Below are 419,500 nucleotides of genomic sequence, written 5' to 3'. Positions count from 1 at the left end.
AAGACCATCGAAACGCGACGCTTGCTCCACCGCAAATCCGCCGCATAATCACAACAACCAGATGCGCCAGACCCTCTCTTAGCTCAGGCCGCCATCTGTCCCAAAATCCCTGACGACGGACACGATGGACAAGTCCGGAAGTTGGCCGGTGCTCAGGCGAATGTTCCAGCGATACGCACCCGCGCCTGTTTGCATGCAGCGTGCGATGACAATGGAAACGGTGAACTCGTCGTTGATGATGAGAGTATCTGCATTGTGGCTTTGAGCGACGTCTCCGCCAACGGCTTCGACCCCGGCGATGATGTCCCGGACGATGTCGGAATGCAGGCCGCGCAATCGTCTGTTGATCTCAATGTATCGGTAATCTCTGTCAGGCTTGAAGCCGACGAGGCTGTAAGCACGCAACAGACTACCAAATCTGTTCTGATAGGCCCCGCTTGATGGAAGCTTTGGCGCTTCATTGATGACAAAGCCCGAGAGATACCCGTTTTCCTCCAAAACCTCGTTCAGCCGATCCAGCATTTCATCGTCGGACAACACATGGGAACGGGCTGCAATAATTGCTCCTGCAGCGTTGAACAGGTTGGCGTCAACAATTGCTTCAAAGGCACCAACAGCGCGGACCCAATTTTCCGGATCATTCCGGACATGGCGTTTCTTGAGTTTGAAGGAATTGCGGTTCCAGAGATTATTCCCGATGTATTTTTCGTTGGTCAGAATTTGGCGAACAACCGCCGGTGACCAATCCTGATCCAGATCAGTTCGGATGCCGCGTCGGTTCAGGTCTGACGCAATCTCAGCTTCAGACCAACAATCATTCACAAACCTCAAGAAGATCTGGTTTACTATAGCGACTTCATCAGCCGGACCCGGAACAAGCGTAATCCGGTCGGTTTGAATACTCTTGTGCTCACCTCGCGACAGAATGCCCTTGGTACGACCGGCTTCATCGATCAACATGCGCCGCAGCCCGAACCCAGGTGCGCCGCCTTGCCGGTAGCCCAACTCAATCAGTCGGCGCTGGCCTGCAAAGACCTTTTGCGACAGCTCGCGACTGTATTCGCCAGCCATCGCGCGCTTGACGCCTTTCACAATGGTGGAAACGGGGCTTCCGTCGTTTTCGAATTGCTCGGCGCAATACTCGACTGAAATGCCAGCGCGCTTGCAGATATACTCATAATAGGCGCTTTCATCCGCGTCCTGGAAGCGCCCCCAACGGCTGACATCGTAAACGAGAACAGTTCCGAATTCGGTCTGACCAGTTTCGATGTCGTCGATCAATTGCGATAGGCCTGCGCGGCCTTGAATTCTCAATCCGCTTTTGCCTGCATCAGAATAGGTTCGGATAATTTGGTAGCCGCGTTCATCGGCATAGCGTTGGATAGCGTCGGCCTGGTTTTCGGTCGAGTATCGCTGGTGCTCGGTCGACATACGAACGTATTGGGCTGCGTTCCGGCGTTTGTCTCCGTCTGATTTGTTATTTGGCCAACTCAATGACGTGGCCCTCCATATTCAAATTCGTAATTTTGCGCAGCTGTTCTGCGATTCCTTTCACGAACTTATCGGAAGGGAGACGGAAACATGTTTCATAAAAAGGGCAACATCTTCCATGGAGGCAGCCAAGATCTGGTTTCGGCTGTAGAATATCGAGAGGCAGTTAGGTCTGCGCTGACCTATGAACTGGGAGGCGCGGGCCGGGCGGCGAAAGCAACGATAAAGTGGACAGGAGTAAGCGAAAGGACCGCAAAGAACTGGATAGCCGGTTCATACGGCCCAAGTGGTGAGCATTTGATTGGTTTGATGAAGCACTCGGACGCTGTGTTGGATGCGATTCTGGGGTTGGCTGGGCGCAATGAAGCTTTGGCGATGGAGCGCGTGCGGATTGTCAGGCGTGAATTGGTAGAGGTTCTGAAAATGCTTGATGAAGTATGTGTATCACAAAGTGAAAATTAACCCGGAACCTGGATATTTAATGGTTTTCTTGCAGTGGAAAAAAGCTTTGTCGAAAAAGGAAAAACTGTAGTCGGCGAACTTTCTAATAGTTTTTATAAATCAAACAGATAAGATATCGAAAAAGGAAAGATCTCGTGTCATTTCACATAATAGCTAAGACTATTTTCCGCACCCCTTACATATTTGGCTACTTGGTTTGGGGGACATATGGGGGAGCGTAACCGTCTTCGTGTTGCCAAATAGCACCGTGTTTTCCGGTTTGCAGATGCGGAAATTAACCACTTTGTGTCGGTCCACGATCCAACCCCATTCCCGCGCGCGTTGATGGGCTTCATAAATCCCGGGCTAAGTTCTTCACTGGCGTAACGAGGTTCCGGTTTCTGAGGGTTTTTGCCCTCCCGCCCGCATCGCGATGCTGAGTGGCGGCCCATGACAGCGGCCATTCTCTGCACGCGCAGAATCTGTACGCTTTCAATGTCGGCAACGCGGACAAACTCGACATTCACCTTATTTTTCCAATGGCGGCTTTTTGCATCATCGCGTTTACAGCGGAAGTCTTGGGCGACCGGTCGGCTCTCATTGACTATGGACACTTACTTACTTGATGGGGAGAACCTCCCAGCATTCGTCAGAGCGAATTAACAGCATTCGTGCGACCTCCAGGTGCTTTCTCATAGCGCTGGCCGCCATATCGGCACGCCGTCTCATGATAGCGCTTAATATTCTGCGATGGTGCTCGTTGAGCGCTTTGGTTTTCCCGGCATCCAATATCTGCAACCGCGTCAGCATCCATTCTTCTGTCCGCCTTATGTCACCTATTTTTTCAACCATCTCGATCAGCAGGCTGTTATGTGTGCACTTGACGATGGACTGGTGAAACTCGATGTCTAACTCTGCAAACTTTCTCAGGTCGTTCCCGCAATTGTCCATGCCTTCGCACAGAAACGAGATACCTTCAAAATCCTCATATCGCCCGTGAAGGACTGCTAACATGCATATATATGGCTCAAGCGCGTAACGGGCTTCCATAAGTTCCAGCGGCGAAGCGATATTTGTTTTTGAGGGATCATCGCCATCAATCGTCGCGATGACATAGCTCCCGCTGTTTGGGCGGATTTCAACAAGCCCTCGTTCTTCAAGATAGATCAGCGCTTTTCGAATGGTACCACGAGAAACACCAAAGGTTTTCGACATCTCTCTTTCCGGGGGAAGGCGGTCGTTCAGAGCAAGCTCGCCATTCGTGAAAGACCGCTTGAGCTGCGAGACAATGTAGCGCCATTTTCTATCTGCCAGCCTCATCGTTCCGGCCTCCGGTCAGAGTTTTTTGCCCCAATTGCGCGCCGTGTAAAGGCAGGCACATCCCAGAACGACAATCATCACGATGGCCAGAATATGTGCCCCTTCAAAACCCCAGAAATCAGACATGGTGGCACTCCTTGTGCTCAGTAAAGGCCCGTTTCGGCCATGCGTTCGACACCAAAGCGACTGATCCGGAATTTCATCAGGATCTTGTTCTCCCCAAAGTGACGGCCGTCATCGAGGTCATCTTCCATTTCCTCGATGAGCGCGCCGGAATAGAGGTCGGTCAACGTCGCGCGGATTTCACCCTTCCAATAGTCGCTGCTGCGATGATACTTTTCAAAAACCTGCTGCATGATCTCATAATCCCAAAGACCGCGATTTTCGGCATCGGCCAGCAGGCGAAGCACAAACCCTTTCATATGCAGATGACTGTAATCTGAGTCCGGGTGGTGGGTTTCCAATATCGGTTCGTCCTGCCCGGTGGGGGTGCGGACAACTTCGACAACATCGGCGGATTCTGTGACCATAAGAAACCCGCCTAACACTGTCAGAGTGAGGCCCAGCAGGAAGTTCCAGTCGGGAAACTGGAAAGCGAATAGTGCAAGGAAGATCACCGCAAACACACCATAAAGCGCGCCGATGGCCTGACCGCGACCAACCCCGATCAGGGGGAAGGACTTGTACCAGGCCACATAGCAGAACCCGAAAGATAGCCCGGCCAATAACAGCCAAAGCACGGCCCAGAAATTGAATGTGGCCCGGGCAACCTCGTAAACCGGGGTTTCAAAGAAGAATGCCATGGCAGGCAACAGAAGGAATATCCAGTAAATCACCTCGGCTGCGAACCGGATGGTGATGCCGACATCGGGGTCGGTGATGTCCAACGCACGGCCCGCCACCGCGCCTTCGACCCCCCAGCCAAACGCGGCCATCGCACCCCCAAGATAACCCAGCCAGACAAGATCACTGGCCGAGGCGCTTTCCCCGGCAATGCCGGGTGCAAATATTGATACACCGCCGATAACAATGACCAGAATGCCCATGGCAGCGCGAAGGGTGATGTTTTCATTGTACCAAAGCCGCGCCAAGGTTGCGCCTACGATCGGGTATAAAAGCGCCGCAACGGCAGCAAAGATCGGGCCGACAAAACCGATGGCTAGATATGACCCGAACAAGGCGCAGGGGCCGCCAAAAATGGCCCCCAAAAAGAACCAGACAGAGACTTTTCTGAATTGGCGGAAGGTTCTGAAGAACTCTCCGAGTTTTTCAAGCGAAGCGAGCCATAACAACAGGAACAGCAATACGCCTAAGGCGTTCATCGCTGTTATGACCGCGGCTGCTACCAGAAATTCATCGGTGGTTTCAAAGCTCATCGACGAGAATGGGGGAGCGCTCCAAACGGCGGTGCCGGGCAGGTACCATGCCCCCCAGAACACCGCGCACCACAGGGCCCAGATATAGCCCCAGCGCACGCTGAGCGTTTTGTGCCGGGCGCGGGCTTGTTCAATTTGGCTCACAGCAATCTCCTGCTGGTTGGAGTGTCGGGTCGCGCGCCCGGCTTTTCAGGCAGGCGCACGGGTTTTCTTGCTAAGGCCTCTCGCCCCGTCAGGAATGGGTATTAGATTTCTGCGGATCGTAGATCGGCGTTTCGGCAATCACGGCTGTTGTGGACACGCCATCGCCTTCCACCTGAACAGATGTATTTGCTGCGGAATTGGCGAGCGTGATGTGGCCCAATGCCAGCGATTTACCCATCCGGTGCGAATAAACGGGCGAGTTGACAACGCCAACCTCCTGACCGCCAATCAGCAGTTTTTCACCACCTTCCAGCGCCTCGCCATGGTCGATATCCAGTGTCACGACAGCGATCTTTTCCTTCCCCTTCGAGGCCATGGCGGCCTCTTTGCCGCGATAATCACTGACCTTGGAAACGGCCCATCCCAGCCCGACATCCCAAGGGGTGTTTTCTTCGGTCATGTCATAGGGATAAAACAGAAGGCCCGCTTCGACGCGGATCTTGTCGAGGCAGGTGAAAGAACAAGGCATGATGCCAACCTCGGCACCCTTTTCGACAATCTGGTCCCAGATATCGGCGATATGTTCGGCGCGCGAGAAAATCTCGTATCCGCGTTCGCCGGAATACCCGGTACGCGAGATGATCGCCGGATGACCAAACAGCTCGGTTTTGACCTGGTGGAAGTAGCCGAGGTTTTCCAGATCGGCGGGTGTATGCGCCGTCAGGAAGCTGGTGGATTTCGGCCCCTGCAACGAGATGTCGTGCAGATCATCATCAAACTCGATGGTGACGTCCTTGCCTTCAGCGGATTCTTGCAGCCGCTTCATGCACTGGCCTGATCCGTGCACGACCAGATATTCGTCGGCCCCCAGATTGAAGATGATCGCGTCATCGCAGATCGTTCCGTCTTCAGTCAGGTTGGGCCCATAGGCTGAACGGCCCGGGCCGATCCTGGTCATGTCGCGGGTGATGACATGGTCGACCACCGCCAGCGCATCGGGGCCACGCACGAATATCTTTCTCAGGCCCGAGACGTCAAATAGACCCGCGGCGGTGCGCACCGCATCGTGTTCATCTTCCGGGTTGCTGGCATATTCCCATGCCACATCCATCCCGTTCCATTCGCCCAGGTCCGATCCCAGTGCGCGGTGACGGCTTTCCAGCACTGAATGGCGTGTAACTTCATCAGCCATGTGTAGTCCTCCTTGGTTTCATCTTCAGTTGAAATGACGCTCAAGCGCGTCGGTCAGCTCAAAGAGATCGACCGTCGTGCCATAGGTTGCGACGTTGAAAATCGGGGCATCGGGGTCCGTGTTGACCGCGATGATCGTATCGACATGTTTCATGCCAAACAGGTGCTGTACCGCACCGGAAATCCCCAGCGCCACGTAAAGCTGGCAATTCGAGGCTACCTTGCCTGACTGCCCCACCTGGTGTGGTTTGGGCAACCAGCCGCTGTCGACGATGGGGCGCGAACATCCGAATGTGGCCCCCACCTTGTCGGCCAACGCTTCGAACCTTGGCAGGTTGTCCTGATCCTGAATGCCGCGGCCCACGGACAGGATGAAATCGGCCTTGGTGATGTCGATATCCGACGGTGGTGCCTCTTGATATTCCACATGGGTTGAGGCGCCTTCGATGGTGGTCACATCCAGATCAATGGGTGTGACGCTGGCCGATCCTGCGGCCTCGGGCGGGATAAACGTGGCGCCTCGCAGGGTCAGAACCACGACGCCTTTGCCGGAAAAGCCCATCTCCATCTCGACCTTGTTGCCATAGGCCGAGCGGGTTGCGATCAACTCATCCCCGTCATGCCCCAGAATGAACACATCGCTGGCAAAGCCCGACCCAAGTCGCGCGCCAACCGCCGCCCCGTAAGCCATGCCGCTGGCGGTGTGGCCGATCAGAACCACCGAAGGTTTACTTTGGCCTCCGGCACTTACGATCGCCTCTTCATAGACCAACGGATCGAAGTGATCGGTCGGGGTGGTCACGGTCAGGATCTCATCGACCCCTTCAAGGTTCACCCCGTTGGAGAGCGCGTCAGGATCAGTTCCGATCACCAGCACCTGCACCGGCCCGCCGACCTGCTCTTTGATTGTGGTGGCGGCCCCGACAAGCTCGGCCGAGATATCCTTCAGGACACCGTCAAGCTGTTCAGCAACAACAAGAATTCCCGGCATGGCTTATTCCCCTTTCTTCTCGCGAATGAGTGTTGCGATCTGTTCGGCAACTTCCTCGGCGGTACCTTCCAGCATCTGCGCCTTTTCCTGCACGGGCGTGTACATCTTGCGCACGCGATACCCGCCACCGCCGTCGATCAGGGCAGACCCGTCCACCACTTCAAGCGGTTTCTTCTTGGCCTGTTTGATCATCCGCATGGTGGCGTAACGCGGCGTGTTGGTGCCGGTCTGGATCGCTAGTACAGCGGGCGCCGGCATGGTCAGCACATGGCGCGTGCCCCCTTCCAATTCACGAACGACCGTCATGTCACCCGCGCCGTCCCATTCGACCGAGGCAATGACCGACCCGTGCGGCATCCCGAGGATGCGGGCCAGTGCTGTGCCGGTGGAGCCATGCGCGTGATCGGAACTTTGCGTGCCCGACAGGATCAGATCGGGTTGTTCGGCGACCGCGATTCCGGCAATGGCCCGGGCAATGGTGACCGGATCCGCGTTTGCCAGCCGGTCATCCCAGACCCGCACGGCGCGGTCTGCACCCTTGGCAAGAACCTTTCGCAGTGACTTTTCAGATTCCTCGGGCCCGATGCTTACAGCGATGACCTCGCCGCCACCGATGGCCTCGACCAGCAGCAGGGCCTGTTCCAACGCAGCATCATCCCACTCGTTCAGATCATGCTCCAGATAGTCACCAACAATGTCGCAACCATCGGCAGTGAATTCGTATTCATCGCCCAGCTTGGCGGCATGTTTCACCGTAACCAGAACACGCAGCCCTTCTTTGGCCGGGGCGGTGTAGCCGCCCAGATCAGCCGGCGCGACAGGTGCCGGATTGTCCCAATCCATCACGGTCAGGTCAGGCAGCGCGTCGGCCACCGGGGTCACCGGGGCTGGTGCTTCGGGTTCCGGTTCAGGCACGGGGGCCTTGGCCAACGGTGCTTCGGGTTCTGATGTCGCTGGCCCTTCGGGCGGTTCAGGTGTCGGAGGCGGGGCAAGTTCTGGGGCTACGGGCGCAGCCGGGATAGCCGCCAGTTTGGCGGCCAACACCTCGTCCAGCCGGGTGGCTACAACCTCGGCAATCCGGGTGGCGATGGCATCGGTCAGCCTGTCGGCAATCGGTGGCAGGTCTTTCAGGGTCAGGCTTTCCAGCTCGACCGCTTCGGCCACCAGTTCTGCGATATCCTGCACCACGAATTCACTTTCATGGCCGGAGGTCTTTCTTGCGTCTTCAAACATGGTCAGATCCTTTGGACAGCACGTCACAAACACGTCGATCCCGCCAAGTGACGATGCCTCGTGCATCCGGTTCTCGGAGGGTTTTTCAATTCCGGGCGGATCGGGGATCCAGATACGCCCGCCACCAGCCCCGCAGCAGAAGGAATTGTCACGGTTGCGCGGCATCTCGATGATGGTACAGCCGATCGCCTCCAGCACCTCGCGCGGGGCGTCGTAGCCCCCATTTAGGCGGCCCAGATGGCAGGGGTCGTGGAAGGTCACGCGTCTGTTCAAAGGTTTGGTGACCTTGAGCTTCCCCGAGCGAAGCAGGTCGGCCAGGACCGAGGAGTAATGTTCAATCGGCGGCGTCTGACCGAATTCAGGGTATTCGTTCCTGATGGTGTTGTAGCTGTGCGGATCGGTGGTGATGATCCGGCTGAACTCTTTCACACCGGTCAGGGCTTCCAGGTTTTCCTCGACCAGGGTTTCATAGAGCCCCTCTTCGCCCACCCGCCGCACATCGTTGCCGGAATTGCGTTCGCCTTCGTGCAACAGGGCAAAATCATTTCCAGCCGCCTTCATCAGAGAGGCAAAGGCGCGGCTGACTTTCTGGTTGCGCGGATCGAACGAGGCATAATCGCCGACGAACCACAGGTCCTCGGCCGGGGTCTCGCGGATATCCTTGACTTCAAACTCCAGTTCGCGCGCCCAGGCCGAGCGTTTGCGGCTGCTTTCGCCAAAGCTGTTGCCAGTCGACGCAATCGTGTCGAGCGTGCCCTGCAGGAGCGGATCCATTTCCCCACGATCCACCAGCTGGCGGCGCATCTGAACGATCATGGCGGGATGTTCGATGCCAACCGGACAGATTTCCTGGCAGGCCCCGCAAGAGCGGCAGGACCACAGGGTTTCGGCGTCGATCACATCGCCGATCAGATCGATGCCTTCGCTGGGGCATCCTTGCGCCGCATCGTTGTGCAAACGCAGATCAAGGATCAGATCGCGCGGAGAAAGCGGAAAACCTGCGTTGCGCGCAGGACAGGCCTCGTGACAGCGCCCACATTTGGTACAGGCGTCGAAATTCAGCATGTCCTTCCACGAGAAGTCGGAAATGCAGGCGACACCGGCGGTTTCTTTATCCTCGTCTTCGCGCGGGAGGCGGGCCAGTGGTTTTTCGGTCCGCGTCGATAGTGACCCGAGCACAGCGATGATATGCTTGGCCTTGTATTGTGGAATTGAGGCGACGAAGGCCAATGCCAACAGGCCGTGCATCCACCAATTCGCCTCCCGGATCGAAGCGGCGGTGGCCTCGGACATGCCGAGAGCGGCAAACAGGTTGGCCAGCATCAGCCCAACCGGTGACCAGATGGCCCAATCCGGCCGCTCCATAAACAGTCGCACCGCTTCCTGCAGGAATCCCGTAAGGACGATGATCATCAGAACCGTCATGAAGCCCCAATCTTCACGACGCCATGTCTTTGCCGGCTCACGCAGTTCTGTCTCGCCGCGATAGCGGCGGATGTAATCGAGTTTGGCAAGATTGAACGTGGCACGCCGCCACATCATCATTGCGATCCCGATCAGCAGCACCAGCCCCCCCAGATCCACGATCAGGCTGAATAGAAGATAGAAATCGCCCTTCCAGAAACGTACACCGAACAGTGGATAGACGATGTCATAATCCAGCGTGATGATCGCTGTGCCAATAAAGGCAATCGTGAAGCCGAAGAAAATGGCCATATGGGCGTACCCGGCGTATTTATCCCTTCTTTTCAGGGTTCTGTGGGTCAGAAGATCACCGATCATGCGGCGTATGCCATTGGCAAGTCCGCCCAAAGAGGCGTGCGGTGCACCACGCCGGTACTTGGCGATATGACGCCAAAAACCCCACAGGAAAATCGCAATCGCGCTGAAACCTATGACATAGAACACCAGGACGGCGTTGTGGGTCAGGGACCAGAAAAGTTCGCGGGTTTCCAACGGAGTCTTCCTATTGATTATGGTGAGGGTGTCGGTGCGCCGTCACCAGCGCACCAGGCTTGTTCAAGGGGGGCGGTTCAGCCCTGCACTTCGCGATCGGTGATCTTGGGGAAGGTTTCCTGGCCCCAAATCTGACGTTCACGGATCCATGGCTGCGCTTTCTGAGGGTTCTCAGCCTCGAACTCGCGGGCGATCCGGTGACCCGAGAAGATCGCATCGGCCAGCAGGCCCGGGGCGTAGCAATCCCCGGCGGCATAGACGCCCTGAATCTCGTTCTCTTCCCACTCGGATTTGCGTTCCTTGAGCTCGCGGAACAGCTTGTCCTGCGGCACCCGTTCGGTGATCGCGATCAGAGTGTCGAACTCCATCTTGATCACATCGGTTCCAACCCGGCGCGGCATCTTGCCAAGCGTTGGCCCGCTGTCGCGTTTGTAGCCGTCACGGAAGAGATAGTAGATGTCGGCGACGCCTTCTTCGACTTTTTCACACCAGTGCAGGGTTTTCTCGTGAATGCCTTTCTCGTACATCATCCGATGAAGGTTCGGCGCTTCCAGAGTAAAGTGGCTGTAAGGCGCAACCGATCCCAACGAGGTAATCAGTTGCACATCCTTGCCCGCGTCGGCCATCATTTCAGCCATCGACACGCCGGTATAGTACCCATCGGCATCCAGGATCAGCACGTGCTGGCCAACTTCCTTACCTTCATAGATCTGGTCCGGCGTGCAGATGTAGGGAAGTGACGCATCCAACCCCTCAATCGGATCATGGGTCACCGAGCTGGTGCCGTTGGTCGACCATTTCGATCCGGTGGCGATCACCACCTTGTCTGCTCCGTATTCCAGCACATCATCGGCAGTCATTTCGCCAATACCGGTATGCACCTCGACATTCTTCAACTTGTCGAGTTGAATCTGACGGTAGGTCGTCAGCCGCGCCCATTCGCTGAGGCCGGGGTATTTCATGATGTTGTTGACGCAACCGCCAACTTCGGCACCGGCTTCACGCAGGTGAACGTCATAGCCGCGTTCACCCAGAACGCGTGCGGTTTCCATGCCAGCCGGGCCCGCGCCGACGACCAGAACCGAGTCGTCCGTGTCGACTTTGTTGAATTTCTCAGGATGCCAGCCACGACGGTATTCTTCGTTGGACGTGGCGTTCTGGGTGCAGATCATCGGTGGGCCGCCGATTTCCCAGCGCGAGATGCAGACGTTGCAGCCAATGCACTCGCGGACATCTTCAATCCGGCCTTCATCGATCTTTTTCGGCAGGAACGGGTCGGCAATTGACGGGCGCGCAGCGCCAATGATGTCCAGCTGACCGGACTGCAGACGCGCGGCCATGTCGTCGGCACTGGTTTCGCGACCGACCCCAAGCACTGGAATGTCGCACAGCTTCTTAACTTCTTCAGTCCATGGCAATTGGTGGCCAGCCTTGTAGAATCTCGACGGGCCGGCGTCTTCTCCCCATTCGGCGATGTCACCGATGTTGACGTCCCAGAGGTCCAGAATGCCTTCCTTGGCAACCAGTTCGACGAATTTGAGCCCGTCATCGCCGGTCTCGACACCGCCAGGGCCATAGAGCGTATCAATGGCAAAGCGCGTCGCGATGGCACAGTTGTCGCCCACGGCCTCTTTCACTGCGGCCAGAGATTCAATCCAGAACCGCGCACGGTTTTCGAACGATCCACCATAGCCGTCCGTCCGCTTGTTGTGGAAGGGCGACAAGAACTGAAGCGGCAGATAGGAATGGCCACCATACACATAGACGATATCAAAACCGGCCTGCTCGGCGCGCTTGGCCGCCTCGGCATACATGTTGATCAGGTCCTTGATGTCATCTTCGTCGCATTCGTGTTGATATGTCAGGTATTCAAACTCGGATGCGCCGCTGGTCGGTCCACGCGGGATGGCACGGCTTTCGAGGTTTGGTGCATGTTGGCCACCGGCCCACATTTCAATTCCCCCCAATGCGCCGTGCTTGTGCAACTCGTCATTCAAATGACGCAGGTTGATCACATCGCCTTCGTCCCAGATTCGCGCCGATACACGGTGTGTGTCATCGGATTCAGGCCCGATCGAGCAATACTCAGTGCAGCAGGCACCCCAGCCGCCTTCGGCTTTCATGGCGCGGTTGGCCGCCTGGGTTCCGGGCTTTTCACTGCCAGCACCAATGCAATGCGGCACCTGGTAAAAACGGTTTTTCAGGGTTTTCGGGCCAATCTTGATCGGCTCGAACAGACAATCGTGTTTAGGGTTGCGTGGCATCTGGCTACTCCTTTGGTCAGACCGGAATATTCCGGCGTTGAATGAGATGGTTGGGTTTCCCCGGAACCTGTTCTCTGTTCGCGCGCAGTCATTCAGTTGTTTTGTCTGGCCCCACCTCCCACGAGCAGGGCCGCCGCAAGAAACTTGCGGGTGTCGTCAAAAATCGAAGGTTTCTCCCCGCGCCAGCGGGCGAAGAGCCGGCATTTCACCGGGTCGTCATGTGCAAGGGCATCAAGGGCACCGGCGGTTTCAGCGGCAAACGCCCTGTACCGGGTTTGAAGGTTGTCCTCGTAAGTGTCCCAGTGCAGCGCCTCCATCCGTAGATGGAACAGCGAACTGCGTGCCCGGCGCGTAACCTGCATGGAGGCTATGAAATCCGGCGCTGCCCCCCAGATTCTGAGCGCCTTGGCAAAGCGGCGGCGTGCACGGGTTTTACGCCCAGCGTGCCGGTCAAGCAGGGCAAGATTGGCGAGCGTAGTGGCACGTCGCGGGTCAAGGGCCGTAAACCTGAAGGTTGCAATCCACCACGCACGTCGCCAGACCTGAGCCGCCAGGGCGATATCACCGCTTTCAAACGCAAGATTGCCTTTTTCCTGCAACCGCTCCCAATGTAAATCGGCCCGCGCCCATCCGGCGGCGCGCGCGGCCTGCATTTCGGCATCGGTTGGGTTAGATCCCCAAGTATGCGGCTCTGACGTGCTCATTGTTGTGGAGCTCCTTTGCGGGGCCTTGGAGGGCTAGGTTTCCGGTTTCCAGGACGTAGGCGTAGTCGGCGAGTTCGAGGGCGAGCTCGGCGTTTTGTTCGACCAGGACGACGGTCATGCCCTGGGCGCTGATCTCTTCGATGATGACGGCGATCTCCTCGACGATGACGGGCGCAAGGCCCATGGAGGGTTCATCCATCAGCAGAATCTTGGGGTCGCTCATCAGGGCGCGGCCGATGGCCAGCATCTGTTGTTCGCCACCCGACATGGTCTTGGCCCATTGGGTGCGGCGTTCCTTCAAACGTTTAAATTTGCCAAAGACCATCTCCAGATCGGCCTCAACCGCGTCCTTGTCACGGCGCAAAAAGGCACCGGTGCGCAGGTTTTCCTCGACCGTCAGATCGGGAAAGATACGGCGGCCTTCGGGGACATGTGCCATGCCTTTGCCAACGATCTTGTCGGCGGGCAGATGGTCGATGCGCTCGCCATTGAACAGGATTTCGCCCTTCGACAGTTTGGACAGGCCCGACATGGCGCGCAGGGTCGTGGTTTTGCCCGCCCCGTTGCCGCCAATGATGGTCACCACCGCGCCGTCCTCGACATTGATCGAGATATCGCGGATCGCACTGATCCGGCCGTAATCAACCGCGGCGCCTTTCATCTCAAGCAACATGGCGCGCGCCTCCCAGATAGGCCTCGATGACCGCCGGATGGTTGCGGATTTCCTGCGGGCCGCCTTCGGCCAGGAACTTGCCAAAGCTCATGCAGGTGATGGAGTCACACAGCCCCATGATCGCATGCATGTCATGCTCGACCAGCAGCAGGGTGATGCCGCTGCTGCGCAGCTTTTTCATCAGTTCCATCATCTGTTTGGTTTCTTCGGGGTTCATGCCGGTGAAGGGTTCGTCCAGCAGCATGATGTCGGGCCGACAGGCCAGCGCCACCGCCATGCCAAGCGCCCGCTGATGACCATGGGGCAGATCACTGGCCAGATTGTGCTGAAACTCCATAAGGCCGAAGAATTCCAGCGCTTCATGTGCCTTGGCCTTGGCGCCGCGCTGATCATGGGCATCCTGCCCGGTCAGCGCGTTCCAGATCGATGGTGGAAATTCCATATGCGTACCCACCATGACGTTTTCCAGCACCGTCATTTCGGCAAAGAGCGTGGAATGCTGAAAGGTGCGCACGACACCGCGATGGGCCACTTCGTGCATCTGCAGGCCTGCGATGCTTTCCTCGCGCAGGATGATGTCACCCTCGGTCGGTTTGTAGTAACCCGAGATCATGTTGAACGTGGTGGTCTTGCCCGCCCCGTTGGGGCCAATCAGCCCATGGATCGTGCCCTTTTCAACATTAAAGCTCAGCCCGTCGACGGCAACCAGTCCACCAAAGCGCATCGTCAGGTCCTTGATCTGAAGCAACGGAGCGGTCATGAGCGGGCCTCCTGCGATACACGCTTGCGTTTCACGGCGGTCTGCGCGCGCTTGACCAGGCTTTCCAACCCGTCCGGCAGGAACAGGATCGACAGGATCATGATCGCGCCATAGATCAGCGGGCGCATTTGCTCGAACCCCATTTCACGCAGGACAATTTCATTGAGAATGGTCAGCACAATGCAGCCGAGGATCGGCCCATAGAAAGTCGCGGTGCCACCGACGATGGCCCAGGTCAGGACAAAGACCATGACCTCGACGTCAAAGCTGTTGGGATTGATTGTGCCGATGTAATGCGCCAGCAACCCGCCCGAGAGCCCGGCAAAGCTTGAGGCTAGGACAAAGGCCAACGTCCGGTAGCGGCGCACATCAATGCCCGACGCCTGTGCCAGTTCATCCTGCCAGTGCACCGCATGGAACGTCATGCCCACCAGGGATTTTTCGATCCGCCACAGGATCCACAGACTGGCTGCCACCACGACCAAAGCGAAGTAGTAGTAGCTCACCGGTTCGAAGAAATCGAAGTCATAAATCCCGATCGAGAAATCGGGCATCGGGTCGATCCCCTTGATCCCCTTGGCCCCGCCGAACGGGTCGCGAAAGCGTTTCCACAGCAGGCGAATGATCTCGGCCGAGGCAAAGCTGCCAATGAGGAAGTAAAAGCCCTTCATCCGAAACAGCGGGAAGCTGAGAAGGAAGGCCACAAACCCGGCCATCAGCGCACCCAGGATCATCGAGACCGGCACGTAGAATCCCAGCCGCTTTGTCAGCAAGGCCGAGGCATAGGCCCCCACCCCCATGATCACCACATGGCCCAGCGACCATTCCCCGGTCAGGGTCATCAGCCGGTAGGAAACCACAAGCAGGATATTGATGGTCAAAAAGACCAGGATTTCCTGCTGCGAGAAACTTAAACCATGCGGCAGCGCAATCAGCGCAGCAATAAGAAGAAGGAATGTCAGCAAATTACGCACGATCAGCAGTCCCAAATAGGCCGGTTGGCTTGATGATCAGAACCAGCAGCATCAACGACAGGCCAGTGATGTCGGCCACAACACCGTCCCAGAAGGTGGTCACGAAGGTGTGCACAAAAGCATAGGCCGCTGAGGCCACCACCGCCCCTTCAAGCGAGCCCACACCACCAACGATCACCACGATAAAAGCAGCAATGATCACCGAATGACCCATATGTGGATTGACCGAGATCAGCGGTGCGGTCAGCGCCCCGGCAATCCCAGCCAGGGCCGCCCCGATGAACATGGCAATCTTGGCGGTCTGATTGATGGAAATTCCCTGCAACGAGGCAGCTTCGGGGTCCTGTGCACTTGCGCGCAGCGCCCAGCCGAAGCGGGTTTTGGTCAGAAACAGCCACAGTGCACTCAGAAAACCGAAGGCGGCCAGAATGACGTAAAGGCGTTGCATCGGTAGGTGAATCTTATCGGAGAAATGGATGACCTCCTGCGTGACAGGGGGCACAAAAGCCATACGAACCCCGAAAACCATTGACGCCAGTGCCTGGAGGATCATCAGGAACCCGATCGAGGCCACAAGGCCACCCAAAGGGTTGGTCTTGAGCGGTCGAAACATCGTGCGCTCCATAAGCAGGCCGATGCAACCGACGAAAACCAGACCGATGGCCGCCACCAAAATGAAGGGAAGTTTGAAGCCGGAATAGAGGGCGACGACCACATAGGCCCCGACCATGAACAACTCGCCATGCGCGAAGTTCACGATCCCCATCACGCCAAAGATCAGCACAAGCCCGACCGCAACAAGCGAGATATAGCTGGCCGAATAGAGGGCGTTGAGCCCGGTTTGTAAGAGCAATTCAAGCATGGTGACTTTCAGAAACTTGGAAAATGCGGTGCGGCAGATATCTGACCGCACCGCCAGTTGGGGAGATCAATTCAGCCGCGCTGATCCCACATCTGATCATAGGCCTTCATATGTTTGACCAGTAGATCGCCGTGTTTGTCGTACCAGGCAGGGATGTTGCGGAACTCTTTGATCCTGGCCTTGCCGCTCTCGATGGCGACCACCGGCCAGTCGCCGACCAGCGCATTGTCGATGCCAAACAGCTCGTTGCCCCACCAGTCTGCATCGCCAAAGGCGTGTTTGCCCCTGCCATCTTTCATCGCTCCCAGCACGGCATCCGGTTCGGCCGATCCGGCCTTTTCCGCAGCGGCCTTCCAGAGGTCCATGATCGAGGCATATTCCCAGCTCACCGCGCCCCATTGTCCGGGGAAACGTTTGTTGAACTCGAAGAAGAAACCGTTGGGATCTTCGAAATTGATGTTTTCGGCATTGAGCGCCATGTCATCGAAATCCGGGAACTGGAAGACAAAGCCTTCCATGAACTCTTCCGATGTTTTCTCGATCATCTGGTCGTAGAAATCCGCCGTGCAGCTGATGATCTGACCTTTGTAGCCTTGCTGGAACAGCTGCTCCGCAATCGGATGCACATAATCGGAATAGCAGGTGTCCAGGCAGACGATATCGGGATTACCCGAGATCAGTTTCGTCACCACAGGTGCAAAATCCGTTGTCGCCGGGTCGAACAGCAGCGGATCATCCAGCATCTCGATCCCCGCCGCCTCGAATGCCGCCAGATAGGTCGCCACCGAGGGCAGGCCCAATGCATCATCCTGTGCACACATCACAGCAGTTTTCAGGTCAGGCTTGTTCTCGGCCAGCCATTCCACGCCGGTCACATTGTAGATCGGATGCACCTCGGCCGGCGCAATCAATGTGGTGGTGTCCGGACTCAGGTCGGATGGCAGGAGAGTCGAGAACAGCATACCGGTCTTGTCAGCCACCGGCTGTACCCCGGGCCAGGTATCACCACCCAGCATCATGATAAAGCTGACGCCATCTTCGCGGATCAGTTTGGTGGCCCCGGTGCGGGCCTTTGCAGGGTCATATTCATTGTCATAGCCCACGAACTCGACCATGTAATCGCCATCGGCCAGCTTGATGCCACCTGCAGCATTCACCCGTTCGGCCCAGATTTCACAGCCATCCAGCCCCGGCTTACCCCAAGCCGCGACCGGACCGGTCAGCGGAGCAAGGAAACCAATCTTGATCACCTTGTCTGCGGCATGGGCCAGGCGTGGAAGGCTGGTGGCCGTGGCTGCGGCTGCGGTGGATTTCAGAAACGTACGGCGAGTGAGCCCCGGTCTCATTAGGTTTCTCAACATTCTATTCTCCCATGTTGTGCGCCCACTGTTTGGGCAGAAAGGTCTTGGAGGCTGATGCCGGCTTCGTATTTGGCCGCTTACACACCCAGACAGAAATCTACCAAAAGTGCACCAATATTGACCTTATTCCTACTAAAAGGTTACCAATAAAGACCAATATGGCAATGATTCTCTAAAATTGTCCCATAATTTACTTAATTGGTATTTTTTGGTATCTAAATTCGCCGCGATGTGCTTGAAAATGCGCAACATCCCAAATGAAGGATTTTTGCAAATAAGACTGAATTTCGACCAGAGGCTCTTGCATTTTCAGATCATCGGCCGATCTGATGGGTGAGAAATGGTCGAGTTCCAGCCAAAGCGAATCGTATTTCGGCAGCATAGAAGGGTTGCTATTCTGGAACTCTTTGAGGCTAGTCAGCAGCAGCACACAGGGTGACAAAAAATATGGATGCAAGACATGACTTTCATTGTCCGCCTTGGAATCTGGACACAAAAATCAGAAAACCTATTGCTCCCAAAGCAAGGGCCTTCGCAGACACCCTTTTTGCCAACATAGTTGACGGAGATTTCCGGTATGGCACCCGTCTGCCGGCGGAACGCATTTTATGCGAAACGTTCAATCTGTCACGCAACACTGTGCGCCAGGCCCTGGCCTTGCTGGGCGAATATGATGTGATTGAACGCATACCCGGAAGTGGATCGGTTGTAAGCTATCGGCCGCTTGTCGCAGAATTTAACAACGAGCCTGCGGATGATACCTTGAATGGCGCTGTTGTTAACCTCACAGAAATTGGTGAAATCACCAGCCCGCTCGAGTTGGGTGTGGTGCGCTCGATCATTGAGCCAGAAGTGGCAAGGCTTGCCGTCCTATCTATGACATCTCGCGACATTCAGAGGATGAATGATATTCAATCTGAGATCGAACAGGTCACCGTGGACGGGGCGCGGTTTTGTGCGCTTGACGATGCGTTACGCATGCAGATCGCCGAAGGGACACATAATCCGTTGCTGATCGTGGTCTATAAAATGATCAACCACGTGAACCAAAATGCCGATTGGGCTGCCCAGCGGAGCAAATCACTCACACCTGGGCGCATAAAGGAATACAAGCTGCAGAACAGATCCCTGTGTGAAGCCATCAGCAATCGCGAGATGGAAGCGGCTGTCGAGAATCTCAAGCTATCCTTGGCAGAATTTCATCAGGACTTGATGCGCGGCCCCTGACCCATTGCGGATTCGGCCTTGGCCTCCTGCTGTTCAAGCAACTGATCCCACATTTGCCCATACTCGCGCATGTATTTGACCAGCAACGCGCCGTGTTCGTCCCACCAATCGAGAACAGGGCTGATTTCTACGATCCGGGCCTTGCCCTCTCTGATCTCAACCACTGGCCATGAACCGACCAACGCGTGGTCGATTCCAAACAGTTCTTTCCCCCACCAGCGCGCTTCGCCAAATACGTTATGGGCAAACCCGCCCATTTTGATCGCGGATAGAACTGCAAGTGGTTCAACGGTTTGAATGCGTTCCACAGCGTTCCGCCACATTTCAAGGATTGAACAATAAATCCAGGATACCGCGCTCCATTCGCCGGGGAAGCGTTGGTTGAACTCCTCGAAAAACTCGTGCGGGCGCCGGAAGTTAACTCTCGGATCTTCAAGCGCTGGATCATCGAAATCCGGGAATTGAAACACAAAGCCTTCCATAAATTCGGCGCTGGTTTTCTCTATTAATTCTGGGTAGTTATCACAGGTACAAGATAGGATTTGCCCGGAAAACCCTTGTCGATACGCGGCTTCGGTTAAAGCGTGGACGAATGGCTCATAAGATGTCGTCCAGCACAAAATGTCCGGGTCTGACTGCATCATCTTTTTGACAATGGCATTCATATCTTCGACGGGACAATCATAGGTGATGGTGCAGGTGACTTCTATGTCGGCCGCTTCAAATGCCGCCAGATAGGTAGAAAGAGATGGCAACCCCATCGCATCTTCCTGCGCGCAGACCGCGACGGTTTTCAGGTCCGGGCGCGTCTTTTCCAGCCAGTTCACACCCGTCACAACGTATATCGGGTGCACTTCACAAGGCGCGATCAGATAGGGCGTGTCCGGTGACAGATCGCTGGGCAACAACGTTGTCGCCAGCATCTTGCTGCGGGTCAGGAACGGGCTGATCGCCGGTACTGTGTCACCACCAAGCATCAAGATGATGCTGACATTCTTTTCAAGCACCAGATAACGCGCTCCGACAACCGCCCGAACCGGATCGTTTTCACTGTCAAATGTGACGATTTCGACAAGACGTCGGTGGTTTCCGATGCGAATGCCCCCTTCGGCATTCAGACGGTCGGCCCAAATTCGACAGCCTTCAACCCCCGGAAGCCCCCAGGCAGATGAATCGCCCGTTAACGGAGTGAGTATCCCGATGCGCACTTTTTCTTTGGCAAGCATATCAATTTTGGGCAAGCGCGCTGCCAAGGCAAGGTCTGCACCAAATCTGTATTTGCTCATAAAACAGCCAAATCCTGGAAACTACCTCGCGAGACTTCCAGTCGAATTGCTGAAAGTCAATGATGACCGGAGGCCCACCTACGACGTAAACCGGGTCGTACCTCAAGAATTTGCGATGTTACAGGGGCATGAGATGCCGACCTTCGGATATCGTCCACGTGTGTGCGAGAATGGCGTTTTACTCGAACGCAGCTCGCAACAAGAACTGTTGGATCAGAAAATCAATCAGGTCAGGCAGCGAACTAAAAAATGCCCGAGGATCACCATCGTTGCTGCGCCAAGAGGGGAGAGAAATCCCTCGTAGCCTTTCGATCGAGCTAGCAAAGCTTCGCTGCAGTGCGGAAGTTGCTTGTCTGCTGAACCTGAACGGACATTTGCAGTTCGCATCGCACTTTCGATTGGCAGCAAGGCGCAAAGCATGCTCATTCTACCGAGGCAGCTTTGACCTGAGCTTCGTGCAGGTCCATCAGAAAGTGGCTACGCCGCCACCCAACGACGTAGCTGGTCACATCTGGCGCATCATCTTATTGCTCTGGAACAAATGAAACAGGAATCGTCTGGATGCGTCGGTGGCTTATGAATGTGCGCCCTAGCTCCGCGACGGGAAGATGCCCTCCAGCGCGATAATGTAGTTGATGCACAGCGTCGGCTGCATGTTCTCGTGGGATTGCCCACCGCCCGTGTCGGCGATCGTGGTTGGATTCAGCGCAACGGTCGGCGTGGTCGTTGCCGAATAGATCGAAGAGCGGGCCAACAGGTCGCCCGTCGGGCGATCATTATCTGCCGGTGCATTCAGGACATTGAGCTCGTGGCCATGCGGCGGCATCTGGGCTGTGCTGAGGGTCACCTCCTCGACACCAACCTTATCGCCGATCTCGCGTGACGACAGGCCCGGCCCGTGGCCTGCATGCATCGGCACCCGGCTGCGCAGGTCCGGCAGGGCAAAGGTGGTGCGTCCATCCCCGCCATAAGTTGTGCCGAGAATGCTGAACAGCGAGGAATTGGACGAGATTGGCAATAGTTGTCCATCACAAAATGCCCATCCACGCGGCGCGAAATTTCCACCAAACAGCATGATCTGCGCGATAAACGGTTCCATCTGAGGTCTCCAGTAAGCTGTGTAAATCATGACATCGGCCTGACCTGAGAGAGCCCTGCCGATAACCCCAGAGTTAGCCCCCGGCGCGGTCACATTCTGTGTCTCAGCGCACAGAGCGGGTTTATTTTTGGCGCTACCCCTTTCTCAGATCAGCAATAGCCGGGCGAGCAAGCCGTGCGCGAACGCAGCGAAGGGGAACACGACATGAACAGATATCTGCAGGCATTTGCGGGGCTGGCCTTGGGCCTTGCCACGTCCATTGCACCGAACCCTGCTCAGGCTCTTGGTCCAGGTTCGTTTGACAGCGTTTTCATGCCAGCCGGTCTGAGCTGCAACATCAATGTCTATCATGATTTCGGAACACAGGAGACGCAGGTGAACTTGTCAGTCGGGGGGCCACAAAGCCTGTCCTCCGGCGGAAACTATTGGCTTGGCGGGGTGATCACGCCATGGCCCCCCGGGGACATTCAGATCGGTTCCCTTCAAACGGAGTGTGGCCTGACCAACGTCACCAATTTCGTCTCGGACGGTGCCAATGGCACCTATGCCACCGATGATTTCGTGGGCATCCGGTTCCGGGGTACGGCCAATTCAGACGGGCTGACATATGATTATGTCATTGGTGCTTCCGGCGTCTCTGCCACGTCCCTCGTCAATTCCCGGGTGCAGGTCGCCAACATTGCGCCCACCGCCAATGCAGGCCCGGACCAGACCGTGGCCGCCGCCGCAGCCGTCACGTTGGATGGCACCGCATCGGATGCCAATGACGCGGGCCAGACACTTACCTATGCCTGGTCTCAAACCGGCGGGCCGGGCGTCACCCTGTCGAACACTACAGTGGCCAGCCCGACATTTACGGCCCCGACGTTGTCGGCGGGTGCCCCTGATGCGACGCTGGTCTTCAGTCTGGTGGTCAATGACGGGGTCAATGATTCCGTGGCTGACACTGTGACAATTACCGTCACCTCTCCGCCCAACACGCCCGCGACAGCCAATGCAGGCCCGGACCAGACCGTGGCCGCCGCCGCAGCTGTCACGTTGGATGGTACCGGATCGGACGCCAATGATCCGGGTCAGACCCTCACCTATGCCTGGACCCAGACCAGCGGGTCCACCGTGACCCTCACGGGCGACACCACTGCCACCCCCGGCTTCACCGCACCCAGCCTTCTGCCGGGTGCGCCTGCTGCAACTTTGATCTTCAGCCTGATCGTGAATGATGGTGTAGCCGATTCAACCGCCGATACCGTTTCGGTCACCGTGACGCCGCCGGCCAATATCGCGCCCACGGCCGATGCAGGTCCGGATCAAAGCGTTGCCTCGGCCGCTGCGGTGACCCTGACGGGGGCCGGATCGGATGCCAATAATGCAGGCCAGACGCTGGCCTATGCCTGGACCCAGACCAGCGGACCGGCCGTGGCCCTCACCGGCGGCACCACCGCCAGCCCGAGCTTCACAGCGCCGGCGCTGCTCCCCGGCGCGCCTGATGCCGTTCTGGTTTTCAGCCTGGTGGTCAATGACGGGGTCGAGGATTCCGTGGCTGACACCGTGTTGATCACGGTCACCTCTGTTCCCAACACCCCGGCCACGGCGAATGCAGGCCCGGATCAGAGCGTGACGTCCGCCACCGCCGTTTCGCTGGATGGCAGCGGATCAGACGCCAACGACGCGGGCCAGACGCTGAGCTATGCCTGGACCCAGACCAGCGGACCGGCCGTGGCCCTCACCGGCGGCACCACCGCCAGCCCGAGCTTCACAGCGCCGACGTTGCTTCCCGGCGCGCCTGATACCGTTCTGGTCTTCAGTCTGGTGGTCAATGACGGTGTGGCCAATTCGGCGGCTGACAGCGTCATGGTCACTGTCACGGCCCTGCCAAACACGCCTCCCGTCGGCAATGCCGGACCGCCTCAGACTGTTGTGTCAGGCAGTGTCGTCACCCTGGATGGCAGCGGATCGGATGCCAATGATCCCGGCCAGACGCTGACTTATGTCTGGGGCCAGACCGGCGGGCCTGCCGTCACGCTTTCGGATGCCACCGTCGTGGCTCCGAGCTTCACCGCGCCGATCCTGGCCATTGCGGCTCCGGACGTGGTGCTGACCTTCAGCCTGATCGTGAATGACGGCATTATGGACGCGCCTGCGGCGACGGTGCAGATCACGGTGACGGCACCTGCCAATACCGTGCCCACCGCAGATGCGGGGCCGGACCAAACTGTTGCGGCAAACGCTGCGGTCACGCTGGACGGATCAGGCTCGAACGCCAATGATCCGAGCCAGACACTGACCTATGCCTGGAGCCAGACCTCCGGCGTCGCTGTCACTCTGACCGGCGGCACCAATGCCAGCCCCAGCTTTACCGCGCCTGCGCTGCCGCTGAACGGAGCCGATGAGGTGCTCACCTTTCGTCTGATCGTCAATGACGGGTCGGCGGACTCGCCTGCCGATACGGTCGTTATCACGGTGGCCGCACCGGTGGATGTCACCTCGCCAACGGTCACTCTGACAGGTACTCCGACCAGCTTTGCACCCGGAACGCCTTTCCCGGTTACGGTCACCTTCTCGGAGCCTGTCACCGGGTTTGCTGCAGGCGATATCTCCATAACAAACGGGATGATCAGCGGGCTGACCGGGGCAGGGGCCAACTACATTGCTGAAATCACCTCCAGCGCCTCGGTTCCGATTGGCATCAGCATCCCGGCAGGCGTCGCCGCAGATGCGGCGGCCAATCCAAACCTCGCCTCCGCCGTGATCACCATTGCGCCCAACTCCACCGAAATCGCACAGGCGGCCATTGTCGAGGCGCTGACCGCCCGGGCGCGCGCCCTGATCGGTGTGCAGCCCAATCTGCGCAACTTCTTCGGAGGTTCCGGGATCTCGGGCCTGTCAGCAAATATTACCGAGGGCCGGGGCCGGTTCCGCCTTGGATTTGATGGCGACAGGGACAGCCGGTTCTGGATGCTGTTGCAGGGCCAGTGGTCTGACAGCGGCACGACCGAGCTGGACTATTACAACCTTGCCTTCGGGTCTCACCTTTATCGCAGCGACACGACCATCCTTGGCGCGATGCTGCAACTCGACAGCGCGGATGCAACGCTCGATACCGGGAAGTTTGAGGGGCAAGGCTGGCTTGTCGGGCCGTATCTGGTGGCAAGATTGCCGGATCAACCGTTGATCTTCTCGGCCTCGCTTCTGCACGGCCAGACAGACAACACCCTGACCTTAACCGGGCAAACGCCTGATGATTTCTCATCGACGCGGACGCTTTTCACCGCCGGTGTTGAGGGGCGGTACGCGGTTGACAACAGGTTGACGCTGATCCCCTCTCTCGATCTGGCGCACGTGACGGACCGTCAGGAGTCATATCGGGACAGCCTGGCAAACATCGTGCCGAAACAGACGATCCGGCTCACCGAAGTCAGCCTTGGCCTTGGGTTTGAGCACAGCTTGCAACTCGAAAGTGCAGATATTCTCCTGACCGGTGGCATCAGCGGTATCTATGCGGAGCTTGATGCGCCGGGCGCCTCGTCTGACAGCCTTCGTGGGCGGATTGATCTGGGGGCCGAGATCATGATTGGCACCCGGACGACACTGAGTATCGCGACCAGTTACGACGGAATCGGCGAGGATGATTACGAGTCTTACGGCGCCGCTATCTTGTTTGAGTTGAACTTCTGACCCGTGCGGCCGGCCGGTGCGCGCCTTTGCGCGGATGGTCGGTTCAAATTCCCAGGATGCGGGACAGTTCCCCCGTGTTGCGTAGCGAGTGTTCTCCGCCGGGCCATCCTTTGCCCGGCGGATTTTTTTGCCAACCCGACTCCTTTCCGGGTGTTATGTGTCCTGACGCACAGTGCGGCCTCTGCTTTGGGTTGTAGAACGGTGTTGCGAGATCAGAGTTTTCCACGATCCCGCCTTTCCTCTGCCGAAAGGCATTTCACCAGACCCAACAGATGGAGAAGAAAATGTCCGATAACATCACATTAGAAAGACCGGCGGCTGCCACACAGCTGACGCCCGGTCAGAACGCATTCATCACCGCAATCAACGACAAGGTGGCGGCACTGCTTGGCACCCAACTGCCCGGCACTTTCGAAACGGTCAGCTATCCGCCCGGCTTTCATCCGACGGTGCAATACGGCAATTCCGCCTACTATAACTCGACCATGCTGGACGCGTTCAATGGCACGCTGGAGATTGGCACCAATGGTATGCTGACGCTGGGCAACCAGCAGTTCAGCACACTCTACAGCCGTATCCTGAAAGCTGCGGAATACCAGTTCTCGGCTGCCGATCAGAAGATTGTCAACGATCCCGCTTACGACAATCAGAAGATTGCTATCACCAACTCGGCCGCTTCGGACGGGTTCGCTGTGGCCTATGCCGTCTCACCCGTCACCTATACAGGGGTGCTGGCGGCCTTGCTGAAGAATTTCAGTGACAAGCCTGCGGATTATTCCACTGCCAATATCGCCAAAGCGGCGAAAAATCTGGTCAATGCGGGTTTTCCGGGGTTGGCTGCTGCGTTTTCCAACAACATCAATATGTTGGCACCTCTGAACCGGGTTCTTGGTGAGCAGGAAGCGGCCAGCCTCGAACTTGCTGCCGCGCAGGACCATTCCACCAATCCCTCGGCCGCGAATGGCGGGCTGCAGACCACGGCAACAGACTACTATGTTGGCTGGACGCCGATGCCGTCCAATACCGTGATCCAGGGCGGGCTCGACAGTGCCAGCAAGGTGTCGATCGCGATTTCGGCCTCGAACTTCTCGTCGACCGATGCCAGTCTCTCGATCAACGGCCAGACCGGATTCTCGATCCCGATCATGGATGTGATCGATATCGGGATTACGGCAAGCTCCAGCTATGAGTGGTCGAAACATACCTCGTCCTCCTCCTCGCTGGAGATGACGATTGAGTACCCCGGTGTGACCATCGTCCAGATTGACCCGCTGCCGCTGAGTGCCGACAATGCCACCGGCTGGTACGATCAATCGCTGCTGCAAAGCATCGTAAGCGGGTCGGGCGACGCTAATGTCTCTGGCTTCAAGATTTCGCCCACCAGCCAATATGCCCCGTCCAAGATGTTTGGCAAAGGCAAGCCGTTCTCGCGGATGCGGACGATGGTGATCAGCCAGGCACCGACCATCACCATGGTGTTCTCTGCTGATATGGCCAATTCGGTCACGTCATCCTTCAAGGAAAGCGCTTCGGTGGATGTGAAACTCTTCGGCATCTTCAAGGTGGGCTCGTTCAGCGAAAGCTATGGCATCACCAAGGTCGACACCGACAAGACCTCGGGCAAGGTGACCGTTGTCTTCGCACCACCCAAGATCACGGGCAGCGTCCCGGCCGTCAAGCAGGTCGCCAACGTTCTGGGCGGCGTGGCGGATTATCCTCCGCCCAAAAACTGAGACTTTTCAGCTTTTGGTTGTATAGAATGTTAAAAATGGTCCGGGGCGGCACGATAAGCCGTCCCGGACACAATCATAAAAAAGGCCCTGGGGAAGATGGCTTTGACGACAAGTGAAAAAGCCGCACAAGCGATCAGCCGCCAGATCTCGCGCTTTCTGGGCGCCGGGATCGAGCCCGGCTTCATGGTTATCCGCTATCCACCGGGTTACAATTTCAACGTCCAGTATCACATGCCGGTCTATTACAATCCGCACACATTCGCGCTGATCGACCAGCTTTGCACCATGACCGGCCCCTGCACCGCCAGTATGACGGGGGCCAGTTTCAGCGCCAAATTCGCCGCCATCCTGAACTCGGTGGGCTATAAGACCTCCACCGCTGACGCCGCCGCCAAAGCCACAGCGATCAAGGCGTTCAACACCCAGGAGAAGGCCGTTGTGCAGCAGTTTGAAGCGGCCTTTGGCCGCGTTTCAAAACGTATGATCAACGGCTCGTGCGCGATCCCCAAGACCAAGGCCGGATACATCGTGGCCTATGTTGGCAAGACCTATCCCGGCACACCGCCCGATTTCCCGTTCAACCTTGCCAGTTTTGGCGCTGACTACATCCAATGGATGTCAATGGGCGAGCAGCTCAAGAAATACAGCATGCAGGAGCAGGATGCGCTGCACCAGGTGGCCGCCTCAACGGTAAGCACGGTCACCCCGGATGCGCAGAACGGGGGGCTGCAAACCGGCGACAGCAGCTGGACGGTTGCCTATACCGGGCTGCCGGACAACAACACGATCCTGTCAAGCCTGCGCGATACGAGCCGCCAGCTTACCGTTGCCGTCGAGATGCAGAGCGACAGTGCCAACTCGGTCAGCCTGCGGGTTGATAACCGCGATATCGGCTCGCTGCCCAATGCCGACCTGAAGCTCACGCTTGCGCCCTCGGGCAATGCCAAGGGCACCGTGATCACCGATTTGTGGAGTGCTGCGCAAAAGGTCGAGATGGAGATCGTCTATTCCGGCATCACCGTTTTGCGCGCCGACCCGGTAGAGATATCGCCGGATCTGAAGACCGGGTGGTACAGCCGCCAGGTCCTCACCGATATTGTCACCAAGACCGGCAAGGATGTCACCGGGCTGCAACTGCAGGGCTCGACTTTTTCTGTGAGCGACCTTTTTGGCAAGGGCAAGAGCTTTGCCCGCGTCCGTACTTTCGTGATCAGTCAGGAGCCGACCGTCACGCTCAGGTTTCACGGCGCGGGCATTGACGCGCTTTCGACGCGGTTCAGTGCCAATCAGATGGCGGAACTGGAACTGGGTGAGCTTCTGACCTTTGGCAGCAGCAGCGCCGATTACAAGGTTTTGGACGTTCAGCCCGGCACCGGAGTGGTGACCGTCACCCTTGGCCCGCCCGTCCCGGTTGGAACCGTACCCAATGTGGACCAGACCGCCCATGTGGTTGGCGGCGTGGTCAGTTTTCCACCGTAACCCGTTTTCCCCGTTTTCTTTTTCCCACAATGACTTTGATAGGAGAGATCATGCAAACGACCCCTCAGAAAATTGCCATAATTGGTGGCGGTGTTGGTGCCGTCACCGCCGCATATGCCATTACGCAGCTGCCCGATTGGCAGGAGAAATACGAGATCACCTTCTATCAGCTTGGCTGGCGGCTGGGCGGAAAAGGGGCCAGCGGGCGCAATGCCGAAGAAGGCCAACGGATCGAGGAACACGGGCTGCATATCTGGGCCGGTTTCTACGAGAACGGCTTCCGCCTGATGCGCGATTGCTACGAGACGATGAACAAGACCGGCCTGCGCAGCCCCGAGGCACCGCTTGGCACGCTGGAGAAGGCGTTTCACGGGCTGAACCACTTTCTGATCGCCGATGAAGTGCCGCAGCCGGATGGAAGTAACGCGCTGCACCCCTGGCGGTTTGACTTTCCCGCCAATGACGAGAAACCGGGCACGGGCGGCCTGCTGCCGACGCCCTATTCCTATTTCAAGATGTTGTTGGAAACGATCGAAAAGATCCTGGGGGGGCTGCTGGGGGATCACCGGCATGAATTACCAAAGCAATTCCATGGCGAATTCCAGCGCAGGGGCCTGTCTGTTACGGCCCCGTCGCCGCTGCACCATCTGCACGCCTATGCCAAATCACTCGACGATAACGCCTTTGACCACACCACCACGCAATCCCTCAACCTCGCCGCGCTGGCACAGCACGCGCAGGGCTGGCATGGCGAAACGCTGGCGGCAGGTACGTTGGGCGAAAGCGATAATGCGCGGCGCATCGGCTATCTGGTCAGCCTGTCGCTGGCCTTTTTCAAAGGCGCAATCGAAAGCGGCCTCTTCCGCGCGGGGTTCGATGCGATCGACGACTGGGAGATCAGCGACTGGCTTTTGCATTACGGTGCCAGCCATGAGGCGGTCTATTCTGCCGTGTTCCGGGGCTGTTACGATTATGTTTTCGGCTATCCGGGCGGCATCACGGATGATCGCAGGGTCGGGGCGGGCACGGCCATTCGCGGGCTGTTGCGTCTTGCCTTCACCTACAAGGGCGCCCTTTTCTACAAGATGCAGGCGGGCATGGGAGACACGATTTTCGGGCCTTACTATCAGGTGTTGAAATCACGCGGCGTGCGGTTCAGATACTTCAACGCGGCCACCAATCTGGTGCTGTCCCAGGATCGCAACTCCGTTGCCGCCATCGACATGGTGGAGCAGGCCGAAATGCTCTCGGGAGAGTATGACCCGTTGGTCGATGTGAAGGGTTTGCCGTGCTGGCCGTCCGAACCGCTTTGGGACCAGCTCAAAGACGGTGCCAGGCTCAAAGCCTCTGGCATCAATTTCGAAAGCGAGAAAGACGTGCCCGCGGGCCGGGCCTACCGCCTTGAAAAGGGGCGTGATTTTGATCTTGTGATCCTTGGGGCCTCACTTGGCTCATTGCATTACATGACGACCGAACTGGCTCAGGCCTCCAACCGCTGGCAGGGGATGCTCGACCATGTCCCAACCGTGGCGACCCAAGCGGCGCAGTTCTGGTCAACCAAAACACCCGAGCAACTTGGCTGGAACACACTGGTTTCCGAGCATAACTCCGGTGATCAGGACGATCTGCAGACGGTGATCACCAGCTTCGTGGAACCGCTCGACACCTGGGCCGATATGTCTGACCTTTTGCCGCGCGAGGATTGGCCCAAAGACGGCCCGACCTCGATCGCCTATTTCTGCAGCCCGGCCCATGATGCCGGCGTTGATCCCGGCCCGTTCAGTGACCGGGTGCGCGATTGGGCGGATACCGAGCTGACCCGAATGTGGCCAAAGGCAAAGAAGGCGGGCAGGTTTGATACGTCGATCCTTTACGCCTCCAATGCCACCACAGCGAAGGAGAAATTCGCCGGGCAGTATTTCCGGCAGAATTTCTATGGCTCGGAACGCTATGTGCTTTCGGTGCCCAATTCGGTGCAATACCGGCTGCCGCCCGATGCCTCGGGCTTTGACAATCTCTACCTTGCCGGGGATTGGACCCGTTGTGGCATAAATGCAGGCTGCGTCGAGGCCGCGACGATTTCCGGGCTGATGGCAGCGCGCGGGCTCACGGGGGCCGAGTTTGAGATTGTCGGCGAAGGCGATCTGGCCCCGGATGCGGGACCGACAGATGCCACCAAACTGGCGAGCCCCTATGCCCAGACCGCGCCTTGGCCGCTGACGCCGATGTACGGCACTGGCCAGATTGATGGCTGGTTCAGTTTTCACGCGGTCGATGCCGGGGCGCTGCAGGCGGTGCTGCCCAAAGGCATGTCGCTGCACCCTCAGTCGCTGACGCCCGAGGGCACGCACCCGGTGGCAATACTGGCCAATCAGCAGGTTGGCGTCCGGGCGTCGATCTTGCCGAAAATGCTGGGATACCGGAACTACTTTGAAGCGATCATTGCGATCAATTTCGTACAGGTGGAAGGGCATGATGGCGTGTTCAGCTACCTGCCCAATCTTTACCTGACCAACAATTGGGCGCGGCTCGCGGGGGTGTGGTGGTATGGCTATAACAAGCGTATGGGATCGTTGAAGATGGGCAACAGCCGCTACTCGGTTGCGGACCCCGAGAGCAAACCGATCTGGGCGGGCCATTATCAGCAGAAAGACTTTGCCCGCCCCTTGATGGACTCCCCCGACTGCGGACTGGTGCAATCCATTTCCGAACAGATCGTGGTATCCGAAGGCAAATTCAGCCGCTGGCAATTCTCGTCTTTTGATTTCAACCTGACCTCGGCCTATGTGGCGGGCGTTTCCGCCGAAATCACGGTCAGTGACGCCAATCTGGCCAATATTCCTGCAGGAGAAATGACAGCTGGGCCCTTGAATATGGGCGGTGCAAATGCCGACCCTTTGAATAAACTGCCAGGCGCTTTTCGGATCTGGACAAGCTGGACACTCTCGAATCCATTGGACAGTCGTCGGATCGCACGGCTAGAAGCGAAGAGGACGAAGTTGCCGCTAGGTAAAGGTTAACCGATCGGGGAACGCCTATGTCACAATATGGGACAGGGTCCGAAGGTGAGCGAAAGCAGGTCACTGCGGTTTTTTTGGATTTGGTTGGATTTAGTGAAGTTGCAAATAGTTTAGACGCGGAAGACCTTCAGAGCTGGCTTGAGGACTATTACAGAATATCGCGCCAGATCATTGAGGCGAATGACGGTGAGGTGACGGAATATCTCGGTGATGGTGTCGTCGCCGTGTTTGGCCTGTCGCGCGCCGATGAACTGGCGGCGCTGCGGGCGGTCAATGCGGCCCTTTGTGCTGTTTCCGATATTGCCAGAACGACTACGGGGCGACCCGCGTTCACCCTCCGCGCGGGTGTGGCCACCGGCGAAGTGGCAGTGCGGGCCAACACCACGCGTGAGGCCTGGCCCCGCATCACCGGTCTCGTGACAACCCTGGCCCAACGGGTGCAGGAAAAGGCCACGCCCGGTACGGTGATGATATCCGAGACGACGCAACGTCTTCTGCGTGGACATTTTGCCGTCACGCCCGTGCCGGACCAGTTGTTGAAAGGGTTCACCGAGCCGCAAACCCTGTTCCGTCCTCACAACACACCTCATGAAACGCTCACCCCATCGCCTGTCAATCTTGTCGGACGCGAACGGGAATGTGCAATTGTTGACGCGGCGGAGAGGCCGGTTCTGATCGTGGGCGAGGCGGGGATCGGAAAGACCGCGCTGGCAATGCATCTGGCCTCGAAGACCGCGGCGTGCACTGTGTTGCACGCCGAAGGACTGAACAGCGGGTCCAGCTATCAACCCTTCAAGGACTGGATATCCTGGCGGCTGGACGTGCTGACGCCGAGTATTGATGATATCCGCACTGGCTTCGCCGATTTGTCGGAAGCCGATCATCTGAGCCTTGCGTTGATCATGGGGCTTCCGGAGGGCCAGATTCTGCTGACGGAGTTGTCAAGCCTGGCACTGAAGGCCCGGATCGAGGCCAGCCTATGGCGTGCGATCCGGAGCGCGCAGTCTGATGGGCTGATCGTTTTTGAAGATCTGCATTGGTTTGATATCGCCAGTTTCGGGGTGATCCGTTACATTCTGCAGAGTTCCAACAGCGCTGCCTACAAGGTGATCCTCACCAGTCGGGAAGATCCGAAGCTGAACCTAAATCTGGACGAGCGCGCAATCCGGACGCTCGCGCTTGACCCGCTATCGCTGGGTGATGCGCAGCACATGCTTGCCGCGCTGAGTGGCGGGCAAATCGAACCTGAAGACACCGCGAAACTGGTAGATCGCGCCGGTGGTGTGCCGTTGTTTTTGGAACAGCTCTACAAACGGGCGGGATCCCGTGGAGCCCACGATGATACGATCCCGGAGACGCTGATGGACCTGCTGGCTGCCCGGATCGACGATGCCGGCGCCGCCAAAGCGGTGCTGCAAAGGGCGTCGATCATCGGCCGGGTCTTCAGTCTGGAAATGCTGAACGCACTGGAACCGGACGGGCAGGATCCGACATCTGCGCTTGAGCAGGGGGTGGCCGCAGGGGTGCTGGTTCGTCGGTCTGCCACGGACTGGGCCTTTGCCCACGCACTGCTGGCTCAGGCCGCGTATCATTCGGTTCTCCGCAAAACACGCGAAGCCCTGCATGCGCAGATTGTCGACGTTCTGCTCACGCGGTTTCCCGGGCAGTTTGCCCGCGATCCCGCACTTATCGCCGGTCACCAGCGCAAAGCCCGCCAAACAGCCCCCGCCATTCGCAGCTATCTTGCGGCCAGCCAATCTGCACTCCTGCAAGGCGCTTTTGCCGATGCCGAGGCCCATGCCCGTACGGCGCTGACCCTGTGTCCGGACATCAGTAATGGGACGGATCGAAGCGGCCTGGAAATCGCTTGCCATACAGCGCTTGGCTCGATCCTGATGCAGCTTGAGGGCTTCACCGCCGCACCGGTGCGCGAGGCATTCGACGCGGTCCATGACATCGCACGCTCCAGACCGGCGCTCGGGCAGGAAAGCGCGCCTGCACTCTTTGGCAGCTTCTCCTACGCGATTGTGGTCGGCGACAAGACAAAAGCCGATGGGTTCAGCGATTTGCTGCACGATCTGGCCGAGAGCGGACTGCCCGATGCGGATTTGGATCAGGTGCAACTTGCAGCCCTCGCCACGCGCAATTGCGCCGCGTTCTACCAGGGTGATTTCCAGAGCCAGTTCCGCCAGATCAGAAAAATTCGGGCGCTTTACCGGATCGAAGACCATGCCGTCATGATCGCCCGCTACGGCATGGATATATTTGCCGCCGCGCAGATGTTCGAAGCGCCGGCACGTGCGATGTCCGGTGAGGTGGATAAGGTTCCCGAACTTGTGGAAGAGACCGACGCCCATCAGAGCGCCCTGAACATCCCGGTGATGCTGCCCTATGCCATGATCTGGGGGGCGGTGCCGCTGTTTTATGCCGGTCATCAGCGCGCCGCGCTGGAGCGGTTGCAGGCCGGCCTGGCGCTGGCTGAAGAGCAAGGCGCGGTCTTTTGGCAAACGACCGGACAAACCTGGGCTTTCATTATGGATCACGCCAAGAGCCGCACCGAAGAGGGCCTGGCGCAGTTCAAAGCCAATGTCGCGCAACAAGGCTCCATCGGCGCCAATGTCGGCGCTCCCTATTTCGCCGCCTGCTATGCCGAAAGGCTGGCGCAGGCTGGCCGGATCGCTGAGGCCTACAACGTCTCATCTCAGGCGGTGAAGGACGCGCGCGAAAGCGGCCTGCACTGCTGGTATCCCGAAATCCTGCGCATCCATGCGAACATTTCCCGCAATCACAATCATCCGGGCGAGGCAGACACTGCGATGAAGCTCTCCATTGACACCAGCAAACGTCAGGGTGCGGCCTTGTGGACGCTGCGGGCGATGCTTGATCTGGCCAACGCCGAAACCGCCTCCGAGGTGGATCTCGTCAATGCGATGTCCGGCTTCCCCAAAGGGGTGGATGTTCCGGAACTGCGGCGTGCGCAAGAATTGCTCGCAATATGACCATTTCCCGATTGCTTGGGCTTGATCTGCCGCTTCTGGCCGGTGTCAGTGAAGCAGATCTCGCGGATGTTGACCTGACTTTTCAAGAAAAATCCTTTGGTTCCTGGGAGTTGCTCTTCAATCAACAAGACAAATCCCGGGACGTGTTTTTTTTGCTCTCGGGCGCGCTTCTGGCGGTCTACTGGACGCCTGACGGCCGCGAAATCATCTTCTCGCGGTTTGCAACCGGCTCCTATCTGGGAGAGCTTTCGGCGCTGGATAATGGGCGCCGGTCCCTTGCGGTGGTCGCCCGCCGTCCGGCCACGGTTCTGATCTTGCCGCAGGCAAGTTTCATGGATCTGTTTGAAAAAGTGGCCCTGGTCAGGCAACGGGTCGTGGCAGATTTGGTGCGCCGCGTGCGGGACCTGACCGCCCGAAACATGGAACTGACAGCCTTCTCTGTCGAGCAGCGGGTCGCCTCCTATCTCATTGCCCTGGGAATGGAACGTGGTCGGTTGGAAGAAGGGGGGGTGCTGGACGATGCTCCGACCCATGCGGAGATTGCGGCCAGCATCGGCGCCAATCGCGAGATGGTCAGTCGCACCATGACCAAATTGGGACGCAAAGGGTATTTGAACTCCTCGCGCCAGCGGATCGAACTTCTGAACCCCGAGGCCCTGTCGCACCTTATTGAGACAGGGGAGTGACCGTGGCCACCACCGGGATGGCCTCGTGATTTTCGCGCCTCGTGCAGCGCGCGCCAATTGATCCGGGTTTATTGGTGAAGTTGAGCTCTGAAGCGGTCACGATAATGGACTTAGTACCAAGCGATCCATCGCCGTACCACCGGTACGGGATAGTCCGGTGGACTTTCGATCCATGTGCACTGGAGGCCCGGTGTGAAACCGACGGTAGCCCATGTCTCCTCTTGCGGCCGTTTGTTCGCCATCCTCTGATCCTGCGTTGCCTAAATATATCGGCGGGCCCATCCAAAATGGGGAGGCTCAGCAAGATTGCTTGTTCCCATGGTCGTGTTTCGTCTACCGTTCATTATGGTCGTCCGGGTGTGTGAGAAGACACTGATAAGACCTGGGCCAAGCGGGCAGGTCAAAAATGAGGCGCGAGTAAACTATGCTGGTTTTTTTAGCTGATCTTGCTCACACGACGAGAACCGTCGTTTCTGACAGCGTCCCCTATGGAATTGGAAATCTGGCCACATACGCATCTGCTTACAGCGATGTCGAGAACCTGGAAATCAGGCTGTTTCGGGATCCTTTCAAGCTGCGGGACGCATTGATCAACGACCAACCTGACGTGTTGGGATTATCGAACTTCACATGGAATTTCCGCCTTAGCCTCGAGTACGCCCGTTTTGCGAAAGAACATTGCCCGGCTGTCGTAACACTCATGGGCGGTCCGAATTTCCCACTTGATGCGCCCAGCCAAGAGCGTGTCCTCCGTAACGAAATGGCGTCTATTGATGTCAATGTGGTCGGGAACACTTATGAAGGAGAAGCCGCATTTCTCAACCTGGTCAATCGCTTGGGTGAGCAATCGCAGAAAAATGCCTGGTACGATGCCCAGATCGACGGCTGTATATTCATCCATCCCGAGACCAAACTGCTGATCAGAGGTGGACCTGTTCCCCGGATCCGGAACCTGGATGAGATACCATCGCCCTATTTGTCCGGCCTGATGGACGAGTTTCTGGCGCTTGGTCTTTTTCCCAAGATCCAACTGGTGCGGGGATGCCCATTCGGATGCACATTCTGCAATTCTTCGCCCAAGACTAACAACAAGGCGTTCCGGTACAGCCTTGAGAGGCTTACAGCAGATCTGCACTACATTGCGGAACGAACGGATCCATCTGCATCGCTGAACATCACCGACGACAATTTCGCGATGTACAAAGATGACGAAGACGTCGCACGAGTCATCGCTGATCTGATCGAAACCTATGACTGGCCACCTCAGGTTCGCGCCTCCACGGGCAAGAACAACGCCACGCAGGTGTTGAAGGTCGCCGACATCTTGAAAGGGCGGATCACGGTAACCGGGGCAGTTCAATCCCTTGATCCCAAGGTGCTGGAGAACATCGACCGCAAGAACATCCGCCTCGAAGACTACGCGGATATTCAGAATGAGCTCACCAGAAAAGGTCACTACTCCACGGCGGACCTTATTGTCGGTTTGCCGGGGGAAACTTTCGAGTCGCTCACCAACAATATCTGCACCTTGCTTGACGCCCAGGTGCAATACGTGGCGGCGCATCAACTGGTGTTGGCCGACGGCTCCATTTTGGCGACGCCAGCCGAGCGATCACGATTTGATCTGGAAACGAAATTCCGGATCCAGGCCAACAGCCTGGGCGAGTATGGCACGGGCCGTGTTACGGTCGAAACGCAAGAAGTTGTCGTCAGCACAGACACGCTGACTTTTGCCGAGCAAAAACAGTTCTGGATTTTTCACAATCTGGTCCTGACCTACTGGTCCGAGAAAGTGTTCGAGGAGGCTTTTGAACTGTCGCGCGCATACGGGATTTCAACCGTGCAGATTTTCAAGCACATGTACGACGCATTGCCGACGGCGCCCGATGACCTTCAGAAAGTCTATTCTGACTTGATTGAAAATCTTGATCTGGAGTTGTTCGACTCCCACGAAGCCTGCATCAAGGCCGTATCTGCAGATTACGACTATTTCGTCGAATCAGAACAGAGCGGAAATCCTGTCTACAACAGCATGGTCAAGGCGCGGTTTTTCAACTTCGAGTCGACGCTCACTTTCTTGATTTCAACGATTTCGCGTTTGCTGCCCCACACGGCACCGAACGCCATGGAAGAGATCACTTCGGTCCATCGATATCTTCAGGCCGTCGCAATTGTGCCACCGTTTGGGGTCACGCTTGATGCCGCGCCCGCTGTCGAATTGGCGCATGACGTCATGGCCTGGCGCGAAGATGGGTTCCGCGCACCATTGAGTGCCTATCGATTTGACCAGCCACGCAAGTGTGTGACCAGCGTTGACCCAAAACTGCGGACTCTCCTTCTGAAACGGGCTGCGATTTTTGGTGAAACGCCCGAGGGCATCGGGCGGCTATCGCGGTCATGGTTCGCGAACATGCTCCGCCGCGAGATCAAGTATGAAAGTTACGTAGAACCCTAGCGCGTTTGCTGCAAAAATCTCTCTCGCCTTTGATGGCGTTTCACCGGATGAAGCCTTGCGAAGGCCATGTTGAAAATGAGATGTTACGAAAACGATGGCAAAGCTTCTGAATAGGTTGCCATCAAAAAGCGCAGCCCACGACCACAGCCACAACAGCGTTTCCAGATTGGATAAAACACAGTGACTTCTCCCGACCAGCATACGATTTGTATGAATTGCGGAAACTCAACTCTATCCCTTTTTCTTGACCTCGGCATGCAGCCCAGCGGGAATACCTTTGTCACCCAGGACGAAATTGCAGACGAGAAATTCTACCCATTGCGAATGGGCGTATGCCATTCGTGCTGGCAGGTTCAGCTGCAGGATCATCTGGATAGCAAGCTTCTGTTTGATGACCACCCCTATCTGACCGGTACGAACAAACCCATCGTTGATCATTTCGGCCAGTTGGCCAGGCAGATCACCGAAAAATATGGCCTTGGTCCTAGCGATCTGGTTCTCGACATCGGTTGTAACGATGGCACTTTGCTCTCGCAGTTTAGCGATCAGGGCGTATCGACGATGGGTGTTGAGCCATCGACCAGGATCGCCCGCATTGCGAATGCAAGCGGGCATGTGGTGGCCAATACGTTCTGGAACGGCTCCATTGGCAGATACATGAGCCGAATGGGGCTTCGGCCCAAAGTGATCACGGCAATGTCGGTGTTTTATCACGTGTCCGACCTGAATGATTTTGTCGCCGGCGTCGAGCATGTGATGGAGGAGAACACTGTCTTCGTCATTCAGGCTGTAAGCCTGATGTCGCTTTTGGAAAAAAATCAGTTCGACCACTTCTATCACGAACACACCTGCATCCATTCGCTGTCGACCATCCGAGCAATCATAGGGCGTCAGAAGCTTGTGGTGATCGATGTCGAGGAAGTCGACGTTCATGGGGGGTCGTTCATCGCCTATATTGCCCGGCGTGACTCGGGTTTTGAGATCAGTCCGCGCGTAGCAGCCTTCGCGGAAAAAGAGCGTGCTTCGGGCTTGCATCAAATGGATACCTACGCCGAATTCGCCGGCCGCGTTGAGCGTATCGCCGGGACGCTCAAGCAGAAACTGATTGAGCTCAAGCAAGAGGGCAAGTCGGTCTATGGGCTAGGTGCCCCACTCAAAAGCACCACCTTCATGAATTATGCCAAGATCGACGGCAGTTTGATCGAGTGTCTGACCGAAGTGAATGAACTCAAAATCGGCAAATTGTCACCGGGTCTGCATATACCTGTCGTGGATGAACGCACGCTTGAGAACGAGCCTGACTATTATCTGGTTTTCGCATGGAATTACCTGGATTACCTGCTCGAGAAAAAGCGGGATTATCTGAAGGCCGGCGGCGCATTCATCGTTCCTTTCCCAGAGATGCAAATCATCACAGGCGACGATCTTGGATAGGCTTGGTTTCATCGTCACGGGCGCAACCGGGTTTATAGGCAAGGCGGTCACATGCCGTTTGCGGGCCGATCTGGGGGATGCGGCCGAGATTGTCGAACTCGATTCAAAATGCGACCTTGAGGATGCGCAAACCACTTTCCAGACGTTTGGTGACCTGAGCGCGCGAATGCGTTGTGACCACATCCTGCATCTTGCTGCGCGGGCGCCATCGGGCGTTTGGCTGTCTCAGAACCCGGCCGATGCGCTTTACAGCAATACCCTGATCAACGCCAATATGTTCGAAGCGAGCCGTCGGTACTTCCCCGATGCCAAGATCACCACGACACTATCCTACAGCATATATCCCCCCAGTGCCGTTGCTTGCGATGAAAGCCAGGTGGCGCTCGGCCATCCAGATGACAACCTCGCAGCCTACGCCAGTTCCAAGGCGGCGGTTCTTACGGCACAAACCGCGTACGCGCAGCAATATGGCCTGCGATCAGCAAGCGTTGTCCTGCCCACGGTCTACGGGTTCAATCGCCGCGACGGGGAGTTGGGGCAGGCCATTCCGTCCCTGTGCAAGAAATTCCTGGATGGCGTCAAAAACAACACGCGCAGAATAGAGCTGTGGGGGGATGGATATCAGGAGCGCGACTATCTCTACATCGATGACGCCGCTGGCGGGATTGTTGCCTCGGCACTGCATCAGACCAGCCCGTTGATCAATCTTGGAAGCGGACATCCCGTTTCTATCCGGGGCGTGGCAAATCGGATTGCTGCAATCACCGGCTTCAAGGGCGACATCGCATATGATGCGAAACGTTACTCCGGCCCTGATCGACGATGGTTGAATGTGGAGAAAGCGCGCGCCGAACTGAACTGGACCTCCGCGACCTCGCTCGATGACGGTTTGCAAATGACCATCTCCAAAATGAAAGAGGGCATGGAAAATGCTTCGGCCGAACATGTGTCTGAATGAGGCAAAGAAGCGGCTGGCGGGCCTCCTGCTGTCGGGCTGCTGGCATGGAGCCCGGATAGAATGAACAGCTTAGTTGACGCATCTCCCCGCGCGTTCGAGGTTCTCAATTTTTGTGCCACTCACCGTGCTCCCTTGATGCCGTTGTCAGATGATACAATCTGCCTTGAGATAGGTGATCCCGGGACGCTGGATCGCACAAAATATCCACAGATCATCAACTGCTTCGATGAAGCTCCCGAAACACACCCTTATCGCCGGGAGCTGGCTCTGGTTGCAGCCCTGATTGCCGCAAGTCGTTTCCTTCAACGCACGAAGGTTGACCCTGAGACGCTGGTCAACTTCATGACCTATCGTTTGTTTGTCATGCCCTTCAAAACGGAGCATCATGCTGCGCCAGCGCAGCTGAACTTTCTCACCCCTGACGAAGTTGGCGCATATCAAGAACATGTCTCACCTGCACAGGCCTCGACTCCGTTTCTGCTGCCGTTTTTCTTCCATCGGGAAAGGATTGAGGTCAGCTATGGGGAACGGCACAATCCGGCTTACTTTCCAAGGTTCATGCAATGCGCGGTCGATGAGGGCGTGCTGGACGAATTCGAAGCAGAGCAGTGCAGACAGAACGTCTTGCACCTGACTGCGATGGGCGCAGGGCGAATGCCAGCCAGAGTGTTTTGCGACATATCGGACAAGGCAGAACAGGTTGTGTTTCGTTTCCTTCGTGATTTCACACCGGCGCGTGCGGATGAAGAAAGCTTCCAGGTTGCACTTTATCTGTATGAACGACTTGCCGTATATCTCTTGGAAAAGCATATCCGCGACCAATACGCCATTCTGCCACGACATATCTTTGGGTATTGGACATTGGTGGACGAGAACCGGCAGCATATTGCGGGATCTTACGAATTGGGATGACACGTTGATTGACTTGAACCTTTCAAGCAGTCACCTCTCTGGTGTGCTTGAGTTCCACAGACTTGAAAGGATGTTGGGATAGATGCCGCCACTCGACCGCCGTGCTGATAACAGGTCCACGCTCCACTTTTGCATCACGCATAAAGAACTGGATATTCCCCTGCAGGATCATTTGATTTTGCTTGAGATCGGGGACAGGGGAAGTGTCCCGTCGGCTGGTGGCAACAAGGTCATCAATTGCTATGACGAATTGCCGGGCGCCCGAGTCCATCGCAAGAAACTGGGCGCGATGCTTGGTGTCTTCGCGGCGCGACATTATCTGTGCAGAGCATTTGAAGAACTGGATTTCTCAGTGAGCCTTTCGACGTATCGCACTTGCATGATGCATGAAAGAAACGAAGAAAACTTCATGACCGGCATACAAATGAACCTGGTCACGCCCGAACAGGCATCCCGCTTGACTGGGAAAATGATACAACCAGACACCTCATCAAAGTGGCTTCTTCCGCAACCGATAACCGTCCCGTCTGTCGGCGCACAATACGCGAAAGCACATCATCTGGAAGATCTTGAGGTCTATCTTTCGATCGCCATCGAAGAAAATGTACTGGCCGATCACGAGCTCACGCCATTTCTTGAAAGCAAGACACTTCTGCCCGGCTGCTTCGGTGTTAGCTTGATGCCAGCGCAGGTGTTTTGCGATGTTGGCGAAAAGCTTGAACGTGTCGCCAATCGCTTTCTTGAGGGTTTTTCGGTATCAAACCGCGACAGCTATCAAATTCGCGCTGTAGATTTTTGCAGTGAACGTCTTGGCAGCTTTCTGATCGCAAAACATCTGACGCGCGTCTATGGAACTCTGCCGAAAGAATTCTTCGGATATTGGACGCGCGTGTCTGCCGATCTGGTTTGCACGTCAGGCCACATGTCGGATTGAGACGCAAGCGCGTGTACGGTTTGACGGGCCTTGTCTCAACAGTGGAACGCACGGTTCCCAAGATAGGAAAGCTTCGATGAAAATTGTCGTTATCGGAGCATCCAACTCAATCATTGGCGAACGTGGCTACATTGATGCGCTTCGAGAAACCAATGAGGTCACGAACCTCTCCGCCGGGGATATTCCGGTATTCTTTGTATTGTCGAAAATACTGACGCGCCAGCATGATATCGCTCAGGCCGACTATGTCATACTGGATCATACAATCAGTGACCGGATAGCGTATTTTCCCAAACTTCGCGAGCATTACACCCGCCAGATCGAGGACATTTACCGTGTTTTGATGTCCATCAATCCAAATGTCATCTGCGTGGTTTTCCCGTTGAACCTGCCAACAACTAACAATGAAAAATATCTGGAAGAACTAGAGGATATCTGTCTTCGACATAACGTCCATTTTGTTAATCTCCAGCCTATCGTGGCAGAGCCTGCCTTCTTTGAAGAGATTGCTCATGTTCATTGCGAAGTCTCTTATCTGATGGGCCTTTCCCTGTCTCGGTTCATTGCAGGTCTAAAGCCCCACCAAAGAATAGCAGCAGAGGCGCTAAGGCATCCCTACATCATTTGTGAGGCACGCTCGGTGTTTCCCGGCAAAGAGGTTTTCCGGTTCAAAAGCAGTCTCGCAGAAGCGGATTACGTCGTCATCGATGACAGGATGGCGTTGGAGTTCGAACGCGAACATCAAGCCCTGTACATCGAATATGTCGTGATCAGGGATGATCCAAAATGGCTGGCGATGAATGTGAACGGTGCTGCACATTACTATGGGGGCCTAGATATCACAGGGGATGTCATGTCTGGCGATGCTTCCAGAAGCTTTGTTTTTTCTCCGGTTGATGATGAAAGAGAACTGCAATTGACCTATGAGAGAGGTCAGGCCATCTCCTCCCGTTACTCTCCCATGAATCTGGTGCGTTTGATTTTTCAAAGGGGTGATCGCACCGTTAGTTCACCGCAGGTTTCATCTTTTGAGAAAATGGATTTTGATCTCGATACGCTTCTCAAACCTCTGGATAAGCTCAGCCAAAGCGGGTGGTTCGAAAAAGTTCAGGACATTTCAGAGCAATCTAGCGAAATCATTCAGCGATTTGGCCAGAAGGGAATGGTTGATCACAAAAGGTGTTTTGCGGAAGCCGTCGAAAACGGAAACAAGATACGAGGAAAACGCATGGACCTGTTTCGGAAGAACGAACACCACCTGAAGTATAGAGACTGATGTTCAGCCGCTCCGTCTAACCGGAGCCGTCCCGCGGCTTTTTGGCAAGACACGTTGCTCAGGATCAGGGCGACGTCGGACTACACCTTGATCTCAAAACGCTTTAGGATCCGCGATAGGTTTTGAATTGCTTGTAGGCCAGCATATGGGCTGTGCCAGAGGCCAAGCTTTGCAAAAACTGATCAAGACAATGCGACACATAATGGCGCTGTGCCTCGATCCGGGCCTCTGCTTCCTCCGCGTTGCTTGCCGTTAGCTGCTCAAGAACGTTGTGCCGTTTAAGAGACAATACGCTGAGACGGTCGATAATTTGCCCGACGGTTTCGGAATTGACATCAAAGCCGTCAAGCTCAGCTTGGGGTCGCAACGTAAAAAGCCCAACCACTGTTGCGTCGATTTCCTCCATAAAAGAGGAACGCATAAGGTTTGACGCATCCAGGCTGCGCTTGTGTTCCATCAGGACAGTATCTGGTTGATTTGCCCGCGACAGGTCATCAGCTTTCCAGGAGAAGGAATTGCACGAGTGCAATCCGTTCAACAGAAAATCCAGGGGGCCGTTTGCATCCCTGTAGTAGCTGTCCAGAGGAGACTCGGCCCATTGCAGATTCAGGATCTGAAAGCGCTTCGTGACAGCGTCTGAATTCAGCAGCTGAAGCGCGCGCTCTTGAGTGTCCATCGTCACATTCCAATTTGAAGCACATAGTGCTTACTATGCAGCAGGCTTCGCGCTTTTACATTGACGCTGAATCATCGTCTAGTACGATGCATCGATGATTTTCCTGTAGCAGTGCATTGGTCAGTGGCAAAGAGTCTTACTTCCATCCGCGTCAACGGCAGCGGTCCATATTGCAGGAAACATCGCCATGGCGGGTAGTTCACCTCAAGAACGCGGCCGAAACCCAAGAGTTCTGTTCGTCTCTGATTTGGCGGAATCAAAGGGGCACATATACCGTGTTCTCCACAACGTGGCTGCATTGGAAAGTGCAGGATTGAAGGTGTCTTGGGCAGGGTACTCCGAAGGAACTTATGACAGGATCAACCAGGCAGATATTGTCATTCTGTTTCGAGGGATGTGGGACGATTTCACAAGCGGTCTTTACGCCTGCTGCCGCAGACAAGGCATTCCGATAGGGTTTGACATAGATGACTTGATCTTTGATTCAGAAGTGTTGACCGAAAAAAATTTCGATTTCCTGAGACTAACAGCTCCGGCAGTTCGCGAAGACTGGTTGGTAAACCGAATTGGGAATTATCGGCGTGCCATCCTTGAATCCGATTTCTGTACAGTTTCTACTTTGCCATTAGCCACGGCGGTGGAGAAGCTGCAGATACCTGCCTACGTCTTGCAAAATGGTTTCGACGCCAAGATGTTGAGGTCAGCCAATGAAGCACTTATTGAGTTTGCCGATAAACCGTCATCGCATGATGGTTGGTTTCGTCTGGGCTATGCCAGCGGCACCCCGACGCATCAAAAAGACTTTGCAACCATAGCGCCGACCTTGTGCGAGTTGATGGATGACAGACCTGACCTCTTGCTTTCGATTGTCGGTCACTTGAACATGGGCGAATTTCCGGAACTTGACCGGCACAAAGACCGCATCGAAACGCGCCCCCTGGTTCCGCATTCTGAGTTGCTCCGGGAATATGCGCGCTTTGATGTGAATCTTGCTCCGCTCGAAATCGGAAACCCATTCTGCGAAGCAAAGAGTGCACTAAAATACGTTGAAGCAGCACTGGTCGAGGTGCCAACTGTGGCAGCAGCAACATTGCCATATCGCGAGGTTATCACGAATGGTGAAACGGGCTGGACCGCTCAAAACCCGAAGGAATGGCGCGCTCGGATTGGCGAGCTGATCGACAATGCTGTCGCGCGCAAACAGTTGGGGAAAAACGCCCGACAAAATGTTCAAGAAACACTGGGCCCCGAAGCCAAGTATATGGAATTGCAGCGCATGTTTTCATCAGTTGCGCGTCTATAGATACAATCGCGTCAGGGCCTAACTCACGAGAAATAGACGCGCGCGCCCAGATGGCTGACCGAGCGCCTGGTGATACAACCCGAACGATCACACTCTCTCTGCGCCTTAGCTGATCGGCGTGACATTCCGCCTGAAGGTTCCAGCCGACCATGAACGAACCAAACGTGACAAACCAGCGGGGGTTTCACCAAAGGTGCCCACACGGCTCAGGACAGTTTCTCTCAACGCCTCGGGCACCTCTGTCTGAAAGGGCTTGGCCGTTTCGCTGCGGTAATGTGCCAGCGGATATAGATATCCATCGGTGCGCCATCTTTTTACATCATATTTGCTGGAGAATTCGGTGCTTTGGAAAAGAGTTTTCTTGAAGGGAACAGCAATGCAGGTCGCCCGGAAATACGCAATTAACGCGTCAATTTCATCGGCCGTTTCGGTGCGATCTGCGGGTAAGGTATCACGCAAGCCAAGCTCGAGCAGTTCAAGCGTGTCTGGCAGCAAATTCAACCGTGCCTTCACCATGGTCTGATAGAGAATATTGCCCCCGACCTTCCCGGAAATCAGATCGTCGTAGGCGTCTCGTGCCCAATCCATGCAATCGTCCGACGTATCGAAAAGTTCGGTTTGACTCTGGTCGAGATAGCTTTGGATGTTCGTGCGAAAAGCCGCCGAAGCATTTGTGATGTTTCGATGAATCCCATCGACAAGCTGGCGTGTGCCGATGTTGTAGGCAGCGGCCAGTTTGAAGGCTTCTTCAAACATTCGTTCGGCCCAGAAAATCTGTATCACCAGATGATATTCGCGAAACGAGATGTAGTCTTCGAAACTCAACGTCGGCGTGGCATAGGTGACTTCTTCGGTTTCGGCGACTATCCGGCCTGTTCCGAAATCACCAATGCAATTTGCAACCAATCGGAACCGGGTTTCAAAACCGTGCTTCTTCCTTTCGGCTGGCGTCGCCAGAATCGAGCCGGGGAGAAGAAGCAATTGACTTGCGGACAAAGCCAAAACTCCCAAATCCAGAAGCTTTTTTGCACCCACTTCAAGACTTTCCAGCGTCTCCCCGGGCAGACCGATAATCAGATCGGCGTAGCTGTCATAGCCACGTTTATGGGTCCGTTTCTGAATTTCTTCATACACATCAACACGAATGTTAGAGCGCTCGATCGTTGCCAGCACGCCTTCATCCATGGACTGCACAGAAGCTGTCATCGACAGGCGTCCGTGTACTTTCTCCTGAACGCGTAAAATGCGTTCGGGGTTGTTTTTCCCGGTTGTCGTGCGAAGCATCTTGGGCCAGTCGTAGCGCGCAATGAGCGCACCCAGATAGTCTGCAACGGCCTCATCCTCGCGATACATACCAAAATTATCATCTGCAATGGCAAGCGCCGTCGTGTGGTCAATCCGATCAGCAATGTAATCAAGCTCTTCGGTTATGCGCTCGAAGGAATGCCGATAAGCCTTGTTGTTGGATTTGACGGCAGAGTTGCAAAAAGTGCAGCCAAAGGGGCATCCGCGCACAAGCTGAATCTTGGGAAACAAACCCGTCTGAAAGAATTTATCCATAAAGCCCGACAAGTAAGGCGATGGAATATCATCCAGGTTGCGCAACCTGGCGACCGGCGCGCCGCGATGAACGGTGTCAGTCTCGTTGCCACGGGTAAGACAGCCGGGAATGGAATCATGGAGCGCGTCACGCCCATTGTCTACAAAGCGCTGCAAACACTCAGTTAATGCAACTTCGCCTTCATAAGTGTTGCCCAAAACATAGACGTCGATTGATGGCATGTCGTCGCGAAAACGGGCCAGTTGCGAGGTCTGATCCAATGGGAAATTAGGGCCGCCCATCACTGTAACGATATCCGGATGCAATGACTTCGCGAAGCGTGCGAATTCCAGGCTCAACCGGTAGTTCCACATATAGTTTGAGACACCCAACACATCAGGCGCATCATCCAAAAGGCGATTTCGCAACTCGTCCGGATCACGGAAAATCTCGATATCCAGGCCGGTCGCCACCTGCAGTTTAGCGGTGAGATAGGTTGCCAGGGTTCCGGCCCCCAACGGAAACGCATCCACTGATTGGGTTGTTTTTGAGTACGCCAGATCCGAGATCCAGATTTTCATGTTCTCGCCATTTTAATATGGGTGCCCCTATTGGTCTGAACCTGATGCGCTTTGTCACTGCAACCAACCAGTTGCACGGCTATTCCTTTGAATGCCAGAGGGGGTCTGCCGTCAACACCAAACCGCAATGGGCCTTCGGTTGTAACCCCACGCCTCACGGGCGCTTCTTATTGCCGACTACTAATTGTCAATCATCGAACCCGTTCGCCGTCGACTCGAGGATGATGATCCGGGTCTTCAAACAAGGCACAGTGTTTGGCAAGTCATCCACACCCTGCGAGAGCTACAGGAACACACCAGACTCAGGAGCGCTGTCGCAGAGGATAAATGCGTAAACAGCCATCCTGGCCTTCGCTCACCTCGGCTTTGATGCCGTACATCAGGCTCAAGGTATCCGGGGTAAGAACTTGTGTGGCTGTACCCGATGTCACCGCGCGGCCCCATTGGAGTGCGAGAAACCGATCGGCAAATTGTGCGGCGAGGTTCAGATCGTGCATCGCCACGCCGATGATCGTGTCGGTGGACGCCGCATGATCACATAACCGTTCCAGCGCCAGCAATTGATGCCGTAGGTCCAGTGCCGCGGTGGGTTCGTCCAGCAACAGGACTTTCGGGGCCCGGAACAGGGCCTGGGCCAGAAACACCAGTTGACGTTGCCCGCCGCTGATCTCGTCAAGCCCCCGGGCGCGCAGGCCGGTCAGGCCGAACACCTCCAGTGCGGCCATCGCCTGCTCCACAAAGTCTGACGGCACCCGCATTTTCAACGTGCCCACCCGGCCCAGCAATACCACCTCCAACACTGTCAGCGACGAGATCGCACCCAGATCCTGCGGCATGTAGCCAATCTGGTGGCGCCGCTCGGCCGGGGCCAGCGATGCACCTGACAGGGCAACCTCACCGTCTGAGGCCTGCAGCCCCGCCATCGCCTTCAGCAACGTGGTTTTCCCGGCACCGTTGCACCCGATCAGCGCTGTCACCTGACCGGCGGGCCAAATGTCGGTGATACCGCTCAGGATTTGGGTGGGGCCGTAGGACACCGAGAAATCGTGGATGGACAGGCTCACCAATGCCTCCGTTGATGTCTGAGGATCAGGAAAAACAGGAACGGTACGCCGATCAGGGCCGTGACGATGCCAATCGGTACTACCCCGCCGGGTGACACCAGCTTGGACAAGATCGACGCTCCGGTCATGGTGATCGCGCCGGTCAGGGCCGACATGGGCAAAAGGATGCGTTGATCCTCACCCACCAGCATCCGGGCGATATGGGGGGCCACCAGCCCGACAAATCCGATCGTACCGACAAAGGCCACGCCCCCGGCTGTCAGCAGGGCGACCAGACCAAACAGCTTGATCCGCAGCCATTGTACATCCACACCAATCGCCGCCGCGCGGGCATCGCCCAATCGCAAGGCCGTCAATTGCCACAGGTTGGGCAAAACCGCGAGGCTGGCGAACAAGAAGATCACCGCCACAATCGGCACATTTGTCCAACTGGCTTTCAGCAGCGAGCCGAACAGCCAGAACACGATGGATTGCAGGATTTCGGGCGAGGCCATGTACTGCACAAGGCTTTGCGCCGATTGGAACATGAATAGGGTGGCGATCCCGGCCAACACCATGATTTCCGGGCTCATCCCGCGGACACGGGCAAAGGCGAAAACGATCACCGCCGCGACGGCACACATCACGAACGCTGCCAGAGGGACAGTCAGCCAGGGCACAAAGGGCAGGGTGATGCCGCTGAGAATGGCAAGCCCCGCGCCAAACCCGGCAGCCGCCGAAAAGCCCAGCGTATAGGGGCTGGCCAGCGGATTTCCGAGGATGGTCTGCATATGCACCCCGGCTGTGCCCAGAGACATGCCCACCAGAATGGCCATCAAGGTCATCGGCAGGCGGATGTCCTGCACGATAATGCGGGTGGTCGCGCTGGCACTTCCAGGCGCAAACAACCCGCGCAGCACATCGCCGACGCTCAACATCGCAGGGCCGGTCAGAATGTCGATGATCACCAAAGCGCCCAAGGCCGCCGCCGTGGCCCCCAACCACGCCAAGCGACGCGCCATCAGACGGCCATAGGCCTGCACGGCCGGGGCGTCCGGCGATGTCCCGGAGCCGGCCTCGGCCCGCTCCGGGTTTGGCAGCATCATGGTAGCTGCGTCATGTAAGTGCCTTTGAACGTGATCGGCATGTAGGTTTCAAAGAACCGATCCAGCGAGGCTTGCGGGTCAAGATCGGCGAATGTGTCGGGATACATCGCCTTGGCGAGGAACTGCAGGAAGGCATAATCATAAAGCGTGCGGTTGCCGCCGTGATAGATGCCAAACACATCGCCATTCTTGACCGCCTCCAGATCGGCCCAGCCGGGACGCTCCATGTATGCGGCCATACGCTCATGGGTCAGCGCGCTATCGACGCCCGGCCCCATGATCACCGCCTGATCGCGCCCGGCCCAGCCCGACCCGGCCAGCATGATCACTTCAGGGTTCTGCGCCAGCACATATTCCGGACTCAGCTGGCCCCAGCTGCTGATCTGTCCATCAGCAATGTTGGTCGCACCCAGCTGTGTGATGACGGTGCCCCATTGGGTGCCCGAGTAGGAATTGTCGATCTCATCCTTACCCTTGCGGCCCAGTTCGACATAGACCTTGGGGGCTGCGCCCTCGGGGATCGACGCCAGACTTTCCATGATTTTGCCAACCTCGCCGGCATATTCATCCGCCAGGGTTTGGGCGCGGGCCTCTGCCCCCATGATTTGCCCCAGCAGCAGGGTGGACTCGACATGTTTCTCAACCGTCTGTGCATTGTAATCCAGCACCACAACCGGGATGCCCGCAGCCTCGATCCGGTCGGCCATCTCACCCAACGCATTGTACTGCCAGGCCGCCATCAGGGCGACATCGGGTTCGGCGGCAATCACCGCTTCAAGGGAAAATGTGCCGGATTCCACCTCGCCCACATCGGCCAGCTCGTTCAGGCGCGGGATCGCAGCGGCATAGGTCTGCCATTGCAGATTGCGCCAGCCCTCCCAGGTATCTTTCGAAATGGCGACGACTCGGTCATAGGCGTCAGGGCCGCCCACGGCCATGAAGTCTTCGTAGTAGAAGCCCAGCAGGATGCGTTCGGGGTTTTCCGGAATCTCGACGCTGCGGTCCAGCGTGTCGGTCACGGTGATGGTGTTGGCCCAGACGGGCAGGGCAAAAGAGGCCGCGAGGGCGGCAGCGGCAACGCCGCGTGTGAAAGATGAAAGCATGGATTTTCCTTTGAAACACATGAGGATGTCACCGCCATCGAGGGCGGTTCTAAGGTCAGGTCAGATCGGTGTGATCAAAGGGTCGGGGGCGCGCGACTTTGAAATGACGCGGTCAGGCGCAGAGGAGGGTCCAGATCCGCCGCCATCGAGGCACGGGTTTGAAATCCATACTCGAGCGCACTCCATGAGACATCGCCGCGTGCGGTACCAGTGACGGCAACACCGAAAGACTGACACCAATCGCATCCACCCGTGATAACTTGTTCAACAGGCTCACCGGTTTCAGGATCAATCAGGATCTGCGTGGTGCCATAGGACGAACAGATCTCGATCTGCATCGCATTGACCGGGGTGCCCACGATCATGCCTGTCATGGCAAACTGGGTCAGCAGCCATGTCAGCGCTGGGAACAACATCCCGAATTTGATGAATCGTGACCGTTTCACGGGTTCGCGCATCCCTCCGTTTGTGATTGCAGTGCTGGCAGCTTTTCTCGAGACGGTCAACCGAAGCTGGTCCGGTGCGACGATTGGGCGGTGGGGCTTTCATCCCTCGTGGATTGCGATAAGGTTTCCCCTCTGTTTGCTGTCGAAATGCCCCCGATGCCCGATCCTTCGCCCTTGTCCTTGACCGACCGCGCCCTTGGCGCGTTTTGGGGACTCGCCTTGGGTGATGCGTTGGGCATGCCGTCACAAACCCTGACATGCGCTGAAATCAGGGCGCATTACGGCCAGATCACCGATTTCATCGCGCCGTTCGAGGATCACCCGTTTTCTCACGGCTTGAAGGCCGCGCAGGTGACGGATGACACGGAACAGGCGCTGTTGCTGGCAATGCGGCTGATTGCTGAACCGGGTGGGTTTGATGCGGTGGGATGGGCCAAGGACCTGTTGGCGTGGGAAGCCGATATCCGGTGCCGCGGTCTGCGCGATCTGTTGGGTCCGTCTACTAAGGCGGCTCTGGATGCCATTCTGGCGGGTGTCGATCCCGACGAGGCGTCCAAGGGCGGTACAACCAACGGGGCGGCGATGCGGGTTGCCCCGATCGGGATCGCCACAGCGGCGGATGATATCAAGGCGCTGGTCGACCAGGTCGAACTGTCCAGCCGCGTGACCCACAACACCGGCGAGGCGATTGCCGGTGCCAGCGCCGTCGCCGCCATGATCAGTGCGTTGCTGGACGGCGCGACGATTGAAGCTGCCTTTGGCATCGCTCTACAAGCTGCTAGCGAAGGCCAGAAACGTGGGCATGCGGCGGGCGTCTCCGATATGGCCGCACGGATCGAGGCAGCGGTGACCTTCGCAAAGACTGCACCGGGTGTCGAAGGCTTTGCGGATGCCGTGGGCACCTCCGTGGCCTCTCATCATGCCGTACCGGCGGCCTTTGGCCTGCTGTTCATGAGCGCTGGGGATGCGTGGGCCACCGCCGTGATGGCCGCCAATATCGGTGATGACACCGACACGATCGGGGCCATTGCGGCCGCCATGGCCGGGGCCGCCTCGGGGATGGCCGCGCTTCCGCAAGGTAAACTGGCGGCCTTGCGCGCGGCAAACGACCTTGAGATTGCTGGGATCGTTGACGGCCTGTTGAACCTGCGACGCAAGGGGATATCCGAATGAGCGATCCTTCTCGTATCCTTCAACTCCACGGCGTGATTGTCGACATAATCTACAATGTTGATGCTCTGCCTGAGCGCGGGGGAGAAGCCATTGTCACGGGATTTCAAACCACCCCGGGCGGCGGGTTCAACGCAATGGTGGCCGCGTCGCGCATGGGCGCCGAGGTTCATTATGGCGGGGCAATAGGCACCGGGCCGTTTGGGCAGATGGTCACTGCGGCACTTGTCGATGAAGGTATCCGCGCGCTGCAAAAACCCGATCCGGCGCGGGATCAGGGCTGCTGCACAGTTCTGATCGAACCCGATGGCGAACGCAGTTTCGTGGCCCATGAAGGGGCCGAGGGGCATGTCTCGCTGAATGACCTGACCGCGTTGCCACAGGATGATTACCCGTGGAAAATCCTGTCGGGCTATGCGCTGCATTACCCCGGCTCATGCCCGGCTTTCAGCAATTGGCTGCGCGGTGACACGCCGATCACCGGGCTGGTGTTTGACCCCTCGCCGGTGGCGGCGGCCTTGCCTCAAGACGCCCTGAGCGCCGCACTATCAAAAGCAACATGGGTCAGCGCGAACCTGACCGAGGCAGAGATACTCACAGGCACAAAAGACCCCGTGGAGGCCGGATTGATCCTTTCCAAGAACCGCGCTGACGGCGGGGCCATCGTGCGCATCGGGGCCGAGGGCTGCGTGTTGGCGCTAGGCGAGAAGGCGGTTCATCTACCCGCCCATCCGGTCGAGGCCATTGACACCAACGGCGCGGGTGACACACATATTGGGGCATTTGTTGCGGCGCTGGCGTTGGGCAAACCGCCCGTTGATGCCGCTCGCATCGCCAATATTGCCGCGGCCCTGTCGACTACCCGACCGGGCCCCGCCACCGCTCCCACCCGCGTTGAAATCGCGCGTATCGAAGACATTACATAGGGTGGCACCCACCCCAGCCTGACAGAGGAGACTTCTCATGACCCATCTCAAACCTACGCTTTTCGCATCCGTGCTGGCCCTTGTGGCCAGCGGCGCTGTGGCCGATGAAATCCGTGTTCTGAACTGGCAGGGCTATGGCACCGATCTGGATTGGGCCGTAGCCGAATTCACCGAGGCCACGGGCCACACCGTGGTGCATGAGTATTTCAATTCCGAGCAGGAAATGCTGACCAAGCTACGCACCAATCCCGGCGCCTATGACGTGGTGCTGATCAACGCCGCCTTCACCCCGCAGGCGCAGGAAGAAGGGCTGATCGGGCCGATTGATGTCTCATTGGTGGAAAATATCGGCGATGTCGCGCCTGACTTTCTGTCCAACGCCGCGCTGAATGCCGGGGGAGAGTTGCACGGTGTGCCATGGACCTGGGGCCTGACCTCGTTCGCGATCAACACCTCCTCGGTGTCCGAGGCACCGACCTCAATCAAGGTGATGTGGGACGAGGCCTATAAGGGCCGCGTGTCGATCCGCGATGATGCGTTGGAAAGCGTGCAACTGGCCGCTCTGGCCACCGGGCAGGACATTAATGATATCCAAGACCTCGACGCCGTGAAGACTGCGCTGGCCGATCTGATGCCGCAGATCCGCACCTTCTGGGGCTCGGAAAACGACTGGAATCAATTCATGGCCGCGGGTGAGCTGGACATGGCCACCTTCTGGTCCGGCTCGGCGGCGCGCTCGCAAGCCTCGGGCCTGCCGGTGCAGTTCGTCGTGCCCGAGGAAGGCGCGATTGGCTGGTTGGACGGCTTGTCGATTCCGGCCACATCGGAAAAGAAAGAGGCGGCTCATGCGTTCATCGACTGGATGATCGACCCGGATTTCTACGTGCGCTGGGATGCTGAAGGCGCGCCTGCCTCGGCCAACTCAGCTGCGGCTGCAGCCCTTTCTGAGGATGCGTTCAACCGCAAGGTTCTGGGCGATCCGGCTGTGGCGGCGCTGGTTCAGTTCCAGGAACCGGTGTCGGACGAGACCCGCGAGAAATACCTTGCGTTGTGGCAAGAGCTGAAAGCGGCGCAATAACGCCGTGACAGCAGGGGCAGGGGAATGAGCATGTTCACCCGAGACGGCGCGCGCGCCACTGCCCTGTTGTCGCCTGCCTATCTATGGCTGACAGCAGCGATCTTCCTGCCGCTGTCGGCGATGCTTTATTTCAGCCTGCTCTCGGACGTGCCCTTCGGCGAGGCCGAGTGGGAGTATACGTTTGAAAACTATCAGGCGTTTTTCCAGACCGGCACCTATGCGGCCCTTCTGTGGAAATCGCTGAAACTGGGGCTGACCGTCACGGCGATCTGCGTTCTGATTGGCTTTCCCTGCGCCTATGTGCTGGCCAAGGTGATCAAGGGGCGATCGCGCGAGGCATTGTTTTTGTTGATCATTCTCCCGTTCTGGTCCAACTCTCTGGTGCGGATCTTTTCATGGGCCATCGTTTTGCGCGGCAATGGTGTGCTTGATCTGGCGCTGAACGCTATCCTGCCGTTTGATGTCCGTTTGGGGCTGATGTTCACGCCCTCTGCTGTGGTGATCGGGCTGGTGCATTCCTATCTGCCTTACGTGATCCTTACGACCTATCTGGCGCTGCAAGCGATTGACGACAATCTGATTGATGCCGCGCGTTCGATGGGGGCCAAGAAACGCACGATCCTGTGGCGGCTGATCCTGCCCCTGTCGCTGCCCGGATTGCTGGCGGGTGCGGTGCTGGTCTTTGTCCCAGTTGTCGGCTCGTTCATGGAGCCGCGTATCCTGGGCGGCCGGTTCGGCACCTATTACGGCACGGTGATCGAGGATCAGTTTGTGGCGGTGTTCAACTGGCCCCTTGGCGCGGCCTTGTCCTTTATCCTGCTGGCTGTGGTGCTGGTGATCCTTGCGGTGTTCAGCCCCATCCTGCGAAAGGCCCAGACATGAGCGCCCGGTTCCTGACCCTTCTTGGGCGCGGCTGGTTGATCGCGATCCTGATCTTTCTCTACGCGCCGATTGTGATCATGGCACTGATGTCATTCAACGCCTCACCTTACTACCAATTGCCGTTCGAGTTCTCGACGCAATGGTATGGCGATCTGGCCCAGAATGCCGAGATCAAGGCGGCGGCCACCCGTTCGGTTCTGATTGCCATTGCCACAACGTTGATTGCCACCGTGCTGGGCACCGCGGCAGCGATTGCGCTGTTCCGCTATGAATTCCGGGGCAAGGCGATTTTTCAGGTGTTGTTGTTCCCACCCATCGCCATCCCCTGGCTGATCACCGGCACGGCGATGCTGATCTTCTTCTACGGGATTGGTATTGGCCGGGGCACGCCCTCGGTTCTGATCGGACATGTGGCGCTGGCGCTGCCGTATGTGATCGTCGTGGTCATGGCCCGGCTGGCGACGTTTGATAAGACACTGGAAGAAGCCGCGCGCTCGCTGGGGGCATCCAGCTGGACGGTGACATGGCGCGTCACCCTGCCATGGATATTGCCGGGCGTAGTTGCGGGCGCGCTCTTTGCCTTCGCGGTCAGCTTTGACCAGTTCGTCGTGTCCTACTTCCTGTCCGAACCGGGGGATACCACCTTGCCGGTTCTGATCTATACCTCGATCCGCAAAGGGTTCACGCCGGAAATCAATGCGGTCTCAACCCTGATCATTGTGGTGTCCATGGCCATCATGCTGATCGCCGCGCGGTTTTCAAATTTCGGAGGGCGCCGCTGATGTCTCAGGTGTCCGTGGAACATATCACCAAGACTTTTGGCAAGCTCAAGGCGCTGGATGACGTGTCGATGGAGTTTCCCGATGGCGGCATGTTTGCGCTGTTGGGCCCATCGGGCAGCGGCAAAACCACGCTGCTGCGCGCGATTGCGGGATTCATCCGGCTCGATGCCGGGCATATTCGTCTTGGCGATGTTTCGGTCGAAAATGTCCCCGTGGAAAAGCGCGATATCGGGATGATGTTTCAGAATTACGCGCTATTTCCCAATCTCAGCGTGGCGGACAATATCGGCTTTGGCCTGCGGGTGCGCAAAGTAGGCGCCTCGGAAGAAGCGCGCCGCGTAAAAGACGCGCTGGAGCTGGTGCAGCTGGGCGATCTTGGCGCGCGCAAACCACACGAGCTGTCAGGCGGACAACGCCAGAGGGTGGCTTTGGCCCGCGCCTTTGTGACCAATCCGCGGGTGCTGTTGCTGGATGAACCGCTCTCGGCGCTGGACAAGGCCTTGCGGATCGATATGCAGATCGAACTCAAACGTATCCAGCGCGAGATTGGTATCACCACGATTTTTGTCACCCACGATCAGGATGAGGCGCTGACCCTTGCCGACAAGATCGGCATCCTGAAAGAGGGGCGGATGGTGCAATCCGGCCCGCCACGAGACGTTTACAACAACCCCGCCAGTGTCTTCGCCGCCGAGTTTCTGGGTGAGGCCAATATTTTTGAAGGGCAGGCCGCACAGGGCAAACTGACCCTGTCTGACGGCACCGTCATCACGATCCCACCCGGCACCGAGCAAGCAACTGCCTTTGCTGTGCGTCCCGAAAACATGGGCATCTCGGTGCAGTCGCCTTCGCAAGACGGGGCCAATCACGTGCCCGGCCATCTGGTGCAGCGCGTCTTTGCCGGGGCCATGGCCACCTGCATTGTCGAGGTCTCGGGCCGTCGGATGAAAGTCATCGCGCGCGACCGTGACTTGCCGGATCTGCCCGAGGCAGGCCCGGTCTGGCTGAGTTGGGATCCGCAGAGCGTTATTCCGATTGAAAAACCGTGACACAGGGGTGCTAGAGGGGCTGAATTATCCGTCGGTGCGTGGTTTTTGGGTCAACATTGACAATTTTTGTTGGTAATTGTTGAGAGTTGCGCAGATCGCCCCAAATAGGGCAGGATCATCAAACTATTAGAAGCAGGAGTTTCCGTGTCTCTATTCCTCATTGTGGCGCTGCCGTTTTTTGGTGCGCTTCTTCCCGGTTTGATGAATTCCGCAGGGCGCGCCGCCTGTGCCGGCGTAACCTTCACCATCACATTGGCGGCCTTTATCGGCCTGTTGACCAACCTGCCTGCCGTGATGGCGGGCGAGGTGTTGATGGCGCGGGTCGAGTGGATCCCCTCGCTGGGGTTGAATTTCACACTGATGCTGGATGGGCTGGGCTTTTTCTTTGCCATGCTGATCCTGGGCATTGGCTTGCTGATCATTGCTTATGGCCGTCATTACCTGTCACGTAAGGATAATATGGGTGAGTTTTTCACCTACTTGCTGCTATTCCAGGGCGCGATGGTGGGCATCGTTCTGAGTGATAACATCCTGCTTTTGCTGGTGTTCTGGGAACTCACGTCGCTGTCCTCTTTCCTGCTGATCGGCTATTGGAAACACCTACCCGAAGGTCGGCAAGGTGCGCGAATGGCGCTGACCGTGACCGGCATGGGCGGATTGGCCATGATTGGCGGCATGCTGATCCTTGGTCAGATCGCGGGCAGTTATGACCTGAGCGTGATCCTGCAGAACCGTGAACTGATTCAGGACAGCCCGCTGTACCTGCCTGCGCTGATCCTGATCTTGCTGGGCTGTTTCACCAAATCAGCGCAGTTCCCGTTCCATTTCTGGTTGCCTCACGCCATGGCCGCGCCGACGCCTGTGTCGGCCTATCTGCACTCGGCAACGATGGTGAAGGCCGGGATATTCCTGATGGCGCGGATGTGGCCTGTCTTATCAGGCACCCCGGAATGGTTCGTGATCGTCACCACCGCAGGCTTGGTCACCATGGTGCTGGGCGCGGTGATCGCGCTGTTCAAACATGACCTGAAGGCGCTTTTGGCGTTTTCGACGGTTAGCCATCTTGGCCTGATCACCATGCTGCTGGGCACCGGAACCGCCTTTGGTGCCATGGCTGCGGTGTTCCACATTCTAAATCATGCGACTTTCAAGGCCGCCTTGTTTATGTCTGCCGGGATCATTGATCACGAAGCCCATACCCGCGATATCCGCCGTCTTGGGGGCTTGCGCACGCTGATGCCGGTGACCTTTGTGATTGCCACACTGGCCGCTTTATCGATGGCGGGTATCCCGCTGCTCAACGGGTTCCTGTCCAAGGAAATGATGCTGGAAGAGGCCAATCATACCGTGTTGTTCAACACCTGGTGGCTTGTCCCGGCACTGGCGGTTCTGGGCTCACTGTTCTCGGCCGCCTATTGCTTCCGCTTTATCAGCCATGTGTTCCTTGGGCCGGTGCGCGAAGACTACCCGGCCACGCCGCATGATCCGGGCAAGGGCCTGTGGTTGCCGCCTGCCATTCTGGTGGTGCTGGTCGTCGTTATCGGAGTGGCGCCGTTCCTGGCCACCCCGCTGGTGAAAACCGTCACCACCGCCGTTATCGGCGATGCGGCAGAGCTGCCCAAGGCCTATATCAAAATCTGGCATGGGTTGGTGCCTGCGCTTTACATGTCGATTGCTGCCGTGGTCGGTGGCTTGCTGATGTTGCTTGTCTACAAGCCTGCCCTGCGCCTGTGGGACGCGGCCCCGCGGCCCGAGGCCAAGGTGATTTTCGAGGCGATTGTCGAGGCGTGTGCCACCGCTGCGCGCGGGTTTATCCATGGCCTGCACAATGGTGCATTTTCGCGCTATGCCGCCATTGCCTCGGTCGCCATAGTCGCATCGGGATACTATGCTTGGAGCACCGGCACAGTGGGGGCAACCACGCGTGAAATGCAACCGATCGTTCCGGTGGCATTGGCGGGCTGGGTGATGTTGGTCGCGGCGACGCTGGGTCTGCCTTTCCTGCATCGCAATCGCCTGTTGTCGTTGATCCTGATCGGGATTGTCGGGCTGATGGTGTCAATCGGGTTCGTGTTCTTCAGCGCGCCCGATCTGGCGATGACGCAGATCACGGTGGAAGTGGTCACCATCATCCTGCTTCTGCTGGCGCTGAACTTCCTGCCCAACCGGACCCCGATTGAAAGCACGGTACTGTTGCGCGTGCGGGATGTCGGTATCGCCGTTGCCGGGGGGCTTGCCACCATGGGGCTGTCTTACCACTACCTGCTGCGTGATGCTGTTGCGACGCCGATCTCCGAATTCCACCTGGCAAATTCCTATAAAGGCGGCGGTGGCACCAATGTGGTCAACGTGATCCTGGTCGATTTCCGGGGCTTTGACACCTATGGCGAAATCATCGTGTTGGGCATTGCGGCCCTGCTGATCTATGCGCTGACCGAAACGCTGCTCGATGGGCCCGTGCGGGCGCGCCTGCTGAACCGCAAACCGGATCAGCCGCGCGCAGGCAATATGCATCCGATGATGATGGTTGTGCTGACGCGGGTGATCATGCCGGTTGTGCTGCTGGTCGGGTTCTTCATTTTCCTGCGTGGTCACAACGAACCGGGCGGCGGGTTCATCGCGGGTTTGGTCGTGTCCATCGCGGTGGTGATGCAATATATGGCCAGTGGCTTTAACTGGGCCTCGGCGCGGCTGCGCTATCCCTATCACGGGGTGATTGGCACCGGCGTTCTGGTGGCCGGGTTCACGGGCATCGGATCGTGGTTTGTAACCAAGCCCTTCCTGACCAGCGATTTCACCTATGTGCGCATCCCGCCCTTCGAGAAATTCGAGCTGGCCACCGCCGCGCTGTTTGATGTGGGTGTCTTCCTTTGTGTCGTCGGTGCCGTGATGCTGTCGCTGGAAAGCTTCTCGCGGCTGGCGCGACGCCACGAGCCACCTGAGACAGATCATGCGATGGATATCGATCCGTCGCGGGATGATCCATCAACCGACAGTCCTCAGATGAAGGAGGGCGTGTGACATGGAACTTCTGGTTGCTTCTGCTATCGGCATCCTGACGGCCGCAGGTCTCTATCTGGTCCTGCGCCTGCGCACCTTCCCGGTGATCCTGGGTATCTCGCTTCTGACCTATGCGGTGAACGTTTTTCTGTTCGCCTCAGGGCGGTTGGTCATGGGGGCACCCCCTATTCTGACGGATGCCACGACCTATACCGATCCGCTGCCACAGGCATTGGTGCTGACGGCCATCGTGATTTCCTTCGGTATGACGGCGGTGATCGTGATGATCGCCCTGGGGGCTTATCTTGGATCGAACGATGATCATGTGGACGATCTGATCGACGAAACATCCAGGGCGGAGGACGGGTCATGAGCCACCTGATCATTCTGCCTGTCGTCCTGCCTGCGATCCTCGCGCCCTTCATCGTTCTGGCGGCGCGGTATCATATTGGCATCCAGCGGGTCTTTTCGGTCGTCGGCGTCGCGGCGCTGATCGCCATTTCGGCAATTCTGGCCTGGCAGACCTCGGATGGATCGGTGATCCTCTATCAGCTTGGCGATTGGGCGGCCCCCTTCGGTATCGTGCTGGTGGGCGACCGCCTGTCGACCCTGATGGTGCTTTTGACGTCAGTGTTGGCACTGTTCGTGCTGCTCTATTCCATAGGATCAGGCTGGGACGATCGTGGGCGGCATTTCCACGCGCTGTTCCAGTTTCAGTTGATGGGCATCATGGGCGCGTTTCTGACGGGCGACCTGTTCAACCTCTTCGTGTTCTTCGAGGTTCTGCTGATCGCCTCTTACGGCCTGATGATTCATGCCGGGGGCGACACGCGGTTGAGGGCAGGGGTGCAATATGTGCTGTTCAACCTGATCGGCTCGACCCTGTTCCTGTTTGCCCTAGGCTCGATCTATGCAGAAACCGGGACCTTGAACATGGCCGATCTGGCCGCGCGCGCAGAGTTGATCGGGGCCGAGGAAACCGTTGGTATCCGTGTCGCCGCCGTGCTGTTGCTTTTGGTCTTTGCCATCAAGGCCGCGCTTGTGCCGCTGCATTTCTGGCTGCCCTCAAGCTATGCCGAGGCCCCGGCCCCTGTCGCCGCCCTGTTTGCGATCATGACCAAGGTGGGCGCCTATGCGATCATCCGGGTCTATACCATGACCTTCCCACCTGACCTTGAGGTCACTGCCGGGTTGCATGGGATGTGGCTGATGCCTGCCGCGCTGATCTCGCTGGCGATCGGGATGATAGGCGTGCTGGGCGCGAAGAAACTGGACCGGTTGGTGACCTTCTCGGTGATCGGGTCGATGGGCATGGTGATGGTGGCGATTTCGCTGTTCACGCCCGAAGGCATTGCGGCGGCCGTGTATTACATCGTTCATTCCACGTTGGCAGCTGCGGCACTGTTCCTGATCGTCGATCTGGTCCGGACGGGTCGCGCGCATGTTGACCTGACCGTGGCCCGTCCCGTGGTGGGCGGGGCGCTGACCGCCGGGCTGTTCTTTGCAGCTGCGATTGCCATGGCCGGCCTGCCGCCGCTGTCAGGCTTCGTGGGCAAGCTGATGGTGCTTGAAGCCAGCTATGCCAACGCGCAGATGCCGTTGATCTGGGCGATTGTTCTGGGGTCCAGCCTGATTGCCATTGTCGGCTTTGGCCGCGCGGGCAGCGTGGTGTTCTGGAAAGCCCATGACAGCGGTACCCCCGAAGATGCCGAGGCGGATGCCGACATCGCCCGCCCCGCCGCGTTGTCCTATGTGGCGGTGGGTGGCTTGCTGGGCCTTCTCATCGCGCACACGGTTTTTGCCGGGCAGGTGCATGCCTACACCACGGTGATGTCCAAGCAACTCTTCTCACCCGAGCCGTACATTTCTAAGGTTCTTGAGACACCCGGCAAGATGAGCAAACCGGCGGAGGGCTATTGACATGAGACGAACGTATCGCTGGCTTTTGCCTCATCCCTTGCTCACCCTGCTGTTGGCGGTGGTGTGGGTTTTGCTACAAAACGAGGTCTCGGCCGGGATGGTTGTCTTCGGCATCATCCTGGGCGTGATCATCCCTTGGGGGACATCCGTGTGGTGGCCCGACACGCCGCGTGGGTTCCGCATCGGGCGCATGATCACCTACACGCTGATGGTGATCTGGGATATCATGGTGGCCAATGTTCAGGTGGCCTGGATCGTGCTGACCAAGCCCAATTCCAAACTGCGCCCTGCCTGGATTGTGATCCCGCTGGATCTGGTGCAGCCCGAGGCGATCACCGTGCTTGCGGGTACCATCACCCTGACCCCGGGTACCGTGTCGGCAGACTTGTCTGACAATGGGCACAGCCTTTTGGTACATGTGCTGCACACTGATGACCCCGATGCCGTGCGCGACGAGATCAAAACCCGGTACGAGGCCCGCCTGAAGGAGATTTTCGTATGAGCCTTGCCACAGACATCATGTACACATCCGTCTATATCGCCTTTGTCGCGCTGGCACTGGCGCAGGGCATGTCGATGATCCGGCTGGTGATCGGCCCCACGACCGGGGACCGCATCCTGGCATTGGACACGATGGTGGTGAACGCCATCGGCCTGATCGTGTTGCTGGGTATATCGCAGGGCACGCGGATTTACTTCGAGGTCTCGCTGATCATCGCGATGCTGGGATTTGTCTCAACCGTGGCGTATGCACGGTTCGTGCTGCGGGGGGATATCATCGAATGATGCAAATCATCGCTGCATATGCCATCGCGGCCTGCCTGCTGCTGGGGGCCTTTTTTGCCATGGTCGGTGCCATCGGCATGCTCAAGTTCAACGATTCCATGACCCGGTTGCATGCCCCGACCAAGGTGGGGACGATGGGTATCGGCTCTCTGATGCTGGCCGCGATCCTTTATTTCTGGACCTTCGGCGAAGGATCAATCCACGAGCTTCTGATCATGGCCTTCCTGTTTGTGACAGCGCCCATTTCGGCCAATTTCATCGCGAAGGTAAACATCCACAAACGCGCCTGTGACACGCCGCCTGCACCGGCCAAGGATGACACCTGGTCAACTTTGAACGTGCCCGAAGAAGACCTTGAAGTCGTGCCGATGAAAGAGGAGTGAGGCGGCTCATGTTGTGCGTGTCAATCGATACGACGCGCCAGCCATACCGTTTGACCACCGCACTCCGGATCTTCGATCGCATGCTCAACCACATCAAAGCCATGGTTGTCGAGCAGTGTTTCATATTCCGCAGTATCAAGGCTTGAGTGGTACAAAGGTTCGCCCTCAAACGTACCAATCGCCTCGCCGTGGCTTGGCCCGCTGGTGAACATCAGTGCGGCCTCTTTGGCGCAATGCTCGCGAAGCACGCGAAACATCTTGCGCTGGTCATCAGGGGTTAAGTGGAAAAAGCTGTTCCAGGCGATCACGCCGCCAAATTGCTCGTCGAGCGCCAACTGCCGCATATCCCCAACGGTCCAGTTGCCCGATGTTAAAGAGTCTCTTGCAATCGCAATCAGCTCTGGGGAGCTATCAACGCCGCTTACGTGAAATCCATTGTCCAGCAGGTGGCGGCCAATGGGGCTTCCAAAGCCGCATCCAAGATCCAGAACCGAGGCACCCGGTGTCAACAGGTCGGTGAATTTCTGAAGCCATTTTCGTTCCGGCAGAGCATGCCCGCGCTGTTTCACCCATGCGTCGGCATGCCGTCGATACAGCCCTATGATCTGCTCAGCTTCGGTGCTCATGCCCCCTCGGCGCTACTGATCTGATAGGTTGATTTTGCCAGCCAATCGGGGCTGATCTCGATCCCCCAGCCGGGGGCATCGGTGACACGGGCATGGCCGTCCTCGATCTGATAGGGATCATGCGTGTAAAGCCCGTATTGCCATGGGTAGTAATCTGACTCTTCGATGGAAAACTCCAGATACTTGCCTTTGCCGGAAATGGCGCGCAGCAGGTGCATGGTGAACAGCGTGATCAGCGAGTGGTTGGCACAATGGGGTGTGATCGGCAGGCCCGCTGCCTGCGCCATCCGGCAGACCCGCAGGGTCCGGCTGATCCCGCCGAGATAGAGGATATCGGGCTGCACGATATCGACGGCGCGCATGTCGATCATCCGCTTCCATGTCGGCAGATCGCAATCCTGTTCGCCGCCGGTCACGTCAATCTCCAGCGCCTCGGTCACCTGTTTGGTCTGCTCCATCTCCCAATAGGGGCAGGGTTCTTCGTAATGTGAAAACCCGTGGTCCTGCAGCATATGCCCGACCTCAATCGCGCGGCCGGACGAATAGCAGCTATTGGCATCAATCAGCAGGGCCACGTCATCACCCATCTCGCGGCGCATGGTTGGAATGATCTCCTCTGTTCGTCCCGGCCATTCATCGACATTGCGGCCCACCTCGGCCCCCGCGCGCACCTTGAAGGCGTCAAAACCATGGGCGTCGCGCAGGCGTTTCATTCGCGTGGCCTCGTCCGTCGGGGTGATGTCGCGTTTCATTGAACTGGCATAGGCCCGGATCGTGCCCGCGCTGCCGCCCAGAAGTTCGGCCACCGGCTTGCCCGCCTGTTTACCGCGCATGTCCCAGATCGCCGTGTCCAACCCACCCATGGCGCGGCGCAGGTAAGAACCCGGAAATTTATGTTCCCGCTCGGCCACGAGATCCAGAAGGTCATCCAGATTGCTGGTGTCCTGGCCCAGTACCCAGGGGGCCACCTGCCGGTGCAGCACCTGACAGGTGATGTCGGAATGATAGGTCGAGACCTGCCCCCAGCCCTGGCTGCCATCCTCCATGGTCACGCGGACAAAGCCGACGAATTCGTTTGTGAAACTCTCAATAGACTTCAGTTTCATCTGGCGTCCTCCCGGATGATATCGGCTGCTTTTTCGCCCACCATGATGGCGGGCGCGTTGGTATTGCCCGACGGGATCGTCGGAAAGATCGAGGCATCGGCGACGCGCAAGCCTTGGACACCATGCACGCGCAGGCGTTGGTCGACAACTGACTGCGCGGGGTCGTCACCCATCCGGGCGGTGCCGCATTGGTGGAACACGGTCCAGCTGTCGCCGCGAATGTGGTCCAGGATATCGGCGTCGCTTTCGATATCCGGACCGGGTTCCAATTCGGCCTTGGTGATCCGTTGCAGGGCAGGGGCCATGGCCATGCGCCGCATCAGGCGGAAGCCGCGGATCATCATGGCGCAATCTTCATCCGTAGACAGGTAGTTGCCCTGCATCTCAGGCGCGTCGCTTGGGTCGGGTGAGCGGATTGCTACATATCCTGCACTGGTGGGTTTGCACGGGTTAAATCCCAGCCGGAAGGCTGGAAAGGGATCGGGGTTCATCAACGGGCGCACACCGGCCGGGGCACGGCTGTAGCTGAGCGGTGAGAAGTAAAGCTGCAGATCGGGCGGGCCATCGCCCTCTTGCAATCGCACGAACCCGCCGCCCTGATTGAGGCTCATCGCCAGCGGACCTTTGCGCGTCAGAATGTACTGTAGCCCGGCCAGCCCCTTGCCCCACCACGGGCGCAGCACCTGATTGAGGCTGGGCTGGGTGGCGGAAAACAGGAAGTCGACGCCCAGATGGTCCATCAGGTTCTGGCCCACATGCGGGGTGTCCTGCACCACTTCGATCCCCAACTTTTGCAAGAGCGCACCGGGGCCGATGCCAGACAGCTGCAAAAGTTGTGGCGTGTTGATCGCCCCGCCGCACAGGATCACTTCGTGCGCAGCTTTGGCCACATGGGTAGCGCCGTTTCGGGTGTATTCCACACCGCTGGCACGCTGACCGTCAAACACCACACGCTGCATCATCGCGCCGGTTTCGATCTGCAGGTTTGCCCGCCCTGCGGCTGGTTTCAGATAGGCCTGCGCAGTCGAGGCGCGTTGGCCGCCCCGCGTGGTAATCTGATAATAGGCCGCGCCTTCCATCTTATCGGCGTTGTAGTCAGTGTTGTGGGGAATCCCGGCCTCGCCCGCGCCCTCGATATAGGCTTGGGTCAGGGGATGCATGGCACCGGTCATATCGGTGATGCTCAGCGGCCCGCCGGTCCCGCGATCAGGATGGGCCGGACCCTGCCAATCCTCCATCCGGCGGAACACAGGCGCCACGTCATCCCAGCGCCAGCCCGGCCCCCATTCGTCGAAATCCGTCTTGTGCCCGCGCACATAGACCATCGCATTAATCGCCGAGGACCCGCCCAGCCCCTTGCCGCGGGGCCAGTACATCGGGCGGTCATTCAAATGCGGTTCAGGCTCGGTGGTGTATTTCCAGTTGAAGCGTGCATCGTAGAAAGTCTTGCCATACCCGATCGGGATATTGACCCACGGGTGGCGTGCGCGCCCGCCTGCCTCAAGCAACAGAACGCGCACGCTCGCATCCTCGCTCAACCGCGCCGCCAAGGCCGCGCCCGCCGAGCCTGCGCCGACGATTACATAGTCAAACGCCATCGGGTCTTACTTGCCGGTCTTGTCGCGGCCAAAGATCACCGCGAGCGCCATCATCAACGTCGTCACCCCGATCATCAGGGTCGAGATCGACGCAATCGTCGGATCAATCTGATCCCGCAGCGCGTTGAACATGTTGCGCGTTAATGTCGGGTTGTCCCCACCGGATACAAACATCGCGATCACCACCTCATCGAATGAGGTTAGAAACGCCAAAAGCGCGCTGGTGACAACGGCAAATCGTATCTGCGGCAAGGTAATCGTCAGAAAGGCCTTCCATCGCGGTGCCCCAAGGGACCGCGCGGCGTTTTCCTGGTTCATGTCATAGCTTTTCAATGCCGATCCCGTCACGATCACCACCAGCGGAATGGCCAGCAATGTATGCGCCAGAACCAGCCCGGTCATCGTGTAGAGAATTTGCAGTTTCACATAGGCATAAAACGCGCCAATCGCGATCAGCACCACGGGCACCATCATCGGCGTAATCAGCAGAACGAACGCCACCCGGATGAACGGCACTTTCGAGGCATGCAGTCCATAGGCGGCCAGAACGCCGACCGGTGTTGCCACCAGCATGGTCAGAAACGCCGCCTTGAGGGACGTGGCCGTGGCGTTCATCCATTCGTCCGAGCCAAAGTAATTCCTGTACCATCTCAGTGACCAGGTTTCGGGTGGGAATTCCAGATACTGGCTGTCCGAGAAAGACATCGGGATCACGATAAAGGTCGGGATCACCAGCAGGATCATGGTAATCACGGATGTCACATAAAGCCACATCCGCCCGCCATGGCTGACCTGTGTTTCCGAAGCCGGAGAGCGAAGCCATCCCATCATATCAATGCCCTCCGCCGCCGGTCATCTGTTCAAGCCGGATAAAGCGCGAGGCGATCCACAACACCGCCATCGTCAGCACCAACAACACCACACCCAATGCGCTGGCTGCGCCCCAGTTCACGAACAGCTCGATGTTCGAGACGATCTTCATCGACACCAGGATCACCTTGCCGCCACCCAGCACCGCGGGGGTGACGAAAAAGCCAAGGCACAGGATGAACACCATCAGCGATCCGGCCAGCAGGCCCGGGGTCGAGAGCGGCAGGAAGACTGTCCAGAATGCCTTTGTTGGGCTGGCCCCAAGGTTCGAGGCCGCTTTCATGTAGTCGCGATCAATCGCGCGCATCGCGCCATAAGCCGGCAGGATCAGGAAGGGCAGCATGATATGCACCATACCGATCAGCGTCCCGTTCATGTTGTGCACCATCTTTATTGGTTCGTCCCAAAGGCCCAACCCGATGGCCCAGTCATTCACCAACCCGCGCTTTTGCAACAGCACGAGCCACGCATAGGTGCGCACCAGAAGCGATGTCCAGAACGGCAGCAGCACGGTGATCAGGCACAGGTTGGCCCACTTGGTGGGTAGTTGTGACATGAAATAGGCCAGCGGATACCCGATCAGAATGCACAGGCCGGTGGTCAGCAGGCTGACCTCAAACGTGGTCTGGAAAATCCGCGCATAGGATTTGCGCTTGATCATCCGCTCGTAGTTTTCCATCGAGAAGCTGCCATCGGCCCCAATGAAGCTGACGTAAAACAGCCAGCCTGTCGGGATCACCAGGATCACCAGAACAATCAACAGCGCCGGGGAGGACAGGCCAAACAGCTTCCAGCGTTCCATCCGCTCGTCATTGCGCAATCCGCTTGCGTTGATGTCGGTCACCGCCATCAGGCATCTCCCCCGGCGATGATCACCGTATCTGCCGGATCAAGGGTCAGTTTGACGGTATCGCTTACGCTGGGCAGGGTCTGGAACGTGCCTGCGCGCATCGCGCCACGCACGGCCAGTTCGGTGCCGTCGGCCAATCGGGCATAGAGCAGAAAACTCTCACCCTGATAGACCAGTTCGGTGACTGTGGCATCAAAGACGTTTGCATTGTCTCCCTCCCCGTCCAGCAGGCTGACCCGTTCAGGCCGCAGCATCAGGGACAGTTCCGCAGCATCGGGGATCGGCCGCGAGGTTTTCAGGGCCACACCGGCCGCGATCAAAGCATCACCATCGCGGGCGACATTCAAAAACGTGCTGTCGCCGATGAAATCCGCGACGAATTTGTCTTCTGGCTGCTCATAAAGCTGCTGTGGCGTGGCCAGTTGCATGATCCGTCCATGGTTCACCACCGCAATCCGGTCGGACATGGTCAGCGCTTCGCGCTGGTCATGGGTGACGTAAACCGTGGTCATGCCCAACTGTTCGTGCAGGTGGCGCAGCTCGATCTGCATCCGGTCGCGCAGTTTTTTATCCAGCGCCGACAGGGGTTCGTCCATCAGCAGAATGCGGGGTTCAAACACAATCGAGCGCGCCAGCGCAACGCGCTGTTTCTGCCCGCCGGACAGTTGGTCAATCCCTCGATCGCCAAACCCGCCAAGCTGCACGGTCTCGAGGGCTTTTTCCACCCGGGCGTCCATTTCGGATTTCGCCACTTTGCGCAGGCGCAGCGGATAGGCCACATTGCCCGCCACGGTCATGTGCGGGAACAAGGCGTAGTTCTGAAACACCATGCCCACATCGCGCAGATGGGGCGGCTTGCGGATCATTTCGGCGTCGCCAAATTTCAGGCTGCCCTGATCGGGACGGGTGAAGCCTGCAAGCACCATCAACAAGGTCGTCTTGCCCGACCCGGACGGGCCAAGCAGCGTGAGGAACTCGCCACTTTTGACATCCAGCGAGACGTCGTCCAGTGCGAAAACCTTGCCATAGGTCTTGGTGACATTGCGCACTGTTATCGGCAGCGCATCCTGCGGTGTGTTGGTCAATGATCTGTCCCTGTCCTATGGGGCTGCGGGCGCGTAATTTCGCCCGCAGCCAGTGTATCCTGATCTGCCGATCACTCAGTCAGCATTTCCTGATACATCTCTGCAGCGATGGTCTCCCACTCCGCATACCACTCAAGCGAGACAGGAAGCTGCATCGCTGCGTTCTCGGGCGATGAAGGCAGGGCCGCCGCCATATCCGCACTGATCTCGCCGGTCTCATAGGCCGCCTTGTTTGTCGGACCATAGGTGATCCACTTGGGCAGATCGTCCTGATATTCTGCCTTGGAAATCTCGTTCAGGAATTCCATCGCCACATCCTTGTTGGGTGCACCCTTGGGGATGGCAAAGCAGTCATAGTCCAACAGGGCCTGGTTATAGCTGTAGGCGACCTTGGCCCCGTCTTTCTTGGCGTTGTCAAAACGCCCATTCCAGCCGGTGGTCATGTCGACCTCGCCATCTTTCATCAGCTGCGCGTGCTGCGCGCCCGAAGTCCAGAACACCGAGATATGTGGTTTCAACTCGCGGATCTTGTCAATCGCGCGCTCAATGCCCTCTTCGCTGCCCAACACGTCATAGACATCCCCGGGGGCCACGCCATCGGCCATCAACGCGCCTTCCAGCGCGCCCGCCACTTTGCCGCGATAGGCGCGGGTGCCGGGGAATTTCTCGACATCAAAGAAATCGGCCCAGCTTTGTGGCCCGTCTTCGCCATAAGTGTCGGTGTTCCAGGCATAGACGGTCGAGAACACGTCGCCGCCCACGCAATAGTCGGAGTAAAGGCCGGGATAGAAGGTCGAGACGTCAATGACGTCATAATCCAGCGGTTCCAGAAGCCCTTCGGCTGCTGCGCGTGCGGCCGAACCCGAACCCGAGGCGACGATATCCAGTGTCACCTGACCCGACGAGACCTGAAGGCGCACATCTGACATGCCACCATAGGTTTCCTGATTGACCTTGATGCCGGTATTCGCCTCGGCCGGTTCGAACAGCGCCTTGGACTGCGCGTCCTGGTACGAGCCGCCCCAAGACGCGATGGTGATTTCCTTGTCCATCGCCCAGGCCGTGGTGGCCATCAGTGCACCGGCCAATGTGAGTGTTATTGTCTTTTTCATGATAATCTCCTCTGTTGTTGTCTGTCGCCTTTGTAGCGATCCGGGGGTCGTGGCGATGCAACCGCCCGGTTGTCAGTTATCCAGTCGCCATGCTGCGCTGGTATTGCATCCGGTCGCGCCAGCGGTACCACGCGACGACCGGGGGCAGGAACCATGGTGTGCCGGTGTAAAGCGGGCGGGTGGGGAAGGGCAGATCGTCAAACGCAGTCTGGCCCTCTTTCAGGCCCAGCACTTTCTGACCAGCGCGCATGCCCAGATAGCTGGCCATCGACACGCCTGAACCGCAATAGCCCAGCGCGTAATGCACTCCGTCATGGGTGCCGGTATGGGCCAGCTCGTCAAATGTGTAGGCCACGGTGCCCATCCAGGAGTGGGAAATCTGATAGCCGCGCAAATCCGGGAACACCCGGCACATATCCTCGAACAGGCGGGGGCCGCTGATCGTCGGGTCGGTTTCATTGGCCGAGACCCGTCCACCGAACAGGATACGCGTGCGATCTGGCGAGGCACGGAAGTAATAGACCACCTTTCGGCTATCACTGGCGATGCGGTCCTTTGGGGACAGGCGGTCGATCAACTCCTTCGGCAAAGTTTCGGTTGCGATAATATAGCTGCCAATGGGGATGACTCGCCGGCGCAGCCAGGGGGTGGCCGCGGTGGTATAGCCATTGGTGGCCACGATCACCTGACCGGCCCGCACTTTGCCTTTTTCAGTCTCGATTTCGAATCCCACAGGGCGGCGGGTGATGCCGGTCACGGCACAGTTTCCCCGCACCTCTGCCCCCGCTTCCATGGCGCTGTTCAGTAACCCCAGATGATAGCGTGCCGGATCAACTGCCGCATGGCGCGGGAAGACAACCCCGCCATGATAGTTGTCACTGCCCAGTTCAGACATCTGCTCGGCGCGGGGCACCGCGTAGGCTTCGATCCCTTCGGTGCTGCTGATCTTGTCCGCGTCGTGGGCCAACTCGTCGTAAAACCCCGGGGTATGCGCGCCGTGAAAGCGACCTACCCGGCGGAAGTCGCAGTCAATCTTTTCCTCGGAGATGCGTTGTTCGATCCACTCCAGCGCGGTCTCACCTTCCTGACGGATCGCCGCGCCGCGTTCAGTCCCATACTTGGCCTTCAGCTTGTCCAGAGAAGGTTTGATCGAGGTGCTGATCTGTCCGCCATTGCGGGTGCTGCACCCAAAACCGGGGATGCCGGCCTCCAGTACCAGGGTGGATTTGCCGCCGCGCGCGGTTTCAATCGCCGCGTTCAGCCCGGTATAGCCCGAGCCCACAATCACGACATCCGCCTGATCCGGCAGGTCATTTGGCAAATCTGGCTGCGGCCCCATGCCATCCAGCCAATAGGACTGGTCAGACCAGCCTTTCTGCCAGACTGCACTGCCGTTCGTTTGCGTGCTCTGCCGCGCCATGGATCCCCCCGTTGGTGCAAGGGTTGCAAACCCCCCGTCCAACGACGGTAGTCAGGGGGTTTGAATTTATCAATTTAATATGCTGAATACTTGTATTCGATTTTTTTATATAAGTGAGTCGAGCGATGCGCCTCAAGCTGCGCCACCTTGAAGTCTTCAATGCGTTGATCGAAGCGGGGTCCGTGTCGCGCGCGGCTCAAAGGCTGAACTTGTCCCAACCTGCGGTCAGCATTGCCTTGTCCAATCTTGAAGAGGATCTGGGCTATCGTCTGTTTCATCGCGACCGCGGATTCTTTGCCCCAACGAATGAGGCGACGTTATTGCATGACGAAGTGCGGCGCGGGTTGGATTCACTGGCGCGGATCGAACAACGGTCGGACGACATCCGCTCGGGGGCCACGGGGGGCATTATCATTGCCACCAATGGCGCGATGTCGATCAATTTCCTGCCCCAGATGGTGGCCCAGTTTCAACGCGATTACCCCGGCACCTTCATTGACATGCGCGTGCGCTCCTCCCGTCAGATCGCATCCTGGGTCACCAGTCGACAGGTCGATATCGGTCTGATCGACGCGCCGGTGCCAGTGGCGGGGCTGTCGGCGCAACTGTTCCGGATGAAATGCGTCTGCATCATGCGGCAGGATGATCCGTTGGCGGCGCATGATTTGATCTCTCCCGATCTTCTGCAAACCCGCCCGGTGATCGGGGTGACGGGCGATCACCCGGTTGATCGTCAACTGGATCAGGTCATGGCCCAGGCCGAAGCTCCCCTGCGCCGCAACGCGTCGAGCTATTTCTATGCCATTGCCCGCAACCTTGTGTCGGCGGGCGATGGCGTGTCCATCATCGACCCGGTAAACGGCAAAGCGGCGCTGTCGGATGGGGTGATCTGGCGACCATTTGCCCCGGCGATCTATCACGAGCTGGTCATGATCACCTCGCGGGATCACCCCCTTGGCATCGCCGCAGCGCGCATCCACGCGCAAATCCTTGAAGGGTTGGCCGCCGCCTCGGAACCCGTTTAACTGTCAGCGGCGAACAACGCGGCAAGCGCCGGCCCGTCCAATGCCCTGCAGACATGCCCTGCAGGTTTGAACGTGGGCGTATCCTCGCCCGCAACCATCGCATTCACCACGGCCTCTTCCACGCTTTCAACGGTTGCCAAGTAAAGCGGGTCTAGCCCGTCATTGTTCAATTCGGTTCGTGTCAGAAGGGCAGGCGGGTCGACCTGCAGCGGGCCATCATCGACCGTCGAGAACGCCAGAAAGATATCGCCGGAATTGTTCCCGCCCGGTGATCCGCCCCGCCCAACGCCAAGAGCCGCACGGCGCGCGACATGGCGCAGCGACAAGGGCGAGAGCGGCGCATCCGTGGCCAGCACCACGATGATCGATCCGGTTTCGTGATCCAATAGCCGGTGATCGGTCATTGTCTGGCCCACGGGTTTGCCGAGTACGTTCAACCACGGGCGGATGCCGTGATTGGCCTGCACCAAAGCGCCGATCGTGTAGCCTTGCCCGCCAATCTCAACCTGCCGCGAGGACGTGCCCGTACCTCCCTTGAACTCGTAACAGATCATGCCCGCCCCACCGCCGGTGCCGCCTTCGGCCACCGGCCCCGGTGTGGCCGAGCGCAGGGCGCTCATGGCATCCTCAACCGTAACGGCCATGGCGTTGATATCGTTCAGCACCCCGTCATAGGTTTCCGCCACCACCGGCATGGCCCAGGCATGTTCGTCGCGGAAATAGTCGTCATAAGTGTCGATCATCCATCGGGTGGCGGCATGATGGACCATCCCCACGCTATGGGTGTTGGTGATACAGATCGGCCCCAGAAACTGCCCCGCATCATGAATCCAATGCGTGCCGGTCATCTCGCCATTGCCGTTCAGCGTGAATTGCCCGGCCCGCACTGGACGGGGCGTAGATGCCTTGCCGCGCGGCAGAATGGCAGTGATCCCGGTGCACAGCCCTTTTGAGAGATCGCGCAGCGTGCATAGACCCACCTCGACCCCGGCCACGTCCGTGATTGCATTCAGCGCGCCGGGTTGTCCGGGAAAAGGCAGGCCCAGATCGCGGGCGCGGGATTTGCCGGATGGCGTGGGCATCATGGAGTGTCCTTTGCGGCGGGGTCCGGGGGATGCATCCTTGTTGCACCACGCCGGACGGCCCTGTAAACCTTGTTTTGAACATCGGAAAACGACGAAAATGGCCTTATTTTGCAGCGTTTTCCGGCAATTGCACTTAGACTCGGGTGCTCAAGTGCATATATTGATGAAGAAAAGTTGTTTTGTGGAAAGGGACGCATTGCATGGCCAATTTGGATCAACAGGTTCGCGAGTCGCAGGCTCAGGTGGAAGAAGCACAGTCAAAAATCGCGGAATTGACCAGCCGGATTGAAACCGCACGCGCCAAGATCAAAAGCGGCGATGACGCGATGATGGACATCGAGAACGCCACGCTTGAGGATGTCCATGCCCATACCGAGGTGATGAACGCCAACATTGCCGAACTGATTATGGGGCTGGACGACGTCACTGCCGCGTTCTCGAAAGACTTTGACGAGATGCGCAACAAGACCGGCTGGGAAGGCTTTGTGGGTATCTTCTCCAAGCACAAGGCCGATAGCATGCGTCAGGAACGCATCCGCACCGCCAATATCGACGACAAGTTGCAGGACCTGATTTCGAAATCCGACGTGATCACCCAGTTGCTTGAAGGGCAGTTGGCTGTTCTCGAAGAACAGAAGGTCAAAGTGCAGGACAATCTGACTGAAACCCTGGATGAACGTGAGTTTACCGTGGGCGAGCTGGAAAGCCTGCGCACGGATATTCAGGGCATGGACCCGGATATCATCGCGCTGGAAAACAAGATCGCCAATGAAACCGATGCCGCCGCGCGCACCAAGCTGGAAACCGAACTGGCGGATATGAACGCCAAGTATAATCAGATGGTGCAGGACGAACAGGTCAAGCTGGCCAAGTCGCAAACGCTGGAACGCTACATCGAAAAGGGCAAGACCTGGGTGGACAGCCTACAGAACCAGGCCGCGACGCAGATGGTGCTGATCAACAAGCTGCAAACCGACACCAAGCAGCGCGTTGTGCTCTACGATGCCCTGACCAAATCGCTGAAAACCGCGCAGCAACAGGACGTTGCCCACCAGATCAACGAGATTGGCGTGCAGACCGACCAAGAAGCGCAATCTGCGATGGCCGGGATCGGTGCCGCCACCAACCAACGCATGGCCGAGATGATGGAAGCCCACGAGGATCACATGGTCTTTGCGCGCGAGGTGCTGGAAGCCAAAGCCAAGGCCGACGAGCGCTTTGCCCGCCGCTTTGGCGAGATTATCGAGAAACATGACGCCAACGCCTATGGGGGCTAAATTATGAAGAACCTTGGCGTTATCTTCATTGCGCTCTGCGTGATCTCACTGGTGATGTCTTTTGTCATGGATGTGCCCAGATGGGTGAACCTGTTGGGCATCGTTTTCGGAGCCGCTGGACTTTTCTTTTTGGGCGCAGGGCGCAAGAAAGGTGACGGCGACGGTGGCTGAGCGCTCCGAGTCCCTGATCCCGATCCTGGCCGCCTGCGCCAGCGGTGTTATCGGTATTTCTGCCTTTCTTGCCGGGTTTGGATGGCTTGGATGGGTTGGCGCGTCTGGGTTCGTTCTGCTGGTTGTCTGGATGATTTTCACACAACCCGATCAGAAGGGCAAAGGCGACGGCGTTTCAATGATGATGGTAGGCGATGGTCGCGGCGGCGATACCGCTGGTGGCGATGCTGGTGTAAGTGGCGGAGACGGCGGAGGCGGCGGATGAGCGCGCAGTCTGTACCGATCCCCAGTTGGGGCGGGTGGTGTGCCCGTGTGTTGATCTATGCCGGTGTATCTGCGCTAGCCTATTGGTGGTCGCCTTTGTTGTGCGCGGTTGTGGCCGCTTTCATGGTCATTGATCTGATCCACCATGCTGCCGATATTGCCCGCCGTCGCACCGGGTATCGTCCGATCCCGCGCCACCCGGCGGTGAGTGGTGTCAAATCCACCAAGCTTCGGGTTACGGGCCGGGCGCTGATCCTGATTTTTGTTACCGTCTGGCTGATCTGTGCTGCTGTTGGCCGCGCCGCTCTGGATGTCAGTTGGGGCGAGGCGTTGATACAGGCCGCGGCGCTGGCTGCGTTTGCCGGGATCGCCTCGGCCCTGATGTTGCCGGTCGCGGCGATTGGCCTGCTTTGGGTGCTGAGTGTGACGCTGGGCCTGCTGCTGTCCTTGGGGGACCTTGCGGCGATGATATTTGCCCCGCGCACGACCCGCCAATCCTGGCACCGCGCGATTGATGCCACGGATCACCGGCTGGCCGATCTGGTTCTGGGCCAACCGGCGCAGGTGCCTTTGCGCGCCGATATGGCCGAACGGGCCGCGATTGACGCAAAAGGTGCCAAATGACCGATCACACGCCCAGCAAGGATCACGCGGCCCTCAAGGATGTCTTCGCATCTCGCCGCTATTTCGCGAAGTTCGAAAAGATCACCAGCTATCTCAATCGCGTGGCCGCCGTGATGCAGGCCGAGGGTGACCTCAGCAAGGACGAGGTGGAAATCCTGACCACCTATGTCCAAGGCATCGCCTTTACCTTCCGCGCGCTGTCGATGAAATATCTGCTGGTCGGGCGCGACACCGGGCATTTCTTTGGGTCAATGTCGATGGACACCCATGAAAGCGGCTTTCCGGTGTTCAACGAATTGCTGGTCATGGCCAATGATGCCCAACAGGCCCGTCAGCATTTGGAGAACCTGTCCTCGGCTGCCGAGCTGAAACAACAGATGGTCGAACAGATCATCAGTCAGCGGCAAATCCCAACCAAGCTTCAGTTCGCCATGTCTCAGCGGCTGTATTACGAAGAGCTGATCAAGGGGCACCTGTTCTGGGCGCGCAATGATCCGCAGATCATCTGGCTCAGCGGGCTAGATGACCGTCGCCGTTATCTGGTGCATTGGGCGGTCTATGACAGTCAGGTCAACCTGCCCACAGTCTACCTGATGGAGCTTGAGGATACCGGGCGCACCTCGCTGCCCAAGGACGGCCGCCGCTGGCCCGAAGTGCAGGCCCATATGATGGGGCAATCCCTTGGCGGGCTGAAACTGCTGACCATCGCCAAGGGGTTTGACGAGGCGTTTGACGATCTTCACCCCAAGCGCCTGCGCCGCCTTCATCTGGGGCCAATGTATTCGCACAGCTTTACCCGCCAATCCGGCCCCCTGCGCGATGTTCTGGCCGAGGCGCGTGCGCCAGAGGGGCAGGATTGGGCCTTGGCCTGGACCGATGAGGTGCTGGAAAGCGAACGGGTGATCGAAGAACCCTCGGGCTGGTTCGGCAGCGTGGAGCGCGAGGTGTTTGCCCTTGATCCCTTCTCAGGGAAGGGGGCTGACACCGGCGCCACCCGCATGGAGCGCGCCATCATCCTGCCCGAACGCCCCTATCAGGTGCTGGCCGAAAAGAACCCGCCGGGTTTTGCCTCGGTGACGAAATTCGTGGTCAGCCCGGGGGGCAAAGTGCTGCGATATTGAATGGTCCGTGCCGGACCATGCCTGCGGCACGAGTATATTGGGACGATGAAAGATCGGGGTTTGTTACATGCAATCAGACGATAAAGCTAAGACACTATGCAGCAACGACATAGTAATCGAGGGCGGCATCAGCAGATTGCTTCAGCTTTTGGAGCATGTGACTTCACACTCTGGCATGTTTTTTGCCGACGAAAGTTACGATAGTTTTGCCACACTCGTCTGGGGGATGGATATGGCTGCAAACGGCAAGCTTCTTGAAGGGATTAACGATTGGTATACCAAAAAAACAAGGAAAAGGTCACCATTTCCTGTTTGCGATAGGCTCGAGTACGATTCACGGAAAGCCAATCCTAATGTAAAGGATATTGAGCTTATGGAACGCTATTTTGCTGAAATAAAAGATTTTCACGAGGGAAAGTAATGAGTCTGACATCCGACACGATGGAACTGCGTGAGAGCGACATTGCAAAGCATTACGAGGGCGCCGTGGCGATACTCGAAGGTTTTGACCATACGCCGCGGATCGGCAAAACCTCGGAAACCGCGTCAACGGAACGCTCCTCAGGTATTGGCACCCGTCGCCGGTTCCGCAATACCACGCCAGGCCTGGTGACCCGCTCGACTGCGCGCCCCGAAGGGGTGCATCTGATTGAGCGGATCGGGGCGGCAGACGGGGATGACCCGCTGGTCTCGCCCTTACAAGCCACAGTGATGCACGCCCTACGCCGGGCGCTGGCGATTGCGTTGGCGGTGGGTGAAAACTACGCCGAGGCCACCGGTTTGGGCGATCTGCGCCGTGCCAATCTGGCCGGGTCTCTACCAGCAGATCGCAAGACCGAATTCACCGAATTGCTGGGGGCCGAAGCGTTGGCCACCCTGCATGTCTTCGGCAATGCCACGGCTTTCTTGCTGGGCCCGCATGGCAGCGAGGTCAGTGTCGAGGTGGGCGAGGTCGAAGAGATTCTGACCGACAACGCCCAACTGGCCCTGCATGGCGCACTTTGGGAAATGGATCAGGACATTGCCAAACACGCCCCCGATGACGCCCGCCTTGTGGCGACAGTGGCCGCCTTTGCCGAACAGCTGATGGAAAAGGTCGCCCTGCGCGCCCAAAACGCGGGCCGCCTGGGCGCCTTCACAGGCGCCACATGGCAGGTCGAGGCGGATGATTTCACCGTGCAGGGTTTCACCCCCTCGGCCAAGGCGAAATCCACCACGCTGACGATGACCTTCAAGAAACCCAACGAGGTCGTCGGCAACCATATCGCCAAATACCAAGCATTGAAGCTGTCCAAGATGCTGATGGCGTACGACTTTGACCGCCGCCTCAACCCTTTCGCCGAACTGGGTGGCTTCATCTTTACCTTCATGGGTGATGGCAAGCCGGGCACCGGGAAAACCACGCTGATCCAGATGATGGCGGGGCTGATCAACGACTATTGCAACAACGCGGGTTATCCGTTCCGCTATTCCAACCTGAGCACGGAAAGCATCGACAGCTATCAGGGCAAATCGGGCCAGAACGCCAAGGATTTCATCAACACGGTGATTGACCCCACGGTGATCGGCTTTGGCACGGTTGACGATATTGACCAGTTGGCCGGGAAACGCGGTGACCGGCAGTCTTCGGCGGGTCAACTCGAGATCACCGCCGTTCTGATGGAAAGCTTTTCGGGCGCCAACACCGTGGTGCGCGGCAATTGCACCTTTGGCATGTTCAGTAACTACCCCGAAAATGTCGATGACGCCCTGCGCCAACGCGCCGGGGCGCGGTTTCTGGTCGATGGCCCGCAAACGCGCGAGGATTACATCGACATCCTGCACCTGCTGATGGGCAAGAACCACGACATCCCGCTGGGCGATCACGAGGTGTTCGCGGCGCAGGAAATTAAAAAGGCCGTTGCCGCCAGTTTCGAATCCCATGGCAAGCCCCATGAAGATGGGCTGCTGACCGTCTGGGACCGTGTCGCGGGCGAGCTTGGGGAGTTGGACACCATCGCCAAGATGGGCACCTATCTGAAGGGTATCCAACAGGCCGATGACCGCTTCACCGGGCGCGCCATCAAGAACATCACTGACGCGGTGAAAGTGCGCGCGATGGATTTTGAGCTGCCCGATGAATGGATGGAGAACCCCGATCTGTTCCTGTTCAAAACCTATGACGAGAAACTGGCCATGATCTCGGACCTGCGCCAGCCGATCACCATCGAGATGGTGATTCAAGAGATCAACCGCTACGCCGATTCCGAATTCCGCTATGCCGACAAGTCCGACGAGGTGGCGATTGAAAACGCCGTCCGCGAAATGGGCCGTATGGAAGAGGCGAAGCGGCGGTATCTGGAGGGGAAGGGGTGATTTGCTGAGTGTCTGATCATCGCGATATCAAACAGTCTTTTTGGCGAAAAGATAATCCCATTGCGTATGGCGTTACGCTTACAGCGATCATTCTATTCGGATATCTAATCCTTGGCTTGCGAGAGCGGTGCATCGGATCTGTGTGCGAAACAAATCTTTGGATCTTCTGGGAAAGCGATCCCAATGAGATTGGAGATACGTTAGCGGGTCTGTTTTCCGCATTAGCATTCGTATGGATCATTGTGACTGTGTTTTTGCAGAATCACGAACTCAAAGAACAAAGAAAAGAGTTTCGAGCTCAGCGTGAAGCCACTCAAGACATGGCCCGAGCTTTAGCCGCACAAGCCGTAATATTTGAAGATGAACAGAGCCAGCGTGCTCAAGTTAGAGCATCAGAACTACTAGAACAAAAACTAGTCAGATTTAGAGTAGTCGCAGGTTACTTGTTCGACTTTGCGAGAAAGTTTCCATTTCAGGAGCTAGCTGAAACAGCAATAAGCACAGACTCGGATGGGCCAGAGCATGAGTTGTCCATAGATGTACAGAACATATTGCACGAGATTTCGTTAATTGATCCTGCATTGATTGACATTGAGTTTGAGCAGAACCAACATCTGCTTAGACGTTTATTTGAAAACATCATCGAGCTGGAATCCATAGTAACTGATGTCAAAGAACTTCAATACGAGTTAAGTCCTGGGCAAGTTCAAAGCTTGTTCAATATGGATTTCGACCGCATTTCAGATTGTATATTGGACGCTACATCCGCGCATTTTGAGAGATGTCTCAGTTTAGGATTGAAAGTGTAGCCCAATGAAACGCCTCATTAAATCCGGCCTCATGTTTGGCAATCTGGTCCATGTGGACAGCCCCGCTCTGGTCGAGCGGTATAACCGGGCGCTCAAACATCTCACCGGCAAGACCACCCAGCTCACCGATTTCTATATCGACATCTCAGGCTATTCGCCGGAGGTGGGGCATGAGTTGGGCGACCATCTCTACCTCAACCATCAGGGCGTGAACCGGCAGTTCATTCTGCTGTCCACCCATCAGAAAACCGCCCCTCTGCTCAATGCCAAATTCTCAACCTCGCGAGGCATTCTGCGCCAGTTCATCGAGGATAATGAAAGCGCGTTGTTTGCCCTGACCACCCGCGATGCGGTGGCAGGAGAGCTGGTGAATTCGGTCTATGACCTGTCCAGCCCTGCGCGCCTGTTTGATATCCGCAAGATCACGGTTGAGGCCGACACCACCAATGGCGCGATCCGCCAGTCCGAGGCGCTGGACGAGAAGGTCGCCACCTTCCTGAACGAGGATGACGCGTGGTTCGACGATGTGCTGATCGCCGAGATGATCGAGCTGGCCGGGCAAACCGGTGACGTGCTGCGCAATCCCGTGAACCTCAAACACATGGAATTTGAGCAGCGCAATTACTGGACCGAGCATTTTGGCGGTATCTACCTGTTCCAATCTTTGGAACTGCCCGGCGTCATCACCTGTGCGCCCAAGGAGATGGTCGGCGACATGCCGATCGAGTATGTGTTTGACCTGAGCAATCGCAACCGCCTTGCCAATTTCCTGGAACTCAACGGGCTGGTGGAACCCATCGTCAAGGCGCGGGGCATCGACGCAGCCGCCGTGCTGCGCCAGAAGATGGATTTCATTCTGGTCGATGCTTTGGCGGATGAGGGCATTACCCTGCGCCGCAGATCCCGCACGGATATGCGCCGCCTGGCCCGCCAATATGCCGACAAGCTGCCATCCGAATTCCACGCGCTGAACGAGCTGGTGAACTGGGCGCAGAACAAGGGCCGCTGGCCGCGCATCACGTCCGAGGATCCCGCCTATTTCTATACCCTGCGCGCCGCCGATCATCCGGATGCCGATCTGGTCAACATGATGCTGTCCGAACTATCGCCCAAGGACATCCGTCAGTTGTTCATCTGTCACAAGCAACGCTTTTATCAGCTTTACGAGACGTGGAGTGACGAAAAGAAGGACTATGTGGTAGACCATCTGACGAATGAATATCAGGTGGACAAGCTGGGCGCGCGCGAGGCGTTGTTTGGGCATGAGGCCGCGATGGAAGAACCCGCCCCGGCGGCGCGAAGTGAGGCCCTGATTGACCGCGTCGGCCCCTGGGGTCCGGTAAGGAGGAAGTGAAACGATGTTTGCCATGGCCCGCCTGATGGTGATCGGATTTGTCGTTTTGACGGTGATCTATGTCTGCCTTTCGCTCTATTCCCGCTCGGTGCGCAAACGCAAACTGCGCGAGTGGTGGGAGGAAGAAGGCAAGCCCGGCGATCTTGAGGCCTATATCGACAAGGGGCTTGAGGAATATGACGGCTCACTGCGGCGCAAGCTGATCCTCGGGGTCTACGTGATCCCGTTCTCGGCGATGTGCATCATCATCTATTTCACCAATTTCCACTGATCGGGGGCGGGCATGGTTTACCTCAAATGGGCGTTCTGGATCACCTTCTGGATACTGATTGCGGCGGTGTTTCACTACACGCTGCCGCAGCGCGATATCGTGCGCATTTCCGATACCTATGAAAAGCGGATCGATTTCGGCGAGAACTCGATCTTCTGGGCCAGTCCGGATACCGGCAACGACACCACGACGGTGAACCGCGATGTGTTTTTCATCCAGACGGTGCGGGCCAAGAATGGCCGTGTGATGGTCTATCGCAACGAGGATACCGGCTGGGGCTGGCCGCCCTATTTCAAGTTCGACACCGCCAATCTGCAGGCCGAGGCGGGCGATCTCAAAGCCACCGCCGAGGCGCCGAAATGGGCGATCATCCGACACTATGGCTGGCGCAATGAATTCTTCTCGATCTACCCCAATGCGGTCGAGGTTTGGCCGGTGGATGGCCCGGACGCGCCCAAGGGCCTGCCCTGGCTGAACATCGTGATCATCGTGGGCTTTCTGACCGTGGTTCTGGGCATCTGGCGCATGCTGCGGCGGTTCCGTCAGCGCCGGATCGACCCGGTGGTGGATGACATTCAGGACAGCTGGGATGCGGCAGGCGATGCGGTGTCCGAAAAGCGGGGTCGGATCACGCGTTGGCTGGATACGTGGCGGGCCAAGGACAAGCGCCGGGGTTGAGGCTTGGGTCAGATTTGAAACGAATGCCCCTCGATATCCTTTGACAGATAGCGACGGATGAACGGATCGAGTTTCAGGCTGTCCGAAGCATAGACCCCGGATGTCTCAAACAAGTCCCGCACCGATTTGTAACTGTCGTATTTCTTCCACACGACCCGTGAGGCATAGGGCGTTCGGCGGGGGAATGATGCCAGAAAGCACATGGTGCCGCAAAGGTATCTCTTTTTCTGCCGTTGCGGCGGGGTCAGAATATACATGCTCATCGCGTTTTCATTTCGCCGCTCGCGGTCGACCACAAAGATGTTGCCATCCTGATAGGATACTTTCCCGTCACAGCGGGTCCACCTGCGATGTCCTGTGGACCCTGTTTTGAGCGCCTCGATCAGGCGGCTATAAATCGCGCCGCCCCGCTCGTCCAGAAACACGGTATTCACCATGATGCTGTTGGCCGACAGGGGCGAATGAAAGAACACCTGATAGGCCCCAAGATACGGGCGCAGCTTGGACAGATCACCGGGAAATGCGGTGGCTAGAGGGTCTGATCGTTGCGCCGCACCAATGCCGGCCCCGCGCCGGAAAGCCAGTCGGAGTTCGGCGTGCGCACCCAACAGCGCTGCTTCGTCCAGACCAAAATACTGTGCGATCCGACGCAGATTATGGGCCGAGGGGCGTGAGCTGCCGGAAAGATACTTGCTGAACTGTTGATGATTGATTCCGATCTCGCGGCAAACCATTGCCACGGAAGGCTTTTCTGCACAGAGAAATCTCAGGTTATCTGCAAGGGTCGTGGGCATTTGCGTGTCATCCTACTTAAGGCAGGAGCATAAACTCACTAAATATAGCATAGAGTTGCGCAATTGTTTGCACGCTATTTTCGCTGATCTTCTCGGGTAAAACGCAATCGTTTTGCCTCAGGGAGATATGGCGATGAACAAACAAGACTACATTCACCAGATGGAATTGAAACTGATGGGTCGTCAGATTGACCGCCGTCAGTTCATGCGCGGCGTGCTGGCCACCGGCCTGACCGTGTCAGCTGCCACCACCCTCGCGGACCGCGCCCATGCGGCCACACCGCAACGGGGCGGAACACTGCGTGCCGGGCTGGGCCACGGGGCCACCACCGATGTTTTGGACCCCGGTCTGTTCGCCGCAGGTTTCATGATCCCCGTGGGTATCGCGATGAACGGCTATCTGACCACGATGGACCCCAACAGCGCAGTTCAACCGTCGATGGCTGAAAGCTGGGAAGCCTCGGCAGATGCCAAGGTCTGGAGCTTCAAGATGCGCTCGGGGCTTGAGTTTCATAACGGTAAATCCGTCACCACAGAGGATGTCATCGTCTCGATGAACCACCACCGGGGCGAGGATAACACCTCGGCTGCCGCCCCCCTTATGGCCAGCGTCACCGACATCGTGGCTGATGGCGATACGATTGTCTTTACACTGGATGCGGGCAATGCGGATTTCCCGGCGGTGCTGACGGATTATCATATTCCGGTTCAGCCTGCCGTTGACGGCAAGATGGATTGGGAATCCGGTGTGGGCTGTGGCCCTTACCGGCTGGAAGAGTTGCAGCCGGGTGTTTCGGCGCGGCTCAAGCGGTTTGAAAACCACTGGAACGACGACGAAGGCTTTGTCGATGAGTGGGAGGTTCTTGCCCTTCTGGACACCAACGCCCGCATGACCGCTGTGATGACCGGAGATGTGGACCTTGCCGACAAGGTGGACGTGAAGACCGCCGGTCGCCTTGCCGGGGCGCCGGGCCTGAACGTGCACAATATCGCGGGCAATCAGCATTACACCTTTGCGATGAACACCCAGATGTCGCCCTATGACGACAACAACGTGCGCCAGGCGCTGAAATACGCGATCAACCGCGAAGAACTGGTTGAGAAGATCCTGTTTGGTTATGGCGCGGTGGGTAATGACCACCCGATCGGCTCGGGACAGCGGTTCTTCAACACCGAACTTGAGCAGAAAACCTTCGATCCCGACAAGGCGAAATTTCACCTCAAGGAATCGGGCCTCAGCTCGATTGACGTAGAGCTTTCTGCCTCGGACGCGGCCTTTGCCGGCGCGATTGATGCGGGGCTTCTGATCCAGAACTCGGCGGCTGAAGCCGGGATCAACGTGAAGGTAGTCCGCGAGCCGAATGATGGTTACTGGTCAGATGTCTGGATGAAAAAACAATGGGTTGCCAGCTATTGGGGTGGCCGCCCGGTCGAAGACCTGATGTTCACCCTGGCTTTCAAAAGCGGTGTATCCTGGAATGAAAGCTTCTGGTCGAACGAGCGTTTTGACAGCCTGCTGGCCGAAGCCCGTGCGGAGTTGGACGAGGCCAAGCGCCGCGAGATGTATTGGGAAATGCAGGATCTTGTCGCCAATGATGGCGGCGTGGCGATCCCGATGTTTGCCTCTTATGTCTTTGCCACGCGCGATGGCGTCGGCACACCCGAGGTGATCGGCACCAACCTGGATGTGGATGGGGCCAGCTTCATGAACCGGTGGTGGAAGACATCCTGATCTCCCTGTCTGTTCCCTTCTTTGAGTGGGGAATTGGCAAGCAATCGTGCCGGGGAGTGAAGCCCCGGCACGATCTGTCTATACTCATCTCACGACACGCCTGAGGGAGAGGAATATGCGGCTTTTCATGGCCACCCTGTCCACCGAAACCAACACCTTTGCCACCATGCCCACAGGGATGGCGGGGTTTGAGGCCTATTATCTGCGCCATGGCACCGCCACGCATGACCCGCCCAACCTGATGACCGAGGCGCTGCATGTCTGGCGCGCGCGGGGTGAGGCGCTGGGCTGGGACGTGGTGGAGAGTCTGGCCGCGATTGCCGAACCGGCTGGGCCGACCGTCGCCGCCTGTTACGAGGCGTTGCGCGGTGAAATCCTGTCGGATCTGAAGGCTGCGAGCGGGGCTGATATCGTGTTGCTGCAATTGCACGGCGCGATGGTGGCCGAAGGAGTCGATGACGTTGAGGGTGATATCACCGCCCGCATTCGCGTGATGTACCCCAATGCGGTGATTGGGCTGTCCCTGGATCACCATTGCCATCTGACGGATGCGATGATGCAGGCCTGTGATCTGATCGTCTGTTTCAAGGAATACCCCCATGATGACGCGAGTGAACGTGCGAACGACTTGTTTGATGTGGCCCATCAAACCGCGACCAGTGCGATCCAACCGGTGATGCGCCGTCATCACTGCGGGATGATCAACATGTACCTGACCAAGACCGGCGCAATGCGCGGGTTTGTGGATCGCATGACAGCGCTCGAAGACGAGCCAGGTATTCTGTCCGTCTCGTTGATCCACGGCTTTCCGTGGGGAGACGTTGCCGATGTCGGGGCTCAGGTTCTTGTCGTGACGGATGGCGACCCCGACCTTGCGACACAGCACGCTCAACGGCTTGGCCATGCGTTTTATGATCTGCGTGATTCTGTGTCGTGCAAAGCGGTGCCTTTGAACGATGCTTTGACGCAGGCCATACGCGCGCCGGACGGCCCCGTGGTGCTGGCTGACATGGGCGACAATTCCGGGGGCGGGGCACCAGGCGATTCCACCTTCATGCTGCGTGCGCTTCTTGATCAGAACCTGTCGAATGTCGCGACCGGCATCTATTGGGATCCCATGGTGGTGCGAATTTGCGAAGATGCGGGCGAAGGTGCCAAGTTGGCTCTGCGGGTGGGGGGCAAGACCTGTATCCATTCAGGAGCCCCTGTTGATCTGACCGCGCGGGTGCAGCGCATCCGGTCGGGCCTTGGTCAGCACCTTGGAAAAGGGCTGGAACCTCTGGGCACAATGGTCTGGCTGCGGGTTGGGCAGGACGTGGATATTCTTGTCAACGATCTGCGCACGCAGGTTTATCATCCCGAGGCGTTTGAGCAGATGGGCATTGATCTGGCCAGCAAGTCGATCGTGACCGTGAAATCTCTGTTCCACTTCTACGCGCCTTTTCAAAAGATCGCGTCACAGATCATTCAGGTCGCAACACCGGGGGGAACCTCGCCTGATTTCGCAAGCATTCCCTTCACCAAACGGATTGCTGATTTCTGGCCCCGTGACGAGATCGCCAGCCGGCCAATGCTGCACAGCGCCTAACGCACGACGTAGACCGAGCATTTGGAATGGCGCACGACCCGCGCGGCGTTTGGCCCCAACAGGTAGTCGGCAAAATCGGGCTTATGCGCCCCGATCACGATCAGATCGGCCTTGTCGGTGTCTGCCACTTTGAGAATTTCCTCATAGGCGTTGCCTGTGCCTACAAGGTGGCGCAGCTTGCTATTGGCCTCAGCCCCCAGCGCCTCGGTCGCCATATCATTCAGCAGACGTTTTGCTTCTTCCAGGGCATGATCATGGTGGCTTTTCTCGAAGAAATTGCTGACCACGCTCATCCCGAAATCGGGCACCACGGTGATCACGTCCAACTGGGCGTAATCCATGGCCGCCAGACGTGCCGCTTGTTGCAGCACGCCAAGATCGCGGTTTGAATTGCTGATATCCACAGCACACAGAACGGTTTTAATACTCATGCCGGAACTCCTTCTTTGCTCATGCGCCCGCGTTGTAGCAGGGCAATCAGGCCCAGCAGGATCAGCGCCGGAATAAACACCAGCTCTTTGGGCATCTGCGTCTGTGGCGCCTTCACTTCGGAAATCCGAACCGCCTCGTCAGAGTAGAAATCAAAGCTGCCCATCTGATCCGCGATCGGCGCGCCAAACAGAGGCTCTTCCATTTTCATCAGCCCGTCTTCTTCCAGCGTTATAAAGCCCATGGCCTCAAGCCGGGCCGTACCATCCTCGCCTTCGCCCACGGGCACGACAAGTGACATGTCCTTCATGTTCCCGGTGTCGAAATCCGGCCCCGACACCACAAAGCGCAATTCCTGTCCGGGTTCGGCGGAGTCCACCGCGCTGACAACCTGCGTTGGTTCAATCTGCATGAAAGGAGGCTGTATCCGGTCCATGAAGAAATCGGGCCGGAACAGCGCAAAGGCCACAGCGATCAACGCGATGCTTTCATAGATGCGGCTGCGGGTCAGGAAGTAGCCCATGGTGCCAGCGGTGAAGACCAATATCGCTATGGTCGCCGCTATGAACACGATTATCCCTTGCGTCCACGTGACGTCTATCAACAACAGATCGGTGTTGAAGATGAACACGAAGGGCAGCGCCACGGTCCGCAAGCTATAGAAGAACGCGGTGAACCCGGTTTTGATCGCATCCCCGCCCGACACGGCGGCGGCGGCAAAACTGGCCAGCCCCACAGGGGGCGTCACATCCGCCATGATCCCGAAGTAGAAAACAAAGAGGTGCACAGCGATCAGCGGCACGATCAGCCCGCTTTGCGCGCCCAGTTCGACGACCACACCGGCCATGAGCGAGCTGACAACGATATAGTTCGCCGTGGTCGGCAGGCCCATCCCGAGGATCAGGGACAAAAGCCCGACCATGACCAGCATCAGGATCAGGTTCCCGCCCGACAGGAACTCGACCAGATCGGCCATCACCTGACCAACCCCGGTCAGGGTCACGGTGCCCACGATCACACCAGCAGTGGCGGTCGCCAGGCCGATCCCGATCATGTTGCGGGCCCCGTCAATCAACCCGTTCCAAAGATCGACCACGCCGTTGCGGAAGGCATTGTAGGTGTCGCTGTCGCCGCGGAACATTGCCTTCAGCGGGCGCTGCGTCAGCAGGATCACGAACAGCAGCATCGTTGCCCAGAAGGCCGACAGGCCGGGCGACTTCTGTTCGATCATCAGGAAATAAACCAACACAATGATCGGCAGCAGGTAATACAGACCCGCCTTATAGATCTCACCCACCACGGGCAGTTCCACCTCGGCGGCGTTGGGATCATCCGGCTCAAGGTCCGGAACGCCCGACGCCAGATAAAGCAGCGCAGCATAGACCACGAAAATCAGCGCTGACAGGATCAGACCGGACGAGGGCAGTACATTGGTGATCCAGCGCACCGGGTATTGCACGCCGTAACACAGCGCTGCGAACCCGGCGAAGAAGATTGCCATTCCGCCAATGGTCTTGCCCATGCTGACAACCCGGTTGCCCAGTGTCGGCATGTTGTTCTTCACCGCTTCCAGATGCACGATATAGACCAGCGCGATGTAGGAAATCGCGGCGGGCAGGAAGGCATGGGTGATCACCTCGACGTAAGAGATGCCCACATATTCCACCATCAGGAAGGCCGCCGCGCCCATCACTGGCGGCATGATCTGACCGTTCACGGAACTGGCCACTTCGACCGCGCCCGCTTTCTCCGAGGTAAAGCCGACCCGCTTCATCAGCGGGATGGTGAATGTGCCGGTGGTGACAACGTTTGCGATGGACGAACCCGAGATCAGGCCGGTTGCGGCCGAGCCAACCACGGCGGCTTTCGCCGGGCCACCACGCAGGTGTCCCAGCGCGCCAAACGCCATCTTGATGAAGTAATTGCCAGCGCCTGCCTTATCCAGCAGCGCGCCGAACAGGACAAACAGGAAGACGAACTTGGTCGAAACCCCAAGGGCGATGCCAAAGACGCCTTCGGAGGTGATCCACATATGGCTCATCGCTTTTTTCAGTGAGGCCCCTTTCCAACGGATCACTTCGGGCACCACATCCGAGGAGCCAAAGAAAACATAGAGCAGAAAGATCGTGGCGATGATCGCCATGGCCGGTCCCAACGCTCGGCGTGCAGCCTCGAACAGCAGGACAAGACCGGCAAGCGCCACCCACTTATCGGTGTCATCCGCCAGACCGCCCGCATTGACGATCTTGTCGTAAAACCAATAGCCATAAAGCGCGATGAATGCGGCCACGAGGCCCATCACCCAATCCTGAATCGGAATGTAATTGCGGGGACTGGATTTCAGCGCCGGATAGGCCATGAAGGCCAGGAAGATCGCGAAGGCCAGGTGGATCTGGCGCGAGTTGTTGATCAGGTCGCCGGGCAGCACGTAAGGCGCAATGGGCGAGGCCAACAGCACTTGAAACACCGACCAGACAACAGCGACAATCGCCAGTAACGTCCCAACCGATCCGGCCGGGTTACGCGCGCCCGCATCGGACGAGGCGACAAGTTCCTGAAGTTCTTCTTCACTAAGAGGGCGGCCGCCCTTTTGGTCTTCGGCCATCGTCACTGTCTCCCTGAGTGCCGCATCATTGGGCGGCGTCTTGGGCGTTTTCGCCCGTTTGTTGGAACAAACAGCGGGGGCGGCGTACCGCCCCCGCAAAAGTCAGGTGGATTATTCGATCCAGCCTTTTTCTTTGTAATACTTAGCCGCACCGGGGTGCAGAGGGGCCGACAGACCGGCGGTGGCCATTTCCTCGGCTTTCAGGTTGGCAAAGGCCGGGTGCAGCTTTTTAAAGTCATCGAAGTTGTCAAAGACAGCTGCGACAACCGCGTAAACCGCATCTTCCGATACCGCGTCCGAGGTCACAAAGGTTGCGCCCACACCGAAGGTGGTCGTCTCATTGTCCGACCCTCGGTACATCCCGCCTGGGATGGTGGCGGTGCGGTAGAACGAGTTGTTCTCGATCAGACCATCAATCGCCTCGCCAGTCACGTTCACCAGAACCGAGTCACACGCTGTGCTGGCTTCCTGGATCGAACCCGAGGGGTGACCCACGGTGTAAATCATCGCGTCGATCTGGTTGTCGCAAAGCGCGGCGGACTGTTCGGCCGCTTTCAGCTCGGACGCCAGGGCGAAATCACCCACGGTCCAACCCATCGCTTCCAGAACCACGTCCATCGTGCCGCGCTGACCGGAACCGGGGTTGCCGATGTTCACGCGCTTGCCCTTGAGGTCTTCAAAGCTGCTGATCCCGGCATCGGCGCGGGCCACAACGGTGAACGGCTCGGGGTGAACCGAAAATACTGCCCGCAGGCCTTCAAACGGCCCGGCCTCTTCAAACTTCGAGCTACCGTTATAAGCATGGTACTGCCAGTCCGACTGGGCCACACCAAACTCCAGCTCGCCTTCGCGAATGGTGTTGATGTTGTAGACCGAGCCACCAGTGGATTCGACCGAGCAGCGGATCCCGTGATCCTTGCGGCCTTTGTTCACCAGACGGCAGATCGCACCGCCTGTGGGATAGTACACGCCGGTGACGCCGCCGGTGCCGATTGTGATGAACTCTTCGGCATAGGCCGCCGGGGCCATCATCGCGGCAACTGCTGCACCTGCGAGGGTAAATTTGAACTTGGAAAACATCGGTCTCTCCCTTTGGTTTGATGTTTTTGGTGGTAGAATCAGCGGCTGCGAGAGCGATCGCAAACGCGAATCTCGTGTTGTAGCTTTGTTATTTTTTTCGAGCCTCGGGGGCGGTCTGCCTGCGGCTTTTATTGGCTTTGGCCTTAGAAATCACGGCAAGCCCTTGGTAGCGCTTTGAGATCAAACACTGTTCCCCTTTGGCGTGTTGAGTGGGAAGCGTTCCATTTGTTTGATTTCTTGTCAACGTCAGAGTCATCTGGTTCAAGGAGATGATCAACCGGGAGGCCCTTATGAGCCACGTTTTTCCACGCCATTGTCATGCCGACCTGCCCACAGCCAAGGGCGGTGACGGCTGCTTTCTGATCGATGAGACCGGCAAGCGGTATTTTGATGGTTCTGGCGGTGCTGCGGTGTCATGTCTGGGGCACTCCAACGTCCGCGTCAGCGATGCGATCAAGGCGCAGGTGGACAGCCTTGCCTTCGCCCACACAGGGTTCTTCACCTCTGATCCGGCCGAGCAACTGGCCGATCTGCTGGTGGCCAACGCGCCGGGCGATATTGACCGGGTTTATTTCGTCTCAGGCGGCTCTGAGGCGACAGAGGCGGCCATCAAACTGGCGCGCCAATACTTCGTCGAAAAGGGTGAACCTCAGCGTCGTCACCTGATTGCCCGTAAGCAAAGCTATCACGGCAATACGCTGGGTGCCCTGGCGGCGGGCGGCAATGAATGGCGGCGCCAGCAGTTCAGCCCGCTGTTGATTGACGTCAGCCATATCCAGCCCTGTTTTGAATATGCCGAGCGCGCAGAGGGCGAGAGCCTCGAAGAGTACGGCCAGCGCGCCGCACAGGCGCTTGAAGATGAAATCCTGCGCCTCGGCCCCGACACTGTGATGGCGTTTATGGCCGAACCGGTGGTCGGCGCGACCATGGGGGCGGTTCCCGGCGCGCCGGGTTACTTCACCCGCATTCGCGAGATTTGCGATCAGTACGGCGTGCTGCTGATCCTGGACGAGGTGATGTGTGGCATGGGCCGGACCGGGCATCTGTTTGCCTGCGACGCCGACGAGGTTGTTCCGGATATCCTGTGCATTGCCAAGGGTTTGGGCGCTGGATACCAGCCGATTGGCGCGATGCTGTGCAGCGCGGAAATCTACAAGGCCGTGCAGGATGGCACAGGGTTCTTCCAGCACGGTCACACCTATATTGGCCATCCCGTCGCCACCGCTGCGGGCCTCGCGGTGGTGCAGGAACTGCTTGAGAATGATCTGCCCGGACGCGTGCGCCGGATGGAGCCGTTTATGCGCGATGCGCTGACACAGCGCTTTGGCCAGCACCCGCATGTCGGCGACATCCGGGGGCGTGGCTTTTTCTGGGGGATCGAGTTGGTGTCGGATCGCGATAGCAAAACGCCGTTTGATCCCAAACATGGCATCGCAGGCAAGCTGAAGAAAGCTGCCTTTGCCGAAGGGTTGATCTGTTACCCGATGCCCGGCACCCGCGACGGGCGCAATGGCGATCATGTGCTTCTGGCCCCGCCCTTCATTGCCACCGAACAGGAACTCACCGATGCGTTCGATGCCCTGGAGCGGGCCATAAACACGGTGCTGGCGGGCGTCGTCTGAGCGATTTTGATTAGGGCCGCCCTAAGCCTGACGTCCTCCTGATTTCGCTTCGCCAAACTCCGCTCTTGCTAAGGCGCTTTTTTCAAAGAATAATTCGCAAATGCCTTTGCGTTTCACCCTTCGCCAACTGGAATACTTCGTCGCTGTGGGCGAGGCGGGCTCGATCGCGCTGGCTGCCGAAAAGGTGAACGTCTCATCGCCTTCGATCTCGGCTGCCATGTCCCAGTTGGAACAGGAATTCGGCCTGCAGCTTTTCGTGCGCAAACATGCACATGGGCTGTCGCTAACGCAGGCGGGCCGACAATTCATGGAACAGGCGCGGATCGTTCTGGCCGAATCTGCCGCGTTGCACCGGTTGGCCGGGGACATTCAGGGCAATGTGCAGGGACCGTTGGCCGTGGGCTGCCTGCTGACCTTCGCACAACTTGTGGTGCCCTCACTTAGGCGCGAGTTCGAGGCGAAATACCCCGCCGTTCAGATCCGCCAGACCGAATGCAATCAGGCCGAACTGTTCGATCTGCTACGCCGTGCCGGGATTGATGTGGCTCTCACTTATGATATTGATATTCCTTCTGATTTAACATTCACACCACTGGCCGAGCTGCCGCCCTATGCGATGGTGGCCGAGGATCATCCGCTGGCTGATCTGCCTGCTGTGTCGGTCGATCAGCTCAAGGATCACGCGATGATCCTGTTGGATTTGCCGATCAGCACCAACTACTTCCTGTCAGTGTTTGAGCGGGCCAACGTTCAGCCAAAAATCGCCGAACGCACCCGCGATATGGCGGTGATGCGCAGCCTTGTGGCCAATGGCTATGGCTATGCGATTGCCAATGTGAGGCCGATGTCCGACAGCGCGCCGGACGGGCGCAAATTACGGTTTATTCCACTGACTGGGGATTTGCGGGCGATGCATCTGGGGCTGGTCACCTCACCGGGGGCCGAGGGCGTGCTGAGCGTGCGGGCCTTCATGGAGCATTGCGCCGAGCTGATCACCAATGATCGTATTCCGGGGATGAACATGGCTCTAGCACGATTGCCCTAGAAGCAACGATCAGGAAGGGGGCGCAAGGTGCGCCACCCACGCTATGACATTCTGTTTGAACCGGTGAAGATCGGCCCGCTGATCGCCAAGAAACGCTTTTGTCAGGTGCCCCAGTGCAATGCTCGGCGGATATCGTGGCCAATCTGCAGCCGTCACCATGCGTGGGATCAAGGCCGAAGGTGGCTGGGGCGTGGTGTTCACCGAACAATGCGAGATGCATCATATCTCCGAAACCACGCCCTTCATCGAACTGCGCCGCTGGTTTGTTAATGCCGCCAAACGATCCAAGGTGGCAGCGTTCGATCTGATCTGCTTTGTGGCGATCCCCTGGAGAATTGGGCACGTTTTGCCGAAGAGGTGATTGCCGATATCCGAGATGCTGTCGGTATCTCCATGGCAAATACACTGCGCGTGTCACTTGATGAATCCTTCGACGATCTAGGATTTTCAAATGCCGAGCCGCGTGAGTTTATCGAGATGAACAGCGATCTGCCCGATCTCTGGGACCTGGCCCATGGCACGTGGGAGACTGCTCCGGCCCCAGCCGCTTCAAGGACGAAGTGGCGCAGGAAACCCTTGTAAAAAGCATCCGCGCGCTGTCTGATAGGCCTGTTGTCGGGGTCGGGCACTTCACCTCTCCGGATGTCATGGTCGGGATGGCGAAATCCGGAACGTTCGATTTCTTCTGCTGTGCGCGGCCCTCCATTGCCAGCCCGTTCTTGCCTAAAAAAACCGAAAACAGGAGAATCGAAGACATTCGCGAGTGTATCGGCTGCAACATTTGCATCAACGGCGACATGACCATGTCGATACGTCGTTGCACGCAAAACCCCACTCTCATGGAGGAATGCGCAAAGGCTGGCATCCCGAAATCATGAACCAGAAGGGCGATGACCAGTCAGTTCTGGTGGTTTGTTCGGACCCGCAGTCTGGCGGTCATGCGGCTAGTGCAAATAGACAGCCAAGGCCTCGAAGCAGGCATATGTACTTCCGCTCCAGTCCCATGCACGCCTCATCCCCCCTTGAATTCTCCGCTCCGACATATTCTATCAGACCTGACTATGCCCGCCGGAAAGGGCCGCCGAAATGCCAAGCGTCAAACTGGAAATCAATGGAATGCATTGCGCAGGATGCGCAGGCCGCGCCGAACGGGCTTTGGCTGCGGTTCCGGGTGTGCGCGCGGTGGCCGTGAACTATGCCGCGGGCACGGGCCTTGTGGATGCGGGCGACGAAGTTGATGCAACAGCCCTTGCTGCCGCCGCGACCGAGGCCGGATATCCCGCCCATGCCCTGGCCAAGGGCGAAGCAGCGACCTCGCCAGCCGCCCGGGCCCATGCCGAAGCCGCATCTGCCCTGCGCGCGACTTTGATTGCCGGCATCCTGACCCTCCCGGTCTTCGTCACCGAAATGGGCGGGCATATGTTCCCGGCCTTTCACCATTGGTTGCATCGCAGCTTCGGCGTGCAAAACATCTGGCTGATGCAATTCGTGCTGACCACTCTTGTCCTGACGTGGCCGGGGCGGGTGTTCTTCCGCATCGGCGTGCCGGCCTTGCTGAAAGGCCGCCCCGAGATGAACAGTCTTGTCGCTCTCGGCTCGTTCGCCGCCTGGGCGTTTTCCACAGTTGTACTGTTTGCGCCATCGCTTTTACCTGCCACCGCGCGCGCGGTTTATTTCGAAGCCGCTGCCGTCATCGTCACGCTGATCCTTTTGGGGCGTTGGCTTGAGGCGCGCGCCAAGGGTCGTGCAGGGGCCGCGATTGAGGCGCTTGTCGCGCTTCAACCCAAAACCGCCCGCGTCGAACGCGATGGCGAGATCACCGAGTTGGATATTGACCGCGTGCTGCCCGGCGACATCCTGCATCTCCGCCCGGGCGAGCGGATCGCAGTGGATGGTGAGGTACTCTCGGGTCACAGCCACGTTGATGAAAGCATGATTTCGGGCGAACCGGCACCGGTGGCCAAGGCAACCGGCGATACGGTGATCGGCGGCACGATCAACGGGCAGGGCGCTCTCAGCTACCGCGCCACCCATGTCGGGGCCGACACGGTTCTCGCCCGGATCATCGGGATGGTCGATCAGGCGCAAGGCGCGAAACTGCCGGTTCAGGCACTGGCCGACAGGGTCGTGGCACGGTTCGTTCCCGCCGTTCTGGGGGTCGCAGCGCTGGCGGTCGTGGTCTGGCTGATCTTTGGCCCCACGCTCAGCTTTGCCTTGGTGGCAGGGGTATCGGTTCTGATCATCGCCTGCCCCTGCGCCATGGGCCTTGCCACGCCCACCTCGATCATGGTTGGCACCGGCCGCGCGGCGGAACTGGGTGTGTTCTTCCGCAAGGGTGAGGCGCTGCAACGCCTGTCCGAGGTCGCCGTGGTCGCCTTTGACAAAACCGGCACCTTGACTGAGGGACGCCCCACCGTCGCCGCCCTGACCCTTGCAGATGACAGCGCGCGTGATCAGGTTTTGGCTTCCCTTGCAGCGGTCGAGGGACAATCCGAACACCCCACCGCCCGCGCGATCGAGGCTTTGGGCGAAGGGTTAAGCGTGCCCGAGGTCACTGCGTTTCGCGGGCTGCCTGGGCAGGGCGCTGAGGGGCAGGTGAAGGGTCAGCATGTCCTGATCGGAACCGAGGTGTTGATGCAGAAACATGGGGTCGATATGTCGACACTTGTCCCCGACACCACACCCGGCACACAGGTTTACGCGGCCATCGATGGCCGACTGGCCGCGCATGTCGTGCTGTCGGATCAGGTGAAACCCAGTTCGGCGGCCGTGATCGCCGCCCTGCACGATGAAGGGCTGCAAACCGCAATGATCTCGGGGGATGTCGCGGCCAGTGCGCAGCATATTGCGGATCAATTGGGGATCGATCACGTCGTGGCGGGTGTGATGCCCGATGGCAAGGTCGACGCGCTTCGGGCCTTGCGCGCTGCCCATGGCCCCGTAGCTTTTGTCGGCGATGGCATCAATGACGCCCCTGCACTGGCCGAGGCGGATGTGGGCATCGCCGTGGGCACCGGCACGGATGTGTCGATTGAAACGGCGGATGTGGTGTTGATCTCGGGTGATCTGTCGGGCGTGGTGAATGCTCGCCATGTGGCGCGCCGCTCCATGCGCAATATCCGCCAGAACCTGTTCTGGGCCTTTGCTTATAACGTGGCGCTGATTCCGGTGGCGGCCGGTGTGCTTTATCCACTCAGCGGCACAATGCTGTCCCCGATGCTGGCGGCAGGTGCGATGGCATTGAGCTCGGTTTTCGTGGTCTCCAACGCATTGCGATTGCGCGGGGTGACGGCCGTTCTGCAGTAAGACGCGCGATCAGAAGTCCGCTACAACTCCCGCCCGGCCTTATACTCGCCCCAGCGCATCATGACATTCGCCCCCAGCCATGTTAGTGGCGCTGGCGGCAGGCGTTTGGGGGCCTCATGATCCATCACCTGATCCAGCAGATCCGAGGACACACCCGAGGCCAGCTCGGCCATCATCATCCCGTGCAGCGTCCCCTTGGCAAGGCCCAGCCCGTTTTGACAGCAGGCCGCATAAAGCCCGTCATCCACTTCCCCCAGTGCCGGAACACCATTCCAGCTGAGGCACAGCCGCCCGGCCCAGCGATACTCCATCTCGACGTCTTTCAGCATCGGGAAGCGCGCAGCAAAAGAGGCATCATGCGTCCGCCCCATCGCCCGCACCCTTGCATCGCCAATCTTCAACCCGGGATCGCAGGTCGCCCGGTTGCGTACGACAATCCGGTTCCCGCCGGTGCCGGAAATCCGCCGTACCGTGCTGCCCAAGGGATCCGAGGGGGTCAGCCCCCAGCGCGCCTCACCCCCAAGGCGGCGGCATTCTTCGTCACTCAACGCGCGCGTCATCGAGGCGTAAAGAAAGACATGCAGCAGCTGCCCCTTGAAATGGCCAAAGCTATTGGCATGTCCGTTGACGGCAAGGATCACCTTGGGCGCTTTCAGTGCGCCCTTTGGTGTCGTCGCCACCCAATCGCCCTGTCGGGTCAGATCGGTCACGGGGCTATTCTCAAAAATCTGCACCCGGTTCGAGCGCAGTCCACGCGCCACATCGCGCACAAACATCGCCGGCTGGATCATCGCGGTGCCCGGCGTGTACAGCCCGCTTTGGTAATAGTCGCTGCCGGTCAGGGCCTTCATCTGGCCCGCGTCCAGAAACTCATGCGCCTCGCCCATTTTGCCAAGATGCGCGGCATAATCCAGATTGTGTTGATGCCCTTTGTCGCTCGCCGCCGCGTTGGTTTTCCCTGACAAAGTAAAGGCTTCGTCGCTCAACCCGAAGTCTTGTGCCATCTCATGGGCAAACCGGATGGCGTGGCGATTGGCGCGGGTCTGGGCCATGTCGGCCTCAAGCGCGCCACCATAATCGTCCGAGGACAGGTCATGCGGCAGATCAATCATGAAGCCCGAATTGCGCCCCGCGGGCCCCTCGGCCACACGCTTGGCCTCCAGCAAGACAATCCGTGCCTCGGGATGCAATTGCGACAGTCGCCGCACTGCGGCCAGCCCGGCAAAGCCGCCGCCGATCACCAGCCAGTCGGCCGTGACCCGGCTTTCCAACGGCACATGGTCCTCGGCCGTGGGCAGAATGGCGTTCCATCCCGCCGGTCCGGGGTCGCAGGGCATCTGGCTGACGGTCATGGCAGGCTCAGCTGGGCCGTGCGGCCCCCGTCAATGGTGTGAATTTGCCCGGTCACAAAGGCGGCTTCATTCGAGGCCAGCCAACAGATCAGCCGCGCTACATCCTTGGGGCTGCCGGTGCGGCGGAGCGGGTGAATACGCCCGATCTGGTCCCGAAAAGCGGCCGGATCGGGCATGCTCTCGATGAAATTCTCATTCAGCGGGGTATTAATCCAACCGGGCGCCACAGCATTGCAGCGCACGCCGTCAGGTCCGTGATCAATTGCCACCGCGCGGGTTAACCCATGCAGGCCGGCTTTGGACGCGCAATAGGCTGGATGGCGCGGGTTTGATCCCAAGCCCTCGATCGAGCCGACATTCACAATCGCCCCACCACCCTCGCGCAGCATCGGCATCGCGTAACGGATCAGCAGAAACGGCGCGGTCAGGTTCACCTGCATCTGCAGATGCCAGTCGTCCAGCGGGGCTTCCTCGACCGTGCCTTCGCGCATGACACCGGCATTGTTGATCAGAATGTCCAACTGCCCGGCCTTGGTTTGTATCTTGCTGATCACCGCCTCTGGTGCATCGGGGTTGGCGAAATCTGCGACAATCGCCTCGTGATCCGCCGCGCCGCGCTGCGCGGTAAAGACCCGCGCGCCATCCTCGGCCAGCATCCGCGCTGTGGCCTGTCCCATCCCCGAAGAGGCACCGGTGACCAGCGCCACCTGTCCAGCAAACCGGCTCATCCCACGGGTTTCCCGCCATTGACCTCGACCAGCGCGCCACACATGTAGCGCGCCGCATCCGAGGCGAGGAACAGGGCCACGTCGGCAATTTCCTCTGGCTCCGCGATATGGCCGATGGGCACCGAGCTGTTCAACTCGTCCACGGCCTTGTCCGGGTCAAGCCCCCGGATGGCAAAGCCGGTGCGCAGCATCGGTGTGTTCACCTCGTTCGGGCAGACGGCGTTCACGCGGATGCCTTGGGGGGCATGATCCCGGCCCAGGCATTGGGTGAGCGAGGCGACCGCTGCCTTGGACATGATATAGAGCGGGTGGTTCGCACCGGGTTGCGTGCCCCAGCAGGACGAGGTGTTCACAATCGCCCCGCCCCCGGCCTCGGCCATGATCGGGATCGCCGCGCGGCAGATGCGAAACGGGGCCTCGACATTCACACCCATGGTCAGGGTGTAGTCGGCATCGCTGGCCTGGGTGATATCCCCCCGGGTGATTACGCCGGCATTGTTAAAGAGCAGGTCCAGCCCACCCAAAGCCTCGGCGGCACGCCCCGGCAAGGTGTCGCAAAATGCCCCGTCCAGCAGATCGCCGTCCAGATGTGCCTCGGCCTCGACGGCGCTGGTATTACGGTCGCTCACTGCCACGCTGGCCCCTTCGGCCCGCAGCATGGCGACCAGGGTCTGACCGATCCCGCCAGCAGCACCGGTGACCAAAGCCTTTTTCTCTTTAAATCTCATGTCGCTACCTCATATCGAATGGGCAAGCGGTGCGCGCCTGTATTGCCGCTGTCAGGCAGCCATTCCGGCGCATTACCATACGCCACCGTCTTGAAAGTTTTGCGCAACGCTGCAAGGGCGCTGGCGATGTCGGTACGGGCCACGAAATGCCCGATGCAATGATGCGCCCCGCCGCCAAAGCCGAAATGGCGACGACGTTTGGCGGTGATGTCGAAACCCGGATCTTCACACACTTCCGGATCACGGGCCGAGGCATGGACCAGCAGATGCACAACCGTGCCCTTGGCAATGGTGACACCGTCCATCTCGACGTCTTCCAACGCCTCGCGAGTCGCCCAAGTGGTGGTCGGGCGCGCGCGAATGAACTCTTCAATCGCTGGCGGGATCAGGGTTTCATCGCTGCGCAGGGCCTTCCATTGCGCCGGGTGGTCGATGAACAGCGACAGCCCCAGCCCCAACAAGGCGCGGGTTGTATCGACCCCGCCAAAAATCGACATAACGATGGTGTTGAGCAGCTCGTCATGGGTGCAATTCCCGTTGTGATCAAACTCGGCAACCATACGAGCGACATAACTGGTCTCGTCCTCGCCACCGCGTACCCGCATGACCAACTCGTCCGCCAAGATATAAAGCCTGTCGCAGGCCGCATTGAAACGCGCCTCGTGTTTTTTCGCTTCTACGCCCATTGCCAGGCCGAGATTGGCGGCGTCATGCGCCACTTCAGGCCATCGCTCCCGCTCCATCCCCAGAAGGGTGGTGATGGCCTGCCCGGAAAACGGCTCGCAAAACTCGGACTGGAATTCGCAGGCCGTTTTCTCGCGCAAATCGTCACAGAGATCTTTAGCAATCTGGTCAAAAGCGGGGACAAGGCTAAGGACATAGTCCTCGCTCAACGCCGGCACGGCCAGCGCGCGCAGCTTTTGATGGGATGCCCCCTCCCGGCCAATCACCGAATTGCACCAGAATTTGGCGAAGCTGCCTTTGATCCCAACGGTCTCGGGCCAGTTATGGCTGCCTTGCCGGAACCGGCGGTCGCGCAGGATCTGGCCCACCTGCCGATAGCGCAGAACAGCCAGTCCAAAGGGCGTTTCGGCGCACCAACTCTGATCGCGCGCCGCAATGACCTCGGGGCCTCGGGTCGAGAAGGTTGGATCACTGAGATCAAGATAGGGGCGAAGGTCAGACATGGGCGCAAATCCTCAGGGCATCATGAATCGCGGCGGCCATGTTGCGCGATGCAACGGCATCTCCGATGCGGACCAGATCAAACCCTTCTTGCGGTTTGTCCGCTGGCAGAACGGGCCCGCCATCGACCCAGGCCGTCCTGTCGATTTGCCCGCCGTTGCGGCTTTGCGCGACCAACGCGCAGTAAAGTTCGTCATTTGCAACGGTCCCGGCCTCGCTGAGTACATGATCGAAATTCTCCCGCGTCTCCTTGCCGGTCAGGACGTTGCGCAGCCGCGCGGTGATCCGGTTCCCCTCACGCTCCAGCCCGGCGCAATCGGTATCGGCACGATAGCTGATGCCCTGAGCATAAAGATCACGCAGTGCAACGGCGCCAGTGGTTGGTCCCAGCTCGTGATGCGGGGCGCGATCCGGTGTGGCCAGCGTGACCTGTGCACCCCCTTGCAATAATACGTCCGCCAGCACCGTCCCTTGCTGATCACCGGTTTCGTCCAGCAACAGCACATCGCCTGCAGGGCGCGCGCCACCGGAAAGCACATCCCAGGACGGACTCAGCAGATGAGCACCGTCAAAATCAGGCTCATTGGGCAACCCACCCGTGGCGACAACCACCAGATCGGGGGCATCCGCCAACACATCCCCCGCCTCGGCATAACTGTTCAGGCGCAGCTTCACGTCCAGATGGGTCAGTTCGGCCTCCAGCCAGTCTGTCACACCGATGATGTTGCGCCGGGTGCGACCGGCTGCTGCCAGACGAACCTGGCCCCCCAATCGATCCGCGGCCTCATGCAGCACCACATGATGGCCACGAGAGGCCAGCACCCGCGCGGCTTCCATGCCGCCGGGGCCGCCACCGATGACAACAGCGCGGCGGCGGGCAGAGGATTTGGCAATCACATGCGGCAGATGCTCCTCGCGTCCGGTGGCCGCGTTCTGACCGCAAACAGCGGGCTTGCCCTGATTGACCCGGTCCACGCAATAGCCCAGCCCGATGCAAGGGTGGATACGCGCCTCGTCACCACGCCGTAGCTTGGCCACAAGATGTGGATCGGCCAGATGCGCGCGGGTCATACCCACAAGATCAGCAGCCCCGCTGTCCACCGCATGACGGGCCGTTGCCGTATCCGCGATGCCCTGGGCATGCATGACGGGCAGGGTGACGGACTCTTTCAACCGCTTGACCCCGGCCAGGTGCGGCGCGGCCGGTGTGCCCATCGGGGCCACCCAGCGGGCCAAGCCAAGATCGTCATAAGGTGCGCAAGAAAAAACGTTGAGGTAATCGACCTGCCCCGTCGCTTCAAAGGCCCGGGCGATCTGGATGCAGGCCTCGGCGTCTAATCCGCCCTCCAGTTCTTCATCCGCAGCGATACGCAGGCCGAGGATCATGTCGGGGCCAATTTCCCGGCGCACGATGTCGATCACTTCAAGCGAGAGGCGCAGCCGGTTCTCGGGCGAACCTCCCCACGCATCTTCGCGCAGATTAGTGATTGGCGAGAGAAACTGACCCAACAGGTGCGAATGCACCAGCAATTCAATCCCATCGAACCCGGCCTTGGCCACCCGACCGGCTGCAGCGGCGAAATCACTGATCACGCGGGCGATGTCCGCCTCTTCCATGACCTTCGGGATGGCGCGATGCGCCCGTTCCCGCAGCGCAGAAGGCCCCATGACCGGCAGCCAGTGAGCATCATCCCAGACGGTCCTGCGACCCAGATGGGTCAGTTGGATGATCGCGCCGGTATCGTGTGCGTGAACGCCCTCGGCATAGCGTTTGAGCCAGGGGACAATCGTGTCATCTCCTGCATAGGCCTGCCCAAAAACCGAGGGGCTGTCTGGCGAAACATTGGTTGACCCCCCCATGATGGTCAGGCCAATACCGCCCCTGGCCTTTTCCTCGTGATAAAGCCGATAGCGGTCCTTGGGATGTCCACTCTTGACAAAAGAAGGCGCATGGGCGGTGCTGACGATCCGGTTGCGCAAGGTCAAATGACCCAGCTGAAACTCTTGCAACAAGGGATCGCGCACCACTGGCTTATCCTCCGAACGACATGATCGGGGCGCCAAACTGCGCTGGGTCGATACTCAGTCCCAAACCGGGCCCCTCGGGCAGGGCGATATGCCCGCCTTCGATCTTTATGCCATTCAACTCGTCGTAGTGTCCCTCGATATAGGGTTGCGCCAGCCACACGCCCTCTAACAGACGGGGGCGTATGGTTGCGCCGATATGGGTGCAGGCAGCGGCGATGATATCTCCGCCCCAACTGTCATCGCAGGTATGGGGAAGGGAGCGCGCCTCACAGATATCGCGGAAGACGGCCATAGGCTGCAGCCCGCCGATCCGGGTGATCTTCATGCCGAACCCATCGACCAGATTGCCCCCGACCGCGCCGATCACAGTGGCCAGATCAACGCTGCTTTCATCCATGTAGATGCCGTGGCTGACCTGCGCGCGGATCTTGCGCAGATCGTCAACCGTGTCACAGGGCTGTTCCATGATGAAGGGAATGTCAGGGCATTCCCGGCTGACCCGTAACGCGTCACGCGTGGTCCATCCCCGGTTGCCATCCACGGCCAGCCGGACGTGCCCTTGCGTGACCTCCCAGACCTTGCGGATCACCTCGATATCAATCTCGACCGGGCGTCCGCCCACCTTGATTTGCAGGCGGGGATAGCCTTCCTCCATCTTTTCCATGGCCAGCCGGGCGATCTCATCCGGTGCGCCAACGCCGCTTGCGTAATAGGACGGCACCTGTTCCATCGCCGCTCCGCCCAGCAGCTCAGCCACGCGCAGCCCAGTGGTTTTGCCGATCAGATCGTAACAGGCGATATCCACTGCCGCCTTTGCATAGCGATGCCCGTTCAGCAGACCGTCCATGGCGCGATGCAGGCTGAGTGGCGCAATCTCGGCCCCGATCAATCCTTCGCCCATCGCCTCAAGGGCTGCGCTGGCACCCCCGGCATGACTTTCGGCATAAGTGGGCCCGACCGGGCAGGTCTCGCCCCAGCCTTCCAGCCCGGTATCAGACACCATACGCACCAGTGTGGTTTTAAGGGACCACACTTCGGCATTGGCCATGGTATAAGGGCCGTTTTTAACCGGCAGGTCGTGCTGATAGATATGTAGTTCGGCGATACGCATGACTTAGGAAGCTCCAAAGGGATACAGGAGACTGGCGATGGCCAGGGCAGAAAAAACAGCCATGATCGACCAGAACAGCACCGGCTCTTGCGACTTTTGAATGCGCGTCAGAAGATGCGTTTCGCCCACGCGCAGCCCTTGGATAACCCAAACGCCAAGGAAGATCGCCCAAGGCCACAGATGCGCGCTGAAGACGCTGATTAGGACCAGGCCCAACCCGATCCAACCCCATTTTGGCGGGCTGATGGACGGGGTCGTCTCATGTTCCGCTTTCAGGATGACAAAGGCCGCGCCGCTGGGATCGCGGGCCAGCACCGCATCACCTTCGGGCAAGGACATCTCGGTGATGATCTCTCCGCCCGCTGCAGTGATGCTCTCAAGGCCCGTGGCCTGCGCAAACAGAACGGCCCAGTATTCCTCCTTGCCGCGCACTGCCGGGTCGGGGATTTCGTGACAATGAAACAGGACCGTGCCGCGTAGATGCACCTGCGCGATTCCGGCCTCGACCGTCCCGAAGGACCAGCCGAACAGCGCCTCGTAAAACGGTTGGATGGCCTCGATGTCGGAGACAAACAGCCCGTGCCCCGCTCGCAGGCCCGGCGTGGTGCCCGCAACGCTGCCCGCCTCACCCTGAAGCACGGTGAACCCTGCGCCCAGCGGGTCACGGATCAGGGCGTACCGTCCGCCGCCGGGGTAGTCTGCGGGGCCAAGCTCGACCTTGCCGCCCAGCAATTTGGCCTGTTCAACCACCGCCTCGGCATCATCCACCGCGATATAGCTCATCCAGAAGGAGGGCATTCCCATCTGCATGAATTTCTCGGGCATCTGATAGAGGCTGGCCACGGGTGCGCCGCCCGCGCTGGCCAGATACGTGCCGCTCTCATCCGCGCCAGACCAGCGCCAGCCGAACACGCCCGCATAAAACCGCATGGCGCGCGGCGGATCATAGGCCGACAGGTCACACCATATGAAATCGCCATGCGCCATGCGTATCTCTAATGCTCCTGGTTCAGGGCGTCCGCCGCCGGAATTTCGCGTTCGCGCCGGGTAATGTAATCGAGCAGTGCTTCGTTCACGCCCGCGTCCAGCTTGGGTTCCTCGTAAGCGTTCAGCAAGTTCCGGGTGTAGGTCAAGGTGCGTTCGTTCACCTCGATGGCCCCTTCGGCCTGCCATTGCTCGATGGAGTTGTTGTCAAACAGCTCGGGCATGAAGAAGGCCCGCTGGAAGTTTTCCAACGTGTGCGGATGGCCAAGATAGTGCCCGCCGGGGCCGATATCGCCCACGGCTGCAATCGCCTCGTCAAAGTCATCCCAGCGGATGCCCTGGGCCATGCGATAGGCCATGGCGCATTGTTCGGCATCGACGACGAACTTAGCCATGGAACAATGCATGCCGGCCTCGTTCCAGCCAGCGCTGTGCCACATGTAGTTGGTGCCTGCCATCTGCAGGGCCATTAGTGTAGTGGCTGACTCGTATCCCGCCTGTGCGTCAAAGGTCTTGGCCCCGCCCAACGTGTTCGAGCTGCGCCACGGCACGCCATAGAACCGCGCCATCTGGCCGATCATCATGTTCATGAGTGAAATCTCAGGCGTCCCCGCCATCGGCGCGCCGGATTTCATCGACACGGTGGACAGGTAATGCCCGTAGATTGCGGGGCACCCTTTGCGCACCACCTGCGTATAGGCCAGCGCGCTCAGCGCTTCGGCGTTCAACTGCGCGACCGTGGGCGCCACTGAGGCGGGCGTATTGGCTCCGCCCAGCACGAAGGGGCTGCACAACACCGGCTGGTTGCGCCGGTTGAAGGCGCGCATCGCGCCCAGCATGGTTTCGTCCCAGACCAGCGGCGAGTTGCCGTTGCAGTTGCCTGTCACCACCGGGTGGGTTTCCAGAAACTCCTCGCCAAACAGGATCGCGCACATGTCCAGCACATCCTCGGCATTCTTGGGCGAGGTGGTCATGCCCATGAACATCTTGTCGGAGTGTTTCATCGAGGAATAAGTAATGCGCAGATGCCGTTGGCTGATCGGGTGATCATATGGTTCGACAATGTGGTGTGCCGAGGAATGCATCGCAGGCAGCATATGCGCCAGCTTGTGGAAGTTGCTGAGGTCTTCCATCGTCGGGTTACGGCGCACGTCGTCCAGATCACGCAGGAACGGCGCGCCGGTCATGGGTACGAATACGGCATGGTCGCGGCCAAAGGGCAGGTTATTGGCCGGGTTGCGCGCGTGATAGGTAAACGTCTCGGGGATCGTCTTGATCAGCTCGCGCACAAGGCCGCGATCCAGATGCACCCGGTCGCCATCGCGCACATCGGCGCCCGCGCGTTTCCAATCCTCAATGGCGATGTCATCGCGGAACACCACGCCAACATTTTCCAGAATGTCCATCGAGGCGGCGTCAATCCGTTCGATCTGGTCTGCGTCCATCGGTTCGGTCAGCGGGATGCCGCGTTTCAGGGCGGGCAGCATTGTGAAATCATGGGCCTGCCGCGCCGATTTGCGCGCCCCGCGGCCCCGCCGTGTTGTGCCAACTGCATCTATACTCATGTCTGTCTTCCCAAGATGCGCGAGAGGAGGCCGCGTTTTGGCATGCTCTCTTTGATCAATCCTTCAAATCCCAGGGGCACGGTCTGAACAGTCATGCCGGTGGGGTCGTCGCCATTCTCCGTCACCTGCGCGATGACAGATGCGGTGGCACTTTGTTGCGCCAGATCCCGCAGCATTTCACCGGCAATCAGGTCCAGCTTGCGGGCCTGTTTGAAGGCGGCGAACTGGCTGGTCCTGACCAGGCGCTGATCCTTGAAATGCCCATCGGGGCTGGTGACCAGCACCTTGACCCGCGCAGGGTCGTCGGCATCCATCTGTACCTTGCACGCCATTTCCGAGACCATATCCATCAACAGAAGCTGCCCCGCATCCCCGGTCATCTGCGCCTGTCGAGACAGCACCGTCTGGGCCGCGCGCTGCACCTCTTCGGGGGTGCAGGGGGCCTGAAAATAGCTGTCCCAATCTGCGCTCACCCCACATCATCCCCGTCTTTGGGGTCACTCAGATCGACCCAGATGGTTTTGATATTGGTGAACTGGTCATGAGCGTGGATGGAATTGTCACGTCCGCCAAAGCCCGACTGCTTGTAGCCCCCGAACGGCGTGGAGATATCTCCTTCGCCATAGCAATTGACCGTCACGGTGCCTGCCTTGATCTCGCGCGCTGTACGGATGGCGGTGCGGACATTGGCGGTAAAGACCGAGGCGGCGAGGCCATAGCTGGTGTCATTGGCCAGTTGGATAGCCTCTTCGGTCGAGGCGACTTCGATCACGCTCAGCACCGGACCAAAGATTTCCTCGGTTGCACGTTTGTCGGTTTTCTTGACCTCATAGACGGTCGGCTCGACAAAATTGCCCTTGGCCTTGCCGCCTGTCAGCGCCTTGCCTTTCAGATAGGACGCGACCTTCTTGCAATGCTCGGCGTCCACCAGAGCGCCCAGATGATTGGCCGGGTCCAGCGGATCGCCGGTTTTATAGTCGCGGATACGGGCCAGGATGCGATCCAGCAGCGGTTCCTTGACCGCCTTGTGCACGATCAACCGGCTGGAGGCTGAACAATTCTCGCCCATGTTCCAGAAGGCGGCGTTGACCACATGCTCGGCCACGTTGTCCAGATTCTCGGCATCCTCCAGAACAACAGCAGGGTTCTTGCCGCCGCATTCCAGCGTGACCTCTTTCATGTTGCTGTCGGCGGCATAACGCAGGAAGCGTTTGCCGGTCTCGGTCGAGCCGGTGAAGCTGACCATGTCGATATCCATATGCAGACCCAGCGGTTCGCCCACGGATGGGCCATCGCCAGGCAGCACCTGCAACACACCGCGCGGAATACCGGCCATATGCGCCACCTCGGCCAGCCGCAGGGCGGTCAGGCTGGTCTGCTCGGCCGGTTTGACGATCACCGAGTTGCCCGCCGCGAGGGCCGGGCCGATCTTCCATGCCATCATCAACAGCGGGAAGTTCCACGGCAGCACAGCGGTCACCACGCCCAAAGGTTCGCGCACGATCATCGAAATCGCGTCGTCCCCGGCGGGTGCAGTCTGATCGTAAATCTTGTCGATCAACTCGCCATGCCATTTGATCGTGTGGATCGTCTCGGGGATGTCGATCAGCTCGCAATCGCGTACCGGTTTGCCGCTCTCAAGGCTTTCCATCACCGCAAATTCATGGCGCCGGCGGGTAATCAACTTGCACAGGCGGATCATCACATCCTTGCGCTCAGAGGGATGCGCGCGTGACCACTCGCCACGTTCAAACGCTTCGCGGGCCTTCTTGACAGCAAAGTCCACATCGTCTGGGCCCGCGGTACTGATCTTGGCCAACACATCACCAGTGGCCGGATTGACCGTCTCCATCGTCGGCCCCGCGCCTTTGCGGAACTTGCCATCCACGAACGGGGTCTTGGGCAGGTCCAGATCGGCGGCGATGGCCGCGTATTCTTCGCGTGTCAGCAACTCGGTCATTTGCTCGTCTCCTCAATGGCGGCAATCGCCGTGTCCAGCGTGCGGATCACCTCTTCCAAGGCGCGTTTGTCGTCTTTATTCAGTGGGTGCAGGGGCTTGAGAGGCGGCCCCGCTTGGATACCACGCATCGTCACGCCGTGTTTGATGCACTGGATGAATTTTCCACCCTGTTCCAGAATCCGCATCAGCGGCATCATCGCACTCATGATCGCACGGCCCTTGGTGTAATCGCCCCCAACCACGCAAGCCTTGTAAAGTGCCACATGCGCTTCGGGGGCAAAGTTTGACCCCGCGCAGACCCAGCCGCGCGCGCCCCAAGCGAAGAATTCCAGCGCCTGATCGTCCATCCCGCACAGCAGGCCCAGATGCGGATAATCCCGCGCGATCATGTGCAGGCGGTTGATATCGCCACTGCTTTCCTTGATGCCGCAGAAATTGGGTGAGCGGCCAAGGCGATCCAGCGTTTCCTCGTCCATGTTCACGCCCATCCGGCCCGGATAGTTGTAGAGCATCACAGGCATGTCCACGGCGCGATCAATCGCCAGCGCGTGCAGTGCAATCTCGCGGCCCGTGGGCACGGAATAGGGCGGTGTGGCCACAAGGATCGCATCCGCGCCCACCTCTTTACCCATTTTGGCATAGGCAATGCTGTCTTCCGTGCGCAGTGCGCCGGTGCCCACACAGAGCGGCACGCGGCCCCTGATGATTTTCTTGGTGCGCTTGGCCAGATGCGCGCGGGTGTCAAAATCCTGCGCATAGTATTCACCGGTCGTGCCTGCGGCGATGATGCCATGCACACCACCTGCGATCAGGTGTTCAATTACCTCTTCCAGCGCGCTTTCATTGACGCTGAAATCATCATGGTAAGGCGTGATGACAGGCGTCCATATGCCTTCAAACTGCATGTTTGCGGTCCTTCATCTGGTGAACGTCGATGGGCAGCGGATCGGGCTGTACGAACCGCTCCAATCGGTCACTCGTTAGGTTCCAGTGATCAATGGTCAGGTCCACCGCTCGGGTGGGATCCTGCATCTCGATTGCCTCGATCATGGCGTCATGTTGCTCCACTGCCTTGGTGACGCGCAGCGCGTCCTCCTCCGAGGCGGGGCGGTAAAACGTCTGGCTCAGCCGCGTGTGGTCGATCAGCATCCGCTTCAGGCTGACCAGCAAATATGGATTGTGCGACATCCGCCCGATCTGTTCGTGAAAACGGTGGTTCAGCAGCGCGGCTTGCCCCGCATCGCCTGCCTCATTGGCGCGGCGAAAGGCGGTTTGCGTGTCTTTCAGGGCTGGCAGTTCATCACTGCACCGGTTTTCGGCGGCCAGCCGCGCGATATTGGCATAGATCAGCGGCGCGGTCTGAAAGAACATCCGCATGGTGCTCAAATCCATCGAGGCCACCCGCGTGGCACGGTTCTGTTCCTGCGTCAGGTATCCTTCGCCGGCAAGCCGCTGAAAAATCTCGCGCATGGGCGTGCGGGACAGGCCGTATTCCTCACAAAGCGCGGCCTCGTCCAGTTCACTGCCGGGTGCGATGCCTTGCGTAAGAATGCGCATGCGCACATCGTCCAGGCATTGGGATTTGCGGTCTTTGGGCATGATCGGTCCGGTGCGACTCAGTTGTTATACAATATGTATACAAGTTGTATTCATTGATCTAGCATTTTGACGATGACACGTTATGCGGATCAATGCAGTGATTTACCGCAATGCGGACAGATATCCCGATCATGCGCGCGCGCCTCCTTTTGGACGGCTTTCAACACTTCGTCCGCGACTTTGTGACTGAGGCCAAGCTGACGCCGCAGCTGTTCCAACTCGGCTTCTTCGTCGGCGTCGATTACGCCGTCTTCAAGGGCGGTCCTGAATTTCTGGGCCAGTTCTTCACGCGTTCGTCGCAACCGATCTGCCAACCCACTGGCAAGGATGCCGGCAGGAAGGGCGGCCATACCGATGCCGACAATCGCCACCAGCGATCCAAAAATACGACCCATAGGCGTGATCGGTGTTACGTCGCCATAGCCTACGGTTGTTAAAGTCGCCACGGCCCACCACATCGCATGTGGAATCGAGCCGAAACTCTCGGGCTGCATCTGATGTTCCGCCAGATACGCCCCGCTGGCGGCCAGGATCAGCAACATCATCAGGATGAAAATCGCCGCGAAAAACGAATTGGCCTCTTCCCTGAGGACATCGAGCAACATCGACATAGCCGAAGAATACCGCGTGAGTTTGAGGATACGTAGCAACCGCAACACCCGCAGGAACCGCAGATCGACCGAGAAAAGCATACTCAGGTAGAAGGGCAGGATGGCCGCCAGATCGATCAGGGCGATTGGCGTGGTCATATAGCGCAGTCGCGGAAAACGATATTGCGCAAACTCCTCGTCTTCGACACAAACCCAGACGCGCGCCAGATACTCGAGACTGAACACGGCGACCGAGATAAACTCGATGACAACAAACAGACCATGATACTGCGCTTCGATACTGGAAACCGTTTCCAGAACGACGGCGACAACGTTGATTGTGATCAGCGACACAAGACAGATATCAATGGCGCGGTTGATCGGATCGGTCCGGGGTTCGGCCTCCAGCCGTTTGTAGACCATCTTGCGCAGGCGACTCATGGAATGTCCCTCGTTCTGTCTGAGGGGGATCAAACCACATCCGGCCACGCAGAACCATCACGGTGATGTTTCGCCTTCTCCAACGCGCTCCCGTCTCGTCGTACGGCAGCATGGCAAGGGGTCGCGTCAATTGCGCGGCTGCGCGAGCTTCCAGTTCAGGTTGGCCCTCACCGTGGGCCATTCAGGAGCTGTGATCGAATAGACTGCCGTGTCCCGCACTGTGCCGTTATCCATGATCATATGCGCGCGCAGCACCCCGTCCAGTTTTGCCCCCAGACGCTCAATCGCCCGGCGGGACTGGTGATTGATGACATGCGTGCGAAACTCGACCGCGATGCACTCCAGCGCCTCGAACGCATGGGTCAGCAGCATTAGCTTGCATTCGGTGTTGATCGGTCCGCGCTGGGCGGATTTTCCCAACCAGGTCGAGCCGATCTCAACCCGCCGGTGGGCTGCCTCGATATTCATGTAGGTGGTCATCCCCACTGCCACGCCCTGATCGTTCAGAATGGCGAAGGGCAGCATATTCGCGGTTGCCTGTCGGCGCTCAATCTCGGCCAGGACGCCCTCGGGAGTGGGAATCATCATATACCACAACCCCTGCACGCCCTCTGCCGCCTCGGCCAAGGCTTTCGCGTGGGTCTGGCTGAGGGGTTCCAGCACCGCATGGGTGCCGTGGAGAGTGATGGGTTCTGGCCACATCGGACATATCGCGCACCCCGCCGTACGGGCAGGGTGCGCAGATCAGTTAGCCAAAGACAGCGGTCAACGCCTTGTCGGTGCCATCGATGATCTGATCAATGTCATCCTTGGTGGCGATCAACGCGGGCGAATAGCAGAGCGTATTGTTAAAGCCGGGGATCGAGCGGTTGGTCACGCCAATCACCACGCCCTGCGCCATGCAGTTGCCCACAACGGCCTGCGCCAGCTTTTCGTCCACCGGCTCTTTGGTGCCACGATCCGCGACCAGCTCGGCGCCCAGGAACAGGCCCTTGCCGCGCACATCACCGATGACGGCATGCCTGTCTTTCAGCGCGTTCAGCTGATCCAGCATGTAATCGCCCATGGCGACGGTGTTGCCCAGCAGGTCTTCTTCCTCGATGATCGCCATATTTTCCAGCGCCGCCGCCGGACCGGCCGTGCAGCCGCCAAAGGTTGAAATATCGCGGAAATAGTTCAGCGGATCGGTGGTGTCGTCCTTGAACATGTCAAACACACGCTCGTTGGTCACACAGCAGGCAATCGCGGCATAGCCCGACGCAACACCCTTGGCCATGGTCACGAAATCAGGTTCGATCCCGTAATGCTGATAGCCAAACCAGGTGCCGGTGCGGCCCACGCCGCAAACCACTTCGTCGATATGCAGCAGGATGTCGTACTTCTTGCAAATCTCCTGCACGCGGGGCCAATACCCTTCGGGCGGGGTGATCACGCCACCACCTGCGGTAACCGGCTCAAGACACAGCGCGCCAATGGTGTCAGGCCCTTCGGCCAGAATGACTTCCTCGATCGCATTGGCCGCGGCCACGCCGTATTCTTCCCCGCTCAGGTCCCATTGCGCACGGTATTCCATGCAATGGGGCACGCGCACGAAACCGGGGGCAAAGGGGCCGTATTGCGCGTTGCGCTCATCCTGGCCACCGCAGGACATCGTTGCCAGGGTCGATCCGTGATAATCGCGGTCGCGGTAGAGGATCTTGTGCTTCTTGCCACCATACAGCTTGTGCGAAATCTGACGGACCAGTTTGAACGCCTTCTCATTCGCCTCGGAACCTGAATTGGTATAGTAAACCCGGCTCATCCCCGGCATTTTCGAGATCAGTTTTTCCGAGAACATCGCGCCCGGGATCGACCCGGTGGAGCCTGCGAAATAGTTCAGCTTGATCAGCTGGTCGCGCACCGCGTTGGCGATCCGTTCACGACCATAGCCGACATTGACCGTCCACACACCGCCCGAAACCGCATCCAGATGCTCTTTGCCGTGCTGGTCCCAGACGCGCATGCCGCGCCCTTCAACGATGATCTTGGGGTCGGCTGCCGGCTTTTCGCCGTTCCACGCCGCGTGCTGGCTCAGGTGGTGCCACACATGGGCGCGATCCGCCTCGACCACATGAGAAATGTCGTTGTCCATTACCTTGCCGTCCATGAGCGTGCTCCATCCAAAAGGGCCCGACGCGCGGGCGTGCCAGAATCATTTGATCATATCATAGAGAAGCGGCGCCACTGGATAGGGCCAGGTGGCACCCGTGAATAAGACCAGAAAAGCGGACTTGGCAAAAAGTGAGACAAAATATCTCAACCTTGTTTGTGAGTGTTTGTTCTTGAGTCCTGTTACGGCTCTCATCCCGCGGCTTGCACAAATGACCGCATCATCCTGCATAAGCTGGTTAAGAACCGCTCCTTAAGGCTGGCAACCCGATTCCAGTGGACTCGAATCCGCCATCCACAGCGATGACCTGACCGGTGACATAGCTGGCCGCGTCCGAGCAGAGGAAGGTGATCACAGACGCAATCTCATCCTCCGAGCCATAGCGGTTCAAAGGGATCGCATCATGGTAGGCATCAATGATATCGGGCGTGTGCACCGCCATGGCCAGCTTGGTTTTGACCGGCCCCGGACAGATGCAATTGGCACGTACACCGTGGTCGCCCAATTCGGCAGCCTGTTGCTGGGTTAGATGGATCACGCCGGCCTTGGAGGTGCCATAGGCGACGCGCAATGTGCTGGCGCGCAGACCTGAAATAGAGGCGATGTTGACGATCGCTCCTTTCGTGGCCAACAAGCTGTCGCGGAGGGTCTGTGACATCAGGAAAACACCGTCCAGATTGGTCTCCATCACCGCGCGCCAGCGGGCAAAATCCGTGTCTTCCATCGGCCCGAAATCGGCCACGCCGGCATTGTTGATCAACGCATCGATCTGCGGATAGGCGACGGCCAGAGGCGCCACCTGATCGGGCTGCGAAACATCGCATAGCACAGGGTCAACATTCTCAAGCGGGGCGGCGGCGGCCTCCAGCGCCGGTTCGTCGCGATCAATCATCGTCACGCGCCAGCCAAGGCCGAGAAATTGTTTGGTGGTGGCAAGCCCGATCCCCCGGGCGGCCCCCGTCACGATGGCGTGTTTCATGGACATTCCTTTGTAGGGCTTGAGCGTTGACAGATTATCAGCCACGGTGCGGGAATGAAAACAGCCTATCTGCATGACGAGATGACAAGCTGGCGGCACGGCTTTCACCAGATCCCCGAACTGGAATTTGACCTGCCCAAGACCGAGGCACGGGTCGCCGAATTGCTGGAAAGCTTCGGCCTTGAGGTGCATCGCGGCATTGGCCAGAGCGGCGTCGTCGGCGTGTTGCAACGTGGCAATGGCCCACGCAGCATCGGCATCCGCGCCGATATGGACGCCCTGCCGATTGATGAGGTCAACGGGTTTGCCCACCGTTCGACTCATCCCGGCAAAATGCATGCCTGTGGGCATGACGGGCATATGACGATGGCCCTGGGGGCGGCCAAGCATCTGGCCGGGCAGGGTGATTTCAATGGCCGTGCTGTGTTCATCTTTCAGCCCAACGAAGAATTTGGCGATGGCGCTGCGGCGATGATCCGCGATGGGATGTTTGATCGATTTGGCATTGAACGAGTCTACGGGATGCACAATATCCCGGGCATGGAACTGACCGATTTTGCCACCCGCGCGGGCCCAATCACCGCAGCAGAAAGCCTGTTCGAGATCGAGATCACCGCGCGCGGAGGCCATGCCGCCTTGCCCCATATGGGGGTGGATGCGATCACCGTGGGCGCGCAGATGGTGAGTGCGCTTCAGACCATCGTATCGCGCAAGCTGGATCCGGCGCAGAACGGGGTGGTGTCGATTACCGAGTTCATCACCGATGGGCGGCGCAACGTGCTGCCCGGCCACGCGGTTCTGAAGGGCGATGCAAGGGCGTTGACGCCTGACACCAATGCGGCAACCGAGGCCGCGATGCGCCAGATCGTTGCCGGGATTGCCGCAGCGCATGATGTCGAGACAACGGTGCAATACGACACGATCTTTCCGCCCACGGTCAACGATGCTAAGGCCACCCGCGCCGCCGAGGCCGCCGCCCGTGCGCTTGGTAACAACGTGGATGGCGATTGCCCGCCCAAGCTGTTTTCCGAGGATTTTGCCCATATGGCCGCCGCGGTGCCGGGGTGTTTCATGCTGATGGGCAATGGAACGAAAGGCAGCCACGCGCGGCCTCTGCATTCGGCGGATTACGATTTCAACGATGCTGCGCTGGTGGCGGGCTCATCTTATTGGGTGGCACTGGTCGAGCGGGAGCTGGGTTCAGATACGGCTTGATCGCGGTGAAGGACAGGCTGTCTCACCGGCTGGCGGCTCTGAGCCCTGCGCGGTCACCCCCCCGCGCGGAATCAAGGCGAAGCCGCCGCGCGATCGCCAGACCGCCCGCAAGGGCTGGCGATTTGGCCGGGCTTGGCGCAGTGCTGTGATCTTACACGGGCTTGGCTGCCATAAAGCGCATCACACAGAGGTCAGATCGCCATCCCGCGGTCTGGCCATCGCGCGGCTCTGCAAGTGACTGCTGTGTCCCGCAAAGCTGCCATCTGATCCGATATGAGGCGATTTTCTAGCAGGTTTCCGGTTGCAACGCCGGGTCTGGCAAGGGCATGGTCGCCATGACCTTCAGCGGATCGGCTTTAGCTTGAGATATCAAAGAAAGTCGAAGCGCGCGCATCATATGAACGTTCGATTGCGTTTCGAGACAGGCCGTTGGCCAGGCCTTCCTTAAACGCTTTAACAGGAGTCCCTTTCATGCCCTTCACCCTTGCCACTTGGAATATCAACTCGGTCCGCCTGCGCGAGCCGATCGTCTGTAAGCTTCTGGCAGAGGAAGGGCCCGATGTGCTGTGCCTGCAGGAATGCAAAAGCCCGGTTGAGAAAATCCCGACCGAGGCGTTTGCCGCGCTTGGTTACACCCACATGGTGGCGCGCGGGCAGAAGGGATATAACGGGGTCGCGATCCTGTCGCGCCTGCCCATGGTCGAAGCCGGATCGCAGGATTTTGCAGAGCTTGGCCATGCCCGCCACATTGCCGGTCGTCTGGAAAACGGCGTTACGATCCACAACTTCTATGTGCCCGCCGGGGGCGATGTGCCTGATCGCGAGGTCAATGAGAAATTCGGCCAGAAACTGGATTACCTGACCGGGATGCGTGACTGGTTTCATGCGGAAAAACCTCAAAAGTCCATTCTGGTTGGAGACTTGAACATTGCCCCGCGCGAGGACGATGTGTGGTCGCATAAACAGTTGCTGAAAGTGGTCAGCCACACGCCCATCGAGGTGGACCAACTGGCCGAAACCCAAGGCGCGGGTGGCTGGGTCGACATCACGCGGCAGGATATTCCCGAGGGACAGCTTTACAGTTGGTGGTCGTATCGCGCCCGCGATTGGGACGCCGCCGACAAGGGGCGCCGCCTCGATCACGTCTGGGCCACGCCGGATATCTCGAACGCGGGCCATTCCAGCCGGGTCCTGCGCCGCGCGCGCGGCTGGGAAAAGCCCAGTGATCATGCGCCTGTTTTTGCGACATTCGATCTGGATTAAGCGATTCCCGGACTTGGATAGCTCGACCCCAACTGTGGCATCCAAACGGGCGAGTGAGCAGTTTTTGCTGGGCGAACGGGTCCAAGGAGAGATTGCGCCCCTTGCAACACTGTCATGCGTGCGCCATGTAGACCGGGATATGGCAATCTAACGATGCGGAGGGCGCAATGCTTGAACTTGGTGGCCAAACGCCTGCTCAAACTGATCTGATCAAGGACGTATCCGAGGTCGAATTCATGGTCGACGTGATCGAGGCGTCACAAACAGTACCGGTGATCGTGGATTTCTGGGCCCCGTGGTGTGGCCCTTGCAAGACGCTGGGCCCGGCGCTGGAGGCGGCGGTGACCAAAGCAGGCGGAGCCGTGCGCATGGCCAAGGTCAATGTTGATGAAAACCAGGGCATCGCCGGTCAGCTGCGCGTGCAATCCATCCCAACGGTTTACGCCTTCTGGAAAGGCCAGCCCATCGATGGCTTCCAAGGTGCGGTACCGCCTTCGGAAATCGACGCCTTCGTGGCCCGCACAATCGAGGCAGCAGGGGGCGAAGCCGGCGATGATGGCCTGGGCGAGGCCGTGGACGCCGCCGAGCAGATGCTGGAAGAAGGGGCCGCCGCAGATGCGGCACAAACCTTTGCCGCCATACTTGAAGAAGACACCGCCAACGCCGCGGCCTATGGCGGCATGGTGCGCGCCTATATCGCCATGGAAGAATTGGATCAGGCCGAGGCGATCCTGAACGGCGCTCCGGCCGAAATCAGCAGCGCGCCGGAACTTGAAGCCGCCCATGCCCAGCTTGAACTGGCCCGTCAGGCGCAGGACGCAGGCCCGGTAGGAGATTTGAAAGCGGCGGTCGAGGCCAACCCGGACGACCATCAGGCTCGCTTTGATCTGGCGCTGGCGCAACATGCCGCCGGTCAGGCCGAGGATGCAGTCGCGACACTGCTGGAACTGTTCCGCCGGGATCGCGAGTGGAACGATGGTGCGGCCAAGCAGCAGCTGTTTACGATCTTCGACGCGCTCAAACCCGAGGATCCGGTTGTTCTGAACGGACGGCGCAAATTAAGTTCGATGATATTTGCCTGATCCCATGATCAGTCTAGTTCCACTGACATGATTAAACCTGCCGACCTTCCGGACGTTATCCCCGTGTTTCCCCTGCCGGGGGCGCTGTTGCTGCCGCGGTCGCGCCTACCGCTGCATTTGTTTGAACCACGCTATCTGGCGATGCTGGATGATACGCTGAAAACGCCCGAGCGTCTGATCGGGATGATCCAGCCCAACACGGTGCCCGGCCGCGGCGGCACCGGGTTGCATGCCATCGGGTGTGTCGGTCGCGTGACGCAGTTTTCCGAAACTGAAGATGGGCGCTACATGATCACCCTGTCCGGCCTGTCGCGCTATCGCGTGATCGAAGAGGTCGATGGCTTTACCCCCTATCGGCGCGCGCGCGTGTCTTGGGCCGGGTTTGAACAAGACCTTGCGCCAACTGACGTGGACACTTGTTTTGACCGCGAAGGGTTTCTGGATTTGCTGAGCCGCTATTTTCATTCGCGTGAATTGCAGACCGATTGGGATACTCTGAAAGACGCCGATGACGAGCTTCTGATCAACTCGCTGTCGATGTTGTTGGGGTTCGAGCCGGAAGACAAACAGGCGCTTCTGGAAGCGCCTTCACTGACCACTCGCCGCGAGACTTTGGTGACGTTGATCGAATTTGCCCTGCGGGGCGGCGAAGGTACGGAAGAGATCATGCAATGAGAGATACACCCGCCCAGCCTGCAATCGATCGTCATATGCTTGAGGCACTGATCTGTCCTGTGACGCAGAGCCGGTTGGAGTATGATGCCGAGGCTCAGGAATTGATCAGCCGGGCTGCAAAACTGGCCTTTCCGATTCGTAACGGCATTCCGGTCATGTTGACCGATGAGGCGCGCAGCCTCGATTAGCGCCAGCCAACCGGGCTGACTGGCGCTGTTTTTGGTCAGGCGGCGACGGGATCGGTGCCGCGTGTCCACGCAAAGGGCTTGGCGAAATCGTCAAGCGGTGTTTCCGCAAGATGGTTGATGTAGTTCGACATCGTCTTCTGAGCGAGGATCAGGATCACGTCCAACACGGCGCGGTGGCTGTAACCTGCGTCAAAGAACTCCTGCAACTGTGTTTCGGCGACATTGCCGCGGTTGCGGACCACCCGCAGGGTGAAAGCCCGCAACGCCTCAAGCCTGGCTGAGGGCAGCGGGGTTTCATCGCGCAATGCGTTGCTGATCTCGTCCGAAACCTTCATCATCTTGGCGATGCCGGTATGGGCGGGCACGCAGTAATGACACTCATGTTCGACATTGATCGTTTGCCAGACAACGGTCAGTTCATCCGCGTCAAACGCGGTTTCTTGCGCCAGTTTGTGCAGCACCTGATAGCCATCCAGAGCCTGCGGACTTTCGGCCATCACCTTGTGCAGGCCTGGCAGACGACCAAAGGCGGCCTGGGATTTTTCCAGCAGCGGTTTTGAGGCCTCCGGTGCGGTGTCGAAATCATGTGAGGGGAAGGTGGCCATGTCAGCTCTCCTAGTGTTTATGCAATACGGATGAATTAGATATTGTTGAGTGATCGTTCAAGTATTATATTTGAGTGACTATTCAACAATAAGTGATCCCATGCCCCGCAAACCGCTTTATGACCGAGATGACCTGATCGTCCGCGCCCGGGACTTGTTCTGGGCAAGGGGCTGGGCCGGGACATCGATGAAAGATCTTGAGGCTGCGCTCAAGCTGAACCCGGGCAGCTTTTATGCCGCGTTCGGCTCGAAAGAGGCACTGTATGAACTGGCGCTTGATCGCTACGCCGAAGAAGGGGCCGCGGGCCTGCGCAAACTGGCCGAGGACCTTGGGCCGCTAGAGGCGCTCCAGGCCCATCCCCTGCGGGTGCTGGAGCGTAAGGGTGCGGCGACGGCTTGCATGCTGTCCAAGACATTTCTTGAGCTACAGGCGCAGGCCCACCCATTAGCGGCGCGCGCCGGGGCGCATCTGGATGACATGGAAGCGGTGTTTGCCAGCCTCTTTGAAGAAGCGCAGACGCGGGGTCAGATCAGTGCCGATCACGATCCGAAACGGTTGGCGCGGCGCTATCAATCCGATCTTCTGGGGCTGCGGGTGTCGTCCGAGCGCCCAAGCGTGGATGCCTGGGCGCTTGCGACGGAAATTGCCAATGGTGTCGAGGCGTTGCGCAAAACCTAGGCGCTTGGATTAGTCCTGCGGACCCAACGCCGTCAGCCCGTGCAGGATGTCGATGGCATAGGCCATCTGGTAATCCTCTTCGCGCAGCTTGGCGGTGGCTTCGACCTTGGCGCGATCTTCTTCGATCTGGCGAATCTCGTCTTCGGTCAGGCTGTCATTGTTCAGGCTGCCGCGTAGATCGGCCTCGGAGCGTTCGCGACGGGCTTGTTCCTCTTCGCTCTCCTCCTCACCGGGTCTGGTACGGGGTTGTTCAACGATGATGTCGGGCGACACACCAAGCGATTGGATGGACCGGCCAGAAGGGGTGTAGTAACGGGCCGTGGTCAGGCGCATGGCCCCGTCTCCGCGCAGCGGCATGACCGTCTGAACCGAGCCCTTTCCAAAGCTTTTCGTCCCCACCACGATGGCGCGGCGGTGATCCTGCAAGGCGCCTGCGACGATTTCCGAGGCACTGGCCGAACCACCATTGATCAGAACAACGATCGGTTTGCCATTGGCCAGATCGCCGGGTTCGGCGTTGAAACGATCCCCGTCTTCGGGATTGCGCCCGCGTGTGCTGACAATCTCGCCCTTGTCCAGGAACGCGTCCGATACTTTGATCGCTTGGGTCAGCAGGCCGCCTGGGTTGTTGCGCAGATCCAGCACGATGCCGTTCACCTCGTCCATACCGCCCAGTTCTTCAACCTGTTCTTCAAGGCCGGCTTTGAGGTTCTTGTAGGTCTGGTCGTTGAAGGTGGTGACCCTCAGGACAACGGTTTCCTGTTCGGTGCGGGCGCGCACGGCGGTCAGTTGGATCGTGTCGCGGATGATAGAAACATCAAACGGTTCTCCGATGTCCTCACGCACAACGGTTATCACGATCTCGCTGCCAACCGGCCCGCGCATCAACTCAACCGCCTCGTCCAGGGTCAGGCCCAGCACGCTTTCATTGTCGACATGTGTGATGAAATCGCCGGCCTCAATCCCGGCCTCATCGGCGGGAGTGCCGTCGATGGGTGAGACCACTTTCACAAAGCCGTCTTCTTGCGTCACCTCAATGCCCAGGCCGCCAAATTCGCCACGTGTCTGCACGCGCATATCGGCGGCATCATCGGGGCTCAGATAGCTGGAATGCGGATCAAGCGAGGTCAGCATGCCGTTGATCGCCGCCTCGATCAGTTCGCCTTCGTCCACGTCCTCGACATACTGGGCGCGGATGCGTTCGAAGATGTCACCGAACAGGTCCAGCTGCTCATAGACGTTGGTGCTTTTGGCGGCTTCCTGGGCCAACAGCGGGGCGGCCACCTGCGTGGACACGACCACGCCAGTCAGGATGCCAGCCGCAGCGGCCATCGCAAATTTTTTCATGCTCATTCGTCCTTGTCTGTCTTGAACCACAGCTCGGGGTCCACGGGCGTATTGCTCTCTCTGACCTCTATATAGAGGGTTTCGCTTTGTTGGGCAGTGATATCATCCTCTGTCTGGGATAAAATCGCCCCTGCGTCCAGTTGCGGCCCTCCCATGATGCCCACAGGGCTACCACCGGGCAGAACCTCGCCGATCTCACCATAGACTTGCTCAAGTCCGGCGAAAACCATCAATAGCCCGGCTTCGGGTTCGAGAATAATCACATTGCCGTAATCCAGCAGGGGGCCGCGATAGCGGATCGTGGCGGCCGCCGGTGTGCTGACCATCGCATGGGGCCGGGTGACCATGACCACACCGGGCCGGGTGATGCCAGCCGCATCAGGCTCGCCTGCGCGGCGCAAGATTCGGCCTCGTACCGGCAAAGGCAGGCTGCCCTTGCGATGGGCGATGCCCGGCAGGCTGCCTTCGACCTCGTCCACTGCGATCTGGCTGAGGCCGCTGGCAAACCCTTCCAATGTCTCGGTCGACGCAATCAATACCCCGGTTTTGACCGGGTCTTCGGTAAAGCGCTTGGGCAGGTCGGTGCGGTCGGAAATCGCCTGGCTGAGAGCCGCGCGGGCCAATTGTGCCCCGGTCAGCCCGTCCTGCAGCTTGTCCACCGCACTTTGTTGCAGGGCGCGCAGGATGCTGACCTCTTCCAACTGATCCCGCAATGCCTCGGCCCTTTGGGTCAGCGCAGGGGTCACCTCGGCCATGATCATGCCCGAGCGCGCGGTACCCACCGGTCCGGAGGGGTGCAGCAGCAATACCGGCGAGGGCGAGGCGCTCATGTTCTGCAAAACGCCCAGTAGCTGCGAGATTTCGGCGTCCCGCGATTGCAGTTCGCGGGCCAGCGTCTCTTCGCGGATTGCGGCGCGGCGCAACCCTTCGCGCAAGGCTTGCAGCCCTTCTTCGTAGGCATGCACAGTTTCGGTCAGCGCCTTGACGCGGTCGCGCGCGCCATCTGCCTTGTCCAGCAACTGCGCGGCGTTTTTCAATCTCTCGGCTGCGGCGCGCGCGGCGCTGGCGGGATCAGTTTCGGCCTGGGCTGCCCCTGCAAGCATCAAAGTTAAGGCAAGAACCAACCGTTTCATTGGATCAGGCTCTTTCCTGTCATTTCACCGGGTTGTGGCAACTGCATCAGCTCCAGCAAAGTTGGTGCCAGATCACACAGCCGCCCCGAGGACAATTTGGCCCCCCCTGGCCCACCCACAAGGATCACCGGCACCGGGTTCGTTGTATGAGCGGTGTGTGGCCCGCCGGTTTCGGGGTCAATCATGGTTTCGCAATTGCCATGATCGGCGGTGATGATCATCGCGCCACCTGCTTCGGCCAAAGCGTCTACCACCCGTGCCAGCCCCTGATCGACTGCCTCGCAGGCCGTCATGGCGGCAGCCAGATCACCGGTATGCCCGACCATGTCAGGATTGGCGTAATTCACGACGATCAGGTCATAGCCTTCATCAATCGCGCTGATGAAATGCGTGGTGACCTCATCGGCAGACATCTCGGGCTGCATGTCGTAGGTCGCGACCTGCGGCGAGGGTGCCATGTAGCGATCTTCGCCCGGTTCCGGGTCTTCCTTGCCACCATTCAGGAAGAATGTGACATGAGGGTATTTTTCGGTTTCGGCCAGATGGAATTGCGTCTTGTCGTGTTTCGAGACCCATTCGGCCAGCGTGTTCCCGATGTCCCGCGATGGAAACACGGTATCGACCCAGACGTTGTGATCGCGCGAGTATTCGACCATTCCCAGCATCGCGGCCCAGCTGGGGCGAGGTCCGGCTGGGAAATCGTTGAACCCCGGCTGGGCGACGGCGCGCATGATCTCTCGCGCCCGATCAGCGCGGAAATTGAGGCAGAAGAAGCCGTCGCCATCCTGGGCGCCCTGATAATCGCCGATGATAGTGGCCGAGATGAATTCGTCCGTTTCCGAGCGGGCATAGGCGTTTTTCACCGCAATCTCGGGCGTGTCACTGCGCGGGCCCTTGGCAAAGATCATCGCTTCATACGCCTCGCGCACACGCGCCCAGCGATTATCGCGGTCCATTGCGAAATAGCGTCCGGACAGCGTGGCGATCTGCACACCTTCGGGCAAAGCTTCGGCCAGTTGACCCAGATAGGTCAGCGCGCTTTTCGGCGCCACGTCGCGCCCGTCGGTCAGAGCATGCAGCACCACCGGGATCTCCGCTTCGGACAGAACCTTTGCAGCAGCGACGATATGGTTGATATGCCCGTGCACTCCCCCGTCCGAGATGATGCCCATCAGATGCGCCGTCCCGCCCGAGGCCTTCATGTCTCGGATAAATGCCTGAATCGCCTCTGCCGTGCCAAAACTGCCATCCTCAATGGCCAGATCAATCTGACCCAGATCCATCGCCACCACCCGGCCCGCACCGATATTGGTATGACCGACCTCGGAATTGCCCATTTGTCCGCTGGGCAGGCCGACGTCAGGGCCATGGGTGACCAGGGTGTTGTTGGGGCAGGTCTGCATCAGCTTGTCAAAAACCGGTGTGTCGGCCAACAAGGGGGCATTGGCCTCGGTCACATCCGAAAGACCCCATCCATCCAGAATGCACAGAACAACGGGTTTGGGTACTTGCATGGGTTTCCTGCCTCTTCAGGCAGGGTTCTACCGGTTTCGCCGGGCAGGGTGAAGCCGAGGTTTGCGGTAACAGAGGCAGTTTGTTGCAGTTTTTCGCGTAGAGTCCACGTCAAACCCGATGATAGGGGCTGCCCGCCAGAATCGAGGCCGCGCGATAGAGCTGCTCTGACAACATCACCCGGGCCAGCATATGCGGCCAGACCATCGCCCCGAAGGACAGTTTCATATCCGCTTTGGCCAGCAGTTCAGGTGCAATCCCATCGGCACCGCCAATCACGAAGGCCAGGTCGCCGCACCCTGCGTCGCGTATAGTGGACAGATGGCTGGCAAATTTCGGGGAGGAGAAGACCTTGCCATGTTCGTCCAGGGCAATCAGGGTTGCACCATCGGGGATCACCTTGCTCAGCAGGGTGGCCTCGGCTGGTTTGCCGCCGCCTTTCTTGTCCTCCACCTCGTGCACACCGCCAAGCGTCAGGCCAAGCCCACGCCCGCTGCGTTCAAACCGTGTCAGATAATCCTCGATCAACGCGCGTTCCGGACCCGCCCTGAGGCGGCCGACCGCGCAGATATGAACGCGCATTCAGCTGGGTGTGGCGGCGGCCTCGGCCGCGGGCAGCCACATTTTCTCAAGCTGATAGAACTCGCGCACCTCGGGACGAAACACATGGACGACGATATCGCCCGTGTCGATCAGAACCCAATCACCGGTATCCTTGCCTTCGATCTTGGCCTGCACGCCCAAGTCCTGTTTCAGACGAGTGGCCAGTTTCTCAGAGATCGCACTAACCTGACGGGACGAGCGCCCCGAGCAGATCACCATGAAATCGCCAATCGCGGTTTTCCCGCGCAGGTCGATCTGCACGACCTCTTCGGCCTTGTCTTCGTCAAGTGATGATAGGATGCGCGCAAGCTGCGTTTCGCTGTCTGCGTTCATTTTGGGGGTCGATCCTTGCGCCCCTTGGTCAGCGGCATTTGCCGCGTCAGCCGTTAAAGACAGGACTGTGTCCTCCTCTCAATCGCACCGATCTGCCCCGGTGCTGGGATGATTGTCAAAGTAACAAGACACCAAGCATATTTCAATGCAGTCGCATGGGAAAAGCCGCTCAGTCAGGTTTTCTTATGTCACCATGGTACAGACAACAAGTCAGGCCTGTGATCCCGCAACGAGGCATTGCCACGGATGAAGGTTGGCGGGTTTCGGCCCTGAACTGGCGGATTTGGCGCTTGCCTGACACTTGATTGGTGCGGGGGCCTGACGGATAGTCAGCCCCAATCCCTTGGGCGCGCTACCCTTGATGGCAAGGCGACTCCGTTTTTCGTGCATTCGTTGAGCGCGACAACGGCCTGTCGGAAAGAGAGTGGATCAAGGCAAACCATTCAAGAGAGGAGGTGTCACTTGACTGAGCCGGCGTTTTTTCAATTCTCAACCGCCACCGTCATCATCTTGCTTCTGGGCTTTTACGGCGCGACATTCTTCATGTCGACTTTCGTGAACCGCAAGCAGGAAAATGTCGATGGTTACATGGTCTCAAGTGGTAAGGTGGGCTTTGGCATCTCCGCCGCCAGTATGACCGCCACCTGGATTTGGGCCGCATCCTTTTACGGCGCGGCGATCTCGGGGTATAATTATGGCCTGTCCGGGCCGATTCACTACGGGCTCTGGGGCGCATTGATGATCCTGTTCATCTATCCGTTTGGTCTGCGCTTCAGGGCGTTGGCGCCGAAGGCACACACCCTTGCCGAGATTATGCAGGCCCGGCACGGTTCGGGAAGCCAGCTGATCCTCGCAGGGTCCAACCTGCTGGGCAGTGTCATCAGTCTGATGGTGAACTTCACTGCCGCGGGCGCATTGGTGTCGGTGCTGTCACCGCTGTCATTTCAGGCGGGTGTGCTGATTGCCGGGCTGGGCGTGTTGTCCTACACGCTGTGGTCCGGCTTCCGCGCCTCGATCCTGACGGATTTCGCGCAGGTGGTGGCGATGATGTCCATCGCGGTGGTTATCATTCCGTGGGTCTATTTCAGCGCGGGTGGTGCCGAGGCGCTGTCCGAAGGGCTAAGCCGGGTGACCGAACAACAGGCCGATTTCTTCTCGACCACAGCGATTCTGGAGCAGGGTGCACCCTTCTTCGTGGCGGTGCTGGCCTATGCCATCGGCAACCAGACCATCGCACAGCGTCTTTTTGCGGTGCGCCAGGACCTGATCAAACCGACCTTCATCACGGCAACGCTGGGCTATGGCTCGATCGTGATCGGCTTGGGGATGCTGGGGATGATGGCGCTTTTGCTGGGCATCGCACCTCATGAGGGCGACGTGAACAATATCATCCCGCAAATGGCCTCGGCCTATCTGCCGCCGGTGATGATTGCTCTGTTTTTCATCCTGGTGATTGGATCGCTGTCGTCGACCGCGGATTCGGACCTTTCGGCGCTGTCGGCGATCATGATGACCGACATCTACGGGCGCAATCTGGCCAAGGGAAACCCCGATCCCAAGAAAATGCTGATGCTGGGGCGCGCAACGATGATCGTGGCCACCGCGGCGGGGCTGATTTTTGCCAGCTTCTCGCTTGATATCCTTGTGATGCTGGTCTTTGTCGGTGCGCTGTGGGGGGCCATCGTGTTCCCGGTGATTGCCAGCTGCTACTGGAATCGGGTGACCAATGCCGCGTTTGTCTGGGCCGTCATTGGCGGGCTGTTGTTGTTCTGTGTGGTCCGGTTCGAGCTTTTGGCCATGACCGGCGCAGTTGCACTTGGCTTCGAGCTGATCGCGGCCGTTGGCGGCGGCGTGGTGCTTGGGCTCATGGCGTTCGGCTTTTTCGGGCGGGTCATGGGGCTGGTGATCGGGCTGATCGGAACGGTGGTGGCGATTTACTACTTCTCGGGCTTTCTGCGTGACTATACGGTGCTTACCGCCTCGCTGACGGCCTATGGGGCCAGCACGATTATCTGTGTTGCTCTCAGTCTCATGACCCGCGAAGAGTTCGACTTTGACCTGATCGCCCAACGTGTGACAAATTTCGATGAAACCGAAGCCAGCCCGAAAGCGGGCGTCTGAAAGGAGAGCATCCCATGCTTGCAACCTATATTCTGATCTGGCCCGTGATTTCGGCCATCGTGCTGGCCGTTATCGTTCTTGCCTTTGTCAAGGATCTCAAGGCCGCCCGTAAAGACGGCGACCGGATGGTCTGACAGCGAAGAAAACATATCTCAGCAGCGCAAGGGGCATTGGCGTGGCGTCGGTGCCCCTTTGCCATGATCGAGGTCAGTCAGGTACGCTCGGCAGTTCCGGCTCGTCGCCCAGCATACGTACCTCGCGCTGTGGGAAGGGGATTGAAATGTCGTGATCCTGGAATGCGTCCCAAAGCGCCAGATAGACATTGCCGCGAATATTGGTCAGCCCGCCGGTCGGATCGGAAATCCAGAACCGAAGGATATAATCGACCGAACTGTCGCCGAACCCCACGATATGACAGACCGGGGATTTGAAGCTCAGCACCCTTTCCACGCCCTTTGCCGCGCCTATCGCGATCTTGCGCACCAGATGCGGGTCACAGCCGTAAGACGTGCCAAAGTAGATATCGAGCCGCACGAAATCGTTGGAATGCGACCAGTTCACCACCTGCCCGGTGATCAGGTCTTCATTGGGGATCAGGTATTCACGCCCATCCCGTGTGACCACGCTGACATAGCGGGCCCCAAGCGAATTGATCCAGCCGAATGTGTCCCCAAGGCTGATGACGTCCCCGGGCTTGATCGATTTATCCAGCAGAATGATCACGCCCGATACGAGGTTTGACACCACCTTTTGCAGACCAAAACCAAGGCCCAGACCGATGGCACCGGACAGGAAAGCAAGCCCGGTCAGGTCAACCCCGATCGCACGCAGCCCCAGAAAGAAGGCCGCGCCGTAAAGGATGACTTGCAGGAACTTGACGGCCAGCACCTGCATCGAGGGCGAGATTTCAGTGTTGCTTTTGATCCGCGCCGCGGTTGTCTTTGACAGGAAACGGGCAACAAAAACCAGCGCCCCGATAACCACGATCGCCTGCAGCACGATCCACAAGGAAATGCGCGAGTCCCCCAGCTCAACAGCCGCGCTGTGCAACAGCCTCTGGGCATCCTCGGTAAGGCCCAGGATATCGAGGGTGACCCATGTCCACGCGGCATAGCGTACCACCGCACGAACAAAACCGTTTACAATCAAACGGGTAACAAGGGCGATGACCAGCCATGCCAGCCCCAGCTGAGCCCCTATCCCGATCAGGTAAGACCGGCTGGGCCAGGTGAATTCCAGCATCCCCCAATAGAGCGGCCAGATCAGGCAGACGAAGAAGATTAGTGTAAGGCGTCGGTGAATGACAACGCCAAAGCGCATTTTCCATTTCGGCCAGCCTTCGCGGGCGCGCAACCAATCGCGCAGCTTTGGGCCCAGAAACCGGCTTAGACAGTAGGCAAGGATGAGAATGCCGATGACGATCACGACCTGATACGCATTCCAGGGCCGTAATAAACCTGTCAGGAACAACTGCGCCTGATCCCAGAGGTTCAGCGCAATTTCCTGCGCCACCTCAAATTCGTCGGTCGCTTGTTGGACCTCTTCGACGACTTGCTGGGCGCCGTCTACGGCTTGATCAATCTCTTCCATTGCGCATGAGATTGGCACGAGTGCGTAGAGGCAACAAGCCTGCACTGGACAGCCGGGCCGCTTTGCGGTCATTTCATCTGGAAAAAGGAGAGCCCGGATGACAACTGCCCTGATCACCCATGATGATTTTCTCAATCACGTCACCCCACAGGGGCATCCTGAATGTGTCGCCCGGCTTGAACATGTGTTGGCGGCCCTTGAAGGCAAGGACCTGCTGCGTGAAGAGGCGCCTTTGTGCGAAGAGGCCGATATCCTGCGCGCCCATCCTCAGGCCCATATAGATCATGTGCGCGATATGGCACCGGCGGAAGGATACGTATCCCTGGATGCGGACACATGGATGTCTCCGGGCAGCTACACGGCGGCCTTGCGGGCGGTTGGTGGGGCGCTCCGTGCGGTGGACATGGTGATTGGCGGGCAGGCGCAAAACGCCTTTGTCGCGTCGCGACCACCCGGGCATCACGCGGAAACGGCGGATACCATGGGCTTTTGCCTTTTTGGCAATGTCGCCCTTGCGACGAAACATGCGCTGGATCATCACGGGCTGGCTCGCGTGGCAATCATGGATTTTGATGTCCATCACGGCAACGGCACACAGGATCTGTTGTGGGATGAGAAACGTGCGCTGTTCTGCTCCAGCCATCAAAGCCCGCTCTGGCCCGGCACCGGTGCCGCCCACGAGCGTGGCGCGCATGACAACATTCTGAACGTGCCCTTGGACGGGGGCACCAATGGCGCCACCTTCCGCGCCAAGATGGAGGCGCATGTGCTGCCCGCGATCACGGCGTTCGGGCCCGAGTTGATCCTGATCTCGGCCGGGTTTGATGCGCATCGCGCCGATCCATTGGCCGGATTGAACCTGGAAGTCGAGGATTTCGCCTGGATCACCGAAAAACTTTGCGATCTGGCCGCTGATCACTGCGGGGGCCGCGTGGTTTCTTGTCTTGAAGGCGGGTATGACTTGCCCGCGTTGGCAGCCAGCGCGGCGGCCCATGTCGATGTGTTGATCAGCCGTGGCGCCGCCTAGGCGGACTCGGAATATCTTTCCCGGCAGGCGCTTTCTTCAAGCAGCCAGTTGGTGACAATGTCACTTTCCGAATGGCCCGCGCTGCCTTCGCGCTGCAACAGATAGTAACCCGAATTCGTGCGCACATGTTCGCCGCCCAAAGGGCGGACCAGCACACCTGATTGCAGATGCCGATCCACCAGATGCCCCCATCCAAGGGCAATGCCCAAACCGTCCATCGCTGCCTGAATGGCCAGCGGGTAGGTGTTGACGAAGGTAGAGTGGCGCACGCGCTCGGGGTCGGTACCTTTGCGGTTCAACCAGGTTTTCCAGTTCAACCATTCACTGTGATTGTTGGTCACTTCGATCAACGCGTGATCAGGCAATTCATCAACGCCGTGGATTTGCACATGGTTTTGCAGATATCCCGGCGCACAGACAGGAAAGACCGTCTCGCCGAACAGCTTGGTGGCGTGAAAGCCCGGCCATTTGCCATCACCCCGCAGGATCGAGATGTCAAAATCATCTGTCAGGCATTCGCTGTCCAGATCGGACGAGACCAGGGAAATGGTGACATTGACGTTGGCCTGGTGAAACTTGGACAGTCGGGGCATCAGCCAGAGCGAGGCGACGGAATTGGTGGCTGACATGCGCACCGTGCTGCGGGCGCGGTCGCTCATCATCTCGCCAGACAGGCGTGCGATGCTTTGCAATGGTCCGCCAATCCCGTTCAACAGCTTACGTCCCTGATCGGTTAACTGTACGGACCTGTGCCCGCGTACAAAAAGCGCGCAATCATAATGCAGTTCGAGCAGGCGGATTTTGCGGCTGACGGCAGTTTCGCTCACATTCATTTCCTTGGCTGCAGCGGCAAAACTTTCGAGTTCCGCAGCCGCCTCGAAGGCGAGCAGATAATCCAGTCTTGGAAGTACCGAACGATCTTTGAGCATCCTGCGTTACCTGTGCTAATGTAGCTTGGCAATAAAACTAGAAGTGTGGTCCCACTTTGCCAAACTTTTTTTGGGGCAAAGCGCAACCAATTTAGAATCTGAGCCTGTGGGTTTCTTTGTCATACTCCCCCCACCAACATGGCCCCGGCGCAAGATCGGGCGCCAAACCAACGGGAGAAATCATGAAAACGAAATTCTTATTTGCAGCCTCAGCAGTCGCAATGTCGATGGCCACGGCTGGCTTTGCCGAAGATAGCTCGGATCCCATCGTGATCCCCATTCACAACTGGTCCAGCCAGATCGTGATGAGCAACGTTGTCGGCCAGATCTTCGAAGAGATGGGCAACAACGTCGAATATGTGACAACCGACAGTCAGGCCGTGTATGAATCGGTGCGCCTCGGTGACGTGACCCTTGAACTGGAAGTCTGGGAAGGGGCGTTTGGCGCATCTTTCCGTGCCGCCCTGGAAAAAGGCGGTCTGCATGACGCGGGCGATCATGACGCGGTGACCCGCGAAGACTGGTGGTATCCGATGTGGACCAAGGATGCCTGCCCTGGCCTGCCCAGCTGGGAAGCTCTGAACGATTGTGCGGAACTGTTCGCTACGGCGGAAACCGGTGATAAGGGCATGTTCCTTGACGGCCCTGTCGACTGGCTGAAGCACGGTAAAGAGCGCGCTGAGGCACTGGATCTGAACTATGTTGTGGTAAATGCCGGATCGGCTGCCGCCCTTTGGGCGCATATCGGCGCTGCCGAAGCAGACAAGAAACCGGTCCTGGTGTTCAACTGGACGCCGAACTTTGCCGAAGCAGTCTGGCCGGGCGAGTTTGTCGAGTTCCCCGCATGGGAGGATGGCTGTGACACGGATCCGGCCGTCGGCCCCAACCCCGATGCGCTTTATGATTGCGGTAACCCTGCCAATGGGTATCTCAAGAAAGCGGCCTGGGACGGCATGGAAGAGAAATGGCCCGATGCCTATGCTGTGCTGAAGCAGATCTCGTTCACCAACCCGCAGATTGCGGCGATGGCCAAGCTGGTCGATATCGACGAGATGGAGCCTGAAGAAGCCGCCGAAGTCTGGCTGGAAGAGAATGAAGACGTCTGGAGACCCTGGATCGACTCTATCGGAAGCTAAACTCAAATCTTGTGAAAAAGGCCCTGTCCCGCCACTTTGCCGGGGCAGGGCGCCTGACGAATACACCCGTTTTCCCGCTCCAAGCCCTTGGAAAGGTGCCGCCTAAATGAACACCGACACACCGGTCATTTCCTGCAAGAACGTCTGGAAACTTTTTGGCCCGCACCCCGATAAATACCTGAGCCAGATGTCACCGGGCCGGTCTTACGAAGAAATCAGCGCCGATGGCTATATTGCCGGGGTCAAGGATGTTTCGGTTGATGTGGCCCGTGGCGAGATGCTGGTGATTATGGGTCTGTCCGGGTCGGGCAAATCCACATTGGTTCGGTGTTTCTCGCGCCTGCACGAGATCACGGGCGGCACGATTGAAATTGACGGGCAGGATATCATGGCGCTGCCCGAGAAAGAGCTGATCGAACTGCGCCGCTCGAAAATGGGCATGGTGTTTCAGTCTTTCGGCCTGTTGCCGCACCGCACGGTGCTGGACAATGTAGCCTTCCCGCTGGAAATGCGCGGACAGGATCGCCACACGCGGCGCGACCGCGCTCTGGAAGTGATCAAACTGGTCGGACTTGAGGGGCGCGAAGAATATTTCCCGCGCGAACTGTCTGGCGGGCAGCAGCAGCGTGTGGGCATCGCCCGCAGCCTCGCCATTGAACCCGATATCTGGTTTTTGGATGAACCTTTCTCGGCGCTCGACCCGCTCATTCGTCGTGAAATGCAGGACGAATTCCTGCGCCTTCAGGAGATGCTGGGCAAAACCATCGTCTTTATCACCCATGACTTCGACGAGGCCCTGCGCCTTGCCGACCGGATCGCGATTATGAAAAACGGCGCGATTGAGCAATGCGATACGCCCGATCAGATCGTGCTGAACCCGCAAACGCCTTATGTGCAGAAATTCACCGAAGAGATCGAGAAGTCCGTGGTTGTGCACGCAAGCGCGCTAATGGGACCGGTCAATGGCGCAACCATCGAGGGCGCGCCTGTGCCGGGCAACAAAACCATTCAGCAACTGGCCCGTACATTGGTCAATGATAACCGCGAGGCGCTGCCTGTGGCCGACAAATCGGGTGCGGTGATCGGCGTGATGCAACGCCAGAAGGCGCTTGATCTGCTTTTGGGGTCTGACTGAGATGGCGGACGTCGCCACACCGCTTGCCACGTCCCCCAAGGGCAGCGAGCGTGATGTTGTCTTGCAGGTTCTGCTGGTCGCCGCCCTTGTGCTCACCGCTGCCAAGCCGATTTTACCTGATTTCCTTGTGCGCCTGCCCGAGTCGTGGATTCCGCCCTTCGCCATTTGGCTGGATGCATTTTTCGAGTTCATCAAGGGCGACATGGAAACCGGCCGCTGGGGGCTGATTTATCTCACCCGGTGGTTCACCGAAGGCCCGTTGTCGTTTGGCTTGGGACTGACGGCCAACGTTCTGGAGGGCAAACACCGCTGGCCATATCTGGCGGATCCGCTTCCGTGGTCCTCGATCGCTGCCTCAGCCGCCGTTGTGGGATATTACCTTGGGGGCTGGCGCATGGCGCTGTTGGGCGGTGGCACATTTGTGTGGACAGCCCTCATGGGGCAGTGGAGCATTACGATGCAAACCCTTTCGGTACTGGCCGTGGCCGCGCCATTGGGTTTTGCCATTGGCCTGGTCGTAGGGATCGTGGCATGGAAGTACCGCTCGTTCGACAACGCTATTAAACCGATGCTCGCGGTGATGCAGACGCTGCCGTTTTACACCTATCTTTTGCCTGCTGTGATCTTTTTCAAAGTAGGCCCGACGGCGGGGGCCATTGCCACGACGATCTATGCCACGCCGCCGATGATCCTGATGACAACGATTGGCCTGCGCAAAGTGTCGCCCGAAGTGGTTGAGGCCGGGAAAATGTCGGGTGCGTCGCGCTGGCAGATGCTGACCAAAGTGTTCCTGCCCTCGGCGCGGACCGAAATTCTGGTGGGCGTCAATCAGGTGATCATGCTGTGTCTTGCCATGGTCGTTCTGACCGCCTTTATTGGCATGCCCGGACTGGGCGGCAAATTGCTGGCCATGATGAACAGTTTCAAGCTGGGCCGCAGCCTTGAGATCGGGATTACCATCGTGCTGGTCGCGATCATGCTGGACCAGATGTCAAAAGCCTGGGTTGCCAAACAACCCGAGCATTTCGAGCGCGGAACGCCGTGGTACATTCGTCACAAGTACTGGGTATTGTTGGCCGCCGCGTTTGTAGGGTTCTACATTCTGGCACAGTTCGTCGACATCCTGAACGAGGTGGGCCGCCGCCAATCCCTGTCCATGGGGCGCGAAATTGACGGTGCGATCAAAGGGTTCCTTGCGCTTGATTTCATTCAGGCGATCACCGGCGCGATCCGCTATGTGCTGAATGTCTGGGTGCTGATCCCGTTCCGGAACGCCTTGCTGTGGATTCCCACATCGGCCTTCATCCTCTTCATCGTGGCCTTTGCCTATTTCGTGGGGGGCAAGCGCCCCGCGATTTATGCAGCGATCTTTTTCTCGCTCGTGGCCTTGTCGGGATGGTGGGACCGGTCGGTCATCACGCTTTACTCGGTGCTGGCGGCGGTGTTCCTGTCGATGCTGATCGGCATTCCACTGGCGATTTTCGCGTCCCGCTCTGAAAAATGGTCAAGACGCATATTGCTGGCTTGCGACAGCGCACAAACCTTCCCCAGCTTTATCTATCTGTTGCCCGCGATCATGTTGTTTGGTGTTTCGGATGTCACCGTCGTGTTCTCGATCGTGATTTTCACCACCGTGCCCCTGACCCGCTACACCATCGAAGGTTTGCGCAATGTCCCGCCCGAGATGACAGAGGCCGCGGATATGTCTGGCGCGACCCGCTGGCAGAAACTGACCTCGGTACAATTGCCGCTGGCCCTGCCAACCATGGCCGTGGGCTTCAACCAGGCCATCATGTTTGCCTTCTTCATGGTGATCATCGCGGCCTTTATCGGCACGCAGGATCTGGGCCAGGAGTTGCAGCGCACCTTGGCCGGGACTGATCTGGGCAAGAACTTTGTGCTGGGGATTTGTGTCTCGCTGATGGCGCTGACCTTCGACCTGGCGATTCTCAGCTGGGCCAACCGGCGCAAGAAAGCTCTGGGATTGTGATGATGAGTAATGTCGAGCGTAAACCGCGCAAACGCGACGCCATATCTCTGGAAAGGGGGCGGCTATGAATGTGACACCCGTATTTGAAACGCCTTATGAGCGCGCCGGGATTATCACCCCTGGCCTGCCAATTATGCCCCATGGGACCGAGCGGCACCCGGTGCCCGGGGGGGGATCACGCGCGATTCCGGTGTTCAAGGGCGATGAGATTTCCGTGCTCGATTTCGAGGGGCTGCAACCGGGCGAGTTGGTGTTTTTTGGTCCTGATGGCAAATCCGATGCAGGTATGCTGGGGGCGGCCAGCGCTGGGCGCCCCGACGGAGTGATTTCGGTTCTGGCGAACGGTTCGCCCTCGGGTAAACGTGTGGCCAAAGCGCTGGATGCGGCCGGGTTCGATCTGGGTAAGGCCGAGGCGGTCCGTATCTTCTCCGAAGGCTCGCGCCCCGGTGATATGGCCAGTTTTGTAATTAGTTGTGATGGGTTGCTGATCCTTGCGGCCCCGGGCGGGCCGATGGAGCCGGGCGCGCAGAACCCACCCTCGGAGTTGATCCTGTATGTGCGCCGCGCCGATCCGGGCCTCGGAAAAGGCGGCCAGCAAGCGCCGGACCCGCTGGCTGATCCGATCGTGGATTCCAACATCCAACCCGGTCAGGCCTATAGCTATGAGGTGAAAAAGGGCGAGTATATTCAGGTGCTGGATGTGCAGGGCCGCGAATGTTCGGATTTTCAAGCATTTTCCCTGCGCGCGCTGGACGCTGGTCTGGAGCGTGATATCGACCCCACCACCACCCGCGCCCTGATGGGAACGCTCTATCCCAAGCCAGGCATTTTCGGGAAGTACTGGAGCGTCGATCAGGAGGCTCTGCTTGAGATCGTGCAGGATACCTGCGGGCGACATGACACGTTCGGTCTGGCCTGTACCGCGCGCTACTATGAAGAGCTCGGCTATCCGGGCCATCTGAACTGCTCGGACAATATGAACGCCGACTTGGCGCAATATGGTATTCGCCCGCGCGGTGGCTGGCCAGCGATCAACTTTTTCTTCAACACCATGCTGGATGAAACCAACGCCATCGGTATGGATGACCCGTGGTCACGCCCGGGCGATTACGTGTTGATGCGTGCGCTGACCGATCTGATCTGTGTTTCAACGGCCTGCCCGTGCGATGTCGATCCTGCCAATGGCTGGAATCCCACGGATATTCAGGTACGCACCTATTCTGCTACGGAAAACTTCAGCCGTTCCATCGGCTACAGAAAATCAGCGGAGGCCCAAGTGGAACCTACCAAGCAAACCGGATTTCATGATTGCTTCGCGCGGTTCACCCGCGATTTCGTTGAATATGCGGGCTATTGGCTGCCCAATCAGATGAACAATCTGGGGCCCCTTGCCGAGTATTGGGCCTGTCGTGAAAAAGCCGTGATCATGGACCTTTCCCCATTGCGCAAATACGAGGTCACGGGGCCGGATGCAGAAGACCTGATGCAGATGTGCGTCACACGCAATGTCAAGAAACTGGCCGTGGGGCAACTGACCTACACGGCGATGTGCTATGAGCATGGCGGAATGATCGACGATGGCACTCTGTTCCGTCTGGACGAGACCAATTTCCGCTGGATCGGGGGCAATGATACTTCGGGGCTGTGGCTGCGAGAGCAGGCACAAAAACACGACATGAATGTCTGGGTGCGCAGCTCTACCGACCAGTTGCATAACGTGGCGATTCAAGGGCCTTTGAGCCGTGATATCCTGAAAGAGGTTCTGTGGACCGCCCCGGATTCCCCGACCGTCGAGGAACTGGGCATGTTCCGCTTCACCGTTGCACGACTGGGTGATTACACCGGCACCGCGGTGGTGCTGGGCCGTGCGGGCTATTCCGGTGAGTTGGGGTACGAGGTGTTCTGCCATCCCAAGGATGCTGTCGAGGTTTTCGATGCCATCTGGAAAGCGGGCGAGCCGATGGGCCTGACGCCTTTTGGGTTTGCCGCGCTGGACATGGTGCGGATCGAGGCCGGGTTGATCTTTGCGGGGTCCGAATTCGACGATCAGACCGATCCGTTCGAGGCAGGCATCGGGTTCACGGTCCCACTGAAGTCCAAGAACGACGATTTTATCGGGCGCGCCGCACTGGAAGAACGCAAGCTGCACCCCCATCGCAAGCTGATTGGGCTGGAACTGGAGGGCGGGACTGTTGCCTCGCCGGGAGATTGCGTGCGCATCGGCAAGGCGCAGGTGGGCGAAGTAACAAGCGCCATGAAATCACCCGTGCTGGGCAAGAACATCGCTCTGGCCCGCGTGTCCGTCACCCATGCCGAGCCGGGCACCGAAATCGAAATCGGGCAACTGGACGGCCAACAAAAACGCCTGAAAGCCCGCGTTGTACCCTATCCGCATTTTGATCCCACCAAAGCCCGCGTCAAAGGGGATTATACCCAACCACTGACTCCGGAAAGCTAGACCCCAGTCAGCCGTGCAAAGGAGTGTAGCGATGGCTATCGCTCAAATGAACTGGGGCCGGATGAAGTTTGCCCCTGATGATCCTCGCTTGTCTGAATTCATGTCCTCCCTGGCCGAGATTTATGCTTTGGCTGAGGCGCATCCCGGCTTTATCTGGCGCATTCCGGACGAGGCATCGGCCAAGGGTTTGGAGCAGTTGGGATATGACACTCGCACATCCGCCACGGTGTCCGTTTGGAACAGTGTAGATGACTTGCGCGCCTACACTTTTGACACCCTCCATGGCGCTTTTCTCAAGCGCACGCATGAATGGTTTGAAAGAGTGGAGGGCCCTCAACTGGTGATCTGGACTGTCGAGCATGATGCGCGCCCGGATTTTGAAGAGGCTTTTAGACGGCTTGCGCATTTGCGTGAGCACGGGGCGAGCGACCACGCTTATGGTTGGCCACAGGATGCGTGATCGCACCGGCGTGCGTTGCGCCTGAGGGCAAACCATGTCACGCATCACCAAACTAAGTTGAATGGACTTATCCCTATGCGCGCTGGCCTGACTTTGCTTTGCCTTGCTTATGTGCTGAGCCAGTTTTTCCGGGCCTTTCTGGCCGTGCTCAGCCGTGTTCTAGAGGCCGATATCGGAACCGGGCCGGATGTGTTGGCCAGTGCGTCGGGCTATTGGTTTCTGGCCTTCGCAGCCATGCAGATCCCGGTGGGCTGGGCGCTCGACAAGATTGGTCCGCGGCGCACGGCTTCGGTGTTGTTGTTTATCGGTGGTGGAGGCGGGGCGGCCCTGTTTGCTGTGGCCACGGGGGCGGGGCATGTCAAATTGGCGATGCTTTTGATCGGCATCGGCTGTTCGCCGGTTCTGATGGCGTCTTACTACATTTTCGCGCGGCAATTCCCGGTAGCGCAGTTCGCCACTCTGGCCGCGTTGATGCTGGGTGTGGGCTCGGTCGGGAACCTTGTGGCCTCCTACCCGATGGCCTTTGCGGCCGAGACATTTGGCTGGCGCGCCTCGCTTGGGGCATTGGCGGTGATCTCGGTCCTTGTGGCACTGGGCATCGCGGGTTTCGTACGCGACCCCGAGCCGGTTGAAGGCGACACGAAGGGCTCGGTTCTGGACCTGCTGAAAATGCCGGTGCTGTGGGTGATGTTTCCGCTGATGTTCATCAACTACGTGCCCGCCGCTGGCATTCGCGGGCTTTGGATCGGGCCGTATCTCAGCGACATCTTTGGCATGGATACCGGCCAGGTAGGGCAGGCGACGCTGGCGATGGGAATCGCCATGATTGCGGGCACGCTGTGCTACGGCCCGTTGGACCGTATCTTCAAGACGCAGAAATGGGTGGTGTTCACCGGCAACCTGCTCTGTGCGGCGGCGACGCTGACGCTGATGATGCTGGCCACGCAAACTGTGCTTTTGTCGATCGCGCTATGTGCCGCCGTTGGGTTCTTCGGAGCCTCTTTCCCGGTGATCATCGCCCACGCCCGCAGTTTCGTTCCGCCACATCTGGCCGGACGGGGCGTGACGCTGTTGAACCTCTTTGGCATCGGTGGTGTGGGGATCATGCAGTTCGTGTCCGGCAAGCTGCATGGCGCGGTGCAGGCTGAAAGCGGAGATGCCGCCGCCTATACCGCACTTTTTGCTCTTTTCGGCCTGTCCTTGTTGCTGGGAACGCTTATTTATCTGTTCAGCCGTGATGCTGCGCGTGCAGAATAACCTTTCCTATACGCCTTGCACGGTTTAAGAGGCCGCAGCCAACCCTAAGGAGTAAGACAGATGGGCTATCGAGTCGCCGTCGTGGGCGCCACCGGCAATGTGGGCCGCGAAATGCTGAATATCCTGGCCGAGCGCCAGTTCCCTGCGGATGAGGTGGTGGCCTTGGCCAGCCGTCGAAGCCTGGGCACTGAGGTGAGCCTCGGGGATAAGACGCTGAAGACGCTCGATCTGGACACATTTGACTTCACAGGCTGGGATATTGCGCTGTTTGCCATCGGTTCGGACGCGACCAAAACCTATGCGCCCAAGGCGGCCAAGGCGGGATGCGTGGTGATCGATAACTCATCGCTTTATCGCTATGATCCCGACGTGCCTTTGGTGGTTCCGGAAGTGAACCCCGAGGCGGTCGAGCAATATGCAAACAAGAACATCATTGCCAATCCGAACTGTTCCACGGCACAGATGGTTGTGGCGCTGAAGCCCCTGCATGATCGCGCCAAGATCAAGCGCGTCGTTGTCAGCACCTATCAATCGGTGTCGGGCGCCGGCAAAGAGGGCGCGGACGAGCTGTGGGATCAGACCAAGTCGATCTACAACCCCACCGACGACGTGCCCCCCAGCAAGTTCACCAAGCAGATTGCGTTCAACGTGATCCCGCATATCGACGTGTTCATGGAAGACGGTACCACCAAGGAAGAATGGAAAATGGTGGCCGAGACGAAAAAGATCGTCGATCCGGCGATCAAGGTCACGGCGACCTGCGTGCGCGTGCCGGTGTTTGTCGGCCATTCCGAGGCGGTGAATATCGAGTTTGAAGAGTTCCTCGACGAAGACGAGGCCCGCGATATTCTGCGCGAGGCGCCGGGTATCATGGTGATCGACAAGCGCGAAAACGGCGGTTACGTGACGCCCGTGGAATGCGTCGGCGATTACGCGACCTTCATCAGCCGCATCCGTCAGGACAGCACGATTGAAAACGGTCTGAACCTGTGGTGCGTCAGCGACAACCTGCGCAAGGGCGCTGCCCTCAATGCCGTGCAGATCGCCGAAACGCTGGGTGCGCGGGCCTTGAAAAAAGGCTGATCCCGGAAAAATCTGGAAAAGTTTAAGGGCGCGTCCAAGGATGCGCCCTTTTGCTGCGTCTTAAGGATAATGGACGCCACAGATGCGTCTGATACCCTGATGGTGCCAAAAGGAGTTTGCCCCATGCGTTACTTGCCTGTTCTATTTGCCGTTCTACCTTGCGCCCTCTGGGCCGAGGATATCCCGCTGCAAAGCGAGATCAGCAACGTTGTTCTGTATCCCCAAGGGGCCACCATCACCCGCGAGGTCAGTTTTTCCGCACCGGCAGGTCAGCACGAGTTGATCATCACCGACCTACCCCAAACCACGCCTTTGCAACGCGTGCGGGTTGAAGTGAACGGGGCCACGATGGGCAGCGTCACGGCACGCAATGACTACCTACCGCCCGCTGATCCTAACCGGATGTCCCAGGAACAAGACCTCCATCAGGAAATTGAGCGGCTCGAAAAAGAGCTTCTGCGCCACGACGCGGATATCGATCTGCTGCGCACCGAGGTGAAAGCCGCACAGGCGCGTGTCACGTTTCTGGAACAGCTGGGGCAGGGCGATGGTGTTGCCTCGCTGGGCGTGGATGCCCTGCGTGATCTGACCAGCATGGTAGGGGATGAGACCCTGAATGCGTTGAAAGCAGCCCATCAGGCCCAGCAACGTGTCGAAACCGCCAAGTTCAGCAAAGAGGAAACGCAAGAGGCGCTGGATCGTGCGCGCCAGATGCTCAAGGCCATGCAGGCCGGGCAGGGCGAAGACCGCGCGGTTCTGTCAGTGGCCATAAGTGCCGAGGATGCAACCGAAGGGACCGCCGTGATCACCTACACGATTGATCAAGCGGGTTGGACCCCGGTCTATGACCTGCGTCTTACGCGCGATACCGGCGCGCTGAGTATCGAGCGCGGGGCTTTCATCAGTCAGTATTCCGGCGAGAACTGGCAGGACGTGACCCTGACCCTTTCAACCGTACGGCCAAGTGAACAAACCGACCCCGGGCAGGTCTGGCCCTGGCTGCGGCGTATCTTTGATCCCGATGACATTCGGCCCATGGCTACGATGACGGAAGAGGCCGAATATGATCTCGCCGGTGGCGCATTGGCCGAACCGGTGATGGAAGCGGCGCGGGTCAGGACGGCTTCGGCAAGTTTTGACGGGATATCAGTCACTTATAGCTATGATCAACCCGTGTCGATGGCCACCGGGGCCGACCGCGTGCGCATCGCCTTGGGCACGATTGAAACGCAGGCCGATCTGGTCGCGCAGGCCGTGCCGCTCAGTGATCAGACTGCTTTCCTGATGGCCAGTATTACCAATGATTCCAATGAACTGATCCTGCCCAGCTACGAGGCGATGTTTTATCTGGATGACCGTTTCGTCGGTCAGCGTGGGGTCGAAATGATTCCGGCAGGAGGTGAGGTGGACCTGTCCTTCGGCCCGATTGACGGGCTGCGTCTGAGCCGTGTTGTGGTTGATCGCCGTGAGGGAGATCGCGGGCTGATCACCAAATCCAACGAGATGTCGGAAGAGGCGCGGATCACGGTTGAGAACCTGACCGGTGAAAGCTGGCCCATCCGCCTGCTGGATCATGTGCCCTATTCGGAACAGGACGATCTGCGCATCACTTGGGAGGCCGATCTGGCCCCGAGCGAGCAGGATGTTGATGACAAACGCGGCGTTCTGGCGTGGGAATTTGACCTGCCCGCAGGGGATGAGAAAACCATCACCCTCAGCCATCAGATCGAATGGCCGGAAGGGCAGATGCTGCAGTAAGCCCTAGATCGGCACAAATCCACCGGAGGCGGGGTTGAACTGTTCAACGCCGCCTTCGCCAATATCATGCCAAAGCCCATGCAGGCTGATCGTGCCGCTTTCCACGGCTTCGGCGACGAATGGGAAACTCATCAGGTTTTCCAGAGAGACAATAACCGCCTGTTTTTCAAGCGCATCGCGGCGCTCGGTCTTGTCCTCGATATGCTGAACCCGCTCATAACCGGGGCGTAGGATGTCCATCCAACGACCGACAAAGCTGGTCTTTTCCTCAAGCTCGGGGGCCTTGCCGGTGCACATATCCAGACAGCCCTGAACGCCGCCGCAGCTGGAATGACCCATCACGATGATATGCGCCACTTTTAGCCCAAACACGGCATATTCCACCGCTGCCGAGGTGCCATGTTGATTGCCGTCGGGCTTATAGGCTGGCACCAGATTGGCGATATTGCGGTGAATAAAGAACTCGCCCTGATCCGCGCCGAAGATCGACGTGACATGCACCCGGCTGTCGCAGCACGAGACAATCATCGCGCGCGGATGCTGTCCGGTCTCGGCCAATCGGCGATACCAGGCCTGATTCTCAGAGTAAGCGGTGGCGCGCCAACCATGGTAGCGATGCACCAGATAAGTCGGCAAAGGGCGGGCGTGTTCCATAAAGTCTTCCGCTGAATCGTGCTGGTGCTGGTTGATAAAGGGAATTCGATGAGAATTCGAGAGAGAAATTCGATTGTCGGAAACCATTTGGGAAGGCTGATCTGACCATAATGGCCCAAGCCGTGGGGGCCGTGTATTGGGATAGGACCGTGGAACAGATAACTTTACTGAAACAACATGAGACAGTTCGCTTGAACGCTGACCGTCTGGAAGAGCTTTATCTGCAGCTGGGCGAGGCCGGGGCCGAGGATGTGGTATGTCGCGCGCTTGAAGAACTGGCCGCGCGCCTGTCTCATACCGAGCGGTGCTATCGCGAGGGGCGATTCCCGGACATGCGGAAATCGGCGCGCAGCCTGATCGCGATTGCTGAACAGGTGGGGATGCAATTGCTAGCAAATGTCGCCCGTGATGTCACGCTGTGCATTGATGATGGGGATCAGATCGCGGTGGCTGCTACTTTGGCGCGTTTGCTAAGGATCGGCGAACGCTCGCTGAGCGAAGTGTGGGACACGCAGGATCTCTCGATCTGAAATCGTCAATGATGCCTGCCATGCGCGGGTAGAACCCTGCAAAAAAGAGTGATTCAGCTTCTCCAAGAAACCGATTAGGCTGGCCCGGTCAAAGACCAGAATAAAGGCCTGCCTCAGATGTCCCTGATATTCGCCCCCGCCGATGCGGCGACCATACCCCTTCACGTGATTGACCAAAACGCCCTGTCCGACTGGCTTGGCGAGCAGCCGGAAATAGTGGCGGACTGGGTCACGGCGTCTGGTTTCGCCGCCGGTTTGGGCAGCCACCTTTTGGTGCCCGATGGCCGGGGTGGGATCGCCATGGCGCTGGCCGGGTACGGTGATGCGGCCCGGCGCGTGCGCGGGCGCTTTCATCTGGCCCGCGTCGCCGCCGTTTTACCCGAAGGAGACTACCAGTTGCACGGCCTGCCCGCCGGGCGCGCCGAGGAAGAGGCGCTGGGCTGGTTGCTGTCAGGCTACGCATTTGACCGCTACAAGGAACAAAAACCCGGCAAGGCCAAGTTGGTCGCACCAGACGGTGTCGATGACACCCGGCTGGAAGTGATCGCGGCGGGCGAGGCGTTGACCCGTGATCTGATCAACACCCCTGCCGCCGATATGGGGCCGTCCGATCTTGAGGCGGCCTGTGTCGATCTGGCCAAGACCCATGGTGCCCGGATCGACGTGATCCGGGGCGAGGCGCTGTTGGAACAGAATTTCCCGCTGGTACACACCGTCGGGCGCGTCGCCGCCGATGCGCCGCGCCTGATTGATATGCGCTGGGGTGACAGTGGTCCGACCCTGACGTTGGTGGGCAAGGGTGTTACCTTTGACACGGGCGGTCTGAACCTGAAACCGGGCGCTTCGATGGGCCTGATGAAAAAGGACATGGGCGGCGCAGCCACCGTGCTGGGGCTGGCGCATATGATCATGGGGTTGGGCATTGCCGTACAATTGCGGGTGCTGATCCCGGCGGTTGAAAACTCGATCAGCGGCGGCGCGTTTCGGCCTGGCGATATCCTAACCTCGCGCAAGGGTCTGACGGTTGAGGTGAACAATACCGATGCCGAGGGGCGTTTGGTTCTGGCCGATGCGCTGGCTTACGGCGCCGAGGAAGCGCCTGATCTGATGATCTCGATGGCCACGCTGACCGGCGCGGCACGCGTGGCCGTCGGCCCTGATCTGGCCCCGTATTACACCGATGATGAGACGCTGGCGCAAAGCTTGTTCGCCTCTGGCAACGCCGTGGCAGATCCGCTGTGGCGGTTGCCGTTTCATGACCCCTATGAGGAAATGATCGAGCCGGGCATTGCCGATCTTGATAACGCACCCAAAGGCGGGTTTGCCGGGTCGATCACCGCCGCCTTGTTCCTGCGCCGCTTTGCGGGTGGGACGCGCTATGCGCATTTTGACATCTACGGCTGGACCCCAACCGCCGCCCCGGCCCGCCCGAAAGGGGGCGTCGGCATGGGCGCGCGCGCCATTCTGGCTGCTTTGCCCGAGGTGCTGTCGTGAGTGACCGGCGCCGCTTGCGCAGCAACGGACATGTTGCCCATAGCTCGCTTGAGGGGCAGGTGCAGGCCGACCGTTTCACGGAGGGCGAGGAATGCCGCGTCGTTGAGGTAGTGGCCGACCTTTGTGCCGAACCCGCTGGTGCGCGCGACCGTCAACTGCTGCGCGGTGAGGTGTTTACGGCCCTCGATGTCTGTGATGGCCATGTGTTCGGATATGCGGCCAAGGACGGCTATGTCGGCTGGCTGAAAGTGACGGCCTTGGTCAACCATCCTGCCGAGCCGCCAACCCACCGGGTATCCGCCCCGCGCAGCTATTCCAAATCAACACCTGGCCTCAAAGAGATGGGCAGGGTTACACCTTTGCCTTTGGGCGCACAGCTCATCGTTCTGGAGGATGTGGATGGCTGGGCCAAAATCGGGTGGAGCCGGGGCACCATTCCCAGCGATGTCTTTGTTCCGGCCGGTCATCTGGTCTCTCTGGATATCAGAGAAGGTGATCCAGTGGCCGTAGCTGAAAAGCTTCTGGGCACACCCTATCTTTGGGGTGGAAATTCGGCCTTTGGAATCGACTGCTCTGGCCTCATCCAGACCGGTTGCTTGGCTTGCGGGATCGCTTGCCCGGGTGACAGCGATCAACAACAGGCGGAATTGGGAAGCGATCTTTCCCAAGATGTACCACTACAACGCGGCGATCTGCTGTTCTGGAAAGGTCATGTGGCTTGGCTGGTCGATCCGGATACAATACTGCATGCCAACGCCTTTCATATGGCGGTCGCATACGAGCCGTTGCAGGATGCCATCAGCCGAATCGAGGCGCAGGGGGATGGCCCTGTGACCGCGCGCAAACGTCTGGGAGGACAACCATGAGTGACAGCTTTTTTCACCCCGTCTCGGGATTTGACCTGCCGCGATTTGCGGGCGTGCCCACCTTTATGCGGCTGCCTTATGTGCCGCCCGGCCACGAGAAATTCGACGATGTCCAGGTCGGCCTGATCGGCGTGCCCTGGGACAGTGGCACCACCAACCGTCCCGGCCCCCGCCACGGGCCGCGACAACTCCGTGATGCCTCGACCATGATCCGCGCGCAGCACGCGGTGTCGGGCATGCGTCCGTTCGAGACGGTGAACTGCGCCGATCTGGGCGATGTGGGTCCGAACCCGGCCGATATCATCGACTCGATGGAGCGGATCACCAGCTTTTACAATGACGTGATGGCGGCCGGAATCCTGCCCCTGACGGCGGGCGGCGATCATTTGTCCTCGCTGCCGGTGTTGCGGGCAGTGGCCAAGGGTGGCCCCGTGGGAATGGTGCATTTTGACAGCCATACCGATCTGTTTGATTCGTACTTTGGTGGAACGATGTACACCCATGGCACGCCGTTCCGACGGGCTGTGGAAGAGGGGCTTCTGGACCCTAAGAAGGTGGTTCAGATCGGCATTCGCGGCACCATGTATGACGAGGAAGACCGCGATTTTGCCAAGGCCAACGGCATCCGCCTGATCCTGGTCGAAGAGTTCCATGCGCGCGGGGTTGAAGACGTGATGGTCGAGGCGCGTGAGATCGTCGGAAGCGGGCCGACCTATGTGAGCTATGACATTGATTTCGTTGACCCGACCTTTGCCCCGGGCACAGGCACACCCGAAGTGGGCGGCCCGAATTCCTATCAGGCGTTGCAGGTCTGTCGTGAATTGGCAGGGCTGAATATTGTTGGCGCGGATATGGTCGAGGTCTCACCACCATTCGATGCTTCGGGCGGCACGGCCTTTCTGGGGGTGTCGATCATGTTCGAGATGCTCTGCGTGATTGCCGCGCAGAGAGGTTAAGCCTTCACCGCCGTGTAAACGATTAGCCCGGCGGGAACGCGCAAGCCCTGATCGGTTTGGTACTGTGCCAGCCGCTGCGTGCAATCGGCGCGAATGGCTGCCAAATCCTCTTCGGTCCCGTTTCTCTCGCGCATCAGGCGGGTGGCGGGTCCGACTGTGGTGGCAAACTCGGCGGCTGCCTCGAGGGATTGCGGTGGGATCAGATCCACATTGACCGGTGTACCTTTGGCCTCGGCCCATCCCGCATCACGTAGAATACCGGTGACCCGGTCGATATCCTTGAAGGCCATCGGTCCGGGCGCGTGCGGGTCCATCGGCTCGGGTTTGCCCAAACGCGCCATCGCAGCTTTCATCGGCTCCATGAACCAAGGGTTCTCCGGTGCACCCTGCCAGCAGATCATCGCCAGCCGCCCACCCGGTTTGGCGGCGCGAAGCAGATTGGCAAAGGCCGCGACGGGATCGCTGAAAAACATCACGCCGAAGCGCGAGAAGACAAGATCCGCAGTGGCGGGCGTAAACCCGTGCGATTGGGCATCGCCCAGAACAAAGCGGAGGTTTGCCGCGCTCGCGGCTTTACTGCGCTGGCGTGCCAGATCCAGCAGGGGGTCTGAGATGTCCAAGCCCGTCACATGTCCATCCTGCCCGACCACGTCCGACAGGCGCAGGCTGCTGGCACCGGTACCACAGCCAATATCCAGTATTGTCTCGCCGGGCTTTGGCGCGGCACGGGCGACAACCGTTTCAAGAACGCCGGACATCAGTGTATCAAGCTTTTCCTGATGGGTGGCCCATGTCTGCCCTGAGGGCGAGCTCCAGTACTCGGCCTGATCGGTGTTCGAGATGGTCATTCAAAGCTCCTGCTGGGGTCAATCAATGGCGTGCAATATGTCGCCAACATGGATTTTCCCGCCTGCGACGATCTTGCAATTCAACCCCGAACGGTTCCAGAGCGGCATGTAGACATCGCGTTTCAACATCAGGTTCAGGTACTTGCAGGGTTGATTGATGCGCACACCCTCCAACACCACATTGCCCACCATAAAGCGCAGGCCAACCAAATGTTGCAGCGGTACGCCGGAAACGGTCAGGTTGCGGCGGTGATCGTTCACATCAATCGCCTCGCCACAATCCTGTGCAACACGTTCCAGCATCTCAGCCTCGATGAGGGTGATCTGACGGTCTTCGCCGGGGATGCCCGAATAGGTGCCGGTCTCCAAAAAGTACCGATCCCCTTCAATGCCCTTGCCGACCACCAGATTGGCACTGTCCAACGCCTGCATTGGCTGTGATTTGGCCGGGGTGATGTGGATATGCTCCAGAGCGCCTTGCCATCCGGTCGCTGTCATCTAGTCAACCGCGCGGATCATTTTGCGTTCCAGCACGCGCAGAACGGTTTTTAGGTCATTGCCGCGTTTCAGGATCTGACCATCCATGGCGATCACGGCATATTGCCCTTGCCGAGCACGCAGCTTTGGGCGTTTTTCGATCCGATACAACGGGTGTTCAGCAGTGCGGCGAAAGATCGAAAAGATTGCCACATCACGCAGACAGGAAATGCCGTAGTCGCGCCATTCACCTGCCGCGACCATACGGCCGTAAAGCGATAGGATCACGCTGAGTTCGGTGCGATGAAAGGCCACTTGCGGGGTGCCCTGCGACGGCGGGACGGAGGTGGCAGAATGATAATTCATACAATCAGAGTTGCGCCATTACCCAGGCAAATCAAGTTTTTTTGCGAACCCGCGCTTATCCGCACCACAGCCGCGTGATCAGCCCGGCTTCGTCCAGATCGGCGTTCATGCGGCGCGGACGGTGGTCCATCGTCATGATGGAACCGGGGGGCAGCAATCTGACATCCTCCTTGGCGGCCGACAAATCCACGCTGTCGGCGGGTTGCCCGATCTGATCCATCAAAAGATTGCCGCCGCAACTGGCGAGTTCCTCCGGCGTAGGCAGTGGAGCTGGGGCAGGAGGCTCAGCTGTCGGCGCACATGCGCTCACTCCAAATACCAAAAAACAAAGTGCAAGACATCGCATCGGTAGTCCTTTCTTGACAGACAGTTCCAACAATCGGGCTTCTGCGCCGCTATGCAAGATATTTCACTGCAGATATTGAATTGCGCCCCAGTTTCGACCAATGTCGGGCCAACAATATTGGGAGGACAGACAGATGCGCACTACAGCCGCCGTGGCCCTGGAAGCGGGCAAGCCGATGGAAGTCATGGAAGTGAACCTGGAAGGCCCCAAAGCGGGTGAGGTTCTGGTGGAGATCAAGGCGACAGGCCTGTGTCACACGGATGATTTCACCCTGTCCGGGGCCGATCCCGAAGGCGCGTTTCCGGCCATTCTGGGCCATGAGGGCGCGGGCGTTGTGGTTGAGGTCGGCCCGGGGGTCACCTCGCTGAAACCCGGCGATCACGTGATCCCGCTTTACACGCCGGAATGCCGGGAATGCGATTACTGCCTCAATCCCAAGACCAATCTTTGTCAGTCGATCCGCGAGACGCAAGGCAAGGGTGTGATGCCCGATGGCACCTCGCGGTTTTCGATGCTCGATGGTACGCCAATCCTGCATTACATGGGCTGTTCGACATTTTCTAACCACACGGTTCTGCCCGAGATCGCTCTGGCCAAGGTGCGCAAGGACGCCCCGTTTGACAAGATTTGCTACATCGGCTGTGGCGTGACCACGGGCATCGGGGCCGTTATCAACACCGCCAAGGTCGAGATCGGCAGCCGCGCGGTTGTCTTTGGTCTGGGTGGCATTGGTCTGAACGTGCTGCAGGGCCTGCGCATGGCAGGGGCAGATCAGATCGTGGGGGTGGACTTGAACCCTGACAAGGTTCCGATGGCCACCAAGTTTGGCATGACCGATTTCGTGAACCCCAGTGAGGTCGATGGCGATCTGGTTGCGCATTTGGTCGAGCTGACCGGCGGGGGCGCGGATTATTCCTTTGATGCAACGGGCAATGTGCAGGTGATGCGCGCGGCCTTGGAATGCGCCCATAAGGGCTGGGGCGAAAGCATTATCATCGGGGTGGCCCCGGCAGGCGCCGAGATTTCGACCCGTCCGTTCCAACTGGTCACGGGCCGGGTCTGGAAAGGGACCGCCTTTGGCGGTGCGCGCGGTCGCACTGACGTGCCCAAGATCGTCGATTGGTACATGGACGGCAAAATCGACATCGACCCGATGATCACCCACACGCTGAAACTGGAAGACATCAACAAGGGCTTTGAGTTGATGCATTCCGGCGAGTCGATCCGCTCGGTCGTGGTGTATTGAGCGACCCGCGGCAGACCCCGCTACTGGCGGTCCTGATTGATGCCGATAACACCTCGCCCAAATGGGCGGGGGCGCTGTTTGACGAGATTACTACGATTGGCGAAGCCAGTGTGCGGCGTTGCTATGGCGATTTCTCGTCGCAACAGATGAGCGGTTGGAGCAAGGTTCAGGCCGAATATGGCCTTGTGCCGCATCACCAGCCCGCCAACACCGTGGGCAAGAATGCCAGCGACATTGCCCTTGTAATCGACGCGATGGACCTGATGCATTCCGGTCGCTTTGACGGTTTCGTTCTTGTCAGTTCGGACAGCGATTTCACCCGGCTAGCCAGCCGCCTGCGCGAGCAGGGGTTGGATGTGTTTGGAATTGGCGCAGCCAAAACCCCGAAGGCCTTTGTGAATGCCTGCAAGCGGTTCCTCTATCTTGAAAATCTCGATATCTCGGAGGGGCAGGTGGGCAAGAGTGCGGGCAAGCCGAAGGCGGCCAAGCTTGAAACGGCCCATGGTCTTGTGCTCAAGGCGATGGACAGTATTGATCAGGGCAGCGATTGGTACGCACTTTCGGTTCTGGGCAAGCAACTGGTTGCTGCCAATCTGGATTTCGACACGCGAACCTATGGCAAACGCAAGCTTTCTGATCTGGTGAGTGCCATCAAAGTTTTCCAGACCCGGCGCGAAGGCAATCAGCTGATGGTTCGCCGGATCGACTGAGCAGCACGACTGCATCCGCAGGCCATTGTGATACATCTTTGCGCGCTTAATCCCCGCGCATCGATTCTGCGAACAATGTTCCCGTTTCATCTAAATTCGACGGAAATCCTTTTCATGTTACCTGTGTTTCACATGATCTGAGGAACAGACCTTTCGCTTCTGGCTTGCCGTGTTACTTTGCTGGCTGAGTTCACCAAACCGCCGAGGAGGCCCAGATGGCAATTCGCAGCACTGAAGGACGTGGCAAGCTTTATGACAGCGTTTTGGATACGATTGGCGATACGCCAGTCATTCGGGTCAATAACCTGGGGCCAGATAACGTGGAAATCTACGTTAAAGCAGAGGCGTTCAACCCCGCGGCCTCGGTCAAGGACCGGCTGGCGGTCAACATTATCGAGGCCGCCGAGCGGGATGGCCGCCTGAAACCCGGCCAGACGGTGGTCGAGGCGACCAGCGGCAACACGGGTATCGGTCTGGCGATGGTCTGTGCGCAGAAGGGTTATCCGCTGGTGGTGACCATGGCGGACAGTTTCTCAGTCGAACGGCGTCGCTTGATGCGGATGCTGGGCGCCAAGGTCGTGCTGACACCCAAGGCGCAAAAGGGCTTTGGCATGTATCAAAAGGCGGTCGAGCTGGCCGAGGCCAATGGCTGGTTCCTGGCGCATCAGTTTGAAACTGCGGACAATGCTGACATTCACGAGGCGACGACCGCGCGGGAAATTCTGGCAGATTTTGAAGGCAAAAGATTGGATTACCTGGTCACGGGTTATGGCACCGGTGGCACGGTCACCGGCGTTGGTCGCGTCTTGCGCAAGGAGCGGCCTGATACCAAGATCGTTCTGTCAGAACCCGCCAACGCGCAGCTTGTTGGATCAGGCAACGCGCAGGATCGCGATGATCAGGGTCAACCGGCCTCCAGCCATCCCAGCTTTGAGCCGCACCCCATTCAAGGCTGGACTCCCGATTTCATTCCGCTTGTTCTGCAAGAGGCGATTGATCAAAATCTTTATGACGACCTGATCCCGGTGGCCGGCCCAGACGGTATCGCCGCCGCGCGTGATTTGGCGGCGAAAGAAGGCATCTTCACAGGCGTTTCGGGTGGCTCGACCCTTGCCGTGTCACTGAAGATTGCGGAGACGGCCGCGCCGGGCAGCGTGATCTTGTGCATGTTGCCGGACACCGGCGAGCGGTATCTGACGACGCCCCTGTTTGAGGGTATCCCCGAAGAGATGAGCGATGAAGAGCGCGAGATTTCCGCTTCGACGCCCGGATATCAGCTGGACTAAGCACGGTGTTTTGATTTCGCAGGGTCGCACAGGAATCTGTGCGACCCCGCGCATTGAATGACCGGTATACAAGATTAAACTCAATGCGAGATTTTTACAGAAGGCCGAAACACTATGAGCGATGATACCTACACACCCCCAGAGGTTTGGAAGTGGGAGCAGGAAAATGGCGGGGCCTTTGCCTCGACCAACCGGCCTATTGCCGGTGCGACCCATGACAAAGACCTTCCCACGGGTAAGCATCCGTTCCAGTTGCACTCGATGGGCACACCCAACGGCCAGAAGGTGACAATCATGTTCGAAGAGCTGCTGGCTGCCGGTCACGCTGCCGAATATGACGCGTGGTATATCGGGATTGGCGACGGTGATCAGTTCGGCAGCGGGTTTGTCGAGGCAAATCCGAATTCGAAAATTCCGGCCCTGATAGATTACTCCGGCGACGCCCCCGTGCGCGTTTTTGAAAGCGGTTCGATCCTGATGCATCTGGCCGAGAAATTCGGTGCTTTCCTGCCCGCCTCTGGGCCTGAGCGCACCGAAACGCTGAACTGGCTGTTCTGGCAGATGGGCAGCGCGCCTTATCTGGGCGGCGGGTTTGGTCATTTCTATGCCTATGCGCCTGAAAAATGGCAGTATCCGATTGACCGGTTCGCGATGGAAACCAAGCGCCAGATGGACGTATTGGACCGGCAATTGGCCGAGCGTACCTTCATTGCGGGCGATGACTATTCGATTGCCGATATGGCGATCTGGCCCTGGTACGGAGCGCTGGCGCTGGGACGGTCATACCCCAATGCCGAAACCTTCCTGAGCGTGCATGAATACGAACATGTCACCCGCTGGGCCAAGGCGATCGACGCGCGCCCGGCGGTAGACCGCGGTCGTCGCGTGAACCGCACCAGCGACACTCCAGGCGAGTTCCTGCGCGAACGCCATGATGCCAGTGATTTTGAGGGTATCAATACTTAAGACAGATAGATGCTGCGCAGTATCACAGACCGTTTGCAGGCGCGTTATGCAGCGCGCCTGCTGGAGCAGGCAAAGCACGAGGTGATCGACCCAAAGCCTCGGCTTACCCTGCGGTTAGCAATAGGGTGGTTGCTTGCGGTATTCGTTCTGGTGTCGCCGTACTTAGTGATGGCGGCGGGGCTGGGATTGATCTGGTCCACCTTTCCAGAAGTCTTTCCGGGCGTCTTTGGGCTGATCCTGATCCTTGCAGGATATGTATTGTTGCCGCCTCGCAATCGAAACACGTGGCGCACCTATAGCCGTGCGGACCTACCACATTACTTTGCATTACTTGATCAGATTGCAGAACGTTTGGGTACAACCGCACCTGATGGCGTGCATTTTGTCGAAGACTTCAACGCGTATATCGCACAATTTGGTAATCGGTTCCTTGGGCCGAAAGAATGGGTGTTGGGTATGGGCTTACCCTTATGGGAGGCCTCGACCCCGCAAGAGCGCGTGGCATGTCTGGCGCATGAATTGGGCCACAAAGTCAGTGATGATCCGATGCGGCAAGGCGTGTTCTGGCGTGCCGAACAGGTTTTGACCAACTGGGGCGAGATGCTTGACCCCGATGATCAGCCCTACGAAGTGGCCGCGCTTGCACAGATGGTCTTGGGTGGACTCATCCGTGGATATCATCATCTGTTGTCCAGCTTGTCCTTCTTTGAATCGCAGAGGGCCGAGTATCGGGCTGACGCGCTGGCGTCCCGTGTTGCGGGTTGTGGAGCAAGTCGTTTATTGCTGGAAACACTGACACGTGGAGACCTGGCTGACAGGGCCATCCTTGATCTCTATCCTTATCGCAGCGATCAGGGGGGCCGTATCTTCGCTCACATGGGGGCAGCTGTTTCCCAGGCGGATTGGGACACCGTTTCGCGCTTCTTGTCGGAAGCGGCTGCCGAAAAGCGCCGGGTAGATTCCAGCCACCCTCCCACCGCGATGCGGCTCGAGTTCGTCGGGGCATTGCCCCCGGAATTGGAGGCTGATGTTTTGGATGCGTCGCGTATCGACTTCACGGCGATTGACAGTGAACTTTCTGCGATCAAGAACGCCCTCGGCAAAGCAATGATGCAGGAACTCCGCGATGAAGAGCTAAACCGCTGACTCCGGGTCAGAAGGCTGTGCGACACGATATCTATATCGAAGCTTACTGGCCAGGTGAGCGCTTAGGCCCGTCCCGCCGCGGAGGAAAGTGCCAATGCGTCGATCCCAAGGGTTCTCAGCGCGGCTTCCCACTTGTTCGCGTTCGCGGTTTCAAACACCAGCGAGAGTTCGGCATCGCAGGTCAGCCAGCCGTTTTGTGCAATTTCGGCTTCCAACTGCCCGGGACCCCAACCGGCATATCCCAAGGCGATGATCGCCCGAGAGGGACCGCGGCCCTGGGCGAGGTCTTCGAGGATATCCAGTGTCGCTGTCATGGCGAAACTGTCGTTCACATCCATTGTTGAGATCGATGAATGATAGCCATATTCGTGCAGCACAAAGCCGCGCCCACTTTCCACCGGACCGCCAAAATGCACGGGGCGGGCGGTCATATCCGTCTCGCTGGTAATGGATAGCTGTTCCAGCAAATCCTTGAGGCCAAGATCTTCGGTGGGCTTGTTAACCACGATCCCCATCGCCCCCTCGGGGGAATGAGCGCAGATGAACACCACGGAATGGGCAAAACGCGGATCACCCATGCCGGGCATGGCAATCAGCAGCTTTCCATTCAGATCAATCGGGTCGTTCACGTGGTGCCATTCCTTTGAGCCTTAAATGATAATGGGGGTGGTTGAAGGGCGGTGCAAGGCATCTGATCCTTGGGTGGTCGCGGATTCTCGCCCAAATGTGACTTGGCATTTCAGCCAAAACCCCCCATTTCCGAAGGATGCGCCAGAAAATAGCATCTCTTTGCCTCATTGCCCTGATGGGTTTTACCGCTCCTGCCACGGCAGAGCCCATTAACGATGCGTTGGACGTGCAGGTCTTGCCCGGCTGGCGCACGGCGGATGGCACCCATATGGCCGCTATCGAAGTGACACTGGCCGAGGGGTGGAAAACCTATTGGCGTGCACCCGGCGATGCAGGTATTCCGCCGCAGTTTGACTGGCGCGGGTCGCGCAATCTTTCGGGCGTGGAAATCAGCTGGCCCACGCCCAAAGCGATGACGCAAGGCGGGATGCGCACGATTGGCTATTCCAACCGCGTCACCCTGCCGATTCGCATTGCGCCTCAGCGGGCGGGCAAACCGGTCGAGTTGTCGGGTACGGTCGAGATTGGCGTGTGCAAAGATGTCTGTATTCCCGTCACGCTGGACCTGTCCCAGCTTCTGGTGCCCAGTGCCAGCAAACCGGACCCGCGCATTGCCGCGGCCATGGCGGACAGGCCGTATTCTGCCAAAGAGGCGGGCGTTGGCCGGGTGAGTTGTCAGATCACCCCCAAAGGCGACGGGCTGCATGTGCGGGCCAAGGTCGAGCTGCCCAATACCGGTGGGCGCGAGGTGGCTGTGATTGAGACGGACAATCCGCAGGTGTGGGTGGCGCAGGCCAAGACCTCACGCAGCGGTGGCACTCTGATTGCCGAAACCGAGATGTACCATGCCGAAGGCCATGCTTTTGCGTTGAACCGTTCAGGGTTGCGCATAACCGTGTTGGGCAAATCCCACGCTGTGGATATTCAGGGCTGTCCCTCGGGTTGACGGTCCCGCAGCAGATGGACAAACGCCATCACCAGATAAAGCACCAGTGCGATCGCCGCCGAACCGATGGCAAACAGTCCAAACGCCTGTAGCCCCGCTGGCAGGCTGGTCAACATCCCGCCAAGCCCACCTGGTAAATTGCCATAGATAATTGAGTGGCCCACTGTCGCTGCCAGCCAGCCGATATTGGCCGCCAGCCCCACGCTCAGCGCCACGCGCACCGGGGTTTCGCGGAACCTGAGCCCGCGTCTGAGGGCGGCTACCTGCCGGTTGATATCGGCCTGGATTGCCAGAAGTGCCGGGATGATCAGAAGCACAAGGATCATGCCAAAGCCCAGCCCGTAAACCAGCGTAATCACCGTGGGTTTCAGGAACAGTGCCTGTTGCGAGCGTTCAAACAAGAGCGGGGCAAGACCAAGGACCGTGGTCAGCGTGGTCAGCATCACGGGTCGCAGCCGATCTGCCGCCCCGTCTATGATCGATGGAACCAGACCGCGCTCTTCGGCATATTCGTCGATCGTGGTGATCAAAACGATTGAATCATTGATGATAATGCCGGTCATTCCCATCAGGCCGATCACCGTAAACATGCTGAGCGGTACATCCCACGCCGCATGGCCATAGATCGTGCCCACCAGCCCGAAGGGAATGATCGCCATCACCACGAAAGGGCGCGTCCAGGAGGAAAACACCCAAGCCAGAACAAGGAATATCCCGGTCAGCGTCAGGATCAGGCCCAATCGGGCATCATTGAGAAACTCGTCCTCTTGCTCGGACAAGCCGTCCAGCCTCCATTCTACTTGTTTCTCGCTGGCGATGGTGGGCAGAATTTCCTGTTCCAGCGCCTCCATCACCTCGGCAGCGCGGGCGGGGTCGTCTTCCGAGACGTCCCCGGTCACAGCGATCAGACGGATGCCGTTTTCGCGTCGCACGGTGGAAAATCCGGTGCGCCGCTCGACGCTAACCATGTCGGCCAGTGGCAGATAGGCGCCTTCAGGGGTGCGCAGCAAGGTGCGTTCGAGGAAATCGGCGGTCAACTCGCCCTTGGGCAGTTCGACGCGGATTTCTGCACTGCGTGGACCCAGCGGATAGGTCGCCGCCTCGATCCCGTTCAGCCGGTGGCGCAGCACCCGGCCCAGCCCGTCAATACTGAACCCCAGCGCCTGCCCCTGCGGGGTCAGTTCAAGGATCAGCTCTTCCTTGTCATAGGCCAGATTGTCTTCAACCGCCGATATCTCGGGGAAACGCAACAGGGCTTCTTTCAGCGATTCAGACGCGGCTTTCAGGTCGTCGGCTGTCGCGCCGTAAAACTGTACGTCCAGCGCGGCACCTCCGGGGCCAGAGCGCCATCCGCGAAAGCTGACCGTTTCGGCCAGCGGATGCTGGCGCACGCGGTCCTGCAACTCTCCAACAAACGCAAAGCTGGAATAAGGGCGCAGATCGGCGTCGATCAGCTCAATCGCGATCCCGCCCAGCTGATCCGGCTCTTTGGTGTCGGCTCCGGGCAGGCCCCATCCGGCATTGCCGCCGACCTGCGCCATCACGTAATCCAGTGGGTTGCGGCCATGACGCTCTTCATATTCACGCCCCAGTTCTTCGGTTGCGCGCTGCATTTCGCGCATCATTTCCATTGCGTCTGCACGGCTTGCCCCGGGGGCCATGATGAAATTGCCGGTCACGCTGCCGCGCTCGGGCGCATTGAAGAACCGCCATTGCACATCGCCTTTGATAAACAGGGCCGATTGCATCGCCAGGGCCAGAATAGCCAGCGCAAATACCGGATAGCGCGCCCAGATGACACCCGCCATCAACGGCCGGAACAGGGTGTCACGAACCCAGACAAAGCCCTGATTGATCAGGTGCGATACCGAGTCGACCCCGTGATGTGACATCGCCAGAAGGGACAGGTTACGGCGCTTGGCGGGCATGATCCAAAACCCAAGGATAAACGCCACAGCGCCCGCGCAGCCGGCCATTGCAAAATTGTTAAACGAAATCAGCGCCGGCAGGCCTTCAGCGTCAACCGGCACCATCCCGGCGCGACCCAGACCCATCATGGTGACAAAGAAGATGGCCATCGCGAACAGTGCGGCCACGGCCATCAGGGCAAGGGCTGCCAATCCGACCCGTGTACGACTGAACCCGGTCGGGTGACGCTCTTTCAGGGCGTGGGCCATGTGGTTGGGCAAAATCAGAAAGCATTCCACAAGGCTGGCAACAAGCACCATGATCACCGTGTAGGGCATGTCGACAATCAGACTGCCAAACCGCCCGCCAATGGCCGTCAGGCCAAAGAAGGCGATCAGCGTGGTCAGGGTGGCCGAAAACACCGGCATCGACATGCGCATCGCGGCGCGTTCGGCGGCAATTGTGGGCGGCTCGCCCAGTTTGCGCACCCGCGCATCGGCATGCTCGCCCACCACGATGGCGTCATCCACGACGATCCCAAGCGTGATGATCAGCGCAAAAAGCGAGATCATGTTCAGCGTCAGCCCGGCAAAATACATAAACGCGATAGCGCTGAACATGGCCACGGGAATGCCTGCAGCCACCCAGAAGGCGGTGCGTGCATTGAGGAACAGGAACAGCAGGGCCACCACCATGCCCAGCCCCATCAGCCCGTTGTCCAGCAGGATGTTCAGCCGCCCAGAAATCGCCTCTGCCCGGGTGCGGATCAGGCGCAGTTCGACGCCTTCGGGTAGGGTTTCGGCCATTTCGGCGGCCACATCTTCAACCTGTTGTTGAATGCGGATGGCGTCGCCCTGCGCCGATCTGTCGACGCGGATTGAAATCGCCGGGTCCTGACCAACAAAAAAGCTGCGTTCGCGGGTGATGCCTTCAACACGGATACTGGCCACATCCCCAATGGTCAGCTTGGACCCATCTGGGTTCGAGCGCAGCACGATTTTTGAAAGCTGTTCGGGGTCGCGTTTCTCAATCCCGGTGCGCACGCGCGTGTCGGCCCCGGTGATATCGCCCGCAGGGTCGGCATCGACTTCTTCGGCAATCACTTCGGCAATTTCCGCCATCGTAATGTCGTTCGAGATCAGGTTAGTCGAGGGGACTTCGACAATGGTCTCGGGGGCTGCGACCCCTTGTATCGTGGTCCGCGTGACCCCGGCGGCAAAAAGCCGTGTGATCAATTCATCCGCAAAGAGGCCCAACTGATCAGTCCCAACTGGCCCGGTGATCACTAGGTCGGTCACCCGGTCGCGCCATGCCCCGCGTCTGACCTCGGGTTCTTCGGCCTCCTCGGGCAGGGTGGTGACCAGATCGATGGCCGATTGCACCTCATCCGAGGCGCGGCCCATATCCCAGCCCGGTTCAAACTCCAGCGAGATGCTGGCCCGCCCTTCAGTGCTGGTCGACTCGGAATGCTCGACCCCTTCGACCGACAACAGGGCAGGTTCCAGCACCTGTACAATCGCGGCATCGACGTCTTCGGCACCGGCCCCTTCCCAGATCACATTGACCGAGACGGAATCGGTGATCACATCCGGAAAGAACTGTGCCCGCATCCGTGGCGCGGTGGCGATGCCCAGCACGATCAGCACCACCAACAACAGGTTGGCGGCGGTGCGGTGGCGGGTGAAATAGGAGATCAACCCGCCCGCCGGTTCCGGGATGGAGCGCGCCACGCCTAGCCTCCCATGCGGGTTTCAAGCCGCTGGACCATCTGTGCCGGCACTCTAGATTCAGAGAGTGTGGAGATCATTTCGATCTTGGCGTCTTCGGCCATGTCCGTGCGGGTTTCGACATACGCGATCAGGCGGGCACGCCGATCGTCACTGAGTTCCAGCATCAGGCTGGCTTCTTCCTGCGCCTCAAGGGGTCGGTTCAACACCCGGACCTTGATCCCTTCGCCCAGAAGCGGCGAGCGTTCGGCGACCACATCTTGTCCTGGCAGCCCGTCGCCGCGCACCAGAATGTCATCCCCCTGCCGTCGCAACAGGATCACCGGCACGGTGCTCAGGCGGTTGTCATCGTCCACCACCAGGACCTGCCCGTCCGCGCCAAGGGCCGAAGCGGGCAGGCGTATCACCTGATCCATTGGCGGCTCTTTGATCGAGACGGTGACAAAATCGCCGGGCTTCAACCCATTGGCCTTGTCCAGACGGGCAAACAATACGCGCCCGGTTTGACCCTCGCCCACGGCGGCGCTGTCGCGGGTGATCACGCCTGTGGCGTTCAGTTCCATTCCAAAGGCCGCCATGGTGATTTCAACAGGGGCCTCGATCAGCGCACCATCTTCGTCCAGCAGGCGCGCGTATTGTGCTGTTGAAACGCGAAACGCCACTTCCAACGCATCTGCGTCAATCAACGTCGCCAATTGCTCATTGGCCGTCACCACGCCGCCTGCCACGCTCGATACATCGGCCAGCGTGCCGGAAAACCCCGCAATGATCACGGTGTCATCCAACCGCCGTTGTGCCTCGGCCTTGGCAATCTCCGCGCGGCTAAGCTGGGTCGCCGCCTGATCAACGCGCGCTTCGGCCTGCGCCAAGGCTTGCCTGTCGGCCAGCACGGCCTGACGCGCTTGCGCCGCAGCCAGTTCGGCGACCTCAACCGTTGCCGCACTGCCTACGCCACGCTCCTGCAGGTCCAACTGACGTTGGAAGGCACGGGTGCGCAGGTCGGCCTGTTCGCGCCCGGCGGCCAGTTCGTCCTGGGCTAGGGCAAGCGCCCGGTCAGCCTCGCGGGTTTCCGCCTCGGCATCCAGAAGGTCGCTGTTGGCACGATCCAGTGCTGCCTGCGCATCTGCCGGATCAATCCGCGCCAAAAGCTGTCCGGCGCGAACATCGCCACCATCTTCAAACTCTGTCGCCAACTGGATCAGGGTGCCGCTGGTTTTCGCCCTGATTTCGAGAGTGCGGCGGCTTTCGACCTCGCCAAAGGCGGTCAGAACCGGCGTGATGGTTTGTTCTTCGGCGGCGATGGTGTTGACCGCAAACACACGTTCGCGCCGTTCAGGCACATTGGGTTCGCTGCTGATCCGCTCCTGCACTGCCGAGAACACCGTGTCGGCGGCATAGGCTAAAACGCCCAGCGTCAGGCTAAGTAAAAATAGGCCGATCAGGCTGTGGCGCAGAAACTGCATGGCTATAGACCTTTGAACGGGCCGCGAAAACTTGCGGGTACCTTATACTTAGCGCAATTCTTTGTCTCCCAAAGGGTTTTACGCCCCTGCCCGCTATTTCCGTCGCTGATGTTCGTCCAGCCGGGGCATGATTTCAACGAAATTGCAGGGCCGGTGGCGATAATCCAACTGGAGTTTCAGGATTTCATCCCATGCATCCTTGCAGGCCCCCGGGCTGCCGGGAAGGGCAAACAGATAGGTGCCACCCGCCACGCCGCCCGTCGCGCGGGACTGCACCGCCGAAGTGCCGATTTTCTGCATGCTGACGATGGTGAAAACGGTGCTGAATGCCTCGATTTCCTTTTCATAGACATCGCGATGCGCCTCGACCGAGACATCGCGCCCGGTCAGGCCTGTGCCACCCGTCGAGATGATCACGTCGACCGTGTCATCTGCAATCCATTCGCGCAGCTGGCCGGCGATCTGATCGCGCTCATCCCGGATAATCTGGCGATGGGCCAGAATATGCCCGGCCTCTTCCAGCCGCCCGACCAGAACATTGCCGGATTTGTCCTCATCAAGCTGGCGGGTGTCGCTGACCGTCAGAACGGCGATGCGGACGGGGATGAAGTCTTTACTGTCGTCAATGCGGGACAAGGGGCCGCTCCTTCTTCAAAAATCGAGCCAGTTGACCGTGGGGCCAAGATTGAGAATGCGGGTCGTTCCAATCTGTCCGTCGCGCCCCCAGCTGTCGTGAATATGGCCGCAAATCGCCAGCTGTGGTTGGATACGCGTAATGGCATCGTGAATGGCGGTTGAACCGACGGACAGGCCCCCCGATGTGGTATCCGCCACACCTTTGGGCGGGCTGTGGGTAATCAGGATGTCGGCGCTGCTGCAGGGTGCGAGCATATCGGCGGCTATTGTCTCGCTCAGGTCGCAGGACCATTCGCCGAACGGAGTGGGAGGGACGCCGTAGCCGAGCCCGAACAGGCTGAGGCCACTAACCTCGTGTGCCTCGCCATGCAGGATGGTCATATTGGAAAGGGCCGCATCGCGCAGCTCATCCGCACTTTCAGCATTCCCCGGGACCACGACCATCGGAGCGCTGATATCGCTTAGCAGGGCCAAGGCATCCCCCAGTCCTGTGCGCATATTGCAGAAATCCCCGGCCCCGATGACCAGATCGGCCTCATGGCTGGCCTGAACCAACGCGATGGCCCGACCGTGGGAGGCATGTAGATCTGAAAAGGCCAGAATTTTCATGGTGCCCCCCCAAGAAGCCGCGCTTTCAGCTCCAACAGATCGGCCCAGGCCTCGCGCTTGGCCGCCGGGTTGCGCAACAGGTAGGCGGGGTGGAACATTGGCAAGGCGGGTTTGCCATAGGCCTCGGCCCAGTTGCCACGCAGCCGGGTGATGCCGCGTTTGCCCAGTCCAGCGTGACAGCTGGAATTGCCCATCAGAACAATGACATCCGGGTCTATCAACTGCACATGGCGCTGCACGAAGGGCAGCAACATTGCGATTTCTTCGGGCTTCGGGTCTCGGTTCTGGGGCGGCCGCCAGGGCAGAACATTGGTGATGTAAACAGCGTTTTCGCCCCTTTCTGCGTGACGATCAAGATCAATCGCGGCCAGCATCTTGTCCAGCAATTGCCCTGCACGGCCCACGAAGGGTTTGCCTTGCGCATCTTCATCCCGCCCGGGGGCCTCGCCGATGATCATCACGCGCGCCTGCGGGTTGCCGTCCGAAAACACCAGATTGCGGGCCCCGCGTTTCAGCTCGCAATGCTCAAACGCGGCCATGGCCGTTTGAAGGCTGGCCAGATCGCCGGCGTTTTCAGCCGCTTGTCGCGCTTCGGCCACGGCATCGACTTTCGGGGCTTCGGCCACCGGTGCAGGCGTTGGTTTTGCGGGTTTCTTGGGCGCGTCTTCCAGATCATAGCGATTGATCGGGGCCTCACAGATCGCATCCGTCGCCCCAAGCTCGATCTGCCAATCGAGAAGGGCGCGGGCCGTGGCGTGATCAATCTGCGAATCCATGATGAGCAATCTAGCTGCCCGGATGGAAGAGTAAAAGCAACGCTGATCTATCCCAACCTGCACGCAAACTGCGCATCTTACACAGGTATTGTGCACATCAACGCGGTTAAGTGGCGAAATGATTGGTGAAGAGTTCAAAGTATGGCAATCGAGTTCGTAGTATTCTTGGCAGTAAATGCGATTTGCATACTATGTCTGCCTTGGCGGCTCGTGTCGCGCTATGTCGCGCTCTTTTCGATCCTGATCTTCTATGGACACATAGCAACCCCACCTGTTCATTGGTCAGATCGAGGTGTCTTTTACGAAATCTTCTTATTGGCCTTCTGGCTTTTTGTTTCGCTTACGTATCTTGCCTTCATTGTTCGATACATGCTTGAGCAACAGGCGCGCCGAAAAGACGCGCGCGGGTCGCTTGGTCGACTCGTGGAAGGCTGCGATTTTCTTCTTGCAGTCGCCGCGACCGGCCTTGTGACGGTATACATCTTTATTTGCGTCGGTTGGTTCGTAGAAGGGTCCGATCGACCGATGCAGGTGCATCTCTTGATTGGAGGAGTATGTATTTGTGCGGCTGTCGTGGCGCTCGGTTCAAAGTCTGTTGGCGTTCGGCTGTCGGCGGTAGTCTTTTCGATAATGACACCTCTACTGCTGGTATGGAGCTATTTCTGGTATCCCGAAGTCGTGTTGAAAGCCGCTAAGGTCGTTTCCCAAGATGCGCGATATTGCATCTATCTTGAAAGCCGAAAGCGTGGCGCGACCAGACGATCAGATCTTAGCTTCTTGACGTTGGACAAAAACCGGGGTCGGCCGCATGTTTCCCTGATTTTCAGGTATGGAGACGAAACGCAGTATCGCTATTGGTCTTATTATCAGAGCAGTTTTCGATCTTTGTATTGGCCCAGCAAGTTGGCGTGTGATCCATACGGTTTATCTGAGAGTTTGCGATAACTCATCTCGATCAACTTGCCCCCAATCGCGACCCCACATATAAGCACCCAAACCGGATCGGAGGCGGCATGAGCTATTCACATTCCCACCTTCTGGGGATCGAACCCCTGGCCCAGACCGATATTTCCGCAATTCTTGATCTGGCCGATCAATATGTCGATCTGAACCGGGGTGCCGTGAAGCATTCCGATGCGTTGGCCGGCCTCACCCAGATTAACATGTTTTTTGAAAACTCCACCCGCACGCAGGCCAGTTTTGAACTGGCCGGCAAACGGCTGGGCGCGGATGTGATGAACATGGCGATGCAGGCCAGTTCGATCAAAAAGGGCGAGACGCTGATTGATACTGCGCTGACCCTGAACGCGATGCACCCCGATCTTCTGGTGGTGCGTCATCCGCAATCCGGCGCGGTCGATCTGTTGGCGCAAAAGGTCAACTGCGCCGTGCTGAACGCCGGGGATGGGCGGCACGAACACCCCACACAGGCCTTGCTGGACGCGCTGACCATCCGGCGCGCCAAAGGGCGGTTGCACCGCCTGTCCATCGCGATTTGCGGGGATATTGCGCATTCCCGCGTTGCGCGCTCGAACATCATCCTGCTGGGCAAGATGGAAAACCGCATCCGTCTGATCGGCCCGCCAACCCTGATGCCCTCGCAGATTGACGAGTTTGGTGTCGAGGTGTTTGAGGATATGAATGAGGGTCTGAAAGACGTCGACGTGGTGATGATGCTGCGCCTTCAGAAAGAGCGGATGGATGGCGGCTTCATCCCGTCTGAGCGCGAGTATTATCACCGCTATGGGCTGGACGCGGACAAGCTGCGCCATGCCAAACCTGATGCCATCGTCATGCATCCTGGCCCTATGAATCGCGGTGTCGAGATTGACGGCGAGATCGCCGATGACATCAATCGCAGTGTCATTCAGGAACAGGTGGAAATGGGCGTGGCCGTGCGTATGGCGGCGATGGATCTTCTGGCCCGTAACCAACGCATCGCCCGCGAAGCCGCTGGAGTAATGGTGTGAGCGAGCGGTTCGAAATCAACGCCACCGAGCGCGGAATCGTGCGGGTTTTCACCGTCGATCTACCAGAAGAAGAGATCGAGCAGTTCGATCCCGCGTCCGCGTTGGGCGTCACCTCACTTGACCCGCAATATGCCGAACTGTTTCCGGTCAGCGATCTCAAGGGAGTCGGCCTGTCCGGCTATATGACTGAAGGGTTGGGGATCGCCGAGGACGAGTTGGACAAGGCGCGGCTTGATGCACTCAAGGGCCATGTTCTGATCGTCCTGTCGGCGGCATTCGCAGGCGAGGCCGTCACTCTGACACCCAAAGCGCCCCTGCGTTGGATCGGCACCTATACGGAAGAGCGCGCACCGGTGCAGTTTGAACCTTTGCCGGATGCCGCCGCGCAGGGCCAGATTACGCCTCAGGGCAAGAAAGCGCCCTCCGACGCCGCCATGTCGGGGCGGGTGGCGACCTTGGCGCTGCTGGTGATCTTTGTGCTGACAGGGATCATGATCTGGATTGCGGCGTCATGAATGAACTGTCTTCCCGGATGACGCCCAGCACGCCCTTGAAGGAGGGCGAAGAGGTGATCACCAGCTTTCAGGCGGATCGTAAAACCTACATTCGTGATCACGCCTGGATGGCCGCTCTGGCGATGGCCGGGGGCATGGTGGTGCTTTGGCTGATTGGCAATCCGCATCTGTGGACCGGGACGGTTGGTGGCCTTGCCGCGATCCTGATCCGGGGCGGCTATGTGGCCTCTGACGAACTGGCAGTGCGGTGGGACCTGACCAACCGCCGCCTTCTGGGCCCGCAAACCCGCGCGGTGGACTTGGGCGACATTGCCTCCGTGCGCGGCCTTGGAACTGCTGTGCAGGTGGTCACCAGGGGTGGGGACAAGCATTTACTGAAGTACCTGGCAGACAAGGATTTTGTGAAGGCCCGGATTTTGGCGGCCAAGCCCGAGGGGATGCCTGATGATTAAGGCGACAGGTTTCGGTCAACTTGCCTGCGACAAGAGGTGACACAATGAAGACCCTATTCACCAATGCCCGGTTGATTGACCCGGAGGCGCAAACCGATGATCTGGGATGGCTGTTGATTGATGACAGCGTGATCCGCGAGACGGGCACGGCTGATCCGCCTAATTCCGAGCGCATGATTGATTGCGCGGGAAAATGCCTTGCCCCTGGCATTGTCGATATTGGCGTGAAGGTGTGCGAACCGGGCGAACGGCACAAGGAAAGCTATCGCTCGGCCGGATTGGCTGCTGCGGCGGGTGGGATCACCACGATAGTCACGCGGCCCGACACCCTTCCGGCCACAGACACACCCGAGATATTGGAATTCGCCCGGCGCCGCGCGAATGAGGCCGCGCCGGTTAATGTTTTGCCGATGGCAGCGTTGACCAAGGGCCGGGAAGGCCGCGAGATGACCGAGATCGGCTTCCTGATGGATGCAGGTGCGGTAGCATTCACCGATTGCGATCACGTGGTGGCCAATACCAAGGTGTTTTCCCGTGCGCTGACCTATGCGCGCAGCTGTGGCGCGCTGGTCATGGCCCACCCGCAGGACCCAGGGTTGAGTGCGGGCGCGGCCGCGACCAGCGGCAAATTTGCGAGCTTGCGTGGTCTGCCTGCCGTGACGCCCATGGCCGAGCGGATGGGTCTGGATCGCGATATCGCCCTGCTGGAAATGACCGGCGCACGTTATCATGCGGATCAGATCACGACCGCACGGGCCCTGCCTGCGCTGGAACGGGCCAAGGCCAATGGGTTGGACATTACGGCCGGCACCAGCATCCATCACCTGACTTTGAACGAATTGGATGTCGCCGACTATCGTACCTTCTTCAAAGTCAAACCGCCTCTGCGCGCCGAGGAGGATCGGCAGGCGGTTATCGCGGCGGTGCGTGATGGGCTGATTGACGTGATCAGTTCAATGCACACGCCGCAGGATGAGGAAAGCAAACGCCTGCCCTTTGAAGAGGCCGCCAGCGGGGCGGTCGGGCTTGAGACGTTGCTGCCGGCGGCCATGCGGCTCTATCATTCGGGCGACCTCAGCCTGCCACAACTGTTCCGGGCGATGGCATTGACCCCGGCCAAAAGGTTGGGGCTGAAATCCGGGCGGCTTGGCCCGGACGCCCCTGCCGATCTGGTGCTGTTTGATCCTGACAAACCCTTTGTGCTGGATCGGTTCGCCCTGTGTTCCAAATCCAAGAATACACCGTTTGACGGGGCGCGCATGCAGGGTAAGGTGCTGGCAACTTACGTGGCCGGACAGGCCGTTTACGAGGCAGAGTGATGCCAGAAATCGAAACCTCGCTGATGCTGTTGGTCGTTTGGGCCGTGCTGGGCTATCTGGCCGGGTCCATCCCGTTTGGCATGGTGCTGGCTAAGACCATGGGCCTGGGCAACCTGCGCGAGATCGGATCGGGCAATATCGGTGCCACCAACGTGCTGCGCACCGGCAACAAGAAAGCGGCGGCATTGACCGTGCTGCTGGACGGGGCCAAGGGCGGCGCGATGGTTCTGCTGGCGCGGGCGATCACCGGCGAAGATGCCGCGCAACTGGCCGGATTGATGGCGTTTCTGGGTCACTGTTATCCGGTCTGGCTGGGCTTTAAGGGCGGCAAGGGCGTGGCCACGTTCATCGGCCTGATGCTGGCACTGGCTTGGCCGGTGGGGGTCGCGTGTTGTGCCACTTGGCTGACCGGGGCGGTGGCGACACGGATATCTTCCTTTGCGGCGATTCTCACCGCGTCTTTCAGCACGATCTGGATGGTGGTTCTGGGCTATCCCACCCTGTTCTTTCTCGGTATCGCCCTGACCTTGCTTGTCTTCTGGCGTCATCGCGAGAATATCAAGCGGCTCAGGGCCGGGACCGAGCCCAAGATCGGACAAAAGTGATATCCCGCTTTCTGGCCGCTTTTGATGTGCTGCCCCCGGGCGCGTTCGAGGCGGGATATCAAGGGCGCAGATACCTTGTCACGCGCAGTGATTTTGCCAGTGGCGCCAGCCAGAAACTGGTGGCGCACGAGCTGGGCGGGAGCGATTACATCAGCCTCAACCTGTATCGGCTGACATCCGGTGCACGGCTCAAACCCTGTGAGATGCCCGAAGCCAAGGTGATCGATTTCGTTCTGCATCTGGAGCCAGATACTCCAACAAAGTAGCGACTTTTTCGATCCCTGACGTCAGGGCAGCGGGTGCGCATTAAAACTGCCGGTTGCAATCGGGGCCTGATCTGTGCTGTGCTGTACTCAAGGGCCGCACCGGGCCGGGACACCCGATGCTAAGTGCCCGTATAGGAGATATAGTATCATCGCTTCTGGACGATCTGACCGGTTTGCCGCAGGCTTCGGCTGTGCCCCCTTTGATGGAACGACCCTTCTTGGGCCGGGGATATCAGAGGGGCCGACTTCAGAGCGCATGACGATTATTTCCCATTCCCAACATATAGCGGACAGGCCCGAGCACGCCCCAACGCCGCACCACACCTTTACCAATAAGGGAGCGCAGACGGCCCATGGCCGCGCTGACACCTGAATATGTTTGCTAACAGACAGGAGAGATAACATGTCTACCAAACGAAACCTGGCCGCAGCGATGCTGCTGAGCGCGATAAGCGCCACGGCCTTGTCGGCCCAGACGCTGGTCTATTGCTCGGAAGGCTCGCCCGAGGGCTTTGACCCGGCGCTTTACACTGCCGGTACTACATTTGACGCTTCGTCTCACCCGATCTACAACCGCCTGACCGAGTTCGAGACTGGCACCACCAACGTGATCCCCGGCCTTGCCGAAAGCTGGGAAGCCAGCGCGGATGGCACCGAGTACACCTTCAAGCTGCGTCAGGGTGTGAAGTTCCACTCCAACGACATGTTCACCCCCAGCCGTGACTTCAACGCGGATGACGTGATCTTCAGCTTTGAGCGTCAGCGCCTTGACACGCACCCCTATAACGAAGTGTCCGGTGGCACGTGGGAGTACTTTGAAGGCATGTCGATGCCTGATTTGATCAAGAGCATCGAGAAGATCGACGATTACACGGTCAAGTTCACCCTGACCCGCCCCGAAGCGCCGTTTGTTGCCAACATGGCAATGGATTTCGCTTCGATCCAGTCGGCCGAATATGGTGCCGCGATGATGGATGCAGGTACGCCCGAAATGATGAACCAGGCGCCCATCGGCACTGGTCCGTTCAGCTTTGTGGCCTATCAGAAAGACGCCGTGATCCGCTATGCCCGGAACGACGACTACTGGACCGATCCGGCCGGTGTGGAAAACCTGATCTTCGCGATCACACCCGACGCCTCGGTGCGTTATCAGAAGCTGAGCGCGGGTGAATGCCATATCATGCCTTACCCGAACCCGGCCGATGTGGCCGCGATGCAGGCGGATGAAGGCATCAACGTGCTGGAGCAGGAAGGCCTGAACGTGGGCTACCTGGGCTACAACACGCAGATGGCCCCCTTCGACAATCCGAAGGTGCGCAAGGCGCTGAACATGGCGATCGACAAGCAGGCGATCATCGACGTGGTCTTCCAGGGTTCCGGCCAGATCGCCAAAAACCCGATCCCGCCGACGATGTGGTCCTACAACGACGCCATCGAGGATGATCCTTACGATCCGGAAGCGGCCATGGCGATGCTGGAAGCCGAAGGTGTCAGCGGTCTCAACATGAAGATCTGGGCGATGCCGGTACAGCGTCCCTATAACCCCAACGCGCGGCGCATGGCCGAGCTGATGCAGGAAGACTTCGCCAAGATCGGCGTAACTGTCGAGATCGTATCCTATGAATGGGGAGAATACCTGTCCCGCTCCAAGGCGATTGATCGCGACGGTGCGGTCCTGCTGGGTTGGACCGGCGACAACGGCGACCCTGACAACTTCCTGGCTGTCCTGCTGGGCTGTGACGGTGTTGAAGCCTCGAACCGTGCACAATGGTGCCATGAACCCTTTGATGAACTGATCAAGGCCGCCAAGGTCGAGACAGATCAGGCCAAACGCACCGAGCTTTATGAGCAGGCGCAGGTCGTCTTCAAAGAGCAGGCGCCATGGGCCACCATCGCCCACTCCGTGGTCTATATGCCTACCCGCCCCGAAGTTGAGGGCTATAAGGTGCATCCGCTGGGTGGCCACATCTTCTATGGTGTGACATTGACTGAATAAGCGATGTGACCGGGGCTGCCTATTGGGGCGGCCCCGGTTCTTTTTGGGGACAGAAATGTCAGACAGATTTAGCGACCTGCGCGGCGTCGCCAAGGCCCTTGGGGTCGATGCCGTTGCGCTGGTGCCAGGACCGAATTTTACCCGCAGCATCGGGCAGGCCTTTATGAGCCACGAACGCCCGTTTGTGCTGATCGTGCCCGCAAAGGGCGCACCCGCCGCGATTGTACCCAATCTTGAGCTTGGCTCTTGGGCGCAGGTGGGTTTTGACGGTGCCGTCTATGACTGGCGCGATCAGGATGGATACCAACCCGCATTTGAGGCATTGGCCGCCGAGATGCCCCTGCGCAGAATCGCGGTTGAAGGACAGGTGATGCGGGTCTTTGTGCATCACGCGCTAAAGACCGCATTGCCTGACGTGCAGATTGTGGATGGCGAAGCGGCCATTTCCGGCCTGCGGATGATCAAGACGGATGTCGATGTGGCGGCACTGGAGGCAGCGATCGCCGTTTCCGAACGCGCACTGGACACGGTTCTGAAACGCGTCCGCGTCGGCCAGACCGAGAAAGAGATCGAAGCCCTGTTGATCCAGATGCTTTTTGCGGAAGGTGCGGATGATCTGTCGTTTGCTCCCATCGTGGCGGCGGGCGACAACTCTGCCCGGCCCCATGCCCATGCCCGTGACGTACCGGTGCAGCCGGGTGATGCTCTTCTGTTTGATTTTGGGGCAAAGAAACACGGCTTTTGCGCCGATATCACCCGTACCGTCTTTGTCGGACACGCCACGGATGAAGGCGCCGAAGTTTATGACACCGTGCTGCGCGCCAATCAGGCCGGCCACGCGGTGACACGCGCAGGCGTAAGCGCCCATGAGATAGATGATACCGTCACTGCCGTGTTGGAAGCGAGCCCTTATGCCGATCGCATTCGCACCAAGACCGGCCATGGTCTGGGTCGCGAGGTGCATGAAGCGCCCTACATTATGCGCGGTAACCATCAGGTGCTGCCTGCCGGTACGGTTTACACCAACGAACCGGGGCTGTATGCGCTGGGCAAGTTTGGCGTACGCATCGAAGATGATGTGCTGGTGACCGAAACCGGCGCACGTAACCTGACGACATTTCCAAAAGATCTGATGATAGTGGGAGCAGCCTGATGCTGAGATATTTGCTGGCGCGATTGGTGACGTTTTTGCCAACGTTTATTGGCGTGACGCTGATCTCTTTCGCCTTCATCCGGGTGTTGCCGGGCGATCCGATTATCGTGATGGCGGGCGAACGCGGCATGAGCCAGGAACGCTATGACGCCTTGCAGGCCGAGTTGGGTTTTGATCGCCCGATCCTGACGCAATACTGGGATTACCTTGCCGGTGTATTGCAAGGCGATCTGGGCAACAGCTTTGTCACCAAACGACCCGTCTGGGACGAGTTCTTTGCTTTGTTTCCAGCCACTTTGGAGCTGTCGATCTGTGCAATGATCCTAGCGATTGCTTTGGGTCTGCCTGCAGGCGTTATTGCGGCGGTGAACCGGGGCAAGTTTTTTGACCGCACGCTGATGTCCGCGGCGCTTGTGGGTTATTCGATGCCGATCTTCTGGTGGGCCTTGTTGCTGATCATCGTGTTCAGCGGCAATCTGGGCTGGACGCCGGTGTCGGGGCGGATCGAACTTCTCTATTTTTTCGATGATGTCACCGGCTTCATGCTGATCGACAGCCTGCTCAGTGGGCAGGAGGGTGCGTTTAAATCTGCCGTCCGCCACCTGATCCTGCCAACCATTGTGCTGGGTACCATCCCGCTTGCGGTGATCGCGCGGCAGACCCGTTCGGCCATGCTTGAGGTTTTGAGCGAAGATTACATCCGTACGGCCCGCGCCAAGGGCCTCAGTCCCGGGCGGATCAACGGGCTGCATGCGTTGCGCAACGCGCTGATCCCGGTCATCACGGTGATCGGGCTGTCGGTGGGCACATTGCTGGCCGGGGCCATCCTGACCGAGACGATCTTCAGCTGGCCGGGTATCGGCAAATGGATGGTCGATAGCATTTCACGGCGCGACTATCCGGTGGTGCAGGGCGGGTTGATGATGATCGCCCTGATCGTGATGCTGGTCAATCTGACGGTCGATGTTCTCTACGGCCTCATCAACCCCAAAGTCAGGAAGCAATGATGAGCGACGCAACCCAAAACACAACCGAGGCCCGCCCGGGCCGTCTGCGCGAATTCTGGTACTACTTCAGCGAAAACCGCGGCGCTGTGATCGGCCTTTACGTCTTTTTCGCCTTCGTGATCATGGCTGCCGGGGCCGATCTTCTGGCCCCCTACAGCCCGACCGAACAGTTCCGCGAATACACGCTTGTCCCCCCGTTCTGGCAGGAAGGCGGCAGCACCGACTTTCTGCTGGGCACCGATCCTTTAGGCCGGGATATGCTGTCGCGCCTGCTGCATGGCGCGCGGTTCTCATTCCTAGTTGGACTTGTGGTGGTCACGGTTGCCTCGATTGGCGGGATCACCGTGGGTCTGCTGGCCGGGTTCGCCCCGAAGTGGGTCGACACGATCATCATGCGGATTATGGACATCATCCTGTCCTTCCCCTCGCTGCTTCTGGCACTGGTCCTGGTGGCCATTCTGGGGCCGTCCCTAACCAACGCGATGCTGGCCATCGCCATCGTTTTGCAGCCTCATTATGTGCGCCTGACGCGGGCCGCCGTGCTGTCGGAACGCTCCAAAGACTATGTGACCTCGGCGCGCGTGGCTGGGGCCAGCCTGCCGCACCGGATGGTCAAGACCGTGCTGCCCAATTGCATGGCCCCGATCATAGTACAAGCGGCGTTGTCCTTTTCTACCGCGATCCTTGATGTGGCGGCGCTGGGCTTCCTTGGCATGGGGGCGCAACCGCCCACACCGGAATGGGGCACAATGCTGGCCGAGGCGCGCGAATTTATCCTGCGCGCGTGGTGGGTGGTGACACTGCCCGGCCTTGCGATCCTGATCACGGTGCTGGCGATCAACCTGATGGGTGATGGCCTGCGCGACGCGCTTGATCCGAAACTGAAGAGAAGCTGACGACATGGCATTATTGGAAATCAGAAATCTCTCGGTCGACTTTTCCACCTCAGGCGGGCAATTCCGCGCGGTGGACGGTGTCGACCTCAGTGTCGATGCAGGTGACATCACGGCCATCGTCGGCGAAAGCGGGTCGGGTAAATCGGTCTCGATGCTGGCAATGATGGGCCTGCTGCCCTGGACCGCCACGATCACGGCCGATGTGCTGGAGTTTGACGGTCGCGATCTGCGCACGCTGAACAAAAAGGCGCGACGCAAACTGGTTGGCCGCGACATCGCGATGATCTTTCAGGAGCCGATGTCGTCACTGAACCCCTGTTTCACGGTCGGTTTCCAGATCAAGGAAATGATCCGTCAACATATGGGGCTGTCGGGGGCGCAGCGCCACAGGCGGGCAGTTGAGCTGCTGGATCAGGTCGGCATCCCCGACCCCGAAAGCCGTCTCAACGTTTTCCCGCACCAATTGTCGGGCGGCATGAACCAGCGGGTGATGATCGCCATGTCCATCGCCTGTAATCCCCGCCTTTTGATCGCGGATGAACCCACGACAGCTCTGGACGTGACCATTCAGGCGCAGATCCTTGACCTGCTGACGGGCCTTCAGAAAGACCGCGATATGGCGCTGATCCTGATCACCCACGATATGGGCGTGGTCGCCGAAACGGCCGAGCGGGTCAGCGTGCAATATGCCGGTCAGAAGGTCGAGGAACAGCCGGTGGTCGGCTTGTTCCAGACCCCGCACCATCCCTATACGGCGGCCCTGCTGGATGCGCTGCCCGAGCGGGCGACGGACAAGCATCTGCCCACCATTCCCGGCGTTGTGCCCGGACAGTTTGACCGCCCCCAGGGGTGTCTGTTCTCACCCCGGTGCCGGTTTGCCGATGACAAGTGCCGCAAGACGCCGCCCAAACCACAATCACGGGAATTGGGCTTTGCCCGCTGCCATTATCCCCTTGCTGCCGAGGTAGACGCATGAGCGATCCAATCGTTACAGCCACCGGCCTGTCGCGCCACTACGATGTCAGGGGCGGCTTTCTGGCCAAACCGAAAGTGGTCAAGGCCCTGTCCGAGGCAAGCTTCACCCTGACCCCTGGCAAAACCCTTGCCATTGTGGGTGAATCTGGCTGCGGGAAATCCACCCTCGCGCGGCTGATCACCCTGATCGAGGAACCCACCGCCGGGACGCTCAGCATTGGCGGAACCGAGGCCGTGCCGGATACATGGGACGAACTGCGTTCCTCCGTTCAGATCATCTTTCAGGATCCATATGGCAGTCTGAACCCGCGCCACCGCATCGGCACCATTCTGGAAGAGCCGCTGCGCATCAACCAGCCGGATCTGGGGCGTGAGGCGATCGAGGCCAAGGCCCGCGAAATGCTGGAACTGGTCGGTCTGCGCCCCGAACATTACGACCGCTACCCGCATATGTTTTCGGGTGGACAGCGTCAGCGGATCGCCGTGGCCCGCGCCCTGATGCTGGAACCCGAGGTGCTGGTTCTGGACGAGCCGGTGTCGGCGCTCGATCTGTCGATCCAGTCGCAGATTTTGAACCTTCTGGTCGATCTGCAGGAACGGTTGGGGCTGGCCTATCTGTTCATCTCGCACGACCTGTCTGTGGTCAAACATATGGCCGACGATATCATCGTGATGTATTTGGGCCGCCCGGTCGAGGCCGGCCCGATTGAAGAGGTCACCGCCAACCCCCTGCATCCCTATACCCGCGCGCTGCTCTCCGCCACGCCCGTGGCCGATCCCACTGCCGAGAAGCACCGCATCAAGCTGGAAGGCGAATTGCCCTCCCCGCTGAACGTCCCCGACGGCTGCGCCTTCGCGCCGCGCTGCTGGAAAGTGCAAGACCGCTGCCGCGCCCAACGTCCCGAACTGGCCGGCGTGTCACAGGAAGTGGCGTGTTTTTACCCGGAAGGGGTGAGCGTTAATCAGACGAGTTGATTGATTGGGGTTTCGGGCAATCAGTTTACTGTCCACTTGTGGAAAACCTCATGCTGGCAGGCGCGTGACATAAAACGGCGCTCAATTGTCTAAAGGTTTGAGCCTGCCTCAGGCCGTTTAACAACACCGCAGGCGCCCGGCCCATCGTTCGTTGACTGAAAGTCGATTGCTCTGCAATCGACGCAGGGGGGCCACCCCACGGTCTGCCGATGGGTCGGGCTAAACCACCACTTCCATCGTCTCCTGCTCTCCAACCCCGAACACCCGCTTATAGCGTTCCACTTCCTCAACCGGGCCCATGGCTTTGTTGGGGTTGTCGGACAGTTTGACGGTGGGTTTGCCGTCCGCCGCGACGGCTTTGCAGACGAGGGAGAAGGGCAGCAGGGCGTCGTCCTTGGTCAGGCCGCGGAAATCGTTTGTCAGCAGGGTGCCCCAGCCGAACGAGACTTTCACCCGGCCGGAGAACTGTTGGTGCAGCGCGATAATCTTGTCCGCGTCCAGCCCGTCCGAGAAGATCACCAGCTTTTCGCTGGGGTCTTCGCCACGGGCTTTCCACCAGTCGATTGCGATTTCCGCGCCGGTTGCCGGGTCGCCCGAGTCGATGCGGATGCCGGTCCACCCGGCCAGCCAGTCAGGCGCGTTGTCCAGAAATCCCTTCGTGCCGTAAGTGTCCGGCAGGATGACGCGCAGGTTGCCGTCATGCTCTTCGTGCCAGTCGCTTAAGACCTCATAGGGTGCACGGGCCAGTTCGGCGTCATCCTTGGCCAGGGCGGCATAAACCATCGGCAGTTCATGGGCGTTGGTGCCGATCGCCTCAAGATCGCGGTTCTTGGCAATCAGGCAGTTCGAGGTGCCTACGAAGGTCTCGCCCAGACCTTCGCCCATGGCCTGCACGCACCAGTCCTGCCACAGGAAGGAATGCCGCCGCCGCGTGCCGAAATCGGCGATGCGCAACCCGTCGATGCCGCGTAGGCGTTCTACCTTTTCCCAGACGCGGGTCATGGCGCGGGCATAAAGCACCTGCAGTTCGAATTTCTTCATACCGTGCAGCACCGCGCGCGACCGCAGTTCCATCAGCACGGCAAGCGCCGGGATTTCCCACAGCATCACCTCGGGCCAAGACCCTTCAAACGTCAGTTCATACTGCCCATCGCATTTTTCCAATTCGTAAGGCGGCAGGCGCAGCGCCTCGAACCAGTCCATGAATTCGGGCGTGAACATCTGGCGTTTGCCGTAAAACGTGTTGCCGCGCATCCATGTGCTTTCCCCCCGGGTCAGTGACAGCGAGCGGATATGATCCAGCTGTTCGCGCAACTCACCCTCGTCCACCAACTCGGCCAGACGGATGTGTTTTGAGCGGTTGATCAGCGAAAACCGCACCTGCGTGTCCGGCTTGTTTCGGAAAATAGACTGACACATCAGGAGTTTATAGAAATCCGTGTCGATCAGGGACCGCACAATCGGGTCGATCTTCCATTTGTGATTATGAACGCGGGTGGCGATGTCCAAGATGCAGCTCCGATGCTGTTGCGCAGGGCAGGTTAGGGGAGGGCGAGGCCCAAGTGCAAGGCCTAGAGCAGGGTAACGCCCGCGCCTCGCATGCCTTGTTTGGCAGCGTTCAGCGAGCCATCAAAATCAATCGCGCGGCACAGGCCAAGGTCAACGGTGACGTCATAGCCCAGTTTGGCCGCATCGACAGCCGAGTAATTGACGCAGAAATCGGTGGCAAGGCCGACCATGGTCAGCGTCGTGATCCCGCGTTCGCGCAGATAGCCGTGCAGGCCGGTCGGGGTTTCGTGATCGTTCTCGAAAAACGCCGAATAGCTGTCGATCGCGGGGTTGTATCCCTTGCGCACGATCATATCGGCGCGGGAGGTGTTAAGGCCTGCGTGAAATGCCGATCCATCGCTGCCCTGAATGCAGTGATCCGGCCACAAAACCTGCGGGCCATAGGGCATCTCGATCATCTCCATCGCGGCCTTGCCGGGATGGGAGGACGCGAAGGATGAATGCCCTGCCGGATGCCAATCCTGCGTCAGGATCACAGCAGCAAACGCGTCCATCCGGGTGTTGATGCCCGGTACGATTTCATCTCCGCCCGCCACGGCCAGCGCGCCGCCCGGGCAGAAATCATTTTGCACATCAATGACGATCAGCGCCTGGGTCATCGGCTCTTACTCCTTGTGGCTTTCCACAGGAGTAGGCAGCCCCCACGCCCGCGTCAATGCCAACCGCCCTCTCTTGATCTGTGTCGGCAAGAGGCCTAGCGTCGCCGGGACAGTTGGATCAGGCAAAGGGGAGACACATGGCGGATTACACAGTTTACGGCTATCGCGAAAGCGGATCAGCTGCCATCGAAGTGGCCCTTGTCGCGGCTAACATCCCCTTCACCTTTCACGATCTGGACGCAGAAAACGGTGCGCTGGAAACGGTCGAATTCAGGACGATCAACCCCCGTGGTCAGGTGCCCGCTGTCATGCATCCCGATGGGTCGATCATCACCGAGGTGCCTGCGATCCTGAACCACTTTGCCGATGCGTTCCCCGAAAGCGGCCTCGCCCCGGCACCGGGCAGTTCCGCCCGTGCACAGCATGATCGCTGGCTCGCCTTCCTGCACGCCAATGTTTACGAGGCCGTACTGCGCTATTTCTACACCGACCGCTACACCGATGATTCCGCCAGCGTGCCCGCCGTGCAATCCGCCGCGAAATCCTATATCTCTCGCCATCTGGCCCTGTTTGGCGATGCTATTGCCAAGGGCCCGTTCTTGTTTGGCGATCAGCCCTATAATGTCGATTATCTTGCCTGGACGCTCACAACCTGGCTTGATCCAGAACTGGTGCAATCATCCAGCCCGGCCGTGGCGCGCCTGGCGCAGGCCCTCGCCACGCACCCCGGTCTGGAAGAGGTGGTCGCGCTCAACACGGAATAGCAAGGGCTTGCACCGTCCTCGTCAAACGCCTAAATCCGCCGACATGTTTACCATCGCTGCCCTCTATCATTTCACCCGCTTCGACGATCTAGAGGCCATCCAAAAGCCGCTGGCACAGCTGTGCTGTAATCAGGGCATCTCGGGCTCTCTTCTGCTGGCGCATGAGGGGATCAACGGCACGATTGCCGGGCCACGTGCGGGCATCGACGCCGTCTTGGCCCATATCCGCGCCTTGCCGGGCTGTGCAGATCTGGAATGGAAAGAAAGCGAAAGCGCCGAACAACCCTTTCGCCGTATGAAAGTGCGCCTGAAAAAAGAGATCGTGACAATGGGTCAACCCAATGTCGATCCGCGCGCTTCCGTGGGCCATTATGTTGACCCTGCCGATTGGAATGCGTTGATCCAAAGCCCGGATGTGGCCGTGATCGACACCCGCAACGATTACGAAGTCGCCATCGGTACGTTTGAAGGCGCGGTTGATCCTGAAACTGCCGGCTTCCGGGACTTCCCGGCGTGGTGGGAAGAGAACAAACATCGCTTTCACAACAAACGCATCGCGATGTTCTGTACCGGCGGCATCCGCTGCGAGAAATCCACCAATTATCTGCTGGGGCAGGGGGTGGAGGATGTCTATCACCTGAAAGGCGGCATTCTGAAATATCTCGAAGAGGTGCCTGAAGCGAACAGCACCTGGCAGGGCGATTGCTTTGTCTTCGATGGCCGCGTCTCGGTCAGTCACGGGCTTAAGGAAGGCCCGCACGCGCTGTGCTATGCCTGCCGCCGCCCGATCCTGCCCGCCGATATGGACCGCCCCGAGTACGAACATGGTGTGTCCTGCCACCAGTGCATTGACGAGACGTCAGAGGACGACAAGGGCCGCTTTCGCGAGCGTCAGAAACAGATTGCCTTGTCCGAGCAACGTGGCGAACGCCATATGGGCTTTCTCTGAGCCTTGGCCTTGCCCGCAAGTCAGGCTATCACCAATCCAACCGACCCGGAGTGCCTGATGAGCGACGCCCCAAACCCCAGCGATATTGCCCGCGACGTGCTGCGCATTGAAAGCGATGCACTTGGCCAGATGCGCGCCGAGCTGCCCAAGGATTTCGATGACGCGGTCGAGCGGCTTTTGGATGTGCAGGGCCGCGTTGTGGTCTCGGGCATGGGCAAATCGGGCCATGTGGCGGCCAAGATCGCGGCCACCATGGCCAGTACCGGCACCCCGGCGCAATATGTCCACCCGGGCGAGGCCAGCCATGGGGATCTGGGCATGATCACGCAGGCCGACGCGCTGATCCTGATCTCGAACTCGGGTGAGACCAAAGAGCTGGCTGATATCATCGCCCATGCCAAACGTTTTGCCATCCCGCTGGTGGCGATGACCAAAAAGCCCGAGGGCACCTTGGGTCGGCAGGCCGATTACGTGCTGGACCTGCCGGATGCACCCGAGGCTTGCGGTATTGGCATGGCGCCCACCACCTCGACCACCTGCGCGGTTGCGATGGGCGATGCGCTGGCCGTGGCGCTGATGAAACTGCGCGGGTTCGAGCGCGAGAACTTCCTCGCCTTCCATCCGGGCGGCAGTCTGGGCGCGCAGTTGTTGACGGTCTCAGCCGTGATGCACAAAGGCGATGACCTGCCCGTCGTGCACCAGGCCACCCCGATGAGCGAGACCTTGTTGGAAATGACTGCCAAGGGCTTTGGCGTGGCCGCCGTGATCGAGAATGGCAAACTGACTGGCGTGATCACGGACGGCGATTTGCGTCGTAATCTGGATGACCTGATGGCCCGCAAAGCCGGTGAAGTCGCCACGCGCGACCCAAGCACGATTTCCCCTCAGGCTCTGTTGTCCGAGGCCTTGGGCGTGATGAACACACGCAAGATCAGCGCCTTGTTTGCCGTGGATGGTGATGGAACCCTTCAGGGCCTCGTGCATATCCACGACATCCTGCGCACCGGTCTGGCCTGATCTTCATCTTCACTTTGCCAACAATACTCCCGCCGGAGGCATCCAGCCGCGCCACGAGCTGCGAGGTTTTGTGTTACGCGTCAGCATTCCAATTGCTCCGAGGAGGACGTCAGGACGACGAGATATCAAGTGTGCGTAGCACTCATTTCGATCACGCCCGTTCATCCTTGGGCGATCCCATCACCACGTAGGATGTGATCGAATTCACCTGCGGCAGCGTGCCGATCACATCCGTGTGGAAGGATTTGTAAGCGGCCAACCCTTCCACTTCGATCCGCACCAGATATTCGACGGTGCCGGTGATGTTGTGGCACTCGACCACCTCAGGGGCGATGGTCATGGCGCGCTCAAATGCCTCCTGGCTGGCCTTGGTGTGCGAGTTCAGCCCAACCGCCGCATAGGCGACAAATCCAACGCCCATCGCGGACTTGTCCAGCACCGCGCGATAGCCCTTGATCACCCCGCGCCGTTCCAAATCCTGCACCCGGCGCAGACAGGCCGAAGGTGACAGGCCCACGCGATCTGCCAAGTCAAGATTGCTGATCCGACCGTCACGTCCAAGCTCACGCAATATATTGTCGTTTATTTGGTCCATATTGCCGATACATTGTTAAGATAATTCATCTATATCAATAATTCGCAATTCAAATGCGTACAACCCCGCATAGGGTTGCGCCATGACTTGGGATATTTTTACAGCGCTTGTCGCCTTCGCCTTCATCACGGTGATCACACCGGGACCGAACAACCTGATGCTGATGGCCTCGGGGGCCAATTTCGGGTTCCGCCGCACCATTCCACACATGTTCGGAATCGCTTTGGGCATGCCGTTCATGGTGATCCTCGTGGGGATCGGCATCATGCAAGTCTTTGATGCTTGGCCGGCGACCTATACGGTTCTCAAAGTGCTCAGCGTCACCTACCTGCTTTATCTGGCTTGGAAAATCGCCAATGCCGCTCCGCCCAAGACAGCACAGGAACAGGGTAAACCACTGTCGTTTTTACAGGCCGTGGCGTTCCAGTGGGTCAACCCGAAGGCCTGGACCATGGTGCTTTCGGCGGTCACGCTTTATGCCACCGGTCGCGATGTGTTCTCGGTTCTTCTGGTGGCGGTTGCCTATCTGGGGGTCTCCAGCATCAGCACCACCAGTTGGACGGTGCTGGGCCAACAAATGCGCCGCTTTCTGAACAGCCCGACGCGGCTACGGATATTCAACGGCGTCATGGCGCTGCTTCTGGTGGCCACCCTGATCCCCGTGTTATGGCCCGTGGGATCCTAACGGAACCATAGTTCATGACTCTGACTTTGCTGCACACCGCTGAGGTGCATCGCACCACATTTGACACCCTGCGGGATCGGATCGCGCCGGATCAGGCCCTGACCCATCTGGTGCGGTCCGACTGGCTGGCGCGGGCGCAAACGGGGATTGATGATGCTTTGAAGGCCGAGATCACCGACACGATCAAAGCCGCCAACGGCCCGGTAATCTGCACCTGCACCACGCTGGGTCCGGTGGCGACCGCGTTCGGGGCCACCCGGATTGACCAGCCGATGATGGCCAGGGCGGCGCGCATCGGCGGGCCGATTGTGATGGCCTATTGCGTTGACAGCACCTATGGGCCCAGCCTTGATTTATTGGAGGGCGAGCTGAAAGCAGCAGGGCGCAAAGAAGTGGTGCATCCACTGCCCATGCGCGCCCTTTGGCCGCTGTTCCAGGCTGACATGCACGAGGCGTTCCACATCGCCATTGCCGGTGAAATCCGGCAGGTGGTGGCACAGATGGGCAGCGTCGGTTGCGTGGTGCTGGCACAGGCGTCGATGGTCGGGGCCGCGGCCCTTTTGGCCGATCTGGACGTTCCGGTGCTGGCCTCGCCGGAATTGGCCCTTCGTGCTGCGCTCGGCTGAGTTAAGATTGCAAACCCGCGCACAACGCGCCATATATCCAAGCGGTATGAAACGGAGCGGAGCATGACCCATTATCTCGACTTCGAGAAACCTTTGGCCGAAATCGAAGGCAAGGCCGAAGAATTGCGGGCGATGGCGCGCACCAATGAAGAGATGGATGTCGAGGACGAGGCCGGCGCGCTGGATCGCAAGGCCGCAGATCTTCTTAAGGACCTCTACAAAGGGCTGACCCCCTGGCGCAAATGCCAGGTCGCGCGCCACCCCGAACGCCCGCATTGCAAAGACTACATTGAACAGTTGTTCACCGACTACACGCCGCTGGCAGGCGACCGGAACTTCGCCGATGACCTGTCTGTCATGGGTGGGTTGGCGCGTTTGAATGACCGCCCCGTGGTGGTGATCGGCCATGAAAAAGGCAACGATACCCAAAGCCGGATTGAGCGCAATTTCGGCATGGCCCGTCCCGAAGGCTATCGCAAGGCGATCCGCCTGATGGATCTGGCCGACCGGTTCAACCTGCCGGTGGTCACGTTGGTGGACACGCCCGGTGCCTATCCGGGCAAGGGCGCTGAAGAACGAGGCCAGTCCGAGGCGATTGCGCGCTCAACCGAGAAATGTCTGTCGATTGGCGTTCCCCTGGTCAGCGTGATCATCGGCGAAGGTGGGTCCGGCGGGGCCGTGGCCTTTGCCTCGGCCAACCGTGTCGCGATGCTGGAACACTCGGTCTATTCGGTGATCAGCCCCGAGGGTTGCGCGTCGATCCTTTGGAAGGATGCTGAGAAGATGCGCGAGGCCGCCGAGGCGCTGCGCCTGACTGCGCCGGACCTGATCCAGTTGGGCGTGGCGGATCACATCATCAACGAGCCCATGGGTGGGGCGCATCGCGATCCCGATATGGCCATCGCGGCCGTCGGCGAAGCGATCAGCGCGATGCTGGAAGATCTGGACGGCAAAAGCCGCAAGAAGCTGATCAAGGATCGTCGCGAGAAGTTTCTGAAAATGGGTGATCAGGGGCTGGCTGCCTGACAACTTAGACAAAGCTGGCTTTGTGGACGAAGCGGGCATCCCCGCGCGGACTCAAGGCCGCAGGCCGCAGCGTGATCGCCAGACCGCCCGCAAGGGCTGGAGATTTTGTAAGGCTTGGTACGATGCGGTGATCTTTTGCGGATTTGGCTGCCATAAAGTGCATCGCGGAACGGTTTGATCGCCATCCCGCGGTCTGGCCATCGCGCGGCTTAGGTCAATGACCGCAAGGACTCAAAGCGAACCTTCCTTACCGCACCAGCATCTTCAACCCCTGGGTGACGTCCGAGCGCACCGCTAGCCGCAATCCCGGCTCGTCCCCCGCTTTCAACGCGCCGATAATCAGGCGGTGATAGTGCGGCGGATCTTTGCGTTCTAACCTACCATATAGGGCGCGCATGGTAGGCCCAAGCTGTAGCCAGACCGTTTCTGCCATGGCCAGCATCGCCGGGGCCTGGGCGCGCAGGTAAAGCGCGCGGTGAAACTCCAGATTGCGCCCGATATAGCCCACGGCATCATGGCGGGCGATGTCCTCGGTGATCCGGGCATTGATGCTTTGCAACCGGTCAATCAAGGCGATATGCGCGCGGGGCAGGGCGCGGCTGGCCAGTTCCACCTCGATCAGGGATCGCAAGGCGGCCAGTTCCTCGATCCGTTCACTGGTCAACTCGGGGGTACTGACCCGCCCGGTGCTGGACAGGGTCAGGGCACCTTCCGCCGAGAGGCGTCGCACAGCCTCGCGCGCGGGCGTCATCGAGACGCCAAACTCAGCTGCCACGCCACGCAGGGTCAGGGCCTGACCGGGGGCAATCTCGCCATGCATGATCCGACCGCGCAAGCCCCGATAGACGGTATCATGGGCAGACGGTGACGGATCTGGGCGCATGGATAAAAGCATGGGCTCTTTGTGATCACAAAACGGCGCCACGTCAATCGTTGAAGCGATAGCGGTGCAGTGCGGCCCCATTCTGACGCAGCCATTGGCGCGGCGCGTGGTAGTTTGGATAGAGCCGTTCCACCACGGCCCAGAAGGCGGGCGAGTGGTTCATTTCCACCAGATGCGCCACTTCATGTGCGGCGACATAGTCCAACACCTCGGGCGGGGCCATGATCAGCCGCCAGGAATACATAAGCCCCTTTTGAGACGAGCAAGACCCCCAGCGGGACCGCGTATCGCGCAAGGTCAGGCGCGCATACGAGCGGCCAACCTGCGCGGCATAGTGATCCGACGCCGCCGCCAGCCGATCCCGCGCCCGCGTTTTCAACCAGGCTTGCACACGGGCCGGCAAGGTCTCGGCCCGGCCGGACACGATCAGTTGATCACCCTCGATGCGCAAACCCCGCCCGCTGCCGGCAACGATTCGCAAAACCTGCCCGTCCACTTCGATCTGCGCACCGATGCTTATCTGCACCTTATCCGGTTGACGGGTCAGTTGCGTGCGCAACCAGCCTTCTTTCTCGCTGGCGAAATTCAGGGCCTCACGTTCCTCCACGCCGCGCGGAATGGTCAGGGTCACCTTGCCGTCAACACCCGATACACGCAGCGAAATCCGCCGTGCCCGCGACGATTGGCGCAGGGTTATCTGCAAAGGGGGGTTGCCTGGAAGGACGTGTTGGCCCATATCGCCTCTGATCTGTGGTTCGTGTGCGGCCCTGAAAGCCTTTGACACCTCTGTGGCGTTATGGCAGGTGGCGCAGACCCACGGCAAGACATGAGATTTGAAAGGGAGTTCCCATGCCCAAGGAAGAATGGGGCGTAAAGCGCCTTTGCCCAACCACAGGCAAGCGGTTCTACGACCTCAACAAAGACCCGATCGTCAGCCCCTACACGGGTGAGGTCGTGGAGTTGAACACCGGCAAGAGCCGCACCATCACGGCGGATGCGGAAGATGCCGAGACCAAGAAGATGAAAGCCACGGATGTCGAGACTGACGGCGATGATGTGCTGGATGATGATGACGTCGATGTCGATCTGGGCGATGACGTTCTGGAAGATGACGACGACGACAATGTCTCGCTGGACGAGATTGCCGATGTCGCCGCGGATGACGATGACAACTGATACTGTCTAAGGCGGGATTTTCCACTTGATCCCGCCCGCCGCTTTGCCTAATGAGCGGCATCGGGCCTGATGGCCCATCGGTTTGGGGCCTTAGCTCAGCTGGGAGAGCGCTTGCATGGCATGCAAGAGGTCAGGGGTTCGATCCCCCTAGGCTCCACCATTTTTCCTGATCTTACGTGACACATAGTTTGCCCCTATGGCTAGCGCTTTGACCCTTATGGCCACATAGATTGCCTTTTTCAGGCAGAAGCCCTGACCCTTTCGGGTGAAACAGACCTTCGAACAGCATGCGGCGAAAGCTTGGACAGGGGCCCATATTGCAATCTTTCTGAACCACGGCGAAGGTCGGCGAAGTAGAAGTTAGAGTAGCTTGGGAGTTGTTTTGGCGATGAAAAATTTTGAGCAACTTCAAGAATTACTTGCTGACTGGTATGAAGTCCCTCAATCCGAACTAGGCGTTCCCGAAAGCACCGTTCCCGAGTGGCCGAACCCGATTTTGAGAGACTTTTACCGTCGCTTTGGTGCGCTAACACTGCGAAAATCTAATTTTGTACATCCGGATTCAAACAATTTGCCGCTTTCATGCCAAGATCACATTGTTCCGATTGATGAATTGAAGTCCAAAGATGGCTTCACAGTCTTCTGTCATGAAAATCAGGGTGTCTTTGTCGTTGCCGCCTGTGATGACCCTGCGGACACAATGACTTACGCCATGGGTGACGCCGTTCTTGAAGGTCGTGTTGAGGAGTGGACGGACGTCGGCGTGCCCTTGCAGGAATCCCTTGTCACCTGCGTTCTCCGCGAGACTATCATGAGCGTGGGCGACAGATATCGCCGCATTACACCGGACAGCTTGAAAAAGAATCGACGAGTAGCCGAAGTCGGTGAAACGGTAAGAAGCCGTTACATCTGGTCTGACGATCTCTGCACATTCCACTTGTCCGAAGATGTCTGGTTCATGGACTGGGACGGCATGGAATTTGCCGCTCGTCGTGGTTCATGGCGGCAAAAACCGTCCACATGGCAAGAACAGGTCTTCGAGAACGGCGGTGGTTGGTCTTCCGGCCCATCTAAGCCAACGATGATGCAGAAGGTCGAGCGCTTTCTAACTGGATTGCGTAAATGAAGCAGCCGTTGGTTGGTTTATAGCGAAAGGCGGCTGTGTCCCGCAAACCGGACCTCGATAACGACACTTTGAACGGCTGGTTTCGATGAAACCGCGCTCAGGGGTCAATCTATCTGTCAAAAAAGGTCAATCAGGTGCGTCATTCAGATTTTGGGTGACTACAAATCAATGGGTTAGCAGGTGCCCGAGGGTCAAACTATGTGGTACTCCACAGTGGCTAAAGTTTGCCCCTATGGCAGCGTTTTTCCTTGTTGACAGATAGGCTATCTTTTTCTGGCAAAGCTGCTTACCTGTCCAGATATCGTGGTCCACCGTGTAGATCGCGGAGACGGCGTTAGTCCCTAACAAAAAAGCCGATCGACCAGGGAGCCAGCCAGATCCTGCAGGACCAGTTCAGATGGGGAGGCTTATGCTGGTCCGACTACCGGGGGCCGCGTCGCCGCAGGAGGTAGATATCCATGATCCATCCGTTCCGGGTACGCGCCTCTGCCCGCGTTTTGAGGATCTCGTCTGATATCTGGTCCAACGCGCCGGACAAGCGGATTTCCTGTGGCATGCCAGCATAGGCAGACCACCAGATGTCAAACTCTCCGTCGGCCAGGGTTTGGAAGGCGCACCCACCGTCCAGCATGATGACGAGTGTGCTACAGCCCTCTGGCCAGCCCTTGTCGCGCAGCTGGCGGCCTGTGCTGATGGTCACTGGGCCACCGATCGTGTTGAGCGGGATGACGTGCCCTGCGGTCAGCGCTTGAATAGAGGTAACGCCTGGGATGACCTCGACCCGCAGTTCCATCTGCCCTTTCAGGCGCTCGGCAATGCGCAGCGTACTGTCATAGAGCGACGGATCTCCCCAGACGAGGAATCCAATCCGTCCTCCATTGGGCAACCCCGCCAATATCTCACGATGCCAGACTGCGGCGATGGCATCATGCCAGTCTTTGACCCGGTCATGGTAATCCGGGGTATCGGGATCGCGCACTGGCAGGTCAAACTCGGCAATCTGCGGTCCCTCCGGGCGCAGGACGTTTGCGCAAATCTGCCGACGTGCCTCGGCCAGGTCTTCTTTGTCTGCACCTTTGCGGGGGATCAGAATCAGATCGCACGCATTGAGTGCATCAACCGCCTGCAACGTCAGGTGCTGGGGGTTGCCAGTGCCGATACCAACCAGAGAAAGGAGATACATAGCAGGGTTCCGGAAACAAAAACGCGGCCCCCAAACCAGAGGCCGCGCTTGGATTTAAACAGGATCAGGCCGCCTGATGCAGCCGCGCATTGAACAATGCGCCGCCCGTCATCCCGCGGGCTGCCTTGGCTCCGGCCAGGACAGCGAGGTCCGCAATCGGCTCGATGATGATCACCAGCATATAGGCCGCCCCGAAGGTCAGAACCGATGTCATGGTCTCGGCACCCAAGCCTTGGCCGTAGAAGGCCCAGAACCCTACCCAGGCCACAACGCCGCCCTGATAGGCGGTCGAGAGCGCCAGAGCCTGGCTGTATTTCAGGTCCACGTATGCGGTGTTGGGCGCAATGATGCGATTGGCGATTTCACGCACCAGCCACAGCGGCACAAGAAGCGTAGTGACGTTGATGAAATATTGCGGCAGGTCGAACGGCGCGAACAGCAGACCTTGCGCCAACAGGCCCAGGGCCAGGCCAAACGCCGCCGGTGCGGCGCCCAGCAGCAGGAACAGGGTTGAGCCGAGGATGAAGTGGACTTCGCTAACGCCGACGGGATAGTGCGGCAGCACCTCGAAAAAGATGAAGGTCAGAGCGGTGGCAATCGCCGCGCGGCCTGCAAAGGCCAGCGCGCCGTTTTCGCGCACCATGTCAAAAGCGGCCTTGGCGGCAACACCACCTGCGGCGGCGGCTGTGGCATAAGAAAGCACGATTTTCGCGCCGTCTACGATTCCGGGTTCAATATGCATTTCACTGTCTCCTTGCCGTCTTCCCCGACGGCTTTGGTTATGAAGATGGCCCAATTTGGACCGGTTTGGTGGGGCACATGCCCCTGACGGCAGGTCTCCTGACTTTGCGGGTCGCTGCTTGCCGCGCCTTCCCGGGCTTGGACGCCCAGTGGCTTTGCGGGTCGCTCACCGCTTACAGTTGCGGGGGCAGTCACGGATTTGGCGCCTGATGGCTAAACCGCACCGTGTTCCCTTTTACCCCGGACGCTTTGCGCCGTTTTGGGGACCGTCAATAATTGCGTGTCACGTGAAGGCTTGGTCTGTCAATCCTTCTCAGTTGCCAAGGGGCCATAAAGTATCAGGGCCGGCGCGGTTGAGGCCGTATCAACCGTCACCTCCGACAGGCTGTGCACCGAATGCCGGGTCAGGCGTTGGGCCGGAGTTGAGACCGATTCTGCCAACAAGGCGGGGGTCTCGCCCGGCAGGCCTGCTGCGATCAGCTTGCTGGCCAGGGCGGCAAAGGTGCGCCGTCCCATGTAAACGACCGTCGTGGCAAGCGGATCGGCCAGGGCGGCCATGTTCAGATCTTCAGGCAGCATCCCAGCGACATCGTGGCCCGTGATGAACTGAACGCGCCGCGCCGTCAGGCGGCGGGTCAGGGGGATCGAGGCTGCCGCCGCTGCTGCCGAGGCCGCCGTAACGCCGGGGACGATTTCGAACGGGATATCGGCTTGCGACAGGGCGTCCACCTCTTCCTCAAGACGTCCAAAAATGCCCGCATCGCCGGATTTCAGGCGCACAACCCGCGCGCCCGTTTCGGCATGTTCCACCAACAGCCGGCTGACATGATCCTGCTTGGGCGAGGCGCGCCCCGCGCGTTTGCCCACCCCGATCAGGTCGGCCTCGGGGGGCACATGCGACAAGATCGGCCCCGAGGACAGATCGTCAAATAACACCACATCGGCAGATTGAAGGCGATCAACGGCTTTGACCGTCAACAGCTCGGGATCGCCCGGCCCGGACGATACGAATGACACAAACCCGCTCACGACGCGCCTGCGATCAGATGAAAGAAGGTGCCCGTGGCATGGCCGCGCCGTGATCCGGTTTCCGGCACTTCGGCCCCGTTGGCATCCACCACCGTGGCCAGCGGCGCATCGGGTTGCGCCAGGATGGTGGTATAGTGAAACTCGTGCCCGCGCAGCCCGGCCCCCATCGCCATCCCCGGCATCGGCGCTTTCAGCGTCACGCGCCGGTATCCCAGATGCATCTTGCGCTTCTCAAAGCTGGTCTCAAGCCCCAACAGGCCCGCCATCCGGTGCCGTGTCCCGGATTTGTCGATCAACCCGTCGCCCATGGCCATATAGCCCCCGCATTCGCCATGCACGGGGCGCGTTTCGGCAAAGTTCTGCAATCCACTGCGGAATGCCTCGGCGGCGGACAGAACACCCGCGTGCAGTTCAGGATAGCCGCCGGGCAGCCAGCAGATATCGGCGCTGTCATCCGGGGCCTCATCGGCTAGCGGCGAAAATGGCAGGATCTCGGCCCCTGCCGCGCGCCAGCTGTCCAGCAGGTGAGGATAGACAAAGGAAAACGCCGCATCCCGTGCCAGCGCAATGCGTTGCCCGGGGGGTGGCGGCATTTGCGAGGCCCCGCTCGGCGGTGTCGTTGCGCCAGCGGCGGCCAGCACGGCGTCCAGATCGAGATGTTCGGTGATGAAATCGCCCGCCGCATCCAGAAGCCGCATAAGCTCGGGCTGTTCCTCGGCCTGCACCAGCCCCAAATGCCGTTCGGGCAGTTCCACGGAACCCTGCCGGGGCAGGGCACCCAGAACCGGGACACCGACGGCCTCCATCCCGAGGCTCAGCAGCATTTTGTGACGCGGGCTGGCCACTTTGTTCAACACCACACCGGCCAGTTTCACGTCGGGCCGCATCGTCTTGAACCCCAGCGCTGTGGCTGCGGCCGATTGCGCCTGTCCCGAAACATCCAGCATCAGGATCACGGGCCAGCCGGTCATCGCCGAGATGTCGGCGCTGGCCCCAGACCCCGTCTCGCCCGGCTGCGCGACCCCGTCGAACAACCCCATGGACCCTTCCGCCAGGGCAAGATCGGCCCCCTCTGCCGCACCGACAAGCGCGCCCAGCATGCCCGGCCCCATCGCCCAGCTGTCCAGGTTGAAAGATGCGCGTCCAGCGGCGGCGCGGTGAAAGCCGGGGTCGATATAATCAGGTCCGCTTTTGAACGGCTGGACGGACATGCCACGCTTGGCCAGCGCGTTCAGCAGCCCCAGCATCAAGGTCGTCTTGCCGGTGCCTGAAGCAGGGGCAGATATCATCAATCCGTTTGGCAGGCTCATGTGGTTTCCTCCGGAAAACGGGGTTGGGTGCCGACAGGGCGGAAGCGCCGGTCATAATCCCCGGCGTAAAGGCAGCTTTCGTCAAATTCCTGCGCGCCCAGGGCAGAGCCCACAAGGATCAGGGCGGTGCGCCCGCGCTCGCCCCCTGTGGCTTCGATCACGGTGCCCAAGGTGGCGTGGATGATCTTCTGATCCGGCCATGTGGCGCGCCAGATCACGGCCACCGGGCAGTCCGCCCCGTATTTGGGCGTTAGCCGGGCCACCACATCGTCCAGCACATGCGCAGACAGGTGGATTGCCAATGTCGCCCCCGTGGCGGCGAAGTTTTCCAGCGTTTCATCTTCCGGCATGGACGAGGCGCGTCCCGAGGTTCGCGTCAGAACCAACGATTGCGCCACGCCCGGCAGGGTCAGCTCGGCCCCCAACGCCGCCGCCGAGGCGGCAAAGGCGGGTACGCCCGGGGTGACGTCATAGGGAATGTCCAGCGCACGAAGGCGGCGCAGTTGTTCGCCCATGGCCGACCAGACCGACAGATCACCGGAATGCAGCCGTGCGATGTCATGCCCCGCGTTATGGGCGGTTTCGATCTCGGCGATGATCTCATCCAGTGACAGCGGTGCAGTGTTCACGATTTTCGCGCCTTCAGGGCAATGCTGTAACAGGGCGTCAGGAACCAGCGATCCGGCATAAAGACAGACCGGGCAGGTGGCGATCAAATCGCGCCCCCGAAGGGTAATAAGATCGGCCGCCCCCGGGCCTGCGCCGATAAAGTGAACGGTCATGGGGTATGTCCTTCTGCAATGGCCGCCGTGGCAAGCCCGTTGGGGCAGCTGACACGCGGCACAATCACCTCTGCGCCGGGGCCGGCGGCCACCAATGCGGCGGCCTCGGCCAATGATCCGGTGGCAAACCGGTTTTGGATACGCTCGGATTGTGTGGGGGTGGTGACATGCGCGATCTGCGCCTCATCAACGGCGATCAGGGGCAGGTTCAACTGATCTGCCAAGTCGGCCAGCGGGCCGGTGGCTTTGGCCGCGACACTGGCCAGCGCGTCTGCGGTCTGGCCAGTCTGTTCCAGCGCGGCCAGCAGGTCACTCACCTTCGCGGTGCTGCGATATCCGAAGCCCGCCACGATCATCGGGTGACACTCCACTGCAGTTGCGAGCGCGCCGCCTGCCATCCCGACATGCGCCCCAGGGGGCTGGCCTGTGCCAGATCCACCTTGATCAATTCACCGCCCTTTTCCCCGTGCCAACGGGTCAACAAAGCCTGACTTTCCAGTGTCACGGCATTGGCCACAACCCGTGTGCCGTGGGGCAGGATCGTCCAAAGGGTGTCCAGCAGCGCCTCGTCTGCACCTCCGCCCAGAAATACCGCGTCAGGGGGGGACAGCCCGTCCAACGCCGCCGGGGCCGACCCATTCAGAACCTCGATACGGCTGCCCAGGCCAAAGCGGCGGGCGTTTTCGGTGATGTTTGCACACCGATCTGCGCGCGGTTCAATCGCCACGCTCGTCGCGCCGCGCGCGGCCAACGCCCATTCCACCGAGACCGAGCCTGAGCCTGCCCCGATATCCCACAAATGCTGACCCGCCTGCGGGGCCAAAGCGGCCAGTGTCAGCGCGCGCATCGCCCCCTTGGTAATCTGGCCATCATGGGCAAAGATATCTTCGCTGCGTCCGGGTGTTTGCGACAGGCCCGCACCGCCTGCCAGTGTGACAGCGGCCATCACAGGCGCCGCAACATCGCTCAGATCGAAATCAGCAGCGGTGGTGCGACGCAGCTTTTCGCGCGACCCGCCCAAGGCTTCCATCACGGTGACTTCGCTGGCCCCGAACCCTTGCTGGGCCAGCCATTCGGCCAGCAACGCAGGCGCCTCTCCGTCCCGCAGTGTGCACAGCAGCCGCTGATCCTTGGCCAATAGCGGCACCAACTGCTCAAACGGCGCGGCATGCAGCGCCAGCGAGGTGACCTCTTCCAACCGCCACCCCATCCGGGATGCCGCCAGTGACCAGCAGGACGGGGCCGGAAAACAGCGCCACTCGCCCGGTTGCAGATGCGCCGCCAAGGTGCCGCCAACGCCATGCTGAAACGGATCGCCCGAGGCCAGAACCACCACCTTCTTGCCCCGCGCGGCCAGAACTGGCTTGATCGAAAAGGGCACATCCCACGGGCGCCCCTTGCCCCCGATCTCGGCCAGGGCCAGATGCCGCGCGCCACCAAAGACGATCTCGGCCTCATCCATCGCGAAACGGCTTGCATCCGAAAGCCCGGACAGGCCATCCTCGCCGATACCAATCAGGGTCAACCACGCAGACGCGAAAGGATCAGACATGCCGCGCATCCTTGTTCTGGGTGGCACAAGCGAAGCCTCGGCCCTGGCCCGCGCACTGGCCAAACGCGGTGATGACGTGGTGTTTTCTTATGCCGGGCGCACAGCCGCGCCGGTGGATCAACCCCTGCCCACCCGCGTCGGTGGCTTTGGCGGGGCCTCGGGGCTGGCCGCTTTCTTGCAGGAGGGCGGGTTTACCCATGTGATCGACGCCACCCATCCCTTTGCCTCGGGTATGAGCCACAATGCCGTGGCTGCCTGTGCCGAGGCAGACGTACCGCTGGCCGCGTTCGAACGCCCGCCCTGGCAGGCCGAGCCCGGGGATGACTGGCACCACGTGCCGGATTTGGCCGGCGCGATTGCGGCTTTGCCCGATGCGCCGTCCCGTGTGTTTCTGGCCATTGGCAAACAGACCCTGGATGGGTTTGCCGCGCGCGCCCAACATCACTACCTTCTGCGCCTCGTGGATCCGCCCGACGGGCCGCTGCCTTTGCCTAATGCCAAGGCGGTGATCGCCCGTGGTCCGTTTGACGTGGACGGGGATCGCGCCCTGCTTCTGGCCCATAAGACTGATCTGATCGTCGCCAAGAATTCCGGTGGCACCGGGGCCGCGGCCAAGCTGCAGGCCGCCCGCGATCTGGGCCTGCCTGTGATCCTGATCGAGCGGCCCCATGTGCCGCCCCGCACGGTTCTGGCGCGGCTTGAGGATGTGCTGGACTGGCTCGATCATACCGCCCGCCTTGGCGTGTAGATATGGGTGCCCACGCGTTTTGTGTCGGGATTTCCCACAATCACCACGGTGCGCATATCGGCCATCTCGGGCGTGGCCTCGCCCAATGTGACGGTGGTCAGGCGCTCATCGGGTTTGGTGACATTCCGTGCAAAGGAAATCAGGCGTTCAGGCCCGCATTCCTGCCGCAGAATATTCAGGGCTTCGGTAAACTGATGGGGCCGCGAGGTCGAGCGTGGATTGTAAAACGCCATGGCAAAGCCGGCTTGCGAGGCCAGCCTTAGACGATGTTCGATCAGGGACCATGGCTTGAGATTGTCACTCAGGTTGATGGCGCAGAAATCATGCCCCAGCGGCGCACCCAGCCGCGCGGCGGCGGCCAGCATCGCGGTGATGCCCGGCAGAATACGGATATCAAGGCTCAGCCAATCGGCAGGCCCGGCCTCTAACGCCTCAAACAGGGCCGAGGCCATGGCGAAAACCCCCGGATCACCGGATGACACCACCACAACGCGGCGGCCTTCGGCGGCCATCTCCAGCGCATGGGTCGCACGGTCCAGCTCCACCCGGTTGTCGCTTTCATGCAGGGTCAGACCGGGACGGGGCGTGATACGGCGCACATAAGGAATATAGCCCACCACGTCACTGGCCTCGGCCAGTGCTGCGCGCACCTCGTCGGTGATCATCCCGTCATCGCCGGGACCAAGGCCCGCCACCTGTACCCAGCCGGTCATGGGCGGCGCCCTTGTCCATGCACCAGAACGATCGAGAAATAGGGCACCTTCTCGGGCGCATCGGTCAGCTTTTGTACGCTTTGTCCCGCCATCGTGCCGCGCTCGACCAGCCAGGCATCGTCGATCCGGCCCGCGCAGCTGAGCGCACGTTTCAACTTGTCGAGGTTGCGCCCGATTTTCATCACCACCAGCGCGTCTGTATTTGCGGCCCGCGCGGCAAGCTCGTCCTCGGGCAGGGTGGCCATGGCCACGGTCATTACATCATCGCCCCAGGTGATCGGCTGGCCGGTTGCCGTCCAACACCCCGACATGCCGGTGATGCCGGGTACTACCTCAACCTCGGCACGGCCCTGCAGGCGCGTATGTAAATGCATGAAAGAGCCAAAGAAAAACGGATCGCCCTCACAAAGCACGATGACCTCTTCACGTTCTGCCAGTTTGGTCAGGCGATCTGCCCAGTCATCGTAAAAAGCAGCCAGCAGGTGGTTGTATTCCGGGTCGCTGAACGGGATTTCCGTGGTGACGGGATACTCCATCGCGTGTTCAATCGCATCCGGCGACAGGATGCCTTCGACCGTCGTGCGCGCGCGACCCGGGCGGCCTTTCTTGCGGAAATACGCCACGTGATGGGCCCGCATGATCAGGCGATGCGCCTTCACGCTCATCAAATCCGGGTCGCCGGGGCCAAGCCCGACACAGATCACCTTGCCCATTCTCATTCTTTCCAGCTTGCCAGCGCGTTGACCGCGGCGACGGTGATGGCCGACCCGCCAAGACGGCCTTTGACGATCATCGAAGGCACTGGCAGGTCCTGCATCAGCGCCTCTTTGGATTCCATGGCCCCCACAAACCCCACCGGACAGCCGATAATGGCTGCGGGGCGGGGGCAGGCGGGGTCTTCTAACATATTAAGCAGATGAAACAGCGCCGTTGGCGCATTGCCAATGGCCACAACCGCCCCGTCCAGATGCGGACGCCACAGCTCGAGCGCGGCGGCAGAGCGGGTGTTGGACATCTCCTTGGCCATCTCGGGCACGCGCGGATCGCGCAGTGAGCAGATCACCTCGTTCCCGGCGGGCAGGCGCGGGCGGGTGATGCCCTCGGACACCATATAAGCGTCACACAATATAGGCGCGCCCTTGGCCAAAGCGCTGCGGGCAGTTTCGGCCATGCCCGGCGAAAAGCGCACATGGGCTTCCAACCCCACCATGCCCGCGGCATGAATCATGCGCACCACGACGCTTTCTTCATCCTTGGAAAAGCGGGTCAGATCGGCCTCGGCCCGGATGGTTGCAAAGCTTTCGGCATAGATCGCCGCGCCATTGGTTTCGTAGGTATGAGGCATTCAAAGCTCTCCGCTTACAAGGTCATCGGGGCCAAGGCCCCGGCGTGCGGGCGTATCCGACGCCCGGCCATTTCGGATCAGGTCAAACCGCCCCTCGGCGGTGGCCGTCAGGGTGACAGGACTGGCCGCCGGATGGGCGCAGCCCTTGGCACAGCCCGAGATATGCAGCCGCTGGCGCACATGCGGGGCCAGCGCGCGGGCGATATCCCGGGTGCTGGATAGCCCCTGATGACATCCCGGCGCGCCGGTACAGACGCTGATCTTAAGGCGCGCATCCGTAGGGTCGATGATCAGATCGGGCAGATCGGGCAGGCGGTCTTGCCCCTCGACCAGCAGCATGCGCCAGGGTGTCACGCGGATCGCGCCCAGCTTACCCAGCCTGGCCAACGTTCCCGCCTGCATCTGCCCGAATTCAAGCGCGATCAGCGCGCCCGTCTCGGTCAGGCCCGGCTTGGGCGTTCGATCGGATTGTGTCAGCGTTCTGGGCTGATCCCCCGCTTCGGGCGTACCCACGCGGTCAATGTGATCGGCCATCCGGCCACGCCTGTCGGTGATCCCGCCTGTGCGGACAAACCAATGGGCCAGTGACAGGGCCACTGTGGCCGCCGTCTCGCTCGTGACAGCCACGCCATGCTCGGCCCCGTCGGCACGACAGATCAAACCGTCGGTACCGCGTTCGATGCGGATATCGGACGAGACATCGTTCAGCAGGGGGGCGGGTCCGCAATCCACCGCAAAGCCGAACTTGCCGGGCAGATCGGGAGCATCCTCGTTCGCCAGCGCCTCGGTCAGTGCCTGCGCGATCTGATGCGTGTCGTCCCCTTCGCGCCAGAACGGTTGGATCACCAGATTGCGACGGCTCTCTGCCGCGATATCATGGTCAATCAGCCCGAGATTCCGCAGGCCGTCGATCAAGGCAGGATGGCCTGCCTCCTCCACACCGCGCAGCTGCAGATTGGCACGGGCCGAGAGGTCAATCACACCGCTGCCAAACCGCATCGACAGATCCGCAACGCCGCGCGCCTGCTCCTGCGTCAGCCGCCCCATCGGGGCGCGCACCCGCACAACCAGCCCGTCGCCCGACATCATCGGACGCAGCGCCCCGGGGCACCAGCCATAGACGCGTGGCGCGCTCATGACAGGGCCTCAAGGCTGGCGGCGATGGAATTGCGCCGCGTGCTCCACAGGCCCGCTTGCTGCAGCGCCTCGAACCGGGCGCGCATGGCCTCAAGCGCCTGCGGATTGGCCTCTTCCATAAAGGCGGTCAGGTCGTCACGGCCCAAAGTGGCCTCGAAATAAAGGTCAAACAGATGCGCAGGCACCGCCTCGGCCAGATGGGCAAAGGCGGCCATGTGATCCAGCGTGGCGGCGATCTCGGCGGCCCCGCGAAAACCATGCTGCATCATACCAGTGGCCCAATCGGGATTGGCGGCGCGCGCACGGGTGACGCGGGCGATTTCCTCGCTCAGTGTGCGGGCGCGGGGCATGTCGGGGTGGGTGGCGTCCAAATGATAGAGCGCTGGGGCAGCTTGGCCGAGACGCGCCATGGCGGCGGCAAACCCGGCCTCATGCGCGGCGTAATCCGACGCCATCAGCAGATCGGTTTCCGGCAGGTCCTGCAGGTGCACAAAACTGTCAGCGGTGGACAGCCTGTCCTCCAGCGCGGCGCGGGCCGGGCGGATGTCGCCCTGCGCATCAATCGCGTGAGAGGATGCGGCTAGCCAGGCCTCACCCGCCGCCGCGCGCGCCTCGTCCGAGTAATCGTCAAGCATGGCGCCCATACCCAGACCATACTGCCCCGGGCGCGGACCAAACACGCGGGGTGTCACGGCTTTATAGGGGTTATCCTCGGTCGTCTCGTCCCGCTCGGCCAGCCGTGCTGCGGCGGTTTCAAACAGCTGCGCCAGCCCGGGGAACACATCGCGGAACAGGCCTGACACCCGCAGGGTCACGTCGATCCGGGGCCGGTTCAGCATGGCCAGCGGCAGGATATCAAACCCGCTCACCCGTTCCGATCCCTCATCCCAGCGCGGCTCAAGCCCGGCCAGATGCAGGGCCATGGCAAATTCCTCGCCCGCCGTGCGCATGGTGGCCGAGCCCCAGAGATCGACCACCAGCCCCTTGGGCCAGTCGCCATTGTCCTGCAGGTGCTTGCGCAGCAATTCCTCGGCCAGCTTTACCCCCTGCGCATGGGCCGCACGGGACGGCACCGCGCGCGGATCGGTGGTGAAAAGGTTGCGTCCCGTGGGCAGCACGTCAGAGCGCCCACGATAGGGAGACCCGGACGGGCCGGGATCGACGAACCGCCCGCCCAGGGCCGCGCGCAACCCGCCCAGTTCCTGATCGCCATACTCGCCGCTGCCGAAGGTGTGCAGCCCCTCGCCATACTGGCTTTCCTTGATATCACAGACAAAGCGGTCGATGCGGGTGATGGCCTCGGCGGCTGAGGCCTCTTTCGGCAGGCCGAGATCGGCCTCGACCCCGCGCCCCTGCGCCTCCTCCCGGATTTGACCGATCAGCCGGTCGCGCCGCGCCGGGTCCAGCCCGTCCGCGGTGGAGTATTCATCCAGCAACGCCTCCAACCGGCCCAAGCCTTCGGGCAGTTTGGTCTGAGCCAGGGGTGGGGGCAGGTGACCCAGAGTAACTGCGCCAATGCGGCGTTTGGCCTGTGCGGCCTCGCCGGGATCGTTAACGATGAAGGGATAGATCACCGGCATCGGCCCGATCAGCACTTCGGGCCAACACGCTTCGGACAGGGCGACGGATTTGCCCGGCAACCATTCCAGCGTGCCATGGGCACCCACGTGGATCAACGCATCAGCCTGCTGCGCCATCCAAAGGTAGAAGGCCACATAACCATGGCGCGGGGTGCGGGAGAGATCGTGATAATCATCATCCCGCGCGGCAATATCGCCGCGTTCGGGCTGCAAGGCGATCAGGGCCTTGCCCGTTTTCAGCGCCGGGAAGTGGAACGCGCCCTCATAGGCCATGGAATCGGCCTCGGGATCACCCCAGATTTTGGTCAGCTCGTCCTGCAATCTTTGGGGCAGGGTGGACAGGGCCGCACGGTAATCCTCAATCGGCCAGCTGAGCGTCTCGCTGGCCAGCCGTTGTTCAATCCTGCCGGGATCGGGGATGTCATAGCCATCCGCCGCAAGGGCCTGTGTCAGGTCAGTGACCGAGGCCAGCGCATCCATGCCTACCGCATGGGCCAACTGATAACCCTTGCCGGGATAGGTTGATAGCATCACGGCGATGCGTTTGTCGGAGTTTTCAAGGGCAGACAGACGGTGCCACGCCGTCACGCGATCTGCCACCGCCTCGATCCGGCCCTCCTCCGCACGGTGCGAAAAGCGGCTGTATTGTAGGTCTTTGTCTTGTTTGCTGGGCTGTTTGAAGCTGGTGATGCCTGCGAAAATGCGACCATCCACCTCGGGCAGGACCACATGCATGGCCAGATCGGCAGGCGACAGCCCGCGTTCGGCCTCTTTCCAGTCCCGCTTGCGCGCAGTGGAGAGTGATACCTGAAACACCGGGCATCCGGCGGCATTGAGGGGCGAGGGCGCGCCATCTGCGCCTTGAGCGGAAAAGGCGGTGGCGTTGACGATGGCCGCAGGGGCCAGCTGTGCCACCCATTCCTTCACCCAAGGGGCGGATGGTCCTTTCAGGCTGGCGGCAAACAGCCCCACAGCGTCAAAGCCGCGCGCTTCAAGCGCCTCGATCAACCGGTCTATCGGATCGGTATCCGCCGCCGTCAGATAGGTGCGGTAGAATGTAACCAATGCCAAAGGTCTGTCGGTTTTCTGAGGGGCAGGGACCACCCCTTTGTCCGGCAGGTAAAACCCCGTGTCCGGTACGTGTTTTGACCCCGGCACCGGCCCGGCATAAAGCCCCACGGCCAGCGCAAGTTGCGCCAAGGCGGCCTGCGCGGCCACGGCGCCGCCCGCCTCGCACAGATGTTGCAACCGGCGCAGGGTCGAGATGGGCAAGGTCGACAGCTCGTCTAGGCGCGGATCATCGCGCCCATCTGCAGGCACAACCGCCAATGCAATTCCCTGCCGCCGTGCCATATCCTGCAGCACGGCCAGTCCATAGGGCCAATAGCTTTCCCCACCGATCAGCCGGACAAGAACCGCCTTGGCACCGGACAGGGTCTGTTCGGCATAGGTGTCCACTGACAGCGGATGTTTCAGCGCCACCAGATTGGCCAGTCTCAGACTGGGCAAGGTCCCGTTGGCGCGATGCCATCCTGCCGCGAAAGCCCCAAGGTCACTGTCCGAGAACGACAACACCACCAGATCGGCCGGGGTTTGGCCGAGGTCCATCGGCGTGTCGCTCTGGTCAAGACCATGGCTTTCGCGAAAGACGACATGCATCGCGTGTCAGCCTTCCAGAACGGCGCGGATCGCGGCGGGATCAATATGATCATGCTCGGCAATCACAACCAGTTGGGTGCGGCGCGGGTCATCGCCCCAGGGGCGGTCAAACTGGCTGCGTAGGCGTTCGCTGACGGCCTGAACCAGCAGGCGCATGGGTTTGCCTGTCACCGCGACATAGCCCTTGACGCGCAGGATGTTCTGTTCGCGCGCTAGGCGCACAATCGCGGCTTCCAGAGCGGCCACATCCGAAACCTCGCCCATCTCGATCACGACACTGTCGAAATCGTCATGTTCGTGATCGTCATGTCCGTCGTGATGGCTGGGCCGCGCGTCCAGATCATCCTCGGCCGCGGCCCCAAGCCCCAGCACCACGCGCGGATCAATCACCCCGTCGGTCATCGGCAGGATCGGCAGGGTGCGCGGGGTTTCCGCCTCGATCACCTTGCGGGCGGCATCTAGGCCATCCTCCCCGGCCAGATCGGCCTTAGAGAGCAGAACGATATCGGCACAGGCTACCTGATCCTCGAACACTTCGGACAGGGGTGTTTCGTGATCAAGGCTGTCGTCGGCCTCACGCTGGGCCTGCACGGCGTCGAGATCGGGGGCGAACTGCCCATTCGCCACCGCCTCGGCATCGGCCAGGGCAATCACGCCATCCACAGTGATGCGCGAGCGGATCGCGGGCCAGTCAAACGCCTTGAGCAACGGTTTGGGCAGGGCCAGACCCGAGGTCTCGATCAGGATATGATCGGGGGTTTCCGGCAGCGCCATCAATTGTTCGATGGTTGGGATGAAATCATCGGCCACCGTGCAGCAGATGCAGCCATTGGCCAGCTCGACGATGTTTTCCGCTGGGCAGTTTTCATCGGCACAGGTTTTCAGGATGTCGCCATCCACACCGGCCGTGCCAAATTCATTCACCAGAACCGCCAGACGTTTGCCTTGGGGGTTTTGCATCAGGTGGCGGATCAACGTGGTTTTCCCGGCCCCAAGAAAGCCGGTCACAACGGTCACAGGGATTTTAGCAAGATCAGTCAACGAGTGGCTCCTTCGGGGGAATACGGGCAATGGATTGTTTGCGGAAGACTTCGGGGCGTTCGCGCCAGGGGACGATGCCGTCTTTGGTGGTGGAATAGGCGGTGATCCCCTCAAGGATCTGGGGCACATGCAGATCCGGGTCCATGTCACCATAGATATAGGTCCAGCGGGCCGGGCCGCCCTCGATCACCATGGAACACCCGCGTGAGCAGGCCGAGAGGCACTCAACCTCGCGGATGGAGACACCCTCGGGCAGACCGGCCTTGGTCACGGCCGCGTGCAGGCGCGCACCCGGGCGGGTGCCCTTGGCATCCGGGTCCATTCCGGCCCGGCAGGTGGTGCAGATGGTGACGGTGACCTCGGCCATGGTGCTTCTTTCTCTGCTTTGGCGAGAAGGGGAAAGGCCAGCAAGGGATGCACGTGCGCCGGGCGATCCAATAGCCGGTCGCGAAACACCCCGCTCGCCCGTTACGTCCGACGCTGGCAGGTCTCCCGGCTTGCGGATATCAGGCCAAAGGCCCGGCGGTTTTCCCACCTTCCCAGCCTGTTCTGGCCAGTGGTTGGGTCACCTTCCCGATCACGGTCGCGGGGGCGGCTGCGTTTCGGCCCTGACCCATAACAGGTCGCACAGGCGTATCGCATTCCCTCTTCGTCTGTCCTAGAACAGAAACCAGCGCGTATTTGTCCTGCGGCATTCCGCCCTCCCTTGTCAAGCAAAGGAAACGTCATGTCCAAGATCGACCCCGAAGAAGAGGCACGGCATCGGGCGAAAATGGCCAAGAAGAAGGCTGCACGCGACAAGATGATGGCCCGTACGACGGATGAGAAGGGGTTGATCATCGTCCACACCGGCCCGGGCAAGGGCAAAAGCAGCGCCGGTTTCGGCATGATTCTCAGGTGCATCGCCCATGACATGCCCTGTGCTGTCGTGCAATTCATCAAGGGAAGTTGGCAGACCGGAGAGCGCATGATTCTCGAAGATCACTTTGCGCATCTGTGTCAGTTTCATGCCATGGGCGAAGGGTTCACTTGGGAAACCCAGAACAAGTCCCGCGACATTGCCGCAGCCGAGGCGGGGTGGGAAAAGGCCAAGTCTCTGATTCTGGACGACACCGTGCGTATGGTGCTGCTGGATGAGATCAACATCGCATTGCGTTATGACTACCTGGATATCGATGAGATCGTGCGCTTTCTGCGCGATAAGAAACCCGAGATGACTCATGTGGTGCTGACCGGGCGCAACGCCAAGCCCGAGCTTATCGAAATTGCCGATCTGGTGAGCGAGATAAAGTCGCTCAAGCATCCGTTTCGCGATGGGATCAAGGCACAACAAGGCGTTGAGTTCTAGCACTGCCTGGTCATGTAACGCGACACTTTCCGATCCTGGAACCCGGTGGAAAGCGCGAGCAAAGTCATTCAGTGTTTGCCGGGCTTCAGATGCCGGGGTTTAGGTGATCCCTTCAGCACTCCCTGAAAACCGGCGTGAAGGCATAGAGAGAGGGCACGGCAAATGCGTCGATCACATTGGCCACCATTGCAATCGCCCACAACAGCGCCACGCATCCCACGAGGGGCCAGTTCGGGGCGCGGATGACCGGCACCGCAGTGGTGATCGCGTTCCCGGTAAAAGGCGCAACGATTCGTCCAGCAGCATCGCAAACCCGACTTATACAGACGTGCCGGCCCGCCCGCATGGATGCGCCCTTCATGTCCGGAAGGACAAAGCAGTGTCCGTATCCACTGACACCCTCATTGGACGAGAGCATGCTGGCATGATGCGATCTCTGACGCTGTTTTGACGCATCAGATTGTGGTTGAAGCGAGGCTTAAATCCCGCTAGCTGGAACCTACCTCGGGGTGCGTCGTCATCGGCGCTGAGATGCTTCTTTTGCGAACCCGTTGAACCTGAACCGGCTAGAACCGGCGGAGGGAAGGGTAGAGTTTCTCATCGTCCTTACCCTCTCGCCGCAATGGAGGATGATATGAAACGTCTACTGATTGCTGCGGGAATTCTGAGTGCCACATCTGCGACTGCTGCCGATGTGCCAGAACTGACCGTTTACACTTATGATAGTTTTGTCGCGGACTGGGGTCCCGGCCCGCAAGTGGAAGAGGCCTTTGAGGCGATCTGCGAGTGTGATCTGAAGCTTGTCGGCATCGAGGATGGCGCGGCCCTGTTGTCGCGCATCCGCCTTGAGGGTGAGAATTCGGATGCCGATGTTGTGTTGGGTCTGGACACCAACCTGATAGAGGCGGCCAAGGACACAGGGCTGTTCGCACCGCATTCCGTCAGCGCCGAGTATACCATGCCGGTCGACTGGAATGACGACACATTCGTTCCTTTCGACTGGGGCTATTTCGCGTTTATTCACAACGCCGATGCCGCTGTCCCTTCGAACTTTCGCGATCTGGCGGCAAGTGACACCAAAATCCTAATCCAGGACCCACGCTCGTCAACGCCGGGGCTTGGATTGCTGTTGTGGGTCAAGGCGGCCTATGGCGACGAAGCGCCGGCCATCTGGGCCGAGTTGTCCGACAATATCGTGACCGTGACCAAAGGCTGGTCCGAGGCTTATGGCCTTTTCCTTGAGGGCGAGGCTGACATGGTCCTCAGCTACACAACATCACCCGCCTATCACCTGATCGCCGAGGAAGATGCCAGCAAAGCTGCCGCCGCCTTTGACGAAGGTCATTACATGCAGGTCGAGGTGGCCGCGAAACTGGCAGGCTCGGATGTGCCCGACCTTGCCGACGCGTTTTTGGCCTTCATGGTCACCGAACCTTTCCAACAGATCATCCCGACCACCAACTGGATGTATCCTGCTGTGACCCCGGCGGCAGGTTTGCCTGACGGCTTCGACACGCTGCACACCCCTGAGACATCCCTTCTGTTGACGCCGAGTGAAGCAGCTGCGGCACGGGACGAAGCGCTGGCCGAATGGCTCGACGCGCTCAGCCAGTAAACCCAATTCCCGGGATCGGCGCGGCGGCTTTGGTGGCCGCGCTGATCGTCGGGACATTGGCCGCTGTGGCCCTGCGCGCCGAAACGGGGCGGGGGTTTGTTGCCGCCGACTGGGCTGCGCTGCGCTTTACCCTGACCCAGGCCATCCTCTCGGCGGTGATCAGCACGGGCCTTGCCATCCCCGTGGCCCGCGCGCTGGCCCGGCGCCGGTTTCGCGGCAGACGGGCGCTGATCGCGTTGCTTGGCGCGCCGTTCATTCTTCCGGTGATCGTGGCGATCCTTGGCCTGTTGCAGGTTTTTGGTCGGTCCGGTTGGATTTCGGACGCCCTCGGGGTTTTTGGCCTGCCCCCGATCAGTATTTATGGCCTGCATGGCGTCGTGATCGCGCATGTGTTTTTCAACCTGCCACTGGCCACACGGCTGGTGCTGCAAGGTTGGCAAGAAATTCCAGCCGAGCGGTTTCGCCTGGCCGAACAGTTGGGCTGCCGCGGGTCTGCCCTGTTCCGCCTGATTGAAGCGCCGATGTTGCTGCGCATTCTGCCCGGCATTCTGGCCGTGATCTTTGCCATTTGCCTGACCAGCTTTGCGGTGGCGCTGACCTTGGGCGGTGGCCCTCGTGCCACCACTATTGAGCTGGCGATCTATCAGGCTTTCACCTTTGATTTTGACCTCGGGCGCGCAGCCCTTCTATCGGCTGTCCAATTGGTTCTAACCGCTGCCGCGGCTGCCGCAGCGTTAAAGCTTTCGCGCGGTGAAGGTTTTGGCGCAGGGCTGGACCGGTCCATACGCCGCTGGAACACAGGCTCGTCGCTGATCGACACGGTCTGGATTGTGTTGGCGACCGGTTTTCTTCTGTTGCCGCTGATCTCGGTGATCACCTCCGGTCTTGCCGGAATCATGGACGTACCAGTGGAGGTGCTGCGCGCCGCCCTTGTGTCGATTGCGGTATCATCCGCCAGTACGCTTGTCATGCTGGTATTGGCCTTGCCGATGGCGGTCTCCGTTGCGGCAGGGCGACACGGATGGGTCGAGCTTTGTGGCATCCTGGGTCTGGCGGCGTCGCCATTGGTCATCGGGACCGGCCTGTTTATCATGATCAGACCGCTGGGTGATCCAACGGCGCTGGCGCTGCCGGTCACTGCGGTGGTGAATGTGGTTTTTGCGCTGCCTTTTGCGCTGCGGATTCTGATCCCGGTGGCACGCGATGTGGTGGCGCAGCATGGTCGCCTTGCTCTGGCCGTCGGAATGTCGCCGCGCGTCTTTTTCATTCGCGTCATGCTGCCCCGGATGCGACCGCAGATTGGTTTTGCCGCCGGGCTGACCGCAGCCCTCTCCATGGGGGATTTGGGGGTGATCACCTTGTTTGCAGATGCCGATATCGCCACATTGCCCTTGCAAATCTTCCGGTTGATGGGGGCTTATCAAATGCAGGCTGCTTCTGGCGGGGCCCTGTTGTTACTGATGTTGTCGATGGGGGCATTCTGGATACTGGATCGCGGGGGGCGCTGGCATGCTGAAACTTGAACACTGCATCATCAAGAACAACGAGTTCACGCTGCGCGCCGAGTTTGGCATCGACGCTGGCACTAAGACAGCCGTGATCGGGCCATCCGGCGCCGGGAAATCGACCCTGCTTGAGGCGATTGCCGGGTTTCGCGATTTTGCGGAGGGCAGGGTGTTTTGGAAGGATCAGGACCTGACGGAGCTCGCCCCGGGCAAACGCCCGGTGTCGATGTTATTTCAGGACGGCAACCTGTTTCCCCATCTGACCGCTGCCGAAAACATCGCCCTTGGTCTGCAACCCAACAAGCGGCTGTCTGACGCGGAAAGAGCGCAGGTTCAGTCGGCTTTGGGCCGCGTTGGGCTGTCCGAGATGGCTGCGCGCAAACCATCGGAGCTATCCGGCGGCCAGCAAAGTCGGGTCGCCTTGGCCCGCGTTCTGGTGCAAAAGCGCGACTTGCTGCTGTTGGATGAACCCTTTGCGGCGCTTGGTCCCGCGCTGAAGGCTGAAATGCTTGATCTTGTTGCCGATCTGGTGGCTGAAACCGGAACCACCCTGTTGATGGTCAGCCACGATCCGGAGGACGCCCGCCGCATCGCCGAGCAGGTTGTTTTGGTTGCCGATCAGGTGGCAGCGCAGCCTGTCCCGACATCAAGCCTGTTCGAAAATCCACCAGTCGCCTTGCGCGATTATCTTGTGCAGTCGCACCCCTGAGAACCAAGCGCGGGTGTCAGACCGGTATGGCCGCCTCAAGTCGCGTATCTTGGAATTGCGCCAGACATGCTTCGATTTCAGCACGGGTCTGAAACAAACAGGCGGCTGTTGACAGGGCATCGGCCAGTGCGGCGGTGTTTGCCGATATGGTGACCTCACGCCACTGTGACGCGCAGGGCAGACCGCTGCGCGGATCAAGTATATGACCCATCTGTGCGTCCTCATCAAACGTGGTGCCAAGCGGCGCAGAAGTGGCCAGAGCCCGCGATGCAAGCGGCACAGTGCCGCCAGAGGTCAGCTTGACTGGCCACGGCAGTCCGTCCGGCTGCGCACCCATTGCGCGGAACTCACCGGTGTTGATCAGTATATCGTTCAGCCCCTCGGCGCGCAGCATATCGGCCACGCGGTCGGCGATATAGCCCTGGGCGATCCCGTTCAGGCTTAGCGCCATGCCGGGGCGTAGGGTGATGGCAGTGGCCCCCACCGTGACGCGGTCCCATCCCGTTAGCGCGCGGGCTGTTTCGATGGCCGTCTGATCCGGCAGCGTGCCTGCCGTTGCGGCATTGCCGTAACAGGCCCAGAGCGGCTGGATCGTGGGATCAAAGACGCCGTCGCTTGCGCCGTGTACCGCGCCAGCCAGAGAGAGGCACTCTAACAACTCAAAAGGCGGCGCCGTCAAGGCACCGGCTCGGTTTAGCCGGGACACGGCGCTGTCCGGGCGATAGAGGCTGAAGATATCCTCCAACCGTGAAATCTCGGTTGCGACCCGGGCGCTGATTGCGGGCGCATCGGGATGCGCCAGACGCAGGGTCGCGCGGGCACCAAGCGCCACACCTTCCCACGTGTAAACCGGTTGCGCCGCGGCAAGGCCAGGGCTGGCAAAGGCGGCGGCGCTGATGGCCAGAAAGCGGCGGCGGGTGGTCTTCATCTTACTCTCCGTTCTTGCGCGACAAGGCGCGCAGGCGATCTTCATACTCGGCATCCGAGGTGTCATTGACCAGAACAACAGGGGCCAGAACGGCATCGTCAGGGATGTCGGCCAGTTTCATCACCTCACCGCCGTTCTCCTGCGCAAAAGCGGCGGCATCCTCAGGCTTGGAAAACGGCACCAACTCGGGCGCGCCCATCCCGCCGACAACCGCGCCCCCGACCACATAGACAGCATCCTCGGCGGCGATCCAGTTGGTCTCACCAGGGGTTTCCCATGTGGCGCCGGGGGCGCCCATATCGCTGACCCAGACGGTCAGGATCTCGTGGCTTTGCTCGGGCATCCGTGTGTAGGCAACGGCGTCACGCACCTGGCTGAAAAACAGCGGCGCGCCGGGCAGACCCGCCAGATGCGCCTGCGCCTTGGGGCCGTCATGTTCCAGAAGGTTCATCTGACAGTAATGGCCAAGCGCATCTTCGGACATCGGCACCGGATCGGTGTTCTGAGCGATCTCTTCCTTGCAGGCTGCCAGCATCAGCAGCGTTGCAATCAATAGCAGGTATCTCATGGGTCAACCTTTCTGAAAACGAAGGCGGCCAATCCCAGGGCGGCCAGTGGCCAGATCAGGACTGAGCATAACGATTGCCATTGCGGGATGGCGGTGGCGGCACCTCCTACTCCCGCCGCCGCCGATGCGGCTTGCGCGGCGGTCAGGTTGAACAGGCGGAAGGCGTCGGCCGGGTTGGCCAATAGGGCGATAGGGAAGATATCCGTGGTGAAAAACCCACCGTCATCGGCCACCACGGCGGCCAGCAAGCCAAGATCATATAGCACGACCAACCCCAGCCACAGCCCGATTGCAAGGCCCGCCGCGCCCGACACGCGCCGCGCCTTGGCCGAAAGCGCATATCCGATGCCAAGGAAGGTCGCGCCTAACAGGATTGAGGTCCAGGCCAATCGCCATAATGCACCAAGGCCCGACACGGCCTCTGGGTCACTCACTATGGCCATGACGGCCGCCGCGCCATACCCGGCGAAGATGGCGAGGATCAGGATGGCGGTATGTGCGATCAGCTTCCCGGCCAGTACTTCCCAACGGGCCACCGGATAGGTCAGCAGCAAGGGCAAAGTGCCGCGTTCAACTTCACCGGCCACCGCGTCGAAGGACATCAACAGAGCCACCAAGGGCACCAGATAGACCGACAGCGAGGTCAGCGAAGTGACGACAACAGACAAACGATCCGCCCCCAGATCGCCACTAGGGGCCGAGCCTGCGGCGGACAGGACCAGCGAAAAGACAACCATCAACAGCACTGCGATCAGCACCCAAAGGTTGCGCCGCGCGATCCGTATTTCCGTGCTGGCCGTGGCAAGGATACGGGTGATCATTGGCCGTCCCTCCGGCTGAAATGGCTGTAAATGTCTTCCAGACTGGGCGGGATCACCTCAAGATCGGCGACCTTGCCTTCCAGCCTGGAAATCCGGGCGAGGGTGGCCAGCTTGTCTTCCTGCGCGCAATTCAAGTGCAGCCCACCATTCAGGCGGATCGCATCGGGGAAAGCGGCCATGATATCGGTGTCATAGCCATTTATCGCGATGATCTGCATCGACACGGGCAATGCCGCCTCGCGGCGCAGATCAGGTAGCGAGCCTTCGGCCACCATCCTGCCACCCGACAGGATCAGCAACCGGTCCGTGCGCGCCTCGACCTCGGTCAAAGCGTGGCTGGACAGCAGGATCGCCGCGCCCTCGGCGGCCAGCCCGTCCAGCAATTCATAGAAATCCCGGCGTGACACCGGATCAAGCCCGCTGGTGGGTTCGTCCAGCACCAATAGGCTGGGATGCCCGATTAGCGCCTGCGCCAGCCCGATCCGTTGGCGCATGCCCTTGGAATAGGTGCCAATGCGGCGCTTGGCGGCCCCGGCCAATCCGACACGGTCCAGCATCTCCATTGCTTGGCCCGTGTCCTCGCCGCGTAGGCGCATATAATAGGTGATCTGTTCCAACCCGGTCAGGGCACCGTGGAACACCGCATTCTCGGGCAGGTAAGCCACCTTTGCGCGGGCCTCGGGATGTCCCGGGGCGACACCACAGACAGACACGTCGCCGGCGTTGGGCGTGATCAGCCCAAGGATCACTTTCATCAGGGTCGATTTGCCAGCGCCATTATGGCCCAACAATGCCACCCGCTCGCCCGGCTCCACGCCAAGCGAAACATCGGACAGGGCATCGAGCCCGTCGAATGTCTTAGTGAGATGAGAGATCGTTAATGTCGAAGTCATCAATATCGCTTTCAGTCCGCCGTGCGACGGCCTTGGCCTCCATGGCAGTGTATTCAGGTGGAACGCGCATCACCGGAGGTGACATCAAAGGCGCGCTGTCAACCACGCCGCCGGGCAGGGTGGTCGGGAAACTCGATTGCCCCCAGCGGATCAACTGAACGGCGGGGCTGCCGGTCAGGAGGCTGGCGGCGGGTTGTGACCACAGGATGTGATCCATCAGATCGTTGGGCCGAAAGACACTGTCGGCGATGCCATCCCCGCCAAGGTCAAACCCCGGATGATCCGACCAATAATTGCCACGGCCCTCAAAGCTCCATTCGATATCGCGGGTACCAACATATTTCACCTGCGTCCGGTTGCGGATAAAAGCGTTGCCGGTCAGCACGTTCCGTTCCGACCCGGCGGTGAAGTGGACGCCGATATTGCAGCCTTCAAAACGGTTGTCGTAGATCAGGTTCTTGTGCGCGTTGTAGATAAAGGTACAGCGATCCGCCCCGCCTCGCACCAGATTTCCGGACACATCTGCGTTATTGGCATAATTCAGCATCACGCCATGGCTGATGTCGGACAGGCTGAGATTGTCTTTCACCACCACCCGGTTCGAGAACATGATGGCATAACCCAGATGGTTCCCGATCGAGACATTGCCAGACACTTCGGAGTCATTGGTGTACATGTAATGCACGGCAAAGCGCAGATCGCGGAACAGGTTGTTGCGATAAGTGCCTTTACGCGAGGTGTTCGAGAAGATGCCATCGCGGCCCCAGCGCACCGAGTTGCCTTCAACCACGGTCCCGGGTGAATTCCAGATATAGATGCCGTTGCCGCGGTCGTTCATCCGCCGCTGCTGCGTGCCTTCAATCTCGTTGTTACGCACGATCGCATCATGGCCGCCATGGACATCGACGCCATGCAGGTTGCCCAGCACGCGGTTGTCCTCGACCAAGGCGCGGTCGGCTTTCTTCAGAATTTTGATCCCGGCATCAAGTTCCTGGCTGTCCAGCCCCGATCCGGTGACAGTCAGCCCCGACACGGCGACATCAGAAGCGTCAATCGTGATGACTGTGCCCTGACCTGCGCCATCGACAATGGCGTCATGGGTGCCGGTTATGGTCAGCGGGCGGTCGATGGTAACCGCGCCGATATGGCGTCCCGGCTGAAGGAACAGCACATCGCCGGGATTGGCCCCGGCGATGGCGTTTGCAAGGTTCCCTGACCCGGGCTGCACACGGATTTCGGCGGCCCAGAGGGGCAGCGCAATCACCAGAGACAGCAAAAGGGTCAGGGAACGGATCATGGCTTAGGTGGCTTTCGGTTCAACGAACATCCGGCCGCGCATCTCCATGTGGAGTGCGTGGCAGAACCATTGGCAGTAGTACCAGTAAACACCCGGCTGGCCCGCCACGAAGGTGGCCGATGCGGTCGCCTGCGGCCCGACTTCCATGACAACACCATGGTTGCCCATGGTAAAGCCGTGGGTCAGATCGTCGATGTCATCAAGGTTGGTGACATAAACCGTTACCTCGTCGCCCTGCTGCACTGAAAAGCTTTCCAGTGAGAAGTTGGGCGCCTGGCTGGACATGTAGACCCGCACCTTGTTGCCATCGCGGATCACGCTTTCCTGGTAGTCATCCAGATCAACCCCATCCGCTTCGGCCTGTGCTCGGGCGTCCGCCCACATTGGATCGTTGCGATCCCATGCTGAACGTGGGCTCACTTTGGACGGGTCCACGATGATCGAGTCATGCGGTTCGGCAAAGGTCGGGCCGTCATGCACCAGTGTCATGTCGTCGCCGTCAATGACAAACAACTGCTCGTTCTCGGGCTTCAGGGGACCGACATTCAGATACCGGTCTTTCGAGAACTTGTTCATCGAGACGTAGTACTTGTCGTTGGCCTCCAGCGTTTCGCCCATCACGGTCGAGTTGTGGCCAGGCTGGTAATGCACGTCCTTCTTGACGATGATCGGATCGACATCTTCTCCGTTATAGAGCTTGATGGCGTCTTCCAGGTTCCACTTCACGACCTGGCTGTCGAGGAACAGGGTGGTATAACCATTGCCCTTGCCGTCAAAGCAGGTGTGAAGCGGCCCAAGGCCCAGTTCAGGCTCGGCCACCACGGCGCTGCGCGGATCGGCGTCGTCGTTGAAGACAGCGTCCAGTTTGCGCACGTCGATCACCGATACGGTGGGCGACAGTTTGCCCCCGATGCACAGGTGGATCTTGTCCGGTGCCATGTTACAGCCATGCGGGTTGTTGGGGATCGGGACGTAGCGGGTATATTTCTTGTTCTGCCCTTTACGTCCGTCGATCACCTTGACGCCGTTCAACTCGATGAAGTCGCCATCGGCGATGCCTTTTTCGATCTCGGCGATGTTGTAGACCACAACATGGTCCATATCCGACTCGGTCATGTCGGCCAGATTCATGCCCATTTCCGAGTTGTATGAGGTCGAGAAGGCATATTTGCCGTCGTAATCCGCATCGGTGTTGTCCAGGTTACCCGTGACCATCACCTGCCATGCGATGGTCATGTCATCGGCGTTGAGCGCAGTGTAGAAGTTCACATACTTCTCAGGCTCATCCAGAACCGAGCCATCATTGACCATCGGCACTTCGTCTTCGCCGTTACAGAAGACATAGTTGGTGCGCGGCCATTTTTGCGGGCGCAACCCGTGGATGCCCTTGGCGTTCGGGATCTCGATGATCTTGTCGCACTTCATGACGTCGCAGCGAATCCGCGCCACGCGGGTGTTCGCCTTGTCGTTCATGAACAGGTAGCGGCCATCATAGGTGCCTTCGGTGAAGGACATATGCGGGTGGTGCAAATCCCCGTTCAGCGGGAACTCCAGATTGTTCGCGGCAAGATATTCCTTGGTCTTGTCGGTCAATCCTTCGGTCAGGATTTTCTTGGATTCATTGGTGATGCCCCAGCCGGTGGCCGAGCAGATGTTGAACACCGGAATGCGCATCAGCTCGCGCATGGAGGGCACGCCCAGGATACGTACCTCGCCGCATTGGCCCGAGGACCAGAAGCCGTAGTATTCGTCCAGTTGGCCGGGGGCCACTTCGGCTCCGGTGGCGGCGCGGGCGCTGGTTGTGGTGGCCGCAACGGCCCCGCCGGCCACGCCGCCGGTCAGCAGCGCACGTCCGGTGAGGGTTCCGGCAAGGGCGGCCCCTCCGGCGGTGGCCCCAAGAAGGCCGCGCCGTGTGATTGGCATTTTCTTTGAGTTAGACATGTTATGTCCTTTCAGTTGGTGACTGTTGATTTGACTTGGTTGGGATGCCCCATCTTGGCGCGTGACAGGTCGGGTGCTGCGCCGACCTTTTCGCGCCTTTTCAGTTTCTTGATGACAACGGGGCAGGTTGAGGTTGACTGATAAAGCACCTGGCAATGCAGGCAGTTCACACACTCGTTCGGATTGATTTCGCCGGTTGGATGGATCGCCTGAACCGGGCATTGATTGGCGCAGGTCTGACAGGGCGCGCCGCATTCGCGATAGCGCTTGAGCCAGTCAAACATCCGCATCCGCGCCGGGATCGCAAGCGCGGCCCCCAGCGGACACAGATAGCGGCAGAAGAACCGCTCGACGAAAAGACCCGCTATCAGCAGGGCGGCGGCATAGGCCACAAACGGCCATGCGCGCACAAAGTTCAGGATGATCGCGGTTTTGAACGGTTCAACCTCGGCCAACCGTTCGGCTTGCTCGATGCTGGTCAGCGAAACACCGAACAGCCCGAGGAAGATCATGTATTTCAGTGGCCACAGGCGCTCGTGCAGCCCCCATGGCAGGGTCCATTGCGGAATATGCAGCGCCCGCCCGATGCGGTTGAGCAGTTCCTGCAGCGCCCCGAACGGGCACAGCCAGCCGCAATAGGCCCCGCGACCCCAGAACAGCAGGGCAGCGGCAACCGAGAACCACAGGATGAAGGTCAGCGGATCCAGCAGGAAGGCCTGCCAGCTGAACCCCGACACCAGCGAGCCGAACAGCGCCATCAGGTTGACCACCGACAATTGCGCATTGGCATACCAGCCGAGGTAAACCAGCGTGACGATCAAAAAGCCCATGCGGAACCAGAAGAACGTGCGTTCATTGCGGGTGGCGTAGGTCTGGAAGAAGAACACTCCCGTCAGAACGGTCAGCATCACAGCCAGCACGGCAATCTCGACCTGCTTGCTGTCCCAGATACGTTTCCACAGGGCCTGATGCGCGTCGGTCTCGGGCTGGGATGTAACACTTTCCACACTGTCCGGGACCTCGGCGGCGGGCGGTGTGATCGCGCGCAGGTATTTGCCGGGCAACTGGTAGGCCAGATCGAAGGTGGTAAAGACCTTCTCGATCGCACCCACCTCGCGTTGCACCAGCAATTGAATGCGGAATGGCTTGGTGGGATCAAACTCGCTTCCCGCAGGAATCTTGAACAGATCGGCCTCGTTAAAGGCGGGCGCGCCTTCGGCCTGAACGGTGTTGATCCGTTTGTGCATCCGATCCCGGAAGCGCACCGAAACATCATCCTGGATCAACACGATCCGGTCAAAAATCCCGCCGCGCACATAGCCCGACCCTTTGAAGGAATAAAGTCCGCGCCCGACAATGGCGATGGCATGATCGCCCTCTTCCAGCCAATCGGCCAGGTTCCCCGCCACCGCGTCGCCAAGGATGGAGCGTGCAATGGCAGGATGCGAGACCAGCGTGGCCTGCATTTCGATGAAGGTGGTTTCAGGCGCTTCCGCGAGCGCCCGTTTGCCCGCGCGGGGGTCTTCCATCGCGGCAAAGGCGGCGTTGACCTGCCCCACATCCAGCGAAAGGCGGCGCAGTGTGCCATCCCCTTCGAGGGTCATCCAGTCCGGTGCGGCCTCGGCCTCTAAGTTCAACTCGAACTGCGGTCCTGTGACCTCTTCAACGGCGAGGCCTCCCAGCCCAAGCTGACGCGCCACTTTCAGGCCCGAGCGCACAACGGAATCGTCGATCACCATCACCGTAACCGTCGCCCCGGAAATGATGTCCAGCTCATGCGCGGTCCCGCCGGATTCGGCCTCGGCCACAAGGTCCAGGCCCCGGTAATTGGTCACCAGCGCCTGCATTTTGCTTTCGGGGATGCCGATCAAAACGATCGGTTCATAGTGTTTGACCAGCTTGACACCGATAACCTGCGCATCATCGTCGACGGCGACCATGGTGTGGATAGGTTTGCCGGAATAGCCGGTGGTCGACACGTAGTCAGAGGTGAAAAACGCCCAGCCGATCCGCTCGCCGCCTTGAAGCACCTGCACCGCAGGGATATCCGGATGGGCCGCGCCAAAGGCGTCGGCGCCCTCGACCAGCTCTGCAACATCAACATCCTTGAGATATGTGTTCAGAACGGTCTCGGCCAAGACCGGTAGCCCATAGCAAAGCGCGGTCACGGCAAGCGTCATGATTTTTAGGAAAGCGAGAAAGCTTCTCATGCGGTGGCGTCCTTCAACAAAGGTCGCCCGTCGCGTCTTGTTTTATGGCGGATCATGCCCTGATCAAAAGGGATCAGGCCTTGGGCAGTCATTACAAAGATGTCCGGCACCGGGGGCGCGCGGGGCATGCGGCGGGTATTTCGTTTCTCAACAATAGGTGTGAAGACAGACAACTGCGGTGCCTTGGACACCAGCAGCGCGACAGACAGGTCCGCATCGCCAAACGCACTGGGTGGTGGTCCGGCAATGTTGCAGCATGTCAGGCAGTGATAGCAGTTCTGCGACGGCTCAACCGGAACGCCGTCAGCGTTCACCAGAACGGTTTTGGCCACGCCATCCGCGCAGATTTCCATGGATAACAGCGCGCCGTCACCATTGGCCTGGGCCATCCCGGACGGCCCATAGAAAGTAACACCCAAGATCAGCAGCACGCTGAAAAAGAGGGAACACGCGTTCTTCATGCTGACCGTTCTACCGAGAGGTCGAATCGTGATCCTTGACTTTAGGCAAGCGGTTCACGCTTTGGGGCGTTTTGAACCCGGTTTCCGATCTGCATCCGCACTCCCTGAACTCGGCAGTTTCACAAGCCGGGCGAGTGGGTTAAGTTGATGTGCAGAGGGGATCACGATGCGTGCTGCCGAACTGACCGGGCAAACTGACAAGCTGATCAACGATGAGGTCTGGGTAGATGTCATCGAGGCGGTCGATCGCACCTACGCCGAACTGGTCGCTTATCAGGAAAAGTTGGAGCACCAGAACGCCGAACTGGACGATCTGCGCCGGTTCATGAGTTCGGTGTTGCGCTCGGTCTCGGATGTACTGATCGTGGTCGACCGCAAGCGGCAAATCGAACAGGTTGGTGGGTCGTTCGAGCGTTTGATGCAAGGTGTCAGCGATGCCGCGCCCGGTGCTGTGGTTGATGCGCTTGCCACCGATGCCTCACGTCCCATCCTGCAGGGGGTTATCCAACAGGTGATGCAAACGCGCGAGTTTGTGACCCTCGAGATTGATGTTGTGACCGCCGATGGCGCGGCGCCTCTCGAACTGAGTGTGGCACCGCGTCTGAATGAGCGGGGCAAAAGCGTTGGCGCGGTGATCGTGGGTCGTCCGGTGGGCGAATTGCGCCGCGCCTATTCCGAGTTGGAAACCAGTCACCAGGCTCTGAAAGAGGCGCAGGCCCATCTGGTGCGCAACGAGAAACTGGCCTCGCTGGGCCGCCTGGTGGCGGGTGTGGCGCACGAATTGAACAACCCGATCAGCTTTGTCTATGCCAACACCCATGCGCTGGAGAAATACGCCACGCGGTTTGAAACCTATTTCGAGGCCGTGCAATCGGGCGCCTCGCGTGCTGAGCTGATCGCGTTGCGCGAGGAACTTGGCCTGGACCGTGCGTTGCGCAATATGCGCGAAGCCATCAGTGGGGCCAAGGACGGGGCCGAGCGGGTGCGCGATATCGTCGAAGACCTGCGCCGCCTGTCCTCGGAAGGGCCGGGTGAGGCGGTGGATTTTGATCTTGTCACCACCACACGGACCGCCGCCGACTGGGTTGTGCGCGGCACCAAAACCCCGGTCAAAGTGGTGTTCGAGGGCACGGAACGGCCCATGGCGCGTGGCAATCCCGGCCATATCCAGCAGATCGTCATGAATCTTGTGCAGAATGCCATTGATGCGGTGGCCGAGACGGACGATCCGCAGGTGACCGTGATCCATGAGGTGCACGGTGATCGTGCCGTTCTGAAAGTCCACGACAATGGCCCCGGTATCCCTGACGAGTTGGCCGCCTCGATCTTTGATCCGTTTTTCACCACTAAACCTGTGGGCAAGGGCACCGGGCTGGGCCTGTCGATTTCAAGCAAGATCGCGCAGGAACATGGGGGCGATCTGCATCTTTGCGAGACCGATAAACCCGGCACCTGTTTTTGCCTTGATTTGCCGCTGGGAGGGCAGGCATGAACGTGCTTTGGCTGCAATCGGCGGGCTGTGGCGGCTGTACGATGTCCCTGCTCTGTGCCGAGGGACCAAACGTGTTCGATCTGCTGGATGGAGCAGGCATCACCATGCTTTGGCACCCGGCTTTATCAGAAGCGACAGGGGGCGAGGTGTTGCCGATCCTCAACGCGGTCGAGACAGGCGATATCGAATTGGATGTTCTGGCGGTTGAGGGCTCGATCCTCACGGGGCCGAAGGGGACCGGCAAATTTCACATGCTGTCAGGCACGGGGCGGTCCATGCTGGACTGGGTGCGCATACTGGCCCCCAAGGCTCATCATGTTATGGCTGTGGGCACTTGTGCCACCTATGGCGGGATCACCTCGGCAGGGGGCAATCCGGCCTCGGCGGTGGGCGTGCAATATGATGGGTATCATCCCGGCGGCGCTTTGCCCGCCGATTTCGCATCCGCCAGCGGTTTGCCTGTGATCAATGTCGCTGGCTGTCCTACCCATCCCGACTGGGTCACTGAAACGCTGTTATTGCTGGCCGCCGGTGATCTGCCTGCCACGGCGCTGGACGATCTGGGCCGCCCTCGGTTTTATGCCGATCATCTGGTGCATCATGCCTGTCCCAAAAACGAATACTACGAATATAAGGCCAGCGCCGAAGAGCTGTCACAACTGGGTTGCATGATGGAGCATCTGGGCTGTGTCGGCACACAGGCTGTGGGCGATTGCAACATTCGCGCCTGGAATGGCGAAGGATCGTGTACGCGCGCGGGATACCCCTGCATCAACTGCACTGCGCCTGAATTCGAGGAACCCCGCCATCCGTTCACCGAAACGCCGAAATTCGCAGGAATTCCCGTCGGCCTGCCCACGGATATGCCCAAGGCGTGGTTCATGGCTCTGGCTTCGCTCTCCAAGGCCGCCACACCCAAACGGATCGGCCAAAATGCGGTGTCCGACCGGATCACTGTGCCCCCGCAAAGCAAAGTACGCAAATCATGAGCGATAAGAACCTGTTGGTCGGGCCGTTCAACCGGGTCGAGGGTGATCTGGAAATCAGGCTTGAGGTGGCCGATGGACAGGTTGCGGCGGCCTATGTCAACTCACCGTTGTTTCGCGGGTTTGAACCGATGTTGCTCGGCAAGGCCCCGCAGGATGCGTTGACCATCACGCCCCGGATTTGCGGGATTTGTTCGATCAGCCAATCGGCGGCGGCGGCACAGGCATTGGCGGCGGCCGCGGGGGCTGGCCCCACACCACAAGGCGCACTGGTCGCTGCCCTGCTGCACGGGATCGAGAATATGTGCGACCACCTCACCCACTTCAATCTGTTCTTCATGCCCGACTTTGCCCGACCCGCTTATGCGGCGCGAGAATGGCATGAGCATGCCATCACCCGGTTCACCGCGATGCAAGGCTCGGCCATCCGGCAAGCCACCGAGGCGCGTGCACAGCTGTTGCATATCGTCGGCCTGTTGGGCGGCAAGTGGCCCCACACGCTGGCAATCCAGCCCGGCGGTGTGACCCGTGCCCCCACTGCACGAGATCGCATTCGGATCAAAACAACTCTGGCCGCGTTTCGCCGGTATCTGGAAGAGGTGCTTTTTGGCGCGGCCATCGAGGATTTCATCGCGCTGAACAGTGCCGATGCCGCGCGAGATTGGTCCGCAGGGGATGCGGGCTTTTTCATGCAGATCGCCACCGACCTTGGGTTAGAGACCTCTGGCCCAGGGCCAGGGCGGTATCTGTCCTTCGGGGCCTATCCCACCGAGAAGGGACGCAGCTTTGGTCCCGGCCTCTGGGAGGCAGGCACCTTGCGGACCGTCAACACCGATGACATCCGCGAAGACCTCAGCCATGCTTGGATGCTGGGCGAGGCCGCCCATCCCAGCCAAGGTCAGACAGACCCGGATGAAGATATGTCCGATCCTGGATATAGCTGGTGCAAAGCGCCGCGTCTGGCGGGGCAGACGATTGAAACCGGGGCGTTCGCGCGGCAGGTGGTGGATGGCCACGCCTTGGCGCTTGATCTGGCTGCGCAGGGATCCAGCGTATTTGCCCGCGTTGTTGGGCGGTTATTGGAAATCGCACGAACCCAGCTTTTGTTGGAGCAATGGGCCGACGCAATCACCCCCGAAGCGCGGTTTCTGGATCAGGTCACCCTGCCACAAGAAGGCGCGGGTGAAGGGTTGGTTGAGGCGGCGCGCGGGTCACTGGGGCACTGGTTGCGCATCGAAGGGGGCAAGATCGCAAGTTACCAGATCATCGCGCCCACAACGTGGAACTTCAGCCCCCGCGATGCGGATGGCGTACCCGGCCCGCTGGAGGCAGCCCTGGTGGGGGCAAAAGTGGCCGAGGGCGAAGATACCCCCCTTTCGGTCCAGCATATCGTGCGCAGCTTTGACCCCTGCATGGTCTGCACGGTGCATTGAGCACGGGCCGCCGCATCCGGGTCAGGGGCCAGGTGCAGGGCGTCGGGTTTCGCCCTTTTGTCTGGCAATTGGCGCATGGCATGGGCCTGCGCGGCGACGTGCTGAACGATGCCGAAGGCGTGCTGATCCATGTGGCAGGTGACGGGCTGGATGGGTTTGAGGCCGCGATACAAACCCAAGCCCCCGCGCTCGCCCGCGTGGATGCGGTGGAAAGCGCCCCTTACCATTTTGATGAGGTGCCCAGGGGTTTTGAGATCGCCGCCTCTGGTGCGCAGGGGGCTGAAACCCGCGTCACACCCGATGCCGCCACCTGCGCCGACTGCGTTGCAGATATTCGCGGGGAGGATCCGCGGCGCGCCGGGTATGCCTTTACCAACTGCACCCATTGCGGGCCGCGCCTGACGATCTTGCGGTCCTTGCCTTATGATCGTGCGCAGACCTCGATGGCCGCGTTTGAGATGTGTGCCGATTGCGCCCATGAGTATCGCGATCCGGGCGACCGGCGGTTCCACGCACAGCCCGTGGCCTGCGCTAAGTGCGGTCCACAGCTTTGGCTTGAAGTGGGCGGAGAGGTGGAAGAGGGCGATCCCATTGCCCTGACCGCCGCGCGGTTGAAGGCCGGTCAGATCATCGCGATCAAGGGGTTGGGCGGGTTTCATCTGGCCTGTGACGCGACTAATCCCTCCGTCATTGCCCTGCTGAGAGAGCGCAAGCAACGTCCCGGCAAACCCTTTGCCCTGATGGGTGCGATTGATCACATCCGACGCTTTGGTGCACCGTCGCCAGAGGAGGCGGCGCTGTTGCAAGACCCGGCCGCCCCGATTGTTCTGATTGCCAAAGGCGCGCAGGATATGCCCGGCGACGTGGCCCCGGGACAGGCGCGCCTCGGTTGGATGCTGCCCTACACACCGCTGCATCACTTGCTGATGGACATGGTAAACCGGCCCTTGGTGATGACGTCTGGAAACCTGTCGGGCGAACCGCAGGTAATTGGCAATGCCGAGGCACGTGAAAAACTGACCGGGTTTGCCGACGCCTTTCTGATGCATGACCGCGAGATTTTGCGGCGGCTGGATGACAGCGTTGAACGCCTGACGCCCCAAGGCCTCATGGTGTTGCGCCGCGCGCGAGGGCGGGTGCCGGGCACGCTGCCCTTGCCCGAGGGGTTTGAAGATGCGCCGCAAGTCGTGGCCTATGGCGCACATCTGAAATCGGCAATTTGCCTGATCAAGAACGGACAGGCGCTGCTGTCCCATCATCTGGGAGATCTGGACGAGGCGCTGACATGGGACGAATTTCAAAAGGCCGATACGGATTATGCCGATCTGTTTGATCATGCGCCCGAGGTTTTTGCCTGCGATCTGCATCCCGATTACCGCTCTTCCCAACACGCGGTTGTGCGGGCAGGGCAGAACCCTTTGGTCGAGGTGCAACATCACCACGCCCATCTGGCCGCCTGTCTGGCCGAGAATGGCTGGGCGCGGGATGCCGGGCCAGTGGCCGGGATCATCCTGGATGGGCTGGGTCTGGGCACAGACGGCACCGTCTGGGGTGGGGAGCTGTTGCTTGGGGATTACCAAGGCTTTGAACGATTAGGCCATTTGACACCTGCGCCGCTGGTCGGGGGCGATGCGGCGGGGCGCGAACCGTGGCGGAACCTTCTGGTCCGGCTGGATCAGGCGGGGATGCCTGACGTGGTGGACAAAATGTTGCCTGAACACCCGGTGGCCTTGTTGCGGCAGGCTGCACAAGCAGTAGTGAATGCGCCGCTGTCCAGTTCGGCCGGTCGATTGTTCGATGCGTTTGCTGCTGCATTAGGGCTGTGCCGCGATGTGCAAAGCTATGAGGGCGAAGCGGCGATGCAGCTTGAGGCATTGGCGGTTCAATCTCCGGAAGGCTTGTGTGATCCCTATCCGTTTGGCAAGGGGCTGGACCCTGCGCCGATGTTTCTGGCTTGGGCGCAGGATGCGGAGAATGATGTGCCTCATGCGGTGATGGCAGCTCGGTTCCATGCAGGATTGGCGCAGGCGTTCTGTGCCCCGGCGCGTGCCTTGGTTGAAGCTGGGCGCGCAAAGGCAGTGGCCCTGTCGGGGGGGTGTTTTCAAAACGCTACACTGCTGGGCCTGTGCTGTGATCGTTTGCGTGATCTGCCGGTTCTGATCCATACCAAAACACCGGCAAACGATGGCGGGTTGGCGCTGGGTCAGGCGTTGATTGCCGCTGTCGCCATCCGGGCTGACCGGTAAGAAACTGGCCAACGTCTGGTTTATCCGGTTACCACCCTCCCGATATGCATGAAGACGAAGTCGGCTGGAAAAGACGCCTACCAACTGAATTTAAATGAAAATCTGACGTATCCTGAATGCATAGGTTTTTCTTTGATCGCTCTCGCATGCGGCTGCATTCCTAAGATGGAGGATGGTCCCGGTGCGCCCGGCGGCCACGAAAGGGATCAGCGGAGGACACCCATTGTCAGAGATCGAAACCTTTTATGACGTGATGCGCAGTCAGGGGATCACCCGGCGCAGTTTCATGAAATATTGCGCGCTGACCGCGTCGGCGCTTGGGCTGGGCCCGGCGATGGTGCCGACGATTGCCAATGCGATGGAAACCAAGCCGCGCACACCGGTGATCTGGCTGAACGGACTGGAATGCACCTGTTGTTCGGAGAGCTTTATCCGGGGTGCGCATCCCTTGGCCAAGGACGTTGTGCTGAGCATGATCAGCCTCGATTACCAGCACGTTCTGATGGCTGCCGCTGGCCATGCCGCCGAGGCCGCTTTGGACGAGGCGATGGAGAAATATAAAGGCCAGTACATTCTTGCCGTGGAAGGCAACCCGCCGCTGAACGAAGACGGCATGTTCTGCATATCTGCTGGTAAGCCCTTCGTGGAAAAACTGCGCCATGTGGCCAAGGACGCCAAGGCGATCATCAGCTGGGGCGCCTGTGCCTCCTACGGGTGTGTGCAGGCGGCCAAGCCGAACCCCACACAGGCCACACCGGTGCATAAGGTGATCACCGACAAGCCGATCATCAAAATCCCCGGCTGCCCGCCGATCGCCGAAGTGATGACTGGCGTGATCACCTATATGATAACCTTCGATCGCCTGCCTGAGCTGGATCGTCAGGGCCGCCCGGCAATGTTCTATGGCCAGCGTATTCACGACAAATGCTATCGCCGCCCGCATTTCGATGCCGGGCAGTTCATCGAAGAATGGGACGACGACAACGCGCGCAAGGGCTATTGCCTTTACAAGATGGGCTGCAAGGGGCCGACCACCTATAACGCCTGTTCCACCATCGGTTGGAACGAAGGCACATCTTTCCCGATCCAATCGGGCCACGGCTGTATCGGCTGTTCCGAGGATGGGTTCTGGGATCAGGGCACGTTCTATGACCGGGTGACTGACCTGACGCAGTTCGGGGTTGAGGCGAATGCCGATAAGGTTGGCCTTGTGGCTGCTGGTGTGGTGGGTGGCGGCGTTGCCGTTCATGCTGCGGTCTCGGCGCTTAAACAGGCTCAGAAAAAGACGCAAACCACCGAAACATCCAGCAATGAGGAGGTCTAAGCCATGACCATCACCCCAAACGGTTTTGACCTTGATACCTCGGGCCAGCGTATTGTTGTCGACCCGGTCACCCGGATCGAGGGCCACATGCGCTGTGAAGTGAACGTGGATGACGAAGGGTTCATCCGCAATGCTGTTTCGACAGGCACCATGTGGCGCGGGCTTGAAGTGATCCTCAAGGGTCGCGATCCGCGCGATGCCTGGGCTTTTACCGAGCGGATTTGCGGCGTGTGCACCGGCACCCACGCGCTGACCTCGGTGCGCGCGGTCGAGGATGCATTGGGCATCACCATTCCCGAAAACGCCAACTCGATCCGCAACATGATGCAGCTGAACCTGCAAATCCATGACCATATCGTGCATTTCTATCACCTGCATGCGCTGGATTGGGTGAACCCGATCAACGCGCTGCGTGCCGATCCCAAGGCCACGTCGGAACTACAGCAGGCTGTCTCTCCCAGTCATCCGCTATCGTCTCCCGGCTATTTCCGGGACGTTCAGAACAGGCTCAAGCAGTTCGTGGAAAGCGGGCAGCTGGGCCTGTTCAAGAACGGCTATTGGGACAATCCGGCCTACCTGTTGCCGCCCGAGGCCGATCTGATGGCCACGACCCACTATCTTGAGGCGCTTGATCTGCAAAAGGAGATCGTGAAAATCCACACGATCTTTGGCGGCAAGAATCCGCATCCCAACTGGCTGGTGGGCGGTGTGCCTTGCCCGATCAACGTGCATTCCACGGGGGCTGTGGGCGCGATCAACATGGAGCGGCTGAACCATGTCAGTTCGATCATCGATAAGTGCATCGCGTTCAACAAGAACGTCTATCTGCCCGATGTTGTGGCCATTGGCGGGTTCTACAAGAACTGGCTCTATGGCGGCGGCCTCAGCTCGCAATCGGTGCTGGCCTACGGCGATATCCCCGAGAATGCCAATGATTACTCGGCAGAAAACATGCACATGCCCCGTGGCGCAATCACCAATGGCGATCTGACGAAAGTGCATGAGGTCGATGTGCGTGACCCTGAGCAGATCCAGGAATTTGTCGATCACAGCTGGTATGAATATGGCGAGCCGGGCAAGGGCCTGCATCCCTGGGATGGCGAGACCGAACCGAACTTCGAACTGGGCAGTGCCACCAAGGGCAGCCGCACCAACATTGAAGAGATCGACGAAGCGGCCAAATACAGCTGGATCAAGGCGCCCCGCTGGCGCGGCAACGCCATGGAGGTGGGCCCGCTGGCGCGCTATATCGTTGGCTACGCCAGCGGTCACGAAGAGATCACCGATCAGGTCACGGGCCTTCTGCGCACAATGAACCTGCCGGTGGAGGCGCTATTCTCAACACTGGGGCGCACCGCCGCCCGGGCGCTGGAAAGCGAATATTGTGGCCGATTGCAAAAACAATTCTTCGACAAACTGGTCACCAATATCAAGAACGGCGATGAAAGCACCGCCAATGTCGCCAAATGGGACCCCAGCACCTGGCCGAAAGAGGCCAAGGGCGTGGGCATGTCCGAAGCGCCGCGCGGAGCCTTGGGCCATTGGGTGCGCATCAAGGATGGGCGGATCGAGAATTATCAATGCGTGGTGCCCACCACCTGGAACGGGTCGCCCCGCGACAGCCAGGGCAACATCGGCGCCTTTGAGGCTGCGTTGATGAACACCAAGATGGAACGCCCCGAAGAACCGGTCGAAATCCTGCGCACACTGCACAGCTTCGATCCGTGTCTCGCCTGTTCCACCCATGTCATGTCGCCCGATGGCGACGAGTTGACCACCGTCAAAGTCCGCTGAAGGAGCGATATCATGAAAAGATTTGTACCCACATTTGCTCTGATTGCCCTCGCGGGCCCTGCGCTGGCCCATACCGGGCATGGCACCACATCCGGATTCCTGCACGGGCTTGAGCATCCGGTGTTCGGGCTGGACCACCTGTTGGCGATGCTTGCGGTTGGGCTGTGGTCGGGGTTTGTGCTGCAATCACGCGTTTGGCGCGGGGCTGTCACGTTCCTGTCCATGATGGGGTTGGGGGCCGCGCTGTCCTGGGCCGGGATCGGCTTTCCCATGGTGGAGGGCGTGATCACGCTGTCCATCCTGGCCTTCGGTGTGCTGACGGTGTTTTCCCGACGCGGCCAGCCTGCATGGTTAACCAGTGTCTCGCTGGCTGTGATTGGCTTTTTCGCAATGGCGCATGGCCATGCCCATGCGACCGAAGCGGTCAGCGATGCGGCCGGCTATCTTGCAGGTTTCCTGCTGTCCACCGCAGCCCTGCACATGATCGGCATTGCCATAGCGCAGGTCCTTGCAAAGCCCGTTCTGCAAAAAGCCCTGGGGACCGGTCTGGTCCTCTCCGGGGGCGCGTTGCTGGCCGGGATCGGGTGACGTCATGACCGACACCTCAACCCCGCCCCTCGGTGCCCCCGACGCCGATGCCGAGGATTTGGCGCATGTCACGCGCCAGACCTCGGTTTACGTCTACGAGGTGCCTGTGCGCCTGTGGCACTGGATCAACGCGCTGGCCATTCTGACGCTGTGTATCACCGGCTATTTCATCGGCTCACCGCCCCCTACGATGATCATCGCCGAGGCGACCCATCAGTTTGTCTTTGGCTATATCCGCTTTGCCCATTTCGCGGCAGGCTGGATCCTGGCCATTGGCTTTCTGGGCCGGATGTACTGGGCAATCTTTGGCAATCACCATGCACGGCAACTCTTCATCCTGCCGATTTTCCGGCGCGACTGGTGGCGCGAAATCTGGTTCGAAATCCGCTGGTACCTGTTTCTGGAGAAGCAGCCCAAGAAATATGTCGGCCATAACCCGTTGGCGCAGCTGGCCATGTTCTGTTTCATCACGCTGGGCGTCGGGTTCATGATCATCACCGGCTTTGCGCTCTATGGCGAAGGATTGGGTCATGGTAGCTGGGCGGATGTGATGTTTGGCTGGGTGTTCACCCTTGTGGGCGGCAACAGCCACGTGGTGCATACCTATCATCACCTTGGCATGTGGTGGATCATCATCTTCATGATCATCCATATCTACGTTGCAATCCGCGAAGATATCATGAGCCGTCAATCCATCGTCTCGACGATGATTTCCGGGCACCGTACCTTCAAGGATGACAACCCCGACTAGGCCGCGAGGCATATCAAGAACGCTGAAAGGCGGGTGATTGAGTCGCCCGCCTTTTTCTATTGCGGTTATTATATATCCATTTTTGATATATAGTGGATATATAGCTTCCATATATGATTTTACGGAATCCATCTGCATACTGATTAATATATGAAAAACAGATACTTACGAAGATCGTGTCTCCATGAAGAAAGTTAAGAAACTGCGAAAGTAAAAACCTTATTGTCATCTTGAGGAGCGACCGGAAAGCCAATTTCCGCTCGATATGGACCATTCTGGGAGGAGATGATGGGGCGAAACGCTCTCATTCTTGGCATCGGTAATGTGCTGTGGGCCGACGAAGGCTTTGGCGTGCGCTGCGTGGAAACCATGGCGCAGTCCTGGACCTTTGACGAACATGTCACACTTCTCGATGGCGGTACGCAGGGGCTCTATCTTTTGCCGTTCTTGGAAGAAGCCGACATCCTTCTGGTGTTTGATGCGATTGATTATGGCCTGCCCCTCGGCACGATGAAAGTGATCGAGGGCGATGCCGTACCCACCTTCATGGGTGCCAAGAAGATGAGCCTGCACCAGACCGGGTTTCAGGACGTCATCGCCACCGCGCAGTTGATGGGCTATTGCCCCGAAACCCTGATCCTGATCGGCTGCCAGCCGGTCGAGCTGGAAGATTACGGCGGCGGCCTGCGCGATATCGTGGCGGCCCGGATCGACCCGGCCATTGCCATCGCGCTAAAGAAACTGGCCGAGCATGGCATCCACGCGCGCCCTGGCAAAGGCGATGACCGGCTTTTAGCCGATCCGTCGATTCTGCGTGGTGCCTATGAACAGGGCCGCCCATCTGAGGATGAGGCCTGCCGCACGGGCGATGACCGCTTCTTCCCGGCGGCGGAGTAAACCGATGTGCGTTGGCATCCCCATGCAGCTGGCCTCGGTTGACGGTATCAAGGGCCTCGCCGTCGAGACAGGTGAGTTGATCGATCTGTCCCTGACACCCGATGCGGTGCCCGGCGACTGGGTGCTGAATTTCCTTGGCGCTGCGCGCGAGGTGATTGACGCTGACGAGGCTGCCAAGATCACTGCCGCATTGGGCGGGTTGCGCGCCCTGATGGAAGGCCGTGATCTGGGCGATGCCTTTGCCGACCTTGAAAATTCCGGGCCGCGACTGCCCGCTCACCTGCAAGCCGCGCTGGACGCAGGCCAGACAACCGCCTGAGGAGGCCAAGACATGACCCACCCGCTGATCGCCCGCCTGATTGATGAATTCGATATGCCATCGTTAGAGACAGTGGCTGAGATTACCCGCTTCACCGAAGCCCCCGGCGTGCATGTGTTGTTCGTACCCGGCGATGCCGCGCGCAATCTGGAAACACCCGATGTGGCCGTGATCCTGCCCGAGCTTCACACGGCGTTTCAGCAGCAGTTTGACTGTGCCGTGGTGGGTGATGCGGTCGAGCGTGAGTTGCGCGACACCACGCATGTGTTCAAAACCCCCAGCCTTATTTTCTACCGCGACGGCACCATGATCGGAGCGATCCCGAAAGTGCGCGACTGGTCGGAATACATCACCCGGATCAGCCAGATCCTGAACCTGCCCATCGCTGCCGAGTGAGGACCTTAAAATGAGCAATTTCACCATGCCCCCCACCGGTTTCGGCCCCGGATCGCAGCCCCTGGATGATCAGGACGAAGCGCTGGAATATATGCCCTTGCCGCAGGACATGCGCACCTATGCGCCGCATCTTCCCGATGTCGAGATCGAGGATGATACCTATGCGCCCGCGCTCACAGTGCTTCGCGACATCGCCGCCGCTTGCCTGAATATCGGCACGACGGTGCAGTTTGACCTCAGCCCTCTGGACGCTCCCAACCGCGCCCTGATCGCCGAAACCTTGGGCGAAGGCGAAGTGGCCGCCAAGGTCTGGGGCGTGCCCGCATTGGCGGTGCAGGAAAGCGTGTTCGCCGGGGTCTGGTGCGTGACCGGCGCGGGCGTGGACCGCGTGGATGTGGCCCCCGTGCCGCCATGTGTGACCGCAACCCCCTTTACCCCGCGGCGCGCGGCTCAGGGCAACGCCACCCCGATGCAGGACGGCGTTCAGAACGCCCCACCGCTGTTGGTGGAACTGCTTGATAAATCCGCCGCCTTCAGTGAAGCGGACGATTTGCACGTGATCAACCTCACCCTGTTGCCACATACCGAGCCGGACCTGCTCTGGCTGGATGCCGCCCTTGGCGAAGGGTCGGTCACGCTGCTGTCGCGCGGCTATGGCAATTGCCGGGTCTCGGCGACAGCCATTCCCCATGTCTGGCGGGTGCAATTCTTCAATTCGATGGACACGCTGATCCTGGATACGTTCGAGGTCACCCGCGCCCCCGAGGTCATTCTGGCCGCCGAGGAAGACCTGATCGACAGCGGCAATCGCATCAAAGCCGTGCTGGAGGCGATCACATGAGCAGCTTTGAAGGGTCCTTCCTTGGCGCGACGGACAAGATCAGCCCGGCGGCGATCATGGAGTGTAAAATCTGCTGGACGCCCTATGACCCGGCGCATGGCGATGACTATCGTCAGGTTGAACCGGGCACCCCGTTTCTGGCGCTTCCCGTTGATTGGTCTTGCCCCAATTGCAGCGCGCCCAAGGAGCAGTTCATGGTGCTGGAAGATCCCGGCGCCACCAGCGCGGCCGAGGCGGATGCAATTGACGCCATGACCGCCCGGCTGGTCGCTGATTTCCGCGAAATCTGGCATGCCAAGATGCGCGATCTGCCGATGGTCAACAAGATGCTCTCGGTCGAGGCGGTTGGCTTTCAGATGGTCGATGGGCGCCCTTTGGGTGTGCTGGTCTCGCCGTGGTTCATGAACCTGATCGTGCTGCCCGGTGAGGGCGAGGATTGGTCGACCCTGACCGCTGGCGCGAAAGAGATCATTAGTTTCCCGTCCGGCGACTACGAATTCCTGCACAATGTGCGCGAGTTGACGAGTGGGTACAAAGCCTGCTCGCTGTTCTCGCCGATGAATGACTTCAAAACCCATGCGGCGGCCATCGAGGTGGCACAGGCCATCATGATTGCGCTGTTTGATCAGGCCAATCTGGCCGAAACCGACCGCTCGGCCGATATCCGTGCTGCGCGCGAGGCCGAACTGGCCCCACCTGAAGAGGTGGCCGTCGAACCCACCCGCCGGGGCCTGATCACCGGTGGATTGGCCGAAGGAGCGTAAAAGATGCTGGACCGGACAGAGCATGGGTTTGGCGGGTTGATGCCCGAGCCATCTGCGCCCTTGCCGGTCGCCGATCTGATTATCGGGCAGCCGGTGGAAAAAGCCGCTGCCCTGTTGCCGCGCATCTTCAACCTGTGCCGGACCGCTCAACAAGTGGCGGCGCGATTAGCCTTTGATCTGCCAGTGGCGGAGGCGGATCACGATGCGCTGCATCAGGAAATTCTGCGCGACCACCTGATCAAGTTTCACCTGAAATGGCCGGGCCATTTTGGCCATCCGCCATTGCCTTTGCCGCAAGACTGGGCGGCAGGTGGCCCCTCTTTGGTGGCTGATCTGTTTGGCCCGCTTGGTCGGATGCCCCGCAGCATGGATGAGTTTCATGCTTTCCTCACGACAGGGCCGGGGATTGCTCCGGTTCTCAATCTGATTGATCAGTCCTTTGACTCCGGCGAGGCGGACACCCCGATCTTGCACATGCCTGATGCGGATTGTGTCTTTGTCACGACGGCGCAGGAAAACTCCGTTGCGGGCCGCCATGCCGGTCACCCCGTGATGCAGGCGGTTGCCGCCACCAAAGGCCGCGGACCGCTGTGGCGGGCGTTGGGACGGGCCTATGATCTTGAGGCTTGTCTGACCGGCGCATTGCCCGCATGGCAAACTCCCGCCAAAGGCTGTGCCATCGTGCCCGCCGCGCGCGGGTCCTATGCAATCCGGGCGAAAGTTGAAGACGGGACTGTCACGGCCTTCACCCGCGTCACGCCCACCGATCATCTCTTGGCAGAGGGCGGGATTCTGGCGCACACTCTGGCCAGCCTGCCAGAGGCAAAAGCGGGGTATGCGCCATTGATCATGGACATTCTGGACCCGTGCAGCCCGGTGCGGCTTAGGGAGGTACATCATGCATGAGATGTCGCTCTGTGAAGGCATGCGTCAGGTGATCGTGGATCAGGCGCGCCAGCATAATGTGAAGCGGATCAAGACCGTACGGGTCGAATTGGGCCGCTTTGCGGGAGTTGAGAAAGACGCGCTGAGTTTTGCCTTTGACATCGTGATGCGCGGTTCCCCCGCCGAAGGGGCCGCGCTGGTCATGCTCGATCTGCCGGGCAAAGCAATGTGTTACGACTGTGTGAAAGAAGTGCAGATAGAAAACCGGCTTGACCCATGCCCTGATTGTGGCGGGGGCAAGCTGATGCCGATGGGCGGCGATGAAATGCGGATCAAGGATTTGGAGGTCGCGTAATGTGTACAGTTTGCGGATGCGGAGACAGCGAAGTGAAGGGGCATTCCCACGATCACTCCCACGGGCATGATCACGGGCACCATCACCACCATGGCCACAGTCACGAACACTCGCATGGCTTGCATTTCGGCCATGGCCCGGCTGGGGTTGAAGTGGCGGGCATGTCGCAGGATCGTCTGATCGAGATTGAAACCGATATCCTGTCGAAAAACGATGCCTACGCGAATGCCAACCGTGCCGTTCTGGCCGACCTCGGGGCTTTTGCGATCAATCTGGTGTCGTCACCGGGATCAGGCAAAACCACGTTGTTGTGCAAGACCATCGAGGCGCTGGGGGATCAGCCCTTGGCCGTGATCGAAGGCGATCAGCAGACCGAGAATGATGCAGACCGCATCCGCGCCACAGGGGCGAAGGCCATTCAGGTCAATACCGGCAAGGGCTGCCATCTGGACGGGCATATGGTGGGCCACGCGATGGAGCATCTGGACCTGACCGGGGGGGCCATGCTGTTCATCGAAAATGTCGGCAATCTGGTGTGTCCTGCTGCGTTCGATCTGGGCGAGGATTGCAAGGTCGCGATCCTGTCCGTCACCGAGGGCGAGGATAAGCCGCTGAAGTACCCTGACATGTTCACGGCCTCACGGCTTGCCATTCTGAATAAGGTCGATCTGGCCCCGCATTGCGACGTGGATATGGACCTTTACGAGACAAACCTGCGCCGGGTGAACCCGGAGATCGAGATCCTGCGCGTCTCGGCCCGTACCGGCGAGGGGATGGAAGACTGGATCACCTGGCTGCGTCACAACCTGGCCCATAAAGCGGAGGTGAAAGCGGCACAATGAGCAAGCCCGCGCCCCTGCCCACAATCCTTCTGGTCGATGACGAGGAACACTCGCTCGCCGCCATGCGCATGGCGCTGGAGGACGAGTTTGAATGCCTCACCGCGCCTGATGCCGATGCGGCCGAGGCGCTGATGCAGGAGAATTTCGTGCAGGTTGTGTTTTGCGACCAACGGATGCCGGGGCGCACGGGCGTTGAGTTTCTGACCGAGGTGCGTGAACGCTGGCCTGAAACCGTGCGCATCATCATCACCGGCTACACCGAAACCACCGATATGATCGCCGCGATCAACGAGGCGGGCATCTATCAGTTCGTTACCAAACCCTGGCACCCGGATCAGTTGATGATGGCTGCCAAGAACGCGGCGCAGCTGTTTCAGCTGACCCGCGATCACGACCGGCTGTCGCTGGAGATGCGGGTGCTCTCCAACACAGCAGAAACCAAGCTTGAGGCCCGCCGCAAGGCGCTGCGCGAAGGGCTGGGCTTTGAAAAAGTGCTGCGCGCGCCCAATTCGCCGATGAACGCCACAGTGGAAACCGCCCGCCAATATGCCAGCTTTGACGTGCCGGTCCTGATCTCGGGCGAGCCGGGCACCGGCAAATTGGTGCTGGCGCGGGCCATGCATTACAGTTCTTTGCGCTCGAACCAGTCCTTCTTTGAACTCAACTGTGCGGGCATGTCGGACGAACTGCTGCAGATCGAACTGCTGGGGGCCAAACGCGGGGCGTTGCCCGGCGTGCCCAGCAACAAGATCGGCCTGTTGCAAAAGGCGGATCGCGGCACGTTGTTTTTGAACGGTGTCGACAGCCTCAGCCCAAAAATGCAGATGATCCTGCTGAGGGTGGCCAGTGAAGGCGCGTTTCAACCGCTTGGCGGGCACGAGGTGCTGACCACCAATCTGCGCCTGATGACCGGGGCGCATGCCGATCTGAACGCGATGGTGAACGACGGCACATTCCGCAACGACCTTTACTATGCGCTGTCTTCGGTTGAACTGGCCCTGCCGCCTCTGCGCAACCGGACCGAGGATATCCCGGTTCTGGCCCAGCATATCCTGTTCGATCTCGCCTCGGCGCACGGCAAACCGGTGCAGGGCCTGTCGGATCTGGCCATCGAATTTCTGGCCAATTACGACTGGCCCGGCAACCTGCGTGAGTTTGAAAACGAGCTGACCCGCATGCTCATTGTTTCGCAGGACCCGGTGCTGGGTCCCGAGCTGATCTCGCGCCATATCCTGCAGGCCGACCCCTGCGCAGTGGCTGAAGACGCCCGAATCAGCGACGTGCTTGCGGGCGAAGGCACGTTGAAAGAACGCGTCGAGGGCATCGAGATGCGCGTTTTGCGCGAAACACTCACCCGTCTGAAATGGAACAAAAGCCGAGCAGCAAGCGAGCTTGGTCTGTCGCGCGTCGGATTGCGCGCGAAACTGGACCGATACGGCATTGCCCAACCGGGCAAGGCCCACGCCAGCAACGAAGAGGACTAAATCATGTGTTTGGGAATACCCGGTCAGATCGTTGAGATCACCGATGAAGACCGCTTGATGGCGATGGCCGATGTGTCGGGTGTGAAGCGTGAGGTGAATGTCGCCTGCGTGGCCACCGGTCCGCTTGAAGGTTTGGTCGGCAAATGGACCCTGATCCATGTCGGTTTTGCGATGAGCGTGATTGACGAGGATGAAGCCGCCAAAACGCTGGAAGCCCTGCAAGGTCTGGGCGAGGCGCAGGAAACGCTGGAAGCGATGGCCGACGGTCAATCCGCGTTGGAGGGCACGCAATGAGATTCGTTGAAGAATTCCGCGATCCGGTCGCTGCCAAGTCCGTGCTGGCCGCGATTGAGAAGAAGGTGAACGAGATCGGCGCGACCGCCGAGAAGCCCGTACACATCATGGAAATCTGTGGCGGCCATACCCACGCGATCTTCCGCTATGGGCTGGACAAACTTACCCCGCCGGGGATCGAATTTATCCATGGTCCCGGTTGCCCGGTTTGCGTATTGCCGATGAGCCGGATTGATGAATGCGTGCACGTGGCCGAGGACCCCAAGGTGATTTTCACCACCTTTGGCGACGCCATGCGCGTGCCCGGCTCGAAGAAGTCGTTGTTGCAGGCCAAGGCCGATGGCGCGGATATCCGCATGGTTTACTCGCCGTTGGATGCGCTGGAGATTGCGCGGCGCAATCCGGATCGCGAAGTGGTGTTCTTTGGTCTGGGGTTTGAGACGACTACACCGTCCACGGCCCTGTCGATTCAACAGGCAGCACGCGAAAATCTCATTAATTTCAGTGTGTTTTGCAATCACATCACCGTCCCGCCCCCGATCAAGGTTCTGCTGGATGACCCCCATATGATCCTCGACGGCTTTGTGGGGCCGGGACATGTGTCGATGGTGATCGGCACGCACCCCTATGATTTCATCGCCAAGGAGTATGGCAAACCGATCGTTGTCGCCGGATTTGAACCGCTTGATCTGTTGCAATCGGTTCTGATGGTTCTGACCCAGATTGCCGAAGGGCGCGCAGAGGTGGAAAACCAATACGGGCGAATTGTGCCGGAGCATGGAAATCCGGTTTCATTGGCGGCGATTGAGGACGTGTATGAACCGCGACCCAGCTTTGAATGGCGAGGCCTGGGTGAGATTGACGCCAGTGGGTTGAGTATCCGTGATAAATACAAAGCCTTTGATACCGAAGAGAAATTCGGCATTGGCTATGGCGCGGGCGAACGCTCGGTTCAGGAACCTGATGGCTGTGAATGCGGGGCTGTGATGACCGGGCGGATCAAACCGTTTGAATGCCCGCAATATGGCAAGGGCTGCACGCCGGAGATGCCGCTGGGCGCGCTGATGGTCAGCTCGGAAGGGGCGTGTGCCGCCTACTTCCAATATGGTGCAGTGGAGGCGGCGGAATGAACATGGCCGCCCCCAAGCCCTCGCGCCTGCGTGGCGACCGCGTGACCCTGGCCCATGGGGGTGGCGGCAAGGCGATGCGCGATCTGATTGATGAGGTGTTCACGGATGTGTTCCAACCTGCCAGTACTGAAGATCAGGCGCGCCTGACGTCCGACGCGTTGCAGGACCCCGGCGCACAGCTGGCCTTTACCACTGACAGTTTCGTGGTCTCCCCGATTGAATTTCCCGGTGGCGACATTGGCAAGATTGCCGTCTGTGGTACGGTCAATGATCTGGCCGTGGGCGGCGCAAAACCTTTGTGGTTGTCGGCAGCGTTCATCATCGAAGAAGGCTGCGAGATTGCCCTGTTGCGCCGCATCGTGGCCTCGATGCAGGCCGAGGCCGATAAGGCCAGCGTCAAAATTGTCACCGGCGACACCAAGGTCGTCGGCAAGGGCGCGGCGGATAAGGTGTTTGTCACCACAGCAGGTGTCGGCGTGATCCCTCCGGGGCGCGATATGCGGGCCGAAGCGATCCAACCCGGCGATGTCGCTATCGTCAACGGGGTGCTGGGTGATCACGGCGCGGCGATAATGGCCGCGCGGGGGGATATGGCGCTTTCGACTGATCTGCAATCGGACTGTCAAAGCCTGAACAATTTGATCGAGGCGGTGATTGCTGCCGCGCCCGATGTTCGGGCTGCGCGGGATGCAACGCGGGGCGGACTGGCCTCTTCATTGAATGAAATGGCCGAGGCGGCGGGCATCAGCATCGAGTTGGACGAGACCGCCATGCCGCTGCGCCCGGAGGTCAAGGGTGTTTGTGAAATCCTCGGGCTTGATCCACTCTACCTCGCGAATGAAGGCACTCTGGTGCTGTTTGTTCCCCCCGATCAGGCCGAGGCTGCGTTAGCGGCAATGCGTGCCATCCCCGAAGGTCGCAAGGCTGCGATCATCGGAAAGGCCGGCGATGGCCCCGCGGGCCGTGTGACCATGCGCACGCTTTTTGGCGGACAGCGGTTGGTAGATATGCTGGTGGGTGAACAATTGCCGCGCATTTGTTAGGGTGCGTGGTGATTGTCATTCGCCAGGTAACTCAACGGATCGTCTTGCGCATTGGGAGGGGTCCGACTGAGTGCGTCTAGAAACATCGAAAACAATTCACCCTGTGAGGCGATGCCCAGCTTGGTGTGAATACGTTTCCGATGCACTTTGACCGTCTCGGGGCTGTTGCCCAACTCGCGCGCGATGGATTTCGAGGAGTGGCCCTTGAGGATCAGCCGAACAATTTCGGCCTCGCGATCACTGAGGACCGAGCGGCCAAATCGCTCGAATGATTTCTCAAGATGCAAGCCTATCCGGCCGCTGCCAGCCAACGAGCCCGGATCAAGCCGGGGCCAATGGCGACGGCAGAGCGCGGCAACGCAGGGCAACAAGGCGGTGAGGGCTGCGTATTGCGCATCATTCATCTGTGCGCCCTGCACCCGGCTGCCCAGAGACAGGATGATCGAGGCCCCACCTTCGAAAGCGACAAAAACCCCGGCTTCGTCATAAAGCCCGGTGCCCGCATAGAAGGCCTGATAATACTCGGAGGACAGGAAATCATCCGGGGCACAGTCGCGCAGGCGGATTACGTTGTCGCCGATCCCGCGCTGATACAGTGTATAGAACGGGTCCAGCAGATAGGCGAAATCGAGGTAAGGTGTGATCGTATTGGCTTCTTCCGCAGCTCCCAGATTGTCAAACAGCTCGACCGGCGGATGATCCGGAAAATACGCTGCCACAAAGGCATTGTCATAGCCTGAAGCCTTCAGGCAAAGCTGCGTCAGGGCGGGCAGAAAATCGTCCTGTCCGATCAGTTCGATGGCGCGCGCGATGCCCGCTAGACAGTCGGGCGATGGGGACTGTGTTCTGTCATCTGTCATGGTTGCAGTGTCAAACATGGCGATCTCGGGTCAGGCAGGCAAGGGGAATCAGGTGGGCTGTTGCTGGGTCATGCAGTGGATGCCACCGCCGTTCCAGCAGATATCGGTGATATCGACCTGCACGATCTTGCGATCCGGAAAGGCAGCGGCAAAAGTCGCGCATGCGGGGTCGTCTGTATCGGGCGTGCCGAAATACGGCATCACCACGCCGCCATTGGCAATATAGGCATTCACATAGGATGTGGCCGTCGTGTCGGTGGGCGCATCGTATTGCCAGGCTTCATGGATCACGGTGATCTCGATCTCGTTGCCATCGGCATCGGTCTGCCCGCGCAGCGCCGCCAGGTTTTCGCGACAGACTTTTTGGTGCGGGTCATCGGTGTTGGGGTTGTCCTCAAAGATCACATGACCGGGTTTGGTGAAGGTCAGAACCCCGTCGATATGGCCGTCGGTGATCCATTCATCCTCGTCGCCGGGCAACCAGATCACCTTGCGCGCCCCAATGGCGTGGAACAGTTCCCGCTCGACATCCACGCGGGTCATGCCCGCATTGCGGTTGGGATTCAGAAAACAGGTTTCGGTGGTGATCACCGTGCCACGCCCGTCCGAAATCAGACCGCCGCCTTCACCGGTCAGCGGCGATTGATAAAGCGGCAGACCCAGATGATTGACCAAATTGGCCCCGATATCTGCATCGCCCTCGGTGATCGGAAACTTGTCGCCCCAATTGTTGAAAATCAGGTTCGACCCGATGATCGCGCCGCTCTCATGTTTCACAAAAAGTGGCCCCGTATCGCGAAGCCACAGGTCGTCCTGCACCAGCGGTACCACGTCGATATGGGCGGGCAGTAGGGCGCGCGCCTTATTGGCCACCTCGGGGTGTGCCAGCACGCGCACCGGCTCAAACTCGGCAATGGCGGTGGCGATGGCCACAAAGGTTTTCTCGACCTCGGGCAGGTGCTTGCCCCAGACCTCGGGGTCATCATCATGCGCCCAGGCCATCCAGCACGCGGCATGAGGTGCCGTTTCGGCGGGCATGACAAAGCCCAACTCTCCGGGCGATTTGCCTGCGGTCAACTGCTCTTGCAGGTCGCTCATGCCACCGGCTCTTGCTGGGTGATGCAATGGATGCCACCGCCGCCAATGGCGATGGGCGGAATGGCGACCTGTGTGATGCTGCGCTCGGGGAACAGGTCCTGAAATACCTCGGCGACCAACCCGTCTTCCTTGATGCCATATCTGGGCATGATCACCCCGCCATTGCAGATGTAGCTGTTCACGTAAGACTCGCAGAACATGTCGTGATCATCCGGCGCATCCATCGCGTCAGGCACCTCGATCAGCCGGATGGGGCGACCCTTGGCATCGGTCTGGCCTTTCATGAACTCCAGATTGGCCAGCTTCTTGTCATACCATTCATTATCTGCGCGCCCCGCCCCTTCGATCAGAACCACGCCGGGGGCCATGAACATGGCGATCCCGTCCACATGGCCGTCGGTTTCATCCTCAAGCTCATTGCCCGGCAACCACAACACTTTGTCACCGCCCAGCATCTGTTTCAGCTCTTCTTCGATCTGCTCGCGCGACCAGTCCGGGTTGCGGTTGGCATTTGGAAAGCAGGTTTCGGTGGTCAGGATCGTGCCTTCGCCATCAATCGAAATCCCGCCGCCCTCGGCAATCAGCTCGGATTGAAAGATCGGCACGCCAACCGCCTGCAAAATCGCATTCGATGCTGCCTCGTCCCCGTCAAACGGGTCATATTTCCCGCCCCAAGCGTTGAACCGGAACGACGCGCCCGCGCGATTGCCTTTACCGTCGATCAGGAAATTCGGGCCCGCATCGCGCGCCCAGCTGTCGTCAATCGGGTGTTCCAGAATGTCGATATCACTGCCCAGCATGGATTTGGCCCCGGTCACATCGTCGGGATGCACCAGCATGGTCAGCGGCTCGTGCGCGCGGACGGCATGGGCCACGTCCACATAGTTGGCGCGTGTGACCTCCATGTCATCCCATACCTCGGCGCGGCAGGGCCACATCATCCACGTGCGCTCATGCGGGGCCCATTCGGCAGGCATGTGGAAACCGGATTGCTTGGGGGTCAGGGTCATGGTGGCCTCGTCTGAGAAAGTTGAAGAATTCTGCTCAACAGCTTAATGATGAAACGTGTTTGCCTGCAAACGCGTAATTCTGATCTAAATGGCAAGAATACTTCATGAATAATCCGTATCGCCTGCTTCCTCCGCTTGGATCGCTCGTCGGGTTCGAGGCCGCTGCGCGCCTCGGTGGCTTTGCGCCCGCAGCGGATGAGCTGAACGTGACGCAATCCGCGATCAGCCACCAGATTCGCACGCTTGAGGCGCATCTGGGCCAACCGCTGTTTCATCGGGTTGGGCGGGGGGTCGAACTGACCGATGCGGGGCGCGATCTGCAGGGTACCAGCCAGGCCGCGCTTGAACTGATCCGCCAAGGCGTGCGTCGGCTTGAGGCCTATTCCAAGCCCGGCTCGGTGATCCTGCACATGCCGCCCAAGCTGGCCGGGCCGTGGTACAGCGCCCATCTGCCTGCCCTGCGCCGCGATCTGCCCCAGATCGAACCCTGGTTGCATAGTGCTGCGGGTGAGGTCGATTTGTGGGAGGCCGAGTTTGACATCACCCTGCGCCCCCGCCCGGCCCAGGAAGAGGGCGAGCGCAGCGTCCCTTTCCTGCGTGAGAGGCGGCAACCCCTGTGCGCGCCGTCCATGCTGAACTGGTTCACATCCGCCCCGGATGAGGTGCCGTTGATTCACGATGAAGAACCCGAAGACTGGCAGGCCTGGTTTACTCTTGCCGGGATTGAACGGGGCGCGTTTGCCGCCGGTCTCAATTTCTCGGACCCGTCATTGGCCACGGACGCCGCCGCGCGGGGGCTGGGCGTGTGTCTGGGCGATCCTGAACTGGCGGCCGAACGGATTTCGCAGGGGGCTTTGGTGCGGGCCGATGATCTGGCGCTGGAGACCGATCGTATTCTCTATCTTGTTGCTTTGGAACGCAATCTTGAGCGCACTTCGGTGCGACAGCTCTGGGACTGGCTGGTGGCGCACGCCCCGGCCGGGCGGCTCTGATCCCCCTTCATGGGTATCGACCCCGGCCTGCATAGTCTGGCACAGTAAGGTCCGATCAGCGGAGGTATGTGATGAACAGACGGCGATTTCTGGCAACCGGCGGCGCGGCGGTGACCACTGCGATTGGTGCGTCTGCGGCCCGGTCAAACCCGTCGCTGGATTACTCTGAAACCGGGGCGAAACTGATCACCGGCACTCCGACGGTAGACGGGTTTTCCTTCCCCGCCGAATGGGCGTGGCACGAACGCACCCTGATGCAGTTCCCGCCGCCGCAGAACTGGTACAGCAGCCAGCTGAAACAGGCCCGTCAGGAATGGGCCGACGTGGCCAATATCGTGGCCGAGTATGAACCGGTGACCATGGCCGTGCGCGCGCAAGACAAAAAAGCGGCGCAAAAAATGCTGTCCTCCCAGATCGAATTGATCGAGATGCCGCTGAACGACGCCTGGTCGCGCGACAGCGGGCCGATGATTGTCAAAAACGCCGCCGGACAGCGCCGGATCGCGGGCTTTACCTTCAACGGATGGGGCGGAAAATTCCCTCCCTACGACGATGATATGTTGGCCAAGGGCCGGTTTGCCGCGCATCTGGACATGCCGATCTATCGTTCGGATATGGTAATGGAAGGCGGGGCCGTGGCCCTTGACGGGCAAGGGACGCTGCTGACCACCGAGGAATGCCTGCTGCACACCAATCGCAACCCGGGCTGGTCCAAGGCGCAGATCGAGGCCGAATTGAAGGCCCAGCTGGGCGTCAGCAAAATCATCTGGTTCCCCAAGGGGTTGACCCCTGATCCGATCACTGATGGACATGTCGACGGGATGGCGGCCTTTTCGGAACCCGGCGTGGTGCTGTTGCACACGGCCGATGATCGCTCGGACCCGAATTACAAGATCACGCAGGAGGCCAAACGGATCTTGCAAGACAGCACCGATGCGCGAGGGCGCCCCTTTGAAGTGGTTGAGATTCCGCTGACCAGCTATGACCTCGTGCATATGAACTTCTACATCTGCAACGGTGCGGTGGTAGTGCCGGTGTCGGGCCGCTCGGAAGAGGATGACGAACCGCTTGCCATCCTGCGCGAGATGTTCCCAAGCCACCGGGTGATCGGCGCGTCGGGTCGGATGATCGGCGGTGGTGGTGGCGGGGTACATTGCATCACCCAGCAAGTACCGGCTTAAGCGTCCTTCACCGCCTTGTCGTATTTGATGAACGGGACCTTGGTGGCCAGCGTATCATAGAGTGCTTGGGCGGTGTGGTTAGTGTCTTCGGTGTGCCAGTAAAGCGTGGTGACACCCTGCGCCCGGCACCGCTCGGAAACGGCGTCGATCAACGCCCGGCCCACACCTGCGCCGCGTGTACCCGGATCAACAAACAAATCCATCATGTAACAGGTGTCTTCCACCGTCCACATATCGCGGTGAAACAGGTAATGCGCCAGGCCAACGGGTGTGCAGTCCAGCACCGCGATCAGGCCCTTATACTCGTTCGCGGCATCCGACATCAGTCGCGCAAAGCTGCTATCAAAGACTTCGGGTGTCAGGGTGGTTTTGTAAAACGCCAGATAGGCGGTCCACAGCCGGGTCCACTCCGCTCGGTCAGACGCCTCAAGCGGGCGGATGATCAGATCACGGCTCACTGCGGAACCGCCGTTTTGCCATCCAGCGTGTTCAACGCTTCGTACATGTGCGGGCGGCGATCCCGGAACACGCCCCAAGTGCTGCGATAGACGGCAGCCTCGTCCAGATCGACAGTGGCGGTCACAAAGGTTTCGTCGACCCGGTTGGCATCAACGAGGATTTCACCGGTGTACCCGGCGATAAAGGATGTGCCGTAGAAAGTACCGGTGTCTTTATTGTCCGTCTCGGCGCCCACGCGGTTTGAAGCGACCAGTGGGATCATATTGGCCGCTGCATGACCCTGCATGGTGCGTCTCCAGTGGCCACTGCTGTCCAGTTCCGGGTTGTTCGGCTCTGAACCAATGGCCGTCGGGAACATCAGGACTTCGGCCCCTTTCAGGGCCAGACACCGTGCGGCTTCTGGAAACCACTGGTCCCAGCATATACCACACCCCAACCGGCCATAGCGGGTTTCGACCACGTCGAATCCTATATCCCCGGGAGAAAAATAGAACTTTTCTTCGTATCCCGGTGCCTGTGGTATATGGGTTTTGCGATAATTCATCAGGATCGTGCCATCGGCATCGGCAATAGCCAACGCATTATACCGCGCCAGCCCGGCCTCTTCATAGTAAGAGATCGGCAGGACAACGCGCAGTTTTTGCGCCAGTTGGGAAAAATGCTGAACGACTTTGCTGCGGTCTGTCTGTCGGGCCAGGTTCAGATGCTCATTGGTCTGCTCAACACAGAAGTATGGCGTCTCGAACAGCTCTTGCAACAGGATCATCTGAGCGCCAGCCTCAGCTGCGGCAGTGACCAGACTCTCGGCCTTGGCGATATTGGCATCAATGTCCCAGCTACAGGCCATTTGCGTGGCGGCAAGGGTGACGTTCCGCATGGGTCTACCGCGCCTCCACATAATCTTTGATCGCGCCAGACAGCGCCTCGATTACTTCATCACATTGCTCTTTGGTGATGATCAGCGGCGGGGAAATGACAATCCGGTCGCCCACCGGGCGCACGATCACACCGCGTTCGACACAGCCCTTAAAAATCTTCTCGGACGCGCCACCGCCCAGCGGCGCTTTGGTGCCCTTGTCGGCCACAAGGTCGATGCCCAGCATCAAGTGGCTGCCGCGCACATCGCCCACCACCGGCAGGTTCATCAGCGACTTGGCCGCATCTTGCAGATAAGGCCCCACCTCTTGCACATGAGGCAGCATCTGTTCGCGTTCCATAATCTCGATATTCTTCAAAGCGGCGGCACAGGCCACCGGATGCCCGAAATAGGTCAACCCCATCGAAAACACCCCGCCCTCGCATTGCGGCTTGGCGATGGTGTCGTAAATCTCGGATGAAATCAGCGTCGCCCCCAACGGGATGTACCCCGAGGTCAGCCCTTTGGCGCAGACCAGAATGTCAGGCGTGTAGCCATAGATCGCGTCCGAGACGAACCATTCGCCCAGGCGGCCAAAGGCGGTGACCACCTCGTCCGCGATATAAAGCATGTCGTATTGCTTGCAGATCTCGTAGATGCGCTTGTGATAGCCATCTGGTGCCACCAGAACACCACCTGCGCCCATGATCGGCTCGGCAATGAAGGCGGCGCAATTGTCGGGGCCCAGCTGTTGAATGCGGCTGTCGAACTCATGCACGAGGAAGTCGCAGTATTCTTCGTCGCTCCACGCCTCGGGTTTGGCATAAAGATTGGCCTCGGACACATGGTGGATGAAATCCTCACCAATCCGGTCAAAGCCGTATTTCGTGCCGTGAATACCGGTCAGCGAGGCCGCCACATAGGTCGCCCCGTGATAGCCATTCTGGCGTGAAATGATCTTCTTTTTACGGGGCTGACCCTTCATATCGAAATAGTAATGCACCAGCCGGATGGCAGCATCATTGGCGGTGGACCCGCCACATGTGTAGTAGACGTGGTTCAGATCACCTGGTGCCAGCTCGGCCAGTTTGGCCCCCAGCAGCGAGGCGGGCACATTGGTGCTATGACCGAACGGATTGTAATACTGCATGTCCATCACTTGTTGCGCGATGGTTTCGGCCATTTCCTTGCGACCATGACCGATATTCACGCACCACAAGCCCGCGATGGCATCAAGCAGGGTTTTGCCATTGGTGTCGATGACATGCATGCCTTCGGCCTTCTCGATCACCTGGCTGCCCTCGTCGGCGAAGCTGGTAAAATCGGTGTAAGGGTGCAGAAGGTGGGCGCGGTCTTTTTCCCACGCGGTGGCGCTGTCGTGACAGGTCATTGGGGTCTCCGGGTGGCAGGGTGCAGAACAAGGCACAGTGTCGGTCAGCATAGCGATCCCCGGCAATCCCCCACAAGGGGTAGGGCAATGCCGATGCGAGGCGCTAGCCCAGCAGCGCCAACCCGGCATAAAGGCTGCCGCCTCCCGCCAGAATGGCCAGCAGCACGTTGCGGGTTAACACGCCCACGGCCAGCGTCATGAAGGCCGAGATCATCCGCGCCGGATCAGGATCACCGCCCGTCGCCTCGGGCCACAGCACCAACGGGGCCACCAACGCTGGCAGAACGGCCACACCGGTATAGCGCAGATGCCGCAGGATCCAGCCGGGCAGGGGTCGATCGCCGATCACGCCGATAAAGATAAAGCGCATCAGATAACTGCCGATGCCGATGCTCAGCATCACGATCCAGAGGGTGGAGGTCTCGATCATGTGCCGCCCTCTGTGCGCCGGTCCAGCCGCAGTTCGACCTGTGCGCCGGTCATCATACCTAGGAATCCGGCCACCAGAATGCCCAGCGAATAGGGCAGAAAGGCAAAGACCAGCGACATGATCACGGCGACGATGGCCGCGGCCACATGCGCTGGGGTGCGCAACATCGGTGTGATGATCGCAAGGAATGTGATCGGTACCGCAAAATCCAACGCCAGGCTGTCTGGGATTCCCGCGCCCAGCCCTGCCCCCACCACGGTGCTGCCATACCAGAACGGCACCACGGGCGCGGCCACGCCGAAGAAATAGGCCAGCTTGCAAGCCATGCCCCAATCGCGGTTCTTCTCGTATTCCACCACCGAACAGGCATAGGTCTGATCCACCACGAAATAGGCCGCCACAGCCCTTTGCCACAATGGGGCCGCCCCCAGATGCGGGGTCAATGCGGCGGAATACATGGCCATGCGCAGGTTCACGGCGAGGGCGGTAATGATCGCGATCAGGGTCGGGGCATCTTCGACCAGTAATTGCAGGGCGGCAAACTGGGCCGCGCCTGCCAGTACCATGACCGAGAAGGTCAGGGCCTCGAAAACGCTCAATCCGGCCTCGGCAGCGACCACGCCAAACAGCGTCGAAAACGGGATCAGCACAAGGATAAACGGGGCCCCGTCGCGGATGCCGTGCCAGAAAACGGATTTGGTGGTTGGACTTGGCATAGGGTGGCCATAAGTTAGACGTGATCTGGCTTCTGGCCTAACCCTCTGACGGAGAAGATGCAATTGGCCCAGCGTGATGATGTGAGCGACTATTTGATTGCCCCTGATCCGGGGGCGGCCCGCCTGACCCGCGCGGTTGAGGGGGTGGATCATGACGGACAAACTACGACAATTTCGGTGGTCGAAGAGCGCCCCCTGACGATTTTCCTGAACGGGCAGGAAATCGTGACGGCCATGACCATCGGCGATTATCCCGACTACCTCGCGCTGGGTTTCCTGCGCAATCAGGGCATGTTGCAGGATGGCGAAACCGTCACCGGCGTGGACTATGACGAGGACCTTGAAACCGTCGTGGTGCGCACCGACGGGCAAACCACCTATGAGGAAAAGCTGAAGAAAAAGACCCGCACCAGCGGCTGCGCCGTGGGCACGGTGTTTGGCGATATGATTGAAGGACTGGAAGACGTGGTTCTGCCGGAAACCCAGGTGAAAACCTCTGACCTTTATGCGCTGGCCTCGCGGATCAACCGCACGCCGTCCTTGTATCTCGAGGCGGGCGCAATCCACGGCACCGTGCTGTGCGAAGGGGCGACACCCCTTGTTTACATGGAAGATGTGGGCCGTCACAACGCAGTCGATAAAATCGCAGGCTGGATGCTGTCCGAAGGCGTCAATGCTGACGGCAAACTGCTTTATACCACCGGGCGGCTAACCTCGGAAATGGTGATCAAAACGGCGCTGATGGGCATCCCCGCGCTGGCCTCGCGCTCGGGCTTTACCGCTTGGGGGGTCGAGATTGCCCGCGAAGTCGGCCTGACCCTGATCGGTCGGATGCGTGGCAAACGATTCGTGTGTCTCAGTGGGGAAGAGCGGCTGGTGCGTGATGCTGATCCCAATGCCGTTCCGGAAGAAGATCGCAAACATCGCCGCAAAAGCGCGTAAAGAGTTAATGATGCAAGACGACTCCATTGATCTGGAATTTCAGCTGAGCCGCGAAGATATGCGTGACGCTGTCTTCTGGGTGTCGCAAGACGTCGGGCAAAGTGGCGGTCTCGCTCGACAAGTGGTTACGATGGTGGGTGTGGCAGGCGGCGCAGGCGCGGTGGTCTTTGCGGTCACTTCGTTCCTGATACCCAGTATTCACCCGGCGCTGGCCACCTTCTTTTTCTTCGTCGGGGCATTGGCGGCATTCGTGGCGATCAATATCAGTTTCGCGCGACAGGTTTCGGCTATTGTCGATGCGCAAATGCGGCTGGATGGCGGGGTGATGCAGATGCATTTCGACGCGGACGGGCTGACGTTGAAGACGGAACACTTAGCCAGTCGGATGATGTGGTCTGCGGTGGATGAGATTGCAGTGATCCGCGACCGTTTGATTGTGCTGCGGATGGGGGCTGTCGCCCATCTTATCCCGACCGGGGCTGTCCCGGACGGCATGTCCTCCGCCGTGCTGGTAGAGCGGTTAAATCAATGGAAAACAGCATGACTCGACCTTTGGGTGTCATCCTGGCCGGTGGCCTGGCCACACGGATGGGCGGTGGAGACAAAGGTTTGCTACCGCTGGGCGATGGCACCTTGTTGGATCAGGTGATCACGCGGCTGGCCCCGCAGGTGGCTGGCATGGCGCTGAATGCCAATGGCGATGCCAGCCGGTTTGATGCGGTCGGCTTGCCGGTTCTACCCGACAGTATCGAGGGCTTTGCCGGACCATTGGCCGGTATTCTGGCTGGTCTCGATTGGGCCGCCGAGCAGGGGGCCGAGGCGATTGTTAGCGTCGCCGCCGACACACCGTTTTTTCCAACCAATCTGGTCGATCACCTGATCGCCACCTCTGATGGTCAAACCCATCCGCTGGTTCTGGCCGCTACCCCGCGCGCCGAGGGTGAGGAAACCAAATCCATGTCCCGTTCCGGCCTGATCCGCCATCCCACCTTTGGCCTCTGGCCCGTGGCGCTACGCGATGACCTGCGCGCTGCCTTGCAGGATGGGCTGCGCAAGGTGGTGATCTGGACCGGCAAACATGAAGGGCGCGAAGCGGTGTTCGATGCCCCCGGCGCGCCGTTTTTCAATGTGAATACGCCCGATGATTTGATCCGGGCACAGGCAATGCTGGAGACTGAGACATGAAGCTATACGGTGTCGTAGGGTGGAAAAACGCAGGCAAAACCGGTCTGATGGAACGGCTTGTGGCCGAGATCACCGGGCGCGGCATCACCGTGTCGACCATCAAACATGCTCATCACAGCTTTGACGTCGATCACCCCGGCAAAGACAGCTATCGCCACCGCGTGGCGGGGGCAACCGAAGTCCTTCTGGCTTCGCGCAAACGATTTGCCCTGATGCATGAAATGCGGGGGAAGGATGAGCCGACATTGGACAAGCTGCTGAGCAAACTGTCCCTCGTCGATCTGGTGCTGATCGAAGGCTATAAACGCGAAGATCACCCAAAGGTCGAGGCACATAGGGCAGAAACCGGCAACCCGCTGATCGCGCCGGATGACCCAAGCGTGCACGCCGTGGCCAGTGACGTGCCACTTGATCTGGACCGTCCGGTCTTTGATCTGAACGACACCAAGGCGATCGCCGATTTCATTCTGGCCGAGTCGGGTTTGTGATACCTTTCGACAGTTTCGCCATGATCGACTGGTCCGGCGGAAATGACACCGGACCCACCCCGCGCAAGGATGCGATCTGGATGGGCGTGGTGCGTGCCGGGCACGAAGATCCACCGCTTTACCTACGCAATCGTATGGAGGCCGAACAGGCGATCTGCGATCTGATCGACACTGAACTGGCTGCAGGCCGCCGCCTCGCCATCGGGTTCGATTTTCCCTTTGGTTATCCCCAAGGCTTCGCCCGCGAGCTGACCGGAAGCGATGATCCTCTACAGCTTTGGGACTGGCTTGAGGCACGGATTGAAGACGCCCCAAACGCAAATAATCGCTTTGATCTGGCCGCATCGATCAATGCGATGTTTCCGGGCACTGGTCCATTCTGGTTCAACGGGCTGCACCGCGACATCCCCGGCCTGACCCGCAAGGACACGCGCGCAGGCCATGGTATGCGTGAACGCCGCGCCTGCGAGGAGCAGACAAAAGGCGCATTCACCTGCTGGCAGCTGGGAGGGGCCGGAGCCGTGGGCGGGCAGGTTCTGACCGGCCTGCCGGTTCTGGCCCGTCTGCGCCGTCGCTATCCAGACCATATCGCGGTCTGGCCGTTTCAGCCGCTAGACACACCTGTCGCCCTGATCGAAATCTGGCCCGGACTGATCAACGCGTCGGTCAAACGGGCCGAGGCGCAGGGAGGTATTAGAGATGCGCATCAGGTGCAACTGCTGGCCCGCGCCCTTTCTGGCCTGTCCCCGGACGCCATGAAGCGCCTCTTGACGGTTGACGCCCCCGAGGAAGGGTGGATCATGGGGCTGGGCCATGAAGACATATTGGAGAGCGCTATCACCGACCCCTTGAAACCCCCGCCGCTGCGCGACGATTGCTTTGCCCTGCCCGCCGGGGTGGACTGGACGCCGGTGGATGACGCGCTGGCCCTGTTGCGCACCCGGTTGCGCCCGGTGGTGGGGCAGTCTGAGCATGGGCTGGAACAGGCCTTGGGCCGGGTGCTGGCTGCGCCGCTGATCGCCCAACGTTCAAACCCGCCACAGGCCAATTCGGCGGTGGATGGTTATGGCTTTGCCTTTTCCAGCATTGGATCGGGCGATCAGGTGGTGCCTCTGGTCGAGGGGCGCTCGGCCGCTGGTGTGCCCTATCCCGGCAACGTGCCGGCTGGTCATGCGATCCGCATTCTGACGGGTGCTGCGGTGCCGGAGGGCGTTGATACGGTGATCCTGCAGGAAGATGTCACGCTGGGCGACGGCGAAATCGCGTTCCGCGAAGGGGTCAAACCCGGTGCCAATACCCGCGAGGCGGGTGAGGATGTGGCCGCCGGACAGCCGATCTTAGAGCCGGGCCGGGTGCTGACTCCTGCCGATCTGGCGCTGGCGGCGGCCACGGGGCTGAGCCGGGTGACCACCTATGAGCCGCTGAAAGTGGCGATCCTGTCCACGGGGGATGAGATCAAGGAACCGGGGCAAGAGGCGGGCGAAGGGCAGATTTACGATGCCAACCGCCCCATGCTGGCTGCCATGGTGCGCCAGTTCGGATATGAACCGGTGGATATGGGCATCGTGCCGGATAACCGCGAGACGTTGCGCCAGACCTTGGACCGCGCTGCGCATGAGGCCGATTTGATCCTGACCTCGGGCGGGGCATCCTCAGGGGATGAAGATCACGTCTCGGCCCTGCTGACCGAGGCGGGGGCGATGGCCGAATGGCGGATCGCGCTTAAACCCGGGCGGCCCTTGGCCCTTGGTGTCTGGAACGGCACACCCGTCTTCGGCCTGCCGGGCAATCCGGTCGCGGCGCTGGTCTGTACGCTGATCTTTGCGCGCCCGGCGATGCACCTATTGGCCGGTGCCGGGTGGCGCGCGCCGCAGGGCTTCACCTTGCCTGCCGCCTTCCGCAAGAACAAGAAACCCGGACGGCGAGAATATCTGCGCGCGCGCATCCGTGAGGGCAGGGTTGAGGTCTTTGCCTCGGAAGGGTCCGGGCGGATCAGCGGCCTCAGTTGGGCCGACGGTCTGGTTGAAATCGGCGACGAGGCGCAGCAGATCACGCCCGGCGATCCGGTGCATTACATCCCGTTCTCAAGCTTTCTCTGAGCATAACAAAAAAGGCGCGCCCCGATCCGGTGCGCGCCTTCGAAAACTCTTAACGAGTGGTGGATTTAAATACGGAAAAATGGCTGTGCCAGACGCGGCAACATGCCTTTGAAGCGCAGGGGCGCGTCGGTTGCGGCCAGACAAATGCAATCTGCCCCGATATCAGCCACAGGCGTATGGTTCATATCTTCGTTGGCAATCTCAATATCACCGGGTCCAAAATGATCCGACTCGTCCGAAAAAGCGCCTTGCAGCACCAAGGTCAGCTCGGTTCCGCGGTGTCCATGATCCGGTACTGCAGACCCGGCAGGAATAAATAGCAGGCGTGCGGTTGCATCTTTGGATGTGGGCAGGATTGCCTGCTTCACACCCATCCCGACCGAGCGCCATTTCACGGAATCCAGATCACCACCGATGTAATCCTGCAGCGGGATTGGCAGAACCCCGGCCCGCCGCTTCGGCACGGTAATCGGCTGGTCTGATCCATTTGCAATTCGCGCCATCGTGGCCTCGAAACTATCGGGAGCCAGTCGGGCGGTTTCACTCTCTTCGATCAGGGCACCGCCCACACTGTCATAAGCGCCAAGGCGTGCGCGACACTCATCGCACATCGAAATATGCGTGGCGACTGTCAGGCCGAATGCCTCGGGCAGGGACCCGGCAGAATACGCCATAAGCAAGGCGTCTGAAAGATGATGTTTGATGGCTGTCTTCATGGCTTTATCACTTCATTGTATGGCGCAGGCGGTCCAGCGCCAGTCGAATTCTGGATTTGATCGTGCCCAGCGGCAGACCCGTTTCATCAGCGATTTCGCGATGACTGAGGTCTGAAAAATAGGCCTTCTCGATCAGCTCCCTTTGCTTGTCGGGCAGCGCGGCAATCGCCACGCTGAGGTGTTCACTCTCTTGTTGCAGGGCCAGGGCGTCTGCCTGATCCGGTTCGTGGTCCGGACCCCAGGTCAGTTCCTCGGGTTCGGGTCGTCTTTGCTTGCGGATCGCGTCGATGCGACGGTTCCGCGCGATGGTAAAGATCCATGTTGCCGCGCTGGCACGGGCGGGATCAAAAAGATGTGATTTCTTCCAAAGTGTCGCCATCACGTCCTGGGCACATTCCTCGGCCATGGCGGCATCCGCCCCCGATCGGATCAGAAACGCCTTCACCCGAGGGGCGAAGTGCCGAAACAAGCGCGCGAATGCGTCCTGATCCTGTACGTCGCGGACCCGTGCGATGCAGGCCACCCAGTCTTCGTTTTCCTTTTCCTTCTCGATCACACGCGCCCCACCGGTCTTTCTTCTCTGCGTCAGGTTTGACTTAGCACGCGGAACTGCAGCGGGCGAGGGGCCTGATGGCGCAACATGGTCGAGCGTATCGGATTCACTGAACATGAGATAAATACGGGGCAGAGGGCGATATGGATCACATGAAGATATAAAATAATTCTTTCTCATCCATTTTCGGTCGGCCATCGTAGAAAAAGTAACATTCCCACGACAAGGACACGACTTAATATGCCATTTGAACAAGGCAGGGGCTCACGTCCCTCAATCGCCGTTATCGGTGCCGGTATCTCGGGAATGGGGGCAGCTCACACGTTGGCGGACATGAATACCGTAACTTTGTTTGAGGCAGAGCCCCGATTGGGCGGCCATGCGCGCACGGTGATGGCTGGCAAGAATGGGGATCAGCCTGTCGATACCGGGTTCATCGTGTTCAACTACGCCAACTACCCCAATCTTACGGGCCTGTTCGACAAGCTGGATGTGCCGGTGACCAAAAGCAGGATGAGCTTTGGTGCATCCGTAAAAGGCGGGGCCATCGAGTATGGTTTGGACGGCGCACGCGCCTTTTTCGCGCAGAAGCGCAACGCTCTCAACCCGAGGTTCGTCGGCATGCTGCGTGATATCTTCCGCTTCAATGCCGATGCACTGAATGTGGCGCGTGGTCAGGAGCTGACCATTGGCGAGCTGCTGAGCACGATGAAACTGGGCCGGTATTTCCGCGACTATTACCTTCTGCCATTTTCCGGTGCGATCTGGTCCACCCCGACCGAGCAAATCCTCGATTTCCCCGCTGATGCCATGCTGCGATTTTTCGAGAACCACGCGTTGTTGGGCTATGACGGTCAGCACCAGTGGTACACCGTGCAAGGCGGATCGACCGCCTATGTCGAGCGGCTGGACCGTGCGATGCAGGCTCAGGGAGTCGAGCAGCGTCTGGGGTGCCCGGTCGAGGCGGTGCGGCGCCTGCCCGACGGGGTCGAGGTCAAGACACCGGGGTCGGAGTGGCAGCGGTTTGACGAGGTCGTTTTCGCAACCCATTCCGATCAGGCCCTCGCGATGCTGACCGACGCAAGCGAGGCCGAGCGGGTCAATCTGGGTGCCGTGGCCTATCAGCCCAACGATGTGGTGTTGCACGCCGATGCCTCGGTAATGCCAAAACGCCGCGCCGTCTGGTCATCGTGGAATTATGCCGAGGCCCCCAGCAAACGCGACGGTCAGATCGACATCACCTACTGGATGAACTCGCTGCAAAGCTTCATCCCCGCGAATGATCCGCATTTTGTGACCCTGAACAGCACGCGTCCCATCCGCGATGAACTGATTTACGATCAGGTTACGCTCAGCCATCCGGTGTTTGATATCGCCGCGATGCACGCACAAGAACGTGTTGCCCATGCCAATGGCACCAACAACACCTGGTTCTGCGGTGCTTGGATGCAAAACGGATTTCATGAAGACGGGTTGACCAGCGGGTTGAACGTGGCTCAGGCGATCCTTAACAAGTCCGTTGTTGTGCTTGCGGCGCAATGATTGGGATTGATCATATCGCGGGCCAAACCTGGCATGGGCGCAAAGGCGAGATTGATAACGCCTTTCGCTATAGCATCGACTATGTGATCGCCGATGCCGAGGCGAAGATGCGTCCGCCCGCCTTGTTCGGGCGCAACCGGCGCGGCCTTGGTTCGCTTTGGGACAGCGATCATGGGGGTGCGCCGCCCGAAGGACGTGGGGCCGAATGGGTGCGTGAGGTGCTTGACGCGCACAACCTGCCCGCGCCGGCGAAGATCGAAATACTTGCTCAGCCACGCATTCTTGGACATGTGTTCAATCCGGTCTCGTTCTGGATTTGCCGGGATCGTGTTGGCGACGTCCGTGTGGTGATAGCCGAGGTCAATAACACCTATGGAGATCGCCATTCCTATCTCTGTTATCGCGATGACCTGGAGCCGATCACCAATCAGGATCGGCTGAGAGCCCGCAAGATTTTTTATGTCTCGCCGTTTCAGAAGATCGCGGGCGAGTACGAATTCCGCTTTGACCTGCGCGACGACAGGATCGGTATCTGGATCGACCTGACCGTTGGCAATGGCGGGGTGACGGCCACGCTTGTTGGCAACCGCAAACCGCTCAGCAATCTGGGCCTGATCAAGGCCTGCCTGCGCCGTCCGTTCGGATCGCGCCGGGTGCTGGCCCTGATCCATTGGCAGGCGCTGGTTTTGTGGTGGAAGGGCGCAAAATTCCGGACCCGCCCCACCCCCCCGGCGGACGAGGTCAGCCGATGAGATTCAATGTCCCCGTCCGCGAGTGGTCGCCACGATTGCCCGGATACACCGTCTTCGCGGCGTTTTTGGCCGCGGCTGGCCTGCCGCTCTATATCCATGCGCCGAAGTTCTACGTGGATGAATACGGCGTGTCGCTGGTTGCCCTTGGCACTGTGCTGGGGCTGTTGCGGATGCTTGATTTCGTGCAGGATCCGCTGCTAGGCCGTTTGGCCAGCGTGATGCAGGGACGACGCGCCCCGACAGTTTTGGCTGCCGCCGTGATCTTGGTGGCTGCGATGTTCGGGTTGTTCGCGGTGATCCCGCCAATTGCGCCATTGCTTTGGTTTGCCGTCATGCTGACGCTGATCTTTTCCTCGTTCAGCTATCTGACAATTTGTTTTTATGCCCAAGGCGTTTCGGCGGCAGGACATTTACCGGAGCAGGGGCACCTGCGCGTGGCGCGCTGGCGTGAAACCGGCGCTTTGCTGGGCATCTGTGCAGCCGCGGTGGCCCCGACCCTTCTGGGCGGGCATGGTGGATTTGCCTTGGCCTTTGCGATCCTGGCATGCGTTGCACTCTGGGCGATGCGCGGGCAATGGCGCAGCGCCCCGGTCGAGGATCTGGGGCTTGCTGGTTTTGCACCTGTGCTGCGTGATCCGGTGGCGCGTCGGCTGTTGTTGGTGGCGCTCGTTAACGCCGCGCCCGTCGCCGTCAGTTCGACCCTTTTCTTGTTCTTTGTCGAAAGCCGCCTGAACGCATCGGGAATGGAAGGATCGTTTCTGCTGTTGTTCTTCCTGTCGGCGGCGTTGGCAGCCCCATTCTGGGGGCGGGTTGCTGAACGCTATGGGGCCAAACAGGTGCTGTTGATCGCGATGCTTCTTTCGATTGTGGCCTTCGCCGCAGCGGTCACACTGGGTGCTGGCGACATCTGGGCGTTCGGTCTGATTTGCATCGCATCAGGCGCGGCACTGGGTGCGGACATGACATTGCTGCCCGCCTTGTTCGCCCGCCGGATGGAACAGGTTTCCCCAGGGGCCAACGAAGGTTTTGGCCTCTGGTCCTTCGTGTCGAAATTCACTCTCGCGCTGGCCGCCGTCGCGCTTTTGCCGGTGCTGCAGGCAGGTGGTTTTCAGAGCGGACAAGACAATAGCGGCGAGGCGTTACGCCTTCTCAGCCTGCTTTATGGCGCGCTGCCTTGCCTGTTGAAATTTGTGGCGATTGCGTTGCTTGCCACCACTGATCTGAAAGAAAGGAGACTGGCTTCATGAGCGTGTTTATCTATTTTGCCCTCGGGGCGATGATGATGTTGGCGCTGTCTCTCTTACGGGAGCGAAAATTCGGGTTTTCTGCCCAGAAGGCGACCGATTATGACACCGGGCAGCCGCAGTTTAACCTGCGTGAGCATCTTAATGGTCCGATCAAATGCGAAGGCGTGATCTATGGCCCTCACGGGCGTGTGACTTCGCGGTTCAGCGCCGATTTCGACGCCAGATGGGAAGGCAATCGCGGCGTGATGCAAGAGCGGTTTCACTATGACAGTGGCAACGTTCAGGATCGCGAATGGCGGCTTGAATTGGGAAATGATGGCGCGATCAAGGCCGAGGCCAACGATCTGATCGGTGTTGGCACTGGTCAGCAGTTGGGTTCGGCGGTCAAGCTGAACTACAACATTCGCTTGCCCGAAGAGGCTGGTGGCCACGTTCTGGGCGTCACGGACTGGATGTATCTCACGCCCGGTGGCGAGATCATAAACCGCAGCCAATTCCACAAGTTCGGGATCAAAGTGGCTGAACTGGTCGCCACCATGCGCCGGGTCGACCCGGCCTGATGGACTGGCAGGGCAAACGATACTGGCTTGTCGGGGCAAGTGAGGGCCTCGGTGCTGCCCTGGCAGCCAAGCTCAGCGCGGCGGGTGCCGAAGTGATCCTGTCGGCCCGCAATGAAGACGGTTTGCGCGAAGTCGCTGAAACCCTGCCGGGCATATCGCAGGTTGTTCCCGTCGACGTGGCCGACCGCAAAAGCGTCGAGGCGGCAGCCCAAGCGGCGGGTGAGATTGACGGCATGGTCTTTCTGGCCGGAGTTTACTGGCCCATTGGCGCCAAAGACTGGAATGCCGAACAGGTCGAGGCGATGGCCGATGTGAACTTCACCGGTGCGATCCGGGTACTGGGCACGTGTGTGCCGCAGATGGTCGCGCGGGACGCGGGCCATATCGTGATTACCGGCTCGCTTTCCGGGTTTCGCGGGTTGCCCGGCGCGATTGGTTATGCGCCCTCAAAGGCCGGTGTGATGGCCCTGGCCGAAAGTCTGCATGCCGATCTGTGGCGCACCGGCGTACGGGTGCAACTGGCCAATCCTGGCTTTATCAAGACCCGCCTGACCGAGAAAAATGACTTTAAAATGCCCTTCCTGATGACGCCCGAGCAGGCCGCACAGGAGATGTTTGAACTGATGTGCGACGAGGGTGCGTTCGAGCGTCATTTCCCCCGCATGTTCAGCTGGGTGTTCCGTTTATCGCGGTTTTTGCCCACCTGGGCCTACAAACGCCTATTTGCGTGAGATCAAAGACGGGGCATGCGCCACCTGTGCATTCTGTGCTAAAGTACCGCGACGGGGAGGCCGCCAATGTTAGATATTTCAGTCCATAAGATTGCTCAGGTGATCCTGATGTCGCGAGAATTGGATCGCGCCGAGGGTGAGTTGCGCGCCTTTATCGAACGTTTGACCGAGGAAGAGCAGATCAGCCTGGTGGCCGTGATGTGGATTGGGCGCGAGAGTTTTTCGGCGGATGAGCTGGACGAGGCCAAGGCCACTGCCCGTGATGAGGCCACTACCCCCACCGCCGATTATCTGCTGGGTACGCCGCATTTGTCGGATCACCTTGAAAATGGGCTGGACGAGTTGGGCCTGTCTGCTGTGGATGACGAAGATGACCTGGTGCGCGGGGGCTAGGCGTACGGGGCCGATCCGGGCTATCACCGATCCCACGAGGAGCGGTGAAAGATGGATGATCTTGAACATGCGATCAAAGATGTGACGCTGGCCTCTTGGCTGGCCCTGGAGGACGATTGGTACGCCACCGGCCTGCTTGATCCCGACACGCGGGCCATTGGCGAACCTGCATATCATCAATGCAACTGGAGCTATTTGATATCCGACGGCGGCGAGAGCCTGCTGTTTGACACCGGATCGGGGCGGCGCCCGATTGCGCCCTTCGTGGGGCGCCATACAGACGGGGTGGTGACGGCTTTCCCGTCCCACATGCATTATGACCATCTGGGCGGCATAAACGATTTCGGCCCGGTGATGTTGGCCGACCTGCCGATGCTGCGCGCGCTTGAAACAGAGGGCTGGATCACGCCGCCCGAAGAGATGTTTCTTGGCTCATACGAAAACCTGCCCGCTCCCACCTTCCCCGTTGGCCAATGGAGTGCCCCGGGCGAAGTAATACCGGTTGGCACCCGGCGGCTTGAGATGCTGCACACGCCCGGCCACTCGCCTGAATCCATCTCTCTCTGGGAACCCGCCCGCGCCCGGCTTTACGCGGCTGATTTCATCTATCCCGGCGAACTTTATGCGCAGGTGCCGGGGGCGTCGCTGCCAGATTACGTCCGAACCCTCCTTAGTCTGTTGAAAACCCTGCCTAAAGACGTACAAATCGTCTGCGCGCATGGTCATGAAGAGAAGGGGGTCTATGACATGCCAGCGCTTGGCTATGGTGATCTGGAGGATGTTTTACATACCTGCGAGGCTCTGCTGGCCACAGCGCCGCACACCGGCGAGAGGCGGGTGAATGACAGGATGGAACTGCTTTATTCCGCGGAGAGTTTTTCGGCGTGATGGTCTTCTGTTGATGGCGATCAGTACCCCCGTGCGGACTCAAGGCCGCAGGCCGCCGCGCGATCGCCAGACCGCCCGCATGGGCTGGCGATTTGGTCAGGCTTGGCGCAATGCTGTGATCTTATACGGATTTGGCTGCCACAAAGCGGATCACTCAAAGGTTAGATCGCCATCCCGCGGTCTGGCCATAGCGCAGCTTTTCGGAACGACCGCATTACCAGCAAACCCACCCCTCAGCAGTGATCGACCACCTGCAGATGTTGCGCCAGCTTATCAACACCGCCAAGGAACCGGTTCACCAGTTTCGGGTCATGCGGCGCGGGGCTGACCCCGGCGGGGATCTCGCGATTAGCCACCGCCTCGATTGCCCAGGACACCGGCATCGACACCAGCCGCGCCATCGCCGTGCCGCGCGCATCGCCCCAGGCGTCCATGGTGAAGGTTTTGTGCCACACAGGCACCCCTTCCTTTTCGGCCTTGAGGGCCACGCACATCACCACGCGGTCCGGCTCGTCCTTTTCATAGGCATTCTCGGCCCAGAACTGATCTGACATCTCTTTCAGGCGGGCCTCGCCGGCCTCGCCCTGCAGGCTTTCCACCTCGGCAAACACATCCGACCACGCCTCGGCCCAGCCATTCAGGCGCAAGGTGCCGCGCACGAATTCCTTGACGCGCCAGGTCGGCTCAAACCCGTAATCCTCCATGAAGGGCAGGGAATCGCGGTTTGGGTAGACCTCAAAGCTTTCCGGGGTGTCCAGCGGTGCGATATAGGTCGAGATCGCATCCCAGGGCCGCGCCACGTTCAGCTCGGTGTAATTCTTGATCGACCGAGAGGGTGAGCGCAGCGCCTTTAACACCCCCAAAGGCGACCAGCTGAACTTATACCGGAACGGATTGGGATGTTTGGGAATACCGCCGCAATAGGAGATGAAGGACAGATCGTTCTCGGCGTCAAACGCATCTGAGGCGTGGTAATCCGCCAACAGGTGATGCGCCATCAGATGGTCGATCCCCGGATCAAGCCCGATTTCATTGACCACGCTGACACCCTTCAACAGCGCCTTGGCGTGCAACTCGCGCATCTCGGGCGCGATGTAGGAGGAGGACACGAAATGCGCGCCCTTGTTGATCGCCATGTCCGCCAGCGGCACATGCCAATCCCCGGGCAGCATCGACACAACGATATCGCCAGCCTCGGTCTGTGCTGCCAGCGTGTCGAAATCAAAGGCTTGGATATCATCCGTCAGATCGCCAACCGCCTCTTGCGCCTTATCGACCGTCCGGTTCCAGACAGTCACGTCGTGACCCGCTTCAATCAGGCGGCGCAATCCGGGGATGGCCGACAGGCCGGTTCCGCACCAATGGATGGTCATTGCATCTTCTCCTTTAACGCGCGCGCAGAATGGCGGCCACGATGATCACCATGGCTGTGACGGCGCAGATATTGGCCAATATCAACGGCCAGTCGCCGATCATCAAGCCATAGATCAACCACAGTGTCACCGTGGTCAGAAACATCAGGTTCGACGGCAGCGACAGGCCCGATACCTCGCCCTGTACCCACGCCTTCCATGCCTGGGGGATCCAGCAGATCGCGCCGATGGTCGCCGCAAGAAAGCCAATGGTCGGGGCCATTCAAAGGCTCTCGATATGGGTTTGAAACGTCTCGGCGGCCCTGCCCCACACACCGCTCTCCAGGGCATCCAAGCCTAACAGAGATGGCAACAACTGCTCGGCAAAATCCTCGGAGGATTCGACCGGCAACAGCGAGGGCAGATTGTCGATGGCCATCACATCCATGGGCGGCGCGTCATGCACACGGATAACCGGCGCGGCCCAATCGGTGGCTTTGGAATAGATCGGGACGGGGTTGTAATCGCTGTCCGGATCGCAGGCCACGTCGCCGATCACGGTCAGGCTGCGCGGTGCTGTCAACGCCTCGCGCGGCACAAAGACAGGCGTGCCGGGGCGCGCAAAAATACAGTTCAGGAACATGTTATGGGCCAAAAGTTCGGGGAAGGGCCCGCCCGATGCGGTTTCGGCCATGTCCCACTTGGTGGTGGCCACGCCCATGGCCTCGCACAGGTCCGCCGCTCCGGTGCCGACACGGCCCAAGGCGCCGATGACAATGGCGGTAGGGGCCTCCTGTCCAGCAATGTCGCGCGCCAGATCGGCCAGCAAGGCCTCTTTGCCCGAATAGGTGCTGACCGGCGGGCACACACCGCCCGCCGCCTGCGCCGCCCAGGCCTTGAGCGATACCGCCGCCCCGGCATAGCCCGCCCAATAGCCAAAAGCTGCCACGCGTCGCCCGTCAGGATCCACCAGATATTCCAGATCATAAAGCGTCCCGCCGCCAGCCTTGAACCGCTCCAGAAGGGCGCGCCCGGAATGTTGACCCTTGAACGCATGACCAAACAGGATGTGGCGATGGGGCAGGGGGGTGCCGTCCTCGGGCAGTTCTTTGAGGCCAAAGATGATCGCATCGCGCGGCGCGCTGGGCCAGCTGTTCTCGGGGGCGATTTCAGCCCCTGCATTGCGATACCCCTCCAGCGGGATGGCCCGGACAGAGCTGTCTTCGACCGTCACGCGAATCCCCGCATCAAGCAGCGCCTTGATCCCCTCGGGCATCACCCCAACGCGTTCTTCATTCGGGCGCTGTTCGGCGCGTACCCACAGATGTGTCATTGATCTATCCTTATCCGATCAGGCCCATATCGCGGGCTTTGGTGACCGACGCCCGCGCGTTCATCATGTCAAAATGCGCCGAGAGTTTGGGGTAGGCGGTGATATCCACTCCATCGCCCTCCAGCCAGGTGCAGATGGTGAACAGCCATGGATCGGCCACGCTCATGTCCGCGCCCATCACGAAGGGCGATAGTTGGCAGCTATCCTCGATAAACGCACAGCTTTGCGCCATCGTCTCGGGCACTTTGGCGGTCATATCCTTGTAGGATGCGTCGTTATCGGCCCATCGGTGCCCACGCATCTTATGGGCGTGGTTCACATGCATTGTCGCGGCCAGATAATACATCACGCTGCGCATCTGACCTGCCTGCCAGACATTGGTCGGCACAAGACCCAGCGTCGGGGCCAGTGCTGCCAGGTACTCCATGATCGCGCCCGTCTCGGTCAGGATACCGTCATCTGTCACCACCGCAGGCACCCGTCCCTTGGGGTTGATCGCGTGATACTCGGGCGTGGTCTGATCGCCCTTGGCCAGGCTGATGATTATCGGCTCGTAAGGGATGCTGGTTTCTTCCAGCAGGACAATCGTGGCCACAGAAATCGTATTGGGTGCGCAGTAGACTTTCATCGCAGGTTATCCTTCCTAGACATAGGTGCGGGCATGAGCACGATCCGGCGCATCCAGGTGCGGGGTTGCGTTAAACGCGCCCACCATCAGTTGATCATGCACATAGTTCAGCCGGTGCAGCGACGAATTCATGACCTGCAACATGATCTTGGCCATACTGCCATTCTGCAACCCTAGTGCATGGCGCATCACCATGCCGATCACCCCGCCCGACGTGACGACCAACACGCGACCCGGCTGGGCGCATAACTCGTCGATCGAGGTGGCGACCCGGGTATAAAACGCCTCGAACCGCTCGGGCGCATCCGCAATCACGTCGCGCTCCCAATGATCCAGCAGCTTCGGCAGATGGGTGGCGAAATCGCTGGGCGTTGCAGGTACGGGAATGGCGTGCTGGCCCGCCAGCGCCTCGGCAATCGAGAAATAGCTGAGCTCGTCAAACCGGGCGTCCTGCGCGGTGATCTCGTACCCCATTTCACGCGCCGTATCGGCCTGTCGCGACAGGGTGCCGGTGATCACACGATCAAAATGCGGGTTGGTCGCGGCAAGATGCTGACCCAGCCAGCGGGCTTGCTGACGGCCCAGATCAGAGAGCCTGTCATAGCTGGCCTCATCCGTGGCATGGCTGTTGGCCTGCCCGTGCCGTACAAGAATGATCTCTGCCAAAACCGGCCCCCTCGCGCGCGTGTCGGCGGCACGTTAGCCCCGGGCGCGCCCGGGTTAAAGTCTACGGCGCAATAATTCTGTCCGTCGGGTTGGAAATCCGGGCGCGCGTATCCAGATCGAAAGAAGGCAAAGGAGAAACGCGGATGGACCTCAAAGGAAAGGTGGCATTGATCACCGGCGCCTCTGCACCGCGCGGGATTGGCCGGGCAATCGCCCTTCGATTGGCGCAGGAAGGTGCTGCGGTGGCGGTGGCGGATATCGCTGGTTCGTTTCGGATCGACGACAAGGATCATGATCGTCAGGCCTTGTTGCAAGAATTGGTCGAGACGATCACCGACGTCGGTGGCACCGCTATGGCCCTGTCGATGGATGTCAGTAAAGCAGATGCTATCGCAGATTGCGTCGCCCGGATCACCACAGAACTTGGCCTTATTGATATCCTCGTGAACAACGCAGGCTCGCTTGCCGGATCAGACGCCTTCATGTCCACAACTCCCGAACAGTGGGAGGCCAGCTTTCGCGTTAACCTTCTCGGGCCGATGATGTTGTCTCAGGCGGTGATCCCCGGCATGCAGGCCAAAGGTGGCGGAAGGATCATCAATATCGGCTCGACCGGGTCACTGGGGGCGGAGGCGGGGTTTGGCGCCTACACCACGATGAAACACGGATTGGTGGGCCTCAGCAAAACCATCGCGGCGGAATTCGGGCCGGATGGCATCCGCTGCAACACCGTCTGCCCCGGCTACATCATGACCGACATGCATATGGCCGCCAATGCCAGGCTCGCGGCCAAAAATGATGTTTCAATCCCGGAAATGCAGGCCCATCGTTATGCCCATGTGGCCCTGCGTGACGCCGGTCAGCCCGACGACGTTGCCGAGGCAGTGGCTTATCTGGCCGGGCCTGCAGGGGCCTATGTCACGGGTATCAACCTGCCGGTAACGGGGGGCGTGCGCTATGGCATATGAGCGCGTTGTTCCCGTTGCCTATCGGAAACAATATCGGGCTTGGTGGCGCAAACATTTCCCGATATGTCGGCTTTGATCCGCTGGCAAATCGGACTGCATGCTTTAGAATGCCGCGCAACGGGAGATGCGCCATGACTGAGACGATCAAATTCACGCTCGACGGGGCCGAAGTTGAGGCTGAAAAAGGCCTGACCATCTGGGAGGTGGCGCATGGCCGGGGTCTGGTGATTCCGCATCTGTGTCACAAGCCACAACCGGGCTATCGCCCTGATGGCAACTGCCGCGCCTGCATGGTCGAGGTCGAGGGCGAGCGCACGCTTGTTGCCTCCTGCATCCGTGAACCCAGCGAAGGCATGAAGGTTACCACCAATTCCGCGCGCGCCGAGTCTGCGCGCAAGATGGTTGTCGAAATGCTGCTGGCCGATCAGCCCGAACAAGAGGTGGCGCATGACAAGTCCTCCCATCTCTGGGACATGGCCGAGCTGAACGGTGTCACCGAAAGCCGCTTTCCCAAGCTGGAAGAGGGGCGCATCCCGCTGCTCGATGACAGCCATGTGGCGATGTCGGTCAATCTGGATGCCTGTATTCAATGTGGTCTCTGCGTGCGTGCCTGCCGCGAAGTGCAGGTGAATGACGTGATTGGCATGGCCGGACGCGGGCATGACGCTTATCCCACTTTCGATCTCGCTGACCCGATGGGCGACAGCACCTGCGTGGCCTGCGGGGAATGTGTACAGGCCTGCCCGACCGGCGCGCTGATGCCTTCGACCGTGGTCAACGAAGATCAGGTCGGTGATAGCGCCGATTACGACAAAGAGGTGTGCAGCGTCTGCCCTTTCTGTGGTGTCGGCTGTCAGGTCAGCCTCAAGGTCAAAGACAACAAGGTCAAATATGTAGAGGGCATCAACGGCCCCGCCAACGAAGGCCGCCTCTGTGTCAAAGGGCGCTTTGGATTCGACTATATCCACCACCAGCACCGGGTGACCAAACCTTTGATCCGCCGCGAGGATGCGTCCGCCAAAGGCCTGAACGTCAATCCCGACAACTGGCAGGAGTTCTTCCGTGAAGCCAGCTGGGACGAGGCGCTGGACTTTGCCGCCGATCGCCTGAAAGGCCGTGGCCGCGAAGTGGCGGGCTTTGGCTCGGCCAAATGCACCAATGAAGAGGCGTATCTGTTTCAGAAATTCATCCGCGAAGGGTTCAAGCATAACAATGTCGATCACTGCACGCGCCTGTGCCATGCCTCGTCCGTGGCCGCGCTGATCGAAAATGTCGGCTCGGGCGCTGTGACGGCCACCTTCAACGAGATTGAAAATGCCGATGTCGCTATCATCATCGGGGCCAACCCGGTGGAGAACCACCCCGTGGCTGCCACCTATTTCAAGCAGTTCACCAAGCGCGGCGGCAAGCTGATCGTGATGGATCCGCGTGGCGTTGGCCTGCGCCGGTTCGCCACCCATATGCTGCAGTTCCGCCCCGGCGCGGATGTGTCCATGCTCAACGCGATCATGCACACGATCGTCGAAGAAGGGCTGTATGATCAGCAATATATCGACGCCTATACCGAAAACTGGGAGGCCGAAAAGGCCCACCTGGCCGATTTCACGCCCGAGAAGATTGAAGAGATTTGCGGCATCCCGGCGGAAACGCTGCGCGCCGTGGCGCGTGATTTTGCGACGGCCAAATCCGGCATGATCTTCTGGGGCATGGGTGTCAGCCAGCATATCCACGGCACCGACAATTCGCGCTGCCTGATCTCGCTTGCTCTGATGACGGGCCATGTGGGCCGCCCCGGCACGGGCCTGCACCCGCTGCGCGGCCAGAACAACGTGCAGGGGGCCTCGGACGCGGGCCTGATCCCGATGTTCCTGCCTGACTACCAGTCGGTCACCGACGATAGCATCCGCGAGGCCTTTACCAGCGTCTGGGGCTCGGATGATTTCTCGAACGAAAAAGGCCTGACCGTGACCGAGATCATGGATGCGGTCCATGATGATCAGATCAAGGCGATGTATGTCTTGGGCGAAAACCCGGCCATGTCCGATCCGGACGTGGAACATGCCCGTGATGCACTGGCCAAGCTGGATCATCTAGTGGTGCAGGACATCTTCATCACCGAAACCGCCAACTATGCCGATGTGATCCTTCCGGCCTCGACCCTTTATGAAAAGTCGGGCACCGTTTCCAACACCAACCGTCAGGTGCAGATGGTCCGCCCCGCCGTGACGCCCCCGGGCGAGGCGAAAGAGGATTGGTGGATCGAGGTGGAACTGGCCAAACGTTGTGGCCTGCCCTGGACCTATACCCACCCCTCCGAAGTGTTTGCCGAGATGGCGATCAACATGCGCAGCCTCGACAACATCACCTGGGAGCGGCTGGAGACGACCGCCGTCACCTACCCGTCGCTGTCCCCGGAAGACCCCGGTCAGGCGGTAGTGTTTGGCGATGGTTTCCCGCGCCCCGAAGGACGCGCACGCTTTACCCCCGCATCCGTGATCGCACCCGACGATGTGCCGGACGAAGACTACCCGATGATCCTGACCACCGGGCGCCAACTGGAGCATTGGCATACCGGCTCGATGACCCGTCGCGCCACCGTGCTGGACGCGGTCGAGCCCGAGGCGAATTGCTCGATGCATCCCGGCACCTTGCGCCAGATGGGCGTGGAACCGGGCGGCATGGTGCGCCTGACCACCAAACGGGGCAGTATCGAAGTAATGGTGCGCGCCGACCGCGCCGTGGCCCCGGATATGGTGTTCCTGCCTTTCGCCTATGTCGAGGCAGCGGCGAATATCCTGACAAATTCGGCCGTCGACCCTTACGGCAAAATCCCCGAGTTCAAGTTCTCGGCAGTGAAAGTCGAGGTGGTTGACCCCGGGGTTGTGGCCGCAGAATAGGTCAGTAAATCCAACAGCCCGGGGGTAATCCGGGCCGTCCAACTCCTCTCAATCAGCCCGTTTTATGGGGTGAAAGCCGGCTTTCTCGCGCGGCACACCCTTTTGATACAGATCATGTCGCATATCGATTCGCCGTTTTAGGCTATTTGGATGGTGGGGCGATAAGATGATCAGGATCATCACCGCAGGCTGTGCTCGCACCTTGGAAGTGTACTGAAGCAGCATGTCGGGAGGGCAGAATGCTTGATGACCTTCAATCGCCAGTTCACCAAAAAGGTGAGCGGCAACGCCCGCATCGCCAGAGCCGGCGCCCCTCTGTGGTCGAGTTGAAAAGGCTTTGTGATGGTTGTGGGACATGCGTTATGGCCTGCCCACACGCCTTGCTTCTTATCAACGAAAAGAGTCTGCCGGAACTCGTTTCGCAAGAGCTTTGTGCACGGTGCGGGCTCTGCGTCGATGCCTGCAATTCAAGAACTGGCGCCTTGAACTAGAACGCGGACATGCCCGCCTTTCATCGAAACGGTTTGAGCCCGTGGCGGTGTTTCGCTACGCTTGCTCAATGGGTTCAACAGAAGGCACACGAACCATGACAGCCTCTACCGATAAAACAGGGGTGCCCGAGACTTGGGATCGGCGCGGCCTGCCAGCATGGAGCTTTTTCAGCCCTGAAATGCTGGAGCTGGAAAAAGACATGTTGTTTCGGCGGCATTGGCAGGTGGTGTGTCATACCTCTGACATTCCCGAACCCGGCGATTTCATCACCCTGGATGTGGTGGGCGAACGCGCTCTTGTGGTCCGTGGGCAAGACGGCGTGGTGCGCGCGTTTCACAATCTGTGCCGTCACCGTGGCTCGCGCGTGGTGGCCGATGAGAAAGGCCACTGCAAATCTGCGATCATCTGCCCGTTCCATGGCTGGGTCTATAATCTTGACGGTACATTGCGCGGCGCTGCACAGCCTGCGTCTTTGCCCGAGTTTGATCCGGTGGACATGGGTCTGAAACCGATTGAGATGGACATCTGGCAAGGCTTTGTCTTCGTGCGGTTTCAACCCGGTCCGCAACCCGCGATCAGCCAGGTGATGGCGCGGTTCGATGATGAGGTGGCGCAATATGCACTTGAGACCTTAGAGCCCACTGGCGAAGGTTTTTACACTGAAGAGATCGAAGCCAACTGGAAATGCGTCCGAGACGTGGACAACGAGGGCTATCACGTCCCGATGGCCCATCCCGGGTTGCAGGATCTTTACGGCCCGAACTATTTCGATGAACCGTTTCAGGATGGCACCTCGCGCTCCTTCGCCAGTTTTCGTGAGGGCAATGGGCGGCTATGGTCGGTGCGGGCCTACAAGTCGGTTCTGGAACCGCCCGCGCGGCTGGATGCCGAGCACAAAAACGCGTGGCTCTATTATGGCGTCTTTCCCAACTTCGTCTTTGGCCTCTACCCGGACAGCGTGATCTTCTATCAGGAGTTTCCGCTGGCCAACGGCCTGACCGTGCAGCGCAGTGCCACCTATCGTTACAAGGACGAGGACCGCCGAATGCGGCTGGCGCGCTATCTGAGCGGCCGGATCGACCGGATCACCAGCGATGAAGATGTGCAGCTGATCAAATGGACCTGGGAAGCGGCTTTTTCCAGCGGCTATGACGGGATCGTCCTCAGCGATCTGGAATATGGCGTGAAGACCTATCACGATGCATTGCGCAACCTTTTCCCGGTGTTGAGCGAGGAGGAGCCGCCCGAAGGGCAATTGGCGGCGCGCAACGTCGAATTGCTGGCAGACAACACAGGGTGAGCAAGTTCAACTCCAGCTGACATCGCCCAGGAAAATATAGCCCGCACCATAGATCGTTTTGATCAGGCGCGGGTTTTTCGGGTCTTCGCGCAGCTTGGTGCGCAGCCGCGAGATGCGCACATCCATCGCCCGGTCAAAGCTTTCCCCGGCGGCCCCGCCCAGGGTTTCCTGCATCACCTGACGCGAAATCAGCCGCTTGGGTCTCTCCAGAAACAGCCGCAATACCTCGCCCTCGGCATGGGAAAACGGCGTTTCCGCGCCGGTCTCATCCTCCAGTACGTAGCGATCAAAATGTGCGGTCCAGCCGCTGAACGCGGCCGTCTCTCCCGCTTGTGATGTTGCCGTCGTTTTTCGTAAACGCGCCCGCACACGGGCCACCACCTCGGCAGGATCAAAGGGCTTGATGATGTAGTCATCCGCGCCCAGTTCCAGCCCCGTGACCCTGTCCTGCACCTGTGCACGCCCCGAAATAATAATCACCGTCGCGCCTTGCTCCAGCGCCAGACGGTGCACCAGTGTCAGCCCGTCCCGATCCGGCAGCGACAGATCGACGAGGCAGACATCCGGGGTGGCGGTGCGCAGCGCGGCCTCGAACTGCGCGGCCCGCCCAAAGGTCATGGTGCGGAAGCCAGCTTCCTCCAGCGCATCGGCCAGCATGGTGCGAATGGCGGGTTCATCGTCCAGAATGGTGACAAGCGGGGCGGTCATGAGGTGGCTCCGGCGTTGAGAAAGGCGCTGAGTTGGCTGGCCGTGAATGGCTTGCGTAACACTGGCGCATGTGGCGCTGCCGCCTTGTGCAGCGGATCATCCGGGGGCAGCGAGGTCATCAGATACGCCGGGCAACGGCCCGGGGGCAACCCCTTCACAAGGTCTATGCCGGTCTGCCCGCCTTCCAGCGAGATATCCGACAAGACCATCGAAATCTCGGGCAGTTCCGAGATCAGCGCCTGCGCCTCGGGCACGCTGCTGGCTTCGACCACGCTGTGACCGGCCCCCCGCAGCATATCGCGCACCGTATCGCGCAGATCGGGGCTGTCCTCGACCAGCAAGACCAGACCGGGCAGCACGGCGCTGTCCGCCGGGCGCAACGGCAGGCGCAGGCTGACCTGTCCGCCCGTCGCGCCATTGGAAATCTCAACTTGCCCACCCGCCAGCTTGGTCATGTCATAGACCATCACCAACCCAAGGCCCGACCCTTCGCCGCCCTTGGTGGTAAAAAACGGCTCGAACGCGCGGGCCAGTGCGGGATCGGAAAAGCCCGGCCCGCTATCGGTGATGCTGAACTCGATCCAGGTGTCCTTGACGGATTGGACGGTCAAAGTGATCTGTCCCGCGTCGCCGCAGGCATCCCGCGCATTCAGTACCAGATTGATCAGGGAATCCTGCAACATGCCCGTATCCAGCCGCAGGCGCAGCGGTCCGGCCAGATTGTGCACCTCCAGATGCACCCCGTCCGGCAGGGTCGACCGGGCCAACGTTTCAAGATCGTCAAGAAACCCTGCCAGATCGGTGGGCCGGGGCGTGTGTTCGCGCTTGCCGGTCATATCGGCAATCCGATTGAGCAGGCTGCCACCGCGCTGTGCGGCCCCCAATGTGGCGTTGATCAGGGCATCCGCCTCGTCCGGCAGATCCATGCGGTGCAGCTTGGATTGCATCCCCAGAATAATCGTCAGCAGGTTGGAAAAATCATGCGCCAGCCCGCTGGTCAGTTGGGCGGCCATTTCGCGGCGGCGGGTCTGTTGCAGGGCGGCGCGGGTCTGAGCCTCTTCGGTGATGTCGGTCGAGAGGATATAGACCCCGCCCGTGGCCGGATCGGGCGTCAGGGCCACGCGGATGCGGCGTGAACTGGCCTCGTGTGTAAACTCAAATACCGCCGGCTCTCCGGCCAGTGCGCGATCCAGATGCGGTGACAGAATGTCATAGGCCTGAGCCCCAAGTACAGCTTCAGCATCCAGACCGACCGGATCGGATTCCGTGCCCGGCATGATCGTGCTGAGGCGCCGGTTGGAATAGGTATAGCGCCGATCCGGCGCCACATGGGCGATATGGGCGGGCATCATCTCGGTCGTCAGGCGCGCGCGGGCCTCGGACAAGGTCAGCTGTCGCTTGGCTTCTTCCAACGCGGTGATCGTGGCTTCCAACTCACGGTTCGTGGCAGCCAGTTCCTCGGAGTATGTGACCAATTGATCCGAAAGCTCCTCCGAGCGCGAGCGCAGCAGTGCCTCTTGTCGCTTGGCGCGGGTGATATCCGTGTATACCGTCACCCAGCCGCCTTCCGGCAGGGGCGAACCCTCGACACTGATCGTGCGGCCACTGGCGCGGGTGCGCTCCATGTAATGGGGCTCGAACGCGCGGGCCACTTCGACCCGGCTTTGCACAAACTCCTCCAGATCGCCAACGTCCCCGTAATCGCCGCGCTCCGCCAGATAGCGGATCGTGTCGGCAAAATCGGCACCGGTCGTCACCAACCTATCGGGCAGATCAAACATCTCCTGAAAGCGTCGATTGCACACGGCCAGCCGCAACGAGCGGTCATAGATGGTCAATGCCTGCTGGATCAGGTTCAGCCCGGCACTGGTCATTTCCTCGGTTTGCGGGGCCCTGTGCGCCATCTTGACTGCCTATTCCTGATGGGTGGCCCAGTTCAACGCCACCTCCAGCCGGTCATTGCCCCAGAACAGCTCGTTCCCGATCAGGAAGCTGGGCGCGCCGAACAGGCCCCGTCGGGCGGCCTCTTCAGTGGTGGCGCGCAGGGCGTGTTTGTTCTCGGCCGTCTCAAGCCCGCTCAACGCATCACCCGCAAGCCCGGCAGCCGCCGCGCAAGCCGTTATGACGGTCGGATCTGAGATGTCTTGTCCGGCGTCGAACTGGGCGAGAAACACATTCTGACAAAACGCTGCCCCACCGGGATGTTGCAGCGCAAGCTGGGCCGCCCGCGCCGCGCGCAGACTGTTTTGCGGAAACGGATCGGGGCGGTGAAACTCCAACCCATACCTCTCGGCCTGTCGTTCCATGTCGCGCCACATATAACTGCCCTTGGCCGCATAGAGATTGAATGGCGACGTGTCCCATCCCTGTGCGGCAAAAATCGGCCCCAACAGGAACGGCCTCCAGACCACCTCGACCCCGGTCGCCTCGGCCAGAGTGGGCAGGCGCATCGCGCTGAGATAGGAGTAGGTCGAGGCAAATTCGAACCAGAATTCCAGTCTTGGGCGGGACATGCGGGGGGCGCTCCTTTCAGGGGTAAGAGCCGCACAATCCGGGATGCGCCAGCCCGGAGTCAAGCACCGAGAAGCGCCTGTTACAATTCGAAAGGTTCTCGAAAAGATCACGAAAAAGTTGACGCCGAGCGTAGGACACGCACCCTTAGGTCGAGAAAGAATCGCCGGTTAGGGTGATCCGCCTGCTGAAACGCAGGCAATTGGGAGGAAAGACATTTGGCACAGTCGTCTCAGGCGGCGGAAGGACTGGAGTCCGTTCCGGCGCTTTTGCAACGCAACGCCGCGCGGTTTGGCGACAAACCCGCCTACCGTGAAAAAGAGTTTGGCATCTGGCAGTGCTGGACATGGGCCGAGACCGAGAAAGAGGTCGAGGCGCTGGCGCTGGGCCTGATCAATCTGGGCGTGAACGAGGGTGATTTCATCGCCATCTCTGGCCGCAACCGCCCCTATTTCTACTGGTCCATGGTCGCCGCGCAATCCGTCGGTGCGATCCCCGTGCCTGTCTATCACGACTCGGCTGCCGACGAGATGGCCTATGTGCTGGATCACTGTGGTGCGCGCTTTGCCATCGTCGAGGATCAGGAGCAGGTCGACAAGATCATCGATATTCAGGATCAGCTACACCAGTTCGAGCATATGATCTATATCGACCCGCGGGGCTTGCGGAAATACGACCATCACAAACTGCACGAGTTTTCCCATGTGCAGAACCAGGGCCGCGCCGCCTATGACGAGTTCATCGAGGACCTCAAGGCGCGCCGCGAAAGGCTGACCTATGACAGCACCTGCGTGATGCTTTATACCTCGGGCACTACCGGGCGGCCCAAGGGCGTTGTGCTCAGCAACCGCAATATCATCGAGGCGTCCCGTTCCTCCTCGGAATTCGACACACTGGGTCCGGGCGAAGAGGTTCTGGCCTATCTGCCCATGGCCTGGGTGGGCGATTTCATCTTTTCCATCGGTCAGGCCTATTGGTGCGGCTTCTGTGTGAACTGCCCCGAAAGTGCCGACACGATGATGACTGACCTGCGCGAGATCGGGCCGACCTATTACTTCGCCCCGCCGCGTGTGTTTGAAACCCAACTGACCAATGTGATGATCCGCATGGAAGATGCCGGGCGTCTGAAAAAATGGCTGTTCGATGTATTCATGGCCCATGCCAAAAAGGTCGGCCCGGCCATTCTGGATGGCGGGTCCGTGGGTGGCATGGACCGGCTGAAATACGCACTGGGCAACCTGTTTATATATGGGCCGCTGAAAAACACTCTCGGCCTCAGCCGCGTGCGCGTTGGTTACACCGCGGGTGAGGCGATTGGCCCGGAAATCTTTGAATTTTATCGCTCTTTAGGCATCAACCTGAAGCAGCTTTATGGTCAGACCGAGGCCAGCGTTTTCATCACCCTGCAACCCGATGGCGAGGTGCGCAACGACACTGTCGGCGTCGCGGCCCCGGGGGTTGAGATCAAAATCGCTGAGAGTGGCGAGGTGTTCTATCGCAGCCCCGGCACATTTGAGGAATACTACAAAAACCCCGAAAGCACCGCCTCGACCAAAGATCCCGAAGGCTGGGTCGCCACTGGCGATGCCGGGTTCTTTGACGCCGATAACGGGCACTTGCGCATCATCGACCGCGCCAAGGATGTGGGCAAAATGGCCGATGGTCAGATGTTCGCGCCTAAATATGTCGAGAACAAGCTCAAGTTCTATCCCAACATTCTTGAGGCCGTCGTCTTCGGCAATCAGCGCGATGCCTGCACGGCCTTTATCAATATCGACCTGCACGCCGTCGGCAACTGGGCCGAGCGGAACAATATCGGCTATGCCTCTTATCAGGAACTGGCCGGGCACCCGCAGGTGCTTGAGACGATCAAGTCGCATGTGGAAGAGGTCAACCGCTCGCTGGCGGACGATCCGATGCTGGCCCATTGCCAGGTCCATCGCTTCCTCGTGCTGCACAAGGAACTGGATGCCGATGACGGCGAAATGACCCGCACCCGCAAGGTGCGCCGCAACATCATCTCGGATAAGTTCGAGGATCTGTTGAGCGCCCTCTACGATGGCTCGGACGAGATTTTCACAACCACCGAAGTGACTTACGAGGATGGCCGCAAGGGCAGCATCAGTGCGACACTGAGCATTGTGGATGCACAGGTGGTGGCACCGACCGCTCAGAAAGTGGCGGCGGAATGAGGCGTGTAATCACTAAACTCTCCGAGCGATTGACTGGCTTCTCGACGCCCTTCTTTGGACTGTCTTGGCAGCCGAAAGAAAATGAAACAAAAGCTGCGCAGAAACTCGTGACCCTATTGGAGGATCATGGAGTCCTTTACCGACCCTATGAGGCTGAAGTTCCAGATCATTGCATACGCAGCATCGTACGATTGCGACAGGATATGACTGTATTTCTTGGCGACCAAGATAGAGATACTGTGGTCTCAGAATGCGCCCGAAGAATTCGCACCGCATGCAGAAAATTCATGAATTCTACAGGCGCCGATCGTTCATTTCAGGCCAGTGATTTTGGGTACACTGACGTAGAGATTGAAAAGCATCGGATTTTTCAAACGGCAGGACGGGGAAGCGAGGCTTTTGAGCGTTCCAAATCTATGCGTGAGCATGCGTTTGATCGGGGGCATTGGTCATCGTTTATTTTTTTACCAGCTTTGGGGGAACTACGTGCCGAAGTCGGCATCCAGCTTGCACGTTTGGGTGCGGCGTACGAACTCGAAGTAGAAGATGAGCTTCACTCATTGCTCCCACTACCGATAGAGGAAGTGCAAGATGCTTGACGCAACCGAAGGCTACACCACCGAGGATGGCCGCAAGATTGGCGGCGTGGTGATGGAGATGAAGAACATCACCCTGCGGTTTGGGGGCGTGGTGGCGATCCAAGACATCTCGTTCGACATCCGCGAAGGCGAAATCCGGGCGATCATCGGCCCCAACGGCGCGGGCAAATCCTCGATGCTCAACGTCATTTCGGGGTTCTACAATCCGCAGGACGGCGAAGTTTGGTACAAGGGCGAAAAACGCCCGCCGATGAAACCTTATCAAGTGGCCCAGCAAGGTATTGCGCGCACCTTCCAGAATATCGCTTTGTTTGAAGGGATGAGCGTGCTGGACAATGTCATGACAGGTCGCATCCGCCAGATGAAAGCAGGGCTGTTCAGCCAGGCGATCTGGAAAGGCAAGGCCGAGCAGGAAGAGGTTGAAAACCGCGAATTCGTTGAGAAAATCATCGACTTCCTTGAAATTCAGGCGATCCGCAAAACGCCCGTGGGCCGTCTGCCCTATGGTCTCAAAAAACGGGTTGAACTGGCCCGCGCCCTGGCGGCTGAACCGTCGATCTTGCTGCTGGACGAGCCGATGGCCGGCATGAATGTCGAGGAAAAAGAGGACATGAGCCGCTTTGTTCTGGATGTGAATGACGAGTTTGGCACCACCACCGTCCTGATCGAGCACGACATGGGGGTGGTAATGGACCTCTCTGATCGCGTTGTTGTGATGGATTACGGCAAGAAGATCGGCGATGGCTCGCCCGATGATGTGCGCAACAACCAGGACGTCATCGACGCCTATCTGGGGGTGGCCCATGACTGAGACCAGACCAACAGCCCATTGGGGGAGAGATCATGCCTGAACAACTTATCTTTGGGATGGAAGTTTTTCTCAACGGCCTCATGGCAGGCGTGCTTTATGCGCTGGTCGCGCTTGGGTTCGTCCTGATCTATAAGGCCTCGGGAATTTTCAACTATGCCCAAGGGGTTATGGCGCTTTTTTCGGCGCTGACTCTGGTCGGGATCATGGAAGGGCAGGTGCCCTTTGCGCATGTGATCAACGCCACGTTCGGCACGGAAATCCACCATTTCGGCTGGCATGTGCCCGCCTTGCTGGCGATCTTGCTGACGATGGTGGTGATGGTCGGATTGGCGTGGATCGTGAACACGATTATCTTTCGCCATCTGGTCAATCAGGAACCGATCATCCTGTTCATGGCCACCATTGGCCTTGCCTACTTCCTCGAAGGGTTCGGCGACATCATGTGGGGGGCTGACATCAAGAAGCTGGACGTGGGCCTGCCGCAAGGCATCAACGCCGCGATTGACGAAGCGACCTACCAGATTTTCGATTACGGCTTCTTCATCGACAACCTCGATATCGTGGCCACGGTCGTGGCTGCAGCACTCGTCTTCACCCTGATCATCTTTGCCCAATACACCAAACAGGGCCGCGCCATGCGGGCCGTGGCGGATGACCATCAGGCGGCGCTGTCTGTCGGTATCTCGCTGAATTTCATCTGGGTGATGGTCTGGTCGCTGGCCGGGTTTGTCGCGCTGGTGGCGGGCATCATGTGGGGCACGAAATCGGGCGTGCAGTTCTCGCTCTCGCTGATCGCATTGAAGGCGCTTCCGGTTCTCATGCTCGGCGGCTTCACCTCGATCCCCGGCGCGATTGTTGGCGGGCTGATCATCGGTGTGGGCGAAAAGCTGTTTGAATTCGCTGTTGGCCCCATGGTGGGCGGTGCGACCGAGATTTGGTTCGCCTACGTCCTGGCGCTTATTTTCCTCGTCTTCCGTCCGCAGGGCCTGTTTGGCGAAAAGATTATCGAGAGGGTGTGATGGAGAAACTCCTCCCCATACTCCGCGTCGTTCCTGCACTCTTGTTCGTATATGCGATTGTTCTGACCATTGCATCTGTTGCTGAACTCAGAGCGAGCGCTTCGGCGGCTGGAATGAATGGAAGTCTTATGACCGAACTCAGAATTACATATCTGGCTGGGTTCGTCCGCAGTTTCTACGATCTGTTTTATCTTTGGGGCATGGCGTTGATCTCGATGGCTGCACTTAAATATCTGGAAGGAAGCAACTGATGTTTTACCGTGAAGCAGGTGACTTCAAATCCTCTTACTCTGAGGACAACCAGACCTTTCCGATCAAGTTTGACCGGTATCGCTATTACTTCATCCTTCTGGTGGGCTTCGCGATCATCCCGTTTGTGATCAATGATTACTGGGTCAACGCGGTCTTTCTGCCCTTCCTGATCTATTCGATTGCTGCGATCGGCCTGAATATCCTTGTCGGCTATTGCGGGCAGGTGTCGCTTGGCACCGGGGGCTTCATGGCTGTGGGGGCCTATGCCTGTTACAAGCTGATGACGGGCTTCCCAGAAGTGAACATCTTCTTCCACATCATCCTGTCGGGCGGGATCACGGCGGCGGTCTGCGTGCTGTTTGGCCTGCCGAGCTTGCGTATCAAAGGGTTCTACTTGGCCGTGGCCACATTGGCGGCGCAGTTCTTTCTGGTGTGGCTCTTCAACCGGGTCAGCTGGTTTTACAACTATTCGGCGTCGGGTCAGATCAGCGCGCCGGAACGCGAGGTTCTGGGCGTGGCCGTCACCGGGGCCCAGACCGAGCCTTGGGCGGCCTATCTGTTCTGCCTCGTCTTTGTCTTCGCCTGCGCGATCATTGCGCGCAACCTGACGCGCGGCATGCAGGGGCGCAAGTGGATGGCGATCCGTGACATGGATATCGCGGCCGAGATCATCGGGGTGAACCCGCTCAAGGCCAAGCTGTCCGCCTTTGCCGTCTCGGGCTTTTTCGTCGGGATCGCAGGGGCGTTGTTCTTTGCCGTCTATCTGGGCGCTGTCGAAGTGGGCGAGGTGTTTGGCATCACCAAAAGCTTCCTCGTCCTCTTCATGGTGATCATCGGCGGGCTGGGGTCGATCTTTGGCAGCTTTGCGGGTGCAGCGTTCCTCGTCTTGCTGCCGGTGCTGCTGAAAAACGTGCTGGTGGGGGGCTTGGGATGGCCCACAGACCTCGCCGCGCATCTGGAATTCATGATCGTCGGCGCGTTGATCGTGGTGTTCTTGATCGCTGAACCCCACGGGCTGGCGCAGCTTTGGCGCGTCGCGAAAGAGAAATTGAGACTATGGCCGTTCCCGCACTAGGGACGGCCACCCAAGTGCGGCGGGGTGAACCCCGCCCTACAAACACATCGAACGATACCAAGGGAGGATCAAACCGATGAAAACCAAACTACTTACCGCAATCGCGGCCACCTGCATGGCGGCTGCCCCGGCGCTGGCGGATCTGACGATCGTCGATACCAGCTATCGCACCGGGCCGTATGCTGCGAACGGCATCCCGTTCTCGGACGGCTATCAGGATTATTTCACCCTGCTAAATGAACGCGATGGCGGCATCGGCGGCGAGATGATCAATCTGGTGGAATGTGAAACCGGCTATAACACCGAAAAAGGCGTGGAATGCTACGAGGCGACCAAGGGCGAAGGCGCTCTGGTCTATCAGCCGCTCTCGACCGGCATCACCTATCAGCTGATCCCGAAAGCCACCGCTGACGGTATCCCGCTTCACACCATGGGCTACGGCCGTACCTCGGCCAAGAATGGTGCTGTGTTCAAATATGTCTTCAACTACCCGGCCAACTACTGGGACGGCGCATCGCTGGCGATCACGCATATCCTTGAGCAAAACGGGGGTGACATTTCCGGCAAGAAAATCGCGCTGGTTTATCACAACTCGGCCTATGGCAAAGAGCCGATCCGCACGCTGGAAGGTCTGGCCGAAAAACACGGGTTTGAACTGACCCTTCTGCCGGTCGATCACCCCGGTCAGGAGCAGAAATCGCAGTGGCTGCAAATCCGCCGCGAAAAGCCTGACAATGTCCTGATGTGGGGCTGGGGCGTGATGAACCAGGTCGCCATTCAGGAAGCTGTCAACATCCGCTTCCCCATGGAAAACTTCATCGGCATCTGGTGGTCCGGCTCCGAGAACGACGTGAAAGCGGCCGGCGACAAGGCCAATGGCTATAAGGCGCTGACCTTCCATAACCTCGGTTCCGATTACCCGATCTATGACGATATCCAGAAATACGTCGTGGATGCAGGCAAGGCCGCTGGTGCCGGCGATCAGGTCGGCACGGTGCTTTATAACCGTGGCATGTACGCCGCGATGCTGGCAGGCGAAGCGATCAAGACCGCCCAAGGCATTCACGGTGTGTCCGACATCACGTCACAGCAGATGCGTGACGGGATGGAAGCTCTGGAAATCACCGAAGCCAAGATGGCAGACCTCGGCCTTCCCGGGTTCGGCCCCGAGTTCAAGGTGAGCTGTGAAAACCACGGCGGCAATGGCTTTGGTGCCGTGTCGCAATGGGATGCGGCCGCCGGTGAATTCAAGCTGATCACCGAATACTACCAGTCCGATCAGGACATCATCCAGCCGCTGGTGGACGAGGATTCTGCTGCCTTTGCTGCCGAAAACGGCATCGAGCCGGGCTGCTGATATGATCCTTTTCCCGGCCGCTGCGTGATGCGGCGGCCGGGGGAATCTGAGTATTTTTGGCAAGATGAAGTTGGGAAGAGCGCCATGCTGGACGCCGTCGAGACCACCACCGCTGATACCACCGAGACCCTGCTTGAGGTCAACAATATCGAGGTGATCTATAATCACGTGATCCTCGTGCTGAAGGGCGTGTCGCTGAAGGTGCCCAAGGGCGGGATCACCGCATTGCTTGGGGGCAATGGGGCTGGCAAGACCACGACGCTCAAGTCGATATCGAACCTGCTGAAGTCCGAACGTGGCGAGGTGACCAAGGGGTCGATCACCTATCGCGGAGAACGGGTGCAGCATCTGTTGCCCTCCGATCTGGTTAAGAAAGGCGTCATCCAGGTGATGGAAGGGCGCCATTGTTTCGAGCACCTGACGGTCGAGGAAAACCTGCTGACTGGCGCTTATACGCGCGGATCAGGCCGAGGCGAAATCGATGCCGATCTGGAGAAGGTTTACACCTATTTTCCACGCTTGAAAGAGCGGCGCAAAAGCCAGGCGGGCTATACCTCGGGGGGCGAGCAACAGATGGTCGCCATTGGCCGCGCGTTGATGAGCAAACCCGAAACGATCCTGCTGGACGAGCCGAGCATGGGCCTGGCCCCGCAGCTGGTCGAAGAGATTTTCAATATCGTGAAATCCCTGAACGAAAAGGAAGGCGCGACCTTTCTTCTGGCCGAACAGAACACCAATGTGGCGCTGCGCTTTGCCCATTACGGTTATATCCTGGAATCCGGCCGCGTGGTGATGGACGGTCCCGCCAAGGATTTGCGTGAGAACCCGGATGTGAAGGAGTTTTATCTGGGTATGTCCGACGAGGGCCGCAAGAGTTTCCGCGACGTGCGCAGCTATCGCCGCCGTAAACGGTGGCTGAGCTGATGATTTTGAATGTCATCGACAACAGGTCGCGCAAGTATCGCTGGCGGTGCGTGAGGGCAATTTTCGAAGATACGCATCACGACAATTCCTGCAAAGACGCCGATCAGGCCCGAAAGGATGGCGAACACCAACTGTATTATGCCTGCCGCGAAAACATATCAGTTGCAGATGCAATCGCTTGGGGCATGGCGGAGAAAGCCGAGGTCACGTTGTATCTCTACGATGCACGCAAGGGCGTTTGAGATGACCTTAGCTGTCAGCATACCCCCGACGCATCTCCTCGATCAGCGCCAAGGCCTCGTCCCGGGTGTTGCGGATGTTGGGGCGGAAGCCCTGGGTTTCGGCGCGCATCCGGATGTCGGCCTCGGTTTCCGATCCGGCGGCATAGCGGGCAGAGCCCAAAGAGGCCGCCTGGTTCAGCCGCTTGCCGCGCAGGGCATATTGCCCCCAGGCGGCGGGCAGGATTTCGCAGCCGTTGAGGTTGACCAGAAAGAACCATTTGCGATCAGTCTCTTTGATGCGCTCTTCGATAAAGTCGTAAAAGTCGTTCACGTCCCGGCTGTGATGGAACGTAAAATGCGAGAAATCAGCTTCCATGATGTCGCTTGCCTCGTCAAAGCTGAGACGGCGGACAAAGTCGGACAGCGCGTAATTGGGTTCATGGATCAGTTTGCGACGGCGTTTGCTGGGCAAGTCCTTGATCCGGTCAATCGCGCTGTCGCGGTCGGTAAAGAGGTTGGGATCAAACGCCTCAGTATTGGCCGCGCGCTCGATCTGGCGGCGGGTTTCTTCGGAGGCGTCATATCGGACCGAGCCCATAGAATGCGCCAGGTTCAACGCCTTGCCGCGCCGCGAATAGGGCGTCCAGGCGGGCGGATCAATCCGGGTGCCGTTGAGATTGACCAGAAAGAACCACAGTGGTTCCCTCGTGGCGGCAATGCGTGCCTCCAGTCGGTCATAGAACTGGTTCACAACGGCGGAGTTATCGAAGGTGAAGCCCGAGAAATCGGCCTCCATCGCCTGAATGTCATCGTGGAATGTGATGCGCGCGTCCAGTTCGGCGTCGCTGATCATGGTGTCGGCGTTGGTCGTGGTCATGGGGCACCCCCTTTGAAAACGGCCTGGCAAGGCAAAATGTATGCAAATGTATGCCGTGTCTGCCAAACCTTCCGATTCGCTTCAATTGGTCAACCTGTCGCGCCGTATGGTCCGGGTAGAGGATAGCAATTATGCCCAAGTTTTTTGATGATTTGGAAACTCGCAGCGCTGATGCGCGGCAATTCGCCATGGCACAGGCCTTGCCTGTCCAGATTACCAACGCCCAGGGGCTGCCGGGCTATGGCGTCTCTCTTGCCGGTGTTGATGCGGACCGGATCACACAGATCAGCGACCTGGCCGCCTTGCCGGTGCTGCGCAAATCGGATCTCGGGCGGGCGCAATCGGATTCGGCCCCCTTCGGCGGGCTTACATCGCGTTCACCGCATGAGTTTGCTCATATCTTCCAGTCGCCGGGTCCGATTTATGAACCGGGTGGCGTGGGCCATGATTGGTGGCGCATCGGGCGGTTCCTCAATGCCTGCGGCGTGGGGTCGGGTGATATCGTGCAGAACTGCTTTGGCTATCATCTGACCCCGGCGGGCATGATTTTTGAAAATGGTGCGCGCGCCGTGGGGGCGGCTGTGTTTCCCGCAGGCACCGGTCAGACCGAATTGCAGGCCCGCGCGGCGCATGACATTGGCGTGACCACCTATGCCGGAACGCCTGATTACCTGAAGGTCATTCTGGATAAGGCCGAGGAAATGGGCCTGACTCTCTCGATCACCAAAGCTGCTGTTGGGGGGGGAGCCTTGTTCCCGTCTTTGCGGCAGGAATATGCGGATCGCGGCATCGCCTGCCTGCAATGCTATGCCACCGCTGATCTGGGCAACATCGCCTATGAAAGCGACGCGCAGGAAGGGCTGATCGTGGATGAGGGCGTGATTGTCGAGATCGTCACTCCCGGCACAGGCGATCCGGTTGCCCCCGGCGAAGTGGGTGAGGTGGTCGTGACCACGCTCAACCCCGACTATCCGCTGATCCGCTTTGCCACCGGCGATCTGAGTGCTGTGATGGAGGGGGAAAGCCCTTGTGGACGCACCAATATGCGTATCAAGGGATGGATGGGCCGCGCCGATCAGACCACCAAGATCAAGGGCATGTTCGTGCGTCCCGAACAGGTGGCCGCCCTTGTGTCACGCCACGCCGAAATCCGCCGTGCCCGCGTCATTGCCAGCCGCGAGGGCGAGAGTGATGTGATGACCGTGCAGATCGAGGCCGATGGCGGCGCACCCGAGGCCTATGCCGGATCGGTCAGCGATGTGCTCAAGCTCAAAGGACATATCGAGATCGTCTCGTCCCTGCCCAATGACGGCAAGGTGATCGAGGATTTGCGCAGCTACGATTGAACTATCAAGGCTGATTGTTCCTTTGGCGTAGACATGGCTCTGTGAACAGTCTGCTTTGCGGGACGAAGCTGCCGCAGATTTCACCACCCTAGCCCGGAATCAAGGCGCAGCCGCCGGGCCAGCGCCGGACCGCCCCGCCGGGCTGGCGCTTTGGTGAGGCTGGGTGTGACACAGATAGGATATACGGGCTTTGCAGAGATAAAGTGAACCTCATGACTGTTTGAGCGCCATCCCACGGCCCGGCGCTGGCCCGGCTTAGGTTGAGTCAGTCGCAAATTGCTGCAATGGGCTCAAACCGGACAAGGTCTATCGTTTGCTGCCTGATCTGAGAAGTCAGGTGCGGCATGACCGCGGCGCGCGTCTTTTCTTGCAACAGAAAACCCCGGTCCAGATAGACCGGGGTTTCTTTGACATGCGCGTGGCAGATGGCTTAGCCGACTTTCTTGCCCTTGATAGGTGCCCAGATGCGTTTGTTGGTGAGGTACAGAAGCACCGACAGCACCGTCAGGAAGATCACCCCGGTCAGACCGGCCTGTTTGCGCGCCATCATCTTGGGTTCAGCCGCCCACATCAGGAAGGCCGAGACGTCTTCGGCCATGTGGTGCACAGTGTTGTCGTGACCGTCCGCGAACTCGACCAGTTCATCGCTTAGCGGCGGCGCCATGGCGATCCAGCCACCCGGGAAGGCCTTGTTACCGTAGAACAGCGTACCCGCCTCTTCCTTTTCCTCGCCGGTGTAACCTTCGAGGATCGAGTAGATGTATTCGGGTCCGCCCATTCCTTTGAACAACTGGTTCATTCCCGAGCCATAGGGGCCATGAAACCCTGCACGCGCCTTGGCCATCAGGCTCAGGTCGGGGGCAGTTTCCAAACCCGATCCGGGGAAATGGTCGGTTGGCTTGGCCGGGCGGGTATCGTCAAGCGCAGGGTCGAACACTTCAAAGTTCTGTTCTGCATAGGCCCGCACCTGATCTTCGGGCAGATGCGGTCCACCCTCATCGCCCAGCGTGCGCAGCGGTACATATTGCAACCCGTGGCAGGCCGAACAGACCTCGGTGTAGATCTGCAGGCCACGCTGCAACTGGTTCTGGTCAAACTTGCCGAAGGGACCCTCGAAAGAGAAGTCAATGTCTTCGACGTGACCGGCGCCACCGGCGGCCATGGCCCCACCCGTTGAAAGGGTCAGGGCGGCAACAGCAGCAATGCTTAGTTTTTTAAACATATCCTGGTTCCTTTCTTATTCGGCCGGAGTTTCGGCTTTGGGGTAGTGGGCGTTGAAGTCTTCCTCGATCGTTGCCGGCTGCGGCAGAGGCTTCTCGATAACACCCAGCAAAGGCAGGATGATCAGGAAGTAGAAGAACCAATAGGCCGACGCGATCAGTGAGAAGGTCGCATAAGGTTCCTCGGCGGGCATGGCACCCAGCCACATCAGGACGATGAAGTCGACCACCAGCAACCAGAACCACCATTTGAACATCGGGCGATATCGGCCCGAGCGCACGCTGGATGTATCCAGCCACGGTGCCAGCGCCATCACGACAATGGCGCCGAACATGGCCAGCACCCCAAAGAACTTGGCGTCGATGATGCCGCCGGTGATCCAGCTGGCAAACATCACCACCCAGACATCGCCAGTAAAGGCGCGCAGGATGGCGTAGAAGGGCAGGAAGTACCATTCCGGCACGATATGCGCAGGTGTGACCAGCGGGTTCGCTTCGATATAGTTATCAGGGTGACCCAGATAGTTCGGCATGAAGCCAACGATTGCAAAGAACACAGCCAGAATAACGGCCAGCGCGAAGACGTCTTTGATGACGAAATAGGGCCAGAACGGGACGGTGTCTTTTTCGGCTTCTGCTTTCGAGTCGCGACGCACGTCCACACCGGTTGGGTTGTTATTCCCGGTGGTGTGGAAGGCCCAGATGTGCACGGCCACAAGCGCGGCGATCACAAATGGCAGCAGATAGTGCAGCGAGAAGAAGCGATTCAGCGTGGCATTGTCCACCGCCGGTCCGCCCAGCAGCCAGGTTTGCAGCGAGTCACCGATGAACGGGATGGCGCCGAAGAGACCAGTGATAACGGTGGCCCCCCAGAACGACATCTGACCCCAGGGCAGAACGTAGCCCATAAAGGCGGTGCCCATCATCATCAGGTAAATCAGCATGCCGATGATCCAAGTGATCTCACGCGGGGCTTTGTACGACCCGTAATAGAGACCCCGGAAAATATGCATGTAGACTGCAAAGAAGAATAGCGAACCGCCGTTCATGTGCAGATAACGGATGAAGTGCCCGCCATTCACGTTGCGCATGATGTGTTCGATCGAGGCAAAGGCCATATCAACATGCGGCGTGTAATGCATCACCAGGATAATGCCGGTGACAATTTGCAGCACCAGGCAGAAGGTCAGGATGATCCCCCAAATCCACATCCAGTTCAGGTTCTTGGGTGTGGGGATCATGATCGTGTCATAAAGCAGACCGACGATGGGCAGGCGCGAATGCAGCCATTTCTCGCCGCCGGTCTTTGGTTCGTAGTGATCGTGTGGAATTCCGGACATATGCGCGCTCCCTTATCCCAGTTTGATGGTGGTGTTATCCACCCATTCGGCAGGCGGAACCGGAAGGTTTTCCGGAGCAGGGCCTTTGCGGATACGTCCGGCAAGGTCGTAGTGCGAGCCATGACAGGGGCAGAACCAGCCGTCAAATTCGCCGGCATCGCCCAGGGGCACACAGCCCAGGTGGGTGCAAACACCCATTTGAACAATCCATGCGCCTTCGCCTTCACCTTCTGGCGAGGGCATGACGCGGTTGGCGTCACTTGCCGATGCGGTTGGGTCCAGGTTGGCGTTACGTGCAAGCGGATCCGGCAGATTGCCTTCTGCTTCGGCGTCCTGTTCCTGTGCCTTGGCGATTTCCGCGCCGGTGCGATGCCGGATGAAGACCGGTTTGCCCAGCCATTTCACGGTCACTTGCGTGCCAGGCTCGACACCCGATACATCAACCCGGATCGAACTGAGGGCCTGAACATCTGCCGAGGGGTTCATCTGATTGACCAGTGGCCAGACAGCAGCACCGGTGACTACAACACCTGCGCCGCCGGTGGCGTAGTAGAGAAAATCTCTGCGGGTGCCTTCGTGATCATCTGCGTGGGACACGAGGTTCCTCCATTTTCGAGGCCGTAAGCGGCTCATACACGTTATGGGCCACGGAATCCGTGGCCTGTCCGAGCGAATACTTAGCTTTGCTGGAGCGGGTCGTAAAGTCCGCATTGTTGCAGATGTGATGAGGGTGCGCATCTGTCGCGCTTGAGCGTGGCGGGTTGCGGGTGTAAGCAGGTCTGCGAGCAGTCCTGCACAACTCCCCTACGAGGCCAGCCATGAAGTCACTTTCAGTTACCGCCGTCGCCGCAACCGTTTCGGTTCTTTCAATCGCCACTCCTGCCGCAGCGGAAATGGAGCTTTCACTCTATTTGGGTGTGCAGAGCGTTCAGAGCAGCACCGGATCAGGCACATTGCCCGGCGGCGCCCCGGTCAGCCGCAGCTTTGACTGGGAAGGCAACCCGCTGGACGCACCAATTTATTACGGCGGTCGTGCAATTTGGTGGACACCCGGCAACCTGGGCTTTGGCATCGAAGGCACACATACCAAGGCCTATGCCTCGTCCGGTGATCTGGCCGCTGTTGGCCTCGACCGCTTCGAGTTGTCCGATGGGCACAACATCATTACCGCAAACATCATGAAACGCTGGCCCGGGGCGTTCAAGAATGCGCGTTTCACGCCCTATGTAGGTGCCGGTGTCGGTGTCGCGATCCCGCATGTGGACGCGCAAGTGCCCGGCGCAAGCAACCGGACGTATGACTACGAACTGACCGGTCCGGCCGTGCGTGGCATTGCTGGAATGAAATACGATTTCAACGACAGATGGGCCCTGTTCGGCGAATACCAGTTCACTTGGTCCGACAATGACATCACGATTGATGCCGATCCTCTGGTGGCAGGGCAGGCCGATGGCAAAATCAAGGCCGATATTCTGACCCATGCAGTGAATATCGGCATCAGCTACAGCTTCTGATCGCATGTCAGACCGGGGTCTGAGCCGCCGCGCGCTTGGCCTCGGGTTTTTTGCAATGGCGGTGGCGACAAGCACGCGGGCCGAGACGCCTGTCATCAACAGCGGCCATTTCAATGGCCTCGCGCTTCATGGCTATGATGTGATGACCTATTGGACGGGCGACTCCCCACAGGAGGGCAATCGCGACATCCGCACGACTTATAAAGGCGTCGACTGGGTTTTTGTCAGCGAGGCGAATCGCGCCGCCTTTCTGGAAGACCCTGAAAGATATGCCCCGCAATATGGCGGTTATTGTGCCTATGCAGCCTCGCAGAATGCGATTGCAGATGTGGACCCGCTGGCCTGGCGGATTTGGAAGGGCAAGCTATACCTGAACTATGACATCCGGGTGCGCCGCACCTGGGCAGGGGATATTGATGGTAACATTGCCAAGGCTGACGCCAATTGGCCGGGGTTGATCGGGGCGCAGTAACGACGATCTGGCCTTGAAACCGGGCGGGCCGGGATGAGGGAGATCCGCGTTATCCGCGCGCCCGGTCAGCCGGATAAACCCCAAGCATCGTAATATTGGAGGTGAAATACTCCAACTCTTCCAATGCCAGCTTGACGCCCGGATCATCCGGGTGACCTTCGATATCGGCATAGAACTGGGTCGCGGTGAACGATCCGCCCACCATGTAGCTTTCCAGCTTGGTCATGTTGATCCCATTGGTCGCAAACCCGCCCATCGCCTTATAGAGCGCTGCGGGAATGTTACGCACCTGAAAGACAAAGCTGGTGATCATGCCGTCCTCGCCGCGCCGGGAGTGGTCCATCTCGCGTGACATAATCAGAAAGCGCGTGGTGTTATCGCCCTGGTCCTCAATCTGGCGCGCCAGCACTTCGAGGCCATAAATCTCGCCCGCCAGCTCACTGGCCAAAGCGGCCATTGACGGTTCGCCCAATTCGGCCACATGGCGGGCTGACCCTGCCGTATCAGCACCGGTCACCCGGTGAATGCCGTGTTTTTCCAGAAAAGCGCGGCATTGCCCCAGCAACATTGTGTGGCTCATCGCCTGATTGATCTGGCCAATCTCCGCACCAGGCAGGGCCAGCAGATTGATGTGCACCCGCACGAAGGCTTCGCCAACGATATGCAGGCCTGATTGAGGCAGCAGATGATGAATATCGGCCACCCGCCCGAAGGTCGAATTATCTACCGGTAGCATGGCCAGTTCGGCTGTGCCCGAACGCACGGCCTCGATCGCATCCTCGAAGGTGCGGCAGGGCATGGCCTCCATCTCGGGATAGGTGTCACGGCAGGCCTGATGCGAATAGGCCCCCAGCTCGCCCTGAAAGGCTATGCGCTTGGTCATCTGAAAATTCCTGTCGATCTGCCCTTGCCCGGGCATTTGGTCGCGCAAACTACACCTTGCGTCCGCCCGAGGGAAGCGGATAGATAACCCGAACAGATTCAGATGAGAGCGCGCCTATGTTCGACACGATGACAATGACAAAGCTTGCCGGCGGCCTTTTTGGGGCTCTGCTGGTCTTCTTGGTGGGCAAATGGGTGTCCGAAGAGATTTATGCCATGCACAAAAGCCACGGTGACGATCACCACGCGCAGGCTTACGTGATCGACACCAGTGACGGCGACGGTGCTGAGGAAGAAGTGGAAGAAGTGTCTTTCGCCTCTCTCATGGCAGCGGCCGATATCGACAAGGGCGAAAAGGTCTTTGGAAAGTGTAAGGCCTGTCACAAGCTTGAGGCCGGCGCCAATTCGACTGGTCCTTACCTATACGGCGTCGTAGGCCGCACCGTCGATACGGCAGAAGGTTTCGGATACTCTGGCGCGCTTGAAGAGGTTGTCGAAGTCTGGACCCCGGAAGAGTTGTTCAACTTCCTGGAAAACCCGAAAGGCTATGCGCCCGGCACAACCATGGCTTTCAATGGCCTGAAGAAGCCGACTGATCGCGCCAACCTGATTGCCTTCCTCGACATGACCGATGGCGACATGACCGAGATCGCGATGCCCGAGGAAGAAGCGGCTATGGAAGAGCCTGCTGCAGAAGAAGCAGTGGAAGAAGCTGCCGCCGAAGAGCCCGCCGCGGAAGAAGCGGTGGAAGAAGCCGCCGCTGAAGAGCCTGCGGTGGAAGAGGCAGCTACCGAAGAAGCAGCAGCGGAAGAAACCGTTGCAGAGGAAGCGGCGGCCGCGGAAACCGAGACCGAAGCCGCAACCGGGGAAGCGACAGAGGCTGCCGAGACGGAAATGGCCGCAGTCGAAGAAACGGCAACTGAGGAAGCGACCACTGAAGAGGCGGTTGTCGAAGAGGCTGCTGCCGAGGCATCTGGCTTTGCTGCGCTGGTGGCGGCTGCGGATATTGCGGCCGGTGAAAAAGTCTTCAAGAAATGCAAGGCGTGTCACACGCTGGAAAGCGGCAAGAACCGGGTTGGCCCTTATCTGACCAACATCGTTGACCGCGATGTCGCTGCCTCGGAAGGCTTCAAGTATTCCAACGCGATGGCAGATTTTGGCGGCACATGGACCTACGAGAACCTGGACGCATTCCTGACCAAGCCGAAAGACTTCATGCCGGGCACCAAAATGGCGTTTAACGGTCTGAAAAACGAAGAAGAGCGCGCCGCGGTGATCGCTTATATTCAAAGCGGCGGTTGATCTTTCCCGCGTAAGAAATTGTCAAAGGCTGCCATCCCACCGGGTTGGCGGCCTTTTCCATGGCGTATCGGTGTTTTAACGCCCCCTCACGTTTACGTGCTTGAATGTAAGGTGCAGCCTCATTTAGCTTGCTAGAAGTGGAAAAAAACCCACATGAAGAGGCGACAAGAGGAGATGACCATGAGCGGACAGCGCAACCGGGCCCAGACCCGAGCGATCCCGAAATCGACGTCGATCAGGGCAATTGTTGCGATGTTCATGCTGGGGGTTGCCGCGCTGATGGCCCAAGCCGCGCTGGCGCAGGACAAGATCATCAAATCTCATGGCTATTCTTATTTCGGCGATCTCAGCTATCCACCAGATTATCCGCATTTCAACTATGTGAACCCCGATGCGCCCAAGGGTGGAGAGATTTCCATCGCCCTCTCTGGCAGTTTCGACTCGATGAACCCCTACACCCGCAAGGGCCGCTCGTCGGCTCTGGCGACGGTGATGTATGAAAGCCTGCTGGGCCAAGTGCTGGCAGGAAGCGGATCATTGCCTGCCGATAATTTCCGCGAGATGTACGGTCTGTTGGCCCACACTGTCGAATATCCCGAAGACAAATCCTGGGTGATCTTTCACATGCGTCCCGAGGCCCGGTTTTCCGATGGCACTCCGCTAACTGCGCATGATGTGTTGTTCAGCCACAACCTGCTTTTGGATCAGGGTTTGAAATCCTATGCCGAGGCAGTGCGCAAGCGCATTCCCAATGCCGAAGTGCTCGATGATCACCGGATCAAGTTCTATTTTGCAGATGGCATCTCACGCCGGTCCCTGATTGATCAGGTCGGCACGGTGCCGGTCTGGTCCAGGAAGTGGTACGAGGAAACCGGTGCCAAGCTGGATGAAAGCCGTCTAGAGGTCTCGCCCGGATCGGGGCCGTATGTGATCGACAAGGTTGACGTCAATCGCAGCGCCACGTTCAAACGGAACCCGGGCTATTGGGGTGCGGATCTGCCGATCAACAAGGGGCGGCACAATTTCGATCGTATCCGGTTGGAGTACTTCGCTGATTCCACCGCTGCCTTTGAAGCCTTCAAGGCCGGTGAAGTCACCTATCGTACGGAAGCTGATCCCAAGATCTGGGCCAGCGCCTATGATTTTCCGGCCGTGCAGAATGGCAATGTCGTGAAGGCAGAGCTGCCCGATGGCACGCCGCCCAACATGACCGGGATCGTGTTTAACCTCGGCTCGGATGTGTTGAAGGATAAACGTGTGCGCCAGGCGATCGCGCTGGCGTTTAATTTCGAGTGGACCAATGCCTCGCTGCTCTATGGACTTTTTAGCCAGCCGCGCTCGTTCTCGCATGGCACCCCGCTTGAGGCCAAAGGTTTGCCGGAAGGCGCGGAACTGGAATTTCTGCAATCTCTTGGCGATGTGGTGCCTGCGGATGTGCTGACCACCGAGCCGCCGGTGCCGCATGTGTCCGACCCCGAGCGGCTGAACACGCGGCGCAACATGCGCCAGGCGCTGAAATTGATGGGCGAAGCCGGGTTCAACGTTGGCGAGGACGGCAAGTTGCGCACACCTGATGGCACGGTGTTGCGGCTGGATTTCCTGCTGAGCGCCTCATCTTCACCGACGAATCAAGCGATTGCCGAGAACTTCGTGGCCAACCTGCAAAAACTGGGGATCGACGCGCGGCTTGAGACAGTCGATGCCGCGCAATACACAAAGCGTGAGCGGGATCGCGATTATGATCTGGTGTTCGACGGGTATCCGGCCCTGCTGGGTACGGGGACCGGACTGGCACAGCGCTTCGGGTCCGAGGCGGCAGAGTACAGCTTGTTCAACCCTGCCGGACTGGCCAGTCCGATGGTGGATGCGATCATCGAAGCCTCGCTTCTGACCGCCACGCAAGACGAGGAAGACATGACCATCCGGGCACTGGATCGCGCCTTGCGGTACGAGTTTTTTCTGATCCCCGATGGCTATGCCCCGGATCACTGGGTGGCATATTGGGATATGTATGAGTACCCCGAAACGCTCCCGCCTTATGCGCTGGGGACGTTGGATTTCTGGTGGTACAACGCCGAGAAAGGCGCGGCGCTGAAAGCGTCCGGCGCGCTGAGGTAACAGCCCCATGGGCGCCTATATCCTGCGCAGATTGCTGCTGATCATTCCCACATTGCTGGGGATCATGATCATCAATTTCACGCTGGTGCAATTCGTACCCGGCGGCCCGGTTGAACAGGTCATCGCCCAGATGCAGGGCGAGGGCGATGTGTTTGGTGGCTTTGCGGGTGGCGGCGAAGATGCGACGCTGCAAGAGGGCGACAGCGCGGATTACGTGGGTGCGCGGGGCCTGCCTGCGGAATTCATCGAAGAACTGAAGGCACAATACGGGTTGGACAAACCCCCGCTGGAACGGTTCCTGGGCATGATGTGGGACTATATGCGGTTCGATTTCGGGGAAAGTTACTTCCGCTCTATCGCCGTGACCGACCTGGTGCTGGAAAAGATGCCGGTTTCGATCTCACTGGGCCTGTGGTCAACGCTGATTGCCTATCTGATTTCCATCCCGCTGGGCATTCGCAAAGCGGTGCAGGATGGCAGTGCCTTTGACAGCTGGACCAGCGGCATCATCATCGCCGCTTATGCTATCCCGGCGTTCCTGTTCGCGATCATGCTGGTCGTGCTGTTCGCCGGTGGCAGTTACTGGCAAATCTTCCCCCTGCGCGGCCTGACCTCGGACAATTTTGATCAACTGACCGTTCTCGGGAAAATCGCTGACTACGCATGGCACATGGCGCTGCCGGTTCTGGCGTCGACCATCGGGGCCTTTGCCACACTAACCTTGCTGACCAAGAACAGTTTTCTGGATGAAATCAAGAAACACTATGTCATGACCGCGCGCGCCAAGGGGCTGAGCGAGAGCGGCGTGTTGTATGGCCATGTATTCCGCAACGGCATGCTGATCGTGATTGCGGGTTTCCCGGCGGTATTCGTTGGCGTGTTCTTTGGCAGCAGCCTGTTGATCGAGACGATCTTCTCACTCGACGGATTGGGCCGCCTGGGGTTTGAGGCCGCAGTCAGTCGGGATTACCCGGTGATGTTCGGCACCTTGTTCCTGTTTGGCCTCATCGGCCTTGTGGTCAATATCCTGTCAGACCTGATGTATGTGCTGGTCGATCCGCGCATCGACTTTGAAAAGCGGGAGGGATAGATGGCGCTGTCTCCTCTCAACCAACGCCGCTGGCGGAATTTCAAACGCAACCGGCGGGCATTCTGGTCTCTGATCCTGTTCTCGATCCTTTTCTTTATCACGCTGCCGGCTGAATTCGTGGCCAACGACAAGCCGATTCTGGTGAAATATCAGGATGGCTATTACACACCGATTTTCCGGTTCTATCCCGAAACCGCCTTTGGCGGGGATTTCCAGACCGAGGCGATCTATCGTGATCCCGAAGTGGCTTGTCTGATTGCCTCCGGCGGGCTGGAAAGCTGTTTTGACGACCCCGAAGAGGTGATCGCCGATAGTGCGGATGGCATTGTCGGTGGGACCGAGATTAAGAAGGGCTGGGCGCTGTGGCCGCCGATCCCTTACAGCTATGACACCTCGGTGGACCGTCCGGGTGCGGCCCCGCTGCCTCCGAACGAGCAAAACTGGCTGGGCACGGATGATACCAAGCGCGACGTGCTGGCACGGGTGATCTATGGCTTCCGATTGTCGGTGATGTTCATGCTGGTGGTGACATTGGCGTCAACCCTGATCGGCATTTTTGCCGGGGCTGTCCAAGGGTATTTCGGTGGCAAGACAGATCTTATTTTTCAAAGGATTATCGAGATCTGGGCCTCGACCCCACAGCTTTATGTGATCATCATCCTGTTCGCGATTTTACCGCGAAGTTTCTGGTTGTTGGCGTTTATCACGATCCTCTTTGGCTGGATGACATTGGTGGGGGTGGTGCGCGCCGAGTTCCTGCGTGCGCGCAACCTTGAATATGTGCGTGCGGCTAAAGCGCTGGGCGTGTCCAATCTGACCATCATGTTCCGTCACATGTTGCCCAATGCGATGGTTGCCACCTTGACGATGATGCCTTTCGTGATCACCGGTGCGATTGCGTTGTTGGCGGGTCTCGATTTCCTCGGCTTTGGCCTGCCGTCCAGCGCGCCGTCATTGGGTGAACTTACGCTTCAGGCCAAACAGAATTTGCAGGCGCCCTGGCTGGCCTTTACCGCGTTCTTTGCCTTTGCCATTTTGCTGTCGCTGCTGGTCTTCATCTTTGAAGGCGTGCGGGATGCGTTTGATCCAAGAAAGACATTTGAATGAGCCTTCTGGAGGTCAAAGACCTGGCCATCGCGTTTCGCCAGGATGGGCAGATAACCCCATGTGTGCATGGTGTCTCGTTCACCGTTGATCGGGGCGAGACCGTTGCGATTGTCGGCGAATCCGGTAGCGGCAAGTCGATCACGGCGCTCAGCACCGTGTCACTGCTGGGGTCATCGGCGCAGGTTTCGGGTTCGGTCAAATATGACGGGCAGGAAATGATCGGCGCGTCAGACAAGATGCTGCGCAAGGTGCGTGGCAACGACATCAGCTTTATCTTTCAAGAGCCGATGACCTCGCTCAATCCGCTGCACACATTGGAAAAGCAGATCGCCGAAAGCCTGATGCTGCACCAGGGCCTGACCCACGAAGAGACCCGGCCGCGGATTATAGAATTGCTGCAGCGCGTGGGCATTCATGAACCTGAAAACCGCCTTGGGTCCTTTCCTCATCAGCTGTCCGGGGGGCAACGCCAACGCGTGATGATTGCCATGGCGTTGGCCAACAAGCCCGACATCCTGATCGCGGATGAACCGACAACGGCGCTGGATGTGACCATTCAGGCGCAAATCCTCGAACTTCTAGCCGAGCTGAAACGCGAAGAAAACATGGGGCTGTTGTTCATCACCCATGATCTGGGCGTGGTACAACGGATTGCCGACAAGGTCTGCGTTATGAAGGACGGGGTGATTGTCGAGGCCGGGCCAACCGCCGAGATTTTCGCCAACCCGCAGCATGAGTATACCCGCAAGCTGCTGAATGCGCGCGCCGTTGGCGTGCCCTCGCCCGTGCCTGCCGGGGCGAAAAAGCTGGTCGAGACGCAGAATCTGAAGGTCTGGTTTCCCATTCAGCGCGGGTTCATGCGCAAGGTGGTGGGCCATGTGAAAGCGGTCAACGATGCGACGATCTCCGTGCGTGCGGGCGAGACGTTGGGCATTGTCGGAGAAAGTGGATCGGGCAAGACCACGTTGGCGCTGGCGATCATGCGTCTGATCGCATCAGAGGGGAAAATCCTTTTCGACGACGAGAACGTGAATGGCTGGTCCACGCGAGAGTTGCGGCGTCGCCGCGCGGATATGCAGATCGTGTTTCAGGATCCGTTTGGCAGCCTGTCCCCCCGAATGACCTGTGAACAGATCATCGCCGAGGGTTTGGGCGTGCATGGCAACCCCGATGGGCGGGCCGAGCGCGATCTGGTTGCCGAGGTGATGCGCGAGGTCGATCTGGATCCCGCCACGATGGATCGCTATCCCCACGAGTTTTCAGGTGGTCAACGACAACGCATCGCCATCGCCCGTGCGATGATCCTGCGGCCCAAGATGGTGGTGCTGGACGAACCGACATCGGCGCTGGATATGACGGTACAGGTGCAAATCGTTGATCTGCTGCGTCGTTTGCAGGTGAAATACGGGTTGGCCTATCTGTTCATCAGTCACGACCTGCATGTCGTACGGGCGATGAGCCACAATATGATCGTGATGAAACGTGGTGATATCATCGAGGCCGGTGAGGCGGGCGCCATGTTTGACGCGCCGCGGACCGAGTATACCAGAACGCTGCTTCAGGCGGCGCTGGACGTGACGACCTGAATATCAGATGGCCGAGCTGTGCCCGGCTTTGGATAACTCGTAGGTATCCAGGCTGCGCGCGATCATCCGGGTCAGGGGGCGCGCCTCATGGGGTACAAAAAGCCCTTCGTCGGTTACGCTGAGCAATCCGTCAAACTGCGCATTCACATCGGTCAGAATCGTGTTCAGCGCATCGGGTGCGATCCCGAAACTGTCATGCATGTCATGCGCATCAATGCGGAATTCGCACATCAGTTGCTCGATCATCCGCGAGCGCAGCAAATCCTGCCCGGCAAAGACATGGCCGCGCGTGGTCGAGAACCGCCCTTCGCGAATGGCGGCGGTATGCGCGCCTGTGGCCGGTGCATTCTGCGCGTAACCTTGCGGGAAGCGCGAGATCGACGAGGCACCAACCCCGATCAACACGTCCGCTGTGTCATCGGTGTAGCCTTGGAAGTTGCGGCGCAAAGTGCCGCCTTCAAGCGCCGTGCTAAGCCCGTCTTCGGGAGTGGCGAAATGGTCGATGCCGATCTCGTTATAGCCATCCCACATGAAAAGGCGGCGCGCGGTGTCATAGAGTTCCAGCCGTTCCTGCGGCGTGGGCAGGCGATCAGACGGGATCAGTTGCTGGCGCTTGGCCATCCAGGGCACATGGGCATATCCATACAGCGCAACGCGGTCAGGGCTAAGTGACAGCAGTTTCTGGACGCTTTCGGTGATTCGGCCCTTACTTTGGTCTGGCAGGCCATAAAGAATGTCGGCGTTCAGGCTTTTGATACCGCGCGCACGAATTTCGTCGGCAGCCCATTTGGTGATGTCATAGCCCTGAATGCGACCAATGGTTTGCTGGATGTCGTCGTTGAAATCCTGCACCCCGATCGAGGCGCGGTTCATGCCGGCCCGTGCCAGGGCATCAAGGCGCTCGCCGTCGATTTCATTCGGGTCGATCTCGACCGAGAACTCGGTGTTGGCAGCAAAAGGAGCGATCTCACGAACCGCCCCTGCCAGGTCTTCCATCATGTCCGGTGCCAGCAGCGTTGGCGTGCCGCCACCCCAATGCAGGCGGGACAAAGTCACGCCTCTGGGCAAATGTTGCCCCAGCATTTTCAATTCGGTTTTCAGGGTTTCGAGATAGGCCAGAACCGGTGCCTGGCTTTGAGTCCCCTGCGTCCGGCAGGCGCAAAACCAGCACAACCTGCGGCAGAATGGCACATGTATGTACAAAGATATCTGCGCGCCTTCCGGGATCGCTTCGACCCAGTGCACGAATTCGCCTGCGCCCACTGCCTTTGAGAAGTGTGGCGAGGTTGGGTAGCTTGTATAACGGGGGACCTTTGCGTCAAAGAGCCCCAGTTTGCCCAGTTGTGCATTTGTAATCATCCGTCTAACCTAGATGATAGGGACTGGGCCAACCTTGACCCAGATCAATACGCGCCAACGACCAGAGATTGAAATGTCACAGAATAATGCCGTCGCCGATCTTAAGGACTGCGGAGAGTGTCCTATTCGTCACCGTGCCGTGTGCGCGAAGTGCGAAGCGGATGAGTTGAACACTCTGGAACAGATAAAATACTATCGCAGCTTCCAGGCAGGTCAGACCGTGATCTGGTCGGGCGATCAGATGGATTTTGTTGGCTCGGTCGTGTCGGGAATCGCGTCTCTGACCCAAACAATGGAAGACGGGCGCACCCAGATGGTCGGCCTTCTTTTGCCCAGCGATTTTGTCGGGCGCCCCGGACGCGGGACTGCGGCTTATGACGTGGTGGCGACAAGTGACATGGTGATGTGCTGCTTCCGCAAAAAACCCTTTGAAGACATGATGGATCGGACGCCGCATGTCGCGCACCGCCTGCTTGAAATGACGCTGGACGAGTTGGACGCCGCCCGCGAATGGATGCTGGTTCTGGGCCGTAAAACGGCGCGCGAAAAAATTGCGTCTTTGCTGTCGATCATCGCCCGGCGCGATGCCACGCTGAACCTGGGCCCGACGCCCGAACGACTGGTGTTTGATCTGCCGCTGACCCGCGAGGCCATGGCCGATTATCTCGGCCTGACGCTGGAGACTGTTAGCCGTCAGATGTCGGCGCTTAAGAAAGACGGTGTGATCGTCCTGGAAGGCAAGCGCCATGTCATCGTACCAGATTTTGACCGCTTGCAGGAAGAAGCGGGCGACGACAGTGACGGTGGCATGGTTGCATGACCACCGTCTGATTTTGTCACGAATCGTCTGAAGTCGTCACGCTTGCCTTAATGCGCCATCAATACAGGCAGTGTGGCCTGTTCCAGCATATACCGGGTGGCCCCGCCAAAGATCGCTTCGCGGAAGCGGGAATGGCCATAAGCCCCCATGACGATGAGATCTGCATCCATATCCCCGGCATGACGCAACAGAACGTCTGATATGCGCGGCATGGTTTTGGACAGCACGTCAATTTCCACCTTCATGTCATGGCGTGCCAGATATTGCGACAGCTGCCCGCCGGGGTCGGACCGGTTCGGTCCGTGGGTGGGCGGATCAATCACTACCACATGTACCCTGTCAGCGGCGGTCAGCAGAGGCAGGGCTGCGCGGATGGCGTTAAGCGCTTCAACGCTTTCATTCCAGGCAATCAGGACCCGTTCCGGTTTTAATCCTGGTGCGACGTTTTGCGGCAGGACGATGGCCGGGGTCTGACCCTCGAACAATGCGGCTTCTGTCACGGCTTCCAGTTCGGCCCCCCGATCTTCGCCGTAAGGTTGCGGCAGGATGACCATGTCCGAGAATCGTGCACGCGCTGCCACATGCCGACCCAAATCCGCCAGCTGCGCGACGCCGGTTTCCGATCCCCAGCGGATACCGCTGTTGGCCAAAAGACTTTTCACTTTTGTTTCAATGGCATGCGCTTCTTCATTGGCGCGGGTAATGGTTTCCTGAAGGACGATCGCGCTTGCCCCTGCATAGTAATACCCGGTCTGGCTGCGATCCACGCCAAGGCAAAGAACGTCAAGATGTGCGTCATGTTGCTCGGCGGCGGCCACCGCATAAGCAAGCGTGTCATCCACCAGGGTTTCGTCGGTCAGTACGGAAAACAGGCAATTGTAGGACATCTCAGCTCTCCCTTGAGATCTTCGCAGAGGAGTCTAGCGGGTGCCGCCCCCGGCTTCCTTGATGATAATCAAGAAAATCCGGACTAAATGTTGATGCAGATCAAGGTCGTGACCGCCTCGGCGTTCCATTAAAAGGACAGTCTAAAGTAGCCCGCGCGTGCTTGAGTCGTGCGGAGTGAGACGAAGGGACGTAATATGACGAACTATATCAAGCTGATCGTGCTTGGCCTGATCGCGTTTATCGCGCTTTTTGCGGCCAACCAGGCACGTGATCTGGCCTACATGGTCAACGCGCTGACAGTGGCGCTGGCCGCGGGCATTACCTTTATCTGGGTACTGCGCCATACGGATGAACCGAGACCCAACGTGGATGTGTCGGGGGAATATCTGGATGGCGTGGTTCGCGCGGGCGTAATCGCCACCGCACTATGGGGCGTTGTCGGCTTCCTGGTGGGGACGATCATCGCCTTCCAACTGGCCTTTCCGGTGCTCAACTTTGAATGGGCCCAGGGTTATCTGAACTTTGGACGGCTGCGTCCGTTGCACACCAGTGCGGTGATTTTTGCATTTGGGGGCAACGCCCTGATCTGCTCATCATTTTACATCGTGCAGCGCACCTGTGCCGCGCGGCTCTGGGGTGGCAACCTTGCATGGTTCGTGTTCTGGGGTTTCCAGCTTGTTATCGTTCTGGCGGCCACCGGCTATTTGCTGGGGGCGACGCAGTCGAAGGAATATGCCGAACCTGAATGGTATGTGGATATCTGGCTGACTGTTGTCTGGCTGGCCTTCCTGGCCGTATTCATGGGTACTATCGTCAAGCGGAAAGAGCCACATATCTACGTGGCAAACTGGTTCCTCCTGAGCTTCATCATCACCGTGGCGATGCTGCACCTGATGAACAACCTGTCGATCCCGGTCTCGATCTGGGGCTCCAAATCGGTGCAATTGTTCAGCGGTGTGCAGGATGCGATGGTGCAATGGTGGTATGGCCACAACGCGGTGGGCTTCTTCCTGACTGCCGGGTTCCTTGGCATGATGTACTATTTCGTGCCAAAGCAGGCCGAGCGACCGGTGTTCAGCTATAAACTGTCGATCATCCACTTCTGGGCGCTGATCTTCCTTTATATCTGGGCGGGTCCACACCACTTGCACTACACCGCTTTGCCGGACTGGGCGTCGACCCTTGGCATGGTGTTCTCGATCATTCTGTGGATGCCCTCGTGGGGTGGTATGATCAACGGCCTGATGACGCTGTCCGGCGCCTGGGACAAACTGCGCACCGACCCGGTGATCCGGATGATGGTGATCTCGATCGGGTTTTACGGCATGTCGACCTTTGAAGGTCCGATGATGTCGATCCGCGCGGTGAACTCTCTGAGCCACTACACCGACTGGACCATTGGTCACGTGCATTCCGGCGCTCTGGGCTGGAACGGTATGATCACCTTCGGTGCCCTCTACTTCCTGGTGCCGAAACTGTGGAACAAAGAGCGGCTCTACAGCCTTAGCCTTGTCAGCTGGCACTTCTGGTTGGCGACCATTGGCATCGTGCTCTACGCAGCGTCGATGTGGGTCACCGGCATCATGGAAGGCCTGATGTGGCGTGAAGTGGACGCCAATGGCTTCCTCGTGAACTCCTTTGCTGACACCGTCAGCGCCAAATTCCCGATGTACGTTGTACGCGGCCTTGGCGGGGTGCTGTTCATCACCGGCGCAATCATCATGTGCTACAACCTTTACATGACCGTCAAACGGAGCCCGGCAGTCGCTGCTGACAACTCCGTTGTCCCGGCCGAATAAGAGGAGGGACGCTATTATGGGTATTCTCGACAAACACACAGTCCTAGAGAAGAACGTCACCCTTCTGGCAATCTTTGCCTTCCTGGTGGTCACTGTTGGGGGGATGGTGCAGATCGCACCGCTTTTCTGGCTGGAAAACACCATCGAGGATGTAGAGGGCATGCGCCCCTATACCCCGCTGGAGTTGACAGGGCGCGATATCTACATCCGCGAAGGGTGTTATGTCTGCCACAGCCAGATGATCCGCCCGATGCGTGATGAGGTTGAGCGTTATGGGCACTACTCGCTCGCGGCGGAATCGAAATATGATCACCCGTTCCAGTGGGGGTCCAAACGCACCGGGCCCGATCTGGCCCGGGTGGGTGGCCGTTATTCGGATGAATGGCACGTCGACCACCTGCGCGACCCGCAAGCGGTTGTGCCGGAATCGGTGATGCCGAAATACGGTTACCTCGAAAACCGGCTGATCGAACCGAAATACGTTTCGGACCTGCTGTGGACACATTCCTTGGTTGGGGTGCCATACTCGGAGGCCATGATCGAAAACGCCGCCGCGGATTTCGAGGTGCAGGTTGATCCTTTCGGGGACACTGACGGCCTGTTTGAGCGCTATGGCGAAAACGTGCAGGTGCGCAACTTCGACGGACGGCCCGGAATTTCCGAAGCCGACGCTCTGATCGCGTATCTGCAGATGCTGGGCACGCTGGTTGATTTCTCGACCTTCACGCCTGTGCCCAGCCGGTAAGGGAGGATCTGACACATGGAAACCTATTCTCTCTTGCGTGAATTCGCCGATAGCTGGATGTTGTTGCTGTTGTTCACCTTTTTCATCGGTGTTGTGGTCTGGGTGTTCCGCCCGGGCTCCACAAAGACCTATGACGATCCGGCCAACATCCCCTTCCGGCACGAAGACAAACCCGCGCCCGCGCGCGGGGCCGACGCCAAGGAGGCGTGAACGACATGGCAAAACAACCTGTAAAAAAAGAAGAAGTCGGCACCACGGGTCATGAGTGGGACGGCATTGAAGAGTTCAACAACCCATTGCCGCGCTGGTGGCTGTGGATCTTCTATGCCACCATCATCTGGGGACTGTGGTACGTGATTGCCTATCCTGCCTGGCCGATGATCAGCGGGGCGACCGAAGGCTATAAAGGGTGGTCAACACGCGCCAATGTGGCCGTGGACATCGCCGAGGCCGAGGCCGCAAATGCCGAGATCAACGCCCAGTTGGCGTCTGCCGATCTGGCCACCATCCCCACCGATCCAGAATTGTCGGGCTATGCCCGCTCGGCCGGGGAAGCGGTGTTCAACACATGGTGCGTTCAATGCCACGGTCGTGAAGGCGGTGGGTTCGCCGGCTACCCGACCCTGTCGGATGATGACTGGCTCTGGGGCGGCACGATGGAAGACATCCATCTGACCGTCAGCCACGGCATCCGTAACGAGGATGATGACGACGCGCGCTATTCAGAGATGCCCGCCTTTGGTGAGATTCTCGAGGCCGAAGAGGTCGTTCAGGCGGTGAACTACGTGATGTCCCTGTCGGGCGAGCCGAATGACGCAGCCCAGGTGGCTGCAGGCGAGACCGTCTATATGGACAATTGCGCAGCCTGCCACGCAGAAGATGGTACCGGCGATCGCCTTCAAGGCGCTCCCAACCTTACTGATGCGATCTGGCTCTATGGGGGTGACTACGACACCTTGGTCGAAACCGTCACCTATAGCCGCTTTGGCGTGATGCCGCCCTGGACGACCCGCTTGTCCGAGGCGGAGATTCGTGCTGTCACCGCCTATGTCCACCAGTTGGGCGGCGGCGAGTAGCACATAAGAAAACCCCGGGATGGCTTGCCACCCCGGGGCTTGGCACCGGACCTTCCGTCCTGTTCGCGCGTTTCCTGGGAGGCCGGTGTCACATTACTCCCACTCCAATTTGTCATATGCTTGGCCCTTGGGCCAGTTTTTCGTTTCATGAGGTGGCGCGTGTCCACCTGCCGCCTCGCCAGGGCCAGCTTTGACCGCCAAGTCGGCGCGGGGGTGGGGGCCGGCGGTTCAGACCCTCAGCCAGATCAGTCACGGCGACGACCCGTGGTATGCGCGATCAGTTCGGCCTGACGACGATCCGAGAACCGGTCACGATCACCCTGGTGATTGCAGGTTCCGGTGCGGGTGGCCGTCATGAAAGAATTTGCAAAGATGTTGAACATGGTCTTTCCTTTCCATATTGCTGTTTCTGTTTTGAATATGGGCAAAAACCTGACATCATGCGACTCAGGAAAAGTTTCTATATGTAAGGTCAGATTACATTATGGAGTGGCGAAACCTTCCCCCGCTGACCGCGCTGCGGGCCTTTGCGGCGCTGGCGGAAACCGGATCAACCGTGGCAGCAGGTGACAAGCTTAACGTCAGCCATGCCGCTGTCAGCCAGCAACTCAAAGCGTTGGAGGGCCATATGGGCCTGACGCTGGTGGATCGCTCGGGACGTCAGCTGGAACTGACGCCGGAGGGGCGCCAACTGGCGGACGCTTTGGAAACAGGCTTCGGGACCATCGCGCGCGCCGTTGCGGCATTGACCGGGGCCGAGGCCGACAGGCCCTTGCATATTGCCACGACACCGATGCTGGCCTCAGCCTGGCTGATGCCGCAACTGGGCGGCTTTCACACGGCCTTCCCGGGCATAAACCTGATCCTCAGTACCAGTCCAAAGGTCGAGCCGATGGATGAAGGGGGCATCGACGTGGCCCTGCGCTATGGCGATGGCAATTGGCCGGGGCTTGAGAGTGAGCCTCTGTTTCTCAGTCCCATGGTTGTCGTTGCCGCGCCCTCCCTGATCGGCGATAAGGAGTTCAAATGCTTGGATGAATTGGCCGATTTTCCATGGTTGTTGGATGCAGGCTTGTCCGAGGCCAACAATTGGCTCAGCGGTATAGGCACGCTGGATAAGCTCAGCACCGGGTCGATCCAGTTGCCCGGCAACCTTTTGCTGGATGGTGCGCGAGACGGGCAGGGGATCGCCGTGACGGTTCGGGCCTTTGCCGAAAATGACATTTCTGCGGGGCGGTTGCGGCTGCTTTTTGAAAGTGATGCGATCAAAGGATATCATATTGTGACGCGGCCGGGCATCCAGCGCGAAACGGTGAAAATCTTTTTGAAATGGTTGAGAAAATGCCTGCGTGATTGTGCCACGTTTCAATAAGATCACTATTAGAGTCAGAATTTGACTCAGGTCAAAGCCCAGACGCGGGCGACCTGAGAAAACCTTGCTATCAGAATTCTGAAATACCGGAGTACCTCTGTGGCCGAATCGCAGCAAGTCGAACCGCCTAGCCTTTACGCGGCGCGCGAGCCAGTTTTTCCCAAAAAGGTCTACGGACCATTTCGCAACCTGAAATGGGCGATCCTGATCGTCACATTGGGGATCTACTATCTGACGCCTTGGATTCGTTGGGATCGCGGCCCCAACCTTCCGGATCAGGCGGTGCTGCTGGATCTGGCCCATCGCCGGTTCTATTTCTTCTGGATCGAAATCTGGCCGCATGAGTTTTACTTCATCGCTGGCTTGCTTGTGATGGCCGGGCTGGGCCTGTTCTTGTTCACTTCGGCGTTGGGGCGCGTCTGGTGCGGCTATGCCTGCCCGCAGACGGTATGGACCGATCTCTTCATCCTGGTGGAACGCTGGATCGAGGGCGACCGCAATGCGCGTCTGCGCCTGCATCGCCAGAAGAAATGGGATTTCAAGAAAGTCCGACTGCGTCTGATCAAATGGGGGACCTGGATTCTGATCGCGGCGGCGACAGGCGGCGCCTGGGTTTTCTACTTTGCCGATGCCCCGACTCTCCTGGTTGATCTGTTCACTCTGAACGCTCATCCAATTGCCTACACGACCATCGGCATTCTAACCGCCACGACCTTCTTTTTCGGCGGAATCGCCCGCGAACAGGTCTGTATCTATGCCTGCCCCTGGCCGCGTATCCAGGCGGCGATGATCGACGAAGACACCCTAATCGTGGGTTACCGCGAATGGCGGGGTGAGCCGCGCAAGCATTCCGAAGAAGTGAAAGAGGGCGCCGCGCAAGGCGATTGCATCGATTGTATGGCGTGCGTCAATGTGTGCCCCGTGGGGATCGATATCCGCGATGGTCAGCAACTGGAATGTATTACCTGCGCGCTGTGTATCGACGCCTGTGATGACATCATGGCCAAGATCGGCAAGCCGCGCGGGCTGATCGACTATATGGCGCTGACGGATGAAACGCGTGAGCGTGAAGGCAAAGAGCCAAAGCCGATCATCAAGCATATCCTGCGCCCGCGCACGTTGCTTTACACAGGTCTTTGGTCGCTGGTCGGTTTCCTGTTGGTCTTTGCCCTGTTCATCCGTTCGGACATCGAAATGACCGTGGCCCCGGTGCGCAATCCGACTTTTGTAACACTGTCGGACGGTGCCATCCGCAACACCTATGAGGTGCGCCTGCGCAACAAGCATGGCGATGACAGGCCTTTCCGGATCTCGATGACGGGCGATTCATCGATCCGGGTGCAGTTGGAGGGCACGCCATATGGCTCGGTTCAGGTGCCTGCGGACTCGACCCATCTGCAACGGGTCTATCTGGTGGCCGCTCCCGGCTCTGACCCTGCAAATGCAGAACGCACTGATGTAAGATTGTGGATCGAAGACATCTCGAATGGCGAACGTGCCTACAAAGACACGGTCTTCAACGGAAAAGGAAACTGACAATGACACGGGAACTTACCGGCAAGCATGTGTTGATTGGCTTTGTCGCCGCTTTCGGTGTGATCATCGCTGTCAATCTGGTTCTGGCTTACTCGGCGGTCAAAACCTTTCCGGGGCTTGAGGTGAAAAACTCATATGTCGCCAGCCAGCAGTTTGACGAGCGCCGCGATGCCCAGATGTCGCTGGGCTGGACGGTGCGGGCCAGCCATTCGGGTGGATTGCTGAGCCTGTCGATCACGGACGAGGCCGGCAGACCCGTCGAGGTGGCCGGGCTGGACGCCACTGTCGGACGCGCCACTCATGTCTATGATGATGTCTCGCCCGAATTCCAGTTCGATGGCACGCATTACTATGCGCCCGTCCCGCTGGGCGATGGCAACTGGAACATCCGCATGGAAGCGAAGGCGAAAGACGGCACCGAGTTCCGTCAGCGCGTCGTGCTTATCAAGGAATAGGCATGACCGCGACGCTGCGCCAATCCCCTTCTGCCTGCCCGGCCTGTGCGGCGGCCCCCGCGGCCGAGCAACTGGCCGAATTGGACGCGCCGCATGAGGCACAGATTGCTCTGTCCTTGCCGACGATTCATTGTTCGGCTTGCATTTCCAAGGTGGAAAAAGGGCTGAACGCGCACCCGCTGGTCCGCTCCGCCCGGGTGAACCTGACCCTGAAGCGTGCCAGTATCGAGGCTGAGCCTGAAGTCAGCGCACAGGAGATGGCGGACCTTGTCGAAGGGTTAGGCTATGAGGCGTATGAACTCGACCCCGGCACGCTAAACGCCACTGCCACCGATAAGGCCGGACGTGATCTGTTGATGCGCCTCGCCGTGGCAGGCTTTGCCAGCATGAACGTGATGCTGTTGTCCGTTGCCGTCTGGTCGGGGGCCGAAGCCGCAACGCGGGATATGTTCCACTGGATTTCTGCCGCCATCGCCCTTCCCACCATCGCCTTTTCCGGGCAGCCGTTTTTCCGCAATGCCTGGGCTGCGCTGCGCAATGGCAAGCTGAACATGGATGTGCCGATCACGCTGGCCATCGTGCTGGCGGTCGTCACATCGCTTTGGGAAACCTCGCTCAGCGGCAAACACGCCTATTTCGACGCCGCCCTTGCGCTCACCTTTTTCCTGCTGGCGGGGCGCTATCTGGACCATCGCACGCGGGCGATTGCCCGCTCGGCGGCCGAAGAACTGACCGCGCTGGAAGTGCCCCGTGCGCTACGGATGCGTGATGGGATCGAGGAAGAGGTCAACGTGGCCGAGCTGGTCATTGGCGACCTTGTCCTGGTGCGGCCCGGCGGACGGATGCCTGTCGATGGTGAGATTGTGGACGGACATTCCGAACTGGATCGCTCGCTTTTGACTGGGGAAACCCTGCCTGTTCTGGCCGAACCGGGGCAGGGGGTGTCCGCGGGCGAAGTCAACCTGACCGGCCCACTAACGATCCGGGCCACCGCCGTGGGGCGCGACACCTCGCTGCATCGCATGGCCGATCTGGTGGCAATCGCGGAATCCGGGCGCTCACGCTATACCTCACTGGCCGATAGCGCGGCCAAGCTTTACGCACCGGGGGTGCATATCCTTTCGGCCTTGGCCTTTGCGGGCTGGTATATCTACACATGGGATATGCGCACGGCGCTGAACATTGCCGCTGCCGTTCTGATCATCACCTGCCCCTGTGCCTTGGGGCTGGCAGTGCCTGCGGTGACCACGGCGGCCAGTGGGCGCCTGTTCCGTAAGGGTATGTTGATCAAGCATGAGACCGCGCTTGAGCGCCTGGCACAGGTTGACACGGTGGTGTTTGACAAGACCGGCACGCTGACGGCCGGGACGCCTGAACTGACCAATCTGGACCGTTTGCCGCGCGACTCTGCCGAAGTGGCCGTGGCCCTGGCACAAAGTTCATCGCACCCGCTGGCGCAGGCGATTGTGCAGGCCGGGCGCACTGCAGGGCTGGCGGCTGCCAAGGTCACCAGCATCACCGAAGTGCCGGGCTATGGCACCAAAGGGCTTTGGAAGGGCAACGAGGTACGGCTTGGCCGCGCCAGCTGGACCGGGGCCGAGCCTTTGGCGCAGACCGCGACGCATCTGGCGATTGAGGGCCGCGCGCCTGCGGCGTTTGAATTTACCGACCGATTGCGCGATGGCGCAGAACAGGCGGTTCAGGCCCTGATGGACAGCGGCAAAACCGTTTACCTCATGTCCGGTGATACCACCCCGGCGGTCGAGGCATTAGCCAATCGGCTGGGCATCACCCGCTGGCTGGCCGAGGCGCTGCCGGCCGATAAATCCGCGCGGATCAAGGCGCTGTCAGATGAAGGCGCCAAGGTGTTGATGGTGGGGGACGGGTTGAACGACACGGCGGCCCTGGCGGCGGCGCATGTCTCGATCTCGCCCGCAACGGCGCTGGATGCGGCCCGTGTGGCCAGTGACATCGTCCTGCTGGGCAATGACCTTTCTCCCATCGGGTTTGCCTGCACGACGGCCCGTTCAGCCATCAAACGCATCCGCGAGAACTTTCAGATAGCAACGGTTTACAACATCATTGCCGTGCCCCTGGCGATTGCGGGGCTGGCCACGCCACTGATCGCGGCTCTGGCCATGTCGACCAGTTCGATTACCGTGTCGCTGAACGCTTTGCGGCTAAGGTAGCGCCCATGAACATCCTGACCTATCTCATTCCGATCTCGTTGCTTTTGGGCGGGCTGGGGCTGTTGTTCTTTGTCTACACGGTCCGCTCGAACCAGTATGACGACCCCGAAGGCGATGCGCGCCGCATTCTGAGGGACGACTACGACGACAAGCCCAAGCAGTAAGCTTAAGCCGCAGAAGTATTTGAGTTTTTTGGGGTCGTCCGGTTGGTTAGCCGGGGCCGATCATGAAGCAGGTCACTTGTTTGGCCTGCAGGCGGCGACACGCCAAATCAGCCGTGTCGCGGGTCATGCCCATGAAATTGGCGTCAAACCCGTTGCTGCGCTTGACCACTTTGCGCAGTGATCCATCCAGTGTGCTCATCTCGTTCAGCGCCACGGTCAGCAGGACCTTGCGCGCCTTGTACTGGCTGGGATAGCGACCGACATTGATTCCCCAATGCTGCCCGCCCGAGGTGGAGACACGGGTGACCACCTCTTGCACGGGGTCCACTTTCTGAGGTTTCACAATAGTTTGCGCAGCGGCCAGCACGGCCTGATCTGTCGCAGCCTTGGCCAGAACCAGATCCTTTGGACGGGCCTCTGGTGTAACGGCTGTTGTTGTCGTTGCGGCCTCAGAGGTCTCAACCGGCTCGACCGTGATGCCCGAGGTCTTGGCCTCAAGAATGGCTTTTTCGATGTCATCTGCCTTGGCCACCAATACCGGCTCCGGGGCAGGGCGGGTTTGCGGCCGCAGGCTTTTCTTGACTGCCGCCGCCGCGGCGAGGCGCACGGTTTTGCCATAGGCGCCGTCAGGAGCAGTGCCACCGCCGCCGCCGCCAATCTTGCCCATATAAGGCGGTTTGGCGGGCTTGTGCAGGGCCACACGGCGTGGGGCCCGTTTGAAACCCAGATCCAGAAGTTCGGCAACCTTGGCATTGCGCGTCGCGGTTGAGCGACCGCCGAAGACTGTGGCGATGATGCGCTCGCCGTTGCGTTCGGCGCTGGCGGTCAGGTTGAACCCTGCCGCGCGGGTATAGCCGGTCTTGATCCCGTCCGCGCCCCGATAGGATTGCAACAGGCGGCGATTGGTGTGCGATACGGTACGCACGCCCGCATTGGCGGTCAGGCGCGAGAACAGGTTGTAATACTCAGGATAGTCATAGAACAGATGACGCCCCATGATGGACATATCACGGGCGGTCGACAGATGGCCCGATTCCGTCAGGCCATGGGCATTCTTGAAGGTGGTGCGGGTCATACCCAACGCCTTGGCAGTGCGGTTCATCCGGCGGGCAAACTTGGCCTCGGACCCTTCAATGGCCTCGGCAAGAGCAGTGGCGGCGTCATTGGCCGACTTCACGGCCGCGCCACGGATCAGGAAGCGCAGCTTGATGGATTGACCCGCGCGCAGGCCCAGTTTGCTGGGCGGTTCGCTGGCGGCATGTTTTGAAATACGGACAGGGGTGTCGAGGCTGATCTCACCGTTTTCGATGGCCTCGAATACCACGTAAAGCGTCATCATCTTGGTCAGGGAAGCTGGATGCAGACGCGTGTCGGCATTGCGCGAATGCAGCACCTTGCCACTTCGTGCGTCCATCACCAGTGCTGCGTAAGGCGCCGCCGCTGCGCTCAGCGGGACGATGACCATCATCCAGATCAATGCAAGGACAACCAGACCCCACCGGATCGGCTGCGTGCTCCGCGTTCTCATTGGAACTACTCTTTTTCTGCCTCTTGACCGCCGGTTGTCCGACTGGCCGTTTTATTTATGCCGAAATCGTAGCACAGGAGGGGTCTTGAATAAAGCCTTCATTTTCAACTGTTTTTGATGAAAATTCAGGCGGCACTTCCAAGATATTGTGGGCGGTCGCAATGCCACCCCAAGAAAAGCTATTGTGGCAAGAATGTGGCAAGTGGTGCGGCGCACCATCGCCGATCCCCGCCTGTTGCGTTCGATCAGCTCAACTTCGCTCGGGAATGTCCACTTTTTTGCCGCGCGGAATCTCTGCCAATGTGTCGTAGAACGGCAATTCGACCAGTTCCGCGGGCTGTTTCGAACCGTCTTGGCAGCCGACCATCACCGTGTCGCCGGGGCCGTGCTTTGACGTGTCCAGCAACGCATACCCGATCCCATGTCCCAGATAGGGCGAGATGGCCCCAGCCGTGACATGACCGATCCGGTCACCATCCTTTTCAACCGGTGCGGAAATCAGCGGCGCGCCTGACGGACATCTCAACCCATGCAAACGTGGGTCTCGCGAGGCCTTCGCCAGCGCGGCCTTGCCAATGAAATCGCCCTTATCCTCGTCCACAAAACGACCGAGATGCACATCATAGGGGGTGGTTGTCATGTTGAAATCAGACCCGGCATTGAGGATTCCAGCCTCGATCCGGCGGATATTCATCGCATCAAGGCTGAAGATTTCCATGCCGAAAGGCGCACCAGCGGCCGATAAATGCGCCCAGAGCGTGTCGGCGTCGTGATGCGGCTCGGTGTAGAACTCCCAACCCAGCTCGTTGGTGTAACCGGTGCGTGTGATCACCACCTCTTGCCCGCCGAAACGCACACGGGCAACGGCGAAGTAACCGAACGGGTCTGGCATTCCGGTGTCGCTCGCTGCCTTCAGGATATTCAGAGCGTTCGGGCCCTGCACCTGGCTGACGAAAACATCCGGATCGGTGATTGAAACGTCCATACCCGCCGCATGGGCCCTTGCCCAGCTGTAGAAATCGCCATCGGCCTGCGCATACCAGAACTTGTCCTGCTCCAGGCGCAAAAGGATACCATCAACCAACAATCCGCCATCCTCGTAGCAGGCGAGCCCATAGGCGCAGCGCATGACCTTGGCCTTGGTGATGTCCTTGGTGAACAGCATGTCCAGCAGGCGTTCGGCATCTGGCCCTTCAAATTGCAGCGGAAATTCCCCGGTATGCAGCACCGCGGCTTGCTGGCGCAGCCGCCAATACCCGTCTTCGGTGCTGTGATCGTCAAAACACACCGCCATATGACGGCGATTATAGAGGCAATAATGCGGGCCTTTGAGGCGCTCGATCATGTGATAGGGGTGCCGGGTTTGGGCGTAATCCCACCCCGCGCCGGGCATTGTCGTAACAAGGTCTCGAGTGTTCACATCGCTGCAACGCATGGTGTAGCCTTTCATGTCTGGCGCGCATCATGTCGCCCAAGGACTTAGCTTTACTTTGGGTCTGTAACGCTTTATTTCAGGGCCTATCTTATATATTTTTAAGAGCCGTACTGAATCATTTGATCTGCCATAAAGTTTAGAATAACTAACCTTTATGGCAGATTGGATCCCATCATTGAATGCGCTGCGGGCTTTTGAGGCCGTCGCCCGTCATCTGAGCTACAGAAAAGCGGCTGACGAATTGCGCGTGACCCCTGCGGCGGTCAAACAGCTTGTGAGTAAGCTGGAAAGCGCTGTCGGCGCCCCGCTGGTGCGGCGCAAGGGTCGTGGCCTTGAACTGACAGCGCGTGGAGAAAGAGGGCAAGACGACTTGAGTGCGGCCATGTCGCTTCTGGGAGAGTCCGTGCGGAAGTTTCGCACCCCCAGTTCGGAAAATCGGCTGTTCGTGTCTGTTGAAGCTTCTTTTGCCAGTGCCTGGCTGGTTCCAAAGCTGCAAGGGTTTCGCGTCCGGCACCCCGAGGTGACCGTATTGATCGATTCGAACCAATCCATCGTCGATCTGGGGCAGGGCGAGATTGACGTGGCGATCCGCTATGGCGTCGACAGCCCTGGTGATCTTGTGGCGCACCGCCTGTTCGAGGACGAGATTTTCCCGGTTTGCAGCCCCGCCTTGGCACCAGCCCTCAAGACCCTCGCAGACCTCGCCCATGTGCCGCTGATCCACTGGGACATCACACAATTGCCCTGGGCCGTGGCCACGCGCCGTTGGTTCACCTGGGAAACTTGGTTAAATGCCGTCGGGGCATCTCATTTGATGACCAAGCAGGGCCTGATTTTCAGCGAATATGGTCAGGCCATACAGGCTGCGATTGCCGGGCAGGGCGTGATGCTGGCCAGTTGGCCGATTCTGCGCGAGCTGGTCGACTCTGGGGTTCTTGTCGCGCCGTTCTCAGAACGGGTCACCACCGATATTGGGTACGAGCTGGTCACAGCCCCCGAGACGATGGCCCGCCCCGAAGTGGCTGCCTTCGTCGCATGGGTTCTGGAGACCGCGCAGGTGTCCTAGCCGAAGCGCCACGTAAAAGGCCCGAAACGACGATGCGCTCCGGGCCTTTGTCTTGGTTATTCAGTTGAAGACTTAGTTCAACGCTTTATCGGTGATCGCATGGGTCCAGGCCGCGTCACCGGGATCGGCGGTGATCACCGGGTCCGAGCCACCGGACAGAAGCGAGTCGACCGTGCGCTGGAAGTCGGCCGGGTCCAAAGCACCGTTCGAGCCGGCTGTCAGCTTGGCCACTTCGCCCATCATCCGCTTTTGATGCTCTTCGGTCTGAGCCCCCGACGCATCATTGTCCAGAACGATCATCGCCGCGTCATCGGGATTTTCTTCGGCCCATTTCCAGCCTTTCATCGAGGCCCGGACAAAGCGCACCATCTTGTCCTCGAACGCCGGATCGGCCAGGTTTTCTTCCAGCACATACATGCCGTCTTCCAGCGTGGCGACGCCCTGATCCTCGTATTTGAACACAACCAGGTCGTCGGGGGTGAGGCCTGCGTCAATGATCTGCCAATATTCATTATAGGTCATGGTCGACACGCACGCCGCCTGACCTTGCAGGATCGGATCAACGTTAAAGCCTTGTTTCAGAACGGTGACACCGTCATCGCCGCCCTCGGTGGACAGGCCCAGTTTGCTCATCCAGCTGAGGAACGGATATTCATTGCCAAAGAACCAGACACCCAGTGTTTTACCGGCAAAATCTTCGGGGCTTTCGATTCCGGCATCCTTGCGACAGGTCAGCATCATGCCCGAGCTTTTGAAGGGCTGCGCGATATTGACCAGTGGCAGGCCCTTTTCGCGGCTGGCCAGTGCAGAGGGCATCCAATCCAACACCACATCGGCCCCGCCACCGGCGATCACCTGTGCGGGGGCGATATCCGGCCCCCCGGGCTTGATGGTCACGTTCAGGCCTTCTTCTTCGTAAAAGCCCTGATCCTGCGCCACATAATAGCCCGCGAACTGGGCCTGCGTGACCCATTTTAGCTGCAATGTGACATCATCGGCGGCAGCGGCCATGCTGCCCCAAAGGCCAGCCGCAGCAAGGCCAAGTGTGGTTGTTAGCTTGTTCATGTGTAATCTCCCTAGCTTGTTATTGTTATCGTCTTGCGCGTTGTGATGGGTGCCAGAATGTCATGGCTTTCTCAGCTATTGCAACCGCTCCGTAAAAGGCCGACCCGGCAATGGCGGCCACAACGATCTCGGCCCAGACTAGATCCAGCGCCAATTGCCCCACCGAGGTGGAAATGCGAAAGCCCATGCCCTTGATGGGCGAGCCAAAGAATTCAGCAATGATCGCCCCGATCAGGGCCAATGTCGTGGCAATCTTCAACCCGTTGAAGATAAACGGCATTGCCGCGGGCAGGCGCAGCTTCAGCAGGGTTTTCCAGTACCCGGCTGCATAGGTGCGCATCAGGTCGCGTTGCATCGCATCCGTGTCTTCCAGCCCCTGCACCGTGTTCACCAGCATCGGAAAGAAAACCATTACCACCACCACGGCGGCCTTGGATTCCCAACCGAAATCGAACCACATCACCATGATCGGGGCCATCCCGATGATCGGCAGGGCGGCCGCAAAATTACCAACCGGCAAAAGCCCGCGTTTCAGGAAGGGAAAACGGTCGACGGCAATCGCCACCAGAAATGCCGCACCGCACCCCATAACATAGCCCGACAGCGCGCCCTTGATGGCGGTCTGCACGAAGTCTTCCCACAGGATGGCGGTTGAGGCCGCAAAGGTCGCGGCGATCAAGCTGGGCGGGGGCAGCAGAACCGCCGAAATCTTCAGCCCATGCACCACGCATTCCCAGATCACGATGATGGTGATGCCAAAGATCACTGGCACGGCCAGCGATGTGAACCGCGTCTTGGTGCGATGCGCCAGACGGCTGTTGATCCACCACCCAATGACCCATGCGGCCACGGCTGCAGCAAGCCAGATCATTGCGCCATTCCCATGCGCTTGAGGGTAATTCGCTGGATCATCCCGATGATGCCCACCAAAAGTGCGGCCAGCGTTGCCGCCATGATCAGCGCGCTCCAGATTTGAATGGTCTGTCCATAATAACTGCCTGCCAAAAGACGCGCGCCAAGGCCCGCCACCGCGCCCGTGGGCAGCTCGCCCACAATCGCCCCGACAAGGCTGGCCGCCATGGCGATCTTGAGCGACGTGAACAGATAGGGCATCGACGAGGGCAGGCGCAGCCGCCAGAAGGTCTGGCTTGGGCTGGCGTTCCACGTGCGCATCTGATCCAGTTGCATAGCCCCCGGGCTGCGCAACCCTTTGACCATCCCGACGACAACCGGGAAGAAGGAAAGGTACATGGATATCATCGCTTTAGGCAGAAGCCCCGAAATGCCCACCGCGTTCAGAACCACGATGATCATCGGCGCGATGGCCAGAATCGGAATGGTCTGACTGGCGATGACCCAGGGCATCACGCTCATATCCATCGTGCGGTTATAGACAATCCCCACCGCCAGCGCGATGCCAAGGGCGGTACCGAGGACGAAGCCCAGTGCGGTCGAACTGAACGTGACCCAGCTGTGATAAATCAGCGAGCGTTTGGAAAAGGCGCGCCCCTTGGCCACCATCTCGCCCGTAGTTTTCCAGATCTCCGCGCCCACTTGATGCGGGGCGGGCAGCTTAGGTTTGTCCTGGCTCCAGGTGTCGGCCACCAACTCGCTGAAACTCAGCGTCGTTCCGGCCCGCTCCGCCTTGTCCTGCGCCCATGAGGCATTCAATGCCACCGCCGCGCCATACCAGATCACGAAGATCGCGACGACCACGGTCAGGATGGGCAGCAGGTTCCGCATCAGGCCGTCCCCTGCTTCATCTTGCCAGAAATACTCTCACCGCAGCGCATGCTTTTGGCGGCGCGATTGAGTATTTGAAGCAAGATGAAGGGCATATCAGTCTTCATAGCCGTGTCCGGCCCTTAGCCCATCGCGCACGCGGTGGGCAATTTCCAGAAATTCCGGCGTGTCGCGAATGTCCAGAGGGCGCTCACGCGGAAGGGGGCTTTCGATCACGTCAGTGATCCGGCCCGGTCGCGGCGACATCACCACGATCTTGGTGCTGAGATAGATTGCCTCGGGGATCGAGTGGGTGACAAAGCAGATCGTCTTGTGGGTGGTGTCCCACAGGTGCAGCAATTGTTCGTTCAGGTGGTCGCGCACGATCTCGTCCAGCGCGCCAAAGGGTTCGTCCATCAGCAGGATATCGGCATCAAAGGCCAGTGCGCGGGCGATACTGGCGCGTTGTTGCATCCCACCAGATAATTGCCACGGAAACTTCTTCTCGAACCCAGACAGATCGACCAGGTCCAGTACACGCGCAACGCGGGCATCCATATCAGCCCGCTCGTAGCCCATGATCTCAAGCGGCAGGCGGATATTACCGCCAATCGTGCGCCACGGATAAAGCCCGGCGGCCTGAAACACATAGCCATAGGCGCGCTTGAGCCGGGCCTCTTCGGCGCTCATCCCATTGACGCTGATCGTGCCCGCCGTGGGATGCTCCAGATCGGCCATGCAGCGCAGGAAGGTCGTCTTGCCACAGCCCGAGGGGCCGATAAAACTCACGAAGTCACCCTTGTGCACGTCCAGGTTAACATCCTTGAGAGCATGAACGGGACCGTCATTGGTCTGGAAGGTCAGGGATAAATCCTGTGCTGAGATGACGCTCACTTATCTAAACCTCTACCGTAGTCATTCCGCGTCGTTGATCGACTAAACGCGTAAGAAGGTGCTCAAGCACTTGTCCATAATGAAGGATGTAGTTGGTGCTATCCTCCTTTGAGTCGTTTTGTGTAAAAGGGTAGATTTTGCCTGCGATTTGGGCGTCCCAATCGGTGTTGATCAACCTTTCAGCTACCGTTTCGTTTTTGAGCCTGCGAAGTAGTATGCTCACATCCTCGGGAAGAAAACCTCTGAGTGCTGCATCTCCTAAATCAAAAGCATCGGAATAATAGAGTGCGCGGCTACTGCGGTCCGACCCGATCAAGTGGCTTAAGATCGGTGCAGCTTTGTCCAAGTCGATTGGTTCTTCAGCGGTAAAGTTCAACTCTTCTGCCTCGATGAACGCTTCGATGGTTTCGCGGTCGACGGAGTAAAGTGCAGTTCTGCTTCCCATCAAATCCCCGCCGGAATGTTCAGCGGATCGCGTTCGATCATCTTGGGTGCTGTCAGGGCTTTCCACTTGCTTAAGGCTTCGTGGGCCGAGGGGAAGGCGGGCCGGGGCACGAACCGGCCACGACCGGGTTGGGGTTGTGAGTTCTGGCCCCAGGCCCAGATCACCTCGCCGCGCGACAGGGTGTAGCGGGCATTGGCGGTGACCTCGAACCCCTCAAAGACGTTGTAATCAAGGATCGAATGGTGATTGGCCGGGCTGATCGTTTTGGTGATCTTCGGATCCCAGACCACGATATCGGCATCCGCCCCTTCCACAATTGCGCCCTTCTTGGGGTAAATGTTGAGGATTTTTGCCACGTTGCTGCTGGTCGCGGCGACAAATTCATTCGGCGTCAGGCGGCCGGTTTCCACCCCTTCGGTCCAGAGCACGGACAGGCGTTCCTCCAGCCCGTTTGAGCCATTGGGGATGATGCGGAAATCATCGCGCCCTGCGCGTTTCTGTTCAGTGTTGAAGGCCGCGTGATCGGTGGCGACCACTTGCAGCGATCCTGCTTGCAGACCGGCCCATAGAGAATCCTGATGATCCTTGCTGCGGAAAGGCGGCGACATCACGCGCCGTGCGGCGTGGTCCCAATCCTTGTTGAAATACTCGCTTTCATCAAGTGTCAGGAACTGGATCAGAGGCTCACCATAGACCCGCATGCCTTTCTGGCGCGCGCGCCGGATCGCCTCATGCGCCTGTTCACAGCTAACATGCACGATGTAAAGCGGCACACCGGCGGTGTCGGCGATGGTGATGGCACGGTTGGCGGCCTCACCTTCCAATTCGGGTGGGCGGCTATAGGCATGCCCCTCCGGCCCGGTGATGCCCTGATTGAAGTATTTCTCTTGCAGCTCGGCTACCAGATCGCCGTTTTCGGCATGGACCATGGGCAGCGCGCCCAGCTCTTTGCAGCGCTTGAACGACGCAAACATCTCGTCATCTTCAATCATCAGCGCGCCTTTATAGGCCATGAAATGCTTGAAGGAATTGACGCCCATATCCACCGCATCTTTCATCTCGTTAAAGATGCTTTCATCCCAGCCGGTGATCGCCATGTGATAGCCGATGTCCGAGCAGATTTGCGGCGCGGATTTGCGGTGCCATTCGTTGATCGCGTTCTTGATGGAGCCATCGGCACTCGGCAGGCAGAAATCGACCAGCATCGTCGTGCCGCCACAAGCCGCGGCCCATGTGCCGGTCTCGAAGGTTTCCGCCGCCGTGGTGCCCATGAAAGGCATTTCCAGATGGGTATGCGGATCAATCCCGCCGGGGATGACATAAGCCCCTTCGGCGTCGATATATTCGTCGCCCTTGAGGTCCTCACCGATCTGCTTGATCACTTCGCCTTCGATCAGAACATCGGCTTTCCACGTCCGGTCTGCGGTGCAGACGGTGCCGTTTTTGATGACTTTAGTCATTGATTTAAATCCTCTCCCACTTGGTCAAATCAGACGGGCACGTCTCAGAAATGTCGTCCCACTCTGCAAATCCTGACCGCTTTTTAACTGCGGCATCAACGGCATCCCGCTCATCTTCGAAGAAATCGCCGCCCCATTCTCCGACAGAAAGACGCCAATACCCATTCCCAGCATCCGCAATCTTGAGGGTCGGCCCTGTATTGCGATACAGATAAATTGGCTTTGCGGGTTTCGTCACTCCACAATCTCCGCCGTCTCGACCACCGCGTGCATCAGCACATCCGTGCCCGCCGTGGCCCAGTCTTTGGAAATCTCCTCGGCTTCGTTATGGCTCAGGCCATCTACGCAGGGGCACATCACCATCGCCGTGGGGGCGACGCGGTTGATCCAGCAGGCGTCGTGCCCTGCACCCGAGATCAGGTTGCGGTGGGAATAGCCCAGACGCTCGGCCGCGTTGCGCACGGCGGTGACGCATGTCTCGTCAAAGGTGACGGGGTCGAACCCGCCCGCCACTTCGAATTCAACGGTCAGGCCCATGTCGTCGCAGATCGCTTGGGCGGCGGATTTCATCCGGGCCACCATATCCTCGATCACGTCCTTGTTGGGTGAGCGGAAATCGACGGTGAACACCGCCTTGCCGGGGATCACGTTGCGCGAATTGGGGTAGATGTCGACATGGCCCGCGGCACCCACCGCATCAGGGGCGTGGGACAGCGCAATCTCTTCGACCTTCTCCAGCACCCGCGCCATGGCGAGGCCTGCGTTTTTGCGCATCGGCATGGGGGTGGAGCCTGTGTGGCTGTCTTTGCCGTGGATGGTCACTTGGGTCCAGCTGAGGCCCTGACCATGGGTGACGACACCGATATCCTTGCCTTCGGCCTCCAGAATGGGGCCCTGTTCGATGTGCAACTCGAAAAACGCATGCATCTTGCGCGCGCCCACGGCTTCGTCGCCGCGCCAGCCGATCCGGTCCAGTTCCTCGCCAAATTTCTTACCCTCGGCATCCTCGCGATCCTCGGCCCAGGCCTGATCGTGGATGCCCGCAAAAACGCCCGAGGCCAGCATGGCCGGGGCAAAGCGCGTGCCCTCCTCGTTGGTCCAGTTGGTGACCACGATCGGGTGCTTGGTTTTGATGTCCAAGTCATTCAGTGTGCGGACAATTTCCAACCCGCTCAGCACACCCAGCACACCGTCATACTTGCCGCCCGTGGGCTGTGTATCAAGGTGAGACCCGACATAGACGGGCAGGGCATCGGGGTCGGTGCCCGGGCGCTGGGCAAACATATTGCCAAGGCTGTCCAGCCCCATGGTGCACCCCGCGGCCTCGCACCATTCCTGGAAAACGCGGCGCCCTTCGGCATCTTCATCGGTCAGGGTCTGGCGATTGTTGCCGCCCGCCACGCCGGGGCCGATCTTGGCCATCTCCATCAGGCTGTCCCACAGCCGGTCGCCGTTTACTTTCAGGTTTTGCCGAAGCGCGGTCATATTGGTTCTCCCAGATTATGCAGGCCATTGGTGCTGGCATCTGGCATTCGGTCAGATTCTGACCATTTGGTCAAGAACAGAGCACCATACCCAGTCCGCATGGTCAACACTATCCTTGTCTATGGCAAGTCCCCCAGAGGGGGGTTGCTCTTTTCTTAGGCAGAAAAATACATCATTCTGACATCAATTGCACCGCGCCGGAGCCGCCGATGACCGCAAACGCCCCCGCTAAGAAGAAAACCAGCCGAATTCAGTTGCGAAATCGCAAGTTGATCCTCGAGGCGTCGTTGGATGTGTTTTCGCAACATGGGTACCGGGGGACGACGCTGGATCAGATTGCCGAAGCCTCGGGACTGAGCAAGCCAAACATCCTTTACTATTTTGAGGGTAAGGAAGAGATTCACGTCACCTTGCTGAACCAGTTGATGGAAACCTGGCTGGACCCGCTGAAGCAGATCGATGCCGAGGGTGATCCGCTGGAAGAACTGATGCGCTATGTGCATCGCAAGATCGACATGTCGTTCGAGTATCCACGCGAGAGCCGGTTGTTTGCCAACGAGATACTGCAGGGCGCGCCGCGCATGGGCCCGCATCTGGAAAGCGATCTGAAGCCGTTGGTAGAGCACATCTCGCGGATGGTGACCGGCTGGGTTGAGGAGGGGCGGCTCGCCCCGGTTGAACCGCATCACCTGCTGTTTTCAATCTGGGCAACCACCCAGCATTACGCCGATTTTCATGCGCAGGTCGACGTGTTGATGGCCCGTCAACCGGTGCAGAATGGCGCGCGGGCGCATCTGGACGCGCTGTTTCGCCGGTTGCTTACTCCCTAGGTACCGCTATTCCGCTGCGCAGTTCCCCGGGTTGTTTGGATGTGTGGTCCAGTTGGCATATTCCTCTTCAACCACTTTGCCTGTGCGCTCGTCCACGGCACCGGGCTGCAATTCTTCCATGGTGATGCAGCCGTCGACCGGGCAGACATTCACACACAGGTTGCAGGCCACGCATTCGGAATCATCCACATCGAACACGCGATCTTCGGACATGGTGATGGCCTGGTGACTGGTGTCCTCACAGGCCGCGTAGCATCGTCCACATTTGATGCAGAGATCCTGATCAATCCGCGCCTTGGTGATGTAATTCAGGTTCAGGTGTTGCCAATCGCTCAGGTTCGGAACGGCCCGGCCAACCAATTGATCGGTCGAGGTAAACCCCTTTTCATCCATATAGTCCGACAGCCCCGAGATCATCTCTTGCACGATTTTGAACCCATAGGTCATCGCGGCAGTGCACACCTGCACATTGCCTGCCCCAAGCGCCATGAATTCCGCCGCGTCGCGCCACGTGGTCACGCCGCCAATGCCGGAAATCGGGATGCCACCCAGCCCCGGCGTACGGGCAATTTCGGCCACCATGTTGAGCGCAATCGGTTTGACCGCCGGACCGCAATAGCCGCCATGCGCGCCCTTGCCATCAATCGTCGGCTCGGGAGCGAAATTGTCGAGGTTTACCCCGGTGATCGAGTTGATCGTGTTGATCAGGCTGACCGCATCGGCCCCGCCATCCTTCGCCGCCTGCGCGGGTTTGCGGATATCGGTGATATTGGGCGTCAGTTTCACGATCACGGGCAGATCGGTGTGTTTCTTGCACCATTCTGCCACTTGGCCCACATATTCGGGCACTTGGCCCACCGCGCTGCCCATGCCGCGCTCGCTCATCCCGTGGGGACAGCCGAAATTCAGCTCGACCCCGTCACAGCCGGTTTCGGCCACACGTTCGAGGATGGCTTTCCAGGAATCCTCGTTCACCGGCACCATCAGCGAGGCGATGATTGCGCGGTCGGGGTAGTCCTTCTTGACGCGTGTCATCTCATCTAGGTTCACCTGCAGGGGCCGGTCGGTGATCAACTCGATATTGTTCAAGCCCAACAGCCGCCGGTCCGCCCCCCAGATCGCGCCATAGCGCGGGCCGTTTACGTTGACCACGGGTGGGCCATCCTCGCCCAATGTTTTCCAGACGACACCGCCCCATCCGGCCTCGAAGGCGCGGCGGACGTTGTATTCCTTGTCCGTCGGCGGGGCCGAGGCCAGCCAGAACGGATTGGGGGATGTGATTCCGATGAAGTTGCTTGTCAGATCAGCCATGGTGCGGCCTCCCTTTCTGGCTCAGCCCGTAGGGCGGGGTTCACCCCGCCACACCGGTCAGGTTTAAATGTATGTCTTCGGCAGCGTCCCGGCCCTCGGCCACGGCGGTCACGGTCAGGTCATCGCCACCCGCGGCACAGTCTCCTCCGGCCCAGACGCCCTTCATACTTGTTCGCCCGGCGCCGCTCACGGCGATCTTGCGACCCTCAAGGGCAGGAAGGTTGTCACCCTCCAGGGTCTGTCCGATCGCCTTGAACACCTGATCGGCGGCGAGGCGGATGGTTTGGCCTGTGGGCGTCAAATCGTCATCGGTATACTCAAACTCGATCTCGCGCACTGTTCCGTTGCCATGAATGGCCTTGGGCGTCGCATTGGTAATGATCTGCACGCCTTTCGAGGCAGCAAGGTCCTGTTCGAACGTGCTGGCATTCATCCGGTCCCGCCCGCGGCGGTAAACGAGGCTGACGTTCAGCGCGCCCAGCAGTTTGGCCTGCACGGCGGCGTCCACGGCGGTCATGCCGCCGCCAATCACGACGACGTCGCGGCCTATAGAGAGTGAAGAGAGGTCACTGGCCTGTCTCAGGTCTTCTATGAAATCAACGGCATCCAGAACACCGTCTTTCTCTTCACCGTCCAGACCCAGGGCGTTGACCCCGCCCAGACCGATGCCAAGGAATACAGCGTCAAACTCAGCCTTCAGTCCCTCCAAAGACATCTCCGAGCCAAGACGCTTGCCCGTCTCCACGGTGATGCCGCCGATCTGCAACAGCCATTCTACCTCGCGCTCGGCAAAGCCATCCACGGTCTTGTAAGCGGCGATCCCGAATTCGTTCAGACCGCCGGGCTTGGCGCGTCCGTCATAAATCACCACGTCATGGCCATGCATCGCCAGCCGATGCGCACAGGACAGGCCGGCTGGACCTGCCCCGATGACTGCCACGCGTTTGCCGGTGGTCTCGGCACGCTCAAACGGGTGCACGCCTTTGTCCATCAACGTATCGGTGGCATAGCGTTGTAACTGCCCGATCAGCACGGGTTTACCCTCGGCCAGCTCGCGTACACAGGCTTCTTCGCAGAGCGTCTCGGTGGGGCAGACCCGGGCGCACATGCCGCCCAGGATATTCTGGGTGAGGATCGTCTTGGCCGCGGCGTCGGGCGTGCCCGTGGCGATTTGACGGATGAACAACGGAATGTCGATATCGGTCGGGCAGGCGGTGATGCAGGGCGCATCATGGCAGAAGTAACAGCGATCTGCCGCCACCAGTGCTTCGTGATCATCCAGCCGCGGATGCAGATCGGAAAAATTGTCAGCTATTTGATCCGCGTCCAGCCGCCCGGATGTCACGCCGGGGGTATATGCTGTTTCGCTCATGGCTATCTCCTGACACGTCGAAGGTTTGCTGTAAGCAGTATGGCAGGTTTAAAAAATTTATCAAATGGTAAAATTTATGTTGCGCAACACCCGTCACCGGGCGGTTTCATGGTCCAGCCGCTGTCGGGCGATGGCCTCGTTGCGTTCGGACTTCTGCAGATCGCTCAGCGCGTCTTCGACATAGGTCAGATGCAGGGTTACCGCGGCGCGGGCGGCCTCGGGATCGCGGGCCTGAATGGCGTCATTGATGGCACGGTGCTGATCCAGCAGGGCAGAGCGCGTGGTGCGTTGTCGGAACATTGCCTGACGGTTGTAAAAGACCCCATCCCGCAGCAGTTGGAACATCGAGCGCAGCATGTGCAGCATCACCACGTTATGGCTGGCCTCGATAATCGCCATGTGAAACTCGGCGTCCAGCCCGGCCTCTTTGTCGGGATCACCTTTCAGATGGGCCTTTTCCATCTTCGAGAAAATCGCGTCTATCACCTTGAGATCGGTGTCCGAGGCAAGGCGGGCGGCGCGCTCAGCCGCCAGCCCCTCCATGTCGCGGCGAAAGGCGACATAGTCGAACACCGCCTCGTTATGTTCGGCAAACAGACGGGTGAGGGCGGGGGAAAAGGCGTTGCCCAGCACATCGGCCACGTAGATGCCCGAGCCCGCCCGCGAGGCCAGCAACCCTTTCTTCTGCAAGTCAGCCACAGCTTCGCGCAGGCTGGGGCGCGACACGGCCAGTTTCTCGGCCAGATCACGTTCCGAGGGCAACCGCTCACCCGGGCGCAGGATGCCGCGCAGGATCAGCTTTTCAATCTGGCGGGTGACAGCAGTGGACAGTTTTTCAGGGGTGACTTTTTGAAAGGGCATTGGGCCGACCTCGGTTGAAACTGTGATGAACCCATCAGCGTGGTCTGCGGGTCTTTGGAATGCTTTGGTAAAATCATATGACCAATACTGAGTGTCGGCAAGCACCCCTCTGCTTGTAACTAGAGCAATGGATGTAGATGCAGGCCGTTTTGGGGAAATCCGAGGTTTTGTGAAGCTGGTCGATATGTCGCGGGTAATTAAGCTCGGATTTTCCATTATCGGTTGAATGTTCAAAGCGAATAGCGTTTTTTGAAATCTAGGATTCATGGGGTGTATTGGGGTTGGGGATGCAAAAAATGTCGAAGGTAATTGCTCTGCTTGGTCTGGCGGTGTTGATCGGTTGTGCGGAGCAAGCAGCCCAGGTTGCTGACCCGTCCGTAGGAAACGATGTCTCCACAACCCCTGCCGTTGCGGCACCTGCGGGGGAACAGGCGTCAGAACTGACCCTCGCTAACCTACCGCCGGTGAAAAGCGACCGAGCGAGGCTTGTGGTTTTCCGCACCAGCATCATGGGGTTGGCGGTTCAGCCGATCATCAAGCTTGACGGTAAGGAAACCCGCCGCTGTTCGCCGGGTGTGGCTCTAGCCGCTGACCTGGCCCCAGGAGCGCATACGCTGTCGGGCGCGACAGAGGTAGAGGCGACTTTGACCGTGAACACAGCGCCGGGGACAACCACCTATGTCAAATGTTCGATTGGAATGGGCCTGTTGGTAGGTCGCATCATGTTCGATCAGGTCTCTGAAAGCCAAGCCCTGAAGCACGGTGATGACGTACAGGTCAGGAACACATACTGATATGGCATGATTCCGTCAGATGGCGCTCAGTGTGTGAACACCAGCGCTATGCCGCCCACAAGGATCAGACTAAGCGCCCAGACCACATCCAGATTGAACCAGCCCTTGGACAGAAATTTCAGCCCCAACCAGTGATAGACCCCCAAGGCCAGCGCCCCACCCGAGGCGGTCATTGCGAAGGTATGCACGGCCGCGACCACGAGGGCGATGCCGATATTGCCTGCCATCAGCGTTTCGGCGGCGGCGTGGCCGGTGTCTGTTTCAACCGTCCCGCAAATTCCAAGATAGATGGGGACCAGCATCAGCCCGGCCCCATGCGCCATTGCCGCAAGGAAAGACCACAGGGCCAGTTTCGAGGGTGGCACCCGGGCCAGAAACCGCGGGTGGCGGCGATTGATCAGCAGGTAAACACCTAAGGCGATTACCAAAAGGGCCGCGCCAATCTGGATTTCACGTTGATACTCGACCAGCACAAACAGCATCGAAAACGGCAGCAGGATCGCCGTCATGGCCAGCAGATGACCAAAAGCCAGCGCCAGTAATGCTTTGTAAAGGCTGGATTTCCTGCGTTCCATCAGGGCTGAGGAAACGGCCAATGGCCAGCCCATCCCGGGGTTCACCCCGTGATAAACACCCGATGCGATGACGGCCCACCACAGGGCCGCCACCGAAATTGTCCCCTCCACGCGTCAGACGGACGGGTAGCAGAAACTGTCAGTCGAGCAATCTCCGCCTTCCAACCGGATCTGGTGGCTGCGATAGCCTTCGGGGAATTTGACCCAGAAATCCTTATTCAGGGTCAGACCTCCGTTTTCGCCCACATCGGCACAGACCATGGCGGCCCCGCCTTCGCCGGGATAGAATTGGTCATCCCATGATGAATAAAGCGAGTTGGTCCAGTAAACGCGTTTGCCATCGCGGCTGATCTCAACCATTTGCGGGCCGTATCCAAAGGTCTCACCATTGGGATGCGGGGTTTTCTTGACGACCCCACCAATCTCGACCTTGCCTGCCAGAACCGGGTTCATCGGGTCGGAGACGTCATATTGATGCATCTCACCAAGGCCCCAACACGCGACGTAGAGGTAGTTGTCATCCAGGCTTAGGTCGATATCGGTGACCAGCGGCGGTACAGCCGAAAAGCCTTTCAGCAATTCGGGCAGATCGTCAGGATCGGCAGGCACAGGATCAATCGTGATCGTTTTCTTGGCCTGCCATTCACCGTTCTCATCGCGCCACCACGTGAAGATCGCACCCTGCAAGTTGGTCGTATCTACCACCACGCCGCAGAACCCATATTCCTTGACTGGATCATGGGCGGGGCGGATTTCCAGCGCCATCTGGTGGTTCTCCCCAAGGTCGATGGACTTGGTCACCTTGCGCGCGCGCAGGTCCCAGAAATGAATATGGTGGCCGTATTTGTTGCTCAGCAGATCCTCGGGCACCACGCCATTTTCAAACTGCGGCGGCAGGCCCCATTCGCTGCTGACCATATAGTCGCGCGGCAGGTTCCACCAGAAATCGTAATGCTTGTCCTGAATGCCGCGATCCATCTCATAACGGCCAAGAATTTCAAAGGTCTCGCAATCCATGATGAAGATACCCGGAGGGCCGTCGGTGCCGTCTTCGCCACCGCCACCGAGGGTCGAGACATAAATGCCTTCCGGTCCGCAGTGGATCGTGTGCGGGCGCGAATAGCCTGTCTTTTCAAACAGCTCTTCGGGCTCGATGATCTTGTGAATCTTGCAATCCAGCGGGTCTTTCACATCAATCACGTAGATGCGCGAGGACCGGATGCCGGGAATGATCAGATAGCGCCGTTCAAGGAAGGCATGGCCTGTCAGGGGCGACAGCGCCGAGGAACAGGCGTTCCAGCCGAAGTGGTGAAACTCGTCACCCTTGTTGGGCATGAACAGGCTGTGCACGATCTCGCCATAGGTCTTTGATGTCGGGTCCACATCGACCACGGCCAGCCCATCGGGCTGTGACCCATCTGGGCTCAGCATCAGGGTAAAGGCCACCGTTTCAACCGGTGCCTCCATGGCCAGTTTCGGTGTCGCGTGAAATGTCGGATCAGGTCTTAAATTCATTTTTTTCCTCCCAAGGCGGACGCCGGTTTTTGATTTTCTGGGGCAGCGTCTTGCGTCGAAGGCTGGCACAGAATCAAATGTCAGACAATTAAAATCTCTGTTGGCGATAATCTCTGGCAATGGGATGCCGTTCTGCCAAAGTGCAGGGCTTTGGAATCATTTCCTGACTCCTGTTGCAAAATCTGATCTATTTTCTGATTTTAGTGAGGCTTGGCCACATGCCAGTGATCGCCCTTATAGGGCAGGAACGCCTCGATCGCAGCGGTGGCAATCACCAGGGTTTCACCGTCATCCGGGTTGGTCACGTTCTGTCCGCCCTTCACCGCGTGTACCGTCGCGCGCCCGCGCGGAAGCGTGGCAGCCAGCGCCTCGGTATCCAGCGCCGCCGGGTCTTGCACGCCCACCGTCACCTGCACACGCATCGTCGATGGATCAATCCCGGTTGCACCGAAAATCGGCAGGGTTGAGTGGCGAAACGCATCCTCGATGGCACGTTTCGCGGCCTTTTGATAATCCATCCCGTGCAGGTCATTGCCCATGCCCATCTCAATGATGAATCGCTGATCTTTCATGATGCGGGTTCCATCTCAAAGCTGACGGAAATGGCGGCATTGGCGATCACTGTCGGGTTGCCATCCGGGCGTGGGATATCCAGCCCGCCATGGGTGGCGGTGACGCTGATCTGCCCGTAAGGAAAGACTGATTTCAACGCCTCGCAATCGACCTGATCGGGATCTTGTACGGCGATTTCGACATCAATCAGCATCGCCTCTTTTGGCTGACCAAACAACTCGGCCATGTTGATCGAGTTATGCCACAGCGCGTCTTTAAGAGCACGCCGGGCGGCCTCGGTATAGTCCTTTCGGCGCAGGGAGGAGCCCATGCCAAATTCGGTCAGAACACGGTGCTTGGTCATGACTTGTTTCCTGTCTTTGGTTAAGTCCTTGTTAATCACGTTCCACCAGATTGTCCCTATGAGAATTCTGTATTGCCTGTCGGGCATCCTGATGCTGGGCGCCTGTGAAATGACCAGCCCGGACTATGCCGGGATAAAGGCCACACGAGTGACTGTACTTGGCAGCGTTTTCGATGTGCGCCGGCGCGGGGACCGGGCACAGGCTGTGCGCATGAACCCCGAGGGCTTGTCGCGCTATGATGCGGCGATGACCCGCGCGGTTATCGCCATCGAACAGGTGACCGAGTGCGACGTGATCAGGGTTGCGGGCGATCCCTCGGCCGCCGAGGCGCGGCTTGATTGCGGCCCCGGATCAAGGCTAGCCCGGCAACCAGTCGAATATGACTGCGACGCCTACGAAGTCTATGATGGCCTTTATCAGGTGGAATGCGAGCCGGGCATCTAGGCCCGTCACGGCTCAAGCGGTTTTTCCATGAAGACGCTGGTGGCGTTCGGGGCGTAATCGCCAAATCGGCCACAGCGCGCAAATCCGTGGCGCTCGTACAGCCGCACCGCGGCGTCCAATGCCTCTCCGGTTTCCAGTTTCAATGCGCTCAGGCCCAGGTCACGGGCCTGATCCTCCAGTTGCCGCAACAAGGCCGCAGCCACACCTTTTCCGCGTGCGCCCGGCGATGTGAACATGGATTTCACCTCGCCATACCCGTCTTTCACCGCCAGCGCGCCGGTGCCCATCACCTGCGTGCCCTCGCGCGCGACATAGAAATGAATATCCGGCGCAGTCAGCGCCTCGATCTCAAGCGCGTAATTGTCCTCGGGCGGAAACAGCTCCAGCATCAGCGCGTGGCTGGCCGTCAGCAAAGCGGTGACGTCAGGCGCGTGCGGATCGCCGTTTTCTACAATTAGCATGAGCGGCCTTTCTTCCTCTTTTTTGACTGCACGACACCGTATGAACCCCCGATGCCCAGCGTCAAGTCGCATCGCCGTGAGAGCCTGCAGTGGCCCAAAAACACGCAATATTTTGTGGATAACTCACCTATTTCCCCCATATGGTGGGGTTCGGCGTTGACTCGCAGGGGGATAGCCCGGCACATTCTGACAACTTCGGAATCAACAGCCAAAGGCGTTTACGTGCAGTTTTCCAAGCTCAGACTGACTGGTTTCAAAAGCTTCGTGGATCCAACCGACCTGATCATCGCTGATGGGTTGACCGGCGTCGTGGGTCCTAACGGGTGTGGCAAATCCAACCTGCTAGAGGCGCTGCGCTGGGTCATGGGTGAAAACCGCCCCACCGCGATGCGCGGCGGCGGGATGGAGGATGTGATCTTTGCCGGGGCCGCCACGCGGCCAGCCCGCAACTTTGCCGAGGTGTCGATCCATATCGACAATTCCGACCGCCTTGCGCCCTCGGGCTTCAATGACACCGATCAGCTGGATATCGTGCGCCGGATCACCCGCGATGTGGGCAGCGCCTACAAGGTGAATTCCAAGGATGTGCGTGCGCGCGATGTGCAAATGTTGTTTGCCGATGCCTCGACCGGCGCGCATTCGCCCGCTCTGGTCCGACAAGGGCAGATTTCCGAACTGATCAACGCCAAGCCGAAAAACCGTCGCCGCATTCTGGAAGAGGCCGCCGGGATTTCGGGGCTTTACCAGCGCCGTCACGAGGCGGAATTGAAATTGAAAGGTGCCGAGACTAATTTGGTGCGCGTCGATGACGTGATCGAGCAGCTGGCGGGCCAACTGGCGCAACTGGCGCGTCAGGCCCGTCAGGCCGCGCGGTATCGCCAGATTGGCGAGGAATTGCGCCGCGCTGAAGGTTTTCTGCTCTACCGTCGCTGGAAAGAGGCCGACGAGGCCCGCGCCGGGACCGAAGAAGAATTACGCGCGCGCACCACCGCTGCCGCACAGGCCGAATCCGCTGCACGCGAGGCGGCCAAGCTGCGTGAGGCTGCCGATGCCGCCCTTCCGCCCCTGCGCGAGGAAGAAACGGTTGCGGCCGCCATCCTGCAACGGCTTCAGGTGCAGCGCGACACGCTGGATCAACAGGAAGCCACCGCGCTGGATCGCATTGAAACCCTGCAAAACCGCATCGAGCAGTTGGCCCACGATATCGAACGGGAAAGCGGCCTCAACCGGGATGCGGGCGAGACAATCGAGCGGCTGGAATGGGAAGCCAAGGAACTTGCCAAGGCCAGCGAAGGTCATGACGCCAAGCTTGAGGCCGCGGCACTTGAGGCCCGCGAGGGGGCCAGCATCCTGCAAGCGCGCGAAAACGATCTGAGCACCCAGACCGAGGATGTCGCCCGGTTGGCCGCCCGTCACCAATCGGCGCAGCGCCTGTTCGAAGACAGCCGCAAAACGCTGGACCGCAGCGAAAGCGAGGCCGAGCGCGCCCGTCAGGCCGTTACTCAATCCCAGCAGGCTTTGGAAACCGCGGCAACCGATTACGTAACCGCTCAAAATGCTGAAACGGCTGCAACCAAAGCTGCCGAAGCTGCCGAGGCAGCCCTTGTCGCAGCGGATGAGGCACGCGCGGATGCGCAATCCGCCGAGGCCAATGCCCGCGCCGAACGTTCCGAGGCCGAGGGCGAGGCGAACGCGCTGCGCGCCGAGGTCACGGCGCTGGCCAAGCTGGTTGAACGTGACACCGCTGAGGGCGGGCAGGTGATGGATCAACTGAACGTGCAGGCGGGCTATGAAAAGGCGCTGGGCGCGGCGCTGGCCGATGATCTGCGCGCGCCCGAAGTTGGTCCTGATGGCCCTTCGGGATGGGCCTTGTTGCCTGGATACGGTGCGCCGCAGACTCTTCCCGATGGGGTCAAGGCGCTGTCGAACTACGTCTCTGTTCCGGAGGTTTTGGCCCGCCGGATGAGCCAGATTGGTCTGGTCGAGGCCGATGACGGCCCGCGCCTGCAGGCTGATTTGAAGCCCGGTCAGCGGCTTGTCAGCGCCGAGGGTGATGTCTGGCGCTGGGACGGGTTCCGTGCCTGGGCCGAGGATGCACCCAGTGCCGCCGCCCTGCGCCTGCAACAGCTGAACCGGTTGGAAGAGTTGAAACAACAGCTGGAACACGCCACTGCCCGGGCCGATGGCGCGCGCAAGGCGCATGAAGTCCTCAGCGCGCAACTGACAGCATTAACGCAGGCCGACAAAGAGGCCCGCGAGGCCCGCCGCGCCGCCGATCATGCGATGAATGATGCCTCCCGCGCGCTCAGCCGGGCCGAGGCGGACCGCAACTTGGCCCAGTCCCGTCTGGAATCGCTTGGTCTTGCGGTCACCCGTCATGAAGACGAAGCAACCGGTGCACGCCAACAACTGATTGAGGCGGAGAAGGCGCAGGGCGATCTGCCCGATCTGGATGCAGCGCGGGCCGAGATCGAAGACCTCAAAATGACCGTTGAAGCGGCCCGGATGACGATGATGTCCAAGCGCTCGGCCCATGATGAGCTGCGGCGCGAAGGCGAGGCGCGCACCCGGCGTGCGCAGGAGGTTACCAAGGAGATCAGCGGTTGGCGCCACCGTCTGGAAACCGCCGAAAAACGCAGCGCCGAGCTGGCCGAGCGCAAGGACGCGTCGGAAGTTGAACTGAAAGAAGCGTCCACCGCGCCCGAAGATATCCGCGCACAGCGTGATGAATTGGGCAGCGCCATCACCACCGCCGAAGCCCGCCGGGCCGAGGCTGCAAATGCGCTTTCTGTCGGCGAGGGGACCGCGCGCGAGGCTGTAGCGGCTGAACGCGACGCCGAACGTGCGGCATCTGAGGCGCGCGAGGCCCGTGCCCGGTCCGAGGCCCGCGCTGATGCCGCCCGCGAAACCCTGAATGTGGCTGCGGAACGGATCGCGGACGAACAGGACACTACGCCGGATAAGCTATTGGAAAATCTTGAGGCGGATCCCGAGAAAATGCCCGCTTCGGACGCGATCGAGGCGGATGTGAATCGCCTGAAACGCCAACGCGATGCCTTGGGTGCTGTGAACCTGCGCGCCGAGGAAGACGCGATCGAGGTTGAGGAAGAACACAGCACTTTGGTCAACGAAAAGACCGATCTGGAAGAGGCCATTCGCACCTTGCGCAACGGCATCGCCAGCCTCAACCGTGAGGGGCGGGAACGCCTGTTAACCGCGTTTGAGCAGGTGAACAGCAACTTTTCGATGCTGTTCAAACACCTCTTTGGCGGCGGCGAGGCCAACCTGGTGCTGGTTGAAAGCGATGACCCGCTGGATGCGGGCCTCGAGATCATGTGCCAGCCGCCGGGCAAAAAGCTGGCCACGCTAAGCCTGCTCTCGGGGGGCGAACAGACGCTGACGGCGCTGGCGCTGATCTTTGCGGTGTTCCTGGCCAATCCGGCGCCGATTTGCGTACTGGACGAGGTCGACGCGCCGCTGGATGACGCCAATGTGGGACGCTTCTGTGATCTGCTGGACGAGATGTGCCGCCGTACCGAAACGCGGTTCCTGATCATCACGCACCACGCGGTTACGATGAGCCGGATGGACCGTCTGTTCGGTGTCACGATGGCCGAACAGGGCGTCAGTCAGCTGGTCTCGGTCGACCTGAACAAGGCCGAGCAGATGGTCGCCTAAAGCGTTCTGGTTTGCCACAAGGCGATTTTTAACCCGCCATGGGGCACCGATGCGCTTGGCGTATCAAAGGGCAATCCGGTGGCCTTGGCCAATCCGGCATCGGTGGTGATCAGACCCACGCGCCAACCTTTGAAGCGTTCCTTCAGGACGTGCCCCATTGCACCGTAAAGCCCGAACAGCTGGCGTTTGTCGCCAATCCGGTCACCATAGGGCGGGTTCACGATCACCAGACCGGCCGGCCCCTCGGGGCGTTTCAGATCGCTGATCGGGTTGGTGTTGAACTGGCAGGTATCGCCCACACCCGCGCGGGCGGCATTGGCCTGCGCCGCCTTGATCGCCCCGGCATCTCGGTCACTGCCGTAAAATTGCAGATCGCTGCGTCGGGTTGTGGCCGAACTGCGTATCTGATCCCAAGCGTCGGGGTCAAACGGGGCCAAATGTTCGAAGGCAAAGCTTCGAGACCGCCCGGGGGGCAGGCCCATCGCTATCTCGGCGGCCTCAATCACAAACGTGCCCGAACCGCACATCGGGTCAAGCACTGGCTCATTACCCTTATAGCCAGATTGGCGAAGGAACAACGCCGCCAGAGTTTCGCGCAGGGGCGCCTTGCCCACCGCCTCTTTATGGCCCCGCTTGTGCAGCAACTCGCCCGAGGTGTCGACGCTGAAGGTGCATTGATTGTCTTCGATCCGCACCATCAGGCGCAACGCATCCTCGCCTCCAATGGGCACGCCAAGGACTTCGCGCAGGGCATCTTCAATCCGTTGGGCGGCGGCACGTTCATGGTAAATCCGCGAGGATTTGCAGGTGACGTCAACCCGCACGGGTACATCACGGCGCAACACATCCATCCAGCTGAAATCCATGCAGCGCTGTTTCAGCTGATCCAGATGCATCGCCTGAAATCCACCCAGCCGCGCCAATACCCGGCCTGCGCCGCGCAATTCAAGATTGGCACGCCAAACCTCGGGCCAGGCACCGCGAAAACGCACACCACCGGGGACGGCTTTGGGCTTGGCGAACCCACGCTCTTGCGCTTCGGACTTGAGGGCCAGTTCCAGACCCGGAGGGGCGCCCAGGAAAATCTCGAATTTCTTGGCGTCTCTCATAAAGCGTTCAACAGCGCCTTGGTCGGCCAGGCATCGGCAGGCATTCCCAGTTTGCTTTGCATATCCTGCACGGCCGCACGGGTGCCTGCGCCCAAAATCCCGTCGACTTTGCCGACGTTATAGCCCCGCTTTGCCAGTTTGGTTTGCAGCTGTTTCATCTGCGCGCCAGACAGCCCGGGATCAGGATTTCCGGCGTCAAAGACAGGCCCGCCGGTCAGGCGATTGGCGAAATAGGCGGCGGTCAGCACATAAGTAAAGCTCTGATTCCATTCGAAATAAACGCTGAAATTCGGATAGGCCAAGAAGGCCGGACCATTGCGCCCCTGGGGCAGGATCACACTGGCGGGCAGGGAGCTGGCGATTTGCCCATGACGCGGGGTGACGCCCAATGCGGCCCATTCGGCCCCAGTCTTGGTAGTGCGCAAACCGGTTTGTGACCAATTCAGATCGCCGGGCACCGAAACTTCCTGTAACCACGGCTCACCCGCGCGCCAGCCCAGCGATTGCAGCATCTTACCGCCTGACATCAGCGCATCCGGGGCGGATGTTTTGAGGTAGACATGCCCGTCGCCATCGCCATCCACACCGTTTTCCAGGATGTCCCTGGGCAGCATTTGCACCATCCCGATTTCCCCGGCCCAGGCACCGGTGGTGCGGGTCGGGTTGAAATCGCCCTTCTCGTAGAGTTCGAGCGCGGCAAACACCTGCGGGCGAAACAGCTCGGGGCGGCGACAGTCATGGGAGAGCGTGACCAGGGCGTTCAACGTATTGAAATCCCCCTGGAAACTTCCGAAATCCGTCTCGAATGCCCAGAAGGCCAGCAACACACCACGGTTGATGCCATAGGTGGCCTCGATCCGGTCAAAGACGCTGTCGAATTGCTTGGCCTTGGACTTGCCCGTATTCAGGCGCTGACTGCTGATCAGGCGGCGGGCAAAATCGGTGAAATTCATCTGAAAGACACCTTGGCGGCGGTCGGCCTTGATCACCTTGGGGTCTTGGCGGACGTTAGCAAAAAAGCTGCTCACGGTTTTGGGGTCGTGGCCCTTCTGGGTGGCTTCGGCCTTCATCTGATCAACGAAACCGGAAAAACTACCACCGCACGCGGCCTGAGCAAATGCGGGTGTCGCGCAAAGGGCGAGGGCTGTCAGAATGGGGAATACGCGCATGAAATCCTCTTAAGGAATGAATGTGCGGAACTTAGGCGGCGTTTCAATCCAGTACAACCGCCGCGATCAGGATAACCCCAAGGGCCAGCGCCCAGCTGCGCCACAAGACAGCGCAGGCCGCGTCAATCTCCTCTGCTCCGATATCGCGCCGCCCGGCCTTGTTCACAAACGGGAAATCGCGCATTTCGCCGTCGTAGGATCGGGGCCCGGACAAGGCGATATTCAGCGCACGCGCCATGGCCGCCTCGGGCCAGCCTGCGTTGGGCGAGCGGTGCAACCGGGCCTCGGCGGCGATATCGCGCCACTGGGACATCAGACCATAGCCAAGCGCGATCAGCAGGGCGGTCAGGCGGGCAGGGATCACGTTAAGCAGATCATCGAACCGGGCCGCGGCCCAGCCGAAGGCCTCGTGTCGTGGTGTGCGATAGCCGATCGTGCTGTCTGCGGTGTTGGTGATCTTGTAGAGCAGCAGACCGGGCAGGCCCGCCACGAGGAACCAGAAGGCCGGGGCGATCACCCCATCGCTGAGATTTTCTGCTGCGGATTCAATGGCGCCTCTGGCAACATCGCTGTCTTGCATGGTGCTGGTGTCCCGGCCCACGATCATTGCGACAGCCCGTCGCCCGTCGCCCAGCGATACGCGCAGGCCATCGCCGACCGCGCGCACATGGCCAACCAGGGATTTCTGCGCCAGCAGAATCGCGACGATGATGATCTCCACAAGGCCCCCCAATGTCTGAAGCAGGGCGCCGAGGGCCAGCGCGCCCAGCCCCAACGCCGCCATCGTGGCCACCCCGTTGAGCCGCCGGGCCGTTCCCATATTGAAGGTCTGATCAAAGAATTTAACCGCGCCCCCCATCACCACAGCCGGGTGCGGCAAACGGCTCCACAACCAGCGCGGCTCGCCCAGTGCAGCGTCCAAAAGCATGGCCAGAACGAGGATCAGGGCAGTGCTCATGCGCCGACCTGTGTGGTTGTCCACCTGATAAGTTGAATAGGTATCACATCGGCCCCTTTCTGCATTCCCGCCCAGCTTCAAGCGGAAATCCGCACAAGAGGCAAGCTGATCCGGTAGGAATAGTCAGTCGCCCGAAAATCGTTAACCATTTGTTAAAGATTCATAAGGGAAACCTTTTATTACAAGCGATAAAGAAAAATCGCACCGAGGAATTGATGAGAATCCTGATTGTAGAGAGTGACCCCGGTTTGGGCTGCATTTGGAAAAACCACATGGTCCGGCAGGGTCATGATGTGACCTTGGCTGAAGATCAGCATGAAGCCTCAACCGCGCTGGAGACGGAAAAGTACGATGTGGTCCTTCTGGACGTCGTGCTGGCCCGTGGCAGTGCTCTTGCGGTTGGCGATCTGGCCGCCGAGCGTCATCCTGATATCCAGATCATCTTTGTCACCAGCACGTCGTTCTTTTCGGATGGATCGATCTTCAACCTGAACCCGAATGCCTGCGCTTTCCTGCAATCCGACACACCGCCCGAAGACCTTACAGCGGTGATCGAGCATTACGGAAAAGCAAGTTAGCTGAAAGGCCTAGCCCGCCAGCGTCTCGATCTCCGAGGTGCGCTCAAGTGTGCGATGCACGGGGCATTTGTCTGCGATCTCCAACAGGCGCTGGCGCTGTTCGGCGTCCAGGTCACCTTCCAGATAGATCACCCGAGTGAACTTGTCGGCCTTCCCGCCCGCACCTGCATCGGCATCCTGGGCATGGACCTTATCGTGGCTGACATCGACGCGCACATGCGCCAAGGGCCAGGCTTTGCGTCGCGCATACATGCGGATCGTCATCGACGTGCAGGCTCCCAGCCCGGCGGTTAGAAACCCGTAGGGGGACATGCCCTTGTTGGTGCCGCCATAGGCCACGGGTTCATCCGCCAGGGCATGGTGGTCCGGGCCTGCATTGATATCCTGCAGAAAGCCCTCGGGATCGGCCTCGCTTACGCGCACGATCCCCTCGGGGGCCCCCGGCGGTGGGGCAGGGGCACGCAGATCAAGATAGCGGGTCGCCCATGCGGCAATCACGTCCGAGGCGTATTCTGCATCTTCGTCGCGGGTGATCAGGTGATCGGCATCGTCCAGCGTGACGAAGCTTTTGGGGTGTTTGGCGGTGCTGAAGATTTGAGATGCGTTCTCGATCCCGACAATCGCGTCACGGGGCGCATGCAGCACCAGCAAGGCGCGGTGCAGGTTGGAAATTTCACCCTCCAGCTTTTCGGCCCTCACATTGTCAACAAAGCCTTTGCCGATGCGGATCGGGCGCCCGCCCAGTTGCACTTCGGCCACGCCATCCGCGTCGATAGCGGCAAGAGCGTCGCCAAAATTATGCGTCACATGGCCGGGGTCGAACGGCGCGCCGATCGTCACCACGGCCTTGACCGAGTCGATCTTGCGCGCCGCGCCCAGCACAGCCGCGCCGCCCAGCGAATGACCGATCAGCAGGGCAGGGGCTTTGGCCTTGGCTGCCAACGCTTCTGAGGCCAGCACCAGATCGGCAATATTCGAGCTGAACGAGGTGTTTTCAAATTCGCCTTCGGAGTGGCCCAACCCGGTGAAATCAAAGCGCAGCACCGCAATCCCCGCGCCTGCCAGCCGCGCCGAGATACGCCGCGCGGCGGGGATGTCCTTGGAGCAGGTAAAGCAATGCGCAAAAAGCGCCGTGGCCAGATGCGGACCATCGGGCATGTCCAGGCGGGCCGACAAGGTCGAGCCATCGTGACCGGTAAATGTAAAACGTTCGGTGGACATCGGCGTTTCCTTTTTGCGCTGTTCGTCAACAGTAGGAGCGCTGCCCCGGACCTGCCAGCCATGTGACAGCCTCGTCACGCGAAGGTGACGGGTATGTCAACGCTTCGGCTGTGCCCGTCGGGCGGGCATTGACGGGCCTGAAAGTGCGCCATAGTCTGCCGGGAAGGAGATCGATAAATGGCTGAATTGTTTGATTTTTTAAAAGAAATTCCGCCGTATGACGACAATGATATCACGATCCATCGTCTTAATCAGCGCCATCGCCTGCTGATCGATCCGTTCCAGCCTCAAATCAGGGATGCGCGCGTGCTGGACCTGGCCTGTCATGACGGGCGCTGGTCATATGCGCTGGCGGCTGCGGGCGCCGAAGAGGTGATCGGGGTTGAGGCGCGTCCTGAGCTGATCGAACGGTTCGCACATTTTCCCGAGACCGATTTCAAATCGCGCATCCATCTGACCTGCAACGACCTTTTTGCCGAGCTTGAGGCGCGCGTGGCCGCCAAAGAGCAGTTCGAGGTCATTGCGATCTATGGCATTTTCTACCACGTGATGGATCATTTCCGTTTGCTGTCGCTGGCGCGGCGTTTGCTGCCGGATGTGATCATCATCGACAGCGAATTCATCGTGACCGACAACGCGATGATCCAGGTGCTGAAAGAAGAGGTCTCAAACCCGCTGAATGCCGTGACGGACGTGCCGGGGCGCAGCCATACTGTGGTGGGCGTGCCCAGCCTGCGCGCGACCGAATTCATGGCCGATGCGCTGGATCACGAGGTGATGTGGATTGATCAGGCTCTGATCCTCGGGGAGGATCGGCAAGGTATGCATGACTACTTCCGCGATGGGCGCAAAGTGCGCCATACCTGCGCGCTGACGCCGAAGTAACTTGGGTTGTCGAGCGTCAGATTGCTGCGCCAGAACCCGAGCAAATCGTCAGACTGCTGGCAAAGAACGAGGATTGGGTGCGCTATGCGCAATGCATGGGCCATTTGCGGATGGGCTGGGCATCTGTGATTTCTGGAAGAGTGAGTGGTGGGCGACCCTGGAATCGAACCAGGCGTGCGTCTCCGCGAGGGAGTTACAGTCCCCTGCCACACCTTGCGGCCTGTCGCCCACTACATCCGGGGAAACCCCGAACGTGATGCGCTGATTACGCGCGCCGCCCGCACCCGTCAAGGCGAAAATGCCTTGCAACACCCCGGTGCCCGGCGCATTGTCACGCGCTTAGAATAAGGGTGCTAATTCCATGAAAAAAACCCGTTGGGTGATCGACAAGGAACAGGCCAAACGCGCCGCTGCCGCCGAGACCGTGTGGTTATTCGGCCTGCATGCCGTGCGCGATGCGCTGATTAATCCCAAACGTGAAAAACTGCGCCTGATCGTGACCAAGAATGCTGCCGACAAACTGGCTGAGGCAATCAGCATCAGCGGGATGGAGCCCGAGATGGCCGACCCACGCAAATTTACCGCCCCGCTTGATCCGCAATCGGTGCATCAAGGCGCGGCGTTAGAGGTGAAAGCGCTGGACTGGGGACCCTTGGAAGAGGTTTGCCTTGGCACGGGTGAGGGGCCACCGCGCATGGTGTTGCTGGACCGGGTGACCGATCCGCACAATGTTGGTGCGATCCTGCGCTCGGCCGAAGTGTTCGGCGCCTGCGCCGTGGTGGCCCCGCGCCACCATTCTGCGCCGGAAACCGGGGCCTTGGCAAAAACCGCCAGTGGCGCGTTGGAACGCCAACCATATCTGCGTATCCGCAATCTGGCAGATGGGATCGCAACGCTTCAGGCCGCTGGTTATCTTGTGCTGGGCCTGGACGGAGAGGCCGAGGTGACGATTGAAACCGCCCTCGAGGGGTTGCGCGACCGCCCTGTTGCCTTGGTTCTGGGGGCTGAAGGGCCGGGCCTGCGCGCCAAGACCCGCGAGGTTTGTGACCGTCTGGTGCGCATCGAATTTGCGGGCAGTTTCGGCTCGCTCAACGTGTCAAATGCCGCGGCTGTGTCGCTTTATGCGGCAAGGGCGGATGGCTAGGCGAACCCCCTTGCAAGATCGTCCCGAAGCCCCTTTATCATGGGGAATGTGTCAAAGGATCAGGTCTTGCCCCAGCATATGAAAATCGCCACTTGCTGCTATTGCGGCACCCGCGCTGCGCTGGTGTTGAACCAGGTGCGTCACGAGCTGGCCTGCGGCGCGTGTGGTGCCCCGCTGCATGACATGAAGATGATGCCGCAGCGGGATAAGCACCCTGTGAAATCATCGACCCCTGCGGCATCCCGGCGCACCTCACCAGCCAAGCCAGCCAAAAAGCGTGACTATGATGCGTTTGAAGCGCCCCGCTCATACAAACGTAAAAAGCCAAAGAAGCGTCGGAAAAGCTTTGGGAAAAAAGTGTTCGAAGAGCTGTGGGATGTGGTCGAAGATATCTTCGACTGAAGGGTGTGCGCGAAATAACAAAGTGATCACAGCTATATTACAAAGCCTTTTTATTCTGAAAAGCAATCCTATCTAGAATTCTAGAGAGGCCGGAATGGAACATCGGCATCTCACTTCACTGTCCCTCGTTCCGCGACTGGCGCCCAGGTTCCTCCTGGGCGCTTTTTTTTGTGCCAATCCCGGTGTAAGGGTCACGCATGACAGAAGACTATACAGACAACCACCTGCGCGAAATCCTGACCCGCACCAAACGGATTGCCGTGGTGGGCATGTCGCTGAACGAGGTGCGGCCCAGCTATTACGTGGCGCGTTATCTGGCTTTAAAGAAATATGAAGTGATCCCGATCAATCCGGGCCATGCCGGCAAGACCGCCTTTGGTCAAACCGTGCTGGCCAACCTGTCCGAGATCGAAGGGCCCGTCGATATGGTCGATATCTTTCGCCGCTCTGAACATGTGCCGCCCGTTGTGGACGAGGCGCTGACACTGCCGGGATTACAGACGATCTGGATGCAGATCGGCGTCTGGCATGAAGAGGCCGCCACCAAGGCTCGCGCGCAGGGCGTTGATGTGATCATGAACCGTTGTCCCAAGATCGAATACCAGCGCCTTTATGGCGAGTTGCGTATGGGCGGGTTCAACACCGGAGTGATTTCGTCGAAGCTTTAGAGCTTGCGGTTCGAGCTAGGGCTATGCTTGCGCGATGCCTTCGCGCCGTTTGCCCTGATGTCCGCACGACGTTTTACATCTCGCCCATCAGCCTTGGGTCAAACGGGTAGGTGGTCAGGTTCTCATACCCATCCTCGGTGATCAGCACCTGATCTTCCAGCTTGATGGAAAACGCACCACCCACTTCGCCGACCAGTACTTCGACACACAGCGTCATACCGGGCTCCAGCGCATAATCGAATGCGCCCGGTACAGCCTGATCAGGATAAGCGATCAGCGGCCATTCATCACACAGACCAACGCCATGCATGAAGCAGCCGTATTTCTGCGCCTGATACTTGTCGTCCAGCTTGTGACAATTGGCGATCAGATCGGGGATCATCACCCCGGGTTTGAGCATCTCCATATTGGTGCGGATATGTTCGACACTGTGCTGCATGGCATAGATCATCTCGGGCGGAGGAGCTTCATCGCCGATCCACCAACTGCGCGAGATATCAATACAGATGCCATAGCTGCCGACGAGGTCTGTATCGAAGGAAATGATCTCGTTATTCTGAGTGATGCGCGGTCCGCATTCCTGGAACCACGGGTTGGTGCGCTGGCCTGAGGTCAGCAGCCGGGTTTCAATCCACTCACCGCCGCGCTTGATATTCTCGGCATGCAGAACGGCCCAAATGTCATCCTCGCTGACGCCGCCTTTCGGTACGTTTTCACGGGCGAAATCCTCCATCGCCTTTACGGATTTCTGGCAGGCGTCATTGGCACAGCGCATCGCGAGGATCTCGTCCGGGCCTTTGACCGAGCGGGATTTCTCGGTCACCTCCTCACCTTCCATGATTTCGAAACCCTGCGCTTCAAGCGCGCGCAACCCGTGCAGCATCACCTTATCGACAGCCAGTCGTTTGTTGCCGGGGCTGTGTTCGTCCAGCAGAATGCGCACCTCGTTCGAGAAGACATCGGCGGCCACATCCACCTTGTCGCCGCGATCAAAGTAAAACAGGTCCGCGCCGCTGCGCTGTTCGCGCACCAACGGGTTGAACGTGCTTAAGAAAGGCGAGTTCTTGTAATCCCACATCACCATATAGCCATCCGCGCAGAGCAGTAGCGCGCGGAACGGATTGTGCGTGTTCCAAAGCTGCATATTGGTGCTGTCGGTGGCATAGCGGATATTGAGCGGATCAAACATCAACAGGCCGGCATATCCCCGGTCAACAATATGCCGGGTCAGCCGTTCCCACCGGAATTTCCGCATCGCCTGCAGGTCGGGCAGGATAAGGCCGGTTTCTTCCCATTCACGAAAGGCTAACTGTGTTGGCCCGATCTCGATCCGGTCATTATCGTTGGGGGTATTGTCGCCCAGCGTGCTGCCCCGTGTAGGGTCGATTTTGCGCGTGTCGCGGTAATGGGTGTTCATGGGTCAGGCCTCCCTTAGTTGGCCCATCGTCCCATGCTCAGGCCCGCCTGCTTGCCATTTCGCGACCTCAAAGGCCGCTTTTGGATTGCCTCGGGCGGACAGAACCCAACCCTCAACTCACCCCCGGCCGTGTGGGGCGTTGAAGTCCAGAATCGGGTTCGTGGGGATAATCCGGTGCGGATTGATGGTTTCGTGGCTATAGTGGTAGTGCCGCACGATATGGTCGAAATTCACCGTCTCGGCCACGCCGGGCCATTGATACAGCTCGCGCAGGTAGCCCCAGAGGTTGGGGTAATCAATGATCCGCGCGCGGTTGCATTTGAAATGCAGATGATAGACCAGATCGAAACGGATCAGTGTCGTGAACAGCCGCCAGTCGGCCTCGGTGATGCGATCCCCGATCAGATAGCGGCGGGTGCTCAGGCGCTCCTCAAGCCAATCCAGACTATCGAAAAGCGGGTCAATCGCGGCATCATAGGCCGTCTGAGTGGTGGCAAAACCAGCCTTGTAGACGCCGTTATTGACCGTGTCGTAGATGCGGGAATTGACCTCTTCGATCTCATCCCGCATCGCCTCGGGCCAGTAATCATCGCGGTTGCCCGTGAGTCCGTCAAAGGCCGAGTTAAGCATCCGGATGATTTCAGAACTTTCATTGGAAACAATGGTTTCACGGGTCTTGTCCCACAGGATCGGTACTGTGACCCGCCCTGAAATACTCGGGTCGGCCTTCACATAGATGTCACGCGCATAGGGCAGGCCATAAAGGCTGTCCCCGGTGGCGCCGGGATAATCATCGCGAAACTCCCAACCCTCGCCCAGCATGTCAGGATGCACGGTCGAGACACCGATATGCGGCTCCAGGCCCTTCAGGGCACGAAAGACTAACGTCCGATGCGCCCACGGACAGGCCAGCGAGACGTAGAGATGATAGCGCCCGCTTTCGGCTGGAAAGCCACCCTCACCGCTGGGGCCGGCAGTCCCATCCGGGGTGATCCAGTTGCGGAGCCGTGCCGTGTCGCGCTTGAACGCGCCACCCGTCGATTTGGTGTCGTACCATTGATCCGTCCAGACGCCGTCTACCAATTGCCCCATGTCAGGCTCCTCATCTTGGTTTGAAAGAGAGGTAGGACAAAGCAGCCCGGTAAACTATTCCCGGCCCGCGCGCAGGACCGGTGCAAAGCTGCACAGATCGAGTGATTGTTTTCAGTCGCGCAACAAAATTGCTGCAAAGTTGTTACAAATGTATGAAAATTACGTTAGTATATGACTTTTAACACAACTGATTGAAAAACATTGCTATTGAGATTCGTATTGGATCTGGGGGATTACCAATGACTACTTTTTTATCACCGGAGGTGCAGGCCGGGCTGGATGCAGCCCGCAAAGACGCCTTAAAGCGGGCCAGCCGGATACGTATCCAAGTGGATGACGCTGTTTACCCAGTTTTGCGCAGTTGGGAAGGGGGGTTTGCTTTGGACAGCGAAACCTCTCCTGTGCTGCGTGGACGGGTTGATCTTTACGATGGTGCGCGGCTGTTATCGCACTGCCTGATCATAGCGTCCGAGGAAGAGCATGGCGAATTGCGCTTTGAATACAAGCGGATGACCGATGTCACCGGCGAACAGCCGCTTGATTTCTACCGCGCACCCGATGCGCCTGTTGCCCTGCTGGAACGCCCGTCAGATCACTGAAGATCGCTGAACGCGTCTTGTAATCGTGTCACTGCCTCGGCCACCACGCTGCGCGGCGTTGCGATGTTGAAGCGCAGGAATTCTTCGCCACCTGCGCCAAATGTTGGCCCGTGATTGGCAGCGATGCGCGCGGTTTTCTCAACCCGCTGGGTGAAATCCGCCCGGCTCATACCGGTGCCGGAGAAATCGACCCAGGCGAGGTAGGTTGCTTCCAACGGCATCGAGCTTAACCCCGGAATCGCATTGACCCCCTCGTCAAACAGCCGTCGGTTTCCATCGAGATATGTCACAAGATCATCAACCCAGGCCGCGCCCTCGGGCGAATACGCCGCCTCGGCCATGAAAATCCCGAACGAGTTGGGCGACAGGCCCAGTCCTGCCATCCGGCGGGCAAATTGGGCGCGCAAATCAGGGTCGGCGATGATCACATTGCCAATATGGCTGCCCGCGATGTTGAAGGTCTTGGTGGTGGCCGTCATCATCACCAGCCGGTCATGGATGCTGTCATCAACCAGCGGCATGGCGATATGTTTCTGACCCGGCATCACCAGATCATGGTGAATCTCGTCGGAAACAAGGATCAGATCATGCCGCTTGGCAAAATCGGCGACGCCTTGCAATTCATCCCGCGTCCAAACCCGGCCGCCCGGGTTATGGGGCGAACAGAGAATCACCATCTTCTCATGGCCCGTCATCTGGGCATCATATGTGTCGAAATCCATCTCGTAGCGGCCCGCGTTGTTGACCAGCGGGCATTCCACCACCTCGCGCCCGGCCGACTTAATGACTCGGGCAAAGGCGTGATAAACTGGCGTGAACAGGATCACCCCGTCGCCGGGATCAGTATAGGCATCGACGCATAGGCCCGTGCCATTGACCAACCCATGGGTGCTGAAAATCGTATCCTGCGCGATCATCCAGCCGTGGCGCTCTTTCATCCACCACTGAATGGCCGTGCGATAGGCGGTTTCATCGCCGTAATAGCCATAAATCCCGTGATCGTGCATCTTTTGCACCGCGTCGCCGACGCAGGCGGGCGGGCGGAAATCCATATCGGCGACCCACATGGCAATACCACCCTCGGCAGGCACGCCAAACTTGGCTTCCATCATGTCCCATTTATCCGAATGGGTGCCAAAGCGGTTGATCACGTCATCAAAGCTCATCAGCGGGTCTCCTTACCTTCGCGCGCACGCTATCCGATTGACGTGCGGGCGCAAGAGCCGTTGCGAAACCGCCCGCCTTGTCCTAAATGACACCTCATGAAACGACCGATCCTGATCCATCCCGATCCGCGCCTGAAAAAGGTCTGTGCCCCCGTGCCTGACCTGTCGGACGAGTTGCGCGCTCTGGCCAAGGACATGCTGGAAACCATGTATGCTGCTCCGGGCATCGGTTTGGCCGCCCCGCAGGTAGGCGTGCTTGAGCGGATGTTCGTGATGGATTGCGTCAAGGAAGACGGGGGCGAGCCGCAGCCCATGGTATTGATTAACCCCGAGATTGTCGCGGTGTCTGACGAGAAAAACACCTATGAAGAAGGATGTTTGTCGATCCCCGATCAGTTCGCCGATGTGACCCGCCCCGCCGAGGTGGAAATGCGCTGGCTGGATGAAAACGGAACCGAGCATCAAGAGGTGTTCGACGGCCTCTGGGCCACTTGCGCGCAACACGAGCTGGATCATCTGAATGGCAAATTGTTCATTGACTATCTGGGGCCGATGCGCCGCCAGATGATGACCCGTAAGTCCCAGAAATATAAGCGCGAACAGGCGCGGGCCTAAGCCATGGCCGTGCGCCCCTGCTTGCCGTGGCCAGACAAGCGTCTGCGTACAAAGGCGGACCCAGTGGATGAGATCACTGACGAGATCCGCAATATCTGGATCGATATGATCGACACGATGGAGGCGATGCCGGGCGTTGGCCTTGCCGCGCCTCAGATCGGTGTGATGCTGCGGCTGGCGGTGGTGGATGCCTCGGATAAACGCGGTGAGGCCGTGCGCATGGCCAACCCAGAAATCCTCCACTCCAGCATTGAACTGCGCCCTCATGATGAGGGCAGCCCCAACCTACCCGGTGTGCGGGCAACCATCAAACGCCCTCGTGCCGTGACCGTGCGATTTCTGGCCGAGGATGGTGCGGTGGAAGATCGCGATTTCGTTGGGCTTTGGGCCACGTCTGTGCAGCATCAGATCGACCATCTGAACGGCAAGATGTATTTCGACAACCTCTCAAAGGTGAAGCGCGACATGCTGCTGCGCAAGGCGCGTAAATCAGGGGCAACGGCGGGGTGAACCCCGCCCTACGGAGGGTGGCATGCGCATCGTTTTCATGGGAACTCCGGAATTTTCGGTGCCGGTGCTGGACGCTTTGGTCGAGGCCGGGCGCGAAATTGCCGCTGTCTATTGTCAGCCCCCCCGCCCGGCAGGGCGCGGCAAGAAGGATCGCCCGACACCTGTCCATGCCCGGGCCGAGGCGCTGGGCCTGCCTGTGCGCCATCCGGTCAGCCTGAAGGGGGCAGACGAGCAGACGGAGTTTGCCGCACTGAACGCTGATATCGCCGTGGTGGTGGCCTATGGTTTGATCTTGCCGCAGGCAGTTCTGGATGCCCCAAAACACGGCTGCCTGAACATCCATGCCTCGCTGTTGCCGCGTTGGCGCGGGGCCGCGCCGATCCACCGCGCGATCATGGCGCGGGACGGCGAAACCGGCATTTGCATCATGCAGATGGAGGCAGGGCTGGACACCGGCCCTGTTCTGCTGCGCGAGACGACGGAGATCGACAGTGAAGAAACCACCGGCGAGTTGCATGACCGTCTCTCGGCAATGGGTGCGGCGCTGATCGTCGAGGTGTTGGACCGGCTGGGCACGCTGACGCCGGAGCCTCAGTCGGAAGAGGGCATGACCTATGCCGCTAAGATTGATAAATCCGAGGCGCGGCTGGATTGGGCCTGGACGGCCGCCGAGGTGGATGCCCATATTCGTGGTCTCTCACCCTTTCCGGGGGCGTGGTCCGAGCTGGACGGTGAACGAGTCAAGATCCTGAAATCGCGGGTATCTTCGGGGTGTGGCGCGCCGGGACGCGCGCTGGACGACGCACTGAGCATCGCTTGCGGCAAAGGCGCGGTGCAGCTTTTGCGCTTGCAACGGGCCGGGCGCGGGGCGCAGGATGCAGATGAGTTTCTGCGCGGCACGCCTGTGCCCAAAGGTACCGCGTTCAAATGAGAGGTAAGTCCTGATGTTCCTCGTCCTGTTTGGCACCGTCGTAATCGCCGGGATCGTGGGCTATGTCAGCGAAAAGTCCGGCTTCACCCGCAACGGAATCCTGCAGTCGATCATCATCTGCGTTGGCGGGGCGTTCCTGTTCTATTTCATCCGCATCATGTTCGGCATCAAGTTTGGCGCGCCGGGGATTGATGCGGTACTGTCATCAATCGGGGCCTTGATCATCGTGCCCACCCATTGGCGCGGACGCCGGTAAGGAGGCAGGACATGGTCATTGTGTATCTGATCATCATCGGGGCTGCCGCCGGGTTTCTGGCGACGCGTATGATGAAGATGGAAACCGATATCGTTATGACCATGGCGATTGGCATCGGTGGCGCGCTGATCGGTGGTCTGGTGCTGCAGTTTCTGCTGGCCGTGATGGGAATGATGGCCGGGTTTGTCGGGGCAATCTTGGGCGCGTTGCTTCTGATCTGGCTGTATAAGCTCTACCTCAAGAACAAGTAACCTCGACCGAACCTGCTGCCCAAACAGGTTGTGGCTGGGCAAAATCTCACCCAGCCACCCCTGTTGGTCTTCTTTTTTGATCACGAACAATGGGAGGAGGTATTATCCGCAATCGCTCCAGAGTGGTCTCAGAATGCCGCATTGCAGCGTGAAATCAACCAAAAATGCTGCATCTGCGCAAAAATCTGTAATCTTTTGATGTAGCGATGAAAAAACAGGATATGCGAGGCCAAATGCCGTTGCTTTAGGCAGCCCGAGCAAGTGCCTAATTTCTTGGCGGGCGCGCCTTGTAAACAGGCAGTCGCCAGCCAAAAAGCAGCGATCCAGCCCGCAGCGCCCATGTCACTCCGGCGCAAATGAAGAGTCCAAGGGCGGGCTGGTAAAAGAACTCGGCCGTCAGAACACCTGCCAAGGCCCCGCCAAAGGCGGCGGTGACGTAAAGTTCGCCCTGTTTCAGCACCAATGGCACTTCGCCCAGCACCACGTCACGCATCAACCCACCAAAACAGCCTGTGGCCACGCCCATCAGGATGACGATAGGCATGGGTTGCAGCATGCTGAGGGCAACGCCCACGCCCGCCGGAACAGCCACGGCCAGCGCGAAGCTGTCCAGCCACAACAACCAGCGATAACGGCTTTCCACCAGATGGGCGGTGAAGAAAATCAGGATTGCAGCCAGACAGGCGATCAGGATGTAACTTGGATTGCCGACCCAAAATACCGGGTTCCGGTCCAGCAGAACATCCCGCACCGTGCCGCCGCCCACCGCTGTCAAGCAGGCCATAAAGGCAAATCCGACGATATCCAGTTGCGCACGCGAAGCCACCAGCGCCCCGGTCAGCGCAAAGATCAGGACCGAGGCATAGTCAAGGACGGCCAGCAGGGTCACGAGGCATCCTTGCCGGGCTTAAACGGCTCCATACCCATCCGGGCCAGTTCGTCCGCGCGTTCATTGCCCTCATGGCCTGCGTGCCCCTTGATCCACTCCCAGGTCACATCATGGCGCGCCTGTGCCTCGTCCAGACGCTGCCACAGTTCGACATTCCTCACTGGTTTCTTGTTCGAGGTTTTCCAGCCATTGCGCTTCCAGCCATGGATCCAGCCGGTGACGCCGTTTTTCACATAGGCGCTGTCGGTTATGATGGTGATCGTGCTGGCGCGCTCCAGCGTTTCCAGCGCGTGAATGGCCGCCAGCAGCTCCATACGGTTGTTGGTGGTGTCGGGTTCACCGCCGCTGAGTTCGCGTTCCTTGACGATCTCGCCGCCCTGCATGGCACGCAGCAATACACCCCAGCCGCCCGGGCCGGGATTGCCCGAACAGGCCCCGTCTGTATAGGCAACCAGCTTAACCATGGGCGGCAATCACCACCCAAGGGGCCTCAACCCCGTCCAACCCTTTTTCTGATCCGGTCGCGCTGGAAAACGGGGTCATATCCACATCCTTCAACAAGCCGCATAGCTCGTCTTCGGTGTAATAGGCATAATGACGGCCCAGCGGGTCGCGTTTTTCACCCGTGCCGGTTTTCATACCGATGTGAAATAGCCCGCCGGGCTTGAGTGCGCGCCGCAAAGCGGCCAGATGCCGGGGCATCTCGGATTTGGGGGCGTGGAGCAGGCTGAAATTGGCCCAGATGCCGTCATAGAGGTCTTCGCCAGCGATCTCCTCAAAGCTGGCCTGCCAGGCGGTCACACCGTCCAGTGCGTCGGCCATCGCCACCATTTCGGGCACCGCATCGGTGGCATCCACCACCAAACCAGCCTTTGCCATCGCGCCAGCAGCGCCGCCCGGCCCGCAGCCAAGGTCAAGAACCCGTGCGCCCTTGGGCAGCCCGCCGATAAAGGCAATCAGCGCGGGGTCCTGCGCTGCCTCGGTGGTCATCGCCGCGTAATCCGCAGCTTTCTCGGCATAAACGCCCAGTGTCGTGTCATCCGCGCTCATGCAAACACTCCTATTCCCAAACAGATCAGCACCACAGCCGTCAACAGCACCCGCAGGCGCATCCACCATGCTGGTGCAACACCATAGGCCCAGAATAGCCAGTCCAGGCCCAAAAGCCCGACAAAGCCCACAATCAGTGAGATGCCCGCGCTGGTCGGTCCGCCGCCGGTCATCAGGAACGCCCAAAGCGCCGGGATCACCGACAAGACATATCCGGTCGTGGCCTGCGCGCCTTCCAGCTTGGTGGCAAAGCCCCACAGGATGCCGGACATGAAGGCCAGAATGACCGCGCCGTAGAACAGGCCCACATAAGGCCCGGCGAAACGCGGACTGAGCGTGCGTGCGGTCCAGAGGCCCAGATCAGGCGCCAACACGGTGATCGCCCCCCAGATGAACGGGATCAGCCCGGCCAGACCCAACATAAGCGGTGCGCGGGGGATGGTCATCCGGCCCGCTCCAAAGCCAGTCGCGCCCCAAGGGCGGCAAAGATCGCTGCAAAGCTGCGGTTAAGCCAGCGCATGATGCGCTCGGACGCCAGCAGCCTGTCGCGCGCGACCGATGCAAAGACGCCGTAAACCACGAAGACCACAAAGGTCATCGCCATGAACACCGCACCCAGCATCATCATTTCGGCTGTGGCGGTTGCGGGATTGCCCGACAGGAAGGGCGGCAAAAGGGCGAGAAAGAAGATCGACAGCTTGGGGTTCAAAACGTTGATAAGAATGCCGCGCCGCGCGGTGATCCATCCGTTCTTGGCGGTTTTTTCCGGCCGGACCGCCAAGGCTCCGTCTGACTTCAATGCCTGCCAGGCCAGATAGAGCAGATAGGCCACGCCTGCGAATTTCACCACCTGAAACAACAGGGCCGAGGTGTGCAGCAGCGCCGCCAGCCCAAGGATCGCGGCGGCAAGGTGTGGCACGATCCCAATCGTGCATCCAAACGCGGCCCATGTGGCTGCGCGACGTCCCTGACCCAGCCCAATCGCCAGCGTGTAGATCACCCCGGTGCCGGGGGCCAAGACAACAACAAGGGCGGTGATCAGAAACTGCAGGCTCATGATGGCTCTCCTTTGATTGCGTCAGAGAGGCCACAGCCGCGCGGTGGTGTCAACGGGGCGGAAACAGCAATGCGTCGGGTGCCATGCCAATCGCGACAAGGCAGACCACCATGACAGCCGTCAGGATCACGCGCAGGCGCATCCACCACTCGGGTGTCATTTTTTGCTGCCAAAAGAGGTAGTCTAACCCCAGCACGAGGACGAATCCGATGGCCGTCTTCAGCGCCACCTCCTGTGTGCCGCCAAAGACGAAAAGGAAGGAATAGAGCGCCGGAACAACGGACAGCTTGTACCCCATCGAGGCCGTTGTGCCTGAAGCGCGGGCGGCAAATCCCCAAAGCACGCCCGACATGAACGCCAGGATGATCCCGGAATAGCGCAGCGTGGCGTAAGGGGCATAAAACCAGCTGTTCAGCCAATCCTCGGTAAAGCTGCGGAAGAATGGCAGGTAAATCTCGGCCACGCCCCAGACCATGGGGATGAGGCCCAGCAGTCCCAATTGCCACGCGGTGCGCGGCACGCCCCTGATCATGCAAGCTCTCTCAGTACGCGGGGAACCTTGAAATGCACGTTCTCCTGTGCGGTTTCCACCTGCTCCACGGTCACGTCGTACCGCTCTTTCAGCGCGTCGATCACCTCGGCGATGATCACTTCCGGGGCCGAAGCGCCGGCGGTGATGCCAATGGTGGTGATCCCGTCCAGAGCGCGCCAATCAATCTCGCTCGCGCGCTGCACCAGCTGCGCATAGGAACAGCCCGCGCGCGCGCCCACTTCCACCAGCCGCCTGGAGTTCGACGAATTCGGCGCGCCGACAACCAGCATCGCCTCGGCATGTTTGGCCATTTCCTTGACCGCCTCCTGACGGTTGGTGGTGGCGTAACAGATGTCTTCCTTATGGGGCCCCTTGATGGTGGGGAACCGGGTTTGCAACGCGGCGACGATATCCTTGGTGTCATCGACCGACAGGGTGGTTTGGGTCACAAAGGCCAATTGTTCGGTGTCGCGCACCGATACATGCGCCACATCTTCGACCGTCTCGACCAACAACACTTCGCCCTCGGGCAATTGCCCCATGGTGCCGACGGTTTCGGGGTGGCCGTCATGGCCAATCATGATGATCTGCAACCCGTTGTCGTGGTGACGCTCGGCCTCGATATGCACCTTGGACACGAGCGGGCAGGTGGCATCGACATAGACCATTTCGCGCCGCTCGGCCTCGGCAGGCACGGATTTGGGCACGCCATGGGCCGAAAAGATCACCGGGCGGTCCAGCGGGCATTCGTCCAGCTCTTCGACAAACACCGCGCCTTTGTCCTTCAGGTCATCTACCACGAACTTATTATGCACGATTTCGTGGCGTACATAGACCGGCGCCCCCCATTTCTGCAGGGCCATCTCGACGATCTTGATCGCCCGGTCCACGCCCGCGCAAAAGCCGCGCGGGGCTGCCAGATAAAGGGTGAGGGGCGGTTTGGTCATGGGATCTCCTGTCTGGTTTCAGAGGTAATCCTTGTGGCCCCTATCGTCCAGTGTCGGGTGGGGTAAAAAATGCCAGACGTGGCCTTGACATATTATCAACATAGTAATAACTAGATTGATAATAACAAAAAGGACCCACCGCCATGAGCGACATTTTCGAACATCCCCATCCGGCCGTTGCCGTCGATTTGGCGATCCTGTGTGTGCAGGACGGTGCAGTGCACTGCGCAGTGATGCGGCGCGAGGACGGTGAAGAGATGGGCGGCGACTGGGCCTTGCCCGGCGGATTTGTCCATCGCGACTGCTCTTTCGATGACACGGTGGCCCGTGTTCTGGCGGACAAGACTGGCCTTCAGGATGTGCATTTTGAACAGTTGGCTAGCTATGGCGCCCCGGACCGGGATCCGCGCGGCCATGTGATCAGCGTCGTTTACATGGCCATCACCACGGCCGAGTCATTGGGTAAAGGGATTGCACAGAACCCGGCCTTGACCCTGGCTCGCGTCGAAGTGGACTGGTCCGGTGAAACCGGTGGCCCCGCCCGTGCAATGGCCGCCGATGGCACACCGCTGACCCTGGCCTTTGACCACGCCGATATCCTTGGCGACATGATCAAACGTCTGCGGGGCAAGCTGGATTACACGCCCATTGGATTTTCCTTCCTGCCTCCGCGCTTCACGCTGCTTGAGGTGCAGGAGGTGCACGAGGCGATCCTGAACCACCCCCTGACCAAGCCCGCCTTCCGGCGCAAGCTTTTGGACAGGCACGCCCTGCGCCCCACAGGCGCGCGGCAAACCGGCGGGGCCTTCCGCCCGGCTGAACTTTACGAAATTGACCCGAAAGGAGGGCAATAATCATGGCACAGATCAAAAGATATCCATTTGCCAGCCACTTGCGCGCCGAGGCGTCCAGCTATGTGCGTCACTACCGCGCCGGGAAACTGCGTCGCGAAGGCCGGGGCCTGTCCTTCTGGTTCGACCCGCGCGGTGCGTCGATTATCGAGGTGCCTTTGGCCGACCGCGAGCTGACCTTTCTGGTCAAGTCGCAATCCTCGGACTATCAGGATTTGGCCGTGCAAGGCACCGTCCTGTGGCGTGTGGCTGATGCTGCCCGCCTGTCGGACCGGATTGATTTTGCATTGGACTTGAAGACCGGCAAATCGCAAGGCAAGCCCGAGGATCACATTTGTTCGGTCCTCACCGGATTGGCGCGCCAGTTTTCGGAAAGCTATCTGCAACCGCTTGGTGTGCGCGCCGTGTTGGAGGCCGGTTTGGCCCCGATGCAGGCGGCTTTGAACGCAGGCTTTGCCGGGGATCCGACCCCGACTGACATGGGGATCGAGGTGATTGCCGTGCGCGTCGCGGGCCTCTCGCCCAGTTCGGAACTGGCCCGTGCCTTGCAGGCCCCCACCTTCGAGAGCCTGCAGCAAAAGGCCGATGAGGCGACGTTCAATCGCCGTGCCTTGGCGGTCGAGAAAGAACGCGCCATTGCCGAGAACGAGCTGAACACCCAGACCGAGCTTGCCGCGCGCAAGGCCGAACTGATCGCCCGCGAAGACGCCAACGCCCGTGCCGAGGCCGAAGCAAAATCTGCCGCTGCCAAGATCGCAGCGGAAGGGAATGCCGAGGCCAAGGTGATCGCCGCAGAGGCCGAATCCACCCGCATCCGCGCCGTGGAACAGGCCGAGGCCGATATGGAAAAGGCCCGCATGGCCGCATTGGCCCAGGTCGATTCTGCTGCGCTTTACGCTTTGGCCGCGCGCGATTTCGCGACCAAGTTGGAGCATATCGACAGCATCACCATCAGCCCCGACATGTTGGCCGGTCTTGTCCAACAGGTGCGGAGCCTGACCGCGCCACCGCCCGTGAAGGAGGGCTAACACCATGAGCACCCTGCGTCCCCGTGCCGTTCTGATCACGCGCGAGACCGAGCTGTCCGCCTTGCTGGCACGCCACGGGACGCGGGGTCAGGTGGAATTCTATTTTTCCTCGCGCGGGCAAAGCTTTGACGAGGTCGAAGCGCGCGATCGTATTCAGACCGAGGCGATTGCCGCCGCCAAGGCCGCCGTGCCTGCGGAATGGTCCTTTGCCGAAGTGTCGCGCGAAGATCTGAACCGGTTTCTGTTCTTCCCCAATGACGTCATCGTGGCCTTGGGGCAGGACGGGCTGGTGGCCAATCTGGCCAAATATCTCGACGGGCAGCCGGTGATCGGCGTCACTCCTTCGGCGGATATGGGCGAGGGGGTGTTGACCCCCCACGCCTTGCGCGCTTTGCCCAAATTGCTGGTACGCACCGGGGCCGGGGATATCGACGCCGAAGCCCGCGCCATGGTCGAGGCGCAGGTGCAGGGCGGTGACCGCCTGTTGGCGTTGAATGAGTTGTTCATCGGCCACCGCTCGCATCAAAGCGCACGCTATGAACTCGCCTTTGGCGGCGAAACTGAGTTCCAGTCCTCCTCGGGCATGATCGTGGCCACCGGCACCGGCCTTACCGGCTGGGCGCGCTCGATCATGGCTGCCACGCATGTGGAGTATGATATCGGTGCTGAATCCCCTCAGGCCGCCTTCTTCTCGCGCGAACCCTGGCCCAGCCGGACCTCTGGCGACAGCCTGCGCTCGGGTGTGATTGATACCGAAACCTCATTGAATGTGCTGTCACGCATCAATGAAGGCGGCGTGATCTTTGCCGACGGGATCGAGCAGGATTTTCTGGGCTTTGATTGGGGCGCCGCCGTCAGCATTCATGTGGCCGATGCCCGTCTGCACCTTGTGCGCTAACCAAAACTTCCGCGTTCGGCCATCTGCTCGAACATATCCTCGATCGAGGTTTTGAGCGGGCGATAAGATTGCCCGAGCGCGTTGATGCTCTTGGAGTTGTCGATCGCAATGGGATGCCCCACATTCCGCGTGACATACCGCCGCGTGATCGGGGCGAGCATTGGGCCAACCAGCCAGAACAGCCACTTGGGCATGGCCCGTGGCGGGATTGGATAGTCCGCGCCAAAGCGATCTTTCAGCAGCATGCCCATCTCGGCCATATCCGTCATCTTGCCGCAGATGATGTGCCGCCCCGTGGCCTCGGGGAGGTAGGCGGCGGCCAGATGGGCACGGGCCAGATCGCGCACGTCTACGACACCGAAATTCAAGCGTGGTGCCCCGGTCTTGGTGCGTCCGTCGCCATACGCCTTTACAATTGCGAAGCTTTCCGAGGTGGGGGCAGGGCCAATCGCCGGGCCGATCACCAGGGAGGGGTTGATCACCACCATCTTCCAATGGTCCTGCGCCTCGGCGATGCGCCACGCCTCGCGCTCGGCCAATAGCTTGGAAAACGCATAGGGTTGATGATCCAGAGATGAGGTGGTGTTCCACGCCTCTTCCGTCAATGTGCCGCCGTGATCTTCCGCGATATCGGCCATGTCACCATACATCGCCACCACCGAGCTGGTCAGAACCACGCGGTCTACAGACGGGGTCTTGTTCACCTGATCCAGCACATGGCGGGTGCCGTTCAGGGCAGGATCCACCAATCCGGTTTGCGGGTCGTCCACCGAAACGGTGAAGGGCGAAGCGGTGTGAAAGACAATCCCGCAACCCTCCATCGCCTCGGCAAAACTACCGGCGTCCAGAAGATCGGCCTTGAACAGCTTCAAACTGCCGGGCAGGCGGGCGTTCATCTCGGTCAGATGCGCGGTTTTCGCGGCATTGTCAGGGTCCCGTACCGTGCCATGCACCGTGACTCCTGCTGCCAGCAGGTCATGCACGATCCATCCGGCGACATAGCCGGACGCGCCGGTCACCAGTACAGGGGTGTGTGTATCGATTGAAAAGGCGGGCTGTTCCATGAACGTAAAACCTAGCGCACCCGCTTTCAAAAGTCAGGTCTTCAATATCGCGGTGCAGGGTGGAACAAGCAAAACCCCGCCACGGAAAAGTGGCGGGGCAATTTAACTTTCCACGCCAAGACGCGCGTTAGCCAGCGTCTTCGGCGGCCTCTTCAATGCTGTCACCCAGGTTCTCCACGTCGCGGCCGAAGCCTTCGGTGGTTTCACAGGCGACCAGGGCCATCAGGGCGGTGAGAGCTGCAAAGATACGCATTTTCTGTCTCCTTTGTTGCTGCGCCATCTGACGCGCTTGGGAAAGAAACGCGGCCACCGGGAGATGGTTCCACGAAATCATGCGAACGATGCAAGCGACCTGTGAGAAACCTGTCTCAGACTTCCCGGCTAACTGAAATGTCGCACCCGTCGACGTTGCGTCACGATTCCCCTGCGAAACCAGCTTTGGTAAAATAGCGGCATGAGTTTGAAGACGCTTTTGTTGTCCCCTGTTTTGCTGCCGCAGGCCCTGTGGGTTTCGGCGCGTGCCACGCGGCTGCCCGAACCTGAAGGGCCGCGCCGGGGCAAGCTGGGCAAGGGGCCAAGCCTGCGGCTGTTGATCGTCGGTGACAGTTCGGCGGCGGGGGTCGGGGCAACCCACCAAAGCGAGGCCTTGGCCGGACCGCTGGAACGGGAGCTGGCGCAGCACTATTCGATCGAGTGGCAACTGAGTGCCAGATCGGGCGCGACGACCGCCAGTACGTTAGAAAGCTTGCAGTCCCTGTCACGCCAGGATTGCGATGCCGTGTTCATCTCGCTTGGGGTGAATGACGTCAAGAATGCCGTGTCAATGAGCGCATGGCAGCGCAATTACACAGATATCCTGAACCTGCTCAAAGCTGAATTCGGAGCCCCTCGGATGTTCCTGTCGGGCCTGCCCCCGATCCGCCACTTCCCTTTGCTGCCGTGGCCCCTGAACGATGTCCTAGGGGATCGTGCGGCTTTGTTCGATGCGATGTTGCGTGAAATCGCGACCGAGCGCAGTGGTGTCACCTTCATTCCGTTGGAAGTCCCGCTTGATCCTGCTGGCATGGCCGATGACGGGTTTCATCCTGGTCCGGCGATCTATGCAGACTGGGCCCACGGCGTGGCCAAGGTCATGATAGAAACTCTGAGCGCGCAGTAGGCATGCCCAAAAAGAAACCGGGGCGCTGGGCCCCGGTGTCTGGTTTACTCTTGTGCCTCGTAAGTGCCTTCGCGCTCGGGCTGAGGCTCTCTTGGCGGGCGGCCAATCACGTCCTTGAGGTCCTGCAGATCGATGAAGTTATCGGCCTGTCGGCGCAGCTCGTCCGAGATCATCGGGGGTTGGCTGCGAATGGTCGAGACAACCGAAACACGCACGCCCTGACGTTGCAGGCTTTCCACCAGCGGGCGGAAATCGCCATCGCCGGAAAACAGCACGATGTGATCGACATGCGGGGCCAGTTCCATCGCGTCCACCGCCAGTTCGATGTCCATGTTACCTTTGACCTTCCGGCGGCCCTGACTGTCGGTATACTCCTTGGCCGGTTTCGTCACCATCGAGAAGCCGTTGTAATTCAACCAATCCACCAGCGGGCGAATCGGTGAATACTCGTCATTCTCAAGCAGCGCCGTGTAATAGAAAGCTCTGAGCAATTTGCCTCGGCGCATGAACTCGGATCTCAGCAGCTTATAGTCTATGTCGAATCCGAGAGACTTTGCAGCGGCATACAAATTGGAGCCATCGATGAACAGCGCAAGCCGTTCGTCTTTGTAAAACATCATTAGTCCTTCCAAAATCTCCAGGAATGTCCGACGTTAAAATTGCATGAGTGAAGTGCAATCGGACACTCCTAGTAGATCAAATTATGTATTCCGTCACAATTCGCAACCGTTTTCAGTTAGTGCAAAAGGATAGGTGACCCCTGTGACAGTTCAAGAATTCCTGATTGCCTTGGGCGGAAACATGCCATCATCGGCGGGTGACCCGGCGTTAACCTTAAGGGCTGCGCTGGATAAGATGGCCGAGGTCGGGATCCACGTGAAAGCCACCAGTCGCCTTTATGCAACCCCTTGTTTTCCTGCGGGTGCCGGTCCGGATTATGTCAATGCAGCCGCCCTGCTAGGCTTTGACGGCACGCCGCAAACGCTGCTTGGCCGGTTGAATGAGATCGAGGCGGCGTTTGATCGACAGCGAATCGCGCGTTGGGGCCAGAGGACGCTTGATCTGGATCTGATTGCGGCTGGACCTACTGTGTTGCCGGATCTGGCCACTCATTCCCATTGGCGCAGCTTGCCGCCTGCCGAACAGATCGCCACGACGCCGGATCAGTTGATCTTGCCGCATCCTCGCGTGCAGGACCGTGCCTTCGTGTTGGTCCCGCTGGCCGAAATCGCGCCGGATTGGAGCCATCCGATCCTGGGCCAGAGCGTGTCACAAATGCTATCCAACCTGCCAGCCGACGAGGTTGCCGCAGTGACACCCTTGTGATGGCTCAAAAGGCCAATAATTGCTTGTCATTCCTGATCTCAGCGATTAGGTAACAGGCTTCTGACACCAACCTGACCGGAGTTCCCATGGCCCGCGTGACCACCGAAGATTGCGTAGACAAGGTTCCAAACCGTTTTGACCTTGTGATGCTGGCTGCCCACCGGGCGCGCGAAATTTCGGCCGGATCGCCGATCACCGTGGATCGCGACAACGATAAGAACCCCGTTGTTGCCCTGCGCGAGATCGCCGATGAAACCCAGTCAGCAGACGACCTGCGCGAGCGTCTGATCGAAAGCAACCAGACCCAGATCGAAGTGGACGAGCCGGAAGAAGATTCCATGGCCCTGCTGATGGGTGGCGGTGCCGAAGCCGACAAGCCTGCGGATGACGACATGTCCGAAGAGAAGCTGCTGCGCGCGCTGATGGAAGCACAGGGTCAGGGCTAAGCCCGGCCCAACCCCGCCAAAGGGACGCGGAGCCAGATGATCGCCGTAGAAGACCTGATCGGCCTGATCCGCAGCTACAACCCCAAAACTGACGAATCCCTGATGCGCGCGGCCTATGACTATGGCCGCGAGATGCATGAAGGTCAGTTTCGCCATTCCGGCGAGGCGTATTTCAGCCATCCTGTGGCCGTCGCCGCCATTCTGGCCGAACAGCGGCTGGATGACAGCACCATCATCACCGCCCTTCTGCACGACACGATCGAGGACACCCGCGCCTCTTACGCCACCGTGGCCGACAAGTTCGGCAGCGAGATTGCTGATCTTGTCGATGGTGTGACCAAGCTGACCAATCTGCAGCTTTCCAGCACCGAAACCCAGCAGGCAGAAAACTTTCGCAAACTGTTCATGGCCATGTCCAAGGACATGCGGGTGATTCTGGTCAAACTGGCCGACCGGCTGCACAACATGCGCACGATCAAGGCGATGCGTCCCGAAAAGCAGATCAAGAAAGCGCGCGAGACGATGGACATCTTCGCACCCCTTGCAGGCCGCATGGGGATGCAATGGATGCGTGAAGAGCTGGAGGATCTGGCATTCCGCGTGCTCAACCCCGATGCCCGCGCCAGCATCATCCGCCGCTTTATCACGCTGCAAAAGGCCTCGGACGATGTGATTGGCCGGATCACCTCGGATATGGAGCATGAGATTGGCAAGGCCGGTATCCGTGCCGAGGTGTTGGGACGCGCCAAGAAACCCTATTCGATCTGGCGCAAGATGCAGGAGAAGGACATCGGTTTTTCCCGCCTGTCGGATATCTACGGATTTCGGATCATCACCGACACGGATGCGGATTGCTATGCGGTGCTGGGGGCGATCCATCAACGCTGGCGTGCCGTGCCGGGCCGGTTCAAGGATTACATCAGCCAGCCGAAATCGAACGGCTACCGGTCGATCCACACCACGGTGTCGGGCCGTGATGGCAAGCGGGTCGAGGTGCAGATTCGCACGCGGCCCATGCATGACGTGGCCGAAAGCGGCGTGGCGGCGCATTGGTCCTATCGTGATGGTGTGCGCTCTGAAAACCCGTTTGCCGTTGATCCAGCCAAATGGATTGCTGGCCTGACCGAGCAGTTCGACGCCGAAGAGGATCACGCCGAGTTTCTCGAAGCGGTCAAACTTGAGATGTACGCCGACAAAGTGTTCTGCTTTACGCCCAAGGGAGACGTGGTGAAACTGCCACGTGGGGCGACGCCGATTGATTTTGCCTATGCGATTCACACCCGTATCGGTCATGCCTGCGTGGGGGCCAAGATTGATAATATGCGTGTCCCGCTCTGGACACGGATCAAGAACGGTCAATCGGTGGATGTGATCACCGCAGATGGTCAGACGCCACAGTCGACCTGGCTGGATATCGCGGTGACGGGCAAGGCGCGCTCGGCCATTCGCCGTGCTTTGCGGGAACAGGATCGGGACAGGTTTATCAAACTGGGCCGCGAACTGGCGCGTGCCGCTTTTGATCATGTGGGCAAGAAAGCCACCGACAAGGCGCTTGAAACAGCCGCCAAGCACTTGCGCCTGCCCGATGCCGATGAATTGCTGGCCCGACTGGGCAGTGCAGAACTGACCGCACGTCAGGTGCTGCATTCCGTCTATCCTGATCTCACTCCGGACGAGGGCGATGCCATTGCCAGCGACATGGCCGTGATCGGTCTGGCAGCCGATCAAAGCTTTGACCGGGCGCGCTGCTGTCAGCCCTTGCCGGGGGAACGCATTGTCGGGATCACCTTTCGCGGGCGCGGCGTGGTGGTGCATGCCATCGACTGTGATACGCTTTCGCAGGTCGAGGACCAGCCGGATCGCTGGCTGGACCTGCACTGGCACGACGGCACACACCCGGCGGTTTACGACGTCACGCTTGAGGTGACCATCGGCAATGACGCGGGTGTGCTGGGGCGCATTTGCACCTTGATCGGCGAGCAGAAGGCCAATATCTCGGATTTGACATTTGTGGACCGCAAACCAGATTTCTACCGCCTGCTTGTCGATGTCGAGCTGCGCGACGCTGAGCATTTGCACAGTGTGATTTCGACACTGGAAGCAGAAAGCGATGTGGCCGCAATCGAACGTTACCGGGATCCCGAGCGGACCGGCAACGCCCAGAAGACCGAAGCCTAGGAGCGCGCGGGTGGTATTCAAACGCCGAGACAGACGGCCCTGGTACAAGGCCACGGCAGACTTTCTGTGGCCTAAGGGCGGTTGGGCGCGCGGGTTCCATTACGTCAAGCACCGGCTGCACCGCCTGCCTGATCCGCCCGACCGGATTGCGCGCGGCATTTTCGCGGGCATCTTCGTCAGCTTCTCGCCGCTGTTCGGGCTGCATTTCGTATTCGCGGCGCTGATTGCCAAACTGATGCGCGCCAATATCGTCGCCTCGCTTCTGTCGACCTTCTTTGGTAATCCGCTGACCTTCCTGCCGATCGGGGCGCTGTCGCTGAACACCGGCTATGCCCTGTTGGGGATGAACGGGCTGAGCGAGGACGAGGTGCACCGTTCACTGGGCGGGAAGTTCGTCGATGCGGGGGATGATCTGTGGCATAATTTCAAGGCGATTTTCACCCATGAGCAAACCGACTGGAGCCATCTCGCGGTGTTCTTCCACGAGGTGTTCCTGCCCTATCTTGTGGGCGGCATTATCCCCGGTATTGTTTTCGGGATCGCGGGGTATTACCTGTCGTTGCCGCTGATCAAGGCCTATCAGAACCGCCGTAAGGGCGCGCTGAAAGCCAAGCTTGCCGCGCTCAAGGACAAGGCGGCCGTCAAGGCCAAAGCCAAACCCAAGAGCGGCGCGGAATAATCCTTGCCGTTTTAGGTGCGCAATGCACATTCTGGCCCGAACCAACCATCGCGGAGATTCCCAATGGACGACACCAACGCACGCCACAACGAAAAGATGCGCAAAATCAAGGCTGCGCGCGACAAGATGATGGCCACCAAGACCGAAGAGAAGGGTCTGATCATGGTGCATACCGGGCCGGGCAAGGGTAAATCCTCGTCCGGGTTTGGCATGATCATGCGCTGCATCGCCCACGGTATGCCCTGCGCCGTCGTGCAGTTCATCAAGGGGAACTGGGACACGGGCGAAAAGACCTTCCTGCGTGAACGATGCGCCGATGAATGTCGGTTTTTCGTTTCCGGTGAGGGGTTTACCTGGGAAACGCAGGATCGCGAACGCGATATTGCGGCGGCTGAAAATGGCTGGCGGATTGCCAAGGAGCAGATTCTGGATCCCGACATCCAGTTCGTTCTGTTGGACGAGATCAACATCGCGCTGCGCTATGATTATCTGGATATCGACGAGGTGGTCGATTTCCTGCTGACCCAGAAACCGCAGATGACCCATGTGTGCCTGACCGGCCGCAATGCCAAGCCCGAACTGATCGAGGCGGCTGATCTTGTCACCGAGATGTCGTTGCTGAAACACCCGTTCAAGGATGGTGTCGTGGCGCAGAAAGGTGTCGAGTTCTAAGGTCGTCCGCGCGCCCGTTATCGGCGTCGTTCGGGCGTTTCGCGGTTGATTGCCACGATAGCCCGGCGATAGCATCCGATGATGACAGATCGCATTGCCCGGATAGACCCCTACTGCATTCCCGCTGACGCGCGTGCCCACCCGTGGTGGTCGCACAAGCCTTATGTTCTGGTGCGCGTGCAGACCGAAGAGGGTCTGATCGGCTGGGGCGAATGCCATATCCTCAATCACCGCGAACCGGCGCTGATTGCCATGGCGCGCGCGCTCGGCGATTGGCTGATCGGGCGGCCTGCGGGCGATATCCGGGGGATTTTGAATGACGCACTCGGCGCGTTTGGTTTGCAGATCCCGGGGGCGGAACTCTACAGCGCTTTTGCCGGGATCGAGATCGCCTTGTGGGATATCTCGGGCAAACGTCTGAATGCCCCGGTCTATCAATTGCTGGGCGGGGCCTGCCACGACACGGTTCCGGTCTACGCCAATATCTACTCGCCCCACCCTCAAACACCTGATGCGTTTGCCGAGATGGCCCTTCGTCAGGTTGCTGACGGCTACCGCGCGATCAAGCTTTACCCTTTCAAGCGTGACAGCTCCATTGCCGATGGGGTGGCCGTGATGTCGGCGGTGCGCAACGCGGTCGGGCCTGACATCGGCCTGGCCGTCGATTTCTGGCGCCATGCCAGCCCGGCCCGGGCGATTGAACTGGCCCGCGCGTTGGAGCCTTTTGACCTGTCATGGATCGAAGACCCTTTCGCGCCCACCGATGCGGCCAGCTATCGTTACCTGCGCGATACGATCAAGCAACCCCTTCTGACTGGCGAAACCCTTGCCACTCGCCGGGACTTTGCGGATCTCTTCGCCGAACGCGCCGTGGATATCGTGAATCCGGATATCTGCCTGTCCGGGCTGCTTGAGCTTCAGGCGATTGCAGCGATGGCCGAACCGGCAATGGTGACGGTTTCCCCCCATAACGCCAACAGCATGGCGCTGGGGACGGCGGCGGTTGTGCATGCGGCGTTGGGGATGTCAAACCTTGGCCTGACCGAACATTTCCCACTGTTTGATACGGCACTGGATGATCTCTGCTCCGGTCGGATGCAGGTCATAAATGGCGAGATCCATCGACCTATCGCACCCGGTATTGGCATCACTTTTGACGAGACGGCCATGGCTCCGTTTCGTGTCTGATCCGGCACCCGGGATGGACGGCTCGTAAAACGGGTTCGCCTTGTCTGCGAAATCCACTACCCTCTCCCCTGAGTCGGCTTACGCAAAAGGAGACGCGTCATGTCTGGTACCCTGCGCCTTGGAGTGAATATCGATCACGTTGCCACGGTTCGCAACGCACGTGGTGGGGACTATCCCGATCCCCTGCGCGCGGCCAAGATCGCCGAAGAGGCCGGGGCCGATGGCATCACCGCCCATCTGCGCGAAGATCGCCGCCATATCTCGGATGCGGATATTGATGCGTTGATGGAAGCGCTGACCGTGCCGCTGAACTTCGAGATGGCCGCCACGCCCGAAATGCAGAAAATCGCCCTGCGTCACAAACCCCATGCGGTCTGCATCGTGCCCGAAAAGCGCGAGGAAAAGACCACCGAAGGCGGTCTTGAAGTGGCGCGCGAGGAAAACCGGCTGGCCCATTTCATCGCGCCCCTGCGCGAGGCGGGCAGCCGCGTATCGATCTTCATTGCTGCCGACAAACGCCAGATCGAGGCCGCCCATCGCATCGGGGCCGAGGTGATCGAACTGCATACCGGCGCCTATTGCGATGCCCATGCCGAAGGGCGCGAGACGGATCGTGACCGCGAATATGCCGCTCTGCGCGAGATGTCCCAGTTCGCCCATTCGCTGGGACTGGAGGTTCATGCCGGGCACGGGCTGACCTATGACAGCGTGCAGCCCATCGCGGCCTTCCCCGAGGTGATGGAGCTGAATATCGGCCATTTCCTGATTGGTGAGGCGATCTTCATGGGGCTCGACCCGGCGATCCGCCACATGCGCGCCCTGATGGATGATGCCCGCAGCACCGATTACCGTTCGGCCATATGAATTACATCCGTTACGGCATTGTGTTTCTGGCGGTGGCGCTGGGCGCGGCCATCCTGATCAACCTGCTGAACACCCGGGTCGACAATGCGCTGGGGTCCGGCGCTCAACTGATGGTGCCGGCGATGATTGCCGCCCTGATCGAAGGTCAGCAGTTTGCCCGCAAGGCCAAGGTGAAACCCAACTCGACCCAGGCCTGGGGTTTTACCTGGACCGCCACCCTGATCGCCACGGCGCTGAATGTGGCACTTGCCTTTCTTGCAGGCGGGATCGCGCCCGAGTTTGGCAAACTGGCCATCGCAGAAGCCCTTTCGCAGCAATTTCTGGTCCTGCTGGGGCTCTATGCGGGGGGGTATCTGGTCTTCAACCGTATCTTCGTGGGCATTGGCGCGGGCAATCAACTCAGCCTGATGCGCAGCCGGGGAGAGATCGAATGAAAGCTGTCTTTGCCGCGCTGATGCTGGCCTCACCGGTCGCCGCGCAACAGGCCGTCCCCTGTGACTGGGCCGCCCGCGCTGATGGCATTGTTGAGCCATGGGAGGATCACACCGCCACTTTCGCCAATGGAGAGGTGCGGCTGGCCCTGCTGGACACAATTGAACCTGCGGCAGGGGCCTTTCGCATCCTGATCCTGTCGCCCCCCTATGACGAGCTCGGCGGACGTCAATGCGCCACCTTGGGCCTAAGCGGCCAAACGGGGTTTTCAGGCGCTGATTTCAGCAGTCTTGTTGCCCATTATGATGCGCAGGTGGGGCTGGTTTTCCAGATGAATGTGACCCGGTTTGACGGTGTCGAGTTCGCCCCGGAAATTCTGGTGTTCACGCTGAACCAGGCCACGGGCGATATCGCCGCACAACTGCAGTGACCAGCATCAGGAGGAGCGCCCTATGATCAGTATTCCCACCTTGTTGGCCGTTGGCGCTGCATTCTGGATTGTTGCAGCGTCTCCGGGGCCGGCCAATCTGTCCAACGCGGCGATTGCGATGCGTTATGGGCGCAGGGCCAGCGTGATTTATGGGTTGGGCCTGAGCGTGGCATTGGTGTTCTGGGGTATTCTTGCGGCGACGGGCATGGGCGCTGTGCTGCAGGCCTCGGCAGGGGCGCTGATGGTGCTCAAACTCCTTGGCGGGCTGTATCTGCTCTATCTGGCATGGTCGTCGGCCCGATCGGCGGCCGCGCCGGGTGCTGCCGAGGTGGCGCAGGTCGGGGCAGGGCGCTGGTTCTGGCGCGGGGTCATCTTGAACCTGTCCAACCCGAAATCGGTGATCGCATGGATGGCGGCCCTGTCGATGGGGCTTGATCCGTCCGGCTCGACCCTGTCGGTTGTTCTGACCACGCTCGTTTGTGTCGTCGTGGCTTTTTTCAACAACCTGACCTATTCGCTGCTGTTTTCACTGGGCGGCGTGATGGCGGCCTACCGGCGCTTTCGTAGCTGGATAGACGGGGTCAGCGCGGCGCTGTTCTCGCTGGCCGGATTTGCCCTGATCCGATCGGCCTTTACGCGATGATCCTTGGCATCGGCACCGATCTGGCAAATATCGAGCGTATCGCGGGCACGCTTGAGCGGTTTGGTGACCGGTTTCGCAACCGTGTCTTCACCGAGATCGAGCAGGCCAAGGCCGAACGCCGCGCCGATACACCTGGCACCTATGCCAAACGCTGGGCCGCGAAAGAGGCCTGTTCCAAAGCGCTTGGAACGGGCTTGCGCATGGGCATTTCCTGGAAAGATATGGCCGTCAGCAACCTGCATACCGGACAGCCGGTGATGGAAGTGACGGGCTGGGCGGCTGAACGTCTGGCCGAGATGACGCCCGAGGGTCACGAGGCCATCATCCATGTCACCCTGACCGACGATCACCCCTGGGCGCAGGCCTTTGTGCTGATCGAGGCGCGCCCGATCGGCACACCCACGCCGCCCAACGCTTGACACCCCCTGCGCACCACCGCATGTAGCGCAGGCATTAATACCCCGGAGAATACGAATGGCCTCGGAAGAGAAAAAAGGCAGCACCATTTGGGAGACGATCAAAACCGTCTTCTGGGCGCTGGTGATCGCTGGAATCTTCCGCACGGTATTTTTTCAGCCGTTCTGGATTCCGTCCGGATCGATGAAAGATACGCTGCTGGTGGGCGATTTTCTGTTCGTGAACAAGCTGGCCTATGGCTATTCTTATGCTTCCTGCCCGACAATCCGCATCCCGGCGGTGGGTATTGATATCGACGCCAAGGATATCTGTGGCTGGCTGGATGGCGATAACACGCGGATCATGGGCGGCGAGCCCGAGAGGGGCGACATTATTGTCTTTCGCCACCCTGTGAGCGGCACGGATTTCATCAAGCGTCTGGTGGGTCTGCCGGGCGACAAGGTGCAGATGAAAGATGGCGTTTTGCACCTGAATGGCGAGGCCGTGAAACTGGAAGACGCAGGCACCTTCACCGAAGAATTCGCCCAGCAAGGTCCGATGGGCGTGCGCCCGCGCTGTGCCAATGGCGTGGTCGGTCAGGGGGCGAGCTGTGACAAGATCCGCCTGCGCGAAACCTTCCCGGATGGTCATAGCCATTACATCCTCGATATCACCCGGCAACGCTCGGATCGCACCAACGTGTTCACCGTGCCCGAGGGGCATTACTTCTTCATGGGCGACAACCGTGACAACTCCATGGACAGTCGCGCGGCCCAAGTGGTAGGCGGTGTTGGTTTCGTGCCCTATGAGAACCTGATCGGCCGGGCCAATCGTGTCATTTTCTCATCCGCGGGCCGCTCGATGCTGTTCTTCTGGACCTGGCGGGGTGACCGCTTTTTCAAGGGGTTAGAGTGAGCGGGTCGCGCACCGCCCTGACTCCTCCGGCGCTGACCAGGCATGGGTTTGACTGGTCAGGCAAAACCGCCCGTCTGCCGTTTCTGCTGATCACAATCGTTCTTATCACGCTGGTATCGCTGATTCCGGTCACGCGCAATTTCAGCGGTTCAAACACGGCGGTTTTCGTAGCACTTGCCATGGTGCTGCCCATCTGGCTGGGCCATACACGCCGCCGGTTGCGGGATGTCGGCTGGTCCGGCTGGCTGATCTGGGTGGCGATCTTACCCGTGATCGGCTTGCTGCTGATCATCACGCTGGCGTTCAAACCGGGCCTCGCGATCGACAGGGCCGAAGACACCGGGTATTCGCGAGTTGGTTTTGCCGTGGCGCTTGGATTTGGCGTGCTGATGTTGTCTCGTGTGTTCTGGGCACCTTATTCCATCCCGGCGTCGTCGATGAAACCCAACCTTCTGATCGGGGATTTCATCGTGGCCGTCCGGGTTGAGAAACCGGCCCGGGGAGACGTCCTGATCTTTCGGCGCGACGGAGATGAGGCGGAGTACATCAAGCGCCTGATTGGCTTGCCGGGGGATACGATCCGGATGATCGACGGCATCGTGCATCTGAATGGCGAGCCTCTGCCGCAAACCGAGACAGGGGTTTACACCGAACCGGCGGGTCCACAAGGGGCGTTGGGGTCCGCACCCCGCTGCACAAATGCGGATGAGGGCGAGAGTTCTGTTTGCGAGAAAACCCGGTTGAGCGAGACGCTGCCAAGCGGGGTGCGTTATGATATCCTGGATATCGGCGACCAGCCACTGGACAACACCGGGGTCTACACCGTGCCCGAGGGCCATTACTTTTTCCTTGGTGACAATCGCGATAACGCCTCGGATTCGCGTATTCCCGTGGCTTCGGGCGGGGTGTCATTTGTCCCGCGTGACAACATCACCGGCCGCGCGGCCCAGGTGGTCTTTTCGTCGGCGGGCACGCGGTTGCTGCAAGTCTGGAACTGGCGGCCCGGGCGGTATTGGGTGGGGTTGCGATGAAACTGTCGGCTGAGCTTTCAGGATTTCAGGCTCGTTTGGGGCATGTCTTTACCCAACCCCGGCTTCTGGTGCGTGCGGTCACCCACGCTTCGATGTCCTCGCCCACGCGCGCTGACAATCAGCGGTTGGAGTTTCTGGGGGACCGTGTGCTGGGGCTGGTGATGGCCGAGGCGCTGCTGGAGCTGGACCCGGATGCCACCGAGGGTCAACTGGCCCCGCGCTTCAACGCGCTGGTGCGCAAGGAGACCTGCGCCGAGGTCGCGCGTGAAATTGATCTGGGGGCCGTGTTGAAGTTAGGCCGCTCGGAAATGATGTCGGGCGGGCGGCGCAAACAGGCGTTGCTGGGTGACGCGATGGAGGCGGTGATTGCCGCCGTCTACCGCGATGCGGGGTTTGAAGTGGCGCGGGACATGATCCTGCGGCTCTGGGGCACGCGGGTGTCCTCGGTCAAGGATGACGCGCGTGATGCCAAGACATCGCTTCAGGAGTGGGCGCAGGCGCGGGGGCTGCAACCGCCGTCTTACGTGGAAACTGCCCGATCCGGACCTGATCACGCGCCGCAATTCACCATTGAGGCGCGGCTGGACAATGGCGCGTCGGTGACGGCCACGGCAGGATCGAAACGTCTGGCGGAACAGGCCGCGGCCCGGGCCCTGCTGGAACAGCTGGACGCGACCTGACGGAGTGGCTGCGCCACGCTTGATAGATTAAGTTGGGGGCCAGCCCCCAAACCCCCGGGATATTTGTGGCCAGAAGAAGCATCTGGCGGCTTGAGCGCAGATAGGGTAGGCCAGCGTTTCATGGAAAACAGGAATACGGTATGACGCAGCGCGCTGGTTTCGTGGCTTTGATTGGTGAGCCCAATGTGGGCAAGTCCACTCTGCTCAATCGCATTGTCGGCGCGAAAGTGTCGATCGTGACCCATAAGGTGCAGACCACCCGCGCGCGTATTCGCGGCGTTGCCATTGAGGGCGATGCGCAGCTGGTGTTTGTTGATACGCCGGGTCTGTTCAAACCCCGTCGCCGGTTGGATCGGGCCATGGTGGCGGCGGCCTGGGGCGGGGCGGCGGATGCCGATGTGATCGTGTTGCTGATCGAGGCCCATCGCGGCATCACCGAAGGGGCCGAGAAGATACTGGAGAATCTGCCAGATGTGGGTAAAGGGCGCCGCGTGGCGCTGGCGATCAACAAGATTGACCGGGTGAAGTCCGAGGCGTTGCTGGGTCTGGCCAAAGAGTTGAATGATCGCTTCGAGTTTGCCGAGACCTTCATGATTTCCGCTGAAAAGGGCCATGGGGTTGATGCGCTGCGCAGTTGGTTGGCCGAGCAACTGCCCGAAGGCCCTTGGCTCTACCCCGAAGATCAGATTGCTGATCTGCCCTTAAGGATGATTGCCTCCGAGATGACGCGCGAAAAGCTGATGCTGCGTCTGCATCAGGAACTGCCCTATCAGCTAACCGTCGAAACCGAGAACTGGGAAGAGCGCAAGGATGGCTCGGCCCGGATTGATCAGGTGATCTATGTCACCCGCGATGGCCACAAGGGTATCGTGCTGGGCAAGAAGGGCGAGACCGTCAAAGCGGTCAGCAAGGCCTCACGCGAAGAGTTGGAAGAGTTCCTGGCTCGCCGTATCCACCTTTTTTTACAGGTCAAAGTGCGCCCTGGCTGGCAGGATGAGGCCGAGCGGTACTCGGAAATGGGTCTTGATTTCAAGGATGGGAATGGGTGAGTCGTCTGACCTCAGAATTCTGGGTGCAGGCCTATCTGACCCGGTTGCGACTGGCGGGTATTCCCGCTTTTGTGACATCCCACGGGGATGACACGGCGGGTGCTGTTCTGATCAAGCTGAACACGTTGGATGGACAGGCGCAGGCCTTTCAGCGGTCCTTCGATCTCATGAGCGGTGCGCGGGAATGGGTGGCGCTTGCCGATGGCCCCGAGGCCGAAGTGGACGAGGCCATCGCCCGCCAGCGCGGTTTTGATCCTGACCTCTGGGTGATCGAGGTTGAGGATCGCGCCGGGCGTCACCTGCTGGATCAGCCCGGCCTGGATAGCTGATCACTCAACCGTAATCGTCTGACGGGCCAGAACCGCCTGATTGCTCAGGTCGAGATAGCGCAACTCATACACGCCCGGGGCATCGGGCAGGGTGATTTGCACGGGTCCCGCATCCTTGACCTTCACGGCCGTGACCCAGGTGAAAATCGCCTGATCTGCCTTGGCCAGCGTGATGCGTTGATCGGCGCTGTCGGCATCCACCGCAAAGCCGACCTCGATCACCGATCCTGCAACACCGGTTTCAGGTGCGCTCAGGCTGGCCCCGGTGTTGAGCGCGGCATCGGCCCCAAGCACTTCGATGGTCTTGCGTGCGATCACCCGGTTGTTGGCCTTCAACATGTAACGCAATTCGTACATGCCTTCTGTTTCAGGTACGTTCAGCTTGGTTGAGCCTTTGTCGCGCACCTGCTTGTAGGTGGCGAAGCTTTCATCATCGCTGCCCATCGGGGCAAGGTTGATGTAGTCGAGCGCGTTCACCGCATCGGACCAGCCAACGCTCAGCTCATCCCCGATGCGCACCTGCTCAGGCGCGGTCAGGGTCACGCTGGGTTCGGTCGCCTCGATCATCTGGCTGGCCAGTGTCTTGGCCCCTTCGCGCAGGATATAGCGGATCTCGTAAAGGCCGGTATCGCCCGGCATCACCAGATCATGTTCGGTCTTGTCGCGCACCATCTGGTAGGTACCATACGTGCCTTCATCGGCGCCGGCGGGCACGATCGCGATATAGTCATTCTCAGCCACGGCCCCGGTCCAGCTGAGCCGTACAACCGCCCCGGCCAGCGCGGTTTCGGGGCCACTGACTGTGACCTCTGGCTCGGCCACCTCGATCATCTGCGTGGCTAGTGTCTTGCCGCCCTCCCTCAGGATGTAACGCAACTCGTACATGCCGGGGTCGGCCTGGGCCTTGAGGGTGATCTCGCTTTTGTCACGCACCAGCTGGTAATTGCCATAGGTGCCTTCCTCGGATCCCACGGGGACGATGGCGATGTAATCGTTCTCTGCCACTGTTCCGGTCCAGCTGGCGGTAAAGTCTTCGCCGGTGACCACCCGTTCGGGGCCACTGACCGTGACTTCGGGTTCGGTCACTTCGATCATCTGGGTGGCCAGGGTCTTGCCGCCTTCGCGAAGAATGTAGCGGAGTTCATACATGCCGGTTTCTGCCTGGGCTTTGAGCGTTGTCTCGCTGAAGTCGCGCACCAACTGGTAATTGCCATAGGTGCCCTCATCCGCCCCCATCGGAACGATGGCGATATAGTCGTCGTTTGCCACGGTTCCTGTCCAAGTGACTTTAAAGTCCGCGCCGGTGATCACGCTGTCCGGTCCACTCACGGTGACCTCGGGTTCGGTGACTTCAATCGTGGCCCGGCCCAGTGTCGCACCATCGGCGCGCTGGATATAGCGCAGCTCATACAGCCCGACATCAGCAGGTGCGCGCAGCTGCACGGTGGAGTAGTCACGCACCAGTTGATAATTTCCGTAGGTGCCTTCATCCGCGCCCATGGGGACGATGGCTATGTAATCATCCTTGGCAATGGTCGGGTCCCAGCTGACGTCAAACATCGATCCTTTGATCGCCGTTTCCGGGCCGCTTACCGCCACTTCGGGTTTCGCGGGTTCCGGCTCGGGCTCGGGTTCCACCACAGGTTCGGGTTCGGGTGTTTCGGCGACGGCCACGGAGACGGCACTCAGCGCGTTACCCAGTTCCTCGGCGTTGGCGGCAGACAGGAACTCGCCCCCGGTCTTCTCGGCAATGCAGGACAGCGACGCGGTATCCGCGTCCCCGCCAAGACCAAAGCCGACCACATGCGCGGTAAAGCCCACGCCGCCTTTCTCAAGCGCCTCTGCCAGCGCGCATGGATCACGCTCACAGCTTTCCAAACCATCGGAAATCAGGATGACGGTGGCGGGGGTATCTTCATAAGACATCGCACGCGCGGCCTGCTCCACCGCATCGGTCAAAGGGGTTTTGCCGGTCGGGGTGATGCCATTGATCTGGGACAGGATGTCTCCGCGCGTGCCCGCCGCAGGGGCGATCAAGGTTTCGATATCGGTGCAGTCACCGCGCTGGCGATGGCCATACGCCATCAGCCCCACACTGCGCTCGTCCGTCCATCCGCCTAACAGGTTTTCCATCACGCCGCGGGCAATCTCGATCTTGGCGACCCCGTCGATCTGTCCCCACATCGAATTGGAGCCATCAAAAACGATCATCACGTTTTCATCCGATTGCGCCTGTGCGTGCGCGCCAAGGGCCAACCCGCCAACCGTCACCAATGCTGCAATACCTGACCTGAACCAATCCATTCCAAACTTCCCCTGTCTTCCAATGGCGTTTTTTAATATGGCTATGAAACACAAGCCTTGCGGGCTTGTCACCTATGTCTTTCCATACCTTTTGGAGTATCCGGGCTTGTCCTGCGGGCCACTCTGGTGTGCAATCACAGCCCAACCAGACGAGGAAAAGAGCACCCCGCAAATGGAATGGCGCGATCAGGGCATATTGCTGTCGTCCCGCACGCATGGCGAAACCTCGGCGATCATCGAGGTGTTCACGCCCGAACGCGGGCGTCATGCCGGTGTGGTGCGCGGGGGGGCCTCGCGCAAGCTGGCCCCGGTGTTGCAGCCGGGCGCGCAGCTTGATCTGGCCTGGCGCGCGCGGCTTGAAGACCATCTTGGGACATTTGCGCCCGAACTGATCCGCTCGCGCGCTGCCGCCTCGTTGGGGGATCGTCTGTCACTGGCGGGATTGAACGCGGTTACGGCCCTGTTGTTATTCGCCTTGCCCGAGCGCGAGGCGCATCCGCGGCTTTACCAGAAAACCGAGGCATTGCTTGATCTTCTGGGCCAGCCTGACCTGTGGCCCCTTGCTTACCTGCAATGGGAACTCGCGCTTCTTGATGACATGGGCTTTGGGCTTGATCTCAGTACATGCGCGGTGCTGGGGGCCGGGGCCAATGACCTCAGCTTTGTGTCTCCCCGGACCGGTCGGGCTGTGTCCACCCGGGGGGCGGGGGAATGGGCCGACCGCCTATTGCCTCTGCCCGCCTGCTTGTTGGGGCATGGGCCTGCGCCAGACGCCGAAATCGCCGAGGGGTTTCGCGTGACGGGGCACTTCCTGCAGACCCAACTGGCCCCCGAGCTGGGCAACAAGCCATTGCCGGCCGCGCGTCAACGATTTGTGGATCGCTTTACTTCTGCGCTTTGAAAACCATGTCGCGGCCCGCGTCATTGCTGAGGATCAGCGTGTCGCCCGCCACTTCGGACAGGGTCATTTCGGCCAATGCGGTGAAAAACACCTGTTCAGCCGCCAGATCGGGGCAGGCCATCTTGGTGGCCATGATTGGGCCTGCCTCAAACCATGGATAAGGCACCGATTGCGTCGCGCTAAAGCGGTTGCAGGGGCCCTGGCCGGTGATCTTGCCTTCTTCGGGAAATTCAATTGTGGCCTGCGCGTCAAACGCCTGCCCATCAATCTCTTGCAGGATCCAGATATGCCCGGCTCCGCCATGGCCGGATATGGTTTCATCCGCCTCGCAGGCACTAACTGTTAGAACCGCACAAAGGGAAAGGACAAGCGCACGCATCACTTACCTCAGTGCCAGAATCAGATCGACCAGCGATCCCATCGCATCCGCACCGGGGGCCGACTCGCTGTCCTGCATCTCGCGCATGCCCACCCCTGCGGCATAGAGAATCCGCGCCATTTCAGGGTTGGCGATGCCGATCTCTTGCAGCAGGGCGCCGACTTTTTTCAAGCGCCGTGCATCCACCCGGGTTACGGCCCGCGCTGCCTCACCACCGCCTCTGGCCCAGGCGCGCAAAGCGGCTTCCTCGGCGTCTGCCTCGCCCAGCCAGCTGGCCAGACGGCGCAGGCGCGGCACGGGCAAACCGCTCTCATCCTCAGGCGGCAGGGCTTTGCTCTCCCATCTGTCCAGCAGGGCGGACTGATAGTCGGGGACATCCTTGAAATGCCAATAGAACGAGCCTTTGGTGGTGCCCAGATCGCGCGCCAAAGGTTCGGCTTTCAACGCCTCGGGACCCCGCATGGCAAGGGCCTTGAACCCGGCGGTGATCCAGGCGTCGCGACTGAGGCGCTGTTTGGTTGTTTGGCTCATCCCCCACAATTACGCTGCAGTGCAGCGTACATCAATCCCCCCTTTTGGTCGCACCCCGTGGTTGCTATGCATGGACCATGTCCCAGGGCCTGTCGCACATCACCCTAATCACCGCCGATCTGGACCGGATGCAGACGATCCTTGAGACTGTGCTGGATGCACGCTGTATTTATGACAGTGGAGGCGATCAGTTTTCCCTCTCCGAAGAGCGGTTTTTCATGATCGGCGATGTCTGGATGGCCACCATGCTGGGTGAGCCTTTGCCGGAACGCAGTTACAACCACATCGCCTTTCAGATCACCGAGGACGAATTCGAGGATCGTCAGGCCCGGATCGAAGCCCTTGGCCTTGATCTGCGCCCGCCTCGTCCTCGCGTGGAAGGTGAAGGGCGCTCGCTTTACTTCCACACGCCGGATAACCACCTGATCGAGCTGCATACCGGCACGCTGGACCAACGGCTGGCTCGCTATGCGAAAGGTTTGAAATGACAGGTACAGTTTTCGGGATCGTCCTTCTGGCCGCCTTTCTTCATGCGCTCTGGAATGCCGTGGTCAAGGGCGGCGCTGACAAGGTGGTCGCCATGACCGCCGTGGTGTTCGGGCAGGGCCTTGCCGGGCTGGCCTGTCTGGCCGTGGCCCCGACGCCCGCGTTGGCAAGTCTGCCATGGCTGGCCTTGGGTGTTGCACTGCATCTTGGCTATCAGATTTTTCTGGCGTCGGCCTATCGGCTGGGCGACATGACCCAGGTCTATCCCATCGCCCGGGGCGTCGCGCCCTTGATCGTGACTGCTGCCTCGGCGCTGTTCCTGGGGGTCAGTTTTGAGAGGATGGAACTGGCCGCCATTGCGATCATCGCCATCGGGATTGCCAGCATTTCGATGGTGCGCAGCGCCGATGGATTGTTTCAGGGTAAGGCGGCGCTTTTGGCGCTGACCACTGGCGGGTTTATTGCGGCCTATTCTCTGGCCGATGGAATCGGCGCGCGGATCGCGGGGACGTCGCTGGGGTTTTATGGCTGGATGGCAGTGCTGAACGCGGTTGTCCTGGCTGGATTGGCCCGCATGATGCGCCCCGGATTGACCACCAAGGCGCTGGCCCAAACCCGCACGTTGGTGATCGGCGGCGGGGCGTCTTTCGCGGCCTATGCGTTGGTGGTCTATGCCTTCACCCAAGCGCCCATCGCGCTGGTCACGGCCTTGCGGGAAACCAGCATTGTCTTTGCGCTGCTGATCGGGGTTCTGGTGCTGAAAGAACCGCTGAACCTGCTCAAGGTGATTGCCACTGCGACCACCCTGACCGGCGCAGCCCTGTTGCGGTTCGCGCGTTAGGCGCCGCGAAAAGGGAACGTCTCGATGACATGGAAACGCCCCGCGTTGTCCTCTCCGACAAGGCTGAGGGCGTCAATCACGAAAGGCTGTGGCAGAACCGCTTGCAACAGCGTGTTCAAAACCGCCTCGACCTTGGGTAACTGCGCCTTGGACAACTTGCCGGTCAGCGTCATGTGATAGCGGAACTGGTCCATCACATACGGATAGCCCCACTTGGTCAACAAAGCGTCCTGTTCCGGGCTGAGATGGCCCGCGCGGCGTCTGGCAATTGCGGCTTCGCTCACAGGCGCGCGAAAGGGTTGCAGAAGACGCACCAGATCGGCGGCCATGTCTTTCAACGCGGCCTCATCGCGCGTTGGCACAAGTGCGAGGAACCGTCCCAGCCGGGCAAGTTCCAGACTTTCCAGCTCGATAGCGCGGCGGCTTGCACAAAAACCCGCAACCGCCTCGGTCAGCTGCGCAAGGCCCGCCTCGCTTGGGTCGGAAAGGGTCACGGGCCAATGCACGGTGCCGTGGAAGCCGTATTTACGGGGGGTTTTTGTGATGTCCTCAATCGGTAAATCCGTTTCAGGATGGGGCAGGGGGACGCCCCTCACCACATCCCACCCCAGCCAGGAGGCACCGAAATCGGCCAAGGCGTTACCATCCGGCACGACATAGATAGCGTATCGTCGAAACTGCATGGCCTGTCATAGCTCAGCATACCAAGGCCTGCCACCTGCCAGTTTGCTTTGACATCTCCGGGTGCAGAGCCGCATAACTCGCTCACATCCGATCAGAAAGACACGCGCACCATGCCCCTTACGCCCGCCTTTTCAATACCTTCCCCGCCACTTGTGCCAATCAGGGGCCGCGATCAGGGCTATCCTGTGCGCCGCATCTTCTGTGTCGGGCGCAACTATGCCGCCCATGCGATTGAAATGGGCAACGAGGTGGATCGCGAGGCACCGTTCTACTTCACCAAATCGGCCCATGCGCTTTGCCTCAGCGAGGCGGATATTGCCTATCCGGCCGGATCGAAGGACGTCCATTACGAGATGGAGCTTGTTGTGGCGCTGGGTGCCCCGGCCTTTCAGGTGCGCGAAGAGGACGCGCTGGAGGCGGTCTACGGCTATGCCTGTGGCATCGATCTGACCCGCCGTGATCTGCAGGCTGCCGCCAAGGACAAACGTCGCCCGTGGGATCTGGGTAAGGATTTTGAGAACGCTGCCATCATCGCGCCGATCCTGCCAGCGGAGGAATTTGGTGTGCCTCTCGATCAGCCCATTTGCCTGTCACACAACGGGAGTGTCGTGCAGGATGCGCGCTTATCGGACATGGTCTGGAGCGTTGCCGAGGTGATTTCCCACCTCTCGCACTACTACCACCTTGGCCCCGGTGATCTGATCTATACCGGCACCCCTGCTGGCGTTGGCCCGGTTCAGCCGGGCAGTGCCTTGCGTGGCGAAATCGATGGTCTCGTCCCCGTTTCTCTGCGGATTAGCAGGTCAGACTAGCGGCTCTCATGGGACATCGCCGCAAGACCCTGACCTTGACCGATGCCGTGGTGGTGGTTGCCGGACTATTGGTGATTGTGTGGCTGCAGGTCCGTGATACCACGCCCGCGCCTCGCCCGCTTTATACCGTTGAAAAACAGGTGGATACGTTCGGGGCACCGCCGCGTCGCAGTCAAAAAAACGCATCCGCCGCCTACGAGGCGTTTCTCACCATACGGGGCTATTACGGCGCCTTCGCCAGCACCGGGGATGGTGCTTTTGGCTGGTCGGATAACTACACCTCTCAGGCCCACGCCGATAAGATCGCCCTGGCAAGATGTGCCGAGTTTTCCGAAGGCTGCCAGGTCATTGCGCGTCTGCGCCCCGAAGTCGTGATCGAGTTTCAGGGCCGAGACCTGTCCCATGCCCAGGCCGAAGCGCTGGACCGGTTCCAAGGCTTGCCAAATCACAAGGCCATCGCCCTATCCGATAGCGGCGCATGGGGGGCTGCGTGGGCGCGCACGGCACCGTTCGTGGCGAAACAGGCCGCCTTAACACAGTGCCGCACCAATATCAGAAAGCAATACGGCCCGAACCGAGGTGACACCGCGTGCCACCTCGTTGTTCCGGAGTAGAGCTTACCCCAGCAAACGCCGCGTGATCACCTGCGCCTGAATCTCGGCAGCGCCCTCAAAGATGTTCAGGATACGTGCGTCACACAGGATACGGCTGATCTTGTACTCGGTGGCAAAGCCGTTGCCGCCATGGATTTGCAAGCCATTATCTGCTGCGGCCCACGCCACGCGCGCGCCCAGCAGCTTGGCCATGCCCGCTTCAAGGTCACAGCGATGACCGTGATCTTTTTCCCAGGCGCTGTAATAGGTCAGCTGTCGGGCGACCATGATTTCCACCGCCATCATCGCCAGCTTGCTGCTGACGCGCGGGAATTCGATCAGGGATTTGCCGAACTGTTTGCGGTCGATCGCATATTGCATCGATACGTCCAGCGCCGATTGCGCCACACCGATGGCGCGGGCCGCCGTCTGGATGCGCGCAGATTCGAAGGTTTCCATCAACTGCTTGAAACCTTTGCCTTCTTCGCCGCCCAGCAGGTTTTCGCCCTTCACATGGAAGTTGTCGAAACCCAGCTCGTATTCCTTCATGCCGCGATAGCCCAACACTTCGATCTCGCCACCTGACATCCCTTCGGTCGGGAACGGAGCCTCGTCCGTGCCGGGTGTCTTTTCGGCCAGGAACATGGACAGCCCACGATGGTCCTTGCTGTCGGGATCGGTGCGGGCCAGCAATGTCATCACATGAGTGCGCGCGGCGTGGGTGATCCAGGTTTTGTTGCCGGTGATGCGGTAATCATCGCCGTCTTTCACAGCGCGCGTGCGCAGGCTACCCAGATCCGAACCAGTATTGGGCTCGGTGAACACGGCCGTGGGCAGAATTTCGGCGCTCGACAGTTTCGGCAGCCAGTTTTCCTTCTGCGCATCCGTACCACCGCACAGGATCAGTTCGGCTGCGATTTCGCTGCGCGTGCCCAGTGACCCGACACCGATATATCCCCGGCTCAGCTCTTCCGAGACAACGACCATCGACGCCTTGGACAGGCCAAAACCACCATATTCTTCCGGAATGGTCAGGCCAAACACGCCCAGTTCGGCCAGCTCCTCGATGACGCTCATCGGGATCAGCTCATCTTTCAGATGCCAGTCATGGGCATAAGGCTCAACATTCTCAATGGCATAGCGGCGGAATTGCTCGCGGATCATTTCCAGTTCTTCGTCAAGGCCGCTGGCCCCGACGGTGATCTCGGCGCTGCGTTCCTGCATCAGCTCGACCAGGCGGGTGCGCGCGTTCTGGGTGTTGCCATGCTGCGTCAGGGTCATCACCTCGGGCACCATCAGCCCGCGCATGTCGTCCTGATCCAGACCCATATCTTGCAGGCGGATCATTTCGCCTTGGTTCATCTGGATGCCGCCATAAATCTGCCACAGGTACTCCCCGAAGGCGATCTGGTGGATCAGCTGTTCAACCTCGCCAAACTTGCCATCCGCGTCCAGCCGCTTGGCCCAATTCTGCATCTGGCGCAGCGATTCCACGTAAGTGGCCAGCCATGCCAGCCCATGCGCGGCACATTGATGGGCCTCAACCGCCCCGCCCGAGACGCGGCCATCGACCACGACCATGTCTTTGACCTTTGTCTTTGCCGTTTCCAGAACCGCTTCAACCGGGGCAATTGCCGCGCCGGTCAATGTCAGAAGGTCGTCCAAAAGGATTGCGCGTGTCATACCCACGTCCTGTCCATCATGTGCCATGAATCATATCCTGTTCTACCGTCGGTGTCTTCTAGCTATTTCGCAGTTGCAGCGCAACTATTATGCCCAGATGTAGGCGAATATTTTCAAAAGTTGCGCCTTGAATTTTCTCAATGCAGGGCTAGGCGCAAATGCTAAGAAGAGGCATGGACGCGCTTTTGGCCTCACTCCCCCTCTGGATATGGGGCTTTGCCTTTCTGGTTGCCCTTGTTGCGGGCTTCATCAAAGGCGTGGTGGGGTTTGCCATGCCGATGCTCCTGATTTCGGGCCTCAGTTCGGTGATGAGCCCCGAACTGGCATTGGCCGGGTTGATCCTGCCAACATTGGCCACCAACGCATGGCAGGCGCTACGTCACGGAGTGGCCGAAGCATGGGGCGCGGTCAAACGATATAAGGTGTTTTTGTGGACCGGATTGGTGGTGATGCTGCTGAGCGCACAGTTGGTGCGCGTGCTCAGTCCACAAGGCATGCTGCTGCTGATCGGGGTTCCGATGGTGCTCTATGCGGCCGTTGGGCTGGCCGGGTGGCCCTTGCGCCTGCCCAAAGGGCACGGCCTCAGGACCGAAGCAATGATCGGTGGCGTCGCAGGTTTTTTCGGCGGTATCTCGGGCAACTGGGGGCCCGCAACGGCCGCGATGTTGACCGCGCAGGATATCGACAAACGCGATCACGTTCGCATTCAGGGGGTGATTTATACGCTGGGGTCCCTGGCCCTGATGAGCGCGCATTTCAGTTCGGGTGTGCTGCGGCTGCAAACACTGCCTTTGTCGATCCTGCTGGTGATCCCCTCCATCGTAGGGATGTGGTTGGGGCTGCAAATTCACGACCGGCTGGATCAGGCCACGTTTCGTCGGTTGATACTGTTCGTGCTCCTGATCGCGGGGTTGAACCTGATCCGCCGCGCATTCTGACTATTTACCCTTCCAGACCGGATCGCGTTTCTCGGCAAAAGCGCGGGCGCCCTCCAGCTGATCGTCCGAGGCATAAAGTACATCGACCGTGGGAAACTGCCGCCGCGTGATGCGGTTCATCGCATCCTGAAAGGTCATGTCCTCAGCCTCGCGCACGATCTCTTTGATCGCGGCGTAAACCAGCGGCGGCCCCGAGGCGAGATGATCGGCCAGCGCATGTGCCTCAGTCATCAGGTTGGCCCCCGGAACGATCCGGTTGATCATCCCCCAGCGCGCGGCCTCTTCGGCCTCGATCCAGCGCCCGGTCAACAGCATTTCCATGGCGATGTGATAGGGAATGCGCTTGGGCAGCTTCACGCTGGCCGCATCCGCCACCGTGCCCGAGCGGATTTCAGGCAGGGCAAAGCTGGCGTGATCGGCGGCCAGGATAATGTCCGCAGACAGTGCCCATTCCAGCCCCCCGCCACAGCAAATCCCGTTGACGGCGGCAATTACCGGCTTGTTGAGGCCCCGCAACTCCTGCAGGCCGCCAAAGCCACCAACGCCGTAATCGCCATCCACTTCGTCGCCATCCGCGGCTGCCTTCAGATCCCAGCCGGGGCAGAAGAACTTCTCGCCCGCGCCGGTGATGATCGCCACGCGCAGGCTGTCATCATCGCGGAATTCCCTGAAAACATCCCCCATGATCCGGCTGGTCTGCAGATCAATCGCATTGGCCTTGGGCCGGTCCAGCGTGACTTCCAGCACCGCGCCACGGCGGTCTGTCTTGATGGGGCTATCACTCATTCGGGATCTCCTATTCTGATCAGGGCGTCGGCGGCCACGGCGCGGGTGGGGGTGCAGATCAGCGGGTTGATCTCGACCTCCTCCAGCCGGGCGGCGTTTTCGGCAACATAGGCCTGTACTGCAAGGATGGCACGGACAATCGCGTTCATATCCGCACTGGGCTTGCCGCGATATCCGGTCAGCAGCGGAGCCATGCGCAGGCTGGACAAGGCGGTGTGGATATCGGTCTCGGTCGTCGGCAGCAGCAGCGAGGCGCTGTCCTGCATCAGCTCGGTCATCACTCCGCCCGCGGCCAAAGTCAGCACGAACCCATGCGCCGGGTCCTTGATCACCCCGATCAGCAGTTCAGCCATCGCGCCTGTGATCATCTCTTCGATCAGGAAACTGTCCGAGGGCATCGTCGTGGCAGCCTCGATCACTTCTGCCTCGGTCTCTAGCCCGAGAACCACGCCGCCCATATCCGACTTATGTGCCAGCCCTTCGGCTTTGAGCACGAGCGGCGGGGTCAGACCGCTCACCGCCTCCGGCACGTCGTCGATACGGTTTGCATGGGCGGCACCGGGAACAGACAGGCCATGGGCCGAGAGGGCCGATTTGGCATCCGCCTCGCTCAGCACATTGCACTCGCTTGTCGTACCCGGCAGCAGAAGTGGGGCAGGTTCGGGTCGATCACGCCCCAGCCACGCGGCGGCGGCAATTGCGCTGAGCGCGTCATCAATACCCAGCAGCGGGATCAGCCCGGCATTGATGCATCTTTCTGCGAATTGCTCAGGCAGGGCATCGGGCAGGGTGGCCAGGATCGCCAAGGGCTTGCCAGTTGCGCGTTGTGTGGCCTCGCCCGCCTCGATAACGCAATCCCAGGCGCCCGGGTCACAGCGGTCCGGGCGCGGAAAATCACAGACGATACAGCCCATATCCACCTCAGCGCCACCCACAATAGCGGAATAGGTCCGGGTCATCGCATCGGCATCGGTCCAGATAAACGTGTGATAATCCAGTGGGTTGGCCAGCGCCACCATCGGTCCAAGGGCCTCGCGTAGCGCGGTTTTCTGGTCCTCGTCCAGCGGCGGAAATTCAACCCTGTGATCCAGCGCGGTGTCTGCCATCAGACTGGCCTCGCCGCCTGAGCACGACATCGAGGCGATGCGGTTGGACGGCAAGGGCCCGGCCAGATGCAGTAGTTTGAGGGTTTCCAGCAGGGCCGTCAGGCTGCTCACCTGCGCGACCCCCAGCCGCGCCAGAAGCGCGCGCGCACCCGCGTCACTACCGGCCAGCGATGCGGTGTGCGAAATCGCCGCTGCCTGCGCCTGTTCCGAGCGTCCGGCTTTTAGCGCGACAATGGGTTTGCCGAGGGTCCGGGCGGTCTGGGCCAGCCCCTCGAACGCGCGCAGATCCCCGATCCCCTCGATATGCAATCCCAACGCGGTGACCCGGTCGTCTTGCAACAGTGTCTGGCCAATCTCTGACAGCCCAACCTGCGCCTGATTGCCCGCAGTGGCGACATAGGCCAAAGGCAAGCCACGCGTCTGCATGGTCAGATTGATCGCCATGTTCGAGCTTTGGGTCAGGATCGCTACGCCGCTGTCACAGCGCACCCCGCCATGCTGATCTGGCCATAACAGCGCGCCATCGAGATAGTTGATGAACCCATAGCAATTGGGCCCGACAATCGGCATCTCGCCCGCCGCATCCAGCAAAGCGTCCTGAAGACTGGCCCCATCGCCAGTCTCGGCCTGGGCCTCACGGAACCCGCTGGCAAAACACACGGCACCGCCCGCGCCCATCCCGGCCAACAGGCGCACGGCCTCAATCGTGATGTTCCGGTTCACGCCGATAAAGGTGGCATCGGGCACACCGGGCAGATCTTCCAGCCGGGCAAAGGTGGCCACGCCGCCAACTTTATCGCGCTTAGGGTGGACGGGCCAGACCGGGCCGGTGAAACCCATCTTGCGGCATTGCTCGATGACCGAGGCGCACCAGGCCCCGCCGCCGATCACGGCGATGTAAGAGGGGCGAAACAGGCGGGAGAGATCAGGCATGGGTGGTCTTGTCTTTGGTGGTCAGGAAGGCAGCAATCTCACTCAGCGACAAGGCCGCTTCGGGGATGTCGGGATAGTATTCAAACACATGCCACAGGCCCGGCCAGACACGCAGATGGGCCTCGGCCCCGGTCTGACGGAGTGTGTCATGCAGCCTGCGGCATTGGCCAACAAACAAATCGCGTGTTCCGGTGGTGATCAGGGTGGCTGGCCAGTTGGGTGCAAATGCGCCAAAGAGCGGCGAAAGGCGCGGATCCTCGAGGGGCTGACCACCGGCGTAGGTCTGAGAGACTTGCATAACCGCGCGGGGGCGCAGGCTGGGATCATCAGGGATGTCGCCTGTGTCATAGGCCTCGGTCAGATCGCTGGCAGGGGACATAAGCGCAAGGGCGGACGGGGCGGGCAAACGCTGCGCGATGATCCATTGCGTCACGCACAGGGCGAGGTTCCCGCCCGCAGATTCACCGCAGATCGCGCAAGGGCCTGCTTGCGTCAGTTCGGCAGCGACGGTTTGCACATCCTCCAGAGCGGCGGGCCAGGGGTGCTCTGGTGCGAGCCGGTATTCGGGTGCGATGACGCGCATGCCCGTCTTCGCCGCGATTGGGGCGATGATCTGTAAATCCTGCAGGGCCCCGCCCGAGATGAATCCCCCGCCGAAAAGATAGAGGATTGCCTGATCGCTGCGATGTGTTTCCGGGGTCACCTCCAAGCAACGTATCCCGGCCACATCGCGCCAGGCCGCGGTGACCAAGTGCTGCGCACAAAGAGCGCGCTCGCTTTCCTCAGCCAATGCCAACCCTTCGGCCCGTGCTGCAGGCAACGCCACAAGGTCCAGCGCGTCAGGCTGGCGGTTGGCCGGATCCGCCAGCCACGCATTGGCCTCGGCGCTGGGAGAAGCGGGAAGCTCAGATCGTCGCAAGGTCTGCTCCAAAAGAGTATTTCGCCTCCGGCGGGGATATTTGAAGCCAGAAGAAGCAAGGATTTGTTAACCATGGCTTGCTAGCTTCATGAGGCGGTACAGGCGGGGACGCCGATGACCGCGCCAGGAGAAGCGCAGCTATGCGCAATCTCAAGCGGGGGAGGGTCAAGGGCGCTTCCCCGTTTCTTCTGGCTGTAAATATCCCCGCCGGAGGCATAATACTCTTCTATCCCCCTAGAGGCCGCAGCATTTCGCGGCTGATGATGTGGCGCTGAATTTCCGAGGTGCCTTCCCAGATGCGCTCCACGCGGGCATCGCGCCAGATGCGTTCCAGTGGCAATTCGTCCATCAGACCCATACCGCCATGGATCTGGATGGCTTCGTCGGCGACCATGGCCAGCATTTCGGTGGCTTTCAGCTTGGCCATGGACATGTCGGTTTCCGTCACCGTGCCCTGATCAAACTTCCAGCCGCCCATCCAGGTCAGCAGTTCGGCCGCCTTCAGCTCGGTCGCCATATCGGCCAGTTTGAAGGAAATACCCTGGAATTTGCCGATCTGCTGGCCGAATTGCTTGCGCTCGGCGGAATACTCGACCGCGTGTTGCAGGGCGCGTTCGGCGCGTCCAAGTGATGTCGCGGCCACTTGCAGGCGGGTCGCGCCCAGCCAGTCATTGGCCACTTGGAAGCCTTTATGTACCTCGCCCAAAACCGCAGATTTGGGCAGGCGGCAATCGTCAAACTCCAGTACGGCATTGGTATAGCCGCGGTGGCTGACATTGCGGTACCCCTCGCGCACAGTGAAGCCGGGCGTGCCTTTATCGACAAAGAACGCCGTGATCAGCTTTTTCTTGCCGCGCGGCGTGTCTTCTTCTCCGGTGGCCATGAAGACGATCGAGAAATCGGCGATATCGGCATGGCTGATGAAATGCTTGGTGCCATTGAGCACGAAATCATCGCCATCCTCGCGCGCCGTTGCACTCATGCCCCGCAAATCCGATCCGGCACCGGGCTCGGTCATCGCAAGGCAATCCCATTTCTCGCCGCGAATGCAAGGATGCAGGTATTTCTCGCGCTGCTCGTCCGTGCCGGCCAGCAGGATGTTCGAAGGACGCGCCACGCAGGTCCAGTGCAGCGCGTAGTTGGCGCGGCCCAGCTCGCGTTCATACATCAGCCAGGTCAGGGTATCGAGCCCGGCGCCCCCCACCTCTTCGGGCATGTTGGCCGCATAAAGCCCGGCCTCGATCGCCTTGGCCTGCACCTCTTTGATGATCTCCATCGGCAGATGGCCGGTGCGCTCTACCTCCAGCTCGTGCGGATAAAGCTCGTTCTCGACAAAGGCGCGCGTGGTGTCGATGATCATCTGCTGTTCTTCGGTAAGCGCGAAATCCATGGCGGCTATCCTTGGGCATGCAAGGCGGCCAGCGCCTCGACTTTGGCTTTGACGTGATCGGCGGGGTCGCAGGTGCGGCGGGTTTCGAGCGACACATGCAGCATGAACTGATCGCAGGTGGCCATCAGTTCACCGTCTGAGGCGCGTTTCATCTCGTGGAAACAGCGCAGTTTCTTGCCCTCGCCCACGGTAATGGTGCTGTCCACATGCACGCGCTCCCCGGCATGGGTTTCAGCGATGTATTTGACCGTGGTTTCAACGGTAAAATAGCTCAGGCCGCCTTCGATATAGGCCTCATCCGCGCCGACATAGGCCATCACCTCTTCGGCGGCATCACTGAACAACTGCCCATAGCGGCCTTCGTTCATGTGGCCGTTGATATCGGTCCAGTCGACGGGGATCACCCGGTCCTGGCTGCGCAGCGGTTTGGCCTCGGCCATTTCGGGGCGCAGGGCGTTGGAATGCGCCTTGGCCACCGACCCGGCCCCCCAATCGTTTTGTTTAAGACTGCGAATGATGCCGATCAGGTTGTCATCGCGAATCCGTTCCAGATCGCGCGGACCCAGATCGCCCGCCTGATCCTCGCACTGATCGCCGACCTTGTTGACGAAATCGTCGGTCAGTTCGGGCACATCCATCAGCTTGGTCCAGGGCCATTTCAGGCAAGGCCCGAACATCGCCAGCATGGCGCGCATCCCGCCTTCGCCGCCCGCCAGATGGAAGGTCTGCATCGTGCCCATCTGCGCCCATCGCAAACCGGGGCCATAGGCAATCGCCGCGTCGATCTCATCGGCCGTGGCCACATCGTCATGCAACAGCCACAGCGCCTCGCGCCACAGTGCCTCCTGCAGACGGTCGCTGAGGAACCCTTCGATCTCGACCCGGCAATGCAGCGGGTACATGCCAAGGTTGCTGTAAATCTCTTTCGCGGCCTCGATATGGGCCGGGTCCGTCTTCTCGCCCGCGACCAGCTCGACCAACGGCAGCAGGTAGACCGGGTTAAAGGGATGCGCCACGATCAACCGGCCGGGATGGGCCATTTCCGATTGCAGATCGGTCGGCATGATGCCCGAGGTTGACGAGGCGATGATGCCGTCCGTGTTCACCGCTTCGATCTGGGCGTAGACCTTGTGCTTGATGTCCACCCGTTCCGGCACGGCCTCGACAATCAAATCCGCCCCTGTTGCAGCCTTCTCCAGCGTGGCGCACAGCGTGACGGTGCCCGGTTCGGGCATGGGCTGATCCACCAGCATGGGCAGGGCACGGCGCGCATTGGCCATCACCTCGTTGATCTTGCGTTCGGCTTCGGGGTCGGGGTCATACACTTTCACGTCCCACCCGTTCAGGGAAAATCGCGCGGCCCAGCCGCCGCCGATCACACCCCCGCCAATGATTGCTGCTGTTTTGCTCATCGGTTTCTCCCTAGCGCATCACCAGTTGGGTGACGTCATATCCGTTGAAATCCAGTATCTCGCGGGCGGCCTTGATCCGGTCATCGCCGCCTGTTGCCTTGCGATCCAGAATGAACGCCGCGCCCCCGTCGGGCGTGCCAACCACAGCGGTGCGCACGCCTTCATCCATCCAGATCACCCATAATTCCGGGTCCTGCGCGCTGTCCGTCAACAGACGCAGGCGGTTTTGCGCAATCCGCTCGGCCGGCCATGCGCCGGACAGGAGGTGGCATTCAGGCTCACAGCCGGGTTGTGCGATCTCAACCGTGATCTTGCCGTCACTGCGCGCGGCAATCGCGACCGTTTGAATGCTGGCGCTGTCGGGAAAGGCCCCGCGCACCATCCAATCGCCCTGCATCGCGCCGATCCCGCCGCGCGTGGTCACCGCCAGCGGCACGTCCGCGTCGCGATAGCTGACCTGCGGGGTCGGCGTAGTTAGGCACGCAGCCAGCATCACGGGGGCAATGAAGGGAATAAACCGTCTCATGAGGCCCGCCTTTTCATTGCGCAATATCCGGGTCGCCGGGCGCGCGCCCGCAGGTCAGAATTGCAACAGATCAAACAGGAGATGTCAGATGAGTATTCGCTTTCACGGATTGCCGACGGCTGAAGTGCAGGCCGCAAAAAAGAATGGATTGGATGCCTATGGCGGGGCGATTGAAACGCATGTCTCAAAGGGGGCTGCCTATCCGTGTCGCCATTGTCTGGGGGAAACACTCGAGGGGGAGGATTATCTGATCCTCGCATGGCGGCCATTTGAGACAACCAACGCTTACGCCGAGACCGGCCCGATTTTTCTGTGCGCGGCGGAGTGCAAAGCGGCCACACCATCGTCCACGGTGCCGGACATTCTGCGCGCGCCACGCTATCTGGTGCGGGGGTATTCAACGGATGAACGGATTGTCTATGGAACTGGTGAGGTCGTGCCGACGGCGGATATTCCGGAGTTTGCTGAAACCCTGCTAAACGATCCACAGATCGCGTTTGTTGATGTGCGCAGCGCGTCGAACAACTGCTTCCAATGTCGCGTGTGCCGCGCCTGATCATGGCACCAGGCTTTCGGTATGGCCATCCACCGCCATGATCTGTCCCGAGATTTTCGAGGCAGCAGGCGAAGCCAGGAACAGTGCCATATCAGCCAGATCATCGGCACTGACCCAGGAGCGCAGGCTGACGCCTTTCACATAGCTTTGGCGTAGTTCTTCGATAGGCTTGCCCGAGGCGGCGGATTCATTGGCCAGCACCCGCTCCATCCGCTCACCTTCGACCGCGCCGGGGGCGATGGCGTTGACGCGAACGCCCACCGGGCCCAGCTCGCCCGCCAGCGTCTTGGTCAGGCCCACGAGGCCCCATTTCGCCGTGGCATAGGGCGAGCGCAGCGGATAGCCAAACAGCCCCGCTGTCGAAGTGGTCAGAATGATCAGCCCGCTGCCCTGTGCGCGCATCACCCGCGCGGCCCAACGGCAGGTCAGGAACGTGCCAAACAGGTTCACCCCCACACAGGCCTTCCAATCGTCATAGGCCATGTCTTCGATCCGCCCCGCTGGCCCGCCCGTTCCGGCATTGGCACAGACCACATCGACTCCCCCCCATTTACTTTCAACCTCGGAAAAAAAGGGGGTCATCTGCGCTTCGTTTATGACATCAGCCTGTCGGGCAATGAACTCTGGGTGCTTGGCCTGTACGTCCGCGATGGCCTCGGCGCGAGCATCGCACAACGCGACCTGCGCACCTGTCGCCGCGAAACGCTGGGCAAGGGTCAGGCCAATCCCCGATCCTGCACCGGTGATCAAGACACGCTGCGCGCTCATCCTTTGGGCGCGCGCTTGGTCAGGCCCAGCTTGGCGCGGACTTCTTCGGGGCCGATCACGCGGGCACCGAGGTTTTCGATGATGGTTCCGGCGCGTTCAACAAGCTGCCAGTTCTCGGCCAGAACGCCCTTGTCCAGCATCAGGTTGTCTTCCAGTCCCACCCGCACATTGCCCCCGGCCAATACGGCGGCGGCGACATAAGGCATCTGGTTGCGGCCCAACCCGAAGGCGCTGAACGTCCAGTCATCCGGCACGTTGTTCACCATCGCCATGAAGGTGTTCAGATCGTCCGGCGCACCCCAGGGCACACCCATGCACAGCTGCACCAATGCGGGGCTGTCCAGAACGCCGTTTTTCACCAGCTCCTTGGCATACCAAAGATGCCCGGTGTCAAAAGCCTCAATCTCAGGCTTCACGCCCAGATCGGTCATCATCTGGCCCATCGCTGTCAGCATGCCGGGCGTGTTGGTCATAACGTAATCGGCCTCGGCAAAGTTCATCGTGCCGCAATCCAGCGTGCAGATCTCGGGCAGGCATTCACCCACATGGGCCACCCGCTCGGTCGCGCCGACCATGTCGGTGCTGTTGGACAGTGGCAGGGGGGATTCGGGTGAGCCAAAGATCACATCGCCGCCCATCCCGGCGGTGAGGTTCAAAACCACGTCGGTGGCGCTATCGCGGACCCGGTCGGTCAGTTCGCGATAAAGGGCAAGATCGCGCGAGGGCGCGCCGGTTTCAGGGTCACGCACGTGGCAATGGACGATCGCCGCCCCGGCCTTGGCCGCGGCAATGGCGCTGTCGGCGATCTGTTTGGGGGAACGGGGCACATGCGGGCTGCGATCCTGCGTGCCGCCGCCGCCGGTGACAGCACAAGTGATGAAAACCTCACGGTTCATGGTCAATGGCATGGTGCCCTCCCTTGGTTTGACTGGAAAAGACTAGCGCGCTGGCGTGTGGAACGAGTTTGCCGTAAAAGACAAAAACTATGCCGAAATGGACAAATCCATCCCCCACAACCACCCGCATCGCGGTGCTGCTGTTCGATCAGTTTTCGAACCTGTGCCTGGCGAACTGTATCGAGCCGCTGCGCGCGGCTAACACTCTGGGCGGTAGGGCCTTGTTTGACTGGACTTTGTTGACCTCGGATGGCGCCGCGGTGGCCTCGTCCAGCGGTATGCAGGTGTTGCCCCATGCGACCCTCGCCAGCCTGACATCCTGTGACTATCTGTTCGTGCTGGCCAGCTATGCCCATGACGGCCACGACACGCCCAAAACCCGCCGCGCTTTGCGACTGGCGGCGGCCGAGGCGGGTGTGGTCGTGGGGATGGATGCCGCCCCATGGTTGCTGGCCTCGGCCGGGTTGCTGAACGGGCGGCGCGCCACCGTGCATTGGGACCTTCTGGATGCGTTTACAGAACGCTTTCTGGAGGTCGAAGCCGAGCGCGCCCGCGTGGTGCATGACCAGAGGTTCCTGACCTGCGCCGGGGCCATGTCGGCGCTTGATCTGACCCTCGGCCTGATCGCCGAGCGTGCCGGACTGGCCGTGCGTCTGGATGTCGAGGCGCTGTTCATGCAGGGCGACCCTCCAGTCAACGCCCCCCAAGAACGCGGTGCCGTGACCGACCCGCTGGTCAGGCGCGGGCTGGCCCTGATGCGCGAAAATCTGGAAAAACCACTTAATCTCAAGGCGTTGTCACAAGTCCTGTCTTGTCAGCCCCGCACCCTGGATCGTCGCTTTCGCAGCCGTCTGGGCGCCCCGCCAGGCACCGTTTACCGCCATCTGCGATTGTCTGCCGCCCGCAAGCTGTTGGAAGGCAGCACCCTAAGCGTGGCCGAGGTGGCGTTGCGGTCGGGTTATGAATCCCCTGCCGCCCTGACCCGGGCGATATGTCGGCAATACGGGCTGCCTCCTTCATCCCTGCGTCATGGTTAGGCAGATCAGGGCGCACAGGCCGGATTGAGCCCTTTGCGGTCGTCGCTGTTCTGCGCCCAACCGGTTAACAGCCGCGCAGCGGCCCGGCCATCGTCAGCCCCTCCCTTGGGCTGGCGATTACTCTGACACAGGCGCTGCGCTCGTTCTGTGGATGTACTTTGCGAGCATAAAGCGCCCCGAAGCAAATGGTGGGTCGCCACCCCAGGGGCTGACGTTGGCCTCCGGTGGCTGGTGCATGGCGAATGTCCGCTTCGTCCGCAAAATGACCGCCGGTTCAATATCGCATTGGCCAAGCCGCGCGGCAGACCCGGCCGTCGACCACGCCCGCCCCGCAACGATACATTTCCCGCTAAAGAGCGGCCCGGAACAGCCCTTCCAGATTCTCTTCGGTCAACTCAATCGGGTTGCCGCCACAGCTGGGATCAATGATCGCCCCCTTCACCAGATCGGGGATGCTGGCCTCGGTCACGCCCATGTCGTTCAGCTTGCGGGGGATGCTCATGCTGTCATTGAACTCCTGCACGAAGGCGCGGAACCCCTCAAAGCCGCCGTCAATCCCGAGATAGCCCGCCGCCAGATCAAACCGCTTGGCAATCGCAGCGGCGTTGAACTCCAGCACAGCAGGCATACAGACCGCATTGGTGGTTCCGTGGTGGGTGTTGAAATGTGCGCCAATCGGGTGGCTCATGGCATGAATCGCGCCAAGCCCCTTCTGGAAGGCCGTGGCCCCCATCGCGGCCGCAGACATCATATTGGCGCGGGCCTCTATATCGTTGCCGTCGGCGTAGGCACGCGGCAGGTTGTCGATCACCAGTTTCATGCCTTCCAGCGCGATGCCCTGAGACATCGGGTGGTAATGCGGGCTGGAATAGGCCTCGACACAATGGGCAAAGGCGTCCAGCCCCGTGCCTGCTGTGATGAATCGCGGCATGCCCACGGTCAGTTCCGGATCACAGATCACCACGGCGGGCAGCACCTTGGGGTGGAAAATGATCTTCTTCACATGGCTGACCGAGTCGGTGATCACCGATGCACGGCCGACTTCCGAACCTGTCCCGGCGGTGGTGGGCACCGCGATGATCGGCGCGATGGCGTTGCTATCGGCCCGTGTCCACCAATCGCCGATATCCTCGAAATCCCAGACGGGGCGCGTTTGCCCAGCCATGAAGGCCACCATCTTGCCCAGGTCCAGCCCCGAGCCGCCGCCAAAGGCGATCACCCCGTCATGCCCGCCCGCCTTGTAGACGGTGACTCCCGCGTCGAGGTTTTTCTCATTCGGGTTCGGATCGACCTCGGAAAACATGGCCCGGCCCAGCCCGGCGGCGTCCATAGTGTCTAGCGTGGCTTGAGTGACCGGCAGATCGGCCAAGCCCTTATCCGTCACCAAAAGGGGGCGTTTGATCCCCGCTTGGGCACAGGCCTCGGGCAGTTCGGCAATCCGGCCAGCGCCGAATTTGATGGCGGTCGGGTAGGACCAGTTTCCAGTCAGGCTCATGATGTCACCTTTTTGAGATGGTAGGATTTGGGGCGGGTCAGGTTGTGATAGCCGATGATCGACAATCCACCGCCCCGCCCGGTGTCTTTGCAGCCGGTCCAGCACAGGCCCGGATCAAGGTAATCGGCGCGGTTCATGAAAACGGTGCCGGTTTCAATCTGGTCGCCCACGGCAGCGGCACGATCCACATCCGCCGTCCACAGGCTGGCGGTCAGGCCAAACTGGCTGTCATTCATCAACGCTACGGCCTCGTCATCATTATTGACGGGCATGATGCCCACAACCGGGCCAAAGCTTTCATCGCGCATCACGCGCATGTCATGGGTAACACCCGTCAGGATCTGCGGGGTCAGATACGCTCCGCCATCATCCTCGGCGAAGGTTTCGATATGCGCGGTGGCACCATCCGCCACGGCCTCGGCAATCTGTGCGCGCACCTCCTCGGCAAAACGCACATTGGCCATCGGACCCAAAGTGGTCTCAGTGTCCAGCGGATTGCCCAGCGTGTAGCCCTTCACAATCGCCACGGCCTTTTCGACAAAGGCATCATAGAGGCTTTCGTGCACGTAAATCCGCTCAATCCCGCAGCAGCATTGGCCCGAGTTGAACATTGCCCCGTCGATCAGCGTATCCACGGCGGCGTCCAGATCGGCATCCTCCATCACATAGCCGGGGTCTTTCCCGCCCAGCTCGGTCCCGACGCCGGTAAACGTGCCCGCTGCGGCGCGTTCCATCGCCTTGCCGCCGCCAACCGAGCCAGTGAAGTTCACGAAATCAAAGGCACGCTCGGCGATCAAAGCGGATGTCGTGTCATGATCCAGAAATACGTTCTGAAACACATCCTCAGGCACACCAGCGGCACGGAAGGCCTGCGCCATCCGCTCGCCCACCAACAGGGTCTGCGTGGCGTGTTTCAGCACCACGGTATTGCCCGCAATCAGGGCCGGGGCGACCGTGTTGATCGCGGTCATGTAAGGATAGTTCCAGGGGGCGACGACAAAGACAACGCCTTGGGGAATGCGCTTGATGTATCTCTTGAAGGTCTCGTCCTCGCCCACCTGGATATCTGCCAGTGCCTCTTGGGCGATCTGAGCCATATGGGTGGCGCGTTCCTCGAACCCGCCGAATTCGCCGCCATACCGGATAGGGCGGCCCATCATATGGGCCAGTTCCGGCACGATCTCATCGTTCATCGCCCCAATCGCCGCGACACCGGCCAGAACAAGGTCGATCCGCTCTTGCAGGGGCCGCGCTGCCCAGTCCGGTTGGGCCTTGCGCGCACGGGCAGCGATGGACTGCGCGTCTTCGGGCGAGACTGTTTCGCGTTCGGCAAAAACCGAACCGTCAATCGGGGATATGCATGTCAGTTTTGTCATGTTCGGTCCTTCATCGCAGGTATCCCTGCTTCATCTTGCCAAAAATACTCTAGGCCATCTCGAAGCCGCGGGCGATTTCGTAATCCGTCACCACGCGGGCAAAATCCTCCAGCTCGACTTCGGCGGCGCGGGTGTAATGATCGACCACATCGTCGCCCATCGCCTCGCGCAGCATTTTTGAGGCAAACAACGCGTCCCGCGCATCGCGCAGGTTCGACGGGATCATCGCATCATCGCCCTGATAGGCATCGCCCGAAAACGCCGGTTGCAGTTCCAACCCCTCTTCGATCCCCCTGATCCCGGCGGCGATCTGCGCGGCCATGGCCAGGTAAGGATTGATGTCTGACCCGCCGACGCGGCATTCAACGCGCACCGACTTGGTCCCATCGCCACACAGGCGGAAGCCAGCCGTGCGGTTGTCCACCGACCAGATGATCCGCGTGGGGGCAAAGCTACCCACCTGAAAGCGCTTGTAGCTGTTGATGTACGGTGCCAGAAAATAGGTGAAATCTGGGGCGTATTTCAACATGCCCGCCATATAGCTTTTCATCAGCCCGCTCATGCCAAGGCTGTCATCGGCGTCATAAAACGCGGGCTTGCCATCCTTCCACAGCGATTGATGCACATGGCTGGAACTGCCCACCTTGTCATGGTGCCATTTCGGCAGGAAGCTTGCGGCATGGCCCTGCTGATGCGCGATCTCCTTGATCGCGTGCTTGGCGATCGAGTGATAGTCCGCCGTGTCCATCGCGGCGGCGTATTTGATGTTCAGCTCTTCCTGACCAGTCTCGGCCTCGCCCTTGGAGTTCTCGACGGGAATGCCGGCGTTCCACAAATGGTTGCGGATCGGGCGCATCACATGTTCTTCGCGGCTGGTCTGCAGGATGTGATAATCCTCATTATAGCCACTGATCGGTTCCAGATCGCGAAAGCCCGAGCGGCGGATTTCATCGTAGGATTTGGCGAAGAGGAAAAACTCCAACTCGGTCGCCATCATCGCGTCATAGCCCATCGCCTCGAGCCGCTTGATCTGGCGTTTCAGGACCGTGCGCGGGGCGTGCGAGATCTCTTCATGGGTGTGATGATCCAGAATATCGCACAGCACCATCACCGTGCCCTCAAGCCACGGCATCGGGCGTATCGTGGACAGGTCCGGCTTCATCACGTAATCGCCATAGCCCCGTTCCCAGCTGGTCGAGGCATAGCCATCCGGCGTCGCCATCATCAGGTCGGTGGCCAGCAGGTAGTTACAGCAATGGGTTTCTTCATACGCGCCATCAATGAAATGGCCCGCGTGAAACCGCTTGCCCATCAGGCGGCCCTGCATATCGACAAAGCAGACCAGAACGGTATCGACCGTGCCGTCCGCCACTTGGGTTTTCAGATCGTCAAAGCTGAGGCTCATGATGGCATTCCGTGTTCAAATCGTGTCATGGGGTGGCCCCCCGGCGGCGACGCCGGAGAGCATGAGTTTTGTCAGGTATAGCGGTAGGGCCGTCCGGCCTTTTCCATATCCGCGTTATACTGTTTGAAGATTTCCACGACCTTGGCCTTGGTCTCGGACTCCGCAGCAATCTCGTCCCAGAAGACGCGCGCGGCGGCTTCGACCTGCGCCCATTCTTCGTCGGGGATCGTGGTCAGCTTCATCTTGTCGCCGTTCACGCGCAGATTGGCCTCGCCGCCCCAATACCACCACTGGCGATAGTAATGCGACTGGTCACAGCAGACCCGGAACAGGGTTTGCAGGTCTTCCGGCAGCTCGTTCCAGCGGTCCATATTGGCAAAGAACGATCCGGCCCATGCGCCCGAGATGTTGTTGGTCAGGAAGTAATCCGTCACATCGGCCCAGCCCACGGTGTAATCCTCGGTGATGCCGGACCACGCGATGCCATCCAGCTCGCCGGTTTGCACCGCCACTTCGATATCTTCCCAGGGCAGGGTTACCGGCACGACGCCGAATTGCTGCATGAACCGCCCCGCGGTGGGGAAGGTAAAGACGCGCTTGCCTTCCAGATCGGCAAGCGAGTTGATCGGGTCTTTGGTTGCGAAATGACAGGGGTCCCATGCGCCAGCCGAGATATGTTTCACGCCGACCTTGGAGTATTCCGCATCCCAGATTTCGTTCAGGCCGTATTGGTTGAACAGGACCGGCACGTCTAGGCTATAGCGCGAGGCGAACGGGAAATAGCCACCGAAAACAGTGACTTCCGTGGGCGAGGCCATCGAGTCGTCATCCGACTGCACCGCATCAATCGTGCCGCGCTGCATGGCGCGGAACAGCTCGCCCGTGGGCACCAGCTGATCAGCAAAGAACAGTTCGATCTGCATCCGGTCGCCCGCGATCTTGTTGAACATATCAATCGCAGGCTTGATCACATGCTCGGCCAGGGCCGGACCTGCATAGGTCTGCATGCGCCATGTAATGGTGTCCTGTGCCAAAGCGGGCGTGGCCAGAGGGGCCGCTACCGCGCCGACACCGGCGGTTTTCAAAAACTTACGTCTTGTGGTCATTTTGCTTTCTCCTTGCTTCAAATTGGGGCCTCTTCGCCGAGGCTCTTCTTGGTTACTTTCCGTAAACATAATCCGGCAGCCACAGGGCGATCTGCGGGAAGATCATCACCAGGATCAGCGCCAGAACCATGACCAGCGCGAAGGGGATGATCGAGACATAGATGTCCTTCAGCCCGATCTCGGGCGGGGCCATGGCGCGCATCAGAAACAGGTTATAGCCGAAGGGCGGCGTCATATAGGCGATCTGCGTGGTGATCGTGTAAAGGATACCATACCAGATCAGGTCGAACCCCAGCGCGCCGACAAGCGGCACGTACAGCGGGGCCACAATCACCAGCATAGCGGTGTCATCCAGAAACGTGCCCATCAGGATGAAGCTCAGCTGCATCAGGATCAGGATGGTCCAGGGGCTGAGGTTCAGTTGCTCCGTAAAAAGGCTGTCGATCGCTTTCACCGCACCCAAGCCATCAAAGATCGCGCCAAAACCAAGGGCGGCCAGAATGATCCACATGAACATGCAGGAAATCGCCAGCGTTTGACGGACAGAGGTTTCAAACACCTCGCGGGTCATGCGCCCCTTCAGGATCGCCGCCAGAAAGGCAGTCATCGCGCCAATGGCCGAACTTTCCACCAGCGACGTCCAGCCCTTTACAAAGGGCACCATCATCGCCGCAAAGATCAGGATCGGCAGCAGCCCTGCGCGCAACAGACGCAGTTTTTCGGACAAGGGAACGTCCAGTTCCTCCTTCGACAAGGGCGGCCCCAGATGCGGCTGCACCCGGCAGCGCACATAGATATAGATCACGAACATCGTCGCCATCATCAGCCCCGGGATCACTCCGGCCAGCCAGAGTTGCCCCACCGGCTGGCGCGCGATCATCGCATATAGCACCAGAACGACCGAGGGCGGCACGAGGATGCCCAGACTTGATCCCGCCTGCACCACGCCGGTCACCATGATCTTGTCATAGCCCCGCCGCAGCAGCTCGGGCAGGGCAATGGTGGCGCCGATGGCCATGCCCGCAACGCTGAGCCCGTTCATCGCCGAAATCAGCACCATCAACCCAATCGTACCAATCGCCAAGCCGCCTTTGACGTTGCCCATCCAGACATGGAACATCTTGTAAAGATCATCGGCAATCCGGCTTTCCGACAGCACGTAGCCCATGAAAATAAACATCGGCAGGGTCAGCAGCGGATACCACTTCATCAGCTTCATGGCCGCCGAGAATGGAATTTCCGACCCGCCCGTGCCCCACAGTAACAGCCCCGCGGCGGCCCCGACGAACCCAATCGCGCCAAACACCCGCTGCCCCGTCATCAGCATCAGCATCATCGATGCGAACATCAGAATGGCGATCATATCATAGGACATCAGATCGCCTCACCTTTGATGCGGGCCAGATCGCGGAACAGCTCGGCCAGACATTGCAGCAACATCATGAAGACGCCGAAACACAGGATGGTTTTGACGGGCCAGAGATAAGGCCGCCACGCGGTTGAACTGCGCTCAAGAAAGCCCAGTTGCTCCTTTGCCGCGTCCACGCCACCGGTGATCAGAGTGCCCAGCAGATCACCAAAAAAGGCAAAAGGCTCGGTCCCGAAATAGCCCAGCGAATAGGCCGTGGAACTGACCGCGCCGACAAACAGCACCCCGAGGTAGAACATCAGGAAAAACACGGTGAACGCGTCAAACCACGCCTTCTGGCGCAGCGACCAGCCGCCATAAAACAGATCCATCCGCACGTTCGATCCCAGCTGGATCGAATAGGGTCCGCCCAGAACGTAATAGGCCACCATGACGAATTGCGCGGTCTCCAGCGTCCACAAAGAGGGCGTGAAAAACGTCTTTGAGATCGACGACCACAACAACACCCCGACAAGAACGAAGATCAGGTACATCGCGATCCGCCCGATAAAGCGGTTCATCGCGTCAATCGCGCGGATATAGGCCAGCATCGCTCTAGGCATGTTGCATCTCTGCGCCGTCCAACTTGGCCAGCGCGGGGGCCAACAGGGTCAGAACATCTTGTGCCAGTGTCTCAACCCCGTCCGCGTCGCGGATCAGATCGTTGCGTATCTCCAGCATGACGTTGGCCAGCCCGCGCGATACCCCATGTTCGATCAGTGAATGGGTCACGCCATCGGCGGGTCCATAGGGCTCGTTCCGCTCGATCCGGCGATGCGGAAGGGAAGGAGCCCCGGCCAGCATCGCATCGGCCAGACGGGCGTCCTCATCATGCAGAATGCCAATCTCGACCGCGCGGTCCTGCCCGAAATAGACCGGTGTAAAACTGTGCATCGTCACCAGAATGGCGGGCTGTGCACGGGCGTCCAGAACTGCATCAACCGCCTCGCAGAAGGGGCGGTAGACCGTGTCCACCCGCTCTTGCCGCTGTGCGTCGCTCAGGCCGCGATTGCCGGGTATGTCGATGGTTTCGGACCGTTCAGTCATCGCATCGCGGCTATCTGGCGGGCGATTGCAATCATAGACTAACCGCGAGACGCACGAGGCGACAACCGGCGCGTCCAGCGCCTTGGACAACAACAGGCACATGTCCCGCGCGCCGGGGTCCCAGGCGGCATGGCTGATGCGTGCTTCGTCACTCAGCCCCAGCCCGTCATACCGTTCGGGGATATGATTCGAGGCGTGCTCACACAGGATCACCACCGGGCCAAGGCCCTTTGGATTCAGTGTTTCAACGGATTTTTCTGCCTGTTCTGGCATCCTGTCCCCCGGGCTTTGTGAAAAAATGTTTTCACAATGGGAAATTTCTGTCAATATTTATCCAGACCGCCGCAGAGCCGGGGAGGGGATGTGCCAGAGCCTGCCGAAACCGTGCGTGATCTGATCCGTGCGCAATTTGCCAGACTGACCCAGTCAGAGCGCAAATTCGCCACCCATCTGCTTGAGGATTATCCCGGTGCGGGCCTCGCCTCGATCACCGTTGTGGCGGAAAATGCAGGGGTCTCGACCCCCACGGTGGCGCGCATGGTGCAAAAGCTGGGATTCAAGGGCTATCCGCAGTTCCATCAGGCCCTGCTGAGCGAATTGCAGGCCAAAGTGTCCGGCCCCACCCAGCGCCGCGCCAATTGGGCGTCCGAGGCGCCCGAGTCGCATATGCTCAACCGTTTTTCCACCGCCGTGACCCAGAACCTGGAACGCACCTTTTCCCATATTGATGCGCGCATGTTCGACCGCGCCGCCAGGCAACTCAGCCAGACGGACGGCCGCCTGTTCGTTGTCGGTGGGCGCATCACGCGGGCGCTGGCCGATTATGCCTTCACCCACTTTCAGGCGATCCGCCCACGGGTGACGCATATGACCGCTTCCTCCGCCACCTGGCCCCATTACGTGTTGGATATGGAGGCAGGCGACACCCTGCTGTTATTTGACGTACGCCGGTACGAAGCAAACTTGCTGCGCCTTGCCGAACTGGCTGTGGATCGGGGCGTCAAGGTGATCCTGATCACCGACCAATGGACCAGTCCGATATCGGATGTGGCTGATTTCACCTTCAATTGCTGGGTCGAAATCCCCTCGGCCTGGGATTCCAACGTGGGCACCATGCTGCTGCTTGAGGCCTTGATCGCGGCCACTCAGGAAGAACGCTGGCCGCAAACCAAAGAGCGCTATGAGCAGCTGGATACGCTCTTTGATCTCACCCGCCTGTTTCGCAAGCCAAGGCAGTGAAAAACCCGCGCGCCCGTGTCGCTTTGCGGGCTGGCATTCGATCAACTGGTAGGTACGCTGCGACTACGAATCGGATTAAAAAATTGACTATTCGGTAAAAAAACGCAAACTGGCGCTCAGCCAAGCTTAAAAACTGCCAAGCAAACAAGGGAGAGTGAGATCATGAAAGGGTTAAAAAGTTTAACAAGACGGGCTTTTGGGGCGTCGCTGATCGCGGCCAGCATGGCCATCGGAGCCACCGCCGCCGCTGCGGAAACCGTCAAAGTGGCCGCCATCTATACGCTGCCGGTTGAACAACAATGGATCAGCCGCATTCACAAAGCGCTGAATACAGCAGCAGAGCGCGGAGATATTGAGTATACCTTCTCCGAAAACGTCGCCAACACGGATTATGAACGGGTGATGCGCGAATATGCCGAAGGTGGTGCGCAGCTGATCGTGGGCGAGGTCTTTGGCCTTGAACGCGCGGCACGCAAGGTGGCCAAGGATTACCCGGAGACCGGTTTCCTGATGGGTTCGTCTTTCGGGCCGGTCGCCCCGAATTTCTCGGTGTTCGACAACTGGATCCACGAACCCTCTTACCTCAGCGGCATGATCGCCGGGGAAATGACCGAATCGAACCTGATCGGCATGGTTGGTGGCTATGCCATTCCGGAAGTGAACCGGCTGATGCATGCCTTCATGGAGGGTGCACGCTCGGTCAACCCGGACGTCAAGTTCATGGTGAACTTCATCGACAGCTGGTACGACCCGCCTAAAGCAAAAGAAAGCGCCTTTGCGATGATGGATGCCGGTGCTGACATCATGTATGCCGAACGCTTTGGCGTTTCGGACGCCGCTGTCGAGCGTGGCGTGAAGGCCATCGGCAACGTCATCGACACCTCTGCCGATTATCCTGACACCATTCTGGCCTCGGCCATCTGGCATATGGAAGCCACCATCGACAAAGCCATCGAAAATGTCGCCAGCGGTGATTTCGAGGCGCTCGATTATGGTCAGTTCAGCTTCATGGCCTATGGCGGCGGCTCGCTGGTGCTGGACGAAAACCTTGTCCCCGCCGAGGTTGTCGAAGCGGTCAAAGCCAAAGAGGCCGAGATCATGGACGGCCTGTTCCGCGTCAACGTCAACGACGAACGCCCCGTCTCGGACAATTAAGCAAAAGGAGGGCCGGTCACCACACCGGCCCTTTCCAATATGACCTCTGAAAAAGTTCTTTCTCTCAACGGGCTGTGCAAACGGTTCGGCAGCGTCGTGGCCAATGACGACGTCAGCCTCGACTTGCAACGCGGCGAAGTTCTGGCCCTGTTGGGCGAAAACGGCGCAGGCAAGACCACGCTGATGAACATGCTGTTTGGCCATTACATGCCCGATGCCGGCACTGTCGAGGTGGCAGGCGAAGATGGGAAGATGCAGCCCCTTGCGCTGGGCCATCCGCAGGCGGCCCTGTCTGCCGGGATCGGCATGGTGCATCAGCATTTCACGCTGGCCGAAAACCTCAGCGTTCTCGACAATATCCTGCTGGGGGCCGAGCCGCTGTTCCAGCTGCGCCGCGATCGCAGCGCCGCACGGCGCAAGATCGAAGGGATCATGGAGCGCAGCGGTCTTGCGGCGCATCTTGATATGCGCGTCAGTCGCCTGTCGGTGGGCGAACGTCAGCGCGTGGAAATCCTCAAGGCACTTTACCGCGATGTGCGCATTCTGGTGCTGGACGAACCCACCGCCGTTCTGACCCCGCAAGAGGCCGACGCGCTGTTTGAAAACATCGGCGCGATGACGCAGCAAGGCCTGTCGGTGATCTTTATTTCTCACAAGCTGCGTGAAGTGCTGGCCTTTTCCCATCGCATCGCCGTGCTGCGCCACGGCGTGAAAGTGGGCGAGATCGCCACGTCAGAGGCGGATGAGCGGGTCATCGCCCGCATGATGGTCGGCGACGACACGGCCGAAACCGCCCGCACCCCGATGGCCCCCGGCGCGCCAGTGCTGCATCTGGAAAACCTGCATGTGAAGGGCCAGACCAGCCGCGACACGTTGCACGACATCACCCTGACGGTGAACGCCCATGAAATCCTCGGGATTGCGGGCGTGTCGGGCAATGGGCAATCGGCCTTGGCCGGGGTGATCTCGGGCCTGATCCGCCCCGATGGGGGCGCTGTTCAGGTCAGTGGCGAAACCATCGCAAAACCCGATCCGCTGACCATGATCGAGGCGGGGGTGGGCCGCATCCCTGAAGACCGCCATCATGACGGCATCGTCGGGGCCATGTCCGTGGCCGAGAACATGGTGATCGAACGGCTGGATGACCCTGAAATTCAATCGCGCGGCCTGCTGCGCCGCGAGGCGATTGTCGCCAATGCCGACCGGCTGGCCAAAGACTATGACGTGCGCGGCCCGGGTGTTGAGGCCCGCGCGCGGCTGCTTTCGGGCGGCAATATCCAGAAACTGATCCTGGCGCGGGTGTTCGAACAGGGCCCCGATCTGATCCTCGCCAACCAACCCACGCGTGGCCTTGATATGGGTGCTGCCGCCGAGGTGGCCCGTCGCCTGCTTGAGGCGCGCAGCCGCGGGGCAGGGGTGGTGCTGATTTCCGAAGACCTTGACGAGGTGCTCAGCCTCTCGGACCGGATCATGGTGATCCATGATGGGGAATTGATCGAGGCAAACACCCGCGACCGTGAAGAGATCGGCCTGATGATGGCCGGAGAAGTCACCGGAGAACTGGCATGATCCGCATTGAACCCCGCGAGGCGCCATCGCGCGCCCTGACCCTGGGGGTACCGGTGCTGTCGGCATTGATCGCCCTTGCGCTGGCCGCCATTCCGCTGGCCTTTGCCGGAGCCAATATCGCGACCGCCTATGGCGAGATGTTCAAAGGCGTCTTCGGTTCGATGTTCGCCTTTTCCGAAATGCTGACCCGCGCCACTCCCCTGATCTTCACAGGCCTCGCCGCCGCCTTGGCCTTCCGCGCCAAGCTGTGGAACATCGGGGCCGAGGGGCAGCTATACCTCGGCGCGATGGCCGCCGTCGCCATCGGCACTGGTGCGCTGGACGTGCCGGGCTTTATCCTGTTGCCGCTGATCATCATTTTGGGCTGTGCCGGTGGGGCTGCGGGTATGGCCGTACCGGCCTACCTCAAAACCCGCTTTGGCGCGGATGAGGTGGTGACCACGCTACTACTCAATTTCGTGATCCTGATTTTCCTTCAGATGATGCTGGAAGGCCCGTTGAAAGATCCGATGGGCCTGGGCTGGCCGCAAAGCTCGCCCATTCTGGATCAGGGCATGTTGCCCACACTGATCGAGCGGATGCGCCTGCATGCGGGGCTGATCATCGCCCTTGCGGCGGCCGTAGTGGCACAGTTCATGCTGGCGCGCTCGGTCTGGGGGTTTCGGCTGCGGGCGGTTGGCGAAAACGCTGCTGCGGCACGTCACGCCGGTATCCGGGTGAACCGCACGCTGTTCAGCGTCGCCATCGTTTCGGGCGCTTTGGCGGGCATGGCGGGGGTCAGCGAAGTGGCGGGCCTCAAGGGCTATCTGACCGCTGATCTGTCGCCCGGCTTTGGCTATACTGGCATTGTCGTGGCCATGCTGGCGGGACTGAACCCGCTCGGCGTGGTGATCTCGGCTCTGTTCATCGCGTCGGTCTTTGTCGGCGCGGATTCGATGAGCCGCGCGATGGGCGTGTCGTCCTATCTGGCCGACCTTGTGGTGGCCACCTCGTTGTTATGTGTGCTGGTCGGGGGCTTTGCCGCCCGCTACCGCATCACGCGGGTTAAACCGGCAGGGGTGGCGTCATGATGGATATCCTCAACATCCTGCTATCCGAAAGCTTCTGGGCCGCGTCCATTCGTATTGCCACACCGTTGATCTTTGGCGTGATTGGCGCGCTGCTCTGCGAGAAATCCGGGGTTCTGAACCTCGGGATCGAGGGCATTTTTGTCGCCGGGGCCATGGCCGGCTGGATGGCCGTCTGGTTGGGCGCGGGCCTTTGGGGCGGCGTGTTGGTAGCCGCTTGCGCAGGCGCGTTCTTTGGCCTGATCCACGCGATCCTGACGGTGCCTTTGGGCCTGTCGCAGCATGTCTCGGGCCTTGGCGTGACGCTGTTCGCCACCTCGGTCAGTTACTTTGCCTATCGCACGGCCCTGCCCAATGTTTCCTCTCCTCCGCGGATCGAACCCTTCCGCGCGATGGACATTCCTGTCCTGTCCGATATTCCTTTCCTCGGCCCTGTCCTGTTTCAGCAAACGGCGCTGACATGGCTGGCCTTTCTTATGGTGGCCGTAGTCTGGTACGTCATGAAACGCACTGCTCTGGGCGTGGCCATTCAGGCCGTGGGCGACAATCCTGACAGCGTCGATGCCCAGGGCTTATCAGTCTATGCGCTGCGCATGGGCGCTGTGGTGGCCGGGTCGGCGTTGATGGCCTTGGGTGGTGCCTTCCTGACCATGTCGGCCTTTGATGCGTTCTTCTTTGGGATGGTCAACGGGCGCGGCTGGATCTGCATCGCGCTGGTTATTTTCGCCAGCTGGAAACCGGGCAAGGCGCTGCTGGGCGCGCTGCTGTTCGGGGCGTTTGATGCCTTGCAAGTGCGCCTTCAGACCGAAGTGGGCGCGCTGGTGCCTGGGCAGGTGTTCCTGATGGCCCCCTATATCCTCAGCATCATCGCTCTGGTCATCGCCGCGCGTAGCGCCGATTATCCCCGTGCCCTGCTGACCCCGTGGTTCAAGGGACAGAGATAAAGCGTTTCGCCTCAAACCCGAGGCATTCGGTTGAGGCGAAACGCGTGCGACGCTTGTATGTTTCGCGGCGTTTCACGAAAAACAGTGAGGCAAGTTTTTAGCGAAACGCTTTTAGGAGAGGCCGATGTTCGACCTGATCGTCAAGAATGCGACCCTGCCGGATGGCACGACCGGCGTAGATCTGGCCTGCAAGGATGGCGTGATCGCGGCGGTTGAGGCTGGGATCGCGGCCGAGGCAGCCGAGATGATCGACGCAACCGGCTACCTCGTCTCGCCCCCCTTCGTTGATCCGCATTTCCATATGGATGCCACCCTGTCTCTGGGTCGTCCGCGCATGAATGTCTCGGGCACCTTGCTGGAGGGCATCGGCCTTTGGGGCGAGCTGAAACCCCTGCAAACCGTGGATGAGATCATCGAACGTGCCCTGCGCTATTGCGACCTTGCTGTCAGCATGGGCATTGGCGCGATCCGCAGCCATGTGGACACCTGCGATGATGAACTCAAAGGGGTTGAGGCGCTGTTGCAGGTGCGCGAGCAGGTCAGCGATTACCTTGATCTTCAACTGGTGGCCTTCCCGCAAGACGGCGTGCTGCGCGACCCGGCAGCGATGCAGAACACGATCTGCGCGCTGGATATGGGCGTCGATGTGGTGGGTGGCATCCCGCATTTCGAACGCACCATGGCCGATGGGGCCGAAAGCGTGCGCCAACTCTGTCAGATCGCGGCCGACCGGGGCCTGATGGTCGACATGCATTGCGACGAAAGCGATGACCCCCACAGCCGTCATATCGAGACACTGGTTTACGAGACCCAGCGTCTGGGCCTGCAGGGGCGCGTGGCCGGGTCGCACCTGACCTCGATGCACTCGATGGACAATTACTATGTCTCGAAACTGATCCCCCTGATGGTCGAGGCCGGGGTGCATGCTATCCCCAACCCGCCGATCAACATCATGCTGCAGGGCCGCCACGATACCTATCCAAAACGCCGTGGCTTGACCCGCGTGCGCGAGCTGCGCGATGCGGGCATCACCGTCGGCTTCGGTTCGGACTGCGTGATGGACCCGTGGTATTCGCTGGGCAAGGCCGACATGCTGGACGTGGCCTTCATGGGCCTGCATGTCGGGCAGCTTTCCAGCCGCGCCGACATGGCCTGGTGCTTTGAGGCAGTCACAACCAACTCGGCCCGGATCATGGGGCTGGAGGGGTATGGGCTGACCAAAGGCAGTGCGGCCAACATGGTGCTGTTGCAGGCACGGGATACGATCGAAGCCCTGCGTCTGCGCCCCTTACGCCTTGCCGTGATCCGCAAAGGCCGCGTGATCTCACGTCAAACGCCCGCTCTGGCACAGCTTTCGCTTGACGGACGGCCTGCAGAGGTTAATTCGGCGGAGTACGCGCCCAAGCTCTAGGCGCCGACGGAGGACTCCGGTGACAGACCCCAAACACGACATCTGCGATCTGTTCGTGATCGGCGGCGGTATCAATGGCTGTGGCATTGCGCGCGATGCGGCAGGGCGCGGCCTGTCGGTGACGCTTGCGGAAATGGGCGATCTGGCCTCGGCCACTTCGTCATCCTCGACCAAGCTGTTTCATGGCGGCCTGCGCTATCTGGAGTATTTCGAGGTGCGTCTGGTGCGTGAGGCGCTGATCGAGCGGGAAACCCTGTTGCGCGCCATGCCCCATATCAGTTGGCCGATGCGGTTCGTGCTGCCCTATCACAAGGATATGCGGTTTGACGGGCAAACCCCGGCCTCGCGTGTTCTGGGGTGGGTGATGCCCTGGCTGCGCGGGCGCAGACCGGCGTGGATGATCAGGGCAGGCCTTTGGGCCTATGATCATCTGGGCGGGCGTCAGATCCTGCCCGCGGCTCGTTCGTTGAACCTGTCGGGCACGCCCGAGGGCGCACCGCTTCAGGATCGGTTCCGGCACGCGTTCGAGTATTCCGATTGCTGGGTGGATGATGCGCGTCTGGTGGTTCTGAACGCCCGCGATGCCGAGGCGCGGGGCGCGCGTATTCTGGTGCAAACCAAAGTGACGGCGGCGCGGCGTGTCAATGATCACTGGGACGTGGAGATCATTGACCAGGCCACTGGAACCACGCACACCATACGTGCCCGCATGCTGGTCAATGCCGGTGGGCCATGGGTGGAAGACGTGTTGCGTCACAAGGCCCGGCTGAACAGCGCAGATGGGGTCCGTCTGGTGCGCGGCAGCCATATCGTTACCCCGCGCCTTTACGATCATGACAAGTGCTATTTTTTTCAGGGTGTCGATGGCCGCATCATCTTTGCCATTCCGTATGAGCAGGATTTCACCCTGATCGGTACCACGGACCAGGATCACGCCGATGCCTCTCAGCCCCCTGTGTGTACGCCCGAGGAACAGGAGTACCTCTGCCAGTTTGCCTCCGAATACTTCGCCAAACCCGTCACGCGCGACGATATCGTCTGGACCTATTCCGGCGTACGCCCGCTCTATGATGACGGCTCCAGCAGTGCCACGGCAGCAACCCGTGACTACACGCTGAAAGTCGACACCGATAGCGGCGCGCCGATGCTGAACATTTTTGGCGGCAAGATCACGACCTATCGTCGTCTGGCGGAAAGTGCGCTGCAAAAAATCGTGCCGTTCTTCCCACAGGCCAGCGATGCGTGGACGGCAGGTGTGCCCTTGCCCGGAGGTGACTTTGCGGTGGATGGGGTGGGCGAATTGACGGCCAGATTGCAACGCGACCACAGCTTTCTGACTGCGCCTTGGGCGGCTCGGTTGATCCGCGCTTACGGCACCGAGGCCTGGCGCGTTCTGAACGGCGCGACCACACTTGAAGATTTGGGTCAGGATTTCGGAGGCACCCTTTTTGAGGCCGAAGTGGTCTGGCTGATGGATCACGAATTTGCCCGCACCGCCGAGGATATCCTGTGGCGACGCAGCAAACTGGGGTTGCGCCTGACGCCCGAGCAGGCCGCGGCGCTGGACAGCTGGATGCAGGCCCGTTTGGCCACGGCTGACTAGGACCATCGCTTTGGGCTGTCCTTCGATGCGCCATCGGTTAGGATCGCCGCAGCAAAAAGGGGGAGGACACCATGGGCCATATTCTTGCGATTGATCAGGGGACAACCTCGTCCCGCGCGATTGTCTTTGATGATGCGATGCGCGTCGTTGCCACCGCTCAGCAGGAATTTCCCCAACACTATCCCGCCTCCGGGCATGTCGAACATGATCCGGCGGATTTGTGGGACACCACCCTGACCAGTTGCCGGTCGGCTCTCAAACAGGCAGGTCTTGCCGCCGGTGATATCGCCGGGATTGGCATCACCAACCAGCGCGAAACAACCGTGGTCTGGGACAAGCAGACCGGCGCGTCCGTTCACAATGCCATCGTCTGGCAGGACCGGCGCACGGCGAACACCTGCGCCACCCTGCGCGATGCAGGCCATGAAGAGATGGTCGCAGCACGCACGGGCCTGCTGCTTGATCCCTATTTCTCGGGAACCAAGCTGGCATGGATTTTGAACAATGTGGACGGTGCTCGCGACCGGGCCGAGGCGGGTGATCTGCTGTTTGGTACCGTGGACAGCTACTTGATCTGGCGTCTGACTGGCGGGGCGACCCACGCGACCGATGCCACCAATGCCGCACGCACGCTGCTTTATAACATTCACGCCGGGCAGTGGAGCGCCGAGATCTGTGACCTGCTGGATATCCCCATGCAAATGCTGCCCGAGGTGCGTGACTGTGCGGCGCCGTATGGTCATACCTCCGCTGATCTTCTGGGGGGCGAAATCCCCATTCTGGGTGTCGCGGGCGATCAGCAGGCGGCGACGATCGGGCAGGCCTGTTTCAGCCCCGGCATGATGAAATCCACCTATGGCACGGGGTGCTTTTTGCTGCTGAATACGGGTGACACGCCGGTGCAGTCGCAAAACCGGCTGCTGACCACGATTGCCTATCAGCTGGAGGGCAAGCCGACCTACGCGCTGGAGGGATCAATCTTCGTGGCCGGGGCAGTGGTGCAATGGCTGCGTGACGGGTTGGGCGTGTTGGAAAATGCCGGACAGTCCGGCGCGATCGCGCAGACCGCAGACCCTGCGCAGGATGTGATCATCGTGCCCGCCTTCACGGGACTGGGCGCACCGTATTGGAACGCCGAGTGCCGCGGTGCGATCTATGGTCTGACCCGCAATTCGGGGCCTGCCGAACTGGCCCGCGCGGCGCTGGAAAGCGTGGGGTTTCAAACCCGCGATCTGCTAGAGGCTATGCATGCCGACTGGGCATCTGAAAGCACCGCACCCGTGTTGCGCGTCGATGGCGGGATGAGCGCATCGGACTGGACCATGCAGTTCCTGTCCGACATTATCAACGCCCCGGTAGATCGCCCCGAGGTGTTGGAAACCACCGCGCTTGGCGCGGCCTGGCTGGCGGGCATGCAAGCGGGGATTTACCCGTCTCTTGATGGCTTTGCAAAGAGTTGGAGAGCGCAGACGCGGTTTACACCGGCGATGGATTCGGCCACGCGCCATGAAAAATACGCAGCCTGGAAACGGGCCGTGAACGCAACACTAAGCGTCTGAATTCAATCAGTAGTCTTTCTCAAAGAAGATACCGATCCCGGTTTCGCCTTCGTTGTCGGCACTGCCGCGCACAGTCAGCCGTTTGTTGATATCAATGTTCAGGTTGATCTCTTGCCGACCGTCGCTGTCGGCCACCACCTCGGAATAGATATTGTCCGAAATATAGGCCCCAGCGCGCAGCTGCGTGGCCCCGTCATTGGTGGTTGAAATGTCCAGATCACTCAGCCCCAGTGAATTGCGCAAACTGCCGGTCAGCCCACCATTGTAACGCCCCGACAGGGTTGCCACTGCGGTGACCAGTTGGGCAGCCTGAAAGGGCGAGATCGAATCGAGGCTGCGCCCGAACAACAATCGCGCCACGACCTCTTCCTGGGGAAGGTCAGGCTCGGAGGTGAACAGCACGGTCGGTTCACTGGCCAATCCTTCCAGCACGACGCGCACCAGCACATCATCGTCTGTCATCGTCTCGGCGATAAACAACAGGTACGGATCAAGCGATCCGCGCATGTCGATCAGCCCCCGTGTCAGGTCCAGCCGCTTGCCCAGAATATCCAGCCGTCCGCGGATCAGCTCGAACGCGCCGCTGGCGATAACGTCCGCTGTGGTGCCGGTCAGCCGCACGTTGCCCCCCAACTCGGCATCCAAGCCACGGCCGCGCACAAAAATGCGGCTCGGCGCGTTGATCCTCAGATCGATGGGGAAGCTGGTGTTGCCTCGCGTGGCCTTGCCGGTCAGCCCGGCGCGTGCGCGGGTCAGGGCCACATCCCGCGGTTCGCCCACATGGCGCAACGCGGGCAGGGTGCCGATGATCACGCCACTGCCCGAAGGCACGCGCAATTCGGTCGGACCCAGATTGATCGTCCCTGCAATGCTGGCCCCGCCCAGAAGGGCACCATCAACATTCACATTGCCATTCACCGTGGTCTGGTAGAGATCCAGATCGCGCAGACCCAGCCCCAGCAATTCTATCGCCAGATTGGCGGAATAGGGCGGCGCCAGTGTGATCGGTCCGCCGACGACAAACCGCCCGGCCTCGCCCGTGTTCCCGGAGATATTGACCGTCGCTTGACCACCCGAAAACCTCACGTCCCCGCCCAGATCGTCCAGCGCATATTCCAGTGTTGGCAAGGCAACGCGCGCGCCCTCGAAGGTCAGGGTGCCGGATAGCGAGGACAGGTTTGGTGGCCCGTCAAGGCGCATATCAAAACGCGCCGGCCCCCGGATCGAGCGTGGTGAGATAAACGGATTGGCCAGTTGCAACGGTGCCGTCCCGGTCAGATCAAGCGCCATGGCCTGCGCATAGTCATTGATCGCACCCGTGACCTTCGCGGTGATCCCGCCAGGGCCGGTGGTGTCCAGATCAACGGCAACGCGCCTGGCCGTCCGATCCTGAATGTCCAACGTTCCCCGCGCCGTGGTCTGTCCAGACAGGCCCGGAACCAGCAGCGCCAGATCGCTCAGGCGGGCCGAGATCGTCACCGGCGAGTCGGGGGTTTCGCTCGATGCATTGGCCCGGATATGCGTGGTTACCAGTTTGAGATATTGCAGATGCATCTGTGTTGCATCCAGCGCGACGGCCCCCACCGCCTCGACATCACCACCGACCAATTGGTCCAGTTGCGCAATCCCTGAACGCACGCCGCTCCCTGTCAGATCGAAATTCAGGCGCATGGCGTCGCCCTGCAGCTCGGCAGCCCCATCCAGTTCAAGCTCGGCCAGACCGGCCAGCCCCATACCCGTCAGCTTGGCAAAACGAGACAGGTCCGGCGACTGCACACTCATCTGCCCGCTGACCGGCAGCTTTGGATCGTGCGGGTCAAACTGCCCCACCGCGCTCAGGCGTGTCGCGCCCAGACGGCCTTCCAGTTTCTGAAGGATAACCGGCTGATCCAGTACCCAGCTTAGCGCGGCATCCACCTCGCCCGGGCCTTCCAGCTTGGGTTCGATCAACGCCAGATCGCTGAGGCGACCGTCAATCATCATTTGCCCGGCCTCCGAGTTCAGCGCGCCGGACAGGGAAATCACCGCCCGGTCGTTGCTGGCACTCAACGTTTCCAGCCGGGTGCCCTCGGCGTCGCGTGTCGCCACAAGGGCCAGCTGCGTGCGCCCTGCCAAAACCGGATCCAGCCGGGGTTCGGCGATCTGCAGATCGTCAGTGGTGCCGTCCAGCGTGACGTCAAACCCGCCGCCCAGAAGGGTGGCCGAGCCGATGATCGTTGCCCAGGCACGGCCCGTCAGGTCGCGCCCCGCCAAACCCGAGAACCGCGACAAGTCTGCTGCTTCAACCGTGGCCTCGCCGCGGATTGGCAACCCCTCGGCCAGTTGCTCGAGACGGCCCTGCGCCCGGAGGGTCATGTCGCCGCTTTCCAGCAACAGTCTGGTGATTTCCAAGGGTGTCTCGGCTTGCCAGTTGAACGTAACCGTTCCTGCAGGGTTTGGGCCGATGGCGCGGGTCAGATCGGTGTTCCCGGCATCCAGAGACTGCACCGCGAATCCGATCTCTCCGGTCAGGGCGGCGTCCGGTGCACGGGCAATGGTGCCCTCGCCAAGCAGCTGAGCAGACGGGACGGAAATGCCGTCACGCTCGAACCCCTGCAGGATCATCTGCGTGGTCCAGCTATTCCCCTGAGACGCATCATAAGTGGCTGCGATGGTTGCAGTTTCCACCGTCGTCGCGGGGCCGGACAGCGGCAGGCGTACCGCCTCTCCCTCCCCGATTTTACCGCTCAGGTTGAAACTCTGCGGTAACCCGTCTGCGGCCAGCGCCAGAGATCCGGAAAGGCGCATTTCGCCCGAAGCCAACTCGATCCGATCCAGCGTGAGGCGGCCATCACCATGGGTGGTGCCAAGGAAGGACAGGCTTGAGGTTTCGCCGAAAAACGGGTGCAGGTCGGGGCTGAAAAGCGGGCGCACATCGCCGCTCAGATCGGCCGAGATTACATGGTCCCGCCTGGCCTGTTCCTCGGGTGTCTCTTCGTCAGTTGGCAGCTCTTGCGCGCGAATGGACACCGGCCCGCCAAACCGCGGCTGCCCGTCTGAAGACAGCGCGACACGGGCGGTGAAATCGGAGATCGGTGCATCCCCCGTGATCCGCAATTCCAGCCCGGGTTGACCCGGTATGCTCAACAATTGCGAGACAATGCCGCCCTCGGCTTCGGCGAAATCAAGGTTAAGGCGCAGTTCCCGGCTGGTGTTGGAGAAGGCACCATCAAAGCTCAGCTGATCGTTGCGGTCGGTGCGCCTGATCTCAAGCAGGGCTTCGCCTTCGCCCTCGGCCAGCTGCACATTGCCATTCAATGAAAGCGTCGCGGCCTCGCCCATAACCTCGGGGGCGATGGTGATCTGACCGGCCTCGACCGCCTCGATATTGATCGACACGGGCAGTTCAGGCAGCGAGAAGACCCGTGCCTCGGAATCGGCCACCTCAAGCCCTTCCTCAGTCTTGGGCAGGCGCAGCAATTCGATTTGCCCCACGCGCAACTGGTCAATCTCAAGCCGCCCAGCCAACAGGGCCCGCCGTGTCCAGATCAGTTGCGCATCGCGCAGGTTCAGCCAAATACCGTCCTCATCGGAAATGGTCAGAAGCTCAAGGCGGGCATTGGACGACAGCGCCCCTTCGAACCCGATGATCGACACATCGCGCCCGGCACTGGAAAGCAGTTCCTGCAGCTTGTTTTCCAAGAAGGTGCGGTCGCTTTGCGCATCATCCTGTGCCACCGCGGGGGCGGCAAGGCCCAGACAAGTCAGGAGAATCAGCAAATACCGCATCAGAACGCCTGCCCAATGCCGATGTAGAGTTCAAAGTCCTTGCCCGCGCCATCGCCAAGCGGCGTGCCCAGATCGACACGGATAGGTCCAAAGCCGGTGTCATACCGCACGCCAAGTCCGGCGCCGGCATGCCACTCTCCGTTGCCTGTTCCGAAACTGTCCTTGCCGACAAAGCCGGTGTCGGCGAAACCGACGACAGACCATGGACCAGACAGCTTGTTGCGCACCTCACCGGACAGACCAAGGAAGGATCGCCCACCGACGCGCAGATTGCCGGGCAGTTCCACGGCCAGCGATTGATAGGCCTGGCCGCGCACCGTGCCCGCCCCGCCCGAGTAGAACAGCAAGCCGGGCGGCACTTCGGCCAATCCCGCCCCGATCACCGATCCAAGTTGTGCGCGCGCCGCTAAGACCAGCTTGTCGCTTTCGCCAAAGCCGCGATAGGTTCGCGCGTCCACGTAAATCCGACCACCCGAGCCGGAATTGCCAAAGCCCGCAAACGGCATCACATCCAGATCAACGTAAAATCCCCTTGTGGCATCCAGCGGATCATCGCGGTTGTCAAAGGTCAGCCGCACGGGCAGAAACAGATGTTCCAATGTGCGCGAGCCGAAATCGTCATCGACCTCGGTGTATTGATAGCCCACGCCCACTTCGCCGGTCAGCGTGTCCGAGAAAATATGGGTCAGGCCGCCGCCTAGTTTGACCGTGCGTTCGCGGTAATCCGGATCGTCCTGTTCTTCAATGCTGGCTTCAAGGAACAGGCCGGTGTCCGGTGTGAAGGTGGCAGGGCGGTCAAACCGCGTCGAAAGGCGGTAATCTTCACCACCTGAATTGCCGCCGATACCGCTGATCTCGGCCTCCACGCGCAATCGTTCGGCGCCGCCCAGCAGGTTGCGATGCATCCAGAACGCGCTCAGCGCCAGACCCTCCAGCGAGAACAACTCGATCCCGGCCCCGAAGCGGCGCGGTTTGGAATCAACCAATGTGGCGTTGATATCCAAGGTGTTGCCGGGGCCAATCGTATCGGCCTCGGCCAGGACGACTGAACGGAAGGCACCACTGCGCCGCAAGCGGCCTGCTGCATCTTCCAGTTCTTCGGGCGAAAACACGCCGCCTGTGGGCAGCCCGGCGATTTCACGGATGCGACGCGGTTTAACGTTGCCGGGCTCCACGATGTTGAGCGCGCCGAATGTCAGGCGCGGCCCGGGGGCGAGGACGATATCGGCGGACAGGGTGCTGTTGTTATGATTGGCGGCAATGTCCTGCCGGGCGATGTCGGTCTTGGCATATCCCGCATCGCGCCAGCCCTCGACTGCCGCAGTGGTTGCATCATTGATCCGGCGGCTTAAAGCGGGCTGGCCTTGCGCGAAGCCTTCGGGCAGGTCTGTGCCCGGGGCGACCGGTGCAATCTGCGCCTTGCTAAAGCGAAACAGCGGCCCGGGATCGACCCGAAGGATGATCTGCTGCACGCTGCCTGGCCCATCAATGGGCGAGATATTGGCCGCCTCGCGCCCGTCGATCAGGACGCTGACCACCCCGCCGTAATGCCCCAGTTCATACAGCGCGCCCACCATGCGGCCGTAATCGGCGCGGGCGGCGGCCACCAGATCCTGTGGCGTCGCTTCGGGGTTATCAGCCGTCTGTACCACCAGGGACGCGCCGCGCAGATAATCGGCCTCCTTTTCGGCGAAGCCGTCGATCTCCAAGACCACTTCGGCCGGGCTCGCAGGAACCGCACAGGCGCAAAATAACAGCGCCAGCCCCAACTGTCTGATTTTGTCACTTTTCAGCACATAGGGCTCCGTTTTTGCCCAGCTCATCCCCGTGGCATGAAGCCTACCAGATCGTGTCAATCCGTGACAGCACACCACCATATCCAGCAGTCTTCTCACTACTGCATGCCTATCGCGCCGAAGGACAGCATAAAAGTCGCCGAAGGCTAAATATCTCGCAGGAAGGCCGAACTTCGCCGCCAAAACCCTCAAAACCTTGTGATCAGGGGGCAGGATGGGTTTTTTGCGGGCCAGTTTGAGGACGCGCCCGTCAAAAACGCGCTTGACGCACGGCCCATCTTGTTCGATGCGCAACGGCGCAAGATTTGCACTGTCTTCCTGGGATTTCCCTCAATGTCCGATCACGATATGCCGCTTGATCAGCTGCTTGGTCACCTCGACACACTGGCCAATAAGGCGCTGTCGCTGTGGCCTTTGCCCGAGGGGGCTCGCGCTCGTTTGATCAATGTGGCCGAGAACGCCACCTATCTGGTCGAGGCAGAGGGTGGATTTCGTGCGATCCTCAGGGTGCACCGCGAAAACTATCACAGCCTGCGCGCGATCGAGTGCGAACTGGACTGGATCGCGGCCCTGTCAGACACGGGCACGGTGATCACGCCGGGCCATTATCTGGGTCATGACGGCAAGGCGATCCAACAGGCAAGCGTGCCGGGCTTGCAGGCCCCGCGTTACTTGGCGCTGTTTTACTTTGTTGAAGGCACGCATCCCAGCGAGGCGGGCGATCTTTCTGGGCCATTTGAAGAACTGGGTGAGATCGCCGCACGCACCCATGTCCAGTCTATCGCTTGGCAACGCCCTGCGGATTTTGAGCGGCTGGTCTGGGACCTTGATACCGTCTTTGGCCCCGCGCCGACTTGGGGCAATTGGCGCGACGCCCCGCATGTGGATGCCGGGATTGCCGAGGTGCTTGAGGCCGTCGAGGCAACCGTGACCCGGCGTCTGACGGATTTTGGGAAGGCGCCCGACCGCTATGGCCTGATCCATGCGGATATGCGGCTGGCCAACCTTCTGATCGACGAAAACGGCACAAGGCTGATTGACTTTGACGATTGCGGGCTGGGTTGGTTCCTCTACGATTTTGCCGCCGGGATCAGCTTTATCGAGGATGACCCTCAAATCCCCGCGCTGAAGGCCGCGTGGTTGCGCGGATATCGCAAAATCCGTGATCTGAGTGCCGATGATGAGGCCGAGATCGACACCTTCGTGATGCTGCGCCGCATGGCCCTTCTGGCGTGGATCGGCAGCCATATCGAGGCGCCCGAACCCCAGGCTCTGGCCCCTGATTTCGCCCGTGTCACCGCACAGCTGGGCCGCGCTTATCTGGCGAGGTTTGCCTGAGCATTTAAAGCCTCAGTAATCCCGTAGCAACGCGCCATAGCCGACAATCCGGTCGTTGATCCCCGCCCGGCGCATCACGTCCCAGGCCATCGCCTGGTTCGAGCAAATCACCGACTTGCCCAGCTTCTGTTCCAGCGCGTCCACGATGTCGATGGACCGCAGCGCACCGCAACTGATGAACAGGGCATCTGCCTCGGGGCGATCCACCTGTGCGGCGAATTCAGCAATGAAATCAGGGCGGACGCGGATCATATCGCTGTCTTTCTCAAGGTTCAGCCCCTCGATATTGACGATTTCGAACCCGGCCTTGGCCATGTACTCGGCCTCTTGCTGGTTTATTTCATTCAGATAAGGCGTCGCCACGGCGACGCGTTTCGCCCCGATGGTGTCGAGTGCCCGCAGAACACTGGTGATTAGGGATGTCGGAACAGCCGCAGGCGCACCCTTCCTTAACTCGGCGAGCACACGCTCTTCCCCGATCACCAGACTACCGGAAGTGCAGGCGTAACAGACCACATCGAGACTGCCATCGGGCAACAAGGTCGCCGCTGCCGGGGCCAGCTCTTCGGCCTGACGCGCCAGAGAGGCGACGGTAATCGAATCCGGAATCGGCGCGCGGGCAAAATGCACACCAACCCCGTCGGGCATCAGCGTAAACATGTCATCCTCGATGGTCTGCTCGGTGGCCAGCAGGACAAAGCCCACCTTGGCACGGGCATGCCGCCCAGCATCCAACATCCTGCGGCGATCCAGTGTTTGTGTGACATGTGTGTCCGGCATGTTAGGCCCCTCCGTTCCGGAAGGATAACCGATCAAACGCTTTCTCGAAACTCTAGTGGCTGGCCTTAGCGCCGATAGCGGTCTTCGGCGTCGTAATAGGCGTCAAATCCAACGCGCCGACGCAGCTCGTCAAAGGGCATCAACCCGCCTGTATGATCCTCGCCCGCCTTCAAGGTTTCCAGGGTCTGCACCATGGCGCGCATCGCCGCGGACAGACAGGCCAGCGGATAGGCGGCAATCGCAAACCCGATCCCGGCCAGCTCTGCGGGCGGCAGGATCGGTGTCTGCCCGCCTTCCAACATATTGGCAACCGTGGGCACGGGCATTTCGGCGCAGATTGTGCGCATCTCCTCCACGCTCATCGGTTCCTCGATAAAGACGATCTCGGCCCCTAATTCGGCAAACATCTGTGCCCGGGTGATTGCCTCGTCCAGCCCATGATCGCGCCGTGCATCGGTGCGCGCCTTGATCACGATATCGCGGTGCCCCCGCGCAGTAACAGCGGCACGAATGCGGTCATAGGCCTCTTCGCGATCCACCACCGCCTTGCCCTTGGTATGGCCACAGCGTTTGGGCGCAACCTGATCCTCGATCATCACCCCGGCAGCGCCCGCGCGCGCAAATCCCTCGACAGTGCGTTCCACATTCATCGGGTTGCCATGGCCGGTGTCGCCATCCACCATCATTGGAATGCCCAGCCTTTCCATGGTGTTGCGCGCCTGATCCAGCATCTCACCATAGCTCATCAGGCCAACATCCGGGGCCCCGATCCGGCTGGCCGAGGCGGCGAATCCGGACAGAAAGGTCAGCTCGAACCCTGCCTGCTGGATCAGCTGGGCCGACAGCGCATCATAACAACATGGCATCAGAGTCAGCCCGTCTTGGCGCAGCAGACCGCGCAGCCGGTCGGCCTGCGGGTTGGGCACTTGCTCAGTCATTCTCGGTCTCCGCAGTATAGGGGGGCAGTTGTTGCCAGCGCGGCACATCGCGCCCCATCCGGTCCAGCAACGCCTCAAGCGTGTCACGTTCTTCGGCACTCAGACAGGCGGTCAGATGGGCCTCGGCCTCGGTAAACCACGCCATCACGGCATCATGCTGTTCCCGTCCGGCGCTTTCCAGATAAAGCAGCTTGCGCCGCCCATCCCTCGGGTCGGTTTGACGGCGGATCATGCCCTTGTCCAGCAGCGCCGACACGGCCCGGCTGATCGTGTTCGAGGGTTGCTCAGTCACCTCACAGATATCGCGCGAGGTCAGGCCATCGCGGAACACAAGGCAGATCAGCACCGTCCATTCCGGCCGGATCAGCCCATATTCCCGCTCCATCCGGCGCAGCAATGGTTCGCGCATGAAGTTGGTCAGAAAGGCCAGGCGATAGCCAATCGGGATAGGTGTTGCGCTTAGAATGTCGATCAGTTTCATAGTAGACCTCTTTGCCAGAGCATAGCGGGTCTGGCAAACCATCTCCATATGGCGCTAAATTAGTTCCATATGGAGGGAGTTTGCGGTAACCTGTCTGCCAGTAAGACCGAGAGGGCCTATGTCATCACAGGACAGATCACCGCAAGGCGCACTTGAACGGGCGGTTATGAATGTGCTGTCCGTGCTGGTGATCGTGTTGATGCTGGCCGTGGCCGCACAGGTTTTCTGCAGTTTTTTTGACATCAACCCGCTGGCCAGTTTTGACAGCGCGTTGCCGTTGCTTGGTAAGTCAATCACGCTGAATTCATTGCTTGATTTGCAATGGCACCTGTTTGCGCTGATCGCCTTGGTGCCATCGGGCATCGTGCTGCTCAGAGGCAAACATGTGCGGGTCGATTTCCTCTATTCCACCCTGCGCCCGGGCAAACGCCGCATGGTGGACCTGTTGGGCCATCTGATCTTTGCCCTGCCGTTTTTCATCATGGCCTTGCCCGCTGGGTGGGATTTCGCGATGCGCGCATGGCGCTCGGGGGAAGGGTCACGCAATGGTGGGCTGAACGACCTTTGGGTGATCAAACTGGTGCTGCCATTGGGCCTTGGCCTGTTGGCCCTTGCGATTGTCATCGAGGTTGTGCGCCTGCTGAGGGTCCGTGTGGATGACTGAGTTTGCCCTGCCTCTGGCCATGGCGGCCCTCACCATGATCGGCATCCTGTCGGGCTATCGCGTGGCGCTTGTGCTGGCAGGCACGGCGGCGCTGTTCATCCTGATCTCGGACCTGCCCACGGCGTTCTTCAAACTGATTATCAGCCGGATTTACGCCAATGTCCTGTCCAACTGGCTGTTCGTGGCGATCCCTATGTTCATCCTCATGGGCCTGATTCTTGAGAAATCAGGCGTGGCCGAACGGGCCTTGCGCGGGGCACAGCGGGCCTTGGGCGGATCGCCTGCGGGCATGGGCATTTCGGTCCTTGTTGTCGGTCTTTTGCTGGCCGCGTCCTCGGGGGTTGTAGGGGCGTCGGTGGTGCTGTTGGCGTTGCTGGCGCTGCCCCGGATGACGGAGGCCGGGTTTGATACGCCCACAAGTGCGGGGTTGATCGCGGCCTCGGGCACGATGGCAATCCTTGTGCCACCCTCGGTGATGCTGATCGTGCTGGGGGATCAGTTGCAGACCCCCGTGCCGGATATGTTTGCCGGGGCGATTGGCCCGGGTCTGGTGCTGGTAACTCTTTATGGAGTCTATATTTTATGGCGCGCGCGAGGGTTGCCGTGCGATGCGCTGACGCCCGAGGAAAACCGGGGCCTGACGGCTCTGATCCTAGATGTGGCCCCGCTTTTGATCCTTGTGATTGCTGTTCTCGGTTCGATCATCGCGGGGCTTGCCACCCCGACCGAGGCCAGTGGCCTCGGCGCATTAGGTGCCGTGATCGTAACGCTGATCTATGGCCGGTTCAGCCTGCCGATGTTGATGGAGGCCGCGCGCGGCACGGTCACAACCACGGCGATGGTCGGCCTTGTGATCATCGGCGCCACCTGCTTTGCCGCCGTGTTTCGCGGCGTCGGCGGGGATGAGATGATCCAGTCGGGCCTTGGCCGATTCGGCGATGCGCCTTGGGTGGTGATGGCCGTGATCATGCTGTCGATCTTCCTGCTGGGCTTCTTTCTGGACTGGCTGGAAATCACCCTGATCATGATCCCGATCTTCGCCCCGGTCGTGGCCGCATTGGATTTTGGCAACGGGTTGGCCGGGCAGGAGTTGCTGATCTGGTTCGGCATTCTGGTGGCCGTGAACCTGCAAACCAGCTTCCTGACACCGCCCTTCGGATTCGCCCTGTTCTATGTGCGCGGGGCCGTGGGCGATCTGGTCAGTACGCGCCAGATCTATCGCGGGGTGTTGCCCTTTATCGGGCTGCAATTGCTTGCCCTGGCGATCCTGGTCGCGGTGCCAGGCTTTATTATTGGCTTCAACTAAATAACTGAAAATGGGAGGAAATACGATGTTCAAGACAACTCTGGCGGCGCTGACCGCCCTAACGCTGGTCCTGCCTGCGCAGGCCGAGACCTATAACCTGCAAAGCGCTTTTGGAAAGTCGCTGCCGGTGCTTGGCCCGGCGGCGGATCGCTTTGTGGCCAATGTCGCAGCCCTGACTGACGGGGCCGTGGAATTCAAACATCTCGGCGCCGGTGAGCTGTCTCCGCCGTTTGAGATTTTCGACAACGTCTCGGTCGGGGCGATTGATGCGGCGTGGTCGTTCGCTGCCTACGCCTCGGGCAAGGAACCGGCGGCGGCGCTGTTCGGCTCGGTGCCCTTTGGGGGTGAGCCGTTGCAGTATATTTCATGGCTCAACCATGGTGGGGGCCTTGAGCTTTGGCGCGAGATTTACGCGCCCTATGATCTGGTGCCCATGGCCTGTGGCGTGATCCTGTCCGAGGCGGGTGGGTGGTACACCAAGCCGATTGAGACCCCCGAAGACCTGCAAGGCCTCAACATCCGCATCGGCGGTCTGGGCGGCGATATCCTGGCCAAGCTGGGCGCGAATGCGATGTCCCTGCCGGTGGGTGAAATCTCGACCTCGCTGGAGACCGGGCGTCTGGATGCGACCGAGTTGAGCTTCCCCTTGGTGGACAAACTGCTGGGCTTCGACAAGGTGGCCAAGAACTATTATTTCCCCGGCTGGCATCAGCCCGCAGGCTTTATCGAGTTCTATATGAACAAGGGCAAATGGGACGCTTTGACGGATGCGCAACGCACCGCGATCGAGGTTGGGTGTAACGATATCAACCTTTACACTCTGGGTGTTGCCGCCGGGGCGCAGGCCGAAATTCTTCAAGGATTCCGGGATAATGGCGTATCAGTGCAAAGGTTTCCCGACTCTGTGATCGACGCGTTGCGCGTGGCTGCGGATGAGGTTTATGCCGAGAAATCCGCCGAGGACGAGATGTTCAAACGGGTGATCGACAGCTACCGCGCTTACGGCGAAAGCTACCGCGAGTATCAAGAGCTGAACGCGCTGGAGTAGGGCAGGGCATGGCCTATAGCCTGCGCGATTTTGGCAGTTACACGGTGGGCGGCCATGTCCACCATGTGACGACGGGTGAACCGCGCGAGGTGCAGTTCACCCGCAGCGCGTCTTATACTTACGATCCGCGCGGGCAATTCTGCGTGGGCCAGACCTATGTGCAGTATTTCATCCCCGAGGCGCGCCGCGATGCGCCGCCGATCGTGCTGGTTCATGGCGGCGGGATGCATGGCAGCACATGGGAGACGACGCCCGATGGCCGCCCCGGCTGGCTGCACCTGTTGCTGGATCGCGGTTACGAGGTGCATGTGGTCGATCTGGTCGAGCGCGGGCGTGCGGGCTTTGCCGCCGGTATCTGGCCGGACGCGCCGATTCTGCGCTCCGGCGAAGAGGCCTGGACCTTGTTTCGATTTGGATCTTTGGATCGATTTGAATCTCGGCAAGCATTTGATAAACAACAGTTTCCTGTCGCGCATTTCGATGCGTTTCTGGCCCGGATGGTGCCGCGCTGGCTGTCCAACACGGCTTTGCAAACCGCCGGGTTGATTGCCGTTCTGGATCGCCTGAAACAGGCCGTCGTGATCTGTCATAGTCAGGGGGGCGAGATTACATTTGATGCGATGGCACAGCGGCCTGGCGCTGTCGCGGGGGTGCTGGCGGTTGAGCCATCTGGCTTGCCGGAGGGTACGCTTGATTTTGCTTTGAGCATCCTCGGCGGAGACTATCTGGACAGTGCCGAGCATTGGACCGAACGTGCAAAGAAATGGGCCGCGACAGCAGAGGCAATTGCCCGGAAGGGAGGGGTGGCGCGCTATATCGATACCGCGGCCGAGATCGCGCCGGGGGGCAGTCACATGCTGATGATGGATGCCCATAATGCGGCCTGTCTGGAGGCCGGGTTGGCGGGGTTGAATTTGCCCACCTGACTGGCGTGAATTTGATCCCCGAGAGAGGGATTTTGCCCGGCGCTTTACATCACTAAAAATTCAACCTACTAGTAGGTAGGTAAATTTCACACCTCTTTCCTCCAAGCCGGGAATTCAGACCATGGACCTCAATTCAGATTTCTCAGACCGCGTCGTTGTGCACTCGGCAGACGCCCCCTGGATCGCCTCGCCAATGCCGGGGGTGGATCGGCGGATGCTGGACCGGATCGGCGGTGAGGTGGCCCGCGCCACGACCATCGTGCGCTATGCGCCGGGCAGCGCGTTTTCCGCCCATACCCATACCGGTGGCGAAGAGTTCATCGTGCTGGAGGGGGTGTTTCAGGACGAGCATGGCGATTATCCGGCGGGCACCTATGTGCGCAATCCGCCGACCACCAGCCACACGCCAAGTTCGGAAAATGGGTGCACCATCTTCGTCAAGCTATGGCAGTTCGACATGCGGGACCGCACACAGTTTCGTAAAGATATGGAAACCGAGCTGTCCGCACCGGTGGATGGTGTGGCAACGGCCGAGCTGCATCGCGACGCCCGCGAGCATGTGACCTACCGCGTGGCCGAGGCCGGGGCGATGATCACCATCGCAGATACCGGTGGGATCGAAGTGCTGGTGCTGGAGGGCAGTCTAAGTGAAGGCGATGATGTGCTGCGCGCCGGATCGTGGTTGCGCTTGCCCGAAGGGATGCCCCTGTCGGCCACGGCGGGCGCGGAGGGCGCCAAGGTCTGGATCAAGACCGGGCATCTGCCCTTTGCCAAGGCGCCAGCGGTTTAGCCAGGTATGAAAACCGGGATCGCGATCATTGGTGGGGGCTTGTCGGGTCTGGCGCTGGCCAGCCATCTGGAGCGCGCGGGGCAGGACTATCACCTGTTTGAGGCGCGCGACCGGTTGGGCGGGCGGATCAAAACGTTCAGCCATGGCGGCACGGCGTTTGACCTGGGCCCTTCGTGGTTCTGGCCCGGACAGCCGCGCATGGCCGCGCTGGCCCGCGATCTGGGGCTGGAGGTATTTGATCAGCATTTCGAGGGTGAGCTGGCTTTTGAAGAGGCCGACGGACAGGTCAGCCATGGGCGGGGTATGTCGTCGATGCAGGGCTCCTGGCGGCTGAAGGGCGGGATGAGCGGGCTGATCCATGGTCTGGCCCTAGCCCTTCCAGAGAACCGCATCCATCAGGGCCACGCTGTGCGTTTGGTCAGCCGTGATCAGACGGTGCATTTTGCGGATGGGAAGACCTGCGATGCGGATCAGATCGTATTGGCGCTGCCGCCGCGGGTGGCGGCTGGCATGCTGCCCGAGGGCGATGCCCTGCGCCCCGCGATGGAGGCGATCCCGACATGGATGGGCGGGCATGCCAAGTTCGTGGCGGTCTATGAGCATCCTTTCTGGCGCGAGGCGGGTCTGTCTGGCGATGCGATGAGCCGCCATGGGCCATTGGTGGAAATCCATGATGTATCCGGGCCAGCGCCGGGCGACTTGGCGGCTTTGTTTGGCTTTCTGGGGGTGCCCGCTGGGCATCGCGCGGGGGCGGAAGAGGCCATAACCGAAGCCGCCTTGGCCCAGCTGGCGCGGCTGTTTGGGCCTGAGGCCGCGCGGCCCGTGAAAACCGCCTATCAGGATTGGGCGCAGGCCCCGGAGACGGCCTCGCCACTCGATCATGCGCCGCTGTCCCATCACCCGGCCTATGGGATGCCGCCTGCGTTGCATGGCATGTGGGACGGGCGCTTGCATTTGTGCGTCACCGAAGTGGCGCCCGAGATGGGTGGCTTTCTGGAAGGGGCCTTGGCGGCGGCGGAACATACCGCGCGGCTGTTGGCGAAGGAGAGGGTGTGATGGTCAAGGGTGATACCAGAACCCGAGTGATGGATTTGGCCGAGGATCATTTGCGCCGCAAGGGGGCCGATGGCGTGAGCTACGCCGATCTGAGCAAGGGGATCGGCATCCGCAAGGCCAGTATTCATTACCATTTTCCGGCCAAGTCCGACCTGCTGAGCGCGGTGATGGCGCGCTATGGGGCTGCTGTTCTGGGGCGTCTGGACGACACATGGCGGTTGCCCCATGCCGCACACCGCGTCGAGGCGTTTCTG

General features: G+C 59.7%; 410 protein-coding genes, 2 tRNA genes and 3 riboswitches (1 of these 415 running past the window's edge). Of the genes, 226 read left to right on the top strand and 186 right to left on the bottom strand.

Annotated features, from left to right (window positions below; translation table 11 throughout):
- Positions 1–78: 78 nt before the first annotated feature.
- Positions 79–1,494 carry a recombinase family protein gene (locus tag V6N02_RS12060; RefSeq protein ID WP_371225833.1) on the bottom strand — a complete coding sequence of 472 codons (1,416 nt, stop codon included), beginning with the start codon at positions 1,492–1,494 and terminating at the stop codon, positions 79–81.
- Between the two features lie 87 nt (positions 1,495–1,581).
- Here V6N02_RS12060 and V6N02_RS12055 point away from each other — a divergent pair, with 87 nt between their 5' ends.
- Positions 1,582–1,953, top strand: coding sequence for an XRE family transcriptional regulator (locus tag V6N02_RS12055; protein WP_371225832.1), 372 nt, complete (start codon positions 1,582–1,584; stop codon positions 1,951–1,953).
- 597 nt (positions 1,954–2,550) lie between these two features.
- Here the strand turns inward: V6N02_RS12055 and V6N02_RS12050 are convergent.
- From V6N02_RS12050 to V6N02_RS11995, 12 genes are all read right to left on the bottom strand, one after another.
- Positions 2,551–3,252, bottom strand: coding sequence for a FadR/GntR family transcriptional regulator (locus V6N02_RS12050; protein WP_371225831.1), 702 nt, complete (start codon positions 3,250–3,252; stop codon positions 2,551–2,553).
- Between the two features lie 143 nt (positions 3,253–3,395).
- Positions 3,396–4,772 carry a DMT family transporter gene (locus tag V6N02_RS12045; protein ID WP_371225830.1) on the bottom strand — a complete coding sequence of 459 codons (1,377 nt, stop codon included), beginning with the start codon at positions 4,770–4,772 and terminating at the stop codon, positions 3,396–3,398.
- An 88-nt stretch (positions 4,773–4,860) separates the two neighbouring features.
- Positions 4,861–5,964 carry an aminomethyl transferase family protein gene (locus V6N02_RS12040; RefSeq protein WP_371225829.1) on the bottom strand — a complete coding sequence of 368 codons (1,104 nt, stop codon included), beginning with the start codon at positions 5,962–5,964 and terminating at the stop codon, positions 4,861–4,863.
- 24 nt (positions 5,965–5,988) lie between these two features.
- Positions 5,989–6,954 carry an electron transfer flavoprotein subunit alpha/FixB family protein gene (locus V6N02_RS12035; RefSeq protein ID WP_371225828.1) on the bottom strand — a complete coding sequence of 322 codons (966 nt, stop codon included), beginning with the start codon at positions 6,952–6,954 and terminating at the stop codon, positions 5,989–5,991.
- 3 nt (positions 6,955–6,957) lie between these two features.
- On the bottom strand, positions 6,958–10,143 hold the full coding sequence (locus V6N02_RS12030) for a heterodisulfide reductase-related iron-sulfur binding cluster (RefSeq protein WP_371225827.1): 3,186 nt from the start codon (positions 10,141–10,143) through the stop codon (positions 6,958–6,960).
- 77 nt (positions 10,144–10,220) lie between these two features.
- Positions 10,221–12,407: an oxidoreductase gene (locus V6N02_RS12025; protein ID WP_371225826.1), complete on the bottom strand. Its 2,187-nt coding sequence runs from the start codon at positions 12,405–12,407 to the stop codon at positions 10,221–10,223.
- 92 nt (positions 12,408–12,499) lie between these two features.
- Positions 12,500–13,111 (bottom strand): tetratricopeptide repeat-containing protein, encoded by a 612-nt coding sequence (locus V6N02_RS12020; protein ID WP_371225825.1) that lies wholly within the window; start codon positions 13,109–13,111, stop codon positions 12,500–12,502.
- Entirely contained in the window at positions 13,077–13,784 is a 708-nt protein-coding gene (locus V6N02_RS12015) for an ABC transporter ATP-binding protein (protein WP_371225824.1), read from the bottom strand. The genes V6N02_RS12020 and V6N02_RS12015 overlap by 35 nt, the downstream gene beginning before the upstream one ends.
- Positions 13,774–14,544, bottom strand: coding sequence for an ABC transporter ATP-binding protein (locus V6N02_RS12010; RefSeq protein WP_371225823.1), 771 nt, complete (start codon positions 14,542–14,544; stop codon positions 13,774–13,776). Before V6N02_RS12010 ends, V6N02_RS12015 begins: the two co-directional genes overlap by 11 nt.
- Positions 14,541–15,518, bottom strand: coding sequence for a branched-chain amino acid ABC transporter permease (locus V6N02_RS12005; RefSeq protein WP_371225822.1), 978 nt, complete (start codon positions 15,516–15,518; stop codon positions 14,541–14,543). The genes V6N02_RS12010 and V6N02_RS12005 overlap by 4 nt, the downstream gene beginning before the upstream one ends.
- A complete protein-coding gene (locus V6N02_RS12000; protein WP_371225821.1) occupies positions 15,511–16,431 on the bottom strand; it encodes a branched-chain amino acid ABC transporter permease in 921 nt (306 codons plus the stop codon). Before V6N02_RS12000 ends, V6N02_RS12005 begins: the two co-directional genes overlap by 8 nt.
- Before the next feature lie 20 nt (positions 16,432–16,451).
- Entirely contained in the window at positions 16,452–17,726 is a 1,275-nt protein-coding gene (locus V6N02_RS11995; RefSeq protein ID WP_371225820.1) for an ABC transporter substrate-binding protein, read from the bottom strand.
- 450 nt (positions 17,727–18,176) lie between these two features.
- On the opposite strand from V6N02_RS11995, the gene V6N02_RS11990 reads away from it, so the two are divergent.
- On the top strand, positions 18,177–18,968 hold the full coding sequence (locus V6N02_RS11990; protein WP_371225819.1) for a FadR/GntR family transcriptional regulator: 792 nt from the start codon (positions 18,177–18,179) through the stop codon (positions 18,966–18,968).
- Here the strand turns inward: V6N02_RS11990 and V6N02_RS11985 are convergent.
- The 3 genes from V6N02_RS11985 to V6N02_RS11975 all read right to left on the bottom strand — a co-directional run bounded on the left by V6N02_RS11985 (position 18,944) and on the right by V6N02_RS11975 (position 21,353).
- Entirely contained in the window at positions 18,944–20,254 is a 1,311-nt protein-coding gene (locus tag V6N02_RS11985; protein ID WP_371225818.1) for an ABC transporter substrate-binding protein, read from the bottom strand. The genes V6N02_RS11990 and V6N02_RS11985 overlap by 25 nt on opposite strands.
- Positions 20,255–20,479: 225 nt before the next feature.
- Positions 20,480–20,680, bottom strand: coding sequence for a hypothetical protein (locus V6N02_RS11980; protein ID WP_371225817.1), 201 nt, complete (start codon positions 20,678–20,680; stop codon positions 20,480–20,482).
- Between the two features lie 163 nt (positions 20,681–20,843).
- On the bottom strand, positions 20,844–21,353 hold the full coding sequence (locus tag V6N02_RS11975; protein WP_371225816.1) for a phage tail protein: 510 nt from the start codon (positions 21,351–21,353) through the stop codon (positions 20,844–20,846).
- Positions 21,354–21,557: 204 nt separating this feature from the next.
- Between V6N02_RS11975 and V6N02_RS11970 the strand changes: the two genes are divergently transcribed.
- The 12 genes from V6N02_RS11970 (at position 21,558) to V6N02_RS11915 (ending at position 42,914) form a co-directional block, all read left to right on the top strand.
- Entirely contained in the window at positions 21,558–25,028 is a 3,471-nt protein-coding gene (locus tag V6N02_RS11970; RefSeq protein WP_371225815.1) for a PKD domain-containing protein, read from the top strand.
- Between the two features lie 284 nt (positions 25,029–25,312).
- Positions 25,313–26,761, top strand: a complete 1,449-nt coding sequence (locus V6N02_RS11965) for a hypothetical protein (protein ID WP_371225814.1) — start codon at positions 25,313–25,315, stop codon at positions 26,759–26,761.
- Between the two features lie 96 nt (positions 26,762–26,857).
- The gene (locus tag V6N02_RS11960) at positions 26,858–28,240 is read left to right on the top strand and encodes a hypothetical protein (protein WP_371225813.1); all 1,383 of its coding nucleotides are present in this window, start codon (positions 26,858–26,860) and stop codon (positions 28,238–28,240) included.
- A gap of 50 nt (positions 28,241–28,290) precedes the next feature.
- On the top strand, positions 28,291–31,260 hold the full coding sequence (locus V6N02_RS11955; protein ID WP_371225812.1) for an NAD(P)-binding protein: 2,970 nt from the start codon (positions 28,291–28,293) through the stop codon (positions 31,258–31,260).
- A 17-nt stretch (positions 31,261–31,277) separates the two neighbouring features.
- Positions 31,278–34,259, top strand: coding sequence for an ATP-binding protein (locus tag V6N02_RS11950; RefSeq protein ID WP_371225811.1), 2,982 nt, complete (start codon positions 31,278–31,280; stop codon positions 34,257–34,259).
- Positions 34,256–34,945: a Crp/Fnr family transcriptional regulator gene (locus V6N02_RS11945; protein ID WP_371225810.1), complete on the top strand. Its 690-nt coding sequence runs from the start codon at positions 34,256–34,258 to the stop codon at positions 34,943–34,945. The genes V6N02_RS11950 and V6N02_RS11945 overlap by 4 nt, the downstream gene beginning before the upstream one ends.
- Positions 34,946–35,369: 424 nt before the next feature.
- The gene (locus V6N02_RS11940; RefSeq protein WP_371225809.1) at positions 35,370–37,400 is read left to right on the top strand and encodes a B12-binding domain-containing radical SAM protein; all 2,031 of its coding nucleotides are present in this window, start codon (positions 35,370–35,372) and stop codon (positions 37,398–37,400) included.
- A gap of 180 nt (positions 37,401–37,580) precedes the next feature.
- Positions 37,581–38,834, top strand: coding sequence for a methyltransferase domain-containing protein (locus V6N02_RS11935; protein WP_371225808.1), 1,254 nt, complete (start codon positions 37,581–37,583; stop codon positions 38,832–38,834).
- Positions 38,827–39,792: an NAD-dependent epimerase/dehydratase family protein gene (locus V6N02_RS11930; RefSeq protein ID WP_371225807.1), complete on the top strand. Its 966-nt coding sequence runs from the start codon at positions 38,827–38,829 to the stop codon at positions 39,790–39,792. Before V6N02_RS11935 ends, V6N02_RS11930 begins: the two co-directional genes overlap by 8 nt.
- A 60-nt stretch (positions 39,793–39,852) precedes the next feature.
- Complete coding sequence (locus tag V6N02_RS11925; RefSeq protein ID WP_371225806.1) at positions 39,853–40,704, top strand: hypothetical protein; 852 nt, start codon at positions 39,853–39,855, stop codon at positions 40,702–40,704.
- Between the two features lie 82 nt (positions 40,705–40,786).
- A complete protein-coding gene (locus V6N02_RS11920) occupies positions 40,787–41,638 on the top strand; it encodes a hypothetical protein (RefSeq protein ID WP_371225805.1) in 852 nt (283 codons plus the stop codon).
- A 76-nt stretch (positions 41,639–41,714) separates the two neighbouring features.
- The gene (locus V6N02_RS11915; protein ID WP_371225804.1) at positions 41,715–42,914 is read left to right on the top strand and encodes a hypothetical protein; all 1,200 of its coding nucleotides are present in this window, start codon (positions 41,715–41,717) and stop codon (positions 42,912–42,914) included.
- Positions 42,915–43,017: 103 nt separating this feature from the next.
- On the opposite strand, the gene V6N02_RS11910 is transcribed toward V6N02_RS11915, so the two are convergent.
- On the bottom strand, positions 43,018–43,590 hold the full coding sequence (locus tag V6N02_RS11910) for a DUF4254 domain-containing protein (RefSeq protein ID WP_371225803.1): 573 nt from the start codon (positions 43,588–43,590) through the stop codon (positions 43,018–43,020).
- A 187-nt stretch (positions 43,591–43,777) separates the two neighbouring features.
- Between V6N02_RS11910 and V6N02_RS11905 the strand changes: the two genes are divergently transcribed.
- Complete coding sequence (locus V6N02_RS11905; RefSeq protein WP_371225802.1) at positions 43,778–44,893, top strand: glycosyltransferase; 1,116 nt, start codon at positions 43,778–43,780, stop codon at positions 44,891–44,893.
- Positions 44,894–44,998: 105 nt separating this feature from the next.
- Here V6N02_RS11905 and V6N02_RS11900 read toward each other — a convergent pair whose 3' ends face one another.
- The 5 genes from V6N02_RS11900 to V6N02_RS11880 form a co-directional block, all read right to left on the bottom strand.
- Positions 44,999–47,014 (bottom strand): B12-binding domain-containing radical SAM protein, encoded by a 2,016-nt coding sequence (locus tag V6N02_RS11900; RefSeq protein WP_371225801.1) that lies wholly within the window; start codon positions 47,012–47,014, stop codon positions 44,999–45,001.
- Positions 47,015–47,316: 302 nt separating this feature from the next.
- The gene (locus V6N02_RS11895; protein ID WP_371225800.1) at positions 47,317–48,078 is read right to left on the bottom strand and encodes an ABC transporter ATP-binding protein; all 762 of its coding nucleotides are present in this window, start codon (positions 48,076–48,078) and stop codon (positions 47,317–47,319) included.
- Entirely contained in the window at positions 48,075–49,163 is a 1,089-nt protein-coding gene (locus V6N02_RS11890; RefSeq protein ID WP_371225799.1) for a FecCD family ABC transporter permease, read from the bottom strand. Before V6N02_RS11890 ends, V6N02_RS11895 begins: the two co-directional genes overlap by 4 nt.
- Entirely contained in the window at positions 49,160–50,266 is a 1,107-nt protein-coding gene (locus tag V6N02_RS11885) for an ABC transporter substrate-binding protein (RefSeq protein WP_371225798.1), read from the bottom strand. The genes V6N02_RS11890 and V6N02_RS11885 overlap by 4 nt, the downstream gene beginning before the upstream one ends.
- A gap of 74 nt (positions 50,267–50,340) precedes the next feature.
- The gene (locus V6N02_RS11880; protein WP_371225797.1) at positions 50,341–50,712 is read right to left on the bottom strand and encodes a hypothetical protein; all 372 of its coding nucleotides are present in this window, start codon (positions 50,710–50,712) and stop codon (positions 50,341–50,343) included.
- Between the two features lie 156 nt (positions 50,713–50,868).
- Between V6N02_RS11880 and V6N02_RS11875 the strand changes: the two genes are divergently transcribed.
- The 12 genes from V6N02_RS11875 to V6N02_RS11820 all read left to right on the top strand — a co-directional run bounded on the left by V6N02_RS11875 (position 50,869) and on the right by V6N02_RS11820 (position 62,688).
- The gene (locus V6N02_RS11875; protein ID WP_371225796.1) at positions 50,869–51,885 is read left to right on the top strand and encodes an ADP-ribosylglycohydrolase family protein; all 1,017 of its coding nucleotides are present in this window, start codon (positions 50,869–50,871) and stop codon (positions 51,883–51,885) included.
- Positions 51,882–52,808, top strand: a complete 927-nt coding sequence (locus tag V6N02_RS11870) for a PfkB family carbohydrate kinase (RefSeq protein WP_371225795.1) — start codon at positions 51,882–51,884, stop codon at positions 52,806–52,808. The genes V6N02_RS11875 and V6N02_RS11870 overlap by 4 nt, the downstream gene beginning before the upstream one ends.
- Before the next feature lie 37 nt (positions 52,809–52,845).
- Positions 52,846–53,886: an extracellular solute-binding protein gene (locus V6N02_RS11865; protein WP_371225794.1), complete on the top strand. Its 1,041-nt coding sequence runs from the start codon at positions 52,846–52,848 to the stop codon at positions 53,884–53,886.
- Between the two features lie 24 nt (positions 53,887–53,910).
- Entirely contained in the window at positions 53,911–54,768 is an 858-nt protein-coding gene (locus V6N02_RS11860) for an ABC transporter permease (RefSeq protein WP_371225793.1), read from the top strand.
- A complete protein-coding gene (locus V6N02_RS11855; RefSeq protein WP_371225792.1) occupies positions 54,765–55,550 on the top strand; it encodes an ABC transporter permease in 786 nt (261 codons plus the stop codon). Before V6N02_RS11860 ends, V6N02_RS11855 begins: the two co-directional genes overlap by 4 nt.
- Positions 55,550–56,599, top strand: coding sequence for an ABC transporter ATP-binding protein (locus tag V6N02_RS11850; protein ID WP_371225791.1), 1,050 nt, complete (start codon positions 55,550–55,552; stop codon positions 56,597–56,599). Before V6N02_RS11855 ends, V6N02_RS11850 begins: the two co-directional genes overlap by 1 nt.
- A 144-nt stretch (positions 56,600–56,743) precedes the next feature.
- The gene (locus tag V6N02_RS11845) at positions 56,744–59,620 is read left to right on the top strand and encodes a monovalent cation/H+ antiporter subunit A (RefSeq protein WP_371225790.1); all 2,877 of its coding nucleotides are present in this window, start codon (positions 56,744–56,746) and stop codon (positions 59,618–59,620) included.
- Between the two features lies 1 nt (position 59,621).
- Positions 59,622–59,972, top strand: a complete 351-nt coding sequence (locus tag V6N02_RS11840; protein WP_371225789.1) for a Na+/H+ antiporter subunit C — start codon at positions 59,622–59,624, stop codon at positions 59,970–59,972.
- On the top strand, positions 59,969–61,519 hold the full coding sequence (locus tag V6N02_RS11835) for a monovalent cation/H+ antiporter subunit D (RefSeq protein ID WP_371225788.1): 1,551 nt from the start codon (positions 59,969–59,971) through the stop codon (positions 61,517–61,519). The genes V6N02_RS11840 and V6N02_RS11835 overlap by 4 nt, the downstream gene beginning before the upstream one ends.
- A 1-nt stretch (position 61,520) precedes the next feature.
- Positions 61,521–62,021 carry a Na+/H+ antiporter subunit E gene (locus V6N02_RS11830; protein ID WP_371225787.1) on the top strand — a complete coding sequence of 167 codons (501 nt, stop codon included), beginning with the start codon at positions 61,521–61,523 and terminating at the stop codon, positions 62,019–62,021.
- Complete coding sequence (locus V6N02_RS11825; RefSeq protein WP_371225786.1) at positions 62,018–62,305, top strand: K+/H+ antiporter subunit F; 288 nt, start codon at positions 62,018–62,020, stop codon at positions 62,303–62,305. The genes V6N02_RS11830 and V6N02_RS11825 overlap by 4 nt, the downstream gene beginning before the upstream one ends.
- Entirely contained in the window at positions 62,305–62,688 is a 384-nt protein-coding gene (locus V6N02_RS11820; protein WP_371225849.1) for a Na+/H+ antiporter subunit G, read from the top strand. The genes V6N02_RS11825 and V6N02_RS11820 overlap by 1 nt, the downstream gene beginning before the upstream one ends.
- Positions 62,689–62,708: 20 nt before the next feature.
- Here V6N02_RS11820 and V6N02_RS11815 read toward each other — a convergent pair whose 3' ends face one another.
- The 8 genes from V6N02_RS11815 to V6N02_RS11780 form a co-directional block, all read right to left on the bottom strand.
- Positions 62,709–63,314, bottom strand: a complete 606-nt coding sequence (locus V6N02_RS11815) for a class I SAM-dependent DNA methyltransferase (protein WP_371225785.1) — start codon at positions 63,312–63,314, stop codon at positions 62,709–62,711.
- Positions 63,311–64,420 carry a mandelate racemase/muconate lactonizing enzyme family protein gene (locus V6N02_RS11810; protein ID WP_371225784.1) on the bottom strand — a complete coding sequence of 370 codons (1,110 nt, stop codon included), beginning with the start codon at positions 64,418–64,420 and terminating at the stop codon, positions 63,311–63,313. Before V6N02_RS11810 ends, V6N02_RS11815 begins: the two co-directional genes overlap by 4 nt.
- On the bottom strand, positions 64,417–66,018 hold the full coding sequence (locus tag V6N02_RS11805; protein ID WP_371225783.1) for a GMC family oxidoreductase: 1,602 nt from the start codon (positions 66,016–66,018) through the stop codon (positions 64,417–64,419). The genes V6N02_RS11810 and V6N02_RS11805 overlap by 4 nt, the downstream gene beginning before the upstream one ends.
- Positions 66,019–66,024: 6 nt before the next feature.
- Positions 66,025–66,849, bottom strand: coding sequence for an ABC transporter permease (locus tag V6N02_RS11800; RefSeq protein WP_371225782.1), 825 nt, complete (start codon positions 66,847–66,849; stop codon positions 66,025–66,027).
- 1 nt (position 66,850) lies between these two features.
- Complete coding sequence (locus V6N02_RS11795; protein WP_371225781.1) at positions 66,851–67,738, bottom strand: ABC transporter permease; 888 nt, start codon at positions 67,736–67,738, stop codon at positions 66,851–66,853.
- Entirely contained in the window at positions 67,738–68,823 is a 1,086-nt protein-coding gene (locus tag V6N02_RS11790) for an ABC transporter ATP-binding protein (protein ID WP_371225780.1), read from the bottom strand. The genes V6N02_RS11795 and V6N02_RS11790 overlap by 1 nt, the downstream gene beginning before the upstream one ends.
- A 71-nt stretch (positions 68,824–68,894) precedes the next feature.
- Positions 68,895–69,935, bottom strand: coding sequence for an ABC transporter substrate-binding protein (locus tag V6N02_RS11785; RefSeq protein ID WP_371225779.1), 1,041 nt, complete (start codon positions 69,933–69,935; stop codon positions 68,895–68,897).
- A 76-nt stretch (positions 69,936–70,011) separates the two neighbouring features.
- Complete coding sequence (locus tag V6N02_RS11780) at positions 70,012–71,355, bottom strand: NAD(P)/FAD-dependent oxidoreductase (protein WP_371225778.1); 1,344 nt, start codon at positions 71,353–71,355, stop codon at positions 70,012–70,014.
- Positions 71,356–71,480: 125 nt separating this feature from the next.
- Here V6N02_RS11780 and V6N02_RS11775 point away from each other — a divergent pair, with 125 nt between their 5' ends.
- Entirely contained in the window at positions 71,481–72,380 is a 900-nt protein-coding gene (locus V6N02_RS11775; protein ID WP_371225777.1) for a LysR family transcriptional regulator, read from the top strand.
- Here V6N02_RS11775 and V6N02_RS11770 read toward each other — a convergent pair.
- Positions 72,377–73,462, bottom strand: coding sequence for a P1 family peptidase (locus V6N02_RS11770; protein WP_371225776.1), 1,086 nt, complete (start codon positions 73,460–73,462; stop codon positions 72,377–72,379). The genes V6N02_RS11775 and V6N02_RS11770 overlap by 4 nt on opposite strands.
- 203 nt (positions 73,463–73,665) lie before the next feature.
- Between V6N02_RS11770 and V6N02_RS11765 the strand changes: the two genes are divergently transcribed.
- From V6N02_RS11765 to V6N02_RS11715, 11 genes are all read left to right on the top strand, one after another.
- A complete protein-coding gene (locus tag V6N02_RS11765) occupies positions 73,666–74,742 on the top strand; it encodes a hypothetical protein (RefSeq protein ID WP_371225775.1) in 1,077 nt (358 codons plus the stop codon).
- A gap of 3 nt (positions 74,743–74,745) precedes the next feature.
- Entirely contained in the window at positions 74,746–74,913 is a 168-nt protein-coding gene (locus V6N02_RS11760; protein WP_371225774.1) for a hypothetical protein, read from the top strand.
- Positions 74,906–75,178 carry a hypothetical protein gene (locus V6N02_RS11755; protein WP_371225773.1) on the top strand — a complete coding sequence of 91 codons (273 nt, stop codon included), beginning with the start codon at positions 74,906–74,908 and terminating at the stop codon, positions 75,176–75,178. Before V6N02_RS11760 ends, V6N02_RS11755 begins: the two co-directional genes overlap by 8 nt.
- On the top strand, positions 75,175–75,801 hold the full coding sequence (locus V6N02_RS11750) for a hypothetical protein (protein WP_371225772.1): 627 nt from the start codon (positions 75,175–75,177) through the stop codon (positions 75,799–75,801). The genes V6N02_RS11755 and V6N02_RS11750 overlap by 4 nt, the downstream gene beginning before the upstream one ends.
- Positions 75,798–76,922, top strand: coding sequence for a hypothetical protein (locus V6N02_RS11745; protein ID WP_371225771.1), 1,125 nt, complete (start codon positions 75,798–75,800; stop codon positions 76,920–76,922). The genes V6N02_RS11750 and V6N02_RS11745 overlap by 4 nt, the downstream gene beginning before the upstream one ends.
- 67 nt (positions 76,923–76,989) lie before the next feature.
- Positions 76,990–77,343, top strand: a complete 354-nt coding sequence (locus V6N02_RS11740) for a hypothetical protein (RefSeq protein WP_371225770.1) — start codon at positions 76,990–76,992, stop codon at positions 77,341–77,343.
- On the top strand, positions 77,343–79,277 hold the full coding sequence (locus V6N02_RS11735; protein WP_371225769.1) for an AAA family ATPase: 1,935 nt from the start codon (positions 77,343–77,345) through the stop codon (positions 79,275–79,277). The genes V6N02_RS11740 and V6N02_RS11735 overlap by 1 nt, the downstream gene beginning before the upstream one ends.
- Positions 79,278–79,285: 8 nt before the next feature.
- Positions 79,286–80,086 carry a hypothetical protein gene (locus V6N02_RS11730; RefSeq protein ID WP_371225768.1) on the top strand — a complete coding sequence of 267 codons (801 nt, stop codon included), beginning with the start codon at positions 79,286–79,288 and terminating at the stop codon, positions 80,084–80,086.
- A gap of 4 nt (positions 80,087–80,090) precedes the next feature.
- Positions 80,091–81,440, top strand: a complete 1,350-nt coding sequence (locus V6N02_RS11725) for a DUF6638 family protein (protein WP_371225767.1) — start codon at positions 80,091–80,093, stop codon at positions 81,438–81,440.
- A gap of 4 nt (positions 81,441–81,444) precedes the next feature.
- On the top strand, positions 81,445–81,711 hold the full coding sequence (locus V6N02_RS11720; protein ID WP_371225766.1) for a hypothetical protein: 267 nt from the start codon (positions 81,445–81,447) through the stop codon (positions 81,709–81,711).
- Between the two features lie 12 nt (positions 81,712–81,723).
- Positions 81,724–82,389 carry a DUF1523 family protein gene (locus tag V6N02_RS11715; RefSeq protein WP_371225765.1) on the top strand — a complete coding sequence of 222 codons (666 nt, stop codon included), beginning with the start codon at positions 81,724–81,726 and terminating at the stop codon, positions 82,387–82,389.
- Positions 82,390–82,397: 8 nt separating this feature from the next.
- Here the strand turns inward: V6N02_RS11715 and V6N02_RS11710 are convergent, their stop codons facing one another.
- Positions 82,398–83,183, bottom strand: a complete 786-nt coding sequence (locus tag V6N02_RS11710) for a helix-turn-helix domain-containing protein (RefSeq protein WP_371225764.1) — start codon at positions 83,181–83,183, stop codon at positions 82,398–82,400.
- Positions 83,184–83,316: 133 nt separating this feature from the next.
- Between V6N02_RS11710 and V6N02_RS11705 the strand changes: the two genes are divergently transcribed.
- Both V6N02_RS11705 and V6N02_RS11700 read left to right on the top strand, forming a co-directional pair.
- Complete coding sequence (locus V6N02_RS11705) at positions 83,317–84,915, top strand: ABC transporter substrate-binding protein (RefSeq protein WP_371225763.1); 1,599 nt, start codon at positions 83,317–83,319, stop codon at positions 84,913–84,915.
- A gap of 115 nt (positions 84,916–85,030) precedes the next feature.
- Positions 85,031–86,503, top strand: a complete 1,473-nt coding sequence (locus V6N02_RS11700; protein WP_371225762.1) for a M81 family metallopeptidase — start codon at positions 85,031–85,033, stop codon at positions 86,501–86,503.
- Here V6N02_RS11700 and V6N02_RS11695 read toward each other — a convergent pair.
- The 3 genes from V6N02_RS11695 to V6N02_RS11685 all read right to left on the bottom strand — a co-directional run bounded on the left by V6N02_RS11695 (position 86,500) and on the right by V6N02_RS11685 (position 90,617).
- Complete coding sequence (locus V6N02_RS11695; protein ID WP_371225761.1) at positions 86,500–86,934, bottom strand: universal stress protein; 435 nt, start codon at positions 86,932–86,934, stop codon at positions 86,500–86,502. The two genes, V6N02_RS11700 and V6N02_RS11695, sit on opposite strands and share 4 nt — an antisense overlap.
- Positions 86,931–89,537 carry a TRAP transporter permease gene (locus V6N02_RS11690; protein WP_371225760.1) on the bottom strand — a complete coding sequence of 869 codons (2,607 nt, stop codon included), beginning with the start codon at positions 89,535–89,537 and terminating at the stop codon, positions 86,931–86,933. The genes V6N02_RS11695 and V6N02_RS11690 overlap by 4 nt, the downstream gene beginning before the upstream one ends.
- Positions 89,538–89,648: 111 nt before the next feature.
- Positions 89,649–90,617, bottom strand: a complete 969-nt coding sequence (locus V6N02_RS11685) for a TAXI family TRAP transporter solute-binding subunit (protein WP_371225759.1) — start codon at positions 90,615–90,617, stop codon at positions 89,649–89,651.
- 290 nt (positions 90,618–90,907) lie between these two features.
- On the opposite strand from V6N02_RS11685, the gene V6N02_RS11680 reads away from it, so the two are divergent.
- From V6N02_RS11680 to V6N02_RS11665, 6 genes are all read left to right on the top strand, one after another.
- On the top strand, positions 90,908–92,239 hold the full coding sequence (locus V6N02_RS11680; RefSeq protein WP_371225758.1) for an aspartate aminotransferase family protein: 1,332 nt from the start codon (positions 90,908–90,910) through the stop codon (positions 92,237–92,239).
- Between the two features lie 100 nt (positions 92,240–92,339).
- Entirely contained in the window at positions 92,340–93,284 is a 945-nt protein-coding gene (locus V6N02_RS11675; RefSeq protein WP_371225757.1) for a LysR family transcriptional regulator, read from the top strand.
- A gap of 157 nt (positions 93,285–93,441) precedes the next feature.
- Positions 93,442–93,645: a hypothetical protein gene (locus tag V6N02_RS22335; RefSeq protein WP_420884254.1), complete on the top strand. Its 204-nt coding sequence runs from the start codon at positions 93,442–93,444 to the stop codon at positions 93,643–93,645.
- A complete protein-coding gene (locus V6N02_RS22330) occupies positions 93,642–93,866 on the top strand; it encodes a hypothetical protein (protein ID WP_420884253.1) in 225 nt (74 codons plus the stop codon). Before V6N02_RS22335 ends, V6N02_RS22330 begins: the two co-directional genes overlap by 4 nt.
- On the top strand, positions 93,845–94,162 hold the full coding sequence (locus tag V6N02_RS22325; RefSeq protein WP_420884252.1) for an oxidoreductase: 318 nt from the start codon (positions 93,845–93,847) through the stop codon (positions 94,160–94,162). The genes V6N02_RS22330 and V6N02_RS22325 overlap by 22 nt, the downstream gene beginning before the upstream one ends.
- Before the next feature lie 208 nt (positions 94,163–94,370).
- Positions 94,371–96,590, top strand: a complete 2,220-nt coding sequence (locus tag V6N02_RS11665) for a heavy metal translocating P-type ATPase (RefSeq protein ID WP_371225756.1) — start codon at positions 94,371–94,373, stop codon at positions 96,588–96,590.
- Between the two features lie 20 nt (positions 96,591–96,610).
- Here the strand turns inward: V6N02_RS11665 and V6N02_RS11660 are convergent, their stop codons facing one another.
- The 16 genes from V6N02_RS11660 to V6N02_RS11585 all read right to left on the bottom strand — a co-directional run bounded on the left by V6N02_RS11660 (position 96,611) and on the right by V6N02_RS11585 (position 113,989).
- Positions 96,611–97,942: an NAD(P)/FAD-dependent oxidoreductase gene (locus V6N02_RS11660; RefSeq protein ID WP_371225755.1), complete on the bottom strand. Its 1,332-nt coding sequence runs from the start codon at positions 97,940–97,942 to the stop codon at positions 96,611–96,613.
- Complete coding sequence (locus tag V6N02_RS11655) at positions 97,939–98,670, bottom strand: SDR family NAD(P)-dependent oxidoreductase (protein WP_371225754.1); 732 nt, start codon at positions 98,668–98,670, stop codon at positions 97,939–97,941. The genes V6N02_RS11660 and V6N02_RS11655 overlap by 4 nt, the downstream gene beginning before the upstream one ends.
- Positions 98,667–99,398, bottom strand: a complete 732-nt coding sequence (locus tag V6N02_RS11650; protein WP_371225753.1) for an SDR family NAD(P)-dependent oxidoreductase — start codon at positions 99,396–99,398, stop codon at positions 98,667–98,669. Before V6N02_RS11650 ends, V6N02_RS11655 begins: the two co-directional genes overlap by 4 nt.
- Positions 99,395–100,585 carry a cytochrome P450 gene (locus tag V6N02_RS11645; protein ID WP_371225752.1) on the bottom strand — a complete coding sequence of 397 codons (1,191 nt, stop codon included), beginning with the start codon at positions 100,583–100,585 and terminating at the stop codon, positions 99,395–99,397. Before V6N02_RS11645 ends, V6N02_RS11650 begins: the two co-directional genes overlap by 4 nt.
- Positions 100,578–102,608, bottom strand: a complete 2,031-nt coding sequence (locus V6N02_RS11640) for an oxidoreductase (protein ID WP_371225751.1) — start codon at positions 102,606–102,608, stop codon at positions 100,578–100,580. Before V6N02_RS11640 ends, V6N02_RS11645 begins: the two co-directional genes overlap by 8 nt.
- A gap of 7 nt (positions 102,609–102,615) precedes the next feature.
- Positions 102,616–103,722, bottom strand: coding sequence for a mandelate racemase/muconate lactonizing enzyme family protein (locus V6N02_RS11635; RefSeq protein ID WP_371225750.1), 1,107 nt, complete (start codon positions 103,720–103,722; stop codon positions 102,616–102,618).
- Positions 103,723–103,725: 3 nt separating this feature from the next.
- The gene (locus tag V6N02_RS11630) at positions 103,726–104,709 is read right to left on the bottom strand and encodes a VOC family protein (RefSeq protein WP_371225749.1); all 984 of its coding nucleotides are present in this window, start codon (positions 104,707–104,709) and stop codon (positions 103,726–103,728) included.
- Between the two features lie 8 nt (positions 104,710–104,717).
- Entirely contained in the window at positions 104,718–106,271 is a 1,554-nt protein-coding gene (locus V6N02_RS11625) for a trimethylamine methyltransferase family protein (RefSeq protein ID WP_371225748.1), read from the bottom strand.
- Positions 106,268–106,744: a hypothetical protein gene (locus tag V6N02_RS11620; protein WP_371225747.1), complete on the bottom strand. Its 477-nt coding sequence runs from the start codon at positions 106,742–106,744 to the stop codon at positions 106,268–106,270. The genes V6N02_RS11625 and V6N02_RS11620 overlap by 4 nt, the downstream gene beginning before the upstream one ends.
- Positions 106,741–108,231, bottom strand: a complete 1,491-nt coding sequence (locus tag V6N02_RS11615; protein ID WP_371225746.1) for an aldehyde dehydrogenase — start codon at positions 108,229–108,231, stop codon at positions 106,741–106,743. The genes V6N02_RS11620 and V6N02_RS11615 overlap by 4 nt, the downstream gene beginning before the upstream one ends.
- Complete coding sequence (locus tag V6N02_RS11610; protein ID WP_371225745.1) at positions 108,228–109,136, bottom strand: dihydrodipicolinate synthase family protein; 909 nt, start codon at positions 109,134–109,136, stop codon at positions 108,228–108,230. Before V6N02_RS11610 ends, V6N02_RS11615 begins: the two co-directional genes overlap by 4 nt.
- Positions 109,126–109,830, bottom strand: coding sequence for a GntR family transcriptional regulator (locus V6N02_RS11605; RefSeq protein ID WP_371225744.1), 705 nt, complete (start codon positions 109,828–109,830; stop codon positions 109,126–109,128). The genes V6N02_RS11610 and V6N02_RS11605 overlap by 11 nt, the downstream gene beginning before the upstream one ends.
- A gap of 89 nt (positions 109,831–109,919) precedes the next feature.
- Positions 109,920–110,861 carry an ion transporter gene (locus V6N02_RS11600; protein ID WP_371225743.1) on the bottom strand — a complete coding sequence of 314 codons (942 nt, stop codon included), beginning with the start codon at positions 110,859–110,861 and terminating at the stop codon, positions 109,920–109,922.
- 126 nt (positions 110,862–110,987) lie between these two features.
- Positions 110,988–111,563 (bottom strand): GNAT family N-acetyltransferase, encoded by a 576-nt coding sequence (locus V6N02_RS11595; RefSeq protein WP_371225742.1) that lies wholly within the window; start codon positions 111,561–111,563, stop codon positions 110,988–110,990.
- Positions 111,564–111,609: 46 nt separating this feature from the next.
- Complete coding sequence (locus V6N02_RS11590; protein WP_371225741.1) at positions 111,610–113,007, bottom strand: aminotransferase family protein; 1,398 nt, start codon at positions 113,005–113,007, stop codon at positions 111,610–111,612.
- A 241-nt stretch (positions 113,008–113,248) separates the two neighbouring features.
- A complete protein-coding gene (locus V6N02_RS11585; RefSeq protein WP_371225740.1) occupies positions 113,249–113,989 on the bottom strand; it encodes an SDR family NAD(P)-dependent oxidoreductase in 741 nt (246 codons plus the stop codon).
- Positions 113,990–114,043: 54 nt separating this feature from the next.
- Here V6N02_RS11585 and V6N02_RS11580 point away from each other — a divergent pair, with 54 nt between their 5' ends.
- From V6N02_RS11580 to V6N02_RS11560, 5 genes are all read left to right on the top strand, one after another.
- Positions 114,044–115,204: an amidohydrolase gene (locus V6N02_RS11580; RefSeq protein WP_371225739.1), complete on the top strand. Its 1,161-nt coding sequence runs from the start codon at positions 114,044–114,046 to the stop codon at positions 115,202–115,204.
- A gap of 471 nt (positions 115,205–115,675) precedes the next feature.
- Positions 115,676–116,467, top strand: a complete 792-nt coding sequence (locus V6N02_RS11575; protein WP_371225738.1) for an exodeoxyribonuclease III — start codon at positions 115,676–115,678, stop codon at positions 116,465–116,467.
- Positions 116,468–116,634: 167 nt separating this feature from the next.
- Positions 116,635–117,549 (top strand): tetratricopeptide repeat protein, encoded by a 915-nt coding sequence (locus V6N02_RS11570; protein WP_371225737.1) that lies wholly within the window; start codon positions 116,635–116,637, stop codon positions 117,547–117,549.
- Positions 117,550–117,576: 27 nt separating this feature from the next.
- Entirely contained in the window at positions 117,577–118,224 is a 648-nt protein-coding gene (locus V6N02_RS11565; RefSeq protein ID WP_371225736.1) for an LON peptidase substrate-binding domain-containing protein, read from the top strand.
- Positions 118,221–118,412, top strand: coding sequence for a Trm112 family protein (locus tag V6N02_RS11560; protein WP_371225735.1), 192 nt, complete (start codon positions 118,221–118,223; stop codon positions 118,410–118,412). The genes V6N02_RS11565 and V6N02_RS11560 overlap by 4 nt, the downstream gene beginning before the upstream one ends.
- 35 nt (positions 118,413–118,447) lie before the next feature.
- On the opposite strand, the gene V6N02_RS11555 is transcribed toward V6N02_RS11560, so the two are convergent.
- A complete protein-coding gene (locus V6N02_RS11555; RefSeq protein ID WP_371225734.1) occupies positions 118,448–119,017 on the bottom strand; it encodes a carboxymuconolactone decarboxylase family protein in 570 nt (189 codons plus the stop codon).
- A 100-nt stretch (positions 119,018–119,117) separates the two neighbouring features.
- Here V6N02_RS11555 and V6N02_RS11550 point away from each other — a divergent pair, with 100 nt between their 5' ends.
- Positions 119,118–119,696, top strand: a complete 579-nt coding sequence (locus V6N02_RS11550; protein ID WP_371225733.1) for a TetR/AcrR family transcriptional regulator — start codon at positions 119,118–119,120, stop codon at positions 119,694–119,696.
- A 9-nt stretch (positions 119,697–119,705) separates the two neighbouring features.
- Here the strand turns inward: V6N02_RS11550 and V6N02_RS11545 are convergent, their stop codons facing one another.
- The 5 genes from V6N02_RS11545 to rsfS form a co-directional block, all read right to left on the bottom strand.
- Positions 119,706–121,043: a S41 family peptidase gene (locus tag V6N02_RS11545; protein ID WP_371225732.1), complete on the bottom strand. Its 1,338-nt coding sequence runs from the start codon at positions 121,041–121,043 to the stop codon at positions 119,706–119,708.
- Between the two features lie 2 nt (positions 121,044–121,045).
- Positions 121,046–122,176, bottom strand: coding sequence for a murein hydrolase activator EnvC family protein (locus tag V6N02_RS11540; RefSeq protein WP_371225731.1), 1,131 nt, complete (start codon positions 122,174–122,176; stop codon positions 121,046–121,048).
- The gene (gene gpmI, locus V6N02_RS11535; RefSeq protein WP_371225730.1) at positions 122,173–123,690 is read right to left on the bottom strand and encodes a 2,3-bisphosphoglycerate-independent phosphoglycerate mutase; all 1,518 of its coding nucleotides are present in this window, start codon (positions 123,688–123,690) and stop codon (positions 122,173–122,175) included. The genes V6N02_RS11540 and gpmI overlap by 4 nt, the downstream gene beginning before the upstream one ends.
- Before the next feature lie 109 nt (positions 123,691–123,799).
- Entirely contained in the window at positions 123,800–124,270 is a 471-nt protein-coding gene (gene rlmH, locus V6N02_RS11530) for a 23S rRNA (pseudouridine(1915)-N(3))-methyltransferase RlmH (RefSeq protein ID WP_371225729.1), read from the bottom strand.
- Entirely contained in the window at positions 124,271–124,624 is a 354-nt protein-coding gene (rsfS, locus tag V6N02_RS11525) for a ribosome silencing factor (protein ID WP_371225728.1), read from the bottom strand.
- 462 nt (positions 124,625–125,086) lie between these two features.
- On the opposite strand from rsfS, the gene V6N02_RS11520 reads away from it, so the two are divergent.
- Complete coding sequence (locus V6N02_RS11520) at positions 125,087–126,745, top strand: sodium:solute symporter family protein (RefSeq protein ID WP_371225727.1); 1,659 nt, start codon at positions 125,087–125,089, stop codon at positions 126,743–126,745.
- 14 nt (positions 126,746–126,759) lie between these two features.
- Positions 126,760–126,879, top strand: coding sequence for a putative transporter small subunit (locus V6N02_RS11515; RefSeq protein WP_371225726.1), 120 nt, complete (start codon positions 126,760–126,762; stop codon positions 126,877–126,879).
- Between the two features lie 73 nt (positions 126,880–126,952).
- Here V6N02_RS11515 and V6N02_RS11510 read toward each other — a convergent pair whose 3' ends face one another.
- On the bottom strand, positions 126,953–128,335 hold the full coding sequence (locus V6N02_RS11510; protein ID WP_371225725.1) for a mechanosensitive ion channel family protein: 1,383 nt from the start codon (positions 128,333–128,335) through the stop codon (positions 126,953–126,955).
- Positions 128,336–128,432: 97 nt separating this feature from the next.
- On the opposite strand from V6N02_RS11510, the gene V6N02_RS11505 reads away from it, so the two are divergent.
- On the top strand, positions 128,433–129,362 hold the full coding sequence (locus V6N02_RS11505) for a histone deacetylase family protein (RefSeq protein WP_371225724.1): 930 nt from the start codon (positions 128,433–128,435) through the stop codon (positions 129,360–129,362).
- On the opposite strand, the gene V6N02_RS11500 is transcribed toward V6N02_RS11505, so the two are convergent.
- Positions 129,359–130,291, bottom strand: coding sequence for a LysR substrate-binding domain-containing protein (locus tag V6N02_RS11500; RefSeq protein WP_371225723.1), 933 nt, complete (start codon positions 130,289–130,291; stop codon positions 129,359–129,361). The genes V6N02_RS11505 and V6N02_RS11500 overlap by 4 nt on opposite strands.
- A 221-nt stretch (positions 130,292–130,512) precedes the next feature.
- Between V6N02_RS11500 and V6N02_RS11495 the strand changes: the two genes are divergently transcribed.
- The 8 genes from V6N02_RS11495 (at position 130,513) to V6N02_RS11460 (ending at position 141,568) form a co-directional block, all read left to right on the top strand.
- Positions 130,513–131,427 carry an ABC transporter substrate-binding protein gene (locus V6N02_RS11495; protein ID WP_371225848.1) on the top strand — a complete coding sequence of 305 codons (915 nt, stop codon included), beginning with the start codon at positions 130,513–130,515 and terminating at the stop codon, positions 131,425–131,427.
- Between the two features lie 106 nt (positions 131,428–131,533).
- Complete coding sequence (locus V6N02_RS11490) at positions 131,534–132,562, top strand: quaternary amine ABC transporter ATP-binding protein (RefSeq protein WP_371225722.1); 1,029 nt, start codon at positions 131,534–131,536, stop codon at positions 132,560–132,562.
- Position 132,563: 1 nt separating this feature from the next.
- The gene (locus tag V6N02_RS11485) at positions 132,564–134,552 is read left to right on the top strand and encodes an ABC transporter permease (protein ID WP_371225721.1); all 1,989 of its coding nucleotides are present in this window, start codon (positions 132,564–132,566) and stop codon (positions 134,550–134,552) included.
- A 64-nt stretch (positions 134,553–134,616) separates the two neighbouring features.
- The gene (locus V6N02_RS11480) at positions 134,617–137,010 is read left to right on the top strand and encodes a trimethylamine N-oxide demethylase (protein ID WP_371225720.1); all 2,394 of its coding nucleotides are present in this window, start codon (positions 134,617–134,619) and stop codon (positions 137,008–137,010) included.
- Positions 137,011–137,041: 31 nt separating this feature from the next.
- Positions 137,042–137,470 (top strand): DUF3291 domain-containing protein, encoded by a 429-nt coding sequence (locus tag V6N02_RS11475; RefSeq protein WP_371225719.1) that lies wholly within the window; start codon positions 137,042–137,044, stop codon positions 137,468–137,470.
- Between the two features lie 75 nt (positions 137,471–137,545).
- Positions 137,546–138,727 (top strand): MFS transporter, encoded by a 1,182-nt coding sequence (locus V6N02_RS11470; protein ID WP_371225718.1) that lies wholly within the window; start codon positions 137,546–137,548, stop codon positions 138,725–138,727.
- 60 nt (positions 138,728–138,787) lie between these two features.
- A complete protein-coding gene (locus tag V6N02_RS11465) occupies positions 138,788–139,810 on the top strand; it encodes an aspartate-semialdehyde dehydrogenase (protein WP_371225717.1) in 1,023 nt (340 codons plus the stop codon).
- Between the two features lie 123 nt (positions 139,811–139,933).
- The gene (locus tag V6N02_RS11460) at positions 139,934–141,568 is read left to right on the top strand and encodes a DUF4139 domain-containing protein (protein WP_371225716.1); all 1,635 of its coding nucleotides are present in this window, start codon (positions 139,934–139,936) and stop codon (positions 141,566–141,568) included.
- Positions 141,569–141,571: 3 nt separating this feature from the next.
- Here the strand turns inward: V6N02_RS11460 and V6N02_RS11455 are convergent, their stop codons facing one another.
- Entirely contained in the window at positions 141,572–142,222 is a 651-nt protein-coding gene (locus V6N02_RS11455; RefSeq protein WP_371225715.1) for a carbonic anhydrase, read from the bottom strand.
- 110 nt (positions 142,223–142,332) lie between these two features.
- Between V6N02_RS11455 and V6N02_RS11450 the strand changes: the two genes are divergently transcribed.
- From V6N02_RS11450 to speB, 4 genes are all read left to right on the top strand, one after another.
- The gene (locus V6N02_RS11450; protein WP_371225714.1) at positions 142,333–142,752 is read left to right on the top strand and encodes a hypothetical protein; all 420 of its coding nucleotides are present in this window, start codon (positions 142,333–142,335) and stop codon (positions 142,750–142,752) included.
- 117 nt (positions 142,753–142,869) lie between these two features.
- Positions 142,870–144,246 (top strand): leucyl aminopeptidase family protein, encoded by a 1,377-nt coding sequence (locus V6N02_RS11445; RefSeq protein WP_371225713.1) that lies wholly within the window; start codon positions 142,870–142,872, stop codon positions 144,244–144,246.
- Complete coding sequence (locus V6N02_RS11440) at positions 144,243–145,112, top strand: C40 family peptidase (protein WP_371225712.1); 870 nt, start codon at positions 144,243–144,245, stop codon at positions 145,110–145,112. The genes V6N02_RS11445 and V6N02_RS11440 overlap by 4 nt, the downstream gene beginning before the upstream one ends.
- On the top strand, positions 145,109–146,068 hold the full coding sequence (gene speB / locus V6N02_RS11435; protein ID WP_371225711.1) for an agmatinase: 960 nt from the start codon (positions 145,109–145,111) through the stop codon (positions 146,066–146,068). Before V6N02_RS11440 ends, speB begins: the two co-directional genes overlap by 4 nt.
- On the opposite strand, the gene V6N02_RS11430 is transcribed toward speB, so the two are convergent.
- Genes V6N02_RS11430 through V6N02_RS11415 form a run of 4 tightly spaced genes read right to left on the bottom strand, consistent with a single transcriptional unit; the run spans position 146,065 to position 148,105 of the window.
- The gene (locus V6N02_RS11430; protein WP_371225710.1) at positions 146,065–146,916 is read right to left on the bottom strand and encodes a class I SAM-dependent methyltransferase; all 852 of its coding nucleotides are present in this window, start codon (positions 146,914–146,916) and stop codon (positions 146,065–146,067) included. The two genes, speB and V6N02_RS11430, sit on opposite strands and share 4 nt — an antisense overlap.
- Positions 146,917–146,934: 18 nt before the next feature.
- Positions 146,935–147,414 carry an MOSC domain-containing protein gene (locus V6N02_RS11425; protein ID WP_371225709.1) on the bottom strand — a complete coding sequence of 160 codons (480 nt, stop codon included), beginning with the start codon at positions 147,412–147,414 and terminating at the stop codon, positions 146,935–146,937.
- Positions 147,415–147,759 carry a DUF2794 domain-containing protein gene (locus V6N02_RS11420; protein WP_371225708.1) on the bottom strand — a complete coding sequence of 115 codons (345 nt, stop codon included), beginning with the start codon at positions 147,757–147,759 and terminating at the stop codon, positions 147,415–147,417.
- 55 nt (positions 147,760–147,814) lie between these two features.
- Positions 147,815–148,105, bottom strand: coding sequence for an I78 family peptidase inhibitor (locus V6N02_RS11415; RefSeq protein WP_371225847.1), 291 nt, complete (start codon positions 148,103–148,105; stop codon positions 147,815–147,817).
- A gap of 133 nt (positions 148,106–148,238) precedes the next feature.
- Between V6N02_RS11415 and V6N02_RS11410 the strand changes: the two genes are divergently transcribed.
- The 5 genes from V6N02_RS11410 to V6N02_RS11390 all read left to right on the top strand — a co-directional run bounded on the left by V6N02_RS11410 (position 148,239) and on the right by V6N02_RS11390 (position 153,459).
- Positions 148,239–149,351 carry an S-(hydroxymethyl)glutathione dehydrogenase/class III alcohol dehydrogenase gene (locus V6N02_RS11410; RefSeq protein WP_371225707.1) on the top strand — a complete coding sequence of 371 codons (1,113 nt, stop codon included), beginning with the start codon at positions 148,239–148,241 and terminating at the stop codon, positions 149,349–149,351.
- Positions 149,348–150,061 (top strand): NYN domain-containing protein, encoded by a 714-nt coding sequence (locus tag V6N02_RS11405; RefSeq protein ID WP_371225706.1) that lies wholly within the window; start codon positions 149,348–149,350, stop codon positions 150,059–150,061. The genes V6N02_RS11410 and V6N02_RS11405 overlap by 4 nt, the downstream gene beginning before the upstream one ends.
- A gap of 215 nt (positions 150,062–150,276) precedes the next feature.
- Entirely contained in the window at positions 150,277–151,347 is a 1,071-nt protein-coding gene (locus V6N02_RS11400; RefSeq protein ID WP_371225705.1) for a PLP-dependent cysteine synthase family protein, read from the top strand.
- 114 nt (positions 151,348–151,461) lie between these two features.
- Positions 151,462–152,313 (top strand): glutathione-dependent disulfide-bond oxidoreductase, encoded by an 852-nt coding sequence (gene yghU, locus V6N02_RS11395; protein WP_371225704.1) that lies wholly within the window; start codon positions 151,462–151,464, stop codon positions 152,311–152,313.
- A gap of 9 nt (positions 152,314–152,322) precedes the next feature.
- Positions 152,323–153,459: a M48 family metallopeptidase gene (locus V6N02_RS11390; protein ID WP_371225703.1), complete on the top strand. Its 1,137-nt coding sequence runs from the start codon at positions 152,323–152,325 to the stop codon at positions 153,457–153,459.
- A gap of 62 nt (positions 153,460–153,521) precedes the next feature.
- Here V6N02_RS11390 and V6N02_RS11385 read toward each other — a convergent pair whose 3' ends face one another.
- Positions 153,522–154,088: a YqgE/AlgH family protein gene (locus V6N02_RS11385; protein WP_371225702.1), complete on the bottom strand. Its 567-nt coding sequence runs from the start codon at positions 154,086–154,088 to the stop codon at positions 153,522–153,524.
- 176 nt (positions 154,089–154,264) lie between these two features.
- Here V6N02_RS11385 and V6N02_RS11380 point away from each other — a divergent pair, with 176 nt between their 5' ends.
- Positions 154,265–155,035, top strand: coding sequence for a protein-disulfide reductase DsbD domain-containing protein (locus V6N02_RS11380; RefSeq protein WP_371225701.1), 771 nt, complete (start codon positions 154,265–154,267; stop codon positions 155,033–155,035).
- On the opposite strand, the gene V6N02_RS11375 is transcribed toward V6N02_RS11380, so the two are convergent.
- The 5 genes from V6N02_RS11375 to V6N02_RS11355 all read right to left on the bottom strand — a co-directional run bounded on the left by V6N02_RS11375 (position 155,014) and on the right by V6N02_RS11355 (position 162,154).
- Positions 155,014–158,673 (bottom strand): efflux RND transporter permease subunit, encoded by a 3,660-nt coding sequence (locus V6N02_RS11375; protein ID WP_371225700.1) that lies wholly within the window; start codon positions 158,671–158,673, stop codon positions 155,014–155,016. The genes V6N02_RS11380 and V6N02_RS11375 overlap by 22 nt on opposite strands.
- A 2-nt stretch (positions 158,674–158,675) precedes the next feature.
- On the bottom strand, positions 158,676–160,133 hold the full coding sequence (locus V6N02_RS11370; RefSeq protein ID WP_371225699.1) for an efflux RND transporter periplasmic adaptor subunit: 1,458 nt from the start codon (positions 160,131–160,133) through the stop codon (positions 158,676–158,678).
- A gap of 93 nt (positions 160,134–160,226) precedes the next feature.
- The gene (moaB, locus tag V6N02_RS11365) at positions 160,227–160,769 is read right to left on the bottom strand and encodes a molybdenum cofactor biosynthesis protein B (RefSeq protein ID WP_371225698.1); all 543 of its coding nucleotides are present in this window, start codon (positions 160,767–160,769) and stop codon (positions 160,227–160,229) included.
- A gap of 15 nt (positions 160,770–160,784) precedes the next feature.
- Positions 160,785–161,378 carry a metallophosphoesterase family protein gene (locus V6N02_RS11360; RefSeq protein WP_371225697.1) on the bottom strand — a complete coding sequence of 198 codons (594 nt, stop codon included), beginning with the start codon at positions 161,376–161,378 and terminating at the stop codon, positions 160,785–160,787.
- Positions 161,375–162,154 (bottom strand): uracil-DNA glycosylase, encoded by a 780-nt coding sequence (locus V6N02_RS11355; protein ID WP_371225696.1) that lies wholly within the window; start codon positions 162,152–162,154, stop codon positions 161,375–161,377. Before V6N02_RS11355 ends, V6N02_RS11360 begins: the two co-directional genes overlap by 4 nt.
- A gap of 210 nt (positions 162,155–162,364) precedes the next feature.
- Between V6N02_RS11355 and V6N02_RS11350 the strand changes: the two genes are divergently transcribed.
- The 13 genes from V6N02_RS11350 (at position 162,365) to V6N02_RS11290 (ending at position 174,283) form a co-directional block, all read left to right on the top strand.
- Complete coding sequence (locus tag V6N02_RS11350; RefSeq protein WP_371225695.1) at positions 162,365–163,099, top strand: hypothetical protein; 735 nt, start codon at positions 162,365–162,367, stop codon at positions 163,097–163,099.
- A gap of 68 nt (positions 163,100–163,167) precedes the next feature.
- Positions 163,168–164,124: an aspartate carbamoyltransferase catalytic subunit gene (locus tag V6N02_RS11345; protein ID WP_371225694.1), complete on the top strand. Its 957-nt coding sequence runs from the start codon at positions 163,168–163,170 to the stop codon at positions 164,122–164,124.
- Positions 164,121–164,639, top strand: a complete 519-nt coding sequence (locus V6N02_RS11340) for a hypothetical protein (RefSeq protein WP_371225693.1) — start codon at positions 164,121–164,123, stop codon at positions 164,637–164,639. The genes V6N02_RS11345 and V6N02_RS11340 overlap by 4 nt, the downstream gene beginning before the upstream one ends.
- Positions 164,636–165,091 carry a hypothetical protein gene (locus tag V6N02_RS11335; RefSeq protein ID WP_371225692.1) on the top strand — a complete coding sequence of 152 codons (456 nt, stop codon included), beginning with the start codon at positions 164,636–164,638 and terminating at the stop codon, positions 165,089–165,091. The genes V6N02_RS11340 and V6N02_RS11335 overlap by 4 nt, the downstream gene beginning before the upstream one ends.
- Before the next feature lie 44 nt (positions 165,092–165,135).
- Entirely contained in the window at positions 165,136–166,410 is a 1,275-nt protein-coding gene (pyrC, locus tag V6N02_RS11330) for a dihydroorotase (RefSeq protein WP_371225691.1), read from the top strand.
- The gene (gene plsY, locus V6N02_RS11325) at positions 166,410–167,015 is read left to right on the top strand and encodes a glycerol-3-phosphate 1-O-acyltransferase PlsY (protein WP_371225690.1); all 606 of its coding nucleotides are present in this window, start codon (positions 166,410–166,412) and stop codon (positions 167,013–167,015) included. The genes pyrC and plsY overlap by 1 nt, the downstream gene beginning before the upstream one ends.
- Positions 167,012–167,281 (top strand): hypothetical protein, encoded by a 270-nt coding sequence (locus tag V6N02_RS11320; protein WP_371225689.1) that lies wholly within the window; start codon positions 167,012–167,014, stop codon positions 167,279–167,281. The genes plsY and V6N02_RS11320 overlap by 4 nt, the downstream gene beginning before the upstream one ends.
- 403 nt (positions 167,282–167,684) lie before the next feature.
- Positions 167,685–169,277, top strand: coding sequence for an ABC transporter substrate-binding protein (locus V6N02_RS11315; protein WP_371225688.1), 1,593 nt, complete (start codon positions 167,685–167,687; stop codon positions 169,275–169,277).
- Between the two features lie 55 nt (positions 169,278–169,332).
- Complete coding sequence (locus tag V6N02_RS11310) at positions 169,333–170,430, top strand: M24 family metallopeptidase (RefSeq protein ID WP_371225687.1); 1,098 nt, start codon at positions 169,333–169,335, stop codon at positions 170,428–170,430.
- Positions 170,430–171,437 (top strand): ABC transporter permease subunit, encoded by a 1,008-nt coding sequence (locus tag V6N02_RS11305; RefSeq protein ID WP_371225686.1) that lies wholly within the window; start codon positions 170,430–170,432, stop codon positions 171,435–171,437. Before V6N02_RS11310 ends, V6N02_RS11305 begins: the two co-directional genes overlap by 1 nt.
- Positions 171,437–172,333: an ABC transporter permease subunit gene (locus V6N02_RS11300; RefSeq protein WP_371225685.1), complete on the top strand. Its 897-nt coding sequence runs from the start codon at positions 171,437–171,439 to the stop codon at positions 172,331–172,333. Before V6N02_RS11305 ends, V6N02_RS11300 begins: the two co-directional genes overlap by 1 nt.
- A 4-nt stretch (positions 172,334–172,337) precedes the next feature.
- Positions 172,338–173,309, top strand: coding sequence for an ABC transporter ATP-binding protein (locus V6N02_RS11295; RefSeq protein WP_371225684.1), 972 nt, complete (start codon positions 172,338–172,340; stop codon positions 173,307–173,309).
- Entirely contained in the window at positions 173,306–174,283 is a 978-nt protein-coding gene (locus V6N02_RS11290) for an ABC transporter ATP-binding protein (RefSeq protein ID WP_371225683.1), read from the top strand. Before V6N02_RS11295 ends, V6N02_RS11290 begins: the two co-directional genes overlap by 4 nt.
- Before the next feature lie 219 nt (positions 174,284–174,502).
- Here V6N02_RS11290 and pncB read toward each other — a convergent pair whose 3' ends face one another.
- Together pncB and pncA are read right to left on the bottom strand one after the other, a co-directional pair.
- On the bottom strand, positions 174,503–175,795 hold the full coding sequence (pncB, locus tag V6N02_RS11285) for a nicotinate phosphoribosyltransferase (RefSeq protein ID WP_371225846.1): 1,293 nt from the start codon (positions 175,793–175,795) through the stop codon (positions 174,503–174,505).
- Between the two features lie 59 nt (positions 175,796–175,854).
- Positions 175,855–176,451: a bifunctional nicotinamidase/pyrazinamidase gene (gene pncA, locus V6N02_RS11280; protein WP_371225682.1), complete on the bottom strand. Its 597-nt coding sequence runs from the start codon at positions 176,449–176,451 to the stop codon at positions 175,855–175,857.
- Positions 176,452–176,588: 137 nt separating this feature from the next.
- Here pncA and V6N02_RS11275 point away from each other — a divergent pair, with 137 nt between their 5' ends.
- Genes V6N02_RS11275 through V6N02_RS11265 form a run of 3 tightly spaced genes read left to right on the top strand, consistent with a single transcriptional unit; the run spans position 176,589 to position 179,181 of the window.
- A complete protein-coding gene (locus V6N02_RS11275; protein ID WP_371225681.1) occupies positions 176,589–177,215 on the top strand; it encodes a glutathione S-transferase family protein in 627 nt (208 codons plus the stop codon).
- A 43-nt stretch (positions 177,216–177,258) separates the two neighbouring features.
- Positions 177,259–178,164 (top strand): oxygen-dependent tRNA uridine(34) hydroxylase TrhO, encoded by a 906-nt coding sequence (trhO, locus tag V6N02_RS11270; protein ID WP_371225680.1) that lies wholly within the window; start codon positions 177,259–177,261, stop codon positions 178,162–178,164.
- Between the two features lie 57 nt (positions 178,165–178,221).
- Positions 178,222–179,181, top strand: coding sequence for a KpsF/GutQ family sugar-phosphate isomerase (locus V6N02_RS11265; protein ID WP_371225679.1), 960 nt, complete (start codon positions 178,222–178,224; stop codon positions 179,179–179,181).
- A 151-nt stretch (positions 179,182–179,332) separates the two neighbouring features.
- Here the strand turns inward: V6N02_RS11265 and V6N02_RS11260 are convergent, their stop codons facing one another.
- Entirely contained in the window at positions 179,333–179,776 is a 444-nt protein-coding gene (locus tag V6N02_RS11260) for an Lrp/AsnC family transcriptional regulator (RefSeq protein WP_371225678.1), read from the bottom strand.
- Between the two features lie 82 nt (positions 179,777–179,858).
- Here V6N02_RS11260 and V6N02_RS11255 point away from each other — a divergent pair, with 82 nt between their 5' ends.
- From V6N02_RS11255 to V6N02_RS11245, 3 genes are all read left to right on the top strand, one after another.
- Positions 179,859–180,461 (top strand): LysE family translocator, encoded by a 603-nt coding sequence (locus tag V6N02_RS11255; protein WP_371225677.1) that lies wholly within the window; start codon positions 179,859–179,861, stop codon positions 180,459–180,461.
- A 14-nt stretch (positions 180,462–180,475) separates the two neighbouring features.
- The gene (locus tag V6N02_RS11250; RefSeq protein WP_371225676.1) at positions 180,476–181,087 is read left to right on the top strand and encodes a hypothetical protein; all 612 of its coding nucleotides are present in this window, start codon (positions 180,476–180,478) and stop codon (positions 181,085–181,087) included.
- 63 nt (positions 181,088–181,150) lie between these two features.
- Entirely contained in the window at positions 181,151–182,113 is a 963-nt protein-coding gene (locus V6N02_RS11245) for an acetyl-CoA carboxylase carboxyltransferase subunit alpha (RefSeq protein WP_371225675.1), read from the top strand.
- Positions 182,114–182,360: 247 nt separating this feature from the next.
- Here V6N02_RS11245 and V6N02_RS11240 read toward each other — a convergent pair whose 3' ends face one another.
- The gene (locus V6N02_RS11240; RefSeq protein ID WP_371225674.1) at positions 182,361–183,008 is read right to left on the bottom strand and encodes a GntR family transcriptional regulator; all 648 of its coding nucleotides are present in this window, start codon (positions 183,006–183,008) and stop codon (positions 182,361–182,363) included.
- A gap of 31 nt (positions 183,009–183,039) precedes the next feature.
- On the bottom strand, positions 183,040–183,732 hold the full coding sequence (locus V6N02_RS11235; RefSeq protein WP_371225673.1) for a M48 family metallopeptidase: 693 nt from the start codon (positions 183,730–183,732) through the stop codon (positions 183,040–183,042).
- Positions 183,733–183,845: 113 nt separating this feature from the next.
- Here V6N02_RS11235 and V6N02_RS11230 point away from each other — a divergent pair, with 113 nt between their 5' ends.
- From V6N02_RS11230 to V6N02_RS11220, 3 genes are all read left to right on the top strand, one after another.
- The gene (locus tag V6N02_RS11230) at positions 183,846–184,172 is read left to right on the top strand and encodes a TIGR02300 family protein (protein WP_371225672.1); all 327 of its coding nucleotides are present in this window, start codon (positions 183,846–183,848) and stop codon (positions 184,170–184,172) included.
- An 84-nt stretch (positions 184,173–184,256) separates the two neighbouring features.
- A tRNA-Ala gene (locus tag V6N02_RS11225) sits at positions 184,257–184,332 on the top strand.
- Positions 184,333–184,560: 228 nt separating this feature from the next.
- Complete coding sequence (locus V6N02_RS11220) at positions 184,561–185,298, top strand: hypothetical protein (RefSeq protein WP_371225671.1); 738 nt, start codon at positions 184,561–184,563, stop codon at positions 185,296–185,298.
- Positions 185,299–185,719: 421 nt separating this feature from the next.
- On the opposite strand, the gene cobF is transcribed toward V6N02_RS11220, so the two are convergent.
- The 7 genes from cobF to cbiE form a co-directional block, all read right to left on the bottom strand.
- The gene (gene cobF / locus V6N02_RS11215) at positions 185,720–186,481 is read right to left on the bottom strand and encodes a precorrin-6A synthase (deacetylating) (RefSeq protein WP_371225670.1); all 762 of its coding nucleotides are present in this window, start codon (positions 186,479–186,481) and stop codon (positions 185,720–185,722) included.
- 64 nt (positions 186,482–186,545) lie between these two features.
- Positions 186,546–187,223: an energy-coupling factor ABC transporter permease gene (locus V6N02_RS11210; protein ID WP_371225669.1), complete on the bottom strand. Its 678-nt coding sequence runs from the start codon at positions 187,221–187,223 to the stop codon at positions 186,546–186,548.
- A 71-nt stretch (positions 187,224–187,294) separates the two neighbouring features.
- Positions 187,295–187,508: riboswitch (cobalamin riboswitch) on the bottom strand.
- A 17-nt stretch (positions 187,509–187,525) separates the two neighbouring features.
- Positions 187,526–188,251 carry a uroporphyrinogen-III C-methyltransferase gene (cobA, locus tag V6N02_RS11205; RefSeq protein WP_371225668.1) on the bottom strand — a complete coding sequence of 242 codons (726 nt, stop codon included), beginning with the start codon at positions 188,249–188,251 and terminating at the stop codon, positions 187,526–187,528.
- Positions 188,248–189,561: a cobyrinic acid a,c-diamide synthase CobB gene (locus tag V6N02_RS11200; protein ID WP_371225667.1), complete on the bottom strand. Its 1,314-nt coding sequence runs from the start codon at positions 189,559–189,561 to the stop codon at positions 188,248–188,250. Before V6N02_RS11200 ends, cobA begins: the two co-directional genes overlap by 4 nt.
- The gene (gene cobM / locus V6N02_RS11195) at positions 189,558–190,343 is read right to left on the bottom strand and encodes a precorrin-4 C(11)-methyltransferase (protein WP_371225666.1); all 786 of its coding nucleotides are present in this window, start codon (positions 190,341–190,343) and stop codon (positions 189,558–189,560) included. The genes V6N02_RS11200 and cobM overlap by 4 nt, the downstream gene beginning before the upstream one ends.
- Positions 190,340–190,699 carry a cobalamin biosynthesis protein gene (locus V6N02_RS11190; RefSeq protein WP_371225665.1) on the bottom strand — a complete coding sequence of 120 codons (360 nt, stop codon included), beginning with the start codon at positions 190,697–190,699 and terminating at the stop codon, positions 190,340–190,342. Before V6N02_RS11190 ends, cobM begins: the two co-directional genes overlap by 4 nt.
- Positions 190,696–191,895 (bottom strand): precorrin-6y C5,15-methyltransferase (decarboxylating) subunit CbiE, encoded by a 1,200-nt coding sequence (gene cbiE, locus V6N02_RS11185; protein WP_371225664.1) that lies wholly within the window; start codon positions 191,893–191,895, stop codon positions 190,696–190,698. The genes V6N02_RS11190 and cbiE overlap by 4 nt, the downstream gene beginning before the upstream one ends.
- Between cbiE and V6N02_RS11180 the strand changes: the two genes are divergently transcribed.
- Positions 191,894–192,643, top strand: coding sequence for a cobalt-precorrin-6A reductase (locus V6N02_RS11180; RefSeq protein ID WP_371225663.1), 750 nt, complete (start codon positions 191,894–191,896; stop codon positions 192,641–192,643). The two genes, cbiE and V6N02_RS11180, sit on opposite strands and share 2 nt — an antisense overlap.
- Here V6N02_RS11180 and cobJ read toward each other — a convergent pair.
- The 7 genes from cobJ to V6N02_RS11145 are packed head-to-tail and all read right to left on the bottom strand — an operon-like array spanning position 192,619 to position 200,485.
- Positions 192,619–193,356: a precorrin-3B C(17)-methyltransferase gene (gene cobJ, locus V6N02_RS11175; protein WP_371225662.1), complete on the bottom strand. Its 738-nt coding sequence runs from the start codon at positions 193,354–193,356 to the stop codon at positions 192,619–192,621. The genes V6N02_RS11180 and cobJ overlap by 25 nt on opposite strands.
- A complete protein-coding gene (locus V6N02_RS11170) occupies positions 193,353–194,069 on the bottom strand; it encodes a precorrin-2 C(20)-methyltransferase (protein ID WP_371225845.1) in 717 nt (238 codons plus the stop codon). The genes cobJ and V6N02_RS11170 overlap by 4 nt, the downstream gene beginning before the upstream one ends.
- A gap of 2 nt (positions 194,070–194,071) precedes the next feature.
- Positions 194,072–194,701 carry a precorrin-8X methylmutase gene (locus V6N02_RS11165; protein ID WP_371225661.1) on the bottom strand — a complete coding sequence of 210 codons (630 nt, stop codon included), beginning with the start codon at positions 194,699–194,701 and terminating at the stop codon, positions 194,072–194,074.
- Positions 194,702–195,838, bottom strand: a complete 1,137-nt coding sequence (gene cobG / locus V6N02_RS11160; RefSeq protein ID WP_371225660.1) for a precorrin-3B synthase — start codon at positions 195,836–195,838, stop codon at positions 194,702–194,704.
- Positions 195,835–199,077, bottom strand: a complete 3,243-nt coding sequence (gene cobN, locus V6N02_RS11155; protein ID WP_371225659.1) for a cobaltochelatase subunit CobN — start codon at positions 199,075–199,077, stop codon at positions 195,835–195,837. Before cobN ends, cobG begins: the two co-directional genes overlap by 4 nt.
- Positions 199,078–199,083: 6 nt before the next feature.
- Positions 199,084–200,118 carry a cobalamin biosynthesis protein CobW gene (gene cobW / locus V6N02_RS11150; RefSeq protein WP_371225658.1) on the bottom strand — a complete coding sequence of 345 codons (1,035 nt, stop codon included), beginning with the start codon at positions 200,116–200,118 and terminating at the stop codon, positions 199,084–199,086.
- Positions 200,111–200,485 (bottom strand): DUF1636 family protein, encoded by a 375-nt coding sequence (locus V6N02_RS11145; RefSeq protein ID WP_371225657.1) that lies wholly within the window; start codon positions 200,483–200,485, stop codon positions 200,111–200,113. Before V6N02_RS11145 ends, cobW begins: the two co-directional genes overlap by 8 nt.
- A gap of 98 nt (positions 200,486–200,583) precedes the next feature.
- Positions 200,584–200,808, bottom strand: a riboswitch (cobalamin riboswitch).
- Positions 200,809–200,845: 37 nt separating this feature from the next.
- Between V6N02_RS11145 and cobO (V6N02_RS11140) the strand changes: the two genes are divergently transcribed.
- A complete protein-coding gene (gene cobO, locus V6N02_RS11140) occupies positions 200,846–201,466 on the top strand; it encodes a cob(I)yrinic acid a,c-diamide adenosyltransferase (RefSeq protein WP_371225656.1) in 621 nt (206 codons plus the stop codon).
- Positions 201,467–201,578: 112 nt separating this feature from the next.
- On the opposite strand, the gene V6N02_RS11135 is transcribed toward cobO (V6N02_RS11140), so the two are convergent.
- A complete protein-coding gene (locus V6N02_RS11135; protein WP_371225655.1) occupies positions 201,579–201,884 on the bottom strand; it encodes a hypothetical protein in 306 nt (101 codons plus the stop codon).
- Positions 201,885–201,961: 77 nt separating this feature from the next.
- Positions 201,962–202,068: riboswitch (TPP riboswitch) on the top strand.
- 32 nt (positions 202,069–202,100) lie between these two features.
- Here V6N02_RS11135 and thiB point away from each other — a divergent pair.
- Genes thiB through V6N02_RS11120 form a run of 3 tightly spaced genes read left to right on the top strand, consistent with a single transcriptional unit; the run spans position 202,101 to position 205,295 of the window.
- Positions 202,101–203,081, top strand: a complete 981-nt coding sequence (gene thiB / locus V6N02_RS11130; protein ID WP_371225654.1) for a thiamine ABC transporter substrate binding subunit — start codon at positions 202,101–202,103, stop codon at positions 203,079–203,081.
- Positions 203,057–204,604 carry a thiamine/thiamine pyrophosphate ABC transporter permease ThiP gene (locus V6N02_RS11125; RefSeq protein ID WP_371225653.1) on the top strand — a complete coding sequence of 516 codons (1,548 nt, stop codon included), beginning with the start codon at positions 203,057–203,059 and terminating at the stop codon, positions 204,602–204,604. Before thiB ends, V6N02_RS11125 begins: the two co-directional genes overlap by 25 nt.
- The gene (locus V6N02_RS11120; protein WP_371225652.1) at positions 204,591–205,295 is read left to right on the top strand and encodes a thiamine ABC transporter ATP-binding protein; all 705 of its coding nucleotides are present in this window, start codon (positions 204,591–204,593) and stop codon (positions 205,293–205,295) included. The genes V6N02_RS11125 and V6N02_RS11120 overlap by 14 nt, the downstream gene beginning before the upstream one ends.
- A gap of 16 nt (positions 205,296–205,311) precedes the next feature.
- Here V6N02_RS11120 and V6N02_RS11115 read toward each other — a convergent pair whose 3' ends face one another.
- Genes V6N02_RS11115 through V6N02_RS11080 form a run of 8 tightly spaced genes read right to left on the bottom strand, consistent with a single transcriptional unit; the run spans position 205,312 to position 214,384 of the window.
- A complete protein-coding gene (locus V6N02_RS11115; RefSeq protein WP_371225651.1) occupies positions 205,312–206,223 on the bottom strand; it encodes an FAD:protein FMN transferase in 912 nt (303 codons plus the stop codon).
- 1 nt (position 206,224) lies between these two features.
- A complete protein-coding gene (locus V6N02_RS11110; RefSeq protein ID WP_371225650.1) occupies positions 206,225–206,791 on the bottom strand; it encodes a nitrous oxide reductase accessory protein NosL in 567 nt (188 codons plus the stop codon).
- Entirely contained in the window at positions 206,788–207,612 is an 825-nt protein-coding gene (locus V6N02_RS11105) for an ABC transporter permease (protein WP_371225649.1), read from the bottom strand. Before V6N02_RS11105 ends, V6N02_RS11110 begins: the two co-directional genes overlap by 4 nt.
- Entirely contained in the window at positions 207,609–208,505 is an 897-nt protein-coding gene (locus tag V6N02_RS11100) for an ABC transporter ATP-binding protein (RefSeq protein WP_371225648.1), read from the bottom strand. The genes V6N02_RS11105 and V6N02_RS11100 overlap by 4 nt, the downstream gene beginning before the upstream one ends.
- The gene (locus V6N02_RS11095; protein WP_371225647.1) at positions 208,471–209,802 is read right to left on the bottom strand and encodes a nitrous oxide reductase family maturation protein NosD; all 1,332 of its coding nucleotides are present in this window, start codon (positions 209,800–209,802) and stop codon (positions 208,471–208,473) included. Before V6N02_RS11095 ends, V6N02_RS11100 begins: the two co-directional genes overlap by 35 nt.
- Before the next feature lie 3 nt (positions 209,803–209,805).
- On the bottom strand, positions 209,806–211,743 hold the full coding sequence (gene nosZ, locus V6N02_RS11090; protein ID WP_371225646.1) for a TAT-dependent nitrous-oxide reductase: 1,938 nt from the start codon (positions 211,741–211,743) through the stop codon (positions 209,806–209,808).
- A gap of 11 nt (positions 211,744–211,754) precedes the next feature.
- Positions 211,755–213,953, bottom strand: a complete 2,199-nt coding sequence (locus V6N02_RS11085; RefSeq protein WP_371225645.1) for a 4Fe-4S binding protein — start codon at positions 213,951–213,953, stop codon at positions 211,755–211,757.
- Positions 213,950–214,384 carry a hypothetical protein gene (locus V6N02_RS11080; RefSeq protein WP_371225644.1) on the bottom strand — a complete coding sequence of 145 codons (435 nt, stop codon included), beginning with the start codon at positions 214,382–214,384 and terminating at the stop codon, positions 213,950–213,952. The genes V6N02_RS11085 and V6N02_RS11080 overlap by 4 nt, the downstream gene beginning before the upstream one ends.
- Before the next feature lie 190 nt (positions 214,385–214,574).
- On the opposite strand from V6N02_RS11080, the gene V6N02_RS11075 reads away from it, so the two are divergent.
- From V6N02_RS11075 to hypE, 20 genes are all read left to right on the top strand, one after another.
- Positions 214,575–215,906: a sensor histidine kinase gene (locus V6N02_RS11075; RefSeq protein WP_371225844.1), complete on the top strand. Its 1,332-nt coding sequence runs from the start codon at positions 214,575–214,577 to the stop codon at positions 215,904–215,906.
- The gene (locus tag V6N02_RS11070; protein WP_371225643.1) at positions 215,903–216,895 is read left to right on the top strand and encodes an NADH-quinone oxidoreductase subunit B family protein; all 993 of its coding nucleotides are present in this window, start codon (positions 215,903–215,905) and stop codon (positions 216,893–216,895) included. The genes V6N02_RS11075 and V6N02_RS11070 overlap by 4 nt, the downstream gene beginning before the upstream one ends.
- On the top strand, positions 216,892–218,325 hold the full coding sequence (locus tag V6N02_RS11065; RefSeq protein WP_371225642.1) for a nickel-dependent hydrogenase large subunit: 1,434 nt from the start codon (positions 216,892–216,894) through the stop codon (positions 218,323–218,325). The genes V6N02_RS11070 and V6N02_RS11065 overlap by 4 nt, the downstream gene beginning before the upstream one ends.
- Complete coding sequence (gene hypF, locus V6N02_RS11060) at positions 218,322–220,571, top strand: carbamoyltransferase HypF (protein WP_371225641.1); 2,250 nt, start codon at positions 218,322–218,324, stop codon at positions 220,569–220,571. The genes V6N02_RS11065 and hypF overlap by 4 nt, the downstream gene beginning before the upstream one ends.
- A 223-nt stretch (positions 220,572–220,794) precedes the next feature.
- Entirely contained in the window at positions 220,795–221,895 is a 1,101-nt protein-coding gene (locus V6N02_RS11055) for a hydrogenase small subunit (RefSeq protein ID WP_371225640.1), read from the top strand.
- A 3-nt stretch (positions 221,896–221,898) separates the two neighbouring features.
- A complete protein-coding gene (locus V6N02_RS11050; RefSeq protein ID WP_371225639.1) occupies positions 221,899–223,689 on the top strand; it encodes a nickel-dependent hydrogenase large subunit in 1,791 nt (596 codons plus the stop codon).
- 12 nt (positions 223,690–223,701) lie between these two features.
- Positions 223,702–224,277: a HupE/UreJ family protein gene (locus V6N02_RS11045; protein ID WP_371225638.1), complete on the top strand. Its 576-nt coding sequence runs from the start codon at positions 223,702–223,704 to the stop codon at positions 224,275–224,277.
- A gap of 4 nt (positions 224,278–224,281) precedes the next feature.
- Positions 224,282–225,028: a Ni/Fe-hydrogenase, b-type cytochrome subunit gene (gene cybH / locus V6N02_RS11040; protein ID WP_371225637.1), complete on the top strand. Its 747-nt coding sequence runs from the start codon at positions 224,282–224,284 to the stop codon at positions 225,026–225,028.
- A gap of 288 nt (positions 225,029–225,316) precedes the next feature.
- A complete protein-coding gene (locus V6N02_RS11035; protein ID WP_371225636.1) occupies positions 225,317–225,925 on the top strand; it encodes a HyaD/HybD family hydrogenase maturation endopeptidase in 609 nt (202 codons plus the stop codon).
- Between the two features lie 4 nt (positions 225,926–225,929).
- A complete protein-coding gene (locus V6N02_RS11030) occupies positions 225,930–226,244 on the top strand; it encodes a HypC/HybG/HupF family hydrogenase formation chaperone (protein WP_371225635.1) in 315 nt (104 codons plus the stop codon).
- 12 nt (positions 226,245–226,256) lie between these two features.
- The gene (locus V6N02_RS11025; protein ID WP_371225634.1) at positions 226,257–226,640 is read left to right on the top strand and encodes a thioredoxin domain-containing protein; all 384 of its coding nucleotides are present in this window, start codon (positions 226,257–226,259) and stop codon (positions 226,638–226,640) included.
- 10 nt (positions 226,641–226,650) lie between these two features.
- Positions 226,651–227,481 (top strand): hydrogenase expression/formation protein, encoded by an 831-nt coding sequence (locus tag V6N02_RS11020; protein WP_371225633.1) that lies wholly within the window; start codon positions 226,651–226,653, stop codon positions 227,479–227,481.
- Complete coding sequence (gene hybE / locus V6N02_RS11015) at positions 227,478–228,245, top strand: [NiFe]-hydrogenase assembly chaperone HybE (protein ID WP_371225632.1); 768 nt, start codon at positions 227,478–227,480, stop codon at positions 228,243–228,245. The genes V6N02_RS11020 and hybE overlap by 4 nt, the downstream gene beginning before the upstream one ends.
- Before the next feature lie 3 nt (positions 228,246–228,248).
- Complete coding sequence (locus V6N02_RS11010) at positions 228,249–229,151, top strand: hydrogenase expression/formation protein HupK (protein ID WP_371225631.1); 903 nt, start codon at positions 228,249–228,251, stop codon at positions 229,149–229,151.
- Complete coding sequence (hypA, locus tag V6N02_RS11005) at positions 229,144–229,485, top strand: hydrogenase maturation nickel metallochaperone HypA (protein WP_371225630.1); 342 nt, start codon at positions 229,144–229,146, stop codon at positions 229,483–229,485. The genes V6N02_RS11010 and hypA overlap by 8 nt, the downstream gene beginning before the upstream one ends.
- Positions 229,485–230,327 (top strand): hydrogenase nickel incorporation protein HypB, encoded by an 843-nt coding sequence (gene hypB, locus V6N02_RS11000; protein ID WP_371225629.1) that lies wholly within the window; start codon positions 229,485–229,487, stop codon positions 230,325–230,327. The genes hypA and hypB overlap by 1 nt, the downstream gene beginning before the upstream one ends.
- Positions 230,324–231,811, top strand: a complete 1,488-nt coding sequence (locus V6N02_RS10995) for a sigma-54-dependent transcriptional regulator (RefSeq protein WP_371225628.1) — start codon at positions 230,324–230,326, stop codon at positions 231,809–231,811. The genes hypB and V6N02_RS10995 overlap by 4 nt, the downstream gene beginning before the upstream one ends.
- 3 nt (positions 231,812–231,814) lie before the next feature.
- Positions 231,815–232,105, top strand: a complete 291-nt coding sequence (locus V6N02_RS10990) for a HypC/HybG/HupF family hydrogenase formation chaperone (protein ID WP_371225627.1) — start codon at positions 231,815–231,817, stop codon at positions 232,103–232,105.
- Positions 232,102–233,235, top strand: a complete 1,134-nt coding sequence (gene hypD, locus V6N02_RS10985) for a hydrogenase formation protein HypD (RefSeq protein WP_371225626.1) — start codon at positions 232,102–232,104, stop codon at positions 233,233–233,235. The genes V6N02_RS10990 and hypD overlap by 4 nt, the downstream gene beginning before the upstream one ends.
- Entirely contained in the window at positions 233,232–234,278 is a 1,047-nt protein-coding gene (gene hypE, locus V6N02_RS10980; RefSeq protein ID WP_371225625.1) for a hydrogenase expression/formation protein HypE, read from the top strand. The genes hypD and hypE overlap by 4 nt, the downstream gene beginning before the upstream one ends.
- Here the strand turns inward: hypE and V6N02_RS10975 are convergent.
- From V6N02_RS10975 to V6N02_RS10965, 3 genes are read right to left on the bottom strand one after another with little or no spacing between them, the layout of a single operon-like run.
- Complete coding sequence (locus tag V6N02_RS10975; protein WP_371225624.1) at positions 234,275–235,138, bottom strand: helix-turn-helix transcriptional regulator; 864 nt, start codon at positions 235,136–235,138, stop codon at positions 234,275–234,277. The two genes, hypE and V6N02_RS10975, sit on opposite strands and share 4 nt — an antisense overlap.
- A 48-nt stretch (positions 235,139–235,186) precedes the next feature.
- On the bottom strand, positions 235,187–236,236 hold the full coding sequence (locus tag V6N02_RS10970; protein WP_371225623.1) for an agmatine deiminase family protein: 1,050 nt from the start codon (positions 236,234–236,236) through the stop codon (positions 235,187–235,189).
- Positions 236,233–237,246: an agmatine deiminase family protein gene (locus V6N02_RS10965; RefSeq protein WP_371225622.1), complete on the bottom strand. Its 1,014-nt coding sequence runs from the start codon at positions 237,244–237,246 to the stop codon at positions 236,233–236,235. The genes V6N02_RS10970 and V6N02_RS10965 overlap by 4 nt, the downstream gene beginning before the upstream one ends.
- Before the next feature lie 104 nt (positions 237,247–237,350).
- Here V6N02_RS10965 and V6N02_RS10960 point away from each other — a divergent pair, with 104 nt between their 5' ends.
- Positions 237,351–238,238, top strand: coding sequence for a LysR family transcriptional regulator (locus tag V6N02_RS10960; protein WP_371225621.1), 888 nt, complete (start codon positions 237,351–237,353; stop codon positions 238,236–238,238).
- Positions 238,239–238,309: 71 nt separating this feature from the next.
- Positions 238,310–239,419, top strand: a complete 1,110-nt coding sequence (locus tag V6N02_RS10955) for an agmatine deiminase family protein (RefSeq protein ID WP_371225620.1) — start codon at positions 238,310–238,312, stop codon at positions 239,417–239,419.
- Here the strand turns inward: V6N02_RS10955 and V6N02_RS10950 are convergent.
- From V6N02_RS10950 to V6N02_RS10930, 5 genes are all read right to left on the bottom strand, one after another.
- Positions 239,416–239,877, bottom strand: a complete 462-nt coding sequence (locus V6N02_RS10950; protein WP_371225619.1) for a GNAT family N-acetyltransferase — start codon at positions 239,875–239,877, stop codon at positions 239,416–239,418. The two genes, V6N02_RS10955 and V6N02_RS10950, sit on opposite strands and share 4 nt — an antisense overlap.
- Positions 239,874–240,755, bottom strand: coding sequence for an N-carbamoylputrescine amidase (gene aguB, locus V6N02_RS10945; RefSeq protein ID WP_371225618.1), 882 nt, complete (start codon positions 240,753–240,755; stop codon positions 239,874–239,876). Before aguB ends, V6N02_RS10950 begins: the two co-directional genes overlap by 4 nt.
- Before the next feature lie 4 nt (positions 240,756–240,759).
- Positions 240,760–242,124 carry an aminotransferase gene (locus tag V6N02_RS10940; RefSeq protein ID WP_371225617.1) on the bottom strand — a complete coding sequence of 455 codons (1,365 nt, stop codon included), beginning with the start codon at positions 242,122–242,124 and terminating at the stop codon, positions 240,760–240,762.
- A gap of 103 nt (positions 242,125–242,227) precedes the next feature.
- Positions 242,228–242,554: an AzlD domain-containing protein gene (locus V6N02_RS10935; protein ID WP_371225616.1), complete on the bottom strand. Its 327-nt coding sequence runs from the start codon at positions 242,552–242,554 to the stop codon at positions 242,228–242,230.
- Positions 242,551–243,270: an AzlC family ABC transporter permease gene (locus tag V6N02_RS10930; RefSeq protein ID WP_371225615.1), complete on the bottom strand. Its 720-nt coding sequence runs from the start codon at positions 243,268–243,270 to the stop codon at positions 242,551–242,553. Before V6N02_RS10930 ends, V6N02_RS10935 begins: the two co-directional genes overlap by 4 nt.
- Before the next feature lie 57 nt (positions 243,271–243,327).
- On the opposite strand from V6N02_RS10930, the gene fdhD reads away from it, so the two are divergent.
- Genes fdhD through V6N02_RS10905 form a run of 5 tightly spaced genes read left to right on the top strand, consistent with a single transcriptional unit; the run spans position 243,328 to position 247,984 of the window.
- Positions 243,328–244,212, top strand: coding sequence for a formate dehydrogenase accessory sulfurtransferase FdhD (gene fdhD / locus V6N02_RS10925; RefSeq protein ID WP_371225614.1), 885 nt, complete (start codon positions 243,328–243,330; stop codon positions 244,210–244,212).
- 7 nt (positions 244,213–244,219) lie between these two features.
- Entirely contained in the window at positions 244,220–244,756 is a 537-nt protein-coding gene (locus tag V6N02_RS10920) for a hypothetical protein (RefSeq protein WP_371225613.1), read from the top strand.
- Positions 244,753–245,397 carry a molybdenum cofactor guanylyltransferase MobA gene (gene mobA, locus V6N02_RS10915; protein WP_371225612.1) on the top strand — a complete coding sequence of 215 codons (645 nt, stop codon included), beginning with the start codon at positions 244,753–244,755 and terminating at the stop codon, positions 245,395–245,397. The genes V6N02_RS10920 and mobA overlap by 4 nt, the downstream gene beginning before the upstream one ends.
- Positions 245,394–245,885 (top strand): molybdopterin-guanine dinucleotide biosynthesis protein B, encoded by a 492-nt coding sequence (mobB, locus tag V6N02_RS10910; RefSeq protein WP_371225611.1) that lies wholly within the window; start codon positions 245,394–245,396, stop codon positions 245,883–245,885. Before mobA ends, mobB begins: the two co-directional genes overlap by 4 nt.
- A 20-nt stretch (positions 245,886–245,905) precedes the next feature.
- On the top strand, positions 245,906–247,984 hold the full coding sequence (locus V6N02_RS10905) for a molybdenum cofactor synthesis domain-containing protein (RefSeq protein ID WP_371225610.1): 2,079 nt from the start codon (positions 245,906–245,908) through the stop codon (positions 247,982–247,984).
- A 65-nt stretch (positions 247,985–248,049) separates the two neighbouring features.
- Here the strand turns inward: V6N02_RS10905 and V6N02_RS10900 are convergent, their stop codons facing one another.
- Positions 248,050–248,700, bottom strand: coding sequence for a ChrR family anti-sigma-E factor (locus V6N02_RS10900; RefSeq protein WP_371225609.1), 651 nt, complete (start codon positions 248,698–248,700; stop codon positions 248,050–248,052).
- Between the two features lie 7 nt (positions 248,701–248,707).
- Positions 248,708–249,370: a sigma-70 family RNA polymerase sigma factor gene (locus tag V6N02_RS10895; RefSeq protein ID WP_371225608.1), complete on the bottom strand. Its 663-nt coding sequence runs from the start codon at positions 249,368–249,370 to the stop codon at positions 248,708–248,710.
- A gap of 123 nt (positions 249,371–249,493) precedes the next feature.
- Here V6N02_RS10895 and V6N02_RS10890 point away from each other — a divergent pair, with 123 nt between their 5' ends.
- From V6N02_RS10890 to V6N02_RS10860, 7 genes are all read left to right on the top strand, one after another.
- A complete protein-coding gene (locus V6N02_RS10890; RefSeq protein WP_371225607.1) occupies positions 249,494–250,795 on the top strand; it encodes an NAD(P)/FAD-dependent oxidoreductase in 1,302 nt (433 codons plus the stop codon).
- A complete protein-coding gene (locus V6N02_RS10885; RefSeq protein ID WP_371225606.1) occupies positions 250,792–251,547 on the top strand; it encodes a DUF1365 domain-containing protein in 756 nt (251 codons plus the stop codon). Before V6N02_RS10890 ends, V6N02_RS10885 begins: the two co-directional genes overlap by 4 nt.
- On the top strand, positions 251,544–252,794 hold the full coding sequence (locus V6N02_RS10880; protein ID WP_371225605.1) for an MFS transporter: 1,251 nt from the start codon (positions 251,544–251,546) through the stop codon (positions 252,792–252,794). Before V6N02_RS10885 ends, V6N02_RS10880 begins: the two co-directional genes overlap by 4 nt.
- Positions 252,791–253,354 carry a DUF3833 family protein gene (locus V6N02_RS10875; RefSeq protein WP_371225604.1) on the top strand — a complete coding sequence of 188 codons (564 nt, stop codon included), beginning with the start codon at positions 252,791–252,793 and terminating at the stop codon, positions 253,352–253,354. The genes V6N02_RS10880 and V6N02_RS10875 overlap by 4 nt, the downstream gene beginning before the upstream one ends.
- Positions 253,351–254,085 (top strand): SDR family NAD(P)-dependent oxidoreductase, encoded by a 735-nt coding sequence (locus V6N02_RS10870; RefSeq protein ID WP_371225843.1) that lies wholly within the window; start codon positions 253,351–253,353, stop codon positions 254,083–254,085. Before V6N02_RS10875 ends, V6N02_RS10870 begins: the two co-directional genes overlap by 4 nt.
- Before the next feature lie 66 nt (positions 254,086–254,151).
- Entirely contained in the window at positions 254,152–254,478 is a 327-nt protein-coding gene (locus V6N02_RS10865; RefSeq protein ID WP_371225603.1) for a DUF3775 domain-containing protein, read from the top strand.
- A 51-nt stretch (positions 254,479–254,529) separates the two neighbouring features.
- Positions 254,530–255,366, top strand: a complete 837-nt coding sequence (locus V6N02_RS10860; RefSeq protein WP_371225602.1) for an MBL fold metallo-hydrolase — start codon at positions 254,530–254,532, stop codon at positions 255,364–255,366.
- 233 nt (positions 255,367–255,599) lie between these two features.
- Here V6N02_RS10860 and V6N02_RS10855 read toward each other — a convergent pair whose 3' ends face one another.
- From V6N02_RS10855 to V6N02_RS10835, 5 genes are read right to left on the bottom strand one after another with little or no spacing between them, the layout of a single operon-like run.
- A complete protein-coding gene (locus tag V6N02_RS10855) occupies positions 255,600–256,739 on the bottom strand; it encodes a saccharopine dehydrogenase family protein (protein WP_371225601.1) in 1,140 nt (379 codons plus the stop codon).
- A gap of 13 nt (positions 256,740–256,752) precedes the next feature.
- Positions 256,753–257,001, bottom strand: coding sequence for a SemiSWEET family sugar transporter (locus V6N02_RS10850; RefSeq protein ID WP_371225600.1), 249 nt, complete (start codon positions 256,999–257,001; stop codon positions 256,753–256,755).
- Positions 257,002–258,051 (bottom strand): saccharopine dehydrogenase, encoded by a 1,050-nt coding sequence (locus V6N02_RS10845; RefSeq protein WP_371225599.1) that lies wholly within the window; start codon positions 258,049–258,051, stop codon positions 257,002–257,004.
- Positions 258,052–258,061: 10 nt separating this feature from the next.
- Complete coding sequence (locus tag V6N02_RS10840) at positions 258,062–258,679, bottom strand: glutathione S-transferase family protein (protein WP_371225598.1); 618 nt, start codon at positions 258,677–258,679, stop codon at positions 258,062–258,064.
- Positions 258,680–258,694: 15 nt separating this feature from the next.
- Positions 258,695–259,345 carry a histidine phosphatase family protein gene (locus V6N02_RS10835; protein ID WP_371225597.1) on the bottom strand — a complete coding sequence of 217 codons (651 nt, stop codon included), beginning with the start codon at positions 259,343–259,345 and terminating at the stop codon, positions 258,695–258,697.
- 143 nt (positions 259,346–259,488) lie between these two features.
- Here V6N02_RS10835 and V6N02_RS10830 point away from each other — a divergent pair, with 143 nt between their 5' ends.
- Positions 259,489–260,313, top strand: a complete 825-nt coding sequence (locus V6N02_RS10830) for an SDR family NAD(P)-dependent oxidoreductase (RefSeq protein WP_371225596.1) — start codon at positions 259,489–259,491, stop codon at positions 260,311–260,313.
- A gap of 131 nt (positions 260,314–260,444) precedes the next feature.
- On the top strand, positions 260,445–263,210 hold the full coding sequence (gene fdhF, locus V6N02_RS10825) for a formate dehydrogenase subunit alpha (protein ID WP_371225595.1): 2,766 nt from the start codon (positions 260,445–260,447) through the stop codon (positions 263,208–263,210).
- Positions 263,211–263,258: 48 nt separating this feature from the next.
- Here fdhF and V6N02_RS10820 read toward each other — a convergent pair whose 3' ends face one another.
- Entirely contained in the window at positions 263,259–263,567 is a 309-nt protein-coding gene (locus V6N02_RS10820; RefSeq protein WP_371225850.1) for a hypothetical protein, read from the bottom strand.
- Between V6N02_RS10820 and V6N02_RS10815 the strand changes: the two genes are divergently transcribed.
- Together V6N02_RS10815 and V6N02_RS10810 are read left to right on the top strand one after the other, a co-directional pair.
- Entirely contained in the window at positions 263,450–263,701 is a 252-nt protein-coding gene (locus V6N02_RS10815; RefSeq protein ID WP_371225594.1) for a 4Fe-4S dicluster domain-containing protein, read from the top strand. The two genes, V6N02_RS10820 and V6N02_RS10815, sit on opposite strands and share 118 nt — an antisense overlap.
- 95 nt (positions 263,702–263,796) lie before the next feature.
- Complete coding sequence (locus V6N02_RS10810) at positions 263,797–265,002, top strand: aromatic ring-hydroxylating oxygenase subunit alpha (RefSeq protein WP_371225593.1); 1,206 nt, start codon at positions 263,797–263,799, stop codon at positions 265,000–265,002.
- Between the two features lie 6 nt (positions 265,003–265,008).
- Here V6N02_RS10810 and V6N02_RS10805 read toward each other — a convergent pair whose 3' ends face one another.
- Genes V6N02_RS10805 through V6N02_RS10795 form a run of 3 tightly spaced genes read right to left on the bottom strand, consistent with a single transcriptional unit; the run spans position 265,009 to position 268,223 of the window.
- The gene (locus V6N02_RS10805) at positions 265,009–265,710 is read right to left on the bottom strand and encodes a response regulator transcription factor (protein WP_371225592.1); all 702 of its coding nucleotides are present in this window, start codon (positions 265,708–265,710) and stop codon (positions 265,009–265,011) included.
- Positions 265,707–267,614 (bottom strand): PAS-domain containing protein, encoded by a 1,908-nt coding sequence (locus V6N02_RS10800; protein WP_371225591.1) that lies wholly within the window; start codon positions 267,612–267,614, stop codon positions 265,707–265,709. Before V6N02_RS10800 ends, V6N02_RS10805 begins: the two co-directional genes overlap by 4 nt.
- Before the next feature lie 9 nt (positions 267,615–267,623).
- A complete protein-coding gene (locus tag V6N02_RS10795; protein WP_371225590.1) occupies positions 267,624–268,223 on the bottom strand; it encodes a 2-hydroxychromene-2-carboxylate isomerase in 600 nt (199 codons plus the stop codon).
- 216 nt (positions 268,224–268,439) lie between these two features.
- Between V6N02_RS10795 and V6N02_RS10790 the strand changes: the two genes are divergently transcribed.
- The 9 genes from V6N02_RS10790 to V6N02_RS10750 all read left to right on the top strand — a co-directional run bounded on the left by V6N02_RS10790 (position 268,440) and on the right by V6N02_RS10750 (position 276,692).
- Positions 268,440–270,413: an AMP-binding protein gene (locus tag V6N02_RS10790; protein ID WP_371225589.1), complete on the top strand. Its 1,974-nt coding sequence runs from the start codon at positions 268,440–268,442 to the stop codon at positions 270,411–270,413.
- A complete protein-coding gene (locus V6N02_RS10785; RefSeq protein WP_371225588.1) occupies positions 270,410–271,012 on the top strand; it encodes a DUF6650 family protein in 603 nt (200 codons plus the stop codon). Before V6N02_RS10790 ends, V6N02_RS10785 begins: the two co-directional genes overlap by 4 nt.
- Positions 271,005–271,823, top strand: coding sequence for an ABC transporter ATP-binding protein (locus V6N02_RS10780; protein ID WP_371225587.1), 819 nt, complete (start codon positions 271,005–271,007; stop codon positions 271,821–271,823). The genes V6N02_RS10785 and V6N02_RS10780 overlap by 8 nt, the downstream gene beginning before the upstream one ends.
- 32 nt (positions 271,824–271,855) lie before the next feature.
- A complete protein-coding gene (locus tag V6N02_RS10775) occupies positions 271,856–272,842 on the top strand; it encodes a branched-chain amino acid ABC transporter permease (RefSeq protein WP_371225586.1) in 987 nt (328 codons plus the stop codon).
- Between the two features lie 128 nt (positions 272,843–272,970).
- Positions 272,971–273,093 (top strand): hypothetical protein, encoded by a 123-nt coding sequence (locus V6N02_RS10770; RefSeq protein WP_371225585.1) that lies wholly within the window; start codon positions 272,971–272,973, stop codon positions 273,091–273,093.
- Complete coding sequence (locus V6N02_RS10765; protein WP_371225584.1) at positions 273,093–274,169, top strand: branched-chain amino acid ABC transporter permease; 1,077 nt, start codon at positions 273,093–273,095, stop codon at positions 274,167–274,169. The genes V6N02_RS10770 and V6N02_RS10765 overlap by 1 nt, the downstream gene beginning before the upstream one ends.
- A 76-nt stretch (positions 274,170–274,245) precedes the next feature.
- Positions 274,246–275,526, top strand: a complete 1,281-nt coding sequence (locus V6N02_RS10760) for an ABC transporter substrate-binding protein (RefSeq protein ID WP_371225583.1) — start codon at positions 274,246–274,248, stop codon at positions 275,524–275,526.
- A gap of 84 nt (positions 275,527–275,610) precedes the next feature.
- The gene (locus V6N02_RS10755; RefSeq protein WP_371225582.1) at positions 275,611–276,450 is read left to right on the top strand and encodes an ABC transporter ATP-binding protein; all 840 of its coding nucleotides are present in this window, start codon (positions 275,611–275,613) and stop codon (positions 276,448–276,450) included.
- Positions 276,438–276,692 carry a hypothetical protein gene (locus V6N02_RS10750; RefSeq protein ID WP_371225581.1) on the top strand — a complete coding sequence of 85 codons (255 nt, stop codon included), beginning with the start codon at positions 276,438–276,440 and terminating at the stop codon, positions 276,690–276,692. The genes V6N02_RS10755 and V6N02_RS10750 overlap by 13 nt, the downstream gene beginning before the upstream one ends.
- Before the next feature lie 7 nt (positions 276,693–276,699).
- On the opposite strand, the gene V6N02_RS10745 is transcribed toward V6N02_RS10750, so the two are convergent.
- Positions 276,700–277,548, bottom strand: a complete 849-nt coding sequence (locus V6N02_RS10745; RefSeq protein ID WP_371225580.1) for a hypothetical protein — start codon at positions 277,546–277,548, stop codon at positions 276,700–276,702.
- A 131-nt stretch (positions 277,549–277,679) separates the two neighbouring features.
- Between V6N02_RS10745 and V6N02_RS10740 the strand changes: the two genes are divergently transcribed.
- Positions 277,680–278,894 (top strand): phenylacetate--CoA ligase family protein, encoded by a 1,215-nt coding sequence (locus V6N02_RS10740; protein ID WP_371225579.1) that lies wholly within the window; start codon positions 277,680–277,682, stop codon positions 278,892–278,894.
- A gap of 430 nt (positions 278,895–279,324) precedes the next feature.
- On the opposite strand, the gene V6N02_RS10735 is transcribed toward V6N02_RS10740, so the two are convergent.
- From V6N02_RS10735 to petA, 3 genes are read right to left on the bottom strand one after another with little or no spacing between them, the layout of a single operon-like run.
- Positions 279,325–280,116, bottom strand: a complete 792-nt coding sequence (locus V6N02_RS10735; RefSeq protein WP_371225578.1) for a cytochrome c1 — start codon at positions 280,114–280,116, stop codon at positions 279,325–279,327.
- Positions 280,117–280,131: 15 nt separating this feature from the next.
- Positions 280,132–281,454 carry a cytochrome b gene (gene petB / locus V6N02_RS10730; RefSeq protein WP_371225577.1) on the bottom strand — a complete coding sequence of 441 codons (1,323 nt, stop codon included), beginning with the start codon at positions 281,452–281,454 and terminating at the stop codon, positions 280,132–280,134.
- 12 nt (positions 281,455–281,466) lie between these two features.
- Complete coding sequence (gene petA / locus V6N02_RS10725) at positions 281,467–282,051, bottom strand: ubiquinol-cytochrome c reductase iron-sulfur subunit (protein ID WP_371225576.1); 585 nt, start codon at positions 282,049–282,051, stop codon at positions 281,467–281,469.
- Positions 282,052–282,272: 221 nt separating this feature from the next.
- Here petA and V6N02_RS10720 point away from each other — a divergent pair, with 221 nt between their 5' ends.
- Together V6N02_RS10720 and V6N02_RS10715 are read left to right on the top strand one after the other, a co-directional pair.
- Positions 282,273–282,968 carry an outer membrane protein gene (locus V6N02_RS10720; RefSeq protein WP_371225575.1) on the top strand — a complete coding sequence of 232 codons (696 nt, stop codon included), beginning with the start codon at positions 282,273–282,275 and terminating at the stop codon, positions 282,966–282,968.
- Between the two features lie 4 nt (positions 282,969–282,972).
- Positions 282,973–283,440, top strand: a complete 468-nt coding sequence (locus V6N02_RS10715; RefSeq protein ID WP_371225574.1) for a YHS domain-containing (seleno)protein — start codon at positions 282,973–282,975, stop codon at positions 283,438–283,440.
- Between the two features lie 49 nt (positions 283,441–283,489).
- Here V6N02_RS10715 and V6N02_RS10710 read toward each other — a convergent pair whose 3' ends face one another.
- Positions 283,490–284,323, bottom strand: a complete 834-nt coding sequence (locus V6N02_RS10710) for a prephenate dehydratase (RefSeq protein WP_371225573.1) — start codon at positions 284,321–284,323, stop codon at positions 283,490–283,492.
- A 134-nt stretch (positions 284,324–284,457) separates the two neighbouring features.
- On the opposite strand from V6N02_RS10710, the gene V6N02_RS10705 reads away from it, so the two are divergent.
- The 5 genes from V6N02_RS10705 to V6N02_RS10685 all read left to right on the top strand — a co-directional run bounded on the left by V6N02_RS10705 (position 284,458) and on the right by V6N02_RS10685 (position 291,525).
- Positions 284,458–285,624, top strand: a complete 1,167-nt coding sequence (locus tag V6N02_RS10705) for a c-type cytochrome (protein ID WP_371225572.1) — start codon at positions 284,458–284,460, stop codon at positions 285,622–285,624.
- Between the two features lie 174 nt (positions 285,625–285,798).
- Positions 285,799–287,742 (top strand): extracellular solute-binding protein, encoded by a 1,944-nt coding sequence (locus tag V6N02_RS10700; RefSeq protein WP_371225571.1) that lies wholly within the window; start codon positions 285,799–285,801, stop codon positions 287,740–287,742.
- Between the two features lie 7 nt (positions 287,743–287,749).
- A complete protein-coding gene (locus tag V6N02_RS10695) occupies positions 287,750–288,832 on the top strand; it encodes a microcin C ABC transporter permease YejB (protein ID WP_371225570.1) in 1,083 nt (360 codons plus the stop codon).
- Complete coding sequence (locus V6N02_RS10690) at positions 288,833–289,939, top strand: ABC transporter permease (protein WP_371225569.1); 1,107 nt, start codon at positions 288,833–288,835, stop codon at positions 289,937–289,939.
- Positions 289,936–291,525, top strand: coding sequence for an ABC transporter ATP-binding protein (locus V6N02_RS10685; RefSeq protein WP_371225568.1), 1,590 nt, complete (start codon positions 289,936–289,938; stop codon positions 291,523–291,525). The genes V6N02_RS10690 and V6N02_RS10685 overlap by 4 nt, the downstream gene beginning before the upstream one ends.
- A 3-nt stretch (positions 291,526–291,528) precedes the next feature.
- On the opposite strand, the gene hemN is transcribed toward V6N02_RS10685, so the two are convergent.
- Positions 291,529–292,884, bottom strand: coding sequence for an oxygen-independent coproporphyrinogen III oxidase (hemN, locus tag V6N02_RS10680; protein ID WP_371225567.1), 1,356 nt, complete (start codon positions 292,882–292,884; stop codon positions 291,529–291,531).
- 73 nt (positions 292,885–292,957) lie between these two features.
- Between hemN and fnrL the strand changes: the two genes are divergently transcribed.
- The gene (gene fnrL / locus V6N02_RS10675; RefSeq protein WP_371225566.1) at positions 292,958–293,704 is read left to right on the top strand and encodes a transcriptional regulator FnrL; all 747 of its coding nucleotides are present in this window, start codon (positions 292,958–292,960) and stop codon (positions 293,702–293,704) included.
- A 47-nt stretch (positions 293,705–293,751) separates the two neighbouring features.
- Here fnrL and V6N02_RS10670 read toward each other — a convergent pair whose 3' ends face one another.
- Positions 293,752–294,591, bottom strand: a complete 840-nt coding sequence (locus V6N02_RS10670) for a universal stress protein (protein WP_371225565.1) — start codon at positions 294,589–294,591, stop codon at positions 293,752–293,754.
- Between the two features lie 195 nt (positions 294,592–294,786).
- Between V6N02_RS10670 and ccoN the strand changes: the two genes are divergently transcribed.
- The 4 genes from ccoN to ccoP are packed head-to-tail and all read left to right on the top strand — an operon-like array spanning position 294,787 to position 298,212.
- Positions 294,787–296,391 carry a cytochrome-c oxidase, cbb3-type subunit I gene (ccoN, locus tag V6N02_RS10665; RefSeq protein ID WP_371225564.1) on the top strand — a complete coding sequence of 535 codons (1,605 nt, stop codon included), beginning with the start codon at positions 294,787–294,789 and terminating at the stop codon, positions 296,389–296,391.
- 16 nt (positions 296,392–296,407) lie between these two features.
- On the top strand, positions 296,408–297,136 hold the full coding sequence (gene ccoO, locus V6N02_RS10660; RefSeq protein ID WP_371225563.1) for a cytochrome-c oxidase, cbb3-type subunit II: 729 nt from the start codon (positions 296,408–296,410) through the stop codon (positions 297,134–297,136).
- A gap of 15 nt (positions 297,137–297,151) precedes the next feature.
- A complete protein-coding gene (locus V6N02_RS10655) occupies positions 297,152–297,346 on the top strand; it encodes a cbb3-type cytochrome c oxidase subunit 3 (protein WP_371225562.1) in 195 nt (64 codons plus the stop codon).
- A 5-nt stretch (positions 297,347–297,351) separates the two neighbouring features.
- On the top strand, positions 297,352–298,212 hold the full coding sequence (gene ccoP / locus V6N02_RS10650) for a cytochrome-c oxidase, cbb3-type subunit III (protein ID WP_371225561.1): 861 nt from the start codon (positions 297,352–297,354) through the stop codon (positions 298,210–298,212).
- A 245-nt stretch (positions 298,213–298,457) separates the two neighbouring features.
- Here ccoP and V6N02_RS10645 read toward each other — a convergent pair whose 3' ends face one another.
- On the bottom strand, positions 298,458–298,595 hold the full coding sequence (locus V6N02_RS10645; RefSeq protein ID WP_371225560.1) for a hypothetical protein: 138 nt from the start codon (positions 298,593–298,595) through the stop codon (positions 298,458–298,460).
- Between the two features lie 101 nt (positions 298,596–298,696).
- On the opposite strand from V6N02_RS10645, the gene V6N02_RS10640 reads away from it, so the two are divergent.
- The 5 genes from V6N02_RS10640 to ccoS all read left to right on the top strand — a co-directional run bounded on the left by V6N02_RS10640 (position 298,697) and on the right by ccoS (position 303,928).
- Positions 298,697–299,584 carry a LysR family transcriptional regulator gene (locus tag V6N02_RS10640; RefSeq protein ID WP_371225559.1) on the top strand — a complete coding sequence of 296 codons (888 nt, stop codon included), beginning with the start codon at positions 298,697–298,699 and terminating at the stop codon, positions 299,582–299,584.
- A 99-nt stretch (positions 299,585–299,683) separates the two neighbouring features.
- On the top strand, positions 299,684–301,120 hold the full coding sequence (gene ccoG, locus V6N02_RS10635; protein ID WP_371225558.1) for a cytochrome c oxidase accessory protein CcoG: 1,437 nt from the start codon (positions 299,684–299,686) through the stop codon (positions 301,118–301,120).
- A 2-nt stretch (positions 301,121–301,122) separates the two neighbouring features.
- Complete coding sequence (locus V6N02_RS10630) at positions 301,123–301,575, top strand: FixH family protein (protein ID WP_371225557.1); 453 nt, start codon at positions 301,123–301,125, stop codon at positions 301,573–301,575.
- Positions 301,576–301,577: 2 nt separating this feature from the next.
- Positions 301,578–303,764: a heavy metal translocating P-type ATPase gene (locus V6N02_RS10625; protein ID WP_371225556.1), complete on the top strand. Its 2,187-nt coding sequence runs from the start codon at positions 301,578–301,580 to the stop codon at positions 303,762–303,764.
- 5 nt (positions 303,765–303,769) lie between these two features.
- A complete protein-coding gene (gene ccoS, locus V6N02_RS10620; protein WP_371225555.1) occupies positions 303,770–303,928 on the top strand; it encodes a cbb3-type cytochrome oxidase assembly protein CcoS in 159 nt (52 codons plus the stop codon).
- Positions 303,929–303,974: 46 nt separating this feature from the next.
- Here ccoS and V6N02_RS10615 read toward each other — a convergent pair whose 3' ends face one another.
- Together V6N02_RS10615 and V6N02_RS10610 are read right to left on the bottom strand one after the other, a co-directional pair.
- Positions 303,975–305,456, bottom strand: a complete 1,482-nt coding sequence (locus V6N02_RS10615) for a D-alanyl-D-alanine carboxypeptidase family protein (RefSeq protein ID WP_371225554.1) — start codon at positions 305,454–305,456, stop codon at positions 303,975–303,977.
- A 250-nt stretch (positions 305,457–305,706) separates the two neighbouring features.
- Entirely contained in the window at positions 305,707–306,906 is a 1,200-nt protein-coding gene (locus V6N02_RS10610; protein WP_371225553.1) for an aminomethyl transferase family protein, read from the bottom strand.
- 139 nt (positions 306,907–307,045) lie between these two features.
- Here V6N02_RS10610 and V6N02_RS10605 point away from each other — a divergent pair, with 139 nt between their 5' ends.
- Positions 307,046–307,957 (top strand): LysR substrate-binding domain-containing protein, encoded by a 912-nt coding sequence (locus V6N02_RS10605; protein WP_371225552.1) that lies wholly within the window; start codon positions 307,046–307,048, stop codon positions 307,955–307,957.
- A 72-nt stretch (positions 307,958–308,029) separates the two neighbouring features.
- Here the strand turns inward: V6N02_RS10605 and V6N02_RS10600 are convergent, their stop codons facing one another.
- From V6N02_RS10600 to V6N02_RS10565, 8 genes are all read right to left on the bottom strand, one after another.
- A complete protein-coding gene (locus V6N02_RS10600; RefSeq protein WP_371225551.1) occupies positions 308,030–309,022 on the bottom strand; it encodes an ABC transporter substrate-binding protein in 993 nt (330 codons plus the stop codon).
- A 25-nt stretch (positions 309,023–309,047) separates the two neighbouring features.
- Complete coding sequence (locus V6N02_RS10595; protein WP_371225550.1) at positions 309,048–309,893, bottom strand: ABC transporter permease; 846 nt, start codon at positions 309,891–309,893, stop codon at positions 309,048–309,050.
- On the bottom strand, positions 309,890–310,765 hold the full coding sequence (locus tag V6N02_RS10590; protein ID WP_371225549.1) for an ABC transporter permease: 876 nt from the start codon (positions 310,763–310,765) through the stop codon (positions 309,890–309,892). Before V6N02_RS10590 ends, V6N02_RS10595 begins: the two co-directional genes overlap by 4 nt.
- 96 nt (positions 310,766–310,861) lie before the next feature.
- Positions 310,862–311,638: an ABC transporter ATP-binding protein gene (locus V6N02_RS10585; RefSeq protein ID WP_371225548.1), complete on the bottom strand. Its 777-nt coding sequence runs from the start codon at positions 311,636–311,638 to the stop codon at positions 310,862–310,864.
- Positions 311,639–311,642: 4 nt separating this feature from the next.
- Complete coding sequence (locus V6N02_RS10580) at positions 311,643–312,083, bottom strand: DUF1877 family protein (protein WP_371225547.1); 441 nt, start codon at positions 312,081–312,083, stop codon at positions 311,643–311,645.
- Positions 312,083–313,543 (bottom strand): dihydropyrimidinase, encoded by a 1,461-nt coding sequence (hydA, locus tag V6N02_RS10575; protein WP_371225546.1) that lies wholly within the window; start codon positions 313,541–313,543, stop codon positions 312,083–312,085. Before hydA ends, V6N02_RS10580 begins: the two co-directional genes overlap by 1 nt.
- A gap of 4 nt (positions 313,544–313,547) precedes the next feature.
- On the bottom strand, positions 313,548–313,781 hold the full coding sequence (locus V6N02_RS10570; protein WP_371225545.1) for a hypothetical protein: 234 nt from the start codon (positions 313,779–313,781) through the stop codon (positions 313,548–313,550).
- Entirely contained in the window at positions 313,778–315,028 is a 1,251-nt protein-coding gene (locus tag V6N02_RS10565; protein WP_371225544.1) for a Zn-dependent hydrolase, read from the bottom strand. The genes V6N02_RS10570 and V6N02_RS10565 overlap by 4 nt, the downstream gene beginning before the upstream one ends.
- Before the next feature lie 209 nt (positions 315,029–315,237).
- On the opposite strand from V6N02_RS10565, the gene V6N02_RS10560 reads away from it, so the two are divergent.
- Positions 315,238–315,858 carry a TetR family transcriptional regulator C-terminal domain-containing protein gene (locus V6N02_RS10560; protein WP_371225543.1) on the top strand — a complete coding sequence of 207 codons (621 nt, stop codon included), beginning with the start codon at positions 315,238–315,240 and terminating at the stop codon, positions 315,856–315,858.
- Positions 315,859–315,864: 6 nt separating this feature from the next.
- On the opposite strand, the gene preA is transcribed toward V6N02_RS10560, so the two are convergent.
- The 3 genes from preA to V6N02_RS10545 all read right to left on the bottom strand — a co-directional run bounded on the left by preA (position 315,865) and on the right by V6N02_RS10545 (position 319,402).
- Positions 315,865–317,169 (bottom strand): NAD-dependent dihydropyrimidine dehydrogenase subunit PreA, encoded by a 1,305-nt coding sequence (preA, locus tag V6N02_RS10555; RefSeq protein ID WP_371225542.1) that lies wholly within the window; start codon positions 317,167–317,169, stop codon positions 315,865–315,867.
- Between the two features lie 40 nt (positions 317,170–317,209).
- The gene (locus V6N02_RS10550) at positions 317,210–318,541 is read right to left on the bottom strand and encodes an NAD(P)-dependent oxidoreductase (protein ID WP_371225541.1); all 1,332 of its coding nucleotides are present in this window, start codon (positions 318,539–318,541) and stop codon (positions 317,210–317,212) included.
- 93 nt (positions 318,542–318,634) lie between these two features.
- Positions 318,635–319,402: an FCD domain-containing protein gene (locus tag V6N02_RS10545; RefSeq protein ID WP_371225540.1), complete on the bottom strand. Its 768-nt coding sequence runs from the start codon at positions 319,400–319,402 to the stop codon at positions 318,635–318,637.
- 296 nt (positions 319,403–319,698) lie between these two features.
- On the opposite strand from V6N02_RS10545, the gene V6N02_RS10540 reads away from it, so the two are divergent.
- On the top strand, positions 319,699–320,196 hold the full coding sequence (locus tag V6N02_RS10540; RefSeq protein ID WP_371225539.1) for a hypothetical protein: 498 nt from the start codon (positions 319,699–319,701) through the stop codon (positions 320,194–320,196).
- Between the two features lie 26 nt (positions 320,197–320,222).
- On the opposite strand, the gene V6N02_RS10535 is transcribed toward V6N02_RS10540, so the two are convergent.
- The 4 genes from V6N02_RS10535 to V6N02_RS10520 all read right to left on the bottom strand — a co-directional run bounded on the left by V6N02_RS10535 (position 320,223) and on the right by V6N02_RS10520 (position 323,202).
- A complete protein-coding gene (locus V6N02_RS10535; RefSeq protein ID WP_371225842.1) occupies positions 320,223–320,804 on the bottom strand; it encodes a hypothetical protein in 582 nt (193 codons plus the stop codon).
- Positions 320,805–320,885: 81 nt separating this feature from the next.
- On the bottom strand, positions 320,886–322,286 hold the full coding sequence (locus tag V6N02_RS10530) for a selenium-binding protein SBP56-related protein (RefSeq protein WP_371225538.1): 1,401 nt from the start codon (positions 322,284–322,286) through the stop codon (positions 320,886–320,888).
- A 200-nt stretch (positions 322,287–322,486) separates the two neighbouring features.
- Positions 322,487–322,858, bottom strand: coding sequence for a Lin0512 family protein (locus V6N02_RS10525; protein ID WP_371225537.1), 372 nt, complete (start codon positions 322,856–322,858; stop codon positions 322,487–322,489).
- On the bottom strand, positions 322,855–323,202 hold the full coding sequence (locus tag V6N02_RS10520) for a Lin0512 family protein (protein ID WP_371225536.1): 348 nt from the start codon (positions 323,200–323,202) through the stop codon (positions 322,855–322,857). Before V6N02_RS10520 ends, V6N02_RS10525 begins: the two co-directional genes overlap by 4 nt.
- Positions 323,203–323,260: 58 nt before the next feature.
- Between V6N02_RS10520 and V6N02_RS10515 the strand changes: the two genes are divergently transcribed.
- A complete protein-coding gene (locus V6N02_RS10515) occupies positions 323,261–323,647 on the top strand; it encodes a hypothetical protein (protein WP_371225535.1) in 387 nt (128 codons plus the stop codon).
- Positions 323,648–323,652: 5 nt separating this feature from the next.
- Here V6N02_RS10515 and V6N02_RS10510 read toward each other — a convergent pair whose 3' ends face one another.
- Positions 323,653–324,108: a GNAT family N-acetyltransferase gene (locus V6N02_RS10510; protein ID WP_371225534.1), complete on the bottom strand. Its 456-nt coding sequence runs from the start codon at positions 324,106–324,108 to the stop codon at positions 323,653–323,655.
- Between the two features lie 222 nt (positions 324,109–324,330).
- Between V6N02_RS10510 and V6N02_RS10505 the strand changes: the two genes are divergently transcribed.
- Positions 324,331–327,786: a chromosome segregation SMC family protein gene (locus V6N02_RS10505; RefSeq protein ID WP_371225533.1), complete on the top strand. Its 3,456-nt coding sequence runs from the start codon at positions 324,331–324,333 to the stop codon at positions 327,784–327,786.
- Here V6N02_RS10505 and V6N02_RS10500 read toward each other — a convergent pair.
- Genes V6N02_RS10500 through cbiB form a run of 3 tightly spaced genes read right to left on the bottom strand, consistent with a single transcriptional unit; the run spans position 327,783 to position 331,022 of the window.
- Entirely contained in the window at positions 327,783–328,895 is a 1,113-nt protein-coding gene (locus V6N02_RS10500; RefSeq protein ID WP_371225532.1) for a THUMP domain-containing class I SAM-dependent RNA methyltransferase, read from the bottom strand. The genes V6N02_RS10505 and V6N02_RS10500 overlap by 4 nt on opposite strands.
- Entirely contained in the window at positions 328,892–330,064 is a 1,173-nt protein-coding gene (locus V6N02_RS10495) for a lytic murein transglycosylase (protein ID WP_371225531.1), read from the bottom strand. Before V6N02_RS10495 ends, V6N02_RS10500 begins: the two co-directional genes overlap by 4 nt.
- A 43-nt stretch (positions 330,065–330,107) precedes the next feature.
- Entirely contained in the window at positions 330,108–331,022 is a 915-nt protein-coding gene (gene cbiB / locus V6N02_RS10490) for an adenosylcobinamide-phosphate synthase CbiB (RefSeq protein WP_371225530.1), read from the bottom strand.
- Between the two features lie 215 nt (positions 331,023–331,237).
- Here cbiB and V6N02_RS10485 point away from each other — a divergent pair, with 215 nt between their 5' ends.
- The gene (locus V6N02_RS10485; RefSeq protein WP_371225529.1) at positions 331,238–331,600 is read left to right on the top strand and encodes a response regulator; all 363 of its coding nucleotides are present in this window, start codon (positions 331,238–331,240) and stop codon (positions 331,598–331,600) included.
- 9 nt (positions 331,601–331,609) lie between these two features.
- Here the strand turns inward: V6N02_RS10485 and V6N02_RS10480 are convergent, their stop codons facing one another.
- On the bottom strand, positions 331,610–332,821 hold the full coding sequence (locus V6N02_RS10480; protein ID WP_371225528.1) for a bifunctional alpha/beta hydrolase/OsmC family protein: 1,212 nt from the start codon (positions 332,819–332,821) through the stop codon (positions 331,610–331,612).
- Between the two features lie 177 nt (positions 332,822–332,998).
- Here V6N02_RS10480 and V6N02_RS10475 point away from each other — a divergent pair, with 177 nt between their 5' ends.
- The gene (locus V6N02_RS10475) at positions 332,999–333,706 is read left to right on the top strand and encodes a class I SAM-dependent methyltransferase (protein ID WP_371225527.1); all 708 of its coding nucleotides are present in this window, start codon (positions 332,999–333,001) and stop codon (positions 333,704–333,706) included.
- 145 nt (positions 333,707–333,851) lie between these two features.
- Here the strand turns inward: V6N02_RS10475 and V6N02_RS10470 are convergent.
- Positions 333,852–333,935, bottom strand: a tRNA-Tyr gene (locus tag V6N02_RS10470).
- 132 nt (positions 333,936–334,067) lie between these two features.
- Between V6N02_RS10470 and rlmB the strand changes: the two genes are divergently transcribed.
- The 3 genes from rlmB (at position 334,068) to V6N02_RS10455 (ending at position 335,920) form a co-directional block, all read left to right on the top strand.
- On the top strand, positions 334,068–334,850 hold the full coding sequence (rlmB, locus tag V6N02_RS10465) for a 23S rRNA (guanosine(2251)-2'-O)-methyltransferase RlmB (protein WP_371225526.1): 783 nt from the start codon (positions 334,068–334,070) through the stop codon (positions 334,848–334,850).
- A 39-nt stretch (positions 334,851–334,889) separates the two neighbouring features.
- A complete protein-coding gene (locus V6N02_RS10460) occupies positions 334,890–335,252 on the top strand; it encodes a hypothetical protein (RefSeq protein ID WP_371225525.1) in 363 nt (120 codons plus the stop codon).
- A 197-nt stretch (positions 335,253–335,449) separates the two neighbouring features.
- Positions 335,450–335,920: a CoA-binding protein gene (locus V6N02_RS10455; protein WP_371225524.1), complete on the top strand. Its 471-nt coding sequence runs from the start codon at positions 335,450–335,452 to the stop codon at positions 335,918–335,920.
- Positions 335,921–335,993: 73 nt separating this feature from the next.
- Here the strand turns inward: V6N02_RS10455 and dddP are convergent, their stop codons facing one another.
- Both dddP and V6N02_RS10445 read right to left on the bottom strand, forming a co-directional pair.
- Positions 335,994–337,337 carry a dimethylsulfonioproprionate lyase DddP gene (gene dddP / locus V6N02_RS10450; protein WP_371225523.1) on the bottom strand — a complete coding sequence of 448 codons (1,344 nt, stop codon included), beginning with the start codon at positions 337,335–337,337 and terminating at the stop codon, positions 335,994–335,996.
- Between the two features lie 117 nt (positions 337,338–337,454).
- Positions 337,455–338,429: a glutathione S-transferase family protein gene (locus V6N02_RS10445; protein ID WP_371225522.1), complete on the bottom strand. Its 975-nt coding sequence runs from the start codon at positions 338,427–338,429 to the stop codon at positions 337,455–337,457.
- Positions 338,430–338,668: 239 nt separating this feature from the next.
- On the opposite strand from V6N02_RS10445, the gene V6N02_RS10440 reads away from it, so the two are divergent.
- Entirely contained in the window at positions 338,669–339,028 is a 360-nt protein-coding gene (locus V6N02_RS10440; protein ID WP_371225521.1) for a hypothetical protein, read from the top strand.
- On the opposite strand, the gene V6N02_RS10435 is transcribed toward V6N02_RS10440, so the two are convergent.
- A complete protein-coding gene (locus tag V6N02_RS10435; protein WP_371225520.1) occupies positions 339,022–340,194 on the bottom strand; it encodes a MalY/PatB family protein in 1,173 nt (390 codons plus the stop codon). The two genes, V6N02_RS10440 and V6N02_RS10435, sit on opposite strands and share 7 nt — an antisense overlap.
- Positions 340,195–340,290: 96 nt before the next feature.
- On the opposite strand from V6N02_RS10435, the gene def (V6N02_RS10430) reads away from it, so the two are divergent.
- Genes def (V6N02_RS10430) through V6N02_RS10410 form a run of 5 tightly spaced genes read left to right on the top strand, consistent with a single transcriptional unit; the run spans position 340,291 to position 342,757 of the window.
- Positions 340,291–340,809 (top strand): peptide deformylase, encoded by a 519-nt coding sequence (def, locus tag V6N02_RS10430; protein WP_371225519.1) that lies wholly within the window; start codon positions 340,291–340,293, stop codon positions 340,807–340,809.
- 3 nt (positions 340,810–340,812) lie between these two features.
- Positions 340,813–341,319, top strand: a complete 507-nt coding sequence (gene def / locus V6N02_RS10425) for a peptide deformylase (protein ID WP_371225518.1) — start codon at positions 340,813–340,815, stop codon at positions 341,317–341,319.
- A 22-nt stretch (positions 341,320–341,341) separates the two neighbouring features.
- Positions 341,342–342,250 carry a methionyl-tRNA formyltransferase gene (gene fmt / locus V6N02_RS10420; RefSeq protein WP_371225517.1) on the top strand — a complete coding sequence of 303 codons (909 nt, stop codon included), beginning with the start codon at positions 341,342–341,344 and terminating at the stop codon, positions 342,248–342,250.
- A gap of 13 nt (positions 342,251–342,263) precedes the next feature.
- A complete protein-coding gene (locus tag V6N02_RS10415) occupies positions 342,264–342,506 on the top strand; it encodes a hypothetical protein (RefSeq protein ID WP_371225516.1) in 243 nt (80 codons plus the stop codon).
- An 11-nt stretch (positions 342,507–342,517) separates the two neighbouring features.
- A complete protein-coding gene (locus V6N02_RS10410; RefSeq protein ID WP_371225515.1) occupies positions 342,518–342,757 on the top strand; it encodes a GlsB/YeaQ/YmgE family stress response membrane protein in 240 nt (79 codons plus the stop codon).
- A gap of 265 nt (positions 342,758–343,022) precedes the next feature.
- Here V6N02_RS10410 and V6N02_RS10405 read toward each other — a convergent pair whose 3' ends face one another.
- Genes V6N02_RS10405 through ispH form a run of 7 tightly spaced genes read right to left on the bottom strand, consistent with a single transcriptional unit; the run spans position 343,023 to position 347,232 of the window.
- Positions 343,023–343,646 carry a trimeric intracellular cation channel family protein gene (locus V6N02_RS10405; RefSeq protein ID WP_371225514.1) on the bottom strand — a complete coding sequence of 208 codons (624 nt, stop codon included), beginning with the start codon at positions 343,644–343,646 and terminating at the stop codon, positions 343,023–343,025.
- Positions 343,643–344,110 carry a ribonuclease HI gene (gene rnhA, locus V6N02_RS10400; protein ID WP_371225513.1) on the bottom strand — a complete coding sequence of 156 codons (468 nt, stop codon included), beginning with the start codon at positions 344,108–344,110 and terminating at the stop codon, positions 343,643–343,645. The genes V6N02_RS10405 and rnhA overlap by 4 nt, the downstream gene beginning before the upstream one ends.
- Positions 344,103–344,696: a class I SAM-dependent methyltransferase gene (locus tag V6N02_RS10395; protein ID WP_371225512.1), complete on the bottom strand. Its 594-nt coding sequence runs from the start codon at positions 344,694–344,696 to the stop codon at positions 344,103–344,105. The genes rnhA and V6N02_RS10395 overlap by 8 nt, the downstream gene beginning before the upstream one ends.
- Positions 344,693–345,142 carry a DUF3429 domain-containing protein gene (locus V6N02_RS10390; RefSeq protein WP_371225511.1) on the bottom strand — a complete coding sequence of 150 codons (450 nt, stop codon included), beginning with the start codon at positions 345,140–345,142 and terminating at the stop codon, positions 344,693–344,695. The genes V6N02_RS10395 and V6N02_RS10390 overlap by 4 nt, the downstream gene beginning before the upstream one ends.
- Positions 345,139–345,756, bottom strand: a complete 618-nt coding sequence (locus tag V6N02_RS10385) for a LysE family translocator (protein WP_371225841.1) — start codon at positions 345,754–345,756, stop codon at positions 345,139–345,141. The genes V6N02_RS10390 and V6N02_RS10385 overlap by 4 nt, the downstream gene beginning before the upstream one ends.
- 46 nt (positions 345,757–345,802) lie before the next feature.
- Positions 345,803–346,285, bottom strand: coding sequence for a DUF3429 domain-containing protein (locus tag V6N02_RS10380; RefSeq protein WP_371225510.1), 483 nt, complete (start codon positions 346,283–346,285; stop codon positions 345,803–345,805).
- Entirely contained in the window at positions 346,282–347,232 is a 951-nt protein-coding gene (gene ispH / locus V6N02_RS10375; protein ID WP_371225509.1) for a 4-hydroxy-3-methylbut-2-enyl diphosphate reductase, read from the bottom strand. The genes V6N02_RS10380 and ispH overlap by 4 nt, the downstream gene beginning before the upstream one ends.
- Before the next feature lie 143 nt (positions 347,233–347,375).
- Between ispH and V6N02_RS10370 the strand changes: the two genes are divergently transcribed.
- From V6N02_RS10370 to V6N02_RS10360, 3 genes are read left to right on the top strand one after another with little or no spacing between them, the layout of a single operon-like run.
- The gene (locus V6N02_RS10370) at positions 347,376–348,086 is read left to right on the top strand and encodes an NUDIX hydrolase (RefSeq protein ID WP_371225508.1); all 711 of its coding nucleotides are present in this window, start codon (positions 347,376–347,378) and stop codon (positions 348,084–348,086) included.
- A gap of 2 nt (positions 348,087–348,088) precedes the next feature.
- A complete protein-coding gene (locus V6N02_RS10365) occupies positions 348,089–349,111 on the top strand; it encodes an SPFH domain-containing protein (RefSeq protein WP_371225507.1) in 1,023 nt (340 codons plus the stop codon).
- 4 nt (positions 349,112–349,115) lie between these two features.
- Entirely contained in the window at positions 349,116–350,009 is an 894-nt protein-coding gene (locus tag V6N02_RS10360) for an NAD(+)/NADH kinase (protein ID WP_371225506.1), read from the top strand.
- On the opposite strand, the gene V6N02_RS10355 is transcribed toward V6N02_RS10360, so the two are convergent.
- Together V6N02_RS10355 and V6N02_RS10350 are read right to left on the bottom strand one after the other, a co-directional pair.
- On the bottom strand, positions 350,006–351,073 hold the full coding sequence (locus V6N02_RS10355) for an NAD-dependent epimerase/dehydratase family protein (protein WP_371225505.1): 1,068 nt from the start codon (positions 351,071–351,073) through the stop codon (positions 350,006–350,008). The two genes, V6N02_RS10360 and V6N02_RS10355, sit on opposite strands and share 4 nt — an antisense overlap.
- A gap of 127 nt (positions 351,074–351,200) precedes the next feature.
- The gene (locus tag V6N02_RS10350) at positions 351,201–351,326 is read right to left on the bottom strand and encodes an entericidin A/B family lipoprotein (protein WP_371225504.1); all 126 of its coding nucleotides are present in this window, start codon (positions 351,324–351,326) and stop codon (positions 351,201–351,203) included.
- 201 nt (positions 351,327–351,527) lie between these two features.
- Here V6N02_RS10350 and V6N02_RS10345 point away from each other — a divergent pair, with 201 nt between their 5' ends.
- Entirely contained in the window at positions 351,528–352,232 is a 705-nt protein-coding gene (locus V6N02_RS10345; protein WP_371225503.1) for an SGNH/GDSL hydrolase family protein, read from the top strand.
- A gap of 44 nt (positions 352,233–352,276) precedes the next feature.
- Here the strand turns inward: V6N02_RS10345 and V6N02_RS10340 are convergent, their stop codons facing one another.
- Positions 352,277–352,849, bottom strand: a complete 573-nt coding sequence (locus tag V6N02_RS10340) for a LabA-like NYN domain-containing protein (protein WP_371225840.1) — start codon at positions 352,847–352,849, stop codon at positions 352,277–352,279.
- 145 nt (positions 352,850–352,994) lie between these two features.
- Between V6N02_RS10340 and folK the strand changes: the two genes are divergently transcribed.
- From folK to V6N02_RS10260, 16 genes are all read left to right on the top strand, one after another.
- Positions 352,995–353,558: a 2-amino-4-hydroxy-6-hydroxymethyldihydropteridine diphosphokinase gene (folK, locus tag V6N02_RS10335; RefSeq protein WP_371225502.1), complete on the top strand. Its 564-nt coding sequence runs from the start codon at positions 352,995–352,997 to the stop codon at positions 353,556–353,558.
- Positions 353,559–353,644: 86 nt separating this feature from the next.
- The gene (gene rpoZ, locus V6N02_RS10330) at positions 353,645–354,004 is read left to right on the top strand and encodes a DNA-directed RNA polymerase subunit omega (RefSeq protein ID WP_371225501.1); all 360 of its coding nucleotides are present in this window, start codon (positions 353,645–353,647) and stop codon (positions 354,002–354,004) included.
- A gap of 36 nt (positions 354,005–354,040) precedes the next feature.
- Positions 354,041–356,182, top strand: a complete 2,142-nt coding sequence (locus tag V6N02_RS10325; protein WP_371225500.1) for a RelA/SpoT family protein — start codon at positions 354,041–354,043, stop codon at positions 356,180–356,182.
- A gap of 10 nt (positions 356,183–356,192) precedes the next feature.
- Positions 356,193–356,861 carry a DUF2062 domain-containing protein gene (locus V6N02_RS10320; RefSeq protein ID WP_371225499.1) on the top strand — a complete coding sequence of 223 codons (669 nt, stop codon included), beginning with the start codon at positions 356,193–356,195 and terminating at the stop codon, positions 356,859–356,861.
- Positions 356,862–356,924: 63 nt separating this feature from the next.
- Positions 356,925–357,533 carry a cob(I)yrinic acid a,c-diamide adenosyltransferase gene (cobO, locus tag V6N02_RS10315; protein ID WP_371225498.1) on the top strand — a complete coding sequence of 203 codons (609 nt, stop codon included), beginning with the start codon at positions 356,925–356,927 and terminating at the stop codon, positions 357,531–357,533.
- A 78-nt stretch (positions 357,534–357,611) separates the two neighbouring features.
- Entirely contained in the window at positions 357,612–358,721 is a 1,110-nt protein-coding gene (locus V6N02_RS10310; RefSeq protein WP_371225497.1) for a mandelate racemase/muconate lactonizing enzyme family protein, read from the top strand.
- A 99-nt stretch (positions 358,722–358,820) separates the two neighbouring features.
- Positions 358,821–359,585 carry a pyridoxine 5'-phosphate synthase gene (locus V6N02_RS10305; protein ID WP_371225496.1) on the top strand — a complete coding sequence of 255 codons (765 nt, stop codon included), beginning with the start codon at positions 358,821–358,823 and terminating at the stop codon, positions 359,583–359,585.
- Positions 359,582–360,019, top strand: a complete 438-nt coding sequence (locus tag V6N02_RS10300) for an ABZJ_00895 family protein (protein ID WP_371225495.1) — start codon at positions 359,582–359,584, stop codon at positions 360,017–360,019. Before V6N02_RS10305 ends, V6N02_RS10300 begins: the two co-directional genes overlap by 4 nt.
- Entirely contained in the window at positions 360,016–360,447 is a 432-nt protein-coding gene (locus tag V6N02_RS10295) for a hypothetical protein (protein WP_371225494.1), read from the top strand. The genes V6N02_RS10300 and V6N02_RS10295 overlap by 4 nt, the downstream gene beginning before the upstream one ends.
- A 22-nt stretch (positions 360,448–360,469) precedes the next feature.
- Entirely contained in the window at positions 360,470–361,090 is a 621-nt protein-coding gene (locus V6N02_RS10290; protein WP_371225493.1) for a LysE family translocator, read from the top strand.
- On the top strand, positions 361,087–361,509 hold the full coding sequence (acpS, locus tag V6N02_RS10285; RefSeq protein WP_371225492.1) for a holo-ACP synthase: 423 nt from the start codon (positions 361,087–361,089) through the stop codon (positions 361,507–361,509). The genes V6N02_RS10290 and acpS overlap by 4 nt, the downstream gene beginning before the upstream one ends.
- A 55-nt stretch (positions 361,510–361,564) precedes the next feature.
- Positions 361,565–362,401, top strand: a complete 837-nt coding sequence (gene lepB, locus V6N02_RS10280; RefSeq protein ID WP_371225491.1) for a signal peptidase I — start codon at positions 361,565–361,567, stop codon at positions 362,399–362,401.
- The gene (gene lepB, locus V6N02_RS10275) at positions 362,398–363,432 is read left to right on the top strand and encodes a signal peptidase I (protein WP_371225490.1); all 1,035 of its coding nucleotides are present in this window, start codon (positions 362,398–362,400) and stop codon (positions 363,430–363,432) included. Before lepB (V6N02_RS10280) ends, lepB (V6N02_RS10275) begins: the two co-directional genes overlap by 4 nt.
- Positions 363,429–364,112 carry a ribonuclease III gene (gene rnc / locus V6N02_RS10270; protein ID WP_371225489.1) on the top strand — a complete coding sequence of 228 codons (684 nt, stop codon included), beginning with the start codon at positions 363,429–363,431 and terminating at the stop codon, positions 364,110–364,112. Before lepB (V6N02_RS10275) ends, rnc begins: the two co-directional genes overlap by 4 nt.
- A gap of 140 nt (positions 364,113–364,252) precedes the next feature.
- Positions 364,253–365,161, top strand: coding sequence for a GTPase Era (gene era, locus V6N02_RS10265; protein ID WP_371225488.1), 909 nt, complete (start codon positions 364,253–364,255; stop codon positions 365,159–365,161).
- Complete coding sequence (locus V6N02_RS10260; RefSeq protein ID WP_371225487.1) at positions 365,158–365,490, top strand: DUF1491 family protein; 333 nt, start codon at positions 365,158–365,160, stop codon at positions 365,488–365,490. The genes era and V6N02_RS10260 overlap by 4 nt, the downstream gene beginning before the upstream one ends.
- Here the strand turns inward: V6N02_RS10260 and V6N02_RS10255 are convergent, their stop codons facing one another.
- Positions 365,491–367,794, bottom strand: a complete 2,304-nt coding sequence (locus tag V6N02_RS10255; RefSeq protein ID WP_371225486.1) for a vWA domain-containing protein — start codon at positions 367,792–367,794, stop codon at positions 365,491–365,493.
- Positions 367,795–367,966: 172 nt separating this feature from the next.
- On the opposite strand from V6N02_RS10255, the gene recO reads away from it, so the two are divergent.
- A complete protein-coding gene (recO, locus tag V6N02_RS10250) occupies positions 367,967–368,695 on the top strand; it encodes a DNA repair protein RecO (RefSeq protein WP_371225839.1) in 729 nt (242 codons plus the stop codon).
- Here the strand turns inward: recO and V6N02_RS10245 are convergent.
- Together V6N02_RS10245 and V6N02_RS10240 are read right to left on the bottom strand one after the other, a co-directional pair.
- The gene (locus tag V6N02_RS10245; protein ID WP_371225485.1) at positions 368,679–369,074 is read right to left on the bottom strand and encodes an META domain-containing protein; all 396 of its coding nucleotides are present in this window, start codon (positions 369,072–369,074) and stop codon (positions 368,679–368,681) included. The two genes, recO and V6N02_RS10245, sit on opposite strands and share 17 nt — an antisense overlap.
- Positions 369,075–369,077: 3 nt before the next feature.
- Positions 369,078–369,605, bottom strand: a complete 528-nt coding sequence (locus V6N02_RS10240) for a TetR/AcrR family transcriptional regulator (RefSeq protein ID WP_371225484.1) — start codon at positions 369,603–369,605, stop codon at positions 369,078–369,080.
- A 77-nt stretch (positions 369,606–369,682) separates the two neighbouring features.
- On the opposite strand from V6N02_RS10240, the gene fosX reads away from it, so the two are divergent.
- Together fosX and V6N02_RS10230 are read left to right on the top strand one after the other, a co-directional pair.
- Complete coding sequence (gene fosX / locus V6N02_RS10235) at positions 369,683–370,093, top strand: FosX/FosE/FosI family fosfomycin resistance hydrolase (protein WP_371225483.1); 411 nt, start codon at positions 369,683–369,685, stop codon at positions 370,091–370,093.
- Positions 370,090–370,932: an EamA family transporter gene (locus V6N02_RS10230; protein ID WP_371225482.1), complete on the top strand. Its 843-nt coding sequence runs from the start codon at positions 370,090–370,092 to the stop codon at positions 370,930–370,932. Before fosX ends, V6N02_RS10230 begins: the two co-directional genes overlap by 4 nt.
- Here V6N02_RS10230 and V6N02_RS10225 read toward each other — a convergent pair.
- Positions 370,929–371,615: a DUF1045 domain-containing protein gene (locus V6N02_RS10225; protein ID WP_371225481.1), complete on the bottom strand. Its 687-nt coding sequence runs from the start codon at positions 371,613–371,615 to the stop codon at positions 370,929–370,931. The genes V6N02_RS10230 and V6N02_RS10225 overlap by 4 nt on opposite strands.
- Positions 371,616–371,726: 111 nt before the next feature.
- Here V6N02_RS10225 and V6N02_RS10220 point away from each other — a divergent pair, with 111 nt between their 5' ends.
- Positions 371,727–372,428, top strand: a complete 702-nt coding sequence (locus V6N02_RS10220) for a fumarylacetoacetate hydrolase family protein (RefSeq protein ID WP_371225480.1) — start codon at positions 371,727–371,729, stop codon at positions 372,426–372,428.
- 8 nt (positions 372,429–372,436) lie between these two features.
- Positions 372,437–373,042, top strand: a complete 606-nt coding sequence (locus V6N02_RS10215; RefSeq protein WP_371225479.1) for a hypothetical protein — start codon at positions 372,437–372,439, stop codon at positions 373,040–373,042.
- Between the two features lie 3 nt (positions 373,043–373,045).
- Here the strand turns inward: V6N02_RS10215 and V6N02_RS10210 are convergent, their stop codons facing one another.
- Positions 373,046–374,731, bottom strand: a complete 1,686-nt coding sequence (locus tag V6N02_RS10210; protein ID WP_371225478.1) for an acyl-CoA dehydrogenase family protein — start codon at positions 374,729–374,731, stop codon at positions 373,046–373,048.
- 146 nt (positions 374,732–374,877) lie between these two features.
- Here V6N02_RS10210 and V6N02_RS10205 point away from each other — a divergent pair, with 146 nt between their 5' ends.
- Positions 374,878–375,642 (top strand): sulfite exporter TauE/SafE family protein, encoded by a 765-nt coding sequence (locus tag V6N02_RS10205; protein ID WP_371225477.1) that lies wholly within the window; start codon positions 374,878–374,880, stop codon positions 375,640–375,642.
- Here V6N02_RS10205 and V6N02_RS10200 read toward each other — a convergent pair whose 3' ends face one another.
- The 6 genes from V6N02_RS10200 to V6N02_RS10175 all read right to left on the bottom strand — a co-directional run bounded on the left by V6N02_RS10200 (position 375,643) and on the right by V6N02_RS10175 (position 382,714).
- Positions 375,643–376,428, bottom strand: a complete 786-nt coding sequence (locus tag V6N02_RS10200; RefSeq protein WP_371225476.1) for a carnitinyl-CoA dehydratase — start codon at positions 376,426–376,428, stop codon at positions 375,643–375,645.
- Positions 376,425–378,467 carry an acetate--CoA ligase family protein gene (locus V6N02_RS10195; RefSeq protein ID WP_371225475.1) on the bottom strand — a complete coding sequence of 681 codons (2,043 nt, stop codon included), beginning with the start codon at positions 378,465–378,467 and terminating at the stop codon, positions 376,425–376,427. Before V6N02_RS10195 ends, V6N02_RS10200 begins: the two co-directional genes overlap by 4 nt.
- Positions 378,460–379,386 (bottom strand): alpha/beta hydrolase, encoded by a 927-nt coding sequence (locus tag V6N02_RS10190; protein WP_371225474.1) that lies wholly within the window; start codon positions 379,384–379,386, stop codon positions 378,460–378,462. The genes V6N02_RS10195 and V6N02_RS10190 overlap by 8 nt, the downstream gene beginning before the upstream one ends.
- Before the next feature lie 226 nt (positions 379,387–379,612).
- Positions 379,613–380,776: an acyl-CoA dehydrogenase family protein gene (locus tag V6N02_RS10185; RefSeq protein WP_371225473.1), complete on the bottom strand. Its 1,164-nt coding sequence runs from the start codon at positions 380,774–380,776 to the stop codon at positions 379,613–379,615.
- Between the two features lie 5 nt (positions 380,777–380,781).
- A complete protein-coding gene (locus tag V6N02_RS10180) occupies positions 380,782–382,188 on the bottom strand; it encodes a carnitine 3-dehydrogenase (protein ID WP_371225472.1) in 1,407 nt (468 codons plus the stop codon).
- Positions 382,189–382,198: 10 nt separating this feature from the next.
- Positions 382,199–382,714: a lipocalin family protein gene (locus V6N02_RS10175; RefSeq protein ID WP_371225471.1), complete on the bottom strand. Its 516-nt coding sequence runs from the start codon at positions 382,712–382,714 to the stop codon at positions 382,199–382,201.
- 88 nt (positions 382,715–382,802) lie between these two features.
- On the opposite strand from V6N02_RS10175, the gene V6N02_RS10170 reads away from it, so the two are divergent.
- Positions 382,803–383,270 (top strand): DUF1203 domain-containing protein, encoded by a 468-nt coding sequence (locus V6N02_RS10170; protein WP_371225470.1) that lies wholly within the window; start codon positions 382,803–382,805, stop codon positions 383,268–383,270.
- Here the strand turns inward: V6N02_RS10170 and V6N02_RS10165 are convergent, their stop codons facing one another.
- Together V6N02_RS10165 and bcoG are read right to left on the bottom strand one after the other, a co-directional pair.
- Positions 383,271–384,038 (bottom strand): SDR family oxidoreductase, encoded by a 768-nt coding sequence (locus V6N02_RS10165; protein ID WP_371225469.1) that lies wholly within the window; start codon positions 384,036–384,038, stop codon positions 383,271–383,273.
- A complete protein-coding gene (gene bcoG, locus V6N02_RS10160) occupies positions 384,035–384,946 on the bottom strand; it encodes a 3-dehydrocarnitine:acetyl-CoA trimethylamine transferase BcoG (RefSeq protein WP_371225468.1) in 912 nt (303 codons plus the stop codon). The genes V6N02_RS10165 and bcoG overlap by 4 nt, the downstream gene beginning before the upstream one ends.
- A 77-nt stretch (positions 384,947–385,023) precedes the next feature.
- On the opposite strand from bcoG, the gene V6N02_RS10155 reads away from it, so the two are divergent.
- Positions 385,024–385,971, top strand: coding sequence for a GlxA family transcriptional regulator (locus V6N02_RS10155; protein ID WP_371225467.1), 948 nt, complete (start codon positions 385,024–385,026; stop codon positions 385,969–385,971).
- 349 nt (positions 385,972–386,320) lie between these two features.
- On the opposite strand, the gene V6N02_RS10150 is transcribed toward V6N02_RS10155, so the two are convergent.
- The 7 genes from V6N02_RS10150 to V6N02_RS10120 form a co-directional block, all read right to left on the bottom strand.
- Entirely contained in the window at positions 386,321–387,466 is a 1,146-nt protein-coding gene (locus V6N02_RS10150; protein ID WP_371225466.1) for an iron-containing alcohol dehydrogenase, read from the bottom strand.
- Complete coding sequence (locus V6N02_RS10145) at positions 387,463–388,842, bottom strand: aldehyde dehydrogenase family protein (protein WP_371225465.1); 1,380 nt, start codon at positions 388,840–388,842, stop codon at positions 387,463–387,465. Before V6N02_RS10145 ends, V6N02_RS10150 begins: the two co-directional genes overlap by 4 nt.
- 49 nt (positions 388,843–388,891) lie before the next feature.
- Positions 388,892–390,247 carry a glutamine synthetase family protein gene (locus V6N02_RS10140; protein ID WP_371225464.1) on the bottom strand — a complete coding sequence of 452 codons (1,356 nt, stop codon included), beginning with the start codon at positions 390,245–390,247 and terminating at the stop codon, positions 388,892–388,894.
- Between the two features lie 71 nt (positions 390,248–390,318).
- Complete coding sequence (locus tag V6N02_RS10135; RefSeq protein WP_371225463.1) at positions 390,319–391,353, bottom strand: TRAP transporter substrate-binding protein; 1,035 nt, start codon at positions 391,351–391,353, stop codon at positions 390,319–390,321.
- A gap of 52 nt (positions 391,354–391,405) precedes the next feature.
- Positions 391,406–392,728 (bottom strand): TRAP transporter large permease, encoded by a 1,323-nt coding sequence (locus tag V6N02_RS10130; RefSeq protein ID WP_371225462.1) that lies wholly within the window; start codon positions 392,726–392,728, stop codon positions 391,406–391,408.
- Positions 392,728–393,324 carry a TRAP transporter small permease subunit gene (locus tag V6N02_RS10125; RefSeq protein ID WP_371225461.1) on the bottom strand — a complete coding sequence of 199 codons (597 nt, stop codon included), beginning with the start codon at positions 393,322–393,324 and terminating at the stop codon, positions 392,728–392,730. Before V6N02_RS10125 ends, V6N02_RS10130 begins: the two co-directional genes overlap by 1 nt.
- Positions 393,317–394,081, bottom strand: a complete 765-nt coding sequence (locus tag V6N02_RS10120; RefSeq protein WP_371225460.1) for an N-formylglutamate amidohydrolase — start codon at positions 394,079–394,081, stop codon at positions 393,317–393,319. The genes V6N02_RS10125 and V6N02_RS10120 overlap by 8 nt, the downstream gene beginning before the upstream one ends.
- Positions 394,082–394,171: 90 nt before the next feature.
- Between V6N02_RS10120 and V6N02_RS10115 the strand changes: the two genes are divergently transcribed.
- The 8 genes from V6N02_RS10115 (at position 394,172) to glpK (ending at position 404,355) form a co-directional block, all read left to right on the top strand.
- A complete protein-coding gene (locus V6N02_RS10115; RefSeq protein WP_371225459.1) occupies positions 394,172–395,047 on the top strand; it encodes a MurR/RpiR family transcriptional regulator in 876 nt (291 codons plus the stop codon).
- 162 nt (positions 395,048–395,209) lie between these two features.
- Entirely contained in the window at positions 395,210–396,202 is a 993-nt protein-coding gene (locus tag V6N02_RS10110) for a BMP family protein (protein ID WP_371225458.1), read from the top strand.
- Positions 396,203–396,241: 39 nt separating this feature from the next.
- Positions 396,242–397,771, top strand: coding sequence for an ABC transporter ATP-binding protein (locus V6N02_RS10105; protein WP_371225457.1), 1,530 nt, complete (start codon positions 396,242–396,244; stop codon positions 397,769–397,771).
- Positions 397,771–398,841, top strand: coding sequence for an ABC transporter permease (locus V6N02_RS10100; RefSeq protein ID WP_371225838.1), 1,071 nt, complete (start codon positions 397,771–397,773; stop codon positions 398,839–398,841). The genes V6N02_RS10105 and V6N02_RS10100 overlap by 1 nt, the downstream gene beginning before the upstream one ends.
- Positions 398,841–399,782, top strand: a complete 942-nt coding sequence (locus V6N02_RS10095) for an ABC transporter permease (protein ID WP_371225837.1) — start codon at positions 398,841–398,843, stop codon at positions 399,780–399,782. The genes V6N02_RS10100 and V6N02_RS10095 overlap by 1 nt, the downstream gene beginning before the upstream one ends.
- Positions 399,783–399,906: 124 nt before the next feature.
- On the top strand, positions 399,907–401,193 hold the full coding sequence (locus tag V6N02_RS10090; RefSeq protein WP_371225456.1) for an amidohydrolase family protein: 1,287 nt from the start codon (positions 399,907–399,909) through the stop codon (positions 401,191–401,193).
- Positions 401,194–401,212: 19 nt separating this feature from the next.
- On the top strand, positions 401,213–402,796 hold the full coding sequence (glpD, locus tag V6N02_RS10085; RefSeq protein WP_371225455.1) for a glycerol-3-phosphate dehydrogenase: 1,584 nt from the start codon (positions 401,213–401,215) through the stop codon (positions 402,794–402,796).
- A 71-nt stretch (positions 402,797–402,867) separates the two neighbouring features.
- On the top strand, positions 402,868–404,355 hold the full coding sequence (gene glpK, locus V6N02_RS10080) for a glycerol kinase GlpK (protein ID WP_371225454.1): 1,488 nt from the start codon (positions 402,868–402,870) through the stop codon (positions 404,353–404,355).
- A gap of 6 nt (positions 404,356–404,361) precedes the next feature.
- Here glpK and V6N02_RS10075 read toward each other — a convergent pair whose 3' ends face one another.
- Positions 404,362–408,123, bottom strand: coding sequence for a translocation/assembly module TamB domain-containing protein (locus V6N02_RS10075; RefSeq protein ID WP_371225453.1), 3,762 nt, complete (start codon positions 408,121–408,123; stop codon positions 404,362–404,364).
- Entirely contained in the window at positions 408,123–409,946 is a 1,824-nt protein-coding gene (locus V6N02_RS10070) for an autotransporter assembly complex protein TamA (RefSeq protein WP_371225452.1), read from the bottom strand. Before V6N02_RS10070 ends, V6N02_RS10075 begins: the two co-directional genes overlap by 1 nt.
- Before the next feature lie 306 nt (positions 409,947–410,252).
- Between V6N02_RS10070 and V6N02_RS10065 the strand changes: the two genes are divergently transcribed.
- Positions 410,253–411,257 carry a phosphotransferase enzyme family protein gene (locus V6N02_RS10065; RefSeq protein WP_371225451.1) on the top strand — a complete coding sequence of 335 codons (1,005 nt, stop codon included), beginning with the start codon at positions 410,253–410,255 and terminating at the stop codon, positions 411,255–411,257.
- A gap of 12 nt (positions 411,258–411,269) precedes the next feature.
- Here the strand turns inward: V6N02_RS10065 and V6N02_RS10060 are convergent, their stop codons facing one another.
- The 3 genes from V6N02_RS10060 to V6N02_RS10050 form a co-directional block, all read right to left on the bottom strand.
- On the bottom strand, positions 411,270–412,037 hold the full coding sequence (locus tag V6N02_RS10060) for a maleate cis-trans isomerase family protein (protein WP_371225450.1): 768 nt from the start codon (positions 412,035–412,037) through the stop codon (positions 411,270–411,272).
- Positions 412,038–412,102: 65 nt separating this feature from the next.
- Positions 412,103–412,975 (bottom strand): isocitrate lyase/PEP mutase family protein, encoded by an 873-nt coding sequence (locus V6N02_RS10055; RefSeq protein WP_371225449.1) that lies wholly within the window; start codon positions 412,973–412,975, stop codon positions 412,103–412,105.
- On the bottom strand, positions 412,968–413,456 hold the full coding sequence (locus tag V6N02_RS10050) for a MarR family winged helix-turn-helix transcriptional regulator (RefSeq protein WP_371225448.1): 489 nt from the start codon (positions 413,454–413,456) through the stop codon (positions 412,968–412,970). Before V6N02_RS10050 ends, V6N02_RS10055 begins: the two co-directional genes overlap by 8 nt.
- Before the next feature lie 166 nt (positions 413,457–413,622).
- On the opposite strand from V6N02_RS10050, the gene V6N02_RS10045 reads away from it, so the two are divergent.
- The 7 genes from V6N02_RS10045 to V6N02_RS10015 all read left to right on the top strand — a co-directional run.
- Entirely contained in the window at positions 413,623–414,120 is a 498-nt protein-coding gene (locus tag V6N02_RS10045; RefSeq protein WP_371225447.1) for a TRAP transporter small permease subunit, read from the top strand.
- The gene (locus tag V6N02_RS10040) at positions 414,113–415,426 is read left to right on the top strand and encodes a TRAP transporter large permease (protein WP_371225446.1); all 1,314 of its coding nucleotides are present in this window, start codon (positions 414,113–414,115) and stop codon (positions 415,424–415,426) included. Before V6N02_RS10045 ends, V6N02_RS10040 begins: the two co-directional genes overlap by 8 nt.
- A 25-nt stretch (positions 415,427–415,451) precedes the next feature.
- Positions 415,452–416,474: a TRAP transporter substrate-binding protein gene (locus V6N02_RS10035; RefSeq protein ID WP_371225445.1), complete on the top strand. Its 1,023-nt coding sequence runs from the start codon at positions 415,452–415,454 to the stop codon at positions 416,472–416,474.
- A gap of 8 nt (positions 416,475–416,482) precedes the next feature.
- The gene (locus V6N02_RS10030) at positions 416,483–417,400 is read left to right on the top strand and encodes an alpha/beta fold hydrolase (RefSeq protein WP_371225444.1); all 918 of its coding nucleotides are present in this window, start codon (positions 416,483–416,485) and stop codon (positions 417,398–417,400) included.
- A gap of 121 nt (positions 417,401–417,521) precedes the next feature.
- Entirely contained in the window at positions 417,522–418,190 is a 669-nt protein-coding gene (locus V6N02_RS10025; protein ID WP_371225443.1) for a cupin domain-containing protein, read from the top strand.
- A 6-nt stretch (positions 418,191–418,196) separates the two neighbouring features.
- Positions 418,197–419,246: a flavin monoamine oxidase family protein gene (locus V6N02_RS10020; protein WP_371225442.1), complete on the top strand. Its 1,050-nt coding sequence runs from the start codon at positions 418,197–418,199 to the stop codon at positions 419,244–419,246.
- Positions 419,246–419,500, top strand: partial view of a TetR/AcrR family transcriptional regulator gene (locus V6N02_RS10015; protein ID WP_371225441.1) — the 5' end (the start) only. 324 nt of this gene lie beyond the right edge of the window; only the first 255 of its 579 coding nucleotides appear in the window; it begins with the start codon at positions 419,246–419,248; the stop codon falls past the right edge of the window. The genes V6N02_RS10020 and V6N02_RS10015 overlap by 1 nt, the downstream gene beginning before the upstream one ends.

This window comes from Roseovarius conchicola, from assembly GCF_041403425.1.
Taxonomy (GTDB): domain Bacteria; phylum Pseudomonadota; class Alphaproteobacteria; order Rhodobacterales; family Rhodobacteraceae; genus Roseovarius; species Roseovarius conchicola.
The sequence above is the reverse complement of the archived record's forward strand: the minus strand, read 5'-3'. Positions and strand labels throughout refer to the sequence as shown.

Coding starts and splice junctions, on each gene's coding strand:
- V6N02_RS11945 (WP_371225810.1), top strand. CDS start 34,256: ATGACCATTTCCCGATTGCTTGGGCTTGATCTGCCGCTTCTGGCCGGT.
- V6N02_RS11975 (WP_371225816.1), bottom strand. CDS start 21,353: ATGGAACCGTTTATCGCGCAGATCATGCTGTTTGGTGGAAATTTCGCG.
- V6N02_RS10830 (WP_371225596.1), top strand. CDS start 259,489: ATGGACCTCAAAGGAAAGGTGGCATTGATCACCGGCGCCTCTGCACCG.
- V6N02_RS11290 (WP_371225683.1), top strand. CDS start 173,306: ATGAGCGATCCAATCGTTACAGCCACCGGCCTGTCGCGCCACTACGAT.
- V6N02_RS10125 (WP_371225461.1), bottom strand. CDS start 393,324: ATGCCTAGAGCGATGCTGGCCTATATCCGCGCGATTGACGCGATGAAC.
- V6N02_RS10690 (WP_371225569.1), top strand. CDS start 288,833: ATGGCGCTGTCTCCTCTCAACCAACGCCGCTGGCGGAATTTCAAACGC.
- V6N02_RS11915 (WP_371225804.1), top strand. CDS start 41,715: ATGAAAATTGTCGTTATCGGAGCATCCAACTCAATCATTGGCGAACGT.
- V6N02_RS10340 (WP_371225840.1), bottom strand. CDS start 352,849: ATGTTTTACAAAGACGAACGGCTTGCGCTGTTCATCGATGGCTCCAAT.
- glpK (WP_371225454.1), top strand. CDS start 402,868: ATGGGCCATATTCTTGCGATTGATCAGGGGACAACCTCGTCCCGCGCG.
- V6N02_RS11700 (WP_371225762.1), top strand. CDS start 85,031: ATGCGGCTTTTCATGGCCACCCTGTCCACCGAAACCAACACCTTTGCC.
- V6N02_RS11865 (WP_371225794.1), top strand. CDS start 52,846: ATGACCCATCTCAAACCTACGCTTTTCGCATCCGTGCTGGCCCTTGTG.
- V6N02_RS10710 (WP_371225573.1), bottom strand. CDS start 284,323: ATGACCAAGCGCATAGCCTTTCAGGGCGAGCTGGGGGCCTATTCGCAT.
- V6N02_RS10245 (WP_371225485.1), bottom strand. CDS start 369,074: ATGCGTGCGCTTGTCCTTTCCCTTTGTGCGGTTCTAACAGTTAGTGCC.
- V6N02_RS11875 (WP_371225796.1), top strand. CDS start 50,869: ATGCCCGATCCTTCGCCCTTGTCCTTGACCGACCGCGCCCTTGGCGCG.
- era (WP_371225488.1), top strand. CDS start 364,253: ATGACGCAGCGCGCTGGTTTCGTGGCTTTGATTGGTGAGCCCAATGTG.
- fnrL (WP_371225566.1), top strand. CDS start 292,958: ATGTCACAGAATAATGCCGTCGCCGATCTTAAGGACTGCGGAGAGTGT.
- rsfS (WP_371225728.1), bottom strand. CDS start 124,624: ATGAACGCAGACAGCGAAACGCAGCTTGCGCGCATCCTATCATCACTT.
- V6N02_RS10890 (WP_371225607.1), top strand. CDS start 249,494: ATGCCATTTGAACAAGGCAGGGGCTCACGTCCCTCAATCGCCGTTATC.
- V6N02_RS10805 (WP_371225592.1), bottom strand. CDS start 265,710: ATGACCGCCCCGCTTGTCACCATTCTGGACGATGAACCCGCCATTCGC.
- V6N02_RS10845 (WP_371225599.1), bottom strand. CDS start 258,051: ATGACACATCTGTGGGTACGCGCCGAACAGCGCCCGAATGAAGAACGC.
- V6N02_RS10150 (WP_371225466.1), bottom strand. CDS start 387,466: ATGAGCCTGACTGGAAACTGGTCCTACCCGACCGCCATCAAATTCGGC.
- V6N02_RS10865 (WP_371225603.1), top strand. CDS start 254,152: ATGTTAGATATTTCAGTCCATAAGATTGCTCAGGTGATCCTGATGTCG.
- ispH (WP_371225509.1), bottom strand. CDS start 347,232: ATGACCAAACCGCCCCTCACCCTTTATCTGGCAGCCCCGCGCGGCTTT.
- V6N02_RS10110 (WP_371225458.1), top strand. CDS start 395,210: ATGAAAGGGTTAAAAAGTTTAACAAGACGGGCTTTTGGGGCGTCGCTG.
- V6N02_RS10995 (WP_371225628.1), top strand. CDS start 230,324: ATGAGCAAGCCCGCGCCCCTGCCCACAATCCTTCTGGTCGATGACGAG.
- V6N02_RS11230 (WP_371225672.1), top strand. CDS start 183,846: ATGCCCAAGGAAGAATGGGGCGTAAAGCGCCTTTGCCCAACCACAGGC.
- V6N02_RS10960 (WP_371225621.1), top strand. CDS start 237,351: ATGAATAATCCGTATCGCCTGCTTCCTCCGCTTGGATCGCTCGTCGGG.
- V6N02_RS11870 (WP_371225795.1), top strand. CDS start 51,882: ATGAGCGATCCTTCTCGTATCCTTCAACTCCACGGCGTGATTGTCGAC.
- V6N02_RS11335 (WP_371225692.1), top strand. CDS start 164,636: ATGAATGAACTGTCTTCCCGGATGACGCCCAGCACGCCCTTGAAGGAG.
- V6N02_RS11630 (WP_371225749.1), bottom strand. CDS start 104,709: ATGGCGCATGGCGATTTCATATGGTGTGACCTGTCGGCCTATGATCCG.
- V6N02_RS10025 (WP_371225443.1), top strand. CDS start 417,522: ATGGACCTCAATTCAGATTTCTCAGACCGCGTCGTTGTGCACTCGGCA.
- V6N02_RS10590 (WP_371225549.1), bottom strand. CDS start 310,765: ATGCGGAACCTGCTGCCCATCCTGACCGTGGTCGTCGCGATCTTCGTG.
- cobO (WP_371225498.1), top strand. CDS start 356,925: ATGGACGACACCAACGCACGCCACAACGAAAAGATGCGCAAAATCAAG.
- V6N02_RS11540 (WP_371225731.1), bottom strand. CDS start 122,176: ATGAAACGGTTGGTTCTTGCCTTAACTTTGATGCTTGCAGGGGCAGCC.
- fdhF (WP_371225595.1), top strand. CDS start 260,445: ATGACTGAGACGATCAAATTCACGCTCGACGGGGCCGAAGTTGAGGCT.
- V6N02_RS10595 (WP_371225550.1), bottom strand. CDS start 309,893: ATGATCTGGCTTGCTGCAGCCGTGGCCGCATGGGTCATTGGGTGGTGG.
- V6N02_RS10105 (WP_371225457.1), top strand. CDS start 396,242: ATGACCTCTGAAAAAGTTCTTTCTCTCAACGGGCTGTGCAAACGGTTC.
- V6N02_RS11995 (WP_371225820.1), bottom strand. CDS start 17,726: ATGAGACCGGGGCTCACTCGCCGTACGTTTCTGAAATCCACCGCAGCC.
- V6N02_RS11855 (WP_371225792.1), top strand. CDS start 54,765: ATGAGCGCCCGGTTCCTGACCCTTCTTGGGCGCGGCTGGTTGATCGCG.
- V6N02_RS10875 (WP_371225604.1), top strand. CDS start 252,791: ATGAGCGTGTTTATCTATTTTGCCCTCGGGGCGATGATGATGTTGGCG.
- hypA (WP_371225630.1), top strand. CDS start 229,144: ATGCATGAGATGTCGCTCTGTGAAGGCATGCGTCAGGTGATCGTGGAT.
- V6N02_RS11600 (WP_371225743.1), bottom strand. CDS start 110,861: ATGAGTCGCCTGCGCAAGATGGTCTACAAACGGCTGGAGGCCGAACCC.
- V6N02_RS10455 (WP_371225524.1), top strand. CDS start 335,450: ATGACAGAAGACTATACAGACAACCACCTGCGCGAAATCCTGACCCGC.
- V6N02_RS10735 (WP_371225578.1), bottom strand. CDS start 280,116: ATGTTTAAAAAACTAAGCATTGCTGCTGTTGCCGCCCTGACCCTTTCA.
- V6N02_RS11575 (WP_371225738.1), top strand. CDS start 115,676: ATGCCCTTCACCCTTGCCACTTGGAATATCAACTCGGTCCGCCTGCGC.
- V6N02_RS11045 (WP_371225638.1), top strand. CDS start 223,702: ATGAAAAGATTTGTACCCACATTTGCTCTGATTGCCCTCGCGGGCCCT.
- hypD (WP_371225626.1), top strand. CDS start 232,102: ATGAGATTCGTTGAAGAATTCCGCGATCCGGTCGCTGCCAAGTCCGTG.
- V6N02_RS10545 (WP_371225540.1), bottom strand. CDS start 319,402: ATGCCCTTTCAAAAAGTCACCCCTGAAAAACTGTCCACTGCTGTCACC.
- def (WP_371225519.1), top strand. CDS start 340,291: ATGAAACGACCGATCCTGATCCATCCCGATCCGCGCCTGAAAAAGGTC.
- rpoZ (WP_371225501.1), top strand. CDS start 353,645: ATGGCCCGCGTGACCACCGAAGATTGCGTAGACAAGGTTCCAAACCGT.
- cobO (WP_371225656.1), top strand. CDS start 200,846: ATGTCCAAGATCGACCCCGAAGAAGAGGCACGGCATCGGGCGAAAATG.
- V6N02_RS11690 (WP_371225760.1), bottom strand. CDS start 89,537: ATGGCCGAAGACCAAAAGGGCGGCCGCCCTCTTAGTGAAGAAGAACTT.
- yghU (WP_371225704.1), top strand. CDS start 151,462: ATGAGCGATGATACCTACACACCCCCAGAGGTTTGGAAGTGGGAGCAG.
- V6N02_RS11650 (WP_371225753.1), bottom strand. CDS start 99,398: ATGAGATTTAAAGAGAAAAAGGCTTTGGTCACCGGTGCTGCTGGCGGG.
- V6N02_RS11795 (WP_371225781.1), bottom strand. CDS start 67,738: ATGGCGGTGACCGACATCAACGCAAGCGGATTGCGCAATGACGAGCGG.
- V6N02_RS10440 (WP_371225521.1), top strand. CDS start 338,669: ATGACTACTTTTTTATCACCGGAGGTGCAGGCCGGGCTGGATGCAGCC.
- V6N02_RS11745 (WP_371225771.1), top strand. CDS start 75,798: ATGACCGATCACACGCCCAGCAAGGATCACGCGGCCCTCAAGGATGTC.
- V6N02_RS11960 (WP_371225813.1), top strand. CDS start 26,858: ATGGCTTTGACGACAAGTGAAAAAGCCGCACAAGCGATCAGCCGCCAG.
- V6N02_RS11025 (WP_371225634.1), top strand. CDS start 226,257: ATGACCCACCCGCTGATCGCCCGCCTGATTGATGAATTCGATATGCCA.
- V6N02_RS10700 (WP_371225571.1), top strand. CDS start 285,799: ATGACCATGAGCGGACAGCGCAACCGGGCCCAGACCCGAGCGATCCCG.
- acpS (WP_371225492.1), top strand. CDS start 361,087: ATGATCCTTGGCATCGGCACCGATCTGGCAAATATCGAGCGTATCGCG.
- V6N02_RS11590 (WP_371225741.1), bottom strand. CDS start 113,007: ATGGACGGCAAGGTAATGGACAACGACATTTCTCATGTGGTCGAGGCG.
- V6N02_RS12025 (WP_371225826.1), bottom strand. CDS start 12,407: ATGCCACGCAACCCTAAACACGATTGTCTGTTCGAGCCGATCAAGATT.
- V6N02_RS10300 (WP_371225495.1), top strand. CDS start 359,582: ATGAATTACATCCGTTACGGCATTGTGTTTCTGGCGGTGGCGCTGGGC.
- V6N02_RS10560 (WP_371225543.1), top strand. CDS start 315,238: ATGACCGCAAACGCCCCCGCTAAGAAGAAAACCAGCCGAATTCAGTTG.
- V6N02_RS10500 (WP_371225532.1), bottom strand. CDS start 328,895: ATGAGAGACGCCAAGAAATTCGAGATTTTCCTGGGCGCCCCTCCGGGT.
- V6N02_RS10705 (WP_371225572.1), top strand. CDS start 284,458: ATGACAAAGCTTGCCGGCGGCCTTTTTGGGGCTCTGCTGGTCTTCTTG.
- V6N02_RS11775 (WP_371225777.1), top strand. CDS start 71,481: ATGCGCCTCAAGCTGCGCCACCTTGAAGTCTTCAATGCGTTGATCGAA.
- cybH (WP_371225637.1), top strand. CDS start 224,282: ATGACCGACACCTCAACCCCGCCCCTCGGTGCCCCCGACGCCGATGCC.
- V6N02_RS11065 (WP_371225642.1), top strand. CDS start 216,892: ATGAGCGATAAGAACCTGTTGGTCGGGCCGTTCAACCGGGTCGAGGGT.
- V6N02_RS10550 (WP_371225541.1), bottom strand. CDS start 318,541: ATGAGCGAAACAGCATATACCCCCGGCGTGACATCCGGGCGGCTGGAC.
- V6N02_RS11825 (WP_371225786.1), top strand. CDS start 62,018: ATGAGCCTTGCCACAGACATCATGTACACATCCGTCTATATCGCCTTT.
- V6N02_RS10185 (WP_371225473.1), bottom strand. CDS start 380,776: ATGGATTTCGCGCTTACCGAAGAACAGCAGATGATCATCGACACCACG.
- V6N02_RS11480 (WP_371225720.1), top strand. CDS start 134,617: ATGAATGTGACACCCGTATTTGAAACGCCTTATGAGCGCGCCGGGATT.
- V6N02_RS10615 (WP_371225554.1), bottom strand. CDS start 305,456: ATGAGAACGCGGAGCACGCAGCCGATCCGGTGGGGTCTGGTTGTCCTT.
- V6N02_RS11305 (WP_371225686.1), top strand. CDS start 170,430: ATGCTGAGATATTTGCTGGCGCGATTGGTGACGTTTTTGCCAACGTTT.
- V6N02_RS11910 (WP_371225803.1), bottom strand. CDS start 43,590: ATGGACACTCAAGAGCGCGCGCTTCAGCTGCTGAATTCAGACGCTGTC.
- V6N02_RS11720 (WP_371225766.1), top strand. CDS start 81,445: ATGTTTGCCATGGCCCGCCTGATGGTGATCGGATTTGTCGTTTTGACG.
- V6N02_RS11780 (WP_371225778.1), bottom strand. CDS start 71,355: ATGGCGCGGCAGAGCACGCAAACGAACGGCAGTGCAGTCTGGCAGAAA.
- V6N02_RS10065 (WP_371225451.1), top strand. CDS start 410,253: ATGTCCGATCACGATATGCCGCTTGATCAGCTGCTTGGTCACCTCGAC.
- V6N02_RS10495 (WP_371225531.1), bottom strand. CDS start 330,064: ATGCGCGTATTCCCCATTCTGACAGCCCTCGCCCTTTGCGCGACACCC.
- V6N02_RS11100 (WP_371225648.1), bottom strand. CDS start 208,505: ATGACTTCGACATTAACGATCTCTCATCTCACTAAGACATTCGACGGG.
- V6N02_RS11980 (WP_371225817.1), bottom strand. CDS start 20,680: ATGAGCATGCTTTGCGCCTTGCTGCCAATCGAAAGTGCGATGCGAACT.
- V6N02_RS11800 (WP_371225782.1), bottom strand. CDS start 66,849: ATGATGGGATGGCTTCGCTCTCCGGCTTCGGAAACACAGGTCAGCCAT.
- V6N02_RS10920 (WP_371225613.1), top strand. CDS start 244,220: ATGATGCAAGACGACTCCATTGATCTGGAATTTCAGCTGAGCCGCGAA.
- V6N02_RS10295 (WP_371225494.1), top strand. CDS start 360,016: ATGAAAGCTGTCTTTGCCGCGCTGATGCTGGCCTCACCGGTCGCCGCG.
- V6N02_RS11645 (WP_371225752.1), bottom strand. CDS start 100,585: ATGTCTGACCTTCGCCCCTATCTTGATCTCAGTGATCCAACCTTCTCG.
- V6N02_RS11095 (WP_371225647.1), bottom strand. CDS start 209,802: ATGATCCGTTCCCTGACCCTTTTGCTGTCTCTGGTGATTGCGCTGCCC.
- V6N02_RS10625 (WP_371225556.1), top strand. CDS start 301,578: ATGACCGCGACGCTGCGCCAATCCCCTTCTGCCTGCCCGGCCTGTGCG.
- V6N02_RS10970 (WP_371225623.1), bottom strand. CDS start 236,236: ATGAGCGACCTGCAAGAGCAGTTGACCGCAGGCAAATCGCCCGGAGAG.
- V6N02_RS11940 (WP_371225809.1), top strand. CDS start 35,370: ATGCTGGTTTTTTTAGCTGATCTTGCTCACACGACGAGAACCGTCGTT.
- V6N02_RS10600 (WP_371225551.1), bottom strand. CDS start 309,022: ATGAACAAGCTAACAACCACACTTGGCCTTGCTGCGGCTGGCCTTTGG.
- V6N02_RS11240 (WP_371225674.1), bottom strand. CDS start 183,008: ATGCTTTTATCCATGCGCCCAGATCCGTCACCGTCTGCCCATGATACC.
- V6N02_RS10900 (WP_371225609.1), bottom strand. CDS start 248,700: ATGAAGACAGCCATCAAACATCATCTTTCAGACGCCTTGCTTATGGCG.
- V6N02_RS10240 (WP_371225484.1), bottom strand. CDS start 369,605: ATGAGCCAAACAACCAAACAGCGCCTCAGTCGCGACGCCTGGATCACC.
- V6N02_RS11300 (WP_371225685.1), top strand. CDS start 171,437: ATGAGCGACGCAACCCAAAACACAACCGAGGCCCGCCCGGGCCGTCTG.
- V6N02_RS11860 (WP_371225793.1), top strand. CDS start 53,911: ATGAGCATGTTCACCCGAGACGGCGCGCGCGCCACTGCCCTGTTGTCG.
- V6N02_RS10170 (WP_371225470.1), top strand. CDS start 382,803: ATGAGTATTCGCTTTCACGGATTGCCGACGGCTGAAGTGCAGGCCGCA.
- V6N02_RS11820 (WP_371225849.1), top strand. CDS start 62,305: ATGCAAATCATCGCTGCATATGCCATCGCGGCCTGCCTGCTGCTGGGG.
- V6N02_RS11500 (WP_371225723.1), bottom strand. CDS start 130,291: ATGCTCAAAGATCGTTCGGTACTTCCAAGACTGGATTATCTGCTCGCC.
- V6N02_RS10955 (WP_371225620.1), top strand. CDS start 238,310: ATGAACAGACGGCGATTTCTGGCAACCGGCGGCGCGGCGGTGACCACT.
- V6N02_RS10355 (WP_371225505.1), bottom strand. CDS start 351,073: ATGGAACAGCCCGCCTTTTCAATCGATACACACACCCCTGTACTGGTG.
- V6N02_RS10685 (WP_371225568.1), top strand. CDS start 289,936: ATGAGCCTTCTGGAGGTCAAAGACCTGGCCATCGCGTTTCGCCAGGAT.
- V6N02_RS11555 (WP_371225734.1), bottom strand. CDS start 119,017: ATGGCCACCTTCCCCTCACATGATTTCGACACCGCACCGGAGGCCTCA.
- V6N02_RS10540 (WP_371225539.1), top strand. CDS start 319,699: ATGTCGAAGGTAATTGCTCTGCTTGGTCTGGCGGTGTTGATCGGTTGT.
- V6N02_RS12055 (WP_371225832.1), top strand. CDS start 1,582: ATGTTTCATAAAAAGGGCAACATCTTCCATGGAGGCAGCCAAGATCTG.
- V6N02_RS10775 (WP_371225586.1), top strand. CDS start 271,856: ATGCCTGAACAACTTATCTTTGGGATGGAAGTTTTTCTCAACGGCCTC.
- V6N02_RS11725 (WP_371225767.1), top strand. CDS start 80,091: ATGAAACGCCTCATTAAATCCGGCCTCATGTTTGGCAATCTGGTCCAT.
- gpmI (WP_371225730.1), bottom strand. CDS start 123,690: ATGCAAGTACCCAAACCCGTTGTTCTGTGCATTCTGGATGGATGGGGT.
- V6N02_RS11660 (WP_371225755.1), bottom strand. CDS start 97,942: ATGACCGTCAGCCAGATGCCCTGCGACCCCGGACCGGCGGGATGGAAC.
- V6N02_RS11815 (WP_371225785.1), bottom strand. CDS start 63,314: ATGAGCACCGAAGCTGAGCAGATCATAGGGCTGTATCGACGGCATGCC.
- V6N02_RS11835 (WP_371225788.1), top strand. CDS start 59,969: ATGAGCCACCTGATCATTCTGCCTGTCGTCCTGCCTGCGATCCTCGCG.
- pyrC (WP_371225691.1), top strand. CDS start 165,136: ATGAAGACCCTATTCACCAATGCCCGGTTGATTGACCCGGAGGCGCAA.
- hybE (WP_371225632.1), top strand. CDS start 227,478: ATGAGCAGCTTTGAAGGGTCCTTCCTTGGCGCGACGGACAAGATCAGC.
- V6N02_RS11515 (WP_371225726.1), top strand. CDS start 126,760: ATGCTTGCAACCTATATTCTGATCTGGCCCGTGATTTCGGCCATCGTG.
- V6N02_RS10990 (WP_371225627.1), top strand. CDS start 231,815: ATGTGTTTGGGAATACCCGGTCAGATCGTTGAGATCACCGATGAAGAC.
- V6N02_RS10885 (WP_371225606.1), top strand. CDS start 250,792: ATGATTGGGATTGATCATATCGCGGGCCAAACCTGGCATGGGCGCAAA.
- V6N02_RS11180 (WP_371225663.1), top strand. CDS start 191,894: ATGCCGCGCATCCTTGTTCTGGGTGGCACAAGCGAAGCCTCGGCCCTG.
- V6N02_RS10155 (WP_371225467.1), top strand. CDS start 385,024: ATGCCGAAATGGACAAATCCATCCCCCACAACCACCCGCATCGCGGTG.
- V6N02_RS10795 (WP_371225590.1), bottom strand. CDS start 268,223: ATGTCCCGCCCAAGACTGGAATTCTGGTTCGAATTTGCCTCGACCTAC.
- V6N02_RS10820 (WP_371225850.1), bottom strand. CDS start 263,567: ATGTCCCACAACCATCACAAAGCCTTTTCAACTCGACCACAGAGGGGC.
- V6N02_RS11135 (WP_371225655.1), bottom strand. CDS start 201,884: ATGCTCTCGTCCAATGAGGGTGTCAGTGGATACGGACACTGCTTTGTC.
- V6N02_RS11295 (WP_371225684.1), top strand. CDS start 172,338: ATGGCATTATTGGAAATCAGAAATCTCTCGGTCGACTTTTCCACCTCA.
- V6N02_RS10215 (WP_371225479.1), top strand. CDS start 372,437: ATGGGACATCGCCGCAAGACCCTGACCTTGACCGATGCCGTGGTGGTG.
- V6N02_RS10255 (WP_371225486.1), bottom strand. CDS start 367,794: ATGGATTGGTTCAGGTCAGGTATTGCAGCATTGGTGACGGTTGGCGGG.
- V6N02_RS11830 (WP_371225787.1), top strand. CDS start 61,521: ATGAGACGAACGTATCGCTGGCTTTTGCCTCATCCCTTGCTCACCCTG.
- V6N02_RS11680 (WP_371225758.1), top strand. CDS start 90,908: ATGAGCCACGTTTTTCCACGCCATTGTCATGCCGACCTGCCCACAGCC.
- V6N02_RS10810 (WP_371225593.1), top strand. CDS start 263,797: ATGACAGCCTCTACCGATAAAACAGGGGTGCCCGAGACTTGGGATCGG.
- V6N02_RS11125 (WP_371225653.1), top strand. CDS start 203,057: ATGGCTCGACGCGCTCAGCCAGTAAACCCAATTCCCGGGATCGGCGCG.
- V6N02_RS11925 (WP_371225806.1), top strand. CDS start 39,853: ATGAACAGCTTAGTTGACGCATCTCCCCGCGCGTTCGAGGTTCTCAAT.
- V6N02_RS11685 (WP_371225759.1), bottom strand. CDS start 90,617: ATGTTTTCCAAGTTCAAATTTACCCTCGCAGGTGCAGCAGTTGCCGCG.
- V6N02_RS11655 (WP_371225754.1), bottom strand. CDS start 98,670: ATGAGCCGGTTTGCTGGACAGGTGGCGCTGGTCACCGGTGCCTCTTCG.
- V6N02_RS11260 (WP_371225678.1), bottom strand. CDS start 179,776: ATGGACCAAATAAACGACAATATATTGCGTGAGCTTGGACGTGACGGT.
- V6N02_RS11970 (WP_371225815.1), top strand. CDS start 21,558: ATGAACAGATATCTGCAGGCATTTGCGGGGCTGGCCTTGGGCCTTGCC.
- ccoN (WP_371225564.1), top strand. CDS start 294,787: ATGACGAACTATATCAAGCTGATCGTGCTTGGCCTGATCGCGTTTATC.
- V6N02_RS10515 (WP_371225535.1), top strand. CDS start 323,261: ATGAGAATTCTGTATTGCCTGTCGGGCATCCTGATGCTGGGCGCCTGT.
- V6N02_RS11030 (WP_371225635.1), top strand. CDS start 225,930: ATGTGCGTTGGCATCCCCATGCAGCTGGCCTCGGTTGACGGTATCAAG.
- V6N02_RS10610 (WP_371225553.1), bottom strand. CDS start 306,906: ATGAAAGGCTACACCATGCGTTGCAGCGATGTGAACACTCGAGACCTT.
- V6N02_RS10655 (WP_371225562.1), top strand. CDS start 297,152: ATGGAAACCTATTCTCTCTTGCGTGAATTCGCCGATAGCTGGATGTTG.
- V6N02_RS11715 (WP_371225765.1), top strand. CDS start 81,724: ATGGTTTACCTCAAATGGGCGTTCTGGATCACCTTCTGGATACTGATT.
- V6N02_RS10880 (WP_371225605.1), top strand. CDS start 251,544: ATGAGATTCAATGTCCCCGTCCGCGAGTGGTCGCCACGATTGCCCGGA.
- V6N02_RS10365 (WP_371225507.1), top strand. CDS start 348,089: ATGGCACAGATCAAAAGATATCCATTTGCCAGCCACTTGCGCGCCGAG.
- V6N02_RS10965 (WP_371225622.1), bottom strand. CDS start 237,246: ATGACCCTGACCCCCAAGCAATCCGGTTTCCACATGCCTGCCGAATGG.
- V6N02_RS11430 (WP_371225710.1), bottom strand. CDS start 146,916: ATGACCATCTCGAACACCGATCAGGCCGAGTACTGGAGCTCGCCCTCA.
- V6N02_RS11850 (WP_371225791.1), top strand. CDS start 55,550: ATGTCTCAGGTGTCCGTGGAACATATCACCAAGACTTTTGGCAAGCTC.
- V6N02_RS11705 (WP_371225763.1), top strand. CDS start 83,317: ATGAACAAACAAGACTACATTCACCAGATGGAATTGAAACTGATGGGT.
- V6N02_RS10840 (WP_371225598.1), bottom strand. CDS start 258,679: ATGAAAGTCTACTGCGCACCCAATACGATTTCTGTGGCCACGATTGTC.
- V6N02_RS11310 (WP_371225687.1), top strand. CDS start 169,333: ATGTCAGACAGATTTAGCGACCTGCGCGGCGTCGCCAAGGCCCTTGGG.
- cbiE (WP_371225664.1), bottom strand. CDS start 191,895: ATGTCTGATCCTTTCGCGTCTGCGTGGTTGACCCTGATTGGTATCGGC.
- cobF (WP_371225670.1), bottom strand. CDS start 186,481: ATGTATCTCCTTTCTCTGGTTGGTATCGGCACTGGCAACCCCCAGCAC.
- V6N02_RS10090 (WP_371225456.1), top strand. CDS start 399,907: ATGTTCGACCTGATCGTCAAGAATGCGACCCTGCCGGATGGCACGACC.
- V6N02_RS10070 (WP_371225452.1), bottom strand. CDS start 409,946: ATGAGCTGGGCAAAAACGGAGCCCTATGTGCTGAAAAGTGACAAAATC.
- speB (WP_371225711.1), top strand. CDS start 145,109: ATGAGTGACAGCTTTTTTCACCCCGTCTCGGGATTTGACCTGCCGCGA.
- V6N02_RS10120 (WP_371225460.1), bottom strand. CDS start 394,081: ATGCCAGAACAGGCAGAAAAATCCGTTGAAACACTGAATCCAAAGGGC.
- V6N02_RS11200 (WP_371225667.1), bottom strand. CDS start 189,561: ATGAGCCTGCCAAACGGATTGATGATATCTGCCCCTGCTTCAGGCACC.
- V6N02_RS11085 (WP_371225645.1), bottom strand. CDS start 213,953: ATGAGAAGCTTTCTCGCTTTCCTAAAAATCATGACGCTTGCCGTGACC.
- V6N02_RS10350 (WP_371225504.1), bottom strand. CDS start 351,326: ATGCGTATCTTTGCAGCTCTCACCGCCCTGATGGCCCTGGTCGCCTGT.
- V6N02_RS10175 (WP_371225471.1), bottom strand. CDS start 382,714: ATGAGACGGTTTATTCCCTTCATTGCCCCCGTGATGCTGGCTGCGTGC.
- rnhA (WP_371225513.1), bottom strand. CDS start 344,110: ATGGTTAAGCTGGTTGCCTATACAGACGGGGCCTGTTCGGGCAATCCC.
- plsY (WP_371225690.1), top strand. CDS start 166,410: ATGCCAGAAATCGAAACCTCGCTGATGCTGTTGGTCGTTTGGGCCGTG.
- V6N02_RS22335 (WP_420884254.1), top strand. CDS start 93,442: ATGCGTGGGATCAAGGCCGAAGGTGGCTGGGGCGTGGTGTTCACCGAA.
- V6N02_RS10195 (WP_371225475.1), bottom strand. CDS start 378,467: ATGCCTGATCTCTCCCGCCTGTTTCGCCCCTCTTACATCGCCGTGATC.
- V6N02_RS10480 (WP_371225528.1), bottom strand. CDS start 332,821: ATGTCCACCGAACGTTTTACATTTACCGGTCACGATGGCTCGACCTTG.
- V6N02_RS10940 (WP_371225617.1), bottom strand. CDS start 242,124: ATGACCTGTCACGACAGCGCCACCGCGTGGGAAAAAGACCGCGCCCAC.
- V6N02_RS11770 (WP_371225776.1), bottom strand. CDS start 73,462: ATGCCCACGCCATCCGGCAAATCCCGCGCCCGCGATCTGGGCCTGCCT.
- V6N02_RS11545 (WP_371225732.1), bottom strand. CDS start 121,043: ATGAAAAAATTTGCGATGGCCGCTGCGGCTGGCATCCTGACTGGCGTG.
- V6N02_RS10130 (WP_371225462.1), bottom strand. CDS start 392,728: ATGTCCTATGATATGATCGCCATTCTGATGTTCGCATCGATGATGCTG.
- V6N02_RS11580 (WP_371225739.1), top strand. CDS start 114,044: ATGAAAACAGCCTATCTGCATGACGAGATGACAAGCTGGCGGCACGGC.
- V6N02_RS10020 (WP_371225442.1), top strand. CDS start 418,197: ATGAAAACCGGGATCGCGATCATTGGTGGGGGCTTGTCGGGTCTGGCG.
- V6N02_RS10435 (WP_371225520.1), bottom strand. CDS start 340,194: ATGAGCTTTGATGACGTGATCAACCGCTTTGGCACCCATTCGGATAAA.
- ccoS (WP_371225555.1), top strand. CDS start 303,770: ATGAACATCCTGACCTATCTCATTCCGATCTCGTTGCTTTTGGGCGGG.
- V6N02_RS11955 (WP_371225812.1), top strand. CDS start 28,291: ATGCAAACGACCCCTCAGAAAATTGCCATAATTGGTGGCGGTGTTGGT.
- V6N02_RS10765 (WP_371225584.1), top strand. CDS start 273,093: ATGTTTTACCGTGAAGCAGGTGACTTCAAATCCTCTTACTCTGAGGAC.
- V6N02_RS11625 (WP_371225748.1), bottom strand. CDS start 106,271: ATGAGTATAGATGCAGTTGGCACAACACGGCGGGGCCGCGGGGCGCGC.
- V6N02_RS10695 (WP_371225570.1), top strand. CDS start 287,750: ATGGGCGCCTATATCCTGCGCAGATTGCTGCTGATCATTCCCACATTG.
- V6N02_RS11510 (WP_371225725.1), bottom strand. CDS start 128,335: ATGGAAGAGATTGATCAAGCCGTAGACGGCGCCCAGCAAGTCGTCGAA.
- V6N02_RS11410 (WP_371225707.1), top strand. CDS start 148,239: ATGCGCACTACAGCCGCCGTGGCCCTGGAAGCGGGCAAGCCGATGGAA.
- V6N02_RS11020 (WP_371225633.1), top strand. CDS start 226,651: ATGAGCAATTTCACCATGCCCCCCACCGGTTTCGGCCCCGGATCGCAG.
- V6N02_RS11235 (WP_371225673.1), bottom strand. CDS start 183,732: ATGGGCCAACACGTCCTTCCAGGCAACCCCCCTTTGCAGATAACCCTG.
- V6N02_RS10035 (WP_371225445.1), top strand. CDS start 415,452: ATGTTCAAGACAACTCTGGCGGCGCTGACCGCCCTAACGCTGGTCCTG.
- V6N02_RS10580 (WP_371225547.1), bottom strand. CDS start 312,083: ATGGGAAGCAGAACTGCACTTTACTCCGTCGACCGCGAAACCATCGAA.
- V6N02_RS11255 (WP_371225677.1), top strand. CDS start 179,859: ATGACTTGGGATATTTTTACAGCGCTTGTCGCCTTCGCCTTCATCACG.
- V6N02_RS11170 (WP_371225845.1), bottom strand. CDS start 194,069: ATGGGCAAGGTGATCTGTGTCGGGCTTGGCCCCGGCGACCCGGATTTG.
- hydA (WP_371225546.1), bottom strand. CDS start 313,543: ATGACTAAAGTCATCAAAAACGGCACCGTCTGCACCGCAGACCGGACG.
- ccoP (WP_371225561.1), top strand. CDS start 297,352: ATGGCAAAACAACCTGTAAAAAAAGAAGAAGTCGGCACCACGGGTCAT.
- V6N02_RS11985 (WP_371225818.1), bottom strand. CDS start 20,254: ATGAGCAAATACAGATTTGGTGCAGACCTTGCCTTGGCAGCGCGCTTG.
- V6N02_RS10180 (WP_371225472.1), bottom strand. CDS start 382,188: ATGAGCAAAACAGCAGCAATCATTGGCGGGGGTGTGATCGGCGGCGGC.
- V6N02_RS11010 (WP_371225631.1), top strand. CDS start 228,249: ATGCTGGACCGGACAGAGCATGGGTTTGGCGGGTTGATGCCCGAGCCA.
- fosX (WP_371225483.1), top strand. CDS start 369,683: ATGTCCCAGGGCCTGTCGCACATCACCCTAATCACCGCCGATCTGGAC.
- V6N02_RS11455 (WP_371225715.1), bottom strand. CDS start 142,222: ATGGAACACGCCCGCCCTTTGCCGACTTATCTGGTGCATCGCTACCAT.
- V6N02_RS10780 (WP_371225587.1), top strand. CDS start 271,005: ATGCTTGACGCAACCGAAGGCTACACCACCGAGGATGGCCGCAAGATT.
- V6N02_RS10640 (WP_371225559.1), top strand. CDS start 298,697: ATGGAGTGGCGAAACCTTCCCCCGCTGACCGCGCTGCGGGCCTTTGCG.
- V6N02_RS11695 (WP_371225761.1), bottom strand. CDS start 86,934: ATGAGTATTAAAACCGTTCTGTGTGCTGTGGATATCAGCAATTCAAAC.
- V6N02_RS10165 (WP_371225469.1), bottom strand. CDS start 384,038: ATGAGCGCGCAGCGTGTCTTGATCACCGGTGCAGGATCGGGGATTGGC.
- V6N02_RS11245 (WP_371225675.1), top strand. CDS start 181,151: ATGACCCATTATCTCGACTTCGAGAAACCTTTGGCCGAAATCGAAGGC.
- V6N02_RS11570 (WP_371225737.1), top strand. CDS start 116,635: ATGCTTGAACTTGGTGGCCAAACGCCTGCTCAAACTGATCTGATCAAG.
- V6N02_RS10095 (WP_371225837.1), top strand. CDS start 398,841: ATGGATATCCTCAACATCCTGCTATCCGAAAGCTTCTGGGCCGCGTCC.
- V6N02_RS11070 (WP_371225643.1), top strand. CDS start 215,903: ATGAACGTGCTTTGGCTGCAATCGGCGGGCTGTGGCGGCTGTACGATG.
- V6N02_RS10030 (WP_371225444.1), top strand. CDS start 416,483: ATGGCCTATAGCCTGCGCGATTTTGGCAGTTACACGGTGGGCGGCCAT.
- V6N02_RS10565 (WP_371225544.1), bottom strand. CDS start 315,028: ATGACCGCGCTTCGGCAAAACCTGAAAGTAAACGGCGACCGGCTGTGG.
- V6N02_RS10290 (WP_371225493.1), top strand. CDS start 360,470: ATGATCAGTATTCCCACCTTGTTGGCCGTTGGCGCTGCATTCTGGATT.
- cobN (WP_371225659.1), bottom strand. CDS start 199,077: ATGCATGTCGTCTTTCGCGAAAGCCATGGTCTTGACCAGAGCGACACG.
- hypB (WP_371225629.1), top strand. CDS start 229,485: ATGTGTACAGTTTGCGGATGCGGAGACAGCGAAGTGAAGGGGCATTCC.
- dddP (WP_371225523.1), bottom strand. CDS start 337,337: ATGAACACCCATTACCGCGACACGCGCAAAATCGACCCTACACGGGGC.
- V6N02_RS11735 (WP_371225769.1), top strand. CDS start 77,343: ATGAGTCTGACATCCGACACGATGGAACTGCGTGAGAGCGACATTGCA.
- V6N02_RS11890 (WP_371225799.1), bottom strand. CDS start 49,163: ATGATGCTGCCAAACCCGGAGCGGGCCGAGGCCGGCTCCGGGACATCG.
- V6N02_RS10525 (WP_371225537.1), bottom strand. CDS start 322,858: ATGAAAGATCAGCGATTCATCATTGAGATGGGCATGGGCAATGACCTG.
- trhO (WP_371225680.1), top strand. CDS start 177,259: ATGTTTACCATCGCTGCCCTCTATCATTTCACCCGCTTCGACGATCTA.
- V6N02_RS10895 (WP_371225608.1), bottom strand. CDS start 249,370: ATGTTCAGTGAATCCGATACGCTCGACCATGTTGCGCCATCAGGCCCC.
- V6N02_RS10140 (WP_371225464.1), bottom strand. CDS start 390,247: ATGAGCCTCAGCTTTGACGATCTGAAAACCCAAGTGGCGGACGGCACG.
- mobB (WP_371225611.1), top strand. CDS start 245,394: ATGAAGCTATACGGTGTCGTAGGGTGGAAAAACGCAGGCAAAACCGGT.
- thiB (WP_371225654.1), top strand. CDS start 202,101: ATGAAACGTCTACTGATTGCTGCGGGAATTCTGAGTGCCACATCTGCG.
- V6N02_RS11220 (WP_371225671.1), top strand. CDS start 184,561: ATGAAAAATTTTGAGCAACTTCAAGAATTACTTGCTGACTGGTATGAA.
- V6N02_RS11210 (WP_371225669.1), bottom strand. CDS start 187,223: ATGCATATTGAACCCGGAATCGTAGACGGCGCGAAAATCGTGCTTTCT.
- V6N02_RS11840 (WP_371225789.1), top strand. CDS start 59,622: ATGGAACTTCTGGTTGCTTCTGCTATCGGCATCCTGACGGCCGCAGGT.
- V6N02_RS11400 (WP_371225705.1), top strand. CDS start 150,277: ATGGCAATTCGCAGCACTGAAGGACGTGGCAAGCTTTATGACAGCGTT.
- V6N02_RS10800 (WP_371225591.1), bottom strand. CDS start 267,614: ATGGCGCACAGGGCCCCGCAAACCGAGGAAATGACCAGTGCCGGGCTG.
- V6N02_RS10645 (WP_371225560.1), bottom strand. CDS start 298,595: ATGTTCAACATCTTTGCAAATTCTTTCATGACGGCCACCCGCACCGGA.
- ccoO (WP_371225563.1), top strand. CDS start 296,408: ATGGGTATTCTCGACAAACACACAGTCCTAGAGAAGAACGTCACCCTT.
- V6N02_RS11050 (WP_371225639.1), top strand. CDS start 221,899: ATGACCATCACCCCAAACGGTTTTGACCTTGATACCTCGGGCCAGCGT.
- V6N02_RS11265 (WP_371225679.1), top strand. CDS start 178,222: ATGAGCGACGCCCCAAACCCCAGCGATATTGCCCGCGACGTGCTGCGC.
- V6N02_RS11145 (WP_371225657.1), bottom strand. CDS start 200,485: ATGGCCGAGGTCACCGTCACCATCTGCACCACCTGCCGGGCCGGAATG.
- V6N02_RS11425 (WP_371225709.1), bottom strand. CDS start 147,414: ATGACAGCGACCGGATGGCAAGGCGCTCTGGAGCATATCCACATCACC.
- V6N02_RS12040 (WP_371225829.1), bottom strand. CDS start 5,964: ATGGCTGATGAAGTTACACGCCATTCAGTGCTGGAAAGCCGTCACCGC.
- nosZ (WP_371225646.1), bottom strand. CDS start 211,743: ATGTCTAACTCAAAGAAAATGCCAATCACACGGCGCGGCCTTCTTGGG.
- V6N02_RS10210 (WP_371225478.1), bottom strand. CDS start 374,731: ATGGCACATGATGGACAGGACGTGGGTATGACACGCGCAATCCTTTTG.
- V6N02_RS11315 (WP_371225688.1), top strand. CDS start 167,685: ATGTCTACCAAACGAAACCTGGCCGCAGCGATGCTGCTGAGCGCGATA.
- V6N02_RS11675 (WP_371225757.1), top strand. CDS start 92,340: ATGCCTTTGCGTTTCACCCTTCGCCAACTGGAATACTTCGTCGCTGTG.
- fdhD (WP_371225614.1), top strand. CDS start 243,328: ATGCAATTGGCCCAGCGTGATGATGTGAGCGACTATTTGATTGCCCCT.
- V6N02_RS11485 (WP_371225721.1), top strand. CDS start 132,564: ATGGCGGACGTCGCCACACCGCTTGCCACGTCCCCCAAGGGCAGCGAG.
- V6N02_RS11505 (WP_371225724.1), top strand. CDS start 128,433: ATGACAACTGCCCTGATCACCCATGATGATTTTCTCAATCACGTCACC.
- V6N02_RS10755 (WP_371225582.1), top strand. CDS start 275,611: ATGCTGGACGCCGTCGAGACCACCACCGCTGATACCACCGAGACCCTG.
- V6N02_RS11420 (WP_371225708.1), bottom strand. CDS start 147,759: ATGAATTATCATTCTGCCACCTCCGTCCCGCCGTCGCAGGGCACCCCG.
- V6N02_RS11465 (WP_371225717.1), top strand. CDS start 138,788: ATGGGCTATCGAGTCGCCGTCGTGGGCGCCACCGGCAATGTGGGCCGC.
- V6N02_RS11475 (WP_371225719.1), top strand. CDS start 137,042: ATGGCTATCGCTCAAATGAACTGGGGCCGGATGAAGTTTGCCCCTGAT.
- V6N02_RS11460 (WP_371225716.1), top strand. CDS start 139,934: ATGCGTTACTTGCCTGTTCTATTTGCCGTTCTACCTTGCGCCCTCTGG.
- V6N02_RS10535 (WP_371225842.1), bottom strand. CDS start 320,804: ATGGGCTGGCCATTGGCCGTTTCCTCAGCCCTGATGGAACGCAGGAAA.
- V6N02_RS10975 (WP_371225624.1), bottom strand. CDS start 235,138: ATGACAGATGACAGAACACAGTCCCCATCGCCCGACTGTCTAGCGGGC.
- V6N02_RS10605 (WP_371225552.1), top strand. CDS start 307,046: ATGGCAGATTGGATCCCATCATTGAATGCGCTGCGGGCTTTTGAGGCC.
- cobG (WP_371225660.1), bottom strand. CDS start 195,838: ATGAGCGCGCCACGCGTCTATGGCTGGTGCCCCGGGGCGCTGCGTCCG.
- V6N02_RS11595 (WP_371225742.1), bottom strand. CDS start 111,563: ATGTGGCCAGAACCCATCACTCTCCACGGCACCCATGCGGTGCTGGAA.
- V6N02_RS10145 (WP_371225465.1), bottom strand. CDS start 388,842: ATGACAAAACTGACATGCATATCCCCGATTGACGGTTCGGTTTTTGCC.
- V6N02_RS10325 (WP_371225500.1), top strand. CDS start 354,041: ATGATCGCCGTAGAAGACCTGATCGGCCTGATCCGCAGCTACAACCCC.
- V6N02_RS12010 (WP_371225823.1), bottom strand. CDS start 14,544: ATGACCGCTCCGTTGCTTCAGATCAAGGACCTGACGATGCGCTTTGGT.
- V6N02_RS11275 (WP_371225681.1), top strand. CDS start 176,589: ATGGCGGATTACACAGTTTACGGCTATCGCGAAAGCGGATCAGCTGCC.
- V6N02_RS10815 (WP_371225594.1), top strand. CDS start 263,450: ATGCTTGATGACCTTCAATCGCCAGTTCACCAAAAAGGTGAGCGGCAA.
- V6N02_RS10055 (WP_371225449.1), bottom strand. CDS start 412,975: ATGACTGAGCAAGTGCCCAACCCGCAGGCCGACCGGCTGCGCGGTCTG.
- recO (WP_371225839.1), top strand. CDS start 367,967: ATGGAATGGCGCGATCAGGGCATATTGCTGTCGTCCCGCACGCATGGC.
- hypE (WP_371225625.1), top strand. CDS start 233,232: ATGAACATGGCCGCCCCCAAGCCCTCGCGCCTGCGTGGCGACCGCGTG.
- V6N02_RS11900 (WP_371225801.1), bottom strand. CDS start 47,014: ATGAAAATCTGGATCTCGGATCTGGCGTACTCAAAAACAACCCAATCA.
- cbiB (WP_371225530.1), bottom strand. CDS start 331,022: ATGAGCACTGCCCTGATCCTCGTTCTGGCCATGCTTTTGGACGCTGCA.
- V6N02_RS11445 (WP_371225713.1), top strand. CDS start 142,870: ATGTCCCTGATATTCGCCCCCGCCGATGCGGCGACCATACCCCTTCAC.
- rlmH (WP_371225729.1), bottom strand. CDS start 124,270: ATGCGCGTTCATATCTGCGCGGTCGGCCGCCTCAGGGCGGGTCCGGAA.
- V6N02_RS11585 (WP_371225740.1), bottom strand. CDS start 113,989: ATGAAACACGCCATCGTGACGGGGGCCGCCCGGGGGATCGGGCTTGCC.
- V6N02_RS11550 (WP_371225733.1), top strand. CDS start 119,118: ATGCCCCGCAAACCGCTTTATGACCGAGATGACCTGATCGTCCGCGCC.
- V6N02_RS10935 (WP_371225616.1), bottom strand. CDS start 242,554: ATGATCGAGACCTCCACCCTCTGGATCGTGATGCTGAGCATCGGCATC.
- V6N02_RS10390 (WP_371225511.1), bottom strand. CDS start 345,142: ATGACCATCCCCCGCGCACCGCTTATGTTGGGTCTGGCCGGGCTGATC.
- V6N02_RS10630 (WP_371225557.1), top strand. CDS start 301,123: ATGACACGGGAACTTACCGGCAAGCATGTGTTGATTGGCTTTGTCGCC.
- mobA (WP_371225612.1), top strand. CDS start 244,753: ATGACTCGACCTTTGGGTGTCATCCTGGCCGGTGGCCTGGCCACACGG.
- V6N02_RS11110 (WP_371225650.1), bottom strand. CDS start 206,791: ATGAGATACCTGCTATTGATTGCAACGCTGCTGATGCTGGCAGCCTGC.
- V6N02_RS10445 (WP_371225522.1), bottom strand. CDS start 338,429: ATGGGGCAATTGGTAGACGGCGTCTGGACGGATCAATGGTACGACACC.
- fmt (WP_371225517.1), top strand. CDS start 341,342: ATGCGCATCGTTTTCATGGGAACTCCGGAATTTTCGGTGCCGGTGCTG.
- V6N02_RS11390 (WP_371225703.1), top strand. CDS start 152,323: ATGCTGCGCAGTATCACAGACCGTTTGCAGGCGCGTTATGCAGCGCGC.
- rlmB (WP_371225526.1), top strand. CDS start 334,068: ATGAAAAAAACCCGTTGGGTGATCGACAAGGAACAGGCCAAACGCGCC.
- V6N02_RS10360 (WP_371225506.1), top strand. CDS start 349,116: ATGAGCACCCTGCGTCCCCGTGCCGTTCTGATCACGCGCGAGACCGAG.
- V6N02_RS11250 (WP_371225676.1), top strand. CDS start 180,476: ATGACTCTGACTTTGCTGCACACCGCTGAGGTGCATCGCACCACATTT.
- V6N02_RS10745 (WP_371225580.1), bottom strand. CDS start 277,548: ATGACCACGACCAACGCCGACACCATGATCAGCGACGCCGAACTGGAC.
- V6N02_RS11665 (WP_371225756.1), top strand. CDS start 94,371: ATGCCAAGCGTCAAACTGGAAATCAATGGAATGCATTGCGCAGGATGC.
- V6N02_RS10485 (WP_371225529.1), top strand. CDS start 331,238: ATGAGAATCCTGATTGTAGAGAGTGACCCCGGTTTGGGCTGCATTTGG.
- V6N02_RS12035 (WP_371225828.1), bottom strand. CDS start 6,954: ATGCCGGGAATTCTTGTTGTTGCTGAACAGCTTGACGGTGTCCTGAAG.
- V6N02_RS10305 (WP_371225496.1), top strand. CDS start 358,821: ATGTCTGGTACCCTGCGCCTTGGAGTGAATATCGATCACGTTGCCACG.
- V6N02_RS10075 (WP_371225453.1), bottom strand. CDS start 408,123: ATGCGGTATTTGCTGATTCTCCTGACTTGTCTGGGCCTTGCCGCCCCC.
- V6N02_RS10230 (WP_371225482.1), top strand. CDS start 370,090: ATGACAGGTACAGTTTTCGGGATCGTCCTTCTGGCCGCCTTTCTTCAT.
- V6N02_RS10520 (WP_371225536.1), bottom strand. CDS start 323,202: ATGACCAAGCACCGTGTTCTGACCGAATTTGGCATGGGCTCCTCCCTG.
- V6N02_RS11470 (WP_371225718.1), top strand. CDS start 137,546: ATGCGCGCTGGCCTGACTTTGCTTTGCCTTGCTTATGTGCTGAGCCAG.
- V6N02_RS10225 (WP_371225481.1), bottom strand. CDS start 371,615: ATGCAGTTTCGACGATACGCTATCTATGTCGTGCCGGATGGTAACGCC.
- V6N02_RS11370 (WP_371225699.1), bottom strand. CDS start 160,133: ATGCAGTTTCTGCGCCACAGCCTGATCGGCCTATTTTTACTTAGCCTG.
- V6N02_RS12020 (WP_371225825.1), bottom strand. CDS start 13,111: ATGAGCACGTCAGAGCCGCATACTTGGGGATCTAACCCAACCGATGCC.
- V6N02_RS10785 (WP_371225588.1), top strand. CDS start 270,410: ATGAGGCGTGTAATCACTAAACTCTCCGAGCGATTGACTGGCTTCTCG.
- V6N02_RS10200 (WP_371225476.1), bottom strand. CDS start 376,428: ATGAGTGATAGCCCCATCAAGACAGACCGCCGTGGCGCGGTGCTGGAA.
- cobM (WP_371225666.1), bottom strand. CDS start 190,343: ATGACCGTTCACTTTATCGGCGCAGGCCCGGGGGCGGCCGATCTTATT.
- V6N02_RS11495 (WP_371225848.1), top strand. CDS start 130,513: ATGTCGATGGCCACGGCTGGCTTTGCCGAAGATAGCTCGGATCCCATC.
- V6N02_RS11950 (WP_371225811.1), top strand. CDS start 31,278: ATGTCACAATATGGGACAGGGTCCGAAGGTGAGCGAAAGCAGGTCACT.
- pncA (WP_371225682.1), bottom strand. CDS start 176,451: ATGACCCAGGCGCTGATCGTCATTGATGTGCAAAATGATTTCTGCCCG.
- V6N02_RS11560 (WP_371225735.1), top strand. CDS start 118,221: ATGAGAGATACACCCGCCCAGCCTGCAATCGATCGTCATATGCTTGAG.
- V6N02_RS10720 (WP_371225575.1), top strand. CDS start 282,273: ATGAAGTCACTTTCAGTTACCGCCGTCGCCGCAACCGTTTCGGTTCTT.
- V6N02_RS10370 (WP_371225508.1), top strand. CDS start 347,376: ATGAGCGACATTTTCGAACATCCCCATCCGGCCGTTGCCGTCGATTTG.
- V6N02_RS11605 (WP_371225744.1), bottom strand. CDS start 109,830: ATGCCCAAAGACCGCAAATCCCAATGCCTGGACGATGTGCGCATGCGC.
- V6N02_RS11740 (WP_371225770.1), top strand. CDS start 76,990: ATGCAATCAGACGATAAAGCTAAGACACTATGCAGCAACGACATAGTA.
- V6N02_RS11760 (WP_371225774.1), top strand. CDS start 74,746: ATGAAGAACCTTGGCGTTATCTTCATTGCGCTCTGCGTGATCTCACTG.
- V6N02_RS11115 (WP_371225651.1), bottom strand. CDS start 206,223: ATGAAGACCACCCGCCGCCGCTTTCTGGCCATCAGCGCCGCCGCCTTT.
- V6N02_RS11805 (WP_371225783.1), bottom strand. CDS start 66,018: ATGGCGTTTGACTATGTAATCGTCGGCGCAGGCTCGGCGGGCGCGGCC.
- V6N02_RS10135 (WP_371225463.1), bottom strand. CDS start 391,353: ATGACCACAAGACGTAAGTTTTTGAAAACCGCCGGTGTCGGCGCGGTA.
- V6N02_RS10530 (WP_371225538.1), bottom strand. CDS start 322,286: ATGAATTTAAGACCTGATCCGACATTTCACGCGACACCGAAACTGGCC.
- V6N02_RS10345 (WP_371225503.1), top strand. CDS start 351,528: ATGAGTTTGAAGACGCTTTTGTTGTCCCCTGTTTTGCTGCCGCAGGCC.
- petB (WP_371225577.1), bottom strand. CDS start 281,454: ATGTCCGGAATTCCACACGATCACTACGAACCAAAGACCGGCGGCGAG.
- V6N02_RS12015 (WP_371225824.1), bottom strand. CDS start 13,784: ATGTTGCTTGAGATGAAAGGCGCCGCGGTTGATTACGGCCGGATCAGT.
- V6N02_RS11905 (WP_371225802.1), top strand. CDS start 43,778: ATGGCGGGTAGTTCACCTCAAGAACGCGGCCGAAACCCAAGAGTTCTG.
- V6N02_RS10380 (WP_371225510.1), bottom strand. CDS start 346,285: ATGATCAGGGGCGTGCCGCGCACCGCGTGGCAATTGGGACTGCTGGGC.
- V6N02_RS11415 (WP_371225847.1), bottom strand. CDS start 148,105: ATGCGATGTCTTGCACTTTGTTTTTTGGTATTTGGAGTGAGCGCATGT.
- lepB (WP_371225491.1), top strand. CDS start 361,565: ATGGCCTCGGAAGAGAAAAAAGGCAGCACCATTTGGGAGACGATCAAA.
- V6N02_RS11810 (WP_371225784.1), bottom strand. CDS start 64,420: ATGAAACTGAAGTCTATTGAGAGTTTCACAAACGAATTCGTCGGCTTT.
- V6N02_RS11965 (WP_371225814.1), top strand. CDS start 25,313: ATGTCCGATAACATCACATTAGAAAGACCGGCGGCTGCCACACAGCTG.
- V6N02_RS10395 (WP_371225512.1), bottom strand. CDS start 344,696: ATGAGCGCGGATGACACGACACTGGGCGTTTATGCCGAGAAAGCTGCG.
- V6N02_RS10060 (WP_371225450.1), bottom strand. CDS start 412,037: ATGCCGGACACACATGTCACACAAACACTGGATCGCCGCAGGATGTTG.
- V6N02_RS10415 (WP_371225516.1), top strand. CDS start 342,264: ATGTTCCTCGTCCTGTTTGGCACCGTCGTAATCGCCGGGATCGTGGGC.
- V6N02_RS11710 (WP_371225764.1), bottom strand. CDS start 83,183: ATGCCCACGACCCTTGCAGATAACCTGAGATTTCTCTGTGCAGAAAAG.
- cobJ (WP_371225662.1), bottom strand. CDS start 193,356: ATGACCGGCTGGGTACAGGTGGCGGGCCTTGGTCCCGGCGATGACGGG.
- V6N02_RS10860 (WP_371225602.1), top strand. CDS start 254,530: ATGGATGATCTTGAACATGCGATCAAAGATGTGACGCTGGCCTCTTGG.
- V6N02_RS12050 (WP_371225831.1), bottom strand. CDS start 3,252: ATGAGGCTGGCAGATAGAAAATGGCGCTACATTGTCTCGCAGCTCAAG.
- V6N02_RS11765 (WP_371225775.1), top strand. CDS start 73,666: ATGGCCAATTTGGATCAACAGGTTCGCGAGTCGCAGGCTCAGGTGGAA.
- V6N02_RS11750 (WP_371225772.1), top strand. CDS start 75,175: ATGAGCGCGCAGTCTGTACCGATCCCCAGTTGGGGCGGGTGGTGTGCC.
- V6N02_RS10460 (WP_371225525.1), top strand. CDS start 334,890: ATGGGGAATGTGTCAAAGGATCAGGTCTTGCCCCAGCATATGAAAATC.
- V6N02_RS10510 (WP_371225534.1), bottom strand. CDS start 324,108: ATGCTAATTGTAGAAAACGGCGATCCGCACGCGCCTGACGTCACCGCT.
- V6N02_RS10715 (WP_371225574.1), top strand. CDS start 282,973: ATGTCAGACCGGGGTCTGAGCCGCCGCGCGCTTGGCCTCGGGTTTTTT.
- V6N02_RS11450 (WP_371225714.1), top strand. CDS start 142,333: ATGGCCCAAGCCGTGGGGGCCGTGTATTGGGATAGGACCGTGGAACAG.
- V6N02_RS11565 (WP_371225736.1), top strand. CDS start 117,577: ATGATTAAACCTGCCGACCTTCCGGACGTTATCCCCGTGTTTCCCCTG.
- aguB (WP_371225618.1), bottom strand. CDS start 240,755: ATGCGGAACGTCACCCTTGCCGCCACGCAAATGGCCTGTAGCTGGGAC.
- bcoG (WP_371225468.1), bottom strand. CDS start 384,946: ATGCCATTGACCATGAACCGTGAGGTTTTCATCACTTGTGCTGTCACC.
- V6N02_RS10855 (WP_371225601.1), bottom strand. CDS start 256,739: ATGACCATCCATTGGTGCGGAACCGGCCTGTCGGCCATCCCCGGATTG.
- V6N02_RS10850 (WP_371225600.1), bottom strand. CDS start 257,001: ATGGCCCCGACCATTGGCTTTCTTGCGGCGACCATCGGCGCGATCTGC.
- V6N02_RS11490 (WP_371225722.1), top strand. CDS start 131,534: ATGAACACCGACACACCGGTCATTTCCTGCAAGAACGTCTGGAAACTT.
- V6N02_RS10410 (WP_371225515.1), top strand. CDS start 342,518: ATGGTCATTGTGTATCTGATCATCATCGGGGCTGCCGCCGGGTTTCTG.
- rnc (WP_371225489.1), top strand. CDS start 363,429: ATGAAACTGTCGGCTGAGCTTTCAGGATTTCAGGCTCGTTTGGGGCAT.
- V6N02_RS10670 (WP_371225565.1), bottom strand. CDS start 294,591: ATGTCCTACAATTGCCTGTTTTCCGTACTGACCGACGAAACCCTGGTG.
- V6N02_RS11165 (WP_371225661.1), bottom strand. CDS start 194,701: ATGCCTCATACCTACGAAACCAATGGCGCGGCGATCTATGCCGAAAGC.
- V6N02_RS11120 (WP_371225652.1), top strand. CDS start 204,591: ATGCTGAAACTTGAACACTGCATCATCAAGAACAACGAGTTCACGCTG.
- def (WP_371225518.1), top strand. CDS start 340,813: ATGGCCGTGCGCCCCTGCTTGCCGTGGCCAGACAAGCGTCTGCGTACA.
- V6N02_RS11190 (WP_371225665.1), bottom strand. CDS start 190,699: ATGATCGTGGCGGGCTTCGGATATCGCAGCACCGCGAAGGTGAGTGAC.
- V6N02_RS10930 (WP_371225615.1), bottom strand. CDS start 243,270: ATGCCAAGTCCAACCACCAAATCCGTTTTCTGGCACGGCATCCGCGAC.
- V6N02_RS11035 (WP_371225636.1), top strand. CDS start 225,317: ATGGGGCGAAACGCTCTCATTCTTGGCATCGGTAATGTGCTGTGGGCC.
- V6N02_RS10050 (WP_371225448.1), bottom strand. CDS start 413,456: ATGAAACTGATCGACATTCTAAGCGCAACACCTATCCCGATTGGCTAT.
- V6N02_RS10905 (WP_371225610.1), top strand. CDS start 245,906: ATGATCGACTGGTCCGGCGGAAATGACACCGGACCCACCCCGCGCAAG.
- V6N02_RS10760 (WP_371225583.1), top strand. CDS start 274,246: ATGAAAACCAAACTACTTACCGCAATCGCGGCCACCTGCATGGCGGCT.
- V6N02_RS11380 (WP_371225701.1), top strand. CDS start 154,265: ATGGGTTTTACCGCTCCTGCCACGGCAGAGCCCATTAACGATGCGTTG.
- V6N02_RS10310 (WP_371225497.1), top strand. CDS start 357,612: ATGATGACAGATCGCATTGCCCGGATAGACCCCTACTGCATTCCCGCT.
- V6N02_RS11345 (WP_371225694.1), top strand. CDS start 163,168: ATGAGCTATTCACATTCCCACCTTCTGGGGATCGAACCCCTGGCCCAG.
- V6N02_RS10045 (WP_371225447.1), top strand. CDS start 413,623: ATGAATGTGCTGTCCGTGCTGGTGATCGTGTTGATGCTGGCCGTGGCC.
- V6N02_RS10475 (WP_371225527.1), top strand. CDS start 332,999: ATGGCTGAATTGTTTGATTTTTTAAAAGAAATTCCGCCGTATGACGAC.
- V6N02_RS11355 (WP_371225696.1), bottom strand. CDS start 162,154: ATGGATTCGCAGATTGATCACGCCACGGCCCGCGCCCTTCTCGATTGG.
- V6N02_RS11785 (WP_371225779.1), bottom strand. CDS start 69,935: ATGAAAAAGACAATAACACTCACATTGGCCGGTGCACTGATGGCCACC.
- V6N02_RS10220 (WP_371225480.1), top strand. CDS start 371,727: ATGCCCCTTACGCCCGCCTTTTCAATACCTTCCCCGCCACTTGTGCCA.
- V6N02_RS10770 (WP_371225585.1), top strand. CDS start 272,971: ATGACCGAACTCAGAATTACATATCTGGCTGGGTTCGTCCGCAGTTTC.
- V6N02_RS11360 (WP_371225697.1), bottom strand. CDS start 161,378: ATGAAAATTCTGGCCTTTTCAGATCTACATGCCTCCCACGGTCGGGCC.
- V6N02_RS11635 (WP_371225750.1), bottom strand. CDS start 103,722: ATGCGTATCGCCGAACTACATATCTATCAGCACGACCTGCCGGTTAAA.
- V6N02_RS11920 (WP_371225805.1), top strand. CDS start 40,787: ATGCCGCCACTCGACCGCCGTGCTGATAACAGGTCCACGCTCCACTTT.
- preA (WP_371225542.1), bottom strand. CDS start 317,169: ATGGCTGATCTGACAAGCAACTTCATCGGAATCACATCCCCCAATCCG.
- V6N02_RS10740 (WP_371225579.1), top strand. CDS start 277,680: ATGCCCAAGTTTTTTGATGATTTGGAAACTCGCAGCGCTGATGCGCGG.
- hemN (WP_371225567.1), bottom strand. CDS start 292,884: ATGATTACAAATGCACAACTGGGCAAACTGGGGCTCTTTGACGCAAAG.
- V6N02_RS11610 (WP_371225745.1), bottom strand. CDS start 109,136: ATGCAGTTTGAAGGCATATGGACGCCTGTCATCACGCCTTACCATGAT.
- V6N02_RS10040 (WP_371225446.1), top strand. CDS start 414,113: ATGACTGAGTTTGCCCTGCCTCTGGCCATGGCGGCCCTCACCATGATC.
- V6N02_RS11885 (WP_371225798.1), bottom strand. CDS start 50,266: ATGCTTTCATCTTTCACACGCGGCGTTGCCGCTGCCGCCCTCGCGGCC.
- V6N02_RS11105 (WP_371225649.1), bottom strand. CDS start 207,612: ATGATCACCCGTATCCTTGCCACGGCCAGCACGGAAATACGGATCGCG.
- V6N02_RS10205 (WP_371225477.1), top strand. CDS start 374,878: ATGGACGCGCTTTTGGCCTCACTCCCCCTCTGGATATGGGGCTTTGCC.
- V6N02_RS11615 (WP_371225746.1), bottom strand. CDS start 108,231: ATGACCGAGTTGCTGACACGCGAAGAATACGCGGCCATCGCCGCCGAT.